The organism is Amycolatopsis benzoatilytica AK 16/65, assembly GCF_000383915.1.
Classification (GTDB): Bacteria; Actinomycetota; Actinomycetes; order Mycobacteriales; family Pseudonocardiaceae; genus Amycolatopsis; species Amycolatopsis benzoatilytica.
Map to the genome: position 1 here is coordinate 5,638,543 of NZ_KB912942.1, position 455,300 is coordinate 6,093,842.

423 protein-coding genes, 2 rRNA genes, 1 other RNA gene, 1 pseudogene and 1 riboswitch (2 of these 428 only partly in view) are annotated in these 455,300 nt (G+C 70.0%); of the genes and pseudogenes, 181 read left to right on the forward strand and 246 right to left on the reverse strand.

Going from position 1 to position 455,300, the window contains the following annotated elements; all coding sequences use genetic code 11:
* From AMYBE_RS0125985 to AMYBE_RS0126005, 5 genes are all read right to left on the reverse strand, one after another.
* Positions 1-1,592: ribosomal RNA gene (locus AMYBE_RS0125985) — 23S ribosomal RNA — on the reverse strand; it reaches 1,531 nt to the left of the window's first position.
* Positions 1,593-1,893: 301 nt separating this feature from the next.
* A 16S ribosomal RNA gene (locus AMYBE_RS0125990) occupies positions 1,894-3,412 on the reverse strand.
* Together the 16S and 23S rRNA genes form the textbook arrangement of a ribosomal RNA operon.
* Positions 3,413-3,920: 508 nt before the next feature.
* The gene (locus AMYBE_RS0125995) at positions 3,921-5,480 is read right to left on the reverse strand and encodes an amidase (protein ID WP_020662321.1); all 1,560 of its coding nucleotides are present in this window, start codon (positions 5,478-5,480) and stop codon (positions 3,921-3,923) included.
* Positions 5,481-5,526: 46 nt separating this feature from the next.
* Positions 5,527-6,870, reverse strand: a complete 1,344-nt coding sequence (gene glnA / locus AMYBE_RS0126000) for a type I glutamate--ammonia ligase (RefSeq protein WP_020662322.1) — start codon at positions 6,868-6,870, stop codon at positions 5,527-5,529.
* 64 nt (positions 6,871-6,934) lie between these two features.
* Positions 6,935-8,215, reverse strand: coding sequence for an MFS transporter (locus AMYBE_RS0126005; protein ID WP_020662323.1), 1,281 nt, complete (start codon positions 8,213-8,215; stop codon positions 6,935-6,937).
* 92 nt (positions 8,216-8,307) lie between these two features.
* Between AMYBE_RS0126005 and AMYBE_RS0126010 the strand changes: the two genes are divergently transcribed.
* Together AMYBE_RS0126010 and AMYBE_RS0126015 are read left to right on the forward strand one after the other, a co-directional pair.
* On the forward strand, positions 8,308-8,943 hold the full coding sequence (locus AMYBE_RS0126010) for an LppX_LprAFG lipoprotein (RefSeq protein WP_020662324.1): 636 nt from the start codon (positions 8,308-8,310) through the stop codon (positions 8,941-8,943).
* A gap of 122 nt (positions 8,944-9,065) precedes the next feature.
* Complete coding sequence (locus AMYBE_RS0126015) at positions 9,066-10,262, forward strand: IS30 family transposase (RefSeq protein WP_425386914.1); 1,197 nt, start codon at positions 9,066-9,068, stop codon at positions 10,260-10,262.
* Between the two features lie 68 nt (positions 10,263-10,330).
* Here the strand turns inward: AMYBE_RS0126015 and AMYBE_RS0126020 are convergent, their stop codons facing one another.
* The gene (locus tag AMYBE_RS0126020) at positions 10,331-11,953 is read right to left on the reverse strand and encodes an alpha/beta hydrolase (RefSeq protein WP_020662326.1); all 1,623 of its coding nucleotides are present in this window, start codon (positions 11,951-11,953) and stop codon (positions 10,331-10,333) included.
* A gap of 99 nt (positions 11,954-12,052) precedes the next feature.
* On the opposite strand from AMYBE_RS0126020, the gene secA2 reads away from it, so the two are divergent.
* The 3 genes from secA2 (at position 12,053) to AMYBE_RS0126035 (ending at position 16,856) form a co-directional block, all read left to right on the forward strand.
* On the forward strand, positions 12,053-14,392 hold the full coding sequence (secA2, locus tag AMYBE_RS0126025) for an accessory Sec system translocase SecA2 (RefSeq protein ID WP_020662327.1): 2,340 nt from the start codon (positions 12,053-12,055) through the stop codon (positions 14,390-14,392).
* A 103-nt stretch (positions 14,393-14,495) separates the two neighbouring features.
* Positions 14,496-16,217 carry an NAD+ synthase gene (locus tag AMYBE_RS0126030; protein WP_020662328.1) on the forward strand — a complete coding sequence of 574 codons (1,722 nt, stop codon included), beginning with the start codon at positions 14,496-14,498 and terminating at the stop codon, positions 16,215-16,217.
* Positions 16,218-16,322: 105 nt separating this feature from the next.
* Positions 16,323-16,856, forward strand: coding sequence for a methylated-DNA--[protein]-cysteine S-methyltransferase (locus tag AMYBE_RS0126035; protein WP_027928017.1), 534 nt, complete (start codon positions 16,323-16,325; stop codon positions 16,854-16,856).
* Positions 16,857-17,464: 608 nt separating this feature from the next.
* On the opposite strand, the gene AMYBE_RS0126040 is transcribed toward AMYBE_RS0126035, so the two are convergent.
* The 3 genes from AMYBE_RS0126040 to lysX all read right to left on the reverse strand — a co-directional run bounded on the left by AMYBE_RS0126040 (position 17,465) and on the right by lysX (position 22,101).
* Positions 17,465-18,046: a DinB family protein gene (locus AMYBE_RS0126040; RefSeq protein ID WP_020662330.1), complete on the reverse strand. Its 582-nt coding sequence runs from the start codon at positions 18,044-18,046 to the stop codon at positions 17,465-17,467.
* Positions 18,047-18,053: 7 nt separating this feature from the next.
* Positions 18,054-18,662, reverse strand: coding sequence for a hypothetical protein (locus AMYBE_RS42350; protein ID WP_027928018.1), 609 nt, complete (start codon positions 18,660-18,662; stop codon positions 18,054-18,056).
* Positions 18,663-18,777: 115 nt separating this feature from the next.
* Positions 18,778-22,101, reverse strand: a complete 3,324-nt coding sequence (gene lysX, locus AMYBE_RS0126050) for a bifunctional lysylphosphatidylglycerol synthetase/lysine--tRNA ligase LysX (protein WP_020662332.1) — start codon at positions 22,099-22,101, stop codon at positions 18,778-18,780.
* A 239-nt stretch (positions 22,102-22,340) separates the two neighbouring features.
* On the opposite strand from lysX, the gene panB reads away from it, so the two are divergent.
* On the forward strand, positions 22,341-23,216 hold the full coding sequence (gene panB, locus AMYBE_RS0126055; protein ID WP_020662333.1) for a 3-methyl-2-oxobutanoate hydroxymethyltransferase: 876 nt from the start codon (positions 22,341-22,343) through the stop codon (positions 23,214-23,216).
* A gap of 83 nt (positions 23,217-23,299) precedes the next feature.
* Here panB and AMYBE_RS0126060 read toward each other — a convergent pair whose 3' ends face one another.
* Positions 23,300-24,244 (reverse strand): cytochrome c oxidase assembly protein, encoded by a 945-nt coding sequence (locus AMYBE_RS0126060; RefSeq protein WP_020662334.1) that lies wholly within the window; start codon positions 24,242-24,244, stop codon positions 23,300-23,302.
* A gap of 16 nt (positions 24,245-24,260) precedes the next feature.
* The gene (locus AMYBE_RS0126065) at positions 24,261-25,211 is read right to left on the reverse strand and encodes an undecaprenyl-diphosphate phosphatase (RefSeq protein ID WP_020662335.1); all 951 of its coding nucleotides are present in this window, start codon (positions 25,209-25,211) and stop codon (positions 24,261-24,263) included.
* A 239-nt stretch (positions 25,212-25,450) separates the two neighbouring features.
* On the opposite strand from AMYBE_RS0126065, the gene AMYBE_RS0126070 reads away from it, so the two are divergent.
* Both AMYBE_RS0126070 and pip read left to right on the forward strand, forming a co-directional pair.
* Positions 25,451-26,425: a right-handed parallel beta-helix repeat-containing protein gene (locus AMYBE_RS0126070; RefSeq protein WP_027928020.1), complete on the forward strand. Its 975-nt coding sequence runs from the start codon at positions 25,451-25,453 to the stop codon at positions 26,423-26,425.
* 114 nt (positions 26,426-26,539) lie between these two features.
* On the forward strand, positions 26,540-27,487 hold the full coding sequence (pip, locus tag AMYBE_RS0126075) for a prolyl aminopeptidase (protein WP_020662337.1): 948 nt from the start codon (positions 26,540-26,542) through the stop codon (positions 27,485-27,487).
* 63 nt (positions 27,488-27,550) lie between these two features.
* On the opposite strand, the gene AMYBE_RS0126080 is transcribed toward pip, so the two are convergent.
* The 5 genes from AMYBE_RS0126080 to AMYBE_RS0126100 all read right to left on the reverse strand — a co-directional run bounded on the left by AMYBE_RS0126080 (position 27,551) and on the right by AMYBE_RS0126100 (position 33,152).
* Positions 27,551-28,354: an ABC transporter permease gene (locus tag AMYBE_RS0126080; RefSeq protein ID WP_425386958.1), complete on the reverse strand. Its 804-nt coding sequence runs from the start codon at positions 28,352-28,354 to the stop codon at positions 27,551-27,553.
* A 15-nt stretch (positions 28,355-28,369) separates the two neighbouring features.
* Positions 28,370-29,251 carry an ABC transporter permease gene (locus AMYBE_RS0126085; RefSeq protein ID WP_020662339.1) on the reverse strand — a complete coding sequence of 294 codons (882 nt, stop codon included), beginning with the start codon at positions 29,249-29,251 and terminating at the stop codon, positions 28,370-28,372.
* 141 nt (positions 29,252-29,392) lie between these two features.
* Complete coding sequence (locus AMYBE_RS0126090) at positions 29,393-30,601, reverse strand: ABC transporter substrate-binding protein (protein WP_020662340.1); 1,209 nt, start codon at positions 30,599-30,601, stop codon at positions 29,393-29,395.
* 26 nt (positions 30,602-30,627) lie between these two features.
* Positions 30,628-31,704 carry an ABC transporter ATP-binding protein gene (locus AMYBE_RS0126095; RefSeq protein WP_020662341.1) on the reverse strand — a complete coding sequence of 359 codons (1,077 nt, stop codon included), beginning with the start codon at positions 31,702-31,704 and terminating at the stop codon, positions 30,628-30,630.
* A 32-nt stretch (positions 31,705-31,736) separates the two neighbouring features.
* Positions 31,737-33,152 (reverse strand): gamma-aminobutyraldehyde dehydrogenase, encoded by a 1,416-nt coding sequence (locus tag AMYBE_RS0126100; RefSeq protein WP_020662342.1) that lies wholly within the window; start codon positions 33,150-33,152, stop codon positions 31,737-31,739.
* Positions 33,153-33,265: 113 nt separating this feature from the next.
* Between AMYBE_RS0126100 and AMYBE_RS0126105 the strand changes: the two genes are divergently transcribed.
* Both AMYBE_RS0126105 and AMYBE_RS0126110 read left to right on the forward strand, forming a co-directional pair.
* Positions 33,266-34,009 carry a FadR/GntR family transcriptional regulator gene (locus tag AMYBE_RS0126105; protein WP_020662343.1) on the forward strand — a complete coding sequence of 248 codons (744 nt, stop codon included), beginning with the start codon at positions 33,266-33,268 and terminating at the stop codon, positions 34,007-34,009.
* A 6-nt stretch (positions 34,010-34,015) separates the two neighbouring features.
* Complete coding sequence (locus AMYBE_RS0126110; RefSeq protein ID WP_020662344.1) at positions 34,016-34,783, forward strand: cache domain-containing protein; 768 nt, start codon at positions 34,016-34,018, stop codon at positions 34,781-34,783.
* Between the two features lie 144 nt (positions 34,784-34,927).
* Here AMYBE_RS0126110 and AMYBE_RS0126115 read toward each other — a convergent pair whose 3' ends face one another.
* The gene (locus AMYBE_RS0126115) at positions 34,928-36,349 is read right to left on the reverse strand and encodes a PucR family transcriptional regulator (protein ID WP_020662345.1); all 1,422 of its coding nucleotides are present in this window, start codon (positions 36,347-36,349) and stop codon (positions 34,928-34,930) included.
* A gap of 154 nt (positions 36,350-36,503) precedes the next feature.
* On the opposite strand from AMYBE_RS0126115, the gene gabT reads away from it, so the two are divergent.
* Positions 36,504-37,859, forward strand: a complete 1,356-nt coding sequence (gene gabT, locus AMYBE_RS0126120; RefSeq protein WP_020662346.1) for a 4-aminobutyrate--2-oxoglutarate transaminase — start codon at positions 36,504-36,506, stop codon at positions 37,857-37,859.
* Positions 37,856-39,283: an aldehyde dehydrogenase family protein gene (locus AMYBE_RS0126125; RefSeq protein WP_020662347.1), complete on the forward strand. Its 1,428-nt coding sequence runs from the start codon at positions 37,856-37,858 to the stop codon at positions 39,281-39,283. The genes gabT and AMYBE_RS0126125 overlap by 4 nt, the downstream gene beginning before the upstream one ends.
* On the opposite strand, the gene AMYBE_RS0126130 is transcribed toward AMYBE_RS0126125, so the two are convergent.
* Together AMYBE_RS0126130 and AMYBE_RS0126135 are read right to left on the reverse strand one after the other, a co-directional pair.
* Positions 39,264-40,028, reverse strand: a complete 765-nt coding sequence (locus tag AMYBE_RS0126130; RefSeq protein WP_020662348.1) for a helical backbone metal receptor — start codon at positions 40,026-40,028, stop codon at positions 39,264-39,266. The two genes, AMYBE_RS0126125 and AMYBE_RS0126130, sit on opposite strands and share 20 nt — an antisense overlap.
* Positions 40,025-41,443, reverse strand: a complete 1,419-nt coding sequence (locus AMYBE_RS0126135) for an RNB domain-containing ribonuclease (RefSeq protein ID WP_425386915.1) — start codon at positions 41,441-41,443, stop codon at positions 40,025-40,027. Before AMYBE_RS0126135 ends, AMYBE_RS0126130 begins: the two co-directional genes overlap by 4 nt.
* A gap of 113 nt (positions 41,444-41,556) precedes the next feature.
* Between AMYBE_RS0126135 and AMYBE_RS0126140 the strand changes: the two genes are divergently transcribed.
* Positions 41,557-42,519 carry an ATP-binding protein gene (locus AMYBE_RS0126140; protein WP_020662350.1) on the forward strand — a complete coding sequence of 321 codons (963 nt, stop codon included), beginning with the start codon at positions 41,557-41,559 and terminating at the stop codon, positions 42,517-42,519.
* Between the two features lie 247 nt (positions 42,520-42,766).
* Here AMYBE_RS0126140 and AMYBE_RS0126145 read toward each other — a convergent pair whose 3' ends face one another.
* The 10 genes from AMYBE_RS0126145 to rnpB form a co-directional block, all read right to left on the reverse strand.
* Complete coding sequence (locus AMYBE_RS0126145) at positions 42,767-42,964, reverse strand: hypothetical protein (protein WP_020662351.1); 198 nt, start codon at positions 42,962-42,964, stop codon at positions 42,767-42,769.
* Between the two features lie 24 nt (positions 42,965-42,988).
* A complete protein-coding gene (locus tag AMYBE_RS46810; RefSeq protein WP_020662352.1) occupies positions 42,989-45,475 on the reverse strand; it encodes a hypothetical protein in 2,487 nt (828 codons plus the stop codon).
* Positions 45,476-45,585: 110 nt separating this feature from the next.
* Positions 45,586-46,581 (reverse strand): C40 family peptidase, encoded by a 996-nt coding sequence (locus AMYBE_RS0126155; RefSeq protein ID WP_020662353.1) that lies wholly within the window; start codon positions 46,579-46,581, stop codon positions 45,586-45,588.
* Positions 46,582-46,583: 2 nt separating this feature from the next.
* Positions 46,584-47,180 carry a hypothetical protein gene (locus tag AMYBE_RS0126160; protein ID WP_020662354.1) on the reverse strand — a complete coding sequence of 199 codons (597 nt, stop codon included), beginning with the start codon at positions 47,178-47,180 and terminating at the stop codon, positions 46,584-46,586.
* A 3-nt stretch (positions 47,181-47,183) separates the two neighbouring features.
* The gene (locus AMYBE_RS0126165) at positions 47,184-49,259 is read right to left on the reverse strand and encodes a hypothetical protein (RefSeq protein WP_020662355.1); all 2,076 of its coding nucleotides are present in this window, start codon (positions 49,257-49,259) and stop codon (positions 47,184-47,186) included.
* A gap of 46 nt (positions 49,260-49,305) precedes the next feature.
* A complete protein-coding gene (locus AMYBE_RS0126170; protein WP_020662356.1) occupies positions 49,306-52,263 on the reverse strand; it encodes an ATP-binding protein in 2,958 nt (985 codons plus the stop codon).
* Between the two features lie 3 nt (positions 52,264-52,266).
* A complete protein-coding gene (locus AMYBE_RS0126175) occupies positions 52,267-52,755 on the reverse strand; it encodes a hypothetical protein (RefSeq protein WP_020662357.1) in 489 nt (162 codons plus the stop codon).
* A 12-nt stretch (positions 52,756-52,767) separates the two neighbouring features.
* On the reverse strand, positions 52,768-53,031 hold the full coding sequence (locus AMYBE_RS0126180; RefSeq protein ID WP_020662358.1) for a hypothetical protein: 264 nt from the start codon (positions 53,029-53,031) through the stop codon (positions 52,768-52,770).
* A 467-nt stretch (positions 53,032-53,498) separates the two neighbouring features.
* Positions 53,499-54,356: an SCO6745 family protein gene (locus tag AMYBE_RS0126185; RefSeq protein WP_020662359.1), complete on the reverse strand. Its 858-nt coding sequence runs from the start codon at positions 54,354-54,356 to the stop codon at positions 53,499-53,501.
* A gap of 22 nt (positions 54,357-54,378) precedes the next feature.
* An RNA gene (gene rnpB, locus AMYBE_RS43640) (RNase P RNA component class A) lies at positions 54,379-54,768 on the reverse strand.
* A gap of 179 nt (positions 54,769-54,947) precedes the next feature.
* Here rnpB and AMYBE_RS0126190 point away from each other — a divergent pair.
* Positions 54,948-56,189, forward strand: coding sequence for an SLC13 family permease (locus AMYBE_RS0126190; RefSeq protein WP_034289224.1), 1,242 nt, complete (start codon positions 54,948-54,950; stop codon positions 56,187-56,189).
* Positions 56,190-56,195: 6 nt separating this feature from the next.
* Here AMYBE_RS0126190 and AMYBE_RS0126195 read toward each other — a convergent pair whose 3' ends face one another.
* From AMYBE_RS0126195 to AMYBE_RS0126210, 4 genes are all read right to left on the reverse strand, one after another.
* On the reverse strand, positions 56,196-57,935 hold the full coding sequence (locus AMYBE_RS0126195; RefSeq protein WP_020662361.1) for a hypothetical protein: 1,740 nt from the start codon (positions 57,933-57,935) through the stop codon (positions 56,196-56,198).
* Positions 57,936-58,119: 184 nt separating this feature from the next.
* Positions 58,120-59,304 (reverse strand): bifunctional RNase H/acid phosphatase, encoded by a 1,185-nt coding sequence (locus tag AMYBE_RS0126200; RefSeq protein ID WP_051124769.1) that lies wholly within the window; start codon positions 59,302-59,304, stop codon positions 58,120-58,122.
* A complete protein-coding gene (locus AMYBE_RS0126205; protein ID WP_020662363.1) occupies positions 59,253-59,990 on the reverse strand; it encodes a zinc ribbon domain-containing protein in 738 nt (245 codons plus the stop codon). The genes AMYBE_RS0126200 and AMYBE_RS0126205 overlap by 52 nt, the downstream gene beginning before the upstream one ends.
* 13 nt (positions 59,991-60,003) lie before the next feature.
* On the reverse strand, positions 60,004-60,831 hold the full coding sequence (locus AMYBE_RS0126210) for a Nif3-like dinuclear metal center hexameric protein (protein WP_020662364.1): 828 nt from the start codon (positions 60,829-60,831) through the stop codon (positions 60,004-60,006).
* Between the two features lie 40 nt (positions 60,832-60,871).
* Between AMYBE_RS0126210 and AMYBE_RS0126215 the strand changes: the two genes are divergently transcribed.
* The 3 genes from AMYBE_RS0126215 to AMYBE_RS0126225 all read left to right on the forward strand — a co-directional run bounded on the left by AMYBE_RS0126215 (position 60,872) and on the right by AMYBE_RS0126225 (position 63,036).
* Positions 60,872-61,333 (forward strand): low molecular weight protein-tyrosine-phosphatase, encoded by a 462-nt coding sequence (locus tag AMYBE_RS0126215; protein ID WP_020662365.1) that lies wholly within the window; start codon positions 60,872-60,874, stop codon positions 61,331-61,333.
* 48 nt (positions 61,334-61,381) lie between these two features.
* Complete coding sequence (locus tag AMYBE_RS0126220; protein ID WP_020662366.1) at positions 61,382-62,221, forward strand: SURF1 family cytochrome oxidase biogenesis protein; 840 nt, start codon at positions 61,382-61,384, stop codon at positions 62,219-62,221.
* Between the two features lie 206 nt (positions 62,222-62,427).
* Positions 62,428-63,036: an FMN-binding negative transcriptional regulator gene (locus AMYBE_RS0126225; protein ID WP_020662367.1), complete on the forward strand. Its 609-nt coding sequence runs from the start codon at positions 62,428-62,430 to the stop codon at positions 63,034-63,036.
* A gap of 20 nt (positions 63,037-63,056) precedes the next feature.
* Here the strand turns inward: AMYBE_RS0126225 and AMYBE_RS0126230 are convergent, their stop codons facing one another.
* Positions 63,057-63,956: a cobalamin biosynthesis protein CobD/CbiB gene (locus AMYBE_RS0126230; protein ID WP_020662368.1), complete on the reverse strand. Its 900-nt coding sequence runs from the start codon at positions 63,954-63,956 to the stop codon at positions 63,057-63,059.
* Positions 63,957-63,981: 25 nt separating this feature from the next.
* Positions 63,982-64,689, reverse strand: a complete 708-nt coding sequence (locus tag AMYBE_RS0126235) for a FadR/GntR family transcriptional regulator (protein WP_027928025.1) — start codon at positions 64,687-64,689, stop codon at positions 63,982-63,984.
* 102 nt (positions 64,690-64,791) lie between these two features.
* On the opposite strand from AMYBE_RS0126235, the gene AMYBE_RS0126240 reads away from it, so the two are divergent.
* Both AMYBE_RS0126240 and AMYBE_RS0126245 read left to right on the forward strand, forming a co-directional pair.
* On the forward strand, positions 64,792-65,286 hold the full coding sequence (locus tag AMYBE_RS0126240) for a gluconokinase (RefSeq protein ID WP_020662370.1): 495 nt from the start codon (positions 64,792-64,794) through the stop codon (positions 65,284-65,286).
* Positions 65,283-66,665, forward strand: a complete 1,383-nt coding sequence (locus AMYBE_RS0126245; RefSeq protein WP_020662371.1) for a GntT/GntP/DsdX family permease — start codon at positions 65,283-65,285, stop codon at positions 66,663-66,665. Before AMYBE_RS0126240 ends, AMYBE_RS0126245 begins: the two co-directional genes overlap by 4 nt.
* A gap of 260 nt (positions 66,666-66,925) precedes the next feature.
* Here the strand turns inward: AMYBE_RS0126245 and AMYBE_RS0126250 are convergent, their stop codons facing one another.
* Positions 66,926-68,332, reverse strand: a complete 1,407-nt coding sequence (locus AMYBE_RS0126250) for an FAD-binding oxidoreductase (protein WP_020662372.1) — start codon at positions 68,330-68,332, stop codon at positions 66,926-66,928.
* 122 nt (positions 68,333-68,454) lie between these two features.
* On the opposite strand from AMYBE_RS0126250, the gene AMYBE_RS42365 reads away from it, so the two are divergent.
* The 3 genes from AMYBE_RS42365 to AMYBE_RS0126265 all read left to right on the forward strand — a co-directional run bounded on the left by AMYBE_RS42365 (position 68,455) and on the right by AMYBE_RS0126265 (position 73,221).
* Positions 68,455-71,979 (forward strand): BTAD domain-containing putative transcriptional regulator, encoded by a 3,525-nt coding sequence (locus tag AMYBE_RS42365; protein WP_020662373.1) that lies wholly within the window; start codon positions 68,455-68,457, stop codon positions 71,977-71,979.
* A gap of 382 nt (positions 71,980-72,361) precedes the next feature.
* A complete protein-coding gene (locus AMYBE_RS42370; RefSeq protein WP_051125000.1) occupies positions 72,362-72,715 on the forward strand; it encodes an ArsR/SmtB family transcription factor in 354 nt (117 codons plus the stop codon).
* Complete coding sequence (locus AMYBE_RS0126265; RefSeq protein ID WP_020662375.1) at positions 72,712-73,221, forward strand: SRPBCC domain-containing protein; 510 nt, start codon at positions 72,712-72,714, stop codon at positions 73,219-73,221. The genes AMYBE_RS42370 and AMYBE_RS0126265 overlap by 4 nt, the downstream gene beginning before the upstream one ends.
* Before the next feature lie 143 nt (positions 73,222-73,364).
* Here AMYBE_RS0126265 and AMYBE_RS0126270 read toward each other — a convergent pair whose 3' ends face one another.
* From AMYBE_RS0126270 to AMYBE_RS0126325, 12 genes are all read right to left on the reverse strand, one after another.
* Positions 73,365-74,345 carry an N-acetylglucosamine kinase gene (locus AMYBE_RS0126270; RefSeq protein WP_020662376.1) on the reverse strand — a complete coding sequence of 327 codons (981 nt, stop codon included), beginning with the start codon at positions 74,343-74,345 and terminating at the stop codon, positions 73,365-73,367.
* On the reverse strand, positions 74,342-75,607 hold the full coding sequence (locus AMYBE_RS0126275) for a 6-phospho-beta-glucosidase (RefSeq protein WP_020662377.1): 1,266 nt from the start codon (positions 75,605-75,607) through the stop codon (positions 74,342-74,344). Before AMYBE_RS0126275 ends, AMYBE_RS0126270 begins: the two co-directional genes overlap by 4 nt.
* Complete coding sequence (locus AMYBE_RS0126280; RefSeq protein ID WP_020662378.1) at positions 75,604-76,494, reverse strand: carbohydrate ABC transporter permease; 891 nt, start codon at positions 76,492-76,494, stop codon at positions 75,604-75,606. Before AMYBE_RS0126280 ends, AMYBE_RS0126275 begins: the two co-directional genes overlap by 4 nt.
* Positions 76,495-76,638: 144 nt before the next feature.
* On the reverse strand, positions 76,639-77,628 hold the full coding sequence (locus tag AMYBE_RS0126285; RefSeq protein ID WP_027928027.1) for a carbohydrate ABC transporter permease: 990 nt from the start codon (positions 77,626-77,628) through the stop codon (positions 76,639-76,641).
* The gene (locus AMYBE_RS0126290; RefSeq protein WP_020662380.1) at positions 77,625-79,001 is read right to left on the reverse strand and encodes an extracellular solute-binding protein; all 1,377 of its coding nucleotides are present in this window, start codon (positions 78,999-79,001) and stop codon (positions 77,625-77,627) included. Before AMYBE_RS0126290 ends, AMYBE_RS0126285 begins: the two co-directional genes overlap by 4 nt.
* A 27-nt stretch (positions 79,002-79,028) precedes the next feature.
* Positions 79,029-80,225: an ROK family protein gene (locus tag AMYBE_RS0126295; protein ID WP_034289238.1), complete on the reverse strand. Its 1,197-nt coding sequence runs from the start codon at positions 80,223-80,225 to the stop codon at positions 79,029-79,031.
* A gap of 462 nt (positions 80,226-80,687) precedes the next feature.
* Positions 80,688-81,695: an NAD(+) diphosphatase gene (nudC, locus tag AMYBE_RS0126300; RefSeq protein WP_020662382.1), complete on the reverse strand. Its 1,008-nt coding sequence runs from the start codon at positions 81,693-81,695 to the stop codon at positions 80,688-80,690.
* A complete protein-coding gene (locus AMYBE_RS0126305) occupies positions 81,692-83,086 on the reverse strand; it encodes a M16 family metallopeptidase (RefSeq protein WP_020662383.1) in 1,395 nt (464 codons plus the stop codon). The genes nudC and AMYBE_RS0126305 overlap by 4 nt, the downstream gene beginning before the upstream one ends.
* Entirely contained in the window at positions 83,083-84,375 is a 1,293-nt protein-coding gene (locus AMYBE_RS0126310) for a M16 family metallopeptidase (RefSeq protein WP_020662384.1), read from the reverse strand. Before AMYBE_RS0126310 ends, AMYBE_RS0126305 begins: the two co-directional genes overlap by 4 nt.
* A 9-nt stretch (positions 84,376-84,384) precedes the next feature.
* The gene (locus tag AMYBE_RS0126315) at positions 84,385-85,914 is read right to left on the reverse strand and encodes a DUF2207 domain-containing protein (RefSeq protein WP_020662385.1); all 1,530 of its coding nucleotides are present in this window, start codon (positions 85,912-85,914) and stop codon (positions 84,385-84,387) included.
* Positions 85,911-87,071 carry a DUF2207 domain-containing protein gene (locus tag AMYBE_RS0126320; protein ID WP_020662386.1) on the reverse strand — a complete coding sequence of 387 codons (1,161 nt, stop codon included), beginning with the start codon at positions 87,069-87,071 and terminating at the stop codon, positions 85,911-85,913. Before AMYBE_RS0126320 ends, AMYBE_RS0126315 begins: the two co-directional genes overlap by 4 nt.
* Positions 87,072-87,075: 4 nt before the next feature.
* Positions 87,076-88,098: an RDD family protein gene (locus tag AMYBE_RS0126325; RefSeq protein WP_020662387.1), complete on the reverse strand. Its 1,023-nt coding sequence runs from the start codon at positions 88,096-88,098 to the stop codon at positions 87,076-87,078.
* A gap of 64 nt (positions 88,099-88,162) precedes the next feature.
* Between AMYBE_RS0126325 and AMYBE_RS0126330 the strand changes: the two genes are divergently transcribed.
* Positions 88,163-89,167 (forward strand): stage II sporulation protein M, encoded by a 1,005-nt coding sequence (locus AMYBE_RS0126330; protein WP_020662388.1) that lies wholly within the window; start codon positions 88,163-88,165, stop codon positions 89,165-89,167.
* A 9-nt stretch (positions 89,168-89,176) separates the two neighbouring features.
* Here the strand turns inward: AMYBE_RS0126330 and AMYBE_RS0126335 are convergent, their stop codons facing one another.
* Complete coding sequence (locus AMYBE_RS0126335) at positions 89,177-89,602, reverse strand: MarR family winged helix-turn-helix transcriptional regulator (RefSeq protein ID WP_020662389.1); 426 nt, start codon at positions 89,600-89,602, stop codon at positions 89,177-89,179.
* Entirely contained in the window at positions 89,599-90,024 is a 426-nt protein-coding gene (locus AMYBE_RS0126340) for an SRPBCC family protein (protein WP_020662390.1), read from the reverse strand. The genes AMYBE_RS0126335 and AMYBE_RS0126340 overlap by 4 nt, the downstream gene beginning before the upstream one ends.
* An 82-nt stretch (positions 90,025-90,106) precedes the next feature.
* Between AMYBE_RS0126340 and AMYBE_RS0126345 the strand changes: the two genes are divergently transcribed.
* Positions 90,107-90,994 (forward strand): DNA-3-methyladenine glycosylase family protein, encoded by an 888-nt coding sequence (locus AMYBE_RS0126345; protein ID WP_020662391.1) that lies wholly within the window; start codon positions 90,107-90,109, stop codon positions 90,992-90,994.
* A gap of 3 nt (positions 90,995-90,997) precedes the next feature.
* Here AMYBE_RS0126345 and AMYBE_RS0126350 read toward each other — a convergent pair whose 3' ends face one another.
* From AMYBE_RS0126350 to AMYBE_RS0126370, 5 genes are read right to left on the reverse strand one after another with little or no spacing between them, the layout of a single operon-like run.
* Positions 90,998-92,284, reverse strand: a complete 1,287-nt coding sequence (locus AMYBE_RS0126350) for a DUF58 domain-containing protein (protein WP_020662392.1) — start codon at positions 92,282-92,284, stop codon at positions 90,998-91,000.
* Positions 92,285-93,235 carry an AAA family ATPase gene (locus tag AMYBE_RS0126355; protein WP_154676621.1) on the reverse strand — a complete coding sequence of 317 codons (951 nt, stop codon included), beginning with the start codon at positions 93,233-93,235 and terminating at the stop codon, positions 92,285-92,287.
* A gap of 11 nt (positions 93,236-93,246) precedes the next feature.
* Positions 93,247-94,386: a DUF4350 domain-containing protein gene (locus tag AMYBE_RS0126360; RefSeq protein WP_020662394.1), complete on the reverse strand. Its 1,140-nt coding sequence runs from the start codon at positions 94,384-94,386 to the stop codon at positions 93,247-93,249.
* A 40-nt stretch (positions 94,387-94,426) separates the two neighbouring features.
* Complete coding sequence (locus AMYBE_RS0126365) at positions 94,427-95,059, reverse strand: DUF4129 domain-containing protein (protein ID WP_020662395.1); 633 nt, start codon at positions 95,057-95,059, stop codon at positions 94,427-94,429.
* Positions 95,056-96,282 (reverse strand): DUF7847 domain-containing protein, encoded by a 1,227-nt coding sequence (locus AMYBE_RS0126370; protein WP_020662396.1) that lies wholly within the window; start codon positions 96,280-96,282, stop codon positions 95,056-95,058. Before AMYBE_RS0126370 ends, AMYBE_RS0126365 begins: the two co-directional genes overlap by 4 nt.
* Before the next feature lie 198 nt (positions 96,283-96,480).
* Between AMYBE_RS0126370 and AMYBE_RS0126375 the strand changes: the two genes are divergently transcribed.
* On the forward strand, positions 96,481-97,653 hold the full coding sequence (locus tag AMYBE_RS0126375) for a neutral zinc metallopeptidase (protein WP_211226855.1): 1,173 nt from the start codon (positions 96,481-96,483) through the stop codon (positions 97,651-97,653).
* A gap of 57 nt (positions 97,654-97,710) precedes the next feature.
* Here the strand turns inward: AMYBE_RS0126375 and AMYBE_RS0126380 are convergent, their stop codons facing one another.
* Together AMYBE_RS0126380 and AMYBE_RS0126385 are read right to left on the reverse strand one after the other, a co-directional pair.
* Complete coding sequence (locus AMYBE_RS0126380; protein ID WP_020662398.1) at positions 97,711-98,130, reverse strand: hypothetical protein; 420 nt, start codon at positions 98,128-98,130, stop codon at positions 97,711-97,713.
* Between the two features lie 292 nt (positions 98,131-98,422).
* Positions 98,423-99,517, reverse strand: coding sequence for a potassium channel family protein (locus tag AMYBE_RS0126385; protein ID WP_020662399.1), 1,095 nt, complete (start codon positions 99,515-99,517; stop codon positions 98,423-98,425).
* Between the two features lie 107 nt (positions 99,518-99,624).
* Between AMYBE_RS0126385 and AMYBE_RS0126390 the strand changes: the two genes are divergently transcribed.
* Positions 99,625-100,008: a DoxX family protein gene (locus AMYBE_RS0126390; RefSeq protein ID WP_020662400.1), complete on the forward strand. Its 384-nt coding sequence runs from the start codon at positions 99,625-99,627 to the stop codon at positions 100,006-100,008.
* Between the two features lie 3 nt (positions 100,009-100,011).
* Here the strand turns inward: AMYBE_RS0126390 and AMYBE_RS0126395 are convergent, their stop codons facing one another.
* On the reverse strand, positions 100,012-103,500 hold the full coding sequence (locus AMYBE_RS0126395) for an ATP-dependent helicase (RefSeq protein ID WP_020662401.1): 3,489 nt from the start codon (positions 103,498-103,500) through the stop codon (positions 100,012-100,014).
* Positions 103,497-106,670: an ATP-dependent helicase gene (locus tag AMYBE_RS0126400; protein WP_020662402.1), complete on the reverse strand. Its 3,174-nt coding sequence runs from the start codon at positions 106,668-106,670 to the stop codon at positions 103,497-103,499. The genes AMYBE_RS0126395 and AMYBE_RS0126400 overlap by 4 nt, the downstream gene beginning before the upstream one ends.
* Before the next feature lie 123 nt (positions 106,671-106,793).
* On the opposite strand from AMYBE_RS0126400, the gene AMYBE_RS0126405 reads away from it, so the two are divergent.
* Positions 106,794-107,117, forward strand: a complete 324-nt coding sequence (locus AMYBE_RS0126405) for an MGMT family protein (RefSeq protein ID WP_020662403.1) — start codon at positions 106,794-106,796, stop codon at positions 107,115-107,117.
* A 14-nt stretch (positions 107,118-107,131) separates the two neighbouring features.
* Positions 107,132-107,938 (forward strand): siderophore-interacting protein, encoded by an 807-nt coding sequence (locus AMYBE_RS0126410; protein ID WP_020662404.1) that lies wholly within the window; start codon positions 107,132-107,134, stop codon positions 107,936-107,938.
* A 24-nt stretch (positions 107,939-107,962) separates the two neighbouring features.
* Here AMYBE_RS0126410 and AMYBE_RS0126415 read toward each other — a convergent pair whose 3' ends face one another.
* Both AMYBE_RS0126415 and AMYBE_RS0126420 read right to left on the reverse strand, forming a co-directional pair.
* Complete coding sequence (locus AMYBE_RS0126415; RefSeq protein ID WP_020662405.1) at positions 107,963-108,625, reverse strand: response regulator transcription factor; 663 nt, start codon at positions 108,623-108,625, stop codon at positions 107,963-107,965.
* Positions 108,622-109,743, reverse strand: a complete 1,122-nt coding sequence (locus AMYBE_RS0126420; protein ID WP_034287272.1) for a sensor histidine kinase — start codon at positions 109,741-109,743, stop codon at positions 108,622-108,624. Before AMYBE_RS0126420 ends, AMYBE_RS0126415 begins: the two co-directional genes overlap by 4 nt.
* A gap of 85 nt (positions 109,744-109,828) precedes the next feature.
* Between AMYBE_RS0126420 and AMYBE_RS42375 the strand changes: the two genes are divergently transcribed.
* Positions 109,829-111,346, forward strand: coding sequence for a DUF1349 domain-containing protein (locus AMYBE_RS42375; RefSeq protein ID WP_020662407.1), 1,518 nt, complete (start codon positions 109,829-109,831; stop codon positions 111,344-111,346).
* On the opposite strand, the gene AMYBE_RS0126430 is transcribed toward AMYBE_RS42375, so the two are convergent.
* Both AMYBE_RS0126430 and AMYBE_RS0126435 read right to left on the reverse strand, forming a co-directional pair.
* Positions 111,243-112,052 (reverse strand): uroporphyrinogen-III synthase, encoded by an 810-nt coding sequence (locus AMYBE_RS0126430; protein WP_020662408.1) that lies wholly within the window; start codon positions 112,050-112,052, stop codon positions 111,243-111,245. The two genes, AMYBE_RS42375 and AMYBE_RS0126430, sit on opposite strands and share 104 nt — an antisense overlap.
* Complete coding sequence (locus AMYBE_RS0126435; protein WP_020662409.1) at positions 112,045-113,022, reverse strand: helix-turn-helix transcriptional regulator; 978 nt, start codon at positions 113,020-113,022, stop codon at positions 112,045-112,047. The genes AMYBE_RS0126430 and AMYBE_RS0126435 overlap by 8 nt, the downstream gene beginning before the upstream one ends.
* Positions 113,023-113,084: 62 nt before the next feature.
* On the opposite strand from AMYBE_RS0126435, the gene AMYBE_RS0126440 reads away from it, so the two are divergent.
* From AMYBE_RS0126440 to AMYBE_RS46370, 4 genes are all read left to right on the forward strand, one after another.
* Entirely contained in the window at positions 113,085-113,480 is a 396-nt protein-coding gene (locus AMYBE_RS0126440; RefSeq protein WP_020662410.1) for a DUF3224 domain-containing protein, read from the forward strand.
* A gap of 11 nt (positions 113,481-113,491) precedes the next feature.
* Positions 113,492-114,613 (forward strand): winged helix DNA-binding domain-containing protein, encoded by a 1,122-nt coding sequence (locus tag AMYBE_RS0126445; RefSeq protein ID WP_020662411.1) that lies wholly within the window; start codon positions 113,492-113,494, stop codon positions 114,611-114,613.
* Between the two features lie 186 nt (positions 114,614-114,799).
* Positions 114,800-115,540: a prenyltransferase/squalene oxidase repeat-containing protein gene (locus AMYBE_RS42380; RefSeq protein ID WP_020662412.1), complete on the forward strand. Its 741-nt coding sequence runs from the start codon at positions 114,800-114,802 to the stop codon at positions 115,538-115,540.
* Positions 115,541-115,588: 48 nt separating this feature from the next.
* Complete coding sequence (locus AMYBE_RS46370; protein ID WP_020662413.1) at positions 115,589-115,756, forward strand: hypothetical protein; 168 nt, start codon at positions 115,589-115,591, stop codon at positions 115,754-115,756.
* Positions 115,757-115,931: 175 nt separating this feature from the next.
* Here the strand turns inward: AMYBE_RS46370 and AMYBE_RS0126455 are convergent, their stop codons facing one another.
* The 10 genes from AMYBE_RS0126455 to AMYBE_RS0126500 all read right to left on the reverse strand — a co-directional run bounded on the left by AMYBE_RS0126455 (position 115,932) and on the right by AMYBE_RS0126500 (position 129,318).
* Complete coding sequence (locus AMYBE_RS0126455; protein ID WP_020662414.1) at positions 115,932-117,059, reverse strand: uroporphyrinogen-III synthase; 1,128 nt, start codon at positions 117,057-117,059, stop codon at positions 115,932-115,934.
* Positions 117,056-117,388 (reverse strand): nitrite reductase small subunit NirD, encoded by a 333-nt coding sequence (gene nirD, locus AMYBE_RS0126460; protein WP_020662415.1) that lies wholly within the window; start codon positions 117,386-117,388, stop codon positions 117,056-117,058. The genes AMYBE_RS0126455 and nirD overlap by 4 nt, the downstream gene beginning before the upstream one ends.
* The gene (nirB, locus tag AMYBE_RS0126465) at positions 117,385-119,889 is read right to left on the reverse strand and encodes a nitrite reductase large subunit NirB (protein WP_027928030.1); all 2,505 of its coding nucleotides are present in this window, start codon (positions 119,887-119,889) and stop codon (positions 117,385-117,387) included. Before nirB ends, nirD begins: the two co-directional genes overlap by 4 nt.
* 1 nt (position 119,890) lies before the next feature.
* Positions 119,891-121,228 carry a nitrate/nitrite transporter gene (locus AMYBE_RS0126470; protein WP_020662417.1) on the reverse strand — a complete coding sequence of 446 codons (1,338 nt, stop codon included), beginning with the start codon at positions 121,226-121,228 and terminating at the stop codon, positions 119,891-119,893.
* Between the two features lie 23 nt (positions 121,229-121,251).
* Positions 121,252-122,676, reverse strand: a complete 1,425-nt coding sequence (locus AMYBE_RS0126475; protein WP_027928031.1) for an FAD-dependent oxidoreductase — start codon at positions 122,674-122,676, stop codon at positions 121,252-121,254.
* Entirely contained in the window at positions 122,673-124,709 is a 2,037-nt protein-coding gene (locus tag AMYBE_RS0126480) for a molybdopterin oxidoreductase family protein (RefSeq protein ID WP_020662419.1), read from the reverse strand. The genes AMYBE_RS0126475 and AMYBE_RS0126480 overlap by 4 nt, the downstream gene beginning before the upstream one ends.
* A 115-nt stretch (positions 124,710-124,824) precedes the next feature.
* A complete protein-coding gene (locus AMYBE_RS0126485) occupies positions 124,825-125,622 on the reverse strand; it encodes a TIGR02569 family protein (protein ID WP_020662420.1) in 798 nt (265 codons plus the stop codon).
* Positions 125,623-125,804: 182 nt separating this feature from the next.
* Entirely contained in the window at positions 125,805-126,986 is a 1,182-nt protein-coding gene (gene moeZ, locus AMYBE_RS0126490) for an adenylyltransferase/sulfurtransferase MoeZ (protein ID WP_027928032.1), read from the reverse strand.
* A gap of 98 nt (positions 126,987-127,084) precedes the next feature.
* Positions 127,085-128,251 (reverse strand): DUF3152 domain-containing protein, encoded by a 1,167-nt coding sequence (locus AMYBE_RS0126495; RefSeq protein ID WP_020662422.1) that lies wholly within the window; start codon positions 128,249-128,251, stop codon positions 127,085-127,087.
* A gap of 80 nt (positions 128,252-128,331) precedes the next feature.
* The gene (locus AMYBE_RS0126500; RefSeq protein WP_020662423.1) at positions 128,332-129,318 is read right to left on the reverse strand and encodes an alpha/beta fold hydrolase; all 987 of its coding nucleotides are present in this window, start codon (positions 129,316-129,318) and stop codon (positions 128,332-128,334) included.
* A 107-nt stretch (positions 129,319-129,425) separates the two neighbouring features.
* Between AMYBE_RS0126500 and AMYBE_RS0126505 the strand changes: the two genes are divergently transcribed.
* Positions 129,426-130,049, forward strand: a complete 624-nt coding sequence (locus AMYBE_RS0126505) for a TetR/AcrR family transcriptional regulator (protein WP_027928033.1) — start codon at positions 129,426-129,428, stop codon at positions 130,047-130,049.
* A gap of 60 nt (positions 130,050-130,109) precedes the next feature.
* Here the strand turns inward: AMYBE_RS0126505 and AMYBE_RS0126510 are convergent, their stop codons facing one another.
* Both AMYBE_RS0126510 and AMYBE_RS0126515 read right to left on the reverse strand, forming a co-directional pair.
* A complete protein-coding gene (locus tag AMYBE_RS0126510) occupies positions 130,110-131,015 on the reverse strand; it encodes an alpha/beta fold hydrolase (protein WP_020662425.1) in 906 nt (301 codons plus the stop codon).
* A 34-nt stretch (positions 131,016-131,049) separates the two neighbouring features.
* Positions 131,050-131,958 carry an AurF N-oxygenase family protein gene (locus AMYBE_RS0126515; protein ID WP_020662426.1) on the reverse strand — a complete coding sequence of 303 codons (909 nt, stop codon included), beginning with the start codon at positions 131,956-131,958 and terminating at the stop codon, positions 131,050-131,052.
* A 98-nt stretch (positions 131,959-132,056) separates the two neighbouring features.
* Between AMYBE_RS0126515 and AMYBE_RS0126520 the strand changes: the two genes are divergently transcribed.
* Positions 132,057-132,839, forward strand: coding sequence for a TetR/AcrR family transcriptional regulator (locus tag AMYBE_RS0126520; protein ID WP_020662427.1), 783 nt, complete (start codon positions 132,057-132,059; stop codon positions 132,837-132,839).
* A 14-nt stretch (positions 132,840-132,853) separates the two neighbouring features.
* Positions 132,854-133,174, forward strand: coding sequence for a DUF4873 domain-containing protein (locus AMYBE_RS0126525; protein WP_020662428.1), 321 nt, complete (start codon positions 132,854-132,856; stop codon positions 133,172-133,174).
* A gap of 87 nt (positions 133,175-133,261) precedes the next feature.
* On the opposite strand, the gene AMYBE_RS0126530 is transcribed toward AMYBE_RS0126525, so the two are convergent.
* Together AMYBE_RS0126530 and AMYBE_RS0126535 are read right to left on the reverse strand one after the other, a co-directional pair.
* Positions 133,262-133,492, reverse strand: a complete 231-nt coding sequence (locus AMYBE_RS0126530) for a DUF3107 domain-containing protein (protein ID WP_020662429.1) — start codon at positions 133,490-133,492, stop codon at positions 133,262-133,264.
* A 104-nt stretch (positions 133,493-133,596) separates the two neighbouring features.
* Positions 133,597-134,283 carry a ferritin-like fold-containing protein gene (locus AMYBE_RS0126535; protein WP_245573253.1) on the reverse strand — a complete coding sequence of 229 codons (687 nt, stop codon included), beginning with the start codon at positions 134,281-134,283 and terminating at the stop codon, positions 133,597-133,599.
* Between the two features lie 315 nt (positions 134,284-134,598).
* Here AMYBE_RS0126535 and AMYBE_RS0126540 point away from each other — a divergent pair, with 315 nt between their 5' ends.
* Both AMYBE_RS0126540 and AMYBE_RS0126545 read left to right on the forward strand, forming a co-directional pair.
* Complete coding sequence (locus tag AMYBE_RS0126540) at positions 134,599-136,377, forward strand: DEAD/DEAH box helicase (RefSeq protein WP_020662431.1); 1,779 nt, start codon at positions 134,599-134,601, stop codon at positions 136,375-136,377.
* Positions 136,378-136,401: 24 nt separating this feature from the next.
* Positions 136,402-138,012 (forward strand): Rv3212 family protein, encoded by a 1,611-nt coding sequence (locus AMYBE_RS0126545; protein ID WP_020662432.1) that lies wholly within the window; start codon positions 136,402-136,404, stop codon positions 138,010-138,012.
* Positions 138,013-138,030: 18 nt separating this feature from the next.
* Here the strand turns inward: AMYBE_RS0126545 and AMYBE_RS45090 are convergent, their stop codons facing one another.
* From AMYBE_RS45090 to AMYBE_RS45095, 6 genes are all read right to left on the reverse strand, one after another.
* The gene (locus tag AMYBE_RS45090; RefSeq protein ID WP_211226856.1) at positions 138,031-138,255 is read right to left on the reverse strand and encodes a hypothetical protein; all 225 of its coding nucleotides are present in this window, start codon (positions 138,253-138,255) and stop codon (positions 138,031-138,033) included.
* Between the two features lie 303 nt (positions 138,256-138,558).
* Positions 138,559-139,419: a RecB family exonuclease gene (locus tag AMYBE_RS0126555; protein ID WP_020662434.1), complete on the reverse strand. Its 861-nt coding sequence runs from the start codon at positions 139,417-139,419 to the stop codon at positions 138,559-138,561.
* A gap of 64 nt (positions 139,420-139,483) precedes the next feature.
* Entirely contained in the window at positions 139,484-140,116 is a 633-nt protein-coding gene (locus AMYBE_RS0126560; protein ID WP_020662435.1) for a MarC family protein, read from the reverse strand.
* A 1-nt stretch (position 140,117) separates the two neighbouring features.
* Positions 140,118-140,981: a PHP domain-containing protein gene (locus AMYBE_RS0126565; protein ID WP_020662436.1), complete on the reverse strand. Its 864-nt coding sequence runs from the start codon at positions 140,979-140,981 to the stop codon at positions 140,118-140,120.
* Between the two features lie 65 nt (positions 140,982-141,046).
* Positions 141,047-141,607 carry a PH domain-containing protein gene (locus tag AMYBE_RS0126570; protein ID WP_020662437.1) on the reverse strand — a complete coding sequence of 187 codons (561 nt, stop codon included), beginning with the start codon at positions 141,605-141,607 and terminating at the stop codon, positions 141,047-141,049.
* A gap of 22 nt (positions 141,608-141,629) precedes the next feature.
* Positions 141,630-141,791, reverse strand: coding sequence for a hypothetical protein (locus AMYBE_RS45095; protein WP_020662438.1), 162 nt, complete (start codon positions 141,789-141,791; stop codon positions 141,630-141,632).
* 180 nt (positions 141,792-141,971) lie between these two features.
* Between AMYBE_RS45095 and AMYBE_RS0126580 the strand changes: the two genes are divergently transcribed.
* Positions 141,972-142,373: an NUDIX domain-containing protein gene (locus tag AMYBE_RS0126580; protein WP_020662439.1), complete on the forward strand. Its 402-nt coding sequence runs from the start codon at positions 141,972-141,974 to the stop codon at positions 142,371-142,373.
* Positions 142,374-143,066: 693 nt separating this feature from the next.
* On the opposite strand, the gene AMYBE_RS0126585 is transcribed toward AMYBE_RS0126580, so the two are convergent.
* Entirely contained in the window at positions 143,067-144,260 is a 1,194-nt protein-coding gene (locus AMYBE_RS0126585; protein WP_027928038.1) for a DUF2332 domain-containing protein, read from the reverse strand.
* 11 nt (positions 144,261-144,271) lie between these two features.
* Complete coding sequence (locus AMYBE_RS0126590) at positions 144,272-144,775, reverse strand: MaoC family dehydratase (RefSeq protein ID WP_020662441.1); 504 nt, start codon at positions 144,773-144,775, stop codon at positions 144,272-144,274.
* Between the two features lie 331 nt (positions 144,776-145,106).
* On the opposite strand from AMYBE_RS0126590, the gene corA reads away from it, so the two are divergent.
* The 3 genes from corA (at position 145,107) to AMYBE_RS0126610 (ending at position 147,887) form a co-directional block, all read left to right on the forward strand.
* Entirely contained in the window at positions 145,107-146,195 is a 1,089-nt protein-coding gene (gene corA, locus AMYBE_RS0126595) for a magnesium/cobalt transporter CorA (protein ID WP_020662442.1), read from the forward strand.
* A 193-nt stretch (positions 146,196-146,388) separates the two neighbouring features.
* The gene (locus tag AMYBE_RS0126605; RefSeq protein ID WP_020662444.1) at positions 146,389-147,042 is read left to right on the forward strand and encodes a metallophosphoesterase family protein; all 654 of its coding nucleotides are present in this window, start codon (positions 146,389-146,391) and stop codon (positions 147,040-147,042) included.
* Positions 147,039-147,887 carry a ParB N-terminal domain-containing protein gene (locus AMYBE_RS0126610; protein ID WP_020662445.1) on the forward strand — a complete coding sequence of 283 codons (849 nt, stop codon included), beginning with the start codon at positions 147,039-147,041 and terminating at the stop codon, positions 147,885-147,887. The genes AMYBE_RS0126605 and AMYBE_RS0126610 overlap by 4 nt, the downstream gene beginning before the upstream one ends.
* A 311-nt stretch (positions 147,888-148,198) precedes the next feature.
* Here the strand turns inward: AMYBE_RS0126610 and AMYBE_RS0126620 are convergent, their stop codons facing one another.
* Both AMYBE_RS0126620 and AMYBE_RS0126625 read right to left on the reverse strand, forming a co-directional pair.
* Positions 148,199-148,393, reverse strand: a complete 195-nt coding sequence (locus AMYBE_RS0126620; RefSeq protein ID WP_020662446.1) for a PspC domain-containing protein — start codon at positions 148,391-148,393, stop codon at positions 148,199-148,201.
* Between the two features lie 118 nt (positions 148,394-148,511).
* Entirely contained in the window at positions 148,512-149,348 is an 837-nt protein-coding gene (locus AMYBE_RS0126625; protein ID WP_020662447.1) for a bifunctional 5,10-methylenetetrahydrofolate dehydrogenase/5,10-methenyltetrahydrofolate cyclohydrolase, read from the reverse strand.
* Positions 149,349-149,373: 25 nt separating this feature from the next.
* A riboswitch (ZMP/ZTP riboswitch) is annotated at positions 149,374-149,456 on the reverse strand.
* 92 nt (positions 149,457-149,548) lie between these two features.
* Between AMYBE_RS0126625 and AMYBE_RS0126630 the strand changes: the two genes are divergently transcribed.
* A complete protein-coding gene (locus AMYBE_RS0126630) occupies positions 149,549-150,433 on the forward strand; it encodes a hypothetical protein (RefSeq protein ID WP_245573254.1) in 885 nt (294 codons plus the stop codon).
* A gap of 51 nt (positions 150,434-150,484) precedes the next feature.
* Here the strand turns inward: AMYBE_RS0126630 and AMYBE_RS0126635 are convergent, their stop codons facing one another.
* The 6 genes from AMYBE_RS0126635 to AMYBE_RS0126660 all read right to left on the reverse strand — a co-directional run bounded on the left by AMYBE_RS0126635 (position 150,485) and on the right by AMYBE_RS0126660 (position 157,052).
* Positions 150,485-151,660: an ABC transporter ATP-binding protein gene (locus AMYBE_RS0126635; protein ID WP_020662449.1), complete on the reverse strand. Its 1,176-nt coding sequence runs from the start codon at positions 151,658-151,660 to the stop codon at positions 150,485-150,487.
* Between the two features lie 3 nt (positions 151,661-151,663).
* Positions 151,664-152,506: a carbohydrate ABC transporter permease gene (locus tag AMYBE_RS0126640; protein WP_020662450.1), complete on the reverse strand. Its 843-nt coding sequence runs from the start codon at positions 152,504-152,506 to the stop codon at positions 151,664-151,666.
* Complete coding sequence (locus AMYBE_RS0126645; protein ID WP_020662451.1) at positions 152,506-153,453, reverse strand: carbohydrate ABC transporter permease; 948 nt, start codon at positions 153,451-153,453, stop codon at positions 152,506-152,508. Before AMYBE_RS0126645 ends, AMYBE_RS0126640 begins: the two co-directional genes overlap by 1 nt.
* Complete coding sequence (locus tag AMYBE_RS0126650) at positions 153,450-154,769, reverse strand: ABC transporter substrate-binding protein (protein WP_027928039.1); 1,320 nt, start codon at positions 154,767-154,769, stop codon at positions 153,450-153,452. Before AMYBE_RS0126650 ends, AMYBE_RS0126645 begins: the two co-directional genes overlap by 4 nt.
* A 486-nt stretch (positions 154,770-155,255) precedes the next feature.
* Positions 155,256-155,786, reverse strand: coding sequence for a YflT domain-containing protein (locus AMYBE_RS0126655; RefSeq protein WP_020662453.1), 531 nt, complete (start codon positions 155,784-155,786; stop codon positions 155,256-155,258).
* 75 nt (positions 155,787-155,861) lie between these two features.
* Positions 155,862-157,052 carry an acyl-CoA dehydrogenase family protein gene (locus AMYBE_RS0126660; protein ID WP_020662454.1) on the reverse strand — a complete coding sequence of 397 codons (1,191 nt, stop codon included), beginning with the start codon at positions 157,050-157,052 and terminating at the stop codon, positions 155,862-155,864.
* Positions 157,053-157,207: 155 nt separating this feature from the next.
* Between AMYBE_RS0126660 and AMYBE_RS0126665 the strand changes: the two genes are divergently transcribed.
* Positions 157,208-157,552 carry a DUF4190 domain-containing protein gene (locus AMYBE_RS0126665; RefSeq protein ID WP_020662455.1) on the forward strand — a complete coding sequence of 115 codons (345 nt, stop codon included), beginning with the start codon at positions 157,208-157,210 and terminating at the stop codon, positions 157,550-157,552.
* Between the two features lie 58 nt (positions 157,553-157,610).
* Positions 157,611-158,342 carry a DUF4190 domain-containing protein gene (locus tag AMYBE_RS0126670; protein ID WP_020662456.1) on the forward strand — a complete coding sequence of 244 codons (732 nt, stop codon included), beginning with the start codon at positions 157,611-157,613 and terminating at the stop codon, positions 158,340-158,342.
* Here AMYBE_RS0126670 and AMYBE_RS0126675 read toward each other — a convergent pair.
* A complete protein-coding gene (locus AMYBE_RS0126675) occupies positions 158,327-159,187 on the reverse strand; it encodes an SPFH domain-containing protein (protein WP_020662457.1) in 861 nt (286 codons plus the stop codon). The two genes, AMYBE_RS0126670 and AMYBE_RS0126675, sit on opposite strands and share 16 nt — an antisense overlap.
* 94 nt (positions 159,188-159,281) lie before the next feature.
* Here AMYBE_RS0126675 and AMYBE_RS0126680 point away from each other — a divergent pair, with 94 nt between their 5' ends.
* The 4 genes from AMYBE_RS0126680 to AMYBE_RS0126695 are packed head-to-tail and all read left to right on the forward strand — an operon-like array spanning position 159,282 to position 163,213.
* A complete protein-coding gene (locus AMYBE_RS0126680) occupies positions 159,282-160,190 on the forward strand; it encodes an aminoglycoside phosphotransferase family protein (RefSeq protein WP_020662458.1) in 909 nt (302 codons plus the stop codon).
* A 57-nt stretch (positions 160,191-160,247) separates the two neighbouring features.
* Complete coding sequence (locus AMYBE_RS0126685) at positions 160,248-161,552, forward strand: magnesium transporter MgtE N-terminal domain-containing protein (RefSeq protein WP_020662459.1); 1,305 nt, start codon at positions 160,248-160,250, stop codon at positions 161,550-161,552.
* The gene (locus AMYBE_RS0126690; RefSeq protein ID WP_020662460.1) at positions 161,545-162,042 is read left to right on the forward strand and encodes a DUF1003 domain-containing protein; all 498 of its coding nucleotides are present in this window, start codon (positions 161,545-161,547) and stop codon (positions 162,040-162,042) included. Before AMYBE_RS0126685 ends, AMYBE_RS0126690 begins: the two co-directional genes overlap by 8 nt.
* Positions 162,043-162,067: 25 nt before the next feature.
* Positions 162,068-163,213, forward strand: a complete 1,146-nt coding sequence (locus tag AMYBE_RS0126695; RefSeq protein WP_020662461.1) for an Mrp/NBP35 family ATP-binding protein — start codon at positions 162,068-162,070, stop codon at positions 163,211-163,213.
* An 89-nt stretch (positions 163,214-163,302) separates the two neighbouring features.
* Here AMYBE_RS0126695 and AMYBE_RS0126700 read toward each other — a convergent pair whose 3' ends face one another.
* The 5 genes from AMYBE_RS0126700 to sigE form a co-directional block, all read right to left on the reverse strand.
* Positions 163,303-163,797 (reverse strand): hypothetical protein, encoded by a 495-nt coding sequence (locus AMYBE_RS0126700; RefSeq protein WP_020662462.1) that lies wholly within the window; start codon positions 163,795-163,797, stop codon positions 163,303-163,305.
* 94 nt (positions 163,798-163,891) lie between these two features.
* Positions 163,892-164,314 carry a Sec-independent protein translocase protein TatB gene (gene tatB, locus AMYBE_RS0126705; protein ID WP_020662463.1) on the reverse strand — a complete coding sequence of 141 codons (423 nt, stop codon included), beginning with the start codon at positions 164,312-164,314 and terminating at the stop codon, positions 163,892-163,894.
* A 98-nt stretch (positions 164,315-164,412) separates the two neighbouring features.
* On the reverse strand, positions 164,413-165,969 hold the full coding sequence (locus tag AMYBE_RS0126710) for a trypsin-like peptidase domain-containing protein (RefSeq protein WP_020662464.1): 1,557 nt from the start codon (positions 165,967-165,969) through the stop codon (positions 164,413-164,415).
* A gap of 165 nt (positions 165,970-166,134) precedes the next feature.
* A complete protein-coding gene (locus AMYBE_RS0126715) occupies positions 166,135-166,791 on the reverse strand; it encodes an anti-sigma factor family protein (protein WP_020662465.1) in 657 nt (218 codons plus the stop codon).
* On the reverse strand, positions 166,788-167,381 hold the full coding sequence (sigE, locus tag AMYBE_RS0126720) for an RNA polymerase sigma factor SigE (protein WP_245573424.1): 594 nt from the start codon (positions 167,379-167,381) through the stop codon (positions 166,788-166,790). The genes AMYBE_RS0126715 and sigE overlap by 4 nt, the downstream gene beginning before the upstream one ends.
* A 252-nt stretch (positions 167,382-167,633) precedes the next feature.
* Between sigE and AMYBE_RS0126725 the strand changes: the two genes are divergently transcribed.
* Positions 167,634-168,290 (forward strand): O-methyltransferase, encoded by a 657-nt coding sequence (locus AMYBE_RS0126725; protein ID WP_020662467.1) that lies wholly within the window; start codon positions 167,634-167,636, stop codon positions 168,288-168,290.
* A gap of 12 nt (positions 168,291-168,302) precedes the next feature.
* Here the strand turns inward: AMYBE_RS0126725 and AMYBE_RS0126730 are convergent, their stop codons facing one another.
* Positions 168,303-169,496: an MFS transporter gene (locus tag AMYBE_RS0126730; RefSeq protein WP_020662468.1), complete on the reverse strand. Its 1,194-nt coding sequence runs from the start codon at positions 169,494-169,496 to the stop codon at positions 168,303-168,305.
* 63 nt (positions 169,497-169,559) lie between these two features.
* Here AMYBE_RS0126730 and AMYBE_RS0126735 point away from each other — a divergent pair, with 63 nt between their 5' ends.
* The 5 genes from AMYBE_RS0126735 to AMYBE_RS0126755 all read left to right on the forward strand — a co-directional run bounded on the left by AMYBE_RS0126735 (position 169,560) and on the right by AMYBE_RS0126755 (position 174,051).
* Positions 169,560-170,456, forward strand: a complete 897-nt coding sequence (locus AMYBE_RS0126735; protein ID WP_020662469.1) for a LysR family transcriptional regulator — start codon at positions 169,560-169,562, stop codon at positions 170,454-170,456.
* Between the two features lie 75 nt (positions 170,457-170,531).
* Positions 170,532-171,311: a type I methionyl aminopeptidase gene (gene map, locus AMYBE_RS0126740; protein ID WP_020662470.1), complete on the forward strand. Its 780-nt coding sequence runs from the start codon at positions 170,532-170,534 to the stop codon at positions 171,309-171,311.
* A gap of 175 nt (positions 171,312-171,486) precedes the next feature.
* Complete coding sequence (locus AMYBE_RS42385) at positions 171,487-171,654, forward strand: DUF3117 domain-containing protein (protein WP_084470447.1); 168 nt, start codon at positions 171,487-171,489, stop codon at positions 171,652-171,654.
* 89 nt (positions 171,655-171,743) lie between these two features.
* Positions 171,744-173,168, forward strand: coding sequence for a leucyl aminopeptidase family protein (locus tag AMYBE_RS0126750; protein ID WP_020662472.1), 1,425 nt, complete (start codon positions 171,744-171,746; stop codon positions 173,166-173,168).
* Between the two features lie 88 nt (positions 173,169-173,256).
* The gene (locus AMYBE_RS0126755; RefSeq protein WP_020662473.1) at positions 173,257-174,051 is read left to right on the forward strand and encodes an enoyl-CoA hydratase-related protein; all 795 of its coding nucleotides are present in this window, start codon (positions 173,257-173,259) and stop codon (positions 174,049-174,051) included.
* A gap of 30 nt (positions 174,052-174,081) precedes the next feature.
* On the opposite strand, the gene AMYBE_RS0126760 is transcribed toward AMYBE_RS0126755, so the two are convergent.
* From AMYBE_RS0126760 to AMYBE_RS0126775, 4 genes are all read right to left on the reverse strand, one after another.
* On the reverse strand, positions 174,082-174,645 hold the full coding sequence (locus AMYBE_RS0126760; protein WP_020662474.1) for a DNA-3-methyladenine glycosylase I: 564 nt from the start codon (positions 174,643-174,645) through the stop codon (positions 174,082-174,084).
* Positions 174,642-175,097 (reverse strand): SRPBCC family protein, encoded by a 456-nt coding sequence (locus tag AMYBE_RS0126765; RefSeq protein ID WP_020662475.1) that lies wholly within the window; start codon positions 175,095-175,097, stop codon positions 174,642-174,644. Before AMYBE_RS0126765 ends, AMYBE_RS0126760 begins: the two co-directional genes overlap by 4 nt.
* Positions 175,090-175,419: a DivIVA domain-containing protein gene (locus AMYBE_RS0126770; RefSeq protein WP_020662476.1), complete on the reverse strand. Its 330-nt coding sequence runs from the start codon at positions 175,417-175,419 to the stop codon at positions 175,090-175,092. The genes AMYBE_RS0126765 and AMYBE_RS0126770 overlap by 8 nt, the downstream gene beginning before the upstream one ends.
* 198 nt (positions 175,420-175,617) lie before the next feature.
* Positions 175,618-176,523, reverse strand: a complete 906-nt coding sequence (locus AMYBE_RS0126775) for a glucosyl-3-phosphoglycerate synthase (protein ID WP_020662477.1) — start codon at positions 176,521-176,523, stop codon at positions 175,618-175,620.
* Positions 176,524-176,576: 53 nt separating this feature from the next.
* Here AMYBE_RS0126775 and AMYBE_RS0126780 point away from each other — a divergent pair, with 53 nt between their 5' ends.
* Positions 176,577-177,251: a lysophospholipid acyltransferase family protein gene (locus tag AMYBE_RS0126780; protein WP_020662478.1), complete on the forward strand. Its 675-nt coding sequence runs from the start codon at positions 176,577-176,579 to the stop codon at positions 177,249-177,251.
* Positions 177,252-177,291: 40 nt separating this feature from the next.
* On the opposite strand, the gene AMYBE_RS0126785 is transcribed toward AMYBE_RS0126780, so the two are convergent.
* Together AMYBE_RS0126785 and AMYBE_RS0126790 are read right to left on the reverse strand one after the other, a co-directional pair.
* Complete coding sequence (locus tag AMYBE_RS0126785; protein WP_020662479.1) at positions 177,292-177,828, reverse strand: LOG family protein; 537 nt, start codon at positions 177,826-177,828, stop codon at positions 177,292-177,294.
* Positions 177,828-178,613, reverse strand: a complete 786-nt coding sequence (locus AMYBE_RS0126790; RefSeq protein ID WP_027928043.1) for an LOG family protein — start codon at positions 178,611-178,613, stop codon at positions 177,828-177,830. The genes AMYBE_RS0126785 and AMYBE_RS0126790 overlap by 1 nt, the downstream gene beginning before the upstream one ends.
* Before the next feature lie 352 nt (positions 178,614-178,965).
* Between AMYBE_RS0126790 and AMYBE_RS0126795 the strand changes: the two genes are divergently transcribed.
* Both AMYBE_RS0126795 and AMYBE_RS0126800 read left to right on the forward strand, forming a co-directional pair.
* Complete coding sequence (locus tag AMYBE_RS0126795) at positions 178,966-181,059, forward strand: M4 family metallopeptidase (protein ID WP_020662481.1); 2,094 nt, start codon at positions 178,966-178,968, stop codon at positions 181,057-181,059.
* A 184-nt stretch (positions 181,060-181,243) separates the two neighbouring features.
* Positions 181,244-182,296 carry a chitinase gene (locus tag AMYBE_RS0126800; protein WP_020662482.1) on the forward strand — a complete coding sequence of 351 codons (1,053 nt, stop codon included), beginning with the start codon at positions 181,244-181,246 and terminating at the stop codon, positions 182,294-182,296.
* 193 nt (positions 182,297-182,489) lie between these two features.
* On the opposite strand, the gene dapE is transcribed toward AMYBE_RS0126800, so the two are convergent.
* Complete coding sequence (dapE, locus tag AMYBE_RS0126805; protein ID WP_020662483.1) at positions 182,490-183,563, reverse strand: succinyl-diaminopimelate desuccinylase; 1,074 nt, start codon at positions 183,561-183,563, stop codon at positions 182,490-182,492.
* A gap of 42 nt (positions 183,564-183,605) precedes the next feature.
* On the opposite strand from dapE, the gene AMYBE_RS0126810 reads away from it, so the two are divergent.
* The 3 genes from AMYBE_RS0126810 to AMYBE_RS0126820 all read left to right on the forward strand — a co-directional run bounded on the left by AMYBE_RS0126810 (position 183,606) and on the right by AMYBE_RS0126820 (position 186,113).
* Positions 183,606-184,046 carry a hypothetical protein gene (locus AMYBE_RS0126810; protein ID WP_020662484.1) on the forward strand — a complete coding sequence of 147 codons (441 nt, stop codon included), beginning with the start codon at positions 183,606-183,608 and terminating at the stop codon, positions 184,044-184,046.
* A gap of 29 nt (positions 184,047-184,075) precedes the next feature.
* Positions 184,076-185,059: a 2,3,4,5-tetrahydropyridine-2,6-dicarboxylate N-succinyltransferase gene (dapD, locus tag AMYBE_RS0126815; protein ID WP_027928044.1), complete on the forward strand. Its 984-nt coding sequence runs from the start codon at positions 184,076-184,078 to the stop codon at positions 185,057-185,059.
* Between the two features lie 100 nt (positions 185,060-185,159).
* A complete protein-coding gene (locus tag AMYBE_RS0126820) occupies positions 185,160-186,113 on the forward strand; it encodes a CHAD domain-containing protein (protein ID WP_020662486.1) in 954 nt (317 codons plus the stop codon).
* A 37-nt stretch (positions 186,114-186,150) separates the two neighbouring features.
* Here the strand turns inward: AMYBE_RS0126820 and AMYBE_RS0126825 are convergent, their stop codons facing one another.
* Complete coding sequence (locus AMYBE_RS0126825) at positions 186,151-187,557, reverse strand: FAD-dependent monooxygenase (protein WP_020662487.1); 1,407 nt, start codon at positions 187,555-187,557, stop codon at positions 186,151-186,153.
* Positions 187,558-187,640: 83 nt separating this feature from the next.
* Between AMYBE_RS0126825 and AMYBE_RS0126830 the strand changes: the two genes are divergently transcribed.
* Positions 187,641-188,261 carry a TetR/AcrR family transcriptional regulator gene (locus AMYBE_RS0126830; protein WP_020662488.1) on the forward strand — a complete coding sequence of 207 codons (621 nt, stop codon included), beginning with the start codon at positions 187,641-187,643 and terminating at the stop codon, positions 188,259-188,261.
* Between the two features lie 181 nt (positions 188,262-188,442).
* Here AMYBE_RS0126830 and dapC read toward each other — a convergent pair whose 3' ends face one another.
* The 3 genes from dapC to AMYBE_RS45495 form a co-directional block, all read right to left on the reverse strand.
* A complete protein-coding gene (dapC, locus tag AMYBE_RS0126835; RefSeq protein ID WP_020662489.1) occupies positions 188,443-189,531 on the reverse strand; it encodes a succinyldiaminopimelate transaminase in 1,089 nt (362 codons plus the stop codon).
* Positions 189,528-189,848, reverse strand: a complete 321-nt coding sequence (fdxA, locus tag AMYBE_RS0126840) for a ferredoxin (RefSeq protein ID WP_020662490.1) — start codon at positions 189,846-189,848, stop codon at positions 189,528-189,530. The genes dapC and fdxA overlap by 4 nt, the downstream gene beginning before the upstream one ends.
* A 110-nt stretch (positions 189,849-189,958) precedes the next feature.
* On the reverse strand, positions 189,959-190,132 hold the full coding sequence (locus AMYBE_RS45495; RefSeq protein ID WP_020662491.1) for a hypothetical protein: 174 nt from the start codon (positions 190,130-190,132) through the stop codon (positions 189,959-189,961).
* Positions 190,133-190,179: 47 nt separating this feature from the next.
* Here AMYBE_RS45495 and AMYBE_RS0126850 point away from each other — a divergent pair, with 47 nt between their 5' ends.
* The 6 genes from AMYBE_RS0126850 to AMYBE_RS0126875 are packed head-to-tail and all read left to right on the forward strand — an operon-like array spanning position 190,180 to position 194,299.
* Positions 190,180-190,929 (forward strand): GNAT family N-acetyltransferase, encoded by a 750-nt coding sequence (locus AMYBE_RS0126850; protein ID WP_020662492.1) that lies wholly within the window; start codon positions 190,180-190,182, stop codon positions 190,927-190,929.
* Positions 190,926-191,918, forward strand: a complete 993-nt coding sequence (cofD, locus tag AMYBE_RS0126855) for a 2-phospho-L-lactate transferase (protein ID WP_020662493.1) — start codon at positions 190,926-190,928, stop codon at positions 191,916-191,918. The genes AMYBE_RS0126850 and cofD overlap by 4 nt, the downstream gene beginning before the upstream one ends.
* A complete protein-coding gene (locus AMYBE_RS0126860) occupies positions 191,854-193,260 on the forward strand; it encodes a coenzyme F420-0:L-glutamate ligase (protein WP_211226857.1) in 1,407 nt (468 codons plus the stop codon). The genes cofD and AMYBE_RS0126860 overlap by 65 nt, the downstream gene beginning before the upstream one ends.
* Positions 193,257-193,784 (forward strand): NUDIX hydrolase, encoded by a 528-nt coding sequence (locus tag AMYBE_RS0126865; protein ID WP_020662495.1) that lies wholly within the window; start codon positions 193,257-193,259, stop codon positions 193,782-193,784. Before AMYBE_RS0126860 ends, AMYBE_RS0126865 begins: the two co-directional genes overlap by 4 nt.
* A 9-nt stretch (positions 193,785-193,793) precedes the next feature.
* Positions 193,794-193,940, forward strand: a complete 147-nt coding sequence (locus tag AMYBE_RS45100; RefSeq protein ID WP_020662496.1) for an LPXTG cell wall anchor domain-containing protein — start codon at positions 193,794-193,796, stop codon at positions 193,938-193,940.
* Entirely contained in the window at positions 193,937-194,299 is a 363-nt protein-coding gene (locus tag AMYBE_RS0126875) for a GntR family transcriptional regulator (protein ID WP_020662497.1), read from the forward strand. The genes AMYBE_RS45100 and AMYBE_RS0126875 overlap by 4 nt, the downstream gene beginning before the upstream one ends.
* A 49-nt stretch (positions 194,300-194,348) precedes the next feature.
* On the opposite strand, the gene AMYBE_RS0126880 is transcribed toward AMYBE_RS0126875, so the two are convergent.
* On the reverse strand, positions 194,349-195,095 hold the full coding sequence (locus AMYBE_RS0126880) for an SGNH/GDSL hydrolase family protein (RefSeq protein WP_020662498.1): 747 nt from the start codon (positions 195,093-195,095) through the stop codon (positions 194,349-194,351).
* A gap of 112 nt (positions 195,096-195,207) precedes the next feature.
* Between AMYBE_RS0126880 and AMYBE_RS0126885 the strand changes: the two genes are divergently transcribed.
* From AMYBE_RS0126885 to AMYBE_RS0126895, 3 genes are read left to right on the forward strand one after another with little or no spacing between them, the layout of a single operon-like run.
* Entirely contained in the window at positions 195,208-195,882 is a 675-nt protein-coding gene (locus tag AMYBE_RS0126885; RefSeq protein ID WP_020662499.1) for a response regulator transcription factor, read from the forward strand.
* The gene (locus tag AMYBE_RS0126890; RefSeq protein WP_020662500.1) at positions 195,879-197,294 is read left to right on the forward strand and encodes a sensor histidine kinase; all 1,416 of its coding nucleotides are present in this window, start codon (positions 195,879-195,881) and stop codon (positions 197,292-197,294) included. Before AMYBE_RS0126885 ends, AMYBE_RS0126890 begins: the two co-directional genes overlap by 4 nt.
* On the forward strand, positions 197,291-197,764 hold the full coding sequence (locus AMYBE_RS0126895) for a hypothetical protein (RefSeq protein WP_020662501.1): 474 nt from the start codon (positions 197,291-197,293) through the stop codon (positions 197,762-197,764). Before AMYBE_RS0126890 ends, AMYBE_RS0126895 begins: the two co-directional genes overlap by 4 nt.
* Before the next feature lie 4 nt (positions 197,765-197,768).
* On the opposite strand, the gene AMYBE_RS0126900 is transcribed toward AMYBE_RS0126895, so the two are convergent.
* Positions 197,769-198,974, reverse strand: coding sequence for an acyltransferase family protein (locus AMYBE_RS0126900; protein ID WP_027928046.1), 1,206 nt, complete (start codon positions 198,972-198,974; stop codon positions 197,769-197,771).
* Between the two features lie 126 nt (positions 198,975-199,100).
* Between AMYBE_RS0126900 and AMYBE_RS45105 the strand changes: the two genes are divergently transcribed.
* Positions 199,101-199,304 (forward strand): hypothetical protein, encoded by a 204-nt coding sequence (locus tag AMYBE_RS45105; RefSeq protein WP_154676307.1) that lies wholly within the window; start codon positions 199,101-199,103, stop codon positions 199,302-199,304.
* Positions 199,305-199,331: 27 nt separating this feature from the next.
* The gene (locus AMYBE_RS0126910) at positions 199,332-199,679 is read left to right on the forward strand and encodes a hypothetical protein (protein ID WP_020662504.1); all 348 of its coding nucleotides are present in this window, start codon (positions 199,332-199,334) and stop codon (positions 199,677-199,679) included.
* Positions 199,680-199,683: 4 nt separating this feature from the next.
* Here the strand turns inward: AMYBE_RS0126910 and AMYBE_RS42390 are convergent, their stop codons facing one another.
* On the reverse strand, positions 199,684-201,240 hold the full coding sequence (locus AMYBE_RS42390; protein WP_020662505.1) for an FAD-dependent monooxygenase: 1,557 nt from the start codon (positions 201,238-201,240) through the stop codon (positions 199,684-199,686).
* 125 nt (positions 201,241-201,365) lie between these two features.
* Positions 201,366-201,812: a MarR family winged helix-turn-helix transcriptional regulator gene (locus AMYBE_RS0126920; RefSeq protein ID WP_020662506.1), complete on the reverse strand. Its 447-nt coding sequence runs from the start codon at positions 201,810-201,812 to the stop codon at positions 201,366-201,368.
* 140 nt (positions 201,813-201,952) lie between these two features.
* Between AMYBE_RS0126920 and AMYBE_RS0126925 the strand changes: the two genes are divergently transcribed.
* From AMYBE_RS0126925 to AMYBE_RS0126940, 4 genes are all read left to right on the forward strand, one after another.
* Positions 201,953-203,518, forward strand: coding sequence for an MFS transporter (locus AMYBE_RS0126925; protein ID WP_211226858.1), 1,566 nt, complete (start codon positions 201,953-201,955; stop codon positions 203,516-203,518).
* 98 nt (positions 203,519-203,616) lie between these two features.
* Positions 203,617-204,570: an NADPH:quinone reductase gene (locus AMYBE_RS0126930; protein WP_020662508.1), complete on the forward strand. Its 954-nt coding sequence runs from the start codon at positions 203,617-203,619 to the stop codon at positions 204,568-204,570.
* Complete coding sequence (locus tag AMYBE_RS0126935) at positions 204,567-205,409, forward strand: oxidoreductase (RefSeq protein WP_020662509.1); 843 nt, start codon at positions 204,567-204,569, stop codon at positions 205,407-205,409. Before AMYBE_RS0126930 ends, AMYBE_RS0126935 begins: the two co-directional genes overlap by 4 nt.
* A gap of 147 nt (positions 205,410-205,556) precedes the next feature.
* A complete protein-coding gene (locus AMYBE_RS0126940; RefSeq protein WP_020662510.1) occupies positions 205,557-206,381 on the forward strand; it encodes an LLM class F420-dependent oxidoreductase in 825 nt (274 codons plus the stop codon).
* 175 nt (positions 206,382-206,556) lie between these two features.
* Here the strand turns inward: AMYBE_RS0126940 and AMYBE_RS0126945 are convergent, their stop codons facing one another.
* From AMYBE_RS0126945 to AMYBE_RS0126975, 7 genes are read right to left on the reverse strand one after another with little or no spacing between them, the layout of a single operon-like run.
* Entirely contained in the window at positions 206,557-206,967 is a 411-nt protein-coding gene (locus tag AMYBE_RS0126945; RefSeq protein WP_027928048.1) for a MaoC/PaaZ C-terminal domain-containing protein, read from the reverse strand.
* Positions 206,960-207,376 (reverse strand): FAS1-like dehydratase domain-containing protein, encoded by a 417-nt coding sequence (locus tag AMYBE_RS0126950; RefSeq protein ID WP_020662512.1) that lies wholly within the window; start codon positions 207,374-207,376, stop codon positions 206,960-206,962. The genes AMYBE_RS0126945 and AMYBE_RS0126950 overlap by 8 nt, the downstream gene beginning before the upstream one ends.
* A 1-nt stretch (position 207,377) precedes the next feature.
* Positions 207,378-208,064, reverse strand: coding sequence for an HAD family hydrolase (locus AMYBE_RS42395; protein WP_020662513.1), 687 nt, complete (start codon positions 208,062-208,064; stop codon positions 207,378-207,380).
* A gap of 35 nt (positions 208,065-208,099) precedes the next feature.
* Complete coding sequence (locus tag AMYBE_RS0126960; protein ID WP_020662514.1) at positions 208,100-209,050, reverse strand: AfsA-related hotdog domain-containing protein; 951 nt, start codon at positions 209,048-209,050, stop codon at positions 208,100-208,102.
* A gap of 18 nt (positions 209,051-209,068) precedes the next feature.
* Positions 209,069-210,217 (reverse strand): beta-ketoacyl synthase N-terminal-like domain-containing protein, encoded by a 1,149-nt coding sequence (locus AMYBE_RS43460; protein ID WP_020662515.1) that lies wholly within the window; start codon positions 210,215-210,217, stop codon positions 209,069-209,071.
* Positions 210,214-211,443 carry a beta-ketoacyl-[acyl-carrier-protein] synthase family protein gene (locus tag AMYBE_RS0126970; RefSeq protein WP_020662516.1) on the reverse strand — a complete coding sequence of 410 codons (1,230 nt, stop codon included), beginning with the start codon at positions 211,441-211,443 and terminating at the stop codon, positions 210,214-210,216. Before AMYBE_RS0126970 ends, AMYBE_RS43460 begins: the two co-directional genes overlap by 4 nt.
* Positions 211,436-211,708: an acyl carrier protein gene (locus AMYBE_RS0126975; protein ID WP_020662517.1), complete on the reverse strand. Its 273-nt coding sequence runs from the start codon at positions 211,706-211,708 to the stop codon at positions 211,436-211,438. Before AMYBE_RS0126975 ends, AMYBE_RS0126970 begins: the two co-directional genes overlap by 8 nt.
* Before the next feature lie 189 nt (positions 211,709-211,897).
* On the opposite strand from AMYBE_RS0126975, the gene AMYBE_RS0126980 reads away from it, so the two are divergent.
* Both AMYBE_RS0126980 and AMYBE_RS0126985 read left to right on the forward strand, forming a co-directional pair.
* The gene (locus AMYBE_RS0126980) at positions 211,898-212,938 is read left to right on the forward strand and encodes a 3-oxoacyl-[acyl-carrier-protein] synthase III C-terminal domain-containing protein (protein ID WP_027928050.1); all 1,041 of its coding nucleotides are present in this window, start codon (positions 211,898-211,900) and stop codon (positions 212,936-212,938) included.
* Between the two features lie 54 nt (positions 212,939-212,992).
* The gene (locus tag AMYBE_RS0126985) at positions 212,993-213,697 is read left to right on the forward strand and encodes an SDR family oxidoreductase (protein ID WP_020662519.1); all 705 of its coding nucleotides are present in this window, start codon (positions 212,993-212,995) and stop codon (positions 213,695-213,697) included.
* On the opposite strand, the gene AMYBE_RS0126990 is transcribed toward AMYBE_RS0126985, so the two are convergent.
* From AMYBE_RS0126990 to manB, 4 genes are all read right to left on the reverse strand, one after another.
* Positions 213,643-214,374, reverse strand: coding sequence for a response regulator (locus AMYBE_RS0126990; protein WP_020662520.1), 732 nt, complete (start codon positions 214,372-214,374; stop codon positions 213,643-213,645). The genes AMYBE_RS0126985 and AMYBE_RS0126990 overlap by 55 nt on opposite strands.
* Positions 214,374-215,558, reverse strand: coding sequence for a sensor histidine kinase (locus AMYBE_RS0126995; protein ID WP_020662521.1), 1,185 nt, complete (start codon positions 215,556-215,558; stop codon positions 214,374-214,376). The genes AMYBE_RS0126990 and AMYBE_RS0126995 overlap by 1 nt, the downstream gene beginning before the upstream one ends.
* 451 nt (positions 215,559-216,009) lie before the next feature.
* Positions 216,010-216,903, reverse strand: coding sequence for a DNA-3-methyladenine glycosylase family protein (locus AMYBE_RS0127000; RefSeq protein ID WP_020662522.1), 894 nt, complete (start codon positions 216,901-216,903; stop codon positions 216,010-216,012).
* Entirely contained in the window at positions 216,903-217,982 is a 1,080-nt protein-coding gene (gene manB, locus AMYBE_RS0127005) for a mannose-1-phosphate guanylyltransferase (RefSeq protein WP_020662523.1), read from the reverse strand. Before manB ends, AMYBE_RS0127000 begins: the two co-directional genes overlap by 1 nt.
* Before the next feature lie 140 nt (positions 217,983-218,122).
* Between manB and AMYBE_RS0127010 the strand changes: the two genes are divergently transcribed.
* Positions 218,123-218,620 (forward strand): hypothetical protein, encoded by a 498-nt coding sequence (locus tag AMYBE_RS0127010; RefSeq protein ID WP_020662524.1) that lies wholly within the window; start codon positions 218,123-218,125, stop codon positions 218,618-218,620.
* 366 nt (positions 218,621-218,986) lie between these two features.
* Here the strand turns inward: AMYBE_RS0127010 and AMYBE_RS0127015 are convergent, their stop codons facing one another.
* Entirely contained in the window at positions 218,987-219,850 is an 864-nt protein-coding gene (locus tag AMYBE_RS0127015; RefSeq protein ID WP_020662525.1) for a glycosyltransferase family 2 protein, read from the reverse strand.
* 306 nt (positions 219,851-220,156) lie between these two features.
* Here AMYBE_RS0127015 and AMYBE_RS0127020 point away from each other — a divergent pair, with 306 nt between their 5' ends.
* Positions 220,157-221,134, forward strand: coding sequence for an amidohydrolase family protein (locus AMYBE_RS0127020; protein ID WP_020662526.1), 978 nt, complete (start codon positions 220,157-220,159; stop codon positions 221,132-221,134).
* Between the two features lie 61 nt (positions 221,135-221,195).
* Here the strand turns inward: AMYBE_RS0127020 and AMYBE_RS0127025 are convergent, their stop codons facing one another.
* Positions 221,196-222,326 (reverse strand): glycosyltransferase family 4 protein, encoded by a 1,131-nt coding sequence (locus AMYBE_RS0127025; RefSeq protein ID WP_020662527.1) that lies wholly within the window; start codon positions 222,324-222,326, stop codon positions 221,196-221,198.
* Positions 222,327-222,427: 101 nt separating this feature from the next.
* Complete coding sequence (locus AMYBE_RS0127030) at positions 222,428-223,531, reverse strand: glycosyltransferase family 4 protein (RefSeq protein WP_020662528.1); 1,104 nt, start codon at positions 223,529-223,531, stop codon at positions 222,428-222,430.
* An 18-nt stretch (positions 223,532-223,549) separates the two neighbouring features.
* Between AMYBE_RS0127030 and AMYBE_RS0127035 the strand changes: the two genes are divergently transcribed.
* The 3 genes from AMYBE_RS0127035 to AMYBE_RS0127045 are packed head-to-tail and all read left to right on the forward strand — an operon-like array spanning position 223,550 to position 228,102.
* The gene (locus tag AMYBE_RS0127035; RefSeq protein ID WP_027928051.1) at positions 223,550-224,479 is read left to right on the forward strand and encodes a glycosyltransferase family 2 protein; all 930 of its coding nucleotides are present in this window, start codon (positions 223,550-223,552) and stop codon (positions 224,477-224,479) included.
* A 31-nt stretch (positions 224,480-224,510) separates the two neighbouring features.
* On the forward strand, positions 224,511-227,024 hold the full coding sequence (locus AMYBE_RS0127040; protein WP_027928052.1) for a glycosyltransferase: 2,514 nt from the start codon (positions 224,511-224,513) through the stop codon (positions 227,022-227,024).
* Positions 227,017-228,102 (forward strand): glycosyltransferase family 4 protein, encoded by a 1,086-nt coding sequence (locus tag AMYBE_RS0127045; RefSeq protein ID WP_020662531.1) that lies wholly within the window; start codon positions 227,017-227,019, stop codon positions 228,100-228,102. Before AMYBE_RS0127040 ends, AMYBE_RS0127045 begins: the two co-directional genes overlap by 8 nt.
* A gap of 144 nt (positions 228,103-228,246) precedes the next feature.
* On the opposite strand, the gene rfbD is transcribed toward AMYBE_RS0127045, so the two are convergent.
* Entirely contained in the window at positions 228,247-229,131 is an 885-nt protein-coding gene (rfbD, locus tag AMYBE_RS0127050) for a dTDP-4-dehydrorhamnose reductase (RefSeq protein WP_020662532.1), read from the reverse strand.
* A 36-nt stretch (positions 229,132-229,167) separates the two neighbouring features.
* Positions 229,168-230,154: a dTDP-glucose 4,6-dehydratase gene (rfbB, locus tag AMYBE_RS0127055; protein WP_020662533.1), complete on the reverse strand. Its 987-nt coding sequence runs from the start codon at positions 230,152-230,154 to the stop codon at positions 229,168-229,170.
* A 118-nt stretch (positions 230,155-230,272) separates the two neighbouring features.
* Here rfbB and AMYBE_RS0127060 point away from each other — a divergent pair, with 118 nt between their 5' ends.
* From AMYBE_RS0127060 to AMYBE_RS0127070, 3 genes are all read left to right on the forward strand, one after another.
* Positions 230,273-231,808: an LCP family protein gene (locus tag AMYBE_RS0127060; protein WP_020662534.1), complete on the forward strand. Its 1,536-nt coding sequence runs from the start codon at positions 230,273-230,275 to the stop codon at positions 231,806-231,808.
* Positions 231,809-231,872: 64 nt separating this feature from the next.
* On the forward strand, positions 231,873-233,330 hold the full coding sequence (locus tag AMYBE_RS42405) for an LCP family protein (protein WP_020662535.1): 1,458 nt from the start codon (positions 231,873-231,875) through the stop codon (positions 233,328-233,330).
* A 21-nt stretch (positions 233,331-233,351) separates the two neighbouring features.
* Positions 233,352-234,053: a TIGR03089 family protein gene (locus AMYBE_RS0127070; RefSeq protein ID WP_020662536.1), complete on the forward strand. Its 702-nt coding sequence runs from the start codon at positions 233,352-233,354 to the stop codon at positions 234,051-234,053.
* Positions 234,054-234,096: 43 nt separating this feature from the next.
* Here the strand turns inward: AMYBE_RS0127070 and AMYBE_RS0127075 are convergent, their stop codons facing one another.
* Positions 234,097-234,525: a DoxX family protein gene (locus tag AMYBE_RS0127075; protein WP_020662537.1), complete on the reverse strand. Its 429-nt coding sequence runs from the start codon at positions 234,523-234,525 to the stop codon at positions 234,097-234,099.
* Positions 234,526-234,792: 267 nt separating this feature from the next.
* Here AMYBE_RS0127075 and AMYBE_RS0127080 point away from each other — a divergent pair, with 267 nt between their 5' ends.
* On the forward strand, positions 234,793-236,709 hold the full coding sequence (locus AMYBE_RS0127080; RefSeq protein WP_020662538.1) for an elongation factor G: 1,917 nt from the start codon (positions 234,793-234,795) through the stop codon (positions 236,707-236,709).
* Here AMYBE_RS0127080 and AMYBE_RS0127085 read toward each other — a convergent pair.
* The 7 genes from AMYBE_RS0127085 to AMYBE_RS0127110 all read right to left on the reverse strand — a co-directional run bounded on the left by AMYBE_RS0127085 (position 236,645) and on the right by AMYBE_RS0127110 (position 243,101).
* Positions 236,645-237,067, reverse strand: coding sequence for a hypothetical protein (locus tag AMYBE_RS0127085; RefSeq protein ID WP_020662539.1), 423 nt, complete (start codon positions 237,065-237,067; stop codon positions 236,645-236,647). The genes AMYBE_RS0127080 and AMYBE_RS0127085 overlap by 65 nt on opposite strands.
* A gap of 94 nt (positions 237,068-237,161) precedes the next feature.
* On the reverse strand, positions 237,162-238,097 hold the full coding sequence (locus AMYBE_RS0127090) for an esterase/lipase family protein (protein WP_020662540.1): 936 nt from the start codon (positions 238,095-238,097) through the stop codon (positions 237,162-237,164).
* Positions 238,098-238,260: 163 nt separating this feature from the next.
* Positions 238,261-239,001: an ESX secretion-associated protein EspG gene (locus AMYBE_RS0127095; protein WP_020662541.1), complete on the reverse strand. Its 741-nt coding sequence runs from the start codon at positions 238,999-239,001 to the stop codon at positions 238,261-238,263.
* Positions 239,002-239,008: 7 nt separating this feature from the next.
* Positions 239,009-240,430: a hypothetical protein gene (locus AMYBE_RS0127100; protein ID WP_020662542.1), complete on the reverse strand. Its 1,422-nt coding sequence runs from the start codon at positions 240,428-240,430 to the stop codon at positions 239,009-239,011.
* A 2-nt stretch (positions 240,431-240,432) separates the two neighbouring features.
* Positions 240,433-241,077 (reverse strand): DUF3558 domain-containing protein, encoded by a 645-nt coding sequence (locus tag AMYBE_RS44230; RefSeq protein ID WP_342663907.1) that lies wholly within the window; start codon positions 241,075-241,077, stop codon positions 240,433-240,435.
* Positions 241,074-241,547 (reverse strand): hypothetical protein, encoded by a 474-nt coding sequence (locus AMYBE_RS0127105; RefSeq protein WP_154676308.1) that lies wholly within the window; start codon positions 241,545-241,547, stop codon positions 241,074-241,076. Before AMYBE_RS0127105 ends, AMYBE_RS44230 begins: the two co-directional genes overlap by 4 nt.
* A gap of 396 nt (positions 241,548-241,943) precedes the next feature.
* On the reverse strand, positions 241,944-243,101 hold the full coding sequence (locus tag AMYBE_RS0127110; protein WP_020662544.1) for an acyl-CoA dehydrogenase family protein: 1,158 nt from the start codon (positions 243,099-243,101) through the stop codon (positions 241,944-241,946).
* Positions 243,102-243,220: 119 nt separating this feature from the next.
* Here AMYBE_RS0127110 and AMYBE_RS0127115 point away from each other — a divergent pair, with 119 nt between their 5' ends.
* Positions 243,221-244,891, forward strand: coding sequence for a class I adenylate-forming enzyme family protein (locus tag AMYBE_RS0127115; protein ID WP_020662545.1), 1,671 nt, complete (start codon positions 243,221-243,223; stop codon positions 244,889-244,891).
* A gap of 113 nt (positions 244,892-245,004) precedes the next feature.
* Here AMYBE_RS0127115 and purE read toward each other — a convergent pair whose 3' ends face one another.
* From purE to AMYBE_RS0127135, 4 genes are all read right to left on the reverse strand, one after another.
* Positions 245,005-245,502 (reverse strand): 5-(carboxyamino)imidazole ribonucleotide mutase, encoded by a 498-nt coding sequence (gene purE / locus AMYBE_RS0127120; protein WP_020662546.1) that lies wholly within the window; start codon positions 245,500-245,502, stop codon positions 245,005-245,007.
* 11 nt (positions 245,503-245,513) lie between these two features.
* Entirely contained in the window at positions 245,514-246,698 is a 1,185-nt protein-coding gene (locus AMYBE_RS0127125) for a 5-(carboxyamino)imidazole ribonucleotide synthase (protein ID WP_020662547.1), read from the reverse strand.
* Between the two features lie 96 nt (positions 246,699-246,794).
* The gene (locus AMYBE_RS42410; protein ID WP_051124771.1) at positions 246,795-248,177 is read right to left on the reverse strand and encodes a glycosyltransferase 87 family protein; all 1,383 of its coding nucleotides are present in this window, start codon (positions 248,175-248,177) and stop codon (positions 246,795-246,797) included.
* Positions 248,178-248,235: 58 nt separating this feature from the next.
* A complete protein-coding gene (locus AMYBE_RS0127135; protein ID WP_027928054.1) occupies positions 248,236-249,087 on the reverse strand; it encodes a hypothetical protein in 852 nt (283 codons plus the stop codon).
* A gap of 252 nt (positions 249,088-249,339) precedes the next feature.
* Here AMYBE_RS0127135 and AMYBE_RS0127140 point away from each other — a divergent pair, with 252 nt between their 5' ends.
* Genes AMYBE_RS0127140 through AMYBE_RS0127150 form a run of 3 tightly spaced genes read left to right on the forward strand, consistent with a single transcriptional unit; the run spans position 249,340 to position 252,681 of the window.
* Positions 249,340-251,598 (forward strand): sigma-70 family RNA polymerase sigma factor, encoded by a 2,259-nt coding sequence (locus AMYBE_RS0127140; RefSeq protein ID WP_020662550.1) that lies wholly within the window; start codon positions 249,340-249,342, stop codon positions 251,596-251,598.
* Between the two features lie 10 nt (positions 251,599-251,608).
* Entirely contained in the window at positions 251,609-252,112 is a 504-nt protein-coding gene (locus tag AMYBE_RS0127145; protein ID WP_027928055.1) for a GtrA family protein, read from the forward strand.
* A gap of 38 nt (positions 252,113-252,150) precedes the next feature.
* The gene (locus AMYBE_RS0127150; protein WP_020662552.1) at positions 252,151-252,681 is read left to right on the forward strand and encodes a GtrA family protein; all 531 of its coding nucleotides are present in this window, start codon (positions 252,151-252,153) and stop codon (positions 252,679-252,681) included.
* Between the two features lie 232 nt (positions 252,682-252,913).
* Here the strand turns inward: AMYBE_RS0127150 and AMYBE_RS0127155 are convergent, their stop codons facing one another.
* Together AMYBE_RS0127155 and AMYBE_RS0127160 are read right to left on the reverse strand one after the other, a co-directional pair.
* On the reverse strand, positions 252,914-254,197 hold the full coding sequence (locus AMYBE_RS0127155) for an ATP-binding protein (RefSeq protein WP_020662553.1): 1,284 nt from the start codon (positions 254,195-254,197) through the stop codon (positions 252,914-252,916).
* Between the two features lie 12 nt (positions 254,198-254,209).
* Positions 254,210-254,914, reverse strand: a complete 705-nt coding sequence (locus AMYBE_RS0127160; RefSeq protein ID WP_020662554.1) for a response regulator transcription factor — start codon at positions 254,912-254,914, stop codon at positions 254,210-254,212.
* Between the two features lie 42 nt (positions 254,915-254,956).
* Between AMYBE_RS0127160 and hisN the strand changes: the two genes are divergently transcribed.
* Positions 254,957-255,745 carry a histidinol-phosphatase gene (gene hisN / locus AMYBE_RS0127165; protein ID WP_027928056.1) on the forward strand — a complete coding sequence of 263 codons (789 nt, stop codon included), beginning with the start codon at positions 254,957-254,959 and terminating at the stop codon, positions 255,743-255,745.
* Here the strand turns inward: hisN and AMYBE_RS0127170 are convergent.
* The 6 genes from AMYBE_RS0127170 to AMYBE_RS0127195 form a co-directional block, all read right to left on the reverse strand.
* Complete coding sequence (locus AMYBE_RS0127170) at positions 255,742-256,005, reverse strand: hypothetical protein (protein WP_020662556.1); 264 nt, start codon at positions 256,003-256,005, stop codon at positions 255,742-255,744. The two genes, hisN and AMYBE_RS0127170, sit on opposite strands and share 4 nt — an antisense overlap.
* Complete coding sequence (locus AMYBE_RS0127175; protein ID WP_245573255.1) at positions 256,002-256,823, reverse strand: TNT domain-containing protein; 822 nt, start codon at positions 256,821-256,823, stop codon at positions 256,002-256,004. The genes AMYBE_RS0127170 and AMYBE_RS0127175 overlap by 4 nt, the downstream gene beginning before the upstream one ends.
* 82 nt (positions 256,824-256,905) lie before the next feature.
* A complete protein-coding gene (locus AMYBE_RS0127180) occupies positions 256,906-257,472 on the reverse strand; it encodes a GNAT family N-acetyltransferase (RefSeq protein ID WP_020662557.1) in 567 nt (188 codons plus the stop codon).
* Entirely contained in the window at positions 257,462-258,400 is a 939-nt protein-coding gene (locus AMYBE_RS0127185; RefSeq protein ID WP_020662558.1) for a hydroxymethylglutaryl-CoA lyase, read from the reverse strand. The genes AMYBE_RS0127180 and AMYBE_RS0127185 overlap by 11 nt, the downstream gene beginning before the upstream one ends.
* Before the next feature lies 1 nt (position 258,401).
* Complete coding sequence (locus AMYBE_RS0127190; RefSeq protein WP_020662559.1) at positions 258,402-258,977, reverse strand: PH domain-containing protein; 576 nt, start codon at positions 258,975-258,977, stop codon at positions 258,402-258,404.
* A gap of 89 nt (positions 258,978-259,066) precedes the next feature.
* Positions 259,067-259,873 (reverse strand): biotin--[acetyl-CoA-carboxylase] ligase, encoded by an 807-nt coding sequence (locus tag AMYBE_RS0127195; RefSeq protein WP_020662560.1) that lies wholly within the window; start codon positions 259,871-259,873, stop codon positions 259,067-259,069.
* Positions 259,874-259,953: 80 nt separating this feature from the next.
* On the opposite strand from AMYBE_RS0127195, the gene AMYBE_RS0127200 reads away from it, so the two are divergent.
* Together AMYBE_RS0127200 and AMYBE_RS0127205 are read left to right on the forward strand one after the other, a co-directional pair.
* On the forward strand, positions 259,954-261,069 hold the full coding sequence (locus AMYBE_RS0127200) for a C40 family peptidase (RefSeq protein WP_020662561.1): 1,116 nt from the start codon (positions 259,954-259,956) through the stop codon (positions 261,067-261,069).
* A gap of 187 nt (positions 261,070-261,256) precedes the next feature.
* Positions 261,257-261,790, forward strand: coding sequence for a hypothetical protein (locus AMYBE_RS0127205; protein ID WP_020662562.1), 534 nt, complete (start codon positions 261,257-261,259; stop codon positions 261,788-261,790).
* On the opposite strand, the gene AMYBE_RS0127210 is transcribed toward AMYBE_RS0127205, so the two are convergent.
* On the reverse strand, positions 261,777-264,710 hold the full coding sequence (locus AMYBE_RS0127210; RefSeq protein ID WP_020662563.1) for an ATP-binding protein: 2,934 nt from the start codon (positions 264,708-264,710) through the stop codon (positions 261,777-261,779). The genes AMYBE_RS0127205 and AMYBE_RS0127210 overlap by 14 nt on opposite strands.
* Before the next feature lie 70 nt (positions 264,711-264,780).
* Here AMYBE_RS0127210 and AMYBE_RS0127215 point away from each other — a divergent pair, with 70 nt between their 5' ends.
* On the forward strand, positions 264,781-265,641 hold the full coding sequence (locus tag AMYBE_RS0127215; protein ID WP_020662564.1) for an alpha/beta fold hydrolase: 861 nt from the start codon (positions 264,781-264,783) through the stop codon (positions 265,639-265,641).
* 79 nt (positions 265,642-265,720) lie between these two features.
* Positions 265,721-266,560 carry an NBR1-Ig-like domain-containing protein gene (locus tag AMYBE_RS42415; protein WP_051124773.1) on the forward strand — a complete coding sequence of 280 codons (840 nt, stop codon included), beginning with the start codon at positions 265,721-265,723 and terminating at the stop codon, positions 266,558-266,560.
* A gap of 135 nt (positions 266,561-266,695) precedes the next feature.
* Here AMYBE_RS42415 and AMYBE_RS0127225 read toward each other — a convergent pair whose 3' ends face one another.
* Positions 266,696-267,679 (reverse strand): helix-turn-helix domain-containing protein, encoded by a 984-nt coding sequence (locus AMYBE_RS0127225; RefSeq protein WP_020662565.1) that lies wholly within the window; start codon positions 267,677-267,679, stop codon positions 266,696-266,698.
* A gap of 70 nt (positions 267,680-267,749) precedes the next feature.
* Between AMYBE_RS0127225 and AMYBE_RS0127230 the strand changes: the two genes are divergently transcribed.
* Both AMYBE_RS0127230 and AMYBE_RS0127235 read left to right on the forward strand, forming a co-directional pair.
* Complete coding sequence (locus tag AMYBE_RS0127230) at positions 267,750-268,451, forward strand: NAD(P)H-dependent oxidoreductase (RefSeq protein ID WP_027928060.1); 702 nt, start codon at positions 267,750-267,752, stop codon at positions 268,449-268,451.
* Positions 268,452-268,482: 31 nt separating this feature from the next.
* Positions 268,483-269,370 carry an SRPBCC domain-containing protein gene (locus AMYBE_RS0127235; RefSeq protein WP_020662567.1) on the forward strand — a complete coding sequence of 296 codons (888 nt, stop codon included), beginning with the start codon at positions 268,483-268,485 and terminating at the stop codon, positions 269,368-269,370.
* 168 nt (positions 269,371-269,538) lie between these two features.
* Here AMYBE_RS0127235 and AMYBE_RS0127240 read toward each other — a convergent pair whose 3' ends face one another.
* Positions 269,539-270,357, reverse strand: a complete 819-nt coding sequence (locus AMYBE_RS0127240) for a GNAT family N-acetyltransferase (protein WP_245573256.1) — start codon at positions 270,355-270,357, stop codon at positions 269,539-269,541.
* Between the two features lie 369 nt (positions 270,358-270,726).
* Here AMYBE_RS0127240 and AMYBE_RS0127245 point away from each other — a divergent pair, with 369 nt between their 5' ends.
* Both AMYBE_RS0127245 and AMYBE_RS0127250 read left to right on the forward strand, forming a co-directional pair.
* Complete coding sequence (locus AMYBE_RS0127245) at positions 270,727-272,364, forward strand: acyl-CoA carboxylase subunit beta (protein ID WP_020662569.1); 1,638 nt, start codon at positions 270,727-270,729, stop codon at positions 272,362-272,364.
* A 7-nt stretch (positions 272,365-272,371) separates the two neighbouring features.
* Positions 272,372-272,584, forward strand: coding sequence for an acyl-CoA carboxylase epsilon subunit (locus AMYBE_RS0127250; RefSeq protein ID WP_020662570.1), 213 nt, complete (start codon positions 272,372-272,374; stop codon positions 272,582-272,584).
* Between the two features lie 58 nt (positions 272,585-272,642).
* Here the strand turns inward: AMYBE_RS0127250 and AMYBE_RS0127255 are convergent, their stop codons facing one another.
* Positions 272,643-273,257: a TetR/AcrR family transcriptional regulator gene (locus AMYBE_RS0127255; RefSeq protein ID WP_020662571.1), complete on the reverse strand. Its 615-nt coding sequence runs from the start codon at positions 273,255-273,257 to the stop codon at positions 272,643-272,645.
* Between the two features lie 79 nt (positions 273,258-273,336).
* Between AMYBE_RS0127255 and AMYBE_RS0127260 the strand changes: the two genes are divergently transcribed.
* The 3 genes from AMYBE_RS0127260 to AMYBE_RS0127270 all read left to right on the forward strand — a co-directional run bounded on the left by AMYBE_RS0127260 (position 273,337) and on the right by AMYBE_RS0127270 (position 277,318).
* Positions 273,337-274,641 carry an MFS transporter gene (locus AMYBE_RS0127260; protein WP_020662572.1) on the forward strand — a complete coding sequence of 435 codons (1,305 nt, stop codon included), beginning with the start codon at positions 273,337-273,339 and terminating at the stop codon, positions 274,639-274,641.
* A 615-nt stretch (positions 274,642-275,256) separates the two neighbouring features.
* Positions 275,257-275,868: a Maf family protein gene (locus AMYBE_RS0127265; protein ID WP_020662573.1), complete on the forward strand. Its 612-nt coding sequence runs from the start codon at positions 275,257-275,259 to the stop codon at positions 275,866-275,868.
* Between the two features lie 103 nt (positions 275,869-275,971).
* The gene (locus AMYBE_RS0127270; RefSeq protein ID WP_020662574.1) at positions 275,972-277,318 is read left to right on the forward strand and encodes a dicarboxylate/amino acid:cation symporter; all 1,347 of its coding nucleotides are present in this window, start codon (positions 275,972-275,974) and stop codon (positions 277,316-277,318) included.
* A gap of 67 nt (positions 277,319-277,385) precedes the next feature.
* Here AMYBE_RS0127270 and AMYBE_RS0127275 read toward each other — a convergent pair whose 3' ends face one another.
* The gene (locus AMYBE_RS0127275; RefSeq protein ID WP_020662575.1) at positions 277,386-278,111 is read right to left on the reverse strand and encodes a hypothetical protein; all 726 of its coding nucleotides are present in this window, start codon (positions 278,109-278,111) and stop codon (positions 277,386-277,388) included.
* A gap of 49 nt (positions 278,112-278,160) precedes the next feature.
* On the opposite strand from AMYBE_RS0127275, the gene AMYBE_RS0127280 reads away from it, so the two are divergent.
* From AMYBE_RS0127280 to AMYBE_RS0127305, 6 genes are all read left to right on the forward strand, one after another.
* The gene (locus tag AMYBE_RS0127280) at positions 278,161-278,451 is read left to right on the forward strand and encodes an SAV_915 family protein (protein ID WP_020662576.1); all 291 of its coding nucleotides are present in this window, start codon (positions 278,161-278,163) and stop codon (positions 278,449-278,451) included.
* Between the two features lie 95 nt (positions 278,452-278,546).
* Complete coding sequence (locus AMYBE_RS0127285; protein ID WP_020662577.1) at positions 278,547-280,340, forward strand: acetyl/propionyl/methylcrotonyl-CoA carboxylase subunit alpha; 1,794 nt, start codon at positions 278,547-278,549, stop codon at positions 280,338-280,340.
* Between the two features lie 54 nt (positions 280,341-280,394).
* Positions 280,395-280,973: a DUF1707 SHOCT-like domain-containing protein gene (locus AMYBE_RS0127290; protein WP_027928061.1), complete on the forward strand. Its 579-nt coding sequence runs from the start codon at positions 280,395-280,397 to the stop codon at positions 280,971-280,973.
* Positions 280,974-280,982: 9 nt separating this feature from the next.
* Complete coding sequence (locus tag AMYBE_RS0127295; protein WP_020662579.1) at positions 280,983-281,366, forward strand: DUF1707 SHOCT-like domain-containing protein; 384 nt, start codon at positions 280,983-280,985, stop codon at positions 281,364-281,366.
* A gap of 32 nt (positions 281,367-281,398) precedes the next feature.
* Positions 281,399-282,736 carry a sensor histidine kinase gene (locus AMYBE_RS42420; protein WP_020662580.1) on the forward strand — a complete coding sequence of 446 codons (1,338 nt, stop codon included), beginning with the start codon at positions 281,399-281,401 and terminating at the stop codon, positions 282,734-282,736.
* A gap of 130 nt (positions 282,737-282,866) precedes the next feature.
* Complete coding sequence (locus AMYBE_RS0127305) at positions 282,867-283,400, forward strand: GNAT family N-acetyltransferase (RefSeq protein WP_027928062.1); 534 nt, start codon at positions 282,867-282,869, stop codon at positions 283,398-283,400.
* 152 nt (positions 283,401-283,552) lie between these two features.
* On the opposite strand, the gene AMYBE_RS0127310 is transcribed toward AMYBE_RS0127305, so the two are convergent.
* Entirely contained in the window at positions 283,553-285,322 is a 1,770-nt protein-coding gene (locus AMYBE_RS0127310) for a glycerol-3-phosphate dehydrogenase/oxidase (RefSeq protein WP_020662582.1), read from the reverse strand.
* A gap of 200 nt (positions 285,323-285,522) precedes the next feature.
* Between AMYBE_RS0127310 and AMYBE_RS0127315 the strand changes: the two genes are divergently transcribed.
* On the forward strand, positions 285,523-286,269 hold the full coding sequence (locus tag AMYBE_RS0127315; RefSeq protein ID WP_020662583.1) for an MIP/aquaporin family protein: 747 nt from the start codon (positions 285,523-285,525) through the stop codon (positions 286,267-286,269).
* Between the two features lie 22 nt (positions 286,270-286,291).
* On the forward strand, positions 286,292-287,800 hold the full coding sequence (gene glpK / locus AMYBE_RS0127320; protein ID WP_020662584.1) for a glycerol kinase GlpK: 1,509 nt from the start codon (positions 286,292-286,294) through the stop codon (positions 287,798-287,800).
* Positions 287,801-287,926: 126 nt separating this feature from the next.
* Here glpK and AMYBE_RS0127325 read toward each other — a convergent pair whose 3' ends face one another.
* The 5 genes from AMYBE_RS0127325 to AMYBE_RS0127345 form a co-directional block, all read right to left on the reverse strand.
* On the reverse strand, positions 287,927-288,724 hold the full coding sequence (locus AMYBE_RS0127325; protein WP_027928064.1) for a VOC family protein: 798 nt from the start codon (positions 288,722-288,724) through the stop codon (positions 287,927-287,929).
* A gap of 92 nt (positions 288,725-288,816) precedes the next feature.
* On the reverse strand, positions 288,817-289,401 hold the full coding sequence (locus AMYBE_RS0127330) for a class F sortase (RefSeq protein WP_020662586.1): 585 nt from the start codon (positions 289,399-289,401) through the stop codon (positions 288,817-288,819).
* 57 nt (positions 289,402-289,458) lie between these two features.
* A complete protein-coding gene (locus AMYBE_RS0127335; RefSeq protein ID WP_020662587.1) occupies positions 289,459-290,091 on the reverse strand; it encodes a hypothetical protein in 633 nt (210 codons plus the stop codon).
* Between the two features lie 198 nt (positions 290,092-290,289).
* Positions 290,290-290,751, reverse strand: coding sequence for a hypothetical protein (locus AMYBE_RS0127340; protein ID WP_020662588.1), 462 nt, complete (start codon positions 290,749-290,751; stop codon positions 290,290-290,292).
* Between the two features lie 77 nt (positions 290,752-290,828).
* The gene (locus AMYBE_RS0127345) at positions 290,829-292,232 is read right to left on the reverse strand and encodes an NAD(P)H-quinone dehydrogenase (RefSeq protein WP_027928065.1); all 1,404 of its coding nucleotides are present in this window, start codon (positions 292,230-292,232) and stop codon (positions 290,829-290,831) included.
* 131 nt (positions 292,233-292,363) lie between these two features.
* Between AMYBE_RS0127345 and AMYBE_RS0127350 the strand changes: the two genes are divergently transcribed.
* Positions 292,364-292,816, forward strand: a complete 453-nt coding sequence (locus AMYBE_RS0127350) for a gamma-glutamylcyclotransferase family protein (RefSeq protein ID WP_211226863.1) — start codon at positions 292,364-292,366, stop codon at positions 292,814-292,816.
* A 779-nt stretch (positions 292,817-293,595) separates the two neighbouring features.
* Here the strand turns inward: AMYBE_RS0127350 and AMYBE_RS0127355 are convergent.
* From AMYBE_RS0127355 to AMYBE_RS0127375, 5 genes are all read right to left on the reverse strand, one after another.
* Entirely contained in the window at positions 293,596-294,879 is a 1,284-nt protein-coding gene (locus AMYBE_RS0127355; RefSeq protein WP_020662591.1) for a M20 family metallopeptidase, read from the reverse strand.
* Between the two features lie 192 nt (positions 294,880-295,071).
* Positions 295,072-295,383 carry a hypothetical protein gene (locus AMYBE_RS0127360; protein WP_020662592.1) on the reverse strand — a complete coding sequence of 104 codons (312 nt, stop codon included), beginning with the start codon at positions 295,381-295,383 and terminating at the stop codon, positions 295,072-295,074.
* 438 nt (positions 295,384-295,821) lie between these two features.
* Positions 295,822-296,811: a methylmalonyl Co-A mutase-associated GTPase MeaB gene (gene meaB / locus AMYBE_RS0127365; protein WP_020662593.1), complete on the reverse strand. Its 990-nt coding sequence runs from the start codon at positions 296,809-296,811 to the stop codon at positions 295,822-295,824.
* A gap of 2 nt (positions 296,812-296,813) precedes the next feature.
* Positions 296,814-298,982, reverse strand: coding sequence for a methylmalonyl-CoA mutase (gene scpA / locus AMYBE_RS0127370; RefSeq protein WP_020662594.1), 2,169 nt, complete (start codon positions 298,980-298,982; stop codon positions 296,814-296,816).
* Positions 298,979-300,844 (reverse strand): methylmalonyl-CoA mutase family protein, encoded by a 1,866-nt coding sequence (locus AMYBE_RS0127375; protein WP_020662595.1) that lies wholly within the window; start codon positions 300,842-300,844, stop codon positions 298,979-298,981. Before AMYBE_RS0127375 ends, scpA begins: the two co-directional genes overlap by 4 nt.
* A 134-nt stretch (positions 300,845-300,978) precedes the next feature.
* Here AMYBE_RS0127375 and AMYBE_RS0127380 point away from each other — a divergent pair, with 134 nt between their 5' ends.
* Positions 300,979-302,823: a serine/threonine-protein kinase gene (locus tag AMYBE_RS0127380; protein ID WP_020662596.1), complete on the forward strand. Its 1,845-nt coding sequence runs from the start codon at positions 300,979-300,981 to the stop codon at positions 302,821-302,823.
* Here AMYBE_RS0127380 and AMYBE_RS0127385 read toward each other — a convergent pair.
* Positions 302,798-303,451 carry a MerR family transcriptional regulator gene (locus AMYBE_RS0127385; RefSeq protein WP_020662597.1) on the reverse strand — a complete coding sequence of 218 codons (654 nt, stop codon included), beginning with the start codon at positions 303,449-303,451 and terminating at the stop codon, positions 302,798-302,800. The two genes, AMYBE_RS0127380 and AMYBE_RS0127385, sit on opposite strands and share 26 nt — an antisense overlap.
* A gap of 296 nt (positions 303,452-303,747) precedes the next feature.
* Between AMYBE_RS0127385 and AMYBE_RS0127390 the strand changes: the two genes are divergently transcribed.
* Genes AMYBE_RS0127390 through AMYBE_RS0127400 form a run of 3 tightly spaced genes read left to right on the forward strand, consistent with a single transcriptional unit; the run spans position 303,748 to position 305,842 of the window.
* Entirely contained in the window at positions 303,748-304,635 is an 888-nt protein-coding gene (locus AMYBE_RS0127390) for a hypothetical protein (RefSeq protein WP_020662598.1), read from the forward strand.
* Positions 304,632-305,060: an ABA4-like family protein gene (locus tag AMYBE_RS0127395; RefSeq protein WP_020662599.1), complete on the forward strand. Its 429-nt coding sequence runs from the start codon at positions 304,632-304,634 to the stop codon at positions 305,058-305,060. The genes AMYBE_RS0127390 and AMYBE_RS0127395 overlap by 4 nt, the downstream gene beginning before the upstream one ends.
* A complete protein-coding gene (locus AMYBE_RS0127400) occupies positions 305,057-305,842 on the forward strand; it encodes a purine-nucleoside phosphorylase (RefSeq protein WP_020662600.1) in 786 nt (261 codons plus the stop codon). Before AMYBE_RS0127395 ends, AMYBE_RS0127400 begins: the two co-directional genes overlap by 4 nt.
* Positions 305,843-305,914: 72 nt before the next feature.
* Here AMYBE_RS0127400 and AMYBE_RS0127405 read toward each other — a convergent pair whose 3' ends face one another.
* On the reverse strand, positions 305,915-307,063 hold the full coding sequence (locus AMYBE_RS0127405) for a glycosyltransferase (RefSeq protein WP_020662601.1): 1,149 nt from the start codon (positions 307,061-307,063) through the stop codon (positions 305,915-305,917).
* Between the two features lie 57 nt (positions 307,064-307,120).
* On the opposite strand from AMYBE_RS0127405, the gene AMYBE_RS0127410 reads away from it, so the two are divergent.
* Both AMYBE_RS0127410 and AMYBE_RS0127415 read left to right on the forward strand, forming a co-directional pair.
* A complete protein-coding gene (locus AMYBE_RS0127410) occupies positions 307,121-308,749 on the forward strand; it encodes a phospho-sugar mutase (RefSeq protein WP_020662602.1) in 1,629 nt (542 codons plus the stop codon).
* A gap of 19 nt (positions 308,750-308,768) precedes the next feature.
* The gene (locus AMYBE_RS0127415; protein WP_020662603.1) at positions 308,769-309,218 is read left to right on the forward strand and encodes a flavodoxin family protein; all 450 of its coding nucleotides are present in this window, start codon (positions 308,769-308,771) and stop codon (positions 309,216-309,218) included.
* A gap of 413 nt (positions 309,219-309,631) precedes the next feature.
* On the opposite strand, the gene hisS is transcribed toward AMYBE_RS0127415, so the two are convergent.
* Entirely contained in the window at positions 309,632-310,927 is a 1,296-nt protein-coding gene (hisS, locus tag AMYBE_RS0127420; protein ID WP_027928069.1) for a histidine--tRNA ligase, read from the reverse strand.
* A gap of 36 nt (positions 310,928-310,963) precedes the next feature.
* Complete coding sequence (locus AMYBE_RS0127425) at positions 310,964-311,347, reverse strand: hypothetical protein (RefSeq protein ID WP_020662605.1); 384 nt, start codon at positions 311,345-311,347, stop codon at positions 310,964-310,966.
* A gap of 119 nt (positions 311,348-311,466) precedes the next feature.
* Between AMYBE_RS0127425 and AMYBE_RS0127430 the strand changes: the two genes are divergently transcribed.
* On the forward strand, positions 311,467-311,835 hold the full coding sequence (locus tag AMYBE_RS0127430) for a hypothetical protein (RefSeq protein ID WP_020662606.1): 369 nt from the start codon (positions 311,467-311,469) through the stop codon (positions 311,833-311,835).
* 181 nt (positions 311,836-312,016) lie between these two features.
* On the opposite strand, the gene AMYBE_RS0127435 is transcribed toward AMYBE_RS0127430, so the two are convergent.
* A complete protein-coding gene (locus tag AMYBE_RS0127435) occupies positions 312,017-312,997 on the reverse strand; it encodes an aldo/keto reductase (protein WP_020662607.1) in 981 nt (326 codons plus the stop codon).
* On the reverse strand, positions 312,994-313,395 hold the full coding sequence (locus AMYBE_RS0127440) for a MerR family transcriptional regulator (RefSeq protein WP_020662608.1): 402 nt from the start codon (positions 313,393-313,395) through the stop codon (positions 312,994-312,996). The genes AMYBE_RS0127435 and AMYBE_RS0127440 overlap by 4 nt, the downstream gene beginning before the upstream one ends.
* 95 nt (positions 313,396-313,490) lie before the next feature.
* Between AMYBE_RS0127440 and AMYBE_RS0127445 the strand changes: the two genes are divergently transcribed.
* Positions 313,491-314,099 (forward strand): TetR/AcrR family transcriptional regulator, encoded by a 609-nt coding sequence (locus AMYBE_RS0127445; RefSeq protein WP_027928070.1) that lies wholly within the window; start codon positions 313,491-313,493, stop codon positions 314,097-314,099.
* A gap of 74 nt (positions 314,100-314,173) precedes the next feature.
* On the opposite strand, the gene upp is transcribed toward AMYBE_RS0127445, so the two are convergent.
* Both upp and AMYBE_RS0127455 read right to left on the reverse strand, forming a co-directional pair.
* Complete coding sequence (gene upp / locus AMYBE_RS0127450; RefSeq protein WP_020662610.1) at positions 314,174-314,797, reverse strand: uracil phosphoribosyltransferase; 624 nt, start codon at positions 314,795-314,797, stop codon at positions 314,174-314,176.
* 140 nt (positions 314,798-314,937) lie between these two features.
* Positions 314,938-315,384 (reverse strand): protein-tyrosine phosphatase family protein, encoded by a 447-nt coding sequence (locus tag AMYBE_RS0127455; protein WP_020662611.1) that lies wholly within the window; start codon positions 315,382-315,384, stop codon positions 314,938-314,940.
* Positions 315,385-315,489: 105 nt separating this feature from the next.
* On the opposite strand from AMYBE_RS0127455, the gene AMYBE_RS0127460 reads away from it, so the two are divergent.
* From AMYBE_RS0127460 to AMYBE_RS0127490, 7 genes are all read left to right on the forward strand, one after another.
* Entirely contained in the window at positions 315,490-316,122 is a 633-nt protein-coding gene (locus AMYBE_RS0127460; RefSeq protein WP_020662612.1) for a DUF1707 SHOCT-like domain-containing protein, read from the forward strand.
* Between the two features lie 135 nt (positions 316,123-316,257).
* A complete protein-coding gene (deoC, locus tag AMYBE_RS0127465) occupies positions 316,258-317,232 on the forward strand; it encodes a deoxyribose-phosphate aldolase (RefSeq protein ID WP_020662613.1) in 975 nt (324 codons plus the stop codon).
* A 1-nt stretch (position 317,233) separates the two neighbouring features.
* Positions 317,234-318,667: an aldehyde dehydrogenase family protein gene (locus AMYBE_RS0127470; RefSeq protein ID WP_020662614.1), complete on the forward strand. Its 1,434-nt coding sequence runs from the start codon at positions 317,234-317,236 to the stop codon at positions 318,665-318,667.
* Positions 318,660-319,547, forward strand: coding sequence for an aldehyde dehydrogenase family protein (locus AMYBE_RS0127475; RefSeq protein WP_020662615.1), 888 nt, complete (start codon positions 318,660-318,662; stop codon positions 319,545-319,547). The genes AMYBE_RS0127470 and AMYBE_RS0127475 overlap by 8 nt, the downstream gene beginning before the upstream one ends.
* A 328-nt stretch (positions 319,548-319,875) precedes the next feature.
* Entirely contained in the window at positions 319,876-320,304 is a 429-nt protein-coding gene (locus AMYBE_RS42425; RefSeq protein ID WP_020662616.1) for a hypothetical protein, read from the forward strand.
* 178 nt (positions 320,305-320,482) lie between these two features.
* Positions 320,483-321,211 carry a hypothetical protein gene (locus AMYBE_RS42430; protein WP_020662617.1) on the forward strand — a complete coding sequence of 243 codons (729 nt, stop codon included), beginning with the start codon at positions 320,483-320,485 and terminating at the stop codon, positions 321,209-321,211.
* 10 nt (positions 321,212-321,221) lie between these two features.
* Positions 321,222-321,974, forward strand: coding sequence for an ESX secretion-associated protein EspG (locus tag AMYBE_RS0127490; protein ID WP_020662618.1), 753 nt, complete (start codon positions 321,222-321,224; stop codon positions 321,972-321,974).
* Between the two features lie 90 nt (positions 321,975-322,064).
* Here the strand turns inward: AMYBE_RS0127490 and AMYBE_RS0127495 are convergent, their stop codons facing one another.
* Positions 322,065-322,607, reverse strand: a complete 543-nt coding sequence (locus tag AMYBE_RS0127495; RefSeq protein WP_020662619.1) for a DUF4232 domain-containing protein — start codon at positions 322,605-322,607, stop codon at positions 322,065-322,067.
* A 183-nt stretch (positions 322,608-322,790) separates the two neighbouring features.
* Complete coding sequence (locus AMYBE_RS0127500; protein ID WP_020662620.1) at positions 322,791-323,423, reverse strand: TetR/AcrR family transcriptional regulator; 633 nt, start codon at positions 323,421-323,423, stop codon at positions 322,791-322,793.
* 225 nt (positions 323,424-323,648) lie between these two features.
* Here AMYBE_RS0127500 and AMYBE_RS0127505 point away from each other — a divergent pair, with 225 nt between their 5' ends.
* From AMYBE_RS0127505 to AMYBE_RS0127515, 3 genes are read left to right on the forward strand one after another with little or no spacing between them, the layout of a single operon-like run.
* Positions 323,649-324,875 carry a cytochrome P450 gene (locus tag AMYBE_RS0127505; protein WP_020662621.1) on the forward strand — a complete coding sequence of 409 codons (1,227 nt, stop codon included), beginning with the start codon at positions 323,649-323,651 and terminating at the stop codon, positions 324,873-324,875.
* A 32-nt stretch (positions 324,876-324,907) separates the two neighbouring features.
* A complete protein-coding gene (locus AMYBE_RS0127510; protein WP_020662622.1) occupies positions 324,908-326,113 on the forward strand; it encodes a cytochrome P450 in 1,206 nt (401 codons plus the stop codon).
* Between the two features lie 43 nt (positions 326,114-326,156).
* Positions 326,157-326,351: a ferredoxin gene (locus AMYBE_RS0127515; RefSeq protein WP_020662623.1), complete on the forward strand. Its 195-nt coding sequence runs from the start codon at positions 326,157-326,159 to the stop codon at positions 326,349-326,351.
* 3 nt (positions 326,352-326,354) lie between these two features.
* Here the strand turns inward: AMYBE_RS0127515 and AMYBE_RS0127520 are convergent, their stop codons facing one another.
* Positions 326,355-327,110 (reverse strand): class I SAM-dependent methyltransferase, encoded by a 756-nt coding sequence (locus tag AMYBE_RS0127520; protein WP_020662624.1) that lies wholly within the window; start codon positions 327,108-327,110, stop codon positions 326,355-326,357.
* A 104-nt stretch (positions 327,111-327,214) separates the two neighbouring features.
* On the opposite strand from AMYBE_RS0127520, the gene AMYBE_RS0127525 reads away from it, so the two are divergent.
* On the forward strand, positions 327,215-327,805 hold the full coding sequence (locus AMYBE_RS0127525) for a TetR family transcriptional regulator (protein ID WP_020662625.1): 591 nt from the start codon (positions 327,215-327,217) through the stop codon (positions 327,803-327,805).
* Positions 327,806-327,833: 28 nt separating this feature from the next.
* Here AMYBE_RS0127525 and AMYBE_RS0127530 read toward each other — a convergent pair whose 3' ends face one another.
* The 5 genes from AMYBE_RS0127530 to AMYBE_RS0127550 form a co-directional block, all read right to left on the reverse strand.
* Positions 327,834-328,403 (reverse strand): DUF3995 domain-containing protein, encoded by a 570-nt coding sequence (locus AMYBE_RS0127530; RefSeq protein WP_020662626.1) that lies wholly within the window; start codon positions 328,401-328,403, stop codon positions 327,834-327,836.
* A gap of 74 nt (positions 328,404-328,477) precedes the next feature.
* A complete protein-coding gene (locus AMYBE_RS0127535) occupies positions 328,478-329,314 on the reverse strand; it encodes a carbohydrate ABC transporter permease (RefSeq protein ID WP_020662627.1) in 837 nt (278 codons plus the stop codon).
* Positions 329,311-330,243, reverse strand: coding sequence for a carbohydrate ABC transporter permease (locus AMYBE_RS0127540; RefSeq protein WP_020662628.1), 933 nt, complete (start codon positions 330,241-330,243; stop codon positions 329,311-329,313). The genes AMYBE_RS0127535 and AMYBE_RS0127540 overlap by 4 nt, the downstream gene beginning before the upstream one ends.
* On the reverse strand, positions 330,240-331,538 hold the full coding sequence (locus AMYBE_RS0127545; RefSeq protein ID WP_051125005.1) for an ABC transporter substrate-binding protein: 1,299 nt from the start codon (positions 331,536-331,538) through the stop codon (positions 330,240-330,242). Before AMYBE_RS0127545 ends, AMYBE_RS0127540 begins: the two co-directional genes overlap by 4 nt.
* A gap of 34 nt (positions 331,539-331,572) precedes the next feature.
* A complete protein-coding gene (locus AMYBE_RS0127550) occupies positions 331,573-332,580 on the reverse strand; it encodes a zinc-dependent alcohol dehydrogenase family protein (protein WP_020662630.1) in 1,008 nt (335 codons plus the stop codon).
* A gap of 183 nt (positions 332,581-332,763) precedes the next feature.
* Here AMYBE_RS0127550 and AMYBE_RS0127555 point away from each other — a divergent pair, with 183 nt between their 5' ends.
* Positions 332,764-333,699, forward strand: a complete 936-nt coding sequence (locus AMYBE_RS0127555) for a sugar-binding transcriptional regulator (RefSeq protein WP_154676630.1) — start codon at positions 332,764-332,766, stop codon at positions 333,697-333,699.
* Between the two features lie 437 nt (positions 333,700-334,136).
* Entirely contained in the window at positions 334,137-334,727 is a 591-nt protein-coding gene (locus AMYBE_RS43465) for a DNA-binding transcriptional response regulator (RefSeq protein WP_020662632.1), read from the forward strand.
* Positions 334,728-334,731: 4 nt separating this feature from the next.
* Here the strand turns inward: AMYBE_RS43465 and AMYBE_RS0127570 are convergent, their stop codons facing one another.
* Entirely contained in the window at positions 334,732-337,236 is a 2,505-nt protein-coding gene (locus AMYBE_RS0127570) for a DEAD/DEAH box helicase (protein WP_027928073.1), read from the reverse strand.
* Between the two features lie 152 nt (positions 337,237-337,388).
* Here AMYBE_RS0127570 and AMYBE_RS0127575 point away from each other — a divergent pair, with 152 nt between their 5' ends.
* Positions 337,389-338,648 carry a hypothetical protein gene (locus AMYBE_RS0127575; protein ID WP_020662634.1) on the forward strand — a complete coding sequence of 420 codons (1,260 nt, stop codon included), beginning with the start codon at positions 337,389-337,391 and terminating at the stop codon, positions 338,646-338,648.
* Between the two features lie 149 nt (positions 338,649-338,797).
* Here AMYBE_RS0127575 and AMYBE_RS0127580 read toward each other — a convergent pair whose 3' ends face one another.
* From AMYBE_RS0127580 to AMYBE_RS0127590, 3 genes are all read right to left on the reverse strand, one after another.
* A complete protein-coding gene (locus tag AMYBE_RS0127580; protein ID WP_027928074.1) occupies positions 338,798-340,390 on the reverse strand; it encodes a M4 family metallopeptidase in 1,593 nt (530 codons plus the stop codon).
* 231 nt (positions 340,391-340,621) lie between these two features.
* Positions 340,622-341,836: an MFS transporter gene (locus AMYBE_RS0127585; RefSeq protein WP_020662636.1), complete on the reverse strand. Its 1,215-nt coding sequence runs from the start codon at positions 341,834-341,836 to the stop codon at positions 340,622-340,624.
* A gap of 496 nt (positions 341,837-342,332) precedes the next feature.
* Positions 342,333-343,424, reverse strand: coding sequence for an adenosine deaminase (locus tag AMYBE_RS0127590; RefSeq protein WP_020662637.1), 1,092 nt, complete (start codon positions 343,422-343,424; stop codon positions 342,333-342,335).
* A 212-nt stretch (positions 343,425-343,636) separates the two neighbouring features.
* On the opposite strand from AMYBE_RS0127590, the gene AMYBE_RS0127595 reads away from it, so the two are divergent.
* On the forward strand, positions 343,637-344,728 hold the full coding sequence (locus AMYBE_RS0127595; RefSeq protein ID WP_020662638.1) for a coiled-coil domain-containing protein: 1,092 nt from the start codon (positions 343,637-343,639) through the stop codon (positions 344,726-344,728).
* A 119-nt stretch (positions 344,729-344,847) separates the two neighbouring features.
* On the opposite strand, the gene AMYBE_RS0127600 is transcribed toward AMYBE_RS0127595, so the two are convergent.
* From AMYBE_RS0127600 to AMYBE_RS0127625, 6 genes are all read right to left on the reverse strand, one after another.
* On the reverse strand, positions 344,848-346,122 hold the full coding sequence (locus AMYBE_RS0127600; protein WP_020662639.1) for a thymidine phosphorylase: 1,275 nt from the start codon (positions 346,120-346,122) through the stop codon (positions 344,848-344,850).
* On the reverse strand, positions 346,119-346,508 hold the full coding sequence (locus AMYBE_RS0127605; RefSeq protein ID WP_020662640.1) for a cytidine deaminase: 390 nt from the start codon (positions 346,506-346,508) through the stop codon (positions 346,119-346,121). The genes AMYBE_RS0127600 and AMYBE_RS0127605 overlap by 4 nt, the downstream gene beginning before the upstream one ends.
* On the reverse strand, positions 346,508-347,746 hold the full coding sequence (locus AMYBE_RS0127610) for an ABC transporter permease (protein WP_154676632.1): 1,239 nt from the start codon (positions 347,744-347,746) through the stop codon (positions 346,508-346,510). Before AMYBE_RS0127610 ends, AMYBE_RS0127605 begins: the two co-directional genes overlap by 1 nt.
* A gap of 35 nt (positions 347,747-347,781) precedes the next feature.
* Positions 347,782-348,879 carry an ABC transporter permease gene (locus AMYBE_RS0127615; protein WP_020662642.1) on the reverse strand — a complete coding sequence of 366 codons (1,098 nt, stop codon included), beginning with the start codon at positions 348,877-348,879 and terminating at the stop codon, positions 347,782-347,784.
* Entirely contained in the window at positions 348,876-350,447 is a 1,572-nt protein-coding gene (locus AMYBE_RS0127620; RefSeq protein WP_020662643.1) for an ABC transporter ATP-binding protein, read from the reverse strand. The genes AMYBE_RS0127615 and AMYBE_RS0127620 overlap by 4 nt, the downstream gene beginning before the upstream one ends.
* 79 nt (positions 350,448-350,526) lie before the next feature.
* Positions 350,527-351,669: a BMP family lipoprotein gene (locus AMYBE_RS0127625; RefSeq protein ID WP_020662644.1), complete on the reverse strand. Its 1,143-nt coding sequence runs from the start codon at positions 351,667-351,669 to the stop codon at positions 350,527-350,529.
* A 570-nt stretch (positions 351,670-352,239) separates the two neighbouring features.
* On the opposite strand from AMYBE_RS0127625, the gene sdhC reads away from it, so the two are divergent.
* The 5 genes from sdhC to AMYBE_RS43700 all read left to right on the forward strand — a co-directional run bounded on the left by sdhC (position 352,240) and on the right by AMYBE_RS43700 (position 356,776).
* The gene (sdhC, locus tag AMYBE_RS0127635; RefSeq protein WP_084470158.1) at positions 352,240-352,683 is read left to right on the forward strand and encodes a succinate dehydrogenase, cytochrome b556 subunit; all 444 of its coding nucleotides are present in this window, start codon (positions 352,240-352,242) and stop codon (positions 352,681-352,683) included.
* Between the two features lie 4 nt (positions 352,684-352,687).
* Positions 352,688-353,104 carry a succinate dehydrogenase hydrophobic membrane anchor subunit gene (locus AMYBE_RS0127640; protein WP_020662647.1) on the forward strand — a complete coding sequence of 139 codons (417 nt, stop codon included), beginning with the start codon at positions 352,688-352,690 and terminating at the stop codon, positions 353,102-353,104.
* 25 nt (positions 353,105-353,129) lie between these two features.
* Entirely contained in the window at positions 353,130-354,884 is a 1,755-nt protein-coding gene (sdhA, locus tag AMYBE_RS0127645) for a succinate dehydrogenase flavoprotein subunit (protein WP_020662648.1), read from the forward strand.
* Positions 354,884-355,654, forward strand: coding sequence for a succinate dehydrogenase iron-sulfur subunit (locus tag AMYBE_RS0127650; RefSeq protein ID WP_020662649.1), 771 nt, complete (start codon positions 354,884-354,886; stop codon positions 355,652-355,654). The genes sdhA and AMYBE_RS0127650 overlap by 1 nt, the downstream gene beginning before the upstream one ends.
* A gap of 156 nt (positions 355,655-355,810) precedes the next feature.
* Positions 355,811-356,776, forward strand: coding sequence for a hypothetical protein (locus AMYBE_RS43700; RefSeq protein WP_211226864.1), 966 nt, complete (start codon positions 355,811-355,813; stop codon positions 356,774-356,776).
* Between the two features lie 72 nt (positions 356,777-356,848).
* Here AMYBE_RS43700 and AMYBE_RS0127660 read toward each other — a convergent pair whose 3' ends face one another.
* On the reverse strand, positions 356,849-358,237 hold the full coding sequence (locus AMYBE_RS0127660) for a S8 family peptidase (RefSeq protein ID WP_027928076.1): 1,389 nt from the start codon (positions 358,235-358,237) through the stop codon (positions 356,849-356,851).
* 68 nt (positions 358,238-358,305) lie between these two features.
* The gene (locus tag AMYBE_RS0127665) at positions 358,306-358,551 is read right to left on the reverse strand and encodes an SCO4848 family membrane protein (protein WP_027928077.1); all 246 of its coding nucleotides are present in this window, start codon (positions 358,549-358,551) and stop codon (positions 358,306-358,308) included.
* Between the two features lie 42 nt (positions 358,552-358,593).
* Between AMYBE_RS0127665 and AMYBE_RS0127670 the strand changes: the two genes are divergently transcribed.
* Positions 358,594-359,832, forward strand: coding sequence for a D-alanyl-D-alanine carboxypeptidase family protein (locus AMYBE_RS0127670; protein ID WP_034287302.1), 1,239 nt, complete (start codon positions 358,594-358,596; stop codon positions 359,830-359,832).
* A 51-nt stretch (positions 359,833-359,883) separates the two neighbouring features.
* On the opposite strand, the gene AMYBE_RS0127675 is transcribed toward AMYBE_RS0127670, so the two are convergent.
* From AMYBE_RS0127675 to AMYBE_RS0127695, 5 genes are all read right to left on the reverse strand, one after another.
* Entirely contained in the window at positions 359,884-360,804 is a 921-nt protein-coding gene (locus AMYBE_RS0127675; RefSeq protein ID WP_020662654.1) for a patatin-like phospholipase family protein, read from the reverse strand.
* Positions 360,805-360,968: 164 nt separating this feature from the next.
* Entirely contained in the window at positions 360,969-361,982 is a 1,014-nt protein-coding gene (yhjD, locus tag AMYBE_RS0127680) for an inner membrane protein YhjD (protein ID WP_020662655.1), read from the reverse strand.
* A gap of 107 nt (positions 361,983-362,089) precedes the next feature.
* Entirely contained in the window at positions 362,090-363,109 is a 1,020-nt protein-coding gene (trpS, locus tag AMYBE_RS0127685) for a tryptophan--tRNA ligase (protein ID WP_020662656.1), read from the reverse strand.
* 215 nt (positions 363,110-363,324) lie between these two features.
* The gene (locus AMYBE_RS44235; protein ID WP_020662657.1) at positions 363,325-363,846 is read right to left on the reverse strand and encodes a hypothetical protein; all 522 of its coding nucleotides are present in this window, start codon (positions 363,844-363,846) and stop codon (positions 363,325-363,327) included.
* 330 nt (positions 363,847-364,176) lie between these two features.
* Positions 364,177-364,992, reverse strand: coding sequence for an exodeoxyribonuclease III (locus AMYBE_RS0127695; protein ID WP_020662658.1), 816 nt, complete (start codon positions 364,990-364,992; stop codon positions 364,177-364,179).
* 82 nt (positions 364,993-365,074) lie between these two features.
* On the opposite strand from AMYBE_RS0127695, the gene AMYBE_RS0127700 reads away from it, so the two are divergent.
* Positions 365,075-365,827: an MBL fold metallo-hydrolase gene (locus tag AMYBE_RS0127700; protein WP_020662659.1), complete on the forward strand. Its 753-nt coding sequence runs from the start codon at positions 365,075-365,077 to the stop codon at positions 365,825-365,827.
* Positions 365,828-365,991: 164 nt separating this feature from the next.
* Here AMYBE_RS0127700 and AMYBE_RS0127710 read toward each other — a convergent pair whose 3' ends face one another.
* Positions 365,992-366,303, reverse strand: coding sequence for a hypothetical protein (locus tag AMYBE_RS0127710; RefSeq protein ID WP_020662661.1), 312 nt, complete (start codon positions 366,301-366,303; stop codon positions 365,992-365,994).
* A gap of 187 nt (positions 366,304-366,490) precedes the next feature.
* Positions 366,491-367,714, reverse strand: coding sequence for an NADP-dependent isocitrate dehydrogenase (locus AMYBE_RS0127715; protein WP_020662662.1), 1,224 nt, complete (start codon positions 367,712-367,714; stop codon positions 366,491-366,493).
* 351 nt (positions 367,715-368,065) lie between these two features.
* Between AMYBE_RS0127715 and AMYBE_RS0127720 the strand changes: the two genes are divergently transcribed.
* Together AMYBE_RS0127720 and AMYBE_RS0127725 are read left to right on the forward strand one after the other, a co-directional pair.
* Positions 368,066-368,431, forward strand: coding sequence for a DUF2203 domain-containing protein (locus tag AMYBE_RS0127720; protein WP_020662663.1), 366 nt, complete (start codon positions 368,066-368,068; stop codon positions 368,429-368,431).
* A 29-nt stretch (positions 368,432-368,460) separates the two neighbouring features.
* Positions 368,461-369,060, forward strand: coding sequence for a class I SAM-dependent methyltransferase (locus tag AMYBE_RS0127725; RefSeq protein WP_020662664.1), 600 nt, complete (start codon positions 368,461-368,463; stop codon positions 369,058-369,060).
* 180 nt (positions 369,061-369,240) lie between these two features.
* Here the strand turns inward: AMYBE_RS0127725 and AMYBE_RS0127730 are convergent, their stop codons facing one another.
* Positions 369,241-369,654, reverse strand: a complete 414-nt coding sequence (locus tag AMYBE_RS0127730; RefSeq protein WP_020662665.1) for a DUF2000 domain-containing protein — start codon at positions 369,652-369,654, stop codon at positions 369,241-369,243.
* Between the two features lie 50 nt (positions 369,655-369,704).
* On the opposite strand from AMYBE_RS0127730, the gene AMYBE_RS0127735 reads away from it, so the two are divergent.
* Together AMYBE_RS0127735 and AMYBE_RS0127740 are read left to right on the forward strand one after the other, a co-directional pair.
* The gene (locus tag AMYBE_RS0127735; protein WP_027928080.1) at positions 369,705-370,466 is read left to right on the forward strand and encodes an AraC family transcriptional regulator; all 762 of its coding nucleotides are present in this window, start codon (positions 369,705-369,707) and stop codon (positions 370,464-370,466) included.
* A 27-nt stretch (positions 370,467-370,493) separates the two neighbouring features.
* Complete coding sequence (locus tag AMYBE_RS0127740) at positions 370,494-371,075, forward strand: HhH-GPD-type base excision DNA repair protein (RefSeq protein ID WP_020662667.1); 582 nt, start codon at positions 370,494-370,496, stop codon at positions 371,073-371,075.
* Positions 371,076-371,105: 30 nt separating this feature from the next.
* On the opposite strand, the gene AMYBE_RS0127745 is transcribed toward AMYBE_RS0127740, so the two are convergent.
* Positions 371,106-371,753, reverse strand: a complete 648-nt coding sequence (locus AMYBE_RS0127745; protein WP_020662668.1) for a spermine/spermidine synthase domain-containing protein — start codon at positions 371,751-371,753, stop codon at positions 371,106-371,108.
* Positions 371,754-371,766: 13 nt separating this feature from the next.
* The gene (locus AMYBE_RS0127750; protein ID WP_020662669.1) at positions 371,767-372,957 is read right to left on the reverse strand and encodes an MFS transporter; all 1,191 of its coding nucleotides are present in this window, start codon (positions 372,955-372,957) and stop codon (positions 371,767-371,769) included.
* Between the two features lie 98 nt (positions 372,958-373,055).
* Here AMYBE_RS0127750 and AMYBE_RS0127755 point away from each other — a divergent pair, with 98 nt between their 5' ends.
* Both AMYBE_RS0127755 and AMYBE_RS0127760 read left to right on the forward strand, forming a co-directional pair.
* The gene (locus tag AMYBE_RS0127755; RefSeq protein WP_027928081.1) at positions 373,056-373,379 is read left to right on the forward strand and encodes an ArsR/SmtB family transcription factor; all 324 of its coding nucleotides are present in this window, start codon (positions 373,056-373,058) and stop codon (positions 373,377-373,379) included.
* Between the two features lie 192 nt (positions 373,380-373,571).
* Positions 373,572-374,753, forward strand: a complete 1,182-nt coding sequence (locus AMYBE_RS0127760) for an MFS transporter (protein ID WP_020662671.1) — start codon at positions 373,572-373,574, stop codon at positions 374,751-374,753.
* A gap of 27 nt (positions 374,754-374,780) precedes the next feature.
* Here the strand turns inward: AMYBE_RS0127760 and AMYBE_RS0127765 are convergent, their stop codons facing one another.
* Genes AMYBE_RS0127765 through AMYBE_RS0127775 form a run of 3 tightly spaced genes read right to left on the reverse strand, consistent with a single transcriptional unit; the run spans position 374,781 to position 376,538 of the window.
* Positions 374,781-375,092, reverse strand: coding sequence for a DUF3017 domain-containing protein (locus AMYBE_RS0127765; protein ID WP_020662672.1), 312 nt, complete (start codon positions 375,090-375,092; stop codon positions 374,781-374,783).
* Positions 375,092-375,946 carry a bifunctional methylenetetrahydrofolate dehydrogenase/methenyltetrahydrofolate cyclohydrolase gene (locus AMYBE_RS0127770; RefSeq protein WP_020662673.1) on the reverse strand — a complete coding sequence of 285 codons (855 nt, stop codon included), beginning with the start codon at positions 375,944-375,946 and terminating at the stop codon, positions 375,092-375,094. Before AMYBE_RS0127770 ends, AMYBE_RS0127765 begins: the two co-directional genes overlap by 1 nt.
* 22 nt (positions 375,947-375,968) lie before the next feature.
* Positions 375,969-376,538, reverse strand: coding sequence for a metallophosphoesterase family protein (locus AMYBE_RS0127775; RefSeq protein WP_020662674.1), 570 nt, complete (start codon positions 376,536-376,538; stop codon positions 375,969-375,971).
* 254 nt (positions 376,539-376,792) lie between these two features.
* On the opposite strand from AMYBE_RS0127775, the gene AMYBE_RS45875 reads away from it, so the two are divergent.
* Positions 376,793-380,587 carry a glycohydrolase toxin TNT-related protein gene (locus AMYBE_RS45875; protein ID WP_425386916.1) on the forward strand — a complete coding sequence of 1,265 codons (3,795 nt, stop codon included), beginning with the start codon at positions 376,793-376,795 and terminating at the stop codon, positions 380,585-380,587.
* A gap of 60 nt (positions 380,588-380,647) precedes the next feature.
* Here AMYBE_RS45875 and AMYBE_RS0127785 read toward each other — a convergent pair whose 3' ends face one another.
* From AMYBE_RS0127785 to AMYBE_RS0127805, 4 genes are all read right to left on the reverse strand, one after another.
* Positions 380,648-381,235 (reverse strand): pentapeptide repeat-containing protein, encoded by a 588-nt coding sequence (locus tag AMYBE_RS0127785; protein WP_020662676.1) that lies wholly within the window; start codon positions 381,233-381,235, stop codon positions 380,648-380,650.
* A gap of 89 nt (positions 381,236-381,324) precedes the next feature.
* A complete protein-coding gene (locus tag AMYBE_RS0127790; protein ID WP_020662677.1) occupies positions 381,325-384,657 on the reverse strand; it encodes an error-prone DNA polymerase in 3,333 nt (1,110 codons plus the stop codon).
* 220 nt (positions 384,658-384,877) lie between these two features.
* Positions 384,878-386,464: a DNA polymerase Y family protein gene (locus AMYBE_RS0127800; protein ID WP_020662679.1), complete on the reverse strand. Its 1,587-nt coding sequence runs from the start codon at positions 386,462-386,464 to the stop codon at positions 384,878-384,880.
* A gap of 211 nt (positions 386,465-386,675) precedes the next feature.
* Positions 386,676-387,269, reverse strand: coding sequence for a hypothetical protein (locus AMYBE_RS0127805; protein ID WP_020662680.1), 594 nt, complete (start codon positions 387,267-387,269; stop codon positions 386,676-386,678).
* Between the two features lie 1,290 nt (positions 387,270-388,559).
* On the opposite strand from AMYBE_RS0127805, the gene AMYBE_RS0127810 reads away from it, so the two are divergent.
* The gene (locus AMYBE_RS0127810) at positions 388,560-389,075 is read left to right on the forward strand and encodes a GNAT family N-acetyltransferase (RefSeq protein ID WP_020662681.1); all 516 of its coding nucleotides are present in this window, start codon (positions 388,560-388,562) and stop codon (positions 389,073-389,075) included.
* 46 nt (positions 389,076-389,121) lie between these two features.
* On the opposite strand, the gene purH is transcribed toward AMYBE_RS0127810, so the two are convergent.
* From purH to AMYBE_RS0127850, 8 genes are all read right to left on the reverse strand, one after another.
* Positions 389,122-390,684 (reverse strand): bifunctional phosphoribosylaminoimidazolecarboxamide formyltransferase/IMP cyclohydrolase, encoded by a 1,563-nt coding sequence (gene purH, locus AMYBE_RS0127815; protein WP_020662682.1) that lies wholly within the window; start codon positions 390,682-390,684, stop codon positions 389,122-389,124.
* Positions 390,681-391,298: a phosphoribosylglycinamide formyltransferase gene (gene purN / locus AMYBE_RS0127820; RefSeq protein ID WP_020662683.1), complete on the reverse strand. Its 618-nt coding sequence runs from the start codon at positions 391,296-391,298 to the stop codon at positions 390,681-390,683. The genes purH and purN overlap by 4 nt, the downstream gene beginning before the upstream one ends.
* A gap of 74 nt (positions 391,299-391,372) precedes the next feature.
* Entirely contained in the window at positions 391,373-392,965 is a 1,593-nt protein-coding gene (locus AMYBE_RS0127825) for a cell division protein PerM (protein ID WP_211226865.1), read from the reverse strand.
* Positions 392,966-393,211: 246 nt separating this feature from the next.
* Entirely contained in the window at positions 393,212-393,943 is a 732-nt protein-coding gene (locus AMYBE_RS0127830) for a DUF5336 domain-containing protein (protein ID WP_027928083.1), read from the reverse strand.
* Positions 393,944-394,156: 213 nt separating this feature from the next.
* Positions 394,157-395,047 carry a succinate--CoA ligase subunit alpha gene (gene sucD, locus AMYBE_RS0127835; protein WP_020662686.1) on the reverse strand — a complete coding sequence of 297 codons (891 nt, stop codon included), beginning with the start codon at positions 395,045-395,047 and terminating at the stop codon, positions 394,157-394,159.
* A gap of 2 nt (positions 395,048-395,049) precedes the next feature.
* The gene (sucC, locus tag AMYBE_RS0127840; protein WP_020662687.1) at positions 395,050-396,219 is read right to left on the reverse strand and encodes an ADP-forming succinate--CoA ligase subunit beta; all 1,170 of its coding nucleotides are present in this window, start codon (positions 396,217-396,219) and stop codon (positions 395,050-395,052) included.
* A gap of 118 nt (positions 396,220-396,337) precedes the next feature.
* Positions 396,338-396,658, reverse strand: coding sequence for a hypothetical protein (locus tag AMYBE_RS0127845; protein ID WP_020662688.1), 321 nt, complete (start codon positions 396,656-396,658; stop codon positions 396,338-396,340).
* Positions 396,655-398,271 carry a hypothetical protein gene (locus AMYBE_RS0127850; protein ID WP_020662689.1) on the reverse strand — a complete coding sequence of 539 codons (1,617 nt, stop codon included), beginning with the start codon at positions 398,269-398,271 and terminating at the stop codon, positions 396,655-396,657. The genes AMYBE_RS0127845 and AMYBE_RS0127850 overlap by 4 nt, the downstream gene beginning before the upstream one ends.
* 1,571 nt (positions 398,272-399,842) lie before the next feature.
* Here AMYBE_RS0127850 and AMYBE_RS0127860 point away from each other — a divergent pair.
* A complete protein-coding gene (locus AMYBE_RS0127860) occupies positions 399,843-400,526 on the forward strand; it encodes a M23 family metallopeptidase (RefSeq protein ID WP_027928084.1) in 684 nt (227 codons plus the stop codon).
* A 254-nt stretch (positions 400,527-400,780) separates the two neighbouring features.
* Here the strand turns inward: AMYBE_RS0127860 and AMYBE_RS42450 are convergent, their stop codons facing one another.
* Both AMYBE_RS42450 and pcrA read right to left on the reverse strand, forming a co-directional pair.
* A complete protein-coding gene (locus AMYBE_RS42450) occupies positions 400,781-401,104 on the reverse strand; it encodes a hypothetical protein (protein WP_154676312.1) in 324 nt (107 codons plus the stop codon).
* A 154-nt stretch (positions 401,105-401,258) separates the two neighbouring features.
* A complete protein-coding gene (pcrA, locus tag AMYBE_RS0127870; protein WP_020662693.1) occupies positions 401,259-403,673 on the reverse strand; it encodes a DNA helicase PcrA in 2,415 nt (804 codons plus the stop codon).
* 134 nt (positions 403,674-403,807) lie between these two features.
* On the opposite strand from pcrA, the gene AMYBE_RS0127875 reads away from it, so the two are divergent.
* From AMYBE_RS0127875 to AMYBE_RS0127905, 7 genes are all read left to right on the forward strand, one after another.
* On the forward strand, positions 403,808-404,239 hold the full coding sequence (locus tag AMYBE_RS0127875) for a DUF1707 SHOCT-like domain-containing protein (RefSeq protein ID WP_020662694.1): 432 nt from the start codon (positions 403,808-403,810) through the stop codon (positions 404,237-404,239).
* A 162-nt stretch (positions 404,240-404,401) separates the two neighbouring features.
* Positions 404,402-404,698 carry a chorismate mutase gene (locus AMYBE_RS0127880; protein WP_020662695.1) on the forward strand — a complete coding sequence of 99 codons (297 nt, stop codon included), beginning with the start codon at positions 404,402-404,404 and terminating at the stop codon, positions 404,696-404,698.
* Positions 404,699-404,755: 57 nt separating this feature from the next.
* A complete protein-coding gene (locus tag AMYBE_RS0127885; protein WP_020662696.1) occupies positions 404,756-405,061 on the forward strand; it encodes a hypothetical protein in 306 nt (101 codons plus the stop codon).
* Positions 405,062-405,408: 347 nt separating this feature from the next.
* Positions 405,409-407,118 carry a hypothetical protein gene (locus tag AMYBE_RS0127890; RefSeq protein WP_211226866.1) on the forward strand — a complete coding sequence of 570 codons (1,710 nt, stop codon included), beginning with the start codon at positions 405,409-405,411 and terminating at the stop codon, positions 407,116-407,118.
* Positions 407,119-407,374: 256 nt separating this feature from the next.
* Positions 407,375-408,268, forward strand: coding sequence for a hypothetical protein (locus tag AMYBE_RS0127895; RefSeq protein WP_027928085.1), 894 nt, complete (start codon positions 407,375-407,377; stop codon positions 408,266-408,268).
* Between the two features lie 211 nt (positions 408,269-408,479).
* A complete protein-coding gene (locus AMYBE_RS0127900) occupies positions 408,480-410,123 on the forward strand; it encodes a serine/threonine-protein kinase (protein ID WP_020662698.1) in 1,644 nt (547 codons plus the stop codon).
* 17 nt (positions 410,124-410,140) lie between these two features.
* Positions 410,141-411,295, forward strand: coding sequence for a serine/threonine-protein kinase (locus tag AMYBE_RS0127905; RefSeq protein ID WP_027928086.1), 1,155 nt, complete (start codon positions 410,141-410,143; stop codon positions 411,293-411,295).
* A gap of 6 nt (positions 411,296-411,301) precedes the next feature.
* Here AMYBE_RS0127905 and AMYBE_RS0127910 read toward each other — a convergent pair whose 3' ends face one another.
* Positions 411,302-412,204: a LysR family transcriptional regulator gene (locus AMYBE_RS0127910; RefSeq protein WP_020662699.1), complete on the reverse strand. Its 903-nt coding sequence runs from the start codon at positions 412,202-412,204 to the stop codon at positions 411,302-411,304.
* A gap of 105 nt (positions 412,205-412,309) precedes the next feature.
* Here AMYBE_RS0127910 and AMYBE_RS0127915 point away from each other — a divergent pair, with 105 nt between their 5' ends.
* Positions 412,310-413,221: a DMT family transporter gene (locus AMYBE_RS0127915; protein WP_020662700.1), complete on the forward strand. Its 912-nt coding sequence runs from the start codon at positions 412,310-412,312 to the stop codon at positions 413,219-413,221.
* Position 413,222: 1 nt separating this feature from the next.
* On the opposite strand, the gene AMYBE_RS0127920 is transcribed toward AMYBE_RS0127915, so the two are convergent.
* Positions 413,223-413,891, reverse strand: coding sequence for a response regulator (locus AMYBE_RS0127920; RefSeq protein WP_020662701.1), 669 nt, complete (start codon positions 413,889-413,891; stop codon positions 413,223-413,225).
* 41 nt (positions 413,892-413,932) lie between these two features.
* Positions 413,933-415,297, reverse strand: coding sequence for a PspC domain-containing protein (locus AMYBE_RS0127925; RefSeq protein WP_034287311.1), 1,365 nt, complete (start codon positions 415,295-415,297; stop codon positions 413,933-413,935).
* A gap of 152 nt (positions 415,298-415,449) precedes the next feature.
* Here AMYBE_RS0127925 and AMYBE_RS0127930 point away from each other — a divergent pair, with 152 nt between their 5' ends.
* The 5 genes from AMYBE_RS0127930 (at position 415,450) to AMYBE_RS0127940 (ending at position 420,110) form a co-directional block, all read left to right on the forward strand.
* Positions 415,450-416,892: a hypothetical protein gene (locus tag AMYBE_RS0127930; RefSeq protein WP_020662703.1), complete on the forward strand. Its 1,443-nt coding sequence runs from the start codon at positions 415,450-415,452 to the stop codon at positions 416,890-416,892.
* A 70-nt stretch (positions 416,893-416,962) separates the two neighbouring features.
* On the forward strand, positions 416,963-417,373 hold the full coding sequence (locus AMYBE_RS44245) for a hypothetical protein (protein ID WP_245573258.1): 411 nt from the start codon (positions 416,963-416,965) through the stop codon (positions 417,371-417,373).
* An 89-nt stretch (positions 417,374-417,462) separates the two neighbouring features.
* Positions 417,463-418,026 (forward strand): DUF3558 family protein, encoded by a 564-nt coding sequence (locus AMYBE_RS44250; protein ID WP_084470162.1) that lies wholly within the window; start codon positions 417,463-417,465, stop codon positions 418,024-418,026.
* 571 nt (positions 418,027-418,597) lie between these two features.
* Positions 418,598-419,884, forward strand: a complete 1,287-nt coding sequence (locus AMYBE_RS0127935) for a PspC domain-containing protein (protein WP_027928088.1) — start codon at positions 418,598-418,600, stop codon at positions 419,882-419,884.
* Positions 419,877-420,110: a hypothetical protein gene (locus tag AMYBE_RS0127940; protein WP_020662705.1), complete on the forward strand. Its 234-nt coding sequence runs from the start codon at positions 419,877-419,879 to the stop codon at positions 420,108-420,110. Before AMYBE_RS0127935 ends, AMYBE_RS0127940 begins: the two co-directional genes overlap by 8 nt.
* Before the next feature lie 44 nt (positions 420,111-420,154).
* On the opposite strand, the gene guaA is transcribed toward AMYBE_RS0127940, so the two are convergent.
* On the reverse strand, positions 420,155-421,711 hold the full coding sequence (guaA, locus tag AMYBE_RS0127945) for a glutamine-hydrolyzing GMP synthase (RefSeq protein ID WP_020662706.1): 1,557 nt from the start codon (positions 421,709-421,711) through the stop codon (positions 420,155-420,157).
* 117 nt (positions 421,712-421,828) lie between these two features.
* On the opposite strand from guaA, the gene AMYBE_RS0127950 reads away from it, so the two are divergent.
* Positions 421,829-422,377, forward strand: a complete 549-nt coding sequence (locus tag AMYBE_RS0127950; RefSeq protein WP_020662707.1) for a DinB family protein — start codon at positions 421,829-421,831, stop codon at positions 422,375-422,377.
* A gap of 364 nt (positions 422,378-422,741) precedes the next feature.
* Positions 422,742-424,187 (forward strand): aldehyde dehydrogenase family protein, encoded by a 1,446-nt coding sequence (locus AMYBE_RS0127955; RefSeq protein ID WP_020662708.1) that lies wholly within the window; start codon positions 422,742-422,744, stop codon positions 424,185-424,187.
* A gap of 43 nt (positions 424,188-424,230) precedes the next feature.
* On the opposite strand, the gene AMYBE_RS0127960 is transcribed toward AMYBE_RS0127955, so the two are convergent.
* From AMYBE_RS0127960 to AMYBE_RS0127975, 4 genes are all read right to left on the reverse strand, one after another.
* Complete coding sequence (locus AMYBE_RS0127960) at positions 424,231-425,697, reverse strand: FAD-binding oxidoreductase (RefSeq protein ID WP_020662709.1); 1,467 nt, start codon at positions 425,695-425,697, stop codon at positions 424,231-424,233.
* A gap of 175 nt (positions 425,698-425,872) precedes the next feature.
* On the reverse strand, positions 425,873-426,562 hold the full coding sequence (locus AMYBE_RS0127965) for a maleylpyruvate isomerase N-terminal domain-containing protein (protein ID WP_034287314.1): 690 nt from the start codon (positions 426,560-426,562) through the stop codon (positions 425,873-425,875).
* An 80-nt stretch (positions 426,563-426,642) separates the two neighbouring features.
* On the reverse strand, positions 426,643-428,346 hold the full coding sequence (locus tag AMYBE_RS0127970) for a GMC family oxidoreductase N-terminal domain-containing protein (protein ID WP_020662711.1): 1,704 nt from the start codon (positions 428,344-428,346) through the stop codon (positions 426,643-426,645).
* A gap of 142 nt (positions 428,347-428,488) precedes the next feature.
* Positions 428,489-429,628 (reverse strand): GuaB3 family IMP dehydrogenase-related protein, encoded by a 1,140-nt coding sequence (locus AMYBE_RS0127975; protein WP_027928090.1) that lies wholly within the window; start codon positions 429,626-429,628, stop codon positions 428,489-428,491.
* 164 nt (positions 429,629-429,792) lie between these two features.
* Between AMYBE_RS0127975 and AMYBE_RS42455 the strand changes: the two genes are divergently transcribed.
* On the forward strand, positions 429,793-431,037 hold the full coding sequence (locus tag AMYBE_RS42455) for an MFS transporter (RefSeq protein WP_020662713.1): 1,245 nt from the start codon (positions 429,793-429,795) through the stop codon (positions 431,035-431,037).
* 114 nt (positions 431,038-431,151) lie between these two features.
* On the opposite strand, the gene guaB is transcribed toward AMYBE_RS42455, so the two are convergent.
* The gene (guaB, locus tag AMYBE_RS0127985) at positions 431,152-432,663 is read right to left on the reverse strand and encodes an IMP dehydrogenase (protein ID WP_020662714.1); all 1,512 of its coding nucleotides are present in this window, start codon (positions 432,661-432,663) and stop codon (positions 431,152-431,154) included.
* Between the two features lie 150 nt (positions 432,664-432,813).
* Here guaB and AMYBE_RS0127990 point away from each other — a divergent pair, with 150 nt between their 5' ends.
* Positions 432,814-433,209, forward strand: a complete 396-nt coding sequence (locus AMYBE_RS0127990) for a DUF5319 domain-containing protein (RefSeq protein WP_020662715.1) — start codon at positions 432,814-432,816, stop codon at positions 433,207-433,209.
* Between the two features lie 193 nt (positions 433,210-433,402).
* On the opposite strand, the gene AMYBE_RS0127995 is transcribed toward AMYBE_RS0127990, so the two are convergent.
* From AMYBE_RS0127995 to AMYBE_RS0128020, 6 genes are all read right to left on the reverse strand, one after another.
* Entirely contained in the window at positions 433,403-433,711 is a 309-nt protein-coding gene (locus tag AMYBE_RS0127995; protein ID WP_020662716.1) for a hypothetical protein, read from the reverse strand.
* A 63-nt stretch (positions 433,712-433,774) separates the two neighbouring features.
* Positions 433,775-434,707 (reverse strand): anti-sigma-D factor RsdA, encoded by a 933-nt coding sequence (locus AMYBE_RS0128000; RefSeq protein WP_020662717.1) that lies wholly within the window; start codon positions 434,705-434,707, stop codon positions 433,775-433,777.
* Positions 434,708-435,280 (reverse strand): sigma-70 family RNA polymerase sigma factor, encoded by a 573-nt coding sequence (locus AMYBE_RS0128005; RefSeq protein WP_020662718.1) that lies wholly within the window; start codon positions 435,278-435,280, stop codon positions 434,708-434,710.
* Between the two features lie 366 nt (positions 435,281-435,646).
* Complete coding sequence (locus tag AMYBE_RS0128010; RefSeq protein ID WP_020662719.1) at positions 435,647-436,243, reverse strand: response regulator transcription factor; 597 nt, start codon at positions 436,241-436,243, stop codon at positions 435,647-435,649.
* 131 nt (positions 436,244-436,374) lie between these two features.
* Positions 436,375-437,265: a hypothetical protein gene (locus AMYBE_RS0128015; RefSeq protein WP_027928091.1), complete on the reverse strand. Its 891-nt coding sequence runs from the start codon at positions 437,263-437,265 to the stop codon at positions 436,375-436,377.
* A 9-nt stretch (positions 437,266-437,274) separates the two neighbouring features.
* Positions 437,275-438,180, reverse strand: a complete 906-nt coding sequence (locus tag AMYBE_RS0128020) for a MerR family transcriptional regulator (RefSeq protein WP_020662721.1) — start codon at positions 438,178-438,180, stop codon at positions 437,275-437,277.
* Between the two features lie 241 nt (positions 438,181-438,421).
* Here AMYBE_RS0128020 and AMYBE_RS0128025 point away from each other — a divergent pair, with 241 nt between their 5' ends.
* Positions 438,422-438,724, forward strand: a complete 303-nt coding sequence (locus AMYBE_RS0128025; RefSeq protein WP_034289321.1) for a WhiB family transcriptional regulator — start codon at positions 438,422-438,424, stop codon at positions 438,722-438,724.
* A 4-nt stretch (positions 438,725-438,728) separates the two neighbouring features.
* Here the strand turns inward: AMYBE_RS0128025 and AMYBE_RS0128030 are convergent, their stop codons facing one another.
* Positions 438,729-439,373, reverse strand: a complete 645-nt coding sequence (locus tag AMYBE_RS0128030; protein WP_020662723.1) for a TetR/AcrR family transcriptional regulator — start codon at positions 439,371-439,373, stop codon at positions 438,729-438,731.
* 93 nt (positions 439,374-439,466) lie between these two features.
* Here AMYBE_RS0128030 and AMYBE_RS0128035 point away from each other — a divergent pair, with 93 nt between their 5' ends.
* Genes AMYBE_RS0128035 through AMYBE_RS0128045 form a run of 3 tightly spaced genes read left to right on the forward strand, consistent with a single transcriptional unit; the run spans position 439,467 to position 440,931 of the window.
* Positions 439,467-440,207 carry an SDR family NAD(P)-dependent oxidoreductase gene (locus AMYBE_RS0128035; RefSeq protein WP_020662724.1) on the forward strand — a complete coding sequence of 247 codons (741 nt, stop codon included), beginning with the start codon at positions 439,467-439,469 and terminating at the stop codon, positions 440,205-440,207.
* Positions 440,208-440,257: 50 nt separating this feature from the next.
* Positions 440,258-440,446, forward strand: a complete 189-nt coding sequence (locus AMYBE_RS45110; RefSeq protein ID WP_154676313.1) for a hypothetical protein — start codon at positions 440,258-440,260, stop codon at positions 440,444-440,446.
* A 5-nt stretch (positions 440,447-440,451) separates the two neighbouring features.
* Entirely contained in the window at positions 440,452-440,931 is a 480-nt protein-coding gene (locus tag AMYBE_RS0128045) for a GNAT family N-acetyltransferase (RefSeq protein ID WP_245573259.1), read from the forward strand.
* Positions 440,932-440,981: 50 nt separating this feature from the next.
* On the opposite strand, the gene groL is transcribed toward AMYBE_RS0128045, so the two are convergent.
* Both groL and groES read right to left on the reverse strand, forming a co-directional pair.
* Positions 440,982-442,595 carry a chaperonin GroEL gene (gene groL / locus AMYBE_RS0128050; RefSeq protein WP_020662727.1) on the reverse strand — a complete coding sequence of 538 codons (1,614 nt, stop codon included), beginning with the start codon at positions 442,593-442,595 and terminating at the stop codon, positions 440,982-440,984.
* A 100-nt stretch (positions 442,596-442,695) separates the two neighbouring features.
* Positions 442,696-442,989, reverse strand: a complete 294-nt coding sequence (groES, locus tag AMYBE_RS0128055; protein WP_009072407.1) for a co-chaperone GroES — start codon at positions 442,987-442,989, stop codon at positions 442,696-442,698.
* Positions 442,990-443,426: 437 nt separating this feature from the next.
* Here groES and AMYBE_RS0128060 point away from each other — a divergent pair, with 437 nt between their 5' ends.
* Positions 443,427-445,352: an N-acetylmuramoyl-L-alanine amidase gene (locus AMYBE_RS0128060; protein ID WP_020662729.1), complete on the forward strand. Its 1,926-nt coding sequence runs from the start codon at positions 443,427-443,429 to the stop codon at positions 445,350-445,352.
* A gap of 214 nt (positions 445,353-445,566) precedes the next feature.
* Here the strand turns inward: AMYBE_RS0128060 and AMYBE_RS0128065 are convergent, their stop codons facing one another.
* Complete coding sequence (locus tag AMYBE_RS0128065; protein WP_027928093.1) at positions 445,567-445,986, reverse strand: ArsI/CadI family heavy metal resistance metalloenzyme; 420 nt, start codon at positions 445,984-445,986, stop codon at positions 445,567-445,569.
* A 78-nt stretch (positions 445,987-446,064) separates the two neighbouring features.
* On the opposite strand from AMYBE_RS0128065, the gene AMYBE_RS0128070 reads away from it, so the two are divergent.
* The 3 genes and pseudogenes from AMYBE_RS0128070 to AMYBE_RS45880 all read left to right on the forward strand — a co-directional run bounded on the left by AMYBE_RS0128070 (position 446,065) and on the right by AMYBE_RS45880 (position 447,866).
* Entirely contained in the window at positions 446,065-446,427 is a 363-nt protein-coding gene (locus tag AMYBE_RS0128070) for an ArsR/SmtB family transcription factor (protein WP_020662731.1), read from the forward strand.
* Positions 446,424-447,452 (forward strand): annotated as a pseudogene (gene arsB / locus AMYBE_RS0128075) (ACR3 family arsenite efflux transporter); the annotation flags it as partial. The gene AMYBE_RS0128070 and the pseudogene arsB, both read left to right, overlap by 4 nt.
* A 15-nt stretch (positions 447,453-447,467) precedes the next feature.
* Positions 447,468-447,866 (forward strand): arsenate reductase ArsC, encoded by a 399-nt coding sequence (locus AMYBE_RS45880; protein WP_211226990.1) that lies wholly within the window; start codon positions 447,468-447,470, stop codon positions 447,864-447,866.
* Positions 447,867-447,895: 29 nt separating this feature from the next.
* On the opposite strand, the gene AMYBE_RS0128080 is transcribed toward AMYBE_RS45880, so the two are convergent.
* The gene (locus tag AMYBE_RS0128080) at positions 447,896-449,281 is read right to left on the reverse strand and encodes an XrtP-associated glycosyltransferase (protein ID WP_020662733.1); all 1,386 of its coding nucleotides are present in this window, start codon (positions 449,279-449,281) and stop codon (positions 447,896-447,898) included.
* Positions 449,278-449,778, reverse strand: coding sequence for an exosortase P (xrtP, locus tag AMYBE_RS0128085; RefSeq protein ID WP_034289325.1), 501 nt, complete (start codon positions 449,776-449,778; stop codon positions 449,278-449,280). Before xrtP ends, AMYBE_RS0128080 begins: the two co-directional genes overlap by 4 nt.
* Positions 449,779-450,186: 408 nt before the next feature.
* On the opposite strand from xrtP, the gene AMYBE_RS0128090 reads away from it, so the two are divergent.
* The 3 genes from AMYBE_RS0128090 to wecB all read left to right on the forward strand — a co-directional run bounded on the left by AMYBE_RS0128090 (position 450,187) and on the right by wecB (position 452,367).
* Complete coding sequence (locus AMYBE_RS0128090; protein WP_281172110.1) at positions 450,187-450,939, forward strand: choice-of-anchor protein CoaP; 753 nt, start codon at positions 450,187-450,189, stop codon at positions 450,937-450,939.
* Positions 450,940-450,960: 21 nt separating this feature from the next.
* Positions 450,961-451,140 carry an LPXTG cell wall anchor domain-containing protein gene (locus AMYBE_RS0128095; RefSeq protein WP_020662735.1) on the forward strand — a complete coding sequence of 60 codons (180 nt, stop codon included), beginning with the start codon at positions 450,961-450,963 and terminating at the stop codon, positions 451,138-451,140.
* Positions 451,141-451,209: 69 nt separating this feature from the next.
* On the forward strand, positions 451,210-452,367 hold the full coding sequence (wecB, locus tag AMYBE_RS0128100; RefSeq protein ID WP_027928097.1) for a non-hydrolyzing UDP-N-acetylglucosamine 2-epimerase: 1,158 nt from the start codon (positions 451,210-451,212) through the stop codon (positions 452,365-452,367).
* A gap of 21 nt (positions 452,368-452,388) precedes the next feature.
* On the opposite strand, the gene tsaD is transcribed toward wecB, so the two are convergent.
* The 3 genes from tsaD to tsaB are packed head-to-tail and all read right to left on the reverse strand — an operon-like array spanning position 452,389 to position 454,579.
* Positions 452,389-453,435 carry a tRNA (adenosine(37)-N6)-threonylcarbamoyltransferase complex transferase subunit TsaD gene (gene tsaD / locus AMYBE_RS0128105; RefSeq protein ID WP_020662737.1) on the reverse strand — a complete coding sequence of 349 codons (1,047 nt, stop codon included), beginning with the start codon at positions 453,433-453,435 and terminating at the stop codon, positions 452,389-452,391.
* A complete protein-coding gene (gene rimI, locus AMYBE_RS0128110; RefSeq protein ID WP_020662738.1) occupies positions 453,435-453,917 on the reverse strand; it encodes a ribosomal protein S18-alanine N-acetyltransferase in 483 nt (160 codons plus the stop codon). The genes tsaD and rimI overlap by 1 nt, the downstream gene beginning before the upstream one ends.
* On the reverse strand, positions 453,914-454,579 hold the full coding sequence (gene tsaB, locus AMYBE_RS0128115) for a tRNA (adenosine(37)-N6)-threonylcarbamoyltransferase complex dimerization subunit type 1 TsaB (RefSeq protein ID WP_020662739.1): 666 nt from the start codon (positions 454,577-454,579) through the stop codon (positions 453,914-453,916). The genes rimI and tsaB overlap by 4 nt, the downstream gene beginning before the upstream one ends.
* 216 nt (positions 454,580-454,795) lie before the next feature.
* Here tsaB and AMYBE_RS0128120 point away from each other — a divergent pair, with 216 nt between their 5' ends.
* A protein-coding gene (locus AMYBE_RS0128120) for a hypothetical protein (protein ID WP_020662740.1) crosses the window boundary here: on the forward strand, positions 454,796-455,300 show its 5' portion. It continues 8 nt past the right edge of the window; the window shows 505 of its 513 coding nt (coding positions 1-505); its start codon is at positions 454,796-454,798; its stop codon lies beyond the right edge, outside the window.

The window sequence follows — 455,300 nt, forward strand, 5'->3', positions numbered from 1 at the left end:
TCCGTCCGAAGACTTCNNCNNCGGCTTCGGGTGGTTAGTGTCAACCGCCTCGCCATGGGCGCACATGCTCGGGTACGGGAATATCAACCCGTTGTCCATCGACTACGCCTGTCGGCCTCGCCTTAGGTCCCGACTTACCCTGGGCGGATTAGCCTGGCCCAGGAACCCTTGGTCATCCGGCGGCAGAGTTTCTCACTCTGCATTCGCTACTCATGCCTGCATTCTCACTCCCGCACCCTCCACGACTGGCTTCCGCCGCCGCTTCACCGGATGCAGGACGCTCCCCTACCCATCAACACGACTGGACGCCCGCCTCAAGGACGAACGCCGATCTAAAGTGTCAATGACACAGCTTCGGCGGTGTGCTTAAGCCCCGCTACATTGTCGGCGCAGGACCACTTGACCAGTGAGCTATTACGCACTCTTTCAAGGGTGGCTGCTTCTAAGCCAACCTCCTGGTTGTCTGGGCAATCCCACATCCTTTCCCACTGAGCACACACTTAGGGGCCTTAGCTGGTGTTCTGGGCTGTTTCCCTCTCGACGACGAAGCTTATCCCCCGCCGTCTCACTGCCGCACTCTCACACCACGGTATTCGGAGTTTGGTTGATTTCGGTAACCCGGTAAGGCCCCTAGACCATCCAGTAGCTCTACCCCCGCGGTGAAACATGCGACGCTGCACCTAAATGCATTTCGGGGAGAACCAGCTATCACGGAGTTTGATTGGCCTTTCACCCCTACCCACAGCTCATCCCCTCAGTTTTCAACCTAAGTGGGTTCGGGCCTCCACGACGTCTTACCGTCGCTTCACCCTGGCCATGGGTAGATCACTCCGCTTCGGGTCTAGACCACGCGACTACAACCGCCCTGTTCGGACTCGCTTTCGCTACGGCTACCCCACCCGGGTTAACCTCGCCACGCAGCACTAACTCGCAGGCTCATTCTTCAAAAGGCACGCCATCACCTCAACGGCTCTGACGGCTTGTAGGCACACGGTTTCAGGTACTCTTTCACTCCCCTCCCGGGGTACTTTTCATCTTTCCCTCACGGTACTCGTCCGCTATCGGTCTCCAGGAAGTATTTAGGCTTACCGGGTGGTCCCGGCAGATTCACAGCAAATTCCACGAGCTCGCTGCTACTCGGGAACACCAGACAAACAACGACAACGTGTTTTCGCGTACGGGACTCTCACCCACTCCGGTCCGCCATCCCAAGCGGTTCCACTAACACGCGACATCATTCCGAGGACTGTCAGATCCTCGACGCTGGGTCCCACGACCCCGACCACACAACCCCTGACAGGTATCACATGCAATCGGTTTAGCCTCTTCCGCTTTCGCTCGCCACTACTCACGGAATCACGGTTGTTTTCTCTTCCTGCGGGTACTGAGATGTTTCACTTCCCCGCGTTCCCTCCACACCGGCTATATATTCACCGGCGGGTAACACCACATCACTGGTGCTGGGTTTCCCCATTCGGAAATCCTCGGATCACAGCTCGGTTGACAGCTCCCCGAGGCATATCGCAGCCTCCCACGTCCTTCATCGGCTCCTGAAGCCAAGACATCCACCATGTGCCCTTAACAACTTGACCACAAAGATGCTCGCATCCACTCTACAGTTCTCAAACACCACACCAGAAACAACGTGTGTTGCCTCAGGACCCAACAGCGCGCCAGCGAACAAGAACCCGCCCGGATCCGCGGCCGCCGTTCCACGCGAAGCCGAAGCCCCGCAGTACTAGGTCGGCGGCATCACCACCGCGAGAACCCGTAACCAGTAGTTCCACAATTCCTTGAGCAACCCGGACGGAAACACATTCGGCTTCCGAGCCCGAGCCACCCCGCGCCCTGGTTCCGGGTATCCCGGGGACGCGGATGTGTTGTGCTCCTTAGAAAGGAGGTGATCCAGCCGCACCTTCCGGTACGGCTACCTTGTTACGACTTCGTCCCAATCGCCAGTCCCACCTTCGACCACTCCCTCCCTTGCGGGTTGGGCCATGGGCTTCGGGTGTTACCGACTTTCATGACGTGACGGGCGGTGTGTACAAGGCCCGGGAACGTATTCACCGCAGCGTTGCTGATCTGCGATTACTAGCGACTCCGACTTCACGCAGTCGAGTTGCAGACTGCGATCCGAACTGAGACCGGCTTTAAGGGATTCGCTCCACCTCGCGGTATCGCAGCCCTCTGTACCAGCCATTGTAGCATGTGTGAAGCCCTGGACATAAGGGGCATGATGACTTGACGTCATCCCCACCTTCCTCCGAGTTGACCCCGGCAGTCTCCCACGAGTCCCCGCCATGACGCGCTGGCAACGCAGGATAAGGGTTGCGCTCGTTGCGGGACTTAACCCAACATCTCACGACACGAGCTGACGACAGCCATGCACCACCTGTACACCAACCACAAGGGAAGCCCCATCTCTGGGGATGTCTGGCGCATGTCAAGCCCAGGTAAGGTTCTTCGCGTTGCATCGAATTAATCCACATGCTCCGCCGCTTGTGCGGGCCCCCGTCAATTCCTTTGAGTTTTAGCCTTGCGGCCGTACTCCCCAGGCGGGGCGCTTAATGCGTTAGCTACGGCACGGACAACGTGGATGTCGCCCACACCTAGCGCCCAACGTTTACAGCGTGGACTACCAGGGTATCTAATCCTGTTCGCTCCCCACGCTTTCGCTCCTCAGCGTCAGTATCGGCCCAGAGACCCGCCTTCGCCACCGGTGTTCCTCCTGATATCTGCGCATTTCACCGCTACACCAGGAATTCCAGTCTCCCCTGCCGAACTCAAGTCTGCCCGTATCGACCGCACGCTCCACGTTAAGCGTGGAGATTTCACGGCCGACGCGACAAACCGCCTACGAGCTCTTTACGCCCAATAATTCCGGACAACGCTCGCACCCTACGTATTACCGCGGCTGCTGGCACGTAGTTAGCCGGTGCTTCTTATCCAGGTACCGTCACTTGCGCTTCGTCCCTGGCGAAAGAGGTTTACAACCCGAAGGCCGTCATCCCTCACGCGGCGTCGCTGCATCAGGCTTGCGCCCATTGTGCAATATTCCCCACTGCTGCCTCCCGTAGGAGTCTGGGCCGTGTCTCAGTCCCAGTGTGGCCGGTCACCCTCTCAGGCCGGCTACCCGTCGTCGCCTTGGTAGGCCATTACCCCACCAACAAGCTGATAGGCCGCGGGTTCATCCTGCACCGCCGGAACTTTCCACCACCAAAGATGCCTCCAGTGGTCATATCCGGTATTAGACCCAGTTTCCCAGGCTTATCCCAGAGTGCAGGGCAGATTACCCACGTGTTACTCACCCGTTCGCCACTCATCCCCGGCCGAAACCGGTTCAGCGTTCGACTTGCATGTGTTAAGCACGCCGCCAGCGTTCGTCCTGAGCCAGGATCAAACTCTCCAACAATGCTGTAAAGTTCGATCGAGACTATTCTCAATCATCATTCTCAAAGGAAACCCCGACGAGGGGGTTTCATATAAAAGCTCTACTGGCTTAGTTCACTAGCACACTGTTGAGTTCTCAAGCAACACACCCCGAACAAGTCCCGGAAAAACCGGACCAAGCTCGATGCGTTATTTCAAGCTTTTTGGTCGAGCATGCCGCTACCTGCGAGGTTAGTCGTAGGGAGTCGGCGGCCGCTCGTGGGCCGACGCTGAACGTTACCTGGTCCGATTCGCGGTGTCAACCCGCTCGGCCCGGGCTCCTGGTCCGGGAGGCTTGCGGCCCCGCCGGCCCGGTGTTCCTGGCGACGAAGAGAAGATTACATGCCTCTCAACCACCCGAAAACAGGGGGGTCACTTAACGACATCACCGCAGGTCAGTGAGCCTGTGCATGGGCGCCCAGCGCGACGACGGCCGCCGGCGGGCGCACCACGCGCCAGCCGACGGCCGCTGAAAAACCTGAACCAGGTGCCTACCGGGCAGGCAGCGCCGGGAGGAACTTCGGCGGCACCCGGACCGGCGCTACTCGTGTGTAGTCCGCGGCGATCGCGAGCATCTTGCCGTCGGCCCACTGCCCGCCCATGAACGAAATCCCCACCGGCAGCGGCCCGACCGATCCGGCCGGAACGGTGACTGCCGGGTAGCCGGCGACCGCGGCTGGTGTCGAGGACGGGATCACGTCGTTGTCGCCCTTGGCGCAGTCGGTCTTCCACGCCGGCGGGTTCGTCGGCGACGCGATCGCGTCCAGGCGGTACTTCGCGAGGGTTTCGTCCAGCGACCGCCTCGCCAGGTCGGTCAGCTCCGCGCGGTTCTTCCGATAGGCCGGATCGTCCGGGCCGGGGGCGGCCAGCGCCTGCTCGAACAGTTCCTGACCGGCGAAGCAAGTCCGCTCGAGCGGGTCGGCACGGTTGTACGCGACGAGGTCCGCCAGCGTGCGCGGTCCTGTCGGGCGGGTCGCCAGGTAGGCGTCGATGTCCCGGTGGAACTCGGTGAGCAGCGCCGGGAACTCCAGCTCGGACAGCCGGTCCTGGTACGGCAGGTTCACCTCGACGACGGTCGCCCCTGCTTTCTCCAGCGACGCCTTCACGTTGCTGACCACAGCGTCCGTGTCCGGGCCGAGCACCGGCAACCGCCACAAGCCGATCCGCGCGCCGCGCAGTACGCCGGGGCGGAGCAGCTTCGCGTAGTCGGCCGGCTGCGTCGACGGGTAGCGCAGCGTCGCCGGGTCCGCCGGGTCCCGGCCCTGCAGCACCGACAACGTGATCGCAGTGTCCACGACGTTGCGCGCGATGGGTCCCGCGGTGTCCTGCTCCGCGGAAATCGGCACGACCCCGTGTCGGCTGACCAGCCCCAGGCTGGGCTTGTGCCCTACCGTGCCGGTCATCCCGGCCGGGCACACGATCGACCCGTCTGTCTCGCTGCCGATCGCGACCTGCGCCAGCGAAGCGGCGACGCCAGCCGCGGACCCGGCGGACGACCCGCACGGGTTGTGGTCAAGCACGTACGGGTTGTGGGTCTGGCCGCCGACGCCGGACCAGCCGGAAGTCGGTTTCGCGGCGCGGAAGTTCGCCCATTCGGACAGGTTCGCCTTCCCGAGGATCACCGCGCCCGCGTCGCGCAGCCGGGTGATCAGCGTGGCGTCCGCGGCCGGCCGGCTGCGCAGCGCGCGCGAACCGGCGGTGGTGTTCTGGTCCCGGGTGTCCACGTTGTCCTTGACCAGCACCGGAATCCCGTCAAGCGGACCACGGATGCGACCGGTCCGGTGCCGCAGGTCGCTGGCCGCGGCCTGGGCCAGCGCACTCGGGTTGAGCGCGAGAACGGCGTTGACTTTCGGGTCCAGCGCCCGGATACGCGCCAGGTAAGCGCTGGTCAGGGCGATGGCGGTGAGCTGGCCGGCCGCCATCCGGTGCTGCAGGGACGGGATGTCCGCCCGGTCCAGGTCGAAGTACGGGTCGGCGGACGCCGGCGGTGCCGTCACCAGCCCCGCGGCCGCGACGAGCGCGGCCAGGACGGCGGGCAGTCTTCTTCCCATGTACCGATGCCTCCCCCACGTCGGGACGCGGCCGGGGCCGCCCCGTTCAGAGCATCGGCAACAGCGTGCGGAGCTCGTAGGGCGTGACCGCGCTGCGGTAGTTGTCCCATTCGACCCGCTTGTTGCGCAAGAAGAAGTCGTAGACGTGCTCGCCCAGAGCTTCCGGCAGCAGCTCGGATTTCTCCATCTCGGCAAGCGCTTCGCCGAGGTTCTGCGGCAGCTGCGCGTAGCCCGCCGCGCGGCGTTCGGCATCGGACAGCTGCCAGATGTTGTCCTCGGCGGGCGGCGGCAGCTCGTAGCCCTTTTCGATGCCCTTCAGCCCGGCGGCCAGGATCACCGAATAGGCCAGGTACGGGTTGCACGCCGAATCGAGCGTCCGGATCTCCACCCGGCGCGAGGACGCCTTGCCCGGCGAGTACATCGGCACCCGCACGAGCGCGGACCGGTTCGCCCTGCCCCACGAGACCGTCGTCGGCGCTTCGCTGCCGCTGATCAGCCGCTTGTAAGAGTTGACCCACTGGTTGGTGACCGCGGAGATTTCCTTGGCGTAGTGCAGGACCCCGGCGACGAACGCCTTGCCGGTCTCAGAGAGTTCGTGCGGGTCCTCGGCGTCGTAGAACGCGTTGCGGTCGCCTTCGAACAGGCTGACGTGGGTGTGCATCCCGGAGCCGGGCTGGCCGGTGAACGGCTTCGGCATGAAGGTCGCGTGCACGCCCTGGGTGAGCGCGACCTCCTTGACCACGTAGCGGAAGGTCATCACGTTGTCGGCCATGGTGAGCGCGTCGGCGTAGCGCAGGTCGATCTCCTGCTGGCCCGGCGCGCCCTCGTGGTGGCTGAACTCGACCGAGATGCCCATCGCTTCGAGCGTTTCGATCGCGTGCCTGCGGAAATGCGTCGCGGTGGCGTGCGCGGCCTGGTCGAAGTAGCCGCCGTTGTCCGCCGGCTCCGGCTCGCGGCCGTCGTCGGGGAGGTTGGCGAGCAGGAAGAACTCGATCTCCGGGTGCACGTAGCAGGTGAACCCGGCCTCGCTGGCCTTCGACAGCTGACGGCGCAGCACGTGCCGCGGGTCGGCCCACGACGGCGAGCCGTCCGGCATCGCGATGTCGCAGAACATCCGCGCGGAGTACGGGCTGCCCTCCGGCGTCTCCCACGGCAGCACCTGGAAGGTGGACGGGTCGGGCTTGGCGACCATGTCCGACTCATAGACGCGCGCGAAGCCCTCGATGGCCGAGCCGTCGAACCCGATGCCCTCGCTGAACGCGCCCTCCAGCTCGGCGGGCGCGACCGCGACGGACTTCAGGAACCCCAGCACGTCGGTGAACCACAGGCGAACGAAACGGATGTCGCGCTCTTCCAAAGTGCGGAGCACGAATTCCTGCTGGCGATCCATGGCCGAACCCTAACCAGCACGTGTTAACGCCATGTTTCACGGGTCACCCATCCCCGGATCGGGCTCAGCCGACCTGCGCGAGCTGGGGTTTCCCGGATCGGGTGATGGACAGCGACGCGACCGAGGCGATCACCGCGAGTCCGGCCGCGACGTACCAGGCGACGGCGTAGTCGCCGAGCTGGTCGCGCACCGCGCCCGCGGCCGAGGCGGCGAACGCCGCGCCCAGCTGGTGGCAGGCGAAAACCCAGCCGAAAACGATCGGTCCGGCCTCCCCGAACGAGCGAATGCAGAGCGCGACCGTCGGCGGAACGGTCGCCACCCAGTCGAGGCCGTAGAAGAGAATGAACGCCCACATGCTCGGCTGGACCGAGTTCGTGAACAGCTGCGGGAGGAGGGCGAGCGAGACGCCCCGCAGCGCGTAGTAGATGCCGAGCAAGATCCGCGGGTCGACCCGGTCGGTGAGCCAGCCGGACGCGATGGTCCCGACAACGTCGAAGATGCCGACGAGGGCGAGCAGGCTCGCGGCCGTGGTCTGCGGCATCCCGTGGTCGTGCGCGGCCGGGACGAAGTGCGTGCTGACCAAGCCGTTCGTCGTCGCTCCGCAGATGGCGAAGCCGATCGCGAGGAGCCAGAAGGTTCGCGTACGTGCCGCCTGGAACAGCACGCTCAGGCCGCGGCGGACGGTGCCGGTCTTCGGCTCCGGGCGGGCTACTTCGGTGCCTTCGGGCGCTCCATACGCGACAGTGCCGACGTCGGCCGGGTGGTCGCGTACGGCCAACAGCACGACCGGCACGACCGCGAGAGCGGCGATCGAGACCACCATCGACGCCGTACGCCAGCCGTCGCTGACGGCGAGTGACGCGATGATCGGCAGGAAGATCAGCTGTCCAGTCGCGCCTGCGGCGGTCAGTACGCCGGTTACGACGCCGCGGTGGCGTACGAACCAGCGCGTCGCGACCATCGCCGCGAAGCTCATCGCCATCGAGCCCGTGCCGAGGCCGACGAGCACGCCCCAGCAGAGGATCAGCTGCCAGCTGGCGCTCATGAAGACCGTGCCGCCAGCACCGAGGGCGACAACGAAGAGCGCGGTCGCCGAAACGCGCCGGATGCCGAAGCGCTCCATCAGAGCGGCCGCGAAGGGCGCGAAGAGGCCGTACAGGACGAGGTTGACCGAAACAGCGGCACCAATCGTTGCGCGGGACCAGCCGAACTCTTGGTGCAACGGGTCGATCAGGACGCCCGGCGCGGCGCGGAAGCCGGCCGCGGCCAAGAGCGCTACGAACGCGGCTGCCGCGACGAACCAGGCACGGTGCAGCTTGCGGGCGGGGAGGGTCTCAACGGTCACAGGTGGTCAGTCTGCTGGTCCGCGCGCGGCATCGACAGTGGCCGGAAGGACACCATCCGAAAGAATCGGGCCAACCGAGTAGGCTCTCGGCCATGCTCAGCCGACGTGCCCTGCCGGTGCTGCTGCTCTTCGGGTTGGCCGCCGGTTGCTCTGCGGCACCTCCGCTGCCCGCGGCAGGTGAGCTGCTCGCCGCCGCGAAGACGAACTTCGCCGCGGTCCGGAGCTTGCGCTTCACCGTCGGTGTCAACGGGGTGTTGCCTGGACTGCCGATGACGAAACTCAGCGGTGACATGACGCTGCAGGGCAAGGGCGCGGTGTCCGGCCGCGCCGAGTTCGTCGATCGAGCGTTCACGTTCGCTGTCTCCGGCAGCACCGCGACCACGAAGGACGCGAAAGGGCACGAAACGACCGGCTCCACGGCCTTCACCGCGAGCCGCTACCTCGGGCCGGGCGGGAGCCTCGTCGAACTGCTCGGCGCACTCCGGCAGCCGCAGACCGAGATTCGCGAGGTCATCCAGCAGATCGACGGTTATCGCGTCGGCGGGACACTGCCGCGGGCAGTCGCCGCGAAGCTGATCCCGCAGATCCACTCGGATGTGAACGTGAAGGTCTGGGTCACGGTCGCCGAGCCACGCCGCTTCGCGCGGATGTGGCTGCAAGTGCCGCCGGCGTCGGAGCGCGACAGTCCGGTGATGTACGAGGTCTTGCTGACCGATCAGCAGCCGTAAATCCGTGAAGGGCCCCTTGCCGGAATCTACTTGGGTTCTAGTGGTGGTTGCAACGCCTGAGTTGTTGAGGGGTTGCCGTGGCGGGGGTCCGGGAGGTTGCAGCGTCGCGGGGTCGGGGGAGGTTGGCGGCGGAACGCCGCCGGTATTTTGATCTTGTGGCGGAAGGCGTGGGAACGGTCGAGGCGTGCCGGGCTGTCGGGGTCGACCGGCGGACCGGGCACCGGTGGCGGCACGGGCGGCCGAGCCGGGCGGGGCGGACGGCCGTGCGGTCGCCGGCCCCGCCCTCGCGTCCGGCCCCCGTCGCCGATGCCCGCCCCGAGGCGCAGTCGCGGTTCCTGACGCAGCAGGAACGGCTGGCGATCGCCGACCTGCGCCGGGCAGGGGCCGGGGTCCGCGCGATCGCCCGGGAACTGGGCCGCGATCCCGCCACGATCAGCCGCGAACTGGCCCGCAACGCCCGTCCCGGCAGCCGCGGCTACCGGCCCTACGCGGCCCAGGCCCGCGCCGACGCGCGCCGCAAACGGCCCAAGACCGGCAAGATCGCGGCCTGTCCCGAGCTGCGCGACCTCGTGCAGGGCATGCTGCGCAAGAAGTTCAGCCCGGAGCAGATCAGCCAGCGGCTGCGCCGCGACCACCCCGACCGCCCGGAGCTGCACGTGACCCCCGAAACCGTCTACCAGGCCCTCTACGTCCAAGGCCGCGGCGAACTGCGCCGCGAACTGCACCGCGCGCTGCGCACCGGCCGCGCCGTGCGCAAACCCCGCCGCACCGGCGAAGCCCGCCGGCCCCGCTTCGCCGAACCCATGGTCATGATCAGCGAACGCCCCGCCGAAGCCGCCGACCGCGCCGTCCCCGGCCACTGGGAAGGCGACCTGATCATCGGCAAGGACGGAGCCTCCGCCATCGCCACCCTGGTCGAACGCGCCACCCGCTACACGCTCCTGGTCCCCCTGCCCCACGGCCGCGGCGCCGACGCCGTCCGCGACGCCCTCGTCACCGCCATGCACACCCTGCCCGACCACCTGACACGGTCCCTGACCTGGGACCAAGGCTCGGAAATGGGCCGACACCGCGAATTCACCATCGCCACCGGCATCCCCGTCTACTTCTGCGACCCCCACAGCCCCTGGCAACGCGGCAGCAACGAAAACACCAACGGCCTGCTGCGCCAGTACTTCCCCAAAGGCACCGACCTCTCCCTCCACAGCCCCGAACACCTCGCCGCCGTCGCCGCAGAGCTCAACTGCCGCCCACGCAAAACGCTCGGCTGGGACACCCCAGCCGAACGCCTCGCTACACTCCTCACCGAAACCAGCTAATCCAGCCTGTGTTGCGACGACCCCTCGAATCCGCCCTAAGTCCCGGAAGGAGCCCTTCACGGACGGGCTCAGCTGGCCTTGCAGCGAGTGCCCGCCGGCGGCGTCGTGCCGTCGATCAGGTACGCCGTCCCGACCTTGTCGACACAGGAGTTCCCCTGCAGGAACACCGTGTGCTGCGTGCCTTCGAAGGTGAGCAGTGCGCCGTTCAGCGCCTTCGCGAGGTTGACACCGGCCTGGTACGGCGTCGCCGGGTCGTTAGTGGTCGAGATCGTCAGCGTCTTCGGCAGACCCGGCACGTTCGGTTCGTGCGGCTGCGACGTGTTCGGCACCGGCCAGAAGGCGCAGGCGTCCCTCGCGGAGCTGGCCTGGCGGCCGTCGTCCAGGAACGGCGCGACCTTCACGTACTTCTCCTGCGCGTCCAGGATCTGCTTCGGATCCGTGACGCGCGGGTCGTCGACACAGCGGATCGCGGTGAAGGCGTCCTGCGTCGTGCCGTACCTGCCGTCCGGGCCGCGCTCGTTGTAGATGTCGGCAAGCTTCTCGAGCGTGGTGCCGCGCTGGAGCTTCAACTCGTTCAGCCCGGTGTTCAGGTACTGCCAGAGACTCTCCTGGTACAGCGCCTGGATCGCGCCTGTCGTCGCGTCTTCATAGGAAAGCTTGCGCCCGTCGCCGACAGGGACCGGGAAGTCGATCAGCCGGCGCGTAAGGTCCTGAAACTGCTTCGTCGCAGCAGCCGGGTCCTGGCCTAGCGCGCAGTCCTGACGCGCCGCGCACCACTTCGCGAACTCGTTGAACGCAGTGCCGAAGCCCTGCCCCTGCGCGATGAGCGAATCCTCCGGGCTCTGCGTCGGGTCGACAGCGCCGTCTAGGACCAGCGCGCGCACGTTCTTCGGGAAGGTCTCCGCATACGTGGAGCCGATGCGCGTGCCATACGAGTAGCCGAGGTATGTGAGCTTCTGGTCGCCGAGGACGCTGCGCAGCACATCCATGTCCTTCACGACGTCGCGCGTACCGACGTGCGAGAGCATGTCGTCGCCGTATTTCGTCCGCTGCGCACACTTCGAGGCGAAGTCCTTTTGCTCCGCTTCCTGCTTCGCGACGCCAGCGGGCGAACCGTCCGTCTCGCTGTCGTCGGCACGTTCGGCGTCGCGCTCTGGCCCGGTCAGGCACTTGATCTGCGGTTCGCTCGCGCCGATCCCCCGCGGGTCGAAGCCGACCAGGTCGAACCGCTTGCCGAGGTCGGACTGGTTCACCCGGTCGAGCAGCCCCGCCGCGGCGACCATGCCCGAAGCGCCCGGTCCGCCCGGGTTCACCAGAAGCGAACCGATCCGGTCGCCCTGGTCGCTCGCGCGGTGCCGCAGCACGCCGATGGTGATGGCCTGCCCATCCGGTTTGTCATAGTTCAGCGGGACGGTCAACCGGCCGCACTCGATGCCCTGCGCTCGGAAGGCGGACTGGGCGTCGTCCGAGGTCGCGTAGGGTGCACAGGCGGACCAGGACATGCTCTGCCGATAGAACCGCTCGAGTCCGGCGGGCACCGGGCCGGACGGGGCGTGCGATTCGACCGTGGGCGAGGGCAGGGCCTGTTCCGTGTTCGACGAGCACGCCACGAGCGTGGTCGCGAGCAGGCCGGAAGCCGCTAGCGCGAAGATTCGGCGGGCGTACGGGCTGGCGCTGGGATGACGGGACACGGTTTGATCGTGCCATCCGGGCGCGGAACTCCGACGCACCGTCGGCGCGTTGGGCAGTGCGGACGCGTCCGGAGACACATCGAGGCGAGGAGACCAGGGGTGGCATTGATCAGCCGGGTGGGCAAGCGGCTCCGCCGGATCATCCAGCGGCCGGGCAGCGTCGAGCTGACCCGCTACGAAGCGCTGCTGCCCGCTGTCGAGAAGCTCGAACCGGAGCTGGAGAAGCTCGACGACGCCGAACTCACCGAGCGCGCGGGCAAGCTGCGAGACGCGATCGGCGGTGCCGCCTCGTTCACCGACGACCAGCTGGTCGAGGTCTGCGCGCTCGGCCGCGAGGCGGCCCGGCGCAAGCTCGGCGAACGTGCCTTCGACGTCCAGCTGCTCGGCACGATGGGCCTGCTCACCGGCCACGTCGTGCAGATGGAGACCGGTGAAGGCAAGACGCTGGCCGGCGCGTTGGCCGCGGCCGGGTACGCGCTGCGCGGCCGCCGCGTGCACGTGGTGACCGTCAACGACTACCTCGCCCGCCGCGACGCGGAGTGGATGAAGCCGGTGTACGACCTGCTCGGCGTCACCGTCGGCTGGGTCGAGCCAGCGCACTCGAAGGAGGAGCGCAAGGAGGTCTACGGCCAGGAGGTCACCTACGGCGCGGTCGCCGAGATCGGCTTCGACGTGCTGCGCGACCGGCTGGTGACCCAGGCCGCCGACCTGGTGCAGCGCGCTCCCGAGGTGGCCATCGTCGACGAGGCCGACTCGGTGCTGGTCGACGAGGCGCGGGTGCCGCTGGTGATGGCCGGCTCGATCGACCACAACGACGCCGACGAGGAGGTCGCCAAGATCGTCCGGCGGCTGCGGCTCGGCCTGCACTACGAGACCGACTCCGAGGGCCGCAACGCGTGGCTGACCAGCGCCGGCGCCTCGGTGGTGGAGAAGTCGCTCGGCGGCATCGACCTGTACGACGAGTCCGGCTCGGACCGGCTCGCCGCGGTGAACGTCGCCCTGCACGCGCACGCTCTGCTCACGCGCGACGTCGACTACCTGGTCCGCGACGGCAAGGTGCAGCTGATCAACGCCGCCCGCGGCCGGGTCGCCGAACTGCAGCGCTGGCCGGACGGCCTGCAGGCGGCGGTCGAGGCGAAGGAGCAGGTCGCCGCCACCGACCGAGGCGAGATCCTGGACTCGATCACCGTGCAGGCACTGCTCGCCCGCTACCCGGAGGTGGCGGGCATGACCGGTACCGCGGTGGCGGTCGCCGAGCAGCTGCGCGAGTTCTACCGGCTCGAGGTCGCGGTGATCCCGCCGAACACCCCGAACGTCCGCGAGGACCAGCCGGACCGGGTCTTCGCCTCGCCGTCGCAGAAGCTGCGCGCGATCGAGGAAGAGATCCGCACGGTGCACGAGACCGGGCGGCCGATCCTCGTCGGCACCCAGGACGTGGCCGAGTCCGAGGAACTGGCCGAAAAGCTGGCGAAGGCCGACCTGCCGTGCGTCGTGCTGAACGCGCGCAACGACGCCGAAGAGGCCGCGATCATCGCCGAGGCGGGCACGAAGGGCGCGGTCACCGTGTCCACCCAGATGGCCGGCCGCGGCACCGACATCCGGCTCGGCGGCAGCGACGGCGCGAGCCGCGAGGAGGTCGCCGAACTGGGCGGTCTGCACGTGATCGGCACCGCTCGGTACCCGTCCAGCCGGCTCGACGGGCAGCTGCGCGGCCGGTCCGGACGACAGGGCGACCCGGGCAGCGCGATCTTCTTCGCGAGCTTGAACGACGACCTGGTGCTGTCGAACGCACCGGACCTGCCAGACGGCATCGACGCCGACAGCGAGACCGGCGAGATCACCGACCCTGCCGCGCACCGCCAGCTCAACCACGCTCAGCGCGTCGCCGAGGGCGTCGATCTGGAGATCCACCGCAACACCTGGCGCTACACCCGGCTGATCGAACGGCAGCGCGCCGAGCTGCTGGAACACCGCGACAAGGTGCTGCACACCGCGCTCGCCGCCGAGGAGCTGGAGAAGGCGCAGGAGGAGAAGTTCGGCGAGCTGAAGGAGAAGCTGGACGACGACGAGCGGGTCGAGCAGATCTGCCGCGAGGTCCGGCTGTTCCACCTCGACCAGCTGTGGTCGGATCACCTGGCGTATCTGACCGACGTGCGCGAAAGCATCCACCTGCGCGCGCTGGCCCGCGAGACGCCGCTGGACGAGTTCCACCGCGCGGCGATCCCGGAATTCCACAAGATCATCGCCGAGTCCGCGGCCCGGGCGGCGAAGACGCTGGAAGAAGCCGAGATCACCGACGACGGCATCGACCTCGCCGACGCCGGGGTGCGGCGGGCCAACACCACCTGGACCTACCTGGTGCACGACAACCCGTTCGACTCCGACTTCGAGCAGACGGTCAAGAAGGTCCGCAGCATGATGCGGATGAAGAAGTCCTGATTTCTGTGCCCGGAGGGCCCCTCGCCGCGCGCGAGGGGCCCTCCGCCGTTCTCTGGCTCACCTCCGCTTAGTTTCTGTCGGCGTGGTGGGACAGAATGACGGCATGCCGCAACTGCGCATCGCACTCGCCCAGGTCAACACCACCGTCGGCGACATCGACGGGAACACCGCACTCACCGTCGAGTGGGCCCGCAAGGCCGCCGAGGCGGGAGCGCACGTCGTCGTGTTCCCGGAGATGTCCCAGACCGGCTACCCCGTCGAAGACCTCACTCTCCGCCGCACGTTCGCCGAGGCGTCCCGGCGGTCAGTGACCGAGCTGGCGCGCCGCCTCGACGAGGCTGGCTGCGGCGAGCTGCTCGCGTACGTCGGCTACCTGGATTACGACGAGGTCGGCCCGCGCGACGCGGCGGCCGCGCTGTACCGCGGCGAGGTCGTCGCCCGGCAGTTCAAGCACCACCTGCCGAACTACGGCGTGTTCGACGAGCACCGATACTTCAAGCCGGGCACCGAACTCGAGGTGCTGCGCCTGCACGGCGTCGACATCGGCATGGTGATCTGCGAGGACATCTGGCAGGACGGTGGCCCGATCTCGGCGCTGGGCAAGGCCGGGGTCGACCTGGTGGTCGCGCCGAACGCCTCGCCGTACGAACGCTCGAAGGACGAACAGCGGCTGCCGCTGATCGCGCGGCGGGCCGCCGAGGCGGGCGCGCCGCTGGTGTACACGAACCAGGTCGGCGGTCAGGACGACCTGGTCTTCGACGGCGACTCGCTGGTGGTCGGCGCGGACGGCGCGTTGCTGGCCCGGGCACCGCAGTTCGTGGAGCACCTGCTGGTGCTGGATCTGGACCTGCCGGCATCCGAGCCCGGGCCGTCGGGGTCGTTCGACGGTCTTGACGTGCACCGGCGAGTGCTGAGCGATGCGCCGCTGCCCGCTTACGAGCCGGTGGCCGCTCCTGCGATCGTCGAACCTCTGTCGGACGAGGCCGAAGTGTGGTCGGCGCTGGTCGTCGGGCTGCGCGACTACGTGCACAAGAACGGTTTCTCGACGGTCACATTCGGCTTCTCCGGCGGGATCGACTCCGCGGTGTGCGCGGCGCTGGCGGCGGACGCACTGGGCGGGGACAAGGTGTACGGCGTTTCGATGCCGTCGAAGTACTCGTCGTCGCACTCGAAGGACGACGCCGAGGATTTGGCCGAGCGAATCGGCGCGCACTACCGCGTGGAGCCGGTGGCGGACATGGTCGACGTGTATGTCAACCAGCTGAAGCTGACCGGACTCGCGGAGGAGAACATCCAGGCGCGGGTGCGCGGCATGCTGCTGATGGCACTGTCCAATCTGGACGGTCACCTGGTGCTGGCGACCGGGAACAAGACCGAACTGGCGGTCGGGTACTCGACGATTTACGGGGACGCGGTCGGGGCGTTCGCGCCGATCAAGGACCTGTTCAAGACACATGTGTGGCAGCTGGCCCGGTGGCGCAACGAGGAAGCCGCCAAGCGCGGCGAGACGCCGCCGATCCCGGAGAACTCGATCACGAAACCGCCGTCGGCGGAGCTGCGGCCCGGGCAGAAGGATTCGGACTCGCTGCCGGATTACGAACTGCTGGACGACGTCCTGGACGGGTACGTCGAAAACGACCGGGGCTACGCGGACTTGATCGAGGCCGGATTCGACCCGGCGACGATCGACCGCGTCGTGCAACTGGTGGACCGGGCCGAGTACAAGCGGCGGCAGTACCCGCCGGGCACGAAGATCACGTTCAAGGCTTTCGGACGGGATCGGCGGCTGCCGATGACGAACCGGTGGCGGGAACGGAAGTCCTGACCGGCGTTTCCCCGATGCGGACGCCATCTTGCCCGGTCCGCGCGGCGCGGGGTCGTGTCGTTTTCCCGCCAGTTTCTGTCGGCGCCGGACCGTACGCTGGGCCGCATGACGGTTGGGTTCACGGTGTTCGACACCCCGATCGGGGCGTGCGGCCTCGCCTGGCGCGACGGTGCGGTCATCGGCACCGCACTGCCGGGCAGCACGCCCGCACGCACGCGGGCGCACCTGGAGACTCGCTTCCCGGACGCGGTCGAATCACCGGTGCCGGAAGACCTGCGGCCGGTAGTGGAGGACGTGGTCGCGCTGCTGTCCGGCCAATCCCGCGATCTGCGTTCGGTTCCGCTGGACTACCGGGGAGTGCCGGAGTTCAACCGGCGCGCGTATGACGTCGCGCGTGCCATTCCGCCGGGAAAAGTGCTGACCTACGGGGACATCGCGCATCGGCTGGGCGCACCGGGTTCGGCGCAGGCGGTCGGGCAGGCGATGGGGAACAACCCGTTCCCCATCATCGTGCCGTGCCACCGGGTGCTGGGCGCGGGCAAGAACACCGGAGGGTTCTCGGCACCGGGCGGAGTCGAGACGAAACGGCGGATGCTGGTGATCGAGGGGGCGTTTCCGGACGAGCCGACGCTGTTCTGACCGGTCCGGGCCGGGGTTCTCGACGGAACCGGGTGGGTTCCCGCCGAAGTCTTCGCCGGATGGAGGCTGCGGGCGGCTCCTGGTCGGAGTCTTCGCCGGGCGGAGGACGCGGGCGGCTCCCGTCGGAGTCTTCGTACGAGCGAGCCGACTGGCGACCTGACCAGGTTTTCGAGCGAGCTGGCCAGAGTTCGGGGCGCGAGCTTGGCAGCTGACGACGCCAAACCCCCGTTCCGGTTCGACGACGAGCGCCCCGGGTTCCGGCCACACCCCCAGTGCAGCCGGACTCCGGGCAGCCCGCCGGAATCCGGGCGGAACGATGGTCAAGGCTTCCAGGATGCGCGGCGTTCGGGCACGTCCGCACGACACCGGTCAGCCCGGAACGTGATCTCGGCGGAGTCGGCGGCCCCGGGCTCAGCGCTCTTCCCAGCGTCAGGTCAACCCCGCAGCGCTCGCGCATCCCGGGCAGCTCATCCGCAGGCAGCTCGTCCCGGCCGGTCTTCCCCTGCCCGGCCTGCTCCCGGCGGCCCGTTCAGCCCGGCCCCTCCTGTCCCCGCAGGCCGTGCCTAGCTTCGCGACCCAGGCCGCTCAGCGACCGCCGGACCTGCCGGTCATTCCCCCGCTTGCCAAGGCTTCAGCCAATCCGTTGCCGGCCATCCCTCGACCGCGGCCAGCAGCGGCATCGCGGTTGCTCCGTCCAGCGATTCCCGGATGATGTCCGCGTGTCCGGCGTGCCGAGCCGTCTCCTCGATCAGGTGCAGCAGCACCCACCGCACCGACCAGGCGTCCACGTCCGGCGGGAACCACGGGACGTCCTTCGGCACCGGGACTTCCTGGTCCAGGTCGGCGATCCCGGCGATGACCTCTTCGGTCCGGGCGGCTACCCGGTCGTACCCGGCGAGCACCGAATCCATCGTCTCGTCCGGGCCCAGCCGGTAATTCTCCTGGTACCCCGCCATGCTCTCGGCGAACGGCTTCGGCTCGACGCGCAGCACCCGGTCTATCCACTCGCTCTCGGTGGACGACACATGTTTCACCAGGCCGCCGACGCTCAACTCGCTCGCGCTCGGCACCGCGCGGGCCTGCTCGTCGGTCAGTCCGTAGACCGCCGCCTTCATCGCCTGGCGTTGCTGGGCCAGGAAACCGAGCAGTCCGCTGCGCTCGTCGGGGGTCGGGGAGACTTTGCCAGCCATGGTGGCCTCACTTCCGGTGTCGGTTGCTTCGCAGCGTCCCATCCGCCACCGACAATTTCCGGCCGTTCGGCGGGACCGGCATCTGCACGACGTACGCGCCGCCGAGCACGATCTCCGCCGCCTGAACGACCAACTGCACTCTCGTGGACACTCCCTGCAGGTGCCCGGCCATCTCGGCGGCCACCACCAAGAGCCACGCGAGAAGGACGAACGACAGCCCGCCGACCGCCACGGCGCGCCAGCGCGGCGGCCACCACAGGACCAGGCTCACCGCGCCGAGCACGAAGATCAGGTTCAGCAGGATCGGCGTCACGACGGTCTCCGGCACGCCGGCGCACACCATCAGCACGATCCCGAACGCGCCCACCGAGACCGCGGTCAGCCGGCTCGTCCAGTGCACCGGCACCAAGCGCATCAGCGCCGGCCCGGCCAGGAAGAACGCCAACCCGCCCAGCCCGGTCGCGATCTGGAATTCCGGGCGTGCGCGCAAGAGGTCCCAGACCGGCTGCCGCACCGGCGAGACTCCGGTCGGCAGGAAAAACTCCAGCAGCCACGCGGAATACCCCGCCAAACCCAGTCCGATCAGGGCGATCGAAGCCACCCGAGCAGCGCGCACTTGCCCACCCTAAGCGAATCCCTGCGACGGAGTGCCAGACGGTGTCACACCCGTGACTTACCGGCCCGGGACCGGCACCATCCGCTACCGACTCCTCACACTGAGCCAGTGCCGGTCACACCTGGGGCCGGACGAACGGGAACAGCACGGTCTGCCGGATCGACGTCCCGCTCAGCATCATCAGCAGCCGGTCCACGCCCATGCCCAGGCCGCCGGTCGGCGGCATGCCGTGCTCCAGCGCCAGCAGGAAGTCCTCGTCCAGTTCCATCGCCTCGACGTCGCCGCTCGCGGCGCGCAAAGACTGGGCTTCCAGGCGGCGGCGCTGTTCGAGCGGGTCGGTCAGCTCGGTGTAGGCGGTGCCCACCTCGGAGCCGAACGCGATCAGGTCCCAGCGTTCGGCCAGCCTCGGGTCGCGGCGGTGCTGGCGGGTCAGCGGCGAGACCTCGGTCGGGTAGTCGGTGTAGAAGGTCGGCAGCACCGTCTTTCCTTCGACCAGGTGCTCGTGCGCTTTCAACACCAAGTCGCCCGCGCCGGCGTCCTCAGGCACCGGTACACCGGCGGCGAGGCACACCTTTCGCAGGGTCGCGACCGAAGTGCTCGAGTCGATCTCCTCGCCGAGCGCCTCCGACACCGCGGTGTGCACCGGGATCACTGGCCAGTCACCGGAGATGTCGTGCTCGACGATTCGGCCGTCGGCGCCGTGGCGACGCACGATCTGTGCGCCGTAGGCGGCTTCGGCGGCGTACTGGATCAGCTCGCGCATCAGCTGCCGCATGGAGTTGTAGTCCGCGTACGCCTGGTACGCCTCCAGCATCGTGAACTCCGGGTTGTGCGTCGCGTCGACACCCTCGTTGCGGAAGTTCCGGTTCAGCTCGAAGACCCGCTCGACCCCCGCCACGCACAGCCGCTTCAGGTACAGCTCCGGCGCGATCCGGAGGTACATCCGCATGTCGTAGGCGTTGATGTGGGTGATGAACGGCCGTGCGTTCGCACCGCCGTGGATGGTCTGCAGCATCGGGGTTTCGACTTCCAGGAAGTCGCCCTGGTGCAAGCGCTCCCGCAACGAGCGGACCACGGTGGACCGCAGCCGCAGCAGGTGCGCGGAGTCCGGGTTGACCGCCAGGTCCAGATAGCGCTGCCGCACCCGCGTCTCCGGGTCGGTCAGGCCCTTTCGCTTGTCCGGCAACGGATGCAGGCACTTCGCGGTGACTGTCCACTCGTCCACCAGCACGGACAGCTCGCCCCGCTTCGACGTGATCACCTCGCCGCTCACGCCGACGTGGTCGCCGAGGTCGACGCCGGTGCGCCAGCCGGTCAGGTCGAGCACCTCGGCGTCGAGCATCAGCTGCAGTTCGCCGGAGAAGTCCTTGATCCGCGCGAAACACAGCCCGCCGAGGGTGCGCAGCGCGAGCACTCGCCCGGCCACCCGCACCCGTTCGCCGGTCCGGGTGTCCGGGGCCAGCTCGCCGAACTTGCCGACCACGTCCCCGAGCAGGTCCTCGCGGGCGAAGCCGACCGGGTACGGGTCCACCCCCAGCTCGCGCAGCTTGTCCACTTTGGCCACTCGCACCCGCACCTGCTCCGGGCGGCGCTTGGCCGCCGGGACCACCTTCGCGGCCGCTTCGTCGATCTGGCGGACCTGATCGAAGAAGTCCTCGCTGACGTTCTCCAGTTTCAGCGTGCGGGCGCGGCCGGTGGGCACGAAGCCCTCCAGCGCGCCGGCGACGATGCCGACCCGCGGGAGTCGCCGGGCCGAGGTGTAGCAAAGGAACCGCGGTTCCCAGTCCGGGCCGTACTTCGCGTTCGACCGGTAAAGCGACTCCAGCTGGAAGAACCGCGACGCGACACCGAGCACCGACCGCCAGGCGCGCAGCACCGGGCCAGCCCCGATCCGCTCGCCTTCGGAGAACACGGCCCGGAACATCGCGAAGTTCAGCGAGATCCGCTGCGTGCCGATGTGCTGCGCGGCCGCGACGACCTCCGCCACCATGAACTCGTTGAGCCCGTTCTCGGCGTCCCGGTCGCGCCGCATCAGGTCCAGCGAAAGACCGCGCCGGCCCCACGGCACGAAGGACAGCAGACCGCGGAGCTGGCCGCGCGCGTCGTACGCCTCCACCATCACGCTGCGGCCGTCGCTCGGGTCGCCGAGCCGGCCGAGGGCCATCGAAAAGCCGCGCTCGGACTCGTCGCCGCGCCACTGCTGCGCGCGGGCGAGCAACTGCGCCATCTCGTCTTCGGGGATTTCGCTGTGCCGTCGCACCTGCGCGGTGTACCCGGCACGCTCGATCCGCTTCACCGCCTGCCGGACCGATTTGCGCTCGGGACCAGTGAGGGAGAACTCGCGAACGTCGAGGACCGCTTCGTCACCGATCTCCAGCGCGCGCATCCCGGCGGCCGCGTACGCCTTCGCGCCTTTCTCGCTGGCACCGAGAGCACCCGGGATCCAGCCGTACGTACGTGCCTCGTCGATCCATGCCTGCACCGCGTCCGGCCATGCGTCCGGGTCGCCGATCGGGTCCGCGCTCGCGACACTGGTGCCGCCCAGGACTCGGTACGTCACCGCGGCGCGACCGTTGGGAGCGAACATGACGCTCTTGTCGCGACGCGTCGCGAAGTAGCCGAGCGAGTCGTCCTCGCCGTACTCCGCAAGCAGGCGGCGCACCCGCAACTCTTCCTCGTCGGTCCGGATGCGGCGGCTGCGTACGCCGCGGAAGAGCGTGTACAGCGCGGCTGTAGCCACGAAGGTCGCACCGATGTCGAGCACCCAGTCGACCCAAGCCGGCCCCTCGCCGATGCCGATCCGGCGCAGCTGCAGGTTCTCGCCGGTGGCGTGGTTGACGGTCCAGGCGAACCGCTCCCAGGTGTCGCCGAGCGTGCCCGGGAACACCTCGGTGAGCCCCCAGCCGAGCAGGATCACGCCGACGAAGCCCAGGAACAGCACGGACAGCCCGTTCCACCAGGCGCCAGGGGCGAGCCGGGCGGGGAACGCGGGCCGCAGCGTCAGCAGGAACCAGATCAGCAGGATCGAGATCGCGTCGGCGACGGCGAGCGCGCCGACCTGGGTCGGGATGTGCCGCATCTGCCGGGTGCTCAAGGTGAGCAACTCGGGCGAGAACAGCAGCAAGTACTGCAGGACCAAGGTGGTCACCAGGCCGGCGACCTGGAACAGCACGAGCACGTACAGCGCGGCCTTCTTGCGCCGGCGCAACGCGGCGCCCAGCACGGTGAGCATCAGGATGATCACGAGGCTCGAACTGGTCGGCACGCTCACCGCGCCGAACACCATGTCGATGCCGTTCATCACGCGTCCGTGCCGCCCGCCGGCTAGCAGCAGCACCACCGAGAAAATCGCGGCGAGCTGCACGATCGTGGCGGCCAGACCACCGGCTCGGGCCTTCCAGCCGGGGATGCGCGGGCGGGCGCTCACTGCGGTTTTCATCGGTACCTTTCTGCGGGGCACCGGGTCGCTGCGAAGGCCCGGCGTTTCCACCACCGGACACAAAACGGTCCGATGCCTGTCAAGACGTCACAGGAGGCAAATCGGTTGTCCGCACCCGCCCGTGTGAAGCTGGTCGCACGGTCTTGGGGCGGTTCGGCCCGCGTGTCACGCTGAGACCGGTACTGATTCCACGACCCGGGGACCTCTTCGAGGCCCCGAGGGAAGGACGGTCGACGACGATGTCTGCCCAGCCTGCCGGTTCCTCCGGCGAAGTAGCCGCGCCGTACGGAACGGGTCCAGCCTCCCCGGCCGGAACGCCGCGGAAGGTTCGCATCCACCATCTGCGCGAGCTCAAGGAACGCGGCGAGCCGTGGCCGATGCTCACCGCGTACGACATGTACACCGCCGAGCTGTTCGACGAGGCAGGCATCCCGGTGCTGCTGGTCGGCGATTCCGCGGCCAACAACGTGTTCGGCTACGACACCTCGCTGCCGGTCACGGTGGACGAGCTGCTCCCCCTGGTCCGCTCGGTCACTCGGGCGGCGAAGCGCGCGCTGGTCGTGGCGGACCTGCCGTTCGGCTCCTACCAGCTGTCCCCAGAGCAGGCGCTGGCCACGTCCGTCCGGTTCATGAAGGAGGGCCGCGCGCACGCGGTGAAGCTGGAAGGCGGCCGTCGGTTCGCCGCGCACGTCGAAGCGCTCACCTCGGCCGGGATCCCGGTCATGGGCCACATCGGCTTCACCCCGCAGAGCGAGCACAACCTCGGCGGTTACCGGGTGCAGGGGCGCGGCGAAGCGGCGGAGGCGCTGCTCGCCGACGCGCGGGCCCTGCAGGAAGCCGGCGCCTTCGCGGTCGTGATGGAGATGGTGCCCGCCGAAGCGGCCAAGCGGGTCACGCACGAGCTGACGATCCCGACGGTCGGTATCGGCGCCGGTTCGGACTGCGACGCCCAGGTGCTGGTGTGGCAGGACATGGCCGGGCTGCGCCGGGGCAAGGCGCCTAGGTTCGTCAAGCGCTACGCCGACGTTGCCGGGGTGCTGCAGAACGCCGCCAAGGCGTTCGCCGAAGACGTCCGGCGCGGCGAATTCCCGGCGCCGGAGCACGAATTCCACTGAGCTGTCCGGGGAGCGCCGACGCCGGGCCACGGCGCTCCCTGCTTCAGCCGAGCGGCCTCGCGACCGCGCGGCGGGCCAGGCACTCACGGCCGGCGGCGGAACCGCTGGGCGAGTTCCGGGTCGTTCTCCCACCACAGCCCCTTCGCCGGCGCCTCGCCTGATTCCGCTTCCTCGTCCAATTTCCGGTCTAACCGTTTCGCCCGCTTCTCGTCGTCACGCGCCCATCGGATGAACAACGCGCCGACGAACGGCAGCCCGGCGACGTCGCCGCCGATCCACAGCACACCGGCGCCGATGATCTGGTCGGTCCGCTGGTCCGGGCCCCATTCGCGATGCACCGCAGCGTAGTGCGCGGGCGCGAGCAGCGGTCCGAGCCACAGCACTAGGCCGAGCGCGCCGTCGAAGACCACTTCGGTGAACGAGATCCACACCGACACCAGGTGCGAGCCCTCCCGCGGCGTCGGGTCGAGCTGCACACGGCTGTAGAAGTAGAGGAAGCCGGCCAGCACGAGCGCAGTGCGCACGAGGCCGCCGACCAGCGCCGAGTCGAGCGAAAGCTCGTACAGCGGCGTCAGGTAGATGATCAGGAACGGCGCGATCAGCATCACCGTCACCGACAGCGGGAAGGTGATGAAGCGAGCGAAGCCGCTTCGCCCGTACTTGCGCAGCCAATTGGCGAGCCCAGGCGACGCGGTGCGCATCAGCAGCGTCACCGGCGCGCCGAGCGCGAGCAGAAGCGGCGTCACCATCAGCAGCACGGTGTTCTGCGTCGCCCGGACCCAGAAGAGCGTCGTGTCGTACTTGCCGAGGAACGAGCAGGTGACGAACACGAGCGTCGCCAGCCCGCAGAGGAACGCCGAGGTGCGTGCGCCCGCCCAGTTCTCCTGGCGGCGGGCGGCGAGGACGTAGGCGACGCCGAGCGCGAGCGCGACAATGACGGCCGGGACGTCGAGCGTCCAGGCCGTCAGGTACGTCGCTCCGCTCAGCGGCGGCAGGTCAGGCACGATTTCGATGTGCTCAGTGTGCACCCGGCGGAATCGTCGGCTACGCCGCCCCTGACACCGAGAAGTAGATCAAGCTGCCGATTCCGGCGATACCGCAGTAGATGGCGAAGGGGGTCAAGGTGCGCGTCTCGAAGTATTTCGTCAGGAAACGGACAGAAATATAGGACGCGATGAAGGCCACGACGCTGCCGACCAGTGCCGGGCCGAGCGACGAGCTGTTCTCCGGCTTGAACAGCGAGGGCATCTTGAGCACACCGGCAGCGAGGATCACCGGGGTGGCCAGCAACCAGGCGAACCGGGCGGCGTCCTCGTGGTCGAGGCCGCGGCGCAGCCCGGCCACCATGGTGATGCCGGAACGGCTGATCCCGGGCAGCAGCGCCAGAATCTGCGCCGAGCCGATCAGCACGGCCTCCTTGACGCTCAGCTTCGAGAGCCGGACGTCGGTGGCCTCCTCGACGGTGACCGCGCGCATCACCATCGTCTCCTCGGCACTGAAGTCGATGGTGTCCTCGGACCGTCCACCGCGCGTTTCGACCGGTTTCCGGGCGAACTTCTCCGCCGCGTAGAGCACCCCGCCGTTGAGCGCGAGGAAGATCGCCGACGGCACCGGCTTGCCGAGGAAGTCCCGCAGCAGGCTCTCCAGGAGCAGCCCGGCGATCCCGACCGGGATGGTGGCGAGGATGAGCAGCCAGGCGAGCCGCTGGTCGGCGGTGCGCACCTCGCGCCCGCGGATCGACGTCCACAGGCCGCCGACGATCCGCACCCAGTCGCGCCGGAAAAACAGCACCAGCGCGAGCGCGGTGGCCACGTGCATCGCGACCAGCACGGCCAGGTAGGGCGAATCCTTCCCGATGCTCAGGTCGTTCGCCCAGCTCCCGCCGACGAGCGCGGGCAGCAGCACGCTGTGCCCGAGACTGGACACCGGAAACAATTCCGACACCCCTTGCAATGCGCCGACCACAATGGACTCGACGTAGCTGACCGCGGACATTCGCGGGCCTTTCTCGAACCGGTTTCGGGATTTCCGCGCAAAAGCTACCGATGCCCCGGTTAACTCCGGGCAAGCCATCCCGGAAAGCGCCCGGAGTACCGCTCGCGGACACCTGTCGTTCATTCACATACTTGAACAACAATCATGTACTTGACCAGTGTTCGCCTGATGTCTTAGCGTGAGCGCCACGCCGCATCGAAGTGATCGAAGTGATCGAAGCCTCGACGAGGAGGGTTGGAATGCGTGTACGCGATCGAGTTCTGGCAGCCGCTGCCGGAGCCGTGGCACTGCTCGCGCTCGCCACACCCGCGGCGTCCGCCGGGACTGTTCCGGTCAAGACTTCCGCCGAACTGAAGGCCGCGCTGGCCGCCGCCACGCCCGGCACCACGATCCAACTGGCCGCGAACACCACCTACACCGGCAACTTCAAGGCGACCGCCAACGGCACCAGCTCCAGCCGGATCACCCTGACCGGCCCGCGCAGCGCGGTAGTGCAGGCGTCCGGCGGCCGGACGATCGAGCTGACCGGCAGCTACTGGACGATCTCCGGCTTCACGGTCACCGGCGGCCAGAAGGGCCTGATGGCCCTCGGCGTGAACCACACGCTGGTCGACGGGCTCAAGGTCGCCGGCATCGGCAACGAGGGCATCCACTTCCAGCACGGCAGCAGCGACAACGTCGTGCAGAACTCGGAGATCTCCGACACCGGCAAGGAGAACGGCGGCTTCGGCGAAGGCATCTACTTCGGCTCGGCGAACAGCAACTGGCCGAACGGGCAGCCCGACCACAGCGACCGCAACAAGGCGATCGGCAACAAGATCGGCCCGAACGTGCGCGCGGAGTCCATCGACGTCAAGGAAGGCACCACCGGCGGCGAACTGCGCGACAACACCTTCGACGGCACCGGCCAGAGCGGCGAGAACTACGCCGACAGCTGGGTCGACGTGAAGGGCAACGACTACCTCGTCACCGGCAACAAGGGCAGCAAGGTCTTCGTGCACGACGCCACGTACGGCTCGTTCGAGGTCCACGTACAGGTCGACGGATGGGGCCAGAACAACACCTTCGCCAACAACACCGCGGACGTGCAGGCACCCTCGGCCTACGGGTTCTACGTGGTCAAAGCGGCCACCGGGAACAAGGTCTGCGCCAGCAACAAGGTGACCAACGCGGGGAAGGGTTTCGCGAACGTAGCCGCAACGCCCGGCTGCTGACGCGATCACAGACGGGGGCCCGCTCAGCCCGGCGGCGGGGGCGGGCCCCCACCTGCGTCCGGCGGCGCACCACCCCAGGTGCGCCGCCGGAGCGCGTTCGGGGAAAGTATCCGCATGGACGAGCTCTACCCGCCGACTCCGGTGCGGGCCGACGGGATGCTGGACGTCGGCGACGGACACCGGATCTACTGCCAGGAAGCCGGGAACCCGGACGGGAAACCGGTCGCGGTGCTGCACGGCGGTCCGGGCAGCGGGATCTCGCCGATGATGCGCAGGCACTTCGACCCGGAGGCATACCGGATCATCCTGTTCGACCAGCGCGGGTCCGGGCGCAGCACGCCAAAGGCGGGCGAGGACGACCTCTCGGCGAACACGTTGTGGCACTTGGTGTCCGACATGGAGCTGCTGCGCGAACGGCTGAACATCGCACGCTGGCAGCTGTTCGGCGGTTCGTGGGGCTCCACCCTCGCTCTGGCCTACGCGCAGACTTACCCGGCGCGCGTGTCGGAACTGGTACTGCGCGGCGTGTTCACAGTCCGGCAGCGCGAACTCGACTGGCTTTACCGCGGCGGCGCGGCGAATCTGTTCCCCGCTGAGTGGGAAGCGTTCGTTTCACCGCTGCCGGAGGCACAGCAGGCGGACCCGATTGCCGGGTACGCGGAACTGCTGCGCTCCCCCGACCGCGCGGTGCGCGAACGGGCGGCGATCGCTTGGAGCGTCTGGGAAGGCGCGACGGTGGCCTTGCTGCCGCAAGAGTCCTTTGTGCACCAGTACTCCAACCAGGAATTCGCAGTGACGTTCGCCCGCCTCGCCGTGCACTACTTCCGGCATGGGGCGTGGCTGGAGGAAGGGCAGCTGATCCGGGACGCGGGGAAGCTGGCCGGCATCCCCGGAGTGCTGGTGCAGGGACGCTACGACGCGGTGTGCCCGCCGATCACCGCCCATCAGCTGCACCGGGCGTGGCCGGGTTCGGAACTGAAACTGGTCGAGGGCGCCGGGCACGCGGTCAGCGATCCCGGCGTGATGGCCGCGCTTCGGGCCGCCGCCGACAGCTTCCGATGAGTCCGTGAAGGGCCCCTTCCGGGAATCGGATTCTCGGAAGGGGCCCATCACGGACTTGCGGTTTCAGATCCGGCCGCCGCTGGAGCTGTCGCCGCCGGAGAGCCGCTGCGCCAGGTAGACCGGCACCGTCGACACCACGATCAGCACCGCCGCGACCACGTTGACCACCGGGGCCTGGTTGGGCCGGAACAGGTTGTTGTAGATCCAGATCGGCAGCGTTTCCATGCCGGTGCCGAGGGTGAACGTGGTCACGATGATCTCGTCGAACGACAGCGCGAACGCGAGCAGCCCGCCGGCCAGCAGCGCCGAGCGCAGCATCGGGAAGGTCACCAGGCGGAAGGTCGTCATGCCGTCCGCGCCGAGGTCCATCGACGCCTCTTCGAGGTTGCCTCCCATCCGGCGCAGCCGGGCGACGACGTTGTTGAACACCACCACGATGCAGAACGTGGCGTGCGCGACGATCGCCGTCATCAGGCCGAGGTCTAGGCCGAAAATCGTGCGGAACGCGTTGTTCAGCGCGATGCCGGTGACGATGCCGGGCAGCGCGATCGGCAGGATCACCAGCAGCGACAACGAGTTCCGGCCGAAAAACCGGTACTTTTGCAGCGCGAAGGCGGCCATCGTGCCGAGAACCAGGGCGATCGCGGTGGCCGACAGTCCGGCGACGACGCTCGTCCACAGCGCGTGCAGCGCGCCTTCGTTCGTGACCGCCCGGCCCCACCACTCGAGCGTGAAGCTCTTGGGCGGCCAGCCGAACGTGGTGTCGGCGTTGACCGAGTTGAGCAGGACCACCAGCAGCGGGAAGTAGATCACCGCGAATCCGACGCCGAGCGCGGTCCACAGCAGCACCCGGGCGGGTTTCGACATCCGCACGGCGGTCTCCTAAAGGTTGTCCAGCGCGCCGGTGCGGCGCACCGCGGCCAAGTAGACGAGCATGATCACGACCGGCACGGTGGCCACGGTCGCGGCGAACGGCAGGTTGTTGGCCGCGCCGATGTTGTCGTACACGACGTTGCCGAGCATCTGCGACGTGCCGCCGACGATCTTCACCGCGATGTAGTCGCCGAGCGACAGCGAGAAGGTGAAGATCGAACCCGCCACGATGGCCGGGAAGGTCAGCGGCAGGATCACCGACCGGAACGTGCGGAAGGACTTCGCGCCCAGGTCGCCGGAAGCGTCCACCAGCGAGTCCGGCAGCCGCTCGAGACCCGCGTAGATCGGCAGGATCATGTACGGCAGCCAGAGGTAGGACAGCGTGATCACGGTGGCCGTGACGCCGTAGCCCGGGCCGGACAGGCCGACCGGGCCCAGCAGCCAGTTCAGCACTCCGTTGCCGGACAACAGGGTCCGCCACGCGTACGCCTTCACCAGGTAGCTCGCCCACAGCGGCGTCATCACCAGGATGACCAGCAGGCGCTGCGTCTTCGGCGAAGCCAGCTTGGCCATCGCGAACGCCATCGGGAAGGCGATCACCGCGTCGATCACGGTCACCAGCAACGCGATGCCGACCGTGCGGAAGGTGATCGTGCGGTAGACCGAATCACTGAAAAGAGTGACGAAGTTGTCGAACGACCAGTCGGTGACCACCTGTCCGGTGTAGACGTCGGTGGTCCAGAAGGCCGTGATGAACAGGGCGGCGAGCGCGCCGAGGTAGGCCAGTCCGAGCCAGAGCATCGGGGCCGACAGCAGGAGACCTAGGCGCAGCTTGGGTTTGCGGTGGAAGAAAGCCGAGAGGCGATGGCCCGGCGGGCTCACTGCGGTCATGGTTTAACACTTTCGGGTGAGGATGGGCGAAGCTGAGCAGCACCCCAATGTGGCATTGGTTGCGTCGCATGCACCGAATGCCACATTGGGTGCGTTGGATGCACCCAATGCCACATTGGGGCTCGCACAGCCCGCGGGAGATCAGCCCTTGATCTCAGTCCAGGCGCGGGTCCAGTCGCCGTAGTCCTTGCACTTGACGTCTGTGCGGCCGTCGAGGCACTGCGGGATCGGCGTGGTCCAGTACTGGATCTTGGCGGCGTACGCGGCGTCGTTGGCGTGGTAGGTGTCGCACAGCGACTTGTCCTTGAACTCCGCGCATGCCTTGGAGTTCGCCGGCGCCTCGCCGAAGTACTCGGCGACCTGGGCGTTCACCTTCGGGCTCACGATGTAGTCCATCCACTTGTACGCACACGTCTTGTGCTGCGACTTCGTGGCGACCATCCAGGTGTCCGACCAGCCGGTCGCGCCCTCGCTCGGCACCGTCGCGGCCACCGGCGCGCCCTCGCTCTTGGCGAGGTTCACGGTCACCTGCCAGGCGGTGCTGATCACGCCGTCGCCGTTCTTGAGCGACTGCGTTTCCTTGAGGTAGTCCGACCAGTACTCGGAAACCAGCGGACGCTGCTTCTTCAGCAGGTCCACCGCGGCGGCGAACTGCTTGTCGTCCAACGCGTACGGGTTCTTGATGCCCAGGTCCGGCCGGTGCGCCATCAGGTACAGCGCGGCGTCGGCGATGTAGATCGGCGAGTCGTAGGCGATGACCTTGCCCTTGTACGGCGACTTCTCGTCGAACATCGGCGACCACGACTTCGGCTCCGGCGTAACCTTGTCGGTCCGGTACGCGAGCACGTTCGCGCCCCAGCCGTGCGGAATGCCGTAGGAGACGTTGTTGACGCTGTTCCACGACTTGTTCTTGAGGAACGGGTAGATGTCGTTGTAGTTCGGCACGAGCGCGGTGTTCACCGGCTCGACGTCACCCGAAGCGACCAGCCGCAGCGACGCGTCGCCGGAGGCGGAAACCACGTCGTACTGGCCGGTCTTCATCAGCGTGACTGCCTCGTCCGAGGTACCGAACGGCTTGACGTTGACCTTGCAGCCGGTCTGCTGTTCGAACGGCGTGACCCAGTTGACCTTTGGGTCGTTCGAGCCGTTCTCCGCGTAACCCGGCCAGGCGAGCACGTTGAGCTGGCCTTCCGGCTGGCCGAGCTGCGTCAGCGCGGCCAGCTTGGGCGGCGTGAAGCCCTGCGCGCCCGGCGCCGACCCCGTCTTGGAGTCGGAGCCCGAGGTGCCGCAGGCAGCGAGCAGGAGGCCTACGCCGCACAGCCCTGCGAGCAGCGTCTTCCTGTTCTTCATAGCGAGAGAAACCTTCCCGTGAGGAACTAGCCGGCTTCGGGGACCCGGAAACTGTGTTCGCGGCGCCAGCGCAGGCGAACGCGACCGTCGGCGAACTCGGTCGGCTCGCTGGTGTTCTGGCGGACTACGGACAACTGACCCCCCGCATCGAGCGCGACAGCGTAGCGCACAGTCGATCCGGCATACACGACATCCGTCACCGAACCGGTCGCGGACGTTTCGCCGGGACCGGCCGGAGACGCGAGATCGCTGTCGATGCGGATCTTCTCCGGCCGGATGCTGTACACGCCCGGCTTTCCGATCACCGCTTCCGCGCTGCGCCCGCTCAGCAGGTTGGACGTGCCGACGAAACCGGCCACGAACGCCGTCGCCGGGCGTTCGTAAACCTCCACCGGAGTGCCGACCTGTTCGATGCGGCCCGCGTTGAACACCGCGATCCGGTCGCTCATGGTGAGCGCCTCGTCCTGGTCGTGGGTGACGAAGACGAAGGTGATGCCGACCTCGCGCTGGATCTGCTTGAGCTCGATCTGCATGGTCTGGCGGAGCTTGAGGTCGAGCGCACCAAGGGGTTCGTCCAGCAGCAACACTTTCGGGCGATTCACCAGAGCGCGCGCGAGTGCTACCCGCTGCCGCTGACCGCCGGACATCTGCGCAGGCTTGCGGTCGCCGTAGTCCTCCAGCCGCACCGTGCGCAGCGCTTCCTTCGCCCGGGACTGGCGTTCGGCTTTCGCGACCCGCTTGACCTTCAGCCCGTACTCCACGTTCTGCCGCACCGTCATGTGCGGGAACAGCGCGTAGTCCTGGAAAACCGTGTTCACATCGCGGTCGAACGGCGCCAGCTGGCTGACGTCCTGGCCTTCCAGTTCGATCGTGCCCGCGGTGGGCAGTTCGAACCCGGCGATCATCCTCAGCACGGTGGTCTTGCCGGAGCCGGACGGGCCGAGCATCGAGAAGAACTCGCCGGGCGGGATGTCGAGGTCGACCCCGTCCACGGCGCGTACCTTGTCGAAATGCTTCTCCAGTCCGGTGAGCCGGATCGCCGGCTGGCCGGACGGCGCGCGCTTGCCGGGGCGCCGTGTTTCGGCGGGGGCTTGATGGGGCATGACGGGCCTTCCCATGGATCTTGTCACGATGGCTACAGCGCGCTCATCACATGCTTGACGCGGGTGTAGTCCTCGAGGCCGTACAGAGAAAGGTCCTTGCCGTAGCCGGACCGCTTGAACCCGCCGTGCGGCATCTCGGCCACGAGCGGGATGTGCGTGTTGATCCACACGCAGCCGAAGTCGAGCTTCGCGGAGAACCGCATGGCGCGCTGGTGGTCCTTGGTCCACACCGACGACGCCAGGCCGTACGGGACGCCGTTGGCGAGCTTGAGCGCCTCGTCGTCCTCGGTGAACCGCTGCACGGTGATGACCGGGCCGAACACCTCGTTCTGGATGATCTCGTCGTCCTGGCGAGCGCCGGAAACCACGGTGGCCTCGTAGAAGTAGCCCTCGTCGCCGGCGCGTCGCCCTCCACAGTGGACGGTCGCGTGCCCGGGGAGCCGGTCGATGAAGCCGGAAACCTTCTCCAGCTGGGCGGCGTTGTTGAGCGGGCCGTAGGCGGCGTCTTCGCCGGTACCGGTCTTGTTGGCCTCGGCCTGACGGGTGAGCGCGGTGACGAAGGTGTCGTGCACGTCTTCGTGCACGAGGACCCGGGTGGCGGCGGTGCAGTCCTGGCCGGCGTTGAAGTACCCGGCGACCGCGATGGCTTCCGCGGCGGCTTCCAGGTCGGCGTCCGAGAAGACGATCACCGGGGCCTTGCCGCCGAGTTCCAGGTGCACCCGCTTGACGTCGTGCGCCGCCGAACCGGCGACCTCGATGCCGGCCCGCACCGAGCCGGTGATCGACACCATCGCGGGAATCTCGTGCTCTACCAGGGCGCGGCCGGTGTCGCGGTCGCCGCAGATCACGTTGAACACCCCGGCTGGCAGGTGCTCGCCGCAGATCTCGGCGAGCAGCAGCGTGGAGGCCGGGGTGGTGTCGGAGGGCTTGAGCACGATGGTGTTGCCGGCCGCGAGCGCGGGCGCGATCTTCCAGATCGCCATCATCAGCGGGTAGTTCCACGGCGTCACCTGGGCGCAGACGCCGACCGGTTCGCGCCGGATGAACGACGTGTGGCCCTCCAGGTACTCACCGGCCGCGCGGCCTTCGAGCACGCGGGCGGCACCGGCGAAGAAGCGCACTTGGTCGATGACCGCGGGCAGTTCCTCCTGCATGGTCAGCGCGAACGGCTTGCCGGTGTCCTGCGCTTCGACCCGGATGATCTCCTCGCCCCGCGCTTCGAGCGCGTCGGCGATCTTCAGCAGCGCCAGCTGCCGCTGCGCCGGGGTCGTCTCGCGCCAGCTTTCGAACGCCTCCGCGGCGACCTTGAGCGCGTTGTCGACGTCCTCGGCGCCAGCCACCGGCGCGGTGCAGTATGCACGTCCAGTAACCGGGTCGACGATCTCCGCGACCTTCCCGGACAGCGAATCGACATACTTGCCGCCGACGTAGTGCTTCAACTCCTGCACGCGTGCGCCTCCTGACTCTCCGTGGCAGGGTGAAACATATAACTCCATATTTCAAATGACAAGACCCTGGGGCAGGATTAGCCCCATCGCAGGCCGAGACGGGTGGACCAACGATGCGCAAGGAGATGTCGAACAGCGCACGACTGGCGATGTTCGCTCCGCTGGATCAGGTGGGGCGCGCGGAGGCGGTCGCGGCGCGGCTGTTCGACGCCATCACCCTGGGCCTGCTCGACGACGCCGAACAGCTGCCGAGCGAAGCCGAGCTCGCCGCGCAGTTCCGGGTTTCGACCGTCACTGTCCGCGAGGCGCTGGCCGTGCTGCGGCAGCAGGGCCTGGTGGAAACCCGCCGCGGCCGGGGCGGCGGGAGCTTCGTGCGCACGCCGGAGTGGCCGGCGCAGAGCTCCTGGGCCGAACGCCTGCGCCTGGTGTCGATGGCCGAGCTGCGCGACTTCGGCGACCACTACCTGGCCGTCGCCGGTTCCGCCGCGAAACTCGCCGCGGAACGCAGCACGCCCGAAGACCTCGAACGGCTGCGCCTCACCGCGGAAGACCTCCTCGGCGCGACCGGCCCGGACGCGACCCGCGCGGAACGGCACTTCCACCTCGAAGTCGCCGCCGCCGCCCAGTCCCCGCGGCTCACCAACCAGGAAGTTCAGCTGCAGGGCGAACACGGGGTGTTGCTCTGGGCGCCCCTCGGCGACGAGGAAGCCTGCCGCGGGTCCTACGCTGAGCACCAGGCGATCGTCACCGCGATCGCCGCCGCCGACGGCGATCGGGCGCGCGCGCTGACCGAGGACCACATTCTCAGTGCACTCGACCGTCTCGCCGATCTGCACTTAACGCTCGAAACGCCGTAAGCTCCGATGACCCCGCATCACGAGGTGAGCATCGTGACCGACACTTCCGCGCTGCCCGGCGACGACGTCGTAACCCAGGTCTCGGCACTCGTCGAGGAGATTTTCGCGCGCCTGAAGCCGGTCCTGGCCGCCGCCGAGGCACTGCTCGCCGAACCCGGCGGCTCGACCGCGGACGCGCTGCCCGGTATCCGGCCGCAGGTCATCGATGCCCTCGGCGGCCTGGTGGTCGGCGCCGGCTTCGTCAGCGCGCCGAACGCCTTGGCCGACCAGGAATTCGGCTTCGAATGGTGGACCTCCTGCGGAACCGAGGACGAGAAGCCGGAGCAGCTGTTCATCAGCCTGGACCCGGAGAGCCCGAATTTCCTCGACTACACGCGGCAATCGTGGTTCACCGTGCCGCGAGACAGCGGGCGGCGGCACATCAACGGTCCGTACGTGGACTATCTCTGCACCGACGAGTACACGCTTACCTTCACGGTGCCAGTCACCCGCGGTGAGGAATTCGTCGGAATCGTTGGTGCGGATGTGTATGTGCGCGAGTTCGAGCGCACAGTGAGTCGCCGGCTGCGCGCGCTGGGCCGGGCCGCCGCGCTGCTCAACGCGCAGGGCCGGGTGATCGTGTCGAACAGCGTGCGGCAGGCGACCGGGTCGCTGGTGCGCGAGATCGACGTGCCCGCGTGGTGGGCGGCCGGCGCCGAGCCGCGGACGACGCCGGGCGGGACGATCCTGCGCCGGTGCGGGGATTCGCCGATCACGTTGCTGGTCACCGCCTGAGCCTGCGCCTTGCTCCCGGCGGCGGCGAGCAAGTCCGTGAAGGGCCCCTTACCGGACTTGGATTCCCGCATGGGGCCCTTCACGGACGGTGCCGGTCGCTCGACCGGGATCGGCGCGCGTGCGAGGAGGTCTTGAACCGGCGGGTCAGGGCCGGAGCTGCAGGGCGAACCACAATTCGGCGCGGACGCCAGGCGCGTCCAGGTCGCGGCCCAACAGCTCAGTGGCCTTGGCAACCCGGTTGCGCAGGGTGTGCCGGTGCACGCCGAGTTTCGCCGCCGCCAGATCCCAGTGCCCGTGGTGTTCGAGCCAGCAGCGCACCGACGTTTCCAGATCGCCGCGGCCGGTCCGGTCGAACTCGCGGATCGGCGTGAGCAGCTGTTCGGAAAACGCTTGCGCGGCTTGTGGATCGACCAGGCCGAGCAGGCCGGCCCCGGCGTAGTCGGCGTAGCGCAGTAGCGGAACCCGTCGCGCCCGCGCCGCGGCTGCCGCTTCTTCTGCTTGCCGCAGCGCGGCCGGGAAATCCGCGGCACTCGAAAGCCCGCTGTGGAACTCTCCCGCTTCGGCGACCGTATTCGCCAGTTCGCCGTTCTCGGCCAGGATGATCAGGTTGTCCCCGCGATGCGCGACGAACACTTGGCCGGCAAGGGTTTCCAGCCGCTCGTACAGCAGGTTCCGGGCGGCCTTGGTGCCCTGCACGGCGAAGACGGTCCACGGTCGCGCCGGAAGATCCGGCAGGACCTCCCGCGCCAGCTCGGCCTGCCCGGCGGCGAGCAGCTCCAGCACGCCGGTGTGCAGCTGGGAAAGCGAAACCCGTTGTGCACGGTCTTGTTCCAGGGCAAGGGAAAGCAGCGACACAGCCGTGTTGACGATGTGCCGCCCAGTGCTGTCCAACGGTTCCTCGGTGCCGACCGCCAGCGCGCCGCGCGTGTGCAGAGTCTGCAGCACGACCTCGTCGTCACCGACCGACAACACTCGCGTGCCAGCCCGAAGACCGCTGACGTCCAACTCGATCTCGCGCGCCCGGGCGGGCGCGGCTTCGCGTACCCGGCCGGCCGAGTCGTACAGCACCACCCAGCCGTCGATGAGCCGCGCGAGCCGTCGCACCACTCCCCCAGCCCCGGCTCGGCCGACCGCAGTGCGGGTCAGTTCCTGCTGCGCCCGGCCGATCCGGACCGTCGCGGCGTACTCGTCCGCGGCGACCGCGCGGGACACCGCACGGGTGATGGCGATGAACGGCGTCTCCCTCGGCACTTCCAAGACCGGCAAGCCGACCTCGTCCGCGGCCGCCACGAGCGCGTCCGGCACTTGCGCGTGACTCAGCCCGATGCCGAACCCGAGCCCGGCGACCTCCGCGTCGACCAGCCGCCGGACGTACCCCGCATAGGTCGCGCTGTACAGCGTCAGACCGGTGGTGAGCAGCAGCTCGCCGCCTTCGAGAAAGCTTTGCGGGTCGGTCAGCTCGGTCGGGTGCACCCAGCCGATCGGGCGGTCCAGCCCGGCCTCGCCGGCCACCACGCGCAGACCGAGTGCGGGTTCGGCGGCCAGCGCGCGCAGGGTTAATGCCATAACGGCCAATTGTAGCTACAGAATTGGACAGAATGTCCAGCTGACGGCGGGCCGCGAAAGCCCCATCCTGAGGGGCGACCCCCCAGGTGTCGTGAGTGCTCGCGCCGGTCCTTTCCGGCCGCACCGCCCCACGACCGCGACGCAGGAGCGACCCGTGACTACCAGCATCGCCGCCGAGCCGCAGGCTCCGGCACCCCGGCAGCGCAGGCTGCAGACCGCAATCCCCGGGCCCGCTTCCCGTGCGCTGCAGGAGCGCCGCGCCAACGCGGTCGCCGCGGGCGTCGCGTCGACGCTGCCCGCCTACATCACCTCGGCCAGCGGCGGGCTGCTCACCGACGCCGACGGCAACGTGCTGATCGACTTCGGCTCGGGCATCGCGGTGACCAGCGTCGGGCACTCCGCGCCCGAGGTGGTCGACCGAGTGCGCGAGCAGGCGTCCTTGTTCACCCACACCTGTTTCATGGTGACCCCGTACGAGGGCTACGTGGAGGTGTGCGAGGCGCTGGGCGAACTGACGCCGGGCGACCACTCGAAGAAGTCGGTGCTGTTCAACTCCGGTGCCGAAGCGGTCGAGAACGCCGTGAAGATCGCGCGCACCGCCACCGGCCGCCAGGCCGTCGTGGTGTTCGACCACGCCTACCACGGCCGCACCAACCTCACCATGGGCATGACCGCGAAGTCGGTGCCCTACAAGCACGGCTTCGGCCCGTTCGCGCCTGAGGTGTACCGGGTGCCGGGCTCCTACCCGTACCGCGACGGGCTGGCCGGCCCGGAAGCCGCGCGCCAGGCGATCGACCGGATCGAGAAGCAGATCGGCGGCGACCAGGTAGCGGCCGTCGTGCTCGAACCCATCCAGGGCGAGGGCGGCTTCATCGAACCGGCTCCCGGTTTCCTGCCGGCGATCTCGGCGTGGTGCCAGGCGAACGGCGTCGTGTTCGTCGCCGACGAGGTGCAGACCGGCTTCTGCCGCACCGGCAACTGGTTCGCTTCAGAGCACGAAGAGGTCGTCCCGGACCTCGTCTGCACGGCCAAGGGCATCGCGGGCGGTCTGCCGCTGGCCGCGGTGACCGGGCGCGCGGAACTGCTCGACTCGGTCGGCCCGGGTGGCCTCGGCGGCACCTACGGCGGCAACCCGATCGCGTGCGCCGCGGCGCTGGGCGCGATCGAGACCATGCGGGGCGAGGACCTGGCCGGCTCCGCCAAGCGCGTCGCGGAGCAGGTGCTGCCGCGGCTGCGAGCGCTGGCCGAGGAGACCGGCGTGATCGGCGACGTCCGCGGCCGCGGCGCGATGCTGGCCGCCGAGTTCGTCAAGCCGGGCACCACTGAGCCGGACGCCGACCTGACCAAGCGGATCGCCGCGGCCTGTCACGCGCAGGGCGTCGTGATCCTCACCTGCGGCACTTACGGCAACGTCGTCCGGCTGCTGCCCCCGTTGTCCCTGTCCACCGAGTTGCTCGACGAGGGCTTGGCGGTCCTCGAGTACGCGATCCGCACGGAGGCTGTGAAGTGACTTTTCCGTTCTGGGTAGCTGGAAAGCCGGTCACCGCCGGCGATACCGCCGTCGTCCGGCATTCGTTCGACGGCTCCGACGCCGGTTCGCACTACCTGCCCGGACCGGGCGAGGTGGAGGCCGCGGTCCAGGCCGCGGCGGACGTCGCCGACGAGTACGCGACGCTACCCGCGCACGTCCGTGCGGGCGCACTCGACCACGTCTCGCGCCGTCTTGCCGAGCGGGCCGACGAAATCGCGCAGCTGATCACCGCGGAATCGGGCAAACCGCTGAAGTGGGCGCGCGGCGAGGTCGGCCGGGCGGTGTCGACGTTCCGCTGGGCGTCCGAAGAGGCCCGCCGGTTCTCCGGCGACCTGCAGCGGCTCGACACCGACCCGGGCGGCACCGGACGGCTCGCGCTCGTCCGCCGCGTGCCGCGCGGCCCGGTGCTGGGCATCACGCCGTTCAACTTCCCGCTGAACCTGGTGGCGCACAAGGTCGCTCCGGCGATCGCGGTCGGTGCGCCGATCGTGCTCAAGCCGGCCCCGGCCACGCCGCTGACCGCTCTGCTGCTCGGCGAGATCCTGGCCGAGACCGGCCTGCCGGCGGGCAGCTGGTCGATCCTGCCGCTGGGCAACGAGGCGACCGCCGAACTGGTCAAGGACCCGCGGCTGCCGGTCGTGTCGTTCACCGGTTCGGTGCCGGTCGGCTGGGCTATCCGCGACACGGTGCCGCGCAAGCATGTCGCGCTGGAGCTCGGCGGCAATGGCGCGGTGCTGGTCTGTCCGGACTGGACGGACCTGGACTTCGCCGCGCAGCGGATCGCGACCTTCGCGATGTACCAGGCCGGGCAGTCGTGCATCTCGGTGCAGCGCGTGTACGCGCACGCCGACGTTTACGACGAACTGCAGGCCAAGGTGCTGGCGCAGGTCGCCGCGCTGCGCACCGGAAACCCGCGCGAGGACGGCGTCGACGTCGGCCCGCTGGTGAACGAAGCCGCCGCGGCCCGGGTCGAATCCTGGGTCTCGGACGCGGTGGCCGCCGGCGCGAAGCTGCTCGCCGGCGGCGGCCGTTCGGGTGCGACGGTGGAGCCGACCGTGCTCGCCGACGCCCCGGAAGACGCTTCGGTGATGGCGGACGAGGTGTTCGGCCCGGTCGTCTCACTAGTCCGGGTGTCCTCTGTGGACGACGGGGTGGCGCGCATCAACGCGTCCCGATTCGGCCTGCAGACTGGCGTTTTCACCCGCGATCTGCCGACCGCGTTCGACGTGTCCGCCCGGCTCAAAGTCGGCGGCGTGCTGGTCGGCGACGTGCCGAGCTTCCGCGCCGACCAGATGCCCTACGGCGGGGTGAAGGACTCCGGCGTCGGCCGGGAAGGCCCGGCCGCGGCGATGGCGGACTTCACCGAGGAGCGGGTGACCGTCCTTACCGGACTGACTCTCTGAGCGCCGCGTATGCGTCCACTAAGGACGGTCCGTACCACGTGAGGTAGCGCCCGGAGATCAGCACCGGACGCATCTTCGGGAAGAAGCCGGGGCCGTCGTCCTGGGTGAACTCGTACGGCTCGTCGGGCAGTACGACCAGGTCGGCCCCGGTCTCCCGGATTTCTTCCAGGGAAGGCCGGGGATAGCGCTCCGCGTGTCCGGAGTAGACATTCGCCACGCCGACGCGGCGCAGCACGTCCCCGGCGAAGGTGTCGCGGCCCAGCACCACCCATGGCTTGCGCCACACCGGGATGACCGCCCGGTGCCGTACCGGCGCGGTCTCCCGCCAGAGGTCCTCGGCGGTCACCAGCCAGTCCGGCTCGTCGATTTCGTACACCTGGGCGAGAATGCGTCGCAACGAACCCAGCGCGGCCGGCACCGATTCCGCGGCGGCCATCACGAACACCGGAATCCCGTTGGCCCGCAGGGTTTCCACATCCTCCGGGCGGTTTTCCTCGGAGTTCGCCAGCACCAGGTCCGGTCCGAGCGCCAGCACCCGGTCCAGCTTCGGGTACTTCGACCCGCCGACCCGTGCCACGTCCAGCTCCGCCGGATGGGTGCAGTAATCCGTCGCCCCGACCAGCCTTCCCGGCGCACTGACCTCGACCGCCTCGGTCAGCGACGGCACCAGCGACACCACCCGCCGCGGCGGTCCGGCCAGCGGCACCGGCTCGCCGAGATCGTCCACCAGTTCCGCGTTCCTCATACTCGCTCGAACGACACCTTCCGCTGCTCGACGTCCACCTCGGTCAGCCGCACCGCGATCCGCGCGCCCTCCGGGAACCGCTCGCCGGAGCACTTCGCCATCACCGGCGGATGCTCGACCAGGATCTCCGCCCGGGTCTCCTCCGCGCGCAGCACCACCGCGGTGAACTCGTGCCCGACATGCTCGGCCAGCACCCACGCTTCGACCTGATCGATGCACGCGCGTTCCACCCGTGCCGCCAGACTGTCCGAAGCAGACATTTGGCCGGGCACCTCGGCCAGCGCTTCGCGCACCCATTCCGGAACCTCGCGTCCCGCGGTCACCGCGAGGCACACCTCGGTGCCGAACCGGTCGACCAGCCGGCGAATCGGCGCGGTGACATGCGCATACGCCCCGCCGATCCCGGCGTGCGTGGTCACCGCGGGCAATTCGCCGTCGAACGCCGTGTATCCCGCGCCGCGCAACAGCCGCGTCGTGTCGGCGTACAGCGCCATCGACTCCGGCCGTCCCGGGTCCAAAGCGGACAGAAACTCCGACACGGCGAGTTCGGCCGGCCACGCCAGCCCGACCGCCGCGGCCGAGCGCCGCAACCACTGGACCGCGTCGGATTCGGGCGGCGGCAACGTCCGCAGCACGCCGACCCCCGCGTCGATCATGATCCGCGCCGCCGCCATCCCGGTGAGCAACGAGATCTCGGCGTTCCACGCGTCGACGACGGTACGCGGCCGGCGCGCGAGCACCCAGCCGCCGTCCACCCCGCCGCTGATCTCCTGCTCCGGCAACTGCAGTTCGACCGCACCGCGCTGCACGGCCAGCCTCCGCCGCAACCGCCCGAGATCCGGCAGCGCTTCGACCGAGGGATGCGGCCGCCCGGTGACCAGCGCCGCCTGCACCCCTTCGTAGTCGAGCTGCTCGGTGGACCGGATCAACGCCCGCCGCACCCGGGTCGCCTCGATCTCGCCGTCCTCGCCGACGTCGATCGTCCACAGGACAGCGGGCCGTACCTCGCCTGGCAGCAGGCTCGCCGCGCCCTCGGACAACACCGGCGGATGCAGCGGCACGTTCCCGTCCGGCAGGTACAGCGTCTGCCCGCGCCGCCGTGCCTCGTGATCGAGCGCCCCGCCCGGCGGCACGAACGCGGCGAGGTCGGCGATCGCGTACTGCACCCGGAACCCGCCCGCCCTGCGTTCGATCACCATGGCCTGGTCCAGGTCTTTCGACCCGGGCGGATCGATCGTGACGAACGGCAGGCCGGTGGCGTCCTCGCGGCCGCCGGCCGAGGCGAGCGGATCGAGCACCGCCGCTTCGGCCTCCGCGAGCACCTCCGGCCCGAACGATTCCGGCAACGCGAACTCCGCCCGGAGACGACCGAAGTCCCCTCCCGACGCTGGCGTTCTCAGCACGAGTGGCGGCACGCTCCAACAGTATCCCGCCGGACCGCCCGAGATCGCCCGTTCGGGCGCGGGCCGGTCGGGTGTAGCGTGCCATGCAACTGATAACCGTCTTCATTTTCAGAAGGGGCAGGCACGTGAAGATCGCGTTCGTCGGCAAGGGCGGCAGCGGGAAGACGACTCTTTCGTCGCTGTTCGTGGCCCATCTGGCCGGTGCCGGCCACCCGGTGCTGGCCATCGACGCCGACATCAACCAGCACCTGGCGGTGGCGCTGGGCGCGAGCCCGCAGCAGGCGCTGACCTGGCCGACCCTGGGCGAGCACCTGCCCCTGATCAAGGACTACCTGCGCGGCGACAACCCGCGCATCGCCTCCGCCGACGCGATGATCAAAACCACCCCGCCCGGCCGCGGCTCGCGGCTGGTCCGCCCGTTCGAGGACAACCCGGTCTTCGACGCCTGCTTCCGCCAGCTGAACGGCGTCCGGCTGGGCATGACCGGCCAGTTCACCGAAGACGACCTGGGCGTCTCCTGCTACCACTCGAAGGTCGGCGCGGCGGAGCTGCTGCTGAACCACCTGGTCGACGGCCCGGACGAATACGTGGTGATGGACATGACGGCCGGCGCGGACGCGTTCGCCTCGGGCCTGTTCACCCGGTTCGACGTGACGTTCCTGGTATGCGAGCCGACACTGCGCAGCGTCGGCGTCTACCGGCAGTACGCCGACCATGCCCGGGATTTCGGCGTGCACCTGGTCGCGGTGGGCAACAAGGTGACCGACAGCGACGACGTGGAGTTCCTGACCGCGCAGCTGGGCCCGGCGCTGCTGGGCTGGATCACGACGTCCGGCCACGTCCGAGCCGCCGAGCGCGGGGCGGCGCGGCCGATCGGCGAGCTGGAGCCGCAGAACCTGTCCACGCTCGCCGCGATGAAGTCCCAGGTGGACGAGACGCCCCGGGATTGGGTGCGGTATCAGCGGCAGGGGGTGGAGTTCCACCTGCGCAACGCCCAGGCGTGGGGCAATGGCCGGGCGGGGATGGATCTGGCGGAGCAGGTGGACCCGGAGTTCGTGCTGGACCCGGCGGTGTCGGCGGGCCGCTGAGGCCGCGTCAGCGCGCCAGGGCCCGCCCCCTGGCGCGGTAGCACGGCAGGGCGCTGAGGACAGCTGGACAGGTCCGTCCGCGGGGTTCGGCCGGACGAGCCCGGCCGACCGGAACGGATCCGTCCGGGCTCGTCCGCACAGCTTCCCGTCGAGCGCGATTCCGGCAGACCGCTCTCGCCGTCCGCGGTGGGGAGCGCGGGCGCTGCTCGGCCGAGAAGCACCTCGCGCTCGGGTTTGCCCGGCGCGGTCAGTCGCCGTCCCATTTGCGGTCGGCCGCGTCGGCTTCTCGGGTGCGTTCGCGGGCGATCTCGAGCGCACGGCGGGCCGTGGCCTCGTCCGGGTACGGGCCGAGGAGGTCGACACCGCGGCTGCGCTCGAGGTGCTCGACTTCGCGAGTGCGAGTGTTGTAGTACCAGCCCTGGTCGGGGTTCGGATCGTCAGACATAGGTTCAGCCTGGCACTTCGCCGCTCAGTTGCGCCAGCGGAACGGGATCTCGGTGGGCGCGCCGGTGGGACCGAACTCGGCTGGCGCGTCGGAGTCCTCGTGGTCCGGGTGCTCGTCGAACCACCCGCGGGAATCCGGCACCGCGATGCCGCGCGGCGGAGTCGCGGCGTCGTCCTCGGGCGCGCGGTGGCTCGGCTCCGGCACCGGCGGCACGGCCGGTTCCTTCCCCGGGAAAACCGGCAGCTCGGTCCGATGCACCCGGCTCGCCGGCGGCGGCGCGGCCGGCCCGGTCTCCTGCCCGGGAAAGACCGGCAACGGCCGTCCGTCCGGCCCGGTCTCAGCCGGACGAACCCCGCCGCCGGGCTGCGGCAGGGGGAACTGCCCCGACGGCGTCGGCGGCTGCCCGTAGGCAGCGGGCGACGGGGCCGGCGGCGGACTGCCGAATCCCGCACCCTGCGGCGGATCGACCGGCGTAACCGGATGCTGCTCCCACGCGGGGGACGCCGGCTGCCCGTACTGCGGGACTCCCGCCGAACTCGGCGGCTGAACCGGCGCGGGAGGAGTCTGCTGCGGCCCGGCCATGGCCGGCGGCGGTCCGGCCGGAGGCTGCGGCGGGGCCAAAGGCGGTTGGTGAGGCACTGGCCCAGGCTGAGACTGCGGCGGCACCGCCGCGGATGGCGGCACTGGCTGATACGGCGGCACCGCGCCCGCGTGCGGCGGCTGTGGCATCGACTGCTGCGCGACGCCCCCAGCCGGAGTCCCCGGCGGCGCGCTGGGCATCGGCGGGCGCGGTTCGTATGCCGCCGTGCTCTCGATTGGCGGCCGAGGCTGCGTGACGCCCGGTGCATACGGACCCGGTTCAGGCCGACCCTGCTGGCCCACCCCACCCGCGGCATTCCCTTGCGGCGGAACAGCTTCCGCCGCAGGGCGGGCCGGTTGCCGCGGCTCGTGCACGTAGGGCTTCGGTTGCCACGCCTGCCGGGCACGGAGCTGCGCGTCGCTGGTCGCGTCGCGGCGTCCGGACGGGACCGGCGAATCCGGGACGGCCGGAGCACTCGCCGGATCGGCCACCGGACGCGCTGGAACACCCGGGACGACAGACTGGCCCGCCGCTGCGATCGGCGGCTCGGGCGTCGTCGGCTGCGCAGACACCTTCGCCGGTTCGGGCGTCCTCGGCGGCTCGACGGGAACTGGTTCCGTCGCCACCCGTTCAGCAACCGGCACAACCGGCTCCGCAGGCGCCACGGGTTCCGCTGCGGGTTCGGCGACCTCCACTGGTTCCGCGCTCGCCTCGCCGAGTTCCGCTATCTCCGAGTCGGGTGCCGGAACGGCGGGCACCGCGGCGTCGTCGCGAGAGGCAACCGGGACCGGCTCGGCGAGAGGCTCCTCGACCGCAGCCGGACCTGCCGCCGACACCTCGTCCACGCCAGATCGCGGGGCCTCGGCAGGAGGCTCGACCGCAACCGAGGGCTCGTCCGCAGCCTCCGCGACCTCCTCCTCGACGGGCGGCGATGTCCCGTCAGCCGGAGCTTCCTGGACCGAAAAACCCGTCTGTTCCGGTTCTGCGGCGAGCGATGTCTCCGCAGTCTCCGGTCCGCCCGCGCTCTCGCCGACAAGTGGTGAAACCGGTTCGGGCGCAACCGATTCCCGGGCTTCCTCCACCGGAGGCGGACTGGGCACCACCGGACCGGGCGGTGCCGAAGACTGCTCCCGACCGCCAGCCGCCTCGGCCGCGCCCGGCGGCGGCCCGGCCGGCGCGGGCGGCTGCACCGGCGGCTGCGGGACTAGGCCGGCCGGCGGAGCCTGGCTGACATTCCTTGACGGCACCGCCCCCGGGACACCCGGTCCAGCACCGGAGCCCGAGTCCGCCGCTCCCGGACCACCACCGGAAACCGACCCGGGCATCCCCTCCTCAGGCCCGTGCGGCACCGACCGCCACACCGGTGCCGGGCCGATGTTCATCGGAACCGGCGCGGCCAACGGCCCCGGTGCCGCCGGCTCCCCGGGCACCGCCCCCGGCGGGCCCGCCGGACTGCCTGGCATCCGCTTCTGGATCGGGTCCAGCGACGACACCAGAACCGTCGTGCGCTCCGGGTCCTGGACTTTCCGGCCGCTGCGCTCGCGGTACACCATCTCGCCTTCGGCGTCCATCTCGACGAGGTAGCCGGCTTCGGCCAGCTGCTCCTCGTCGAGATCGACCAAGCGCTCGTACCGGGACGGCACCACCCGGTAGACCGGCCAGGACAGCTGCCCGTGCTGTGCGTGGAACTGGGCCAGCAGCGCCGCCATCTGCTGCTGCCACGGCAGCGACATGCCCTCGGCCAGCGACCGCGGCAGGACGACGTACCCGGGGTCCACGCCCGGCCAGCCCTGGTTCAGCAGGTCCGCCAGCGGAGTGCTCGACGCGGGGTGCGCGGACTGGCGCGGCGGCTGCGGCGCGCCGAACAGCGCCGCCGGGTCCTGGGGCTCGTTCTGGCCCGCTTTGCCGCGCTTGCCGAATTTCCGTGCCACGTGTGCCATCCTCTGCCAGCGCGCGGCCACGTGCTCGTGGACAGGCCGCGACTTCGGGTGAATCCGGACCCGTTGGACCGGGTCAAGAGCCGGTGCCTCCCGTACCCATGCTAGACGCCGGGGCGCACCGCCTGCGGCACGACTTCGCGCTCGTCGAACGAGAACGGCCGGACGTGCACCGGAACGCCGGTCTGCTGGGCCTCGACGATCTTGCCGCCGCCCAGGTACATCGCGACGTGGTGGATGGTCGAGGGATCGGCCGGGTCGGTCGCGAGGAACACCAGGTCGCCGGGCTGCGCCTCGCGTACCGGGAGCATCGCGCCCGCCTTGTACTGGTCCCGCGACACGCGCGGCAGGATCACCCCCGCCGACTCGTAAGCGCGCAGCATCAGACCGGAGCAGTCGAACGAATCCGGGCCGGTCGCGCCCCACACGTAGGGCTTGCCCTGTTCGGCGAGCGCGAACTTGATCGCCTGCGCGGCTGCCTGGCTCGGCGGCAGCGCCGCGCCGACACCCTGCCCGCAGCCGACCACGTCGGCGATCTGTCCCAGGTTCTGCACCAGCGAAGCCGCCATGGCCTCCCACCGGTGGTACCGGTCCGGAAAACCGGAACGCTCGACCTGCTGCGCAGCGTCCCCGGGGCGCATGTTCTGCCAGTCCTGGACGGCCAGCAGCACGTCGTAGAACTTGTTGATCGCGTAGTTCGGGTCGGTGACCTGGGCCGCACTGCCCCAGTTCATCGACGGGCGCATCTGGAAGATGCCGAGCGAGTCGCGGTCGCCGTAGTGCACGTTGTGCAGCCGCGATTCGGTCATCCCGGCCTGGATCGCGACCTGCCAGGCACGCGGCGCCAGACTGCGCTGTTTGCCGATCGAAATGATCAGCGACACGGTGTTGCGCGATTCCTGGTCGAGCTGGGAAGCGTCCGAGCCGCCCTGCGCCGGCTGCCCGGGCTGGGTGGGGCCGATCGCCGCGTCGCAGGCCGCCGGGGCGATCCCGCCCGCCGCCGCCTGCTGGTCGGTGACGACCTTCGTCACGACGTTGCTGGTGAGCACAGCGGCGAAAACCGCGGCGACCAGCACCGCGACGAGAACCGCGATCTTCACGGTCAGCTCGCCTGGTCGTAGTCCGATACTCGCCATCCCGCGTCAGTCTTGACCACGGTGATGCTGAGTTTCGGACCGTCGGTGGGGACCACGACCTTGACCGAGCTGACATACGACTCGACGACCGTCGGGTCGCCGGTCACCTTGGTTGCCGGGATGTTCCCCGGGTCCACAGTGGACATCACGGGCAGGTACTCGTCGGTGGTGAGCCCGCGCATCCCGTTCAGCCAGTCAGCGTTCGAGATGCCCGCCGGATGGCGCACCCAGGCGTTCGCCCACTGCCTGGCGACGTTGACCGCCTCCGGGCTCGGCGCCGCTGAGGTAGGCGTGACCAGCGGCTGGGTCAGCCGGGTCGGCAGGGTCTCAGTGCTCGGCACCGGGGCCGCGACGCCGGTGTGCGGCGCGGCTGACGACGACGCCGCGGCGCCGGTCTGCGCGGCCGCCGGTTTGCCGAGCACCTTCGGCAGGCCGATGCCCAGCGCGGTGACTACCAACGCGAGGAACACCAGCGTGCCGACGAGATGCCGGGGCGAGCGGAGCGGGAAACCCCACAGGCGGCGGTAGACCGCGGTCCGGCCGCGGTTGGTGCGGATCGGCACGGGTCACCGCCCCATGACCTGGTCGGTGTCGCGCACTTCGATGCCGCGCGACGGGCGATACAGCACGAACACCGGTTTCCCGGCGACCACCTCGGGGTCCACCCGGCGCGGCTGCGCCCGGATGCCCGGCGGCGTGTAGCCCGGCTGGTCCGGGGCGGGCGCGGAGTACCCGCGGTCCGGCGCGCTCATCCGGGACGGCACGACCACCGGCTCCGGCTCGTCGCTCCACCGCCGGTCCGCGACCGGGGACGTGTCGACCTGCCTGCTCTCCCGGAGCGGACGGCCCGAACTGGACAGCACGTAGTCGCCGGGCGCGCCGGCCACCGGGTGGTACTGGCCGAACACCGGCGCCGCGCCGCCGCGGCCCGCGGGCAGCGCGCCCGCGGCCGACTGGGCCGGACCGATCGCGCCCGGCCACGGAGCGCCGGACCACGCCGCGGCGGGACGAGCGGCCCGGGAGCCGTTGTCGAGCCGTTGCGCGCTGGCGAACACCGCCGCCTCGGGCCGGTAGCGGCCGCCGCCGACGGTCGCGCCGATCGGGCCGCGCACCTCGCCGTCGACCACGTCGTCGGTGTCGCGGACGTTCTGCCAGAACTCGTCCTGCGGCGTCGGCCCGTTGTTCCCGCGAAACCGGGAGAAAATCCCGCCGCGCGGCGACGGCACCGCACCGCCGACCATGCTGACCGACATCTCGACCATCTGCCACAACCGCCGCACCGGACGCCCAACCAGGAACAGCAGCACGGTGATAAGCCCGGCCAGCACCATCTTGGTGAGCAGGTTGAGCGAATCGCCCGCGCCGAAGATCGCCTGCAGCAGCAGCGCGTGCACGCCGGCCAGGACGGACAGCACGACCAGGTTGAACGCGATCGCGCCGGCCACCTTGAGCACCCGGCGCAGGATGTCCGGGTGCAGCAGCGCGACCAGGCCGATCAGCGGCGCGGTGAGCGCGAACAGCCGGATCAGCACCTGGGCGAGCAGAACGGACGCCTTGGCCAGCAGCTGGAAAAGCGAGTAGACGAGGCTCTGGCCGAGAGCGAGGAACCCGGACCCGGTGCGACCACCGGCTTCGCCGGTGAAGTAGCCGGTGGTGGGGCCGAGTTTGGTCGAGATGTCTTTGAAGGCAGCCTTCTTGCCGTCGATGACGTCCTGCTTGGCGTCGTCCCCGTTGCGCAGCTGCGGCCAGGTGAACGCTTGCGCGTCGAGCAGCTTCTCCCCGTATTGCTTGGCCTGCGGCGAATTCGGGTCGCCGAATTCCCCGCGCAGCCAGTTCTGGTAGACGACCTCGTTGTGCAGCTCCGTCGGCAGGATGTGCCGGACGACCTTGTTCTCCGAGTTGTCGACGAACCCGGATTGGATATTGGTCGTGGTCTGCACGATCGCGTTGTCGATCGGATCCAGATAGCGCAGCATCGCCAGCGACGAGGCCGCCAGCCACACCGCGGCCAGCCCGTACAACGCGCGTTTGCTGACCCCGGCCAGGTCACCGCGCCAGATCTTGCTGAACAGCATGATCGACATCAGCAGCGCCACCAGGCCGAACAGCTGCGCGTAAACGTTGTTGTAGACCTTCTCCGCGCCGGACTTCACCGCGTTGTAGATCGGGTTCAGCAAGCCGCCCTCGAGCACCGTGTAGTGCAGCGAGTTGGTGGCCCCGACGATGTTCTTGCCGATGTTGAAGAGCTGGTTGCCCGCCCAGGTGTCGATCGTCGTGCTCGGCGACGCGATCGCCGACAGCGCGGTGCAGTTGGTCTGGTAGGTGTTCCAGACCAACCCGGCGTAGTTGTACTGCAGGTACGGGCTGCCCGCCTCGCCGTGGCCTTCGACCGGTGGGTCGAGCGCGCCGACCATGCCCGCCCCGGGACGCTCCGGATTGGGCGATTCCCCGCACGCCGCGGCGTTCGCCGCCGGGGCGAAAAGCACCGTTTGCACGCCGATCACCGCCACCACGGCGAGCATCGCCGCGCGGCGGCTGGGGCGGCCGCGGCCGGGTTTCGGCCCTTCCTTGATCCGCTTGCGCAGCGCGTGCCAGCCGGCGGCGAACGCGAGGACGAACGCCAGCGTGAAGACGGTGTTCACGCAGGCCTCCTCGAGGCCGTCGCCGGCCGGGTCGGATCAGCGGGTTTCATGCGGCATCCCTGCCGGTGCCGCCTTTGCCCGCGCGGGCGTGCCGGTCCTCGGCCGAACGTCCGTTGTGCACTGCACCCTCCACCTCGCCGGTTTCGGACGCGAGCGGGTCCGGCGAGCCCAGCAGCTGCTCGTCGGCGAGACCGACCTCGAGTTCCGCTTGGAGTTCGAAGTCGTGTTCCAGCTCGTCGTCCTCCGGTGGGGCGGGGACGTACGGCTTGGCCTCGTCCTCGCGGGGTGCCACGAGTTCGCTGCCGGGTTTCTTCGTGCGTGCGTCGGGCGAACCGGGGGTGGTGTCCATGACCGCGCGCAACGAGTCGAGATGCGGGCCGGAGAAGTCGACGCGGATCCGCTCCACGCCGCCGGCGCCGTCGCCGAAGATGAACTGCCGGGGCTCCATGTCGCGTTCCAGGCCGCGCTGCGCACCCGGGCGGCGGCCCAGCGCCGCGACGACCTGCTCGTAGCCGACGCCGACCGGCACCTTCAGCAGCCGCAGCGCGTCCGCCTGGGCGTCGTCGTCGTCCAGCCTGCCGACGAACACCGAGTCCAGCAGCGCCACGAAACCCTGGATCTTCAGGAAGTCCGCCGGGATCTGCGACGAAAGCAGCACCCGGACGTTCCACTTCCGCGAGTCACGAGCGAACCGGTTCATCAGCACTCGCCCGGTCGGCACCTCGGACAGGAAGAACGCCTCGTCGATCCAGACGCCCTTGCGCAGTTCCTTCGGCTTCTCGTACACCGACCGCTGGGTCAGCCAGGCCGCCAGGTTCAGCATTTCCACGCCGAGCGATTCGGCGTCGGTCCAGTACTCGCGCGGCACGCCGTCCTTGGGCAGGGTCAGACCCGCCATGGTCAGCACGGTCATCCGGTCGTCGCGGGTCTCGGCGTACGGGTCCGCGCCGTCCTCCGGGATCAGCAGCGCCATCCGCTCGCGCATCTCGTCCAGGAAGTCGGCGACCACGACCGCGTGCTCGTGGTGCTCGCTGGAGTCGCGCCGCAGCGCGTCGATGACCTGGCCCGGGTCCGCGTCGAACCGGCCGCCGACCGCGCGGACCGCGCGCAGCAGCACGATCCGGGTCTGCGCCATCCGGGACACCTCGTACGGCAGCACGCCGGTGAGCACGTCCAGCACCAGCCGCCGCCGGGTCGCTCCGGCGAGCGCCTTTTCGCGCCGCCAGGAGCGTTCCGGGTCCTCCTCGTCCATGAAGTGCTCGATCAGCGGATCGGCGACCACCCGGTACGGGTTGAGGATGCCGGGCTGGGCGTTGAGCAGGTTGATCGGCCGCGCGTAGGGGCGGATCTCCGGCAGGTCGCACAGCCGCGACAGCGGGCCGGACGGGTCGAGGATCGTCCAGTGCGCGCCGGCTCGCAGCGTCTTGTAGACGATTCCGCCGCCGAGGAACGACTTGCCGCCGCCGAGGCCGGCCACCATCGCGGTGAGGCCGGATCCGTCGCGGATCTCCTGTGCCATCCACGGATCCCAGGCGACCGGCCGCCGGGTCGCGGTGACCGTTTCGCCGAGCAGGATGCCGCGCCGGTCGCCGACCTCCGCGGTCGCGGTGGGCACCGCGGACGCCGTCCACACCACCGAGCCGCGGCGCATGTACGCGGCCGAGGCGAGCGGCTCGCCCGGGATGAACTCGCGCGCCATCGCGTACTGCGCTTCCGGGTGCTCGATGGCGATCTTCGGCTTGTACAGGTCGAGCAGCTGCTGGGCGAGCCGCAGCGCGTCGCGCTCGGTCGGCCCGGAGACCGCCAGCCGCCACCACGACCGCACCCGGGTGGCGAGCGCGGTGAAGCCCGACGTCATCTCGTCGTCGATCTCCAGCACCCGCCCGGCCTGCCGCGACAGCGACTGCGGCGGTTCCAGCTCGTGCTCGTCGGTGTAGTGCTTGACCTGCGAGCGGACCTTGTTCATCTGCCGCTGCAGCTCGCCGGACACCTCTTCCGGGCGGCGCACGTAGATCCGCGCGGACACCTCGACCGCGGCCGGCAGCCGGTCCGCGTGCTGGATCCACGGGTCGTCCACCTCGGGGATCTGCAGCCCGTGCATCTGGCCGACGGTGAGCACCGCGAGGTGCCGTGACACGCCGGCGTTGGACCCGGTGCGGCCGCGCACGGTGACCGTCGGCGCGTACGGGTCGGCGTGGAAGTCAGCCGCGTCGGTGAAACTGGCGAGGTCTTCCGGTTCCCAGGCGGCGCCGGGCACGGCGGGCATGTTGCGCGGCGCGGGCAGGCCCAGCGAGCAGGAGCGGTGCATCAGCCAGGACATCTCCTCGGCGTGCACCGGGCGGCCTTCCAGCCCGGCGCTGCCGATGACCTGGTCGAGGTGCTCGATCTCGGAGTCCAGCGCGGCGAGTTCGGCGTCGACCGCCTCGGGCAGGATCCGGCGCAGCACCGGCGCGGCACGCTCGACCGCGCGGTCCACCATCCGCCGGGTCTGCACCTGAACGCCCAGGTAGACCTCTTTTTCCGCCATCGAGCGGCCCATCAGCTGCTGCTGCTCGCCGATCAGGTAGTCGTCGAACGACGGCGCGCCGGGGACGTCGTTCGGCCGGCCGACCGCGTTGTGCACGTGCGCCTCGGCCCACATCCGGATCGGGTACGGCCGGTTCGTGACGCGCAGGTGCAGCCAGCGGCCCTGCAGCTCGGAGTACTGGCCGGCGATGGCCGCGATCAGGTCCCGGCGCTGCGAATCGGACCGGAACGACCAGCGCTGCGGTGCGAGCCGGTACCAGGCGTACACCTCGTACCCCGTCCGCAGCAGGTGCCCGTCGATGCTGCGCGCGGCGATCGACGGCGTGTACGCCGGTATCGCCTGCTCACCGGGCAGCCGGCGGCCCTTGCCGCCGGAGTTCTTGCCGCCGGACGGCGAACGGCCCTGCGACTGCGCGTTCCACGCGTCGGCAGGGGTGTCCCGATCCCGCTTCCCTCGGCTTCCGCCGCGACCGAACAACGACTACCTCCCGGCCCGAGCCGCGGGGCGGCTCCGGCGCGCTCGTGGTGCTCCCTGATTCCCGGCCCTGGTTCCCGCTCCGCGGCTGACGCCGTGGTGCTGGTATTGCCGCCTTCTTTTGTGCTTCGGCAGCGGGCGCTGCGCCCGCACCCGGACCCGGCTGGCGCTCGCCGCGCCGCCCTCGCCCGAAGTCTGTTCACGCGGCGCGCGCAGCTCCTGGCCCATCATCGCGATCACCGCGCCCAGCGGGCGCTCGTGGCTGATCTTGGCGGTGATCAGCCGGGTGATCACGATCGTGGCCACGAACGCCCACGCCGTGGAAAAGAACCCGAAACTCCAGCCGACCCACCGCTCCACGGTGAGCACGAGCAGGAAGATGGGAATGCCGACGAGCCACGCGACGTAGCGGGCACGCCAGGGAAAAGTCGCCTTCGGCGGGCCGAGCCAGACGGCATCGACCCGGTATACCTCGTCATCGGTCCTGATCCGCACGCCTGCTCCGCCTCAGCCGGTGAACAGGCCGGCGATCCACTGGCCCACGTTGACGCCCGCGCCGCTCACCGCCAGCCCGATGATCGCGAGCGCGATGACGACGCCGGCGAGCCGCCGCATGACCCCTGCGTTGTCTCCCTTGCCGCCGCCGAGCCACAGCAGCAGAAGCGCTACCGCGAGCAGCACGAGCGGGATGACGTTGTCGAGCAGCCAAGTGCGGACATTGGCGGTGCCGAGCCCGGCAGCCAGCGTCTCGAGGGTGGTCATGCTGGTCATCGCGATACTCCCGGTGCACGGTTGGCGCCGCGCTGGTCTGGCTTCGGCGAAGCTGTGAACACCATCATGGCGTTACTTGGCGTAATGGTCAAAGCGCGCTGGGTACATGTCGACTTGTGGTCAAGGTTGGGTGCTGCGGTCCGGTGCACAGGATTGCTCGCCCTCCATCATCGTGGCAAGGGTGCTCCGGATTAACCCCAGCCACCCGGATTTCGCAGCGCACCGGCGAAGTGGCCCCGCAGGAGGTGCGGTGGTCACTCTCGGTGCGCTCCAGCCCGGCGTGTCGGGCGGGGACCAGTGTGACATGCCCCGATCGGCCCCTCGCCGCGAGTCCGGTGCGTGAGCGCGGCGCTTGGAAAACGATCTGGAATCGATCACTCTCCGATGCGATTCCGGTCACTACCGCGCCCGAAGTGCGCACTTGTTCACTACAAAGCGTGATCTCGGGCAGCCCGGCCGCCGCGAGGTCAGCCGCGCGGCTTGAGGCTCGGGATCGCGCCCGCCTTGATCGCGGTACGGCCGAGCGGACGGCACAGCTCCGCCAACCGGGCGGTCTTCTCCGCGCCGAGGTGCTGCCACGGCCCCCGCGACGCCGCGTTGGTCGCCGCTTCGACCCGCTCCCGCAAGTCCTGCCCGCGCTCGGTGAGCGTGCCGTCCGCGGCGAGGATCCCGTCGTCGGTCAACGCGGCGACCTCGGCGTCCCACTGCTCGTCGCTCCACCCCCGGGTGCGCCTCACCGCGGCCGCGGCGGTCCCGTCGCCGGTCGCGGTGTGCGTGACCAGCGCGGCGAGCCCGGAAAGCCCGTGCACGGTCAACGCGGCGACGTGCGCGTCCCCGCGGTACTCCCGCAGCAACGTGAGCGCGTGCCACAACACGAGGTGCGGCTGTTCGGGCCAAGCCAAGTGTGCATGCCCGGCGTAAAGCGGACGCCCTTCCGGCGTAGCTCCCTCGGTCGCTTCTCGCGCCAGCTCCGCGGCTTCGGCGACCGCTGCGGACGCGAGCGTTTCTTCCCCGAGCAACCGCCGGTAAGCGTCGTCGACCGCCGCGAACCGAGCCGCCAGGATCGCTTCCGGCGTCGCGAGCTCCCAGGCACGCGGAACGGACCGGGCGACTGTCTCCGGGTTGAAGTTGTGGAACGTCGCCGTGACCACCGCCGGCCCGACCGGCCCCATCGCCGCCGACCGGCTGGCGAAGTACGCCATCGACCCGCCCTCGAGACCGACGGCGGAGAGCCGTTCCTGTGCCTCCGGCGCGAAGTAGATCAGAGCGTGCAGGACATCGAAATTCTTCTTGAACGCGACAGCTTCCGCGGCGGCTTCACCCATGCGGCTGATAGTAGTGATGCGGCGGACGAGCTGGCATGTAAGCCGGATCCTGTTCCTGCCGGGCCTCACGGCCGGACAGGCGACGGTCATCCATCTGGACCTGCCGTTGCCGACAGGCTCTAGCAGCCTACCCGCAGACATCGGACGGGCCGCCCTCAATCGCCTGCGCAGGAGCCGAAACTCCCTCTTGGCCTTGCTCCGGGTGGGGTTTACCTAGCCATCCCGGTCGCCCGGGATGCTGGTGGGCTCTTACCCCACCGTTTCACCCTTGCCTCCCGCCTCGCGGCGGTGGCGGTCTGTTCTCTGTGGCACTGTCCCGCGGGTCGCCCCGGGTTGCCGTTAACAACCACCCTGCCCTGCGGAGTCCGGACTTTCCTCGACCGTTTCCGGCCGCGACCGTCCTGCCAGCTCGTCCGCCGAAGCAGCCTACCCGGTGGCCGGGGCGGGGCGGCGAGGGCGGGTTGGGTTCGGCCCGGCCGGCCGGCCCGGTGTCCCGATCCGGAGCACGCCCCGGGGTAGCGATCCGGCTTCGGGGTGCCGCACCGCACAAGCCGTCCCAAGCTCGACCGCGACCCGGCTACCGTCCTCACCGTGCCCAGCCCCCTAGCCGCAGCAGCCTCCCTGCTCCTGCTGGCGATCACCCTTCTCTTCGCGATCACTCGTCCGCGGAACCTCCCCGAAGCAGCTGTCGCCCTCCCCGCCGCCGCTGTCGCGATCGGACTGGGTCTCACCACCCCCCAGGAAGCCGCCCAGAGGACCGTTCAGATCCTCCCCACGCTCGGCTTCCTCGCCGCGATTCTCCTGGTCAGCCACCTGGCCGCGGCGGAAGGCGTCTTCACCTGGCTGGGCGGGAAACTCGCCGAAACCTGCCGGGGCAGGCCCCGCCCTCTCCTGCTGCTCACCTTCGCCGCCGCCGCGCTGGTCACCGCAGTTCTCAGTCTCGACGCGACGGTCGTCCTGCTGACCCCGGTGGTGCTGGCCACCGCCGCGCATCTGAAGCTCACCGCGCGCCCGCACGTCTACGCCTGCGCACACCTGGCCAACTCGGCCTCCACCCTGTTCCCCGTCTCCAATCTCACCAACCTGCTCGCTTTTTCCGCCTCCGGCCTCACCTTCGCCGGCTTCACCGCGCTCATGGCAGTGCCCTGGCTGGTCACCATCGCCATCGAGCTGGCCGTCTTCGCCTGGTTCTTCCGCGGAGACCTCAGGCAACCGCCCAGCACCGAAAAACCCGAGCACCGCGAGCCCCCGGTGTTCACCCTCGGGGTCTTGGCCGTGATGCTCGCCGGCTTCGCGACCGGCCAGCTGGTCCACGTGGAACCGGTCTGGATCGCCGCGCTGGCCGCGCTGGTCCTGGCCGCGAAGGCGTTGGCAGAACGCAAAATCCGCCCCTGGCAAGTGATCACCGAGGCGTCGCCGCTGCTGGTCCTGTTCGTCGTCGCGCTGGCGGTAATCGTGGAAGCCGTCGACAAACACGTCCTGGGCGGCCTGCTGCAGAACCTCCTGCCGACCACCGCCGGCCTGCCCGAGCTTCTGACCGCCGCGGCGGTCGCCGCGATCCTGGCGAACCTGGTCAACAATCTGCCGGCGACCCTGATCCTGCTGTCCGTGCTGGGCCCGCACCCGAATCAAGGCGTCCTGCTCGCCGTCCTGCTCGGCGTGAACATCGGCCCGAACGCGACCTACCTCGGCTCGCTGGCGACGCTGCTCTGGCGGCGCGTCGTGCTGCGCCACGGCGAGCACCCGAGCGCACGCGAATTCCACGTCCTCGGAGCGCTCACCACGCCGGTTTCGCTGGCCGCCGCGACCTGCGCGCTGTGGCTGGTGCGGTGAGCGGACTCAGCCGCGCGGAGCGATCGTGCTGCCCCGAGCCAGGGTCGGCCCGCAATCGGCCAGGCCGTTCCCGAACCGCTGCGCCTCCACGTCCATCATGGTGACCTGCGCGTAGTGCTGCACCGCCGCGAGCTTCGCCGGATCGGTGACCGCGTCCTTGCGGACGAAGTCGCCCTGGCGCTTTCCTTCGCCGGGATACACCAGGATCGGGTAGTAGTCCCGGTCGATCCGCGGGTCGATGCTGATCTGGTTGCCGTCCGCCCACGGGCCCCACGAGTGGATGAAGGTCGGCTTCACGACGTCGAACACGTAGTCCCGCAGGCCCTTGATGTTCTCGTCGTGGGTGAGGTCCGCGATCGGCGCGTTCACCAGGCCGGCCATGTCGACCAGTTCGAGCCGGCTGGTCATCGACGAGCCGCCGAGGTCGGGCAGCAGCAGCGACGCTTTCTGAAGGCCGAGCATGTCCGCGTAGGTGTTGAAGCCGCGGCCGAACCGGTCCGCGATCAGGCAGGCCGGCACCGTCGGGCGCTTGATGAACTCGTCGGAGTGCTGGACGAAACCGATCGCCGACGGGACTGTCGCGGCCACCAGCACCACCGACGCGATCGCGCGCCACCGCGGCTGCACCGTCCGCAGCAGCTCGGCGAACGCCATGACGCCGGACAACGTGCCGAGCACCCACACCGGCGTCGCGAAACGGTACTGCGCCATCCAGTCCGGCACCATCACGCCGTAGGCGATCACCCCGAGCGCGAACGGCACGACCAGCGCGAGCAGCGGACGCCGCCAGGAACCCTTGCGCAGCGCCCAGATCACCACCGCGCCGAGCACCACCGTCAGCGCGACCCCGGCGTACACCGCCAGCTCGTGCGGCCGGACGATCGAGCTGAGCGTGGGCAGACCTTGCCGCTTCGCCACCGACGGGTTCGCCAGCAGCCGGTGGAATTCCAGGTAGCGCCACACCACGTAGGCGCCGAACAGCACTCCGAACGAAGCGATCGACACCAGCGCGGACCGGAAGCTGGGCCAGAATCCCTCGCGCTTCACGCCGAACAGCAGGACGATCGGGTACGCGCTGGCGTAGATCAGGCCCTCCGGCCGGGTCAGCGCGGCGGCCGCGACGAGCGCGCCGGCCCCGATCGCGACCTTGAACGACAGCGGGTTTTCCTTGCGCAGCGCGGTGAACAGCAGCGCGGCGAGCGCGGTGACGAGGAACGCGAAGAGCGAGTTCTCCAGCCCGGAGACGACCCAGATCACGAACGACGGGATCGCCGCCAGGCCGAGACCGGTGGCGAGGGTGACCGCCCACGCGTGCCTGTGGAACACCTGCCGGGCCACCAGGTGGCAGAGCACCAGGATGCCCGCGGTGAAGAACAAGCCGAGCAGCTTGGGGAACAGCACGTAGTCCGGGACGCCGAACAGCAGTCCGTGGTCGAACAGCCCGGCGAGCTTGCCGAGCGCCAGCAGGACCATCCAGGTCGGGTCGGAGAACCCTTCGACCGGCGGGGCGCCGGGGGCCAGCACCGGGCCGAGTCCTTCGGCGACGCTGCGCGCGTAGGAGAACGTGATGGCCGCGTCGTCCACGATCCAGTGCGCGTAGCGGGTGGCGTGCCAGGCGACCGCCGCGACGCCGGCCAGCACCGCCAGCGTCGACGCCAGCCAGCTCAGCCGGAACCGCGCCGGCCGCTCGGCCGTCTCCTCGGGCAGGTCGGGCTCGGATACTGCGGTGAGTGCGCTAGCGGTCATGTCCTCGTCACTGTTTCCGTTCGCGGATTCTGGCCGAAGAAACGCACGAGCCTGCGCCCCCCTTGAAGTCCCGGCCGGGACCTGCGCCGCGGCGCCGCGGTCGACACCGCACTCTAGCCAATACCTCATCCGGGCCAGTGGAGGCGTCATCCCCGAGCGTGATCCACGCCACATTTCATCCGGGTCAGGACAGGTGCGAGATGTCGTTGACGAGCCGGACCGAGGCGTTGCCGTCCGGGTAGAACTCGACGATCGACAGCGAGGCCAGGTCCAGGTGCAGCCGGAACAGCAGCGACGGCCCGGCGTCCAGGCCGATCCGCAGCAGGGTCTTGATCGGCGTCACATGGCTGACCAGGACGACGGTCTGCCCGTCGTACTGTTCGACCAGGTCGCGGCGCGCCTGGCCGACCCGCTCGTAGACCGCGTCGAAGCTCTCGCCGCCGGGCGGCGGGCAGGACGAGTCGCCCAGCCAGTCGCGGTGCAGCTCCGGGTCGCGGCGCGCGGCTTCGGCGAAGGTGAGGCCCTCCCATTCGCCGAAGTCGGTTTCGATCAGGCCGGGGTGCGTTTCCACCCGGCCGCCGAGCGCGTCGGCGACCGCCTGGGCGGTCTGCTTGGCGCGCATCAGCGGCGACGCGACGATCGGCGCGGCTTCGCCGTTTTCGCTGAGCAGACCGGGCATGGCGGCGAGCCGCTTGGCCGCGGCGCCGGCCTGTGCCAGTCCCTGCTCGGTAAGCGGGACGTCGCCGCGACCGGAGTACCGGCGGTCGATCGACATCGCGGTCTGACCGTGGCGCAGCAGCAGGAACCTGGTCGGCGTGCCGACCGCGCCGGTCCAGCCCGTCGGGGAAACCCGGTCCGGCTGGACGGCTTTCGCCTTCGGCCGTTCGGGGGCGGCCAGGCTGGCCGCCTTGCCGGTCCCGTCGTCCATCGCGATGTTCGCCAGCCGGTCGGCGTGCGAGTTCTCCGCGCGCGGAATCCAGGTGTAGCCGACGCGGGCGAACTGCCCGGCGATCTCGCGCGCCCGCGCGGCGAGCGGCTGCAGCGCGGCGTGCTTGATCTTCCACCGGCCGGACATCTGCTCCACCACGAGCTTCGAGTCCATCCGGACCTCCACCGCGGACGCGCCGAGCTCGGCGGCCGCTTCGAGGCCGGCTACCAGGCCGGAGTACTCGGCGACGTTGTTCGTGACGACGCCGAGGTATTCGTGGCGTTCGGCGAGCACCTCGCCGGTCGCCGCGTCCTTCACCACCGCGCCGTAGCCAGCCGGACCGGGATTGCCCCGCGATCCGCCGTCGGCCTCCACTACGACCCGGTCGGTCACAAGCCCGACTCCAGGGTGCGGACGAGGATCGCGCCGCAGTTCTCGCATTGGACCACGACGTCCTCGGCGGCCGCCTTGATCTCGGAGACGGTGGCGCGGTCGAGTTCGAGCTGGCACGCGCCGCACCGGCGGGCGCGCAGCAGCGCGGCGCCGATGCCCTTGTGCTCGTGCACCCGGGTGTAGAGCTTGAGCAGCGGCTCCGGGAACCGCGGCAGCAGCTTCGCGCGGTCCTCCTTGCGCCGGGCCTCGGTGGTGTCCAGGTCCTTGAACGCCTCGTCGCGACGGGCTATCGCTTCTTCGACCGCGTGTGCCGCCTGGTCGACCTCGGCACCGGTGCGCTGCGCGTCCAGGCCGAGTGCCTCGCGCTGTTCCATCAGTTCGATCAGGTCGTCCTCGAGCGCGCCTTTGCGGCGGCCGAGCGTCTGCAGCTCGTGCTCGACGTCGGTCATCTGCTTGGCGCTGACCGACCCGGATTCGAGCAGCTTGCGGTCGCGGTCCTCGCGCGCCCGCACCGATTCGACCTCTTTCTCCTGCCGGGCGATCTCCCGGTCGAGGTCGGACATGGCGGTCTCGACGGACACCCGCGCGTCGCGTTTGTCCCGGACGGTCTTCTCCCCGGCCTCGATCTCGGCGAGCTCGGGCAAGGTGCGGCGGCGGTGCGCGACGCGCGAAAGCTCGGCGTCCACCTTCGCGAGTTCGAGCAGCTGACGCTGGACGGCGGGGTCGGCCTTCACTGTGCTCCCTGATTCACTGTGCAGCTGGGCGGGTGGCGCGCACGGTCCACGGGTCGGTGCACCGCGTGGAGACGTGAGCTTCGACGGTACCCGCAAAGGCCGCGCCGACCTGCGCCGAGGCCAGTCCGCACCACGGCCACTCGCTGGCCCAGTGCGTGACGCCGACCAGCGCGGGGGCCTGCCCGGAGCCGGCGAGGTGCTCGCTGGCCGGGTGGTGGCGCAGATCCGCGGTCACGTACGCGTCGACGCCTGCGGCGGTCGCCTTCGCGAGATACGAGTCGCCGGCCCCTCCGGACACCGCGACCGTGCGGATCGGGCGGTCCGGGTCTCCGGCGCCGAGCACGCCGGGCACGGTGGCCGGCAGTGCGTCGGCGACTCGCTGCACGAACCGTGCGAACGGCTCGGCCGCGGGCAGCTGCCCGATGCGGCCGAGTCCGGTGCGGCTGCCCGGCTCGTGCGGGTCGAGCGGCCGCTCGACCTCGAGTCCGATGGCCGCGGCGAGCGCGTCGGACACACCGGGGTCGGCCGAGTCGGCGTTGGTGTGCGCGCAGTAGAGCGCGATGCCGCCGCGGATCATGCGGTGCACCAGCGAGCCCTTCGCGGTGTCCGCGGGAACGCCGTGCACGCCGCGCAGCAGCAGCGGGTGATGCGCGACGATCAGCTGCGCACCGAGCTCCTCGGCTTCGGCGATCGTCTCCTCGACCGGGTCGACGCAGAACAGGACGCGGTCGACGTTCTCGGCCGGGTCTCCGCAGACCAGTCCGACGGCATCCCAGCTCTCCGCGAAGCGGGGCGGATAGCTGCGTTCGAGTACGGCGATGATCTCGGCTAAAGCGGGCACTGTGGGATCCTCGCACGATCGCTCTGGGAGACTGCCTGCCATGCCTTCGCTGGTCTTCGTCTGCTCCGGGAACATCTGCCGCTCGCCGATGGCCGCGCTGGTGTTCCGCGCGAAGCTGGCCGACGCGGGCCTCGCCGGCGCGGTGCGCGTGTCCAGCGCGGGCACCGGTCCCTGGCACGCCGGCGAGCCGGCCGACCGCCGGGCGCGTGCCACGCTGGCGGCGCACGGCTACCCGACCGAACACGTCGCGGCGCAGGTCAGCGACGAAGACCTCGAAGCCGACCTCCTGCTCGCCGCCGACGAAGACCACCTGGACTACCTGCGATCGCGGGTCGAGGACTCGTCGCGGGTGCGGTTGCTGCGGTCCTTCGACCCGGCGGCCCCGGAACGAGCCGAGGTGCCGGACCCGTATTACGGCGGCGACCAGGGCTTCGAGGACGTGCTCGCGATGATCGAGCGAGCCGTGCCAGGGCTGCTGGACTGGGTCCGCGAACAGCAGTGACATCAGGTCCGGGTGTGCGCACCGAGCGCGACCGCCTACCGTAGGGGGGTGCGGTTGCGGTTCCTGCTCCGGCCCGGGTGGCTGGCGTTGACAGTGGTGGTGTTCACCTTCGCCATCTGCTGTTACACGCTGCTGGCCCCATGGCAGTTCCGGCGTGACAGCGAACAGGTCACCCAGAACAATGCGCTGACCACGTCGTTCACCGCGAAGCCGGCCCCGGTCGCGCAGCTGCTGCCGCCGGGCACCTCGCCGGGCAAGAACACCGAGTGGCACCTCGTGTCCATCACCGGCACGTACCTGCCTTCGGCGGAAGTTGTCGCGCGGCTGCGCACTGTGCAGGGCGAAGGCGCGTATGAAGTCCTCACGCCGCTTCGCGCCACCGACGGCACCGTGTACCTCATCGACCGCGGCTATGTCGGGCTCAGCAGCAACTCCGGCGTTCTCCCGTACGCGGCAGCGCCCGGCGGTCCGGTCACTGTCATCGCGCGGGTGCGAAGCGACGAGACCGACCCGAAGCACCGGGACGCGTTCTCCGACGCGTCGACGAACGGGAAGCTGCAGAGCTACACCGTCGACTCACGAGTCGTCGCGAAGGCGTCCGGGCTGGACATCCGGCCGGGGTATTTCCAGCTCGACGCGAATCAGCCCGGTGTGATCAGCCCGCTGCCGTTGCCCCAGCTCGAGTCCGGGCCGTACTTCTCGTACGCGCTGCAGTGGCTGGCGTTCGGCACGATGGCGCTGCTGGGCTGGCTGTACTTCACGATCCGCGAGCTGCGTCCCGGCGGTGCGCTGACCATCGAACGGCCCGAGCGGGCGACGCGCAACCGGCGCAAGTCGGTCGCCGAGATGCTCGCCGAAGACGAGGACGAGTTCTCCCCGACCTCGTAAGGTGCAGTAGTGACGCCTGAGCGGCCGGACCAGTTTGCCGGTCCGTGAAGGACCCCTTGAGGGAATCAAAGTCCCGGAAGGGGCCCCTCACGGACAGACCAGCGGATGTTCGGCGCGCACCACCCGAAGACACGCTTTGAGTGGCCTGATTCTTTCCTGGAAAATTGGACCTTCAACCGGGCCACTGGCGGGATGATACTGGCCGCATGCTGATCCACCCCTGGGATGCCGCGGACGAGGACGAATGGCGGTCCTGGCTCGCCGGGCACGATTTCGGCGAGCTGGTCGCCGGCGGCCGCGGCCGGGATCTGCCGGTGGTCGTGCCGACGCATTTCGTTTTCGACGGCGCCGCGACGATCTGGCTGCATCTGGCGCGGCCGAACCCGGTGTGGCCGCTCTTGGAAGAACATCCGCGCGCCCTGCTGACGGTGACCGGCGACTACAGCTACATCCGCTCGGAGTGGAACACCGCCGACGACCCCGCGCTGGGCGTGCCGACGTCGTACTACGCGAGCGTGCAGCTGGCCTGCGACGTCCGGCTGATCGACGACCCGGAGGAGAAAGCCGGGCTGCTGAACCGCCAGCTGGCCCACTTCGAACCGGACGGCAAGCGCACCCCGGTGTCCGCTGTGGACGCTCCGGACCGGCGGCTGCTGCCCGGGATCCGCGGAATCGAGCTGAGCGTCACCGAGGTGCGGGCGAAGTTCAAGTACGGCGGGAACAAGCGGCCGGAGGACCGGCGGCGGATCGGGGCGCTGCTGTCCGAACGAGACGGTCCGCTCGACGCGGAAGCCGCGGCACACCTCAAACCTTGACGCTCACGAAACCTTGACGCTCACGCGTTTCGGCGCCGCACCCCGCTGGCCACCGCCACCACGACCGACGTCGCGGCGGCCAGCCAGCCGACGACCCGGGACAGTTCGACCGCGCGCGTGACGTGACCGGCGTCCGGGTTGCGGCCGACGCCGAGCACCGGCAGTTCGACCACGCCGTGCGGGTACTCGGTGCGGCCGCCGACGCGGATCTCCAGCGCACCGGCGAACGCCGCCTCGACGCGGCCGGCATTGGGGCTCGGGTGCGCGATCGTGTCGCGCCGCCAGGCCCGCCACGCGCCGCCCGCCGAGCCTCCGACGACCGGTGCGCCCAGCACGGTCAGTGCGGCGGCGACGCGGGTCGGCAGGAGGTGGACGAGTTCGTCCAGCCGGTCGATGACCCAGTGTCCGGGCAGCAGGCGGCGCAGCAGGCCGACGGTGCGGGTCGCGAGCAGCCCCGGCACTCCGGCGACCGCGCCCCACAGCAGCGGCGCGACGACTACCTCGGACGTGTTCTCGGCCAGAGTTTCCACTGCTGCCCGGGAAAGCCCGATCATGCTCAATCCCTCGGTGACCCGGGGGTCCAAATCGGACAGTGTGCCGCGCGCCGGTTCGAGGTGGCCCTCTTCGAGATCGCGGGCCAGCTCGGTGCCCTGGGTGGCCAGCCCGGCCGCCCCGACGACCGCCCAGGTCGCGACCGCGGTGGTGGCCGCCTGCACCACCGGGCTGCGCCGGCCGGTGCGTTCCGCGACCACCCCGGCGAGGACGGTCGCGCCGGCGATGCCGAGGCCGGTCGAGCGCCGCGCGCCCGTCGCCGCGACGACCCTGCGGAAAGCCGTGACCGGTGGACGGTGCCGCGGATCGCCGAGGGCACCGTCGGCAGCCAGGCCGAGAATCAAGCCGATTGCGCGCGCCGCGCTCACTGGTAGCCCCCCGGACGTGGACGATTCAGTCGCCGAGATTACTGGACACCGCAGCGGCGATTTCTTCGCGTGCCTGCTCGACGATGTCGCGCATCGCGCGTTCGGCGCGGGCCGGGTCGGAGAGCGCGACCGCCTCGGCGACCTCGACGTGCAGCGCCACCGCCTCGGGCTGTGGCTCGTCCGGCATCAGGCCGTGCTCGGTGCGCCCGGCGAGCACTTCGGCGACCACCGAGGACAGCTGCGCGAACATCGGATTCCGCGACGCGGTCAGCAGCAGATCGTGGAAGGCGACGTCGTGGGCCAGGAATGTGTCCAGATCCCGGGCCCGCGCGGTGCGCTGCAGGTGCACGGCCAGCGCGCGGATGCGGCCGCGCTCCTCCGGCGTCGCCCGTAGTGCCGCGAACCGGGCGGCGCACGGCTCGACCGCGGAGCGCAGCTCGGTAAGCGTGCGCAGCGCGGCCGCCCGGTCCGCCCCGTCGAGCTGCCAGCGGATCAGCCTGGGGTCGTAGTGGTTCCACTCGGCCGGCTCGCGCACCGTGACGCCGACCCGGCGACGGCTGCTGGTCAGCCCCATCGTCTCCAGGACCCGGACGACTTCCCGGGCCACCGTGCGCGACGCCCCGAACCGCTCCTGCAGCTCTTCCGAACGCAGCACGGCGCCCGGCGCGAGCTCGCCGCTCGCGATCGCCGCCCCCAGTTCGTCGAGCACCTGCTCGTGTCGATCACTCCCCACCTGGCCAATCTAGCGCTCTGATTCGATTAAGTACTACTTCTTCTTGATTAAGTACTACTTTTGAGTTTGACTCTGCGGAGCACAAAGACGTGGGAGGTGCGGATGACGGTCATCGTGGTGATGGGCGTATCGGGCTCGGGCAAGACGACGGTCGGAACGGCGGTCGCGAAGGAACTCGGGACCAGGTACGCCGAAGCGGACACCTTCCACCCGCAAGCGAACATCGACAAAATGACCGCGGGTCAGCCGCTCACCGACGAAGACCGGGCGCCGTGGCTGGCCGCGATCGCGTCCTGGATCGGCGAGCACCACGAGAACGGCGCGGTGGTCAGTTCGTCCGCGCTGAAGCGGCGCTACCGCGACGTGCTGCGCGGCGGCGGGGACGTGTGGTTCCTGCACCTGCACGGTTCACGCGACCTGCTCGCCGAGCGGATGAAGACCCGCACCGGTCATTTCATGCCGGTTTCGCTGCTGGATTCCCAGCTCGCCGACCTCGAACCGCTGGAGCCCGACGAGCCCGGCGCCACCTTCGACATCAGCCATCCGCCCGCCGAACTCGTCCAGGCGGCACTCACTGCGTTCCGGGAGCGCGCATGACTACCCTCGCCACCACCGCCCTCGCAGCCGGCTGGACCGGCCACGACACTCGGCTGATCGTCGCCACGGTGCTCGCCATCGCCGTGATCGTGGTGCTGATCAGCAAGGTCAAACTGCATCCGCTGCTGGCGCTGACGCTCGGCTCCGGCGCGCTCGGCCTGGTCGCCGGGATGCCGGTGGACAAGCTGTTGAAGAGCTTCACGACCGGCGTCGGCAGCACCGTCGCGTCAGTCGGCGTATTGATCGCTTTCGGTGCCATGCTCGGCAAACTGCTCGCCGATTCGGGCGGCGCGGACCGGATCGTGGACACCGTGCTCGGCCGGGTCCGCGGTCCCGGCCTGCCCTGGGCGATGGCGCTGGTGGCCGCGCTGATCGGGTTGCCGATGTTCTTCGAGATCGGCCTCGTGATGCTGATCCCGGTGGTGCTGCTGGTCGCCAAACGCAGCGGGAAACCGGTGCTGTTGCTGGGAATCCCGGCACTGGCCGGCCTGTCGGTGCTGCACGGCCTGGTTCCGCCGCACCCCGGCCCGCTGGCCGCCGCGGGGTCGCTGAACGCGAACGTCGGCCTGACTCTGGCCCTTGGCCTGCTGGTCGGCATCCCGACGGTGATCATCGCCGGTCCGTTGTTCGGACGGCTGGCCGCCAAGATGGTGCCGGACGCGACTCCGCCCGAGCGGCTGGTGCCCGAATCGCAGAGCACCGATCCGCAGCACCGGCCCAGTTTCGCCGCGACGCTGTCCACCGTGCTCTTGCCGGTGGTGCTGATGCTGGCCAAGGCGCTGTCGGACATTCTGGCGGACAAGGGAAACACCGTCCGCCGGGTGCTGGACTTCATCGGCGACCCGCTGGTCGCGCTGCTGCTGGCGGTGCTGGTCGGAATGGTCGTGCTGGGCCGCCCGGCCCGGCTGAACCGCGAACGCCTGTCGTCGGTCATCAACGACTCGCTGGCTCCGATCGCGGGCATCATGCTGATCGTCGCCGCGGGCGGCGGATTCAAGCAGACCCTGGTGGACGCGGGGGTCGGCGACGTGATCACCAGCCTGTCCAAGGGCGCGAACCTGTCGCCGCTGCTGCTCGGCTGGCTGGTCGCGGTGGCGATCCGGCTCGCGACCGGCTCGGCCACCGTCGCGACCGTCTCGGCGGCCGGCATCGTGGCTCCGCTGGCCGCGACCCTCGATCCGACGCACAACGCCCTGCTGGTCCTCGCCGTCGGAGCCGGGTCGCTGTTCTTCTCGCACCTGAACGACGCCGGGTTCTGGCTGGTGAAGGAATACTTCGGGATGTCGGTCGGGCAGACGCTGAAGAGCTGGTCGGTGATGGAGACGGTGATCTCGGTGGTGGCGATCGCGCTGATCTTGCCGTTGGGCGCGTTGCTTTAGCCACTCGTGATCCCGATGTCTTGACACCGTAGGCGCGGCGATCCCAGGTCCGTGAAGGGCCCCTTGACGGAATCTAAGTCCGGCAAGGGCCCCTTCACGGCAGTTCCGCCCGGAAGCGAACAGAATCACGTGAATCTAGCTGGCGGCCGTGAGCGGGCTTCCCTTCCAGGAAGCCCGCTCACGGCCGTTATCGCTTTTCCCCGGCCGGTTGTCCCCTGCGCTGGCGATCGCTCAGTCCGGGCACCGGCCGCGGGATCAGGTCAGGGCCGGATGTTCTGATTGAGGTGGAAGACGTTGTCCGGGTCGTACCGGCGTTTCAGGCTGACCAGCCGGGCCAGCTTCTCCTCGCCGTACGCCGCGCGGACCCGGTCCTCGCCTTCGATGCCGAGGTTGTTCACGTACACGCCGCGGGAGTACGGCGCCATCGCTTCGGCGAACGACCGGAGGTGGGCACGCCTGGCGTCGTCTTCGGCGGGGTCGGTCCAGTTGCTCGCGGTGAGGAACTCGAACTTGGCGCCCCGATGCCCGACCGCCGTGTCCTGCTCGCCGACCCGGGCGACCGCGCCGCCGCGGGTCTGCAGTGAGCCGGTGATCGGCGGATGCCCCTGGCCCGCAGTGGTTCCGCGGGCTAGGAATGCCTCGATCGCCGCGTCGGGCAGGTCCCACAGGTAGTGCGACTTCCAATACCGGCGCAGTCCGTGCCGCCATCCGGCGTCATTGCCGCACTGCAGGTCGAGGTAGGAGACCGGGCCGGCCGTCTCGGCGAGCGGAGAAGCCGCGGCACGCAGCTGCCGGTCGAGGCGCAAACCGTCTTCGACTGCGCCGACGTGCACGAACGTCAACGTCACCACGGGTTTGCCGTGGTGTTCGGCGGGCACCGGAGTGTCCCGCTCCGCATCCCACACCGAGGCCACCCACGTTGTTTCGTCGCTGGCGTCCTCGGCGAACTGGCGCAATGCCCGCAGCACCCGCGCACCGTCCTCGAGTGCGTAGAAGGCGGTTCCGGTCGCGACCATCGGGCCGACCGGGTGCAACTCGAACTCGAACGCCGTCGTCACGCCGAAGTTGCTGCCCGCGCCCCGCAGCCCCCACAGCAGGTCGCGGTCGCCCGCTTCACTCGCGACCACGACGGTGCCGTCGGCGAGCACGACCTCCGCGGCACGCAGGTTGTCGCAGGCGAGCCCGTGTTTTCGGGCGGTCCAGCCGAATCCGCCGCCGAGGGTCAGGCCGGCGACGCCGGTGTGCGAGACGAATCCGCTGGTGACCGCCAGATTGTGGCGCTGGGTCTCCCGGTCCACCGAAGCCAGCAAACTGCCCGCTGGCACGAATGCCCGGCGAGTGCCCGGGTCGACACGGACCGTGCCCAGACCGGACAGGTCGATCGTCACCGCTTGGTCCGCGACCGAAAGTCCGGCGATGCTGTGCCCTCCCCCGCGCACCGCGATTTCCAGACCGCGTGCTCGGGCTGCGCGCAGCACGGCGGCCACGTCCGCGGTGCAGCGGCAGCGTGCGATGAGTGCGGGGCGCCGGTCGATGCATCCGTTCCAGACGCGGCGAGCACGGTCGTAGCCGGGATCGGCTGGGAGAACAAGGTCGCCGGAGAAGACCGAGCGAAGTTCCTCGGCCGCGTCCAGGGCCGCTTGCTCGATGTCTGCGAGAGCATCCATGGCGAGGCTCCTGTTCTGTCGCTGGCGTCACGAACAGTGTGCGCACCGGCACTAAACACCGGCTAGATGCCGGGCACCCCCGCGCTGAGGCACCATGGAGGCCACGGCGAGGAGGCCGGTCGATGGAGTTCCGGATCCTGGGGCCCGTCGCGGTGATCGGCGACGACGGCAGCGGAGTCCCGCTCGGGCCGCCCCGCCAGCGTGCCCTGCTGGCAACGCTTCTGATGCACCTCGGCGAGCCGCTTCCGGTCAGCCGGTTGATCGAGTTGTTGTGGGGCGACGCGAAGCCGACGTCGGCGGTCACCATCGTGCACGGTTCCATCAGCGGTTTGCGGCGCGCATTGGCGGCGGCCGATCCGGGAGCAGCGGACTTGCTGGCGACCGAACCGGGAGGATATGTCCTGCGAGCGCGCCCGGACCAGGTCGACGCGCTGCGGTTCGAGCAGTTGCTCAGCCGGGGCCGGAACGCGCTGCCAGCGGACCCGGAGAGCGCGTCGGCGGCACTGGCCGAGGCGTTGGCGCTGTGGCGGGGCCCGGCTTTGTCTGATGTGGACACTCCAGTCGCGACAGAGACCGCGGCCAGGTTGAACGAACTGCGGTGCGACGCTTTCGAAACGAAGGCGGAAGCCGATCTCGCGCTCGGCAGGCACGCCCACCTGGTGGACGAGCTGGAAGCCTGGACGGCCCAGCATCCGCTGCGCGAACGGTTGCGCGCGCACCTCATGGTCGCGCTCTACCGCAGCGGACGGCAGGCCGACGCATTGGCTGCCTACCAAGCCGCCCGTCGCGCTTTGCTTGACGAACTGGGTGTGGAGCCAGGACCGGTGCTGCGGGACTTGCACCGTGCGGTACTGCAGCAACACCCGTCCCTCGATCCGCCGGATGCGACCCGGCCTCGCGCCCGGCTGCCGCGGCCGCTCGGCGCGTTCGTCGGACGCGACCAGGAACGCGCCGAGGTCACCGCTCTGCTTGACGCGCACCGGCTGGTGACGCTCATCGGCGCGGCGGGCGTCGGGAAGACCCGGCTCGCGATCGAGGTCGGACGGGCCGCGGCGGCACGGTTTCCCGCTGGTGTCTGGTTTGTCGATCTGGCTCCGTTGACCGCGTCCGCGCTCGTGACACACACCGTCGCCGGCGCGCTCGGCCTGCGCGCCGAGCCCGGATCGACGCTGCTCGACACAGTGTCCGCCGCGCTGGGCCATCGCCGCGGATTGCTGATTCTCGACAACTGCGAACTGGTCATCGAAGGCTGCCGGACGCTGGTCGAGGCTCTCGCCGCGGCGGGTGCCGAGGCACGAGTCCTGGCCACCAGCCGCGAATCGCTCGGCATCGCCGGTGAGGTCGGCTGCCCGGTCCGGCCGCTTCCCGTGCCGGGCCAGGACGCGTCCTGGGAACGAGTAGCGGCGAGCGAGGCGGGGTGGCTGTTCGCCGCACGGGCGGCGACGACCCGGCCGGGGTTTCGGGTCACCGAGGGCAATGCCGAGGTCGTCGGCGACATCTGCCGGCGTCTCGACGGCCTGCCGCTTGCTCTGGAGCTGGCCGCGGCACAGGTGGCCACCTTGCCGCTGCGCCGGATCCGCGACCAGCTCGACCACCGGTCGCGCCTGCTGGACTCCCGGGAGGGCACGACCGGCGGCAGGCACCACGGCCTCGATACCGCCTTCGACGGCAGCTACCGCTCGCTCAGCGAGCCGGAACGGATCGTGTTCGCGCGGCTGTCGGTCTTCGCGGGCGGATTCACGCTGGACGCCGCCGAGGCCGTCGTCGCGGACGCCGAACTTCCCAGCTCGGAGGTGGCTCGCCTGCTGTCCGGGCTCGTCGCTCGCTCGTTGGTTCAGCTGGAAGAGGTCGCACCGGCTCGCGGCCGGTACCGCATCCTCGAACCGCTGCGCCGCTACGCCTATAGCCGTCTCGTCGAACGCGGCGAAGACATGGCGGCTGCCCGGCTGCACGCCCGCTATTTCCGCTACGTCGTGGAGGAAACCGAGCCGAACCTTTACCGAGCGGGTTCCGCGCGGTGGCTCGACCGGCTCCGCGCGGACAGCGGGAACTTGCGCGCCGCGCTGGAGTGGGCGTTCGGCGAGCACGGCGACCGCGAACTCGGCGCGAGACTCGCGTCGGGACTTTGGCACCGGTGGGACCTCGCCGGCACCCGGGTCGAAGGGCTGCACTGGCTCGACGCCGGACTGGCGGCCACCAGCCAGTCCCGAACCGCCCTCCGAATGCGCTTGCTCGCCGCGGCGACGCTGCTCCGGCTGGGCCTCGGCGAACTCGCCACCGCTCAGCGTCTGGCCGACGAACAGCTCGCGCTGGCCCGATCCGTCGGAGACCGCAGATGGGAAGGCGACGCGCTGACCCGCATCGGCATGGTCAGCTGGGCCCGCGGCGACCCGGCCGCGGCGCATCGGCCGCTGGAGCAAGCGGTGCGAGCGCTGCGGGCCTCCGGCGACCGCTGGCGCGAAGCGATCGCACTCGCGCACCGGGCGCGGGCGCTGCGCGATGACGATCAACTGGCTGCGGCACAAGCGACTGCGGAGTCCGCGCTGGAGGTGGCGCAGGAGGTCGGGGAGGACGCCATCCTTGGCGTTTGCCTGGATGTCGGCAGCACTATCGCCAACCTGCAAGGCCGCGTTGGCCGTGCGACCGAGCTGATCGCGTTGGCACTACAGCACTACCGGGCCGTCGGGTATCGCGAGGGGGAGGCGTCCGCGTTGCATGTCACCGGCCTGCTGGCGCTGGCGGATCAACCGGAACGGGCGCGCGATTCCTTTCGGACGGCGCTGGAACTGTGTATCGCATCAGGACACCGCGCCGGCATAGCCGCGAATCTGGAAGGTCTTGGCCGCGCGCTGCTCGCATCCGGTGCCCGCTCGCGCGCGGCGGCGTTTCTTGGTGCGGCTGCCGCACAGCGTGCGCGCATCAGTGTTCCGGCGTCGGCCACCGCCCGGCCCGCGTTGGACGCCGCGCTGGGACGGCTGCGGTCCGAGCTCGGCGCTGAGGAGTTCGAGCGAGCCAGCAGCCGGGGCGGGCAAGCGTCGCCGGATGAGCTGGTGGAATGGGCCGCCGAGACCGGCACTGGAGCGCCACTGGCCTCGGTGACGTTCGTCTATGCGGATGCCGAGACCGAGCGGCTGGCTCCGCTGCTGGACCGGGAGGCGTTGGCGTCGCTCTCCGGATGGCTCGACCGCACGCTGCGTTCCTGCTGCACGGACTACGGGGCCGAGCGGATCCGCCGGAAGGGGCGGGGCTACCTCGCGACGTTCCGCGATGCGGCGACGGGGTTGCGGTGTGCGTGCGAGATTCAGCAGAGAATGGCGGAACATCGGCGTGCGCACGGGTTCGCGCCGCGGATTCGGGTCGGGGTGGATTGCCGGAGCGGTCCCGGTAAGGACACGGCCATGGGTGCCGGGACTGGGGACCTCGTCGGCGCGGCCGAGTCCGACGACGAGGCCACCGCTGTCGCCGTCGGCGCGGCTCGGGCTGCGGGCTACGGCCGGGTCTCGGCGACCCGCTCCGCAGTCGAGGCGGCGAAGGGTGCGTTCCCTGCCTCGGCGTTCGGGCCGTTGGGCCCTGCCGCGGGGATACCGGAACTCGGCGAAGCTGCCGGGCCGGTCGAGGTCGCGATCGTCGAGTGGTCCGCGCGGTGACCCACCGGATCGTGCGGGCTGAGCGGGTGCTGCCGTCGATTCCGTCTCGGGAGTGAACTCGACTCGCAACCTCCTTCGCCGCGGTTAAGAGCGTGTCTCACTTGGCTGTTGGTTCAAGCGCGGCACGTCCGTGAAGGGCCCCTTGAGGGAATCTGAGTCCCTCCAGGGGCCCTTCACGGACATCCGTGCGCGATCTCGGCAACCCAGCCCACCGAGACTCGCTCTGAACGCTGCTTGGCAGTCCTTCACCCTCCGGTGCCCGTTCACGACAACTCACGCCGGCTAGGGCGCTCCTCGTCCGCTCCGGGCCGCCCCCTCCGCTCCGGAGTCCTCGAGCGGCCGACCGTTGACACGTGACCATATGGTCACCTATTCTGGATTCATGCCCGACGAGGACCTGGTTTTCCGGGCACTGGCGGATCCGACCCGCCGGTTCCTGCTCGATCTGCTCTACGCGCGTGACGGCCGCACGCTCACCGAGCTGGAGTCCGAAGTGGACATGAGCCGGTTCGGGGTGATGAAGCACCTGAAGCTGCTCGAGGAGGCCGATCTGGTCGTCTCGCGCAAGGAAGGCCGGGAGAAGCGGCACTTCCTGAACCCGATCCCGATCCGGCAGATCCACGACCGCTGGATCGACAAGTACACCGCGCCCCGCGCGTCGGCGCTGCTGGGCCTCAAGGCCGAGCTCGAAGCCGGAACATCCGCGCAGGCAAGAGAAACCGAGGAGTCACCATGACCGAGACCACGACCGTGCAGGTCAACCGGGTGTACATCAAAGCGACCCCGCAGGCGGTGTGGGACGCCATCACCCAGCCGGAGTGGACGCAGAAGTACGGCTACAGCGGCTTAGCCGACTTCGACCTCAAGCGCGGCGGGAAGCACCGCACCAAGCCGACGCAGGAGTTCATCGACGCGGGGTTCACCAGCGATCTCCTCGAAGGCGAAGTGCTCGAAGTCGAGCCGCCGCGCAAGCTGAAGATCACGTGGAAGCTGCTGATGGACCCGGGCCTCACCAGCGAGCCGTACACGACGATCACCTACGACATCGAGGAAACCCAGACCGCGGGAACCCGGCTGACCGTCACCCACGACGTCACCGGCGCGCCGAACCACGCTGCTCTGGTGTCCGGCGAACGCGAGGACATCAACGCCGGCCCGGGCGAGAACGCCGGAGGCGGCTGGGCATGGGTGTTGTCCGACCTGAAGTCCGTGCTGGAGACGGGCAAGAGCATCGCCGCCTGACCAACGCGGAGGCGGGGCGGCCGCGATCACCACCCGCCCCGCCCCAATGTGGCATTGGGTGCATCTGACGCACCCAATGCCACATTCGGAGCATCTGACGCACCCAATGCCACATTGGGGGCGGGCCGATCAGCCGCGGGGCCTCAGACTCGTTGCGTAGCCGCCTTGAGCGCTGCCTTCGCCGACTCCGACGCCCCGATCTTGTCCAATCCGAAGAGCGCCGCACCGACCACCGGGTTCACCTCCACCACGCGCACGTGTGCTCGCGGGGCCGCCTTCAAGCACCGGCGCTCGATGTCCGCGATCACGGCTTCGCTCACCCCGGTCAGCACTCCTCCGCCGAGAATGACCTCCGAAGACGAAGTCGTCAGATCCAGGCGGCGCATGATCGCCCCGGCCAGCAGGCTGACTTCTTCGGCGAATCGGGTCACCACCGCCTGCGCCACGTCGTCACCGGCCTCGGCCACCTTGAACAGCAGCGGGCACAGGCCGTGGATGGTTACCGAATCGATCTCCTCGAAGTGCAATCCCTGCACCACATCCAGCAGTGTCGCAGCGCCGTAGTACTCCGCGACCGCCGATTCCAGTGCGGTCGCCGGGCCCCGGCCGTCCTCCGCCCGGACCGCCCACCAGAGGGCTTCTTCTCCCAGCCGGTAGCCGCCGCCCCAGTCGCCGGAGACCTTGCCCAGCGCGGGGAAACGATACGAGCGGCCGTCGGGCGCGAAGCCAGCTCCGTTGATGCCCGCGCCGCACACCACTGCCACCCCGGTGCCGTCCGCGCTGCCCGCCCGGAGCAACGCCAGCACGTCGTTTCCGACGTCCAAAGTGGAGCTCCAGCCGCGGGCGGACAGCCCTTGACGGAGAGCCTCTTCCTCCCGGGGGAAGTCGAGGCCGGCCAGGTAGGCGGAGGTGTGCACCGCGAACGGCGGCTCGGGCGGCAGCCCGCCGGAACGGAGTGCCTCGTGCACGAGTTCTTCCAGCGCGGCAACGCATCCGTCGACTCCGACGCGCTGGGGCGAAGCGCCGGGGCCGCGGGACTGGCCGAGCACGGCCCCGTCCCGCGAAACCACCAGCACCTCGGTCTTGCTGTTGCCCCCGTCGATCGCGACGACAGCGTCGCTCATGCCTTCGCCCAGGGCAAGAAGTCCTGGTTGCGAGCAACGAGTTCGTCCGCCAGGCGGTCCGCCTTCCCGTACTGCCCGACCAGGGGGTGTGCCAGCAGCGCGTCCGCGACCCGGTCCCGGCCGCCCTTGATCGCAGCGTCCAGCGCCAGGTGCTCGTACGCGGTGACACCGGCGATCAGTCCGGCGAACCGCGGGTCGACCGGGGCCTGCGGGATCGCGGTCGCGCCGGCGGAGTCGACGTTGGCCGAAACCTCGATGACCGCGTCGTCCGGCAGGAAGTCGAACGTCCCGTTGTTCTGAACGTTGACCACGTGTTCCTCGGCCGGACCGCCGGCGGTCAGCGCGTGCACGAGTTGCACTGCCGCTTCCGAATAGTAGGCACCGCCGCGCTTTTCCAGCGACTCCGGCTTCGTCACCTGTTCCGGGTCGAGGTAGATCTTCAGCAGCTCTTCCTCGACGTCGCTGACCACCTCGGCCCGCGGCCGCTCGGTCTGCTGCTTCGCGACCTGCGCGTCATGCGAGTAGTAGTACTTGAGGTAGTACGACGGGACCGCCCGCATCCGGCGCATCCAGTCCACCGGCACGCTGACCTCTTCGCCGAGAAATTCCGCGTGCTGGTCAAGCAACTCCGGCAGCCGGTCGACGCCGTCGAGCAGTACGCCGCGCTCCCAGCTCAGGTGATTCAGTCCAGTGTGGACCAGTTTGACGTCGCCGGTGGACGCGCCCAGCAGCTTCGCGAACTTGCGCTGCAGGTTGATCGCGACGTTGCACAAGCCGACCGCTCGGTGACCTTCCCGCAGCAGCGCGCGAGTGACAATGCCGACCGGGTTGGTGAAGTTGACGATCCAGGTGTCGTCGCCGGCGACCTTGCGGACGCGCTCAGCGATGTCGAGCACGACCGGGACCGTGCGCAGCGCCTTCGCCAGGCCGCCCGCGCCGGTGGTTTCCTGCCCGACGCGTCCGCACAGGTGCGGGAACGTCTCGTCCGACGCCCGCGCCTTCTGCCCGCCGACGCGCAGCTGGATCAGGACCGCCGACGCACCCTCGACCCCCTCTTCCAGGTTCGCGGTGGTGCGCACGCGCGCCCGGTGCCCGGCGTGCTCCAGCAACCGCTGACTGAACCCGCCGACCGCTTCCACCCGGTAGGCATCCGGGTCGATCAGCACGATCTCGTCGACGTCGAGCGAAGCCCGCCGCCCGGCGATGCCGTCGATCAGCTCCGGCGTATAGGTGGACCCACCGCCGACCACTGCCAGTTTCATCCCTTGACTCCTGTGAACGTGATGCCCTTGACGAACGATTTCTGCGCGAACACGAACAGCACGATCACCGGCAGCATGATCAGCGCGGTGGCGGCCATCGTGAGATTCCATTCGACGTGGTGCATGCCTCGGAAGGACGCGATCGCCAGTGAAAGCGGCCAGTTGTCCTTGTTCTCGCCGGTGTACAGCAGCGGGCCGAAATAGTCGTTCCAGGTGAACAGGAAGCAGAACATCGCGGTGGCCGCGATACCCGGCTTGGCCATCGGGATCAGCACGCGCGTGAGCACCCGGAACTCGTTGCAGCCGTCGATCTTCGCCGCTTCCAGATAGTCCTTCGGAATGGTCAGGAAGAACTGCCGGAGCAGGAAGATCGAAAAGGCGTCGAAGAAGAAGTACGGCACGATGAGCGGCACCAGCGTGCCGGTGAAGCCGAGCCGGACCCACAGGTCATACAGCGGCACGACGGTGACCTGCGGCGGCAGCATCATCGCCACCACGGTCAGCATGAAGAACAGATTCTGCCCACGCCAGCGCAGCTTCGCCAGACCGTACGCCGCCGGGATCGCCGAGACCAGCGCCCCGGCCGTCGCCAGCAGCGAGTACAGCAGGCTGTTGCCGAAGTACTCCAGCAGCGGGGCCTTCTGGAACACCTCGACGAAATTCTCGAAATGCCATTCGGTGGGCCACAAGCTCGAAGTCATCGCCTGATCGCTCTTCATCACCGAGGTGAGGAAGACGAACAGCAACGGCAGCATGAAGATCACGCCGAGCGCGATGCCGACCGCGTGGGTGGCCACAAAGGACAGTTTCTTGTCCCAGCGCCGCTTGAACTTCTCCCGCGGGTGCACCGGCGGAGCCGGACGCGGAGGTGCCGAAAGCGTGGTCATGCCCCCACCCCATTCCCGCGGGACACCCGCACCCGATCGGGGCCATGAACAGGCTGCCGCGAGGTTATCTTCATGCCCCCACTCCATTCCCGCGGGACACCCGCACCCGATCGGGGCCATGAACAGGCTGTCGCGAGGTTATCTTCATGCCCCCTCCTCCTGATGCTGGTTCTTGCGCATCTGCCGCACCAGAATCCACGTGAACCCCGCGGAAACCAGGAACAGCAGCACGGCCATCGCCGCCGCGTAGCCCATGTTGAAGTACCGGAAACCCTGGACGTACAACCAGATCGGGTAGGTCAGCGTCGAGTTCTCCGGCGCCCCGATCAGTTTCGAGTTGCCGGCCACGTCCGCGGTGCCCGCCGAGGCGGACGCCGCGACGATCGCCTGAGTGAAGAACTGCAGCGCGTAGATCATCGAGTTGACCACGCCGAACAGCAGCACCGGCGAGATCGACGGCAGCGTGACGTGCCAGAACCGGCGCACCGGCCCCGCCCCGTCCAACTCGGCGGCCTCGTACTGCTCCTGCGGCACGTCCAGCAACGCGGCCAGGATGATGATCATCAGCTCGCCGGAGCCCCACAACGCGAGCAGCGTCAGCGCGGGCTTCGACATGTCCGGGCTGTTGAACCACAGCCCGCCGTCGATGCCCACCAGTCGCAGGAACCGGTTCACCGGGCCGAATTCCGGGTTGAACACGAAGACGAAGGCGAGCGTCGCAGCGGCCGGCGGGGCGAGCGCGGGCAGGTAGCAGAGTGTGCGGACGATGCCGACGCCCGACTTGAGCCGCGAGATCACCGACGCCACGCCGAGCGAGAACAGCACCCGGCACACGGTGAGGATGATCACCAGCCACAACGTGTTGTACGCGGCGGTCTTCACCAGTGGTTCGCTGGTGAACATCCGCACGTAGTTGTCCAGCCCGATCCACTGTGGAGGGTTGATCAGGTCGTAGCGGGTGAACGAGTAGTACAGCGTCGCGATCAGCGGATACGCGAAGAAGATGAGGAACCCGAGGGTGGCCGGCGCCATGAACCAGAACACCGTGCGCCGGCGCTTCGCCTGGGGAGACCCCCTCCGCGCCTTGCGAGGCGCGGAGGGGGTTCCGGTTTCCGGAACGGACAGCGTGGTCATCCGCCAGCGCCCTTCTGCGCCAGTGCGTCATTGATCTGCGCGTCGACCTGCTTGAGGCCCGCGGTCAGGTCCGGCACCGAACCGGCCTGCCATTTCTCGGCGAAGTCGTTGACGGCCTTGAGGAACGCGTCGCCGATCGGCGTGGTCGGATTGGCGACCAGCTTGCCGCTGTTGTAGATGTCGGTGAAGGTCTTGAACTGCGGCGGCATCTTCAGCTTCGGCGAGTTCAGCGAATCCTTGGTGCTGGGCACGTTGTTCAGGCCGTTGGCCATGTCGACCAGGGTGTCGGTGTCGAACGCGGCCTGCTTCAGCAGCTCCCACGCCGCGCCCGGATTCTTCGCGCCCTTCGGGATCGCGATGATCGTGCCGGTACCGAAGCCGCCGCCGTACTGGCTGGCCAGGCTGTCGAGCACCGGCGCGGGTGCGGTGCCGTAGTCCATCGACGGCGACTGGTCCTTGATGAACGCGGTGCGGAACTCGCCGTCGATGATCATCGCCAGCTTGCCGCTCTGGAAGCCGTTGTCCTTCGAGTACTCGTCACCGAGGCCGGCCTTGAATTTCTCGACCTTGTCGTGCCCGCCGTAGAAATCGATCAGCTTCTTCTGGAAGTCGAACATTTCCTTCCAGCCAGGGCTGGACGCGAGCGACGACTTGCCGTCCGGGCCGATGAACTTGGCGCCGAAGTTCGGCGCCCAGTACTGCGCCTGGTTGGCGTAGAACGGCATCGACGGCAGGAAACCCGCGGTCTTGATCGAACCGTCCGCGTTGAACTCGGTGAGTTTCTTGGCGTCCTCGAACAGCTCCGTGGTGTTCTTCGGCGGGCCGGAGATGCCCTTCGCCGCGAACAGCGCCTTGTTGTAGAAGAGCCCGTAGACGTCGGCGAGCATCGGCAGGGCGCAGCGCTTGCCCTGGTACGACGTGTAATCGCGGACTGCCTGCGGGATCTGGTTCATGTCGATCTTGTCGCGATCGATGTAGGGCTGCAGATCCTGGAAACTGCCAGTGGAGCACCAGGCACCGAGGTTGTCGGTGTAGAACGAGATCGCGACGTCCGGCGGGTTGCCGCCGCGGATCGACTGCGTCAGCTTGTCGTCGTCCTGGTTGCCCTCGTGCTTGATGGTGATGTTGGGGAACTTCGTCTTCAGCTTGTTCAACGCATTGGTGACCACGCCGTATTCGCGGTCCGTGAACTTGCTGTAGACGGTGATAGTGAGCTTGTCGTCCTTGTTCGGCGGCGCCGCGGCGTCGCCGCCGCCTGCGGGCGCGGCGGCACCGCACGCGGCAGTCGCCAGCAGCGTGCTCGCGGCCACGGCGCTGAGCAGCAAAGACCCGCGCTTGCGCACGATTCTTTGGAAGCGGGTGGGAGCGGACATGAACCCTCCTGTGTCCTTCGGGTGGGTCTACTCGGTCGGGGACGGGGCGGTCTCTCCGTCGGGCCTGCGCAGGCCGAGGAGCGTGGGGGTGACGACGCCGAAGACGTCTTCACGGGCAGTGGCCAGCGCGGACTGGAGCGCGCCCGCGCGCACCGCGTTGCCCTGTACCGACGCGACGCCGACGGGCGTGCGCGGCAGCACCAGTTCGTGCAGTTTCTCGGCGACGTTGGCGGCGAATTCGTCGCCGCCGGCCCGGCTGGTCTCGCCGCACAGCAGAATGAGCTGCGGGTCGGCGACCGCGACCAGGCTGGCCACCCCGCACGCGACCCGACGGCCGAGATCGTCCAGGAATCCTTGGTGGCCAATGCGGCGCGCCTGTGTGACGGCATCCCAGCCGTCATCCGCGGCGATGCCGTGCGCCTGTGCGAGCCGGACGACCGCGGTCGAGTCGACCAGGTTGCCGAACCGCGGGCCGGACGGCGGCCAGTCTTCCCCGGTGTCCACGGTGGCGGGATCGGGGACGCGCATCCAGTCGATCTCGCCCCCGCCGCCGGTCGCGCCGCGCAACAGCCGGCGGCCGATGACCACCGCGCCGCCGACGCCTTCGGACAGCCAGACGAGCACGAAGTCGTCGACGTCCTGCGCGTTGCCGACGGTCATTTCCTCCACCGCGACGAGGTTGACGTCGTTTTCGATCTTGACCGTCACGCCCAGCTCGTCGCTGAGCCGGGCCGGCACGTCGAAGCCGAGCCAGCCTGGGATGTGCGGAGCCGAGGACAGCAGTCCGGTGCGCGGGTCGAACGCGCCCTGCGCGCCGATGACCACGTTGGCCAGATCGTCCAGGTCCATCCCGGCGGCCTTGGTAACCCGGCGCAGTGCCTGGCCGAACGAGCCGACCACGTCCGAGCCCTCGGCGACCGGCAGCTGCACCCGGTACTCGGCGAGCACCGCGCCGGCGATGTCAGCGACCACGAAGTCCGCGACCCGCGGGGTGAGGTCGACCGCCGCGACATGCGCGAGCTCGCCGTTGACCGCCCACAGCTGTGCGCGCGGACCGCGCCCGCCGCCGGCCCGCTCGCCGGCTTTGCCGACGAGATTGTCCTGCTCCAGCCGGGTGAGCAGCTGCGCGGTGGCGGGTTTGGACAGTCCGATCGCGGCCTCGAGCTCGGCTCGGGTGAGCGGCCCGTCGCGCAGCAACGCGTCGATCGCGGCGCGGTCGTTCATCTCGCGCAACGTTCGCGGACTGCCGGTTCGCACCTGGCTGCTCCTTTATTAGGAAACTTTACAGACGGTTTCCGGGACTGTAGTGAGCGCGGCCACAGGACGTCAATGGCTGGAAGAAACAGCGGGATAACGGCTTGGTACCGCCGGGTGTCCGCGCTCGGCGCAGGGTGATCGGGCGGATGCGCAGGGTGGATGAGTGTGGACCACCGGTGCGCGGTGGTCCACGGCGATCCGCTCCGCCGCCAGCTGTCCGTGAAGGGCCCCTTCACGGAATCTAAGTCCCTCAAGGAGTCCCTCACGGACAGTCCACAAACCGGGTCGGCGCCGACCACCTCAGGCGGCCCCGGCACGCATCACCAGCACCTCGCCGCCGGGACACCCGCTCAAAAAAAAACGGGCCCGCATCGCGCTACGCGATGCGGGCCCGCCTCTCAAGCCGTCACTCGTCGGCCTCTCCAGCCGTCACTCCTCGGCGTCCGCCCACGCCTTCAGCATCACCCGGGCGATCGACGAGTTCCCCGGCAGCAGCAGATTGGACGTGCTGCCCGCGATCGGCGTCGGCGCCCCGGTCTCGGCGTTGCGGAACGCCGCACGGACGTCCTCGCGCGACACCCACAGCGCTTCTTCGATCTCGCCTTCGGCGGGGATCAGCGGCACCGAGCGGTCCGCCCGGGCGGTGAAGCCGAGCATGATCGAGCGCGGGAACGGCCACGGCTGGCTGCCCAGGTAGCGCACGTCGGAGACCTCGATCCCGGCCTCCTCGCGGATTTCGCGGACGACGCAGCCCTCCAGGGACTCCCCCGCTTCGACGAATCCGGCCAGCACCGAGTAGCGGTCCGGCGGCCACATCGGCTGCCGGGCGAGCAGCACGTGCGAGCCGTTGACGCCGTCGTAGTCATGCACCAGGCAGATCACCGCCGGGTCGGTACGCGGGTATTCCTCGTGGCCTTTGGCTTCACAGCGACTGGCCCAGCCGAACTGGGCCAGCTGGGTCGGCGAGCCGTCGCGGGTGCAGAACCGCGACTGGCGCCGCCAGTGCCGCAGCGCCTGGGCGGTGGTGAACAGGCCGGCCGAAGTGTCGTCCAGCTGGTCGCCGTAGCCGCGCAGTTCGACCCAGATCTCGCCGTCCACGCGCGGGACCTCTTCGACCAGTCCCCAGCTGCCGGCCATCCGCACGGTGTCCGCGTCGCCCTCGGCGCGGCCGGGCATCGACCAGTAGTCGACGTCCTCCCACTCGCCGAGGAACACCGCGTCCGCAGGCGGTTCGGTGCCGAAATCCATCGCCTTGCGGGTAGCCAGCGTCGAGCCGCCCTCGGCCACCGGCGTGCGGCCGGTGTCGTCGAGCAGCACCACGCGGGCCTCGGACCACTTCGCGGCCAGTCGTTCCGGGTTGGTGCGCAAGGATTCCTGACGGTCCACAGTGGACCGTGACAGGGTCGGCAGCTCCCCCAGTCCAAACGGGACGCTCATCGCTCCTGCTCGTTCGTCGTCACGCCCAGCGCGGCCAGCTTCGGCGCGAGCAGGTCCGCGTCGCCGACCACGACGCCGGTGAACCGCCCCGGGGCGAAGAACTCCGCGGCCGCCTCGGCCACCTGGTCCACGCTGACGGCCGCCAGGCGCTCCGGATGTCCTTGCAGCCACTCGATGCCGAGACCGGTCGTCGCCAGCGCCAGCAGCTGGCCGGCGAGCCCGCCCTGCGACGAGGTGCTGGTGACCAGCGATCCCATCGCGTACTGCCGCACCGATTCGACCTCTTCGGCGGACGGCGGAACGGTGCCGAGCCGGAACAGCTCGTAGCGGGTTTCCAGGTATGCCGCGGCGGTGACGTCGTTGGCGGTGTCCGCGTCGACGTTCACCACGGCGGTGCCGTTGGTGAACTCGAATCCCGAGTGCGCGCCGTAGGTGTAACCCTTGTCCTCCCGGATGTTCTCCACCAGCCGCGAGGAGAAGTACCCGCCGAACGCCAGGTTCGCGAGCTGCAGCGCCGGGTAGCGCGGGTCGGTGCGGGGCACCGTCTGCGCGGACAGCCGGATCTGCGACTGCACGGCACCCGCGCGCGGCACCAGCAGCACGTTGCCGCCGGTCAGCTCCGGAAGCTCGGGCAGCAACAGCGCCGACCGCTCGGACTTCCATCCGCCCAGCAAGCTCTCCAGCATGGCCGGAACGGTCTGCGGGTCGAGGTCGCCGACCAGCACGAGCACCGCTCCGCGCGGCAGCACCGACGCGGCGTGCAGCGCGCGCACCTGCTCCGCGGTCACTTCGGCGACGTCCTCGGCCTGCGGCACTTCCCGGGTGACCGGGTGGTCGCCGTACCGGTGCTTCTGCAGCGCTTCCCGCGCGATCGTGCGCGGCTGCGTACGCGAAACCGCGATGCGCTCGATCAGCCGCTCGCGTTCGCGCGCGACCTCCGCGTCCTGGTACGTCGCGCCGGTGAGCACGTCGCCGAGCACGTCCAGCAGCGTCGGCAAACCGTCGGCGAGGGCGGTGCCGCCGAGGTACAGCCGTTCCGGGTCGACGCCCGCGCTGAGGTCGCCGCCGATCAGCGCGACCTCGGCGTCGATCTCGACGCGGTCGCGGCGCGCGGTGCCCGTGAGCACTGTCTCGGCGAGTACCTCCGCGGTCGCGGCGTGCAGCCGGTCTTCGCCCGCGAACGGGATCCACAGCCGCAGCTCGACCATCGGGACGCTTGCCTTGCGCACCGCGAGCACGCGCAGCCCGTTGGAGAGCGTCGTGTCCACATGGGACAGTTCGGCGGCGGCGCGCTGCTTGCCCAGCGGCGGCAGCGGGCGCGGTCCGGCCGCGGTCCGGCCGATCTCCTCGGCGCTGCGGTGTGCGGCTTTGACCTGTTCTGCCGAGGTCACTGTTCCGTCCCTTCGGTGCTTGCGGGCTTCACGACGAGCACGGCGCGCGAGTCCGGGCGCAGCGCCTTCGCCGCCGCCGACACGGCTTCGCCGGAGATCGCGGACATCCGGTCCGCGAGCCGGTAGACCAGCGACGCGTCGCCGTAGAGCAGTTCGAACGAGCCGAGCGCGAGGGTGCGCGACACCAGCCGGTCGTGCTCCGCGTGCAGGCTCGCCGCCCAGCGCGCGGTGACCTTCTTCAGTTCCTGTTCGTCCGGCGGCGTGGACGCGAGCTTCTCCAGCTCCTCGTCCAGTGCGGCGAGCACGCGCTCGCGCGGCACGTCCGGCGGGTGGATCGCGGTGATGGTGAAGGTGTCCGGGTCGCGTGCCTCGAACGGGCCGAACAGCCCGGCGCCCGCGCCGATGTCGACCACCAGCGGCTCGACGTGCACCAGCCGCTGCTGCAGCCGCGAGCCGTCACCGTCGGTGAGCACGCCGGCCAGCACCAGGTACGCGAGGTAGCCGTCGAGGTCGTTGACCGGGTCCGGCATCCGGTAGCCGATGGCCAGCGCGGGCAGCGGCGCGTGCGCGTCGGTGTGCTCGCCGCGCAGTTCGGTGGTGGGCAACGGCTCGAAGAACGACGGGCGGACCGGCGCCGGCCGGTGCGGGACGTCGCCGAAGTGCTTCTGGATCAGCGCCTTCGCGTTCTCCACCTCGAAGTCGCCGGCGACGGTGAGCACCGCGTTGGCCGGCGAGTAGTAGGTGTCGAAGAACGCGGCGCAGTCTTCCAGCGTCGCGCCTTCGAGGTCTTCGAAGGCGCCGTAGCCGTCGTGCGCGTTGGCGAAGGTGGAGTACAGCACCGGCGGCAGCAGGATCCACGGGAACCCGCCGTAGGGCCGGTTGCGCACGTTCAGCCGGATCTCTTCCTTGACGACCTCGATCTGGTTCGCCAGGTTCTCCGCGGTGAGCTTCGGCGCGCGCATCCGGTCGGCCTCGAGGAACAGCGCGCGCTCCAGCGCGGCCGAGGGCAGGACCTCGTAGTAGTCCGTGTAGTCCGGGTGCGTGGACCCGTTGAAGGTGCCGCCGCTGGACTGCACGTGCCGGAAGTGCGCGAGCTTCTCCAGGCTCTCGCTGCCTTGGAACATCAAGTGCTCGAAGAGGTGCGCGAAACCCGTCAACCCCTCCGGCTCGGATCGGAAGCCCACGTCGTAGTGCACGCTGACCCCGACGACCGGCGCGGTCGGGTCCGGGGCGAGCACCACGCGCAGACCGTTGTCGATGGTGAAACGGACGAGCTCGGGATCGGCCATGCCCCCACCCTACGCAGGCACGGGCGTCTTCGGCTCCTCTGGTCGGAGGTGCTGACCACACTCGAACGCGACGGTCAGCGCGGCGACGAAACCGCTGGTCCGAGCCGCTGGCAAGGCGTCGGCTTCCGGGCTGCCGCACCAGTACGCCGTAAGCGAACAACCCTTCGCCAGCCAAGCATCCGCTTCGCCGAGCGCGTACGCGTACGGGAGCGCGCGCGAGAAGAGAAGCTCGTCGCGCGGCGGCTTCATCGTGAGCAGCTTCGAGTTGAGGCCAAGCAGCCGGTCGCGGAGATCGCGACCAGTCTTGCGGCGCATCGGCAGGAGCCGTCCTGCGGCAGTCACGGCGACGCCGCTGGCAAGCAGCATCAACCCGAGTTGCGCGTAACCGACCGTGAACGCAAGGAGCACAGTGAGGAACACTCCGTACGCGGACAGCCGTGGGCCGATCTGACGCTTCCGGAAGAACCAGCCTCGGCGGACGACGTCGTCAACTAGCTCGCGTACGCCTGCTTTGCCCACTTCGCTGAGCCGCGCGGACTCTTCGGGCACTGCCGCCGCGTACACCGCGTGCTCGAACGCGGTGAGGTACTGGTCTGGCGGGTTACGGCGAATGAGCACCCAGTCTCCCGGGCTGGCTTCGCTGACCCAGAGGTAGTTACGGACGCATAGGTCGAGCACTGTCGCGGCTAGGTCGAGCGAGGCAACGCGACCGGTCAACAGCAGACCTAGGTGGCCCGGCAGGACGCCGTCGGGCGACGAGAAGCGACCGTTGTCGTGAAGCTCCACGGGGACGGCGTGGCCAGGCTGTCGGTCGCGTCGGCGCAGCGTGAACACGGCGAGCGCGCCGATGATCGACAGTACGGCGAAGGCCAGCCACGTCCACCACACCGGCGCGCTCGCCGCGAAGGGGCTCGTGGGCGCGAGGCGTTCGGTCGGGCTGACCGTGCCGCCGGGCAGTTCCGCGGTCAGCTCCACCCGGGAGCCCGGGTTGAGTTTCGAGACCGAGACGCGGGTCAGGCCGGAATGGTCGATTTGCGCGGCACCGCACCGGGTCGTGGAACCAGGCGGACCGGCGAGGCAGGACAGCGCGTCCGGGATGGCGGGTGCGGCGAAGGTGGCGCGGACCAGTTCGATACGGGTGTCCCAGCCGCTGGCGATGTCCCAGGTGACGTGCTCGACGCCGAGGCTGGTGCCGACCGTACCGTCCACTGTGTACCGGATGACCGACGTGCCGCCGCGGAGGTAAAAGGTCACCTGGTCGTTGCCGGACTCGGCGTTGCCGGCGCCTTCGATGCTGATGTCGCGGATGCTTCGCACCCGCTCGTGGTTGTCATCCGCCTTGGTGCGCAACGAAATGGTGCGAGTCATCGAGGTGTCGCGCGGGACCGAGACCGCTTCGGTGACCGACAAGCTGCCGTCCTGCTGGACTTTCAACGCCACTTCGACGCTCTGCGGGAGACCGGGCAGCGACGGTTGGTCTTGCGCGGCGACCGGGCTGGCGGCGAGAAACGGAATGGCGAGCAAGGCGGCGACGTTCACTGCGCGGACACCACCGCGTGTCGACGTTCGGCTGCCGCTTGGATCGCGGCGACCGTTGCCGCCAGCGGGGATTCGACCCGGGCGGCCGGAGCGCCGAGCGCGCGGCCGCGGGCAGTGCGGGCGGAGGTCGCCGGAGCGGCAGCAAAAGTGGCCAGTCCGGCGATCAGGACCGCGACGCCGATCAACGCGTTTCCGACCGTCAAGGCAAGGGCGGCGGTGGTGAGGACGCCAGCCGCCGACAGGACCAGTCCGGCGCGGCGAACGTGCTTCGGCCGGTCGGACAGCCAGCCCTCGCCGCGGGCTTCGGCGTCGAGAAGCGCGAGCAGTTCGGCCCGATCCGGACGCGCCGCGGCGAGCGGGCCGGGCGGGAACGCGGCTTTGACGGCGTGCTCGAACGTGCTGAGCGAGTCGCCTTCGCCATGGGTTATCCGGTCGTCGGCGAGGTGCAGGTGCCCTCGCGCGACGAGATCGAGCACCGTGGCGACCAGGTCCAGCTCGCCGCGTGCGACGTAGGCGACACAGGCGGGCGGCACACCGGGCGCGGGTGGGCCGGTCCGGCGACGACGCAGCAGCACGGTGCCGAGAAGGAGGTATCCGAGCAACAGGAGTCCGCTGAGGACGGTCGGCAGACCAGCCGCGAAGGCGCCGAGCAGACCGGACCGGACGAACCGGGCATTCGCCGGCAACGGTCCGGTTTGGACCGCCAGATCGATCCGATCGCCTTGGCGCAGCCCGTTCTGCTCGGCGTGGACTCCCCCGCCGCGAAGTTCGGAAAACGTGCACTGGCGGGCGGAACCGGCTGGTCCGCTGTAGCAGTCCGCGGCGGACACGCCGGGCGCGGAAAAGGACGCGGCGACCCGGTCGACAGCGCGGTTCCAGCCGCCGGTGAGCTGGACGCGGACTTGCCCGCCGGACGCGACCGCACCGTCCACTGTGTACGTGAGGGTGGCCGGCCCGGTGACGGTGACGGTGGTTCCGTCGGCCGTCGCGGCACCGGCGAGGCGGAGATCGGTGATCGAGTAGAGGCGGTCCTCGTCGTCGGTGACCGGGGTTCGCTCGGACAGGCGGCGAACGGCGGGCGCGTCGGTGACGATGCGTTCGACGACGGTGAGCTGGCCGTCCTGGGCGGTGGTCACGGTGACGTCGTCGGCCAGCATTTCCTCAGCTCGGGAGGGTGAAGGGGTTGTCGGGTTCCGGCTTCGGTTCGGCGGGAAGGGGTTCGGCGGGGCGAGCGTAGCCGAGCGGGACCGGCTCAGTGGCGGGGACCGGCCGCGACGCCCCCGGCAACGCGAATCCCGGCGGTGCCACGTCCGGCGGTCCCGGTTGCCCAACACCCGGCTGCCCTTGACCCGGCTGATGAACCTGAGCTGGTTGCGCCTGGCCCGGCCGAACCTGTGCCGGGTATCCCGGCAGCGGATACCCCGGCGGCGCGATCCGAGCCTGGTCCCGGTTCCGCCGTTCGCCCAGCACCGCGGTGAGGAAAACCCACGGCGGCATCCCGTACGGCAACGGCACGCCGATCGCCGCGGATACCTGCTGCGCCAGCCCGAACCCCAGCGACGCGGCCGCCTCCGGGCGCAGGTCGTGGTAGCGGCCGAGGTACTGGCGGGCGGCCGTCGCGAGGTGTTCGGGCAGACCGCTCAGGTCGAACTGGGCGGCCCAGTGCTCCAGGCCAGGGGGCACCATCAGCACGGCCTGCTTCGACAGCGGGACGCGTTCGCGGATCACCAGCGTGCCCGCGAGGTAGTCGCCGACGCGGCGGCCGTTCGACGAGGACAACGACACCACCACCGCGACCGCGCCGAGGAAGCCGAGCGCCCAGAAGTCGACGAAGAACCCGGCCAGCGCGCGGGTGAGCGCGTGCCGGAAGCTGATCGGCCCGCCGTCGAGGCGCACCACGCGCAGCCCGAGCGCGAGTTTGCCGAGCGAGCGGCCGCGGCTGAGCGTCTCGAACAGCACCGGGTAGCCGATCACGACCAGCACGAACACGGTCAGCATCAGCGCGACGGTCAGCGCCCGGTCGAACTGGCCCGCGGTCACCAGCAGCGCGACGAGGGCCAGCAGCAGCACCGCGGCCTGGACGAGGACGTCGAGCAGCATCGCGACCGCGCGGCTGGCCAGCTTCGCCACCCGCAGGTCGAGGACGACGGCCTCGCCGGTGACGAGTTCGGACTCTTCCTGCACGAGGCCAGCGTAGAGCGCCGCGGCACCGGTCGGCGTGGCTATCCTGACGGCGAGGAGGTGGCCGGTGGACGTCGACGTGTTCGTCGCGGCGCACAGCGCGGAATGGAACCGGCTCAGCGAGCTCGCCGGACGGCGCCGGCTGTCCGGTCCGGAGGCGGACGAACTGGTCTCCCTGTACCAACGAGCCGCCACGCACCTCTCGATGATCCGCTCTACGTCGCCCGATCCGGCGGTGCAGGCCCGGCTCTCCGCGCTGGTGGCGCGCGGCCGCTCGGCGGTGTCCGGCGCGCACAGCCCGGCGTGGCGCGAGGTGGCGCTGTTTTTCACCCACCGATTCCCGGCCGCGGTGTACCTCAGCCGGCGCTGGTGGATCCCGGCGGCGCTGGTGTCGGTGGCCGTGATGGCGGTGCTCGGCGTCTGGATCGCGAACGATCCGCAGGTCCGGGCGTCGCTGGCGTCGCCGGACAACATCAAGATGATGACCGAATCGGGCGGCAAGTACGAGACGTACTACTCGTCCGGACCGGCCGCGTCGTTCGCCGCGCGGGTGTGGACGAACAACGCCTGGGTCGCCGCGACCTGCTTGTTCCTCGGCATCGCGCTCGGGTTGCCGGTGATCTCGGCGCTGTGGATGAACTCGCTGAACGCCGGGATCGCGATCGGCCTGATGTCCTCGGTGGGCCGTGGCGACGTCGTGCTGGGCCTGCTCCTGCCGCACGGGCTGCTGGAGCTGACAGCAGTGTTCATCGCGGCCGGGACCGGCCTGAAACTCGGCTGGACCGTGGTGGACCCGGGACGGCGCTCGCGCAGCTCCGCGCTGGCCGAACAGGGCCGGTCGGTGGTGGTGATGGCGCTCGGGCTGGCTTGCGTGCTGCTGGTGTCGGGCGTGATCGAGGCGTTCGTGACGCCGTCGGGCTGGCCGACCTGGGTGCGGATCGGCATCGGCGCGGTGGTTGAGCTGCTGTTCCTGACCTACGTTTTCACGCTGGGACGGCGAGCCGCGCTCGCCGGCGAGACCGGGGACGTGGACCGGCGGGCGGCCGGAGACACACTGCCGGAAGCCGGGTAGCGCGCCCGCTCAGTCCTTCAAGATGTCCCGCAGCGTCTGCGCCAGCGCGCTGGCATCCGTCCCGAACATGCTCTCGTCGACCTGCTCGACCGCCTGCACGGCTTGCGTGACCAGCCGCCGCCCTTCGGCTGTGAGCCGGACCAGCTTCGCACGGGTGTCCCCGGCGTCGACCGCGCGCGTGACGAGTTCCTTGCTCTCCAGCCGCGCGATGACCTGGGAAGTCATCTTGACGTCCGTGCCCGCTTGTGCGGCAAGCTCCTGCTGTCGAGGAGGCGAGCCCTGCTCCTCCAGCCACCAGCAGCACGCCAGCAGCACGAACTGGACGTGCGTCAGCCCCAACGGTTCGAGGGTTTCCCGTACCCGGCGCTGCCAGGCGAGAGTCACGTGCCAGAGCAGGAAACCCGGGCTGTCACCGGGGCCGCTGAACCTCGTCATCGCACGCTCCGCTCGGCGAAGGCGAGCAGGTCACGCATCGCGACCGGGAAGTCCTCGCTGATCTGCGGACCGAGTTCCGGCCCGGTGTCGTCAGCGCCCTCGCCGTCGATTTCGAGGCGGTGCGTCACGACGGTGCCGCCGTCCGGCCGCACCGCCAGCGTGTGCCGGAAGCGCAGGCGCAGGTCGCCGAAGCTGGTCTCGTCCTCGTAGACCTCGTTCTCCACCAGTTCGGTGATGCGCGAACGGAAGGTGTCTTGGCCTTGCGGCGTAACCGAAATTTCGGTCCCTTTCGCGAACGGCCCGTGCAGCTCGAACCGGTCGCTCCGCTCGCTCAGCCGTTGCCCGCTGTGCAGTGCGCGAAGCGCCGCCCACACCGCCAGCGGACTGGCCTCGGTCTCGGCGCGGTAGTCAGTGCTCCACATGGCGTACCCCTTTCAAATAGTCTGCGCGTAGACTATCTTCGCGGAGACTGATTGCCAAGCCTGATTTTCCCGAGGAGGACTCATGGGGACTGTCGCAACGCTCGACCTGCCCACCGCGGAGCCGTTCGACTTCGCCGCCTCGCTGCGGTTCATCGAGCGGTTTCCGGCGATGACCGGCGAGCAGGACAGCGGGAACGGCGTGCTGGTGAAGGCGATCCGCGAGGCGGGCACGGTGGTCGGCGTGCGGCTGCGGGCCGCCGGGCAACGGCCCGGACTCGTCGCGGAACTGTTCACCGACGAGCCGATCTCCGACGCCGCGCGGGAAGCGGTGCGCGACCGGCTCACGTTCTTCCTCGGGCTGGACGACGACCTCCGCGAGTTCTACTCCCTCGCCGCCGCGGATCCTCCGTTCGAGGCGGTGGTGCGGAAGCTGCACGGGTACCACCACGTCAAGTTCCCGTCGCCGCTGGAGATGCTGTGCTGGTCGATCCTGTGCCAGCGGGTGCCGCTGCCGGCCGCGCGCGACATGAAACGCGCGCTGGTCGAAGCGTGCGGCAATGAGGTCGCTGTCGACGGCGTAATGCACCAAGCTTTCCCGGACTTGGAGCAGTTGCTCGCGTTCGACGGCGCACGCTGGCTCGAATTGCTCGGCAACCAGCGCAAGGCGGACTACTTGCACCGCGCGCTGCCGCTATGGGCGCAACTTTCCGAGAATTTCCTGCGCCACGGCGACTACGACGAAATCCAGAACGCTTTGCTGCGGTTGCCCGGCATCGGGCCGTGGTCGGCGACCTTCCTGCTGATCCGCGGGCTGGGCCGGATGGAGCGGATGGCCCCCGACCGCGAGGCGTTGCGCGCCGCGGCCCGCGTCTACGGCAAGCCGATCAGCGAGTCCGAATTTCTCGAAATCGCCGACCGCTACGGACCGTGGCGCGGATACTGGGGCCATTACCTGCGCGTCGGCGCGTAATCCTCACAACCGGCCGGCGGCTTTCAGCGCCAGGTACCGGTCCGCCAGCGCCGGCGGCAGCTCCTCCGGAACCGCGTCGACCACGCCGACGCCGCGGCGGGTCAGCCGGGCCACTGCCGACGTGCGGTCCGCGAGTGCCCGTTCCGCCGCGGCCGCGTCGTAGACGGCTTCCGCGGAGCCCCGGGATGCGGCCATCTCCGCCACCCGAGGGTCGGCCACCGAAGCGACCAGCACCTCGTGCCGAGCCGTCAGCGACCCCAGCACCGGGAACAAGCCTTCCTCCAGCACCGCCGGTTCCAGCCCGGTGAGCAGGACCACCAGCGCCCGGCGCCGCGTTCGCCGCAGGACCTCCGCGACCATCCCGCGCGCGTCGGTCTCCACGAGGGACGGTTCGATCGGAGCCAGTGCGTTCACCAGGGACGGCAGCAACGTCGACGAGCTCGGCACGGAAGCCCGCAGCTGCTGGTCGTAAGCGATCAGCCCGACCCGGTCGCCGGCGCGGGAAGCCAAGGCCGCCAGCAACAACGCCGCGTCCATGGCCGCGTCCAGGCGCGGCGCGTCGCCGACTCGGCCGGCCGATACCCGGCCGGTGTCCAGCACCAGAACAACGTGGCGATCGCGTTCCGGCCGCCAGGTCCGCACCATGACGTCGGACGCCCGAGCGGACGCGCGCCAGTCGATGGACCGGACGTCGTCGCCGATTACGTACTCGCGCAGGGAGTCGAATTCCGTGCCCTGGCCCCGGATCAGCACCGCATTGCGGCCGTCCAGCTGCTGCAGCCGGGCCAGCCGCGAGGGCAAATGCTTGCGGCTGTGAAACGGCGGCAGCACGCGGACGGTCCACGGCACCTCGTGCGAACCCTGCCGTGCGGCCAAACCGAGCGGGCCGACCGCGCGTACGGTCACCCGGGCCGCGATCCGGTCGCCGCGACGAGTCGGGAGGAGCCGCGTCGTGAAGGCACGCCGTTCGCCGGCCGGGATCGCCGCCGCGTGCCGGTCTTCCGCACCGGCGCTCGGCGGCCAGGCGTCGCGCAACTGGCCGCGGACGATCCGGCGGCCCGGGTTCGTCACGATCAGCGCGACCTCGGCGGGCTCGCCCAGCCGGACCGAAGTGCTGCCGCTGCGCGAAAACCGCAGCGCGCGAACGCTTCCGGCCAGCGCGAGGTCGAACGCCACCAGCATGAGCAGCACGGCGGCCACCGCCGCGACACCGGTGCCGGTCGGGAACAGCAGCCCCACCGCCAGCGCCCCCAGCAGCGCCAGCAGCCCGAGCCGCCCGGTGACTGCCATTCAGCGCGGCACCGGCACGGAGGCCAGCACCCGGTCGAGGACGCCGTCCGCGGTCACGCCTTCGAGCTCGGCCTCCGGCCGCACACCGAGCCGATGCCGCAGCGCGGGCCGGGCGAGCGCCTTGACGTCGTCCGGGGTCGCGTAGTCCCGGCCGGACAACCACGCCCATGCCCGGGCGACGGCGAGCAAAGCCGTTGCGCCACGCGGCGAAACGCCGAGCTGCACAGCGGGCAGCTCTCGGGTCGCGCGGCACAGGTCGACGACGTAGCCGATCACCTCCGGGCCGACCGTCACCTTCGCGACCGACTCCCGCGCGGCCGCGAGGTCCGCCGCGCCGGCAACCGGGGAGAGACCGGCCGCGGCCAGGTTCCGCGGGTCGAAACCCTGCGCGTGCCGCCAGAGGATGCCGATCTCGTCCTCACGCGAGGGGGCCGGCATGGTCAGCTTCAGCAGGAACCGGTCCAGCTGCGCCTCCGGCAGCGGATACGTTCCCTCGTACTCCACCGGGTTCTGCGTCGCGATCACCACGAACGGGTCCGGCAGCGGGCGCGACCGGCCGTCGATCGACACCTGCCGCTCCTCCATCGCCTCCAGCAACGACGACTGCGTCTTCGGCGGCGTCCGGTTGATCTCGTCGGCCAGCAGCAGGTTCGTGAAGACCGGGCCCTCGCGGAAGGAGAACTCGCCGCTGTGCGCGTCGTACACAATGGACCCGGTGACGTCGCCCGGCATCAGATCCGGGGTGAACTGCACGCGCGTCGTCTTCAGGTCCAGCGACGCCGCGAGCGCGCGCACCAGCAACGTTTTCGCGACGCCCGGCACGCCTTCCAGCAGCACGTGCCCCCGGCAGAGCAGCGCGAGGATCAGCCCGGTGACCGCCGCGTCGTTGCCGACCACGGCCTTCGCGACCTCGGCTCGCAACGCGATCAGGGCCGCCCGCGCGTCCTGCATCTGTTCGGTACTCACGAACGCTCCACCTCTCGTTCCACCGCGTCCAGTTCGTCTGCCAACCGCACCAGCGCCGCTTCGTCGGGTGGCGGCCCCCCGTAGAGCACCGCGCCGACGGCGCTCGGCGCACGGCCGGTCCGCGCGCTCACCGTCTCCACTATCGCGGGCGGCCCGGCATCACGCGGCAAGCCCAGTCTCGTACGCAGCCTCGCGCGGGCTGCTTCCCGCAGCGTTTCCGCCGCGTGTCCGGTCGCGCCGCCACGCCGGTACAGCCGCGCCCGGCCTTCCGCCGTCTCCGCCGACCGCACCGCGATGGGCAGCGGCTCCCGCACGACCGGCCCGAGCCGGCGCGCCCGCCACAACGCCAGCAGCACCACGGCGATGCCCGCGGTGAACGCACCGTAGCGCCAGCCCGCCGGGATCAGCTCGAAGAACGACTTTTTCCCGCTGTGCGCCGCGAGGTCTTCGATCGAGGGCACGTACCAGACCAGCTTCTGATGATCGCCGAGCAACCGCATCCCGAAGGCGGCGTTGCCCTCGGTGGCGACCTTGTCGTTCGTCAACGCGTCCGCGGCGCCGAGAACGGTCACGGTGCCCGAGCGGTCCGCCAGCTGCACGAACGTGGACGCGCCACGGTCTGGATAGCAGGTCCGCGCTCGGACATCGGACGAGCGATAGTGGTTGCCGCCCAAGGTGACCGGCCCCGCCGCGGCGGCCGCGCCGACAGTGCAGTCCGGCTGCAGCACCCCGACGCTTCCCGCGCCGGCCAGGGAAATCTCCGGGGCCGCCTGGCCCAGCGCGGAGCTGCCCGGCGCGACCAGCACCAGGTGCGCGACCCGTCGGCGCAGCTCGGCGATTCCGTTGGCCGGCACCAAATCCGGCTGGGTGATCAGCAACGTGCCGCCGTCGGCGGCCGATCGTGCTTCGGCGAGCGAGTGCACCGCGGTGATGCCCACCCCCTCTTGTTCCAGCAGATGCGCGAGGGCATGGCTGCCGTGCGGCTCGTACGACCCGGGCTCGAGGTCTCCGCTGGTCTGCGGACCGCGGCTGAGCACGACAGCCAGCGCGACGATGACGATCAGCAGCAGGATCGCCAGCGGGACCCGGGCACCGCGCCAGACCTGGCGCAGATCCGGGGAAACGGACGTGCTCACGCGGCGGCCTCCCCCAGCGCCCGGCACCGAAAACGCCCGGTCATGCGTCCGCCAGCACCGGCCGCGCACGGCGGACCAGCTCGTCCAGTTCGGTCAGCGCGCGGTAGCCGGGCTCGGTGCCCGGACGTCCGCCGTAGTGCACGTCGTCGAACAGCCGCCCGCCCTCGGCCAGTTTCGCCGCCAGCTCGGGCAGGAACTTCCCGGCCTCCACGACGGTTTCGTCCGCGGTGCGGCCGGACCGGACGTCCAGCAGCGCCCGCTCTTCCATCCCGCGCACGAGCGCGCGGAACCGGTCGCGCATCGCGTCGGCGAACTCGCCCCGGCCGGCAGCTTCCTCGGCGGCTTTGCGGTACTCGTCGGCGGTCTGGCGCCGTCCGCCGAACACCTCGCCGGGCGAGTGCGCGGCCCGGCCGACCTTGCCCACGCGCATCCGCACCACCACAGCCAGCAGAATCACCAGCGCCAGCACCAGCAGCAGGCCCAGCGGTCCGCCGGGCACACCGGACAGCGCGTCGAGCAGATCCGCGATCCGCTGCCCGAGCCACTGCATGACCCGCTGGACCAGCCCGGGCTTCGCGGCCTGATACGCCGGGTCGGTCAGTTCCTGGATCGCTCGCAGCCGGGCGGGGTCCCGGTCGATGTCGACCGGGACGTCGGTGAGGAAAAAGGTCACCACTCCTGCCGCGGCGGCAGGCCCGCCGCCCGGGCCAGTTCGATGTCCATGCCCTCGCGGCGCATCCGCTGATCGATGTACAGCACGACGGTCACCAGCGAGGTGAACGGCGTGACGATGGTCGCCGCGATCACCGTGCCCACCGATTGCAGCACCAAGCCGCCGGTGCTGATCTTCGGCGCGGCCGCCTGCGGGTCGAACATGCCGCTGAACACGCCCGAACCGAGGCTGAACGGAAGGCCGATCACGGTGGTGATCACCCAGCCGATGACCGCGGCCAGCAGCAGCACGCCCAGCACCCGCCAGAACATCCCGGAGACCAGCTTCGCCGACCGCGAGAACGCCTGGCGAACGGTGCCGCGTTCGAGCACCAGCGCCGGACCGGCCAGCGACCAGAACACGTACGGAACCACCGCGGGCAACAAGCAGAACGCCGCGGCGACGATGGTGGCCAGCGTGTACAGCACGGTGACGGCCAGCAGCGGCAGCAGCCGCGGCGCGGCTTCCCGCAGCGCGGAACGGAAGTCGACCGGACGGCCGAGCACCGCCTTGCCCATGACGACGGTGAGGAAGCCGGTCAGGAACGTCTGCGCCAGCATGGTGATCACAAGCGTCGGCACCAGCGCGGCGAGCGTGGAGCCGAGCGCACCGTAGAGCGCGTCGAGCTGCTGTTGCGGAGTCGCGGCCGGGCCGAGCTGGGTCACCCGCTGGATGTCCGAGGTCAGCCACAGCGACACGCCGAGGTTCAGCGCCGCCGCGATCACCGCGACCACCGCGGACACGCCGAGGATCAGCACCGGGTACCGGCGGATGGCGGTGATCGCGCCGTCGAGGATGTCGCCGACGTTCAGCGGACGCAACGCAATGACGCCCGGTTTGCCCAGTCCGTGGGGACTCCAGCCGGGACCGGCCTGGCGCTGGCCTCCGCCGGGGTACGGCGGCAACGGCTGACCAGGCTGCCACTGGCCGTTCGCGGGCGGCTGCGGAGCGCTCGGGGAAGCAAAAGATCCTGGTCCGCCGGAGCCGCCGGGCAGAGCTTCGCCGGTCGGCGGCGTGGGGACGTCCCCGGCCGGGGGCTGGGCGCCGCCGGGCCGGGAGGCGTTGTCCGGTTCGCCCGGCTGCGCCGCGGGCGCACCGGATTCCGGCTGATCGGGGCCGGTGAAGCCCCCGCCCGGGTTCGGCTCGGCGGCGCCGGGCTCGGGCGAACCGGGAGTGTCTGTCATCGGAGCCCCTCGTCTGGACGGCCCTGCGGTTGCTGCCGCCACTCTTCCAGAGCCGTTCTTACCCGGCCAGACCTGGGGGGACGTCCGGCCCGGGCAGCACTGCGCGGAAGTCGTGCGGCGGCCCCGGGGTCCCCCGATATGCTGAACGGCAAGCCGGGGGCCGCCCGGCCCGCGCCGAGACCCACCGGGACTGCCCTGATGACGCAACCGCCCTACGGCCAGGTGCCGCCGCCCGGGGCTGTGCAGCCTCCGCCGGCGCCCGGCCCCGGACCGATGCCGCAGGGCCCGCCGTCGTACGCGGGCCAGCCCTACCCCGGCCAGTCCTACCCCGGTCAGCCCGGACCGCAGGGTCCCCCGCCGCCGGTGCCGCCGTGGGGCCACCAGCCGCCGTCCTACCCGGTGCCGCCGCGCAAGCCGACCGGCCTGATCATCGGGCTGTGCCTCGGCGCGGTCGCGGTGCTGGTGATCGGCATCGGCGCGATCGTGGCGCTGAACAGCGGTTCGAAGGTCGACAACGCGGGCTACACCCCCGCGCCGGCCTCCCCGACGTCGGCTTACCAGCTGCCGCCGACCGCGGGTTCGTCGTCCGCGTCGGAGTCGCCGACCTCGTCCTCGTCGGCGAGCCCGAGCACGTCGCCGAGCGCCGGACCGCAGAAGATCCTCAAGCTCGCCGACCACCCGATCCTGCAGGACCCGAACGCCGGCCTGCAGAACCTGGTCTGCAACCTGCCGCCGTGGGTGAGCACGCAGGACGGCGCGGAAGCGTTCTTCACCGCGGCGAGCAAATGCCTCGACGCGGCGTGGGGCCCGTTCCTGGAGTCCTACCACCTGCCGTTCACCTCGCCCGCGCTGCACTTCCCGACCGGCGCGAGCTTCGACACCGCGTGCGGCACCATCCAGGTCGGCATCGCCACCGCGGCGTATTACTGCGAGAACAACCTGTACGTCCCGTTCAACGGCCTGCAGACCGATCAGTACGGGAACAATCCCGGCGTGTACCTGGCGTTGTTCGCCCACGAATACGGGCACCACGTGCAGGAAGTCTCGGGCATCATGGACGCCGCGTGGCAGAAGATCTACGCGGTCGGCCAGAACAGCCCGGCCGGCCTGGAGATGTCGCGCCGGAAGGAACTGCAGGCGCAGTGCTTCTCCGGGATGTTCCTCGGCGCCCACGTCGACCGCGGCGGCACGATCACCCGCGACATGTACAACAAGGCGTGGAACGACCAGGAAACCCGCGGCGACAACACCTCGCGCAGCCACGACCACGGCACGAACGCGCATTACGCGGCCTGGTGGCGGGCCGGAGCGAAGGACAACCGGATCGCGAACTGCAACACCTTCGCGGCGTCCTCGGCGGACGTCAGCTGACACCGGGCTCGGCGGCGTCCGGGGTCCTCTCGCCGCCGAGCTTTGATCCGATCGGTTTCAGCTGAGCAACGCGAGCTTGCCGGAGCCGCGAATCACCAGGTAGGCGTACATCCCGCCGCAGAAGCAGGCGAACACCAGCAGCGCCAGCGCGATCGGCGCGCGCAGATCCTGTGCGCCCGCCGAGGTGTCCGGAGTGGTGACCGGGATGACGCCGGAATCGGGTGCGTCGTCCGGGACGAGTACCTGCAGGTGCTCGCCCTTGCCGTGCCCGCAGCTGTCGAGCGTGCCTTGGCGAGGTTTGCCGCCGAGCTGGAACGTGACCGACTCGGACGCCCCCGCCGCCGAACAGTCCGCGGTCTTCTCGACTTGCGCGTCCACCGGCGCGCCGAGAACTTTCGCGTGGATGCCCAGCAGGCCCGGTCCGGCGAGCCACGCCAAAACCACGATCAGCACCCCGACCGCGGCCGGGATGCCCACCTGGAGCCACCGCTGGAGGGGGCTCTTAGCCGGAGGGTCGGAAACCTGCACGCCGCCATGCTTCCAGATCCCCCGGGCAAAACCCAGTGAAGTGCCAGCGCCCGGGGGACCCGCACCGCCCGGTCATCGCCTGCCGCACCGCCCGCCAGGTGCGGCCGATACCGGGCCACTCCCGCCACGCACGTCCGTGAAGGGCCCCTTGAGGGAATCTGATTCCCTCAAGGGGCCCTTCACGGACACCCAGCAGCCAACCAACGCGCCACCGCAAACCCCGGGCACCGGCGCTCAGGAGTCACCGCCCAGGATCAGGCTCGATCTGCTCCACTTGAGTCACCTTCTTCACGTACAGCAGCCGATCCCCCGGCTCCAGCGCGTCCGCCTGCGGCGCGTCCACCCGGTACAGCACCCCGTCGCGGACCACCCCCAGCACCGTGTCCGGCAAATGCCGAGGCGATCCGCCCTCCTCGCTGGACTCGATCGCGCGTTCGGCGATCGCCAACCCGGACTCCGGCGTCAGCAAGTCCTCGACCATGTCCACCACCCGGGGGCTGGACGTGGCCATCCCGAGCAGCCGGCCCGCGGTCTCGCTGGACACCACGACCTGGTTGGCCCCGGACTGCTTGAGCAGGTGGACGTTCTCCGCTTCCCGGACCGACGCCACGATGTGCGCCTTCGGAGCCAGCTCACGCGCGGTCAGCGTGACCAAGACAGCCGTGTCGTCGCGGTTCGGCGCGACCACCACCGCGCGCGCGTGCTGGACGCCGGCGACGCGCAGGACGTCCGCGCGGGTCGCCGAGCCGTGCACGGTGACCAGGCCGAGCGCGGTCGCCGCGTCGAGTGCCTGCTGGTCGGTGTCGACGACCACGATCTGGCTGGCCTTCACCTCCTCGTCGCCGAGCAGCGCGTTGACGGCCGAGCGGCCCTTCGTGCCGAAACCGACGACGACGGTGTGGTCGCGCACCTTCGTCCTCCACTTCTGGATTTTGAACGCTTGCCGGGAGCGCTCGGTGAGCACTTCCAGGGTGGTCCCGACGAGGACGATGAGGAACAGCACCCGCAGCGGCGTGATCACGATGACGTTCACCAGCCGCGCGGACGCGGTGGCCGGGGTGATGTCGCCGTAGCCGGTGGTGGAAAGCGAGACGGTGGAGTAGTAAATCGCGTCGAGGAACGAGATGCCGTCGCCGTTCGCGTCGCGGTAGCCGTTTCGGTCGGCGTACACGATCAGCACCGTGGCCAGCAGCGCGAGCAGCGCACCGATGATCCGCTTGACGATGGACCGCATCGGGCTGACGGTGAATTCCGGCATCCGGATCACGCCGACGAGCTCGTGGTCGGGCCGGTCGTTCAGCCGGACGTTCAGGGGCAGCCGTTTCAGGGCCTTCATGCACCGGCTCCCCACGGCCGCTCGGCAACGATCACAGCGGCGAGGATAACGCAGCACCGGCCGCCGCACGACCGTCGTGACGATCATGGGTATGGCAGGCTAGGCGCATGTCCGAGCCTCGCGCGTCGCAACGCCCTGCCTATTTCCTCGCTGCTCTGCTGGCCGGAGCGGGTGCGCTGCACTTCGCGCGGCCGAAGCCGTTCGACGCGCTGGTGCCGGAAGAACTTCCCGGAGACCGTCGCGCGTGGACCTACGCCTCCGGGGTCGCCGAACTGGGCGTGGCGGCCGGGATCGCGCTGCCGCGCACCCGCAGGCTGGGCGGGCTGGCGGCGGCGCTGTTGTTCGTCGGGGTGTTCCCGGGGAACGTGAAGATGGCGCTGGACTACCAGCGCCGCGGCCGTCCGGCCCGGGAGCGAACGGTGGCCTGGCTGCGGTTGCCGATGCAGTGGCCGTTGGTGAACTGGGCGTTGACGGTGCGCGAGCGCGCCTGACCGCTATTCCTGCGGGATGTTTCGCACCAACGCGCGCAGGCCGTCCGCGTCGAGCAAGTCGGCGGGGCGCAGCGTGTGTCCACGCCGGACATAGTGGAAGGCCGCGCGCACCTTTTCCACCGGGACTTTTCGCAGTGCCGCCCAAGCCAGCCGGTAGGCGCCCAGCTGCACCGCCAAGGCAGGCAACCGTTCCTCGGCCGGCACCGAGCCGGTTTTCCAGTCCACGACGGTCCATCCGCCGTCCGGGTCCGCGTACACCGCGTCCATCCGTCCGCGCAACGTAATGCCCTCGACGTCCGCGGAGAACGGGACCTCCACCGCCACCGGGACTCGCTCCGCCCAATCACTGCGTTCGAAGGCTTCTTGCAGGGCTTCGAAATCGCTGTCCGGCGCTTCGTCCATGTCGGCCGCGCCGGGCAGGTCGTCGATCTCCAGCAGCCGGTCGCCGGAGAACCGCTGCTCCAGCCAGCTGTGGAACGCGGTGCCGCGGCGAGCGAAAATCTTGGGCGACAACGGAAGCGGGCGGCGCAGGCGTTGCGCGAGCGCGTCCGCGTCGGCGGCCAGTTCGACGAGCTGGCTCACCGTCAGGTGCGCGGGCAGCGCGACTCGGTCCACAGTGGACCGTGCGCGGGCACGTTCGGCCAGCAGCACGTCGGTGTCGGCCGCCCAGCCGTCCGGATCCTCGGGGTCGACTACGTCTTCGTCTTCCTCGTAGGGGTAATCCTCGTCATCGGGCAGGTAGCCGTCGTCGTCTTCCGGCGCGGGTTCGGGCGGGAGCGGGATTTCTTCGTCGTCCGCCGCCGGCAGTGGTTCGGCTTCCGCTTCGGACTCTCCCGGAACGCTGCCGGAAGGCTGTCCTGCCGGGAGTCTTCCGGAGGGAGCTGCGGCAGGCCCGCCGGAGGCCTCTTCGGGAGGCTCTTCAGCGGGCTGCGGGGCGGCGGCCAGCGCGGCCATCTCCGCCAGCACGAGATCCACCCCGGCTGCAACGCCGGACCGCCGGTCGCCCAGCGGATCCACCGGCCACTTCGCCGTCCGCGAGTCCGCGACCAGCGGGTTTTCCTCGCCCTCGGCGGGCTCGGCCGCCCAGGGCTCGACCACGCCCAGCGGCGGGTCCGCCTCGGCCATCACCTCGGCGATCTCCGACAGGAAGACCGACGGCCCCTTCGCCCGCGTGCTGCTCTCGTTCCACCAGTGCCCGGACACCAGCAGCGTCCGCTCCGACCGGGTCAGCGCGACGTAACACAGCCGCCGTTCCTCGTCGGCCTCGCGAGCGACGAACCCTTCCTCGTGCAATTCCAGCGCTTCTTGCACTTCCTTGCGGTCATAGCCTTCCGCAACGTGCAATTTCGGCAAGTCCGCCGAGTCGCCGCGCAAATGCGCGGGCAACGCGGTGGACGTCCGCAGCCACGACGACGAGCGCCGCTTGCCCGGGAACACCTCGGCGACCAGGTGCGGAACGGCCACCACTTCCCATTCCAGCCCCTTCGCCGAGTGCACGGTGAGCACCTGCACGCGGTCCGGCACCACCTGGACCTCGCCAGGAGTGAGCCCGTCTTCGGCGTGCACCGCCGTGTTCAGGTAGTCCACAAAGGACAATAAGGTCGCGGTAGGCGCCGTTTCCGCGTAGTCGGTGACGACTTCGGCGAAGGCGTCCAGGTGCGCCCGGCCCGCCGATCCCGGACGGGCCAGCGACTCGACATCGAGCAGCATCGTGCGTTCGACGTCGGCGACCAGTTCCGGCAACGACTGGTCCAATCGGCGGCGCAACGCGGTCAGCTCCCCGGCGAGGCGCCGGATCCGGCGGTACCCGTCCGGCGAGTAGCGCTCCGGCGCTCCGGGTTCGTCGACCGCGTCGATCAGCCCGGCTTGTTCGGCGCGTTCGGCGACCAGTACCGGTTCCTCGCCCTCTTCCGCCCGCGGTTCGGGCGACGTGAGTTCGTTGGCCCGCCTCCACAATGCCGCCACGTCGGCGGCGGCGATCCGCCACCGGGCACCGGTGAGCAGCCGGGCGGCCGCGCTGCCGGCGAGAGGATCGGCGAGCACTCGAAGCGTCGACACCAGGTCGGCCACCTCGGGTTCGTCCAGCAGCCCGCCGAGTCCGACGACTTCCACCGGCAGGCCCCGCGCGCGCAGCTCGGCGGCGATCGGGGCCATGTCCGCGCGACGCCGCACCAGCACGGCCGCGGTCGGCGGCTTGCCGGACTCTTCCTTCTCCGCGTGCCATCGCCGTGCCATCGCGTCGGCGACCCACTCGCGTTCCGCCCGCACGTCCGGCAGCAGAGCGACCGCGATGTCCGCCGGTCCGGCTCCGTCGCGAGCGCGCAGCCGTTCGACGCCGAGCCCGCGCTGGCGCAAGGGTTCGGAAATCGCGTTGGCCAGTTCCAGAATTTCCGGCGGGTTGCGGAAGCTGGTGAGCAAGCCGAACTCGTGCGCGGTCTCCAGCCGTTCCAGGCCCCGGCGCGGGAAGTCCGTGGTGAAGCGCGGCAGGTTCGCCGCACTCGCGCCGCGCCAGCCGTAGATCGCCTGCGCCGGGTCGCCGACCGCGGTCACCGGCATCGACGGGTGCTCTCCTCCGCCGAACAACGACCGCAGCAACACGCGTTGCGCGTGCCCGGTGTCCTGGTACTCGTCGAGCAGCACGGCGCCGTAGCGCTCCCGCTCCCCGGCGACGACCGCCGGATAGCTCTCGGCGAGCTGTGCGGCCAGTGACATCTGGTCCGCGAAGTCGAGCGCGCCCTCGGCCCGTTTGCGCCGGTGGTAGTCCTCGACGAGCGGCAGCAGCGCGAGCCGGAACCGTTGCGCCGCGAGCACTTCCTGCAACTTCACCGGCAGCGACACTCGCTGCCCCTTGACTCGCGGCGCGTTTTCGATGATTTCGCAGAGCCATTCGGTGTAGTGCGCGAGCTTTTCGGTGGAGATCAGATGTTCGCCGAGCTCGCCGGCCAACGCGAGCAATTGCGCGGTGACCGTCGGCGGCACCCGGTCGGTGTCCAGATCGTTGTCCCAAGTGGACACCACGCGGTGCGCGAGTTGCCACGACGACGTTTCCGACAGCAACCGGACCCCGGGCTGCACCGGCAACCGCAGGCCGTGTTCGGAAAGCAGCCGACCGGCGTACGCGTGATAGGTCAACACAGTCGGTTCGCCGGCGACGACGGTAGCCCGCAACGCGCCGGACGGATCGATGCGTTCCAGCAGCCCGGAGCCGGCCAGCCGACGCAGCCTCGCCCGTACCCGCTCGCCCAGCTGCCGCGCGGCTTTCCGGGTGAAGGTCAGCCCAAGGACGCGCTCTGGGCTGACGATTCCGTTGGCCACCAGCCAGACCACCCGCGCGGCCATGGTTTCCGTCTTGCCCGCGCCCGCGCCCGCGACGACCAGCGACGGTTCCACCGGCGAGGCGATCACCGTCGCTTGTTCCGGTGTCGGCCGGTGCAATCCCAGCGCTTCGGCGATCTCCGCGGGCCCGACCGGGTCGGCCACCACCCGGCTCACGGTCCGGTCACCTGACGGCCTTCCGGACGCAGCGGACAGCAGCCTCGCGCCGGGCACCGGTCGCAGTCGGCGTTCTCGTGCGCCTGATAGTCCGGGCCGACCGCGGCCGCCGCGGCCGACCGGACCAGTTCAAGCCACTCCCGGCCGCTCTCCTCGTCCATCGGCGGCTGATCCCGTTGGGTGGCACCGGTTTTGTTGTTTCCCTTCGCGACGTAGACCAACCGCGCGCCGCCGGGCGCGTTCTTGCCTTCGACCGCGCCGAGCAGCACCGCGAGCTGGTAGGCGGCAAGCTGCGGGTGCTTCTCCGCGTCCGCGCTGGACACCGGGACCTTCCCGGTCTTGATGTCCACGATCACCGGACGGCCGTCCTTGTCCGTCTCCACCCGGTCAACGCGTCCGCGCAGCAGCACGCGGACTTCCTCTTCGCCCATCGGCAGCTCGACTTCGATGTCCTGCTCTACGCCGGCTTCAATGAGCTCGCGCCGCGACATTTCCAGCCAGGTCACGAAATTGCGCAGCATCTGCTCCACCCGCGACCGTTCCCGGCGCGAAAACCACGGCGCGCCGGCGTCCACCCGCACCCACGCCTCTTCGAGCGCCGCCTGGATCTGCTCTTCCGTGCTGCCCCCGGCCACCGCCTGCGCGAGGCCGTGCACGAGGGTCCCGGTGACCGCGGCGAGCTGTGCCGGATCACTGCCCCCGTGCCGTTCGATCAGCCAGCGCAACGGGCACTTGACCAGAATTTCCACAGTGGACGGAGAAATCCGCATCAGGTCGCCCGGGCCGTGCACCGGCTCCGTCGTGGACTCCTTCAGCAGCCCATACCAGGTGTCCGGATGTGCGCCCGGGACCCCAGCGTCGGCCAGCCGGGCCAGCTGCTTCGCTGCCCGCTGCCGCCGTTCCGGGTCCGCCTTGTCGTCGCACACGACTTCGCGCAGCTCGCCGACCAGCTCGGCCAGCACCAGCGAACGACCGGCCGGTTTCATCCGGGAATCGAGCATCCCGTCGTCCGCGCCGTTCTCCTCCAGGTCGTCCAGGAACCGGGACGGCTGTTCGTCCTCGCCCGCCACCGCGGTGACCAGCAGCGTCCGCCGGGCCCGGCTGGCCGCCAGATAGAAAAGCCGCCGTTCCTCGGCCAGGATCGGCGCGATCGCGGACACCTTGTCGTGTTCGTCCACTCCGGACAGCAGGTCGACCAGCCGCTCCACGCCCAGCAGGGAACCGCGCAACCGCAGGTCCGGCCACGCGCCCTCCTGCACGCCGGCGACCGCCACCACTGTCCACTCGCGACCCGCCGCCGCGTGCGCGGTCAGCAGCGAGACCCCTTCGCTGGGGATCGCCGCCGGAGCGAGCGTGTCCCCGGCGATGTTCTGCGACGACAGATAGTCCGCGAACGCGGCCACACTCGCCCTCGGCAGCCGGTCGGCGTATCGCCCCGCCGCGTCGAACAACGCCACCACCGCGTCGAGATCACGGTCGGCCTGTGCGCCCAGCGAACCGCCTCGGTCCACCATCCGCAGCAGCCGGTCCTGGAGGCCGCTTTGCTCCCACAGCTCCCACAGCACCTGTTCGACGCTCTCGCCCCGGCGCACCGCCTGATGCGTGACACTCAGCAGGTTTCCGACGCGTCGAACCGGCAACGCCTCATTGTCCGCGAGACCGGCGAGAATGTCGCCGCCGCGCAGTGCCTCCACCAGCAATTCGTCGCTGGCCCGCTGCCCGCCTCCAGCCAGCTCCAGCCGGCGCAGACCGCGCCGCAGTCGCCGCAATGCCAGTGGGTCCGCGCCGCCGAGCGACGACGACAGCAGCATCTCCGCGAGGTCGGCGTCCAGCAGCTCCGGCTCCGCCGCGATGCGCAGGATCGCCAGCAGCGGCCGGACCGCGGAATGCTTGGCCAGCGGCAGTTCTTCGGTCGCCGAGCCGATCGGTACCCCGGCAGCCCGCAAGGCGCGTTGCAGCACCAGGAAAGTCCGCGCTGGAGACCGCACCAGCACCGCCATGTCCGACCAGGCCACGCCGTCGGTCAAGTGCGCCCGGCGCAACTGGTCCGCGATCCAGCTGGCCTCGGCAGCCGGCGTCGGCATCAGCCGTACGCGAACCTTGCCGCCGCGTTTTCCCTTCGGCGTCACTAGTTTCCGGTGCGCCGACGCGCCTGGCAAGGTCGCGCCGAGCTTCGTCACCGCGGCCCGGACCGTCGGCGCGAGCCGGTGCGACGTGGTGAGCAGGACGGTCCGGTCGCCGTCTTGATCGGAGTCGGCGAACAGCGCCGGATCCGCTCCGCGGAACGAAAACACCGACTGATCCGGATCGCCCGCCACCACGAACTCCGCCGCGGTGTGCCCGATCATCCGGATCAGCTGGACCTGCAACGGATCCAGATGATGCGCGTCGTCGACGAACAGGTGCCGCACCCGAGCCCGCTCGCGGTCGCGCAGCTCTCCGTCGTCTTCGAGCGCGAGCAGCGCCGACGTGACCAGCTCCGCGGCGTCGAGAGCCGGCGCGGCGGGCAGTCCGAGTGCGTTGCCGCCCGCCCCCTGCAGCTGGGTGACCTCTTCGTACTGCGACCAGAACTCCCCGGCGGCGATCCACTCTTCACGGTCGTGCCGACGCCCCAGCTCGGCCAGATCCTCCGGCCCGAGCCCGCGCTCGGCCGCGCGCATCAGCAGGTCACGAAGCTCCTCGGCGAAGCCGGGCACGGTGAGCGCCGGACGCAGCTGCTCGGGCCACGCCGTCGCGCCCTCCTCCAGATCACCCTGCAGCAACTCCCGCACGACCACGTCCTGCTCCGCCCCGGCCAACAGCCGCGGCGGCGGCAGTTCCTCGGCGCGCGCTTCCAGGCGAAGCAGCGAAAACGCGTACGAGTGCACTGTGCGCACGAGCGGTTCACTCACTGTGCGCGGCAGGGGGGATCCCTGATCCGGGTCCGAAGTGAGCCGCCGGGTCAGGTCCGCGCGCAGTGCGTCCGCTGCCTTCCGCGACGCGGTGAGCACCAGGATGCTCTCCGGATCCGCCCCGTCCGCGATGCGGCGCGCCGCGGCGGAGGCGAGCAGCGCGGTCTTCCCGGTGCCCGGCCCGCCGAGCACGCGACGGAACCCGGCCGGGCCGGCCAGCAGCCGGCGGGCGCCTTCGTCCCAGGTGAACGCGGGCGCGCTCGGCACCGGCGGGCGCACCAGCCGCGCCTGCCCCGCTCCCGCTCTCCGCACGTGCACATCAGCGATGGAACCACGTCCGCTCGTCCGGGTGGCGCACCGCCTCACCGCTGATTGTCGGTGGTCCCTCGTACCCTGCGGGTCATGGACGACGAACTGCACGAGCGGATACGCGCAGTCATCACCGATGTGCCCGCCGGCACGGTCGCCACGTACGGCGACATCGCCGCGCTCTCCGGCGCGCCCTCGCCCCGGATGGTGGGTCGCGCGCTCGCCGAAGACGGGCACGATCTGCCGTGGCACCGGATCCTGCGCGCGAACGGGACGCCCGCGCCGCACCTCGCGCACGACCAGCTGGAGCGGCTCCGCGCGGAGGGCGTGCTGGCCGACGGGCAGCGCATCGACCTGCGGAAATACCGCTGGCGGCCGGAAGGTGACGACGAAGATGGCACGTCCGGACTTTTTTAGGTTAGCCTGCCCTAATGCTGGAGTATCACCACGGGCACGTCACCGCCGTCCGCCGCATCACCCCGAACCTGGCCCGGATCACCTTCGCGTGCCCCGGGCTGGCCAGCGCGGGGCCGGTCGCGCCGGACGCGTACCTCAAGATCTTCTTCCCGCGGCCCGGCCAATCCGTGCCGCAGCTGCCTCCGGCGGAGACCGGCGACGGCGTGATGAGCTGGTATCGCACGTACCTCGCGATGCCGGACGACATCCGCCCGCCGATGCGGACCTACACCGTGCGCGCGGCTCGTCCGGAAACCGGCGAGGTGGACGTCGAGTTCGTGCTGCATGAGGAGAGCGGCGGCCCGGCGTCCACCTGGGCCGCTCGGGCGTCGATCGGCGCACGCGTGGCGTTCCTCGGCCCGCACGGACTGTACGAGGTGCCGGACGAGACGAACTGGCAGCTGCTGGCAGGCGACGAGACGGCACTGCCCGCGATCGGCGCGATCCTGGAAGCGCTGCCGAGCGGGGAGCGCGCCGTGGTGTACGTCGAAATCCCGGAGCACAGTGAGCGGCAGAAGTTCGAGACGGCTGGCGCGGTCGAGCTGCACTGGGTGGTGCGAGGGGCGCGGCCGCACGGCGAAGCGCTGGTGGACGCGGTGCGGGCAGCGGTCTTGCCCGGGGGTACGCCGTATGCCTGGGTATCCGGGGAAGCGAACGCGGTGAAACTCGTCCGGCGGCATTTGGTGCGGGACCGCGGGTTTGCCAAGACATCGATCTGCTTCACCGGGTACTGGCGGCAAGGGATGAGCGAGGAGGCAGCCGGGCGGGCGGCCGCGTCCTAGACCGGGCCTTCCGCGAGGTAAGGCTCACGCGTCGGCGATCCGGTAGCCGACTCCCGGCGTCGTCATGATCACCGCCGGGCCGCCGAGCTTGCGGCGCAGCCGGCCGACCGTCACCGCGACCGTGTTGGTAAACGGGTCGGCGTGCTCGTCCCAGACCTGGTCGAGCAGCGCTTCGGCGCTGAGAAACCCCGGGCTGGCGCGCAGCAGCGCTTCCAGTACCGCGAATTCCTTGACCGACAACGCGATCGGCTGGTGGTCGCGGCGGACCGTCCGGCGGATCGGGTCCAGCTCGATTCCCACGGCGCGCAGCGTGCGCGGTCGGGCATCGGGGCGGCGGCGGGCCAGCGCCCGGATGCGCAGCACCAGCTCCGGGAAGTGGAACGGCTTGGCGACATAGTCGTCCGCGCCGAGGGCGAGCCCGCCGACGCGATCGCCCGGTGCGCCGGCGGCGGTCAGCATCAGCACCATCGGCCGCACTCGACGATCGGTGATCAGCTGGCACACGACGTCGCCGTGCACGCCCGGCAGATCGCGATCGAGCACGACCACGTCCGGCGTCACGACGTCGAGCCGGGCGAGCGCGTCGGTGCCGTCGTGGGCCAGATCGACGGCCATGCCCTGGTCACGCAACCCCTCCGCGACGATCTCGGCCAGCGAGTGATCGTCCTCGACCAGCAGGACCCTCACGCCGCCACCACCTCCGCGCGAGGCAGCGCGACCGTCACGCGCAGACCACCGCCTGGCCGGGCGAACAGGCCGAGCCGGCCGCCGTGTGCCTCCGCGACCGCGGCCACGATGGACAGACCAAGCCCAGTCGAGCCGGTGCGCTCGGCGCCGAGCCGAGCGAACGGCCGCGACAACCGGTCGACGTCGCGCTGGTCGAGCACCGGCCCGCCCGTCTCGACGGCCAGCAGGAGGTCCGCCCCGGAAATCGAGCCGTCGATGTCGATCCAGCCGCCGGCTTCGTTGTGCCGCACCGCGTTGTCCACGACGTTGCCGATCAGCCGGGCGAGCAGCGGCGGGCTGCCCTCGACCGGCAGCACCGGCAACGTCACCCGCACCGACAAGCCCTTGCGCTCGGCCTCCGCGGCTGTTTCCCGCACGGCGGCGGACACGAGGTCGCCGATATCGACCACGGCAGCGTCGGCGAATCCGCCGTGCTGTGCGCGGGCCAGCACGAGGAACCCGTCCAGCAGGTGGTCAACCCGGTCGAGCTGGCCACGCAGCCGTCCGGTCAGGGCGACAGTCGCCCTCGGCGCATCGGGTTTGGCGGCGGCGACGTCCACCAGCGCCCGCATCGTCGTCAACGGCGTGCGCAGTTCGTGGGATGCGTCGGCGACGAACCGGCGTTGCGCGGCGAAGGATGCTTCGAGCCGGGCGAGCAGTTCGTCGATCGTGTCGGCCAGGTCTTTGACCTCGTCGGCCGGGCCGTCGACAGCGAGCCGCTGGTCGAGGCTGTCGGCGGAAATGCGGCGCGTGGCGCTGGCGAGCCGGCGCAACGGCCGGAGCACCCGCCGCGCCAGTGCCCGTCCGACGAGCACGGACAGCACTGCCAGCACGGCAAGCGCCGCGAGCGCGCCGATCAGCAACTGCCGGGTCTGCTGCTGGCGGACGGCGCTCAGCTGCTCCTGCAGATGCCGAGCGAACTGAACCGGATCCGCGTCCGCCGGCCCGGCCGGAACCATGTCGCTGGCCCCGCCGTCGGCGAGCAGCACAGTCAGCCCGAGCAAGGCGGCACCGGACAGCAAGAACACGACGGCGTACAAAACGGTGAACCGGACTTCCACGCTGCGCGGCCTGAACACCGGACCAGCATGCCTCGCCGGACCTAACAACGGGGTGACAACGCGGGTTCGACCAGTGTTACCCCGCACCGCCTAGAACCGGCACATGCCGATCACCGACTCGCTTCGCACCGCCTGGCGCGCGTTCCGCCGCCCCGGCCGGCTGTTCACGCTCGCCGCCGCGGTACTGGTCGTCCTCGCCTACGGCCTGCTCTTCGCCTTCGGCAACCATCAGTCGTGCGCCGGCCCGTGCCAGCCCCTGCCCCAGTCGGCGGACGGCGCTCCGGTCAACGACCAGTTCTGGTTCCTGCACCGCGACCTCGGCCGCGACGGGGAGATCACTGCCCGGCTGACGGCGATGACTGGGACGATCACCTACCCGCCGCCGAATCACGACCAGATCGTGCCGGGGCTGGTGCCATGGGCGAAAGCCGGGCTCATCGTCAAGGACGGCGTGCGGCCGGGCAGCCAGTACGCCGCGCTGATGCGGACCGGCAGCCACGGCGTGCACTTCCAGTCCGGTTACACGAACGACGTCGCCGCCGCCGGCACCGGTCCGTGGCTGCGCCTCACTCGAGCGGGCAACACCATCACCGGTGCCGAGTCGGCCGACGGCCAACGCTGGACGCCGGTGGCGACGGTCGTGCTGGACGGCTTGCCGGACACCGTGCAGGTCGGTCTCTTCGCGACTTCTCCGGGCGACTTGAGCCTTCGCGAAACCGGCCTGGGCGGCGCTACCGAACAGGTCCGCTTCACCCAGGCAGCGGGCACCTTCGACACAGTGACCGTCCGGGGCGGCGCGGCCGGACTGTGGCGCAGCGAGCCAGTCGGCGAGATGAACCAGACGGACTGGGAGAAGTACCACCAGCCGTCCGGCGCGGTCGAGCGAGCCGGTGTCGTCACCGTCAGCGGCACGGGGGACATCGGCCCCCGCACGGCCGGTCCGGACAGCCCGCAGAAAGCGCTGCCCGGATTGACCATCGCGGTACTTCTCGTCCTGGTTGCCGCGGCCCGCTTCGGCGCCCGCTCCGAACGGCCGGAACTCGCCGCGCGCGGGACGGTGGTCGCCGCGGCGGGGTTCGGCACCGGGCTCCTGTCCGTCGGCATCCTCCTCCCGATCAGCCGGGCGATCCTGCGGGGCAACGGGATCCCGGTGGCACCGATTCCGCTGTGGACGATGACCGGACTGGTCGCGGGCATCGCCGCGGCACTGGCCCTGTGCGCCGTGTTCGCGTTCGGCCTCGGCGCCTGGCTGCGCCGCGGCTGGCTCGCGTCGGCGGTCGCGACGCTGCTGGTCGCCGTGCCCTACGTCGTGACGACGTTTCCGCTGCTGCCCGACCCGATCGCCGATTGGCTGCTGCGGCTCACCCCGGCCGCGGGGTTCTCGGCGGCTCAGACCGCCGTCGAGTACCCGCAGGTCACCGCCCATTACGCGGCCTCCGCCGGCTACTTCCCGCTGCCCGGCTGGGCAGGCCTGCTCGTGCTCGGCGGGTTCGCCGCGCTGGCGAGCGTCGCCGCCGCTAGCCGCCGTAACGGCTCACGATCAGCTTCACCAACGCCCCCAGCCGCTGCCGTTCCGGCTGAATCGTCCGCACCCCCGCCGCCTCCAGCGGTGCCGCGGTGACCGGTCCGACGCACGCGCAGACGACCGCGCCCTCGCGCAGCGCCGCGCGAAGCTCCTCACCGTGCCCGGAATCGTCAGCCAGGTTCAGGAAATTCGTCGCGGCCGGAGCGCTGGTGAACACCAGCGCCGCCAGCTCTCCGGCCACCACCTCGCGAATCAACGAGAACACCGGCTCCCGCTCGGGCGGCGAATGCCACCGGTACGGCTGCACGGCGAGCACCAACGCCCCCGCTGCGGCGAGCGGCTCGGTGAACTCGGGCAGGGTCGCGCCGTGCAGCTGCACGGCCACGCGCGCGTCGGCGACCCCGGCAGCGGCAAGCGCGCCGAACAGTTCTTCGTTGCTCTCCCCCGGTGCCGAATACTCCTCCCGCAGCCCGAGCCCGCGCACCGCTCCGACAGCCTTCGGACCGCGCGCGAAGATCCGCGACGGGCCCAGCGCGGTCAGCAACGAGTCGCGCAGCCCCCAGCTCTCCGCCGCGTCCAGCCAGCCGCGGAACCCGGCTCCGGTCGTCACCGCGGTGAACTCGACCGGTGCGGCGAGCACGTCCTCGGTGGCGCGGCGCAGATCCGGGTCGTCGGCGAGCGGGACGATGGTGATCGTCGGTGCGTGGCGCACCTGCGCGCCGTGCCGTTCCAGCGCGCCGATCAAGTCGTCGGCGCGGCGCTCGGCCGTCACACCGATCCGCACCCCGTCCAGCTCAGCCATAAACCCTGCCCATCTCCTCGATCGCAGCGGCCAGCTCGGCCCGCAATTCGGCCGGTTCGAGCACTTCCAGGTGCGCCCCGAACCGCAGCAGCTCGCCGATCGCCGGCTCGCCGCGTTCGACCGGCAACGCCAGCGTCAGCCAGCCTTCGGCGTCCGGCTCCGCCCCGGCGGCCGCCGCCTCGCGCAGCGCCCGGGCCCCGACGCTGCCAGCGTAGAACGGCAGGAGAGCCTGTGCCCGGGGGGAAAGCCGGACGGTTGCGGTGCGCGGGTACATCCGGCGCTCGAACTGCTCGGACCACTCCTGCCAGTACCCGGCGAGATCGAACTCCGCCGGCCGCTCGAACTCCTCGCCGAGGTCGGTCAGCGCGTGGATCCGCGAGATCCGGTAGGTGCGATCGGTCCCCTCGCACCGCGCGGCCAGGTACCAGTTGCCTGCCTTGAGGATCAGCCCCAGCGGCTCCAGGACCCGCTCGACCTCGTCGTGTCCCCACCGTTCGTACCGGACGCGGATCCGGCGTGCCGACCACACCGCGTCGGCGACCGCGGACAGCGTCGGCAGGCTTTCGATACCGCGATGCCAGCCGGGAACGTCCAGGTAGAACCGCTCGGCGACGCGGCCGGCCCGGCTGCGCAACTCCTTCGGCAGGGCGGCGTACAGCTTCAGCTGCGCGGCCGCGAGCACCGTGCCGAGGCCCAGTTCAGCGGCCGCCACCGGGAGCCCGGCCAGCGCCAGCGACTGGGCTTCTTCCTCGTTCAGCCCGGTCAGCCGCGTCCGGTAGCCGTCGACCAGCTGATAGCCGCCGCTGCGACCCCGGTCGGCGTAGACCGGCACGCCGGACGCGGACAGCGCCTCGATGTCCCGGTACACCGTCCGGACGGAAACCTCCAACTCAGCCGCCAGTTCCTCGGCCGTCATCCGGCCGCGGTTCTGCAGCAGAAGGAGCACGGTGAGCAGACGGCCGGCACGCATCCGGCAAGTATGCCCGGAATACCTGACACAAGATGGCAGGTATCACTGATTGAGTAGCGGCCATGAACACGTTCAGCACGAAAAAATGGGACGAGCACGTGGCGAGCGGAAAGGAAGGCGGCCCGCGCGTCGCGTACGTGCACGCCGAGATGGAGTACTCCGGTGCGATCGAGGGTGCAGCTAGTGCCGACTACCTGCTGTACTACCCGGGCGAAGGGTACGACGGCGGCACGCACACGTCGCCGGGCTACGACCGGTTCGACGCCACCGTGGACGGCCGCCGCGGCACCTTCGTGGTGCGGCACGAATGGGCGTTCGACGCGCAGGGGATCGGCTCGAAGTTCGAGGTCGTAGCGGGCTCCGGTACCGGCGAGCTGGCCGGGCTCAGCGGCACCGGCACCACGCACGGCGTGCTGGGCGAGCCGGCGGTGTCCTACACCTTCGACTACACGCTCTGAAAGGGGCTCGGATGCTGGACGTGCCGCGCAAACAGGCATTGGCGTACCGGATCGCCGAGCAGGGGCTGCTCCGCACGGTCGCCGATCCGTACGAGCTGCCGCTGCTGGACCTCGGCCTGCAGGACAGCATGCGCGACACGGCCTTGCTCTCGCTGGCCGCCCGGATGCCCGGCCCGGTGCGACCGGAGTCGCTGGCCGACGATCGACGGCTCGCCCTCGTGTGGTCGCACCGGGGCGCGCCGCACTTCCACCGGCGCACCGACCTGCCCGACCTGATCACCGCGCTGGTCCCGGTCAGCGACGCCGACGCGCTGGCCCGGATGTTGTGGCAGCAGAAGGACCTCCGGGCCGCCGCGGTGCCGGCGACGGAAATCCTGTTCACCACCGCGCGGGCGATCCGCAAGGTGGTCGACAAGCCGATGACCAAAGGTGCGGTGAGCACCGAAATCACGAAGCTGATCCCGCCGTCGTACAGCCGCTGGTGCCGAGGCTGCAACGCGACCCACGTCCACGAACAGCTCATGCGGCTGGCCGCGCTGCACGGCGGCACGCGGCTCGAGGCCGGCCAGACCCCGGCGACGCTCGCGCCGCTGGAGGAACGCGGCCGGATATCCACCCGGCCGGTTCCGGCCTCGGTTTCCCGGGTGCTCGCGCAGTACCTGCGGTTCAACGGGCCGGCGACACCCGGGGACGCCGCCGGTTTCGTCGGCACCGCGAGGACCTGTCTCCGCGACACCTGGCCGGAATCCGCGGTCACCGAGGTCACGGTGGACGGCCGGAGCGCGTTCGTGCCCACCGACCGGCTGCCCGCATTGGAGAATCCGCCCGACCCGGCCGGAGTGCGGCTGCTGCCGCCGCTCGACCCCTACACTCAAAGCCGGGACAAGGCGGTGCTGGTGCCGGACAAGGGACGGGCGAAGGAAGTCTGGAAGATTCTCGGCAGCCCGGGTGCGCTGCTGGTCGACGGCGAGATCCTGGGCGTCTGGCGGACCAAGGCGGCGGGCAAGCGGCTCGCGTTCACCATCTCCGAGTTCGACCCGCTGCGCCGGGCCGATCGGGAAGCCGCCGAGGACGAGGCCGCCCGGGCCGCCGCCGCCCGCGGCTATTCCGGCATATCCGTCAGCTGGGCTTGACCAGATCCAGGTCCGGACTAGCGCAGGTCTCACGTGGCGCTGTCGTGATGCCTGAGCGGCCGCCCAGTTGCCGGTTCGTCCGTGAAGGGCCATTGAGGGAATCCAAGTCCCTCAAGGGGCCCTTCCCGGCCAGGCCAGCGGATCGTTCGGCGCGCACCACTTGAGACAAGCGCCAGAGTCTCGAGCATGCTGACCTGGCTCCTCGATTCGGACCCCGCGCTCCGCTGGCAGGTGGAAAAAGACCTGGCCGGAGCGCCACCCGAAGTGTGGACCGCCACCCGCCACCGCATCGCGGCCGAGGGGTTCGGCGCCCGGCTGCTCGCCCGGCAGGACCCGGACGGCCAATGGGCAGGCGGCGCTTACGTTCCGGCGAACTTCCAGGGCGAGTCGAGCGTGGCCGGCGGGCAGCCCTGGACGGCCACCACGCCCTCGCTCACCACGCTGCGCGAGTGGGGGCTGGACCCGGCGGTGCTGCGCGAGCGGCACACCGCCGAGCTGCTCGCCGAGAATTGCCGTTGGGAGTACGACAATCTGCCGTACTGGGGCGGCGAGGTCGACGTCTGCATCAACGCCTGGACGATCGCCAACGGCAGCTGGCTCGGCGTCGATGTTTCCGGTCTGGCGCAATGGTTCCTCGAGCATCGCCAGGAAGACGGAGGCTGGAACTGCGCCTGGGTCGAAGGATCGAAGCGCTCGTCGGTTCACTCCACCCTGAACGCGCTGAAGGGCCTGCTCGCCTACGAGGTCGCGACCGGCGGCACCGGCGAAACTCGCGCCGCCCGCCGCGCGGGCGAGGAGTACTTGCTGCAGCGGCGGCTGATGTACCGGCTTTCGACCGGCGGGCAGATCGCGCCTTGGGTGGATCACTTCGCGTACCCGATCCGCTGGCACTACAGCGTGATCAGCGCCGTCGAATACTTCCGCTAAGCCTCGCTCGTCGACGAAACTCCGCCGGACCCGCGGCTGACCGAAGCGGTGGAACGGATTCGCGCCGCCCGGCAACCGGACGGAAAGTGGCTGCAGGGCGGCCGGCTGCCCGGCGACGTGTGGTTCGAAGTCGACGTTCCGGCCGGCGAACCGTCGAAGTGGCTGACCCTCTACGGAACCCGGATCCTGTCCTGGTGGGACGCCGCGCGGTCCTAACCGGACCGAGCGCTCCTCATCCGACCACAGCCACGGCCGAACAGCTTCGCCGCAACGGTTGCAGCCTTCGGATGTCCGTGAAGGGCCCATTGAGGGACTTGGATTCCCTGAAGGGGCCCTTCACGGACGAGCCGCACACGCTGGCAACCGCACCAAGTGAGAGCCCGCTCACTCGCTAGCCGATCATCGCGGGGGCGTCGCCGGGATTCACGGCCAGCCGGTAGCCGCGCTTGACCACCGTCTGCACCATCCCGCTGCCGCCGAGCGCGGTCCGCAACCGGCCGATCGCCGTCTCCACCGCGTGTGCTTCGCCGCCGCCGGGCAGTTCCGCCGACAACTCCCGTCGCGAGACGACGCGACCGGGCTGCCGAGCGAGAGCGCGCAGGAGGGCCATCGGCGCGGGCGCGACCTCCCGCCAATCACCGTCCACCAGCGCGCCCGTTCCCCGGACCTGCAACGCATGACCGGCGGCGTACAGCGTCGGCGACTGCTCAGTCAGCGCATCGGCGACCGACCGGGCCAATGCACCGATCCGCGACCGTCGCGGTTGGACGGTCGGGATGCCCAGCGCGGCAAGCGGCGCCGCGGCGACCGGCCCCACGCACGCCGCCACCGCTCGTCCGCTCAACGCCTCTACGAGCGCGGCCAGCCGGCCAGTCCGCCGCGCGACGGCAACCGTCGACGCCGCCGCCGGTGCGCTGGTGAACGGAAGCGCGTCGACAGTCCCTTCCAGCACCGCGTCGAGGAGCCGATCGAGCGGACCCGGATCCGTCGGCGCCACCCAGCGATACACCGGGATTTCGATCACTTCCGCGCCCGCTTGCCGAAGCTGCGCGGTGAAGTAGGGCAACGGCTCGCCGTGGAGCTGCACCGCGATCCGCCGCCCGGCCACCCCGGACTCGACCAGGTACTGCGCCAGCTCGGCGCTGCTCTCCGACGCGGGCGAATAGCTCTCCGCCAGCCCCGCCGCCCGCACCGCACCCGCCGCCTTCGGCCCGCGAGCCAGCAACTCCGCGCCAGACAGCTGTTCGAGCACCTTCTCCCCGATGCCCCAGCCTTCCGCGGCTTCGATCCAGCCGCGGAAGCCGATCCCGGTCGTCGCCACCACGAGATCGATCGGCGATTCCAGCAACCGGGTCGTCGCTTCGCGCAGTTCGGTGTCGTCGGCCAGCGGGACGATCCGGATCGCCGGCCCGTACCGGACCGCCGCCCCTTGACGCACGAACAGCGCGCCCAGCTCTTCGGCCCGGCGCGCTGCCGTGATTCCCACCGTGAACCCGGCCAGCGGCCGGACGTCGGTCACGGCGAGCCCACCTCGACCACGCCGTCTCGCACCCGGACCGGATAGACCGGCACCGAACGCTCTTCCGCGTCCAGACACTGGCCGGTCAGCAGCGAGAACCGTTCCTTGTAGACCGGCGAAGCGACCACCGGCTCGCCCGCCGCGTCCCCGACGATTCCTCGCGAAAGGACCGCCGCACCGCTGCACGGGTCCCAATTGGACAGTGCGTACCAGCTGTCCGCTACCCGGAACACCGCTACTTGCTGGCCGTCGACCAGCGCCGCGACCCCGGAGAATTCCGGAACTCGCACCGCCGGGCACACCGCCGTCCACATCGCCGTCGTGGTCATCGCCGCACCTCCGGAACTCCCAGCAACACCGGGATCTTCTGCTCCCGTTCCGCCCGGAACGAGATCGACGGATCCGGCGTGCCCGGCGCGTTCACGAACGAACTGAACCGCTGCAGTTTCTCCGGATCTTCCAGCACCCCGCGCCATTCGTCGGCGTAGTCGTCGACGTGTTTCGCCATCGCCGCGTCCAGGTCCTCGCCGATGCCGAGGCTGTCGTCCACGATGACCGCGCGCAGGTGGTCGAGCCCGCCGTCCAGCTCCTCGATCCACGGTGCGGTGCGCTGCAGCCGATCCGCGGTGCGGACGTAGAACATCAGGAACCGGTCGATCGTGCGGATCAGCGTCTCAGTGTCCACATCGGACACCAACAGCTCGGCGTGCCGCGGCGTCGCGCCGCCGTTGCCGCCCACATAGAGGTTCCACCCGTGCTCGGTGGCGATCACGCCGAAGTCCTTGCCGCGCGCCTCCGCGCACTCCCGCGCACACCCGGAGACCCCAGCCTTGAGCTTGTGCGGCGAGCGCAGTCCGCGGTACCGCAGCTCCAGCTCGATCGCCAAGCCGACGCTGTCCTGCACCCCGTACCGGCACCACGTCGAACCGACGCACGACTTCACCGTCCGCAGCGACTTCCCGTACGCGTGGCCGGATTCGAAGCCCGCGTCCACCAGCCGGCGCCAGATCTCCGGCAGCTGGTCGACAGTGGCCCCGAACAGGTCGATCCGCTGCCCGCCGGTGATCTTCGTGTACAGCCCGAAGTCCTGCGCCACCTGCGCGATCACCATCAGCTTCTCGGGCGTGATTTCGCCGCCGGGGATCCGCGGCACCACCGAGTAGCTGCCGTTGCGCTGCATGTTCGCCAGGAACCGGTCGTTGGTGTCCTGCAAGGTGGCCTGCTCGCCGCCGAGAATGTGCCCGTTGCCCAGCGTAGCCAGGATCGAGGCCACCGCCGGTTTGCAGACCGCACATCCCGTTCCCGTGCCGTATCGGCGCACCAGTTCGCTGAACGTCGTGATTCGCGTCGCTTGAATGATCTCGAACAGCTCCGCGCGGGACTGCGGGAAGTGTTCGCACAACGCCTTCGACTGCTCGACCCCGCACGAGTTGAGCAGCTTCGCCAGCATCGGCACGCACGAACCGCAGGAAGTCCCGGCCCGGGTGCACGCCTTCAGCTTCGCGACCGAGTCGCAACCGTCCGCTTTGATCGCGTGCGTCAACGCACCCTTGGAGACCCCGTTGCACGAGCAGACCTGCGCCTCGTCCGGCAGCGCGTCCACCCCGACCGCGGCTCCCCCGCCGGCCGGAGCGAGCAATGCTCCCGGCTCGGCGGGCAGCTGCCGGCCGACCAGCGCCCGCAACGTGTTGTACTCCGTCGCGTCGCCGACGAGCACACCGCCGAGCAATGTCCGTCCGTCGTCGGTCACCACGAGCTTCTTGTACGTTCCCGCCACGGCATCGTTCACCGCGACTTCCAGCGCACCTTCGGTCGCCGCGTGCGCGTCGCCGAAACTGGCGACGTCCACGCCCATCAGTTTCAGCTTCGTCGCGGTGTCCGGCTCGGGGAAGCTCGCGGCACCGCCGGTCAGCTGGGCGGCCACCACCTCGGCCATCGCATACCCCGGCGCGACGATGCCGTACACCCGGCCTTCCACCGCGGCGCACTCGCCGATCGCGTACACCGCCGGGTCGCTCGTCCGGCAGGTCGCGTCGACCAGCACACCGCCGCGTTCGCCAAGGTCCAAACCGGACTCCTGGGCGAGATCGTCGCGCGGCCGGACCCCGGCGGAGAACACCACGAGGTCGACGTCCAGCTCGGTGCCGTTGCCCAGCCGGGCCAGCAACCGCGTGCCGTCGGCTTCGATCGCCTCGGTGGACGTTCCGGTGTGGACAGTCACGTCGAGCTCGGCGATCAGCCGCCGCAGCAATCCGCCGCCGCCGTCGTCGACCTGCAACGGCATCAGCCGCGGTGCCATCTCCACCACGTGCGGCGACAGACCCATGTCCCGCAGCGCCTTCGCCGCCTCCAGCCCGAGCAGGCCGCCGCCGATCACCATCGCCGCCCGACGGCCGCGCCCCTGCTTCTCGGCAGCGGCGCGAATGGCGTCCAGATCGTCGATCGTGCGGTAGACGAAAACGCCAGGCAGGTCTCGCCCCGGCACCGGCGGCACGAACGGACGCGAGCCCGTCGCCAGCACCAACGCGTCGTAGGGCTGCACGTGACCGCTGGCGGTGGTGACCGTTTGGCTGTCCCGGTCGATCGAAACAGCCGCTTCGCCCAGCCGCAGCTCGACCGCGTCATCCCCGGCATAGTCCGCGCCCGGCAGGGCCAACGCGGCCGGATCCCAGCTGTCCACATAGGAGGTCAGCGCGACCCGGTCGTACGCCGGCCGGTTTTCCTCGGACAGCACCACTACCCGCCACTCGCCGGCCGGGTCCGCCGCGCGGAGAGCTTCCACGAACCGGTGCGCGACCATGCCGTGCCCGGCGACCACTACTGTAGGCATCTCAGACCTCCGCTCCTGCCAACGCCACCTGGGCCCGCACCGCCGGCTTCCGCAGGTAGCCGAACCACGTCACGCCCACGCAGACCGCGTAGAACACCAAGAACCCGACGAACGCCGGAACCCCGCTGTGCGCCGAGGCGAACGACTGCCGGAACGCCAGGTTGATGAACAACCCGCCCAACGCGCCGATCGCCCCGGCCAGCCCGATCAACGCACCGGACAGCCGCCGCGCGTTCCGCAGTTCGGTCGCCTCGTCCGCGCCGGCTTCGATCGCCGCCCGCGCCTTCGCCTGGAAAATCGCCGGGATCATCTTGTAAGTCGAGCCGTTCCCGATGCCGGTCAGCACGAACAGCGCGATGAACGCCCCGGTGAACCACGCCAGCGAATCCGCCGACGAAGCCAGCAGCAGCACCACCGTCGCCGCCGCCATCGCACCGAAGGTCGCGAACGTGATCCGCGCGCCGCCGATCCGGTCCGACAGCCAGCCGCCGACCGGCCGCGACAACGAACCCAGCAGCGGACCGAGGAAAGTCACCGCCGCGGCCTGCAGCGGCGTCCGGCCGAACTGGTTCTGCAGCACCAGTCCGAACGCGAAGCTGTAGCCGATGAAGGACCCGAAAGTGCCGACGTACAACAGCGACATGACCCAGGTGTGTCCAAATCGGACCACCTCGCGCATCGCCTTGGTGTCGCCGCGGACGGTCGAAAGGTTGTCCATGAACAACGCCGCGCTCAACGCGGCGAGCACGATCAGGGGAAGGTAGATGTAGAGAACCAGACGCGGAGCGGCCGCACCGGCGGTGCCGATCACGAGCAGCCCGACGAGCTGGATGACCGCGACGCCCAGGTTCCCGCCGCCGGCGTTCAATCCGAGGGCCCAGCCCTTGTGCCGCTCAGGATAGAACGCGTTGATGTTGGTCATGGACGACGCGAAGTTGCCGCCGCCGACGCCGCCGAGGGCCGCCATCAGGATGAACGTGCCCAGCGATGTCCCGGGGTGCAGCACCACCGCGGTGAGCACCGTCGGCACCAGCAGAATCGCCGCGCTGAAGATCGTCCAGTTGCGCCCGCCGAAGCGCGCGACCGCGAACGTGTACGGAATCCGCATGACCGCGCCGACCGCCGTCGGCGTGGACACCAGCAAGAACTTGTCCGCCGCGGAGAACCCGTACTTCGGGCCCATGAACAGGACGACGACCGACCACAGAGTCCAGATCGAGAAACCGATGTGCTCTGACAGCACCGAGAACCACAGGTTGCGGCGAGCGACGCGCTTGCCGGTCTGTTCCCAGAAGTGCTCGTCCTCCGGATCCCAGTGCTCGATCCAGCGTCGGGTCATGACGTCCTCCTCGGTACCGGGATTCATTGCGCGGCCAGCCAATCGGCGACCGCGCCCACCGTGTCGCGGCAGCTGCCGCATCCCGTAGTGGCGCGGGTAGTCCGGGCAAGAGCGGCAGCGTCGGTGGCGCCACCTCGCCATGCTTCGATCAGTCGTCCCTTGGTCACCGCGTTGCAGCGGCAGATCACCGTGGACGAAGGCAGGTCGGCCGGGCTCGCCGCGGTCGGCGCGCCGGCTGGCAGCGCACGGCCGAGCAGCAGCGCCAGCCGATCCTCCGGCGCCGGTGTCCCACGGTCGTGCAGTTGCGTCACCGTCGCGGCAGCGTCCGGCAGCCCGAGCAAGATCGCACCCGTCACCCGTTCCCCGCGGACGACGAGCTTCCCGTACCGGCCGCCGGACGGATCGTCGAAGGTGACCACTTCGACGTCGTCGTCCGCACTGGTCACGTGGGTTTCGCCGAGCGCGGCGAGATCGATGTCGCGCGCTTTGAGCCGAGTCACCGTGCGCGTACCGCGATAGCGCGCGGCGGTGTCGGTGCCGGTCAGCAGGTCCGCGAGCACCGTCGCCTGTTCCCAGGCGGGCTGCACCAGCCCGGCCGGTGCGCCCGGATGCCGCGCACAGTCGCCCAGCGCGTGAATCCGGCCGTCGCTGGTCCGCAGCAGGTCGTCGACCAGTACGCCACGGTCGACCTCCAGGCCGGCCGCTTCCGCGAGCGCGGTCTCCGGCCGCACCCCAGCCGCGACCACGACCAGGTCCGCGGGCACGAAACTGCCGTCGTCGAGTTTCAGTCCGTCGCCGGGCAGATGCCGCGCCGCCGAAACCTCGAACCGGAACGACACGCCCAGCTCCGCCAGCCGGCGCGCCAGCACCCGGCCGGCCCCGGAATCCAGTTGCCGTTCCAGCACGTGCGACCGCGGATGCACCACGGTCACGTTCGCGCCCCGCCCGGCCAGCCCGCGTGCCGCCTCCAGCCCGAGCAACCCGCCGCCGAGCACGGCCACCGGCGCTCCGGGCTGCGCGGCCGCCAGAATCCGCGCACAGTCGTCCAAGGTGCGGAACGCCACCACTTCCGGCCCCAGCTCAAGCCCTTCCACCGGCGGCAACCACGGCGCGGCCCCAGTCGCCAGCACCAAGGTGTCGTACGGAAACTCTTCGCCGTCGGTCACCACCACGCGCCGCGCCGGGTCCAGCCGGGTCACCTGGGTGCCCAGCCGCAGATCGACCAACGTCCGCGACGCCCACTCCGCGTCGTGCAGCCGCACCGTCTCCGCGCTCATCCCGCCAGCGACCACAGTGGACAACAGCACCCGGTTGTACGCGGGATGTTCTTCCTCGCCCAGCACCGTCAACCGGACCCGGTCCGCACCCGGGTCGCGCCGCCGGATCTCCTCCGCGAGCCGGGCACCCGCCATGCCGTACCCGACGATGACCACCTGTCGCGCGCTCATCGGTCCGCCCTCTCCAACGACACCGCGGACACCTTGAACTCCGGCATCCGGCTCACCGGATCGAGCGCCGGGTTGGTCACCAGATTCGCGCGCCCCGCACCGGGAAAGTGGAACGGCAGGAACACCAGATCGACCCGCATCGACGGCACGCACCGCACCAGGGCGACCGTTTCTCCGCGCCGGGATCGGACCACCGCGCGATCGCCCTCGGCGAGTCCGGCGCGCGCCGCCGTGTCCGGGTGCACTTCCACGAACATCTCCGGCACCACCGCCGTCAGCTCCGCGATCCGCCGGGTCTGTGCGCCGGACTGATAGTGCGGCAGGACCCGCCCAGTGGTGGCTTGCAGCGGAAAGTCGTCTGACGGCCGCTCCGCAGGTCCGCTGTGCTCGACCTCCGCGAACCGCGCCCGCCCGTCTGGATGCGCGAACCGGTCGAGAAACATCCGTGGCGTACCGGAGTGCTTGACTGCCGGAACCGGCCAGTGCAGAGCCTCGCCGCCGCGCAACCGCGCGTAGCTGACGCCGGAGTAGTCCGCGGTGCCGCCCTCCGACGCGGTGCGCAGCTCGTCGAACACTTCCTCGGCGACAACCGGGAATCGCTCCGCCGGCTGGCCGACCCGGATCGCCAGCTCCTGCAGCAACGCCAAGTCGCTGCGTACCCCGGCCGGCGGTTCGACCGCTTTCCGCCGCAACAGAACCCGGCCTTCCAGGTTGGTCAGCGTCCCGTCCTCCTCGGCCCATTGCGTCACCGGGAACACCACGTCCGCCCGTGCCGCGGTCTCCGAGAGGAAGAAGTCCGCCACCACCAGAAGATCAAGGCCGCGCAACCGGTCCTGCACGCGGGCCGACCGCGGTGCCGACACCACGACATTGCTCCCGAACACCAGCAGCGCCTTCACCGAGTCGCCGGCTGCTTCGAGCAGCTCCACCGCCGACCGCCCCGGCCCGGGCAGGCTTTCCGCCGGCACGCCCCACACCGAGGCGACGTGCGCCCGCGCGGCCGGGTCGTCGATCCGGCGATATCCCGGCAGCTGGTCCGCCTTTTGCCCGTGCTCGCGGCCGCCCTGCCCGTTGCCCTGTCCGGTCAAGCACCCGAACCCCGACCCGAGCCGTCCAGGGAGCCCCAGCGCGAGGGCGAGATTGATCCACCCGCCGACCGTCGCGGTACCGGATGCGTGCTGTTCCGTCCCGCGCCCAGTAAGCACGTACGCGTTGCCCGCCCGCGCCAGCAACTCGGCCGCGCGCCGCTGATCAGCCGCCGCGACCCCGGTCACCCGCTCGGCTCGTTCCGGCCACCAGGTCGCCGCGATCCGCCACATGGCGTCGAAGCCGGCGGTTCGGGTGTCCACATAGGACTTGTCGAGGTGCCCTTCGGCCACCACCGCGTGCAGAATCCCCAGCGCCAATGCGAGATCGGTCCCCGGGGCCGGCGCGAGGTGCAGTGCGGCCCGCTCCGCGGTCGGCGTCCGGCGCGGGTCGACCACGATCAGCTCCGCACCCGCCAGGTGCTGCATGAACGGCGGCATCGTCTCCGCCGGGTTCGCCCCGGCCAGCAGCACCGTGTCCGCACCGCCGAGGTCGGTGACCGGAAACGGCAGCCCGCGATCCGCCCCGAACGCCCGCAGCCCGGCCGCCGCCGCGGACGACATGCAGAACCGGCCGTTGTAGTCGATCTGCGCGGTGCCCAGCGCGACCCGGGCGAACTTACCGAGCAGGTAAGCCTTTTCGTTGGTGAGCCCGCCCCCGCCGAACACCGCGACCGAGTCCGCGCCGTGTTCCTGGCGCAGCGAAATCAGCCGTTCCGCCACGAAATCCAGCGCTTCGTCCCAGGAAACCGGCTGTAATTCCCCGTCGCGGCGGAGCAATGGCGTGGTCAGCCGGTCGGCCGACTCCAGCAAGGTCCCGGCGGTCCAGCCCTTCTGGCACAGTCCGCCCGCGTTGACCGGAAATTCGCGCGGCGTGACACGCGTGCCGGCCAGGCGCATCCCGCACTGCAATGCGCAGTACGGGCAGTGTGTGTCGACGTGCGGCACAGGCGCTCCTCGGGTCGGCGATGACCCGACGGTAAGGACGCAGTGTTACCGCAATATGCCCGAATGTTTCCGGCAGTTGACATTGCCCGCCGTCCAGGACGGCGTCCGCGGTGAATCAGAGGATGGCGCTGACCTCGCGCGCCGCCACTCGCAACCCGTCCAAGCCCGCGTTCGTGGCGTGCGGGTCGAGTGCGTGCGAAGCCAGCCGGAACAGCACCGCACGCAGCAGCAATTGCGGCCACTCGGGCAGATGCGCCCACCGTTCCAGCAACGCCGCGGTCGCCCCGCCCCACACGAGCGAGTCCACCGCGGCGATGGCCGCACCCCACTCGCCAGGCCGGTAATACGGGACGAAATCGACCACTCCCGGCGCCGCGTCGCCGTCGAAGAGCAGCCCGGCGAGCAACTCGCCGTGCGCCACCTGAAGCGGCAGCTTCACCGGCCGCCGCGACGGAGCCAGAATCTCGAACCAGCGCCCGCCCTTGTCCTCGGGCAACGCCCGATCCAGATCTTCCCAGGCGATCCGGTCCGCGATGGCGTCCCGGTCGTCGCGCCCGGAAAGGAAATCGGGCCGGGGCAGGTCCGCGGTGGCCCGATGCAACCGCACCGCGGCCAGCACGGCTTCGTCACACCGATGCTCGGCGGTCCCGGAAACCTGCCGCCACGCCGACCACCCGCCGACGATCCACCGCCCGTCCCGCGACCGCACCGGCTTCGCGATCCGCAACCCCGGGTCGTCCGCGAAATCCAGCGCCCGCGCGGTCCACAACGCCTGCGACCGGTCGCCAACCGGCTTGAACACCACGTCGCCGCTGAGCCAGGACTCGGAGTCCGGTGCCAGCGTCACGACGCCGGCATCGCTGCCGAAGGCCGCGCAGACACGGTCGGACGGACGTTCGAGGGTTGAGCGCACAAAGGAAGAGGCTACCCCGCCGAGCCCGCAATCCCGGCCAGACTCGCTGGTCACACCCGGTTTCGACAGCGCACCAAACCCGGCCGCCACGAAGCCGTGAAGGGCCCCTTGAGGGACTTAGATTCCCTCAAGGGGCCCTTCACGGACTGCCGATATGTCAGTGAGCCGGTCGGAATGCCGTCTCAGTAGGTCGGCAAGCTGGGATCGATCTGCCGAGCCCAGGCCAGCACCCCGCCGCCCAGATGGGTCGCGTCCTTGAATCCCGCCGCGTGCAGCGCCGCCAGCGCTTCCGCCGACCGAGCACCCGACTTGCAGTGCAGCACGATCGGACGGTCCTGCGGCAGCTCGGCCAACGCCTCCCCGGACAGGATCCGGTCCTTCGGGATCAACGTCGCGCCCTTGATGCTGACGATCTCGTACTCGTGCGGCTCGCGGACGTCGATCAGCGCGAACTCCTCGCCGCCGTCGAACTTCGCCTTGAGCTCCGCCGGCGTGATCGTGTGCCCGGACGCGGCCGAAGCCGCCTCGTCCGACACAACGCCGCAGAATGCGTCGTAGTCGATCAGTTCGGTGATCTTCGGCGTTTCCGGATCCTTGCGGATCTTCACCTCGCGGTACTTCATCTCCAGCGCGTCGTACGAGATCAACCGCCCGAGCAGCGGCTCTCCGATGCCGGTGATGAGCTTGATCGCCTCGGTCACCATGATCGAGCCGATCGACGCGCACAGCACGCCCAGCACGCCGCCTTCGGCGCACGACGGAACCATGCCCGGCGGCGGCGGCTCCGGGTAGAGGTCGCGGTAGTTGAGGCCCTTGCCGTTCGGCGCGTCCTCCCAGAACACGCTGACCTGGCCTTCGAACCGGAAGATCGAACCCCACACGTACGGCTTGCCGAGCAGCACCGCGGCGTCGTTCACCAGGTAGCGGGTGGCGAAGTTGTCCGTGCCGTCGACGATCAGGTCGTACTGGGCGAAGATCTCCAGCGCGTTCGCCGACTCCAGCCGCTCGGTGTGCAGGTGCACCTTGACCAGCGGGTTGATCTCCGCGATCGATTCCTGCGCCGACGCGGCCTTGAGCTTGCCGACGTCGGACTGGCCGTGGATGACCTGGCGCTGCAGGTTCGATTCGTCGACGACGTCGAAGTCGATGATGCCGAGCGTGCCCACGCCGGCCGCGGCCAGGTACAGCAACGCCGGGCTTCCGAGCCCGCCGGCACCGATGACCAGGACCTTCGCGTTCTTCAGCCGCTTCTGCCCGACCACCCCGACGTCCGGGATGATCAGGTGACGGCTGTACCGGGCCACCTCTTCCTTGGTGAGCTCGGCTGCCGGCTCGACGAGCGGCGGCAGTGCCGTGTCTGACATCGGGTCCTCCATACTCGCGCGGGTCGCATTGTCGATCCCAGTGCCTTCAACGCTCGTTCGCAAGGGAGACTTCCCCGCTCCCAGATGATGGGACGTCGTTACTGGGCGGGCGGCGTCGGGTTCGGCCACGCGTTGGGCTTGCACACGCGGTGATCCGCGGCGACCTTGCCCTTGTCGCCGCCGGGGATGTTGTTGAGCATCGCGACGTAGTCGTCGGCGACGCCGAACGACTGCTGCATCATCACCGGCGCGGGCTGGTCGTTTCCGGGGCAGCCCACGTGATTGTTGCCGAGCGCGTGCCCGACTTCGTGGTTGATGGCGTACTGCCGGTACCCGGTCATGTCCGGGCCGTAGACCTTCGCGCCGCGCACCCAGCGGGACAGGTTGATGAGCACCCGGCCCATGCTGCGCCGGTAGCAGGAGGCTTCGAATTTGATCTGGAACCCGCACGCGTCCGGCCGGTGCGTGGTGTCCGGAGTGGTGAGACTCACCCGGAAACTCGGGTTCGGGTAGCTCGCGTCGACCCGCTGCAACCGGATCTCGCCGTTCCACGTCCAGCTGCGCGGGTCGGACAGGATGCCCTGCACCGCGGCGCCGAAGCTGTCGTCGCCGGCGTAGCTGGACGGGTCGATGCCGTCCTCGACCTCGACCGTGTAGGTGTAGAGCTTCCCGGCCTTGCCGACGACCGGGCTGGACCCGGGGACGACGTGCCAGGTGCCCTTGCCGGTCTGGCTGAAGTCGCCGCCGGTCGGCAGTTCCGCGGTCGGCACGTTGAGGTTCACCGGCTGTGCCGGGTTCTCCGGGATGCCGCCGCCCCCGTCGATCGCGCCCGCGGCGGAGTCGCCGGACGCGGTCTCGCCCGCGGTCGCGGTGCCCGGTTCGGCCGGGCTGGTGGCGGTGTTCACCGCGACCAGGATGGTGATCACGGCCAGGATCGGCAGCGCGTACACACGCCAGCCGTAGGTCTTCACGAACCGGGCGAACGGTGACCGCGGCTTCTTCTTCGCCGGGCGGCGCTCGGCGCCGTCCTTGGGCTGCCAGGCCGCGCTGAGCGGTTCCGCTCGGGTGCGCCGGGAGCCTGGCCGGTACCGGTCCTCGCCGACCCGCTGGGCGGGCTGCTTCTCCGGACGGTACTGGCCGACCCGCGGAGAATCGGGGTCTGAGCTGGCGGTTCGCGACGACGAAGAAGAACCCGAACGCCGCGCCGACCCCGCGGTCGACGACCGCCGGTCCCTCGCTCCCGCGTCCTGCTTCAGCCGATCCACCGACCCAGGGTGCCACACCACGGCCAGGTTCCCAGCAGCGACTGGCGGGCGCCTCGACGATCCGCCATCCCCCGTTCGGACTACCAGGAGCCGTTGTCCGCGCTCTCCCACAGACCGAGCACCGCACGTGCCACCACCTGCGGACGCTCCATCTGGGCCACGTGCCCGGTGCGCGGGAGCACGAGCATCCGGGCCCGCGGAACGGCCTGCGCGGTACGGGGCGCCCGCCGGACCGAGATCACCCGGTCGTGGAGGCCCCAGACCACCAGCGTGGGTGCCTCGACCTGCTTGGCGACCGACCACAGCGACGCGGAACCGAGCGCGGTCCAGCGCCGGAAGATGCCGAACGTGCTGCGCTCCATCGCGGCCAGCGCCCACGGGAACCCGGCCCGCGCGGCGTGCTCCTCGACCAGCTCGTCGAGCCGGGCGTCCGGGAATCGCGACGGATCGTGAAAACACAGCTTGATGACCTGCGCGGCGCGTTCGCGCGCGGTCAGTCCGGCCATCCGCCGCCGCACCCGTGCACCGACCACCGGGAGGTACGCCAGCGCCATCAGCGGATCCGACAGCCGGCGCGGGTCCGGGCGGCGATCCGGCATCGCCGGGGAAATCAGCGTGAGAGTTCTCACCAGCTCCGGCCGCTGCGCCGCGACGAGCAGAGAGATCGCGCCGCCCATCGAGTTGCCGAGCAAGTGCACCGGCTCGCCGAGCCGTTCGAGATGCCGCGCGACGACCGCCGAGTGGTGGTCCAGCCCGAAACCGAACCCCGACTCCGGCTCGGAGAAACCGAATCCGGGCAGGTCAACGGCGTGGCCGGCGGCGGTCGGCGCGAGCAGCGCGGCCAGGTCGGTCCAGTTCGTGGCCGATCCGCCGAGCCCGTGCACGTATACCGCGGGAGTGCCGTCCGGGCCGGGCGTGTGCCGGACGTGCAGGCCGTTCTCGACCGTCCCGGGCCACGGCGGCACCGCCCCGTCGAGCGTCGGCAGCGGCGTAGTCGACAATGGCACCTGGGTCACGGGCGGGCGGACCGCCGCCGCGACCGGGGTGCGGGAGGTCGTGGTCGTCACCAGTCCAGGATGCCTGACCCTTGGCATTTCGGGCGTACCCACGAGTAATGTCAGGGCCACTTCACGCGGTGGTGAACCCGCCCGGCGAAGCGGCGGACGGAGGAAGAATGACGGAGATGGCGCGACTGCAACGAGGCGTCCGGTTGCCGAGGACCGAACGCCGGGCCCAGCTGCTCACCGCTGCCCAGCGCGTCTTCGCGGACCACGGCTACCACGCCGCGGCGATGGACGAGATCGCCGAAGAGGCCGGCGTCAGCAAGCCGGTGCTCTACCAGCACTTCCCTGGCAAGCTGGACCTCTACATCGCGCTGCTGGAAAGCCACGTCGACGATCTGGTCGGCCGGGTGCAGGGCGCGCTGAACTCCACGTCGGACAACCGCCAGCGGGTGCCCGCGACGGTCGGCGCGTTCTTCGACTTCGTGAACAACGACGCGGGCGCGTTCCGGATGGTCTTCGAATCCGACCTGCGCGGCGAGCCCGCGGTGCAGGAAGCGGTGGACCGCGCGACCTCGGCGAGCGTCGAAGCGATCACCGAGACGATCACCTCGGACGCCGGCCTGGACGAGGAGAAGGCCCGCCTGCTGGCCGTCGGCCTGGTCGGGATGAGCCAGGTCAGCGCCCGGTACTGGCTGCAGCACAACCAGTCGATGAGCCGCGAGGACGCGGTGGCGCTGACCGCGAACCTCGCCTGGCGCGGCATCGGCGGCGGGTTCCCGCTCAAGGACAACTGACGCCCTGCGCGCGAGGAGTGGCCAGGCCGGCTTCTCACCGGCCCAGCCACTCACGAGCGGTCAGCGCGGCGCCCGCAGCAACGCGCCGATCCGCACCGCGACCTCGCTCGCCCGTTCCTGCGGCAGCATGTGCCCGGCACCGGGGAACCGCACGAACTCCGCGTCCGGCAGCTCGTCCGCGATCACTTTCGCGTGCGGCAACGGGCAAAGTCGGTCTTTCTCGCCGGCCAGCACCACGGCTGGCGTACCGCGCAGCGTCGCCAGCGCGACCCGTCGGTCATGCGTCGAAATCGCATCCTGGAACGCGCCGAGGCTCGCCGGATGCGCGCACAGCAGCTGGTCCGCGACGGTGCGCACGTCCGCTCGCCGCGGGTGATCCCCGAAAACGAGGAACCGCGCCCCGGACCGCACCAGCGGCGGGCTCAGCGGCAGTCGCTCGCCCTTGCGGTGCGCCAGCGCTTTCGCCAGCCTGCGCTCGAACCGCGCGGACATTTGCCCGGCCATTCCCGGCAGCCCCAACGTGATCCGGTCCATCTGGCCGGACGACGTCGCCACGAACGCCACTCCGGCGACCCGCTCGCGGACCAGGTCCGGATGCCGTTCGGCCAGTGCCATCACGGTCATCCCGCCCATCGAATGCCCGGCGACGACCAGCGGCCCGGTCGGCACGCGGGCCGCGATCAGCTCGGCCAGATCGTCGGCCAGCTGCGGAATCGTCGCTTTGCCTTCGCTCGCGGGCGCGGAGCCGCCGTGGCCGCGCAGGTCGTAGCGCAGCGTCCGGACGCCGGGGCCGAGGTGCTCGACCACGCCGTCCCACGTGCGGTGGTCCTGCGTCCAGCCGTGCACCAGGACCAGTGTCACGGCGGCGTCGGCCGGGCCGGCGGTTTCGACGTGCAGCGCGCAGCCGTCGCTGGTCACGAACCGGTGTTCGCGAGCGGGATTGCGGAGCCGTTCTACGGTGGTCATTTCGCCTCCGCGAAAAGAAGTGCGCCGACGGAGGTCACTTGCCCTCCGGCAGCAGGAAAGACTTGCGCCAGAACACTTTCCCCGGCAGCCCGACCAGACCGGATTCCTGCAGGAACGGCATGATCTTCTCGCCGGCCCAAGCGATCGTCGCGCGCCAGTGCGGGTTGTTCAGCGCCGTCTCGACGCCTTCCCGCGGCCGGATTCCCACTGCCTTGTACACGTTGGGATTGATGAACGCCCTGGTCACGAAATACGAAATCAACGCGATGTTGAACTGCTGGTAGGCGATCTCCGCACGGCCCAGTTCGGCCATGGAGCGAGTGACTTCCTCGCGGGCGAAGGTGACGTGCCGCGCCTCCTCCAGCACGTGAATCCGGTTCACCATCCGGACCAGCGGCTGGATCTGGTCGTCGTTCATCTGCTCGCGCTGCAGCCGGTCCAGCACCTCCTCGGCGACCAGGATCGCGCCGTAGCGCGCCGGGCCGTAGGAAATCGCCGGCATCAGCTTGGCGAGCTGCCGCAGCACCGGCACCGGACCGTAAGTGGGGCACCCGATCCGCGCGGACATCCGGGCGAACATGGTGGAGTGCCGGCATTCGTCGGCGATCTCGGTGAGCGCGAACTGCGCGTGCGCGGTGGTCGGGTCCTGGTCGTAGATCTCCTTGAGCAGCATCTGCATCAGGAGGATTTCGAACCACAGCCCGGTGGTCGCGATGCTGGCCATCTCGTGCTTGCCCAGCTCGATCCGCTGCTCCGGGGTGAGCCGGTCCCACAGCGGGGTGCCGTAGAGCGACGAACGCTCCGGCAGGATGTACCGCTTGCCCTCGGCCAGCGGCGCGTCCCAGTCGATGTCGACGTCCGGGTCGTAGAACTTGTTCGCCGCCGACTTCAGCAGTCGTTGCGCCGTCGCTTCCCGGTCGGTCACCTTCAGCGTCCGCGTCATTTCAGCCCCTTCCAGCGCCTGACTCGCCGTTGAATCCAGAAGCCGCGTCCCTGCACCCACGAAACATGTAACCCGTGGTAACAGTTACCTCTGGTAGCATGACCGGCGTGATCGAACGTGTCAAGCGCTCCAGCAAGCAGTCCGGCAAGCAGGCGGAAGACACCGACGGCCCCACCGGCGACGCTCGCCGGGACCGCTGGCGCAAGCACCGCATCGCGCGCCGCGCGGAGTTCGTCGAAGCCGCGCTGCGCGCGCTCGACACGCACGGCCCGGACCTCGGAATGGAAGACGTCGCCGCGGAAGCCGGAGTCACGAAACCCGTGCTGTACCGGCATTTCGAGGACAAGGCCGACCTGTACACGGCGCTCGGCCAGCGCGGCACGGAAATCCTCTTCGAACGGCTGATCCCGGCGATCAACGCGGAACTCGCACCGGTGCCGCGGATCCGGATGGCGCTCGACTCGTTCTTCGGCGTCATCGAGGAACACCCGAACCTGTACCGCTTGCTGGCACACGGCGGACTGCCCGGCAAAGCAGCCAATTCGGACGTAGTCGCCGAGGACAAGGAAGTCATCGCCACCGCGCTGACCGCCCTGCTCGGCGATTACATGCGGATGTTCAACATGGATTCCGGCGCGGCCGAGCCGTGGGCGCACGGCATCGTCGGCATGGTCCAGAGCACCGGGGAATGGTGGCTGGACCGGCAGTCGATGGGCCGCGATTCGGTCGTCGAGTACCTCACCCAGATCATCTGGGCGGCGATCGACGGCCTGACCCGCCAGCAGGGCGTGGTGATCGACCCGAACCTGCCGCTCGAGGAGAACAAGGTCGTCCAGCTCGGACGGACCGAAGAAGGCGCCGCCGGCACCGAAGCCGGCTGACGAGAGGACCCCGGATGAGCGACGAAGACGGCTACACCGGCCCGGCGACGCTGGTCGTCGACGGCACTGACCTGGCCGCCGAGGTCGACCTGCGCGGCTACTTCCAGCCGATCGACGGCTACTACCACTGGTACGGCCGCGTCGCCGCGAACCCGGCGCTGGCCGACGCGGTCGGCGGGCGCAAGAAGCCGTGCGAAGTACGGATCGGCGAGCGCTCCGCGTCCGGCGAGCTGTCCGACCCGGACCCGTGGGGGCGCTACCGGCTCACCGGCACGTCCACGCCGCCGTTCGCGGTGCCCACCACGCTCGCCGAGGTCGAGTCCGCCACCGCCTGAGACCGGTCCCCGAAAGCCGTGAAGGGCCCCTTCCGGGAATCTGATTCCGGGAAGGGGCCCTTCACGGACCGGTGAAACTCGGCTGGTTCAGTCGCCGACGCCGAACCCGACCTTGCGGACGTCGGACGGGGCGATCTCGACGTACGCGATGCGATCGGCCGGGACCAGGTACTTGCGGCCCTTCTCGTCGTCGAGGCGGAAGAGCCCGTCACCGGCCGTCAGCGCCGCGGCGACCAGCTTCTCCACCTCTTCGGGAGTCTGGCCACTGGACACCACCAGCTCGCGCGGCGTGTCCTTGATGCCGATCTTGACCTCCACGTGGGACCTCCGCTGGAAACTCGTTGTGACTACGCCCGGCAAGGCTAACCGAAGCGGGCCGCCGCGGTGGCGCGCGACCAGCAGGTGACTCGCGGCCACTCGCCTCAGCCCAGCCCCAGCGCCTGCATGCGCTTGGTGTGCCCTTGCTGCAACCGACGGAACAGCGCGCCGATTCCCGCCAGGTCGCCGGAGCCGGCGACGATGAGTTCGGCCAGGCCATCGCGCTCGGCGACCACGTACTGGGCCTGGGTGAGCGCTTCGCCGAGCAGCCGCCGTCCCCACAGCGCGAGCTTGTCGCGAGCCTTCGGATCCGCCTTGATCCCGGCCGCGACTTCGCGCTCGGCGAACGCCGAATGCCCGGTGTCGGCGAGCACAGTGAGCACCAGGTCCTTGGTCTCCGGGTCGAGCCAGCTGGCGATCTCGCGGTAGAGGTCTGCCGCCAGCCCGTCCCCGACGTACGCCTTGACGAGCGACTCCAGCCACGAATTGGGCCGGGTGGAGGCGTGCCACGCGTCCACTTGCGACACGAACGGGGCCATCGCGTCCTCGACCGCGACGCCGTTCGCCGCGAGGTGCTTCGTCAGCAGATCGAGATGCCCGATCTCGGCGGCGGCCATCGAAGCGAGCGCCGCGCGCCCGGCGAGCGTGGGCGCGCTGCGAGCGTCCTCGGCCATCCGGTCGAACGCGGACAGCTCCAGGTAGGCGATCACGCCGAGCAGGTCTACGACGCCCTCGCTGATCGCGGGCGGCGCGGCGGTCGGAGCGGAGGCGGGTTCAGCGGGGTCGGTCACGGCGACGAGACTATCGCCGAACCGCAGGCCCGCGCCGTGAAGAGACCGATCCCACGCCACGCCGTCGCTCCCGGTACTCCCCGAAAAACACCTGACCAGCTATACTGCGGATGGACAATCAGAGCTTCCGCACGCCCAGCCGCGTTTTTCGGCTGCGCGGCGGGAACCAGGCGGACGGCCGGAGCCACCAGGGCGACCGGGGTTCGCCGCAAGTGTGCGTGCACGCCTCCCAGCGGCATTCCCGGGCGGGCGACAGCGCCAACAGCCTCCACTGCCGAGGCTACGGCGCGGGTCTGGCCCCCGGTCGAGTGTCGAGTGACAACCGGCCTGTGCGCGCTGGTCACGAGAGAGGCGATCACCCTGACCGCAGAACAGTCCACAACCGAACAGACCGAAACCGCGCCGGCCGCCGCTGTCGCTCTCGAGCACAGCGAGAGCGGCCCGGCCGGGCTGGACACCTCGCACCCGCTGCAGGCGGGCGCGCCGGTCGCCGAAGAATCGCCGACCTTCGCGTCGTTCGGCGTCAAGCCGGAAATCGTGAAGGCGCTCGGCGAAGCCGGCATCGAGCGCACGTTCGCCATCCAGGCGCTCACCCTGCCGCTGGCCATGGCCGGCGACGACCTGATCGGCCAGGCGCGCACCGGCATGGGCAAGACGCTGGGCTTCGGCGTCCCGCTGCTGCACCGGGTGGAGGTGCCCGGCGACGGCACCCCGCAGGTGCTGGTCGTGGTGCCGACCCGGGAGCTGTGCATCCAGGTCGCCAACGACCTCAAGGGCGCCGGCAAGCACCTGGGCATCCGCACCCTGGCGATCTACGGCGGACGGCCGTATGAGCCGCAGATCGAGGCGCTGCGCAAGGGCGTCGACGTCGTGATCGGCACCCCGGGCCGGCTGCTCGACCTGGCCGAGCAGCAGCACCTGGTGCTCGGCAAGGTCCGCGGCCTGGTGCTGGACGAGGCCGACGAGATGCTCGACCTCGGCTTCCTGCCGGACATCGAGCGGATCCTGCGGATGGTCCCGGACGAGCGGCAGACCATGCTGTTCTCCGCGACCATGCCCGGCCCGATCATCACGCTGGCGCGCACGTTCCTGAACCAGCCCACGCACATCCGGGCCGAGGAGAACGACGCCGGCGCGGTCCACGAGCGCACCGCCCAGTTCGTCTACCGGGCGCACTCGATGGACAAGACCGAGCTGATCGCGCGGGCGCTGCAGGCCGAGGGCCGCGGTCTCACGATGATCTTCAGCCGGACCAAGCGCACCGCGCAGAAGGTCGCCGACGACCTGGTGGAACGCGGTTTCGCGGCCGCCGCGGTGCACGGAGACCTTGGCCAGGGCGCGCGCGAGCAGGCGCTGCGCGCGTTCCGCTCGGGCAAGGTCGACGTGCTGGTGGCCACCGACGTGGCGGCGCGCGGCATCGACATCGACGACGTCACGCACGTCATCAACTACCAGTGCCCGGAGGACGAGAAGACCTACGTCCACCGGATCGGCCGCACCGGCCGGGCGGGTCGCACCGGCGTCGCGATCACGCTTGTCGACTGGGACGACGAACCGCGCTGGAAGCTGATCTCCGACACGCTGGGCCTGGACCTGCCGGAGCCGGTGGAGACGTACTCGTCGTCGCCGCACCTGTTCAGCGATCTGGGCATTCCGGAGGGCACGAAGGGCCGGCTGCCGCTGGCCAAGCGCACCCGGGCCGGCCTGTCCGCCGAGAAGGAAGAGGATCTGGGCGGCAAGCGACGGGGACGCCGCGACGCCGCCGCCGCTCCGGCGGAGGACGCGCCGCGCAAGCGCAATCGCGCCCCGCGCAAGCGCACCCGGGGCGGTGCCCGTTCGGCCGCCGCGATCGAGTCCGCCGACGCAGCCGCTGCTGCTTCGGAGGCACCGGCCTCGTCGGAGCAGTCGGAAGACCGCCCCCGGACCCGCCGCCGCACCCGCTCCGGCGGCGACGCGGCAGGCCCGGCCACGTCGACCGGCAACGCCACCCCGGCGACGACGTCCGACTCGGCGGGCGAGACCGCGGAGCGGCCGGCCCGCCGCCGCCGTCGCCGTCGTCCGGCCGCGTCTGATACACCTGCGTCGACAGACTGATCGACACACCGGGGAGTCAGTTACGTGAACGACCACGGGAACGGCGCCGATGAAACGCCCTCCGAACCCGGATCGAACGTAGCGGGCACTCCCGCGAAGCGCGACGATCGCCCCGCCTCGGATGTTCCGGACGGGGCGATCGATGCGGCAGCGGGCTCTGCTGGCGCTGAGTCTGCCGCCGGCGCTTCGGCTGAGCTTCCCGCCGCGGCGGGCGAGGGCTCGTCCAGCGCAGCCGGCGAACCGGCTCCGGACACCGATCCGGTCCCCGCGGTCACCTCCGAGGAACAAACCGGGCCGATCCCCCGCGTCCCCGCCGCTGTCTCGCCCGAACTCGCCGCCGGGACCAGTACCGCCCAGCCGCACGGCGCCGACGATCTCCTTCTCCGGAGGTCCGCCGGTGCCCACGTCGCATCCGGCAAGGCCCGGCGCTCACCGTGGAACCGCCGCCGGGATTGGCTGATCGTCGTCGCGATCGCGGCAGTCGTCGCGGCCGGCATCACGGTCGTCGCCGCCAGCAGCGACAATCTGCACACCAGCCGCGCCGTCGCCGCCGCGCCGCAAGCGCTTCCCGCGCCGCCGCCCGAGGTGCCCGGTGCGATGAAACAGCTGTGGCAGGCGCCGAGTTCCGCGACGCCGGTTCCGATTGGCCAGTCCGACACCGTCACCACCGCGGACGGCGGCGAGGTCGCCGGCCGCGACCCGATCACCGGGCAGATCCGCTGGCACTACACCCGGGACAACCTTCAACTGTGCACTGTGGACACCGCATGGGGCCGGGTGAACGCGGTGTACCACAAGAGCATGGGCTGCAGCGAGGTCACTCAGCTCGACCCGGCGACCGGCCGGATCACCGCGCAGCGCAACGGCGACGCCGAACTCGGCACCCGGCTGGTCAGCGACGGCAGCCACGTCACGACCACCGGCAAGCACCTGCTCGACACGTGGCGGGACGACCTCGTCAAGAGCATGGAGTACGGCAAGGTCCCGTTCCTGGTCAACGCGAACAAGCAGCCGCGCACCAACTGCACGTACGGAACGGTCGCGGCCGCCAACGACAAGGTCGGCGTGATCGAACGCTGCCCCGGCGACCGCGGCGACCGTCTCACGGTCTACAAAGCGACCGCCGAGCACGAAGACGAACCGCAAGTCGTGTACACCGCGCTGCTGGCGGGTTCGCGGGCACGCGTGATCGCCATGTCCGGCGATCTGGTCGGCGTGCTCCTGCCGGAGCAGCAGCTGTACGTCGTCTACGGCGCGGACGGCACCCAGAAGGCCGCGTACCCGATGGACCTGCCGGCCGACGATCTGAAGAGCGACCCGGTCGGCGGCACCGAGGCGACGACCCGTACCGCGGCGGCGATCTACTGGTACAGCGGCTCGAAAACCGTTGCGCTGTCCCGAGACGACCTGTCCCCGCGCTGGACGCTGGATCGCACGCTCGGCCCCGGCATCACGTTCGCCGGCCAGCTGGTCGTGCCGATCCGCGGCGGGCTGGCGGTGCTGAACGAAACGAACGGCTCGACTCTGCGCACCGTCGGCATCGACCGCGGCTCCTATTCCGGCCCGGTCCAGCTCACCGCGCTCGGCCCAGTCCTGCTGGAACAACGCGGCCCGGTGGTCGCCGCGCTGCGCTGATTTCGCCGGGGCAGGCGCTTACGCCCACCACAAAATCGTGAGCGCCGCTCCCGCGACCACCAGTACTCCGGCACCGGCGACGCCGGCGGCCCGCCCGGCTCTTCGGTCCGCGACCCGCTGCAGCAGCAGCGCGATCGCCGCCGCGACCGGATGTCCGACCAGCTTCGCGACGCCCGGCCCGATCGCCCCGTTCACAAAACACAACACGCCGACGACGAGCACTCCGACGGCAAGTACCGCCATTCCCGCCGCGACCGACCCGGTGAACCCGCGCCACCACCGCCCCGGCCGGGCCGGCCTCGACCGCGCCGCGCCCTGACCGGATGCGTCCGGTTGAGCGGCCTCTGCCGCGGTGCCACGTTCGCTCTCGGCCCGGTGCGCGCCGTCCGTCCGGCCGCCGTCGACACTCGTCAGCCGGGGCCGCCCAGCACCGTTCGCCGCCCGGCCCGGCTCCTGGGCCGCACCGCGCCCGGCCCCCACAGCATCGTCGCCAGCAGCTTGCTCAATCTCCGGTGACGCCACGATCCTCGGATCCCATCCTCAACGTTACGGCGCCAGCAATTCCCACGGCTGCAGCGCAGGTGCGGTCCGCTGCCCCTCAGCGCAGCTCGGGCGGAAATCGCACCATGCGCACCGGCGGTCCGGCCGGGCGGGAAACAACTCGTCCGGATCGCCGCCGGCGCCCAGGGTATCCGCTGCCAGCCGCAGATCCCCGGCGGTCTCCTCGGCGCGTTCCAGGTGCCGCTTCAACGTTTCCGGCGTGTGCTCGGCCGCCGCGATCGTTCCGGACGGCAGGTGGTGCAGCTCGACCTTCGCGCACGGCATCCGCAGCGTGCGCGCCGAAGCGACGGCGTACATCGCGAGTGCCTGCGACGCGCGCGCCTCGTGCTCGTCCGGAGCGCGCCGGCCGGTCTTGTAGTCCACGATCACGAGTTCGCCGCCGCGCTGGTCGATCCGGTCGGCGCGGCCTTCGATGATCATCGTCGGACGGCCGCCGGTGGTGCTGACCGGCGCGGAGACCCAGCGTTCGAGGCCGACCGGATCGCCGCTGACGTCGTTGTCCTCGACGTATTCCGCGACCCAGCCCTTGGCGCGCGCTCGGTAGCGGGCGGCCTGCTCGTCGTCGGCGAACCCGGCGTCCTTCCAGTGTTCGGCGACGAGCGCCATCGCCCGCTGCGGCGTGCGCTTGGCGACCGGCAGGTCGAACAGCGCGCGCAACGCGTTGTGCACCACCGCACCCAGGGTGCTGTGCGCCCACGGCCCGGTGCGCTGCGGCGTCGGCCGGTCGAGGTAGCTCAGCCGGTATCGGCGCGGGCAGTCGTCGAACGTGCTCAGCCGCGCCGGCGACACCTTGGTGAGCCGCTGTGGTTGTTCGGCGCCGAAGTCGAACCCCAGCTGTTCCTTCACGCCACCCCTTCCGTCGCCGTCCACGCTACGCACCCCCACCGACACTTTCCGGTGTGGGCCGTTCCTAGCGGGTACCGGCGATGAACCCCTGCACCGAGTTCGCGACGAGTTCGACCGCGATCGCGGCCAGCAGCAGACCGGCGATCTTCGCGAGCAGGGTGATCCCGCTTTCCTTGATCAGCCGGATGATCACGCCGGAGAACCGCATGCAGGTGTAGAGCACGAAGTGCACGGTCACGATCGCCAGCGCGAGCGCGAGATACGCGCCGAGGTGCCCGTTCGCCTGCCGGACGAACACGATGGTCGCGGCGATCGCGCCGGGACCGGCGAGCAGCGGCGTGCCGAGCGGGACAAGGGCGACGTTGACGTCTTCGGCGGCTTCGGTTTCGCCGCCGCCGACCTTGCCGGTGAGCAGTTGCAGCGCGATCAGCAGCAGGAGCAGGCCGCCCGCCCCCTGCAGCGCGGGGATGCCGATGCCGAGGTAGGCCAGGATCGCCTGCCCGGCCACCGCGAACAGCGAGATGACCAGCAGCGACACCAGCACCGCCTGCCGGGCCGCCTTCACCCGGGTGGCCATCGGCTTGCGGCCGACCAGGCTCAGGAACACCGGGACGGTGCCGGGCGGGTCCATGATCACCACGAGGGTGATCGTCGCGCTGATGAAGAGTTTCGCGTCGAAGAAGTCCGAGACCGCCATCTCAGCCCTTCACCACTTGGAACCCGGTCGCGCGGCCCACCAATTCCTCCAGCTGGTCCGGCTCGGTCGTGTCCTGGCCGAGTCCGATGGTCTTGTTCGTGCCGTGGTAGTCGCTGGACCCGGTGCGGATCAGGCCCAGCTCGTCGGCCAGCTCGCGGGTGCGCGCCCGGGTGGCCGGATCGTGGTTCGGGTGGTCGACCTCGACGCCGGTCAGCCCGCGCCGGGCCAGGTCGCGCAGGGTGTCCTCGCTGATCGTCGCGCCGCGGCTGAACGCGAACGGATGCGCGATGACGGTGACTCCGCCGGCCGCGGCGACCATGTCGATCGCCTCTTCGACCGGGGTGTCGCGGCGTGCGACGTAGTAGCCGCGGCGCGGGTGCAGATAGTCGGCGAACGCCTCGTCGACCGAGCTGACCAGCCCGGCGCGGACGAGCGCCTGCGCGAGGTGCGGCCGCCCGGCGGGCGAGTCCGCGGGCAGCAGGCCCATGATTTCGTCGGCGTCGACCGGGAGCCCGTCGGCGGCCATCCGTTCGGCCATCCGGCGGACCCGGGTGCGCCGTTCGATCCGCAGCCGGGTCTGCTCCGCGACGATCGCCGGCGCGGCCGGGTCGAAGAGGTAGGCGAGCAGATGCACGCTGATCTGGTAGCCGGTGTCCGGGTCGATCGACACCGTCGACAGCTCGGCGCCGGGCACCAGGGTGAGCCCGGCGGGCAGTGCTTCAGCGGCAGGCACCCAGCCCGCGGTGGTGTCGTGGTCGGTGATCGCGACCACGTCCAGACCGGCCCGCGCGGCGGCCCCGACGAGCTCAGCAGGGCTGTCGGTACCGTCGGAGGCCGTGGAGTGGGCGTGCAGGTCGATGCGCATCGGACCCATTCTCGACGATGCGCCGCATCACTACGGCACCGGGACCAGTGCCGACGCCCGGCCGGTCAGCCGACTGGCTTCTTGCCCCGGGCCGCGCGCTGCGCCTTGATCATCGAGAACCGCTCGGCCTGCTTCTGCTTGTCGCCGAACACGAGCTCGGAGATCGTGTCGTAGAACTCCTCCGGCCGCGGCAGGTAGTCGATCCGGTTCAGCGCCTGGATCTGCCCCGCCGACTCGACGACCATCGTGCCGTAGCCGAGCATCCGGCCCCAGGCCGAACGCTGGTAGGTGAGGTCGGTGACCTTGCTGATGGGCATCATCAGCACTTTGGTGGTGAAGACCCCGGTGGTCATCACGAACCGTTTGTCCGTGACGACCAGCCGTTCGACCCACCACTCGATGATCACGTAAGCGAACCGGAGCACGACCAGCAGCGCCACGTACCAGAGGATGTTCTGCACGACCCACAGCGAGGGCGGGAGCAGGTACGAGACCAGCACGCACACGACCAGCAGCGCCGCTGCCTCGAAGGTGTCCCAGAGCAGCACCGCCCAGTGCCGGCGGATCCGGATGACCCGCCGCTCGGTGTCGAGGAGGTACTCGTCGGGATCGCGTGGCGCGAACATAGGTCGAGGATAGCCTCTGCCGTCAGCTGAAGACGTTGCTGACGAAGGTGATCACCGATTCGGCCGAGCTGCGGAGGAATTGGATGATATTGCTGACGAGACCCGCCGCGTGTCCCGGCTGGGCGATCACGAAGAACAGCACCAACGCGATCACCACGAGTCCTGCAAGCTTCTTCGCGTTCACAGCGATCAATCCCGTCTCTTGCCTGTACGCCCGGAAACTGACTTTCTACGTTGTACCGCACCAGCCACCCACGCGGGGGGAAAGTCCCGCGCATGGGTCAGCTATGCGCTCGAAGCGTACCGTATGACTACTCTCCGTGTACAGGAGCCTGAAGGACCCAGCGTCGGCTACCTTCGGGCCATGGACGCTCTCCAGCGCTGCGTGGGCGGCATCGTGTTCGACGACCAGGGCAGACTGCTGCTCGTCCAGCGCGGCCACGAGCCAGGAAAAGGGTTGTGGTCCCTGCCCGGCGGACGGGTGGAACCGGGCGAAACGGACTTTCAGGCGGTCGTCCGGGAGCTGCGCGAGGAGACCGGGCTCGACGTGAGACCGCACACACTCGCCGGCTCGGTCCTCCGCGGCCGTTACGACATTCACGACTACTCCTGCACCCTGACCGGCGGAACGCTCACCCCGGGCGACGACGCGGCCGACGCGCGGTGGGCGGACGCCGCGGGATTGGCCGCTTTGGACCAAGCCGGTCTCCTTACGGACCAACTGCTGGTGACATTGCGTGACTGGAATGCGCTGCCCTCCGCGTGAACGAAAAACTGCCCGGCGCGCATTGTCGGCGCGGCCCCGGTGACGAGGAACTGATTTCGGAGTAACCGGAAAGTATCGTGATCGGACCGGGATCCGGGATGAGCACGGAATATGCACGGAGCCGAATTAGATATCGCGCGAGAGGCGGCGGCCGGGGCCCGTGGGTGCCGCCGCCGGATGTGACGGATGGGGTGAATGCGACACAGGTGACGGAGGGTGCGGGCTCCGGCCGGACGGCACCGCGGCAGACCGCGCCGGCCCGCCCTGCTCTCCGCAGGTCGTCCGTGAAGGACGCCTTGAGGGACTTAGATTCCCCCATGGGGCCCCTCACGGACTTGGCCCAGCCGCGCAGGCCGCGCCGGCACCGCCCTGCTCTCCGCAGGTCGTCCGTGAAGGACGCCTTGAGGGACTTAGATTCCCGCAAGGGGCCCCTCACGGACTTGGCCCAGCCGCGCAGACCGCGCCGGCACCGCCCTGCTCTCCACAGGTCGTCCGTGAAGGACGCCTTGAGGGACTTAGATTCCCGGAAGGGCCCCTCACGGACTTGGCCCAGCCGCGCAGGCCGCGCCGGGACCGCCCTGCTCTCCACAGGCTGTCCGTGAAGGACGCCTTGAGGGACTTAGATTCCGGCAAGGGGCCACTCACGGACTTGGCCCGCTACGGCACCGCCGGGTCAGGTGCGCGGCCCGCGACTCACGCCAGCAGCCAGGTCATCCGTTGCCCGTGCGGTGCCGTCCGCGCCAATGCGCGGGCCTGCGGCTGCCCGTCGGCCCACGTCGTCAGGCCCAGCACCGCCATCGCCTGCTCCGCCGAACCCGAACCCGAACCAGAACCCGCGCCCGCGCCCGAGCCAGAACCCGCACCCGAGCCATCTCCGACCTCAGCCGAAGGCCCAGCCACCGCCAGGTCTTCCCGGCCAGGCAGCACCGTCTCCAGCCCGGCCCGGTAGAACTCCTGGCTCACCCACCACACCGGCCGTTGCCCGGCCATTCGCGCGAGTTCCGCGACGAAGTCCGCCCGCCGGTCGCCCAGGTAAGCCAGCGCGTGGCTGGTCAACACGACCAGCGGCAACTCTTCCGGCAATCGGGCTGCCGCCGCGGCGAGGTCGTCCACCGCGTCCCCGGCGACCAGTTCCGGCGCGTGCTTCCGCTGTTCCGCCGCCGCGGTCCGCAGCAGGCGGATGCGGTCGACCTGGTCTGCCCAGACGCACGCCTCCAGCCACGCCAGCTCGTCCTCGTCCGCGAGATCCACCGGTGCCCGGTCCAGACCAACGCGCGCGGCCACCGCGATCTTCTTCGGCATCTTCGGCAGCTTCGCTCCCGGCGCGACGTCGAGCGCGCAGTGCAAGCCCACCGCTGCCTTCGCCGGGCCTGCTGCGATCTGCTCGCCGCCGTCGCACTGGTAGCGGTAGCCGAAGCGGTCGAGGCCGAGCAGCAGGCCCGCGCTGCAACCGACTTCCAGCAGCGCGATCTTGCCGCCCGCTTCCTTCGCCGCGATCGCGACAGCTGGGTACAGCAGCGCGGCGCGGCGCACCTCGTTCGTCTGCGTGTACCGCGTCGCGATCAGTTCCCGCGCCCGGTCCGCGCGCTCCAGCAGGAACGAGCGGAACAACGGCCAAGTCTCGCCGTCGACGCCGTCGAAACCGCCGACCGACGGGTAGTACCGCGACAACGGGTGGATCGGGTCCGCCTGCACCAACCGGTGCGCGGCGGCGAACAGCAGCGTGCCGCGTGCCTCGCCGCCGCGGGCATCGGTCAGGAGGGCGGCGATGTCGTCATCCTCGGCGGCGTGGGTGGCGAGGTGGTCGTACAGCGGCGAGACGCCGCGCGCTTCCACTTCCGCGAACGCGCGCAGCCGCCGCTTGATTTCCTCCAGGGCAATGGGCACCCGTGCTCCGATCACTCGTGCGGCGTCGGGCGGCCGGGCTGCTCTCCGCCGCGGGTGTCGCCGTAGGAACGCTTCGGCACCATCACCTTGCGCCGGAAGATGCACACGATCGTGCCGTCCTGTTTGTACCCCCGCGTCTCCACGTACACCACGCCGCGGTCGTCCTTGGACTTCGACGGGGTCTTGTCGAGCACCTCGGTTTCGCCGTAGATCGTGTCGCCGTGGAAGGTCGGCTTCACGTGCTTGAGCGATTCCACTTCGAGATTCGCGATGGCCTTTCCGGACACGTCCGGCACCGACATGCCGAGCAGCAGCGAATAAATGTAGTTGCCGACGACGACGTTCTTGCCGAAGTCCGTCGTCTCCTCCGCGTAGTGCGCGTCCAGGTGCAACGGGTGGTGGTTCATCGTGATCAGGCAGAACAGGTGGTCGTCGTACTCGGTGACCGTCTTGCCCGGCCAGTGCTTGTAGACCGCACCGACCTCGAACTCCTCGTAATACCGGCCGAATTGCACCTCTGCGCCTCCTGTCCGGGTAACACCTGTCGAGCCAGGTGCGACACGCAACCGTGGTGAGGAGTACCCTCAACCATCGGTGATCGCGCGTCAACGCGACCCCCGCCACTTCGCACGCCTGGGCGTGCCCCGGCCGCAAGGAGGTGAGGAACCGCCCATGAGCAGTGGTGATAGTCCGCTCCCAGTCAGTACCCGCGTTCCCGCCTCGCCGGCCGGCCTTCTTCGCTCCTGGTAGGCCCGCGTCCGGGAACCGCACGGTGCCGCCGGACGGACACCGCAGTCCGCCTGGCTGTCGTCATTCGCGTTCCACGACGTCTGCCCAGGAGTACTCATGCCTGCCATTCCCTCGCTCGGCGGTCTTCGCGGCCGCGGCAACAACCGGGCCAAGGCCGCCCTCGAACGACCGATCCCGGTGCCGCTGTCGGCCTACGTCGTCGATTGCGCGGTGTACGTCGACGGCAAACGGCTGTCCGGCCGCTGGACGCACGCCGAGGCGATCCGCGAGGTCCGCAAGCGGCACGCCGGGTTCGTCTGGATCGGCCTGCACGAGCCGGACGCCGACCAGATCCAGGGCATCGCGGAGACGTTCGGCCTGCACGAGCTCGCCGTCGAGGACGCGCTGGAAGCGCACCAGCGGCCGAAGCTGGAGCGCTACGACGACACGTTGTTCCTGGTGCTCAAGACAGTCCGCTACGTCGAGCACCAGTCGCCGACCACGGCCAACGAGATCGTCGAGACCGGCGAGCTGATGGTGTTCCTCGGCCGCGATTTCGTCGTCACCGTCCGGCACGGCAACCACTCCGGACTGGCCCGGCTGCGCCGCGACCTGGACGAGGACCCGGAACGGCTGTCGCTGGGCGCGGCCGCGGTCGTGCACGCGATCGCCGACCACGTGGTCGACCACTACCTCGAGGTCACCAGCCGGATCGAGGCGGACATCGACGAGATCGAGGCGCAGGTGTTCGCGCCGCGCTCGTCGGTGAGCGCCGAGCAGATCTACCTGATGAAGCGGGAAGTGCTGGAGCTGCGGCGCGCGGTGGTCCCGCTGGCCACGCCGGTGTCCCGGCTCGCCGAGGGCTACACGCGGCTGGTGCCGGACGAGGTCCGCTCGTACTTCCGCGACGTCGCCGACCACCTCGCCACCGTGTCCGAACGCGTGGCGGCGTTCGACGAACTGCTCAGCACCCTGGTCGACGCGACGGTCGCGAAGATCTCGCTGCAGCAGAACACCGACATGCGCAAGATCACCGCCTGGGCGGCGATCATCACGGTGCCGACCATGGTCGCCGGCATCTACGGGATGAACTTCGACTACATGCCCGAGCTGCACTGGCAGTTCGGCTATCCGGTCGTGGTCACCGTGATTCTCGCGGTCTGCCTGCTGCTGTATCGAATATTCCGGAAGAACGACTGGTTGTAGCCGCCCCGCGGTCCCCGTTTCTTCCCCCGGTAGCAGGAGGTTTCCTCGCCATGTCCCGTTTGCTGACCAACCTCAAGTTCTGGGCGCTCGCCCTGTGCCTCGCGTGGATCGTCGGCATCGTCGCGATGATCACGCTCAACCCCGGGTTCGCGCACGGCATGAAGTGACGCCGGATGCGCCGTAACCTGGGCGCATGCCAAAAGCGCTGGTAGTGGCCGACGAGCCGGACGAGCGGCTGTGGACCCCGGCGGTCCGCTCGCTGCGGGTCGATCTCGTGGTCGCCGCCGGCGACCTGCCGTTCGAGTACCTGGAATTCCTCGCCTGCATGCTCGACGTGCCGTGTGTGTTCGTGCCCGGCAACCACGATCCGGACCTGAGCGGCTACACCCGCTACGGCGGACTGTCCATGAAGGACGGTTTCCCGGTCGAATGGCCGGGACCGAAAGGCGGGATCAACGCCGACGGCCGGGTCGTCGACGTCGCCGGTCTGCGGATCGCCGGGCTCGGCGGGTCGATCCGTTATCGCGACGGCCCGAATCAGTGGACCCAGCGGCAGCAGTCGCGCCGGGCCCGGTCGCTCGCCCGGCGGGCGGCGTGGCGGAAATGGCGGGACCGCAAGGGAATCGACATCCTGCTGACCCATTCGCCGCCGCGGAAACTCGGCGACCGGGAAGACCCGCCGCATCAAGGTTTCACCTGTCTGCACCGCACGATCGAAACGCTGCGGCCGCGATGGCTGCTGCACGGACACATCCACCCGCACGGCGAACCAGTGCCCGACCGCGTGGCCGGCCGCACCCGGATCCGCAACGTGGTGGGCTATCAGGTGATGGAGTTCCCGCGATGACCCGACCGACCGGTTTCCCGCGCGCCGACGCCGAAAACGACTTCCTGCGCGCCCGGCGGCGGCAGGTGCTTTCCCGCCTTTCCACCTGGCTGCGCCGGGAACCCGACGACGTCAACATCATGCTGCCCTTCCACGAGGTCGTGCGGGCGCTCGGCTACGTCAGCGAAACCCGGATCGGCCGCCGGGTGATCGCGCTGGACTCGATCGTCGGCACCGTCGACCGCAGCCGCGACTTCGACCGCCGTTTCCGCCCGACCTCGGCGCGCGTGCGGCAACGCTGGGAGCGGCTGGCGCTGGCCGCCCGCCGCGGCGAGGAGATCCCGCCGATCGACGTGTACCGGGTCGGCGAGCTGCACTTCATCATCGACGGCCACCACCGGGTGTCCGTCGCGTTGGCGCAGGGGCTGTCCACGATAGAAGCCTCGGTGACGGTGGTGCGGACCAAACTGGATCCGGGCGGCATCCGCTACCGCGGAGACCTGATCGTCAAGGACTACCGGCGGCTGTTCCTGGAACGCGTCCCGCTCGCCGGGCACGCGCGCGCGTCGGTGCTGATGACCGACCCGTGGAACTACGCCCAGCTCGGCGAGCACGTGGAGGCGTGGGGATTCCGCCTGATGCAGGACGAAGGCCGGTTCACCGACCGCGCGACGGTCGCGCAGCGCTGGTTCGACGAGGAGTTCACCCCGGTGGTCGGGATGCTGCGCCAGGCGGACCTGCTCGGCGACCGGACCGAGGCGGAGGCGTACCTGTGGGTCGCCTGCGAGCGGTACCGGCTGATCCGGACGCACCGGTGGGACGAGGAGCTCTTCGAGACCCTGCGAGACAGGTCAGCAGACTCCTGACGTGTCCGGCTGATCCTGTCCGCGACCGCTGCGTGGGCCGGTGCGGGAGATCTTCGCCGGCGACCCCGAACGGGGACACCGGCAGTGATGCGCTGGGAGCGAAAGTCGGACAGGGAGTTCCTGGAGGCATTCCCCGGATGGCGGGGTTCAGCGCGCGGACCGACGCGCTGATCCAGCACCAAGTGGATCTGCTCCGCGCGGGGCCGGAGCCGCGCTGGGCGTGACCCGGCCTTCGGCTTGGGAACGGTTCTCGGCCGAGCGGGAATGAAGACGGCCCCCTTCCGCCCGGAAGGAGGCCGCTTCGGCGCAGGTCAGTCGCTGGGGATGATCAGCCAGAGCGCGAGGTAGGCGACAATCTGCGGCCCCGGCAGCAGGCAGGAAAGGACGGCCAGCACGCGGACCTTCCCCGGCGTGGTCCCGAACCGACGGGCCAGGCCGGCGCAGACGCCGCCGAACACCCGGCCCGAACGCGGACGGCTCAGGCGGCTGGCGATCTGTGTGGTCATCGTGGGCTCCTCGGGTCGTTGGTCTAGTGACTCCAGAACACCAGGTCAGCGTCGCGAAGACATCGGTCGGCGGGACGATTCGGCCCCCTAGGGGAGCTGGGGTGCGACCCTGACCCGGTCACCGGGTTTCCGCGGCCTGCACCGTCTGCGCGAGCAGAACCGCGATCGTCATCGGCCCGACTCCGCCCGGCACCGGCGTGATCAGGCTGGCCCGCCGGCTCGCGGCGGCGAACTCGACGTCGCCGATGTTGCCCGGATTCGACCCGGCGTCGATCACCACCGCCCCTGGTTTGATCCACTCGCCGCGGATCAGTTCCGGCCGCCCGACCGCACCGACCACGATGTCCGCCTCGCGGACCAGGCCGGGAAGGTCGACCGTCTTCGAATGACAGCAGGTGACCGTCGCGTCGCGGGCCAGCAGCAGCATTCCGACCGGCTTGCCGAGGATCGGGCTTCGCCCGACGACCACCGCCCGCCGCCCGGCGACCGGCACCTCGCAGGCGTCCAGCAACCGGAGGATGCCGCCCGGCGTACACGACTGGAAACCCGGCTCGCCGAAGGCCATCGCGGCGAAGCTCCGCATCGTCACGCCGTCGACATCCTTCTCCGGGGAGATCGCCTCGAACGCGGCGCGCTCGTCGAGGTGGCCGGGCACCGGGTGCTGGAGCAGGATGCCGTCCACCGCCGGATCGGCCGACAGCTCGGCGATCCGGGCGACCAGCTCGGCGGTCGTCGTGTCCGCGGGCAGTTCGACGGAGCGGGACTCGATGCCCACCCGCGCGCACCGGTTCCGCTTCATCCGGACATAGGTCCTCGACGCGGGGTCGTCGCCCACCAGAACCGTGGCCAGCACCGGTGTCCGGCCGGTCCGGCCGACGTAGTCCCGTACTCGCCGCGCGGTCTCCGCGTACAGTTCCGCGGCGATCTTGACGCCGTCGATGATTTCCGCGACCATCCTGAAACTCCTCATCCATCGCGATGAGGGGCACCCAGGCGGGCGATGCCGTCCCGATTCGCACTCCCCGGTGGTCAAGTCCACCCGACGCCAGTCGTGCGCTTCCACCGTACCGCCCCGACCAGCGACGATGACGCACCGAAGTGTGGGATTCCCAACCGCCGCCGGTTTTCTCCGCTCCCCCGGCGATACTGCACCCCGTGCGCACTCCCTTCAGACCCTTGACCGCGGCAGCCGCCGTACTGGCGTGCCTGGCCGGATGCTCCGCCGCGCCCGCCCCGGCCCAGCCGGACTCCGTTCCCTCGCCGCTGACCGCGGTGACGGCCCTGGGCGAGTTCGCCACGCTCGACTACTGCAGTCTGCTGGACGCGCGCCTCAACCCCGCCACCCCCGACTCGTCCTTCACCACCTGCCAGGCCGACTTCGTCCAGAACGGCCTCCCCCGCACCGTCACGATCGGCCCGCTCGCCGCGACCGTCGACCCCAACGTGCGTCCCTACGCCTACCGCGGCCCGGTCCCGGACGGGGTTTCGGTCCAGCAGTCCAGCTTCGTCCCGCCGCGGACCTGCGCTCGCGCCATCACCTTCGCCGACGGAGTCCGCCTGGCCATCTCGGTCACCGACACGGACAACCGCGGCACCGACGACGACCGCTGCGCCACCGCGGACCAGGCGGTCGGCGGAGCGCTGGCGACCGTGACCGGCAACCGCGTCAAACACACTCGGCTGCCGGACCAGTCCTGGGGCCGGGTCGATTCTTGCGCGATCCTCAACACCTCCGGCCTCCCCGGCGACGCGAACGCCGGCCTCGCCGGGCATTCCTGCATCAAGGACAAGGTCAGCCTGGAGTTCGCGGTGGTCAGCCAGGCCCCGGCCGGCCCGTCCGAAACCCTCGGCCACCGCACCGCGCGGGTGGCCGCCGACGGCGCGTTCTGCCGGGTCCGCACGGTCCAGCCCTCGCCGGCCGCGCCGAACCGGGCAGAGGAAGCGACCGTCAGCGTCGTCGACACCAGCGGTGCGGGCGGCGACGCCGCGTGCTCCGCCGCCCGCACCGCGGCGGCGGCGATTTTCGCGAAAATCCCTTAGACAGCAGTGAAGGCCGCCCTGCGAGCAGAGCGGCCTCCACCGAACAGTGACTCACTCGGCGTAAGTCAGGTTCCGTCCATCCGCTGGATCGAACAGCTTCACCTTGTCCGCGTCGAACCACACCCGCAGGTCCTGGTTCTCCGCTGCCGCGGACTCCGCGGACAGCCGCGCCACGATCAGCGACTCCGCGCCCGGCACGTCAGCCGAACCGCTGTCCTCGGCCAGTTCCGCCAGTTCGGACGAGACCGCGACTTCGCCGTCCACCGAGAAATGCGCGAACTTCTCCGAGCCCATCGACTCCAGCACGTCGACGTGCGCGGTGAAGGTCGAGCCCGCCCGGCCCGGCTCCACCAGCGACGCGTCCTCGAAGCTTTCCGGCCGGACGCCCATGATGACCTCGCGCGGCGCGTTCGCCGCCTCGGCCATCCGGCGGATCCGGTCCGGCAGCGGGGTGTCGCCGAGCGAGCTGCGCAGCTGCCCCTCTTCGAGCGTGGCCGGCACGAAGTTCATCGACGGCGAGCCGATGAAACCGGCCACGAACAGGTTCGCCGGGTTGTCGTACAGGAACTGCGGCGAGCCGATCTGCTGCACGTACCCGGCCCGCAGCACCACGACGCGGTCGCCGAGCGTCATCGCCTCGGTCTGGTCGTGCGTGACGTACAGCGTGGTGGTGCCGAGCTGCTTCTGGATCTTCGACACCGACGTGCGCATCTGGCCGCGCAGCTTCGCGTCCAGATTGGACAGCGGCTCGTCCATCAGGAACGCCTTGGGGTTGCGGACGATCGCCCGGCCCATCGCCACCCGCTGCCGCTGCCCGCCGGACAGGTTCGCCGGCTTGCGGTCCAGGTGCTGGGTCAGGTCGAGGATCTTCGCCGCTTCCTCCACCTTGGCCTTGACCGTCGCGTCCGGCACCTTCGCCAGCCGCAGCGGGAACGCCATGTTCTCCCGCACGCTCATGTGCGGGTACAGCGCGTAGGACTGGAACACCATCGCGATGTCGCGGTCCTTCGGTGCCTTCTCGTTGACCCGCTTGCCGTCGATCCGCAGCTCGCCGGAGGAGATGTCCTCCAGCCCGGCGACCATGTTCAGCGTGGTCGACTTCCCGCAGCCGGACGGGCCGACCAGGATGATGAACTCGCCGTCCGCGATCGTGATGTCCACTTCGGACACCGCGAGAGCGCCGTCGGGATAACGCTTGGAAACTTTGTCGAGAACGATCTCAGCCATGGGTCAGCCCTTCACCGCACCGGACGTCAGCCCCGCCACGATGCGACGCTGGAAGAACAACACGAACAGGATGATCGGCACGGTGATGACGACCGCAGCCGCGCACACCTGGCCGGTCGGGTCCTCGAACTGCGAGGACCCGGTGAAGAACGACAGCGCGGCCGGCACCGTGCGCGACGCCTCGGTGGACGTCAGCGAGATGGCGAACAGGAAGTCGTTCCAGCAGAAGATGAACGCCAGGATCGCGGTGGTGAACACGCCCGGCGCGGCCAGCGGCGCGATCACCTTCCGGAACGCCTGGGCCGGCGTCGCGCCGTCCATTTTCGCCGCTTTTTCCAGCTCCCACGGAATTTCCCGGAAGAACGCGGAGAGCGTGTAGATCGACAGCGGCAGCGCGAACGTGATGTAGGGCAGGATCAGCCCCGGCCAGGTGTCGAACAGGCCGAGCTGCCGTTCGATGTTGAACAGCGGCGTGACCAGCGAAACCTGCGGGAACATCGCGATCAGCAGGGAAAGCCCGACCAGCAGCTTCTTGCCCGGGAAATCCAGCCGGGCGATCGCGTACGCGGCCATCGTGCCCAGCGCCACCGCGATCACCGTGGAGATGAGCGCGATGCCGATCGAGTTCACCAGCGCGCGGACGAACTCGGTGGTCTGGAAGATGTCCGCGTAGTTCTGCAGGGTCCACTGGGTCGGGATGAAATTGCCGTCGGTGAGCGTCGCCTTCGTCTTGAACGACAGCGAAAGCACCCACAGCACCGGGACGATCGCGAACACCACGACCAGGATGTCCACCAGTCCCCAGCTGACTTTGCGGCCAGTGGTGACCGCACCTCCGATAGCCATCAGCGCTTCCCCCCGTCGTCCGAGCCAGGCGCGGCGGTGCCGAACACCTTGATGAAGATGAACGCGATGATCGCCACCGTGAGGAAGATCAGCACCGCCATGGTGGAACCGATCCCCAGGTTCAGGCCCTTGACCAGGTTGTCGTAGGTCTGCATGGACACCGATCCGGTGTCCTGCGCGCCGTTGGTCAGCACGTAGATGTTGTCGAAAATGCGGAACGCGTCGAGCGTGCGGAACAACAGCGCGACGAGGATCGCCGGCTTCATCACCGGCAGCATCACCTTGGTGAACCGCTGCCACGCGGACGCGCCGTCCATCGCGGCGGCCTTCAACAGGTCGTCCGGCACCAGCGCCAGCCCGGCCATCAGCAGCAACGCCATGAACGGCGTCGTCTTCCAAACCTCGGCCAGCACGATGATGAACAGCGACGGCCACTGGTCGGTCAGCGGCGCGGCACCGGCGCCCAGCAGGTTAGCGAGATAGCCGGTTTTCGGCGTCCAGGCGAAGAACCAGGAGAACGCCGCCACCACCGTGACGATGCCGTACGGGATCAGCGCGACCGTGCGCACCAGTCCGCGGCCGACCAGCGTGCGGTGCATGACCAACGCCAGCGCCATGCCGAGCACGAACTCGATCGCCACCGACACCACGGTCAGGAACATCGTGGTGCCGAATGCCGTCCACCAGTAGGAATTGGTGAGCACCGCAGCGTAGTTCGAGAATCCGATGAACTCGTGCCGCGCCGGGAACCGCAGGTCGTAGCGCTGCAGGGAAAGCCAGATCGAATAGACGATCGGGTAGCCGGTGACCGCGATCATCACCAGGAACGCGGGTGCGCACAGCCAGAGGCCGAGCCGCCGTTCCGCTTTCTTGCCCTCGGACAGCGCGGGTTTCCCCTTGCTCCGCACGGCTCCCTGGGTAATTTCGGCGGATTCCTGGACGGTCACGGGATCACTCCCTTCGACTGGAGCGCGTCATCGAGCTGCTGGCGCAGCTTCTGCGCGGTCGACTGCGGATCGATCGCCGAGGGCGGCGACAGGATTTTCGACATGACGGTCGACGCGTTCTGGTACACCGGCGTGAGCGGCCGCACCGCGGCGTTCTTCAGCGCGGCCAGAATGGCGTCGCGCATCGGGTACTCCACCGCCATGCTCGGGTTGTCGGCCGAAGCCGGCTTCGACGCGTCCAGCGGCGTGTCGTCGTGATACACCGACTCGATCGTCGGCGGCACACCGTCGTTGATCGCGGAGAACTTCTGGTTCTCCTTGCTGCGCAAGCACAATGCTGCCTCGAAGGCTTGCGGCTTGTGCTTCGAGTAGGCGCTGACCGCCAGATCGAACCCGCCGATCGTGCTGCGCGACGGCATGCCCGGCTTCGCCTCCGGGTACGTCGCCCACTTGAAGTGCGAGAGGTCCTGCGGCTTCTCCTTGGCGTAAGAGGCGTAGACGAACGGCCAGTTCAGCTCGAACGCGGCGTCCCCGCGCTGGAACGTCTGCCGTACGTCGTCCTCTTTCTGGTTGGTCAGCGAAGGATCGGTGATCCCCGACGACGTGACCTTCTTGAGCAGTTCGAGCGCCTGCACCGCGCCCGCGTCCATCACCACGGATTTCCCGTCGTCGGACAGGATGTGCCCGCCGAGCGACTCGACGAGCGTGTTGTAGATGACCACCAGGCCCTCGTACTGCGCCCCAGTGAACACAACGGAGTGCGGCTTGCCTTCGCTCTTGAGCCGCTGCGCCGTCTGCATCATCTCGTCCCACGTTTTCGGCGGGGTCGGAGTGATGCGGTCGTCGTACCAGAGCAGCTGCACGTTGGTGTTCTTCGGTGCGGCGAACAGTTTTCCTTGGTAGGTAGCGGTGTCCAGCGGCCCCTGCAACACCCCCTCGGACGCGGCCGCCTTGTTCTGCCCGGTCCATTCGTCCACCCAGCCGGCTTCGGCGAACTCCGAAACCCAGGTGACGTCGAGACCGAGCACGTCCATCGACGAATCGCCGGCCGCGAGCCGGCGGGCCATCTGGATCCGCTGGTCGTCCGAACCGCGCTGCAGCTTGTTGTAGACGATCCGGTAGCGGCCCTCGGCCGCCTTGTTGCAGTTGTCCACCACGGTCTGGAAATGGTCTTCCGGGGAGTAGTAGACATTGATCGTCGTCCCGGAGTCCGTTCCGCAGCCCGCCACCAGCCCGCTGCCGGCCAAGCCAGCGGCGAGCAGCGCCGCCACGCGGGTGGGTCCTCGCTTCTTTCCGCTGGGCCGTTTCTTCCCCATGCAAGCCTCCTCGCCCCATGTGCATACGGCGTCATTCGACGCCGCCCCCAGACAGCACGCCGAGAAGAGGCGGACCCGCGCCAGCACCCCGGCGTGCCAGTCCGCCGGCCGACCGCGCGCGAGCACGACCGACCGACCGGTGTCGGACAACCTATGCCCGGCGATCATCCCCCGCAAGCAGGGTCCGTAACGATTCAGCCCAGTGCGTGCCATTCCCACCGGAAAGGCGGAGGCCAGGGCGGGGGAATCCCCGGCCGCACGGGCCGGGTGCGCACGATGCGAGCCCCTCGGCACTGCCCACCGGGAAATGTGAATCAGATTCACGGCCGGCGCAAGTCCGTGAAGGGCCCCATGAGGGACTCGCGCTGTCTGTGAAGGGCCCCTTGACGGACTTAGATTCCCGGAAGGGGCCCCTCACGGACCGGACGCCGCGGCGGCAAGAGCCAAGGAACCGATGCCCGGGGACCGAGGAGCCAGCGGAAGCCGTCAGGCGGTGGCCGGCGGCGGTCGCAAAGCCAGCTTCGCCAGCAGCTCCCGCCCGGCCTCCGCCGACCGCGGCTGGCACAGCACGTCGTATCTCCCCGCCACCAGCTGACTGGCCGAGGAAAAGTCCCGCCTCCCCCGCGCGGCCCGGTACCCGATCGCCGAAAACGCCAGCCCGGACAACACTCCCAGCACCAGCCCGGTCAGCAGCTGCAGCGTGAAAAACCCGCCCTGGTTCGCGAACAGGCCGAGCAGCAGCCCCGCGAACAGCCCGAACCAGGCCCCGGACACCGCCCCGGCGGCCAGCACCCGGCCCCAGGACAGCCGCCCGGTGACCCGTTCCACCAGCATCAGGTCCACTCCGACGATCGTCACGTCGGACACCGCGAACTCGCTCTCGGCGAGGAAATCCACCGCCTGCTGCGCCTGGCTGTAGGTCGAGTACGACCCGATCGGCCAGCCGCTCGGCGGCGTCGGAACCCGCGGCAGCCCGGCCGGGCCCTGGCCGCCGCCAAACGCACTGCTCACCGTCATCACCTGCGCACTCGTCCGGTCCGAGCGCCCATCTTGTCAAGAACCGGCGAACCGCGCGAACTCCGCCGGAACGGATCAGGCTTTGTAATCCCGCAGCAGGCCGCGGCTGATGATGGTTTTCTGGATTTCGCTGGTGCCCTCGCCGATCAGCAGGAACGGGGCTTCGCGCATCAGCCGCTCGATCTCGTATTCCTTCGAATAGCCGTAGCCGCCGTGGATGCGGAACGCTTCCTGGGTGACCTCGGCGCAATACTCGCTCGCGATCAGCTTCGCCATGCCGGCCTCGACGTCGTTGCGCGCGCCGGAGTCCTTCAGCCGCGCGGCGTTGACCATCATCAGGTGCGCGGCCTCGACCTTGGTGGCCATCTCCGCCAGCTTGAACGCGATCGCCTGGTGCTGCGCGATCGGCTTGCCGAACGTGGTGCGCTGCTGGGCATAGGCGATCGCCAGCTCGAACGACCGGATCGCGATCCCGCACGCGCGCGCGGCCACGTTCACGCGGCCGACCTCGACGCCGTCCATCATGTACGAGAACCCCTTGCCCGGGGCGTTCCCGAGCACCATGTCCGCGCCGATCTTGAAGCCGTCGAACACCGCTTCGGTGGTGTCCACGCCCTTGTAGCCCATTTTGTCGATCTTGCCGGGAATGGTGAGCCCGGGCAGCACCTCGCCGAACCCGGACGGCTTCTCCACCAGGAACGTCGTCAGGTTCTGATGCGCCTTCTCCGCGCCTTCGTCGGTCTTCACCAATAGCGCGATCAGATTCGACGAACCGCCGTTGGTGAGCCACATCTTGGCGCCGTCGATCACGTACTCGTCGCCTTCGCGCCGGGCGCGGGTCTTGATCGCCGCCACGTCCGAGCCCAGGTCCGGCTCCGACATCGAGAACGACCCGCGGACCTCACCAGTCGCCATCCGGGGCAGGAAGTGCTGCTTCTGCTCCGGCGTGCCGTGCCGGGTGATCATGTGCGCCACGATGAAGTGCGTGTTGATCACGCCGGAGACGCTCATCCAGCCGCGCGCGATCTCCTCGACCACGAGCGCGTAGGTGAGCAGCGACTCGCCGAGGCCGCCGTACTCCTCCGGGATGGTGAGCCCGAACAGGCCCATCTCCTTCATGCCCGCGACGATCTCCGCCGGGTACTCGTCGGCGTGCTCCAGGGCCTGCGCGTGCGGGATGATCTCCTTGTCCACGAAGGACCGCACCGTGGACAGGATCTCCTGCTGCACGTCGGTCAGACCGGCGGTCCTGGCGAGACGGGCCATCGGTGGGCTCCCTTCGGCGGTGGCGCCGGGGCTGCCGGCACTGGGTTACCGCGGAGTATGACTGGTCCGGGCCCGTGCTGCTATGAGGGTGCTCACGCCCGGCCGGGGTTTCCCCCGTTAGGCTGCGGATTCACCGTGACGCGAGAAGGACCCCGATGAGCGAGGCCAGCGACGACCGGGACGAGCCGCCCGCCCGGGACGGCTACGAGCACCCGTCGTACGAGCACCAGCCGTATCCGCCGCAAGGCCCGCCGCCCGGTGCCGGGCTCGCGATCGGGTCGCTGGTGTGCTCGATCGCCGGGTTCGTGCTGTGCGCGCCGATGGCGATCGCCGGGATCGTCATGGGCCACATCGCTTTCCACCGGGCACGCCACGGCCGCGGCACCGGCGGCGCGCTGGGCCTGGCCGGTTTCGTGATCGGGTACGCCGCGCTGATCGTCTGGGGCATCACGATCCCGCTGATCGTGCACGCGCTGATCCGGTCCGGGGTTTTCGGCTGACCCGGGCGCGCAACCCGGTAGCGTCCTCTTCCGTGCCCGGAATCCCGAAGGAATCCCGATGACAACTCCGCCCGACCGCGACCCGACGTCCGCGTACGAGCCGCCGTCGACCGCGGACCCGGCCCGGTACGAGCCGCCGGCCACCGCCGATCCCACGTCGTACCCCGCCCCGGCGGACGCCACCGCGGCTCCGGTTTCGGACCCGGCCGCCCCGCCGCCGGGCTGGATCGCGCCGGACGCGGCGCCGGCGAGCGATCCGGCCGGGTTCGTCGCACCGGACGCGGGTCCGGTCGCGCAGCTCCCGGGCCTGCCGGATCCGGGTCCGGTCGCGCAGCTCCCGGGCGTGCCGGACGCGGGTCCGGTCGCGCAGCTCCCGGGCCTGCCGGATCCGGGTCCGGTCGCGCAGCTCCCGGGCGTGCCAGGGCCAGTCGCCATGCCGTACGCTCCGCCGCCGGGCTACCCAGTGCCGCCGGGCTACCCAGTGCCGCCGCCGTACGGCGCGCACGTGCCGTACGGCGCGGGCTATGTCCACCGGCCGCAGATGTCCGACGAGAACGGGCTGGCGGTCGGCGCGCTGGTCTGCTCGGTGATCGGCGTCTTCACCTGCCTGCTCTCCGTGCCGGGCATCGTGATGGGCCACATCGCGCTGTCCAAGGCGAACCGCGGCGAGAGCGGCGGCCGCGGGCTGGCGCTGGCCGCGCTCGCGGTCGGCTACGCGGTGATCGCGCTGTGGGTCGCGTTCTTCACCACGCTGATCGTTCTCGGCGCCAACGGCTACCTGGACACCTGATCCGGCCGGTCGCCCTCCACGCGCGGCGCGGCCTGACCGTTCTCCCCAGACGACCGGGGCTCCGGCGGCGCGGCGGCGGCCGGCTTCGCCGGGGCGTCCGTCCGCGCGTCCAGGAAGCGCAGCAGTTCCACCGGGAACGGCAGCACCAGCGTCGAGTTCTTCTCCGCCGAAACCTGCACCACCGTCTCCAGCAAGCGCAGTTGCAGCGCGGCCGGGGTGTCCGCCATCGCGGCGGCTGCCTCGGCCAGCTTCGCCGACGCCTGCAGCTCGCCGTCCGCGGAGATCACCCGGGCGCGGCGTTCCCGTTCGGCCTCGGCCTGGCGCGACATCGAGCGCTTCATCGACTCCGGCAGCGCGACGTCCTTGATCTCCACCCGGTCGATGTGGATGCCCCAGTCCAGCGCCGGGCTGTCGATCATCAGCTCCAGGCCCTGGTTGAGCCGCTCGCGGTTGGACAGCAGATCGTCCAGGTCGCTCTTGCCGATGATGGAGCGCAGCGAAGTCTGCGCCACCTGGCCGATCGCCGACCGGTAGTCCTGCACGTGCACCGCGGCCCGGATCGGGTCGATCACCTTGAAGTACACGACCGCGTCCACCCGCACCGTCACATTGTCCCGGGTGATGCCGTCCTGCCCGGGCACTGGCAGCGTGACGACCTGCATGTTCACCTTCTGCAGGCGGTCCGCGACCGGCAGCAGCACGGCCAGCCCGGGCTCGCGCACCTGGGACTGCACCCGGCCGAACCGGAACACCAGGCCGCGTTCGTACTGTTTGACCACGCGCAGCGCGGAAGCGAGCCACAGCCCGCCCGCGACGACCACCGCGCTGACAATCTCGACGATCATGGCAGCTCCCGGGTCTCGCCGGTCCCCTGTCTTCTCACTGTACGCGCGACGACAACCCCGGAAACGGCTTGTTTGCCCGGCCAGAATGGGTGTTGTGACCGATTTCGTCGTCCCGCCGTCCTTCGCCGAACGCGCCCCGCTCGTGCTGGGTCCAGAAGCCGTGCCGTGGCTCGCCTCGCTGCCCGCGCTCGCCGAGAGGTACGCACGCGAGTGGGAACTGGAGTTCGAGGACGTCGCACGGCACGGGTACGTCGGCGTGGTTCAGCCCGCCCGGCGCGCCGACGGCAGCCGGGCAGTGCTGAAACTCGGCTGGGTGGAAGACGAATCGCGCGATGAATCGCTCGCACTGTCCACATGGGCCGGTCGCGGTTCGGTGCTGTTGCTGGAGTCCGCGCCCGAAGACGGTGCACTGCTGCTGGAACGGCTCGACGACAGCCGCACCCTCGACGACGAACCGCTGCTTCCCGCGGTCGAGATCATGAGCGGTCTGGCCCGGCGGCTCGCGGTGCCCGCGCCGGCCGCTCTCGTCCGCACGCTCCGCGGCATGGCCGAAGACCTGCGGGAGGAACTGCCCAAAATGTGGCAGGACACCCGCGAGCCATTCCCCCGCCGGGAGCTGGACGCGGCGCTGGCGGTCTTGCGCGAGCTCGGACCGACGGCAGGCGACGCGCTGGTGAACGAAGATCTGCACTACCAGAACGTGCTGTCCGGGACCCGCGAACGGTGGCTGGTGATCGACCCGAAGCCGCTCGCCGGCGACCTAGAATTCGGGGTCTTTTCCTTGCTGTGGAACCGGTTCAGCGAATCCACGCTGGATTCGAAGGTCGCCGCGACCGGCCTGGACGCCGATCGGGTCAAGGCGTGGACGCTGGTGCGGTCGGTGCAGAACCGGCTCTGGCACGCGCAGGATGTGCTGGAGTTCGGCGGCCTGGGCGAGGACGCCGGCGAGGGCCCGTCCGCGGACGCGCTGCCGGTGCTCTCCCGATGGGCACAAAGCCGCTGAGAGTTCGCCAAGCAGCGGCACGAGCGCTCCCGGACGCCAGCCGATAGTCTCGGCGCCATGGCGGGCACTAACCGGGTTTTCGCGGCTCAGCTGGCGGGTTTGCCAGTATTCGGGCCGGACGGCGAATCGATCGGCAAGGTCCGCGACGTCGTCGCCGGTCTGAGGCTGGACCAGCAGCCGCCGCGGATCCTGGGCATGGTCGTGGAACTGGCGACCCGGCGGCGGGTGTTCGTGCCCATGCTGCGGGTGACCTCGATCGAGCCGAACGCCGTGACGCTCGCCACCGGCTCGGTCAACATGCGGCATTTCCACCAGCGGCCCAACGAGGTCCTGGTATGCGGCCAGCTGCTCGACGCGCACGCCTCCCTCACCAGCAGCTCGGAAACCCGGCTGACCGTGGTCGACGCCGCCATGGAACCCACCCGCACCCGCGACTGGGTGCTGGCCAAGCTGGCGGTCCGCGAACGGTCCACCCGGCTCGCACTGGGCCGGCGGCGCGCGGCGATGCAGGTGCTGCCGTGGAACGAGGTGGCCGGGCTCGGGCTCACCGACCTGACCGGGCAGCCGCAGGGGGCCGGCCAGCTGCTGATGCTGTTCGACACGATGCGCGCCGTCGACGTCGCCGCCACCGTGCGCGACCTGCCGATCAAGCGACGGCACGAGGTCGCCGACGCGATGGACGACGAACGGCTCGCCGACGTCATCGAGGAACTGCCCGAGGACGACCAGAAGGAACTCCTCTCCTACCTCCCCGAGGAACGCGCGGCCGACATCCTCGAGGCGATGAGCCCGGATGACGCCGCCGACCTGCTCGCCGAACTCGCCCCGGCCGAGCAGAGCCGGCTGCTGGAACTGATGGAGCCGGAAGAATCCGCGCCGGTCCGGCGGCTGCTGGCGTACTCGGCCGACACCGCGGGCGGTCTGATGACGCCGGAGCCGGTAGTGCTCACGCCGGACGCGACGATCGCCGAAGCGCTGGCACACATCCGCAACGCGGACCTGCCCGCCGCGCTCGCCAGCATGGTGTTCGTGTGCCGCCCGCCGACGGAAACGCCGACCGGCCGGTTCGTCGGCGTCGTGCACTTCCAGCGGCTGTTGCGCGAACCGCCCGCCGAACTGGTCGCCAGCGCGGTGGACACCGACCTCACCGCGCTGCGCCCGGAAGCGCCGCTGGCCGAGGTCACGCGATACTTCGCGGCGTACAACCTGACGTGCGGCCCCGTGGTCGACGCCGAAGACCACCTGCTCGGCGCCGTCACCGTCGACGACGTCCTCGACCACCTGCTGCCCGACGACTGGCGCGAAACCGGACTCCACGACGTCGCCGACAGTGCTGATCTCCAGGAGACCGACCGTGCCTGAACTCGGCTCCGGCCGCAAGCTCGACCAGCCGCGCAGCCAGGCCCGGCTGCGGTTGAACATCGACCCGGATACCTTCGGCCGCTTCACCGAGCGGATCGCGCGGTTCCTCGGCACCGGCAAGTACCTGTTCTGGCAGACGCTGATCGTGATCGTCTGGATCACATTGAACATGGTCGGGCTGTCGCTGCAGTGGGACCCGTACCCGTTCATCCTGCTCAACCTGGCGTTCTCGACGCAGGCGGCGTACGCCGCGCCGCTGATCCTGCTGGCGCAGAACCGGCAGGACGACCGGGACCGGGTGTCGCTGGAGGAAGACCGCACCCGGGCCGCGCAGACCAAGGCGGACACCGAGTACCTGGCCCGCGAACTCGCCTCGCTGCGGCTGGCGGTCGGCGAGGTCGCGACCCGCGACTACCTGCGCAGCGAACTCGACCGGCTGCGCGAAGACCTGGCGGTGAACGCCAAGCCGCGCAAGGCGAAGCAGAGCTGAACCAGGCAGTACGTACGATGGGTTCGTGACTGGTACACAGCAGCTCCCCAGCGTCGACGACGTCCGCACCGCGCTGAAGGACGTGTACGACCCGGAAATCAAGAAACCGATCACCGACCTCGGCATGGTCAAGGACGTGACGGTCGGTGACGACGGGGTCGTCGTCGTCGGGATTTACCTGACGGTCGCGGGCTGCCCGCTCAAGGCGACGCTGACCGCGGACACCACGAAGGCCGTCTCGAAGCTGCCCGGCGTCGCGGACGTGCGGGTCGAGCTGGACGTGATGAGCGACGAGCAGCGCTCGGAACTGCGCAAGTCGCTGCGCGGCGACGCCGAGGAGCCGGTCATCCCGTTCGCGCAGCCGGGTTCGATGACCCGGGTGTATTGCGTGGCGTCCGGCAAGGGCGGCGTGGGCAAGTCGTCGGTGACTGTGAACCTGGCGGTGGCGATGGCCGAGCGCGGTCTGTCGGTCGGCGTGGTGGACGCGGACATCTACGGCCACTCGATCCCGCGGATGCTGGGTGCGCGGGAGAAGCCGACCAAGGTCGACACGATGATCATGCCGCCGCAGGCGCACGGCGTGAAGGTGATCTCGATCGGCATGTTCACCCCGGGCAACGCGCCGGTGGTGTGGCGCGGCCCGATGCTGCACCGCGCGCTGCAGCAGTTCCTCGCCGACGTGTTCTGGGGCGACCTGGACATCCTGCTGCTGGACCTGCCGCCGGGCACCGGCGACATCGCGATCTCGGTGGCGCAGCTGATCCCGAACGCGGAAATCCTGGTCGTGACGACGCCGCAGCAGGCCGCTGCCGAGGTGGCCGAGCGCGCGGGCGCGATCGCGATGCAGACCCGGCAGCGGGTGGCCGGCGTCATCGAGAACATGTCGTGGCTGGAAACCCCGTCCGGGGAGCGGATCGAGGTGTTCGGCGCGGGCGGCGGCCAGACGGTGGCGGACTCGCTGTCGAAGTCGGTCGGCTCGAAGGTGCCGCTGCTCGGCCAGGTCCCGCTCGACCCGCGGCTGCGCGAACAGGGCGACGAGGGCACGCCGATCGTGCTGGCCGAGCCGGACGCGCCGGCGTCGCTGGTGCTGAAGGACGCGGCGAAGCAGCTGTCGGTCCGGGCGCGCGGGCTGGCCGGGATGATGCTGAACGTGAGCCCCGCCGGCAGGTAGCACCCCAATGTGGCATTGGGTGCGTCCCACGCAACCAATGCCACATTGGGTGCGTGGGACGCAACCAATGTGGCATTGGGGCGTTGGGGTCAGGCGGCGTGCACCGTGACCAGGAGCGCGCCGGACTGGCGCAGCGTGACCTTGGTGTCGCCGGGTTTGGTCACCGTCAAGGTGATGTCCTGGGCCTTCTTCGGGGTCAGTGCGACCGACTCGCCCGGCTGGTCCTGGACGTCGACGTTGTCCGCCTGGTCGGACGTCACGGTGATCTTCACCTTGTTGCCGACCTTGACGTCCACCACGCCGGTCTCCGGCGTGACCTTCCCGCCCTGGTAGCCGACGGTGACCAGCACGTCCACGCCTGCCTCGCCGGTGTCCGCGCCGCGCTTCACGTTCGACTGGCCGGCGTTCCCGGCGGCGCTGGACGGGGCGGCCGACGGCGCGGCCGAGGACGACATCGCCGGCGCGGGCACCGAAGTGTAGGTGGCGGGCGGCTGGGTGCTCGGCTCGTCGTCGGCACTGCACCCGGCGACGGCGAGGGCGGCCGCAGCGATCGTTCCGGCCAGCGCAGCCGCACGGCGTGACATGTCAGGAACCTCCAGGGTCGGTAGAGCTGATGCCCTGAATCTACCCAGCATGGTCAGCGCCTCTCGCGTCGGCTCGGGCGTGTCCGCGCGACGCTCAGGTGGCGTCCGGGTCGACCGGCGGGCGCTCGCCCGGCTTGAGCGGTTCGGGCTGCGGGATCGGGGTTTGCGGCTGGATCGTCGGCGTGGCCCCGTTGGTCGCGGCCGCGCCGTTCAGCTCGTTTTTGAAGCTGTTCAGGCCGAGCGGATCGGAGTCGCCGTCGAACAGGTGCTGGGCGACGACCCGTTTCGGGTCGAGGTTGCGCAGCCCGCGCAGGTCCTCGAGAGGTTTGCGGAGCTGGTCGAACTCGGGACCCATCTCCTCGCGCAGCTGCTCGCGCGCTCCGGTCGCGAAGTCGCGGGCTTTGCGGACGCTGCGAGCCAGCCAGGAGGCCGCTTCCGGCAGCCGCTCCGGTCCGAGGATGAAAAGCCCCGCGATGATGAGCACGAGGATCTCGCCCCAGCCGACACTGTCGAACACCCGTGAAACCTCCGCTCGGTGCTGCCCCGGCCAAGCCTACCCGGGCGGTTTCGCGCCCCGGCAGGCCCAAACGTCGGACGGAACCTTAAGGGAACGTGTCAGTCCGACCCGAGCGTGACGTCCACCACGAGCACCGCTCCGTCGCGGGCCAGCTGCACCGGCACCACCTGGCCCGGGTCGTGGCCGCGGACCGCGACGGTCAGTTCGGCGGAATTGCGCACGACGTGGTCGCCGACCTTCGTGATCACGTCGCCCTCCTTGATCCCGGCGTTCGCCGCCGGGCCGTTCGGGGAGACGTTGCGCACCTGCGCGCCCATCGTGGTGGACCCGGCGACGGTGGAGGCGGCGTTGATCCCGATGTCGGCGTGCGCGACCTTGCCGTCCTTGATCAGGGCTTTCGCGATCTTGATCGCGTAGTCGCTGGGAATGGCGAAGCCGATGCCGATGCTGCCGCCGTCCTGGCCGGACGAGCGGATCGCCGAGTTGATGCCGACCAGCGCGCCGGTCGAGTCGACGAGCGCGCCGCCGGAGTTGCCGTGGTTGATCGCGGCGTCGGTCTGGATGGCCGAGTAGGTGACCGGCGAAGCGCCGTTGTCGCCGCCCGCGGTGACCGGCCGGTCCAGCGCGCTGACGATGCCCGCGGTGATCGAGTTCTGCAGCGCCAGCGGCGACCCGACGGCGATCACGGAGTCGCCCACCTGCAGGTCGGACGACTTGCCGATCTGCATGACGACCGGGTTGGTGACGTTGACCTTGACGACCGCCAGGTCGGTCTTCTGGTCCGCGCCGACGACCTTCGCCTCGGTGCGCGTCCCGTCGTTGAAGATCGCGGTGATCTTGGCGTTCTGGTCGCTGACCGCGGTCGAGACGACGTGCTCGTTGGTGAGGATGTAGCCCTGCGGGTCGATGACGACGCCGGAGCCCTGCTCGCCGCTGTCCGCGCCGGGCTTGACGACTTCGAGGGAAACCACGGCCGGGGAGACACGCTTGGCGATGTCGGCCAGCGAGCCGGGCGGGCGTTCCTTCGCCGCTTCGGCCTCGGAGATGGTGGCGCTGCCGGTGAGCGACGAACCGGTGTCCGCGACCCACCAGCCGACCAGCCCGCCGGCCGCCCCGATCAGGAGGGCCACCACGCCGAGCAGCGCCAATGCCTTGGGCTGGACCCGGCGTCCGAAGAGGACTTCGGGAAGACTCAGCCGCGCGCCGGGGGGAAGGTCCGGGCTCGCGGCCTTCTCGTCTTCCTGCGCGACGGCCGGATCGGAAAGGACCGCGCCGGCGCCCGGGTCGCGCCAGGGGTCGGACTTGTCGGACCAGAGCGGGTCCTCCGGAGCCTCCGGGTCGAGGGTGGCTTCCGCGGGCCGCTGGAGCAGGACGTTCTCCGCGCCCGGGGGCCGGCTGAACGCCTCGGCCAGCGATTCCGGCGGCGGCGGGGCCAGGTTGAGCGGCTGGCCGTTGCCGGCCGGGGGCGGGGTGTAGAGCTTGTCGAACGCGCCGTCGACGCCGCGCGGCCGGCCGAAGACGGCTGCCTGCTGCGGGTCCACCGAGGGCCGGTCCAGGGGCCTTGGCGTCAGCCGGTCCGCACCCGTGTTCTGTGCGGTGCCGCCGGCGGCGGACGTGCCCGGCTGGACAGGGGGTGTGTTCGGCTGGTCGGTCATCGTTCCCCGGAGACGCGGTTGGTACGGAAGGCCGACGATACCCAAGCCTTCAGGCGAGTGTGGCTGGCGCGCGGTGAAATGAGTGTGGGGCTTGAGGCAGCCCGTTGTCCGCGCGAGCGTGCTGAGGCCATCCGAGGAAAACGGTCAGCAACCCCTGAGCCGCCCTCACCGGGCAGCGACCGCCGCCTTCGCGGGCAATACCTCGCCCGGTGCCGGAACCGCCGAAGAAACCGTCACCGGGGACTCCGGAGCCAGCGTCCGGGCCGGCGGGAAGCTGGCGTTCAGCACTCCCGGGTCGCTAGCCCCTTCACCGCTGTCCGCCGACGTCCCGACCAGCGCCAGGGCGCTCAGCACGAGGCCGGATACGACGACCCCAGCTCCCTGCGCTGCTCGCTTGCGGCTGAGTCCGAACCGTCCGCCGCCGAGCACGTTCGCCGACTGCCCGAGCGGCGCGGTTGTTCCCAACGGCGCGGCACCTCCGAGCACGCCGCCGTCGCGGAGCCCGGCCACCCGGTCCGGGCGCTGGATCGCCACCAGCTGGCCGTCCGCGGTGACCGCGAGGTTGTCCGGTGTGCCGGGCAGCTCGATGTGCTCCGGAATCGACCGGAGGCTGGCCAAGAACCCAGCGGACATCGAAGGCGCGCCGGCGTCCTTCACCGCCGCCACCGCCTGTCGCTGCGCCGACACCTCTGCCGCACAGCCGGGGCAGCGTGCAAGGTGCGCGGTGGCCCGGTCGTGCGCGACCGGCGTCAGTTCTCCGTCGACCAAGGCGACGACTGCGTCCGGGAGGAGGTGGGATTCGGCGAGGCGCCAGCCGCTCATACGGACACCTTCGCAGATTCGTCGCGCATCGCGCGACGGCGCTCCAGGGAAGCGCGCAGCGCCGAGCGGCCGCGGTGGATCCGGCTGCGCACGGTGCCCAGCTTGACCCCCAGTGTCGCGCCGATCTCCTCGTACGACAGGCCCTCCACGTCGCACAGCACCACCGCGGCGCGGAACTCCGGGGGCAGTTCGTCGAGCGCTTCCTGCAGGTCCGGGTCCAGGTGCGTGTCGCTGTAGTACTGCTCCGGGCTCGGGTCGTCGCCGACGATCCGGTCGGTGTCCTCCGGCAGCCCCTCCATGCGCACGCGCGAGCGGCGGCGGGCCATGTCGAGGAAGAGGTTCGTGGTGATCCGGTGCAGCCAGCCCTCGAACGTCCCCGGCTTGTACGACGCCAGCGACCGGAAGACTCGGATGAAGGTCTCCTGGGTCAGGTCTTCGGCGTCGTGCGCGTTGCCGGTGAGGCGGTAGGCGAGCCGGTAGACCCGGTCGGCGTGTTCGCGCACGACCTCGTCCCACGAGGGCGGCGTCCACGCCGCCTCGGTCGCGTCCACGGTCACCGCGGCGGGCTCCGGCAATTCGGCCTTCTGCATCAGGGGAGCAGGCACCTCCATCTGGGTCACTCCTCTACTCCTCTACCAACGCGGATCGGGGACACGGTGTTCCCGTGCGGTTGAGACTGAGTTTGCCGAGCTTCCTTATGGAACTCATGAGACCGATCTGAGAGCAGCCTGAGAACTTTTCAGCCAGCTCCGCACCGCCCGGATGCTGGACGTTTGCTGGCATTCGGGCAATTACCAGGGAGCCTTCGCTGATTTATCGACAACCAGCGCTAACCTTCGCGCGTGAGTTCGGGGACACAGGCGGCGGCCGAGACCGGAGCGGTCGGCGCCGAGCACGTTGACGGGTACTCGCCCGACGACGACGTGCTGGCCGCGGCACGGATGCGCGGGGCCGATCTCGGCTGCGCCCCGCTGGCCCCCGGGGCAGGGGCGACGCTGCGCTTCCTGGCCGCCACTGTCAACGCGCGAGCGGTCGTGGAGGTCGGCACCGGGTCCGGTGTGAGCGGGCTGTACCTGCTCCGCGGGATGGCCGCCGACGGCGTGCTGACCTCGATCGACGTCGAGCCCGAGTACCAGCGCGCGGCGCGCAAGACGTTCCTGGAAGCGGGCTACCCGCCGGGCCGGATGCGGCTGATCGCCGGGCGCGCGCTGGACGTGCTCTCCCGGCTCACCCCGGGCGGCTACGACCTGGTGTTCGTCGACGCCGCGCGGATCGAATACCCGGGCTACTACGAGCAGGGCGTCGCGCTGCTGCGCCGCGGCGGGGTCATCGTGTTCCACCAGGTCCTGGCGGGCGGGCGGGTCACCGACCCGTCCCGGCGCGACCCGGAGACGATGGCGCTGCGCGAGGTCGCGCGCGCGGTACGAGAGGACTCCCGGCTCGTCCCGGCGATGCTGCCGGTCGGCGGCGGGCTGCTGGTCGCGACCGCCTGTTCGTGACCGGCTCGCCGGCTACACCAGCGCTGGCTCGGCGCGCCGCACTCGCGTGCCCACCTGCACCGCCGTAACCGCCAGGCCCAGCCACACCACCACTGCCGCGATCAGCCAGTCCCAGCCCGCGTGGCTGTAGACGACGCTGCCGATCCCGCCGCCGATACTGCTGCCGAGGTAGTACATCAGCGTGTACAGGCCGCCGACCTGGCCGCGCGCGGACTCCGGTGCCTCTGCCGCCGCCCAGCTGTTCGCGATCGAGTGCGCGGCGAAGAACGCCGTGGTCAGCACCAGAAAACCGACGACGATCAGCGGGAGCGAATCCGGGATCGTCAGCAGCCCGCCGGCCGCGGTCAGCACCAGCACGCCGGTCAGCGCCTGGCGGCGGCCGAAGCGAGCGGAGAGCCGGTTGGCGGTCGCCGACGAGACCGAGCCGAGCGCGTAGGAGAGAAACACCATGGACGCGATCGCCGGCGAGAGGTTCAGCGGCGAGCCAGTCAGCCGGAAACCGGCCGCGTTGTACAGCGCGACGAACGAGCCCATCGCCAGCAGCGCGACCGCGTACTGCACCAGCAGCACCGGCCGCTGCACGGCCAGCAGCAGCCCGGACCCGACGGCCCGCAGGCCCTGCCGGTCCCCCGCCGCCCGAGCCGCCCGAGCCGACGGCGGCAGCATCACGACTGTCACCACGGCACAGGCCAGGGAAAGTCCAGCCACCACGTACAACGCGCCGCGCCAGCCGAACGGACCGGCGGTGAACCCGGTCGCCAGCCGTCCGGTCATGCCGCCGATGGTGTTGCCCGCGATCATCGCGCCGACCGCGGCGGCGACTCCGGCCTTGCCGAGCCGCTCCACGAGATATGCCGTGGCCACGCCCGGGAATCCGGCGATCGCGACGCCCTGCAGCGCGCGCAGCACGAGCAGCACCGAATAGTCCGGCATCAGCGGCAGGAGCAGGCCCAGCACCGACGAGAGCACGACCGACGCGATGATCACCGGCCGTCGGCCGACCACTTCGGACAGTGCGGCGATGGGCAACACGGAGATGGCGAGCGCGCCGGTCGCCACGCTCACCGCGAGGGCCGCGCCGCCGGGGTCGAGACGGTACTGCGCGGCGAGCTGCGGCAGCACTGCTTGCGGGGCGTAGAGCAGGGCGAACGAGGTGAAGCCCGCGGCGGCTACCGCGATCTTGACCCGGCGGTCGGACGTGAGCACGAACTCGAAAGTAAGCCGAGCTAATCAATGCGTCTAATACGTTGATCAGCCATCATTCATACCGTGCTGAATGAAAACCTGACCGCGCAGCTCGTCCCGCACCTCCAACTGCTGGTCACACTGCGAAGCACCGGGAACGTCACCCGCACGGCCGAGATCCTCGGAGTGCCGCAACCCACAGTCAGCCGTCGCATCGCCGCGCTCGGACAAGCGCTCGGCGCGCCGCTGACCGTGCCGGACGGCCGCGGCGTCCGGCTCACCCGAGCCGCCGAGCTGCTGGCCGCCGCCGCCGAACGGGCACTGCCGGCAGTCGATGCCGGCGCCCGCCTCGCGCGCGAGGAGATCGAGCCGGAGAGCGGCCGCGTCGTGCTCGGCTTCCTGCATCTCCTCGGCCGCTCGCTGGTGCCGCGACTGCTGCGGGCCTACCGCGAGCAAGCACCGTCCGCACGATTCACGCTCGTGCAGGGTTCGCTGCAGGACATGGTCGACCGGCTGGTCTCCGGCGAGCTGGACCTCGCCCTGCTCGCCCCGGTGATCGCGGACGACCGGCTGGAGACCGCGGTGCTCGACGAGCAGCCGATCCATCTGTCCGTCCCGGCCGGGCACCGGCTGGCCGGACGGCGCGGCGTGCGGGTGGCGGAACTGGCCGACGAGCCGTTCGTGCTGCTCGAGCCCGGCTACGGCCTGCGCCGGATCACCGACGACCTCTGCGCTGCCGCCGGCTTCGCGCCAAAAGTCGCTTTCGAGGGCCAGGAATCGGACACCGTGCGCGGACTGGTCGGCGCCGGCTTGGGCGTCGCGCTCCTGCCTCGCTTCGAGCCCGGCGCTCCGGCTGGCGTCGCGGAAGTGCCGTTGCAGCCGCCGGTCAGCCGGACGATCGGGCTCGCCTGGCGCGCTGGCGAACCATTGCCGCCCGCCGTGCGCGCGTTCCGCGACCAGGTCCTCGGCGACGCCCGCTGAGACCTGGTATTTCTATCCCGGCACCGTGCTACCGTTCCGGTATAGAAATACCGCAACCCAGGACGCGAGGTAGTCGTGATCGAGCTGAAGACGCCTGCGGAGATCGACCGCATGCACGTGACCGGGCGGTTCGTCGCCGAAGTGCTGACCGAGGTCGGCCGGCTCGCCGACGTGGGCGTCAACCTGATGGACCTGGAACACCACGTGCGCGGCATGATCAAGCGGCGCGGGGCCGAATCCTGCTACTGGGACTACTCGCCCTCGTTCGGCAAGGGCCCGTTCCGCAACGTCATCTGCCTGTCGGTGAACGACGCGGTCCTGCACGGGCTGCCGCACGACTACGTCCTGCGCGACGGCGACGTGCTCACCGCGGACATCGCGGTGACCATCGACGGCTGGGCGGCGGACTCGGCGCGCACGGTCATCGTCGGCACCCCGGCCGAGGAGGACCAGCGGATCGTCCGGGCCACTGAAGAAGCGCTGGAAGCGGCGATACAGGCGGCCCGCCCAGGCAACCGGCTCGGCGACATCTCCGCCGCGATCGAAGCGGTCGCCACCGGCTACGGCTACCCGGTCAACACCGAGTTCGGCGGGCACGGCATCGGCCGCACCATGCACGGCGAACCGCACGTCTCGAACCGCGGCAAGGCGGGCCGGGGCATGAAGCTGCGACCGGGACTGACCCTCGCGCTGGAGCCGTGGCTGGCCCGTACCACTGACCGCATCGTGTACGACCCGGACGGCTGGACCATCCGCTCCGCCGACGGTTCGCGCACCGCGCACACGGAACACACGGTCGCGATCACCGACGGCGAACCGCGCGTGCTGACCCGCCGGGACGAAGAACTCTCCTGAACCGGCTGGTCAGCTTCCCCGGAGCCGCGCCGGGCGGCATACCAGCACCGATGCGGCGTCAAATGATCGGTCCGCGTTCGCGCCCGGGCGCTGATGAGGGACAATGGAGGTCGAGACCCGGCTGGCATGGGAGTGCGCGACCCGGGCGCGCCGGTTGAGACGGAGGGAGCACGCTATGGCGGCCATGAAGCCCCGGACCGGAGATGGTCCCCTCGAAGTGACCAAGGAGGGGCGGGGCCTCGTCATGCGGGTGCCACTGGAGGGTGGCGGCCGGCTGGTCGTCGAGCTCTCCGCGGAGGAAGCGAAGGACCTCGGCGAGGCGCTGCAGGAGGTCACTGGCTGACCCCAGCTCCCCCATTCTGTCCACTGTGCACCCCGGTCTCCGCATGGAGGCCGGGGTTGCGGTCCATCTGCGCCCGAAGGTTGCTTGCTGTGCGTAACTCGCTACCACCCGTTCCCACGAAGCTGCCCGGAATCGAGGTCGTCGCCGCGACCCGCCGCGGGCTCGCGCTGGCCGTGCTGGTCACCCCGGACGAGGCCGAAACGTACGACGCGAGCGGCAAGACCGCCGAGGTGCGGGACCTGCTTGGCGACGGCCCGCGCTGGGCCGCCGGGATCGGCGACGGCGAGGCGAAGGACTACCGGCGCACCGGCGCGGCGCTGGCACGGACGTTCCGCGCGGCGGCCGAGGATCGTCCGATCCGGACTGTCCAGGTTGTACTGCCCGAAGACGCGACTGCTGAGCAGGCAGCGGAGTTGGCGACCGGGCTCTCCCTCGGCGGCTACCGGTTCGTGGTGACCACTTCGGAGCCGAAACCGCCGATGCCGACAGTGCGGCTGGTTGTCGCGGACGAGCGCGCCGTGCCCGCGTACACGGAAGCGGTGGACCGCGCCCGCGTGCTCGCCGCGGCCGCCGCCTTCACCCGCGACTTGGCGAACTCGCCGTCGAACGTGAAGAACCCGGCGTGGCTGGCGAACACCACCGCGAAGGTGCTCGGCGGCGCGGTCGAGGTGACCGTGCGCGATGAGAAGTGGCTGGCGGACAACAGCTTCGGCGGCGTCCTCGCTGTCGGCGGCGGTTCCGCTTCGCCGCCCCGCCTGATCGAAATGTCCTACCGTCCCCGCGGAGCGGCGAAGCACCTGCTGTTCGTGGGCAAGGGCATCACGTTCGACACCGGCGGCATCTCGATCAAGCCGGCCGACGGCATGCACCTGATGCGCACCGACATGGCGGGCGGCGCGGCCGTGATCGCCGCGGTGCGCGCGATCGCGGAACTGAAGCTGCCGGTGCGGGTCACCGCGCTCGTGCCCACCGCGGAGAACCACGTCTCCGGCAGCGCGTACCGGCCGGGCGACATCGTCCGGCACTACGGCGGCCGGACCACCGAGGTCGGCAACACCGACGCCGAAGGCCGGATGGTGCTGGCCGACGCGCTGGTGTACGGCATCGACCGGTTCAAGCCGGACCTGGTCGTCGACGCGGCGACGCTGACCGGGGCGATGAAGGTCTCGCTGGGCCTGCGCACCGGCGGCGTCTTCGCGACCGACGACGAACTGGCCTCCCGGGTGGTCGAGGCAGGCGCCCGCGTCGGCGAGGCGTGGTGGCGGATGCCGCTGGTCGAGGACTACGCGCACGGCATCGACGGCGAACTCGGCGACGTCCGGCAGACTCCCGGCGGTCCGGGCGGGATCATGGCGGCGCTGTTCCTGCGCGAGTTCACCGCCGGGTTGCCGTGGGCGCACTTGGACATCGCGGGTCCGGCCCGGGCGGACAAGACCTACGACGACGTGGTGCCGGGAGCGTCCGGCTTCGCGGCGCGGACATTGGTGGAGTTCGCGGCCTCGTACGAGAGCTGAACGCCACCTCGCCGCGCTCTCCCCGCTGTCTCGCGCTAATGCGAGACTCAGTGCCGAGAACCTGAGCACCCGCTTCCTAGGAGCACTCGTGACCGAATCCAACGTCCTGCTGACCGCCGACGCCGACGGCGTGCGCACGCTCACCCTGAACCGGCCGGAGGCGTACAACTCGCTGACGGTCGAGCTCAAGGAGCGCCTGATCGCCGAACTTCGGGCGGCGGCCGAGGACCCGGACGTGCGCGCGGTCGTGCTCACCGGCACCGGCAAGGCGTTCTGCGCGGGGCAGGACCTCAAGGAGCACGTCGGCCTGCTGCAGGCGAACGACCCGGCGCCGCTGCACACCGTCAGCGATCACTACAACCCGATCGTCAAGCTGATCACCGGGATGGCCAAGCCGGTGATCGCCGCGGTCAACGGCACCGCGGCGGGCGCGGGCGCGGCCTTCGCCTATGCCAGCGACCTGCGGATCGCGGCGGAGTCCTCCTCCTACCTGATGGCGTTCGCCAACGTCGGGCTCGGCCCGGACTCGGGTGCGTCCTGGACGCTGCAGCGACTGATCGGCTACGGCCGTGCGGCCGAGCTCATGCTGATGGCGCGCACGGTCGACTCGGCGGAGGCACTGCGCATCGGCCTGGTCGGCGAGGTCGTGCCGGACGAGGAGCTGGCAGCTCGGGCGCAGAAGGTCGCCGCGAAGCTCGCGGCGGGGCCGACGGTGGCGTACGCGAAGATCAAGAACGTACTGTCGGTCGCGGCGGAGTCCTCGCTGGACGAGGCACTCGCCGCCGAGGACGCCGCACAGACCGCGCTCGGCGGGACCGCGGACCACACTGAGGCGGTCGAAGCGTTCGTCACCAAGCGCAAGCCGAACTTCCAGGGGAAATAAGCACCGTCGCCGCGTGAGCGGGTACTGCGCTCACGCGGCGCGGAAGCAGCCTTCCACGTGGTCGTCGACCATGCCGGTGGCTTGCATGAGCGCGTAGCAAGTCGTCGGGCCGAGGAACGCGAAGCCACGCTTCTTCAGTTCCTTCGCCATCGCTTTCGACTCGTCGGTCACTGCGGGTACGTCCGCCATTGTGCGCGGGCGCCGGTGCTTCGCCGGTGCGAAGGTCCACAGCAACTCGTCCAGCGCCACGTCGAGCGACTCCATCGCGCGCGCGTTCTTCACCGCGGCTTCGATCTTCATGCGGTTGCGCACGATGCCCGCGTCCTGCATCAGCCGTTCGACGTCCTTCTCGCCGAACCGCGCCACCTTCGCAGGCACGAAGCCGCGGAACGCCTTACGAAAGTTCTCGCGCTTGCGCAGGATGGTGATCCAGGACAGCCCGGACTGGAAGGACTCGAGGCACAGCCGTTCGTACAGTTCGGCTTCGCCGTGCAGCGGCACCCCCCACTCTTCGTCGTGGTATGCCGCGTAGTCCGGTGCCGAGTTGCCCCAACTGCACCGGGCGACACCGTCCTCGCCCAGCAATTCCGTCATTGCTCCCCCATCGAGTAATTCTCCGCGAAATTCGCGAACTGCCGCAGCGAATGCCGGACGCCGAGCGCGAAAGCCGGACGGACCAGCGGCCAGCCAACGCGGCCGAGCAGGCCGAACGGCAGCTTCAGATGCTCCGCCCAGACCAGCGTGCAGTGCCCGCCGTCTTTGGCCAGCACCTGGAACAGGCCGGTGCCCTGCACGAAACTGCCCAGATGGCGCACCGCGCAGCGCAGCGGCGGTTCCCAGGCGGTGATCTCCATCTTGTCCGTGAAGCCGATCCCGCCGAACCCGGTGAACGCCGACAGCTTCGAGCCGACGCTGCGCCCGTTGCCCTCGATCACCCGCACCGACGTGCCGAGCATCCATTCGCCCTGGCGGGCCCAGTCGGTCAAAGCCAGCCAGGTCGTGCCGGCCGGCGCCGCGACGTCGACCGACAGCACCAGGTCACTCACCCGTCGGCCTCCGGTGCGCGGCCTCGCGGGGCTGCTGCGCGGCTTCGAGCCGGGCAACCCGTTCGCGCAGTTCGTCCAGTTCCACCCCGGTCCGGCGCAGCACCCAGTCCACTTCGGACATCTTGTAGCCACGGAAGACCAGCTGGAAACGCACCCGCCGGACGTCCTCGCCGGTGATGTCCTCGGCGGGCAGCCGGGTGGGCGAACTGCCCGGCGGCAGCGGGGCCAGCTCCTCGCCGCGGCCGAACACCACAGCGGCCAGGAGGAACACCACGGCGGCCACCAGCAGCATGACTACGAGGTAGATCAGCGCGGTCGTCACGCGACGATCGTGACACACCGCCAGAAGGAACGTCGCGCTAGCACGACAAGTCGGACCGACCGCAGCACCCAGGCGACGGTCGCCGGAAGCGTCGGCCTGGCGGCACTCGCCTTCGCCGGGCCCGCAAGCCTTCCCTCTCCGGTTTCGAGCAAGCCGTCCTCGGGCAGAACGGGCGGCACGGAGCTCGCGAAATTTCGCTCACGAGGTCCGAGCGGCCAGCACCTCCCGCATCGGCGGCCGATCCTGCACCGCGACCTCCGACACGTCCGGCACCCACTCCCCGGATACCTGCACGAACTGCGTGAACCGGGCCGTCTCCGCGCCCGGCATCCCGCACCTCGCCAGCGCCGTCCCGAGGATCTGCCGCGACATCACCCCGAGTTGCAGCAGCGACCGGTTCCGGTGCTTGCGGACCCCGAGGTTGACCTGCGCGAGCCCGTCCAGCCCGTACCGCTGTTCGGCGTCCAGCAACAGCCCGATCTCGACGCCGTACCCGCCCGCGAACGGCACCGACTCCAGGAACTCGCGCGTCGCGGCGTACTCGCCGCCGAGCGGCTGCACCAGCTCCGCCAGCGCCGGGCGCAGCGCGGACAGCACCGGGCGCGCCAGCAGCTCGGTCACCCGGCCACCGCCGGTGCTCTCCAGCCGCAGCGGTCGCCGGTAGAAGCCTTTGACCAGGTGCACGCCGTCCTCGGTGAGCAGCGGGCCGAGCAGCGACGGCACGAACGCCGGGTCCGGGTCGACCAGGTCGGAGTCGAGAAAGACGATCACGTCGCCGGTCGTCGCGGCGAGCGAACGCCACAGCACCTCGCCCTTGCCCGGCCGCGGGGCCAGCTCCGGCACCGCGTCCTCGCGGCGCACGACGCGCGCGCCAGCGGCCTCGGCCGCCTCGACCGTCCCGTCGGCGGAACCCGAATCTACGACCACCAGCTCGTCCACCACGCCGCCGAGCAGCGGGCGCACCGAGGCGACGACGGCGCCGACGGTCTCCTCCTCGTCCAGCGCCGGCAGCACCACCGACACCGTCCGGCCACGCTTGGCGGCCACGATGTCCGGGACGCTCCACCCGGGCTCCTGCCAGGTGCGACGGTGAAACCAGCTCATGGACTGATCGTGCCATGCTAGAAGCGGTGCCCGATCCTCCGGAGGGAGAACCCTTGCTGTCGCTGCTCGTCCGTTTCGTGCTCGGACCACTGGTCCGCGCCCTGTACCGGCCTCAGGTCGAGGGCGTCGCGAACATCCCGGAGGACGGACCGGTCCTGCTCGCCGCCAACCACCGGGCGGCGCTCGACACCGGTGTGATCACCTTCACCACTCCGCGCCAGGTCCGGTTTCTCGGCAAGGCCGAGTATTTCACCGGCAAAGGCATCAAGGGCCGGTTCATCGCGAAATCGCTCGACGCGCTGGGCTACATCCCGGTCGAACGCGGCAACGCCCAGGCCGGACTGGCCGCGCTGGAAGCCGGCCGCAAGGTGCTCACCGACGGCGGCGTCTTCGCGATCTACCCGGAGGGCACCCGGTCGCTGGACGGGCGGCTGCACCGCGGGCACACCGGCGTCGCCGCGCTGGCGCTGTCCACCGGGGCCAAGGTGGTGCCGGTGGCGTTGTTCGGCACCGAGGGGATCCAGCCGAACGGGGCGAAAATCCCGCGGCCGGCCAAGATCCGCGTCCGGTTCGGCGAACCGCTGGACTTCTCGCGGTATGAGGGACAGGACTCGTCGCCGGCGATCCGCCGTTCGGTGACCGACGAAATCATGTACGCGATTCTGGAACTGTCCGGCCAGGAATACGTGGACACCTATCACAAGCGGCCGGGCGAGAAAGCTTCGTAGGTGGTTGCCCGGCGAGCGCCGGGCAACCACCGGGCGGAAATCAGCCCGCGCTCATCCGGTCCAGCAGCGCCTCCGCGTCGGAATCCACGCTCAGCAAGGACCGCGTTTCCGGCCGCAAGAACCCTTCGCCCAGCATCTGGTCGGCGAACGCCACCAGCGGCGAGTAGTACCCGGCCACGTCCAGCAGCCCGATCGGCTTCCGGTGAATGCCGAGCTGCGCCCAGGTCCACACCTCGAACAGTTCTTCGAGCGTGCCGATCCCGCCCGGCAGCGCGACGAACGCGTCCGAAAGCTCGGCCATCTTCGCCTTGCGCTGGTGCATGTCTGCCACCACGTGCAGCTTGGTCAGCCCGCCGTGCGCGATTTCCACGCTGGACAGCACTTCCGGGATCACGCCGATCACTTCGCCGCCGGCGGCGAGCGCGGCATCCGCCACCACGCCCATCGTGCCGACGCTCGCGCCGCCGTAGACCAGGCCGATTCCCCGCTGCGCCAGCAGCTTTCCGACGCCGGCCGCCGCCTCGGCGTACTCCGGCGAGAAGCCGCGCGCCGACCCGCAGAACACACAGATCCGCATCAGTGGGTGTCCTCCCAAGCCTGGTAGGAATCCTGTACCACGCGCACCGCGTCGTCGATGTCGTCGGTCAGGTGCAGCAGTTCCAGATCTTTTTCGCCGACCTTCCCGCCGCCCAGCACCGATTTCGCGATCCAGTCGTACAGCCCGCCCCAATATTCGGTGCCGAACAGCACCACCGGGAACTTGGTGACCTTCTTGGTCTGGACCAGGGTGAGCGCTTCGAAAAGTTCGTCCAGCGTGCCGAAACCGCCGGGCAGGCAGATGAAAGCTTGCGAGTACTTGATGAACATGGTCTTGCGCGCAAAGAAATACCGGAAGTTCACGCCGAGGTCGACCCACGGGTTCAGGCCCTGCTCGAACGGCAGCTCGATGCCGAGCCCGACGGAGAACCCGCCCGCCTCGTTCGCGCCGCGGTTCACCGCTTCCATCGCGCCCGGCCCGCCGCCGGTCATCACCGCGAAACCGGCGTCGGCGAGCGCGCCGCCGAGCTTGCGGCCCAGTTCGTACTCCGGGTTGTCGCGCTTGGTGCGCGCCGAACCGAACACGGTCACCGCACGCGGAACCTCGGCCAGCGCGCCGAATCCCTCGACGAACTCGGCCTGGATGCGCAGCACGCGCCACGGGTCGGTGTGCACCCAGTCGCTCGGCCCGCGAGAGTCCAGCAGCCGCTGATCGGTGGTGCTGCCCTGGTCGCGCCGATCGCGCCGGAGCACCACCGGGCCCTTGTGCCGCTCCACCGGGCGCTCGGGGTACTGGCCGTCGGGAAACTCAGACTGTTCGCTCACCAGCCAAGCCTACGCACCGGGACACCCCGCCGGGCGGCCGCGTCGGCACCAGAGCGTGACGACTCGATTACCCAGGTTTGAACGCGGGGAACCACCGGCGGCCGCTCCTACCAACGGCCGGTTGTCCGTCAACTACCTACGAAAGTTGTCCGGCCCGTCCAGAATCAACGTTTTCGCTGCTCTGCGCGCTGATGTCGGGAATCTTCCCGATCGCGCCCCGAGTCCCGCTGGTCCGTTCAGCGCATTGACCGCCCTGGTGAGCCTCCCTTTACTCACTGTGTCCGCGGCCTGATCAACCCCGGCTCAACGCGCGTTGTGCTTCTCCCCGTCGTGTACCCCGAAAGGACTGTCGATGACGTCCAGAAGAGGGCTCGCGACCGGCGTCGCTTCCGTTGCCGGTCTCGCCCTGTCCCTGCTCGCGCTGCCGGTGACCCCGGCCGCCGCGACCCCCGCACCGCCCTCCGCCGACCCGCAGGCGGCCGCGATCGCGGCCGCCGACCGGGCGGCCAACGCCGGCGTCTTCGGGCTCAGCAAGAGCTCGGCGGAAAGCCTGCACCGAGTCGGCACCACCAAGGGTGACGCCGGGTTGTACTACAACGCCTACGAGCGCAGCTATGCCGGACTGCGGGTAGTCGGCGGCGACGCGGTGATCGTCGCCGACGGGACCGGCAAGGTCCGCGGCACCGATTCCGCCGGTGGCGCGGCCATCACGGTCGGCACCACACCGGCCGTCGACGCGACGAAGGCCGCGTCGGTCGCTCGCGCTCAGCTGCCGACGGTCAGCACAGTCGGCAAACCCGACCTGGTCGTTCTCGGCGGGGCGCAGCCGAAGCTCGCCTACGAGGTCGTCGTCAAGGGCCGCACCGCGACGGCACCGAGCAATCTGCACGTCTTCGTAGACGCCGCCACCGGCAAAGTGCTCAACACCCGCGACGATGTCCGCGCGGAGGCTCCGGCTAACGGCACTGGCGCCGCGGCCGCTCCGCGTGCGGCGGGCAACGGCAACAGCTACTACGCCGGCCAGGTCAGCATCGACACCTCTGGTTCGGGCAGCTCGTATTCGATGCGCGACTCGACACGCCCGGGCATCAGCTGCGGCCGCGAGGGCGGCTCGGTGTTCACCAAGTCCTCCAACTCCTGGGGCAACGGGTCCGGCACGGACCTCGAGACCGGCTGCGTCGACGTGCTCTACACCGTGCAGACCGAGTGGAACATGCTCAAGGACTGGCTGGGCCGCAGCGGAATCGACGGCAACGGCAACGGTTTCCCGGCGTCGGTCGGCCTGAACGACGTCAACGCCTACTGGGACGGCTCGTCCACCCACTTCGGCCACTCGCAGGACAACCAGCGCCAGGCTACGTCGATGGACGTCGCGGGCCACGAGTTCGGCCACGGCATCTTCCAGAACACCCCGGGCGGCGCGGGCTCCGGCAACGAGAACGGCGGCCTCAACGAATCCACCGGCGACGTCTTCGGCGCGCTGACCGAGGCGTACGCGAACAACCCGGTCGACACCCCGGACTACACCGTCGGCGAGGGCGTGAACCTGGTCGGCCAGGGCCCGATTCGCTACATGTACGACCCGAGCCGCGAGGGCGACCCGAACTGCTACTCGTCGTCCATCCCGAGCACCGAGGTGCACGCGGCGGCCGGCCCGCAGAACCACTGGTTCTACCTGCTCGCCGAGGGCTCGAACCCGGGCGGCGGCAAGCCGGCCAGCCCGACCTGCAACAACAGCAGCGTAACCGGCATCGGCATCCAGAAGGCCGGCAAGATCTTCTACAACGGCCTGCTGCACAAGACCTCGTCCTGGAACCACAAGGCGGCCCGCAAGGCCACCTTGCAGGCGGCGGTCGACCTGTTCCCGGGCAGCTGCACCGAGTTCAACGCCACCAAGGCGGCCTGGGACGCGATCTCGGTCGGCGCGGTCTCCGGCGAAGCGACCTGCTCCGGGCAGCCTCCGGCCGGCAACGACTTCTCGGTGGCCGTCTCCCCGGCGAACGCCAAGATCAAGCCGGGTGAATCGGCCAGCGCGACGCTGACCACCAAGGTCACCAGCGGCAACGCCCAGTCGGTCAAGCTGACCGCGACCGGCCTGCCCACCGGCGCGACCGCGACGTTCAACCCGGCCACCGTGCAGTCGGGCGGCACCGCGACGCTGACCATCGCCACCACGTCCGCCACCCCGAACGGCGACAGCAAGATCACCGTCACGGCGACGGGTCCGGCCGCGACGCACACCGCGGACTTCACCCTGACGGTCGGCGACGGCACCCCGCCGGCCGGCTGCACCGGCATCGAGACGTGGGACGCGAACGCGCTGTACTACCCCGGTGACGTGGTTTCGCACAACGGTCACCAGTGGACCTCGACCTGGTACTCGATCGGCTCGGAGCCGGGCGCGCCCGGTTCCTGGTCGGTATGGACGGACAACGGGGCCTGCTGAGCAGGCTGGTGAATTGGCCAGGCCAGTCGGGCGCGGCACCTCGCGCCCGGCTGGCCAGTGCCTGGACGAGCATGAGGTCCAGACCAAATCCGCCAATTTGTCTAGACCATACGATCGGCGGTAGGAATCCCGCCGCGCGCCGCTTACCGTTGCGCCAACACCGTTATCGGGGACGGGAGCCGTGATGTTCGGACGGAACTGGTTCGGGGCCGCGGTCGCGGTTGTGCTCGCCCTGCCGCTCGCCGGGATCTCTCCCGCCTCGGCGGCCGTCGCACCGCGAGACGACACATGCGCGGTCAAGCCCCGCCCGGCCGGGCCGGTGCTGCAGGGCTACTGGGAGAACTGGGACGGCGCTTCGAACGGCGTGCACCCGGGCATGGGCTGGGTGCCCATCAACGATTCCCGCATCGCCGCGCACGGCTACAACGTCATCAACGCCGCGTTCCCGGTCATCCTCTCCGACGGCACCGTCCAGTGGGAAGACGGCATGGACAGCACGGTCAAGGTGTCCACGCCCGCCGAGATGTGCGCGGCCAAGGCCGCGGGGGCGACCATCCTGATGTCGATCGGCGGTGCGGCCGCGGGCATCGACCTGTCGTCCAGTTCGGTCGCCGACAAGTTCGTCAGCACGATCGTGCCGATCCTCAAGAAGTACAACTTCGACGGCATCGACATCGACATCGAAACCGGGCTCTCCGGCAGCGGCGACATCACCTCGCTGTCCGCCTCGCAGGCCAATCTGGAACGCATCATCGACGGCGTGCTTTCGCAGATGCCGGCCGGTTTCGGGCTCACCATGGCCCCGGAAACCGCTTATGTCACCGGCGGGTCGGTCACCAACGGCTCGATCTGGGGCGCATACCTGCCGATCATCAAGAAATACGTCGACAACGGCCGGCTCTGGTGGCTGAACATGCAGTACTACAACGGTTCCATGTACGGCTGCTCCGGCGACAGCTACCAGGCCGGCACCGTCCAGGGCTTCACCGTGCAGACGAAGTGCCTCGACCAGGGCCTCACCGTGCAGGGCACCACGATCCGGGTTCCGCTCGACAAGCAGGTGCCGGGACTGCCCGCGCAGCCCGGCGCCGGCGGCGGCTACCTGAGCCCGGACCTGGTCTCGCAGGCCTACCAGAGCGTGCCCGGCCTCAAGGGTCTGATGACCTGGTCGCTGAACTGGGACGGCTCGAAGAACTGGACCTTCGGAGACACCGTCAAGTCGCTGCAAGGCCGCTGACCGCTGCGGGCCGGGGTGCCGCGCTCGTCGCCGCCCCGGCCTCAGCCCACCCGCACCGCCTGCCCCGCGCCCGCCCACGCCTGCCCGCGCCTGCCCGCGCCCGCTCGCGCCCGCTCGAGACGGCAGCCCAAGTCCGGGAAGGGCCCCTTCCGGGAATCCAAGTCCCTCAAGGGGCCCTTCCCGGACTTGATACTCAGCTCAGGAATCGACGCAGTACTGAAGCCACCTCGCGGATTTCGGCGGTCCGCACGTTCTCCTGCTGGGTGTGCGCGAGCGTCGGATCGCCCGGTCCGAAGTTGACCGCGGGCATCCCCAGCGCCGCGAACCGCGCCACGTCCGTCCAGCCCAGCTTCGCCGCCGCCCGGCCGCCCGCCGCGGCGACCAGTTCGGCCGCCGCCGGCGCGGAAAGGCCCGGCAGCGCCCCGGGCGACAGGTCCACAAGGGACACCTCGAATCCGGCGAACACCTCGCGCACGTGCGCTTCCGCTTGCTCCGGGGCGCGGTCGGGCGCGAACCGGTGGTTGACGGTCAGCACCGCCGCGTCCGGCACCACGTTCCCGGCCACCCCGCCGGAAATGCCGGTGGCCTGCAAGCCTTCCCGATACGTCAGGCCGTCGATCTCGACCGACCGCGCCGAGTAGTTCGCCAGCCGCCGCAGCGGTTCGGCCAGCGCGTGGATGGCGTTCTCGCCCATCCACGCGCGCGCGGTGTGCGCCCGCGTCCCGCTCGTGGACACCTCGACGCGCAGCGTGCCCTGGCAACCGGCCTCGATCACACCGTTCGACGGCTCCCCGACGATCGCCAGGTCGCCGGCCAGCCACTGCGGCAGCTCGCGTTCGATCCGGCCGAGCCCGTTGCGGACCGCTTCCACCTCTTCGTTGTCGTAGAACACGAAAGTCAGGTCGTGCTTCGGTTCCGGCAGCGTCGCGGCCAGGTGCAGGAAGACCGCGTCGCCGCCCTTCATGTCGACCGTGCCGAGACCGTGCAGCACCTCGTCGTCCCCGGAGCCGCTGCGCCGCGACGGCAGGTTCCGGTTCTCCGGGACGGTGTCGAGGTGCCCGGCCAGCACCACGCGCGACCCGCGGCCGAGGTTCGTCCGCGCGAGCACCGCGTCGCCGTTGCGGACGACCTCCAGGTGCGGGGCCTGCTCGGCCAGCGCCGCCTGCACCGCGTCGGCGAGCTTCGCCTCCTCTCCGGAGACGCTGAACACATCGACGAGGGCGGCAGTGAGGTCGGCGGGATCCGCGCGCAGGTCAAGCGAGGTCATACCGGCACCGTACCCAGCTCAGCCGGGGGCTACCGTGAAGGCGTGCGCACGCGAAGCTCCCTGGTCGCTCTCGGCGTCCTCGCCCTTGTCCTCACCGGTTGCTCCACCGAAGCCGGGCCCAAAGCCCGACCCGGCGCCGGCGACCCCGGGCCGGACGCGCTGCCGACCAAGCTCGAAGCGCTGTCCGCGGACTCCTGCTTCACCGCCCCGCAGTCCCAGCGGCCGAGCGGTTGTGAGAAATACGTCACCGAGGTCGGCAACGCCTCCGGTTCGGTGCACAAGCTGGCGAAATCCGGCAAGACGATCAACCAGCCGCTGGACGACGACGCGACCGCGATCGACCGGGCGGTGGGCGCGTTCCGCGGGGCCGGCTGCACCACCGTCGCCCAGGTCGGCGGCGGGTGCACGAAGGCGCTGTCGGACATCTCGCTCGCGCTGACCGAGGTCAAGCAAAAGGTGAACCAGCTGGCCACCACGGGGTGAACCGGCCCGCTTCGGCTACCGTGACCGACGTGAGCGAGCAGACCCCTGACCCCGAAACGACCGGCGCCGTCGGCGTCGGGCTGGCGACCGTCACGTCCGACGGGACGGTGCTGGACACCTGGTACCCGCATCCCAAGCTGGTCGAGGCGACCGGCACCGGCGGCACCGAGCGACTGACCGCCGAGCAGACCGCCGAGGTGCTGGGCGAGTCCGCGGCCGCGCTGCTCGGCCCGGACACCGACCGCGGTGTCGAGGTCGTCGCGGTGCGCGTGACGATCGGCAAGCTGGCCACCGCGCCCGCCGACGCGCACGACGTCTACCTGCGCCTGCACCTGCTCTCGCACCGGCTGGTCCAGCCGCACGGGCAGAGCCTGGACGGCATCTTCGGCCTGCTGGCCAACGTCGTGTGGACCAGCCACGGCCCGTGCCCGGTCGAGGGCTTCGAGCAGACCCGGCTCCGGCTGCGCTCGCGCGGCGCGGTCGTCGTCTACGGCGTGGACAAGTTCCCGCGCATGGTCGACTACGTGCTGCCCACCGGCGTCCGGATCGCCGACGCGGACCGGGTGCGGCTCGGCGCGCACCTCGCGTCCGGCACCACGGTCATGCACGAGGGCTTCGTCAACTTCAACGCAGGCACGCTCGGCGCGTCGATGGTCGAGGGCCGGATCTCGGCCGGCGTCCTGGTCGGCGACGGCAGCGACATCGGCGGCGGCGCGTCCATCATGGGCACGCTGTCCGGCGGCGGCACCGAGGTGATCTCGGTCGGCGAGCGCTGCCTGATCGGCGCGAACGGCGGCGCGGGCATCTCGCTCGGCGACGACACGGTGATCGAAGCCGGGCTGTACATCACCGCGGGCACCAAGGTCGAGGTCGACGGCAAGACGGTCAAGGCCCGCGAAATTTCCGGGATTTCCGGCGCGGTCTTCCGTCGCAACTCGGCAACCGGCGCGGTCGAGGTCGTGCCGCGCGGCGGCGTCGGCATCACGCTGAACGAGGCACTGCACGCCAACTGAACCACCTGGTCCAGCGGAAGGGTGCGCTCCCGGTTTGACCGGAGCGCACCCTTCCGCTCGTTCAGGCCACAGCGCCCGGAGTTCACCTACCATTAACCGGATGACCTCCGAAGCGACCAGCCGCCGCACTCCGGAACCGACGACACCGGTCGCGCTCGGTCTCGCCGCAGAGCCGGTGAAAGCGGGACCCGGCGCCCCGGCGGCCGCGCACGTGCGCGCCAAGCTCGACCACGAGTTGCGCGAGTTGCTGGCCCGCGAGCCGGGCACCCGGGCTGGTGCCGACCCGGAGGACCTGCACCAGATGCGGGTCGCGCAGCGGCGGATGCGCAGCGTGCTCAAGACTTCCGGCGGGCTGGTCGGACCCGCCGCCGAACCGGTCCGCGCCGACCTCGGCTGGCTCGGCCAGGCGCTCGGCGAGGTCCGCGACTACGACGTGCTGATCGGCCACCTGCGCGAGGTGGTCGCCGAGTTCGACGTCCGCGACCAGCCCGCCGGCCGCCGGCTCGTCTCCCGCTTCGTGGCCGAGCGCAGCACCGCCCGGCGGCGGCTGAACCGGGCGCTGTCCAGCCCCCGGTACGCCATGCTGCTGCAGAGCATCGCCCAGCTGGCCCGCCCCGCCGACCACGAGGTCGAAGCGCCCCCCGCAGATCGGCGTGGCCCCGCCGACCTGCGCAAGCCGTACCGGAAGCTGGCCCGCGCGGTCGCCGCGCTGCCGCCCAACCCGCCGGACGACGCCCTGCACGCGCTGCGCATCCACGGCAAGAAGCTCCGCTACACCGCCGAGCTGGCCCGGTCCGGTGCCTCGAAGAAGCGGGCCGCGAAGCTGCAGGAGCTGATCAAGGCGACTCGGAAGTTCCAGACCGTGCTCGGCGACCACCAGGACGCGGTGTTCGCGGCCGAGAAGGTCCGGCATGTGCTGCCGGAGGCCGACGCCGAGATGGGTTTCGTGGCCGGCCGGATCGTCGAGCACGAACTGGCCAAGCGCGCACGGGCGCGGGCGATCTGGCTCGACGTATGGCATCGGATCGAGAAAGCGGAACACGCGGTCGGCTGAGCTGATCTGCCCCGTCCGCAGCGCTCGCCTAGCTGGGTCAGGACACCGACCACACATAACCGTCCGGCCGTACCAGCACCCGCTTCCCCGCCACGCCCTCGTACGCCGCGTAGGCGTGCCCGCCTTCATCGATCAGCCCGTCGCCATCGGCCCCGGCCGGAAGAATCCGGTACGACGGCTGCCCGGTCCCCAGCTCCCCCTCGCCGAACACCAGCTCCGTCGCATGCGGACCGCGGAACAGCTCGAACAGCCGCACGGTCTTGCCGTTTTCGTCGACCAGCGGAGCATCCGGCGCCCGGTCCCCCGGCCGCAGCCCGCCGGCACCGGCGGGCGACAGCGGGCCGCCGCGATAGGTCAGATCGAGCTGCTGGGTCTCCGGACCGCGCTCGTGTGCGTCGTCCGCCCCGTCTTTGTACTTCTCCAGCAACGCGCTGCTCACGCCTAGCACGCGCGCCGCCACCGCGCGCCGCTCCGGTTCATAGCTGTCCAGCAGCTCCGGCGATCCGTCGGCGAGCTTCCAGCCGAGGTTGTACGCGTCCTGCACGCCGGTATTCAGCCCCTGCCCGCCGGTCGGCGGGTGGACGTGCGCGGAATCGCCGGCCAGGAACACGCGGCCCTGCCGAAACGCCGCGGCCAGCCGGATATTCGGCCGCCACACCGTGGACCAGGCCAGGTCGAGCAACCGGACGCTGCCGCCGGACACCCGGTCCAGGTGCGCCTGCAGTGCGGCCAGCGAGGTCTCCGCGTCTGCTTCGCCGATCGGCGAGCTGAACTGGAAGTACGGCGTGCCCGCGAGCGGGGTGAACCCGACGCCGGACATCGGCTCGTCCGCCGCGGCGAACCAGTACGCCGCGTCGTGGTCGAGCCCCTCCGCGGACACGTCGCCCAGCAGCAGCCGGATCGACTCGTCCGTGGTCCCCTCGAACGGAATCCCCAGTGCCTTGCGCACGAAACTCTTGCCGCCGTCCGCGCCGACCAGGTAATCGGCGCGCACCGTCTCGCCGGTCGACAGCTCCGCCGTGACGCCCTCGTCGTCTTGCGCGAGCCCGGTCAACTCAGTGCCCAGCTCCACTCGCACGCCCAGCTCGGCGAGCCGGTCCCGGAGGATCGCCTCGGTCTGCGACTGGCCGAGGAACCAAGCCCCCGGATACGGCACCGCGGGCGTCGGCTCGACCGGCGCGGCCATCCGCCGCACGGTGTCGAACCGCCCGTCCAGATACACCCGAATCGGATACGGCGGCGCACCCGCGGCGAACACCGCGTCCAGCACGCCCAAGTCCTCGAAAACCTCCAGCGTGCGCGGCTGCAGCCCGTCGCCGCGAGAACCGGCGAAGTACTGCTGCGCCTTCTCCAGCACCCGCACGCCGACGCCCCGGCGCGCCAGCTCGATCCCCAGCGTCAGCCCGGTCGGCCCGGCACCGGCCACCAGCACCTTGGTCCCCATCGCCCCTCCTAAATGAATATATATTCAGTGAATCTTGATTCATCATGGCCGCTGATAGCGTTCCGCGTCAAGGGAGGTGCCGGATGACGGCGACGAGCCGCAAGGAGAAGGCCGCCGAGACCGAAGCGGCGCTGAAGGACGCGGCCAAGCGCGTGTTCGCGGCCAAGGGGTACCTGAACACGAAGATCACCGACATCACCAAGGAGGCGGGCCGGGCCGCGGGGTCGTTCTACAACCACTTCGCGAGCAAGGAAGAACTGCTGATCGCGCTGCTGGCGGATCTGGCCGCAGCGAGCGATCGAGACGCGGCAGGCACCGACCACCTGTCCGATTTCAGCGATCCGGCAGCGGTCCGCTGGCACGTGCGGCACTACTGGAACTTCTACCGGGACAATGCGCCGACGATGCAGGCGCTGCGCCAAGCCGCCGAGGTGAACGACGATTTCGCGGCGGCCTACGCGACGTTCGGCGCCACCCAGGCCGCGGATGTGGCCGGCCACCTCGACCACATCACCGCGGCCGGGCTGCGACTGCCGGCGAATACGCAGCTCACGCTCGCGATGATGTACCGGCTGATCGACAGCTTCGCGCAGATGTGGCTGACGAATACGCCGCCAGCCGGCTGGACTCCGCCGACCGACGACGAGGCCGTCGAGGCGCTGACCCGGTTCGTCTACCGCGGCTTCACCGGCCGCGACTACTAACCGACAGGCCCGGCACCCACGATGCACGGGCTGCCGAAAGAACCCCAATGTGGCATTGGGTGCATCTGACGCACCGAATGCCACATTGGGTGCGTCGCATGCACCCAATGTGGCATTGGGGTGCATTGGGCTGGACGGGCGGCGGCGCCCGGGGGGTGCGGCGGGGTCTCAGCGACCTCGCTCAGCGTTGGGCTAGTCGCTCCGCGGCGGCCGCGATGCGCTCGTCGGTCGCGGTGAGCCCGATCCGCACGTGCTCCTTGCCGCGCGGTCCGTAGAACGTGCCCGGTGCGACGAGGATGCCGCGCTCGGCCAGCCACTCGACGGTGGCTTGCGCGGATTCCCCGCGAGTGGCCCACAAGTACAGTCCGGCGTCCGAGTAGGTGATCTCGAAACCGTTCTCCTGCAACGCTTTCCGCAGCACGGCGCGGCGGCCGCGGTAGCGCTCGCGTTGCGCCGCGAGGGCGTCGTCGTCGGTCAGCGCGGCGACCATCGCCTGCTGCACCGGCCGCGGCACGATCATGCCGGCGTGCTTGCGCACCTCCAGCAGCTGCGCGACCAGCTTCGGGTCGCCGGTCACGAAACCGGCCCGGTAGCTGGCGAGGTTCGCCGATTTGGACAGCGAATGCAGCGCGAGCAGGCCGTCCAGCCGGCCGTCGTGCACGGACGGATGCAGGAGCGAGACCGGCTCCTCCTCCCAGCCGAGCGAGAGATAGCACTCGTCGGACACCACGACAGTGCCCCGGTCGCGTGCCCATTCGACGACCTTGCGCAGGTGGTCGACGCCCAGCACTCGGCCGGTCGGGTTGGACGGCGAGTTCAGCCAGATCATCGCCGGACGGCGCGGGCCGAGCTGGGTCAGCCCGTCCGCGCGCACCACCTCGGCACCCGCCAGCAGCGCGCCGACCTCGTACGTCGGGTACGCCAGCTCCGGGATCACCACCAGGTCGCCCGGTCCGAAGCCGAGCAGCCGCGGCAGCCAGGCCACCGCCTCTTTCGAGCCGATGGTCGGCAGGATCGCGTCCGGTTCGACCCCGGTGATCCCGTATCGCCGCCGCAGCGCCGCGACCGCTGCTTCGCGCAGCTCGGGCGTGCCGTGGGTGGCTGGGTAGCCGGGGATCTCCGACACCGACGCGAGCGCGGCGCGGATCGAGTCCGGCACCGGGTCGACCGGGGTGCCGACGGACAGGTCGACAATTCCCCCGGGATGCGCCTGTGCGCGGGCCTTGACCTCGGCGAGCGAATCCCAGGGGAAGTCCGGCAGCTTGATCATTCGCCCTGCGGGGGCAGAGCCTTGATGAAGGCCGGGTCGTTCTTGGTCACGCCGACCTTGGACGCGCCGCCGGGCGAGCCGAGCTCGTTGAAGAAGTCGACGTTCGCCTTGGTGTAGTCGGACCAGTTGTCCGGGACGTCGTCCTCGTAGTAGATGGCCTCGACCGGGCAGACCGGCTCGCAGGCGCCGCAGTCCACACACTCGTCCGGGTGGATGTACAACATCCGCTCGCCCTCGTAGATGCAGTCCACGGGGCACTCGTCGATACACGCCTTGTCGAGCACGTCGACGCAGGGCTCGGCGATCACGTAGGTCACTGCGTACTCCTGGCTTTCTCCTGCTGGGCCGGTCGGTGCGGACATTACGCGCTTCCCGCGCCCTCGGTGGTGGTTAGGCGACCCTTATCCAGGTGCTGGGAGGACGCCGTTCAGCGGTCCCGGCGGCGTGGCTTCGGCGCGTTGCGGGAGTCCCCGGTGATGGTGAATCCGGGAGCGGCGGGCTTTCCGTCCTCGCGTTTCTCCTCGAGCGTGCGCTTGAAGCCGTCGGCGATCTCGTCGACCAGGTCGTCGTTGTGCCGGTCGTCCTTGCGCGCGTAGCTCATGGGGTTCTCCTGCGGAACGGGACAGCTCTCTCCGTCACAATCTAACCGTGAACGCCGCCGAAAAGCTCGAAATCGTGTGCGCGAAAGCGTGGCCGGCACTGGTCGAAGAACCGCTCGGGGAATGGGTGCTGCGCTGGGCGGACGGCTTCACCGGGCGTGCGAACAGCGCACTCGCGATCGGCGACCCGGGCCGCCCGGTCTCCGACGCGCTGCGAGCGGTGTGTGACTTCGCCCACGCCCGGCGCATTCCGCCCGCCGTTCAAGTGGTCGAGAACAGCCGTCTGGAACGGGCGGTGGCCGCCGCGGGCTGGCGCGAGCGGGTCGAGCACTCCGCCGGGCACCAGGTCGTGGTGCTGACCGGCCCGCTGCCGTCCGGGCCGGCCGGCGGCGCCGAGGTGCTGGACCAGCCGACGCCCGAGTGGTGGGAGCTGGCCGAGGGCACCGCCGAGCCCGGTCCCGCCCAGCGGCACGTCGTGACCACCGGAAAGGTCGGGTACGGCGTGGTGCTGGCGGACGGCACCACTGCGGGCGCGGTGCGCGGCGCGCTAGTGGACGGCTGGTTGCACGTCGGACGGCTCGCCGTCTCGCCCGCGTTCCGCCGGCGCGGGCTGGCCACCACGGCGCTCAACGCACTCGCCGATTGGGGCCGCGGGCACGGGGCCGAGCGGTGGGTGCTGCAGGTGGCGGCGGGCAACGCCGGAGCGCTGGCGTTGTATTCCGGGTTGGGCTGTTCGGAGCACCACAGGTACCGGTACTGGGGCCCGGCGCCGCGGACGTGCGAGGATCGCGAACCGTGAAGATCGTCGTACTGGTGGGCGGGGTGGGCGGCGCCCGGTTCCTGCTCGGGGTCAAGACCGCACTCGGACTGCCCGCGATCGGCGCCGGCGAGTCGCCGCACGAGATCACGGCGCTGGTCAACACCGGCGACGACGTGTGGATGCACGGCCTGCGCATCTGCCCGGACCTGGACACCTGCATGTACACCCTCGGCGGTGGCATCGACACCGAACGCGGCTGGGGCCACGCGGGCGAGACCTGGACCGTCAAGGAGGAGCTCGCCGCCTACGGCGCCGAGCCGACCTGGTTCGGGCTGGGCGACAAGGACATCGCCACGCACCTGATCCGGTCGCGGATGCTGCGCGCGGGCTATCCGCTGTCCCAGGTCACCGAGGCGCTGTGCGACCGCTGGCAGCCCGGCGTGCGGCTGCTGCCGATGTCGGACGACCGGGTCGAGACGCACGTCGTGATCGACGACCCGGAGCAGCCGGGCCAGCAGAAGGCCGTGCACTTCCAGGAGTGGTGGGTGCGCTACCGGGCGGGCGTGCCCGCGCATTCGATCGTCGCGGTCGGCAACGACGAGGCCAAGCCGGGCCCCGGCGTGCGGGAAGCGCTGGCCGAAGCGGACGTCGTGCTGTTCGCGCCGTCGAATCCGGTCGTCTCGGTCGGCACCACGCTGGGCGTGCCCGGGGTGCGCGAGGCGCTGCGGAAGTCGCGGGCCAAGGTCGTCGGGATCTCGCCGATCATCGGCGGGAAAGCATTGCGAGGCATGGCGGACGCGTGTCTCACCGCGATCGACGTGGAGACCTCGGCCGAGGCGGTCGGCCGGCACTACGGCGCGCGGTCCGAGGGCGGCGTGCTCGACGGCTGGCTGGTCGCGCCGGAAGACCACGAGGTGACCGTGCCGGGCGTCGAAGTGCGCGCGGTGCCGCTGCTCATGTCCGATGTGGACGCGACCGCGGACATGGTCCGCGCGGCGCTCGACGTTGCGGGAGTTTCCGTTGACTGATTCACCGGCTGACCACGCTTCGTCGAAGATCGAGATCCTGCCGGTCCCCGGTCTGCCGGAGTTTCGTCCCGGCGACGATCTGACTGGCGCGATCGTGTCCGCCGCGCCCTGGCTGCGGTCGGGCGACGTCGTCGTGGTGACGAGCAAGGCCTTCTCAAAGATCGAAGGTCGGCTCGTCCGCGTGCCGAGCGAGCCCGAGGCCCGCGACGCGGCCCGTCGCGAACTGATCGAGCAGGAATCGGTGCGCGTGGTCGCGCGGATCGCCCGGACGGTGATCACCGAGAACAACCTCGGCATCGTGCAGGCGGCGGCCGGGATCGACGCGTCGAACGTGCGCGGCGACGAGGTGGCGTTGCTGCCCGCGGATCCGGACGCGTCCGCGTTGGCGCTGCGCAACGGATTGCGGGAACGGCTGGGCGTCGAGGTGGCGGTGCTCGTCACCGACACGATGGGCCGCGCCTGGCGGGTCGGCCAGACCGACGCCGCGATCGGCGCGTCCGGCCTGCGGGTGCTGCACGGCTACGCCGGTCAGATCGATTCGCAGGGCAATGAGCTGGCAGTGACCGAGATCGCGGTCGCCGACGAGATCGCCGCCGCGGCGGACCTGGTCAAGGGCAAGCTCGGCGGACTGCCGGTCGCGGTCGTGCGCGGCCTCGACATCCGCGACGACGGCAGCACCGCGCGCGACCTCATCCGCCCGGTCGACGAAGACCTCTTCCGGCTGGGCACCAACGAATCCATCGCGCAAGGCCGCCGCGAAGCGGTGCCGCACCGGCGTTCGGTCCGGCAGTTCGGCGACGAACCGGTCGACCCGGAGGCCATGCGCCGCGCGGTGGCGTCCGCGCTGACCGCGCCCGCGCCGCACCACACGCACCCGGTGCGGTTTCTCTGGCTGCGCGACGAGGGTTTGCGCCGCAAGCTTCTCGACGCGATGCGCGACTCCTGGGAAGCCGACCTGACCGGCGACGGCTTCCCTCCGGAGCAGATCGCGAAACGCTTGTCCCGTGGCGACATTCTCTACCGCGCTCCGGAAATCGTGATTCCGTTCCTGCTGTCGGAAGGGATGCACACCTACCGCGACGAGCGCCGGAACCGGCACGAGAACACCATGTTCACCGTCGCCGCCGGGGCCGCCGTGCAGGGCCTGCTGGTCGCCCTCGCCGCCGAAGAACTCGGCTCCTGCTGGATCGGCTCGACCATCTTCGCCGCCGACCTGGTCCGGTCCACTTTGGACCTGGAGGACGACTGGCGTCCGCTCGGCGCGATCGCCGTCGGGCACCCGGCCGCACCAGCGCCCGCCCGTGGCCCGCTCACCACCGGCGATTGGCTGATCGAACGATGACCCTGCACGAATCCGCGATCGCCGCGCTCGCCCAGTGGACGCCCTCGACGGCCCCGCAAGAGTCGCTCCGGCAAGCGTTCCTCGGCTTCCTGGCTACGCGTCCGGACACCTGCCAGCGCTCCTGCGAGGCGGGCCACCTCACCGCGTCCGCGGTGGTGCTCGACTCGACCGGCACCCAGGTCCTGCTGACCCTGCACCCGCGCGTCGGCCGCTGGCTGCAGCTGGGCGGGCACTGCGAACCCGCCGACGCGTCCCTCGCCGAGGCCGCGCTGCGCGAAGCGACCGAAGAGTCCGGCATGACCGGCCTGGTCATCGGCGACTCGCCGGTCCACCTGGACGTCCACCCGATCACCTGCTCGCTGGGCGTGCCGACCCGGCACTTCGATGTCCGCTACGCCGTGCACGCCCCGCCCGGTGCGGAACCGGTGCGCAGCGACGAATCCGACGACCTGCGCTGGTGGCCGGCCGACGCGCTGCCTGCCGGTTCGGAGGATCTGGCCGATCTCATCGCCGCCGCCCGTTAACCTGGGCCGATGTATTTGGCGCGACCGCACCTGCACCCGGGGGACACCGGCGGTTACGTCAGCGGATGGGTGGTGCTGATCGGCTTCGCGGTCGCGTTCGCATCGCTGGCGCTGGCCGTGGCGGTCAGCGTCCGACGGAAACGGCGGAAACGATGACCATCAGCTACGACCCGGATTCGCCAGTCCCGCCGTACGAGCAGGTGCGCACGTCGCTGGCGGGCCAGATCAACGACGGCACGCTGGCGGTGGGCACGAAACTGCCGACCGTGCGCGGGCTCGCCGCGGAACTGGGCATCGCGCCGAACACCGTGGCGCGCGCGTACCGGGAACTGGAAGAGACCGGCCTGCTGGAAACCCGCGGCAGGGCAGGCACGTTCGTCGGAGCGACCGGCGACGAAGCACTGGCCCGCGCCCAGGAAGCAGCCGCGACGTACGCCGCGGTGATCCGGGCGCTGGGGCTGTCGGCGGACCAGGGCGAGGCGATAGCCGCCGCCGCGCTGCGGGGGAAGCCTTAACGGAGGACCCGCCGGGTGCGAGGGCACCCGGCGGCTGGCCGCGAGACTGTCAGCAGCCTTTGAAGCGTTTGTCTCCCGACCACCCGGTGTTGGCCCACGTGCTCGCGGCGGCCGGGGTGAACCCGGGAAGCAGGCCGGTGAGGTTCGGCAACAGCCAGCTGGTGAAGCGGGCAGCGCCCTGCGGGCAGGTATGGATGCCGTCGGCGCTGCGGTCGGCCTTGCCGTCCCTGGTCTGCTGGTAGGTCGGTCCCCACACCGCGGTGGCGTCGAGGAACACCGCTTTGCCACCGGAACCGTCCGCGACCGTCTTGGCGACCGCGGCGGTGCGCTGCAAATCGGCCACGTGCGGCTGGTAGAACTCGTCCGCCTTGATCGGCGGCATCGAAACGAACGCCAGCTTCGCCCCGGTACCGGACACCGTGTCGAGAAGCTTCGTATAGGCGGCCTGCTGTTCGGCTTGGGTGCCCCAGTCGTAGGAAGCGATCTGGTAGACCACCACGGTCGGTTTGGCGGTGGCGAGCTGGCCAGGCAGCTGCTCCCAGTTCTTGTCGGAGAACGGCCCCACCACGTTCCCGCCGCCGGCGGCGGCGAGCGACTCGAAACCGACGCCGCTGGCCTGGAACGCGGCGGTCAACGGCAGCGCCTCGCCCGCCGCGACGGAATCTCCGAGCAACACCACTTTGGACTGCCCGGAGGCGTTCGGGGCCGGAGCCTCGGAGGCGGAGGTACCGGAACAGGCCGCGACGGGCAGCAGCAGACCGGCAAGACAGAGCACGATTTTTCGGGTTTTGATCACGGTGGCGACTCTGCCTCCGCAATGTCGCGGCGATTGCGCCGCTCTGTCGCGATCGTGTCGCAGAGCCTTCGCCGGACTCGCCGCCGGAGATCAGCGTGTCCATGATGGACACGTGGCGTCGATATTGCTCATCGAGGACGACCCGCTGGTGCGGCGCGGTCTTCAGCTCGCGCTGACCAGGCACGGACATGACGTGCGGGCGGCCGAGTCCGGCGAGGACGGGCTGGCCGAGTTCCGGGCGGCCGCACCCGACCTGGTCGTGCTCGACCTGATGCTGCCCGGCATCGACGGCTTCGAGGTCTGCCGCCGGGTCCGGGCGGCCGGTCAGGTCCCGGTCATCATGCTCACCGCCCGCGGAGACGATTTCGACGTCGTCACCGGCCTGGCCGCGGGCGCGGACGACTACCTCGTCAAACCGGCGCAGCCGATGGTGCTCGACGCGCGGATCCGCGCGGTGCTGCGGCGCAGCACCGGACCGGCCGACGAGGTGCGGGTGCACGGTGACCTGCGCATCGACACCGCCGCGCTGACGGTGACGGTCGACGGAACCCCGGTGCAGCTCACCCCGACCGAATTGCGCCTGCTGCTCACCTTGTCGCGCTCGCCCGGCCGGGTCAGCACCCGCACCCAGTTGCTGGAGGAAGTCTGGGAACACGACTACCTCGGCGACTCGCGGCTGGTCGACAACTGCGTACAGCGGCTGCGGGCGAAGATCGAGACAGATCCGGCCGCACCGGTCTACGTCCAGACAGTGCGCGGGTTCGGATACCGCTTCGGGCCGCTGTGACCGCCTGGCGGCCGTGGCCGCGCGGGCTGCGGTCCCGGCTGCTGCTCGCTTTCGCGCTGACCACGGTGCTGGGCGCCGCGGCGGCGAGTGCGGCAAGCGCCGCGTCGGCGAGCGCGTCGTTGGTCGACGCCGCGCAACAGCGGCTCACCCGAACTGTCACCGCCCAGATCGGCGCACTCGCCCCGCAGCTGACCTATCCGCCGGACCAGGCCGCGCTCGACCGGCTCCGGTCGGCGGTCGGGCCGGGCACCCTGGTGACCTACGGAACCCTCCGGTCCGACGACGGGAGCGTCACCCGGCTGGCCACCGAAGCGCTGCGCACCGAGGTCCGCCTCCGCCACCAGCTCTTCACGCAGCGGCTGACCGTCGACGCGGCACCGTGGCTGGTCATCGGCACGCCCGTCATGATCACCGCGACCGACGGCACCCGCACCCCGTCGGGAATCGAGGTCTATTCGGCCCACGACCTGACGAGCGTGCAGCAGCAGACCGATGCGCTGACCCGAGCCGCCGCGCTCGCCGCCGCCGCGACGATCCCGCTGTCGATCCTGCTGGCCCTGATCGTCGCGGGCGGTGTGCTGCGTCCGGTCCGCAAACTCCGCGACACCGCGCGCCGGCTGGCCCGCGGAGACCTCTCGGCGCGCAGCGCGCCGAAAGGCGCCGACGAACTGGCCGAGCTCACCGTGACCGTCAACGAAATGGCCGAGTCCGTGCAGACGTCGATGACCGCGATGGAGCAGATGCGCAACGACGCCAAGCGGTTCGCCGCGGACGTCTCCCACGAGCTGCGCACTCCGCTCAGCACCCTCACCGCGGTGGTCGAAGTGCTCGCGACCACCGCGGACGGAATGGAACCCGACGCCAGGGAGTCCGCGCGACTGGCCATCACCGAAACCCACCGGCTGGTGCACCTCGTGGAAGACCTGATGGAGATCTCGCGATTCGACGCCGGCACCGCCCAGCTGCGGCTGGAGGAGGTCGAGGTCGCCGAGGCGGTACGCCACTGCCTGCGTGCCCGCTCTTGGCTGGACGAGGTCGAGCTGGCAGCGCCCGCGGAAATCCGGCTGCGCGCCGACCGCCGCCGGCTCGACGTCATCGTCGCCAACCTGGTCGGCAACGCGCTGCGGCACGGCGCCAAACCGGTACGCGTGCAGGTCTCCGCGTCCCCGTCCACGGTGCGCATCGAAGTAACCGACCACGGCCCCGGGCTGTCCGAGGACGTGCTCCCGCATGTCTTCGACCGGTTCTACAAGGCCGACACCGCACGCACCCGCACCCCGGGCAGCGGGCTCGGCTTGGCGATAACGCGGGAGAACGCTCGCGCGCACGGCGGCGAACTCCGCGCGGGCAACACCCCCGGCGGAGGAGCGCGCTTCGTACTGGAGCTGCCCCGGAACCAGGAGGACGAGTGAAGCTCATTCGGTCACTGGCCGTTTGCCTGCTGCTCGCGGGCTGCGGCGTGCGCCCCGACGGGCCCACGCCGGGCGGGGACGCCCCGACTGGGGTCTCCCCCGGCGTCACGCTGTACTTCGTCGACAATCAAGAGCGGTTGCAGCCGGACGAGCGGAAAACCGGCCGGCTGGGCTCGATCGCCGAAGCGCTCGCGCTGCTGCTGACCGGCTTTCCGCGCGACGCTCCGGACCGGCACACCGAGATCGCGCGATCCCCGGTCACCCAGGTCACCGTGACGACCGAGCCGGAACTCGTACAGCTCGTTCTTCCGCTCGACCGCAAAGAAGTCACTCAGCTGGGGATCGACCAGATCACCTGCACCGCGCTCGGCGTCCACCTCCAAGGTGGCGGGCCGCGGACGGCCAAGGTGCTCCTCAGGTTCACCCACGGGGGTTCACCGGAACCGCGGACTTGCCCCTTGATCAAGTAGCGGCTCACAACCCGCCGAGGTCGACCGTGACCGGTGCCGGGGCGGGCAGCACCAGCCAGAGCACCCCGAGCCCCGCCAGCGCCGCCGCGAACACCAACCCGCCGCGGCGGCCCCTGGCCCACCTTGCCCGAAACCGCACCGGGTCCTCGACCAGGTGCTTCGACGCGATCGCCAACGCGATCGACACCGCGACGACCAGCGCGGTCCACGACCACCCGGCCAGCCCGGTCACCGACGGGGAGAGCAGCACGCGGACCGGCCAGTGCCACAGGTACAGGCTGTAGGAAACCTCGCCCAGCCATCGCAACGGCCGCCACGACAAGACACCGGCGACGACGGAATTCCGCCGCTGCGCGCACAACCCGATCAGCACCGCCGCGCACAGCGAATGCGCGAACAGCCCGCCGGGGAACAGCCACGGCGTGTTCGCCCCGTCCGCCAGCGACCACACCGCGGCAAGCACGACGGCCAGCACCACCGCCAAGACGTCCGCCACCAGGCCAGGAAACCGTTGCAGCACCCGCCCGACCGGCCGGGTCGCGACCGCGGCGCCCAGCAGCAGCGAAAACGCCCGGGTGTCCGTGCCGGTGTACACCCGGCTCGGGTCAGCCGGATCGAGCAGCACTGCCATCAGCACCAAGGACACGACCGACCCGCCGAGCGCGACGGCCGCGACCCGGTGCTCCGCGCGCTTCGCGAACCGCACCGCGAGGATCACCGCCACCGGCCACAGCAGGTAGAACTGCTCTTCGACCGCGATGCTCCAGAGATGCTCGAAGACCCGGCCGGTCCCGAACCGGTCCCAGTAGCCCGCCGATTCGGCGAGCAAATGCCAATTGACCAGATTGAGCTGCACCCACGGGCCGTCCGACAGCGTCGTCCGGACCAGGTCCGGGACTCCGGCGGCCCAGACCACCAGCGCGACCACCGCGAGCATCGTCGCCAGGGCGGGGAACAAGCGGCGGATCCGCCGTCCCCAGAAGGCGGTCAGCGAGATCGTGCCCGGCTGCCTTGCCTCGCGGAGCAGAAGATCGGTGATGAGGTAGCCGGACAGCGCGAAAAACAGGTCCACGCCGAGGAAACCGCCGGGCAGGTGTCCAGTGTGGAACAGCAGCACTCCCACGATCGCGATCCCGCGCAAGCCGTCCAGCGCGGGCACGTGCGGTCTGCGCGCGGCGACCGCGACATCGTTAGGCTGAGTACGTGTCATGCCGCCGATGCTGCCGACGCGATGTCCGGCCGGATCCCGCATTGTGTCGCGATCTTGTCGCGAGGCGGAGGTGGCCGGCATTGCCAGCGCCAGCGACGAGACGGCGCCCCTGTTAGCCTCATCAGCGTGGTTATTGTGCTGTTGCCTTGCGCATTGCTCGTGGTGCTCGCCATCGCCTTGGTGCTGAAGTTCACCGTGGGGAAGCGCAAGCAGCCGCCGCCGGGGCCAGTCCCGGGCCAGTATCCGCCCGGCCACTATCCGGGGCAGGTTCCGCAGTACGGTCCGCCGGGCGCGCCGCACGGCCAGCAGCGGCCGTATCCGCAAGGCTGAAGCCGCGCCCAGGGAAGGGACTACCTCGTGAACGCGCTGCAACCGTGGCACATTCTGCTTCTGCTGCTGATCGTCGGGATCGTGATTGCGGTCGTGAAGATCGCCGGGAAGAAGAAGCAGCCCGGCCCTCCGCCGGGATACTTCCCGCCGCAGCAGGGGTATCCGGGCTACCCGCAGAATCCGCAGTACCCGGGCGGTGCCCCTTACCCCGGCGCCCCTTACCCCGGCGTCCCGCAGCAGGGCATGCAATACCCGCCGCCACAATACCCGCCCCAGCCCGGCGGAAATTACTATCCGGGCGCCCCGCAGCCGCCTCAGCCCGGTTCCCCGTACCCGCCCCAGCAGATACCGCCGGGCCAGTACCCGCAGCCGTGACCGCTCACCGCACCTGATCTCCCAGCGCGGCGACCACCCCCGAAACCTCCCCCGCCCGGGTCAGCGGAACCACCGCGTGCAAGTGCCCGTCCGGCCGCACGACCGCCGCGACCGGCCCGCGGCCCAGCGCTGCCGACAGCGGCCCCTCGGCGTAACGCGGTTCGACCACCGCGATCTCCTCCGGCAGCCGGGAACGCACGTCTCCGGTGAGCGCCGGCCAGTCCGGGCGGACGCGGTGGCCCGGCCACAACAGCACGGTCGGGCGGTCCGCCGAGACCGGCGTCCACGTGCGCCCCGCGACGCGCACTTCGGGGGCTAGCGGCCCCGCGACCGGCAGCACCGGCAGCCGCTCTCCCGGACGAATCTGGTTGCGGCGCACGGTGTCGCGCAGGACGTTGCCCGCCGGATACCGCACGCCGGTCTGAGCGACCAGCGGAGCGAGGGTTCGCTGCAGGAATCCGGTGGTGTTCGCGGCCCGCAGGACGTTGTCCCGCACTGCGATCTGCCGGCGGCTGCGCAGCAGGCCCCACTGCGTCTGCAGAGCGGTGATACGCGCGACCGCGTGCGCGGCGTCGCGCCGCTCGCGGTCATATTCATCCACAATGGACTCTGGGAGCTCGCCGCGAAGGACCGCGGCCAGCCGCCAGCCCAGGCTCACCGCGTCCTGCAGACCGGTGTTCATGCCCTGTGCGCCCGCCGGGCTCATAATGTGCGCGGCGTCGCCCGCGAGCAGGACCCGGCCCGACCGGAACGCGGACGCGGTGCGGGCGTGCACCCGGAACGTCGTGCTGAACCGCAGCTCTCCCAGCACGTTTCGGCCCGGGCCGCGTTCGTCGACAATGCGCTGGAAGAACTGCCGCGACGGCGGGGTGTCGTCGCTCGCGTGCGGCACGCTCACCGCGACCCGGCACACGCCGCCGCCGAGCGGGCCGAAGGCGAGGCTGCCTTCGGGGGTGTAGCAGTAGCTCACGACGTTTTGCGGCGCGTCACCAGCGATCTCGGCGTCGGTGACAGAGAAGGACACGTCGAACTCCGCGCCCTCGAAGGAACTCCCGACGAGCTTGCGCACCGAGCTGTGCGCGCCGTCCGCCCCGACCAGCCACTCCGGCACCACCTCCTCGGTAGTGCCGTCGGGTCCGGCGAGCACGGCCATCGGACGCGGGCCGTCGCGCAGCTCGGTCAGGCGCACCCCGCGTTCGATCTTGCCGCCCAGTTCGGCCAGCCGGTCCTCGATGATCCGCTCGGTCTCGCGCTGCGCGATCGCGACCGCGAACGGGTAAGGCGTGTCGGGCAGACGGTTCATCCACGCGGTGCCGAGCGGGCGGCCCCGGGAAAAGTAGGTCACGCCGTCGATCGGATGGCCCGCGTCGGCCAGTCGCTCGGTCAGTCCGCTGTGGTGCATGAGCTCCAGCAGCCGCGGCCACACGATCGTGGCGCGCGAGTGGGCGGAGTGGTCGCGGGCGGCGTCGACCAGTCGCACCGGCACTCCCTGGCGCAGCAGTTCGCACGCCAGCAGCATGCCTACCGGACCCGCACCGACGATCAGCACCGGCTCGTCCATCGCGCACCCCTCTCCCCCGCGGTCGGCGGGGCCTGTCCGTCACTCCGGTCGATGCCGAAACTAGGCGCGGACAGGGCGGGTGGTGCGGTTCTTGTGCCCTACGAGCGCTGCGATGTCACCAAAGTTCAGTGCTCGCCGAGCGTGCGGACCGCTCGCTGAAGCAGTTCGCGCAACGCCTTCTCCTCGTCGGGCTCGAACGCGGCGGACAGCCGCGCCTCCACCGCGAGTGCGGCCGCGTCGGCCTTGCGGAAAACCGCGTGACCGGAACGGGTGAGCCGTGCCACCAGGACCTGCGCGTGCACGTCGGACGGCGTGCGCTCGATGAGCTTCTTCGACTCCAGCGTGCCCAGCATCGAAGCCATGCTCTGCGGCGTCACGCAGCAGACGCGTGCGAGCTGCGCACCGGAAAGCGGTGACATGGACAGCGCGTGCAGCGCGGCGTACTGCGGCACGGACAGACCGAAAGGCTTGAGCACGCGGTTCTTCTCCGCCATGAGCGCTTGCTCGGCGCGCTTGAGATACGTGCCGAGCCGTGTTTCCAGGCTCTCGGCGATCCGTTCTTCGACACCCATGCGACCTCCTCGGCGAACCCTCCCAACACTATCAGGGCTCGAATGCCCGGCAGCTATCTTCCGTGCACGGCCCGACTTGACGGCGACCGGTGCGTGCTGCTTCGATTACTGCTGTCGATCAGAGTTCGTATACTCATCAAGTGCCTGTAGCCTTGGAAGGGGTCTCCATGGAGGTCACCGCCGCGCCGCGGCGCACCCGGCCCGGCCTCACGCTCTTCGCGGTCTGCGCCGCGATCGTGCTGGTCCCGGTCACCGCCACCGGTGCGTCCGTCGCACTGCCCGACATCAGCGGCAGTCTCTCGACCAGCCTCGCATCCGCCCAGTGGGTGGTGAACGCGTTCTTTCTCGCCTTCGCCGCGTTCATGGCGATCACCGGGTCGCTCGCCGACCTGACCGGACGGCGCCGGATGTTCGGCGGCGGCATCGCGCTCTTCTGCGCGGCGATGCTGGTCGCGACATTCGCCCCGTCGATCGGCCTGCTGGTCGGCGCGCGGGTGCTCGCGGGCGTCGGCGCCGCGTGCGTCACCACCGGTGGCAGTGCCCTCCTCGCGCACGCTTTCGAAGGTCCGGCCCGCACGCGCGCGTTCGGCCTGTTCGGGACGGCGATCGGGCTCGGGCTCGCGTTCGGGCCGTTGCTCGCCGGCCTGTTGGTCACGTCGCTGGGCTGGCGCGCGTTCTTCGGCGCGGCCGCGGTCGTGGTGCTGCCTCTCCTCGCGCTGGTGCCGCTGCTCACCGAGTCGAAGGACGCCCACCCGGCCGGCGCGGACTGGCCGGGTGCGTTCACGTTCACCGCGGGCCTGTCGCTGTTCGTGCTCGCGCTGATCGAGGGCCCGGAGCTGGGCTGGGGCAGCCCGCTCGTGCTCGCCGCGTTCGCCGCGTTCGCGGTGCTGCTGACGGTGTTCGTGGTGATCGAACGCCGCAAGGACCACCCGATGATCGACGTTTCGCTCTTCACCCAGCCGCGGTTCCTCGCGATCTGCGCGATGCCGGTATTGCTGGCCTTCGGGTTCGTCGCGCTGCTCATCGCCCTGCCGCCGTACTTCATGGCGGTCGACGGGCTGAGCGCGAGCGGTGCCGGGCTGCTGCTCGTCCTGCTGACCGGGCCAACGCTCGTCGTGCCGATCGCGATCTCCTCGATCGCGCACCGCGTGCAGCAGCGCGTCCTGCTGGTCGTGACGATGCTGCTCGTCGCCGGGGGTGCCGCGTGGCTGACGGTGATCCACCCTGGAGCCTCGATCGGCGAGATCGCCGGACCGCTGCTGTGCATCGGCGCCGGCTTCGGCGTTTCGCTGGCGATCCTCGACGGCGCGGCGGTGTCGTCGGTCGAGCCGGCGCGAGCGGGGATGGCCGCGGGCGTGTTCAACACGATGCGTCTCGGCGGCGAGTCCGTCGCGATCGCCGTGCTCGGTTCGCTGCTCACCGCCGTCACGCAGGCCAAGCTCGGGGACACGCTCAGCGAGGAGAAGGCCGGACCGGTCACCGCGAAGCTGCTGCAAGGCGACATGACCGGCGCGGTCGACGCGGCTGGTCCGGGTGCCCGCGACGCGGCGACCGCAGCCTACACCGGTGCGCTGCACATCGGACTGTGGACAATCGCGGCGGTGTCGTTGCTCGGCGCGATCACGGTCGGTCTGCTCGCCCGCGAGCCGCGTACGACGGACCGCGAGCCCGACGAGGCCGCTGAGTTGACCGGCCAGACTGCGTGAGCACGGCGACGATGCGGGCCGCGGTGTTCTCCCGTCGCCGCGGAAGGACGACAGCCCGCGTCACGGAACGCCCGGTACCGGTTCCCAGCCCCGGTGAGGTGCGGATCCGCGTACAGGCGTCCGGAGTGAACCCGATCGACGCGAAATCGCGCGGCCGCTCGGATGACAGCGACTACGTGCCGAACCACGACGGTGCCGGGATCGTCGACTTCGTTGGCGAGGGTGTCGATCCGGCGCGAGCCGGGCAGCGCGTGTGGCTGTGGGCGGCGAGCTGGCAGCGCACAAGCGGCACCGCGCAGGAGTACGTCACGCTGCCGGCTGCGCTCGCGATTCCATTGCCGGACAACGTTTCCTTCGAAACCGGCGCGAGTGTCGGCATCCCAGCGCTGACCGCACATCGATGCCTCACCATCGGCGAAGGCGGTCCCGCGCAGCTCGCGCCCGACACGTTGACCGGTCGCACGGTGCTGGTCGCGGGCGGTGCCGGCGCGGTCGGCAACGCCGCGATCCAGCTGGCGCGCTGGGCCGGAGCTTCGGTCGTCACGACGGTCAGCACGCCAGAGAAAGCCGTACTGGCCAAGGCCGCCGGTGCGACGCGCGTGGTGAACTACCGCACCGAGGACGTCGCCGAGGCCGTGCGCGCGTTCGCGCCAGCGGGGGTAGACGTCGTCGTGGAGGTCGCGGTGGCACAGAACAGCGCGATCGACGCGGCAGTGCTAGCGCCTGGCGGGACCGTGGCGTATTACGCGTGCGACGAGGGCGACACTCTCACCCTTGACGTACGCGCGATGATGATGCCGAACCTCCGCTGGCAAGGCGTGTTCCTCTACGCCATTCCAGCGAACGCGGCAAAGAACGGCGTCGCGGCGGTTTCGAGAGCACTGGCCGACGGCGGTCTACGAGGGGGCGAAGAAGCCGGATTGCCGTGGCACCGGTTCCCGCTGGAAAACACCACAGCCGCACTGGACGCCGTACTCGACCCGACGGTAACCGGAAAATCCTTGATCGTTTTTCCTGATCACCGAAAGAGAAAAGGAGTGCACCACCCATGAGCCCACGCGTCTGGTTGATCACCGGGGCGTCGTCCGGTTTCGGCAGAGCCCTCGCCGAGGCCGCCCTCGCCGCCGGCGACACCGTGGCCGCCGCCGTCCGCAAACCGGACTCGGTGGCCGACCTCGTCGCGGCGTACCCCGAGAGGGCCTGGCCGGTACAGCTCGACGTCACCGACGACGCGCGCGTCCCCGCCGCGGTCGCCGAGGTCCTCGACCGCCACGGCCGGATCGACGTGCTGGTCAACAACGCCGGCTTCGGCCTCGTCGGCGCCGCGGAGGAGACGACCGCCGCTGAACTGCGCGACCTCATGCACCTGCACCTGTTCGGCCCGGCCGAACTCACCCGCGCCGTGCTGCCCGGCATGCGCGAGCGCGGCACCGGCGCGATCGTGCAGCTCAGCAGCCAAGGCGGCCGGCTGTCGTTCGGCGGCATCTCCGCATACTCCGCCACGAAGTTCGCACTGGAGGGCTGGTCGGAGGCACTGGCGGCGGAGGTCAAGCCGTTCGGCATCGACGTGCTGATCGTCGAGCCCGGCGCGTTCCGCACCGGCTTCAACAAGCCGGGCGTGCTGAAGTTCAGCGAGATCGGCGAGGTGTACCGCGAAGCGCTCGAACCGGTCCGCTCCGGCCTCACCGGCGCGGACGGCGGGCAACCGGGCGACCCGGTACGGGCGGCCGAGGCGATCCTGACCGCACTCGCCGCCGAGGAGACGCCGCTGCGACTGCCGCTGGGCAGCGACGCGGTGGAGAACATCTCGGCCGCACTGGAGTCGGCCCGGACGGAACTGCTGAAGTGGGAGCAAGTTTCCCGCGGCGCGGATTTCCCCGCCGGGGAATAGCGTTAGATAAAAATTGGCCGCGGCACCGGTGTCGCGGCCAATTTTTTATCGGCACCGTTCTCTGCACCGAAAGTGACATACCGGCACCCTCGCCACCCCGATTAGCCTGAAAACAGCAACAACCGATAAAAGAATTGGGGAGAAACAATGGCGAAACCGGTCCGCATCGGCGTACAGCTCGTGCAGGGCGGCGAAGGTGTCACCTACCGGGCGTTGCGCGACAAGGTGTTCGAAATCGAGGAAGCGGGCACCGACGTCCTCTTCTGCTACGACCACTTCAATGTCCCGGTGGGCACGATCGACCCGGTCAAGGGCATCGCGGCCGAAGGCGAGCAGCCCGATGTCGAGAACTTCGAGGCGTGGACGGTGCTTTCGGCCTGGGCCGAGCAGACCGAGCGTCTGGAGCTGGGCGTGCTGGTGTCCGGCATGGGATACCGCAACCCGGACCTGCTGGCCGACATGGCCCGCACGGTCGACCACGTCTCCGGCGGCCGCCTGATCCTCGGCGTGGGCGCCGGCTGGTACGAGAAGGACTACACCACCTACGGGTTCGAGTTCGGCACGGTGGGTTCGCGGATGAAGGCATTCGCCGAGGGCCTGCAGCGCATCGAACACCGGCTGGCGGTGCTCAACCCGGCACCGCAGCGAAAGATCCCGATCCTCATCGGTGGCGGCGGTGAGAAGAAGACGCTGCCGCTGGTGGCGCGGCACGCCGACATCTGGCACTTCTTCGACAACCTCGACACGCTGGCGCACAAGGACAAGATCCTGCGCGAGAACGCCGACGCGATCGGCCGCGACCACGCCGAGATCGAACGATCACAGGAGTGGGCGGGTCTGGAGCTGGCCGACGCTTACGCCGACGCCGGCGTCACGCTGTTCACGCTCGTGCTGTGGTCACCGCACGACCTCACTGAGCTGCGCAAGGCGCTGGCGTGGCGGGACGAGCGCAACAAGCGGCTTGCGGACTAACGTTTCGCGGACAGTCCGGACGGCGGTGAAGGCACTGGACCTGGCACCACCCTAGCTCGTCGAGCCGGACGATCCCCGGCAGGAATCACAATGGACCGCGAAGCGTCGCGACACCTCGCGGTCCATTGTGGTCCGGAAAACCCGAAATCGAGCGAACGCCGGAAACTTGCCTTGATCACCGCGCGAAGTGGACCTGAACCTTCGCCGCAGCAAGGACTTTCTCGCCGTCGCAGGTCGCCTCCAGCTCGACGGTCACTGTCCCGTCCTCAGCGCGCCCGGTCACCACTCCACCGACAGTCACCGTCACCGCGCCGCCGTCGGGCACCACCACCGGGCGGCGGAACCGAGCACGGCAGCCGGTGACGAATGCCGCGCCGCCCGCCCAGTCGGTCACCGCACGCACCGCGAGCCCGAACGTCAGCATCCCGTGCGCGATCACGCCCGGCAATCCGGCTTCCCGAGCCTCGCGGTCGCTCCAGTGGATCGGGTTCAGGTCCCCCGACGCACCCGCGTAGCGCACGAGATCGGCCCGCGTCAGCGGAAACGAGCGCTCCGGAAGACGCTCGCCCACAACGGCTTCAGCCATCGCCGTGCACCGCCCGCGCCACCATCGTCGAGGTGGCCGTACCAACCGGCTCGCCTGTCTCGGTCGCGATGTCGGCCCGCACGGTCACCACGTCGTTGCCGCCGGATTGCGCCACGTCGAGAACCGTCACCACGACGGTAAGCCGGTCGCCCACGCGAATCGGCCGCACCGCGGTGAACTCCTGGGAGCGGTGCACGACCCGGCCGTAGTCGAGCCCGAAAGCCGGGTCGAAATGCACCTGCCGCTCGGCGCGCATGGCCAGCACGATCGGGAACGTCGGCGGCGCGAAGGCCGGGTCGCCGAGCGGCTCGCCCAGCGCCGCCGCGAACTCGCGGATCTTCTCGGCACCGACCTCGTACGGTTCGGTCGGCGGGTACGCGCGGCCCGCGTAGGTCCGGTCCAGCGCCATGTCAGCCCGGAATCCCGGCCAGCCGTGACCAGCCTTCCGTGGCCGCGATGGCGCCGAGGTCCGGGTTCTCCCCCACTACGACCGGATTACCGACCAGCTGCAGCAGCCCGAGGTCCGAGGTGTGGTCGCCGTAGGCGTGGCAGTCGGCCGCGTCGACGCCCGTGCCCGCGATCAGTTCGCGCGCCAGGTTCGCCTTCGCGTCGCCGATCATCGTGCGGGTGACCTCGCCGGTGTAGACCCCGTCGAGCACCGCCAGCTGCGTGCACATCGCGAGGTCGGCACCACAGTGCTCGCGCACCGGATCCAGGCACGCGGAGAACGATCCCGACACCAGCACGGTGGTCATGCCCGCATCGGCGTGCCCGCGCAACGCGGCAAGAACGTCGGTATGGAAGAGTCCGCCTCGCGTGAGGCGGGCGGCGAACCATTGCCTGCCGATGCCAGCGACCTCGTCGGCCTTATACCCGGCGAAACGCCGGTAGAAAAGCCGGTTGCCCTCCGACCGGGGCATACCGGGCTTGAGCAGCGCCCGGGCCGCGTCGTGCAACTTCCGCTGCTCCTGCTCGGAATGGCCGACGGCGGCGAGGAAATAGTCGTAGAAGTCGAACATGCTTTTGATGGAGATCAGCGTCTCGTCGACGTCGAAGAACGCGATCGGACGGAACCGGGCGGGTGCGGTGCCGGGCACGGGTGCCTCCTGATGATCAGCGGATCCGGGCAGGTTCAGCCCAGGACAAGGTCGAGGTCGGCGACTTCGGCACCGCTCTGGCGCGCGGTCATCCGGTACGAACGCGCTGCCGCGCCGGGCTCAGCGCTCAACTCGACCGCGGCGTCCAGCTCGGCGAATTTGCGGAAGCGGCCGTCGAGCCGCACGACGCGGCGCGGCCACGGGCCGTCGGCGGCGAGCAGCAGCGCGCACTGCCGGGCGGCCTCGCTCAGCACCATCGCGGGCACGTGGTCGTATGGATGGTCGTACATGCTGCGGTTGGCGAAGGTGCGCGGGCTGAGCGCCGCGGTGAGCCCGCGCGCCTCTTTCGCCACCGCGTCCAGGACGACGTTGGCCTGGTCGGCGCGGCCGACCTCGAAGGCGTTCGCGGGCGCTCCGACCGCCTCGGCGGGCAGCGTGAACGCGGTCGGTACACCACTGCCGCGCTGCATGCGCCGCAACTGGTGGTACTGCTCAGTCGGGGTGCAGCCGACGTCCATGGTGAGACGACCCAGCGGGTGTCCGTCGAGCACGAGGTCCATGGCGAACGCCAGGAACCGCACGCTGCCCCCGCGTTCGCGCCGATCGGTGACCGTGCCGTCGACACGCAGCTCGCCCGGACGTTCGCCGCAGGTCAGTGCTGCCGGGTCGGACAGGTCGAGCGACCACGCGCTGACCATGAAGGTCGTATCGCGCGGCACCCCCTGCCCGACGTGCGCGACATACGTGACCGCTTGCCGACCGGCCTCCAGCACGTTCAACGGGTCGTACCAGCGGCTGTGGTCGGGGTGGTCGCGAAAGTAGGAGTGCGACTGCGGAAGCTGCGCCGCGCAGGCGAAATCAGTGCCAGCGCGGGGTTCGCAGCCGGTGAGGAAGACCTCCGACAGCGACCAGCGGTGGACGAGCCCGCGCGGCACAGTCTGTTCGTAGGACAGAACTGGCGGCGCGGAGTCGAGCGTCGTTTCCATGATTCCTCCGGTTTCGGCTCAGGGGTGGTGGGGATAGTCCGGGTGAGTCACGACCAGGCATCCGACCGAACCGTCGAAGCCCGCGGAGGTCAGTACGGCCGCCCCGCCGCAGCCACCGGTCCGCCATGGGTATTGCCAGCCGGACAGCAGCACGGCGAGGTTCAGCGCCACACCAGCGCCGTGCGTTTCGCCGAGGACGTGGTCGGTGCGTTGCCTCGGCCCAGCACCGAAGACCGCGCGCAGTCCGCGTTCCTCTACCGCCGCCCAGCCGCGCCGGCCGCGCGCACCGGGCATCACGGCCGTGATGTCGCCGGGGGCGAGCCCGGCTTCGGCGAGCGCGTCGCGCACTGCCGCCGCGAGCCGCTCGGAGACACCGCCAAGGCCGGCAGCCGGGTCGGAAAACCCCGCTGTGACGGCGGAAATCCGGCCCAGCACCCGGCCACCGGCGCGGGTGACGCCAGGAGCGTCGAGTGCGAACACGGCGCCGCCCTCGGCGAGTGCGGTGCCCGTGGCCAACGCATTGCCTTCGTGCCACGCCCACGCCACAGCCGGCGTCAGCTCCTCGACCGCGCCGGTGAAGAGCCGTTGCGCACGGCCCGCGACGAGCATCGTGCGGGCGTAGCGCAGCGCGTTCAGCCCGGCGAGCGCGCCGCCGGACACCGTCGCGTTGAGCCCGGTGAGCCCCTGCCGGATCGCAGACTTCCCGGCGGCCGAGTTCATCAGCGTGCCGGGGAAGTGCGACGGATTGACCAGGTACGGGCTGGCCTGCTCGAAGGTGTCGCGCAGGAAGTCCAGCACCCCGCTCGCGCTGCCCAGCGCGGTGCCCAGCACTATTCCGGTTTCCGCCGAGGGCAGTCCGTCGCCGGCGTCCTCCAGCGCGTCGGCGACGGCGGCCAGCGCGAGCTGATCCGTGGCGGTCATCCGGCTCAGGCCCTTCTTCCCGAGCAGCGCCGCCGGATCGAACCCGGCGACCTCGCGCACCGGCAGAGGAGGCAGGCCAGGTTCGGCAGCGACGTCCGGCGCTGGCTCCGGTTCGGCCGCGAACCGTTCCGCGAGCGCGGCCAGCCCGCGCCCGGCGGCGCTCAGCACTCCGCAGCCGACGATATCGACGCTGTCTATTGTGGACATGTGAGAGGCGCCGGCGGACGGCGCGGTGGCGGTGGTCATCGGTCGGTCACCTTTCCGAACACAGTGATGGCGTTGTTGCCGCCGAAGGCGAACCCGTGGTTCTGCGCGATCCGCACGTCCGCCGGGCGGGCCACGCCGGGCACCGCGTCGAGACCCTCGCCCAGTTCCGGGTCGAGGGTCCGCAACGTCGCGCTCGGCGGCAGGAACCCCTCGTGAATCGCGGCGCAGGAGAGCAGCGCGCCGAATCCGGACGCCGCGCCCATCGTGTGGCCGAGCATCGACTTGAGCGAGCTGATCGGCGGCAACCGGTCGCCGAAGACTTCGCGTACGGCGGCGACCTCCGTGCTGTCGTTGGCGCGGGTGCCGGTGCCGTGGGCGCAGATGTAGTCCACCTCCTCGGGTTTCACACCCGCGTCGCGGTGCGCCGCCTGAATGGCCCGGGCAATCGAATCCCGGTCGGGGTTGGTCAGGTGGACCGCGTCGCACGTCACGCCGTACCCGAGCACCTCGGCATAGATCCGCGCGCCGCGGGCCATCGCGGTCTCCAGCGGTTCCAGCAGCAACGCCACCCCGCCCTCGGCGGTGACGATCCCGTCGCGATCGGCGTCGAACGGCCGGGGCACGTCCGCCGCGAGCGCGCCCAACCGGTGGAACCCAGCGTGGGTAGCACGGTTCGACGCGTCGGCACCGCCGCAGAGAGCGGCATCCGCGGCTCCGCTGCGCAGCAGGTCGAACGCGTAGCCGAGCGCGTAGTTCGCCGCCGCGCACGCCGTCGCGACGGTCAGCGTTTCTCCGCCGAGGCGCAGCTCCGCCGCGACCGCGGACGCGATCCGGCCTGCGTCCGCCTGCCCGGCCGCCGCCCCCGCGACGGCCGCCGGACCGTGCGCGGTCACGTTCTCGGCCAGGCGCTCCAGGACCTGCGATTCGCCGTTAGTGGTACCGAAAACGCTGACCGTCCGACCCGAGCGCAGCGCCGCCGGCTCGGCACCGGAGTCGCGCACGGCCTGGTGCGCCGCCGCCGCGGCGAACTGCCCCGACCGGCCCCAGCGAGCCGGGTCGAGGCGGCGCAGATGCTCGTTCGGGTCGAAGTCGGCGACCTCGCCCGCGAGTACGTGCTCGAACCCAGCCGAGTCGAACTGCCCGATCGGCCCGACGCCGCTGGCCCCCGAACGCACGGCGGCGACGAGCGCCTCGGCGCCGATGCCGAGACTGCTCACCGCCCCGAGGCCGGTCACCACGACCCGCCGCGCGGCCCGTTCACGCACTGGCCGTCGCCTTCCCGGCGTGCCGGGCCACGAGCGCCCACGCGGTCGGCAGATCGTCCAGCTCGACCATCTCGTCCTGCGGAATCTTCACCCCGAGCGTCCGCTCGAAACGCGCGAACATCTCGATCACCAGCAGCGAGTCGGCCTCGTGGTCCTCGAGGAAGCTGTCGGCCTCGGACAGCGCGCCCGGCTCGACTTCGAGGACCTCGGCGACGATCCGGCGGACGTCCTCACGCAGATCTTCGGAAATCACGACGTCACTCATTATTTTCCTTTCTCCGGGAATCGCGGTGAATCCGCACTCGACCATCACATCGCGTTCCCGGCACTGCGGCAAGCACTCCCAAAGTGACACGGCGGCACGTCTTTCCGACCACCTCCGATCCCCCCGCGCGAGCATCGGAACGGGCATGCTGGGAACCGTCCCGGCGAACCAGCGAGAAGGTGCGAGAAGATGCGGACAACCGTCCCGGTGGGAATCTGCGCGGCCGGCACTTGGCTTCCCGACAGCGTTTCGACCGCCTCGGACGCCGTGGCGGCCGGGCGGCTGCCTGCGCGGCAGGCCCGTGCCCTCGGCCATTCCGCAGTGCCGTCGGCAGGTTCCGAAGCCCCGCCGGACATGGCGGTGCACGCGGCGCGCGCGGCCATGAAGGAAGCGAGCGTTTCGCCTGCGGACATTTACGTTCTCGCGCATGCCTGGATGTATTACCAAGGGCACGACCTGTGGTCGCCGCCGCATTACATCGCCCGGGAAATCGACGCGACGAGCGCGTTTCCAGTCGGCATCCGCCAGGTGTGCAACGGCGGTGCCGCGGCACTGGAGCTGACCGCGGCGAAGCTCGTCGCGGAAGCCGGCGCCGCGCCGCGGATCGGACTCGTCACGACCGCCGACCGGTTCGCCGAACCGGGATTCGACCGCTGGGCAAGCGACTACGGCGTGGCCTACGGAGACGGTGCGACCGCGGTGGTCCTGCGCGCTCCCGCCGAGCCCGGCGACCTGTTGCTGCGCGCGATCGTCACGGTCGCCGCGCCCGAACTGGAAGAGATGCATCGCGGCGAGGATCCGTTCGGCACCGCCGCCCGCGCGCACCGAGACCGCATCGACATGCGGGCGACCAAACGCGCGTTCCTCCGCGACCACGGCACAGAGCCGTTCACCCGAGCCAACGAATCCCGCATCCGCGAGGTCACCCGCCGCGCGCTCGCCGACGCCGGACTCGACGCCCGGGGCCGGACCTTGCGCTACGCGCTCCTGCCGCGATTCGGCCGCAAGACTCTCGACGAGTCGTGGCTGCCCGTCCTCGCCGAGGAGACCGGAGCCGAACCCCTCGACCTGGGAAAGGAAACCGGTCACCTCGGTGCCGGGGACGCCGCGGCCGGACTCGCCGGCCTGCGCCGCGCCGACCTGCTTTCCCCCGGCGACTCGGCGCTCGTTTTCAGCGCCGGCGCCGGCTTCACCTGGTCCTGCCTCGTCGTGCAGAACCCTTCGCGCTGAACGGAAACCCGGAGTCAGCCGCACCGGCGACTCCCCGAAACGATGAGGAAACCCATGTCCCGCTCCGTTTTCGTCACCGGTGCCACCCGCGGCATCGGACTCGCCGTGGCCCGCGCCCTCGCCGCCGACGGCGACCGCGTAGCGGCCGGCTACCGCACCGGCGAGCCGCCCGAGGGTTTTTTCGGCGTGCCGTGCGAGGTGACCGACCAGCGTTCGGTCGACGCGGCGTTCGAGACCGTCGCCGCCGAACAAGGCCCGGTCGAGGTGCTCGTCGCCAACGCTGGCATCACCCGGGACACCCTGCTGCTGCGCATGGACGACAAGACCTTCGACGAGGTTCTCGACACGAACCTGCGCGGGGTCTTCCGCACCGTCCGCGCCGCGGCGGCCGGCATGCTCGCCGCCCGCCGCGGCCGGATCGTGCTGCTGTCCTCGGCGCTCGGATTCCTCGGGTCGCCGGGACAGACCAACTACGCGGCCACGAAGACCGCGCTGCTCGGGTTCGCCCGCTCGCTCGCGTGGGAGCTGGGACCGCGGCAGATCACCGTGAACGTCGTGGCCCCCGGCATCATCGACACCGACATGACCAAGGAACTCACCGACCGGCGGATGCGTGACACGATGAAGATGACGCCGCTCGGCCGACCGGGCACCGCGGCCGAGGTGGCGGCCGCGGTGCGGTTCCTCGCCAGCGAGGAGGCAGGTTACGTCACCGGCGCCGTGCTCCCGGTGGGCGGCGGCATCGGCATGGGCCTGTGACCGCCCGCCCTCGTCACGGCCGGCATCAGCCGCCGGGGCGAGGGCACCGGCGGCGAGATCAGCCCGAACTCCACCGCCTTGTTCGCCGCCTCGACCCGTGACCGCGCGTGCAGCTTGTCGAAAATACTGCGCATGTGGCGCTTCACGGTGCCCTCGACGATATTGAGCCGGCGTGCGATCTGGTAATTGCTCAGTCCGTGCGACGCCAGTTCGACGACCTCGGCCTCGCGCTGCGACAACGGCCCGGTGCCCACCGGATCCGGCGCGAGCAGCTTGCTCGCCGAGAGCGACACGGTGACCGGCCCCTCGGTGCACGCACTCCGCACCGCAGCCGAAAGTGCCTGGTGTGTCACGGTTTTGTGCAAGAACGCACTGATCCCCAACGGCAACAGCGACTGCACGAGCGCGGACCCGTCGTGCATGGTAAGGATCAGCACCCGCACGCCGGGAACCGCTCGCTGCAGCGCCCGCACCGTCGCGGGCGGGTCCTCGTTGCCGGGCATTTCGATGTCGAGCAGCACCACGTCCGGCCGGTGGTCGGCGGTCTGGCGCACGGCCTCGCCGGCGCTGCCCGCGACAGCGACGACGTCGAGGTCGTCCTCCGCGGTGAGCAGTTCGGCCAGCGCGGTGCGGAGCAGCGTGTGGTCGTCGGCCAGCAGGATGCGGATCGGCTGCATCAGGACGCCTCCTTCGTGCCGACCGGGCGGCCTGCTGGCGCCGGCGCTCGCGGGACCACCGCGACCGAGCGGCCGCCCGCTTGCGGCAACGGCACCCACAGCCGGATCCGGGTCCCCTTGCCGAGTCTCGTGGACAGCGAGAGCTCGCCGCCGAGCTGTTCGGTCCGCTCGCGCATGATCGACAGCCCGCTGCCGCCTGACCCGCGCGAGGCAGGCGACTCGGCGGCCCAGCGGCGCTCGTCGAACACGAACCCGCGCCCGTCGTCGAACGCCTCCAGGTCCACGCGCCCCGGGCTGATCCGCACGCGCACCGACACCGAATCCGGAGCGGCGTGCCCGAACGCGTTGCGCAGGAACTCCCGCACGATCAGGAACAGTTCATCGCGGTGGTAGTCCGGCAGCCACGCCTCGTCGCCGTGCACCGCGATCCGGACCGGCACGTCGCGGAAGTTGAGGTCGGCGGCGCACCCGGCGAGCGCCTCGGCGAGGCTCGTCAGCGGCGCTTCCGCGCGCAGCCCGGAGACCACCCTTCGGGTGAACGCGGTGGCCTCGTCCAGCGACTCCTGCACCTGGTCGAGATGGCGCAGCACGGCCGGATCGTCGACGACCGCCTTGGCACGGAACAATTCCAGATGCCGGAACCCGAGCACCAGGCTGTTGCCGAGCCGGTCGTGCAGATCGCGCGCGAGCTGCACCCGGCCGTCGGAATTGACCTGCTCGATCTGCTGCAGCAGGAACGCGTCGTAGCTCATCGCCGCGGTCTGGGCGTGCAGCGAGCCGAGCCTGCCGATCACCCGTGCCGCGCGTGTCACGACCAGGACCGCCTCGCCAGGCGGCAGTTCGGCGGCGAACCCGGCGACCGCGTCGAGAGCGTGCCGCTGCAGGATCTCGATGGCGGCCAGGGAATCAGTGAGCCGCGCCTTGCAGCACGCCCACAGCCCGCCGACGACGGACGCGGAAAGCAGGTCCTCCTCGAGATTCCGGTCGGTCACCGCGTCGAGAGGGCGGTCGAGCACCCGCGCGATGCCCTCGAGAATGAGTGTCGCGTGAGTACGCGACTCGGCCCACAGTTCCGGCGTGGTGCCGAGCGGATTGCGCACCCGCACCAAAGTGCGCCGGTAGCGCTCCACCACTTCCGGTGTCACCGCGACCAGCCGGTCGCCGGCACAGCCGAGATCTGACATGCGAAGTCCCCCATCGTATGTCTGCAGAACAGGCAACGCCGCCGGGACGTGGTCAGCCGGCAGCGGCCTGCGGTGGACCGGCGACTCCCCCGAGACCGGACGGCGTGCGCCCGGAGGCGGCAACAGTTCCGCCGCGCCGGTTTGAAAAGGCTACGTTGCCCGTGCCGGAAATTGTATCGAAATTCGCGGCGCGGGTCGTAGCATTTGAGTCCGCTTCATCCGGTTTGGCCGTCCGTGACCTGTACCACATACCTCTTTGGAAACATGGTCCGCGCTCGTCGTTCAATCGCGGCCGGTTTGCACCCGCTGAGCGGGATTTTGGAAGACAGCGACCGGACGTCGGGCGCGGCTGGTGCGATTGCCCGGCCCGGCAGCCGATATCCGCCGATCGCGCCAGGCCAATTCCGCCGTCCGCGTCGGACCGGCTCGCCGGCCGCCTCGCACCCCCGCCTCACATCGCGCGGTAGTCCCGCAATTCGATCCGCGGCCCGAATCGGGGCCGGCGAGCCCCGGCCACCCCGAGGTACCGGACGGCGCGCTGGCGCTGCGGCGCGTACGGCGCCAGCACCCCGGCCATTTCCTCGTCGTCGATCTTCTTTCCCAGCAACGCATATCCGACCATCGCCGGAATGTTGTAGTCGCCGAAACTGACCGCGTCCGGATCTCCCCACGCACGCTGGGCGACCTCCGCCGCCGTCCACACGCCGATGCCGCGCACTTGCCGCAGCCACGCCCGCCCTTCGGCGCCGCGCAGCCGCACCGCTTCCTCCAGGCGCGGCGCGACCCGGGCCGCTTCGAGCAACGCGGTCCGGCGCTTCAGATCCACTCCGATGCGATGCCAGTTCCAGTCCACAATGGACCGGATCGCGACCGGATCCGGCGGCACCCGAAGGAAATCCGGCCCAGGCCCGGGCGCGGGCGTGCCGAACCACCGGCACAGCTCCGCCCAGGAACGGATCGCTTCCTTGCCGGACACCTTCTGTTCGAGGATCGCCAGCACGAGCGCGTCCCAGACCCGCCCGGTCGACCCGATCCGCATCCCCGGCGCGAGCCGGCGCGCATGGGCGATCAGCTCGTGATGCGCGACGAACCCGGTGTCGTCATCGTCCGCGCCGAGCAGCGCGGGGACGCCGTCGAGCAGGAAATCCGCGCCGTCGCCCCAAGCCTCGGCCTCGACCACGCCGTCCGGCCGGTGCAGCAGGGCGAGCGTCCCGTTGCCGCCCGGGGTGTTGGCAGCCAGCCACCACACCCCGCGATCGCGCCGGAAGTTCAGCGATCCGCGCCCGCGGCTCAGCGGACCCAGCACGTCGGCCAGGTCCACCGGAAACCCCGGACGCCACTCCATCACGCGTCGCTCGAAAACCGGATGCCGCCGTCCGGCACCTCGACGGCGGGCCACACCCGGACACCGTCGAGCAGTTCGCAACCGGCCCCCACCGACGCTCCGTCGCCGAGCACGACGCCGCGCAGCACCGCGCCCGGGCCGACCTTCGCCCCGCGACCCAGCACCGAACGCTCCACAACGGCATCCTTGCCGATCACCGCGTCGTCGAACACCACCGATCCGGACACCGTCGCCCGCTGCTCGACCACCGCGCCCGCGCCGATCGTCGTCCCGTCGGTGAGCGTGGCCCCGGTGAAGATCGATGCCCCGTCCAGCACGAGGGATTCGCCGGTCGGACCGGCCAGCGCGGACGTCGGCGCGACTCCGCGGACCAGGTCCGCACTGCCCTGCACGAACGCTTCCGGGGTGCCGACGTCGAGCCAGTACGAGGAGTCGACAAATCCGTGCAGGTGCGCACCGTCGTCGAGGAGGCCGGGAAAGGTCTCGCGCTCGACCGACACTCGCCGTCCGGCCGGGATGGTCTCGATGACCGACCGCCGGAAGACGTAGCAGCCGGCGTTGATCTGGTCGGTCGGCGGATCCGGCGTCTTCTCCAGGAAAGCGGTCACCCGGCCGCCGGAGTCGGTCGGCACCGAGCCGAACCGGCTGGGGTCGGGAACGCGCTGCAGGTGCAGGGTGACGTCGGCGCCGGAATCGAGGTGGGCGCGCAGCTGAGCGCGCAGGTCGGCACCGGAGAGAATGTCGCCGTTGAAGACGATCGCGTGCTCGGCGCGCAGCCGGTCGTAGACGTTGCGAATGGCCCCGCCGGTGTCGAGCGGCTCGTCCTCGACGACGTACTCGATCTCCAGCCCGTGCGCGGACCCGTCGCCGAAGTACTCCTCGAACACCTCGGCCCGATACGACGTGCCGAGCACCACATGCCGGATGCCGGCCGCCCTGATGCGGGAGAACAGGTGGCTCAGGTACGGCGTGCCCGCGGTGGGCAGCATCGGCTTCGGAGCCGACAGCGTGAGCGGGCGCAGCCGTGTCCCCTGGCCGCCGACCAGTACGACGGCGTCGACCTCGACCTCGGACGTCACAGAATTCTCCTTTGTATCACGCACCACTCGGCGACAAGCCGCGGGAAACGTGGGCAGCGCGGCCCTTGAGGGCCTACCCTAGACAGGAAACAGGCGGGCCTTTCCCCAGAGGCCCCGGGTCAGTCGGGAGGCCGAGGGGAATGGACCCCCGCGATCGCGCGGACGCGCTGCTCGCACGCGCACGATCCCGCGGAGCCTTCGTGGTGACGCCGGACAACATGACGTCTCCGATGGACGCCTCCAGCACCCAGCAGATATCCAGAGCGGTGGTCTCCGGGCTGGATCCGGACACCACGACGCAGCTGCCCGCGTCGCTGATCGAGGAGAACGATCATCCGCTGGCCGCGGGCACGCGCACCCAGCCGTCGCCGCACCCGCTGGCCCAGCCGACGCCGACCAGGCCGCTCGAGGCCCCCGGCCCGCAGGGCAGCAACGCGCAGACCGCGCCGCAGCCGACGATCCCGCAGCCAGCGGCGCCGGCTTCGCAGACGACCACGCCGCTGGCCCCGCGCCCGCAGGCGAAGCCGGTGTCGAGCCCGCTGCGCGACCCGGCCGAGGAGGAGATGACCGGCCTGGTGCCGACGGTCAAGCAGACCACCGGCAAGTCGAACCTGTCCCGCCGCCTCGACGGGCTGTGATTCCGCATGATCCCGCCGGGCGGTGATCTCGACGCGGTGATCCGGCGGTCTTGATCTGATCGCGGTGGCTCCGCTGCCGCGATCCGGTCACCGCGATGTGGACGCCCGGCGCGCTTTACCGCGCGTCGGGCGAATTCTTTACTACCGCAAAGAGTTGGCCGCGACTGGCCAGTTATGGCCGGACGGGCAGGTCAGCTGGCCTTGAGGGTTTCCGGCCCGCCAGCGATCCCTCGGCACCAGCACCGCAGCCGGCCGTGCCGAGCGGCTGTTGCCCGGCCGCCTTGCGACTCGCCCACGCCAGCCGCCGCGTCGCTCCCGGCCGGACCGGTTTGATCGTCCGGGCAACCGAACGCCCGGCCCCGCCGGTCACCCCTTGCGCGTCTCCAGCTTCACCCGCAACGCCAGCCCGAGCTTCACCGCCGCCAGCACCGGCTTCCACACCAGTCCCTGATGCCGATCAGCGAGATAGCGGTAGGCACTCGCGTGATGCGCCCGCAGCATCTTCGCCGACGCGCGCGCGGTCGAGTGGCCGCCGATGTGCATCACGCTCGAAGACGGGGCGTATACATTGAGCCAGCCCGCCTTCCCGAGCCGCTCGCCGAGGTCGACGTCCTCGAAATACATGAAGTAGCGGGTGTCGAAACCGCCGACCGCGTCGAAAGCTTCGCGGCGGAACAGCTGGCACGAGCCGGACAGCCAGCCGGACGTGCGCTCGGCCGGCGCGGCGTTTTCCTGGCGGTACTCGCGGGTCCACGGGTTGCTCGGCCAGATCTTGCCGAACACCGCGTGCCCGATCCCGCGTCCGAACGACGGCAGCAGCCGGGCGGACGGGTAGACGGTGCCGTCGAGGTCGTGGATCAACGGCCCGAACGCGGCCCCGCGCGGCCAGCGGCCGGCGACCTCGATCAGCGCGTCGAGCGAACCGGGTTCCCATTCGAGGTCCGGGTTGACCACGACGACCCAGCCGTAACTGTCGTCGAGCGCCGCGACGCCCCGGTTGGCGGCGGTGCCGTAGCCGACGTTCTCGCCGATGCTGACGAGCGTCACGTTCTCCCGCTCCGCGGCCTTCTCTGGCGCACCGTCGGTCGAAGCGTTGTCGGCGACGACGACCTGCACCTCGCGGTCGGTCGCCTTGCCGAGCGTGTCGAGGAACTTCTCGAGCGTTTCCCCCGGGAAGTAGGTCACGGTCACGACACCGACGCGGTCACCATACGTGCGCTGCTCAGTCACGGCCGCTATTGTCCACCGCTCACCGACGGCTATCGCAACCCGCCGACCTGGTCACTCACCGTGGCCGCCCCGGGCTCGAACTCGTCGTCGACGAGCGGAGCCGGGTCGAGAAGATCCAGCGCAGGCAGATCAGGCAGGCCCCCGAGACCAAACAGGCAGACCGAACGGCTACCGATCAGTCGAGGCCGCCAGCCCCGCACCTGGGCCCGGAACCGCAGACACAATCGGTCTTCGGGGGTGCCCTCCCGCAGCTCGCCAAGGCCACCCCGAACCGACCACAACCGCCACCAGCCCCAAGGACGCTCAGTGAAGACAATCGCCATCGAAGAACACTGGACCACCCCAGCCATCGACCACCTGCTCCGCACCGCGACCGACGATCCGAGCATCGCTCTCAACGACCGGGCCGATCTCCCGGACCGGCTGCTCGACATCGGCGACCAGCGAATCTCCTGGATGGACTCGGCCGGAATCGACCGCCAGATTCTCTCCGTCGCCCCGCCCGGGACGCACGGCTTTCCCGCGGCGCAAGCGATCGCGCTGAGCCGCGAGGCGAACGATCTCGTCAGCGCGGCCGTCGAGAAACACCCGTCCCGGTTCCGGGCCATGACGCTGCTGCCGATGTCCGACCCGGACGCCGCGGTCGCCGAACTGGAACGCACCGCGGACGACCCGGCGCATGTCGGGATCATGTCGTACGGCCGCAGCGGCGACCGGCCGCTCGACGACCCGGCGTACGACGACCTGCTGGGCACGGCCGCCGCGCTCGGGCGTCCGGTCTTCGTGCACCCGCAGATCCCGACCGGGGCCGTCCGGAAGGCCTCCTACAGCGGGTTCTCCCCGGACATCGACCTCGCGCTCGCCACCTACGGCCTCGGCTGGCACTACGAAGCCGGCCTGGCGGTGATCCGGCTGATCCTGCGCGGCACCTTCGACCGGCACCCCGCGCTGCAGGTCGTCCTCGGACACTGGGGCGAGGTCGTCCTCTTCGCGCTCGACCGCATCGACAGCCTCGGCCACGCCGCGGCCCACCTGCAACGCCGCGTGTCCGAATACTTCCGCACCAACATCCACCTGGCGACCAGCGGCATGCTCGTCCCGCGACTGCTGCGCACCGCCCTCGAATACACCACCGCGGACCGGATCCTGCTGTCCGGCGACTATCCCTTCCACCAGCTCGACGCCGCCGCGATCACCGAATTCCTGCGGGAACTCCCGGACCCGGCGGACCGGGAGAAAATCGCGCACGGCAACGCGGCGGCTCTCTACCGGATAGCCGGATGACTAGCGCTCTCCTGCCGCGCCGCCGCGCAAGACACGGCGCTTCCCGTCTGCCCCGGAGCGGCTAGCGATTGCGCAAATACCGCGCCCATGCCTTCGCGTAAGCCTCTCGGTGCTGCTCCGCCGTCGTAGTCCAGGAGAATTCCTTGGCCCGTTCCTGCGCCGCCGAAGCCAGCGCTGCCCGGCGCGCGGAATCGGCCAGCAGTTCCGTCAACGCCGCGGCCACGTCACCGGCCCCGACCCCGCAGTAGGCGACCGCGTCGCCGCCGACCTCCGGCAGCGACAGCCGTCGCGTCGTCAGGACGGCCGCGCCGCACGCCATCGCCTCCAGCACCGGCAGCCCGAAGCCTTCGCCGAGGCTCGGGTAGGCCACCAGTTCGGCCCCGCCGAGGAACCCGGCGAGCGTGCCGAACGGCAGGTACCCGGCCCGGATCACCCGGAGCCGGTGCGGCACCGCGTCCAGCGCGCGTTCCACCTGGGTGTCCCAGCCCGGTTGCCCGGCCAGCACCAACGCCGGCGCATCGCGCTGTCCGGCGACCGCGCGGGCGAAGCCGCGGATCAGTGCGGGCACGTTCTTGCGCGGCTCCAAAGCGCCGAGGAACGCGATGTACGGCGTCGAGCCGAGCCCGGCCGCCTTCCGGGCCGCGGCGATCTCCTCCGGGGACGGCGGGTGGAATCGTTCGCTGTCGACGCCGTGGTGGATGATCTCCAACTCCGCGCGCCGGACCGGGCTGACGCGGGCCAGCTCGACCGCCGTCGCGTGGCTCGGCACGACACAGAGAGTTGCCCTGCGCAACGCGGTCGTGGTCCAAGCCCGGAAGAACCGGGCCTTGACCGAGGAGTGCAGGACCGCGTCGGTGAAGAACGTCGCGTCGTGCAGCGTGACCACCGAAGCGGTGCCGCTGGCGAGCGGCATCGTGTAGTGCGGCGAGTGCACGACGTCGGCGGCGAGCCGGCGCACGAGCCTCGGCAAAGTGGCTTGTTCCCAGGTCAGCCTGGCTGTCCGGGTCGAGGTCGAGGGAGAGGCGGCGACCACCCGGGACCCGGGTGCGAGCCGGTCGTAAAGCGGCAGGTCGCGCGGCTGGCAGACGACCGTCAGCCGGGCCCCGTCCTGGTCCAGCGCGGCGACGAGAGAATCCACGTACCTGCCGACCCCGCCCCGATCCGCGGGCACCGCGGTCGCGTCGATCAGCACACGGGGATCACCGGTCACGAGTGCAGCGTACGGCGATCACGCACCGCACAGGTCAGGAACCGGCAAACTGCGGTCGATCGCCTGCGCTCACCCACCTGGGTTCACCCGACCGTGTTAGCCGAGCTGGGCCGCCGGTGCGCCGCCCACACCGCTTCCGCCGCCGCCCGCCAGGTGAACGTCCGGGCTCGTTCGCGGCCGAGTTTCGTCAGCTCGGCCGCGCGCTCCGGCGAGTTCAGCACCTCGCGCAGGGCCCGGGCCATCGCCGGCGCGTCCCCGCGCGGCACCGCCGCCCCAGCCCCGTTGGCCACTTCCACCAGCGCCGGAACGTCGGTGTGCACGACCGGGATGCCGAGCGCCATCGCCTCCAGCAGCGGCAGCCCGAAGCCCTCGGCGAGGCTCGGCACGGCCAGCGCGCTCGCCCCGCGCATCGCCGTCGACAGCTGCGCGTCGGTCACCTTTCCCAGCACCCGCACCGATTTCAGGCCGCGGTCGGCGGCCATCCGCACCGGGTCGATCGCCCCCCAGCCGGGCTGGCCGGCGATGACCAGGCCGACCTCGCCGACGTCCGCCGTGCTGTCGAGCTGCGCCATCGCGTCGACCAGCACGTCCATCCCCTTGCGCGGTTCGATCGTGCCGACCGCCAGCACGTAACGCGGCGGCAGGTCCAGCTCCGCGGACCCCTCCGGCACGGTCACGCCGTGCGGCACCACCCGCACCGGCACCGTCACGTCCAGCAGCACCGCGAGCTCGTCCGCGACCGCTCGGGTCGGCACGATCAGGCCGGACGAGCGCCGCGCCGCCCGGGCGATCATCGACCGGTGCCAGCTGACGCCGCGCGCGGTGAGCGTCTCCGGATGCGTCCACGGAACGGTGTCGTGGACCGTCACGGTGAGTGTTCGGCCGGCTGGGGCGCGAGGCGGCGCGAACGGGGTCGGCGCGTGCACCGCGTCCCCGCCTGGCCACCAGCGCATGCCCAGCTGCCAGAGCCCGATCAGTGCTCGCGGCGGCAGCGGCAGCACCCGCGGGCCTTCGACGCCCTCGATCTCCGCCGCCGACACGTCCGCGTGCCGCGCGACGACACTGGACACGCTCCAGCCGGGCGGAGCGGTCCGGGCGAGCGCGGGCAGCAGTTCGGCGGTATACCGGCCGGTGCCACCCGGAACGGGGGCGAGCAGCTGCTCGGCGATCACGACCAGTTCGGGCACGCCGCTATTGTCTCCCAGGTGACCAGCGCGGACTCCGGCACCACCGTCGTCGTGGTGACGTGGCGGGGGGCAGACCACCTGACCGGCTGTCTCGACGCGCTCGCCGCCCAGACACGTCCACATAGGACACTCGTGGTGGACAACGCATCGGCCGACGGCAGCGCGGCGATCCTGGCTGCTCACCCCAGCCGTCCCGAGGTGCTCCGGCTGCACCGCAACACCGGGTACGCGGGCGCGATGGCTCGCGCACTGGACCGTGTCGGCACCCCGTGGGTCGCCTGGCTCAACGACGACGCCGCTCCCGAACCGGACTGGCTCGCCACCCTCGAAGACACCCTCGAGAGCCAGCCGCTCGCCGCCGCGGTCACGTCCCGGCTCGAGCTGCCGGACGGCCGCACGCAGTCCACCGGCGTCCGGCTCACCGCCGACGGCCACGGCGCGGACCTCACCGAGCCCAGCGACGAGGTCTTCGGCTTCTGCGGCGGTGCCGCACTGCTGCGCGCCGACGCGGTCCGCGAAGTCGGCGGAGTTCCGGCGAGCTTCTTCTGTTACTACGAGGACACCGACACCGCGTGGCGGCTGCGGCTGGCCGGCTGGCACGTCGTGGCTGAGCCGAAGGCTCGCGTCCGGCACCTGCACGGAGCCAGCACGAAACCTGGATCACCACTGTTCCACCGCTGGAACGAGCGCAACCGGCTGCTCATGCTGCTGCGCTGCGCCCCGGCCCGGGTCGCGGTTCGCGAGCTGGCCCGGTTCGCCGCGCTCACCGCCGTCCTGCCGCTGCGCCGCGACCGGCCGGACGCGGCGAACTTCGATCCGGCGCTGCGGCTGCGCGTGCTCGGGGAGATCGTCCTGCGACTGCCCCGCACCCTGCGCGAACGCGCACGCGCGACGAGGATCTCGGCACTCGGCCGAGGCGCGATCTGGGACGCCTGGGCTGGCCTTTAAGCTGGGCGGAAATTCGACGGAGGAGCTCGTCTTGGCAGTGGGGGACCCGCAACCGCTCGTCTCGGTCATCGTGGTGAATTACCGCGGCGCCGACGACACCATCACCTGCCTGCGGGCACTCGCTGCCGACCTGGACTATGCGAATGTCGAGCTGATCTGCGTCGACAACGCCTCCGGCGGCGACGACGCGGCCCGCATCCGCGCCGCGGCGCCCGCCGTGCGGCTGATCGAATCGCCGGTCAACTCCGGTTTCGCCGGCGGCTGCAACCTGGGCGCCCAGCACGCGAAGGGCACCGTCCTCGGCTTCCTGAACAACGACGCGCGCCCCGCGCCGGCCTGGGTCTCCGCCGCCGTCGCCGAGCTGCGCGCGCAGCCGACCGTCGCCGCGGTGGCGAGCAAGGTGCTCGACTGGGACGGCACCGGCACCGACTTCGTGGACGCCGGTCTGACCTGGTTCGGCATGGGCTACAAGCGGCACGCCGGCAGCCCGATCGCGGACGTCCCGGCGGCCGAGCACGAGGTCGCCAAGGACGTGCTCTTCGGCACCGGCTCGGCGATGTTCGTCCGCGCGTCGGTGTTCGCCGAGCTGGGCGGCTTCGACGAGCGCTTCTTCATGTTCTACGAGGACGTCGACCTCGGCTGGCGGATCAACCTGCGCGGCTGGCGCGTCCGCTACGTGCCGGAATCGCTGACCTACCACCGCCACCACGGCACCATGGCCGCCGTCGACGCACCGGACACCGGCCGCGAGACGTTCCTGCTGGAGCGCAACGCGCTGGCCGCCCTGTACAAGAATCTGTCCGACGAATCGCTGGCCCGCGCCCTGCCCGCGGCGCTCGCGCTGGCCGTCCGCCGGGCCACCGCGCGCGGCGGTCTCGACCCGGAACAGCTGAACCTGGAAAAGGGCGTCGGCCCGGTCGACACGGCCGAGGTCGCCATCCCGCGCACCACGCTCGCCGGAGTGCTGGCGGTGGACCGGTTCGTGGAGATGATGCCGTCGCTGGCGCAGTCGCGCGCGATCGAGCAGGCCGCCCGGGTGCGGACCGACGCGGACCTGCTTCCGTTGCTGCGCAAGGCACTCGAACCGGCTTATCCGTTGCCGGACTACCTGCGCGCGCACGAGATCCTGGTCGAGGCGTTCGGCATCGACCAGGTCTTCGGGCAGCGCCGCAAGGTGCTGGTGCTGACCGGCGACTCGATCACCGACCGGATGGCGGGCCCGGCGATCCGGGCGTGGAACATCGCCTTGACGCTGTCGGCCGAGCACGACGTGCACCTGATCACGACGAACCCGCTGCTTTCGCCGCCGCCCGCGCCGTTCCAGATCAGTTCGGGCAAGAACCGCGACCTGGACGGCCCGGTCGACTGGGCCGACGTGGTGATCCTGCAGGGGCACGTGCTGGAGCTCGCGCCGACGCTGAAGGCCAAGCACGAGCACAAGATCGTCGTCGCCGACGTCTACGACCCGATGCACCTGGAGCTGCTGGAACAGGGCAAGGACGCCCCGGACGACCGGCGCGCGCTGGACCTGGCCGGCGTCACCCGGGTGCTGGACGCCCAGCTGGAACGGGCCGACTTCTTCCTCTGCGCTTCCGAACGGCAGCGGCACTTCTGGCTCGGCCACCTCGCCGCGATGGGCCGCCTGTCGCCGCGGCTCTACGACGCCGACCCGACCACTCAGTCGCTGCTGGCGGTCGTCCCGTTCGGCCTGTCCCCGCAGGCCCCGGCGCGCACCGGCCCCGGCCTGCGCGCGTCGCTGGGCCTCGGCGAGTCGGATCGGGTCGTGCTGTGGGCAGGCGGCGTGTACAGCTGGTTCGACCCGCTGACGCTGATCCGCGCGATGGATCTGCTGCGCCGCCGGCACGACGACGCCCGTCTCGTGTTCCTCGGCATGAAGCACCCGAACCCCGAGGTCGCCGAGATGGACATCGGCGCGCGGACCATCCGGTTGTCGGATTCGCTGGGCCTGACGGACAAGAACGTCTTCTTCAACGAGCAGTGGGTCCCGTACTCGGACCGGCAGAACTGGCTGCTCGACGCCGATTGCGGCGTGACCACGCATTACGAGCACGTGGAAACGACCTTCGCCTTCCGCACCCGGGTGCTGGACTACCTGTGGGCGGGCTTGCCGATCGTGACCACCGACGGCGATGCCTTCGCCGACCTGGTCCGGGCCGAGCAGCTCGGCGTCGTAGTGCCCGCCGAGGACGCGCAAGCGCTCGCGGACGCGTTGGAAAAGTCCATGTACGACCGGGAATTCGCGGACGCCTGCGTCGAACGGATCCGGATCGTCGCACAGCGGTACGCGTGGCCGGAAGCGTTGAAGCCGCTGGTCGAGTTCTGCCGCAACCCGCGCCCCGCCGCCGACCGCCTGCCCGGCAACGCGGACCTGACCCTCGAAGACCCGGTACGCGGAACCGCTCTGGTCCGCCGGGACCTGGCCCTGGTCCGCGAATACCTGGCCGCCGGCGGCCCCGGCGAACTGGCCCGCCGCGCGGCCGGCCGGGTCACGAAGGTAGCGCGCGAACGGCTCCGCCGTGGCTGACCGTCCGCTCCGGGTCCTGCTGGACGGAACCCCGCTGCTCGGCTCCCGGACCGGAATCGGGCGTTACACCGCTGCCCTGAGCGAAGAACTGGCCTCGATGGACGAGGTCGACCTGCGCGCGGTCGCGTTCACCCTGCGGGGCTGGCGGAAGCTGCGCCACGTCCTGCCACACGGCGTGCAGGCGCGCGGAATGCCGGTCTCCGCAAGGCTTTTGCGCGCGACGTGGCTGCGCTCGCAACTGCCGCCGGTCGAACTGTTCGCCGGCACGACCGACGTCGTGCACGGCACGAACTTCGTCCTTCCCGGACGCCTGCGCGCCGCCGGAGTGCTGACGATTCACGACTTGGCGTTCATCGACGCACCGCAGGAACTGGCCCCGTCCGACCGGACTCTCCCGGAATTGGTCCGCAAGGGCGCGCACCGCGCGAACGTGATCTGCACGCCGACCGAAGCAGTGGCGGATGCCGTCGCGGAGAAGCTGGATGTGGACCGATCGCGGATCGTCGCCACACCGCTGGGCGTGAACCCGGCTTGGTTCACCGCGCGCCCGCCCGACGACGGGGTGCGAGCGAAGCTGCGCCTGCCGGAGAAGTACTTGTTGTTCGCCGGCGCCGCCGGACCGCGCAAGGGCCTGGACTGGCTGGCCGCGGCGCACGCCGCGGCACCGGACCTGCCGCCGCTGGTATTCGCCGGGCCGGGACCGTTTCCCCGGCTGCCGCGATCCGGGCAGACCGGGTACCTGTCCGATGTGGATCTCCGGACGGTCGTCGCGGGGGCCGCGGCGCTGGTGCTGCCGTCCCGGGACGAGGGCTTCGGCCTGCCGGTGCTGGAAGCGATGGCGTCCGATGTTCCCGTGGTGTGCACGGACATTCCGGCGCTGCGCGAGGTCGCCGGAGACTGCGCGACGCTCGTTCCGTATGACGATGTGGACGGACTGGCCGAAGCGCTGCGGCAGGCAGTGACGGATCCACACGGCCTGGCCACGTCCACCGCCCGGAGAACACACGCGGCCGGCTTCACCTGGCACAACACCGCTTTGCGCACGCTGGACGCATACCGCCAAGCCGCGGAGTCCTGACTCCGCAGCGGCTTTCGCCCGGCGTGTCCGTAAAGGGCCCCTTCAGGGAATCCAAGTCCCGCAAGGAGCCCCTCACGGAAACCAAGTCCCGCAAGGAGCCCCTCACGGAAACCAAGTCCCGCAAGGAGCCCCTCACGGACGGCTTCAGGCGTGCAGGTACGCCTGCAAAGCCTCGCGCCAATCCCGGAGCGGAGTCAGGCCCGCGTCTCGCCACGAGGCGTTGGACAGCAAGGAATACGCCGGGCGGGCCGCCGGCCTCGGGAACTCCGCGGTCGTGCAGGGCTTCACTCGATCCGGGTCCGCCCCGATCTCCTCGAAGATCGCCCGGGCGAACCCGTACCAGGTGGTCTCGCCGCCGCCGGTGCAGTGCAACACCCGCCCGGCCGGTCCTTCGCCGGCGGCAACCGCCGAAGCCAGCTCCCACAGTCCGTTGGCCAGGTCCAGCGACCAGGTCGGCGCTCCTCGCTGATCATCCACGACGGACACCGACTCCCGCTCGCCCTCCAACCGCCGCATCGTCTCCACGAAGTTCGACCCGGTCTTCCCGTACACCCAGCTGGTCCGGACCACCCAGGCGGATGCCCCCGACCCGAGCACCGCGTCCTCGCCGGCGGCCTTCGTCCGCCCGTAGGCGTTCCGCGGTCCCAACGCGTCCCCGACCTCGTACGGCCGGTCCGCGTCCCCCGGGAACACATAGTCCGTGGACACGTGAATCAACGGCACCCGCCGCGAGCTGCACGCCGCGGCCAGGACCCGGGGCCCGTCCACATTGACCGCGAACGCGCGCGCTTCGTCGGTCTCCGCCGCGTCGACCGCCGTATAGGCCGCAGCGTTGATCACCACCGGCATCGCATCGGCCGCGGCCGCGCGCTCGGCCAGCTCGCCGACCGCGCGGACCACCGCGCCGGTCGAGGTCAGGTCCAGCTCCTTCGACGAAGGAGCCACCACCTCCGCCCGCTCCGGCGCGGACTGGACCAGGTCCCGGCCCAACTGACCGGAACCGCCGGGGACGAAAACTGCCAGCCGCACCGGCCTACCTCCTGCTGCACAAGCGAAACAAACGAATCAGGACAGGGCGGCGCGCTCTTTCAGCGGCTCCCACCACGCGCGGTTGTCGGCGTACCAGCGGACCGTCTCCGCGAGTCCGTCCTCGAACGACACCCGCGGAGCGTAGCCGAGTTCTCCGCTGATCTTCGCGATGTCCACCGAGTACCGCCGGTCGTGCGCCTTGCGGTCGGCTACCGGCTCGACCATTTCCCAGCCCAGACCGGCCGCCGCGACCAGGCGCCCGGTCAGCTCGCGGTTGGTCAGCTCGGTCCCGCCGCCGATGTTGTAGACCTCGCCGGGACGGCCGCCGTCGGCGACCAGCTGGATGCCGTGGCAGTGGTCGTCCACGTGCAGCCAGTCGCGGACGTTCAGGCCGTCGCCGTAGAGCGGGACCTTCTTGCCGTCCAGCAGGTTGGTCACGAACAGCGGGATGACCTTCTCCGGGAACTGGTACGGGCCGTAGTTGTTCGAGCACCGGGTGACGCACACCGGCAGGCCGTGCGTGCGGAAGTACGACCGGGCGATCAGATCCGACGACGCCTTCGACGCCGAGTACGGCGAATTCGGCTCCAGCACATGGTCTTCCGACCACGAACCCTCGTCGATCGACCCGTACACCTCGTCGGTCGAGACGTGCACGAACTTGCCGACGCCCGCCTCCAGCGCGGCCTGCAGCAGCGTCTGGGTGCCGAGCACGTTGGTGAGCACGAAATCCGCCGAGCCGAGAATCGAGCGGTCCACATGGGACTCCGCGGCGAAGTGGACGACCAGGTCGACGCCGCTCATCAGCTCGGTCACCCGCGCGGAATCGCAGATGTCGCCGCGCACGAAGCGCAGCCGGGGACTCGCCGCGACCGGGGCGAGGTTCGCCTCGTTGCCCGCGTAGGTGAGCTTGTCGAGCACCACGACCTCGGCGTCGCCCAGCGTCGGGTACGCACCCGATAGGACCTGCCGCACGTAGTGCGATCCGATGAACCCGGCGCCGCCGGTGACCAGGACCCGCATCCTCATCCACCCCTTCTCGCCCGACCGGGCGCTCTCGCCACCAGCCTACGGGTGGCTCGCTCGATACTCGGTAGAGTGGCTGTGGCGTAGTCGCGCCGGGGCATCCTGGGGAGGGACAGTGGCCGAGTGGCCGGGGACACCGCTGCCGGTGCACCGCGGTCGCGGTGCACTCAAAGTCGCGCGGCGCGGCGGCAAAGTCCTGCTGGCGGCGCTGTCGGTGATCGTGCTCGCGCTGACCTGGTACGGCTGGCAGTTCATCGGCGACCCGCGCAGCGGCTTCTCCACCACCGAGGTGTTCGGCGAACAGCAGCCGCACGCCAAGCCGCTCGACGGCGCGATCGACATTCTCCTGGTCGGCCAGGACAGCCGCACCGACGCGCAGGGCAACCCGCTGCCCCGCGAGGTGCTCGACATGTTGCACGCCGGCGTCTCGGACGGGGAAAAACAGACCGACACGATGATCCTCGTGCATATCCCGCAGAACGGGGAGCACGCGATCGCGATTTCGTTCCCCCGCGACTCCTGGGTCGAGATCACCGGCGGCTTCGGCAAGCACAAGCTGAACAGCGCGTACGTATACGCCTACAACGACACCGCCAAGACGCTGCAGGCCAAGGGCGACACCGACCTCAAGGACGTCGACGAGAAGGCCAAGCTGGCCGGCCGCAAGAACCTGGTGGCGACACTGGAGAAGTTCATCGGCAAACCGGGCATGATCGACCGCTACGCCGAGGTCAACCTGGCCAGTTTTTACGAGGTCACCAAGGCCATCGGCGGCGTGCAGGTGTGCCTCAACCGCGCGGTGCAGGAGAAGAAGTCGGGCGTGGACCTGCCCGCCGGGAAACAGACGATCGAGGGCGTCCAGGCGCTGGCCTTCGTCCGGCAGCGCTACGGCCTGCCGAACGGCGACCTGGACCGGATCGGCCGTCAGCAGGCGTTCCTGTCCGGGCTGGCGAACAAGGTGCTCTCCGCCGACGTGCTCGCCAACCCGGTGCGCATCGCGCAGCTCATCGCAGCGGTGAAGAAGTCCGTGGTGCTGTCCTCCGGCTGGGACCTCCCCGAGTTCGTCGAGCAAATGCGCGGACTGACCGGCGGCAACGTCGAGTTCCACACCATCCCGACCGAGGGCAACGCGGTGATCGGCGGCGCCGACGTGCTGCGCGTCGACCCGGCGAAGGTCCGTGCCGAGGTCAACCGGCTGACCTCGGACGGCGGCGAGCCGCCCGCCTCCAGCGGCGCGCAGCTGCCGGGCGCGGACAAGGTGACCGTCGAACTGTTCGACGGATCCGGGTCCAGCGCCGCCGATCAGGTAGAAACCTTGTTGCAGGGCAAGGGTTTCCAGCCAGGCGCTCGCACCAGACTGTCCACCCGCGCGACGACCGTGCTGCGCTACCACCCGGCCGACGAGGCGGCCGCCGACCTGGTCCGCCAGGCGCTCGGCAGCACCGCGCAGGCCGAGCCGGACGCGGACGTCGCGGCCGGGCACGTACGGGTACTCCTGGGCAAGGACGCCGGCGAACTGGGCGGGGCGACGTCGACGCCGCCCGCCAGTACCTCGGCGGCACCGCCGACCCCGCCGACGTCTTCGCCGGCACCGTCGAACTCATCCGCCGCGCCGCCGATCACGGCGGGCGATGTCCCCTGCGTCAACTAAAGTCAAGCACCCGGCGCGGCGGTCCGAGACAGCCCGTACGCTGGCGAGCGGGGAGGTATCCGGGGTGGACGAGAACCAGGAAAAACCGGACCGGACGGCGGAAAGAGCCGACAATCCGGTGATTTCGGGCAACCCCGATGCGGCGGGCGCCGCAGATCAAGCGGGCGAGAGCCCTGCGGAGCCGGAAGCCCCCGACGCGCACGCTCAGGCCGGCAAAGACGAAGCCGTCGACCCGCAGCCCGCCGACGCGGACGCTCCAGGAGACGAAGACAAGGGCCTCACCTCGTCCGCCGACCCGGACTGGAAGCCGTCGCCGGTCCCCCGGGTCGTGCTTCCCCAGCCGTCGCAGCCCGCACCGCCGGAACCGGCCGCCGCGCCGGTCAGCCGCACCGGCCGGGTCACCCGGGTGACCCGCCGCATCGCGATCGGCGTCGTCTCCTTGCTGGCACTGGGCGCGACAGGCTACGCGTACGTCACCAAGGACCGGCTGCAGAGCAGCGTCCCGACCACCGACGTTCTCACCCCGCGCGCCGGCGAACCGCCCGCACCGCCCGCCGACGACGGCGGCACCGACATCCTGTTGGTCGGCAGCGACGCGCGCACCGACGCCCAGGGCAACCCGCTGCCGCTGAGCCTGTTGAAGTCGCTGCGCACCGAAAGCACGTCCGGCATCAACACCGACACCATCATCCTGGTGCGGATCCCGAAGAACGGCGGCAAAGCGTCCGCCGTGTCGATCCCGCGCGACACCTGGGTCGACGTGCCCGGCCGAGGCAAGGCGAAGATCAACTCGGCGTACGGCGTCGCCAAGGCACACGCGGCAGCGGACGAACGCGCGCAGGGCGAGCACGACCAGGCCAAGATCGCCCGCGATTCGGACAGTGCGGGCCGGCGCGCGTTGGTCCAGACCGTGCAGGACCTCACCCAGGTGCGCATCGACCACTACGCCGAGGTCAACCTGCTCGGCTTCTACCTGCTCACCGAGGCCGTCGGCGGCGTGCAGGTGTGCCTGAACCACGCGACCGCCGACGAGGACTCCGGCGCGAACTTCCGCCGCGGCGTGCAGACCGTCTCCGGCGGCGCGGCACTGTCGTTCGTGCGCCAGCGCAAGAACCTGCCCAACGGCGACCTGGACCGGATCAAACGGCAGCAGGCGTTCCTGTCTTCGGCGCTGCACAAGGTGCTGTCCGCGGGCACGCTGGCCAGCCCGTCCACCATGAGCAGCCTGATCGACGCGGTGCACCGCTCGATCGTGCTCGACGACAATCTTGACCTGCTCGACTTCGCCCAGCAGGTCAAGGGCCTCGCCTCCGGCGACCTGACCTTCGCCACCATCCCGGTGATCACCGCGAACGGCCGCAGCGAGGACGGGCAGAGCATCGTGCAGGTGGACCCCTCGGCGGTGCAGAAGTTCGTGGCCGGCCTGGCCGGGCATCCGTCGAACGGAGGCGGCGGCGCCGCGCCGGGGGCCGCGCCGCGGCAGCTGGACTCCGGTGTCCCGGGCGTGCCCTGCGTCGACTGACGCCACAGCTAGCCTGGTCCCATGAGTCTCACCGAGCAGCTGCTCCGCCCGCTCCTGGCCGCGCCGGCGAAACCACTGGTCACGCACTACGACGACCGGATCGGCAGCCGGGTCGAGCTGTCCGTGGCGACGATGCAGAACTGGGCCGCCAAGACGGCGAACTGGCTGGTCGACGAGTTCGACGTGGAGCCGGGCGACGCGGTCGCGGTACGGCTGCCCGCGCACTGGCAGACCGCGGGAGTACTGCTCGGCGCCTGGTGGTGCGGGGCCCGCGTGGTGGCCGAACCGGCCGGCGCGCGAGTCGTTTTCACCAGCCCGGACGAGGAGATCGCCGCGCCGGCCGTCGCCGTGGTGTCGCTCGACCCGATGGGCCGCGGACTGAGCACGCCCCCGTCCGGCGGGGCGCTCGACTACCTGGCCGAAGCACGGATGTCCGGCGACCAGTTCTTCCCGATGCAGCCGGTGCCCGGCGATACCTTGGCGCTCGGCGACTCCACCGTGGACGAGGTGTGGGCGGAAGCGACCGCCCGCGCGGAAAAACTCGGCCTCACCGCAGCCGACCGGGTTCTCTCCACTTTGGACTGGACGGTGCCGGACGGAGTGCTCGCGGGCCTGCTGGTGCCGCTCTCCGCGGCCGCGCATCTGGTCCAGGTCACGAACGCCGATCCGGCGAAACTGGCTGCCCGCCGCGAAGCCGAGCGGACCACCGCCGACCTGTCGTGAGCGGCCAAGCCGTTTCTGACCGGCCTCGCCACTCACCAGGCGATCAGGCGTCCTGCAGTTCCCGCGAGCCCTCGCGGCGACGCTTGAACAGGACGTTGTCCAGTGCGAGCCGCCCGCTGTTGAAGCCGAGTGCGAGCGCGGTCAGGCCGAGCACCAGCACCAGCTCGTAGCCGCCTTTGCCGGTCAGGCCGTTCGAAAGGTGCACCGAGAACAGCGCCCCGGCCATGTCGATCAGGTAGCCGATCGCGACCACCGGCAGCAGGAAACCGGCGACGAACGCGATCGAGCCGAGCAGTTCGAGCACGATCACGAGGAACGCGGACACCGCAGGCAGCGGAATGCCGATCTGGCTGAACATGTCGCCAGTGGCGCCGACGCCGCTGTCCCACTTCTGCAGGCCGTGCGCGAAGAACACCACCGCGACCCCGATCCGGCCGAGCAGCAGCGCGACATCCTTGACTCGAATGTTCATGGAAGACATCCCCCGGTAAGTGAATATTCAACTGACTCGGCCCACGGTAGGGCACCGAACACCGGCCCGGGGAGGTCGGCCAGTGATCGACAGGAAACCGACAGGCACCGGAAACTCGGTGGACCCGGCGTCCGGCCCGGCGGTACCTTCCAGGCATCCGCGGCCGCGTGCGCCGCCGTTCGCCGACCATGCGAGGAGCCCCGATGCGCCGACAGTCCGATCGATCCCAGTTCGGCCTGTCCCCCGCATCCGAGGATCTCCGCACGCATGAAAGCACTGACCATTGGCGTACTGGCGCATGTAGACGCCGGTAAAACCAGTCTCACCGAGCGGCTGCTGTTCGAAACCGGCGTGCTCGACCACGTCGGCAGCGTCGACGACGGCGACACCCAGACCGATTCGCTGGAACTCGAACGCCGGCGCGGCATCACCATCAAATCCGCCGTCGTGGCGGTCAGCACGCCCGGGCACCGGCTCACCCTGGTGGACACCCCCGGGCATGCCGACTTCATCGCGGAAGTCGAACGCGCCGTCGCGGTACTCGACGGCGCGGTGCTCGTCGTGTCCGCGGTGGAGGGCGTGCAAGCACAGACCCGCGTGCTGATGCGCACGCTCGTCCGGCTCGGCATCCCGTCGCTGGTGTTCGTGAACAAGATCGACCGGGCTGGCGCGCGTTCCGCCGAGCTGCTGGAGTCGTTGCGCACCAAGCTTTCTCCGCGCTGCGTCCCGATGAGCACCGGGTCCGCCGTCGGGACCGCAGATGCCACGGTGTTCTCGCTGCCGTTCGCCGAGCACCTGGCCGACGCACTGGCGGACGATGAGCGATTCCTGGAGTCCTACGTAGCCGGGGAAGTGTCCGAAGCGGACTATCGCGCCGCGTTGACCCGGCAGGTCGCGGCCGCCCAGACCTACCCGGTCTACTTCGGATCCGCGGTGACCGGAGCAGGCGTCGCGGAACTCGTCGCCGGGATCTACGACCTGCTGCCCGCCCGCGAACGGACTGCCGAGGGTCCGCTCGACGCTGCCGTCTTCAAAATCGAGCGCGGTCGCGGCGGCGAGAAAATCGCGTACGCGCGCGTGTTTTCCGGCTCGCTCGCCGCCCGTCGCCCGGTGCCGGTACGCCGCCGGACCGACGACGGCATCCGGGAATCGACCGGCCGCCCGTCGGCGGTGCGGGTGTTCGAACACGGCTCGGCCCCGGTGCCTGGCGAAGCGCGAGCCGGGGAGGTCGCGAAGGTGTGGGGATTGCCCGCGGTCCGGATCGGCGACCGGCTCGGGCCGGGCGGCGACCTGCGGCAGGACCGGTTGTTCGCCCCGCCGAGCCTGGAAACCTTGGTGCGCCCGGCCGATCCGGCCCAGAACGGCGAGCTCTACGCCGCGCTGAGCCGACTGTCCGAACAGGACCCGCTGATCAGCATTCGCAGACGGGACAACGCGATCACTGTCCATCTCTACGGCGAGGTGCAGAAAGAGGTCATTCAGACCACGCTGGCCGAAGAATTCGGCGTCGTCGCCGAGTTCGAGGGGTCGCGTCCGCTGCTCATCGAACGGCTCCACCGGACGGGACATCGAGTTCGCCATCACGCCCCCGATGAGCGGGTGTTCTTTTGGGCCACCGTCGGCCTGCGCGTCGAACCGGCCCCGCCCGGCACCGGCGTCGACTACCGGCTGGCGGTAGAACTGGGTTCACTGCCGTTGGCATTCCACAACGCCATTGAAGAAACCGTTCGCGAAATTCTCCGGGAAGGGCCGCATGGGCGAGAAATTCCGGACTGCGTCGTCACGCTCACCGACACCGGCTACTTCTCCCCGGTCACCACGGCCGGCGATTTCCGCGGCATGACCGAACTCGTGCTGCGCGAAGCACTGGAAGAAGCCGGCACCCAGGTCTACGAGCCAATCCACACGTTCGAACTGGAGGCCCCCGCCGCCGCGATGGGTGCCGTCCTGCGCAAGCTGGCCGAATTTCGGGCAATCCCCGAAGAACCGGCGATCACCGCTGAGCGGTGCACTGTGGATGGTCGGATCCCGGCGACCGCCGTGCCTGGACTGGAACAAGCCGTGCCCGCGCTGACCCAGGGCGAAGGAACCGTGGTCACCGCCTTCGCCGAGTACCGGCTCAAGCCGAATGCCGGCGGACCGCGTCGAGCCGCGTCCACCCGCCGTGGGCGGCCAGCAGACTGAGGACTCGCTCCGCGAGGGCCCCGAACCGCTGCAGGTCCTCGTGGAGCGCTCGCGCCCGGTCGGCGTCGAGCGGCGCGTGGTCGTCCCACCAGAGGCTGATCACCGCGCTGGCGGACACCGTCAACGGCTGGACCAATCCGGCGAATTCCGGCGACGGCTCGGCCGATTCCCGGCAATCGCGTTCGATTTCGTCGCACGCGTCAAGGAACTCGCGCAATTGCTCGACCGCGCCGGCCGGGGTGCCGTCCCACGCCGCGGTGGGCCACGCGCGGTCGCTCAGCTCGAGCCAGAGCCGCCAGCCGGCGACCAGCTCAGCGTCGTCGGATGGCGTCCAAGTGTCGGGGAGCAGCCAGAACATGTCGTGACTGTGACATCGGCGGCGCAGTGTGCACAAGCGAACTGCCCCGGGGAGCGCGCAAGAGTACGCGTTTGTACCCCCGGGGCAGGGTCGCTCAGCTGATCACCGGTGGCACGAAAACGCACTGTGGCGCCACCGCGTGCTCCGGGTCGAGGGCGTTGAGCACCTCGCGCTCCGCGACCGGGTCGTAGGTGATGCCGAGGTGGTCGGTGTAGTCGAGCCCGCAGACGTCCTGGAGGACCAGGTTCTTGACGTTCGGCGCGGGTTTGAGGAATGCGTTGGTGTAGGGCGTGACGACGTCGTCATACCGGGTTTGGATGACCGTGTAGTCGACGCCCGGGACGGTGTCGCCGCCCGCGTTGAGGTCGGCGAGGAAGGCCGAACCGGTCGACTGCTCGTTACAGGCCGGGCAGGCCGCGCCGACGACGTCGCGAGCGGGCGGGATGGCCTGGATGGCGGTGAGCAGACCGAAGAGACTGGTGCCGTAGTTGGACGGCGACAGCCCGATCAGCTTGCCGATCTTGTCGGCGCCGCCGAGGTACTTGATCCAGTAGCGCGGGTTCATTCCGCCTTGGGAGTGCCCGACGACGTCGAGTTTCGCGGCCCCGGTTGCCTTGAGGATCTGGTCGCCGAAGGTCGCCAGCTGCCCCGCGGTTCCGGCCACCGGGCCGACCGTCTGCAGGAACGCGCCGGGCGAGCCGCCGAAGTTGCCCGCGAATACGCAGTATCCGGCGTTCGCGAGCTTCTGGGACAGGTTCGCCCAGTTCTCGTAGGCGTTGGCGGTGGTTCCGTTGGAGAGCAGCACCGGGTTCGGATGGGCGGCGGAGGGCTTGCAGTTCCAGTCGTTGGCCCCGGGCGGGGCGATCGTCGGCTGCGCGACCGCGTACAGCGCCGCCGCGATGATGTTCGGCTGCACCGGACCGGTCGGCTCTTTGCCGGTCGTGGCCGATGCCGCTGTGGTTCCGCACAATGCGGTCACCGCCGCCGCGGTCAGAAGAACTATGCCCCGTCCGAACGCGCGTACGCCCATCCGCTCCACCTCTCTGTGAACCCGATGCCGTAGTTAACGCAGAACATGCGAAAGGGAAACGCGGTTACTTTCCGTCCCGGTGGCCGGTGCGGAAAATCCCGCGACCGGGGGTTGACTTTTTTCGCTCGCGAAAGGGCCAGGCGTCGCCTGCCCGTTTTCCCGTCTACCGGAGGCCCGCGAGCGCCCGCCCGACGGCATCGATCAACGCCGGCCGGTTGCCCGGTGCCACGCTGATCTCCGGCGCCCCGTTCTGGGTGTCCTGGTAGCTCAGCACTCGCCCGCGCTCGGGCAGGTCGACCACCGACAGCGCCGGGCTGTACCGGCGGGCGCCCCGATCGTCGCGGACCGCGGCGTGCATCAGATGCACCGCCTCGCGCGGCGCTCGCATCAGGTACCGGATCTCTTCGGCGTGGCCGCTGTCCTCGTCCAGCAGATCCGCGGCACCGCCGCCGTCGTAGTACTCGCGCGGAACCCGCATCGGCCGGATCGCCGCGGGCGGGTAGTCCGGCATCGCCAGGACGAGGCTGGCGACCAGGTTGTTCGGCGACACCGGGTCGAGCTGGACGTACTGGTCGTCGGCGATCAGCCGGATCGCCTCGCGCCCGGACGCGGCGACGAGGATGGCGCCGTTGTCGTCCTGGTGGGCGGCGAAGTCCGTCCAGCTGTAGACCTCTTGCCGGGCGCTCGCGAGCAACCGCAACGTGCCCCGCACCGCGGCGGCGACCGGTTCTCCGAGCTGTGCAAGGAGATCCTCGGTTCGCTTCGCCAGCTCGGCGGCGCCTTCGCCGGTCAGGTACATCGGGGTGTCCTCGACCACCACCGGCGTTCTGCCCAGCCCTTCGGCTCGCCACAACGCCAAGAACACCGGCCGCGGCAGTCGCAGCGGCCCGTTGATGATTGTCATGGGTGGCTCAGCCGCCGATCGTCGGGGGAGTCGGCGGAAGCCCGGTGCGCGGGTCGACGGCCCGCTCGCCGTTCTCGTCTACGAGCGAGAACGCGGAATCGTCGTCCAGCAGGTACTTGCACTGGTGCTCCTTGTCCTCCTCGCCCTTGCCGCCTTTGCCGCCACCGGCCATGCCGCCCATGCCCGGCGCGCCCTTCGCCCCGGCCGCGCCGGCCTTCGCCCCGGCCGCGCCACCGCGCGCCGCGCCTTCCTCAGCGGCTCCAGCTCCAGCGCCTACGCCCGCACCTGCCCCGAGGCGGCCAGCCGCTCCGCCTCCGCCGGTCGGCCCGAACCCGCCGGCGGAGCCGAACCCGCCGGTGGGTCCGAATCCGCCCGAGAACCCAGGCGACCAGCTGTTGCCACCGTTGTTGCCGCTGCTGTTGCTGCTGCCCCCGATCGGTGTCGGCGTCCAGCCAGACCCGCCAACCCGCTCCTGCGACGGCGGCGTCCACCCAGAAGTCTGCGTGTCGTCCGGCGGCCGAAATTCCGGTGGAGTCAACGGCGGATACGTCGGCGGGTGGGTCGGCGGATGCACCGGCGGTGGCACCGGCGGCCCTGGCGGCTCGACAATCCCGATCGGCGGCCGAACCGGCGGCGGCTGCGGCTGATTCGGCGGCTGCGGCGGGTTAGGCGGCTGGGGCGGGTTCCACGAGTCGTCCGTCCCGCCACCCCGCCGCTTCTTCGCATCGACCGGCTCCGGCGGCCGCTGGATCCGGTTCGGGTCGCCGCCCTGGTCGATCTTGAGGTTCTTCCCGTCGAATTCGCTGACCTGGCCGTAACTGTTGTTCAGGCTCTGGCCGTTGGTTTTCGCTTGATCCGCGTACTGCTGATAGCGCTCGACGTTGTGCTGCGCGGCAGCGTTGTACTCGTTGATCTTCTTTTCCGTGTCGGTGTCCCACGGAGTAGCTTGATCCCAAAGATTCTTGTGCGGCGGCGTCGACGGCATGTCCTGCAGCGCGGCCTTCATGTCGTTGTAGCCGTAAGTGGTGTCGACCAGCTTCTGCCCGTTGACGACGTATGCCTGAGCGGAGGTGTCGGACGCGTCGGAAAGGGGTCTCAGCCTGGCTTTGGCGGCATCGGCGCCAGCGCCGGTCCAGACCGATTCCAGCATGGTGGTGATCTGCTGGGCGTCGTCGCTGTTCTGGTTGTGCTCGCGGATCAACTGCTCGACGGTCTGGCTGCCGCTGTCCCAGGACGAGGTGCCGGGCCCCTGCTGAACCTGCTGCACGATGACCGGAGCCGGGACCGCCTGGTCGCCAAGATTTCCTTGGTAAAAGTCGGAGAACCAGCCCCCGACGTCTTTGATCCGGTCGTTGACCCAGTTGTCGGCGTCCTCGATCCGGTCGCCGACCCATTTGACGCCGTCTCCGACGAAATCGAACCAGCCCATGATCAGGAACCTGCCTTTTGCTTCAGGTTTCCGATGACCATGTCCGCAGCTTTTCCGGCCGCCTCGCAGGGATCCGTATTCGAACTGACCTTGGCCGGACTCAGGTTGACAGAAATCGCAACCACCTGCCGGTCACTAATCCCGACACTGATCTGACAAAAGGACTTCGAGCCACCGTTGCCGTAAGTAGAGTGAGCAACCGCCGGAAGCCCCATGATCAACGGAAGCGGACGCCAGACCGTAGCCTGCGGCTTCGTGTTCGAGTAAACCGCACTCAACCCATCGGAGACTTTTGTTGCATACAACACGCTGACGCCTGCGCCGACGTCACTGTTGATCCAGTGACACTGGGGACCTAACGCCGCCTGGTCGTCATGATCCCCCGGCAGCTCTTTCGAGAGAAGCTTTTCCACCTGCGCCGAGGTAAGAGCGCCATCGCAAGGATGCCCCGACACCACCGAATCCGGTAACGGATCCTGCACCTTAGGCGCTCCCGCGTACGGAAGAGTCTTAGCCGGTGGAGCTGAAGATGTCGCCGCCTCAACTGCCGCGGAAGCATGCCCCGCAGCTGAGCCACCTGAGCACCCCGCGACCATCACCGAGACGGCCACAACTCCAGCGGCGAACCAAACGCGCGTCGATTTCATCCGACAATCCCCGACCCTGGACCGGTTTTTCCAGCCCTGGCCATATCCGAGGCAGCCTGGCCGTCCGACTCTTGAACAATTCCCATGGCCGTCTCGAGACGGCCTATAAGTTCCACCATGTAATCGTGCATACGTTCGTTGGAATCCTTGCCAGCAGCAAACGTCCCGACCGCCTGCTGATTGAATCCGATGCTGCCCGGATCCTGCGCCGGCGGAGTAAGCATTGTCAGCGACTCAGCGTTCGTCTTCATCCTGATCGTATTGTCGCGGAGCCGCCTAGCCCGTTCCAGCAACGAGCGCGCCTCGTCCGGACTCAGCGTGAACCCTGCCCCCGCCTTTGTCGCAGCAGCGACGTCGGCGGCGTCCGATAAAGTCTTCTGAGCGGCCGCCGCGACACCGACAACGTTGAACTGCAGTCCAGTCAGCCAGCCGGCCGCCTCCGAAGTCTTGCCCAACACGCCCTCGGCCATGCCCACCCTCCCGTGCGCCGCCATACCGCCACCAGCCGCGGAAACAAGCCTGGTGCCCCACCCGGGTTTACTCTAGCCAACCGAACAGCACAGAACGAGCGAAACGCCCCAACTCGCCCATCAGATTGAACAGCCACCTTCACCTGTCGCGCAGAGACGCCGCTCAGGCGCGCCCGCCCCTCGGACCGGCAGGTTGGCCCGTGGTCGGACTGCCAGGATGACTGGTGCGTTCACACAGCGCGACGGCGCATGCCCGCATTGAGCAGTCTCATGCCACGGGAGCATCGAGCCCGCCTGCACCGGGTCGACTCCCCACTGCATGACGGTCGCCAGCAAGCCGAGCGCATACAAAAGCCCCGTCGCCCGAAACCAGGCGACGGGGCTCCTGTCAAAACCTCAGCCCTTCAGCAGGGCCCGGGCCATCACCATCTTCTGAATCTGGTTCGTGCCCTCATAGATCTGCGTGATCTTCGCGTCCCGCATCATCCGCTCGACCGGGAAGTCCCTCGTGTACCCCGCCCCGCCGAACAGCTGGACGGCGTCGGTCGTCACCGACATCGCGACATCCGACGCGTATGCCTTGGCCGCCGAAGCGATGAATCCGGCCCGCTTGTCGCCCCGTTCCGAGGCCGCCGCCGAGGTGTACACCAGGTGACGTGCGGCTTCGATCTTCATTCCCATGTCGGCCAGCATGAACTGCACGCCTTGGAAATCGGCGATCGCCTTGCCGAACTGCTTGCGTTCCTTGACGTACGCGATCGCCGCGTCCAGGGCGCCTTGGGCGATTCCCAATGCCTGTGCGCCGATGGTCGGACGGGTGTGGTCCAGGGTGCGCAGCGCCGTCTTCAAGCCGGTGCCCGGTTCGCCGATGATCCGGTCGGCCGGAATGGTGCAGTTCTCGAAGTAGATCTCCCGGGTCGGCGAGCCCTTGATGCCGAGCTTCTTTTCCTTCGGTCCCACCGAAAAGCCCGGGTCGTCCTTGTGCACGACGAACGCCGAAATGCCGTTGGCCTTCTTCTCCGCGTCCGGATCGGTCACCGCCATCACCGTGTACCAGGACGATTCGCCCGCGTTGGTGATCCAGCACTTGGTTCCGTTGAGCACCCAGTGGTCGCCGTCGAGGCGGGCGCGGGTGCGCATCGACGCGGTGTCCGAGCCGGCTTCTCGCTCCGACAGCGCGTATGACGCCGATGCCTCGCCCGCCGCGATCGACGGCAGGACCAGCTTCTTCAGGTCCTCCGAACCGGACAGGATGATCGGCTGCGTGCCCAGCTTGTTGACCGCCGGGATCAGCGACGCCGACGCGTCGACTCGCGCGACCTCTTCGATCACGATGCAGGCGCCGATCGCGTCCGCGCCCTGGCCGTCGTACTTCTCGGCGATGTGGACGGCGTTGAAGCCGGCCTTCACCAGAGCCTGATTCGCCTCGACCGGGTAGCGCTCCTGCTCGTCGACCTCCGCCGCGTACGGCGCGATCTCCTTCTCGGCGAGAGCCCGGACCGCGGCCCGCAGTTCCTCGTGCTCCTCGGCCAGCTGATACAGGCCCTCGGCCACGTTCAGTCACCTCTTCTGCAGCAAAACGGGAGAAAGTCCCCCGATGTTAACCCGCGTTCACTGCGATCGCGCCCGCTCGCTCCTTGTGTCTTCGGCCTCAGCGTTCGTAAGGTCGGGTGATGGCCGTCACTGCGTCGTCACCGCCGCCCGGATTGCCCGCTTCCCTCGACTACCCGGAGGTGCCCGTCGGGTCCCTGTTAGCCGGGTCGGCGGCTCGCTACGGCGACCGCACCGCGTTCGCGATGGGCGACGAGCAGCTCACTTTCGCCCAAACGTGGCTCGCTGCCTGCCAGTTCGCGCACGCGTTGCGCGCACGCGGCATCGGTCGCGGGGACGTGGTCGCGATCCATCTGCCGAACTGTCTCGCGTATCCGATCGCCTACTACGGCATCCTGCTGGCCGGCGCGACGTTCAGCCCGACGAACCCGCTGCTCCCGCCCGACGATCTCGCCTTCCAGCTCACCGACTGCGAGGCTGCCGCGGTGGTCACTTTCGGGCCGGTCGCGGGCACTCTCGCGGCGGTCGCCGACCGCATCCCGGCGCAGCTCACGATCGTCGTGGCACCCGCCGGCGAGCTGGTCGAGGGGAGCGTGGAGTTCCGCGAGTTCTTCGCCGGACAGCCCGCCACCCGGCCGGAGGTCGCCGTGGACGTGGACGATCTCGCCCACCTCGCCTACACCGGCGGCACCACGGGACGCTCCAAGGGCGTCGAGCTCACCCACCGCAACGTCGTCACGAACACGCTCCAGCACACCTGCTGGTCGACCGGTTCCGTGCCCGCGCTCGACGCGAACGGCGACCTGACGATCGACCAGATCGGCAGCCCGGACGAATGGCCGACACGGCTCGGCACCAGCGTCGGGATCAACCTGACGCCGTGGTTCCACGCGATGGGCGTGATCGCCGGGCTCAACGGCCCGCTGCTGGCCGGCGGGACGACCGTGCTGCACGCCCGGTTCGACCCGGTCGCATACGTCGCGGACGCCGAACGGCTGCAGGTCACCACCATCGGCGGCGCGCCCGCACTGTTCGCGGCACTGCTGGCGACGCCCTCGTTCCACACCGCCGACCTGTCCTCGGTGCGCGGCATCGGCTCCGGCGCGGCTCCGATGAGCCACGAGATGATTCGCGCGCTGCACCAACGGTTTCCGGACGTCGTGATCGCTGAGGGCTACGGGCTCACCGAGGTGACGATGGGCGCGGTGATCTCGCCCAGCTACCGGTCCGGCCTGCGCAAGGTCGGTTCCGTCGGCGGGCCGATCTTCGACACCGAGGTGAAAGTGGTCGCCGACGGCAGCGAGGAACCGTTGCCGGCCGGACAGGAAGGCGAGGTATGCCTGCGCGGGCCGCAGCTGATGCGCGGGTACCGCAACCGTCCGGAGGAGACCGCCGCCGCGCTGGTCGACGGGTGGCTGCACACCGGCGACATCGGCGTTCTCGACGACGACGGCTACCTGTCCATTGTGGATCGCAAAAAGGACATGTTGCTGTACAAGGGTTACAACGTCTTCCCGCGCGAGCTGGAGGAACTGCTGAGCGCGACGCCCGGCGTCCTGTCCGCGGCGGTGGTCGGCCGGCCGAACCCCGAGGTCGGCGAGCTGCCGGTGGCGTTCGTCGTCCAGCGCCCGGACGCGACGCTGGATGCCGACCAGCTGATGGCGGCGGTGAACGAGAAGGTGCTGCCGTACAAACGCTTGCGGGAGCTGCACTTCGTGGCGGAGATCCCGGTTTCCGCGGCGGGCAAGGTCTTGAAGCGCGAGTTGCGAAAGCAGCTGCCCGACCCAGCCTGACCGTCCGTGAAGGGCCCCTTGCGAGACGTGACTTCCGTGAAGGGCCCCTTGAGGGACTTAGATTCCCTGGAGGGGCCCTTCACGGACGTTCAAGGCAGGTGTCGGCGAGCGAGTTACTTACCGGCCTTCTCGCGCAGCTTCGCGTCCTTCTCGAGCACCAGCCGCTCCAGGTCCTCCTGGAACTGCGCCACCTTCGCCTGCAGCTGCAGATCACCGGCGGCAAGAATCCGGACCGCGAGCAAACCCGCGTTCCGCGCCCCGCCGACGGACACTGTCGCGACCGGGATGCCGGCCGGCATCTGCACGATCGACAGCAGCGAGTCCATCCCGTCCAGGTACTTCAGCGGGACCGGCACGCCGATCACCGGCAGCACCGTCGCCGACGCGACCATGCCGGGCAGGTGCGCCGCGCCGCCCGCGCCGGCGATGATCGCCCGGATGCCGCGGTCGGCCGCGGACTTCGCGTAGTCCAGCATCCGCTGCGGAGTGCGGTGCGCCGAATAGACGCCGACCTCGTACTCGACGCCGAACTCGTCCAGCGCGGCTCCGGCGGCCTCCATCACCGGCCAGTCGGAGTCGCTGCCCATGATCAAGCCGACCTGCGGTGCCATTGTGCTCCTCTTCAGTGGATCTCGTAGCCGTCGAGCCAGACGGCGTGGGACAGCCAGTGCGCGGACAGCAGCGCGCGGTTGCGCAGATCGTCCATGCGTTCGCCGAAGAAGTTGACGTGCCCGAGCTTGCGGCCGGGCCGGTCCTGCTTTCCGTACAGGTGGAGCTTCGCCTCGGGGAACCGCGCGAACAGGTGGTGCACGCGCTCGTCCGGGCTCATCTGCGGCGATACGTCCGCGCCGAGCACGTTCGCCATCACGCACGCCGGCGCGATCAGGTCGGTGCGGCCCAGCGGGTAGTCGAGGACGCCGCGCAGGTGCTGTTCGAACTGCGACGTGCGGGACCCGTCCATCGTCCAGTGCCCGGAGTTGTGCGGGCGCATCGCCAGCTCGTTGACCAGCAGCCCGGTCTCGGTCTCGAACAGCTCGACCGCGAGCAGCCCGGTGACGTCCAGCGTGGCCGCGATCCGCAGCGCCAGCTCCTGCGCCTCGTGCACCCGCGCCTCGGACAGCCCCGGGGCCGGCGCGAGGACCTCGGTGTTGATGCCCGCCGTCTGCACGGTCTCGACCACCGGGTACGCCGCGCCCTGGCCGAACGGCGAGCGGGCGACCAGCGCCGCCAGCTCGCGCTTCATCGCCACCTTCTCCTCGACCAGCAGCTCGGTGCCGGCTTCGAGCAGTTCGGGGATCGTCTCGCGCGCCTGCTGTGCGGTGTCCAGCATCCAGACGCCGCGACCGTCGTACCCGCCGCGCGACGCCTTCAGCACCACCGGCCAGCCATGCTCGTCGCCGAACGCCACCGCGTCCTCCACAGTGGACACTTCGGCGAACGCCGGGCCGGGCACGCCGAGCCCGGCCATCATCTCGCGCATCACGAGCTTGTTCTGCGCGAATCCGAGCGCAGTCGGCGCGGGCCGGACGACGAAGCCTTCGGTGACAAGGGTCAGCAGGTGCTCGCCGGGCACGTGCTCGTGGTCGAAGGTGACCACGTCGACCTGCTTGGCGAACTCCCGCAGCGCTTCGAGATCGGTGTGGTGGCCGATCACGACGTCGCTGGCGATCAGCGCCGCCGCGTCGCCTTCGTTGGCCGCCAGCACTTTCAGCGACTGGCCGAGGGAGATCGCCGCCTGCTGTGTCATGCGGGCGAGCTGCCCGCCGCCCACCATGCCGACGACGGGGAGACCGGTACGTTTGTCCATAGCGGTCCCCAGGTTACTGGGCGGCCCCCGGCGGACCTGCGGCAACCTGCCCGTTCGGCTCGGCGATCCGCTGACTCGCGGCGGAGCGGCGGATCGCTATCGAGCCGGACCGGCGGCGTCGGCCACCGCGAGATCGTCCGGCTCCGGGTCCCCCGTCGCCGCGGCCCGGTTGCGCGCCCGCCGCTGCAGCCCCCAGCGCAGGAACAGCGCCGCACCCAGCACCACCGGCATCAGGATGTACGCGTCGCCGAGGATGTTCTGCCACACCTTCCAGTGCAGCTCCACGTTCCGGCCGTTCGGCAGGATCAGCAGCACGCAACTGATGAACACGAACGCCACCAGGAACGTGCCCAGCCACCGCTTCCACGCGGTCGCCGGAGTGGTCTTCGGCAGCCGGGACACCAGCAGGACGACCAGCGGCACCACCCACACCCAGTGATGCGTCCAGGAGATCGGCGACATCAGCAGCGTCCAGAACGCGGTGACCAGCAGGGCGGCCAGCGCCTGGCCGCGGCGGTGGAAACGGAACATCAGCCAGAGCGCCGGGATGGCCAGCAACAGGCCGATGACCATCGCCACGCTCGACGCCCACGGCGCGAGGTCGGTGGCCCGGTTCATCAACGCGCTCAGCGACTGGTTGCCCGCCCAGTGCACCGGGCCGATCCGGCCGGTGTCCGGCAGCGTCTGGGTCCAGTACTTCCAGGCGTCGTGCGGGTTGATCGCGAACATCAGCGCCTGCAGGCCGAAGAACGTCGCGAGGCCGCGCAGCGCGTCCTTCCAGCGCCCGGTGACCAGCAGATGTCCGAGGAACACCAGCGGCGTCAGCTTGATCGCGGCCGCCACGCCGACCAGAATGCCGCCCCAGCGGCTGCCGCGGGCGCCGAGAACCAGCATGTCGACCAGGATCATCGCCATCAGGATGATGTTGATCTGGCCCAGGAAGGTCGTCCGCCATACCGGCTCGAACCCGAGGAAGACCAGGAAGAACACCAGCGTGGAGCGGGCCGGCGAGGCCCACCAGCGCGGACCGTCCGCGGCGGGCTTGGGCAACGCGCCGATCGCGACCCGCACCGACAGGGCGAGCGCGAGCATCGACACCGCGGTGAGCATTCCCCAGGACAGCTGCACCGGCAGGACCGCGAGCGGCGCGAAGAACAGCGCCGCCGTCGGCGGGTACGTGAACGGCAACAGCGCCCAGCCGGGTTCAGTGGGCAGCGTGTTCGCGTCGTACAGGTTGTCGCCGTGCAGCAGCTGCAGCGCGCCGGCGCGGTAGACCGCGCTGTCCACGCCGAGGTTCCACTCGTGCTTCCAGCCCCAGATGCTGACCGCGATCGCCAGCAGCGGCATCACGGAGAGGATCAAGATCGACCGCGGGCGCACCGACAGCCGGGCCAAAGATCGGCGCAAGGCCAGCCGCGGCTGTGCCGCGGGACTCGCCGGAGCTTCGCTGTCGGCAGCGGAGGGTACGGTCCTGGTCACCGCACCAGGAAATCATGAACCCGGCTCTGCGGGTCGGCAAGGGGGGCTGCGGGGCTGATCAGCCGCGCGCCAATTCGGTCAGAAGTTCACAGGCCCGGTCGTGCGTGCCGGGCAATCGCACGGCCGAGACGAGCGGGCGGGCGACGTCGCGCAGCTGCGGGTCCACCGAGAGCCGCTCGTTGAGCGCCCTGCGCAGCGCGACTCCGCGAGTGGCCAGCCGTTCGTTGCGTTCGGCCAGCACCGCGACCGCGGACGGGCCGATGGTGGCGTAGCACTCACCGGTGTCGAAGACCGCACGGATGGCGTCCGCGGCCAGGATCATCGCGGTCAGCCTCGGCCAGCCGGACACCGCGCTCAGGTCGAGCGAGACGGTCAGCAGCACGTGCGCGTCGCCGGCCTCGCCGCGGTAGACCTCGCCGAGCCGGGTCCGCAGGTACGCGGCGGACGGCAGGCCGGTCAGCGGATCGGTCACTTCGGTGTGCACCAGCTGGTCGGTCGCCACGTCTGCCCAGGCGACCGCGGTCACGCGCAGCAGCCGGGCCGGCGTGGCGTCCACGTCCGGCGCGACGAAGCCGTCGACCGCGTCCGGATCGGCCAGCACCGCGTGCAAAGCCGCCAGGTCGGACAATGTTTCCTCCAGTCCGGCCCCGGCCGCGGCCCGGGCTCTGCCAAGACCGGCCAGCGCGGTCTCCGCCCCTGCCGCGCCATGTCGCACGACAGCCGCGCACACCGCGTCGACCTCAGGAAGTGCCCAGTCGCTCGGGAAGCGCCAGCCGGCCGCTAAGCTGGCCGTGCGCCAGCGGGCCCGCAATGCCCGCAGATGGCGGTCCCGCTCGAACCTCGCCCGCACCTCGTCCCCCGACGAAGCGCCAGCGGAGCCGGACTGCGCCCCGGTAGCCGGTACGTCCACCGAACCCCCAGCTCCTTCCGGTCCGTGTCGATCTTGTCCCCATGTACGGATGGGACGCGGCGACCCCCAGCGCGTGACGCGTTTTCCGCGACCTTTTTCGGCCCGATCGCAGAACGCCGGGTGAACTTGCTGCTCCTGCCGTGGCATGACGAGGACCGCGGCGTGACGGGGGTCGCCGCATCCGTCACACTTGGTGTTCGTTGTATGGAGTAATCGCATGGCGTCCGCCGCGCGCGCAGCCTAAGGAGCCCCGTGTCCACCGTTCCCGCCGACCTCTCCGGTAAGAGCGATGCCGAGCTGATCTCTGAGGTGCGCGCGGGAAAGATCGCGTCCTACGGTCCGCTCTACGAACGACACAGCGGCGCCGCGCACAACCTCGCCCGCCAGCTCGCGCGGTCCAGCTCCGAAGCCGACGACCTGGTGTCCGAGGCGTTCTCGAAGGTGCTGGACACGCTGCGCGGCGGGAAGGGCCCAGACAGTGCCTTCCGCGCGTACTTGCTCACCGCGCTGCGGCACACCGCCTACGACAAAACCCGCCGGGACCGGCGGATCGACCTGAACGAAGACATGAGCGACGTCGGCGGGGCCGCCGGCGAAGCGCTCACCGTGCCGTTCTCCGACACCGCGGTCGCCGGCCTGGAGCGGACGATGGCCGCGAAGGCGTTCGCCCGGCTTCCGGAGCGCTGGCAGGCCGTCCTGTGGCACACCGAGATCGAGCAGCAGAGCCCGGCCGAGGTCGCGCCGCTGCTCGGACTGACCGCGAACGGCGTGTCCGCGCTCGCCTACCGCGCCCGGGAGGGTCTGCGGCAGGCGTATCTGCAGGTCCACCTGCAGGAGAACTCCGCGGACCGGTGCCGCGCGACGGCCGAGCGGCTCGGCGCGTGGACGCGCGACGGCCTGTCCAAGCGCGAACGCGCACAGGTGGAGAGCCATCTGGACGAATGCGACAACTGCCGGACCCTGGCGGCCGAACTGGCCGACGTCAATGGCGGTCTGCGCGCGATCATCGCCCCGATCGTCCTGGGCGGTGCCGCTCTGGGCTACCTGGCCACGATCGGCGCGGGCAAAGCGAGCGCCGCCGCGGCCGCTGCCTCGGCCGCCAGTGCCGGTGCGGCCGCCGCGGGGGGCGCCAAGGCCGGTGCGGCGGCAGCCGCGTCCGCGCCGCGGCAGTTCGCCGGCGTCGCGATGTCCGGTGCCGCGATGGTGGCCGCGGTCGCCGTCGCGCTGGCCGCCGGCGGCGGCCAGCAGAGCATCCCGACCGCACAGGAGGCACCCGCGGCGGCACCCGCTCCCGCGCCGAAGCCCAACAACCCCCCGGCCCCGCCGGCCGCGCCCCCGGCCCCGCCCGCTCAGCCCGCGCCGCCCGCAGTGGCTCCTCCTGCCGCGCCGCCCGCGTCCCCACCCGCCCCAGGCCAGACGCCGCCGGCGCCAGCGCAGCCGCAGCTGTCCGCGACGTTGCCGCCCGGCGGCCTCGAGCTGCAGCCCGGCGGCGCACCGGTGACGCTGCCGATCACGGTGCGCAACACCGGCGGCACGGTGTCCGACCCGGTCCAAGCCACGCTGAACCTCCCGTCCGGTGTCGAAGCGGTCCCGGCCGGCGGTGGCGGCGGCGCGGTCGGCACGTTCTCGGCCGAGGCCGCGACGCAGTCCGGGCCGATTCAGGTGTCGTGCCCCGGCGGCACCGGCACCGTCACCTGCAAGTCCGGTTCTGGCCTGCAGCCAGGCCAGTCCGCGGTGCTGATGTTCCGGCTGAAGGCGAACGAAGACGCGAAGACCGGCACGGTGACCGGTTCGGTCAGTGCGGGCGCAGCGGTGAACGTCACCGTCAGCGTCCAGGTGAAGGTGAAGGAGAAGGCCCCGAAGGACGCGCTGGCGCTGTCCGCCGAAGCGCACGGAGTGCCGTGGAAGCTGCGTCCGCTGGTCGAAATCCACGTGCAGAACACCGGCGAGAGCTCGAAGCCGGTCACCATCACCGTCGACCACGCCACCATGGGGCACTGGAGCTTCAAGCAGTTCCAGTGCAGCGGTCCCGGCTCGAACTTGACCTGTACCAGCGTCCAGCCGCTTGCTCCGGGCGAGCGGGCGACGCTGTGGGTGATCGTGGACCGGCACCTGGGCGAAGGCCCGCTCACGGTGACCGTCGACGCGACGCTCGGCTCGTTCTCCGCCGCGCCGGTGCCGGTGGACCTGGGCTGCTGGTTGACCTGCCACGACCCGACAGTCGTCTCCGATCCGCCTGGGGCGCCGACCCTGTCGACCACCTCGGTCCCGTCGTCGGCACCGTCGAAGAGCCGTCCGCCGCGGCACACGCCGGCCAAGCCGAACCAGAGCAGCGTCCCTCCGTCGTCCTCGGCGGACGAGACGCCGGACCCGACCCCGGACAGCCCGGCTCTCACCACCAGCGCGCCGCCGGCCCCGCCGAGCCCGAAGAAGCCCGGAAAGTCCGATAACCAGGACCAACGCCTGCCGGCGCTGGAACCCCGAGGCGCCTTCGGCTGGTTCTCGGAGTAGCGTCCGAGAAGTGCGAGAGCTCCTGGCGAGACACCGTGAGCTGATCCGGTTCGCCATAGTGGGCGGTGCCAGCTTCGTGATCACGATGGCGGTCACGTACGGGCTGAAGTTCACCGTGCTCCGGACTAACCCGGTCACCGCGCTGATCGTCGGCGTGCTGGTCGCCACGATCTTTTCCTACGTCGCCAACCGCGAATGGGCTTTCCGCACTCGCGGCGGACGGGAGCGCGCGCACGAGGCCGCGCTGTTCTTCGTGATCAGCGGCATCGCGCTGGGGCTGAACGCGCTGCCGCAGTGGCTTTCCCGTTACGCACTGCACTTGCAGGTGCCACAGGTGAGCCTGCTCGGGCAGGAAGTCGCGGACTTCGTGAGCGGAATGATCATCGGCACCCTGCTCGGAACCCTGTTTCGCTGGTGGGCGTTCAAGAAGTGGGTCTTCCCCGCCGAAGGCGCCCGGATCCCGGCTCGGGAAACGCGGGAAAACCCGGATATTCCGGACCGGAAAGCCGCCTGACGCCCGGCACCGGCCCCGAACTCCTTAGACTGCGTTACGTGACCGTCGTCGAAACCGTGCTCGCCCGCACGCCGGAGCCGTTGCGCTCAGTGCTCGTGAAGCACCGGGAACTGCTCAAGTTCGCGATCGTGGGCGGCACGACCTTCCTGGTCGACAACGGCGTCTGGTACCTGCTGAAGCTGAGCGTGCTGGAGTCCAAACCGACCACCGCGAAAGCGATCGCGATCATCGTCGCGACGATCGTCTCGTACGTGCTCAACCGCGAATGGTCGTTCCGCACCCGAGGCGGCCGGGAACGCGCGCACGAGGCGACCCTGTTCTTCCTGATCAGCGGTATCGCGGTGGTGGTGAACCTGATCCCGCTGCTGATGTCGCGGTACATGCTGCACCTGGAGGTGCCGTACGTGTCGCGCCTCGTGCAGGAGATCGCGGACTTCGCCAGCGGGTCGATCATCGGCATGCTGCTGGCGATGGTGTTCCGGTTCTGGGGCTTCAAGAAGTGGGTGTTCCCGGACGAGATCGGGCAACGACGCAAGGACGGGGACGGAGTCACCCAGCTGCGCCCGTGACCCGGCTCGCCGCGCCAAGTCCGTGACCTAGCTCGCCGCGCCAAGTCCGTGAAGGGGCCCTTCACGGAACCCACGTCCCTCAAGGGGCCCCTGCCGGAATCCACGTCCCTCAACGGGCCCCTGCCGGAACCCACGTCCCTCAACGGGCCCCTGCCGGAACCCACGTCCCTCAAGGGGCCCTTCACGGACACGTGACCGTGCAGGCACCGCCGCCGTGGGGCAGGCCGCGTCCTTATCGCGGCACTGGCTCCGAAGGCCACTGCAGCTCCCCCAGGTCGTCCGGCCGCGGCACTTTCAAGAACAAGCTGAAGACCGCCGGGCGCTTGTTCGACAGTTCCAGTCGTCCGCCGTCGGCCTCGACGAGTGCCCGCGCGAGCGCCAATCCCACCCCGGTCGATCCCCCGCCGGAGAACCCGCGCTCGAAAATGTGCGGCGCGATCTCGTCCGGAACGCCGGAACCGGTGTCCGCGACCTCGATCACCACGGTCCCGTCCGCGTCCCCGCGCCGCGCCGACAGCGTGACCGTCCCGGCACCGTGCCGCAGCGCGTTGTCCAGCAGCACCCCGATCACCTCGCGCAGCCGCGCCGGCGTCACGCGCACCATCAGCCCGTCCGCGATCTTCAGCCGCAGGTTCCGGCCCTCGACCCGCAGCAGCTGCCGCCATTCCTCGGCGACAGCGGGCAGCATCGCCGGCAGATCCACCGGCTCGGCGTCCGCTTCGCGCGCGGCCCGCGCCGCGGCCAGCAGTTCCTCCAGCGCCTGCGCCAGCCGGTCGGCCTGTTCCTGAGCGGCCTTCGACTCCTCGGCGACGTCGGCGTCTTCATGGCCGGTCAGCGGCTCCAACCGCAGCTGCAGGGCGGTCAACCGGCTGCGCAGCTGGTGCGAGACGTCTCCGACCAGCTGCCGTTCCCGCTGCACCAGCTGCGCCAGCGCCGAACCGGACGTGTCCAGCGCCTCGGCGAGCATGTCCAGCTCGGCTACCCGGAATCGGCTCGGATCCGGTCGGAAGTCGCCGCCGCCCAGGCGGGACGCGCGGTCGGCGACATGGCGCAACGGCCTCGCCAACCGGCGGGCGGTCACCGTCGCCACGACCGCGCCGGTGCCCACCGACAGGACCACCAGGAGCACGACGAGCAGTGTCACCTGAGTCTGTTTGGTCCGGACCGGACCGCTCGGGGTAGCCAGCATGACGGTGCCGCTGCGCGCGGTCGGGACCGATTCGACCACCGGGTCCGGGCCGGGGTCCGCGCCGAGACGCCGTTCGTTCAGGCCGTCCGCCCGCACGATCAGCAGCCCGCCCTCGGGCAGCACGATCCGGAACTGCTCCAGATCGACCGTCTGGCCGTTCGCGACCTGGGTGTCCACCGTCGCGGCGATGTTGCGGGCACGCTCGGCGAGACTTTCCCGGTTGAGGTTTTCCACCAGCCGCCAGGCGGTGACGCCCAGCGGGATGCCCAGCACGGCCGCCGTGACCAGCACAGCCAGCAGGATCGCCAGCAGGATCCGGCGGCGCATACTCATCGGCGGCTACTCGACGTTGAACCGGAACCCGACGCCGCGCACGGTCGCGATGCGCCGTTCCGCGTCGGAATGGCCGGGCTTCGCCTGCGGCCGGCCGGTGGTCTCGTCGGCGGCGACCGCGAGCTTGCGGCGCAGCCAGGACATGTGCATGTCGAGCGTCTTCGAGGTCTTCGACTCCAGGTCGTTCCACACCTCGGCGAGAATCTCGTCCCGGCTGACCACCTGGCCGGCCCGGCTCATCAGCACGCGCAGCAGCTCGAACTCCTTGTTCGCCAGCTGCACCTCCTGCGACTCCACGGTCACCAGCCGCGCGCCGAGGTCCATCCGGACGCCGCCGGCCTCCAGCACCTCGGGCACCCGGCGGCGCAGCAGCGCGCGAATCCGGGCGAGCAGTTCGGCGAGCCGGAACGGCTTGGCGACGTAGTCGTCGGCGCCAGCGTCCAGGCCGACGACGAAATCGACCTCGTCGGTGCGCGCGGTGAGCATCAGCACCGGCAGCTCGGTTCCGCTGGCACGCAGCCGTCTGCACACCTCCAGCCCGTCCATCCCGGGCAGGCCGAGATCCAGCACGAGCAGGTCGACCCGGTGCGCGGCGGTCGCGTCGAGGACGGCCGGGCCGTCGGTGACGACCTCGATCTCGTACCCCTCGCGCTGCAGCGCGCGAGACAGCGGCTCGGCGATGGCCGGATCGTCTTCGGCAAGTAGGACCATGCTCACCTGGCCAACCTTACGGTGAACGGGCGTGAAACCATCGTGACCGTGCCTGCCTACTCGGATGACCTTTCCCTCGCCACCCGGCTGGCGGACGCCGCCGACGCGCTGACCACCGTCCGCTTTCGGGCGCTCGACCTCGCCGTCTCCGCCAAACCGGACCGCACGCCGGTGACCGACGCCGACACCGCGGTCGAGGACGCGATCCGCGAAATCCTCTCCGCCGAGCGGCCGGCCGACGCCGTCGCCGGCGAAGAACGCGGCGGCACCGCCGGCGGCGAAGGCCGGGCGTGGGTGATCGACCCGATCGACGGAACAAAGAACTTCCTGCGCGGCGTCCCGGTGTGGGCCACGCTGATCGCGCTGGTCGAGGACGGCACGCCGGTGGTCGGCATGATCAGCGCGCCGCTGCTCGGCCGCCGGTGGTGGGCCGCCCGAGGCGAGGGCGCGCACCTGCGCGATTCAGCGGGCCAGCGGCAGCTGTCGGTGTCGAAGGTGGCCGCGCTGTCCGACGCCTATCTGTCCACGACGGACTTGAACAGCTGGACCGAGTACCACTCGCGGGAGAAGTACCTCGCGCTTACCGAGGCGTGCTGGGAGTCCCGCGCGTTCGGCGACTTCTGGAGCCACTGTCTGGTCGCCGAGGGCGCGATGGACGTCGCCGCCGAGCCCGTCGTGAACCCGTGGGACGTCGCCGCCGCGCAGGTGATCGTGACCGAGGCGGGCGGCCGGTTCACCGATCTCTCCGGAGCCGGGACCTACGAAGGCGGTTCGGCGCTGTCGACGAACGGCCTGCTGCACGACGCGGCGCTGGACCTCCTCCGCCGCTAGCGGTTGCCGGGCAGCACTCCGACCGCGCCGCGGGCCACCTGCGACCAGGTCAGCCTGCCGAAGAGGTAGTGGCAGGCGACCTGTTCGGAGGTGAACGCGGCCCAGTCGTACCGGTTGCCCTGCTCGCGCCAGAACACTTCCCAGCCGCCGTCCGCGACCGGCAGCAGGCACCAGGTGTTGTCGGCTTCGCAGCCGATCGACACGACCTCCTCGGGCACGCCGATCACGTCCAGCCATTTCCGAATCGACTGCGTGTTCATCGCGCCTCCCGCGTGATGTCCGCCAGGAAGCCCAGCGTGACCAGTTCGTCCGAAGAAAGCAGTGCGCGGAACCGGATTCCTCCGCCGGGCCCGTCGAACCACCCGGCCGACGTCGACTGCCACACCGGCATCGGCTTCAGCACCCGGTACCGCCGGTAGCCCGACCGCAGCGCGGCAGGCGGCAGCGCGCGTTCCGCGAACGGCGTGCCGTCCGGCGCGAAGATCCGGCCGTGTTCGGTGCCGAACCGGTCCAGCAGCGTGCCTTCCGGCAGCACCACCGGATTCGGTTCCTCGACGCCGCCTTCCGGGAATTCCCCGGCGGAGGGCCACACGTATTCGGCGCCGACGACGAACCGGCGTTCCCAGTCGGTTCCTTCCGGTGTCGCATAGCCGTCGGCGACCGCCCGCGGTGGTTCCGGGTCTACCGGCGGGGAGGGCGAACGCCGGAAACCTTGTTTGACGTAGCCGAGCACCGCGGTGTCGTCCAGCAGCGCCGATTCCGGATGGTCGAACGGCGGGCGGCGCACGCCTTCCGCGACCGCGCCGGCGGGCGGCGGCAGCTGCCGTTCCGGCCGGTTCGCGGCGACCGGAAGGTGGCCGAGCGGGAACATGTGCACCGCGAACAGCGCCAGCACGCTTTCCCGGTCCGCGCGGGGAGTGCCGAGCGCGGGTCGGCCTTGTCCGGGCAGGACGCCGGTGCCCGCGGGCGGGGTGGGCACCTCGTCGAACCCGCGATCCAGCAGCCCGCCGTACTGCGCGGGCACGCGGACCGGACCGGTGACCGCGTCGGAGCCGGCTGGCTTGGGCAGGTCGGACACAGGCACCCTCTTCTCGGTCGCGCCGCCGTCCGATCGGACGACCGTTCGCGCCGGAAGGTTCCGGCCGAACGGGGATTCCACCTTATCGGGCGAGCGGGATGCGCCGCCGCACCAACGCGCGGGCCGTGCCGCGCTCCTCGACCAGATCGAATCCCGCGTCCAGGAACATCCGGACGGTGCCGTGGTAAAGATCAGCCGCCGCACGGTTTCCGCCGGAGACGGGATAGCCCTCAACGGATTCCGCACCCAGCTCGGCGGCATAGTCCACCGCTGCCGCCAGCAACGCGGTCGCCAGCCCTTGCCGGCGGGCGCGCCGATCGAGGTAGAAGCAGGTGACCGACCAGACCGCACCCGGTTCGTCGGACGCCATCACGCGCGACCGGGCCGTGCGTGCGTTGTCCGCGCGCGGCGACACAGCCACCCAGCCCAGCGGCTCGCCGTCGACGATCGCCAGCAGCCCCAACGGTTTCCCAGCGCGAGCTTCGGCGCGGACGTGTTCTTTCCGCCCGTCGCGGCCGGCCGCCTTGTAGTCCGGCCCGCTAAGCCGGAAGAACGAGCACCAGCAGCCGCCCTGCACCCCGCCGGGGCCGAAGAGCTGCTCGAACAGCGGCCAGGTGTCCGCGCCGAGCGGTACGAACTCAGCCGGCAAGCGCGTTCACGACCCGCGACGGCGACGGGCGGCCCAGCTGCCCGGCCATCCAGACGCTGGTCTCCACCAGCTTGCCCAGATCGACGCCGTGCTCCACGCCCAGCCCTTCGAGCAGCCAGACCAGGTCTTCGGTGGCCAGGTTGCCGGTCGCCGACTCGGCGTACGGACAGCCGCCGAGCCCGCCCGCCGACGAGTCCACAGTGGACACGCCAGCGCGCAGCGCGGCCTCGGTGTTGGCCAGCGCCTGGCCGTAGGTGTCGTGGAAGTGCACGGCGAGCATTGAAGTGTCACCGGCGTCGCCGAACGCCTGGATCAGCCGGGTGACCTGGTTCGTGGTCGCCACGCCGATGGTGTCGCCGAGCGACAGCTGCGAGCAGCCGAAGTCGAGCAGCCGCTTGCCCGCGCGCACGACCTGCTCGGCCGGGACCACGCCTTCCCACGGGTCGCCGAAGCACATCGACAGGTAGCCGCGCACCTCCAGGCCCTCCTTGCGGGCTCGGGTGACGACCGGTTCGAACATGGCGAACTGGTCGTCGAAGGTCGAGTTCAGGTTGCGCTGGGCGAAGGTCTCGGTGGCGCTGGCGAAGATCGCGATGTGGTCGACGCCCGCGTCGAGCGCGCGGTCGAGGCCCCGGTCGTTCGGGACGAGCACCGGGTAGCGGACGCCTTCGCGACGGTTCAGCCCGGCGAGCAGCTGTTCGGCGTCGGCCAGCTGGGGCACCCACTTCGGGTGCACGAAGCTGGTCGCTTCGAGAGTGGTCAGCCCGGCGCCGGCGAGCCGGTCCAGGAACTCGAGCTTGACCTCGACCGGCACGACGGATTTCTCGTTCTGCAGCCCGTCGCGCGGACCGACCTCCCAGATCTCGACGCGCGGCGGCAATCCGGCCGCGGGCACCCGTTCCGGCAGGCCGACCTCTCGAGCACCCACGTCAGCGTCTCCTTCCGCGCGGTTCCCGGCCGCGCGGGGGCAGAGGTTCGGTGTCCTGCGGGCCGGGCGCGCCGTGGTAGTCGTCGTAGGGATTGTCGTTCACTTCGCGGTAAATGACCGTGTGCACGTGCTCAACGTGGGGAATGTCATCGAAGCGCAGCGGCTCGTCCGAGGCCGATTCGATGATCAGCGTGCCGCAGCCGAAGATCCGGTCGAGCAGGCCGTGCTCGAACTGGACGCTGTTGATCCGGGACAGCGGGATGTCGATGCCGGTGCGCTTGAGCACGCCTTCGCGGGCGATCAGCCGGTCGGTGGTCACGATGAAGTGCGTGGTGCGCCAGCGCACCAGCGGCGCCAGGAACAGCCACACCACGAGCACCAGCGCCACCACCGCGATGGCGATCATCGCGATGTTGTTCATCGGCGAGCTGAGGTCCTTGCTGAGCAGCAGCAGCCACACCGCCGCGCCGACGGTGATCAGGAATGCCAGGAACGGGAAGATCAGCATCTTGAAATGCGGGTGGCTGTGCACCACCACGCGTTCGTTCTGGCTGAGCAAATCGTCCGGATAGGCCACGGCGGGCGCTCCCCTGGGTGTGTGCCGGTGTGGTGTGTCCACCGTACCGGCGCAGGCCCTGCTCAGGGCGCGGGCGCGCCCGATCCGGTTCAGGCGGGTCGCACGTGCACGACGTCGCCGGCGTAGACGGTCAGCCGCCGTCCGTCCGGGACGTCGACCTGCAGCTGGCCGGTCCGGTCGAGATCGGCCGCGCGGCCGGTCAGGGTGCTGCCGTCGGGCAGCTGGACCTGCACGTCCTGGCCGAGCGTCGCGCACTTGGCCCGGTAGTCGCTCAGCAGCCCGGCCTCGGTCAGATCGCCGCCCGCCGCGCGCCAGCGGCGCTCCAGGTCGTCGAACCTGGTCAGCAAGCCGAGCGCGACGTCGGTGCGGTCGGTGGTCGCCGCGCCTTGCTCGGCAAGCGAGGTGGCGGGCAGGCCGCCGGGGCCGGCCGGGATGTCGTCGCCGAGCGGCGCCACGTTCAGCCCGATGCCGAGCACCACCGCCGATTCGCCGTTGCCGACCGCCTCGGCGAGGATGCCCGCGCACTTCGCCCGCCGCGGGCCCGCGAGCACGTCGTTAGGCCATTTGAGGGCCGCGTCGACCCCCAGGTCGGTGGCGAGTTCGTAGACCGCGAGCCCGGCGACCACGGACAGTGAGCCCAGCGCGGCGAACGCCACGCCGGCCGGCCGCAGCGCGATGCTCAGGTACAGCCCGCCCTTGGGCGAAACCCAGGACCGGGCGCGCCGGCCGACCCCCGCGGTCTGCTGTTCGGCCAGCAGAACGGTCCGGTCCGCGGCTCCCGCGAGGAGGGCTTCGCGCAGGTCGGCGTTGGTGGAACCGGTGGTCTCCACGACCTCGATGCGGGCGTAGCGCTCGCCGAGTCCGTAGCGCAGCCGTGCCGCGTCGAGTTCAGCCATATGCCCACAATATGAGAGTCCCCCTAACGTGCAAGCCGTTCGCTCGTTACCCAGAGGTGCGCTCTTCTAGATTGGACGCCGTGACGCCGGAGACCGCCGCCGCCGAGGTGGACGCCGCCCCGAAGCCCTCCTGGGCTCGTGGCGCGCTGCATCGTGGGCTGGTGGCGTTGCCGCTGGTGGCCGGGCTCGCCACCGCCGGCTGGCTCGTCGTCGGCCGCGACCAGCCCGCCACCCCGACCGTCCCGGCCCAAGCCGCGCTCACCGCACCCGCCGCCCCGACGGGCCCGTCCGGCCCTTCGGTGTTGCAGGCGAGCGCCCCGGTCCGCGCGCAGGAACCGGCTCAGGGCGCGGCCGGCGGCGGCGGATCGCCGCTGCAGAAGTGGGCGGACTCGCTTGCCGGGCCGCTGGACATTCCCGCTCCGCAGCTGGTCGGCTACGCGAACGGCGAGCTGACGCTGCGCAAGGAACGCCCCGGCTGCCACTTGTCCTGGGTCACGCTCGCCGGTGTCGGCGAGGCGGGCAACGACCACGGCCGCCGTGACGGCACGCCCTTGGGGTTGTCCACGGCGCAGTTCCAGAAGTACGGCTCGGACATCCCGGGCATCGCGAAGCCGGCGTTGACCGATCCGTCGTCGGCCTCGGTCGCCGCCGGCCGCGCGCTGTGCGCGAGCGGAGTCGACCTGACCGCCGGCAATGGCTGGTGGAAAGCCGTGGCCGGGTACCAGAACGGCAGCGGCATGGAGCTGTTCCGGCAGCGAGTGCTCGGCTACGCCCAGCTGTACGCGACGATTTCCCTCGCCCCGGCGAAGTCCGGCGCACCGTCGGTGCGCGCCACCCGGTTCGCGCTCGGGCAGCTCGGCCTGCCGTACGTGTGGGGCGGCAACGGCCCGGACGCCGGCGCGGCCGGGTTCGACTGCTCCGGCCTGACGAAGGCGTCGTACGACAGCGCCGGGGTTTCGCTGCCCCGGACGGCGGACAGCCAGTTCCGCGCCCTGCCGCACGTGCCCGGCGGACAGGAACCGCAGCTGGGCGACCTGGTGTTCTACGGAAGCCCGGCGACCCGGATCCACCACGTGGGGCTGTACCTGGGCAACGGGCTGATGGTGAACGCGCCGACCGAGGGACAGGCGGTCCAGATCCACACGTTCCACACGCCGGGGGACGACTACGCCGGGGCCGGGCACCCGGCTGATTGACCGATTCAACGTCCGTGAAGGGCCCCTTGCGGGACTTGGATTCCCGCAAGGGGCCCTTCTCGGACTTGCGGAGAAGCCGCCCGCACCCCGCCGCCGGGACAGCCGTGGGCAAGATTCCGATTTCCCCACGCAAGGGCGCGCTGTCGCTTATGCTCCGGGACATTCTTCCTGACGGGAAAGGTGCCCCATGTCCGCTCGCACGCTCCCCTTCCTGGCCGTGGGCGCTGCCCTCCTGATCACCAGCTGCTCCGGCAGCAAGGGCGGCACCGCCGCACCGGCGTCCGTCCCGCCCGCCGCGCCGGCTTCGTCCTCGGCGGCGTCCACGACACCGTCGACCTCCGCCGCGCCGGCCCCCTCGCCGGCGTCCGACGAGTCCACCGGATCCGACGCGGTGAGCCGGTACGAGGCGTTCATGCACGCGGCCGGCCGGGAAGACATCAAGACGGTCTGCGAGATCGCCGGTCCGGCCGCCAAGAAGGCCCAGGACGAGGGGCTCGGCCCGTGCGAGAAAACGATGCCGATGGCGTTTCAGCTGATCTCGCCCGCGCAGAAAAAGGCGCTGCAGAGCGCGACGGTCGACCGGTCCAAGATCAAGGAGACCGCCACGAAGGTCACCATCCCGGCGAGCGCGGTGAAGGCTTCGGTCAAGTTCACCGACAGCGACCTCGGCGACGCGGTGCTGGAGAACCGCGGCGGCAAGTGGTACATCATCGCCGACTGACCCGTTGCCGGGCGCGAGACTCCGCCAGCCAGTGCGCGGCACCGGCACGACGGGCGACGTCCTCGGCCTTGCGAAAGTGCGCCGCGGACGGCAGGCCCAGTTTCTCCGCCAGCTCGCCCAGGTAGTACGCGACCGGTCCCAGCGTCACCATCCCGGAACCGGCCCCGGCCAGCTCGTTTTCCGCCGGGGCCAGCCGCTCGTAGCACTCGCGCGCGTCGCCGGTCGCCGCGGTGAGGCAGGCGCGCAATTCCAGCAGCAAGTCCGGCCGATCGGCGGGCAGCCGCCAATCGTCCACAGGGGACTCCAGATTGTGCTGCCGATACAGGCAATGCCGGGCGAGCGAGAGCAAACCACGGTCCACTCCGGACATTCCGCTGCCCGGCAAGCGCGCCGCGGCCGCCCGGTAGGCGGCTTCCGCTGCCTCGACCGATCCGGTGACCGCGATCCGCAGCGCGCGGTACCAGTCGGTGAAGACGCTGACCAGCGGCAGGTCGTACTGCTCCCCCAGCCGGTCCGCCGCCGCCGAGTGCCGGTCCGCGGCGGCGAAGTCGGCGAGCGCCGAATGTGCTTGCACCAGAACCAGATGACCGAGAACTTCGAAGCTCACCAACCGATGCCGCGCGGCCACTTCGACGATTTCCTCGCCGATCCGCGCGCGTTCCGGGGCCAGCCCGGCGCGCGTGAAAGTCTGCGTCCAACGCGCGTTCAAGGCCAGCGCCAGCAACGCCGGATCACCGGTCGAACGGGCCAATTCCTCCGCTTCGAGAGCGGCGTCGAGGGCACGCTGCCCTCCTTCGTTGCGCAGCTCCAGCGCGATGGTCGCCAGCAGCCGCGCACGTACCGGCGGGTCCGCGACGAGCACCCGTGCGGCCGCGTCGGCGATCCGGCGGGCCAGCACCGGGTCGTCGTTCTCGGTCCAGATTCCGGGCACGTCGAACGCGGTCAGAACCCTGATGGTCAAAGCGGGATCGTCACCAGCCAGGTCCAGTGCCTCAGCTCGGTAGCGGCGGGCGGCGGCCAGCGAACCGGTGAACGCCGAGGCGCGGGCGAGCCCCATCAGCAGTTCGACGGTACGCGGCCCTTGTGCCAGCGCGGCCCGCCAAAGCCGAAGTGCCTCGTGCGGAGCGAATTCCCGTTCCGCGCGTTCGGCGGCGGCCTGTGCGTAGCCGGTACCACGGTCGTCCCCGGCCCGCAGGAAGTGGTGTGCCAGCAGGGAAACCTCGCCCGGGCGGCGGCGCGCCAGCGATTCGCCGACCTCTCGGTGCAGTTGCGCGCGGCGCACCAGGGGGAGATCGTCGTACACCGCGTCGCGGACGAGCGCGTGCGCGAACCGGAACGAACGCGGCCCGGTCTCCAGCAGAAATCCGGACCGCACCGCGATTTCCAGCTCTTCGAGGACGTCGCCGAGCAACCCGAGGTCGACGTCTGCCCCGATCACCGCGGCCTTGTCGAGCACGACGCGGACGTGACCGGGCAGAGCGGCCAGCCGGTTCCGGACGACGTCGCGCACTCCGTCCGGCAGGTCGCCCTCGGCGTCCAGGACGCGGGCCAGTTCCTTGACGAAGAACGGATTACCGCCGGAGCGCCGGTGGATCACCGCCGCCGAGTCGGTACCGACCAGCTCGGCCACCGCGTCGACGGACAGCCCGCCCAGGTACAGCCGAATCGGATCGGCCCGGGCCAGCCGGCCCAGCGCCCCGGTGAGGTCCGCGGACACTTCGGTCGTCCGGTAGGTCGCCACCAGCAGCACCGATTCCGGGGTCGCCGAAGCCAGCAGCGCCAGAGTCTCCTCGCCCGCCCACTGCAGGTCGTCGAGCACGACCAGCAGCGGACCGTGGCGGGAAAGCCGCTGGCTGACCTGCTGCTGCCACTGAAAACGGGCCACCGCCGGGTCGGCTCCGGAGTCGACCGCCTTCGCTCGCGGCGGGACAGGTTCGCCCAGCGCGGCCAGGATGCGCGTCCAGGGCCAGGCCGGCGGCACCCCGGCACCATCCGGATTCGCGCCCCACGCCGTCGTCCAGCCCAGCCGCGCGGCGAACTCCTCGACCAGCGCGGTCTTGCCCGCCCCTGCCTCGCCGGACACCAGCACGAGCCGGAATCGCTTGTGGTCCGCGACTTCCGCCGCGGCCTCGGCCAGTCGAGCCAGCTCCGGCTCCCGCCCGGCCAGCCGCGCGGCGCGGACGGGCACGAGCTGCGGCGCCTGCGCGAGAACGTCCTGCTCCAGTTTCCGCAACGCCGGTCCCGGATCGATCCCCAGCTCTGTCGCCAGCACCGCCCGCGCGCGCCGCAACGCCGCGAGCGCGTCGCCTTGGCGACCAGCGCGATACAACGCCAGCGCCAGCAGCCGCCACGCTTCCTCCCGCAGCGGGTGAGCGTCCACATGGGACTCCAGATCCGGCACGGCCTCGGCGGCGCGGCCGGCGTCCAGCAGCCCGGCCGCCCGGCGTTCCAGCGCGAGCAGCCGCAATTCGGTGAGCCGCGCCCGCTCGGCCCTGGCCCAGGGCTCGTCGGCGAACTCCCCGTAGGGCTCGCCGCGCCACCAGCCGAGCGCCTCGTCCAACTGCTCGACCGAAGGAGTCCCGCGCACCACCGCCTCGAACCGCCACGCGTCGACTTCGCCCGGCTCGGCTCGCAGCGCGTATCCCGGGCCTTCGGTGACCAGCAGCTTCGCCGGGGTCCGCGGTGGCCGGTCCGGTTCCAGCGAACGGCGGAGGGCCCCGACAAAGGTCTGCACCGCCCCGGCCGCCCCAGTCCGCGGTTCGGGCCAGAGCGCGTCGATCAGCGCGTCGGTCGACACGACCTGCCCGCGTGCGACGAGCAGGCGGGCGAGCACCGCTCGGTGGCGCGGCCCGGGCAGTGCCACCGGACCGTGCGCGTCATGAGCCGTCAGCGGGCCCAGCACCGAGAACGAGATGGTCATCGGTTCGTACTGTAATCAGCGCGGGCCGTCGCTGATCGGTTGCTGATCGCTCCCGCGCACGCTCACCCGCATGAACTTCGATTACCAGCGCGTCCCGGTCGCGGACCGCGTTTCGCTCAACGTGGCCGTCGCCGGCTCCGGCTCGCCGATCGTCCTCCTGCACGGCTTCCCGCAGACCCACCTGATGTGGCGCCACGTCGCCGCCGATCTGGCCGCCGATCACACAGTGCTCGTCCCTGACCTGCGGGGGTACGGCGACAGCGACAAGCCGGAAGACACCGGCGAGACCTACTCCAAGCGCACCATGGCCGCCGACATCGTCGCGCTCGCCAAGGCGTTCGGACACGAACAGTTCGCCCTCGCCGGGCACGACCGCGGCGCGCTCGTCGCTTTCCGCGCCGGTCTCGACCACCCCGACCACGTCACCCACCTGGCGATCTTCGATGTGCTGCCGACCCTTGACATGTGGGACGTGCTGCACGGGGCCAGCGCCGCCGTCGCCTTCCACCTCTACCTCATGGCGCAGCCGCCCGGACTGCCCGAGCAGCTGATCAGCGCAGCGCCCGACGCGTTCTTCGGCTACTTCCTCGACCAGTGGGGCGCGGATGCCGAGGCCATCCCGGCCAGCGTCCGAGCGCGGTACCTCGAAGCGTGCCGGAACGCGATCCCGTCGATCGTCGCGGACTACCGCGCCTCGGCGGGCATCGATGTCGAGCACGACCAGGCCGACCGGGACGCGGGAAACCGGCTGGCGATGCCGGTCACCGTCCTGCAGCAGGACTGGGGTGTCGCACTGGGCTACGACGCGGTCGCGCTGTGGCGCGCCTGGGCGCCGGCCTGTGTCCACGAGACCGTCGCCACTGGCCATTTCATGGCTGAGCAGGCGCCCGCTGTGGTGACTAAAACACTGCGCGAGTTGCTGCTCCGCTGAGCCCTGGGGTGGGCCCGCCGCCCCTGGTCGGCGAATGTCAGACTTGTCCGACCAGCGGGTCTGACAGTCAGGGAGGACGATGAGCGACGGGCGCACCCCCGCCGCGGTCCTCTCCGCGGAGCTGGCCGAACTGCGCCTGCGGGCCGGCAACCCGTCGTTTCGGAAGATGGCGGAGCGATCCGGCCGGATCTCGCACACGACTCTGCACGAGGCAGTCGGCGGCACCCGGTTCCCGTCCTGGGACACCACCCGCGAGTTCGTCCGCGCCTGCGAAGGCGACGAAGAGCAGTGGCGGCGCCGGTGGGAAGAGCTGAAGGGCGTGCCGCCGGCCGCCCCGCCGCAGCCGATCGAGAGCATCGAGCCGCTGGCCGACGTGCCGGTAGAGCACGCTGATCGGGAAGGGTCAGCGGTCGGGGTCGCGCCCGAGCCCGCGGCACCGCGCCGCCCGCGCCGCAAGCACGCGCTGGCGGTGATCGCCTTCGTTGTCGTCCTGCTCGCCGGCACCGCGGCCGTCATCCTGCCGAAGCTGCGCAGCGGCAGCGTGGTCGACGTCGGGGCGCGCATCCCCGGCGACAACTCCAAGTTCATCGCCGACGTGACCTACCCCGACGGCTCGCAGATCCGCGTCGGCGAGACCGTGCAGAAAGTGTGGGAGCTGCAGAACACCGGTTCGGTCCCGTGGCACGAGCGGTACCTGCTGCGGATGGACCGGCCCGCCGCGCCTGGTGCCTGCCGGACCCCGGACCGGGTGCTGATCGGCGACACCCCGCCGGGCGACCATGTGATGGTGAGCGTCTCGGTGACCGCGCCCGCGAAGCCAGGCCGGTGCTGGGTCGGCTGGAAGATGGTCGACGCGAGCGGCGCCGAGTTCTTCCAGACCCGCCGTCCGGTGTACCTGCTGGTGACGGTCGTCTCTTAACGGCTGTCAGATTCTGTAAGACCTGGTCGAAGGGGTACCGAACACCCCGGCCAGCTCGTCAGGATGGCAGCCGCTGGGGGTCGGTCCGTGGCGGCTCGTCCCCGATCACCGCCACGGACCGCCGTTTTCGCCCGCTCAGGCGGTGCGCCGGAACGTCGTCCGGTACGCGCTCGGCGACACCCCCAGCGCCGCCTGCAGGTGCTGGCGCAGCGAGGCCGCCGTCCCGAACCCGCACGCCGCGGCGATCCGGTCGACCGGCAGCTCCGTCTCCTCCAGCAACTGCCGCGCCCGCTCCACCCGCTGCTGGGTCAGCCACTGCAGCGCCGACAGGCCGACCTCGTCGCGGAACCGGCGGGTGAACGTGCGGGTGCTCATCGACTCCCGGACCGCCAGATCGCGCAGGGTGATCGGCTGGTCGAGGTTTTCCAGCGCCCAGGCCCGCGCCGTGCCGGTGGACGACGAGCGCGGCTCGGGCACCGGACGGCGGATGAACTGTGCCTGCCCGCCCTCGCGGTGCGGCGACACGACCGTGCCGCGGGCCACCTCGTTGGCCACCGCGGCGCCGAAGTCGCGGCGGATCAGGTGCAGGCAGAGGTCGATGCCGGAGGCGACGCCGGCCGAGGTGAAGACGTTGCCGTCCTCGGTGTAGAGCACGTCCGGGTCCAGCCGCACTCGCGGATACTCCAGCTGGAACTCGCACGCCGAGCGCCAGTGCGTGGTCGCGCGCCGCCCGTCGAGCAGGCCCATCGCGGCGAGCACGAACGCCCCGGTGCAGATCGAGGCGATCCGCACGTCCGGCCGGACCAGGTTCATCGCGTGTTCGAGCGACGGGATCAGCTGGCGGCCGGCGGGCTCGTACTCCAGCGACGAAGCGGGCACGATCACCGTGTCGGCTTCGGCGATCGCCTCCGGGCCTTGCGCGATCGGGATGGAGAAGTCCGCGTCGGTACGCACCTCGCCCGGTTCCGGCGTGCAGGTGACGACCTCGTACAGCCGCTCGCCCTCGGCCGAACGGGCCTGCCCGAACAGCCGGTGGACGATGCCGAGTTCCATCACCAGCATGCCGTGCCGGACCAGGACCGCGACCTTGTGCCGTTCGGGATGCTGGAAAACCGCCATGGCCCGATTCTTGCACAAGGTGGCCATCGGGCCACTTTTTCGCGCCCTGCGGCGGCGGCACCCTGGCCCCATGAACGTCCTGTGGATCTACGCCCATCCCGACCCCGAATCGCTCAACGGAGCCCTTCGCGACGACGGCGTCGCGACCCTGCGTGAGCTAGGCCATGACGTGCGCGAATCCGACCTCTACGCGATGCGCTGGAACCCAGTGGTCGACGTAATCGGAGCCGTGCCCGAGGACGTCCGTGCCGAGCACCGGAAGCTCGATTGGGCGGACACCGTCATCGTGCAGTTCCCGCTGTGGTGGGCGGATACGCCAGCCATCCTGAAGGGCTGGTTCGACCGCGTCTTCGTGCAGGGCTACGGCTACGACTACCGCGACGAAACCGGTCACCCGCTGCGATACGGCAACGGCGTGCTGGCCGGAAAGCGCGCGATGGTCATCGTCACCGCCGGCGCGCAGGCGGACAGCCTCGGCCCGCGCGGGGCACACGGCTCGCTCGACGACCTGATGTTCGGCGTCCAGCACGGCACCCTCTTCTACACCGGCATGACAGTGCTGCCTCCGCTCACCGTGACCGGCACGAACCGGATGACGCCAGAGCGGTTCGACTGCGTGCGAGAGGAGCTGCGCAAGCGTTTGCACTCGCTGGAAACCGCCGATCCGCTGCCGTACCGCACCCAGGACGGCGGCGACTACGACCGGCGGCTGGTCCTGCGTCCGGACGTCGCGGCGGGGCAGGCCGGGTACGGCATCCACCTCATCGCTTGACCCGTATATACCTCAGTGGTTATATACGCGCATGGCGACCTTGCGGACGACCTCCACCGGACGACCGAGCGTGACCCTCGAACGCACCCTGGCGCACCCGCCGGAGAAGGTGTGGCGCGCGATCACCGCCGCCGAGGAGCTGGCGCACTGGTTCCCGGCCGCGGTCACCTTGCCGGCGGCCCCGGCGGCGGGCGGGAAGATCACCTTCACCTTCCCCGAAACCGGCGACACCAGCGAGGGCGAAATCGTCTGCTACCGGCCGCCGGAGGTCTTCGAATTCACCTGGAACTCGGACCTGATCCAGATTGTGGTGTCCGCCGAAGGCTCGGGCAGCAAGCTCTCCTTCACGCACACCTTCAACCGCGGCGAACCGGATATCGCCCTGCTCGGCGCGGGGCGCCACGTGACTGGCTGGGTCGCGTGCCTGGACGCGCTCGCCGCCGCGCTCGACGGCCGGGACCCGCAGCGGCCGACCGACTGGCATGACCGGATGGTGCGCTGGATCGGGGAGTTCGGCCTTGAGGACGGCGAACTCCTGGACGGCCGGGTGATCCGATTCCGCCGCGACCTGGTCTGGCCGCCGGCCGAGGACGTGTGGCAGCGCCTGCCGCAGCCGCCGGACGGGGCGGCGGTGACCGAATCGCGGCCCCCGGAAGTTCTCGCCCACCAGTGGTGCCACGACGGGAAACCGGCAGGCGAGGTCCGCTGGGAGATCACCGCGGATCCACTGGACGGGGTCCGCGTGGAGCTGACCCAGACCGTCCCGGACGAGCTGGCCGGGCAGCTGCCGGAGCTGATGGCGCTGCGGCACGAGCAGCTGAACGCGCTGTTCGCCGGCACGTTCGGCGTCCAGCCGGCACCGTGGCCGGCGGACCGGGTGGCCGCGACGCGGCAGCACTACGCCGAATTGTTCTCCTGAGCGATTCAGGCCGTGAGGGGCTCCGTGAGGGAATCAGATTCCCTCACGGACCACAAACCCCGCTCCCGCCGCCCGGCATGAGCCGCTCCGGCCGGGGCAGGGCCTCAACCTCGGCAGACGCGGCGAAACCGCACCCACAACGCCGCCTCAAGTTCCTGGCAGGGGGAATCAGCCCAGCGCGGTGTTGTACGGCGAAAACCGCATCTCCGCCGGTCCGGGGAGCGGTTTTCCGTCCAGGACGAGCCGGGGCGCGGTGCTGCGCTTCGCCAAGCCGCGTGCCTCGCACCACGCCGCCAGAGCCGGGAACCGGTGGTCCACCGCCAGCCGCAGCACGCCACCGGCGTCTCGGGCGAGGCCGCGGAGCAACGCGCGAGCCTCGTCCTCGTCCGCCGCCGCGACCGGGCCGATCACCGTTGTCTCGCCGTACCTGGTGCCGAGCGCGTAGCCCTGGTCCGTTACGTGGGCGTACTCGGCCTCGAACAGCATCCGGTTCAAGAGGTCTTTCCGCGCGAAACCCTGCGTCGCGCCGTCCATCTCGTACACCCGTGCGACATCCGCCGGCCCCAGCGGCCGCGACGCGGCCCCTCCGTCGTCGACGAACTCGCCGCGGTAGTTGTCGCAACCGCCGTCCGCCGCGAAGCCCAACGACTCATACAACGGCCGCGCGGTTTGCGTGGAATACAACGAGACCACCGCGTCGCCTGCCGCTTCGACCGCGCTCCGCACGACCCGCCGGCCCAGCCCTTGGCGGGCGAACCGCTCCGCGACGACCACCATCGACACCGACGCGACCGGCCCCGACCGGGTGAGAATGGCCGCCGCGGCGAGGCCGCCGTCAGGCGCGTCGATGCCAAATCCGCTGCCGATATCCAGCAGCATCGCCCACTTCCGCTCTTCGCGGGGCCACCCGCGATCGGATCCGAGGTCGAGACACGCGGACAGGTCGGCGGGCCCGAGCGAGCGGACCGGAGCGTCAGCAAGCAGCACGGACCCCACCCTAGGACGGACTGGCGTCCTCGTGACCGGCTCGACGCCGGAAATTCAACTGCCGCCAGGTCCGCACGGTCCTTGGAGCGTGTCTCGCGCGGGGAAGGCATCTCTTAGGCGGTCCCGGGGTATTCGCAGCCGACTCAATCGTCCACGCCACCGCGGTCCACGACGGAGCCGGACTCCTGCCCGGCAACGCCTGCATCGTCCGCCGCTCGTACCCCGACAGTAGAGCCCGGTGGGTCTCTGCACCGGTCGCGAATTAGGACGGCAGCACCGGCAGGTCGACGGACGTGTCCTCGTCTGCCGCGCGAACAGGGAGTCCTACGCCACACGCGCGGCGACGGCACAGTAGCTAAGCTCCGCCACATGAGCAGTGCGACGCAGCCGCTCGGGACGCCGCCCGAGGGAGAACCGGACATCCACACGACGGCCGGCAAGCTCGCGGATCTCTACCGCCGCTACGACGAAGCCGTGCACGCCGGGTCGGCGCGCGCGATCGAGAAGCAGCACGCCAAGGGCAAGAAGACCGCCCGGGAGCGCATCGACCTGCTGCTCGACGAGGGTTCCTTCGTCGAACTCGACGAGCTGGCGCGGCACCGCTCCACGAACTTCGGGCTGGAGAAGAACCGGCCGTACGGCGACGGCGTGGTGACCGGCTACGGCACCGTCGACGGCCGTCCGGTGTGCGTGTTCAGCCAGGACGTCACGGTGTTCGGCGGCGCGCTCGGCGAGGTCTACGGCGAGAAGATCTGCAAGGTCATGGACCTGGCGATCAAGACCGGCCGGCCGATCGTCGGCATCAACGAGGGCGGCGGCGCGCGGATCCAGGAAGGCGTCGTCTCGCTCGGCCTCTACGGCGAGATCTTCCGCCGCAACACTCTCGCCTCCGGCGTCATCCCGCAGATCTCGCTGATCATGGGCGCTAACGCGGGCGGGCACGTCTACTCCCCCGCGCTCACCGACTTCACGGTGATGGTGGACGAGACGTCGCAGATGTTCATCACCGGACCGGACGTCGTGAAGACAGTGACCGGCGAGGACGTCACCTTCGAGGAACTCGGCGGCGGGCGCACGCACAACACCAAGTCGGGCGTCGCGCACTACCTCGGCTCCGACGACGAGGACGCCATCGCCTACGTCAAGGAACTGCTCTCCTACCTGCCGCAGAACAACCTGTCCGAGCCGCCGGAGTTCGACGCGACGCAGCCGCCCGCCGGCTTCTTCGACAACGTCACCGACACCGACCGCGAGCTGGACACGATCATCCCGGACTCGCCGAACACGCCGTACGACATGCACGAGGTCGTCACCCGGGTGCTCGACGACGGCGAGTTCCTCGAGGTCCAGGAGCTGTTCGCGCCGAACATCCTGATCGGCTTCGGCCGGGTCGACGGGCAGAGCGTGGGCGTGGTCGCCAACCAGCCGACCCAGTTCGCCGGCTGCCTCGACATCGACGCCTCGGAGAAGGCCGCCCGGTTCGTGCGGACCTGCGACGCGTTCAACATCCCGGTGCTGACCTTCGTGGACGTCCCGGGCTTCCTGCCCGGCACCGACCAGGAATGGAACGGCATCATCCGCCGCGGCGCGAAGCTGATCTACGCCTACGCGGAGGCGACGGTCCCGCTGATCACGGTGATCACGCGCAAGGCATACGGGGGCGCGTACGACGTGATGGGCTCCAAGCACCTCGGCGCGGACATCAACCTCGCCTGGCCCACCGCGCAGGTCGCGGTGATGGGCGCGCAGGGCGCGGCGAACATCGTGCACCGCAAGACGCTGGCCAACGCGGCCGCCGAGGGCAAGGACGTCGACGCGCTGCGCGCGGACCTGATCCAGGAGTACGAAGACACCCTGCTCAACCCGTACGCGGCGGCCGAACGCGGCTACGTCGACTCGGTGATCGTGCCCGCGCACACCCGCGGCCACATCGCGAAGGCGCTGAGCCTGCTGCGCACGAAGCGCGAGTCGCTGCCGCCCAAGAAGCACGGCAACATCCCCCTGTGAGGCGGCGATGACCGACACTCCCCTGCTCCGCGTAGTCCGCGGCAACCCGGACGACGCCGAACTCGCCGCGCTCACCGTGCTGGTGGCGGCCGCCGCGTCCGCACCCGGTCCGGCACCGGAAACGCGCCGGACGTCGTGGTGGAACGACCGGGCGCGCGGGGTCGGCGCTTCGGCGTCCCCCGGCGACGGCGCCTGGCGCGCTTCGACGCTGCCCCGCTGACTTCCGGCCGCGTCGGCGATCGATCTGCGCCGACGCGGTTTCGCGCCGTCCCCGCACTTCACCCAGGCTGGACCGACCCCAGCAGGAACCGCTCGACCAGGCTATCGGTGAACTCCGGCGGCACTGGTGCGCCGGTGACCAGCACTCGGTAGTAGATCGGCCCGACGAGCTGCTCGACCGCGTCGTCCAGTTCGACCTCCGGCGACAGCTCGCCGCGGGCGAGCGCGCGCTGCAGCGGCAGCCGGTCGCGCGCCTGCTGGCCGCGCACGTGTTCCTCGCGCAGCCGGCGCGCGAGATCCGGATCGTGCTGTGCTTGGCCGAGCAGCGCGCGGAACACCGCACCGGCGTCGGCGGTGGTCAGGAACTCGGCGACCGCGGCCAGGTGGGCCGAGAGGTCTTTCCGCAGGTCGCCATGATCGGCCGGGGTGAGTTCCTCGGCCAGGTCGTCGCCGAGCGCTTCCAGCAGAACGTCCACTTTGGACGGCCACCAGCGGTAGACGGTTTGCTTGCCGACCCCGGCCCGCGCCGCGATCCGCTCCATGGTGAGCCCGGCGAAGCCGACCTCCACGAGCAGGTCGTCGACGGCATGCAGCACCGCTTGGCGCGCGTTTTCGCTGCGGCCGTAACGGTTGCCGTGATGCCGGCCGGCGGCCGGGCCAGTGACCTCGCCCACGTCCGGAAGTCTAGTCAATACGCGGCGTCTCGTCTAGCGTTGCCTCGTCAGACTTCATCAATGGGGGGGGTTCTCGGCCATGTGTTCCGCCTGCGGGGTACCGACGCACGCACCCGAATCCGGGGAAACCGGCACCGCGCCGCGCAAGTTCGCGGCGCTGTACAACAAGGACTGCCGTCCGTACCTGATCGGCACCGCGCTGGCGATGATGGCGGACAACATCGAGCACGTCATCACCTATTGGGTGCTGTGGCAGAAGTTCCAGTCGCCCGCGCTCACCGGGTTCGAGGTGATCAGCCACTGGGTGCCGTTCCTGCTGTTCTCGGTGTACTTCGGCGGGCTGGCCGACCGGTACGACTGCCGCCGGATCATCCAGGCCGCACAGGCGCTGTTCATGGCGGTCTCGGCAGCTTGGGGCGTCCTGATCGTCACCGACACGCTGCAGGTGTGGAGCGCCTGCGTGCTGCTGGTGCTGCACGGCTGCGCGGGGGCGATCTGGGGGCCGGGCGAGCAGCTGATGCTGCACGACTTCGTCGGCCCGGCCGAACTGCCGAGCGCGGTCCGGCTCAACGCCACCTTCCGCAGCCTGGGCATTCTGTTCGGCCCGGTCGTCGGCTCGGCTCTGCTGCTCGGACTCGGGCCAGTAGCGGGCATCTTCGTGAACGTCGCGTTCTACCTGCCGCTCACCGTGTTCCTGTTCCGCACCAAGTTCACCGGGCACACCCGCGACGGCGGGATCGTCAAGCGGCCGCGCGTCGGCTTGCGGGATTCGGTGCGGGTGCTGAAGGAAATGAGCGGAAACCCGACCATGGTCGGGATGATCATCCTGGCCGGGCTGGGCGCGTTCTTCGTCGGCGCTTCGATGCAGAGCTCGATGCCGATCTTCGCCCACGACCTCGGCGCCGGCGGCGCCGGAACCGCGTACGGCGTGCTGCTGTTCGCCAACGGCGCGGGCGGCGTGATCGGCGGAATCCTGCTCGAGGCGACCGGACGGATCAAACCGAGCGTCCCCGCGGCCGTGCTCAGCACGGCGATCTACGGGGTGTCGAGCCTGTTCTTCGCGATGACCGCGAGCTATCCGATCGCGGTGGTGCTGCTCGTGATCGGCGGCGTGGCGAACCTGGCGTCCATGTCGATCGGCCAGACCGTGGTGCAGTTGCTCGCGAAACCGGCGGAACGCGGTCGCGTGATCGGGGTGTACAGCGTGTCCGCCAACGGTCTTCGCGCCGGCAGCGGGTTCACCGTGGGCCTGCTCGGTTCGGCGGTCGGGGTGCACTGGTCACTCGGTCTCAGCGCGGCGGCGCTGACCGTCGGAACCGGGATCGCCGGGTGGTACTCGCTCGGCAGCCGCCGCGCGCGGACACAGCTGCACGAGGTCAGCTGAGCCGAGCACGGACACGGCCGACCGCGTCCGCGTCCCGGCTAGCGAGGCAGTGCCCGCTGGCGCAGCGGCCCGGTTGTCCGTTCGACGGCGGCGGCGACGCGGAGGAGGAGGTCGTCGCGGTGGTGCGGTGCGATGGAGCGAAGTTCGCCGGTGCCACAGAGCGCGGCCGGTGCGTGACGGCCTCCGAAGCCCAGTGCGGGAACCGGGCCGGGCGGAGGCCGTCACGCCTTACCGCGGGAGAGGAACGACGAGAAAACTCTGTTCGATTCGGCGGCGCTGATTCGACCGGACCTTGCCCCCGGCAGGAGAAGCGCTCGTCACCGTCGCGTGGGGGCGTCCTTGGCCACCGGCTGGGCTTCACGAGCCCTCCCGGCCCGCAGCCGTTCCCGCCAGGACAGCCGTCCTCGCGACGTCCAAGCAGTCGAGGGAGGCGAAGAGTCCGTCACGCGCACGGTCATGGGCTTTCAGTTCCCTTCCCGGCGTGCGCCGTCCGGCCGACCGGAATCACGACCACCGCGTCGGCACATATGTTGCGAGCCACAACAAAAGTAACCCGGCCCGTCGCGGCCGAGGGTCACGATTCGGCAACTCGGCGGTGCCGGGTAGCGTTCAGCCGTGCGTCTCGTTCTCGCCTCCCAGTCCCCTGCCCGCCTCGCCGTGCTGCGCAGCGCCGGTCTCGATCCGGCGGTCTTGGTGTCCGGCGTCGACGAGGACGCGGTCGCCGCGACGCTCACCGATCCGGAGCCGGCCGAGCTGGTCATGGCGCTCGCCGCGGCCAAGGCCAACGCCGTCGTGGAGATGGTTTCCGAGCCGGACGCGGTCATCATCGCGTGCGATTCGATGCTGTCGATCGGCGGCGAGATGGTCGGCAAACCGGCCACCGCCGAGATCGCCAAGCAACGCTGGGCGCGGATGGCCGGCGGCTCCGGCGACCTGCTCACCGGGCACGCTGTGGTCCGGCTCGACGGCGGCCGTCGCACCAAGGAGGCCGCGGGCACCCGGTCCACCACGGTGCACTTCGCGAACCCGAGCCAGGCAGAGATCGACGCCTACGTCGCCACCGGTGAACCCCTCCAGGTCGCGGGCGCTTTCACCCTCGACGCACTGGGCGGCTGGTTCGTCGAAGGCGTCGAGGGCGACCCGTCGAGCGTGATCGGGATCAGCCTGCCGCTCGTGCGCGAGCTGCTGGCCGAGGTGGGCGTCAGCGTCGTCGAGATGTGGAAATAGTTCACATCTTGGGACAACTGTCACTCGGACGAGTGATTCGAGAAAGTACAAAGCGGCCCAACCCGGGCCACTGCGGAAACTCTCGAAACCTCTGGGGTGGCAGATGTCCTTCGTCAGGACGTACACCAAGCCGCGCGTCTTCGCCGCGGCGGTCCTCGGCTCGCTCGTCGTCGGCGCGGGCCTCGGCGTCCTCGCCCGGACGACCGGAGCCGGCTGGCTGACCGACGTACTCGACCAGATCGGCACCGTCTTCACGACGCTGCTGCAGATCGCCGTCATCCCGCTGGTCTTCACCGCGATCGTGGTGGGCATCAACAGCCTCCGCGGTCTGGGCGGCGGCCGCACCGCCGCGCGGCTGGGCAGCAAGACCGTGCTGTGGTTCGCGATCACCTCGCTGATCGCGTCGCTGATCGGCATCGCGGTCGGCAAGCTGTTCAACCCGGGCACCGGCGGACTCGGCGAGAGCGTCGCCGCCACCGCGAAGAACGCCGACAAGGCCGCGAAAAGCGTCAGCCACTGGGGATCGTGGGACGCGTTCGTCAAGGGCTTGCTGCCGGACAACTTCTTCTCCGCGTTCGTCGAGGGCAGCACGCTGCAGGTGCTCTTCCTCGCCGTGCTCATCGGCGCCGCCGCGTACAGCCTCGGCGACAAAGCCAAGCCGTTCGTGGACTTCACGACCAGCGTCTTCGAGATCGTCCAGCGCTATCTCGGCTGGATCGTCCGCCTCGCCCCGATCGGCATCATCGGCCTGATCGGCGCCGCGGTGTCCAACTACGGCGACGCACTGTTCCGTCCGCTGCTGTCCACGACGCTCGCGGTGTACGCCGGCTGCCTGCTGGTGCTGTTCGTGGTCTATCCGATCCTGTTGCACTTCGTCGCGAAGGTGAACCCGCTGACCTTCTTCGCCAAGGCCGGCACCGCCATCCAGTTCGCCTTCGCCTCCCAGTCGAGCTCAGCGACCCTGCCGCTCACCCGCCAGTCCGCGGTGAACCTCGGCGTCGCCCCCGGGTACGCGGCGTTCGCCACCCCGCTCGCCAGCGCGACCAAAATGGACGGCTGCGCGGCGGTCTTCCCCGCGATCGGCGCGATCTTCATCGCCAACCTCGCCGGAGTGCCGCTGAGCTTCGGCCAGTACGTCGGCATCGTGGTCGTCGCCGTGGTCGGCGCGCTGGCCACCGCGGGCACCACCGGCTGGCTGACCGCGCTGACCCTGACCACCGCGTTCATCGGCCTGGACGCGAAGCAGGTCGCGCTCGGCATCGCGCTGATCTACTCGGTCAACCCGATCATGGACATGATGCGCACCGCCACGAACGTCGCGGGCCAGATCGTGGTCCCGGCCATCGTCGCCCGCGGCGAGGGCCTGCTGGACGACGAGACCCTGCACGCCAGCACCGCCCGCCCGAACCACCGCGACGAGGGCGTCGCGGCTCGTCCGGCGACCGCCTGACCTCAAGCCCGCAAGCTCGGCGGCGAGGTGCTCCTCGCCGCCGAGTTCGCATCACCTCTCCGTAGACTCAGTCCCCGCTGGTACAAGGCCGCAACTGGGCCTTCCGCAACTCCACGTCCGGCCATCCGCGGAAGTTCGACGGCGCGGTCACCGTCGCGGTGCACCCCATCACCGAGCCGTCCAGCTCGTACACCTCGGCCAGCACCGGCGCCGCCTGACACGTCGGTGTGCCCGGGGTCGCCCGCGGACACTCGTGCCGCACCACGATCACGTCCGGCCGCCCGTCCTGGCTCACGTCGTTCAGCGACAACGTCCCGGCATCCGCGAAATACGGCCGCCCGAAGTCCCGCCACGCTCCGCCCGATTCGGTGAGCAGCTCGCCGTACGCGCCGCCGCTGGTGTCGCCCCGGATCAGGCACGCCGAAGTCGAGCCCTGGACGCAGCGCAGCGACGTACCGGACAGCTTCGCGCCCATCCCGGTGATCGCCAGTTCGAACTCGGTGCCCGGCTGGGGCCCGATCTGGACCCGGCCCCAGCCGCCGGCCTCGTCGGCGAGCAGCACCACCGGGACACCCCCGACAGTCATCGCGGCCAGCTGCCGGCACGGGTTGTTCCCGCAGGTCGTCGTGGTGCCCGCGCCGGGAGCGGACGGTTCGCGCGGCGACGCGCCGACCGAGTCGTCCGGCTTCGGGCGCAGTTCCACGACTGCCACGAACGCCGCCGTTGTCACCACCATCGCGAGCACGGCGGTCAGCAGCGCGGCGCGCGGGACGCGCTTCGGCCTGGTGGGCATACCGAGACTGTAAGCGACCTCGCGCACCGTGTCCGTCTATGTTGTCCCTGTGACGAACCCCAACCTTCCTCCTGCTCTCTATCTGCCGACCGGGCCGGCCGGGCCGACCACCGACGGCCAGACCGGCGCGAACGTCGAACTGCGCCGCACGCCGGACGGCCGGACCGCGCTGGTCGCGTTCACCGCGCTGGACCGGCTGGTCTCTTGCTGCGGCGAGCACCAGCCGTGGATCCTGGTCAACACCGAGAATCTGCCGCTGGTCCACCAGGTCCAGCCCTACGACGTGATCGTGCTGGACTCCGAGCTGCCCGCCGAGCTGCGCCATCCCGCGGCGCACTGACCCGACCGGGTGGTCCAACTCTCAATCCTGGCACTAGCGGGATCCGTAGACTCCCGGTTGACCAGCAGTGCGGCAATGGCCACGGGAGGTATGTGGTGAGCGAGCAGGACACCGCGAGCACGGGCGGTCCGGTGACCAAGATCCTGGTCGCGAACCGGGGCGAGATCGCGGTTCGGGTGATCCGGGCGGCGAAGGACGCGGGTTTGCAGAGCGTGGCCGTGTACGCCGAGCCGGATCGCGACGCGCCGCACGTGCGCCTCGCCGACGAGGCGTTCGCCCTCGGCGGGCACACCGCCGCCGAGAGCTACCTCGCGATCGACAAGATCCTCGACGCCGCCAAGCGCTCCGGCGCCGACTCGATCCACCCCGGCTACGGCTTCCTCTCCGAGAACGCCGAGTTCGCCCAGTCCGTCCTCGACGCGGGCCTGACCTGGATCGGGCCGAGCCCGCAGTCCATCCGCGACCTCGGCGACAAGGTGACCGCGCGGCACATCGCGATGCGCGCCGGCGCGCCGCTGGTGCCCGGCACCAAGGAGCCGGTGAAGGACGCGAGCGAGATCATCGCGTTCGCCGACGAGCACGGCCTGCCGGTCGCGATCAAGGCGGCGTTCGGCGGCGGCGGCCGCGGCCTGAAGGTCGCCCGCACCCGCGAGGAAATCCCCGAGCTGTTCGAATCCGCGACGCGCGAGGCAGTGGCCGCGTTCGGCCGCGGCGAGTGCTTCGTGGAGCGCTACCTGGACAAGCCGCGCCACGTCGAGGCTCAGGTGCTGGCCGACCAGCACGGCAACGCGATCGTCGTCGGCACTCGCGACTGCTCGCTGCAGCGCCGCCACCAGAAGCTCGTCGAAGAGGCCCCGGCCCCGTTCCTGAGCGACGACCAGCGCGCCCGGATCCACGAGTCCGCCAAGGCCATCTGCAAAGAAGCCGGCTATTACGGCGCGGGCACCGTCGAGTACCTGGTCGCGGTCGACGGCACCATCTCCTTCTTGGAGGTGAACACCCGGCTGCAGGTCGAGCACCCGGTGTCCGAGGAGACCACCGGCATCGACCTGGTCCGCGAGATGTTCCGGATCGCCCGCGGCGAGAAGCTCCGGATCACCGAGGACCCGGTGCCGCGCGGCCACTCGATCGAGTTCCGGATCAACGGCGAGGACGCCGGCCGCGGCTTCCTGCCCGCGCCGGGCACGGTCACCAAGTTCGTCGCGCCGTCCGGGCCGGGCGTGCGCGTCGACTCGGGCGTCGAGTCCGGCAGCGTGATCGGCGGCCAGTTCGACTCGATGCTCGCCAAGCTCATCGTCACCGGTTCGGACCGGCAGAACGCGCTCGAGCGCAGCCGTCGCGCGCTGGCCGAGTTCGAAGTCGAGGGCATGGCGACAGTGCTGCCGTTCGACCGGGTCATCGTGGACGACCCGGCGTTCATCGGCGACGAGAACGGATTCAGCGTGCACACCCGCTGGATCGAGACTGAGTTCGACAACCGGATCGAGCCGTTCACCGCCCCGGACGTCGAGGCCGAAGAAGAGACGCCGCGGCAGAACGTGGTGGTCGAGGTCGGCGGGCGCCGGCTCGAAGTCTCGCTGCCCGGCGGGCTCGCGCTCGGCGGTGGCGCCGCGGCGGCCGCGACGAAGGCCAAGCCGCGCAAGCGCGCCGGCGGCGCGAAGGCCGCGGTGAGCGGCGACGCGGTCACCGCGCCGATGCAGGGCACCATCGTGAAGATCGCGGTCGAGGAAGGCCAGCACGTCGAAGCGGGCGAGCTGATCATGGTGCTCGAGGCGATGAAGATGGAAAACCCGGTCACCGCGCACAAAGCAGGCACCGTCACCGGGCTTTCGGTCGAGGTCGGGGCCGCGGTCACGCAGGGAACGCAACTGTTGGAACTCAAGGACTGAAGTTGTGCCGAATGTCGTGGGTGCCGCCGGTCCCGGCGGCATACCATCGACACTGTGACTGAGGTTCCGTCTCCGCAGCTGCGGATCAGCGACCAGGAGCGAGAGTCCGCGCTGAGTGCGCTCGGTGAGCACATGACGGCGGGACGGATCGACATCGACGAGTTCGGCGAGCGCTCCGCCAAAATCACCGCGGCGAAGACCCGTGGCGAAGTCAGCGAGCTGTTCGCCGATCTGCCCGGGCCGCACCCGGTGTTCGGCCCTGGCGAACCAGCCGCGGCCCCGTCCGTCGCGCCGGTGCCGCCAGCGGCGCCGATGCCGCCGGTGCCGCAGCCGGCGGCGGACGGCTCGGTGGCGCAGCCGCAGCAGTGGTCGCCGGCGCAACGCACTCTGTCTGCGCTCATCCCGGTGGCGTTCATCGTCGCGATCGTCCTGATCGCCACCGGAACGGCGGGCTGGCCAGTGATCTTCGCGCCGATCGGGCTCACCATGGTCGGCCGCGCGTTGTGGGGCCGCGATTTCGAACGGCAGCATGATCAGCGCCACCGCGACCGGCACGAGCTGCACCGCGAGCGCCGCGACGCGATGCGGGAACTGCGCGACGAGCACCGGCGCAACCGCCGGCTTGGCCGCTGAGGTGCAGGCATGGCTGATCTCCGGTTGAGCGACGCCGAGCGCCAGGACGCGCTCGACGTCCTCTCCGAGCACGTCCGCACCGGGCGGCTGGACATCGACGAGTACGGCAGCCGGTCGGCGAAGGTCACCTCCGCCAAGCTGGTCAGCGAACTGGTCCCGCTCTTCGAAGACCTGCCGTCCCCGCGGCCGAGCGCGCTGCTCGCGACGGCGCGGCCCGCGACGCCGGTGCAGCAGCAAGAAACCGGCGGCCTGGGCGCGTTCGTGATGCGCTACTCGGTGCCGCTCTCCATCGCGCTGGCGATCGCCATTCTCGTGGTGACCCGCGGCCGGGTGCTGTTCATCTTCGCGCTGCCGCTGCTAGTGATCTTGTTCAGCAGCTGGCGGCGACGCTGAGCACGCGGGAACGACTGGCCCAGCTCAGCCCGATGGCGGGGCTGCGGCCGGGCGCGATCCCTCCGCAAGCCGAACGGTGCGTGGGCCCGGTCGTCGCCGGCATCGGAATCCTGACCCTCGCGGTGTGCACGATCGTCGCCGCCGATCAGCCGCACGGGCGCTGGCCGGTCACCTTGATCCTCGCCGGGGCGGCCGGGCTGTGGCTGTTCGCACTGATCCCGGCCGTCCGATACCGCACGCGGAAACCATGGCTGGCCGCTGGCTTCTTCGCCGTGCTGCTGGCCTGCGCGACCGCACTAGTCGCGCAGGCGGATCCGTTCACTGTCTTCGCTTCGATCGGCTACCCGATCGCCTTCGTCCTGTTCGCGCCCCGCTGGAGCGTCTTCGCCGCCGCCGCGACCGCGGTAGTTCCGTTGCTGGGCAAGGGCGCTTGGCAGCCGGACACCTCGACGCCGCCGTGGATCACCGTCATCTCGATCGCCGGGCCGATCCTCTACGTGGCCTGGTTCGTCGGCGCGGAGAACGAGCAACGCCGGCGCACCAACGAAAAGCTGGCGGAAGCGAACGAGCGGCTGGAAACGGCGCTCACCGAAAACGCGGTGCTGCAGGCGCAACTTCTCTCCCAAGCCCGCCACGCCGGCGTGCTCGACGAGCGGCGGCGGATGGCGCGCGAGTTCCACGACACCGTCGCGCAAGGGCTGACCGGTATCGTCACGCAACTGCAGGCCGCCGATCGCGCCACCGAAGACGCGGAACGGCAACGACGGCTCGGCCAAGTGCACACGCTGGCCAGAGAAAGCCTCACGGAGGCCCGCCGAGCCGTACTGGCGCTGCGGCCGGAACCGCTGGTGGAATCGCACCTGCCAGAAGCATTGTCCGGCCTGGCGAGCCGCGTGTCCGGCACGTCCGGGGTGAAGGTGACCGCCGAAACCGAAGGCGACGCCCGGCCGTTGCCGCCGGAGCTGGAAGTGACGCTGTACCGGGTCGCGCAAGAAGCCTTGGCCAACGCGGAAAAACATGCGCACGCCGACCGGATCGGCCTCACCTTGACCTACGCCGGCGACCTGGTCCTGCTCGACATCCGCGACGACGGAACCGGATTCGTCCTGGAGGACTGCGGCGGCGACCGGGAGAGCGGCACTGGAGCCGCGGCCCACCGCGGCGGAACACGATCCGGCCCGGCCCACAGCAGCGGCGACCGCGACGACGGAACCGGATTCGGCCTGCAGGCGATGCGTCAGCGGGTACGCCAAGCCGCCGGCACGCTGACCATCGAATCCGCACCAGGCGAGGGAACCGCCGTGCACGCGGAGTTCCCGGCGATTCCCTCGCCGGGCACCGCCCCGCCCTTGCCCGCCCCGTCCGGCTAGTCCGTGAAGGGCCCCTTGAGGGAACCAGATTCCCTCAAGGGGCCCTTCACGGACCGAGGGCCAGATTTTTCACCCTGCGTCACGCAGCGGTGACCCGGAGAGTTCCGCCCGCACCAGTTACGCTCAGAGAGTGGAACCCGTGGAGATCGACGCGGGCGCGTACTACCTGCGCCAGCTGCGCGCGGACCGGCACTTGGACGACCGGGCGGCGCTGATGGAGGCGTTCGCGGACCCGCAGCACCGGCGCTACGTGCTGAACTACCAGCTGCGCACCCTGGACGAAGCCACCGAGTACGTGACGCTGCGCGCCGCCCAGTGGGCCTGCGACGAACGCTGTTCCTGGGCGGTCGCGGAACCGTCGGACGGACGGTTGCTCGGCGAGGTCGGGCTGCGCGACCTGGACCTGACGTTCCGCACCGCCGAGGCGTCGGTGTGGACGCATCCGAACGAACGCGGAAAGGGCATCGCGGCGGTCGCGCTGACCGCGGCGCTGCGGTTCGGCTTCGGCGGACTGGGGTTGCAGGAGATCGCCTACCGGCACGACGAGAGCAACACCGCGTCGGAGGCGGTGGCCCGGCGGGCCGGGTTCACCCGGGTCGGCGTGGACGCCCGGCCGTCGCCGACCGGGGAGCCGCTGGTGCGCTGGGTACGCAAGCCCTCGTGAACGACTGAGCCGCCACCGCCGGCGTCGAGCCCGCTGTCCGCCCAGTCCGTGAAGGGAACATTGAGGGATTCAGAGTCCCTCAATGTTCCCTTCACGGCATGACGACAGTGCGCAGCAACCGGCCGCGCCCGGACAGCCGAAAGCGGTCGGCCTCAGCTGACCGGCTCGATGATCCCGGCCCGAGCCTCCGGTGCGGCGGCCCGCAGCGCGTCCGCCGACTCGTCGGTCGGCTGCAGCTGCGAATCCCGCTCCGCCTCGACCCGCGCCCGGTAGACCTCGACCTCGCGCTTCGCCGTGTCCGCCGACCAGCCGAGCACCTCGCCGACCAGCTGGGCGACCTGCTCCGCGCAGTCCACGCCGCGGTGCGCGTACTCGATCGAAATCCGCGTGCGGCGAGCGAGGACGTCCTCCAAGTGCAGCGCACCCTCGTGGCTGGCCGCGTACACGACCTCCACGCCGAGGTAATCCGGTGCCGATTCGATCGGCTTGAGCAGCTCCGGCCGGTCCGCGGCCAGCGCCAGCACCTCGTGCACCATCGAGCCGTAGCGGTCGAGCAGGTGCCGCACCCGGTACGGGTGCAGGCCGTGTTCGGCGGCCAGGTGATCCGCCTGGTTGACCAGCGCGTGGTAGCCGTCCGCGCCGAGCAGCGGGACCTTGTCGGTGATCGAGGACGGCGGGCGGCCCGGCAGGTCGACCACCGCGGCGTCGACGGCGTCGGCCGCCATCACCCGGTACGTCGTGTACTTGCCGCCGGCGATCGCGACCAGGCCAGGTGCGACCCGCGCGACCGCGTGCTCCCGCGACAACTTCGACGTCTCTTCGCTCTCGCCGGCCAGCAGCGGGCGCAGCCCCGCGTACACGCCCTCGATGTCGTCGTGCGTGAGCGGCGTCGCGAGCACCGAGTTCACGTGCTCGAGCAGGTAGTCGATGTCGTGCTTGGTGGCCGCGGGGTGGGCGAGGTCGAGGTTCCAGTCGGTGTCGGTGGTGCCGACGATCCAGTGGTTGCGCCACGGGATCACGAACAGCACCGACTTCTCGGTGCGCAGGATCATCCCCGACTCGGACACGATCCGGTCGCGCGGGACCACGATGTGCACGCCCTTGCTGGCGCGCACCCGGAACCGGCCGCGGCCGCCGGACAGCCGCTGCAGTTCGTCGGTCCACACGCCGGTGCAGTTGACCACCGCGCCGGCGTGGATCTCGGTCTCGCGGCCGTCTTCGACGTCGCGCACGCGCACGCCGGAGATCCGGTCCGCTTCGCGCAGGAACCCGACGACCTGGGTGGAGGTCCGGACCACCGCGCCGTAGTGCGCCGCGGTGCGCGCGACGGTCATCGTGTGCCGGGCGTCGTCGGCTTGCGCGTCGTAGTACCGGATGCCGCCGATGAGCGCGGACCGCTTGAGCGCCGGGACCATTCGGAGGGCACCCGCGCGGGTGAGATGCTTCTGCCCCGGCACCGACCGGGCGCCGCCCATCGTGTCGTACATCAGCAGACCGGCCGCGGTGTACGGGCGTTCCCAGAGCCGGCGGGTGAGCGGGTACAGGAAGCTCACCGGCTTCACCAGGTGCGGCGCGATCTTCGTGAGCATCAGCTCGCGCTCGTGCAGCGCTTCGCGCACCAAGCCGAACTCCAGCTGCTCGAGGTACCGCAGGCCGCCGTGGAAGAGCTTGCTGGACCGGCTCGACGTGCCGGACGCCAGGTCGCGCGCCTCGACCAGCGCCACGCGCAGGCCGCGGGTCGCCGCGTCGAGCGCCACGCCCGCGCCGACGACACCGCCGCCGATGACGACCAGGTCGAAGGTTTCGGCGCCGAAGCGCCGCCAGGATTCCTCCCGGCCTTCCGGTCCCAGCCGGGCCGGGTCGCCGCTGTTGCGCGGGTTCGTCACCACTCGTTCCTCCTCGTGCTCCACCGTCCCCAGCATCGCACGGCTGCGTGATCGTTCGCTGACCCCGAGGTGACACGTGTGGCGTAACCCATGACGATCATGGTCACATTGCGACAGACGGCTCCTGGATCGATCGCCTACGCACCGGTAACGTGCCGCGGACTGGGGTCGGCGACGAGGCCGTAGCCGCACGTGATCGGCCCTGCACAAGATGTCCAATGTGGAGGTGCGAGACCGTGAGTCCGGGAGCCATCATCGTCTGGGAACTGCTGGGCACAGCAGTACTCCTGTTGCTGGGCAATGGCGTTGTCGCCAACCACGTGCTGCGGAAGAACAACGGGCACAACGCGGGAACCCTGTTCATCACCTTCGGCTGGGCGTTCGCGGTGTTCGCGGGCGCGAGCATCGCCGCGCCGACCGGCGCGCACCTGAACCCCGCGGTGACGCTCGGCTTGGCAATTTCGGGCAAAGTCGAATGGTCGCTCGTCCCCTATTATCTGATCGGCGAGATGCTCGGCGCGATCCTCGGCGCCGTGCTGTGCTGGCTGACCTACAAGCTGCAGTTCGACGACCACCCGGAGCCGGAGGAGACCCTCGGGATCTTCTCCACCGCCCCGCAGATCCGGAACAAGGCGTGGAACCTGGTCACCGAGATCATCGGCACCTTCGTGCTGGTCGGCTGGATCCTGTTCAGCCCGGTCTACAAGACCGCCGCGGACGGGCCGAGCTTCGGCAACTCGGCGCTCGGCTACGCCGGGGTGTCGTTCGTGGTCCTGGTGATCGGCATTTCGCTCGGCGGGCCGACCGGCTACGCCATCAACCCGGCTCGCGACCTCGGCCCGCGGCTGGCGTACGCGTTCCTGCTGCCGATCAAGGGCAAGCGCGACCCGGACTGGGGCTACTCCTGGGTGCCGGTGCTCGGCCCGCTGCTCGGCGCCGCGCTGGCCGCAGTCGTGTGGCTGGCCGTCCACAACCTGACCTGATCCCGTTTCCCGGAGGATATTCATGACCACCTATGTCGCCGCGATCGACCAGGGCACCACGTCGACGCGTTGCATGATCTTCAACCACTCCGGCCGCGTGGTGGCGGCCGACCAGCGCGAGCACGAGCAGATCTTCCCGCAGGCGGGCTGGGTCGAGCACAACGCCGAGGAGATCTGGGAGAACACCCGCGCGGTGGCCGCCGGCGCGCTCGCCAAGGCGGACCTGCGCCCGTCCGACATCGCCGCGGTGGGCATCACCAACCAGCGCGAGACCGCGGTGGTGTGGGACAAGACCACCGGCAAGCCGGTGTACAACGCGATCGTCTGGCAGGACACCCGCACCGACAAGATCGCCACCGACCTCGGCGCGCTCGGCGGCGGCCAGGAGCGGTACCGCTCGAAGACCGGGCTGCCGCTCGCGACGTACTTTTCCGGCCCGAAGATCAAGTGGATCCTCGACAACGTCGACGGCGCCCGGCCTCGCGCCGAAGCCGGCGACCTGCTGTTCGGCAACATGGACACCTGGGTGCTGTGGAACATGACCGGCGGCGTGGACGGCGGCGTGCACGTCACCGACCCGACGAACGCGTCGCGCACGCTGCTGATGGACCTCGACACCCTGCAGTGGGACGCGGACATCGCCGCGGAAATGACGATCCCGCTGTCGATGCTGCCGGAAATCCGGTCGTCGTCCGAGGTGTACGGCAAGGTGCGCGAGCGCGGCGCGCTCGGCGGCGTGCCGATCGCCGGCATCCTGGGCGACCAGCAGGCGGCGACGTTCGGCCAGGCGTGCCTGTCGCCGGGCGAGGCCAAGAACACCTACGGCACCGGCAACTTCGTGCTGCTGAACACCGGCACCGAGAAGGTGCTCTCGGAGAACGGCCTGCTGACGACGGTCTGCTACAAGATCGGCTCGAACGACACGGTGTACGCGCTGGAAGGTTCGGTCGCGGTCACCGGTTCGCTGGTGCAGTGGCTGCGCGACAACCTGGGCCTGATCTCGTCGGCCGCCGAGGTCGAGGAATTCGCCCGGACGGTCGAAGACAACGGCGGCGCGTACTTCGTCCCGGCGTTCTCGGGATTGTTCGCCCCGTACTGGCGCTCGGACGCCCGCGGCGCGATCGTCGGCCTGACCCGGTTCGTCAACAAGGGCCACCTCGCCCGCGCGGTGCTGGAGGCGACCGCGTTCCAGTCGCGCGAGGTGATCGACGCGATGAACGCCGACTCGGGCGTGCCGCTGAAGAGCCTGAAGGTCGACGGCGGCATGGTCGTGAACGAACTGCTGATGCAGTTCCAGGCGGACATTCTCGGCGTGCCGGTGATCCGCCCGGTGGTGAACGAAACGACCGCGCTGGGCGCGGCGTACGCGGCCGGGCTGGCGGTCGGCTTCTGGTCGTCGGAGGACGACATCCGGAAGAACTGGGCCCAGGACAAGCAGTGGGACCCGGCGATGGACGAGTCGCGGCGGGAGAAGGAATACCGGAACTGGAAGAAGGCCGTGACGAAGACCTTCGACTGGGTGGAGGACTGATCCACCGACCGGCAGGCTGACCGGCCCGCCAGACTGACCTGCCGTGAAGGGCCCCTTGAGGGAATTAGATTCCCTCAAGGGGCCCTTCACGGCCCTTCCCGGCTCAGCGCGGCTCCGGGACGTGCCTCAGCCCCACCCCTCCTGGGTGCCGGTCTGCGCGTTCGGCGCGATCAGCGAAAACTCTGCCCCTTGGTCGTCCCGGGCCGCGACCATCCGCCCGTACGGAGTGTCCGTCGGAGGACTCAGCACTGTCCCGCCCAATCCCGGGATCCTCGCCGCCAGCCCGTCCGCGTCGTCGGTCCAGAAGTACGTCACCCATCCCGGCGAAGCCGAACCGTCCGCCGGCAGCGAGCCCAGCCCGCCGACCGGGCGGCCGTCCACGTCCAACGTCGCGTACGTGAAGCCCTCCGCGGACAAATCCCCGAACGCATACCCGAACACCGATCCGTAGAACGCTTTCGCCGCCTCGAAATCCGCCGTCATGCATTCGTTCCAGGCCGGCGCGCCGGGCGTCAGCGTGGCCTGCGTGCCGATGTGCCGCCCGGCCTGCCACAGGCCGAAGGCCGCGCCGGTCGGATCCGCGGCGATCGCCATCCGGCCCTCGGACATCACGTCCATCGGCGGCGCGATCACCTGGCCGCCTGCCTCGCTGATCGCGGCGACCGTCTTGTCGAGGTCGGACACCGCCAGATAGGTCGTCCACCGTGCCGGCGTCCCGGCCTGGTCGGGCGGGATCTGCCCGATCCCCGCCACCGACTGGCCGGATACCTGTGCCATCCCGTAGAAGCCGGTTTCCGGTCCGCCGGTCGAGACCGTCCAGCCCAGCAGCGAGCCGTAGAATTCCGCCGCTTTCGCTGGATCGGGCACCATCACATCGCCCCAGCACGGGGTTCCGTCGGGCCATGGATTCGTTCTGATGATCATGCCTGCCTCCCGGAGTTGTGCCAGCAGCAACAGTGTCGCACCGGGAACCGGCTGAAACGGCCGCTCGCTCGGGGGCCGTTGTTCAACGGCCGTCAACCTGCCAGCCGGGCATAGACGATGATGTTGTCCACGTAGCTGTGCTCGGACCGGTCGAAGGCCCCGCCGCAGGTGATCAAGCGCAGCTCCGCGTCCGAAGTGTCTCCGTACACGGCGTCGGTCGGAAAGGTGTCTTTGGGCACCTGGTCGACTTTGGTCACCACGAACTGCGCGGTAGTGCCGTCGCGGCGCGCGATGCGCACCTCGTCGCCGGGCCGCATTTCCTTCAACCGGTAGAAAATTCCCTTGTGCTTGTTGCCGTCCACGTGGCCGAGCACGACCGCCGGGCCGATTTCGCCGGGCGTCGGGCCGTTCTGGTACCAGCCCGCCTGCATCGGCGTGCTCACCGGCGGCACCTGCACCGAGTTGTCCGGGTTGAGACCGAGCGGGACCAGGCTGGAATGCGCGTCGATCTTCGGGATGTCCAGCGAGACCGGGTCCGATTTGGGCAGCGCCGCCGCCGCGGAGACGCTCGCGCCGACGGACGGCGGCGCGGCGGCCGGCCCGGTCGCGCCGGCCGAGCAACCGGCCAGCAGCGCGGCGAGCGCGAGCGCCGCCGCGGCGAAGGTTTTCCTGATCATCCTGATCCCCGTTCCGCCCGGTCCTGACTGCCCTCGAAGCCAGGACCAGCAGACTAGTCAGCCGCGCTGACAACGACGCGCGAGCACGAACCCGGTGCTGCCGAGGGCGAGCGCGCCCATCGCGCCGGCCGCGATCGGCAGGCCGACGCTGGACTGGCTGTCCACGACCGGGCCGTCGGTGCCGCCGGTCTGCGGCGCGCCGACCGGGACCTTGGTGACCTGCTTCGGCGCCGGGGCCGGCTTGGCTGCGGGCTTCGGGGCCAGCACGGTGAACTTCGCGGCTAGGTCGGCGCTGCCGCAGGAGAACGTCACTGGGTAGACACCAGCCTTCACGCCGGACTTGACGATCGCGGTGCCTTGCGAGACCGGCGCCTTCGACGGGTCGTTCTGCGGGCCGACTGGGTGCAGCTTGCCGAACTGCAGCGCCGCTGAGCTCAGGTGGCTGATTCCGGACGCTTCGCAGCCGATGCGCACCGTCACCTTGTCCCCGGCGTGCCCGGACGACGGCAGCACCCGGATGAACGCCTTCGGCACGCCCGGGTTGCCCGTCGGCGCGGCGGTCGGCGTCTCCGACGTCGGTGCCGTGGCGGGCGCGCTGGTCGGCGGTGCGGTCGTCTCAGCCGCGAACGCCGGCCCGGCCGACAGCATTCCGGCGGCGACCAGGGTCGAGAAAATAGCGATGCGCTTCATGCTGCTCCCCTTGGTGAAAAATGCGATTCCCGCCGCGAGAATGCAGCGGAGAATACGCGCCTGGCAGGCAGTTCCCCCCTGCGTTCCAGGCGTTTTCGTTCCGACACCACCAAGACGCCGGTGCCCGGCCCAGGGTTGCCCCGGGAACGAAAAAACCGCCGGGAACAATTTCCCGGCGGTTTTCTCAGCCAATGCGGATCAGTCGGCGAGACTGCCGTCCCCCGCTTTGGCCGCACCCGCGGGCACCTTGGAGACCTGCGGAGCGGAGACGGAGAACGTTGCGGTGTAAGCCTTTCCGCCGCAGTTGACGGTGAGCGGGTAGCTGCCCGGCGCGGTGCCCGGCACCAGGTTCGCGTCCGCGCTCACGGTGGCTTTGACGCCGATGAACGGGCCGAAGTCGTAGTGGGAGAACTGCAGCACCGGCGAGCTGAACGTCGTCGCGCCCGCCGTGGCCCCGGGGCAGTCGGCGAGCGCGAGGTTCGGGCCGACGCCGCGCTGGTAGACGTTCAACTGGTCGTGCAGCACCGCGGTGTCCTGGTTCAGCTGGACGGTGACCGGGTCCGCCTGTCCGGTCTGGACCGCCGCCCCGGCGATCCCGGCCGCCCCGACCGCCGCCGCCCCGATGGCCGCCACCACCGCGAAAATCGCGCTCTTGCGCACCCGCATTCCTTCCCCGTGCCCACCTGTTCATCCCGCAAGACGCGGCAGTGGGCACGGGGTTGCCCCGCTCGCGGAAATCAGTCCAGATCGTCGTGGCGCATGAGCTGGCGGCCGGCTTCGGTGATCGACCCGGACAGCGACGGGTACACCGAGAAGGTCAGCGCGAGGTGGTCCACGGTCAGCTGGTTCTGCACCGCCAGCGCGATCGGCAGGATCAGTTCGCTCGCCGACGGGGCGACCACCACGCCGCCGACGACCACGCCGGTGGCCGGGCGGCAGAACAGCTTCACGAAACCGCGGCGCAGCCCTTCCATCTTCGCTCGCGCGTTGGTGGCCAGCGGCAGCATGATCGTGCGCGCCGGGACCTCGCCGGAGTCGATCGCCTGCTGGCTGATCCCGACCGTGGCGATCTCCGGGTGGGTGAACACGTTCGCGGCGACCGTCTTGAGCTTGATCGGCGCGACGCCCTCGCCCAGCGCGTGCCACATCGCGATGCGGCCCTGCATGCTGGCCACCGACGCGAGCATCAGCACGCCGGTACAGTCTCCCGCCGCGTAAACGCCGGGGACGCTGGTGCGCGAGACCCGGTCCACCGCGATGAACCCGCCCGGGCCGGGCTCGATGCCGACCCGGTCGAGGCCGATGTCGGCGGTGTTCGGGATCGACCCGACGGTCATCAGCGCGTGGCTGGCCTCGATCACGCGACCGTCGGCCAGGTGCACTTCGACGCCCTTCTCGGTGCGCACGACGCGCTCCGCCCGGGCGTGCTTGGCGACCGTGGTGCCGCGCTGGGAGAAGACCTCCTCCAGTACCGCGGCGGCGTCGGCGTCCTCGTGCGGGAGCACCCGGTCCCGGCTGGAGACGACAGTGACCTTCACGCCCATCTCGGTGTAGGCGGAGGCGAACTCGGCGCCGGTGACGCCGGAGCCGATCACCGCGAGGTGCTCGGGCAGCTCGGTCAGGTCGTAGAGCTGCCGCCAGTCGAGGATGCGCTCGCCGTCCGGCACCGCGCCGGGGAGCACCCGCGGGGTCGCGCCAGTCGCGATCAGCACGACGTCCGCGGACAGCGATTCGGTGGTGCCGTCGCCGTGCTGGACGTCCACGGTGTGGGTGGCCAGGCCCGGTTCGTTGTCTGCGAACCGGGCCTCGCCGGTGATCACGCGAACGCCTTCGCGCTGAACCCGGGCGCGGATGTCGGCGGACTGCGCGAGGGCCAGCCCCTTCACCCGTCCGTGTACGGTCGGCAGATCGACGATGGTCTCCGCGAGGTCGGTGTTGATGCCGAGCTCGCCGAGATCGTGCATCTTCGCCAGCGCGCCGGACGACGCGATGAACGTCTTCGACGGCACGCAGTCGTAGAGGACACAGGCGCCGCCGAGGCCGTCCCGCTCGACGATCGTCACGTCGGCGCCGTGCGGCGCCGCGACCAAGGCGGCTTCGTAGCCCGCCGGGCCGCCACCCATGATCACGATCCTGGTCACCGGGGTCCTCCTAGATGTACGTGCTTGGCGGTGGTCCTGACCCTACGCGGAGGACATTTCCACGGGGCGAAGTGGCCGTGTCCGGCATGTGCATCCGCTCGTGCGCGCGGAAGGTCGCTAGGCTGTGCACCGTGCCGTTGTATGCCGCTTACGGATCCAACATGGAGCCCGCCCAGATGCTGGAGCGCGCCCCGCACTCGCCCATGGCGGGTACCGGCTGGCTAGAAGGCTGGCGCCTGACCTTCGGCGGCGAGGACATCGGCTGGGAAGGCGCGCTGGCCACCATCGTGGAAGACCCGTCGTCGCGGGTGTTCGTGGTGCTCTACGACGTGACCGGCCTGGACGAGGAACGCCTCGACCGCTGGGAAGGCGGCGAGCTGGGGATGCACACGAAGATCCGGCTGCGGGTGCAGACGATGGACGGGTCGGTGCTGGCCTGGCTGTACGTCCTGGACGCGTATGAGGGCGGGCTGCCTTCGGCGCGGTATCTCGGGGTGCTGGCGGACGCCGCGGAGGCGGCCGGGGCGCCGGTGGATTACGTGGACGATCTTCGTACGCGGCCTTGCACTGGGATCAGCGGGTGAGTTTCCCGACCGGGCTGCGCCGCTCGGGTGGTGCCGAGGGCTGGCCGCATCAGCGCTGGGAAGCCTGATCGCGACTTCGGTCTTACGGCTCTCTGCCGGGGCCGTGACGCACGATGGCCGCGTTGGCCTCGGGCTGCGGCCACCCGAAGCGCCTCAGCCGGCAACTAACCGCATGCGGCGACGGACTGTCGCGACCCGCGCGTCGAACAGCTGAACCGGGCGGTCTTGTCGTCGCGGCTGCTCCGCGGATCCGGCCAGTGCTTGGGCGTTGACCCGAGCTGCCCCTGACCGCAGCGAACCGTCGTTTCCGGAGCTGTCCACAATCCGCCCGGCCATCCACAGTGGGTCGGGTGAGTCGTCCCCAACGGCGGGACCCTGTGGATAACTCCACGTATTCGGGTGCTCCGCCGGACCCACCGGCCACCACGCAATACCACACGACGGAGGCTCACCCACACGGGCATCCGGCATCGCAGCGCTCACAAATAATCGCGTTCCGTGACCGAATTCGGCGGCCGGCACCCGCACTGAGAACACGCCGAAAACGGCCCTGATCCACGAAGAACCGTTGTCAGGTAACGGAAATCTTCCTAGCGGAGGTGACCGCGGGCAGCCGGGCAAGATCAGCTCCAACGTCCGAAATCTCGCACCGCAAGCAGGCTGTGACGGCACCTGACACGACCATCGCAACGCCAAGTAACCCGCCGCTGACACCCCCGCGAGAGGGACACCTCTCCCCCTCCTGAGTTATCCACATTGGCTCGCGGCCTGTGGATAACTCAGGCCAGGGTGGCCAGCGCGGTGTGCACCAAAGTGCGAATGCCGACGAGCAGCGCACGCTCGTCGAGAACGAATGTCGGGCGGTGAATGTCGGCCTGCGGAGCGGGCGGGCCGGACCACACGCCGAGGCGCGCGAAGCCGCCCTGGACGTGTTCGAGGTACCAGCCGAAGTCCTCGCCTCCGGAGGACTGTTCCGTTCCGGCCAAGCCCTGCTCACCGACCGCGGCTTCGACGCCGGCCCGCATCAACGCGGTCGATTCCGCGTCGGAGACCACCGGGGGCACGCCGCGGCGGTAGTCGAGTTCGAAGCCGACTCCGGTCGGGGCCAGCAGCGACTCCACCGCCGACGCGACGAGCGGCTCCAGCGCTTTCCACACCTCGTGGTCCGCGGTCCGCAGCGTGCCGCGCAGCACACCGTCCTGCGGGACCGCGTTCGCGGCCTGGCCGGCGTGCACCGCGCCCCACACGAGGACGGTGCCGGAGCGCGGGTCGACGCGACGGGACAGGACCGAAGGCAACGACGTGATGACCGTGCCGAGCGCGTAGACCAGGTCCGCCGTCAGGTGCGGTCGCGAGGTGTGGCCGCCGGGCGAGGTCAGGCGGAGTTCGATGAGGTCGGCGGCGGACGTGAGCGCGCCCACGCGAGTGCCGACTTTGCCGACTTCCAGGCGCGGGTCGCAGTGCAGTCCGTAGATGCGCTCGACGCCGTCCAGCGCACCGGCGGCGATCATGTCCAGCGCGCCGCCGGGCATGACCTCCTCCGCGGGCTGGAAGATCAGCCGTACGCGGCCGGGCAGTTCGGGCGCGCCGGCGAGGGCGCGACCGGCGCCGAGAAGGATCGCGGTGTGCGCGTCGTGGCCGCACATGTGCGCGGCACCCTCGGTAGTCGACGCGTAGGGCAGCCCGGTCTGCTCTGTCAGCGGCAGCGCGTCGATGTCCGCACGCAGCGCGACGCAGCGCTCGCCCTTGCCGATGTCGCACACGACGCCGGTGCCGCCGGCCAGCACCGACGGCTTCAGTCCGACCGCGCGCAACAGCGAGACGATCAGCTCGGTCGTCGCGAACTCCTGCCGCGACAGTTCCGGGTGGGCGTGGATGTGCCGCCGCCACGCGAGCACGTCGGTCGCGTTCGCGCGCAGCCAGTCGTCCAGCCAGAACGGGCCGCGGCCCGCGCCAAAGTCCTCCACCGGAGCCATGCTGACGCCGGCTTCGGACAGCAGCGCGCCGGGCGCCGCGATCGGGTGGTCACCTGGAACGTTCGGCCGTGAGTCCAGCACCGTCACGCCGCACCTCCTCCCGCAACACGAGCGCCGGGGGTCACGCAACGTGCCGATCGATCTGTCATACGCATTTGCAGATGATCGTGCACCATGCAGGTGGCAAGCGGCGGCCCGGCAGCCGACGGCCTAGACGGCCGGTATCGGATCTGCGGCGAACGGCGGCCCGGAGTTCGGCCAGGGCGAACGGCGGAAAGCTCAGCCCTGCGCCTTGCGCTTCTTGATCCGGGCCCGGCGGCCGAAGAACACGATCGCCAGCAGCACCGCCGCGATCCCGCCGGCGATGAGGTTCTTCTTGGTCTTTTCCGAGTTGGCCTTGTCGGTCTGCGACGGGTCCAGCACCGGCCCCGGCGGGGCCTGATGGACGCCGTTCACCTGCGTGATCGCCGTCTCACCGACGAGCACGACCGCCGCGGGCGCCGACGGCGCTGCCTCCGCCGACGCGGGCAGCACCCCGGTGAGCAGCACGCCGAGCACTCCGGCCAGCAGCAGTCCCCGCACCTTCGCCATGACATCCCTTCTACGCCGTTGTGGAGCATTGTGCCCGTCGAAACCGGACCGCGTCAGCCCCCACGGGGTGGAGCCCGCCCGCTCGCCCCGCACCGACGACCGCCGAGCGCAACCAGCCCGGGGAACGACGAAAGACCCCTTGCGCTCGGCGGATTCCCACCACAACCCGAGGAAGTTTCGGAATGGAGCGGCGAGGGCGGGCCGGCGAAACGGTTCGGATGCGGCCAGCGGAGTCCGCCGGAGGCTTGCCGGCGAAGACCGGGACCAAGCGCCACCAGCAATGTTGGCACATCGCCAAAGCTGGACATGCCGTCGAGTTCGAGAAGCGCGAGCGGAACGGAGACCGCTTTCGGCGGCCGCGTCCGCGAATCGGAGATGTTGACGGCTCGCCAAAAACCCGGCGAGTCACCAGCCCGGCGACGAACGAACCACCCGCCGTCAAGCGGACCCCGAAAACGCCTCCAAAATCCGCTGCGCGGCCAACGTGGCGGTCAGCTCGCCGTCGCGCACCGCTCGCTCCACTTCCCCCACCTGCGCCCGCACCGCAGGATGCGCGGTCAGCCGGTCCAGCAGCTGCTCCCGGACCATCGCCCAGGTCCAGTCGACCTGTTGCCGCTTCCGCCGTTCGGCAAGATCACCCGATTCGGTGAGCACCTCATGATGCTTCCCGATCGCCGCCCAGATCTCGGCGAGCCCGCGGCCTTCCAGCCCGCTGCACGTCAGCACCGGCGGGGTCCACAGCGCGTCCTTGCCGTAGATCATCCGCAGCGCGCCCTGCAGTTCCCGCGCCGCACGCTTGGCGTCGCGTTCGAACGGGCCGTCCGCCTTGTTCACCGCGATCACGTCGGCGAGTTCCAGCACGCCCTTCTTGATCCCCTGCAACTGATCGCCGGTCCGTGCCAGGGTCAGGAAAAGGAAGCAGTCCACCATGTTCGCCACGGTCACCTCGGACTGCCCGACCCCGACCGTCTCCACCAGCACCACGTCGAATCCGGCCGCCTCCATCAAGACGATCGTCTCGCGGGTCGCCCGTGCGACGCCGCCCAGCGTGCCGGAGGTCGGGGACGGGCGGATGAACGCGTTCGGGTCCACCGCGAGCCGGGCCATCCGGGTCTTGTCGCCGAGGATCGAGCCGCCGGTGCGGGTCGACGACGGGTCCACCGCCAGCACCGCGACGCGGTGGCCGGCGCCGGTCAGGTCAGTGCCCAGCTGGTCGATGAAAGTCGACTTGCCGACACCGGGTACGCCGGTGATGCCGACCCGGCGCGCGCCGCCGGAGTGCGGCAGCAGCTCGACCAGCAGTTCCTGCGCCTGGCGCCGGTGGTCGTCCCGGTGGGATTCGACCAGGGTGATGGCCTTGGACAAGGTCCCCCGATCGCCGGCGAGGACGCCTTTCGCGTATTCGCCGACGTCGACGCGCCGCGCCAAGGTCAGGACTCCTGTGCGGCCAGCTGCTCGAGCAGGCCGATCGCGGCGTCCGCGAGCACGGTGCCCGGGCCGAAGATCGCGGCCGCGCCCGCCTCGCGCAGTTCCGGGTAGTCCTGCGGCGGGATCACGCCGCCGACGACGACCATGATGTCCTCGCGGCCCAGCGCGGCGAGTTCCTCGCGCAGCGCCGGGACCAGCGACAGGTGCCCGGCGGCCAGCGACGAAACGCCGACGACGTGCACGTCCGCCTCCGACGCCTGGCGGGCGACCTCGGCGGGGGTGGAGAACAGCGGGCCGACGTCGACGTCGAAGCCGAGGTCGGCGAAGCCGGTGGCGATCACCTTCTGGCCGCGGTCATGACCGTCCTGCCCCATCTTGGCGACCAGGATGCGCGGACGCCGGCCTTCCTCTTCCGCGAATTTCTCGACCAGTTCGCGGGCCTTCTCGACGTTGTCCGACTTCCCCACCTCTTCCCGGTACACGCCGGAGATCGTGCGGATCTGGCCGGAGTGGCGGCCCCAGTTCTTCTCCAGGGCGTCGGAGATCTCGCCGACAGTCGCCTTCGCGCGGGCAGCGTCGATGGCCAGCGCGAGGAGGTTGCCGTTGTTCTGCGCGCCTTCGGAGAGGCGGCGCAACGCGTCTTCGGTGGCTTGCGGGTCACGCTCTTCGCGCAGCCGGCGCAGCTTCTCCAGCTGCTGCGCGCGGACCCCGGCGTTGTCGACCTTCAGTACGTCGATCTTCTCGTCGTCGGCGACCTGGTATTTGTTCACACCGATGACCGGCTGTCGTCCCGAGTCGATACGCGCCTGCGTCCGTGCGGCCGCCTCTTCGATGCGCAGCTTCGGGATGCCCTCGTCGATCGCGCGCGCCATGCCTCCCGCGGCTTCGACTTCGGTGATGTGGCCCCACGCCTTGCGCGCCAGGTCGTAGGTGAGCTTCTCGACGAACGCGCTGCCGCCCCACGGGTCGATGACCCTGGTGGTGCCGGATTCCTGCTGCAACAACAGCTGTGTGTTGCGCGCGATCCGTGCGGAGAAGTCGGTGGGCAGTGCGAGCGCCTCGTCGAGAGCGTTGGTGTGCAACGACTGTGTGTGCCCCTGGGTCGCAGCCATCGCTTCGACGCACGTACGCGTGACATTGTTGAAGACGTCCTGCGCGGTGAGCGACCAACCGGACGTCTGAGAGTGCGTACGCAGCGACAGCGATTTCTGCGACTTCGGGTCGAATTGCTTGACCAATTTCGCCCACAGCAGCCGCGCGGCGCGCAGTTTCGCGACCTCCATGAAGAAATTCATCCCGATCGCCCAGAAGAACGACAGCCGCGGCGCGAACTTGTCCACGTCCAGACCGGCTTCTACGCCCGCGCGGAGGTACTCGACGCCGTCCGCGAGCGTGTAGGCCAGCTCCAGGTCGGCGGTCGCCCCGGCCTCCTGCATGTGATAGCCGGAGATCGAGATGGAGTTGTACTTCGGCATGTGCTGCGAGGTGTAGGCGAAGATGTCGGAGATGATCCGCATCGACGGCTGCGGCGGGTAGATGTAGGTGTTGCGGACCATGAACTCCTTGAGGATGTCGTTCTGAATGGTCCCCGCGAGCTGCTCCGGCTTCACCCCCTGTTCCTCGGCCGCGACCACGTACAGCGCGAGCACCGGCAGCACCGCGCCGTTCATCGTCATCGACACCGACATCTTGTCCAGCGGGATGCCGTCGAACAGCTGGCGCATGTCGTAGATCGAGTCGATCGCCACGCCCGCCATGCCGACGTCGCCGGACACCCGCGGGTGGTCGGAGTCGTAGCCGCGGTGGGTGGCCAGGTCGAACGCGACCGAAAGGCCCTTCTGCCCGGCCGCGAGATTGCGCCGGTAGAAGGCGTTCGACTCCTCGGCGGTGGAGAACCCGGCGTACTGCCGGATCGTCCACGGCTGGTTGACGTACATCGTCGGGTACGGCCCGCGCAGGAACGGGGCGACGCCCGGGTAGGTGCGCAGGAAGTCGACGTCGGACAGGTCGGCCGCGGTGTAGACCGGCTTCACGCCGATGCCCTCGGGGGTTTCCCAGGCCAGCGCGTCCGGACCTTTTCCAGTGGCGTCCTGCACGGCCCGCGCCCACGCGGCGCGGTCGCCCGGTTCCGGCGTGCCGAGGGGAATGCCGGCGAAATTGGGGATCGTCATGCGGACACTCCCAGCTTGCGGTGGAGGCTGGTCAGAATTTCGAGCGCGTCGCAGCCGGCGTACAGGTTGCCGTCGATTCCGTCGTAATTTCCCTTGCCCGCGAGCAGCACGCTGACCGCGTCCAGGGACGCCGCGACGGTCGCGGCCTGTTCTTCGTAATCGGCGTCGGTTCCGCACACGCAGGCGACTTTCGCGCCGCTTTCGCGAAATGCGCCGGGCAAGTCGTCGGTCGCGCCGGGGTTGACTGCCTCGATGCCGCCGGCCTGCAGCAAGTTCGTCGCGAAGGTGGCGCGGCCGGTGTGCGCGGCGACCGGGCCGAGCGTGGCCAGGAAGACCTTCGGGCGCTCGCCGTGTTCGGCGAGGTACGCGTCGGAGGCGTCACGCAGCTTCTCGTATTCCTCGGCATAGCGGTGCCGGGGCAGCCCGCCGTCCACAGTGGACGGAAGCGGTTCGCGCGAGACCGGTTTCTCTGTCAGGTTCGGGAATTCGCTGACGCCGGTGAGCGGGTCGCGCCGCGTGGCGAGCCGGCCGGCGCGCTTCGCCCAGGTCTGCGCCAGCCGTCCGGCCAGTGCGCCGGAGGCCAGCTCGGCCTCGATGCCGCCCGCGCCCTCGATCGCGGTGAACTCGCGCCACGCGGCCTCGGCGAGCTCGTCAGTGAGCTTCTCGACGTACCAGGAGCCGCCCGCCGGGTCGATGACGTTGCCCAGCTTGGACTCTTCGATCAGGATCGCGTTGGTGTTGCGGGCGATCCGCGCGGAGAACGCGTCCGGCAAGCCGATCGCCGCGTCGAACGGGAGCACCGTGACCGCGTCCGCGCCGCCGACACCGGCCGCGAACGAGGCGACGGTGGTGCGCAGCATGTTCACCCACGGGTCGCGCTGGGTCAGCATCGACGGCGACGTGACCGCGTGCTGGTGCATCCCGCGCGCCTCGGCGGCTGCGCCGGAGACCTCCAGCACCCGGTCCCACAGTCGTCGCGCGGCGCGGAACTTGGCGATGGTGAGGAACTGGTCGACCGTCGCGGCGAGCCGAAATTCGATCTGCGCGGCGGCGGCAGCGAGGTCCAGCCCGGCTTCGGTGAGCGCGCGCAGGTAGGCGACGCCGGCCGCCACGGTCGCGCCGAGTTCCTGCGCGTCCGAGCCGCCTGCCTCGTGGAACGGCAGCCCGTCGGCGACGATCGTGCGCACTTTCGGGTACTTCGAGGCAACCCTCGCCGCCAATGCGGCGGCCGGGCCGAGCGGGAGCGAGTCGCCGGTGCGCGCCGAGGTGCCGATCGGATCCGCGCCGAGCGTGCCGATCGCCTCGCTGGCCGGGATCTCCCGCTCGGCGAAAAGATCGAAAAGAGCCTGAGCTGCGGGTTCGTACTCGGCACCGGCGTCGAGGACCACCGGCGCGAGGCCGACGTACACCTCGTTCAGCGCATCCGCGAGCGCATCGACCGGGAGCGCGCCCTCGCCGAGCCGCAGCCACACCGACGAGGCGCCGCCTTCGAGGTCGGCGAGGATCGCCGCGTTGGCCGCACGCGGATCTTCGCGCTGGTGCCGGACCCGGATGTCCCAGCCCGTCTCGACGACGCCGTCCGGACGAGTGCCGCGGACGAACGGCGGCAGCCCGGGGAAGCCGAGGTCGCCAACGGAGTCGTCCGCGGTGTACAGCGGCTGGATCTCGATGCCGTCGTAAGTGCGCGAAACGAGCTTGCTCTCCGGCGCGCCCGCGAAATCCTCCGGGAGCCGGCCGCTTTTGCGCAGAACTCCGGCCACCAGCTCCTGCCACTGGGCGCGCTCCGCGACGGGAAACTCCGCGGCGAGCGCGAGCCCGGGCTCGGAGTGCGGCGCGGACTCCGGACCAGCCAGGTTCGTCATAACTTGTGATGGTAGAGCCCGGCCGCTACCCGCACCTGTGACGCTGCTCGCCCCGGGCCCTTCCCCCTATCCGGTGAATCCGGGCAGAAGGTGCTGAGTCGAAGAGTGTCGGCCCCTTGCGCCACAATCAGGGGGTGCCCTCGGAGAACAGCGACCTGGACCAGCCCGGCAACGCCGACAGCACCGGCTCGGCAGCGCCCGAGCCGTCAGCGGGCGGCGACCAGCCGAGGGTCGTCGCGGGCCGGTACCGGTTGCGCTCCGTGCTCGGGTCGGGGTCGATGGGCACCGTCTGGTCCGCTTACGACGAGTTCCTGCACCGCCCGGTAGCCGTCAAAGAGATGAAGGTGCCGCCGGGCATTCCGGCGGCGCAGGCCGACGAGCTGCGCGAACGCACGCTGCGCGAGGCGCGCGCGATCGCTGTCTTGTCGCATCCGAACGTGATCACCCTGCACGATGTCGCGCGCGAGGGCGACGCGCCGTTCGTGGTGATGGAATTGCTGCCGTCGCGGAGCCTGGCGCACCTGCTGCGCGACCACGGTCCGCTCACCGTCGAGCAGGCTGCGGCGGTCGGGATCGCGGTGGCCGCCGCGCTGGAGGCGGCGCACGAGGCGGGCATCACGCACCGTGACGTGAAGCCGGGCAACGTACTGGTGGCCGGCGACGGCCGGATCAAGCTCACCGACTTCGGCATCGCGCGGAACGTCTCCGAGGCGACCATGACGCGGACCGGGATCATGCTCGGGTCGCCCGCGTACATCTCGCCGGAGGTCGCGTCCGGCGGCGCGGTCACGCCGGACGCGGACCTGTGGGGCCTCGGGGCGACGCTGTTCGCCGCGGTCGAGGGCGCGCCGCCCTATGACGCGGACGGCGATCCGCTGGAGACAGTCGGCAAGGTCGTCAACGGGAAGGTGCCGCGGCCCAAGCCCGGGCCGCTCGCGGACGTCATCACCGCGTTGATGAAGAAGGAGCCGGCCAAGCGGATCTCGCTGCGCGAGGTGCGCCACCGGCTGTACCCGATGCAGAACAAGGCGGCGCTGGACCTGTTCGGCCCGGAGCTGTTCCGGACGCCGGACGGAAAGAAGACGACGGCGCACCTGGACGCGACGGACACCCAGGTGATCAAGACCGTCGCACCCAAACCGGAGGGTGCCGACCAGCCTGCCGCGCTCGCCGCCGATCCTGGCCCGCTGCCATTCCTGCGCGGTGCCGGGACCGGCGCGGCGCCGGCGATGCCCGCGCCCATGCCCGCGCCGATGCCGGTTCCGCCGCCGCCCGTGGCGAGTGCCGCGTCGCGACGCGGCACTCGGGCCACCGTCGGGTTGTCGGTGACCGCGGTGCTGTTGTTCGCGATCGCGGTGGGCGGCGGGTTCGCGCTGGCCCGGGTGGCCAGCGGGCAGGACCTGTTCCCGCCGAAGAGCCAGCACCTCCGGCAGGCCAGTGCCCCGGGCACCCCGGGCGCGGCGAGCACGCCGCTGAAATTCGTCCCGCAGCAAGGCAATGCCAGCTCGAACGCGAACGTCACCCGGGACAGCCAGTACACGCTTTCGGTGCCGGCGGACTGGCCGCGGTTCATCGCGGCCCGGAAGTCGTCGTTCGGGGCGTCCACGGTGGTGCAGTACGTGTCGCCGGACGGACGGCAGTCGCTGCGGCTGGAACTGATCCCCAAGTTCTTCCAGAGCTTTTCCGAGAAGGACGCGGTGGAGGCGCTGAAACAGTCGTCTTCGCAGGACTCGCTCTACAACGTCCGGGCTCCGGACCGGACGAGCTACGGCACCGAGCTCGCCTTCCGGACGGCCGAGCGGGGGCAGGACCGGTCGTCGAATCCGGCCGCGGGAATCGTCCGGACCACCTACGGACTGCTGAAGCAGGCCGGGGACTCGCTGTGGCTGCTGTCGCTGACGACGCCCGGCGAACAGGAGGAAGCCGGCGCGAAGACGTTCGCGCAGATCGAACCTACGCTGGCGGTCGCCGGGAGCTGACCGGCATCCGGTAGGTCGGGTACCGGCGGCGGGATTCCGCGGCCTGCGCGAGCCGGCGCAGCCCTTCGAACATCCGGTCGCCGAGCACCGTTCCCACCACCGCCGCTTCGACGATCCGGTCAAGGGACTGCTGGACGTCCACCGTGTCCAGGTCGACGGCGGCCACTTGGTCGGCGATGTCGGCGTAGTCGTCGATACGGGCCAGCAGTGCGTCGTGGCCCAGCGCTCGAATGGTGCAGAGGGTGCCGATCAGCGCCGGCGCGACCACGTGCTCCGGGCCGAATTTCCAGCCGTGCTTGGCGGCCAGCGCGGAGAGCAGCTCGATGGCCCACTGGCGGTCTTCCTCGGCCACGTCCGCAGCCGAGCCGGTCAACGCGCGCTGTGCGACGCCCAGCACGTTGTGCGTCGCGGTGCCTTCGTCCACCGCCCGGACCACTTCGCGGACCGTCGCCACGGACAGGCCGCCGACCTCGATCAGCGCACGCACCAGCTTGAGCCGCTGCACGTGGGTCTCGTCGTAGCGGGCCTGGTTCGGGCTGGTCCGCTCGCCGGGCGGGAGCAGGCCTTCCCGGAGGTAGTACTTGATCGTGGCCACCGGGATCCCGGACTCGGCGCTCAGCTCTGCCATCCGCACCTCTGAACCCTAACTTCCGGGGAAAACCCTGAGGACTCCTCAGCATGGATAGTCTAGCTTTCCATAATAGACAGCTTCACTATCCATCCTGGGAGGACCGCATGACCCGCAACGCACCCCGCTCCCCCAATGTGGCATTGGGTGCATCCCACGCACCCAATGCCACATTCGGTGCATCACATGCACCCAATGCCACATTGGGGGCATCCGCTGTCGACCCGCAGGTCACGGCGTCGAGCACTGCCCATTCGCGGACCTGGCACCGGCCCTCGCTGTGGTTCGCGGCGGTGATGACAGCGGCCGTCGTCGCCTCGGCGCTGGCGATGCTGATCGACCGGCGGACCCTGCTGGGCGCACCGGTCTGGGCGAAACTGTTCAAGTTCGCGGTGTCCGGCGGGCTCTACTTCTTCACCTGGAGCTGGCTCGTCTCGCTGCTGCCCCGGTTCCGGCGGACGGCGAACGTCTTCACGAACATCGCCGTCGCGACGTTCGCCGGCGAGTACGTTCTGATGGCTTTCCAGGCCGCGCGCGGCCGGCCCAGCCACTTCGCCAACACGAGCCCGTTCGACAACCTGCTGTTCCAGGCGATGGGCGGCCTGGTCGCCGGGCTCTGGCTCGCGACGCTGGCGGTCACGATCCTGCTGATGTTCGTCCGGCTCGAAGACCGCGGTCTGCACTGGGCGGTGCGCACCGGTGCGGTGATCGCGCTGGCCGGCGCCGGGCTCGGCGGGCTGATGCTCGGGCCGACGCCGCAGGAGACCGCGACGATCGCGGCCACCGGGCATTCCGACCTGATCGGCGCGCACACGGTCGGCCTGGCGGACGGCGGACCGGGACTGCCGCTGCTCGGCTGGAGCACCGTCGGCGGGGACCTGCGGATTCCGCACTTCGTCGGCATGCATGCGCTGCAAGCGTTGCCACTGCTGGCCTTGGCGCTCGTTCTGCTCGCCAAGCGGCTCCCCCGACTGCGGGACAACGCGGTGCGAGCACGGCTGGTCTGGACCGGTTCCTTCGGGTACGCGGGGATGGTCGGGCTGATCCTGTGGCAGGCCGAACGCGGCGAATCGATCGTCCGCCCGAGCGGGACGACACTGGCCGCCGCCGGAATGCTCGCCGGCGCGATCGCGGCCGCCGGAGCACTGTCGCTGCTGGTTCCGACCCGGCAGGCCGTTCGGTGACCGAGCTGACGGTGTTCGCCTGGACGTTCCCGGTCGCGGTGCCGTTCTGGGTGTTGCTGATCCTGCTGCCCGGCTGGAGCCGGACGCGCCGGATCATGGCCTCGCCCTGGGTCCCGCTGGCGCCGTTGCTCTGGTACTTCGTGCTGGCGATCCCGCATTTCGCCGAGCTGTGGGCGGCGATGCGGCGGCCGGATCTCGGGGTGCTCCAAGGGTTCCTGGCCACGCCGTACGGTGCCGCGCTGATCTGGGCGCAGCTGATCGCGTTCGACCTGTTCCTCGGCCGGTGGATGTTCTTCGAGGCGCGCACGCACCGGATCCCGTGGTGGATCGTCAGCCCGCTGCTGCTGCTGACGATATTCCTGTCGCCGTTCGGCTTGGTCGCGTTCCTCGGCGTGCGCAGCGCCCGGATACGCTCGGCGGCATGAGCAACCTGGAGGAGGCGGCCGCGGCCGTCATCGCCGAGCGCACCGGCGTCGAGAAGCACGACATCGCCGTGGTGCTGGGTTCGGGCTGGCGCCCGGCCGCGGACGTGATCGGAACAGCCGACGCGGAGATCCCGTTCGGCGACCTGCCCGGCTTCACCCCGCCCGGCGCCGTCGGCCACGGCGGCACCGTGCGTTCCCTGCGGATCGGCGACAAGCGCGCACTGATCCTGCTCGGCCGCACGCACTACTACGAGGGCAAGGGCATCGACCCGGTCGTGCAGAACGTGCGCACCGCGGCGGCCGCGGGCGCCCGCACGGTTCTGCTGACCAACGCCGCCGGCGGCCTGCGCGAGGGGATGCGCGTCGGCCAGCCGGTGCTGATCTCCGACCACCTGAACCTCACCGCGCAGTCGCCGATCGTCGGCGCGAACTTCGTCGACCTCACCGACCTGTACGCGGCGCGCCTGCGCGACCTGGCTCGCGAGATCGACGATTCGCTGGAGGACGGCGTGTACGCCGGCCTGCCCGGCCCGCACTTCGAGACCCCCGCCGAGATCCGGATGCTGCGCACCATGGGCGCGGACCTGGTCGGCATGTCGACCGTGCTGGAAGCGATCGCCGCCCGCGCCGCCGGCCTGGAGGTTTTCGGCCTGTCCCTGGTCACCAACCTGGCCGCGGGCATGACCGGCGAACCGCTGAACCACGAAGAGGTGCTGGAAGCCGGCAGGCAGTCCGCGGAACGGATGGGCTCGCTCCTGCAGAAACTCGTCACCCGCGCCTGACGCCGCACCGGCGAACGTCCGTGAAGGGAACATTGAGGGACTCTGAGTCCCTCAATGTTCCCTTCACGGGTTTCAACCCACGTACGCTCCCAACCCGGCCGCCACTTCCTCCGGCGAAGGCATCCCGGCCACTTCCGCCGCCAACCTCCGCACCGCGTCCGCTACCGCGCTGTCGGCCAGCAACCGCCGAGCCGACTCCCGAACCGCCTCCGCGGTCATCGCCTCCCCCACCAGCTGAGCCCCCACGCCGGCCGCGACCACCGCGTCCGCGTTGGTGTACTGATCCGCCCCCTGCGGCAGCACCAACTGCGGCGCCCCGGCTCCGAACGCCCCCAGCGTCGTCCCGCTCCCTCCGTGGTGCACCACCAAATCGACGTGCGGCAGCAACTCCGCCTGCGGCACCCAAGACTCCAGCCGCACGTTGCCCGGCACCTCCCCCAGCGCCGCGACGTCCACCGCCGGCCCGGTGGCCACCAGCACATCCGCGTCCAGCGCGGCCAGCCCCCGCACCGCCTCCGCCAGCAGGTGCGCCTGTGCATGCCCGGTGCTGCCGAGCGTCAGGTAGATCAACGGCCTGCCGCGGTCCGCCACCCCGGCGGGCAACTCGCCCCCGTCACTCCAGCCGACCGGCCGCAACGGCACCCGCCGCGCCCCGGCGACGAACTCCGGTGCCTGCACCGACTCCGGGCAGATGTCCACGAACGGATGATCCCAGAACACCGCACTGTTCCCGGTCAGCCCGGCCTCCTCCGCGAGGACGGTGAACTGCTCCCGGATCGGCACCATCAGATCGCCCGCAGAAACCCTGCCAAATCCGTGTGCCATTGATGGAATACCCGCGACATGCGCGGCAAACGCCCCGCCAGGATTGCCCATTTCGTACACCAGGAGATCCGGTTTCCGGTCCGCGATCACCGGTGCCAGATCCGTCATGAACCGGGCGGGCATCACCCGCCCAAACGCCCGCCCGATCCCCCGGGCCAGCTCCTCCCGCGGCACCTCGTGCCGCTCCCGGGTATCCCCGGCGAACGCCTCCCCGAACGCTTCCGGCAGCGTCATCCCCGCGGCGACCGGCTCGAGACCGGCTTTTTCCACCGCAGGATGGAACTCGGGGGCCGTCGCATAGACCACGTCGTGCCCGGCAGCGCGGGCCGCCCGGGCCAGCGGCAGCAGCGGGTACAGGTGGCCGTACGAGGCGAGCGAAGTGAAAACAATGCGCATAACTCCAACATATCGCCAAGGACCGACCGGTTTTCCGCTTCCGCGTAGGCTGGGCCGGTGTCCGACAGCCTCGATTCCCGCCTCCGCGACTCCGCCTACCGCTGGATCGCCGACGATCCGGACCCGGCCTCCCGCGAGGAGCTGACCGAAGTCCTCGCCCGCGCGATCGGCAAGGTCCCCGGCGCCGCCGCCGAGGTCGCCGACCGGATGGCCGGTCCGCTCGAATTCGGCACCGCCGGACTGCGCGGGCCGGTGCGCGCCGGGCCGAACGGCATGAACGTCGCGGTGGTCACGCGGACCACCGCGGGGGTCGCCGCCTGGCTGACCGCGCACGGGCACGCCGGGGGTGTGGTCGTGGTCGGCCGCGACGCGCGGCACGGGTCGGAAGCGTTCGCCACCGCGGCGGCCGAAGTGCTGACCGCGGCCGGGTTCGCGGTGAAGGTGCTGCCCCAGCCCCTGCCGACTCCGGTGCTGGCGTTCTCGGTGCTGCACTACGACGCGGTCGCCGGGATCCAGATCACCGCGTCGCACAACCCGCCCGCGGACAACGGGTACAAGCTTTACGACGCCACCGGCGGGCAGATCGTCCCGCCTTCGGACGGCGAGATCGAGCAGGCGATCCAGGCCGCCCCGCCCGCGCGCAGCGTTCCGCGCGCGCCCGGCGCCGAGGTCGTCGACCCGCGCGAGGCGTACCTGACCAAGGTCGCCGAGCTGCCGCACGGCTCGACACGGGAGCTGCGGATCGCCGCGACCGCGCTGCACGGCGTCGGCGCGGAGACCGTGCGGGCCGCGCTGGCTCAGGCGGGCTTCGCCGATGTGCACCTGGTCGCCGCGCAGTCCGAACCGGACGCCGATTTCCCCACGGTTTCGTTCCCGAACCCGGAGGAGCCCGGCGCCACCGATCTGCTGCTCACGCTGGCGTCCGAAGTGGACGCCGACCTCGCGGTGGCACTCGACCCGGACGCGGACCGGTGCGCGCTCGGCGTCCGCGGACCGGACGGCTGGCGGATGCTGCGCGGCGACGAGACCGGCGTGCTGCTCGGCGCGCACATACTGTCCACAACGGACAGCACGGACCCGCTGGTGGCCACCACCATCGTGTCCTCCTCGCTGCTCGGCGAGCTGGCGAAGGAAAAGGGCGCGCGTTACGCGGAAACGCTCACCGGGTTCAAGTGGCTGGTCCGGGCGGGCGACGGGCTGGTGTTCGCGTACGAGGAGGCGCTCGGGCTTTGCGTGAACCCGAGCTTCGTGCGGGACAAGGACGGCATCGCGGCGGCGGTCGCCGCCGCGGATCTGGCCGCCACGCTGAAGGCCGAAGGCCGGACGCCGCTGGACGTGCTGGACGACATCGCGATCCGGCACGGCGTGCACCTGACCGATCAAGTGTCGTTGCGGGTCACCGATCTCTCCGTCCGCGGCAGGCTGATGGCGGCGCTGCGATCGGCTCCGCCGGGCACCCTCGGCGGCGTGCCGGTAACGCTCGAAGACCTGCTGCCGGACGCGGACGTGCTGCGGCTCAGCGGCGACGGCGTCCGGGTGGTCGTGCGGCCGTCCGGCACCGAACCGAAGCTCAAGGCATACCTGCAGGTGGTCACGCCGGTGACCGGCGAGCTCGCCGACGCGCGGCGCACCGCGACCGAATTGCTCGACGTGGTCCGGGCGGAGATCGCCGACCTGCTGCGCTGAACCGAAGCCGAGGAGAATCATGCCGACGTTGTTGATCGTGCACCACACTCCGTCCCCTTCGATGCAGGCGATGTTCGAAGCCGTACTGGCCGGCGCGAACCATCCGGACATCGAAGGGGTCGACGTGGTGCGCCGGCCCGCGCTCGGCGCGACCGCGGCCGACGTGCTCGCCGCGGACGGCTATCTCCTCGGCACGCCGGCGAATCTGGGCAGCATGAGCGGCGCGTTGAAACATTTCTTCGACACCGTGTACTACCCGTGTTTGGATGCCACGAAAGGCCATCCATTCGGGGCGTATATCCACGGAAACAACGACACGTCCGGAACGGTGCGGCAACTCGACGCGATCACCACCGGACTCGGCTGGGCCAAAGCGGCGGAACCGGTGCTGGTGACCGGCGAACCGGACAAGGCCGCGCTGACAGCGTTGACAGAACTGGGCGGGACGCTTGCCGCGACTCTCATGTGAGCGCCCGCCGCTCGGCTGAGCGGCGGCGAAAAGTGTCGCCCGGACCCGGTGAATAGCGCTGCGGCCAATGGAGAAAAAGTAAGAGGCCTGTCACCGGAAGCCCTGGGGGTCGACCTCCGGCAACAGGCCAGATCGAGGGTTCGCTGCGAAGGCGATCAACCTCGACTTCCCAAGGGTACTACAAAGAACCGATCATGACGAGCCCGCGTCGGCAACGAAGCGTGTTCGGGTTGCGACCGAGGGCTCCGAAACACTCGGCAAGTCCATTATGGACGGTCAATTCGGACCGGCGGCCGCGGCTGATTCCCGCCTCGCCAGCCGCCGCCGAGGACGAAACCGCAGCGCAACACCGGTCCGGCGCTCAACGGCGGAGGCGGGCGCCGACCGGATGACCGGCACCCGCCTTCGAAAAATCACTCAGCCGAGATCAGCGCCCGCACCGCCGCGGATGCCTCGGCCAGTGGGACCTGCTGTTGCTCGCGGGTGGTCAGGCTCCGCACGGTCACGGCGCCGGCCGCCCAGTCCTCCTCGCCGACGATGACGACCGCCACCGCGCCCGCTTTGTCCGCGCGAGTCAGCTCCTTGCCGAGCTTGCGCGGCTCCAGCGGGGTCGACGTGCGCAGCCCCGCCTTGCGCAGCGCGGTCGCGACCTCGCGGGCCGGGTCGGCCAGGCCCTCGGTGACCGGGATGACCATGACGTCGACCTCGCTGCGCGGCACCGGGGTGAGGCCGTGCGTGTCGAGGAAGTCCATCAGGGTCACGTCGCCCATGCCGAATCCGATGCCCGGGATCCGCTCCTTGGTGAACATCGACGCCAGGTCGCTGTAGCGGCCTCCGCCGAACAGCGCGCGGCGGTTCTGCGGCGAGGTGTCGAAGACCTCGAACACGGTCGACGTGTAGTACGCCAGGCCGCGCACGATCAGCGGTTCGTAGCGAACCAGGCTCGCCGCGCTGCTGGACAGCACCTTGACCAGGTTCGACTCCGCTTTGACCGACTCGGGCAGCTCGTCGAGCAGGGCCGGACCGGCCGCGAGGACCTCGGCGAGCTTCTCGAACTGCTTGTCCGGCAGCCCGATCTCCGCGGCGCTCGCGGCGTGGTCCTCGGCCGAGGTCTTCTCCCACCGGTCCACGAGCGCGAACACCGCGGACAGGTGCTCCGGCGCGATGCCGACGACATCGGTCAGCGCGGACGAGAGCAGATTCCGGTCGTTGACGCGCACCGCGAACAGATCCGGGGTCGCGCCGAGCGCGGCCATCAGATCGTGGATCAGCTCGAACATCTCGATCTCGCAGTTCGCGCTTTCCGAACCGAAGATGTCGGCGTTGATCTGCCAGTGCTCGCGGACCCGGCCGCGCTGCGGACGCTCGTAGCGGTGGCAGTTCGGGTGGCTGTACCAGCGCACCGGGAATGAAAGCGACTTCGCGTGGCCGGCGATCATCCGGGCCACCGACGGAGTCATCTCCGGGCGCAGCGCGAGCCGTTCGCCGCCGCGCGTGGTGAGCGTGTACAGCTGCTGGTCGGCGATCTCCTGGCCGGACTTCCGCTCGTAGACCTCGGCCTGTTCCAGGATCGGCCCGTCGTAGCGGAGGTAGCCGTAGCGCTCCAGCACCTCGTAGAGATGGCCGAACACCTGCGTACGGACGGACATTTCGGCGGGGAGGAAGTCTCGGGTCCCCTTGACAGGCGCAGTCGACAGGTATTCAGGCACGTCATCCAGCTTAACGACCCGTCGCCAGCCGATTTGTCAGGGGAACGCGATGCCGTACGCGGTGAGCAGCATGGCCCCGCCGAGCAGCACCGCGCCGCCGGTGGTGACGCCCATTCCGAGGCGGGTCCGCAGCATCGCGAGGAAGAACCCGCCGGACTGCGCGAGCACGCCGAAAAGCAGCAGGAAGCAGACCGCCCAGCGCGCGGCGTCGCTCAGGCCGCTGTGCTCGACCAGCTGCAACGCGGCGAGCGTCAGTACCAGCAGGACGCCAGCGTGCGCGTGGCCGGCGCGGAAGAGTCCGCGCTGCTTCGCGGTGAGTTCTCCGCGGCGCAGGACTCCGCCGAGCGCGTAGCCGCCGTACATGACGGTAGGGAGCGAGACGAGCGCGATGACGGTGAACAACTGGACCGGTCCGTGCATGAGGGCCTCCTTCTTCCTTCGCCCGGCAACCATAACAGCGTTTTAAAACAGTGTCACGGAACTTCTGCCGAAGCGGGAATCGGAAATTCGCGCCTCGCCCGGCCGCCGGAGCGGGCATCATGGCGAAGGTGAGCCAGTCCGAAGACGCAGCAGCCCCCTCGCCGGACGACGTCGTGTCGACCTACGGCGACCAGCTGCGCGAGAAAGCCGCGACCTGCCGGTTGATGGCGGACAAGCAGCGTGAGCACGCGGCGACCTTCCGGGACCTCGCCGAACGCGGCCTGCCCGGCTCGGCCGACATGGCGGAGAAGACCGAACGCGCGATGCGGCATATGGAACAGCTCGGCTACGTACTCGCCCAGCAAGCGCTGGCGTACGACGAGATGCTGGCCGCCGGCGGCCCGGACAACTCACGCGCGTACGTCGAGTACGAGGCGATGACGCGGCGACTGAACGAGTTGATCCCCCAGGACACCCTCACCGACTGAGCGGTCGCGTCAGGACAGCGGCGCGGCGACTGCCCGGGAGCCAGCGCGCCCGGGAAACCACGTTGGCGCGGAAAGCGCGGCATGAAGGCCGCTCCGGCTCCGAGCTGGCCGGCCGCGGCGACAGTCTCGCCACGGCCGGCCGGAAGCTCTCCGAACGCTCCGGTCGCCGGTACCCGCTAGCTCACTTCCCGACGACGCGCTGCAGTGCCTCGGGATAACGCGCCCCCGCGACCGCGTCCGCCGGCGCGGCCCGCTCGATCGCCGCGATGTCCTCTTCGGACAGTGCTAGGCCGGCGGCGGCGACGTTCTCCTCCAGATACGTCCGGCGCTTCGTGCCCGGGATCGGCACCACGTCCGGCCCCTTCGACTGCACCCAGGCCAGTGCCAGCTGACCCGCCGTGACGCCCTTCGCCTCGGCGAGCGCCTGGAGCGCGTCCACGATCGCCAGGTTGCGGGCGAGGTTGTCCTCGGCGAACCGCGGCAGATTCCGGCGCATGTCGCCGTCCGGCAGGTCCTGCGCCGACTTGACGGCACCGGTCAGGAAGCCCCGGCCCAGCGGCGAGAACGGCACGATTCCGATGCCCAGTTCCTGGCAAGTGCCGAGAATTTCGTCCTCGATTCCGCGCGTCCACAGCGACCATTCGCTCTGCAGCGCGGTGACCGGGTGCACCGCGTGCGCCCGGCGGATCGTCTCCGCACCCGCCTCGGAGATCCCGGCATAGCGGATCTTGCCCGCCTCGGCCAGTTCGGCCAGCGCGCCCCAGGTCTCCTCGATCGGCACGTTCGGGTCGACGCGGTGCTGGTAGTAGAGGTCGATGTGGTCGACTCCGAGCCGCTGCAGCGATTCGTCGCAGCACTGCTTGACGTACGCGGCGTCGCCGCGCGCGGTCATGCCGGATTCGGTGTGCACGATGCCGAATTTCGTCGCGAGGACCGCCTGGTCCCGGCGGTCGGCGAGGGCGCGGCCGACGAGCTTTTCGTTTTCCCCCGCGCCGTACACATTGGCCGTGTCGATCAGGGTCACCCCCAGCTCGAGCGCCCGGTGCACGGTGGCGATCGATTCGCCGTCGTTGTCGCGGACGCCGTAGGCCTGGCTCATCCCCATGCAGCCGAGGCCCTGCGCCCCGACTTCCAGCGCGCCGAGCTTTCTCGTACCGATCACGCGGAGATCTCCTCCATTTCGGGCGTCACGCCGAAGGCAGTGCGCTCGATCTTCTCGTAGTTGTCGATCTTGTAGTCCAGGATTTGCAGGCACCCCTGCAGTTCGGCGATCCGGTCGGCGACCGATTGGCGCTGCTCCACGAGGATCGCCTTGCGCCGTCCGGCACTGGCCACGCCGTGGCGGCGCAGCGAGGCGTACTCGCGCATGCTCTTGATCGGCATGCCGGTCAACCGCAACTTCGTGAGGAAGCCAAGCCAGGTCAGGTCGTCGTCGGAGTACGCGCGCCGGCCGGCCGCGTCGCGAGCCGGCGGCTCCAGGAGCTTGATCCGTTCGTAGTACCGGAGGGTGTCGATGGACAGGCCGCTACGTCGCGCGGCTTCCGCTATCGAGTAGCTCATGCGCTCGACAGTACGACCTGGAGTGCACTCCAGGTCAAATCCATTCGCGGCGGCCGCGGTCGCGTTTTATAACGCCGTTGCGTTACGCTCTGTCGATGCCCCGCCCCCGAACTCACGACGAAGCGCTCCGCGAGAAATTGCTCGACCGGGCCGGCGAGCTGATCTCGGCGGACGGCCCGAAGGCGCTCTCCCTGCGGAAACTCGCCGCGGATTCCGGCACTTCGACGACAGCGGTGTACTCGCTGTTCGGCAGCAAACCGGATCTGGTGAACGCGCTGTACGCGGAGGGCTTCCGCCGATTCGGAGCCCGGCTGGACGCGGTCGAGCTGACCGGCGACGCGGTGACCGACCTGATCCGGCTCGGCGTCGCGTACCGCGAGAGCGCCCTCGCCGAACCGCACCTGTACGCGATCATGTTCAGCCGATCGGTGCCGGGTTTCGAGCCCAACACCGAGGCGGGCGAGGTCGCCGAGGCGACGCTCAAGCCGCTGACCACGGTAGTGCGGCACGCGGTGTCTTCCGGACAGTTCCAGGACGTCGCCCCCGAACTGATCACCGTCAGCCTGTGGGGATTCGTGCACGGCATGGTGTCGCTGGAACTGTCCGGACGGCTGCCTGCCGGACTCAGCGTGGCCGACGGCTACGAGAAAGCCCTGCGGGCCAACGCATCCGGCTGGCTCGCTGGAGCGGAAACCGGCCGCTGATCAGGTCGGTGCTCGCCCGGCTTGATCCGGCGGGTTTCCTTCCCGGCCGGCGATCACGCCCGGGGAGGCGCCGCTCAGCGGGCCCCGTACTGCCGGTCGCCCGCGTCGCCGAGGCCCGGGACGATGAAGCCGGAGTCGTTGAGCCGCTCGTCGATGCTCGCGGTGACGACGCGCACCGGCAGCCCGGTCCCCTCCAGGTGGGCGATCCCCTCCGGAGCGGCGAGCGCGCAGATAGCCGTGACGTCGGTCGCCCCGCGGTCGGTGAGCAGCCGGATCGTGTACTCCATCGACCCGCCGGTGGCGAGCATCGGATCGAGCACCAGCACCGGGCGGTCGGCGAGCGATTCCGGCAGCGATTCGAGGTACGGGGTCGGTTTGAGCGTTTCCTCGTCGCGCGCGAGCCCGACGAAGCCCATCTGCGCGTCCGGGATCAGCTTGTGCGCCTGGTCCGCCATGCCGAGCCCGGCCCGCAGTACCGGAACCAGCAGCGGAGGACTGGCCAGCCGGTACGCGTCGGTGCGCGCCACCGGGGTGTGGATGCGCTCGGTGCGGACCGGCACGTCGCGGGTGGCTTCGTAGACGAGCATGACAGTCAGCTCGTGCAGCGCGGCCCGGAACGCCGCACTGTCGGTCCGAGCGTCCCGCATGGTCGACAGACGGGCCTTGGCCAGCGGGTGATCGACGACGTGCACATCCATGCCGCACAACTTAGCTGGCCGCCCCCGAAGGCGCCGCCATTCCCCGCTCGCCCCCGGGCCTTCAGTCCGTGAAGGGCCCCTTGCCGGACTTGGATTCCCTCAAGGGGCCCTTCACGGACTGCTCGGCAAGGCACTGCCGCTCACCCCGGCTGACCGGCGAACCACCGCACCCACCGCCGCTGCCAGGGAGTCTCCACCGCCCGCCGGTCATGTGTCTCCCGAACCCACTCGACCGCCTCCTCCGCCCGCATTCCGCCCAACGTCGCCAAACAAGCCAGCACTGTCCCCGTCCGCCCCACCCCGCCGTAGCAGGCCACTTCGACCGCCGCCCCGGCGGCCGCTCGCTCGTGCAGTCCCAGGATCTGCCGCCGAGCCTCCCGCCGATCGACCGGCAGCAGAAAGTCCGGCCACCACACCCACTCCTGCTCCCACCACAGGTCCGGACCATAGGTGCGGCGCATCCGCCGCGATCCCAGATACAGCCCGAACTCCGGATCCGGCCCGTCCGGCGCCGGCCTGCCCAGCCCGCGCGGCCGCACCCGCACCCCGTCCGGAAGCACGAGAGTCCCCTTCAGTACCGATGCCATCCCGCCATGATGCCGCTGTCGTTCGTTCGACGGACCCAGACGAAGCCCGACAGGACTAGGCTGCGCAGGGTGAGCGAAGACTCAGCCATGCCAGGCCCTGACCAGATGCGCATCTCGGACGCGGACCGGGAACAGGTCGCGCAGGTGCTGCACCAGGCGATGTCCGAAGGCCGCATCACGATCAACGAACTCGAGGAGCGGCTCACCGTCGTCTACGCGGCGAAAACGTTCGCCGACCTGAAACCGGTCACCGCCGACCTGCCGAACGGCACCGCGATAGCGCCGACCAGTTCCGCTCCGCTCCAGTCCGCCGCTCCGCGCGCGCTCGGAATGCCGGACAACCGGCTCGGCGGACATCCGGGCTCGACCACGTCCATCGGCGTGATGTCCGGCGCGGTGCGCAAGGGCAGCTGGGTGCTGCCGCGGCAGCACACCAGCTTCGCGTTCTGGGGCGGTGTCGAGATCGATCTGCGCAACGCCCGGTTCGCCGAGAAGTCCTGCACGATCACCGCGGTCGCGATCATGGGCGGCGTCGAGATCACCGTCCCGGACGACATCAACGTGGACGTCACCGGCATCGGCTTCATGGGGGCCTTCGAGCTGGAGGACAAGTCCGGTGCGCCGCCCGCGCCGGCGACCGCGCCGACGGTGAAGATCAACGGCCTCGGCTTCTGGGGCGGCGTGGTGGTGTACCGCAGGCCGGCCAAGGACCCGAACGCGCCGCAGATCGACTCCTGACCGGACAGCACACCGCACCGACGAAATCCGCCGCCCGGCACCCGCGCCTGTGGACAACCGCAGGCCCGTGACCAGCTGTCCACAGATTCCGGTGATCGCTCCGGCACCACCGGTGGCACACCTACACTCAGCGGTATGACAGCTACCACCAGCCCACCAGCTGCGCCGGACACCCCGTCGCCGCTGGCGGACGTCACTCGCGACGAGGCGAGCCTGCGGCGGTTCCTGCACGGGCTGCCCGGTGTCGACCAAGTCGGCGTCGAGCAGCGCGCGGCGGGGCTCGCCACCCGGAGCATCAAGAAGGAAGCCAAGCGGTGGGCGATCGACACCGCGGTGTCGATGGTCGACCTCACCACCCTCGAGGGCGCCGACACGCGTGGCAAGGTCCGCGGGCTCGCCGCCAAGGCGATGCGGCCAGACCCGGAGCGGCAGGACTGCCCGCGCGTCGCGGCCGTGTGCGTGTACCCGGACTTGGTGGAGACGGCCGTCGAAGCGCTCGCGGGCAGCGGGGTCCGGGTGGCCAGCGTCGCCACCGGCTTCCCGGCCGGCCGCACGAGCCGCGAGGTGAAGCTGGCCGACACCCGGCTCGCCGTCGAAGCCGGCGCGGACGAGATCGACATGGTGATCGACCGCGGCGCCTTCCTGGAAGGCCGCTATCTGCAGGTGTTCGACGAGATCCGCGAGATCAAAGCCGCCTGCGGCACCGCGCACCTCAAGGTGATCCAGGAAACCGGTGAACTCGCCACGTACGACAACGTGCGCCGCGCGTCCTGGCTCGCACTGCTGGCCGGCGGAGACTTCATCAAGACGTCCACCGGCAAGGTGTCGCCGGCCGCGACGCTGCCGGTCACGCACGTGATGCTGCAGGCCGTGCACGACTGGCACGAGCGCACCGGCGAACTGCGCGGCGTCAAGCCCGCGGGCGGGATCCGGACCACGAAGGACGCGATCAAGTACCTCGTCGCTGTGCACGAAGTCGCCGGCGAGCAGTGGCTCACCCCGGACCTGTTCCGGTTCGGCGCGTCGAGCCTGCTCAACGACCTGCTGCTGCAGCGGCGCACCCAAGTGGACGGCCACTACAGCGGCCCCGACTACGTGACGGTGGACTGACATGGGCATCTTCGAGTACGCCCCCGCGCCGGAGTCGCGCGCGCTCGCCAATCTGAAGGAGCACTACAAGCCGTTCATCAACGGCGAATTCGTCGACGGCTCGGGCGAGCCGCTGAAGACGATCAACCCGGCCACCGAGGAGATCCTCGCCGAGGTCGGCACCGCGTCGGTGTCCGATGTGGACACCGCAGTGAAGGCCGCGCGCACGGCCTACACCTCGGTCTGGTCGAAAATGCCGGGCGCCGAGCGGGCGAAGTACCTCTTCCGTATCGCGCGGCTGATCCAGGAACGCTCGCGCGAGCTCGCGGTGCTGGAGACGCTGGACAACGGCAAGCCGATCAAGGAGTCGCGCGATTCCGACGTGCCCACCGCGGCCGCGCACTTCTTCTACCACGCGGGCTGGGCGGACAAGCTCGGCTACGCCGGCTACGGCCCGGACCCGAAGCCGCTCGGCGTCGCCGGCCAGGTCATCCCGTGGAACTTCCCGCTGCTGATGCTGGCGTGGAAGATCGCGCCCGCGCTCGCCACCGGCAACACCGTGGTGCTGAAGCCGGCCGAGACCACGCCGCTGAGCGCGCTGGTGTTCGCCGAGATCTGCCAGCAGGCCGAGCTGCCGCCGGGCGTGGTGAACATCCTGCCCGGCGCCGGCGACATCGGAGCGTCCATTGTGGAGCACCCGGACGTGGACAAGATCGCGTTCACCGGGTCCACCGAGGTCGGCAAGCTGATCCAGCGCACGGTCGCGGGCACCCGCAAGAAGCTGACCCTGGAGCTCGGCGGCAAGGCGGCGAACATCGTGTTCGACGACGCCCCGCTGGACCAGGCGGTGGAGGGGATCGTCAACGGGATCTTCTTCAACCAGGGCCATGTCTGCTGCGCGGGGTCGCGGCTGCTGGTGCAGGAATCGGTGGCCGAGGAGGTGCTGGAGAAACTCCGGTACCGGGTGTCGACGCTGCGGGTGGGCGATCCGCTGGACAAGAACACCGACCTCGGTGCGATCAACTCGGCCGAGCAGCTGGCGAAGATCCGCGGCCTGGTCGAATCCGGCGACGCGGAAGGCGCGCAGCGCTGGACCAGTCCGTGCCCGGTGCCCGACCGTGGGTTCTTCTTCGCCCCCACGGTGTTCTCCGAGGTGCACCAGTCGATGCGGATCGCCCGTGAGGAGATCTTCGGCCCGGTGCTGTCCGTCCTGACCTTCCGCACGCCCGACGAAGCGGTGGCGAAGGCGAACAACACGCCGTACGGCCTGTCCGCCGGCATCTGGTCCGAGAAGGGCTCGCGCATCCTGTGGATGGCGAACCAGCTGCGGGCCGGCGTCGTCTGGGCCAACACGTTCAACCGCTTCGACCCCGCCGCGCCGTTCGGCGGCTACCAGGAATCCGGCTTCGGCCGCGAAGGCGGACGCGCCGGCTTGGAGGCTTACCTCAGTGTCTAATTCTCCGCAGTCCGATCGCTCGAGGCTTTCGGTCGCCAAGACATACAAGCTGTACCTCGGCGGCAAGTTCCCCCGCTCGGAATCCGGCCGGGTCTACCCGGTCACCGATGCCAACGGAGCCTTCCTGGCCAACGCCGCGCACGCCTCCCGCAAGGACCTGCGCGACGCGGTGTCCGCCGCCCGCAAGGCTTTCCCGGCCTGGTCGTCGGCGACCGCGTACAACCGGGGCCAGGTGCTCTACCGCGTCGCCGAGGTGATGGAGGGCCGCCGCGCCCAGTTCGCCGCCGAGGTCGCCGCCTGCGAAGGCGTCGCCGCGAAGAAGGCCGAGTCCATTGTGGACGCCTCGATCGACCGGTGGGTCTGGTACGCGGGCTGGACCGACAAGATCGCGTCGGTACTGGGCGCCGCCAACCCGGTGGCCGGTCCGTATTTCTCTTTCACGGTACCGGAACCCACCGGCGTCGTCGGCGTGCTGGCGCCCCAGTCGTCTTCGCTGCTGGGATTGGTCACCGTGCTCGCGCCGGTGCTGGCCTCCGGCTCGACAGCGGTGCTGGTGTCCAGCGCCGCACGCCCGTTGCCCGCCATCACGCTCTCCGAAGTGCTCGCGACCTCGGACGTCCCGGCCGGTGCCGCCAACATCCTGACCGGACACGCCGCCGAACTGGGCTCTTGGCTGGCTTCGCATGGCGACGTGAACGCCCTGGACCCGACCGGAGCCGCCCCGGCGGACCGGGTCGCGTTGGCCCAGGAAGCCGCGGGCACGGTGAAGCGCGTCCTGTCCGTTCCGGACGCCGAACCGGACTGGACCGCCGAGCCGGACCTTTCCCGGCTGCGCCGTTATCTGGAGGCCAAGACCGTCTGGCACCCGCTGGGCGTCTGACCGCCAGCTGATCCTTTCGGTCTGCCGCTCCGGCCGACTCCGGAGCGGCAGACCGGCGGTCAACCGAACCCCGGCCCCGGCAGATTGGTTGAGCTGGCCCGGACGGGAAGGCCGGTTCCGGCGAGCGGCTGAGCGGTGCCAGCCCTGTGCCCAGGCACGCCGAGCATCGCCTGAGAAAGTTCCCGAAATTCCCCAGGCGTTCCACGCTGGCTCCGAGCAATCTCGGCTGCCGTTCCTCACTGTGCATGATCGGCTACCGTGAACAGCACTATCGGACTGCCGAAAGGCTTGTGCACACACCGACAGCTACCTCACGGGAGGCGAAGACATGAATCAGCCTGCGCCCCACGAAGCTGCGGAGTGGCTGCCGGGCCCCGGCTTCACCATCACTGACGACGACGGTGCCGCCGGCCCGGGCTTCACAATGAGCCACGACGACGCGCGGAACATGCTCAACCTGGCGAAACAGGCCCGCGACCAGTTCGACAAGATGCGTGTCAACGCCCGCGCGCTCACCCAGACCACGTCGCCCGCCGACGAACCAGCGAGCACCAGCTATACCGCGCATCTGGTCGGAGACGGCCAAACCAACGGCGCGTTCGGCGGCGGTCTGGCGAACGTGCAGCGCATGTACGACTACGCCAGCGAGCTTGTCGCGAAGCTGGAGAAAGCACTCGGCCTCACCCAGAACACCGACGAAGCCGCCGCCAAGGACATCGAGGCAGCCGGCCGGCGCTCCGCTGGACGTCCCCGATGACCCGCCGCCCGGTTCCGGCCTTCGCCGCACGCCTCGCGGACAGGCCAGCCTGCACCGGTTCCCCGGCTCTGCTCCGCGTCCTTCCGGGCCGTGTCGAGCGCTGTCGCGGCAGGTCCGTCGCCTTCTCGGGACTCACGGATCTGACCGGCACCGCGCTCCGTCAACTCGCGGGTTCGTCATGAGTTTCCTGGAAAATCTCGATGACGCCGGCCACTGGGTCGGCGGCCGTATTGACGACGTCACCGGCTTCTCCGGCAAGGCGGACCGCGTCTCCTCGCTGTTCCAGCCGTCCACCGCCGACGAGGCTATTCCCGCGCACGACCTCGTCCGGAAGGTCCGCACCGGTCCCGGTTCGCAGAGCTGGCACGACAGTGCGAACGCGGCGAAGGCGCTAGCCGATCTCCACCACGACGCCGGCGACGTGATCTTTCGCGTGAGCGCCGGACTCGAATCCGCCTGGACCGGGAGTGGCGCGGACGCAGCGCAGGCCCGAATCCGGGCACTGGCGGAGACCGCCGCGGCCTCCGGTGCCGTCTACGCCGCCAACAGCGACAACTTGACTGACGTCGCACACGGTTTCGACGCGCTGAAAGCGTCCTTGCAGCAACTGCCGGACCAGCCGCCGCACCTCGCCTTTTGCGACCAGGCCGCGCCGTGGGACATCGACACGGAACAGGAAATTTCCCAGTACAACGCGACGGCCCAGCAGAACGTCGACCACTACCAGGCCTACGTCCAGCACGCCGGTTCCAACCGCCAGCAACTGCAAGCCGACTATGGCGAGCTCGACAACCTCGGCCCGGACCCCGCCCGGAAGTCCGGTCCGGGCGAACGACCGCTCGCCCAGCCTGCCGGGCATCCGCCAACGCCCGGCCCCGGCGGGCCGTCGCCGGCTGTCGACGGCTGAGGGCGCGACGATGTCGATCATCGAAAGACCGGTCCGGATGCCGCGACTGGCGTTCCTCGCCGTGTGGAGCCACGAAAAGCTCGGCGAGCCGCCGGTCGTGGTCGAGCACGCGCCGATGTACATGACTGACGATTTCTCGGAAAAGCTGCGAGTTCAGTCGTTCGGGCTGCTGGCCCAGGTCGGGCTGGCGTCGTCCGGAACCCCGTCGCCGCGACTGCGGGGCACGCTCGAATTGCTTGCCGGTGCCCGGCGCGAGGTCTATGCCTGGAGCCACTTCGGCAACCGCCGCGGCGACAACGGCGCGGTGCTGGTCGCGGCGGCCGGCCGGGAAGCCGTCCGGCTCGTCACCGACACCAGGTCTGTGCAGATCGAACCGGTTTCGCCGCGCGACATCAGCGCCAGCCTGGTCGAGCTCCTTCCCGACTGCCAGCCGGCGCCGATCCGGCCGCTGCGAGTGCCAAAGGACTACTACGACAGCGCGTCGGCCGACCCGCTCGCCGAGTCGTCGGCCAGCGCGGACCAGTTGCGACACCTGATGCGCGCCGAACGCGACGCGGTGCACCAAATGCATGTCGCGGTCCGCGATCACGCCGGCGAACGCACGCACAGCACCGCCCTGTCCGCGATCGACCTCGCCGACCGCGGCCGGATACTGAGTTTCGTCAATCAGGACGACGCCGGCGAACTGCACATCAACGTCTACTCCGGCACCCGCGCCCGGCTGGTCGAAGCGCTCGCCCTCACCCTCTCCGACCTCGCTTGACCTGCGGCTCGCTGGTCATGTCCGTGAAGGGCCCCTGGAGGGAATCCATGTCCATGAAGGGGCCCCTCACGGCCAGACCAGCTCGCGCCCTCAGGCAGCAGGCGCCTCGCCCTGGGTCAACGCCCCGACATCGATCGTGTGGCTGCCTTCGTTCGCGTCAACCGCACCGAAAACCCAATCCACCGTCACGTTCGGATTGATGTAGTCCCCGTGCGGGTTGGAATCCGCCGGAGCGGTGAAAGTGATCCCGTTCGGGGTCTGCTGTTCGTCCTCGCCGCCGATCGCCGTCCAATGCAGCGGCACGTAAGCCGAAGACCCGTCCACCAACGCAACCCCCGGCGCGTTCGCCGGCGCTTCGTTGTTCACCAGCACGTTATGCGCCCCGACGAGATCCACCGCGGCCTGCCCCGGCAGGTAGCACCGCTCCCCCGGCTTGGCGGTGAACTGGATGGCCGCGTCGCGGTTGCCCGCACCCGCCCCGCCGTAGACCAGCTTGGTGGTGAATTGGCTGGCCGTGCACGGCAACACCGAGGAAGCGCTCGCGGTGCCGGCGAAAACCGCCGCACCGCCGGCCATCAGCCCTGCGACCGCGACAGCCGCGGCGATGGTCCGCGTGGTCTTGCGAATACCCATGGTCGTCCCCTTGTCCCGAACCTGCCGGACGGATCCCCCCGCCGGCGAGCGCCCCGAGCGGTGATCTTTTACCCTCGTTGGCTCTCATCCGGTAAGACGTCCCCGGCGGCGCGGGGATGTCCGGATGTGGGATCAGCCGCATCGGAGCAACCTGACGCGGCCCCGACCGTCTGAGGAAACGGGTCAGATGAGGTCTTCCCTGCCCAGCGGCCGCCCCGGCAGCGGAGTGCCCGGCCGTGCGCGCAAGCCGTCGATCATGATCGCGACGCTGCGTTCGACCGCGAGCTCCGGCATCTTCAGCCGCTGCGCGGGCAATTGCCGCACGAGGCGGGCGAACAGCACCGCGACATCTCCGGCCCCGACGTCCGGGCGCAGCACCCCCTCGGCTTGCGCCTTCGTCACCAGCGATTCGACCTCGACGAGGACCGCGTCGCGCAATTCGGCCACCTCGGGGTCGTCCTTGAGAATTTCGTGCGAACGCTGCGAAAGCATCGAAAGCTGCATCGAAAGCTGCAGTTCCGCGCCGTGGTAGAGCAGCTGGACCAGGCCTTCCCACGCGGTCGGCGCTTCCACCGCGAGCCGCTTGGCCTCGGTCAGCACGCTGGCGAAGTTGTCCACCGCCACCGCGCGGATGAGCGCTTCCCGATCCGGGAACCGCCGGTAGAGCGTGCCGACGCCGACGCCCGCCGCTCGCGAGATCTCCTCCATCGGGACCTCGGGGCCGTGGCTGGCGAAGATCACCCGGGCCGCGGCGATGATCTGGTCGCGGTTGCGCTGCGCATCCGCGCGCAGCGGCGCTTCCGGGTCTGCACTCACGTCCGGCCTCCCAACCCTCAGTTGGCGCGGATTGTCCCATGCCCGGCCAGCTGCGCAAACGAGACAGCGAGCGGGACCGGACAGTGATTGTCACCCCGATGCTAGTGGACGAAGATCTTCCACTTGAGTACGGTGGGCAATGAACCGGAATGTAATCCTCCACATTCATTCCGTAACGGGGCACTACGACCGAAACCGGGCGCCACCACCTACCAGGGGGTTCCGATGACCGAACTCGCCCAGTCCAGCCGCACCCAGCCGCAGCAGGCGGCGTTTCCCATGCAGCGCACCTGCCCGTACGCGCCGCCGCCGGGGTACGACCGTTACGTCGAAGGCCGCGCCACCTACGTCGAGCTCGCGCACACCGGGCAGCACGTGTGGGTGCTGTCGCGCTACGACGACATCCGCGCGATGCTCACCGACCCGCGGTTCAGTTCCGACCGGTTCAACCCCGGCTTCCCGCAGCTGTTCCGCGACGGCAGGCAGCGCAAGCCGACGCTGCGCCCCTCGCTGATCGGGATGGACGCGCCCGAGCACGGCCCGGCGCGGCGCAGCGTCGTCGGCGAGTTCACTGTCAAGCGGATGAAGGCGCTGCAGCCCCGCATCCAGGAGATCGTGGACCAGCAGCTCGACGCGATGCTGGCCGGCGACAAGCCCGCCGACCTGGTGTCCGCGCTGTCGCTGCCGGTGCCGTCGCTGGTGATCTGCGAGCTGCTCGGCGTGCCGTACTCCGACCACGACTTCTTCCAGAAGCACAGCTCGCGGATCCTCAACCGCGAAGCGACCGCCGACGAGCGCCAGCAGTCGGTCGGCGAGATGCAGCAGTACCTGTCCCGGTTGGTTTCCGCGAAGGAGGCCGAGCCGGCCGACGACCTGCTCAGCCGCCAGATCGCGAAGAAGCGCGAAGAGGGCAGCTACCTGCACGAAGACCTGGTCTCGCTGGCGTTCCTGCTCCTGATCGCAGGGCACGAAACCACCGCGAACATGATTTCGCTCGGCACGGTGGCGTTGCTGGAGAACCCGGATTCGCTGGCCGCGATCAAGGCCGATCCGGGCAAGACCCTCGACGCGATCGAGGAACTGCTCCGCTATTTCACCATCGCCGAGCCAGCCACCAGCCGTGTCGCGCTCGAAGACGTGGAGATCGCCGGCGTCACCGTCCGCGCCGGCGAAGGGGTGATCGGGCTCAGCTACGCCGCGAATTTCGACACCGACGTGTTCGCCGAGCCGGAACGCTTCGACATCACCCGCGGCGACCGCCACCACATCGCGTTCGGCTTCGGCGCGCACCAGTGCCTCGGCCAGAACCTGGCCCGGATGGAGCTGCAGATCGTGTTCGACACGCTGTTCCGCCGCGTCCCGACCCTGCAGCTGGCCGCGCCGGTCGAGCAGCTGCCGTTCAAGCACGACTCCGGCGTTTTCGGCCTGTACTGCCTGCCCGTCACCTGGTGAACCCAGCACTGCTGGCGCAAGGAGGGAAAGCGATGACGACTGCGGAAGAACTCCGGATGCCCGTCGCCCGGACCTGCCCGTTCGCGCAACCCGAGCAATACGTCCGGATGCGCGAGGAAAGCGCGCTCACCCGCGTGCGGATCCCCAACGGCAAGCACGCCTGGGTGGTTTCCCGGCACGAGGAAGCCCGGCAGGTCCTCGGCGACCGCCGGTTCTCCTCGGACCGGTTCGACCCCGGGTTCCCGTTCCTCGTCGAGGGCGGGCCGGCGATTTTCGTCAAGAAGAACCAGAAATCGATGATCGGGATGGACGCGCCCGAGCACGGCCCGGCCCGCCGGGAAGTCCTCGGCGAGTTCACCGTCAAGCGGGTCGAGGCGCTGCGGCCGCGGATCCAGGAGATCGTCGACCGGCTGATCGACGATCTGCTCGCCGGCCCGAACCCGGCGGACCTGGTGGAGAAACTCTCGCTGCCGGTGCCGTCGCTGGTGATCTGCGAGCTGCTCGGCGTCCCGTATGAGGATCACGACTACTTCCAGCAGCGCACGATGGCGCTGATCCGGCGCAGCACCGGTCTGGAAGAGCGGAAGAAGGCGTCGGAAGAGCTCCGCGACTACCTGAGCGGCCTGGTCGCGGCGAAGGAAGCGGACCCGGCCGACGACCTGCTCGGCCGCCAGATCGTGAAGCGGCGCGCCGAAGGCACCTACGACCACGACGCGATGATCGGACTGTCGTTCCTGCTGCTGGTCGCCGGGCACGAAACCACCGCGAACATGATTTCGCTCGGCACGATGGCGTTGCTGGAGAATCCCGGACAGCGCGCGACCATCGAGGCGGACCCGGGCAAAACCCTCGCCGCGGTCGAAGAACTGTTGCGTTACTTCACGATTGTCGAAGGCGCGACCGCGCGGGTCGCGACTGAGGACGTGGAGATCGGCGGCGTCACCGTCCGCGCCGGCGAAGGCGTGCTGGTGCTGGGGTACGCCGCGAACTGGGACCCGGAAGTGTTCGAGAGCCCGGAAAAGCTCGACCTGGAGCGCGGCGCGCGGCACCACGTCGCGTTCGGATTCGGGCCGCACCAGTGCCTCGGCCAGAACCTGGCCCGGATGGAGCTGCAGATCGTGTTCGACACGCTGTTCCGCCGCATCCCGACACTGCGCGGCGTGCTGCCGGTCGCCGAAGTTCCGGTCAAGGAAGACGCGACGATCTTCGGCCTGTACCAGTTGCCGGTGACCTGGTAAAGATCGACGCAGGCTCCCACCACGAGCAAGGAAGAGGCCATTCATGAAGATCATCGCGGACACCGGCAAGTGCGTCGGCGCCGGGCAGTGCGTGCTCACCGAACCCGCGCTGTTCGACCAGAGCGAGGACGACGGCACGGTCATCGTCCTCAACGACACGCCGGACGGCGAGCTGGTCGAGAAGGCGCGCGAGGCCGTGAACATCTGCCCGAGCCAGGCGCTTTCGCTGTCGGAGTAGCCGTCATCCGCGCACGGCGGTCACCGCGGCGGTCGAGTAATTCGCCGTCAGGTGGCCGCCGAGCGCGTCGATCACGGCGCCGACCTCGGCCAGTACCTGGTCGCGCTGCCCGGGGTTCGCCAGGGTGAGGCTGCCCTGGGTGGCGAGCAGGTCCAGCCACTCGTCGCGGCGGTATCGCTGGGCCCATTCGTAGCGCCATTGCTCGATCGCGCCGAACGCACCGGACGCGCGCAGGCCGTCCGCGGCCTTGTCCAGCAGCGGCTGATAGCCGGCCAGGCTGGGGTTCTTCAGGTAGCCGCCGCTGAACGGCGAGTCCGGCATCGCCCGGCCCAGCGCGTCCGACAGCGCCCGGGAAATTTCGACCGGCGGCTGGAAGATGTGCCAGAACGCGGCGAACCGGCCGCCTGGCCGCAGCACCCGCGCCGCCTTTTCGGCACCGGCGACCGGATCGACCCAGTGCCACGCCTGCCCGGACACGAGCGCGTCGAAAGTCCGGCCGGCGGCGTCCCAGTCCTCGAATTTCGCGACCTCGACCGCGAACCCGGCGCGGGCGAACTCCGCCATTCGCGCGTCCGGCTCCACGCCGAGCACGGTTGCGCCGGCTGCCTGGAATTGCCTGCCCTCGATGCCGGTTCCGCAGCCGACGTCGAGAAAGGCGTTGCCCGGACTGGCCGCGACGATCGCGGCCACCATCTCTTCCGGGTAGCGCGGACGGGCCCGGTCGTAACGCGCCGGGTCCACGCCGAACGACTCGGCCATCGTCCGGTGCTGGTGCGGCTCGGGATGTGGGGTCACGGCAGGTAGAGTGGGCATGCGCCCACCATAGTGGGCAAGTGCCCACTATGGCCAGGAGGAAGTGCCCAGTGCCGACCGGCATCCATCTCCGCGACGTGCGCGCCCAGCTGTTCGACGCCGCCGAACGCGTCCTGCTCCGGGAGGGGCCGGGCGGCCTGACCAGCCGCGCGGTCACCGCCGAGGCAGACTGCGCGAAGGGTGTCCTGCACCGGCATTTCGCGGATTTCGACACGTTTCTCGCCGAACTCGTCCTCGACCGGATCCAGCGGCTCGAAACCCGCGCGGAGGGCCTCGTCGCCGGGACCGGGGACATCGTCGCCACCGTGGCCGACCTGCTGACCGAGGTGTTCGAGTCGGTCGCGGTGTCGATCGTCGCCTTGATCACCTTCCGCGACGAACTTCGCGCCCGGCTCCGTGCGGCTCGACCCGGGCCGGGCATCCCGCTGGCGACCGACGCCGCGCGGCTGCTCGCGGATTACCTCGCGGCGGAACAGAATCTGGGCCGGATCGCCGCGGAAGCGGACATCCCGGCACTCGCCCCTACGCTGGTCGGATCGGGACACCTGTTGTTCGCCGACCGGACCGGGGAACCGCCCACCGAAGAGGCCGTCCGGCGAATGGTGGCCACCGTGCTGTCCGGGGTGCTGGTGAGCGGCTGAGCCGACTCGGCCGCTCACGAATTGCAGCTCAGGCGATCCCGAATGCGGTCGCGGCCACCGAGAGCACCAGCGCGCCCAGCGCGCCGGCCAGGCCGAAAAGCCGGAGCGGCCGGTCGGCACTGCCCCGGACGTGCAGCGCGACCGTCGCGGCGAAGGCCAGGCCGCCGAGAATGAACCACGGGCCCCAGAGGTACAGGTACCAGCCGACCAGCGGGTTCATCTCCGACGGAACCGTGAGCAGCCCGGCCCGCACCGCCACGCCCTGCACGACGAACAGCCCGCCGTGCCACAGGAGCAGGATCGCCGCTCCGCCGCCGCAGAACACCAGCGTTCGGCCGGCCCAGCGGCTTCGCGGCTTGAGCAGGCCGAGGCCGATCACCGCGCCGAAGAGCTTCAGAAGACCGGTCACCACCAGGACCGCGATGAACCACGGCACACCGTCGCGGGCGAGCTGGACCAGCGTCGGCGAGACCGTCGAGTCCGCGCCGAACGTGGTGCCGGTCGCCCAGACGAAGCTCGGGATGGCGAAAAGGATTCCCCAGGCCGCGGCGAGGCGGCCGGGCCAGCGGACGGCGGGGAGCGAACCGGTGAGCGTCATGGCTCAAGGTTCGTCCAGGCCCCGGCGGCGCGGATCGTTCTCGCGGGGGAGGTGCCTCCCCCGCGAGAACCAAATCACTTCACCGCGCCCATGGACAGCCCGCGCACCAGGTGGTTTTGCGCGATCCAGCCGACGATCATCACCGGCAGCGAAGCCAGCAGGGCCGCGGCGGACAACTGCGCCCAGTACAGCCCCTCGCTGGTGATGAACCCGACCAGGAACACCGGCACCGTGCCGGCCCTGGCCGCGGTCAGGTTGACCGCGTAGAAGAACTCCGTCCAGGAGAAGATCACGCAGATCAACGCGGTCGCCGCCACGCCGGGCGCGACCACCGGCATGATGATCTTGCGCAGCAACGTCGGCAGGTTGGCGCCGTCGATCCGCGCCGCCTCGATCATTTCGCCCGGCACTTCCAGGAAGAACGACCGCATCATCCAGATCGCCAGCGGCAGGTTCATCGCGGTGTACAGGATGATCAGCGCCCACACGGTGTCCAGCAGGTTGGTGTTCTGCGAGATCACGTACAGCGGGATGATCGCCGCGACGATCGGCAGCATCTTGGTCGACAGGAAGAAACCCAGCGCGTTCTTCGTGCCTTTCACCGGGGCCAGCGACAACGCGTACGCAGCCGGAATCGCGAGCAGCAGCACGAGCAACGTCGAAACTACCGTGACGAACGCCGAATTTCCCAGGTACGGCAGGAAACCGGAGCTGAACACGTTCGAAATCTGGTCCAAGGTCGGCGAGAAGAACAGCTTCGGCGGATTGGTGTAGGCGTCGGCTTCCTGCTTGAACGCGGTGAGGATCATCCACAGCAGCGGGAAGACGAACAGGATCGCGATCGCCCAGGTCGCGACGGTCAGCGTCCCGGCGCCCAGGCGGCGGCGCGAGGCGGCGGTTGCGGTGCTCACTTGGTTCCTCCGTCCACTGAGAACGCGCGGAACATCAGCCGCAGCGCGAAGGTCGCGACGATCATCGTCAGGATGACCACCACCACTCCCATCGCCGAGGACTGGCCGATGTCGAACCCTTCGAAGGCGCGCTGGTAGATGTAGAACGGCAGGTTCGTGCTAGCCGTGCCCGGACCGCCCTGCGTCATCAGGAAAATCGCGTCGAAACTGTTCACGATGTAAATCGCGCCGAGCAGCGTCGCCAGCTGAAGGAACCGCGAAAGGTGCGGCAGCGTGATCGACACGAAGGTGCGCCAGCGACCTGCGCCGTCCACCGACGCGGCCTCCAGCACGTCCTTCGGCTGGCTCTGCAGCCCGGCCAGGATCAGCAGGGTCATGAACGGCGTCCACTGCCAGATGATCTGCGCCATCACCGCGGCCAGCGGAAATTCGGACAGCCAGTCGGTGTCGGTGCCGAACACGAAATGCAGCAGCCCGAACGTCGGGTCGAACATCGTGGTCTTCCACAGCAACGCGCCGGCCGCCGGGAGGATCAGGAACGGTGTGATCAGCAGCGTCCGAACCACACCGCGGCCGAGAAATTTCCGGTCGAGCAGAGTGGCCAGGCCGAGTCCGAGCAACAGCGAGAGAAACACGCAGACCACGGTGATCACTACCGTGTTCACCAGCGCGGTGAGGAACGTTGTGTCGGTGAAGACGTCCACATAGTTGCGGAAGCCGACGAAATGCCGTGAACCCGGGCGCACCAGGTTCCAGGACTGGAACGAGTAGTACACGGTCAGCAGGAACGGCACCTGCGTCACCGCGATCACGAAGATCAACGCGGGCAGCAGCGGCAGCCGCCGTTTCCCGGCCGCGCTCGCTTTGTTCTTCGCGGCTGGGCGTACCGTCGCCGGCGCGGCTTCGGCGGGGACAGAGAGGGTGCTCATCGCTGCACCTCCTGATAGGACTTGCCGACGGATTCCGCGTACTTCTGCGATTGCGCTAGCGCGTCGGCGACCGAGGTCTGGCCGGCGATCGCGGCGGACAGCTGCTGACTCACCCGGGTGCCCAGGTCCTGGAACTCCGGGATCCCGACGAACTGGATGCCCGGGTAGGGCACCGGCTGGGCCATCGCCATCTTCTGGTTCGCGGCCGCGATGCCGTCCAGGGTCGGCTGTGCGTAGGCTTTCGCGGCTTCCTTGTACTGCGGAATTTCGTAGGTGGACTTGCGCGTGCCGGGCGGAACCCGGTTCCAGCCGTAGGTTTCGCCGACCTTCTGCGCGTACGCCTTGTCGGTCATCCACGCCAGGAACTTCCAGGCGTCGTCCTTGTTCTTGCCCACCTTGGGGATTCCGAGCGCCCAGGTGTAGAGCCAGCCGCTCGCCTGGGTCTTGTCCACCGGCGCCGCGACGTAGCCGTTCTTTCCGACCACGTGACTGCTCGTCGGGTCTTCCGTGGTTCCGGTCATCGACGTGGCGTCGTACCACATCGCGGCGTTCCCCTGCGCGTACTGCGTGCCGCATTCGGTGAACCCGGCTGACGAAGCACCGACCTCGCCGTGTTCGCGCAGCAGGTTCACGTAGAAGTTCGCGGCCTGGGTGAACTCCGGGCTGGTGAGCTTGGCGTTCCAGTGCTGGTCGAACCACTGCGCGCCGAAGGTGTTCGCCACCGTCGTGAACGGAGCGAGGTTCTCGCCCCAGCCCGGCTTGCCGCGCAGGCAGATGCCGGTGATCCCGGCCTGCTTGTTGTCGAGCTTCGCGGCGTAATCGGCGATCTGCTGCCAGGTCGGATGCGCCGGCATGGTCAGCCCGGCCTTCTGGAAGAGGTCTTTGCGATAGACCACGAAGGATGATTCGCCGTAGAACGGCACCGCGTACATCTGGTTCTCATACGACAGCGACTGCCGGATGCTGGGGATGAAGTCGTTCTCGTCGTACCCCGGCGTCGCCTTGATGTGCGGTTCCAGGTTCTCCAGCCAGCCGTTCGCCGCCCACTGCGGCGCCTCGTAGTTGCTGATCATCACCACGTCGAACTCGCCGCCCTGGGTGGCGGTGGACGCGGTGATCTTGGCCCTGGCCTCGTTCTCCGGCAGCGAAACGAACTTCAGCCGGATCCCGGGATTGGCCTTTTCGAATTCGCCCTGCAGCGAAATGGCGTCCTTCATCTGCGCGTTGGACACGATCGCGACGACCAGGGTCCGCCCGCCGGCGCCGAGTTCCCCGGCACCGGCGCATCCCGTCATCAACAGCGCTGTCGCGGCGAGAAGGCAGAGGAGTTTACGCACGGCCGCCACCTCCGGGCAGGACCTGGATCTTCAGGCCGGACCCGCTGCGCATCTTGGCCAGCGCTTCGGGGTACTGCTCCAGCGGAAGCGTGTCGGTGATCAGCGCGTCGGTGTCGATATAGCCGTTCGCGACGAGGTCGAGCGCGTTCGCGTAGCTGTTCAGCACCGCCATCGAGCCGACGATGGTGATTTCGTCGTTGTAGATCCGGAATGGGGAAAGTGCGACGTGTGCTTCGGCCGGCGCGACGCCGAACACGAGCAACCGGCCGCCGCGGCGCAATGCGTCGAAAGCGGCTTCGATCGCCGGTGCCGCACCGGTGCAGTCCACGGCGGCGTCGAAGCGTTCGCCATCCAGTTCGGACACGTCGGAGGCGACCGCGGCCGCGCCCAGGTCGGTAGCCCGCGGCAGCCGAGCCGTGTTGCGGTCGACCATCGTGACCTGTGCGCCGGCGCGCAGCAGGAGCTGCTGCATGATCAGGCCCATCGTGCCCGCGCCGACTACCAGGAACCGTTCGCCTGCCTCGACGCCGATCCGGCGTACGCCGTGCACCGCGCAGGAGACGGGTTCGACCAGCGCGCCCTGCTCCCAGGTCATCGAGTCCGGCATCTTGTGGCAGGTGTCGGCCGGCACCGCGACGTACTCGGCGAAGGCGCCGTTGACGGTGTCGCCGGTGGCGTTCCAGTTCGCGCAGAGATTGCCGTGCCCGGACCGGCACGGGCCGCAGTAGCCGCAGTAGATCGACGGGTCGACCGCGACGCGGTCGCCCACCTTCCATTCGGCGGGGACGTCCGCGCCGAGTTCGACGATTTCGCCGGCGAACTCGTGGCCGGGGACGATGGGGTACGGGGTCGGCGGGAAGTGCCCGTCGGCGATGTGCAGATCGGTGCCGCAGATCCCGCAGGCACCCACCTTCACGACGACCTGGCGCTCCCCGGGCTTCGGATCGGGAACCTCGCCGACCCGGATCTGCCCGGGCCGGTCCACGATCGCGGCGCGCATGCGTCATCCCTCCAAATTGCTCATCTGAGCGTTTTTAACCTATGCAGCAGGCATCATGCGTAGGCATTACAGGCTTCAACCTGGGGATCCGTCAACCTACAAAGCTCATTTTTGCGCTATCCTGCTCATGTGAGCAGGAAAAAGGGGGCACCGCCGCTGACCGAGACGCTGCTGCTGGCCACCATGGCCAGGCGGTTCTACGTGCAGGGCCGGTCCAAACTGGAGATCGCCGACGAGTTCGGAATCAGCCGGTTCAAGGTGGCGCGGATGCTGGACACCGCGCGAGACAGCGGACTGGTCCGGATCGAGTTCGACCTGCCGGCGCCGATCGACGTCGAACTGTCCGACGAGGTCCGCCGCGCCTACCGGCTGGACCGCGCACTAGTGCTCGAACGAGCGGCCGAGAAGGAGCCGCGCGAGATCGTCCGCAAACAGGTCGGCGCGCTGGCCGCCCGGCTGCTGGAGGAGATCGCGACGATCGACGACGTCATCGGGCTGGCTTGGGCGCGCTCGGTGAACGCGATGACCGAAGCGATCCGCACGCTGCCGCGCTGCCCGATCGTGCAGCTCTGCGGCGTGCAGGCCGGAATGGACATGCGCGGCCGTTCGGTGGAGACGGTCAGCCGGGTCACCTCGGTGTCCGGCGGAGATTCCTACCCGATCTTCGGCCCGCTGGTGCTGCCGGACCGGCGCACCACTGAAATTCTCCGGCATCAGCCGGGAATCGCCGAGACGTTCGCGCAATTCGGGAAGCTCACCAAGGCCGTCGTCAGCATCGGCTCCTGGGCGGCTGGCGAATCCACTGTGTACGACGCGCTGGACGAGTCCGAACGCGCCGCGATCGCGGCCCGGGGAGCGTCCGCCGAAGTCGCCGCCCGGCTGTTCGACGCGGACGGCAACTCGCTCGGAACCGGTCTGGCCCACCACGTGCTGGCGATCAGCCACGAGGAGCTGATGGCGGTCCCCGAGGTGATCGCGATCGGTTACAGCCGGCCGAAGGCGGAGGCCGTCGACGCCGTGCTGCGGTCAGGTCTGGTGTCGACGCTGGTCACCGACGCCGCGGCGGCCGTCCCGCTGCTGGAACTCGCCCAGGCGAGGCCGTTGCCGGAACGCTCATAGCCGGACCGCGCTTCGACCACCGCGTCCCCGTGCTCCGCCGCCCATTGCCCGAATGCTTCGATCGGTCGGAGAAAGGTCGATCCGAGCGCGCTGAGCCTGCTGGCCGTGCCTGCCACCGCGCTCGAAGCCCTGCTCGACCTGGCCGGGAAGGTGCTGATCGACTGCACGAACGTCCCCGGCGCGACCGGCGAACCGGTGGCCGCGCGCATCGCCGGCTGGGTGCCCGGCGCCTCGGTGGTGAAGGCGTTCAACCTCGCTCACGTGGACGTGTGGCGGATGACGCCGCCGGCCTGGCGATCGGCCTGTGGTTCGCCGGTCTCGACGCGCGTTCCATGCTCATGGGCGTCTGATTCCGGCTATTCTGGGCACCGAGGGGGCGATGACCATGGGCGGTGCCGGGGCAGTCGTCGGCGGGCCGGAGAAGCGGTCGTAACAGCATGGATACCAACACTGTCGTCCTGATCCTGGGCGTGCTGATCGTGCTTGGTGTGCTGATGCTGTTGTGGCGCGGGCAAAAGGGCAGTCAGCCGAGCACGCTGAAGGTGTCCCTGTCCGACCTCTTCAAGATGGATCTTTCGCTTTCGCCGCAGAACAGGGCGCAAGCCGAGCAAGACCTTCGGAAAGCCGAGCAGGAGAAAGCGCCCGGCGCACCCCCGGGAACGCTGCCCGAGCTGCGGCCGACGCGCGCACTGACCCGGGTCCTCTGGATCGACGACCATCCGGAGCGGAACGTCCACGAAACCGTTGCCCTGGAAAACCTCGGCAAGCTCGTCACGGTCGCCACGTCCGACGAAGCCGCCCGGATCTTTCTGCGACGGCTGGATTTCGCCGCGATCGTGACCAATCTCGGCCGCGGCGGCGATCCGCACGCCGGCACCCGGTTCATCAGCGAGCTGCGCGATGCCGTCCCGGCAGTGGTCTACACGAAAGACGCGCACACCGAGGAAGCCGACGCGGCACGGAAAGCGGGCGCGACCGCGATCTGCGTTCTCCCGCACGAGTTGATCGCCGCGCTGGAGCGGATCTGACCGGTCAGAACTGGTTGACGTCCACGATCCGCACCACCGCTGACCCGGCCTCGTCCGACGCGCGCAGGTCCACCTCGGCGCTGATGCCCCAGTCGTGGTGGCCCGACGGGTCGTCGAAGATCTGCCGCACGCGCCACATGTCCGGCTCCTGCTCGATCAGCAGCAGGGCCGGGCCGCGCGCGTCCGGACCGATGCTCAGCGCGTCGTGCTCGTCGAAGTAGTCCTCGATCGCGTCTTCCCACGCGTCGGCGTCCCAGCCGGACGCGGCGTCCAGCTCGCCCAATGCGCCGAAGTTCCGCCGCGCGGCCAGCTCCACGCGCCGAAACAGCTCGTTGCGCACCAGCACCCGGAACGCCCGCTCGTTGCGGGTGACCGCGGGCGGCTCGGGCGGCGGCCGGTGCGATACCGGGCCTTCCTCGTCCGGGTGCCGCAGCGCTTCCCACTCGTCCAGCAGGCTCGAGTCGACCTGGCGAACCAGCTCGCCGAGCCATTCGATCAGGTCCTGCAGCGGTTCGGTCTTCGCCTCGTCCGGCACGGTGTGCCGCAACGCGTCGTAGGTGTCGGCGAGGTAGCGCAGCACCAGCCCCTCGGAGCGGGCGAGCTGGTAGAAGCCCACGTATTCCACGAAGTTCATCGCGCGCTCGTACATGTCGCGCACCACCGACTTCGGCGACAGCTCGTAGTCCGCGACCCACGGATGCCCGGCCCGATAGGACTGGTAGGCCGCGTTCAGCAGCTCCTCCAGCGGTTTCGGGTAGGTGACCGCTTCGAGCAGCTCCATCCGCTCGTCGTACTCGATGCCCTCGGCCTTCATCGCCTGCACGGCCTCGCCGCGAGCCTTGAACTGCTGCTGGGAAAGCACCGGCCGCGGATTGTCCACAGTGGATTCCATAATGGACACCACGTCGAGCGCGTAGGACGGCGATTCGGCGTCGAGCAATTCCACCGCGGCCAGCGCGAACGGCGAAAGCGGCTGGTTCAGGGCGAAATCGAACTGCAAGTCGACGGTCAGCCGGACGATCCGGCCCTCTTCGTCCGGTTCCGGCAGCCGCTCCACCACGCCCGCGGCGAGCAGCGACCGGTAGATCTCGATCGCCCGCAGGATCAGCTTGCGCTGCGTCGGCCGGTCCGAATGGTTGTCCTCCAGCAGGTGGCGCATCGCGTCGAACGCGTTGCCCGGCCGGGAAATCACGTTCAGCAGCATCGAGTGGCTGACCTGGAAACTGGACGTGAGCGGCTCCGGCTCGGCCGCGATCAGCCGCTCGAAGGTGGCTTCGGTCCAGTTGACGAAGCCCTCCGGGGCCTTCTTCCGGACGATCTTCTTTTTCTTCTTCGGGTCGTCGCCCGCCTTCTCCAGCGCCTTGGCGTTCTCCACCACGTGGTCCGGCGCCTGCACGACGACGTAGCCGTCGGTGTCGTACCCGGCCCGCCCGGCCCGGCCGGCGATCTGATGGAACTCGCGCGCCTTCAGGTGCCGCTGGCGCACGCCGTCGTACTTGGTCAGCGCCGAGAACACCACCGTGCGGATCGGCACGTTGATGCCCACGCCGAGGGTGTCCGTCCCGCAGATCACCTTCAGCAGGCCGGATTGCGCGAGCATTTCGACCAGCCGGCGATATTTCGGCAACATTCCCGCGTGGTGCACGCCGATGCCGTGCCGGACCAGCCGCGACAGCGTCTTGCCGAACCCGGCGGAGAACCGGAAGTCGCCGATCAGATCGGCGATCGCCTCCTTCTCCGCCTTGGTGGTGACGTTGATGCTCATCAGCGTCTGCGCCCGCTCGATCGCCGCGGCCTGCGAGAAGTGCACCACGTAGACCGGCGCCTGCCCGCCGTTGAGCAGTTCGGACATGGTCTCGTGCAGCGGCGTCAGCGCGTACCGGAAGGTGAGCGGCACCGGCCGCTGTGCCGAGGTGACCACCGCGGTCGGCCGCCCGGTGCGCCGGGTCAGGTCCTTCTCGAAGAACGAGACGTCGCCGAGCGTGGCCGACATGAGCACGAACTGTGCGTTCGGCAGTTCGATCAGCGGGACCTGCCAGGCCCAGCCGCGGTCCGGTTCCGAGTAGAAGTGGAACTCGTCCGCCACGACCTGGCCGACCGGGGCGCCGGCGCCGTCGCGCAACGCGATGTTCGCCAAGATTTCCGCCGTGCAGCAGATGATCGGCGCGTCCGCGTTGACGCTGGAGTCACCGGTCATCATGCCGACCTGGTCGGCCCCGAAGATGCCGATCAGCTGGAAGAACTTTTCCGACACGAGCGCTTTGATCGGCGCGGTGTAAAAACTGCGTTTGCCGTGCGCGAGCGCGGTGAAGTGCGCGCCGACCGCGACCAGGCTCTTGCCGGAGCCGGTCGGCGTCGACAGGATGACGTTGGCCCCGGAGACGACCTCGATCACCGCCTCCTCCTGCGCCGGGTACAGCTCGATGCCCCGCTCCGCCGTCCACTCGGTGAAGGCTTCGAACAGGGCGTCTGCGTCGGGATCCGCTGGCAGGAGGTCGGTGAGAGTCATCGCGACACCCATCGTGCCATCCTCCCCCCGGCCTCAGGTGCAGGGGAGATCGCGGGTGCTTGCCCCAACCCGTAGGCTTCTCCTACCGCGCGCCGCCGGAGGGGCCACAGGCAGGCGGGCGCGCACGGGCGGTACTCGCGGAGGATTCGGCAATGGCACAGGACATCATCCCGATCGAGCTCGGGCTGCCGCAGGGCGACGTAGTCACCCTCTGGGCCCCCCGGTGGCGGGAAGACGGCGAGGAGTGGGAAGCGTTCCTCGGCGACGAGGACGACCTGTACGCCTTCCCGGACGCCGCCCACCTGGCCGCCTTCGTGCGCACCTCCGAGCAGCACGACCTGCTCGACCACCCGGCGTGGGACGCGGTGCCCGCGCTGAACGTCCCGGAGCTGATCCCGGACGACGACCACTCCTACGACCTGGTCGGCGTGCCCGAACTGGTCGCCGAGGAGCCGGACTCGTGGACGATCGGCGAGCTGGCCGAGATCGTCGGCATCGTCCGTTCGCTCGCCGACGTGTGCGAGCTGGACGAGGTGCACGAGGTGCTCGACGCGTACGAGGGCTTCTCGCTGCTGGAGCAGGGCCGGCTGCCGTTCACCGGCCGTGAGGGCGAAGCGCTCTGGAACGACCTGTCCAAGGCCGTCTCGGAGAAGTGGGACACCATCCTGGACGCGATCGACAATCTGGTCACGGTGCCGGAGGTCGACGCGGCCGTGCTGGAGCAGACCGCCGAGGAGCTGGCCGCGTTCCACGAGGAGTCCGCCGAGGCCGAGGCCGGCGAGCAGGACGGCGGTCCGGAAGACCTCGAAGCCGTCGACGCCGAGGACGCGGAGGACGACGCCGAGGACGAGCCGGTGGGCTTCTGGGGCGAGGTCGGCATCGACCCGATCAAGATCGTCACCTCCGGCGCGGAGTACTACACGCTGCGCTGCTACCTCGACGACAAGCCGGTGTTCCTCGGCAACGACGGCGAGATCGACGTGTTCAGCTCGCCGAAGGCGCTGCTGAAGGCGATCAAGGACGGCGACGAGCTGGCCGACACCGACCTGGCCGAGGTGTCCACCTGGGAAGAGGTCCTGGAGAAGGCGAACGCGGGCGAGCTGGAGATCGAGGTCGACGCGGACAACACCTACGTGTTCCCCGGCCTGGACGACGACATCGCCGAAGGCCCGGAGTCGATCGACCCGACCCAGCTGGAGCTGGCCGTCGAGCTGATCACCGACGCCGCCGACTGGTCCGGCGACGACACCGTGGAGGCCGCGCTGGCGGCCAACGAGAGCCTCGGCTGGCTGGTGTCCTTCGTGCTGCGGCCGGACCCGAGCCGGCTCGAGCCGAGCGCGCCGTTCGACGCGGAGCAGAGCGCGTGGCGCAAGCTGGTGGAGGACTTCGAGAACCGCCTGACGGTGGTCTGAACCTTCTAGGGCACGTCGAAGACGCGCTCCGCCGGCCCGCCGCGAAGTACCCCAGGTCCGTGAAGGGCCCCTTGAGGGAATCTGATTCCCTCAAGGGGCCCTTCACGGACTTTCTCGGACTTTCTCGGACTTTCTCGGACTTTCTCGGATCAGCGCGGAGCGCCTACCCGCGGTCCGGTCGAAGCGACCGAGCCGCATGTCGGGTCACCCGGCTGCGCCGGAACGCTCACCGCGTCCCAGGCCGCCTTCACCGTGTTGAACTCGGTGCAGCTGTTGGGGAACAGGCTCTTCGCCGCGGTCAGCGTCCAGGTGCGGTAGCTCAGGTACGAGCTGTTGCTGTTCTTCAACAGCATCGCGTTGTAGAAGATCTGCACCGCCGACTTCACGCCGAGCCCGGTGACCGTCGAGTTGTTGCAGGTCGGGCTGACCGGCTGGCCGTTGGTCGGGTTGGTGCCCTCGGCGACCAGGTAGAACCAGTGGTTGCCCGGACCCGCCGCGGCGTGCACCTCGGTGTTCGGGATCGTGTCGTCGTAGCAGTTCTTGTGGCCCAGCTGGGACGGGTCGTACATGTTGCGGATCGGCCCGCTCCCGACCAGGTTCACCTGGTTGCCCACCAGGAAGTCCGGTGCCGCGTACGGCGCGGACTCGCCCGCGAACCATTCCGTCGACGCACCGAAGACGTCCGCGACGAACTCCTGAGTGCCGGCGCCGGACAGGCTGCCCGGGGTGTGGTCGTCGATGCCGTGCCCGTGCTCGTGCGCGATCACGTCGATCGCGCCGATCCACTGGCCCGCCGTGTTGTCGCCGACCTGGACCTGGGAACCGTCGTAGTAGGCGTTCTGGTCATTGAGCCCGACCCGGATCGGCCAACCGCCGCCGTTGCCGTCGAAGCTGTTGCGTCCCAACCACTGCGACAGCATCTTGTTCTCTTGCTGAACGCCGTACAGCGCGTCCACGCAGCCGGTTTCGCGGTTGGTCTCGTCGCCGTTGCCCCAGCTGTCGCTGGACTTGGTGAAGGTGGTGTTCGTGTCGGCGTCCTGGCAGCTGACGTTCGTCAGGTTCGGGTCGGTCATCGAGTAGGTGCCGTCACCGTTGTTGGTGGTGTCGATGTGCAGCGGCTCCGGGCCATTCCACACGCCCTGCGCGTCCCCGTAGGCGACCCGCTCGCGGGTGTGCAGCACCTTGCCGGTCAGCGCGTCGACGACGACGTCCAGTTTGCTCGGTCCCTCGGCATTACGGCCGGTCACCTGGGTTTGCCAAGCCAGCGCCGGCGTACCCGCCGCGTAAGCGACGAGCCGCGCCGGGCTCACCTTGTCCACAGTGGAGACCTGGCCGCGGGCGATCTTTTCCGCCTGGCTCGCGGTGAGCTTCGGCGCGGTGCTGGCCAGATGGATTTCGGACTTCTGCGCGACCGAAGTGGAGACCACCTTGCCCGCGGAGTTGGTGGCCACGACGAAATCGCCGCCGACCACCGGCAAGCCCTTGTAGGTGCGGTCGTAGGGCACGTACTTCAGCCCGTTGACCGACGAAATTACTTGGTGTTGCTGGAAAACGTCCTCCGGGCTGGCGTGCAGCGCGGCCGGCCGCGAGGCGACCAGCGCCTGCGCGGCGTTGGCGGCCATCGCCTCGGCGGTCTGCGGGTTCTGCGGATCGAGCGGTTGTGCCTGTGCGGCCGCTGCGGTGGTGACGGCCGCGGCCAGCACCCCCGCGGAAAGCAGCACGAGCGGTCGGCGCAATCTCATCGGTGGCGTTCTCCTCCGGGCAGGCTGAACCAGGCCCGGGACACGGGCCGATTCGGCGGTGGAATGGGTTCGAACCCCACCTAGAGTCAGGTTTTTGCCAACCTTGAACAACCGACGAAGGTCGCTAAGTCGTCAACTTCGCACGCCGAGACGGGAGGAATGCGACGAGGTGATCAATGCCGCAGATAGCGGGTCAATTCGGCGGTATCGGATGCCGCGAGCGGACCGGCGCTACGCCTTGTCCGTCTCCGCCCGCACCGGCACCAAACCGATTGCCAGCACCGGGAAAATCGCCGCCACGCAATAGGCGAGCGCGTACCGGCTGTCGCCGATCACCAAGCCCAGCAACGGAGGCGTCAGTGACGCGGCGACGTTCTGCGCGGTGTTCTGCGTCCCCATCGCGCGACCGGACCATGCCACTCCGGCCATCTCCGCCGACGCGGTGAAGCCGAGACCGTTGTCCGCCACCGTGATCACCGCGGCCAGCACCAGCGCGGCCAGCACCAGCCACAGCCACGTCACGTCGCCTAGCGCGACCAGCAGCATCACGACCGCGCTGGCGACCGCGAGCTGCCGCATCGGCCGCAACCGGCTGCCGACCCGGTCCGACCAGTAGCCTGACGCCAGCCTCCCGAGCGCACCGAGCACCTGTGCGACCGCGACGAACACCCCCGCCTGCGCGGCGGTCCACTGATGCTGCGACACCAGATACACCGGCGCGAACGCCGATACCGCGAACTGCGGCACCACGAGCAGCGCGCTCGCCGCGTGAACGCGCCACAGCCCAGCCTTCCGGTACGGTGACGGCGGCCGCTGCCCCTTCGCCGCCCGCGGCGGCCGCGGCGGATCGACGACGAACACCGCCACCAGCAACGACACGACGATCGCGAGCCCGGCCGGCAGCACCACCGCCGCCTGAAAACCCCAGTGCGCCGCGAGCGGCGGCAACCCGAGCGCCGCCACCCCGACTCCCAGCGGCTGCGCGGTCTGCCGGATGCCCATCGCGACACCGCGCTCGGATTTCGCGAACCAGCCCATGACGACCCGGCCGCTCGCCGCGTTCACCGAAGCCGTGCACGCACCAGCGACAAGGAACACCCCAAAGAGAAGTCCGACCGGGTGATGCCACAGCGCGGCATACACGAGGAGTAACCCTGAAATGCCGAGGCCCAGCGCCATGATGAGCCGCTCTCCGTAACGGTCCGCAGCCGCGCCCCAGGCGATAAGGGTCAACAGGAGACCGATGCTCGGGGCCGCGACCACGGTGCCCGCTTCCGCGAGCGTGAGGTGATCGGCGGCGCGCATCGCGGGGACGAGGAAAGGGAGTCCATAGAGGAAAGAGCAGCTGGCGGTCTGCGCGGCGAGGCCAAGGGCAAGGATCAGCCACCGCCGCGAGCTGTTTTTCCGCACCTGCTCCCCGGTCTCTAGCTGCGCCACCTTGGTCACCGTCTCATATTGTGGGAGTTACGTCTTATATGGTGAACGATAGTTGGCGACGCTAACGACCGCAACCGCCTTTGGAATCGGCCCGGCGGAATCGGCCGCCGACCAAGAGCAGGCCTCGCCTGGTGCTGTCGTGACGACTGGGCGGCCAGCGACCAGTGTGCCGGTCTGTCCGTGAAGGGCCCCTTGAGGGAATCCAAGTCCCTTAAGGAGCCCCCTACGGACAGCCCACCCGTTCGGCGTGCACGCGACCGGAGACAAGCTAAGTCGGCCCGCTCAGCGACACTGGGCTCCGGTCACCGGAACCGATATCTGGCGACCAGCGCAACCCCTGCCCGGAATCGGCAGCCGACCCCGCTTCCCGGGCCGGTCCCCGTCCCCGGGCACCCGCCTCACCAGCAAGATCAGCGGCCCTCCCGCCGCGGCCGGACAGCCAGCGGCCGCGAGCCCCTCCCCGGAGCCCGGGAGAACCACCCGCCAAGCCCGGACCGCGGCGGATTCAGGCCAGCTCCGCGTACCCCGGTTTGACCACGTTCTCGATGAGGTCGATCCGCTCGTCGAAATCGAGGAACGCGGATTTCATCGCGTTGACGGTGAACCGCTGGAAGTCGTCCATGCCGAAGCCGAACGCCTCGGCCAGCGCGGCGAATTCACTGGTCATCGTGCATCCGCTCATCAGCCGGTTGTCGGTGTTGACGGTGACCCGGAAGCGCAGCCGGGCGAGCAGGCCGATCGGGTGCTGCGCCAGTGACGGCACGGTTCCGGTCTGCACGTTGGACGTCGGGCAGATCTCGAGAGGGATCCGGCGGTCCCGGACGTAGGCCGCCAACCGTCCAAGGTGGACGTTTCCGTCGGCGTCGGTGCGGATGTCCTCGGCGATCCGGACGCCGTGGCCGAGCCGTTCCGCGCCGCAGTACTGGATTGCTTCGGCGATCGACGGGAGTCCGAACGCTTCGCCGGCATGAATAGTGAAATGTGCATTGTTCCGGCGCAAATAGTCGAATGCGTCCAGATTGCGGGTGGGCGGAAAACCGTCCTCCGGACCGGCGATGTCGAACCCGGCCACGCCCTGGTCTCGGTAGCGCACCGCCAGCTCGGCGATCTCCAGCGCCCGCGCGTGCTGGCGCATCGCGCACAGCAGCGTCCGCACCCGGATCCGGCCGCCCGCGGCGGTCACTCTCCGAGTCCCTTCGGCGAAGCCCTCCTGCACCGCAAGGATCACCTCATCGAGGGATAGCCCGCGCTCCACGAACAACTCCGGCGCGTACCGCAGCTCCGCGTAGACGACCCCGTCCGCGGACAGGTCTTCCACCGCTTCGGCGGCGACCCTGACCAGCGCATCCTCGGTCTGCATGACACCACACGTATGGGCGAACGTCTGGAGATACGAGACCAGCGAACCGGAGTCCGCGGCGGCGCGGAACCAGCGGCCGAGCTCCGCCGGATCGGCCGAGGGAAGGTCCCGGTAGCCGAGATCGTCGGCGAGTTCGGCGACCGTACGCGGGCGCAAGCCGCCGTCGAGGTGATCGTGGAGCAGGACCTTGGGCACGCTGCGCAGGATCTCCGCGCTCAGCGGGGTTACGTCCGACATGCCCCCAACGGTAGCCTCGCTGTCATTCCCCTACCTGGCCGTAACCGAGCGCCCCGGAACAACCCTCCGCTCAGCACGGTGCGCAAGGAATCGGCCATCCGGGTGGCGCAGGCGTTATCCGCGTTCCCCGGGGGCCATACGCACAGCAATTTTCTTCATCGATAAGCTCCGGTCAGTCCCTTCCATTTCCCCGCCGACGAAGGACACCGCAAGTGACCACTGATAACCACATTGCCGCTCCGTCCTTCGACCGGATGCGCAACATGCTGGTGCGCGCGGCCGAAGTGCGTGAGAGCGAGCAGCAGCAGATCTTCGACGCGCTGGACGACATCTACGCGCGGCTCGCCCCGGTGGACTCCCTGGGCGCGGTGCGCAAGCGGCTGTCCGAGCTGCCGGACCGCACCGAGGTGGGTGTGCTGGCGGAGCGCCTCGACGAGGCGATGACCCGGCTGGAGTCGCAGGACACCGCGATCGCCGCGCTCACGCACGCGGTGGAGAGCATCGTCGACAAGCTGGCGAAGCCGTTCGCACAGCTCGACGGACGACTGGACGGCGTCGCGGCCCGGTTCGAGGGCGTCGCGGGCCGGATGGACGGGCTCGAGGACAAGCTGCAGAACATCCACCGCCGGCTCGACGAGCTGGGCGGTCACCTGGACAAGCAGGACGCGAAGCTGGAGTCGCTGCCGCAGGCCACCCAGGGCCCGGTGCGCGAACGGATCGAGCTGGCCGAAGCCTCGCTGCGCGAGCGGATCGAGACCACTGACCACGAACTGCGCTCCCGTGTCGACGAGCTGGACCGCGCGACCAAGGAGCGGATCGCCTCCGCGACGGACGCGCTGAAGAACGCGGTCTCCGACAGCGGCGAGCTGCACGACCCGTCCACCCAGCTGGACTCGGTCGGCACGAAGCTGGAGACGATCACCCAGCGCCTGGACGACCTGTCCGGCCGCATCGACAAGGTCGAAGACGACGTCACCGGCCGCCTCGGCGACCTGGACGGCTCGCTGCGCAGCGGACTGTCGAAGGTCGAGGGCACGCTTTCCCAGCAGCCGGACACCGACTCGGTGGAGTCGCTGGTGCGGCGGAGCAACGACGAGTCGGTCCGCCGGATCGGCGGTCAGCTGGACGAGGCCATGGCCACCTTCGCCGAGCTGATGCTCGGCGGCGGCCCGGCGGTGCAGCAGATCGCTCCCCCGCCGCCGGCGCCCCGCCAGCCGCGTCGCACCTCGCGCAACGGCCGCGCGCCGAAGGCCGCGGACGGCAAGGCGAAGACCGGCGGCGAGTCGGAAGAAGCGACCGAGTGACCTCTTGAGACGACGAAGCCCCCGCCCTGAGTTGGGACGGGGGCTTCGTCGTGTCGGAGAACTTTCCGTGAAGGGAACATTCAGGGACTCTGAGTCCCTCAATGTTCCCTTCACGGCGTTCAGGGGCGGACGGCGTCCAGCACGATCCCCCGCGGAGCAGGTGCCTCCGTGCCTATCGCGAACCCGCCTTCCAGCGCTGCCAACGCGGCCGGCACCGCCTCTGGGGTGTCCGTGTGCAGTTCCAGCAACGGCTCGCCGGCCACCACCGCATCACCAGGCTTGGCATGGCACAGAATCCCCGCCGCGGCCTGCACCGGGTCTTCCTTGCGTGCCCGGCCCGCCCCGAGCCGCCATGCCGCGATGCCCACGGCGTAGGCGTCCAGCGACGTCAGCACGCCCGAAGCAGGCGCGGGCACCATGTGCACATGGGCTGGCCGCGGCAACGGCGCGGAGGGGTCCCCGCCCTGTGCGGCGATCATCCGCGACCACACCTCGTAGGCCTCGCCCGAAGCCAGCAGCGCCGCCGGATCCGTCGAAATGCCTGCCAGCGCAAGCATTTCCCGAGCCAGTGCCACCGTCAGCTCGACGACATCCGCCGGACCGCCGCCGCGCAGGACCTCGACTGCCTCGGCGACCTCCACCGCGTTGCCGACCGCGCGGCCGAGCGGCGTGCCCATGTCGGTGATCAGCGCGGTACAGGCGACGCCGTGCGCCGTGCCGATGTCCACCAGCGTGCGCGCCAGCAGCCGCGCGTCGGCGACCGTCTTCATGAACGCACCGGAGCCGGCCTTCACGTCCAGCACCAAGCCCGAAGCGCCTTCGGCGATCTTCTTGCTCATGATCGAGCTGGCGATCAGCGGCACCGACTCGACCGTCGAGGTGACATCTCGCAGCGCGTAGAGCTTCTTGTCCGCCGGGGCCAGTCCCTCGGTCGCCGCGCAGACCACCGCGCCGACCGAGTTCAGCTGGGCGGCGATCTCGTCCAGCGAGAGCGCCGCGCGCCAGCCGGGGATCGACTCCAGTTTGTCCAGCGTCCCGCCGGTGTGGCCGAGGCCCCGGCCGGACAGCTGTGGCACCGCGGCACCGCACGCGGCGACCAGCGGAGCCAGCGGCAAGGTGATCTTGTCGCCGACGCCGCCGGTGGAGTGCTTGTCGACGGTCGGGCGCGCGACGTCCAGCGACAGCCGCGAGCCCGAGTCGATCATCGCGCCGGTCCAGCGCGCGATCTCGCCGTCGTCCATGCCGCGCAGGAAAATCGCCATGGCCAGGGCGGCCATCTGCTCTTCCGCGACCACGCCGCGGGTGTACGCGTCGACGACCCAGTCGATCTGCTCGTCGCTGAGCCGCCCGCCGTCCCGCTTGGTCCGGATGACGTCCACCGCCGCGAAACTCACGGCAGGTCCTCCGGCCCGAACGCGTCCGGCAGCACCTCGGACATCGGCAGCACCCCGCGCGGAGTGTCGACCAGGCACGAGGAACCGCCGAGCTCGAACAGGATCTGGCGGCACCGGCCGCACGGCATGAGCAGTTCGCCCGCGCCGCTGCGGCAGGCCACCGCGACCAGCCGGCCACCGCCCGACAGTCGCAGCTGGCCAGCCATCGTGCACTCGGCACACAGGCCGAGGCCGTACGACGCGTTCTCCACATTGCAGCCGGTCACCTGACGGCCGTCGTCCACAATGGCCGCTACCCCGACGTGCAGGCCCGAGTAAGGCGCGTAAGCGTGCGCGGCAGCCGAGACCGCCGACGCCCGCAGCGCTTCCCAGTCCACTTCGGACATCAGTCGCCCTCTCCTCGACGATACTGCGCGCCGTCCGCGCGCGGCGGCCGAAGCCGTTGCGACGCGACCGCCAGCACGATCAGCGTCACGAAGTGTGCGGTGTAGGGGATCAAGTCGCTCGGCAGCGTGTCGTTGGCCCAGTAGATCGCGTACAGGATCCCGGCACCGACGACGCCGAGACCGGCCGCGATCCACTGCTTCCGGAACAGCTGCACGATCACGATGATCGCCAGCAGGATGACCGCGCCGTACAGCAGCGCCAGCACCGCGTCGCCGCCGCCGGCCAGCTGCAGGCCGTCCGAGTAACCGAACAGCGCGGCGCCACCGAGCAGCCCGCCCGGCCGCCAGTTGCCGAAGATCATCGCAGCCAGGCCGATGTACCCGCGGCCGTTGGTCTGGTTCTCCAAATAGTCCGCGCCGCCCTTGAGCAGCACCAGCGACGCGCCGCCCATGCCGGCGAACCCGCCGGAGATCAGCACGCCGACGTACTTGTAGCGGTACACGTTCACGCCGAGCGATTCCGCCGCCACCGGGTTCTCGCCGCAGGACCGCAGCCGCAGGCCGAACCGGGTGCGCCAGAGGATCCAGAAGCTGGCCGGCACCAGCAGGATCGCGATCATGGTCAGCGGCGCGACGCCGGTGACCAGGCCGCGCAGGATGCCCGCGACGTCGGAGATGCCGACCCGCTGCTGGTTCTCCAACGAGCCCAGCCAGTCCGACAGCCCGGCCGCCGAATAGGTGTCGAACTTCGGCACCGGCGGCGACTGGCGCGGGTTGCCCGAGATCGGATCGAAGATCAACTTCGCCAGGTACTTCGTGACGCCGAGACCGAGCAGGTTGATCGCGACACCGGAAACGATGTGGTTGACGTTGAACGTCACCGTCGCCACCGCGTGCAGCAGCCCGCCCAGCGCGCCGAACGCGATCGCGGCCAGCAGGCCGACCCACGCACCGCCGTAGTACGCGCCCCAGGCCGCGCCCCAGGTCCCGAGGATCATCATGCCCTCGAGCCCGATGTTCACGACGCCGGCGCGTTCGGCCCACAGCCCGCCGAGCGCGCACAACAGGATCGGCAGCGCCAGCCGCAGCGCGGTGGACGCGGTATTGCTCGACGTCAGCGCCGAGGCGCCGGTGGCGTAGGACGCGGTCGACATGACCGCGATCGCGACGACCGCCCAGATCACCCCGCGCAGCCAGCCTGGGATCCGCTGCCGCTTGCGCCGCACCGGCATCGGCATGCCGCCGTCGCCGGGCTTGGCCAGTTCCGTGGTGGTCACACCGCACCGCCTTCCGCGACCGAGGAACCCTTGCGGCCGTTGCCGGCGAGCGCCCGGCCCACCCTGCGCTGTTCCGCGGCGAGGTCGGCCCGGCGCACGATCTCGTACGCCACGACGACCGAGAGCACGATGATGCCCTGCATGATCGTCGCGATCTCCTTGGACACGTTGATCTGCTCCAGCGACACCGCGGAGGTGTCCAGGAACGCCCACAGCAGCGCGCCGAACGCGATGCCGCCAGGGTGGTTGCGGCCCAGCAGCGCGACCGCGATGCCGGTGAAGCCGTACATCTGGGTCGAGGTGATGCCGTAGCTGTAGTCGCGGCCGAGCAGCTCCGGCATCGCGACCAGGCCGGCCACCGCGCCGGAAAGCAGCATCGCGATGAGCGTCATCTTCTTGGCGCTCACGCCGCCGGCCGCCGCGGCGGTGGCCGATTCGCCGCTGGCCTTCAGCTCGAAGCCGAACCGCGTGCGGTTCAGCATGAACCAGTACGCCGCGCCGATCACGATCGCGATGAACACGAAGCCGAACAGCGTGCCGGAGCCGATCGGGATGCCCGGGATCCGGCCGGACGGCGCGATCACCCTGGTTCCCACGTTGTTGCCGGTCTGCACGCCGAACTGGTTGGCGTTGACGAGGAACGCGATGATGCCGGCGACGATCGAGTTCAGCATGATGGTCGAGATGACCTCGCTGACCCCGCGGGTCACCTTCAGCACCGCCGGGATCGTCGCGTACAGCGCGCCGGAAACGATGGCCACCAGCAGGATCACGACGGTGTGCAGGACCGGCGGCAACTGCAGCGCGCCGCCGATGATCGCGGCGATCACCGCGGCGAACCGGTACTGGCCTTCGACGCCGATGTTGAACAGGTTCATCTGGAAGCCGATGGCCACCGCGAGCCCGGACAGGTAGTACACCGTCGCCAGGTTCACGGTGTCGACCGCGGTGGAACCCTTGAACAGCTGGCCGATCATCGTCCCGTACGCCTGCAGCGGGTCGGCGCCGGAGATGACGAGCGCGATCGCCGAAAGGACAACTGCGAACGCGATCGCGAGCAGAGGCGGCAGCAGCCGCGTGCGCCACGAACTCATGAGTCTTCACCTGCTTGATCGTCAGCGCCGGTCATGGCGGAACCGAGTTCCTGCGGGGTGACGGTGGCCGGGTTCGCCTCGCTCACGAGCCGCCCGCGCAGCATCACGCGAATGGTGTCGGACAGCCCGATCAGCTCGTCGAGGTCCGCGGAGATCAACAGCACCGCGAGGCCGTCGGCACGCGCCTGGCGGATCTGCTCCCAGATCAGCGCTTGCGCCCCGACGTCGACCCCGCGGGTCGGGTGCGAAGCGATCAGCAGCGCCGGGCTGCCGGACAGCTCCCGGCCGACGATCAGCTTCTGCTGGTTGCCGCCGGACAGCGCGGCGGCCGGCACGTCGATGCCGGGCGTGCGCACGTCGTACTCGCGCACGATCCGTTCGGTGTCCTCGCGCGCGCCGGCGATGTCGAGCAATTGCCCGCGCGACACCGGTTTCCGGGTCTGGTAGCCGAGGATCCGGTTGACCCACAACGGCTGGGTGAGCAGCAGGCTGTGCCGGGTGCGGTCCTCGGCGATGTAGCCGATGCCCGCCTCGCGCCGGGCCAGCGTGCCCAGCTTGACCAGGTCGTGCTTCTGCCCGTCCGGCGGCGTCAGCTCGATGTGCCCGCCGCTGGCCTTGCGCATCCCCATGATGGTCTCGACCAGTTCGGTCTGGCCGTTGCCCTCGACGCCGGCGATGCCGAGCACCTCGCCCGCGTGCACGGTGAAGGAAATGTCGTCCAGCACGTTGCGCTCGGACCCGTCGGCGGCCAGCCGCAGGTCGCGCACCTCCAGCACGGCACGATCGGTGACCGTCGACTCCCGGGTCTCCGGGCTCGGCAGTTCGGAGCCGACCATCATCTCGGCCAGTTCGCGGCTGGTGATCTTCTTCGGGTCCGCGGTGCCGACAGTGGTGCCGCGCCGGATCACGGTGACCGTGTCGGCGATCGCGCGCACCTCGTCGAGCTTGTGCGAGATGAAAAGGAAGGTGTACCCGTCGGCCTGCATCTCGCGGACCGTGGCGAACAGCGCGTCCACCTCCTGCGGCACCAGCACCGCGGTCGGCTCGTCGAGAATGATGATCTTCGCGCCGCGGTAGAGCACCTTGACGATCTCGACCCGCTGGCGGTCGGCGACGCCGAGCTCCTCCAGCAGCGTGTCCGGCTTCGCGTGCAGCCCGGTCCGCTTGGCCAGCTCCGCGAGCCGCGCCCGCGCCGCGCGGCCGATGCCGTGCAGCGCCTCCGCGCCGAGGAACACGTTCTCCGCGACGGTGAGGTTGTCGGCGAGCATGAAGTGCTGGTGCACCATGCCGATCCCGGCGCGGATGGCGTCCTGCGGGTTGCGCAGTTTCACCTCGGCCCCGTTGATCGCGATCGCGCCCTCGTCGGGCTGCTGCATCCCGTACAGGATCTTCATCAGGGTCGATTTGCCCGCGCCGTTTTCACCGCACAATGCGTGCACCTCGCCCGCGGCGACGGTGAGGTTGACGTCGGAGTTCGCGACCACGCCAGGGAACCGCTTGGTGATCCCGGTCAGCTGGACGGCCGGTACGCCCCGGTCGGGGACGGCTTCGGCCTCGGTCTCGCTCATGGGAGGGAACATCCCGTTCTGTCGAAACGCGTGAGGGGCCCGGAAGGAAGATCCTTCCGAGCCCCGCCGCGTCAATCCGTTACTTGGCCGGCTTGTCCGAAACCGTGATGGCACCGGAGATGATCTGGGCCTTGTACCCGTCGAGCACGTCCTTGATGTCGTCCACCTTGCCGCCGGAGGTGGCGTAGCCGACGCCGTCGGCCTTCAGGTCGAACCGCTTCGGCAGCGTGCTGGTGTCGCCCTTCGCCACGGCCTGCAAGTACTCGAACACCGCGACGTCGACCCGCTTGATCATCGAGGTGATGATGATGTCCTTGTCGGCGGCGACGGTCTTCTGGTTGTACTGGTCGGAGTCGACCCCGATGGCCAGCGCGTTGTTCGCCTTGGCCGCGTCGAACACGCCCTTGCCGGAAGCGCCGGCGGCGTGGTAAATGACGTCCGCGCCGCGGGCGATCTCCGCCGCGGCCTTCGCGTTGCCCTTGGCCGGGTCCTGGAAACCGGAGTAGTCGCCGGCCGGCGTCAGGTACTCGTCCTCGATCTTGATCTTGTTCGAAACGGCCTTCGCGCCCTGCAGGAAGCCGGCCTCGAACTTCTGGATCAGCGGGGTGTTCACGCCGCCGACGAAGCCGATGTGGCATTTCTTGCTCTTGTATGCGGCAGCGACGCCGGCCAGGAACGAGCCCTGCTCCTCGGCGAAGACCAGCGGCGTCACGTTCGGCAGCGTGATCGAGTCGTCGTCGACGATCGCGAACTTGGTGTTCGGGTACTTGGCGGCAACGGCCTTGACCGACTGCGCGTACGCGAACCCGACCGCGACGATCGGGTTCATCCCCTGCTGCGCCATCTGCTCGAGGCGCTGCTGCTTCGCCGCTTCGCTCTCGCTCGCGCTAGCGGTGCTCTCGTTGACGACCGGCACGCCCAGCTCGGACTTCGCCCGGTCGGTGCCCGCGGCGGCCGCGTCGTTGAAGGAGGCGTCCCCGCGCCCGCCGACGTCGAAGGCCAGGCCGACCTTGAGCTTGCTGCCGTCGACCTTGCCCGCGGCGGCGCTGCTGCTCGTCGCTAGAGCCGGTGCGGCAGGCGGCTTCGGGGCCGTGATGCAGTTGGACCCCGAATTGCCATCCGACCCGGACGCGTTGTTGCTGCTCCCACCGGTGTCCTTCGCGCACCCGGCCAGTGCAAGCACCCCAGCCATGGTCGCGGCGGCCAGCGCGGTTCCACGCATGCGACGCAACGTGTGTCTCCCTCCCCGCTGATCCAGCGGACGATCCGAGAACGGCCCGGGCACGATCGCCGGGCTCGACCGCCAGACCGTACCCAACCGCTGGGTAACCGCCATAGGAACGGCACGCTACGTAACACAAACGTTTACTCGAAAGGCCTATCCGCGACCACCTGGGCGCCGTCGGTGATCGTTTGTCCCAAGTCCGTGCAGGGGCCACTGACGGACTCGGATTCCGGCGAGGGGCCCTTCACGGACCGTGGCGAGCGGCCTCCTGGCGCGGAGGCAGTCGTGCCGATGGCTCTCTTGGCCGGTGCCGAACCTGCGCGAACGTGCGCCAGACCACACGGCCGGGTGGTCTGGCGGGGGTGCCGGTGTCTGGTCCATCACAGAGAGGAACCCGGAGGTGAGCGGGGCGTATGGGGCGGGTCTAGCATCCATGCATCCACGCTCGATGGCCCCTGATCTCGGCACCGTCGCCGGCGTTGTCCCCTGTGGAACGACCCCGGCCAAGGGTGCGGACCTCACCGGTCACCCGGGCACGACAGTCATGACGTTGGAGGCCGTTCACCGATGTCCACCACGGCGAGCACTGCCACTGAGGCAGGCGCTAGCGATCGGGCGGGTGCCTCACGCCGGCAGGGAACCTTCTACCGGGGCGACCCGGGCATGTGGTCCTGGGTGCTGCACCGCATCACCGGCGTGCTGACCTTTTTCTTCCTGTTCGTGCACGTGCTCGACACCGCCCTCGTGCGGGTGTCGCCTGACACGTACAACCAGGTCATCGAGACCTACAAGACGCCGATCGTGAACCTGCTCGAGGTCGGCCTTGTCGGTGCGGTGCTCTACCACGCCCTGAACGGGCTCCGCGTCCTGCTCGTCGACTTCTGGGCCAAGGGCCCGAAGTACCAGAAGCCGATGCTCTGGATCATCGGCGTCGTGTGGGTGGTCGTGATGGTTCCGGGTGCGTTCTTCATGCTGAAGCGCACCGTCGAGACGCTTTTCGGGGGTGCCTGATCCCATGGCCGACGCTCTGATTCTCGACAAGCCGCGCTCGCCGCGGCGCCCGTCCGCCCGGCGCAGCAACTTCGAGCTCTACAGCTGGCTGTTCATGCGCATTTCCGGCCTCGCGCTGATCATCCTGGTGCTCGGCCACCTGTTCATCATGAACATCCTCGACGGCGGCGTGCACCGGATCAACTGGGGCTTCGTCGCGGGCCGCTGGGCCTCGCCGTTCTGGCAGTTCTGGGACCTGGCGATGCTCTGGCTCGCCGAGATCCACGGCGGCAACGGCCTGCGCACGATCATCGACGACTACGCCCGCAAGGACTCCACCCGGTTCTGGCTGAAGATCCTGCTGTACGTCTCGATGGCGCTGATCCTGGCCGTCGGCACGATGGTGATCTTCACCTTCGACCCGAACATGTCCGCCAACTGACGTCCCACCACCAGCGGAGAACCTGATGCAGTTCCACAAGTACGACGTGGTGATCGTCGGCGCGGGCGGGGCCGGCATGCGCGCGGCCATCGAGTCCGGCCAGCGCGCCCGCACCGCGGTCCTCACCAAGCTGTACCCGACCCGGTCCCACACCGGCGCGGCGCAGGGCGGCATGTGCGCCGCGCTGGCGAACGTCGAAGAAGACAACTGGGAATGGCACACCTTCGACACCGTCAAGGGCGGTGACTACCTGGTCGACCAGGACGCCGCGGAGATCATGGCCAAGGAGGCCATCGACGCCGTCCTCGACCTGGAGAAAATGGGCCTGCCGTTCAACCGGACGCCCGAGGGCAAGATCGACCAGCGCCGGTTCGGCGGGCACACCCGCGACCACGGCAAGGCCGCGGTGCGCCGCGCCTGCTACGCCGCCGACCGCACCGGGCACATGATCCTGCAGACGCTGTACCAAAACTGCGTCAAGCACGGCACCGAGTTCTTCAACGAGTTCTACGTGCTCGACCTGGTCCTTTCCGAGGGCGAGGACGGCAACCCGATCGCCACCGGCGTGGTCGCCTACGAGCTGGCCACCGGCGAGCTGCACGTCTTCCAGGCGAAGTCGATCGTGTTCGCCACCGGCGGCGCGGGCAAGATCTTCAAGACCACCTCGAACGCGCACACCCTGACCGGCGACGGTCTCGGCATCATCTTCCGCAAGGGCCTGCCGCTGGAGGACATGGAGTTCTTCCAGTTCCACCCGACCGGCCTGGCCGGCCTCGGCATCCTCATCTCCGAGGCGGTCCGCGGCGAGGGCGGCATTCTGCGCAACGCCGACGGCGAGCGGTTCATGGAGCGCTACGCGCCCACCATCAAGGACCTCGCGCCGCGCGACATCGTCGCCCGGTCGATGGTCCAGGAGGTGCTGCAGGGCCGCGGCTGCGGGCCGAACAAGGACTACGTGGTCCTGGACGTGACCCACCTTCCGGTCGAGGTCCTGGAGACCAAGCTGCCGGACATCACCGAGTTCTCCCGCACCTACCTGGGCGTCGACCCGGTCAAGGAGCCGGTGCCGGTGTTCCCGACGTGTCACTACGTCATGGGCGGCATCCCGACGAACATCCACGGCGAAGCGCTGCGCGACAACGAGCACGTCATCCCCGGCCTGTACGCCGCGGGCGAGGTCGCTTGCGTGTCCGTGCACGGCTCGAACCGGCTGGGCACCAACTCGCTGCTGGACATCAACGTGTTCGGCCGCCGCGCGGGCATCGCCGCCGCGGAGTACGCGCTGGCGCACGAGCACGTCGAACTGCCGGAGAACCCGACCGTCCTGGTCGAGGAGCAGCTGGCCGGTCTGCTGTCGGAGCACGGCGACGAACGCGTCGCCGACATCCGCAAGGAAATGCAGCAGACGATGGACTCGCACGCGTCGGTGTACCGCACCGAGGACACCCTCAAGCAGGCGCTGACCGACATCCAGGCGCTGAAGGAGCGGTACCAGCGGATCACCGTGGCGGACAAGGGCAAGCGGTACAACACCGACCTGCTCGAAGCCGTCGAGCTGGGCTTCCTGCTGGAACTGGCGGAGGTCCTGGTCGTCGGCGCGATCGCGCGCAAGGAATCCCGCGGCGGCCACGCCCGCGAGGACTACCCGAACCGCGACGACACGAACTTCATGCGGCACACCATGGCCTACAAGCAGGGCGACGGGCTGTCGTCCGACATCCGGCTCGACTACAAGCCGGTCACCTTCACCCGCTACGAACCGATGGAGCGGAAGTACTGATGACGACGGCCACCCCCGAGGCGCCCTCCGCCAAGGCGTCCGACGAGCACACGCCGATCCAGGTCACGCTGAAGATCCTCCGGTTCAACCCGGAGGTCGACTCCGAGCCGCACTGGGAGACCTACGACGTCCCGGCGCAGCCGACCGACCGCGTGCTGAACCTGCTGTTCTACGTCAAGGACTACCTCGACGGCACGTTCTCCTTCCGCCGCTCGTGCGCGCACGGCGTCTGCGGTTCGGACGCGATGCAGATCAACGGCATCAACCGGCTCGCCTGCAAGGTCCTGCTGAAGGACCTGATGCAGAAGGGCAAGAAGACCGAGATCACCATCGCCCCGATCAAGGGCCTGACGACGTTGAAGGACCTCTACGTCGACATGGACCCGTTCTTCGAGGCGTACCGGTCGATCAAGCCGTACCTGATCACCTACGGCAACGAGCCGACCCGCGAGCGGATCCAGTCCCAGGCCGACCGCAACCGGTTCGACGACACCACCAAGTGCATCCTGTGCGCCTGCTGCACGTCGTCCTGCCCGGTCTACTGGAACGACGGCTCGTACTTCGGCCCGGCGGCGATCGTGAACGCGCACCGGTTCATCTTCGACTCCCGCGACGAGGGGGCCGAGGAGCGGCTGGACATCCTGAACGACGGTGAAGGCGTGTGGCGCTGCCGCACGACGTTCAACTGCACCGACGCCTGCCCGCGCGGCATCCAGGTGACCAAGGCGATCCAGGAAGTGAAGCGCGCCCTGCTTTTCAAGCGCGTCTGACGCTTCAGCTCGGTCCGTGAAGGGCCCCTTGAGGGACTTAGATTCCCGCAAGGGGCCCTTCACGGCTTTTGGCCGAGGTATCCACAAGCCGGGCAGTTGTCCACAGATTCGTGCTGGTCAGCCCAGAAGCGGGGCAGCGCCTGCAGTATTCGGCGTATGAAGAGAACCGGCCGCTGGGCCAGCGAGCCCGGCGTACTCGCCCAGCACAGCAATCATCAGGTGATCCGAGCGATGACGCTCGAGTCGCTGGGCATGGCCAGCAAGGTCATCTATAGAAGATGCCTGCCCGGCGGGCCCTGGCGGCGGCTGCTGCCCGGAGTCATTCTTCTGCACAACAACGATCCGACGCCTGACCAACTCGCGCATGCCGCGCTTCTCTACGCGGGGCCTTCTTCTCAGGTCACCGGTGAAGAAGCATGCCGCAGGTATGGGCTGCGATTGCCCCCGTCCGGAGAACCCAGAATCCACGTGCTGATCCCTCATCAGCGCAAAAGGGTCAGTTGTGGGTTCGTTCTCATCGAACGCACCAAGAGGCTGGCAGCACCTTGGCTGCGGGCTGGCGTCCCACTGGCGCCGATAGCCAGGGCAGCGACGGACTTCGTTCGGCGGACGCAAGCGGTCAACCTCGTTGAGCAGGTCTTGATCGAAGCCGTCCAGCGAGGCCGGTGTCCACCGGGAGTGCTGCTCGAGGAGTTAAATCACGGCACACAGCGAGGTACGGCGATCGCTCGTCGGCTGCTGGTCGAATGGTCAGACATCCGGTCAGTGGCCGAAGCCGAAGCACGCCGCTTGGCGAAGTTGCTGCCCACCCCGCCGACCCACCAAAACCAGGCGCTGCACGACCATGCGGGCTGCTATGCGGGCCGACCTGACTTCTGGTGGGACGACGTCGGACTGGCCTGGGAAATCGATTCGGTGGACTTCCACTTCCACTCGGCCGACTACGCACGAACATTGCGGCGCAACACGCGCTATGCCGCGCTGGGGATTGCCGTAGTGCAAACACTTCCGTCTCGTCTGCGCACCGAACCGAAGGAAGTCTTGAACGAGCTCAACGCTGCCTACCGCGCCGCGCTGTCCCGCCCGCGCCCGCCAGTCCGCCTGCAAACTTCTCACGGTTGAGCTGGTCCGTGAAGGGCCCCTTGAGGGACTTAGATTCCCGCAAGGGGCCCTTCACGGACGTTCAGTGCTACGTCAGCGAACCGCGTCCAGGGCGTTCACCAGGCCGCGCCCGTAGTACGAGTTGTTCTGCTCCGGTCCCTGGCAAGCCGACACGTCACAGGCGACCGGGTCCGCCTCAGCGGTCAACAATGCCGACAAGGCCCGCGGCGGAGCGTGGCGGTGCGTAGAAGCCAACAATGCCGCGACGCCGGCCGCGTGCGGCGAAGCCATCGACGTCCCGCACTTGGTGCCATAGCCACCGTTGAAGATCGTCGACAGCGGGCAGCCCGCTCCCTGCCCGGCCGGCGGCTTCTGGCCCGAGTCGCCGCCCGGCGCGGTGACCGTCACAGAGCCGTAGTTGGAGTAGTAAGACTTCGTCCCGGCGTAGCCGACTGCCGACACCGTGACGACGCCGTCGATCGACTTCGGCAGAATGCCGCACGACGCGTCGACCTTGTGCGGGCGGTTCGGGTCGACGGTCTGCGTACGGACGTCGAAGCCCGAGTTGCCCGCCGCAGCGATGTTCAGGGTGCCGTGCTCCGTCGAGTACGTGACAGCGCGCCGTACGGCCTCGTACGCGGCGGCGTCGCCTGCTTCGTTGCGGCAGTAGAACATGCCTGGGTCGATGTAGTAGCTGTTGTTCGTCACCGGGAAGCGGTGCTTCCCTGCCCACATGAAGCCGCAGACAGCCGCCTCCGGGAAGATGTAGCCGTCGTCGTTCACGACTTTCACCGAGGCCAGCCGGACGCCGGGCGCGATGCCGGTGAAGCCGCGCGAAGCGTCCCTACCGGCGATGGTGCCGGCAACGTGCGTGCCGTGGTCGGAAGTGGTCGGCAGCCACGAAGCGGCGGCAGTGTCCGGCGCGCCGGTGTTGCAGCCGGCCGAAGCACCAGCGTCCACGGCGTGCGCGAGCGCCGGATGCTTCGCGTCGATGCCGGAGTCCAGCACGCCGACGGTCACCGACTGCGAGCCCTGGTTGACCTTGTTCGCCTCCGGCGCGTGGATCGCACGCATGTCCCACTGCTGCGCCGACAAGTCGTCACCGGCGGCGACGCTCTCGGTCTGCTCCAGCATCCCGACCGCCGAGCGCAGCCCGGCTCGGGCGGCGGCCTTCGCGGCGACGTCCTTGCCGCCCGAGTAGGCGCGCAGCACGCCGATCCGGTCGGCGAAGTCCGCGTTGCGCGAGCTGGCGATCGCGACGCCGATCTCCGGGTAATACGCCACCTTCGTGCCGCACTTGGCGGCCAGCTCGGTGTCGACCGTGCGCTGCGACGCGCCCGGTTGGTACAGCACGACGTAGGTGTACGAAGCGCTCGTGGTGTCGCAGGTCGGCGCGGGCGCGGCGGAAGCCGGTACCGCCAGCGCGCCCGCGGCGACTCCGGCAACAGCCACCGGAACCAGCAATCGGCGTAAACGGGACATATACCCTCCATGGTCGGTCGCCAGAACCTAAGTCAGTCCGGCCGAGTCCGCTACCGACCATGGGAGGGTCAAGCGTCTGCGCGTTCCTTCGCGGTCGCCCGGATGCCGCGCCAGCCGAGCACGCCGATGGCGGTGCCGAAGACGAACGACGCGACGGTCAAGATCGCGTGCACGATGAAGTATCCGGTCGGCGAACCGTCGGCCGCCCAGGACTGGTTGCTGGCCCAGAGGTTCTTCGCGAAGGTGATCCAGATGATCCAGGACCAGATGCCGAAAGCGAACAAGGCCATCGCTGTACCTCGTGAAATGCGCATGTTCCGAGTATGCCGCTGGGCCTTCGGCGCTAGATTGCATGGGTGCACCCCGCTTTCGTCCGGTCGCTGCGAGCAATCGCCGCGCCACTCGCCGCAGCCCTCGTAGCCGTCTCCGTGCCCGTCGCGCTGGCCGTCCCAGCGCAAGCGCAGCAGTGCACTGAGCACGCCGCCCCGCCCGCGCCGGTGGACACTTCGGAGAAGCCGAAGCCGGGCCAGACCGTCCCGCCGCCGCTGCCGGTGCCCGCACAGCCGGTGGGCGGCGAGCGGCTGGGCAGCTGCGGCACGGTCCTCCCGCCGGGCGCGCCGGCGCTGCCCGAGGGCGATACCTCGGCGTCCTGGGTGGTGCAGGACCTCGACAGCGGCGCGATCGTCGCGGCGAAGGACCCGCACGCACGGGAGCGGCCGGCGTCGCTGATCAAGACGCTGCTGGCGCTCGTAGTGGTCACCGAGCTGAAGCCGGACCAGGTCGTCGTCCCGACCAAGGAAGACGCCGAGCAGGAGTGCACCTGCGTCGGCATCGCCGCGGGCGGCCACTACACGGTCGACCAGCTGCTGCACGGCCTGCTGATGCACTCGGGCAATGACGTCGCGCACGCCTTCGCGACGGTGCTGGGCGGCGTCGACGCGGCGACCGCGAAGATGAACGCTCTCGCCGCTCGCATCGGTGCCACCGACACCCGCGCCGCGACCCCGTCCGGCCTGGACGGACCGGGTATGTCGACGTCGGCCTACGACCTGAGCGTCATCTTCCACTACGCGATGAAGCAGCCCGAGTTCGCACAGGCGGTGGCGACGAAGGCGTACACGATCCCGGCGGTCGACGGGAAGCCGGCGATCCCGGTGTTCAACGACAACAAGCTGCTCGGCGTGTATCCCGGCTTCCTCGGCGGGAAAACCGGCTTCACCAACGACGCCCGGCACACCTATGTCGGCGGCGCCGCGCGCGACGGGAAGCGGCTGGCCATCGTGATGATGCGCGCCGAACAGCGTCCGACCCGGGTCGTGGACCAGGCCGCGAAACTGCTCGACTACGGCTTCGCGCTGGAGAAGTCCGGTGCGCAGCCGGTCGGCCAGATCGCCTACCACTCGCTCACCACCGAATCCGCTCCGACCGCGGACAGGGAGGTCGCCCCGGCGGGCTCGAATTCGGCAGCCGGCGCGGCGACGCAACAGCCGGACGCGTTCGGCACCACCGGCTGGGTGCTGACCCTGATCGTGCTGGTGATCATCATCGCCGGATTCGTCATCGGCTACCGGCGCAAGCGGAGCGCTCGCTCGTAGCTCGGCCCGGAAGAGGGCGGCTCGCTGGCGCGTGAGCCGCCCTTCTTCGGGTCACTCGAACTTCAGCCGGGACGCCTCCCGCTTGCCCTGCTCGAACCCGGCCCTGGCGCTCGGAATCCGGGTCGCCGGGTCCATCTGATCGATGCCCATCGCGGCTCGCGAGTCCGCGTCCGGGATCAGCACCTCGACTCGACTGCCCTGCTCGCGCAACGCCGCGACCTGGCTTTTCAGGTCCGTGCCGGGCATCTTGCGCAGGCCCTCGAACTGGCCGGGCGGCAGCGGAGCGTCGCCCCACCCGCCGAACGGCGAAAGCACCACGACGGTGGCATATCCGGCGGCCAGATCGGCGTTTTCACTGGAGCGCACGCCGCCGTTGACGTAGTTCTTGCCGTTGGCCCGATGCGTCGGCCCGAGGCCGGGCATGGCGGTGCTCGCGGTGACCGCGTCCGCCAGTTCGACACCGCAGTCCCGGGTCAGCGGAGCCGCGTCGCCAGTGTGCGCGTCGACCGCCATGATGATCATCGGCCGGTCCGGCCAGTCCTGGCTGGGCAGCCGGGCAGCGACCAGGGCACGCCGTTTTTCCGTTTCCTCGGGCCCGAAAGTGGCGTCCCGTTCCAGTCCGAACGCGCCGAGCGCGCGGCGCAGCCCTTCGGCGGTGGTGGCCGCCGCGCCGATCGCCCGGAGCTGGTCGAACACCGGCTCCATCGGCCGCTGCCGCGGGGGCTGGCCCGGTCGTCCCGGCCGAGCCGGTGCGGCCACCACCGCCGCGAACAGTTCAGCGGGCGGGATTCCGCTGCGCACGTGCGCGGCCGCGGTCGCCCCGGAAGAGGTGCCGATGACCAGATCCGCGGTTTCGGTCAGATCGACGCCGGCCTCGGCCAGCCCGGCGACCACCCCGATCGCCCAAGCGTTCCCGGCGGCACCGCCGCCGCCGATGACCAGGGCAAGGTTTGTCGAAGAAGAGTGCGACATGAAGTAGTCCTCTCAAGCATCCGGACACGGGTGCTCGAGGACTGGCGGCGAAGCGCTAGCGGCTCCGGCGTACCGAGGCGAGCACCCGACTCTGCAGGGAAATCGGACTCACCTCCTCCGGCCGTGCGGCTGTTGAACTCAGCGGCAAGAGTACCGGAGCCAGCTCACCCCTTCCGCCTGCCCAGCCAAGCCAGCACCGCGCCGGCGCTGAACGCCCCCGCCACCGCACCGAAACCGGGCCCTTGCTGCACCGTCACCCGCGGCGCCAGCAGCACCGGGGCGGGCGGCTGGACGACCCGGCGCTGGTTCTCCGCCGAGGTGGCCGTCCACGCGGTCACCAGCAAAAGGAAGCGCGACACCAGGTTCGCGAACACCAGCAATCCGATCACTGGCCCGAACAGCGCCGCCGACGGGGACTTCGTGACGCTCGCCAGGTAGTAGGTGGCGACCTGTTGCAGGACGACGAACCCGACCGCCGCGACGAGGGCGCCGCGGACCGCGCTGCGCATGGCGACGTGCTCCCGGGGCAGCCGGGCGATCACCCAGAGGAACACCAGGGCGTTGGCGAGCAGGCTGAGCACGATCGTCGCCAGCCTGAGCAGGAACTCCGCCCAGGACTGGCCTTCGAGCCCGACCAGCCGCAGCAGCAGCGCTCCCAGCCCGCTGCCCGCGGCGGTCAGGCCGAACGAGATCACCAGCGCCAGCCCGAGCCCGATCAGCGACAGCAGGTCCCGGATCGTCCGGCCGACGAACGGTTCGGACTTCTTCTCCTGGCCCCACTGCGCGGTGAGCGCGTCGCGGAGGTTCGCCATCCAGCCGACGCCGGAGTACAACGCCAGCAGCAGACCGAAAACCCCGATGCTGCTGCCGGATTTCAGCGCCGCGCCGGTGATCTGCTGGACCAGGCCCCGCAGCCCTTCCGGCACCGAGTTGTCGATGCCGTGCGTCAGCTGGTCGATCACGGTCTGGTTGTGCCCGAACACCATGCCCATGATCGCGAACGCGACCATGAAGATCGGGAACACCGACAGCACGCTGAAATACGTGATCGCCGCCGCGTAGTGGTTGCCGTAGTTCTCGCCGAACGATTCGTTGGCTCGGATCAGGTGATCCAGCCACGGGTACTTCCGCCGCAGCCGGGGCAGCAGCTTTTCCTTGTCACCGGTCTCTTTCGCCACTGGAAAACGCTAACTACGGCAACCGCCTCCCGCAACGCGAGCGTGGCCTAACGGTTACTGATCGTGCGAGCCCGAGATCATCTTCCGCGCGGGATCGGCGGTGCCGCTCAGCTCGCCGGCAGGAACCCGATCCGGTCGTAGACCGACGCGAGCGTCTTCGCGGCGACCTCGCGCGCCCGATGCGCCCCCTCGGCGAGGACCCGGTCCAGCTCGGCGACATCGTCCAGGTACGACTGGACGCGGTCCTGCAGCGGCGTGACCCAGTCGACGAGCACCTCGGCGAGGTCCTTCTTCAGGTCGCCGTAGCCCTTGCCGTCGTAGGCGGCCTCGAGGTCGGCGATCGTGCGGTCGGTCAGCGCGGAGTAGATCGTGAGCAGGTTGGAGACGCCGGCCTTCTCCTCGCGGTCGAACCGGACCTCGCGGCCGGTGTCGGTGACCGCGGAGCGGATCTTCTTGGCCGAACGCTTCGGGTCCTCGAGCAGCTCGATCAGCCCGTTCGCGGCGGCCGCGGACTTGCTCATCTTCGCGTTCGGGTCCTGCAGGTCGTAGATCTTGGCGGTGTCCTTGACGATGAACGGCTCCGGCATGACGAACGTCTTGCCGAACCGGCTGTTGAACCGCTGCGCCAGGTTGCGGGTCAGCTCGAGGTGCTGGCGCTGGTCTTCGCCGACCGGCACCGCGTTGGTCTGGTAGAGCAGGATGTCCGCGGCCATCAGCACCGGGTAGGTGAAGAGCCCGACGCTGGCGTGGTCGCTGCCCTGCTTGGCCGACTTGTCCTTGAACTGCGTCATCCGGCTGGCCTCGCCGAAGCCGGTCTGGCACTCCAGCACCCAGCTCAGCTGCGCGTGCTCGGGCACGTGGCTCTGCACGAACAGCGCGCTGAGGGCCGGGTCGACCCCGATCGCGAGCAGCTGCGCGGCCGAGCGGCGGGTGCGCTCGAGCAGCACCTTCGGGTCCTGCTCGACGGTGATGGCGTGCAGGTCGACGACACAGTAGAAGGTTTCGTGGGTGTCCTGCATCCGCACCCATTGCCGCAGCGCGCCGAGATAGTTGCCGAGGTGGAAGGAGTCGGCAGTCGGCTGGATTCCGGACAGCACCCGCAGGCGCCCGTTCTGTTCGTCGGACACGCCAGGATTCTTTCAGGCTGGCCAGCGCGGGTCGCCGCGGGCCCAGTGGTGCCGGGTTTCCGGCTGACTGTGGTCGATCGGCGCGACCTCCGAGCGCAAGATCGATTTCGCCGTGCGCTGGTGCCGGGTCGCGCGGTGCCGCCGTTTCGCCTGGAAGCGGCCGGGCTCGGATCGGCGCCTCCGGGCATTCGCCGGACGCGCGGATTGCCCGAGAGTCAGGACTGCTGAACCGGCTCCAGCGGCCGGGTCGCCTCGTCCGCCGAGATCCCGGCCGCTGCCTCCGCGACCTTCGCGCGGGCCTTCCGGCGCTGCCGGACCACGCCCAGTGCCATGCCCACGATCCCGAACCCGACCGCGACGAGCCCGACCGGCCCGAGCATCCCGAACCCGGCCGCCGTCTCGGCTCGGGCGACGCCCTGGTCGGCGAACGCCGTGGCGGTCGTCCCGGCGAGAACGGCCAAGACCGTCGCCAGCACCGTCAGCACGCGCGCACTGGCCACCGCCAGCAGGCTCCCGGCCGCGCGCCGGACGCCGGGAGCCGAGACCCGGCTGCGAAGCGACCCCCGGACCGAACTGTGCGAAACCGGGCCGTCGACCGGGTGGCGAACCGGCGCGAGCGCCGCCGCCGGCGAACCGGTCAGCCCCGGCAGGGCGACGGGCGCGGCCACGATCGGGTGACGAGCTGGACGGCCAGCGGCCAGCGTGGACCGTGTCACGAACCGGCCTGGGTTGCGCACCGGAGTGCCTCCCGCGAAGTGACTGTTCCTGGTGAGCGTCTCACCCGTAAGGATGAGTTCTCGACGTGTTACTCGTGAAAAAACTACCGAGCGTGTCAAGTCCTGTCGGATCTGATCAACTCGGGCGCCGAGACTAGCGCCCACTCGGGGAGTAATCGTGGCCGCCCCCGCGGTGCTCGCGTCGTCCGTGGTCAGCGCCGTGCGCCGCCGGGCCGGGGACCGGAGGACCACGCACCGTGCCCTGCGCCCCCGGCGAAAACCGGTGCCTCAGCCCGGAACCGACTCGAACTACTCTTCGCGGGTTGTTCGCCAACCAGCCACCAGGAACGGTCAGCGCGGGAACGGCACGTCGTAGGTCGCGGTGACCGGCGCGTGGTCGGACCACCGCTGGTCGTACGACTCGGCCCGCTCGACCACCACCGAGGTCGCCTTCTCGGCGAGGCCGGGGGTGGCCAGCTGGCAGTCGATCCGCCAGCCCGAGTCGTTGTCGAACGCCTTGCCGCGGTAGGACCACCAGGTGTAGGGGCCCGGCCCTTCGGCGTCGAGCCGGCGCTGGACGTCGGCGTAGCCCGCCTCGTACACCCGGCCCAGCCATGCGCGCTCCTCCGGCAGGAAACCGGAGCTCTTCTGGTTGCCGCGCCAGTTCTTCAGGTCGACCGTGTCGTAGGCGATGTTCCAGTCGCCCACGACGACGACCTCCCGGCCATCCGCGGCGGCCTTCGCGCGCAGCTCGACCAGATAAGGCAGGAACGCCGCCATGAAGCGCTCCTTTTCGTCCTGCCGTTCGGTGCCGACCTCTCCGCTCGGCAGGTACAGGCTCGCCACCACCACGCCGGGCAGGTGCATCTCCAGATAACGCCCGCTGTCTTCGAACTCCGGCTCGCCGAACCCGACCCGCACCTCGTCCGGCTCGACCCGGCTGTACAGCGAAACCCCGTTGCGCCCCTTGACCGCCGACGACGCGTGCGCGGCGAACCAGCCCTCCGGCTCGACCACCGACGCGGGCAGCTGCGCGGACTCGGCCCGCACTTCCTGACAAGCGACGACATCGGCCTCGGTAGCGGCGAGCCACTCGACGAAGCCCTTATTGACGGCAGCCCGCAGGCCGTTGACATTGACAGTGGAGACGATCAGCACCCACGGCACGCTACCCGCCGGGTCCGACAATTTTCCGCGCGAGGCGCGCAACGGGAGGCTTCGCCGCCTCGCCCGAGCGACAATGTCCGCCATGGCGAGCCTGACCGTACTGGGCAGCTCCGGCGCGTGGCCCGAACCCGGCCGCGCCTGCGCCGGGTTCCTGCTGTCCCACCAGAATTTCCACGTAGTGCTCGACCTCGGCTACGGAGCCGCGGCCAACCTGTTCCGGCATCTCCCGCCGAACCGGCTCAACGCGGTCCTCGTGACCCACGAGCACCCGGACCACATGGCCGACGTCAGCGCGCTGGGCCGCGCCTGGCACTACACCGTGCAGGCGAACGCCAGCGGCGAACCGCCCCGGCTGCCGCTTTACTGCACTCCGGGCACCGTCCAGCGGCTGGCCGCGATGGAACCGCACCCGCACCCGGCCGATCTGTTCGACGTGCACGACCTCGCCGCCGGCACCCCGCCCGAGCTCGGCCCCTTCCGGCTCGCCCTGGTCCCGCTCCCCCACTACAAGCCGAACTTCGGCATCCGCCTGACCGCACCCGGCCTCACTGTCGCCTACACCGGCGACACCGGTCCTTCTCCCGCTATCGCCGACCTCGCCCGCGACGCCGACCTCCTCGTCTCCGACGCCACCCACCGCGTCGCGCCCTCGCCGCCCCGCTACCTCATGACCGCAGAGGAAGCCGGTCACTGGGCCGCCCAGGCCAACGCGCGCCGTCTCCTGCTTGCCCATTTCTGGCCCGGCACCGACCGCGCCGCCGCCGTCGCCGATGCGCAGGCCCATTTCCCTGGCGAGGTCCTGGCCGCCGAAGAAGGCCGCACCATCCTGCTCTGATCCGCGAAACGATCCCGAAGCCACCCGCGCGGCCACCTGCGCCGTGCTGACGACCGCGTCCTCCGCGCCGGCTACTCGCATTTACCAGTCGGCGCGCAGGCTGTGTCCGGCACCGGTACGGGCGGCCAGCGAAGCCGTGATTTCGGCGCTCAGCAATACCGCGGTCAGCACTTGGCGCCGGAAACCGGCTGCACGAAGTTGTTCGCCACCCACTTGCCCTCGGCGATCTTCCGGAACCCGTTCTGCACCACGGTCTGCGCATCGAATTCCGCGCCGCGCAAATATTTGCCGACGATTTTCCCGTTCCCCGCGGCGGTCTCCCGTGCGTTCAGCACGTCGGCGGTCACCGCAACCTTGCACCCGGTCGGCGATCCTTGCGCGTCGGCCTGCCCTTTCTGGCTCAGCGCGAAGACGATTACGACCGCCGCGATCGCCCCCACGATCATCAGCATCTTCTTGGGTATGCCCAGGATCACGGCCGCTCCTCAGTCGCGAAAACCCCCTCGGCCAGGGTAGGCAACCCTGACCGGACCGGAACAGGTTTTCGCGCCGTTACCACCCGGAGGCGCCAACCCGGTCATCCGCGAAATACGAAGCGTGATAGCGAAGGGCACCTCGGAAGACTCCTCCGAGGTGCCCTTCAGGTGAACAGCAGAAGAAAGATCAGCCCTGCGCGATCTTCTTCGCCAGGTTCTCGTCCAGCGTCGCGAGGAATTCCTCGGTCGTCTGCCACTCCTGGTCCTTGCCGACCAGCAGCGCGAGGTCCTTGGTCATCTTGCCGCCTTCGACGGTGTCGACGACGACCTTCTCCAGGGTGTTCGCGAAGCCGATCAGCTCCTGGTTGCCGTCGAGCTTGCCGCGGTGCTCGAGGCCCCGGGTCCACGCGTAGATCGACGCGATCGGGTTCGTCGAGGTCGGCTTGCCCTGCTGGTGCTGGCGGTAGTGCCGGGTGACCGTGCCGTGCGCCGCCTCGGCCTCGACGGTCTTGCCGTCCGGGGTGCGCAGCACCGAGGTCATCAGGCCGAGCGAGCCGAAGCCCTGCGCGACCGTGTCGGACTGGACGTCACCGTCGTAGTTCTTGCACGCCCAGACGTAGCCGCCCTCCCACTTGAGCGACGCGGCGACCATGTCGTCGATCAGCCGGTGCTCGTAGGTGATGCCCTTGGCGTCGAAGTCGGCCTTGAACTCGGCCTCGAAGATGTCCTGGAACACGTCCTTGAACATGCCGTCGTAGGCCTTGAGGATGGTGTTCTTGGTCGAGAGGTAGACCGGGTACTCGCGGTCGAGGCCGTACTGCAGCGACGCGCGCGCGAAGTCCTCGATCGACTTGCGGAAGTTGTACATCCCCATCGCGACGCCGCCGCCCTCGGGGAAGTTCGCGACCTGGAACTCCATCGGCTCGGAGCCGTCTTCCGGGGTGTAGGTCATCGTCAGCGTGCCCGGGCCGGGGACCTTGAAGTTGGTGGCCTTGTACTGGTCGCCGTGGGCGTGCCGGCCGATGATGATCGGCTTGGTCCAGCCCGGCACCAGGCGCGGCACGTTCCGCATGACGATCGGCTCGCGGAAGATCACGCCGCCGAGGATGTTGCGGATGGTGCCGTTCGGCGACAGCCACATCTTCTTGAGGCCGAACTCCTCCACGCGCGCCTCGTCCGGCGTGATGGTGGCGCACTTGACGCCTACGCCGTGCCGCTTGATGGCGTTGGCGGCGTCGACGGTGATCTGGTCGTCGGTGCGGTCCCGCTCCTCGATGCCCAGGTCGTAGTAGTCCAGGTTCACGTCCAGGTACGGGTGGATCAGCTTGTCCTTGATGAACTGCCAGATAATGCGGGTCATCTCGTCGCCGTCGAGTTCGACAACGGTGCCCTGGACCTTGATCTTGGCCATGAGCAGCGGTGCTCCTTCCGCGGATCTTCGCGTTGCGTCTTTGCTCTCTTCGTAGCGGTACAAGCGTACTGCTTAACAGAGCTGGATGGTTCCAGAAGTGGTCGGAATCAAGTCTCCACCACCCTTGACTCCAGCCGTCGGCCGGGCCGTTCGCGGAACCGGACGAGTCCGGCGGCCCTCCCGGCGTCGCCCCGGCGGGCAGCCGGACCGCTGCCGCCCTGCTCGACTGGATGGTTCGGGCGCACTGCCGGAAACGGGATTCTCCTGGTCAGCATCGGTCTCGCGGAGCGGTTTGGCGTGCCGGCGAAGGCAGCCGCGAACCGGCCGCGGGCCCGGTGAGAACATTTGCAGATGGGACTGTTCACTCTCGCCGAGGCCCGTGCCGAACTAGCCCGGCTCCGTCCCGTCCTCGGCGAACTGATCCGGCTGCGCGCCGACGCCGCCGAACTCGCCGCGTCGCTGCGCCCGGGCGGGCCGGACACCGAGCTCGGCGGGCTGCCGGAGTGGAAGGCCGCGCAGGCCCGGCTGGACGACCTGATGGCCGCGGTGCAGGCGACCGGGGCGGAGCTGAAGGGGTTCGCCCCGCTGCTGGTGGACTTCCCGGCTTCGCTCGAGGGCGAGGACGTGCTGCTGTGCTGGCTTGAGGGCGACGCCGGGCTGTCCTGGTACCACCGGGTCGACCTCGGCTTCGCCGGCCGCCGGCCGATTCCGGGATAATCGCTGGTCCGCCCTACTACGGTGAGCTGGTGAGCACGCCTTTCGACGCCGACGCGGCGGAATACGACGAAGACACCTTCCACCCCTACGTGGCCGAACAGCTGATCAGTGGTCTGGACCGCGCGCCGAAGCTGCTGGTGGACGTGGCCGCCGGCACCGGCGCGGCGGCGTTCGCGGCGCTGCGGCTGGACCCGGCGGCGGTGCTCGCGATCGACCTGTCCCCCGCGATGATCGAGATCGCCCGGGACAAGGCCGCCGTCCAGGACCCGGACGGACGCATCACGTGGCAGGTGGGCTCGGCGCTGCCGCTGCCTGTCGCCGACCGCGAAGCCGACGCGGTGGTGTGCGCGTCCGCACTGCACTTCCTCGGTCAGCGCGCACTGACCGACTGGCACCGAGTCCTGCGCCCGGGCGGGAAGCTGGCGTTCAGCATGGTGTCGGCGGAGCGGTTCAAGCCGAGCGGCAAGTTCGCCGAGCTGGTGCCGCGCGACCTGCGCGTCCCGAGCACTCTGGAGGAGGCGGCGGCGCTGGCCACCGACGCCGGTTTCCGCTCGGCGACAGCACAGCACGTTCAGCTCGACCAGGGCGACCGAGTCCGGCAGGTGTTCGCAGTGTTCGCCGAGGCTTAAAGCTTGTCTCACGTGGTGCTGTCGTGATGCCTGGGCGGGCAGTGTGCGTCTGTCCGTGAAGGGCCCCTTCAGGGACTTGGATTCCCTCAAGGGGCCCTTCACGGATAGGCCAGCGGACGGTCGGTGCTCGTGCTGTCCGCCGCGCCCGGCCAGCTGGGGCATGGTGAAGCCGGCGCTTTCTCAGCCGTGCAGCCGAGCCCCCTTGAGCACCTTGTCCACCGCGTTCTTCGGCCCGTGCACCGCCATCCCCGCGAGCGCCAGTTTCTCCGTCGGCACCGCCCGCACCGCGGCGCGGTTGTCGACGTCGTTGCCGGTCTGGAACAGCTCGTCGGTGAAGATCGAGAAACGCAGCCCGCGGGCGAGGGCCCGGCCGCGCGCGGTGCCGAGCACCTCGGCGGCGGCCTCGAACACCAGTACCGGCTGGCGGAACATCGGAAGGTACTCCGTGTCGTCTGCGTCGAGGTAGGGCTCGCCGAGCAGTTCCGGTGTCTCCCGGGCCAGCCCGCTCACCAGGAACGCCGTGACGTTCAGCCGTTGCCAGGTCGCCAAGTCGTCCCGCAGCAGCACGGCGATCTTAGTGTCGAATCGGATCATGCCGCCCAGCTTCGGCCGGGCCAGGCGCGCGAGTCTTGTACGTTGTGAACATGGCCGTGTCCGCCTGGCACCCGCCGGTGCCCGGAATCGCCGAGGCGTTCTACGCGCGGTTCACCGACCATGCCTACCCCGCGCACACGCACGAAACCTGGACGTTGCTGATCGTCGATGACGGCGCGATCGCCTACGACCTGGACCGGCACCACCACGGCGCGCTCGGCGCCTCGGTCACGCTGCTGCCGCCGAACGTCGCGCACGACGGGCGCTCCGCCACTAGTCACGGTTTCCGCAAACGCGTGCTGTACCTGGACGCCGACGTCATCGGCGAAGACCTCATCGGTGCCGCCGTCGACCAGCCGAGCCTGCGGGACCCGGTGTTGCGCACGAGAATCCACCAGCTGCACGAGTCGCTCGGCGACCCGCTGGAGGCGGAAAGCAGGCTCGCGCTGGTCGCCCATCGGCTGCGCACCCACCTGGGCCACCCAGCCAGGACGCCGCCCGAGCGCGGCCTGGCCGACAGTCTGCGCGACCTGCTGGACGAACGGCTGCCCGGGACGCTGACCCTCGCCGAGGCGTCCGGTCTGCTCAACGCGCACCCGGTCCACCTGGTCCGAGCCTTCGGCCGCCGCTTCGGCTTGCCCCCGCACCGCTATGTCACCGGCCGCCGCGTCGACCGCGCCCGGCGGCTGCTGCTCGACGGCATCCCGCCGTCCGCCGTCGCGGTGACCGCCGGGTTCGCCGACCAGGCCCATCTCACCCGGCACTTCCGCCGTTACCTCGGCACCACCCCGGCCCGCTTCGCACGCGGTTGACCGGCCGGTTTGTGCGAAGATGACGCCATGCTGCGCGAACTGCACCTGACCGGCGACGAGGCCGCCGACAAGCTGCTCAACGACGACCCGTTCGCCCTGCTCACCGGGATGCTCCTGGACCAGCAGTACCCGATGGAGCACGCGTTCGCCGGCCCGCGGAAGATCGCCGACCGGATGGACGGGTTCGACCTGGGCAAGATCGCCGCGACCGACGTCGAGGAGTTCGTGGAGATGTGCGTGGTGCCGCCGGCGATCCACCGCTACGGCGGTTCGATGGCGCGCCGGGTGCACGCTCTCGCGCTGCACATCATCGAGAACTACGACGGCAAGACCGAGGGCATCTGGCTCGACGGGCGACCGAAGCCGGACGGCGAAGAGGTCTTGAAGCGACTCAAGGCGCTGCCCGGTTTCGGCGAACAGAAGGCGAAGATTTTCCTGGCGCTGCTGGGCAAGCAGCGCGGAATCACCCCGAAGGGCTGGCGCGAAGCAGCCGGCTCGTACGGCGACCGCGGCTCCCGACGGTCCATTGCGGACGTGACGGACGCGAAGACGCTCGGCGAGGTGCGCGCGTTCAAAAAGGCAGCGAAGGCAGCCGCAAAAGCTGGCTGAGCCTGGTGCGTGTTGGTGCCGGTTCTGACCTCACGAGTTGCGCGCGAACCAAATCACGTCCGGCTCGCCCCGCGGCACCGGCACCGCCACCACGTCCACGTCTTCGAATCGCTCCCGCAGCCGGGCGGTGAACTCCGGGGCCGCCCCCGCGCTCCACACCGCGAGCACTCCGCCCGGCCGCAGCAGCTGCCCCAACCTTTCCAGCCCGGAATCCGTGTACAGCGAGGTGTTTCCCTCCGTCACTGTCCACTCTGGACCGTTGTCGATGTCCAGGCACAGTGCGTCGAAGGTTTCGCCGGTGGTCCGCAGCCACTCGATCAGATCTCCTTCGACCACCCGCACGCGCGGGTCGTCCAGCGCGCCGTCGTGGACTTCGCGCAGCGGGCCGCCGCGGTTCCAGCGGATCACCGCTGGTTCCCGTTCCACCACCACCGCCTCGCCGACCGAGCCGTGATCGAGCGCGGCCCGCAGCGAAAACCCGACGCCCAGCCCGCCGATCAGGATCCGCGCACCCGGCGCGAGCCGGTCGGCCGCTCCGGTGACGAGCAGCCGCTCCGACTCGCCGTTGCGGGTGTCCATAAGAAACACCCCGTTCTCGATCACCTCGAACACGGTGCCGTCTCGTCGCAGCACCAGTTCTCCACCGCGTCCGGGCACGGTCTCCAGTACCTCCGCCACGCCCGGCAGCTTCTCAGACCGCGACCTCCTCGCGGACCGCAGCCCGCCTCCGCGCGCCCCAGAAGAACACGACCACCAGCAGCGCCGCGGCAGCGAGGACCGCGGCGACCTCCGGCAGCACGGTCGGCCCGGCCGAGGTCAGCACCGCTCCGCCGACCACGCCGGACAGCCCGACGCCCAGGTAGATCGCCGAAGCGTTGAGCGACAGCGCGAGACCCGCGTGCCCGGGCGAAAGCTCGATCAGCCGGTGCTGCAGCGGCGGGCTGAACGCCCAGTTCGCCAAGCCCCACACGAACAGCGTGATCCCGGCCCCGGCGACGGTCGTCGCGGTGAACGGCAGCAGCACCATCACCGCGGTGAACGCGACGAGCACGATGAGCAGCGGCTTGCGCGCGCCCCACCGGTCGGCCGCGCGGCCGCCGGCGAAGTTGCCGATCGCGCCGCCGATGCCGTAGCAGAACAGCAGCACGGTGATCGTCCCGCCGGAAACCCCCGCGGTCGCGGAGAGCACCGGCGACACCAGCGTGTACACCATGAACGCGGCCAGGCAGGCGAGCGTGGTGGTGAGCAGCAGCGCGACGACCCGCTTGTCGCGCGCGACCGCGAACCGTTCGGCGAGCCGGACCGCGGGCGGCGGCGCGACCTTCGGCAGCGCGATCTGGACGCCCACCGCGCCGAGCAGCGACAGGACGCTAACGAACAGGAACGCACCCTCGTAGCCGAACTGCTGGGAGATCACGCTTCCCAGCGGAACGCCGAAGATCAACGCCACGGTCAGCCCGCCGAACACCAGCGAGACCGCGCGGCCGCGTCGCTCCGGCGTCGTCAGTTCGGCCGCGACCGCGGTGGCGGCGGGCGTGTATACGGCAGCCCCGATCGCCGTGACAACCCGCGCGATCAGCAGGGTGCCGTAGCCGGGCGCGACCGCGGCGAAGAGATTGCCCGCACCGGCCGCCATGAGCGCGGCGACCAGCAGGGTGCGTCGTTCCCATCGGCCGGTCGCCGCCGCGAACAGCGGTGAACCCAGCGCGTAGGCGATCGCGAAGGAAGTGACGAGCTGCGCCGCGGCGGTCGCGGAGATGTGCAGCTCGGAGGTGAGCGCCGGCAGCAGCCCGGCCACGATGTAGCCGCTGGTGCCCACGCCGAAGGCCCCGAACGCGAGCACCGAGTTCCGGGCCGCCGCCGAGGACGAGACGCTGGACATGAAGCCCCCAAAGCAGTTAGTACGACTGTCGTCGTAGTTCGATGACGACCGTACACGGCCGCGCCGACAATTTCGACAGGCGTCGTACTATGGACGACATGCCTGCCTCCGCGCCGCTGCCGCCGCTCGCCTACCCGGACCGGGACGAGATCACCGTCGAAGGGGTCCTGCGCGCACTCGCCGACCCGGTCCGGCTGGCCATGGTCCGGCAGCTGGCGCGCGCGGAGACGGAGATCTCCTGCAGCGGTTTCGAGGTGCCGGTGACCAAATCCACACTCACCCACCACCTGGCCACCCTGCGTCAGGCTGGCGTGATCGCCGGCCGGCAGGAAGGCACCACCCGGTACAACTCGTTGCGCCGCAAGGATCTCGACACGCTGTTTCCCGGTCTGCTGGACGGCGTGCTGGCCGCCCCGCGCTGAGCGGTCGCGGCACGTGGCGGGACTCACCCGAATACCGGGATGACAAGGCCGCCCTCCATCGGTTGAACTGGAGCGAGACAGCACGACGGCGTCGGGGCCGCCCAGGCTGTCTAGTTTTTTGCCCACGTTCTAAAGCGCTTCAGAAGACCTGCCTCCGAGCGTGGGAAATCGATTTCTCCGGGAAGGAGAGCTGTGCCCATCGCGTTGCTCGCGCTCGCCGTCGGCGCTTTCGGCATCGGGACCACCGAGTTCGTCATGATGGGTGTGCTGCCCCAGACCGCCGCGGACTTCCACATCAGCATCTCGTCCGCCGGCAACTTCATCTCCGCCTACGCGCTGGGCGTGGTCATCGGCGCTCCGCTGATCACCGCCTTGGCGGTCAAGCTGCCGCGCAAGACCATGCTGCTGGCGATGATGGGCTTGTTCACCATCGGCAACGTGCTGTTCGCGCTGTCGCCGAACCAGGAGTTCGGCATCTTGTTCCGGTTCCTCGCCGGACTGCCGCACGGCGCGTTCTTCGGGGCGGGCGCGGTCGTCGCGTCGAGCCTCGCGCAGCAGGGACAGCGTGCGAAGGCGGTGTCGATGATGTTCATGGGCCTGACGCTGGCGAACGTCATCGGCGTTCCGCTCGGCACCCTGCTCGGCCAGCAGGTCGGCTGGCGCGCCACGTTCGGCGCGGTCGCGCTCATCGGGTTGGTGGCGATGGCCGCGATCGCGAAGCTGGTGCCGCACCAGGGCCGCCCGGCCGACCCGTCACTGCGCGGCGAACTGGGCGCGTTCCGCCGCCCGCAGGTGTGGCTGGCGCTGGCGATCGTGATGTTCGGCCTCGGCGGCGTGTTCGCCTGCATGTCCTACATCGCGCCGATGCTGACCGACGTCGCCGGCTACTCGCCCGCGAACGTCACGGTGCTGCTTTCGCTGGCCGGCGTCGGCATGACGATCGGGAACTACGTCGGCGGACGGCTCGCCGACAAGGCGCTGATGCCGAGCCTGTACGTCGCGCTGCTGGCGCTGGCGACCGTGCTCGCGGTGTTCACGGTGACCGCGCAGGGCAAGGTCGGCGCGGCGATCACGATCTTCTTCGTCGGCGTCGCGGGCTTCATGATCGGCCCGATGATGCAGGCGCGGATCATGGAGAAGGCAGGCGGCACGCCGTCGCTGGTGTCGGCCGCGGTGCAGTCCGCCTTCAATATCGCCAACTCGATCGGCGCCTACCTCGGCGGACTGGTCATCGCCGGCGGGCTCGGCCTGCTCGCCCCGAACTGGGTCGGTTCGCTGCTGGCCGTGCTCGGCGTTTCCATCGCCGCGGTGTCCGGACTGCTGGACCGCCGCGAGGGCCGGGTCCAGGACAAGGAACTCGCGCTGGCTTCCTGACGACCTGTCGACACCTCGTCCTGGGTGCTAGGACGAGGTGTCGAACGGTCCGCCCACGATAGTGAGCGAGATGTAGAGAATCGCCGCGCAGAGCGCGCCGTAGGTCAGCACATCGACTGTCCGGCTGGCGCGGATCGCGAGCAGCCCGGCCCGCTCCTCCGGCAGCACCAGGCGCAGCAGCCCGGCGACGAACAGCGCGCCGGCGACCAGCACCGCCCCCTCGCGCCAGTGGTACTGCAGCGCCCGGACCACCGCGCCGGCCAGCAGCACCAGCACCGCCGCGAACGGCAGGTGGACGAGCCAGGGACGGCCTCCGCGCCGTTCGCCGGACATCGCCATCAGCGCGCGGCCGCGCGTTCCGCGGCCTCGACCACGTTGCTGACCAGCATCGCCCGCGTCATCGGGCCGACCCCGCCGGGATTCGGCGACAGCCAGCCGGCCACCTCCGCGACCGCCGGGTCGACGTCGCCGGCGAGCTTGCCGTCGACGTGCGAGACGCCGACGTCCAGCACCGCCGCGCCCGGCTTGACCATGTCCGGCTTGATGATCCCGGCGACACCCGCCGCGGCGATCACGATGTCCGCGCGCCGCACCTCGGCGGCCAGATCTCGGGTGCCGGTGTGGCAGAGCGTCACGGTCGCGTTCTCGCTGCGCCGGGTGAGCAGCAGGCCGAGCGTGCGGCCGACGGTGATGCCGCGGCCGACCACGGTGACCTGCGCGCCGTTCAGCTCGACTCCGTGCCGCTTGAGCAGCTCGATGATCCCGTACGGGGTGCACGGCAGCGCGCCCGCTTCGCCAAGGACGAGCCGGCCGAGGCTGATCGGCGCGAGGCCGTCGGCGTCCTTTTCCGGGTCGATCCGCTCCAGGATGCGGTTCGTGTCGAGATGCTTCGGCAGCGGCAACTGGACGATGTAGCCGTGGCAGGCCGGGTCCGCGTTGAGTTCGTCGATGACGGCTTCGAGCTTCTCCTGCGAGATGTCCGCGGGCAGGTCGCGGCGGATCGAGTTGACGCCGATCTTCGCGCTGTCCGCGTGCTTCATCTTCACGTAGGAGTGCGAGCCGGGGTCGTCGCCGACCAGCACGGTGCCCAGGCCCGGGGTGATCCCCTTCGCCGCGAGCGCGGCCACCCGCGGGCGCAGCTCCTCGAAGATCGCGTTCTTGGTGGCTTTGCCGTCGAGAATCTTCGCCGTCACCCGGCCATTCTCGCAGACCTCGTCAGGCCCGCTGTGCCCGCACGAGGTCCTCGATCGCCGCCAGCGGAACCGGTGCCAGGTCCCACACGTCGGCACCGACGTTGATCTGCCGTCCGTTGACCTTCCACTCGTCGTGGACGTGCCCGTGCAGCAACCAGGTGTCGCCCGGATCCGGGAGCCGATACCGCGTGTACCGGTCCTCGCCGGTGTGGTCGCCGGTGAACGGGAAGTGCGACAGCAGCACCTGCTGACCGGCGATCTTGCGCCGGGCGAACGCCTGCACCGTCTCGAAGTGCTCCAACCAGGCCCGCTGGTGCCGGTACGCGCCCCGATTGCCCGGCCAGGGCGCGTCGTGATTGCCGGTGACCAGGTGAATGGTGCCGTTGAGCTGCGCCAGCCAAGGCGCCGATCGCGCGAGCCGGCCGATCCCGACGTCGCCGAGATGCCACACCTCGTCCCCGGGCGACACGGTCCGGTTCCACCGGGCGACGATCTCCTCGTCGTGCTCGGCGGGCGCGCCGAAACCGCGCAGCCCGGCCACCATCTCGTGGTCGAAGTGCGTGTCCGACGTGAAGTACACCGCGCTGCCCATCGCCCCTCCCCGGTTCAACCTATCCACCCGTGTGCCTGCCTCGTGCTCGCGACACCACCCGATCGGCCCGCGCGTCATGCCGGGCATCGGGTCCTTCCGGGCTTAAACTCGACGGACCGCACCGCGACCCACCCAGGCGTGTGACCCGTGCCATACCGCGTCCGCCGAGGTCAGCGGGCATGTCAACCTGTCTGAGGGTGGCAAAAGACCCATGCGGGGTGCGTTCGCGCGCGCGAACAGTCAAAATGTTCTCTGTGGCACAACCGACGACGCAGCTGAATGCGACGGAGCAGGACACTCTGGTCAAGCAGATCGGACTGGCCCTGCTGCGCGCCGCCCCGCGCGACTGGCGCAAGGTCTCCGCGGAGTACCGAGCCGTCGGCCGGTACCACGAGCTGACCGGCGAGATCGGGCTCGAGGACGGGTCCACCCAGGAATGGGTGGCCACGCACGACATCGCGACCCTGTTCGGGAGACTCCGCGCCGGGATGTACCGCGACGGCCGCGGCACCTGGTTCAACGCGCGCTACCAGCTCGACCACCCGTCCAGCTACAACCTCGAGTACAACCGTGACGAGCCGCCGTGGCGCCTCGCGCCGCCGCCGCAGGCGTACTCGGACGAGCTGCGCATGTTCCCGCGCACCGAAGAGAACGTGCCGGAGTGGCTGATCCGCCGGATGTCCGGCCTCGGCCCGGAACAGCCCGGCCCGCACTTCCGGATCGCCCGGATCTTCGACACCATCGGGCCGGCCGGCCGGCCGGTCATCAACCGGCCCGACCTGGACATGGACGAGCAGGACCGGCTGCTGGACTACTTGGACCACGCCCCGGTCGTGGTCCAGGACCGCGGCTACGACATCGACCGGCTGGCCCAGACGCCCGAGGCGACGGTGCCGGTCGCGTTCCACAGCGACGGCCAATGGATCTGGCCCGCCGCGGTGAACTTCTACCTCCGCACCTACGGCGTTTCGCCGGAAACGGACCTGATCGAGCACATCCGGGCGAACGCCTTCCAGCTCCCGCCGGTCGACGACCAGGCGCTGCAGGGCGCGGCGGCGTACCTCACCCGGGGCAGCCAGCAGCGGCCCGGTCCGGGCGGACCCGCTGGGCCTGGAGCCGGTGGTCCGGGCGGGCCTGGAGCCGCCGGCCCTGGCGCGGGCGGACCAGCCGCGAGCGGACCGGGTGCAAGCGGACCGGGCGCGGGCGGACCGGGTGGTCCGAACGCCGGCCGCCCCGGCGGTCCCGGCCCGGACGGTGCCGGACCTGACTTCGACGGTCCTGGCGAACCTGATTTCGGCAGTGAACCCGAAGGCTCGCGCGGCATGGACGAGCCCGGCCGCCCCGGTCCGGGCCGCGGTGCGCAGGGCACGCCGGCAGGCGCTCCCGGGGGCCCGAGCGGCCCCGCGGGTCCCGGCGGTCCGCAGGGTCCCGGTGCCGGACCGCAGGGCACCCGAGTGGCCGCCCCGGTGCCCGGCCCTCAGGACAGCTCTGGCGGTTCGCGCGGACTGGGTGTCGCCGCTGCCGCCGCGGGAGCGGTGGGCGCGGCTGGCGCGGTAGGCGCTGCGGAGTACCTCGGCTCGCGTGGCGAACCGGACGCGCCGTCCGGCACCACGAACGGGTCCGCCGCTTACGCCGAGCCCGGTCACCCGCACGAGGCTGGCTACGACGAGCACCCCGACGCCGGTTACGACAACGGCTACGCGCAGCCCGGCTACCCGGCAGAGCACGAGGACTACGAGGAAGCCGCGCCGCACGGTTACGACGAAGCGCCGCATCAGGCCGACGCTTACGCCGGGCAGCACGACTACGACGAACCCGTGCAGCACCAGGCGAACGGCTACGCCGAACCCGTGCCGCACCAGGCGAACGACTACGCCGAGGAGCACGGCTACGAGGAACCGTCCCACCAGGCTGACGGGTACCCGGAACAGCACGGCTACGACGAAACCGCGTCGCACCAGGAAGCTGGTTACGACCAGCCGCACCCGTTCGAAGAAGCGCCGCACCAGTACGACGAGCAGCACAGCTACGACGAGCCGGTGCCGCACGAGGCGTCCGAACCGCACGGCAGCAACCTCCCGAACGGGATCGGAGCCTTCGAGGAACCCGCCGCCCCGGCCGCCGAGGACGGTCTGGTCGGCGCGGGCGGCCTCATCGGAGCCGACGGACTGATCGGGGCGGACAGCCCCGCCGACGAGCCGGCACCCCCGCGTCGGCGCTCCCCCGAGCCGGACGCTGACCGCCGCGGCGAAGCCGACGGCCGTGACCAGGAAGGCGGCCGTCGCCGGGCACGGCCGGACAACGAGCGCGTCGCGCAGCCGGACGACATCCCGCTGAACGCCGACCGGTATGGCGAGCCGGAAGACCACCTGCATGGCGGCGACGCCCAGGCCGCCGAGTCCGAGGAGGGTCGGCGCAGCTCCGAGGCGCCGGTCGAAGCCCCGGCGAACCTGGCCGAGGCGAAGCAGGCAGCAGAACCAGCCGAGCACGGCAGTCACGCGGGTGCGGCGGCCGCGGGCCTTGCCGCGGCCGGTGGCCTGGCTGCCGCCGGCCTCGCCGCCGCGCGCGGACGGGGTCACGGGGCCGAGAGCCAGCACGGCCAGCCGGAGCATCCTGCGGAAGCGGCTTTCGAGCAGGGCTTCGACGGCGGCCAGTACGAGCAGTACGACGGCGACGAGGACCACACCGAAGAGCACCACGACCTGGTCCCCAGCCACAGCGGCACCGGACCGGTCGACGACGGCGAGGACCACACGGCCCCGTACCAGCCGATCGACGCAGGCCATGAGGAGCCGGTGCTCTTCACGCACGGCAACGAACCGGCGCGCGACGAGGAGCAGCCGTTCGCGCACGCCGAGGGTTACGACGACGAGCGCCGCGACGAGCCCGCGTACGACGCTGGCCCGCCCACCGCGACCATCCGCCCGGGCGACGAGATCCCTGGCGCGCTGCCGGTGCCGCAAATGCCGGTCCCGCCGCCCTCCGGCGGTCGCCGGGCCGCGCGCGAACAGGCCGAGCCGACTCCGGTCCGGCGCCGTGAGGCGCCTGCCGAGCCGGAGCTGGCCGATCTGCAGGCGAAGCTCGACGAGCTGGACGTGCCCGAGGCCGCGTACCGGCTCGGCGGCCCCACCGAACGCGGATGGAGCGTCGAGCAGGTCGGCGAGGGCTGGCGGGTCGGCTGGTACGACGGCGAGCTGATCAACCCGGCCGTTTTCGGCGACGCCGAGGACGCGGCCGCGTTCATGCTCGGCAAGGTGCTGCTGCACCCGGACGGCTACGTCGTGTCCGAGTCCGCGCCTCCGGTGCCGGAACCGGTTCCCGCCGCGCCGAAGGCACCGGTCCTGGCGACCCTGTCGCCGGAAATCGCGACCGGCTCGTTCCCGGTGCGGCCCAGGGACAACGTGCCGCCCCAGGAGCAGACCGCGTTCACCCCCGCCGACCAGCTGCTGGCCGACGACGAACCGCCGGTCCGGCAGCCTCCGCCGCCGGTGGCGCCGCCGACCCAGGTCGCCCCGCCGGTCGCACCGCCGACCCAGGTCACTCCTCCGGTGGCACCGCCCACGCAGGTGGCTCCGCCGGTGGCACCGCCGACCCAGGTCGCCTCTCCGGTCGCGCCGCCGACCCAGGTCGCGCCGCCGGTCGCGCCGCCGCGCCGGGAAGCTCCGGCCCGCCGCGAGGAGCGCGCGAACGGCGGCCAGTGGCCGATCGGGCCGCTGTCCGGCGAGCCGCCGCTGACCCTGTTCCGCGGCAAGGAGCTGCGCGAGCTGCCCCCCGGCAGCGAACTGGACCGGTTCGGCGGCCCGAACGGCAACCTGACCTACGCGGCCGGCACGCCGTTCGAGGAGCGGTCGCTGGTGCCGGAGTGGGTGAACCGGCCCTACCACGTGTACCGGGTGCAGCGGCCGCTGGAAACCCTTGCCGGCGTGGCGATTCCGTGGTTCAACCAGCCGGGTGGCGGATCGGCGTACCTGCTGCCGGCGAGCATCGAGGAACTGCTCGCCGAGGGCGATCTGATCGAACTGGATCCGGGCGAACCGCCGATCGACTGAGCGGACTGAAGAGAAGGGGCGGGGCCTTCGGGCCTCGCCCCTTCTGCTGTCCCGGACCGGTTACTTCACGACGAGCCCGTTGGCCGCCGCGAACGCCACCGCCAGCTCCACGTCCACGTACGCTCCGCGCAAATCAGCCTGCACCAGCCCGTTCGCGTCCACCGCCGCGCCGCGCAGGTCGGCACCGGGGAACTTCGCGCCGATCATCCGGGCACCGGACAGGTCCGTGTTCCGCAAGTCGGAATCCGTCAGGTCAGCCTCGTTCAGGTTCACTTCCCGCATCCGCAAGCCGGACAGGTCCAGTTTCCGCATCCGTCCGCGGGCGAACGACGCCAGCGACAGGTCGCATTCGGTCAGCGCGATGCCGGTGAACCGGCAGTCCACAAAGGACGATCCGAGCAGGGAGCAGGACGACCAGCGGCTGTCCGCGAGCACCGTCCGGTCGAAGGTGCACGAGCGGAATGCCGACGCGTCGTGCCGTGCGCCGGTCAGGTCGACCTTGGTGAAGTCGCAGTGGTCGAAAGTGCAGCCGCGGGTGCGCAGGTCGCGCAGGTCCGCCTCGGTGAAATCGCAGTCCGCGAACTGGCGTTTTTCCCACCACTGGCCGGAAAGTCGCGCTTCGGTGTAGTCCTCGCCGGTCTCGGTCACCTCGACAGGATGTCATCCGCCCCGTCGGCGGCGTTTGAACGGGGTGGTCGCGAACCGCCGGAGCGGCTGTGTCCACGATACGGCGGCGATCATCGGAAGTCGCGGGACCGGGTAGGGATGCGCAGCGTCAGCTGCTCCATTTTCTCCGCGCGCACGCTCGCGACGCCGTCTGCTTTCTCCACCACGCCGCGCACCAGAAGCGCCGCACTGCCGCGGGCGATGCGGTGGAATCGTTGCCACAGCCCGAGCGTGCAGATCACGTTCACCATGCCGGTTTCGTCTTCGAGATTCAAGAACGTGACTCCGCCGGCGGTCGCCGGGCGCTGGCGGTGCGTGACCGCTCCGCCGACCAGCACGCGCGCGCCGTCGGGCAGATGCAGCAGTTTGTCGGCGGTGACCACGCCCCGCGCGTCGAGCCGGTCGCGGATGAACTCGGTCGGGTAGCTGCCGGGCGAGATCCCGGTGGCCCACACGTCGGCGGCGGCGAGGTCGAGCCCGTCCATTCCGGGCAGCATCGGCGCGTCCACGCCGACACCGGTGCCGGGCAGTTTGTCCGGCCGGTCCTGCGCGACCGCGCCCGCCGACCACAAAGCCTGCCGCCGGTCCGTGCCGAACTCGCTGAACGCGCCCGCGGTGGCCAGCGCTTCCAGCTGCGGCGTGGTGAGCCGGACGCGGCGGCCGAGGTCGGACATGCTCTCGTAACGCCCGTTCGCCGTCCGTTCGGCCACGATCTCCTTGGCCAGTGTCTCGCCGATCGCCCGGACGGTGCCGAGCCCGCCGCGCACCGCGTGGTACTTCTCGTTGCCCGGCAACGCTTCCAGCGTGGCGTGCGGCAGGCTGCGGTTGATGGCCGGGCCGAGCGTGCTCACCCCGTGCCGGCGCGCGTCCGCCACCAGCGACTGCGGCGAGTAGAACCCCATCGGCTGCGCGCGAAGCAGGCCGGCACAGAACGCGTCCGGGTGGTAGTACTTGAAATACGCGCTCGCGAACACCAGGTGCGCGAAGCTCAGCGCGTGGCTTTCCGGAAACCCGAAGTTGGCGAATGCCTTGAGTTTCTGGAAGATCTTCTCCGCCAGCTCCGCGTCCAGCCCGTTGGCCATCGCACCGTCGAGGAACCGGCGGTGCAGCCGCTCCATTTTCCGCTGCGACCGTTTGGACCCCATCGCGTGCCGCAGCTGATCGGCTTCGGCCGGGGTGAAATCGGCGACATCCAAGGCGATCTGCATCATCTGTTCCTGGAAAAGCGGCACCCCCAGTGTCTTGTCCAGCGCCTTTTTCAGCAGCGGATGGTCGTGCTCCCACTGCTCGCGTCCCTGCCTGCGCCGGATGTAGGGGTGCACCGACCCGCCCTGGATCGGGCCGGGACGGATCAGCGCCACTTCCACTGCCAGGTCGTAGAAGGTTGTCGGCCGCAACCTCGGCAGCGTGGCGAGTTGCGCCCGGCTCTCCACCTGGAACACGCCGATCGCGTCGGCGCGGCACAGCATTTCGTAGATGTTCGCGTCGGTGAGGTCCAGTTCGGCGAGGTCGACGTCCTCGCCCTTGAATTCGAGGACCAGGTCGTGCATGTAGTGCAGCGCGGAAAGCATCCCGAGCCCGAGCAGGTCGAATTTCACCAGCCCGACCGCGGCGCAGTCCTCCTTCTCCCATTGCACGACACTGCGGTTCTCCATCCGTGCCCATTCGACCGGGCACACCTGGCTCACCGGTTCCCGGCACATCACCATGCCGCCGGAGTGGATGCCGAGGTGGCGCGGGAAGTCTTCGAGCGCGAAGGCGAGCTGCACGACGTCGCGCGGGATGTCGTGGTCGTGGTCTTTTTCCGTGCGCTGCAATGCGCCCCAGCGGTCGATCTGTTTGCTCCACGCGTCCTGCTGGCCCGGCGAATAGCCGAGCGCGCGGGCGGCGTCGCGGATCGCGGAGCGAGCGCGGTAAGTGATGACGTTCGCGACCTGCGCGGCGTTGTACCGGCCGTGTTTGCCGTAGACGTACTGGATCACTTCCTCCCGCCGGTCGGACTCGATGTCGATGTCGATGTCCGGGTACCCGTCGCGATCAGGGGCGAGAAACCGTTCGAAGAGCAGTTTCGCTTCCACCGAATCGACTTTGGTGATCTCCAGCGCGTAGCAGACCGCCGAGTTGGCGGCGGATCCTCGTCCCTGGCAAAAGATGTTCGCCTCGCGGCAGAACCGCGCGATGTCCCAGACGATCAGGAAGTACCCTGGGAATTCGAGCTTTTCGATGACCTCCAGCTCGTGCTGGATCTGCTTGCGCGCCTTTTCTTCGTGCTTCTTGCCCGAGTAACGCTTGTCGAATCCGGCCCAGACGAGTTCTCTCAGGTAGGTAGTCTCGGTTCGGCCCGCCGGCACGTCGAACGGCGGCAGCTCCGGCGCGAGCAGGTCCAGCTGGAACGCGCATTCCATGCCCAGCAAAGCCGATCGCTGTACCGCGCCCGGGTATCGGGCGAAGGTATCCGCCATTTCGTTGCCAGAGCGCAAAAACGCGGTTCCGTCGCTGGGCAGCCAGCCTTCGAGGTCGTCGATGCTGCGCCGGGCGCGGATGGCCGCGAGCGCGTCCGCGAGCCGGCCGCGTTCCGGCCGGGCGTAGTGCGCGGCGGTGGTCGCGATGGTGGGCAGATTGAGTTCACCGGCCATCTTGGCGAGCAGGTCGTTGTGTGTGCTGTCCAGCGGCTGGCCGTGGTCGATCAGCTCGACGTACACCTGGGTTCGCCCGAACAGCTCCACCAGCCGGCGCAGTTCGGCGATCGCCGCGTCCGGTCCTTCGCGGACCAGGGCCGAGCGTACCGCTCCCTTCCGGCACCCGGTGAGCACCGCGCATTTCCCCGCGACTTCCTCGGCAACCGCGCGCAGATCGTAGATCGGCCGCCCTTTCTCCGCGCGGTCCTCGTTTTGCCGGTCGTGCCCGTGCAGCTGCCCTGCGGTGATCGCGCGGCACAGCGCGCGGTAGCCCTCGTCGCCGCGGGCAAGCAGCAGCAGATGTTCGCCTTCGGGGTCGGCGACGCCGTTCTGCGGCGCGGACAGCCCGAAACTCAGCTCGGTGCCGAATACCGTTGCCACGCCCAGCTCTTTGGCCGCTTCCGCGAATCGGACGACGCCGTACATCCCGTCGTGGTCGGTGAGCGCGATGGCGTCGAGCCGCAGCCGCGCGGCTTCCTCCACCAGTTCCTCGGGATGGCTCGCCCCGTCGAGGAAGCTGAAGTTGGAATGACAGTGCAGCTCGGCGTACGCCACTCGCGGTTCGGACTCGAAGTCGGCGCGCGGCGGCGGAATGTCCGCCGGACGCCGGTACCCCTCGCGCTTGCGTCCCCACGCCGGACTGTCGCCGTGGTCCCCGGCCGGCATCCCGCCGGACAGCGCTCGTGCGAGGTCCTTCCACGGGACCGGCGGGTTGTTCCAGTTCATCTCAGCACATCCAGCCCTGCAGCTCGTCACCCGGCAAAGTTTCCGCCGCTCGCGCCGGATTCCACGTCCGGACGCCACTCTTCCCGAGACCGGCGAATCGCTCAGTCCGGCCAGTTTTCCGTCGAGCGGCGAGGTTTCGGGATCAGCCAGGAGACGGCAACCGGCTCGGCTGGCACCGCGATCTCGACCGGTGCCCGGGGGGCGGGAAATTCGGGGTCCATCAGTCGTAGCTTCCTTCCACTGTCCACACTGGATTTTCGGTTCCGGAGCATCGGACCAGAACCGCTTCCGGCGCCTCGTTTTCGCCGGCGTCGAGCAGCAGCTGCAGCCGCGCCTGCTGTGGTCCGGCCGAGCGCCGCCCGGAGGTGACCGGCCACGGCCCGGCCCATCCGGTGATCGGCCGAGCCGGCCCGCCCGCGACGCGAAGCCCGTGCGGCGGCGCGGTGAGCTTCTTGCGCGCGGTGAGCCCGACCGGCCGCCCCTGTTCGTCGACGACCTGAACCGGCAACGGCTTTTCCAGCACCGTCGCCGGCGATGGCGACGGCAGCCGCGCCGGCCAAGTCGCGTCCGGCGGCGCCCCGGTCTCCCGCGGATCACCCCAGGGGACAAGCCGGACGCGGCTGGCCGGATCGCGTCCGCCGTCGAGCATCGGAGTGACCACGCCGTCCGGACCGAGCAGGCTCTGCACCCGGACGAACGCGCGCCCGGCCCGTTCAGCGGCCAGTTCCTCGTCCTCGCCCGGCCCGGCGCCGGGATCGCCGCCGTGCCACAGCCCGAGCTGCAAAGACCGTCCCTCGACGGTTTCCTCGGGTTCGAGCCGCAACCGCGCCACCCCGGCAGTCGGCCGCTCTCCTGGTGCGGCCTTCAGCCAGCCCTCGAACTGCCACCGCACCCGGTCGGCGACCCCTTGCGGGGTCAGGGGTTCCGCGCATCGCCAGACCCGGCCGAGCTGCTCGCCGTTTTCCGTGGTGGCGTAGATGCCGAGCCGAGTGCAGGCCAGCCCGCGGTCAGCCAGCACCGCGTGGAACCGCGCGCCGAGCTTCTTGGCTTGGAACGCGGCCACGTCCACCCGCGCCAGCACCGGATCGAACGACTCCGAAAGCGTCAGCTCCGGCGGCGGCTTGCGCCGCAACGGCGGCCGATCGGACAACCCGCGGGCCAGCCGGTGCGCCAGCACACCGGTGCCCCCGAACCGAGCCCCCACGTCCCGCTCGCCGAGCGCGGCGAACGCCCCCAGCGTGCGCAACCCGAGCCGGACCAGCAGGTCGACCAAGTCCGCCCGCTCGGCACCCGGTTGATCCAGGTCGGAAACCGGCAGCGGAGAGAGGAATTCGGCGGCTCGCCCGGGCTCGACCAGTTCGCCGCGGCGTGCCGCGAGCGTCGCCGCGAACAGCCCTTCCGACACCCCGACCTGACACTCGACGCCAGCCGCCGCGGCCACCTGGTCCACGAGCTGCTCCGCGAGCCGCGGTTCGCCGCCGAAATACCCGGCCGCTCCCGCGACGGGCACCGCGAGCAGCCCCGGCCGTACTACTTCCAGGCCGACGACCAGTTCTTCGACCGCAAGCGCGACGTTTTCGAACAGCCGGGCGTCCCGCGCCTCGTCGACCCCGAACACCGCCAGGTCCGGGCAGTGGGACTCGGCCTCGCGCCGCCGCATCCCGCGCCGCACGTTCCGCGTCCGGGCCACCGCCGTGCAGGCGACGACCCGGTTGGCGTGAAACACCGCCGCCGGCCGGGTGAGCGCGCTCCCCGCCGCCGCGACGGCCGCGACCGCGGGCCAGTCCGGGCACCACACGACCAACATCCGCGCCGGGTTTCGGCGCGGATCTCGGGACCGCTGGGAGACAGTCATGCTCGCCGCCCGATGACGAAGCCACCGGGTTGTTCCCGGCGGAGGGCGAAGGCCGACTCGCCTGCTCCGGCAAGCCAACGCCCGGCGAAAACGACTCGCCCACCGGCAACCCGATCACCTGCTCCGGCAAACCAGCGCTCGGCGAAAACCACACTCCGGCCTGTCATCCGACAGCCTCCTCCCGTACCGCGACGCGCTTTCCGCCTCGGGAGACCCGTCCGTCCGGTCCGGGGAGAAGCATCGGTGCCGACCGGGGCCGGGCCGCCGCGCCTCGGCCCCGGACCCGCACCTCGACCGGCCGGGACTGCAGATGTCCGGCACCGCGGTCGAGCACCCCGGTCCAGGTGCCCGGGATGCAGTGGAACTCGACGTCCGTGGCAGGCCACTGCCCCAGCGAAAGCAGCACCGCCCCTCGATGCCGTGCCCGCGCCGCGAGCCGGCGCGCGACGTCCGGCCGCACTGAACGCGACTCGGTGACAACCAGATCGACCCCGTCGATCAACGCCCCCATCACCGCCGCGTACTCGGCTCCCGGCCGCGGAACCAACGCGAGCCGCGAAACAACGACCCCGTGCTCCGCCGCCGCGACGATCCCCAGCGACGGCACCCCGACCACCGCGGCCCACGCCCCAGCGACGGTCGCCTCCGCGAGCAACGCGAACAGCAACGAGGTGGAGTGATGCACCGCCACGACGCTCCCGCGCCGCAACCCGGCGCCGGGAAGGAGATCGGCCAGCGCGGGAACGACCGGAAGCATCCGCCCGGCCGCGCCGCTCCAGTCCGCCCGGGAAACCCGTTCGGCCGCAACGGTGCTGGCGGTGCTGACCCCGGGCAGGGACGTCAGCGTGGCGAGCGTCGTTTCCTCGGACGGCGGATCAGCCGGGCGAAGACGAGTCGGGGGGCGGAGCCGAAGCGGGGGCTCGGGCGGTTCCGCTCCGTCGGTGCGGTCTGCCGGACGTGCCGAAGCAGGAGGTTCGAAAGGAACCACCGCGCCGGACTCGCCCGGCTGGCTGGGCGGAGCGGAGGGCAACTGCCGCAATCGGGGCGGCGGTTCGGCGGATTCCGCCGAACACCCCAGCTCCGCGGAAAAACCAGGTCGATCCGAGAGACTTCGCGGGATGGGCGACGTCGCCGAACCACGCGGGCCCGGCGAACCAGCAACCCGCTCGAACTGCCGCCGCGCACGAAGCCCGGGCGACTTCCCCGCCGCTTCGCTGGAAACGGTCGGCACCCACCGTTCGAACAACGCTTCCGCAGAGTGTCGAGTAAGAACAGATCCGTTGCCCGCCAACGGAAGTGCCGGCTTCGGCGCGGACACCGAAGCCGCGGATACGGGCTCCTTCGCCAAGGATTCCAGCCCGGACCACGGAACGAGGATTTCCCACGAGTGTGCCGGCCGCGCCGCCGGCACACTCGTGGACGCAGCAGCCACGGCGTCCCCGCCAGCCGCGGCTGTCCGTGACTTTCGACCAGCTTCCTTGACCGAGGCCGCCGGAAACCTCGGCATACCAGCACCATCCGCCGTGCAGGCACCATCCGCCGTGCAGGCACCATCCGCCGTGCAGGCACCGGCCGCCGCGCTCGGCTCACCGGCCGCGCGCGAAGCCACCCCAGCCACGCTCACGTCCAGCGACCCGAGCGGCCCCGCAACTTCAAGGCCACCGCCCACGACAACCGCCCCCGCGGTCGCCAAGACGGCGGCTTCTCCCGCGCCTCCCTCGGCCCGGGAAACCCCGGCAACCCCCGCAGTCGCTCCAGCAGTCACCGGTCCTCCTTCCTCCGTACGGCCGGCGCACCCGTCCAGGGCAGGAAGTCCGCAGACCCTGCCCAGGACGGATGCCGGCACGCCGCGGGGAAGGCGGCTCCGCATCGCCCACGCGGCTCTCCCCCGCGCAGGTCACCTGACAATCGCACCCAGTGAACACTCCACTGCGTCGAACATCTGTTCGACGCAGTCCAGCAAACACCCCGGCCCGCCCCCTGTCAAGCGCACGTCAGCACATTCCCCGGGCAACCGGGGAATGTGCTCTCTACACTGGGAAGCCTGATGAAAACAGGACACATCGCCCTGCGGGGTTTCACCGAAGCCGATCTGCCCGCGGTCGACCGGTTCGCCACCGACCCGGACGCAGCCGGTCAGTTCGGCTGGGCCGGGTTCGCCGGGGCACAGGCCGGGCGAAGGCGGTTCGCCGAGGACGGGTTCCTCAGCCCGGCGTCCAGCGCGGTCGCGGTGGCGGTCGACGACACCGTCGCGGGAATGGCGAGCTGGGAAGCCGCGGACCGAGGCGGGCCAGCCGGCGGGTGCTTCGCCGTCCGCGTCGCGCTGCTGCCGGATCACCGTAGCCACAGCGTCCGCGAGAAGGCGCACGCGCTCCTCGCCGACTACCTCTTCCGGCACACCCGCGCGCACCGGCTCGAAACCTTCGTCGACAGCGAAGATCTGGCCGCTCAGCAGGCGCTCGAGAAGGCCGGCTTCCACCGCGAAGGGCTGCTGTGCCAAGCCTTCTGGCGCGACGGCGGCTACCGCGACCAGGTCGTCTACGCGCTTCTGCGCGAGGGGTAAAACAAACCGGCCAGGACCCGAAGGTCCCGGCCGGTCCGCGAGAAAATCAGTGCGCGAAGTGCCGCGTGCCGGTCAGGTACAGCGTCATCCCGGCTGCCTCGGCGGCCGCGATCACCTCGGCGTCCCGGATCGACCCGCCGGGCTGCACGACGGCCCGCACACCGGCCTCGATCAGCACCTCGAGCCCGTCCGGGAACGGGAAGAACGCGTCCGACGCGCCGACCGAGCCCTTCGCCCGGTCACCCGCCCGCGAGACCGCCAGCCGCGACGAGTCCACCCGGTTGACCTGGCCCATGCCGACCCCGACGGTCGCCTGCTCGTGCGCCAGCAGGATCGCGTTCGACTTCACCGCGCGCAGCGCCCGCCACGCGAACTCCAGGTCCGCCAGGGTCTGCTCATCGGCCGGCGCACCGGTGGCCAGCGTCCAGTTCGCCGGGTTGTCGCCGTCCGCGTCGATCGCGTCCGGGGTCTGCACGAGCACGCCGCCGGAGATCGGCCGGAGCTCGACCGGGGCCGCGTTCTCGATCGCCGGCAGCTTCAGCAGCCGCACGTTCTTCTTGCGCTGCAAGATCTCCAGCGCTTCCGGCTCGAACTCAGGCGCCAGCACGACCTCGGTGAACACCTCGGCGATCTGCTCCGCCGCTTCGACGCTCACCGGCCGGTTCGTGGCGATCACGCCGCCGTACGCGGACACCGGGTCGCAAGCATGCGCCTTACGGTGCGCTTCGGCGACGTCCACGCCGACAGCGATCCCGCACGGGTTGGCGTGCTTGATGATCGCGACAGCCGGCTCCGAGAAGTCGAAGGCGGCCCGACGCGCCGCATCGGTGTCGACGTAGTTGTTGTACGACATCGCCTTGCCGTGAAGCTGCTCCGCATGCGCGAGGCCCGGCTGCGCGCTGCGGTACAGCGCCGCCTTCTGGTGCGGGTTCTCGCCGTAGCGCAGAACGTCCGCACGGTCCCACGTCGCTCCGAGGAAGTCCGGGAAGCCACTGTCGTCGGCGGGCGCGTACGCGTTGGCGAACCACGACGCGACAGCGGTGTCGTACGCGGCAGTGTGTGCGTACGCCTGCGCGGCGAGCCGCTTACGGTCCGAGAGCTCGAAGCCGCCCGCGGAAACCTGCTCCAGCACCCACGCGTAGCGCGTCGGGTCCACCACGACCGCGACGCTGCCGTGGTTCTTCGCTGCCGCGCGCACCATCGCCGGCCCGCCGATGTCGATGTTCTCGACGCAGTCCTCGAAGCTCGCGCCGGACGCGACAGTCGCCTGGAACGGGTACAGGTTCACCACGAGCAGGTCGAACGCCGCGATCTCGAGCTGCTTGAGCTGCGCGACGTGCTCGTCGTTGTTCTGGTCGGCGAGCAGCCCGGCGTGCACGCGCGGGTGCAGCGTCTTGACCCGGCCGTCGAGCGACTCGGGGAACCCGGTGACCTGCTCGACCGGGGTGACCGGGACCCCGGCGTTCGCGATGACCTTCGCGGTGCCGCCGGTCGACACGATCTCCACGCCGGCCGCGTGCAGGCCGGTCGCGAGCTCGAGCAGGCCGGCCTTGTCCGAGACGCCGATCAGCGCGCGCCGGACCGGGCGCCGCCCCTGTGCTGTGCTCACGAAAACCTCACCTTTCGTCCGTCCACGGTGCACCCACCACGGCCGAGTCGCTCGATCGTTTCAACCAGCAGCCTGCGTTCCACGGCTTTGATCCGCTCGTGCAGGACGTCTTCGGTGTCGTCGTTCTCCACCGGCACCGCCTCCTGGGCGATGACCGGTCCGGTGTCCACGCCGGCGTCGACGAAATGCACCGTCGACCCGGTGACCCGCACGCCCGCGGCCAGCGCGTCGGCGACCGCGTGCATCCCGGGGAACGACGGCAGCAGCGCGGGATGAGTGTTGATCACCCGGCCCGCGAACCGGGCCAGGAACTCCGGCCCGAGGATCTTCATGAAGCCCGCCGACACGACCAGGTCCGGCTGATACGCCGCGACCGCGTCGGCGAGCGCGACGTCCCACGCGGCGCGGTCTGGATGGTCGGCGACGCGCACGGTGAACGACGGCACGTGGACCCGTTCCGCCCGCGCGAGCGCCTCGATGCCGGCGCGGTCGGCGCCCACGGCGACGACGTCGGCCGGGAATCCCGGCTTCGCCACCGCGTCGAGCACGGCCTGCAGCAGCGTGCCGGAACCGGACGCGAGCACGACGATCTTCACCGGGGCGGACAGGTCCAAGCGGCTGGCCAGAACGGGCTCCTTGCACGGCGGTACGCCTCGGGCGCACGGCGCTTCACCAGGTCACCCCAACCTTAACGGTCGTCTCCCGCGGGCTTGGCGTCGCCGGAGTCCTCGGTGGACTCGGTCACAGCCGATGGCTTCCCCGGCTCGTCGTCCGATGGCTTCCCGGGCTCGTCGTCCGACGGCTCGGCGGCCGTTTCCCCGGCGTCGACAGCTTCCGCTTCCGGCAGGTCTTCCAGCAGCTCGAGGCCAAGTTCGGCGTCCGCCTCGGCATCGAATTCGTCGTACTCGGGTTCTTCGGGTCCGGGCTCTTCTTCGGGCTCGGCCGGGTCCTCGTCCTCGTCCTCGTCGGCGTCCGGCTCGGCCGGGTCCTCGTCGGCGTCGGAGTCGGGCTCGGAGTCGTCCTCCGTGTCCTCGGCCGCTTCCGCCGCCGCCTCGTCCGGCTCTGTCTCGTCGTCTGTCTCGGCGAGATCCTCGTCCTCGTCGACCAGCAGCCCGGCCGGCACCGGCGGCTCGTGCGCCCCGGCGAAGAACGCCACGAACCCGGCCGGGATCACCACCCAGCAGAACGCAACGATCGACGCCACTCCGACCGGCACGCTGACCGGGTCGAACGGGCCGTCGCCGAGCCGTCCGCCGGCGAGGGTGCCGAGCAGCACGCAGCCGAACCCGACTACCGCGCCCGCCACGACGACCACCCGCAGCCGGGCCGCCGGATCGTCGTCCACCGCGCGGACCGACCAGCCGACCAGCACGCCGACCGCCAGCGGCAGCACCATCAGCGCCGGCCACCAGGTCGCGGCGTGCTCCGGGATCCCGCCGAGCAGCGGGACCGCCGGAACCTCCCCGCCGCGGTAGCCGACCAGGTGCACGGCGAGGCCGCCGATGCTGAACCCGGGCCCGCTCACGAACGACATCGCGGCCACCACCGCGTTCGGCAGGTACAGCACGGACAGCAGGAGCAGGCCGAAGCTGCTGCCGAACGTCGGCGCGAACAGGCTGGACACCGTGCGCGCCGACAGCGCGGTGGCGATGGTCAGCGTCAGCGCGCCAGCTGCCAGGAGCGCGAACAGCCCCAGCAAGCCCGCCCGCGCGCCGCGCATTGCCAGCGGGTCGAGCCGGTCCGCGATCGTGGCCGGCAGCCCGAACCGCCGCAGCACGCCGCAGCCGGCCGCCAGCGCCGAGATCGCAGCGGGCACCAGCACGGCCAGCGCCACGTTCGCACGCACCGGCTGGCCGAGCGAGAACAGCGAGATCGCGAGCCCGAACAGCAGATGCGCGCCGGACATCGCGGCGATCAACGGGATCGCGTGCCGCGGGCGTTCGCAGCCGAGCCGTTGGACGGCACGGGATGCCGCGCGCGCGATCAGCACCACGACGCCGACCGTCGGCAGCAGCGGCAGCATGCCCAGCGGATGCCCGCCGATGCCGAGCTCGACCTGGTAGGCGGCCAGCCAGCCGGGCCCGGCTGACAGCAGCACTCCGCCCGCGGAGAACACCGCGTGCTCGGCGGTCAGTACGACCAGCGCGAGCAGCGTCGCGACGACCGCGTAGCCGGTGACGATCGGACCGAAGGCCGCGGCGAGCACCACCCGGAGCCGGGATCCCTGCCGGACCGCCGGATCGGCGGACGCCGGGCGTCCGGGACTGGTGAGCACCTGCATGCACTCGACCATGGCATCCGCACTCGGCCGTCCGGGTGAGGCACGCCGCCCGTCGGACGTGGCGAATCCAACGCCCACCCGGTCGGGGCACGAGGGAAAGAAAAACACCCGCTGTGACACGGAGAGTCACAGCGGGTGGGCGGCCCCGCGGCTGGCTGGTCCGTGAAGGGCCCCTTGAGGGACGTAGATTCCCTCAAGGGGCCCTTCACGGACTTCTCACCACCCGTGAACCGGAAAACCTCGGTTTCAGCCTTGCTGTCCGAAACCACCGGGCGGGGTGCCCGGCTTGTTCTGGTCAGCGGGTGGCTGGAAGAACTGGCCCTGCTGCGGCGCGTACGTGGTGGCCTGCGCGCCCGGCGGCGTCGCGGGCGGCTGACCGGCGGGCGGCTGCTGCGGCGCGCCGGCCGGCGGCTGCGGCTGGCCCGGGGCCGCCGGCTGGTACTGCGTCGGCTGGTACTGGCCCGGCTGGCCGAACGGCTGCTGATACGCCGGGACGGACGGCTGCGGCGTCGGCGGCTTGAGCACGCCGTACTCGAACAGCAGCACCGCGACCGACGCCAGCATCTGCAGGATGCCGAGGATCAGCACCACGATGACGATGCCCGGGACGGTCTGCGCGGAGATGACCACGTCGAGCGCGGTCAGCCCGCCGATCACGCTGAACAGCGCCGCGAACGGCAGCGTCTTCGGCCCGTTGGGCAGCGCGTTGAGCGCCGACAGCAGACCGCCGACCAGCAGGAACAGGATGGTCTGCCCGGCGCCGCCCGCCTCGGAGGCGAAGCCGAGGAAGTACTGCACGACGCCCAGCGCGGTCACCCCGAGCGAGAGCAGCAGCGGAAGGTTCGGCGGCGCTCCGGCGCCCATCGCGGGCGGGCCCTGCTGGGGCTGGGGCTGCTGCGGGAACCCGCCCGACGGGGGCGGTCCCTGGGACGGCTGGCCCTGCTGGGGGTAGCCGGGCCCGCCACTGGGGAAGGTCATCGGAAGCTCTCCTGTCTCATCGACCGGCGGTTCGAGTCCTGCGGCGCCCCGGGCAGCTGCGTCTCCCCGCGCACGAGTGAGTGCACGCTAGCGCATCCGCCAAGGGCCGTACGCGACGTTGGACGTGCGGAACGCCGGATCGGTTGCGGGCAAAACGGACGGAGGCCGGGCACCGTGTCGGTACCCGGCCTCCGCCAGTGGAGTCGCTGCTGGTCAGCCGAGGCTGTTGTACAGCTCCCGGGCGAGAACCGCGGTCTCGCTCGGGGTCTTGCCGACCTTGACGCCGGCGGCCTCGAGGGCCTCCTTCTTCGCCGCGGCGGTGCCCGACGAACCGGAGACGATCGCGCCCGCGTGGCCCATCGTCTTGCCCTCCGGGGCGGTGAAGCCCGCGACGTAGCCGACGACCGGCTTGGTCACGTTCTCCTTGATGTAGGCCGCTGCGCGCTCCTCGGCGTCGCCGCCGATCTCGCCGATCATCACGATGACCTTGGTGTCGGCGTCCTTCTCGAACGCCTCGAGGGCGTCGATGTGGGTGGTGCCGATGATCGGGTCGCCGCCGATGCCGACCGCGGTCGAGAAGCCGATGTCCCGCAGCTCGTACATCATCTGGTAGGTCAGCGTGCCGGACTTCGACACGAGGCCGATCGGGCCGCCCTTGGCGATGTCGGCCGGGATGATGCCGGCGTTCGACTTGCCGGGGCTGATCACGCCGGGGCAGTTCGGGCCGATGATGCGGGTCTTGTTGCCGTTGGCGACCGCGTGCGCCCAGAAGTAGGCCGAGTCGTGCACCGGGATGCCCTCGGTGATCACCACGGCGAGCGGGATCTCGGCGTCGATCGCCTCGATGACCGCGTCCTTGGCGAACTTCGGCGGCACGAAGATGACCGACACGTCGGCGCCGGTCTCCTTGATGGCTTCCTCGACCGTGCCGAACACGGTGAGTTCCTTGCCCTCGATGGTGACCGTCTGGCCGGCCTTGCGGGCGTTGACGCCGCCCACGATGTCGGTGCCGGACTTCAGCATCTTGGTCGCGTGCTTCATGCCCTCGGAGCCGGTGAGCCCCTGCACGATGACCTTGCTGTTCTCGTTCAGGAAGATCGACATGTTCAGTTCACCGCCGCGGCGAGCTCGGCGGCCTTGTCGGCCGCGTTGTCCATTGTGTCCACCACGGTGACCAGCGGGTGGTTCGCGTCGGCCAGGATCTGGCGACCCTCGACGACGTTGTTGCCGTCCAGGCGGACGACCAGCGGCTTGCTGGCCTCGTCGCCCAGGATCTTGAGCGCCTCGACGATGCCGTTCGCCACCGCGTCGCAGGCGGTGATGCCGCCGAAGACGTTCACGAAGACGCTCTTCACGTCGGTGTCGTTGAGGATGACGTCCAGACCGGCCGCCATGACCTCGGCCGACGCGCCGCCGCCGATGTCGAGGAAGTTGGCCGGCTTCACGCCGCCGTGCTTCTCGCCCGCGTAGGCCACCACGTCCAAAGTGGACATGACGAGGCCCGCGCCGTTGCCGATGATGCCGACCTCGCCGTCGAGCTTGACGTAGTTGAGGTTCTTGGCCTTGGCCTTCGCCTCGAGCGGGTTCTCGGCCTGCTTGTCGACGAGCTCCCCGTGCGCCGGGTGGCGGAAGGAGGCGTTCTCGTCGAGGGTGACCTTGCCGTCGAGGGCGATGATCTTGTCCTGCGGGTCGCGGACCAGCGGGTTGACCTCGACCAGGGTGGCGTCCTCGGAGACGAAGGTCTCCCACAGCTTCACCACGACGTCGGCGGCTTCGTCGATGATCTCGGCCGGGAAGTTGCCGGCCTTCAGGATCTCGAGCGCGGTCGCCTTGTCGACGCCCTTGATCGCGTCGACCGGGATCTTGGCGAGCGCTTCCGGGCGCTCGACCGCGAGCTGCTCGATCTCCATGCCGCCCTCGGACGACGCCATCGCGAGGAAGGTGCGGTTGGCGCGGTCGAGCAGGAAGGAGAAGTAGTACTCGGACGCGATGTCCGAGGCTTCCGCCACCAGCACGCGGTGCGTGATGTGGCCCTTGATGTCGAGGCCGAGGATGGCTTCCGCCTTCTCCTTCGCCTCGTCGGGCGTCTGGGCCAGCTTGACGCCGCCCGCCTTGCCCCGGCCGCCGACCTTCACCTGCGCCTTGACGACGACCTGGGTGCCGATCTGCTCCGCGGCGGCCTTGGCTTCTTCCGGGGTGCTTGCCACGGCGCCCGGCAGAACCGGTACTCCGTGGGCGGCGAAGAGATCCCTCGCCTGGTACTCGTAGAGGTCCACTACTCCAGTCTCCTGACGACACGCCACTGTGGTGGTCCGTTTTCCGGACCGCGCTGTCGGACCAGTCGAGGTTAGCGACCTGCGCAGACGCAGGGGACGCCGCACCTGGTGAAGTCGGTCACCGTGCGCGGTCAGAGGGTGTGCCGAGAGTGTGAGACCGCCCACCGAGAAGCGTTTCGGCGGCTTTTTCGGCGTCTTCCGCGGCTAGCTCGACGACCTCGACGCCCGGGAGCGCTTCGGCGAGCGCGGCGGGAACGGGTCCGCCGAGGAGACCCAGAATGTCGGGATCCTCCTGTTCCGCCGTGCGCACGACCTTGTCCACGGTGTCCAAGTGTCCGACGTGGACGACCTCGAGACCGGCGTCGCGCAGCAAACGCGCCAGCGGGATCGCCGCGGTTTCTCCGGAAAGCTCGACAAGAACGACGCGCAGCGGACTCATTTTTTCGCCCCGACCGCCGCGGCACCGGCCGCGACCCCGGCTGCCACGGCAGCGGCGAGCCCCAGCCAGAACCCCGCGCCCGGTTGCGCACCGTCGATGGCCGAGCCCACCAGCGGAAGTTCGGCCACGTGCAGCGCGAGCAGCACGACGACGCCGGCCAGCCCGGCCGCCGCGACGCCAGGCCGCGCCCGCACGCTCAACCCGAGAGTCCCGAGCACGACGAGCAGCGTGGCGAGCAACCCCCAGGACGGAGTGTCGAAATCGGACCACAGGCCGGGTGCCGGGTAATCCGGGGCGGTGAACACCGGCGTGCTGAACGCCGCGATCGCCAGCACGGCCGCGATTCCGGCCGGAATCACGATCGGCGAACGAGGTCCGCCCGAGCCGGCGTCGTCGCGTTCCACGACACCGGCGACGACCGCGGCGAGCGCGGTCAGCCCGGCGAGGCCGAGCGCTATCGCGGTGAACACCGCCCCCGAGCCGAGGTGGAAGCTCGGAGTGCCAGGCATCCCGAGCTCGCCGAGCCCAGACGCTTCGGACGCGGTGATCGCGGTGCTGAGCACCGACGTCCCGGCGAGCACCACGCCAGCCCACACCACCGCGAGCACCCCGCGCGCGGTTGCCGCGGCCCGCTGGACGAGAAGGAACGGGGCCGGCAGGAAAACCAGGATCGCGGCGACAATCAGCAACCAGCGAGCCGGGCTGCCGGTGCTGTCGCCTACCTGCGGCGCGATCGCACCGATCGCCGCCGCGACCGCGGTGAGCAAGGTGAGCAAGGCGGTGAGGGCTCGCCAGATCGTGAGCCCCGGCACGCGCGCCTCGCCCGCGAGATCGGTGCGCTCGTCCGGTGTCTGCTGCGGTGTCGCAAGCGGAATGAGGGCGAGCACGAGCGCCATCGGCACGACGGCGAGGTACGCGCCGGTCGAAACGTGCAGCCCGGGCACAGCGAGTCCCGCGACCCACGCCGGCAACGCGACCGCGAGCACCGCTGCCGCGATCCCGCCGAGCGTCCCGCGCGCGACACCGTCCGAGCCCGCGGAAATGCCGAGCACCGCGGTGATCGGCAACGCGGCGGCGAGCAGAAGGTATCCGGCGAGCGCGACCCCCGGCCCCTCGAAAGCCGACCGGGCAAGGAGAAACGGATCGTCGGAGAGGACCGGGGTCATCAGCAACCCGACCGCGGCGACGACTGCCAGCAGCGGAATGACCAACCGCAACCGCCGCTTGTCCGCACCGCCCGCGATCTCGTTGCGTTCCCTGACCGTCCGGGCGGCGACGATCCCCGCGACCAGGGTGAGCAGGTGCCCGCCGATCAGCAGCCAAAACCCGGGGCCGACCGCGCTGCGGTCGAGGAGCCGATCGGGGAAGTACAGCTCGGGGCGGATGGTTTTGGAGCCGTTGGCGAGGAACTGGAGATCGACAACCAGCCGCCCCGGGGCGAGCGCGGCGAGGCCGGCGAGGAGCCCGGCGGCCAGCCCATGCCGCCCGCTGAACGCGGCGGCAAGGGCGATCCCCGCCGGGACCACGGCCAGGACCAGCAGGAGCGGCCAGGAGAGATAACCCGGGGCCGCCGCTGGGGAGACGTGGGCGACGGCCCCGCCGGAGAGGGCCACGGCACCGACGGCGGCGAGGGCAGTGGCGACGCGGAGCTGAGGGGCAGGGGTTCGGTCGGCTAGGTCGAGGGGAGCGTCCGATGGCGAGATCCCGCTCGGCTCGGCAGCCGCTCCGGCTCCGCGCCCAGCCCCCGCAGCAGCGGCCTCGGTTCCGTGCTCAGACCCCGCAGCAGCGCGGCCTGGTTCTCCGCCTGCTTTGGCCCCTTCGCCAGTGACGGCTTCGGTTCCGCGCGCAGCCGCCTCACCGGCGTCCTCATCGCGGGCAGCGGCCGACGATGGGGCGTCGCGTCCGGACGTGCCAGCCGGATCGGCCCGGCCCGGCTTCGCTCGCCCGGCTTCCCGCCGGGCTTGTGCGCGGGCGGCGGCCTTGCGCTCGGCGAGGCTGGGCCGCCGGGGTGTGGCGGGACGGCCCGGGGCGGAGTCGCCGTCGGGTGGCTCTTGAGTCGGCGGAGTCATCGCTGGCGACGCTAGCAAGTACCCGCCCCGGCAGGGGGACTACCGGGGCGCCGCGACCAGGTCCGGACGCATTTCGCCGGGAAGTGCGCTATCGGGTGAACCTCCGGCGGTCCCATGCGTCTGGAGGGGTGCGGAGAAAAAATCCGCCGAACCGCGTAAGAGGGGCGCGGGCCGGCGGTCTCGAAGGCAAGAGGGGACGCGGCGTCGGGGGACGTCACGACCTTCGGGGAAACCCCGGGTCCGGGAAACCGGGCACGGGGAAATGCGCCGGAGTCGCGTAAGGGGGAGGCGTTCGGGGCGTCTCCCCTCCGCGGGACGAAGGACCGGGGATCCGCCGTGGGGATGGCGGAGCGAGGACGAGCGCCTGTTCGGGGCAGGCGTTCGACCAGGTCGCGACGGGGGGTCGCGGCGGTTTCAGCAGGACTCGGGCCGCCTGCCGGAGCGGGTCACGCAGAGCTGCCCAGGAGTGGTTGCCTGGCCGGGAACCGTGGGGGAACCGGCCCCGGCCAGGCAACACGCCCGCTGCAGCGGGCGCACCAGGCCCGGAGAGCAGCAGCCGCTGTCAAGGCGCTCCGGCGGGCCGCTGACACCCGCGCCGGAGAGGCCCGCGGCGGCCGGTTGACGCGCGAACGCCCGTCAACGCATCCGGTCCACTGGTTATTTCGCCGCCAAACCCGTCGAAACCGGCTTCAGCGGCCCGCCACCAGCCGAAGGTATGTAATCAAGGTCACAACTTCTGGAGTAGTCCTCGATTAACTTTGGGTAGTTTCCACAGCTAGAAGCTCGGCGGAGACCACTCGATCGGCCGAAAGCCAGTACGCGTCTTGCCCATTGACGTTCCCTTTCGTTACTGTCCCCCGGTCCCCATTACAGTCCGGTCACGAAGCATCACGACGCTGAGCGAATCACCCCCGAGGTTCGTTCACGGGATCCCCCGCCCGAGTCCGCTTCCGCCCGACTCCCCGACGATGGAAGGCCCTGTCTTGGCTTCACACCGCTCCCCCGGCGGCCAAGCCCCTTCCCCGGCGCTGAAAGACGCACTGGACGGTGCAGTCATCCGCGTGCGGGGCCAGCACCGCATCGCGCCGCCGTCGTCCGCTTTGCGCGGGCGCGTCGTGGTTGCCGCCGTCGCGGCCGGCGCGTTCGCCGCGGCCGCAGCCGGGCAGACGCTCAAGGGTGCCGCCGGCACCTCGGACGCCGCAGTCACTCCGCTCGCCAACACACAGAACGCGAGCGCCTCGTTCACCCTCGGCAGCTCGGGCTCCGGGGGAGCTCCCGAACTGCTGCCGACCGGCCACGCCGTCGATGCCTCCGCCGAAGCGGCGAAGATGGCCGACAGCGCGAAGGTCACCCAGGCACGCGTCCAGGCGGAAGCCGATGCCGCGCGCAAGGCCGCCGAAGAGGCGTCCCGCCCGAAGACCTGCCTGCCCGCGCACGGCACGTTCACTTCCGGTTTCGGTGCCCGCTGGGGTACCAGCCACCTCGGCATCGACATCGCCAACGCGATCGGCACCCCGATCTACGCCGCCTCCGACGGCACCATCATCGAAGCCGGCCCGGCCAGCGGCTTCGGCCTGTGGGTCCGCCTCCAGCTCGACGACGGCACCATCCAGGTCTACGGCCACATGAACAGCTTCTCGGTCCACGCGGGCCAGCGGGTGAAGTGCGGCGAGCAGATCGCCGAGATCGGCAATCGCGGCCAGACCACCGGCCCGCACCTGCACTTCGAGGTCTGGCAGAACGGCACCAAGAAGATCGACCCGCGCCCGTGGCTGGCCGCCCGCGGCGTGGACGTCTGATTCGGTCCTCGTTCCTCCGGCTCCTTTCGCTGGGTTTTTGCACCTGGGCTCCACTGTTCGGCCTTCACCGCGCCTGAACGACTAACGCTGACGCGCCGCGCCTGAGCAGCTAACGCTGGGCCGCCAGCATCGTGCGGCGTGCGCACTGTGGCCAACTCCAGCCCAGCTCGCGACCGATAGCCCACCAGGGCTGCCGCTCGCAACAAAGCCGATTCCGCGCGCAACAAAAGCGCCCTGCTCCCGAAGCAGCCTTCTCACGGATCCACGCCCGGCAGCTGCCGAATGAAGTAAGCCACCGCCACCTGCCACACCGTGCACAGGCCAGCCGGGCGACGCCTCGGCAGCCATCGCGCGACCCCGTCCCGGGTACGTGAGGCCTCGCCGCACACCACGCATCTGCCGTCCGGTCCCAGCGCGTGCTGCCGCAGCAACGCCCGCCACGCCGCGGCCAGCCGGGCCACTTCCGCCGGCACCGCACCGGCCGATCGAGTTGCCGCCCCCGCCGCAACCGTTCCCATCACCCGCCGTAGGTACTCCTGTACCCCGGCAGCGAACACGCCAAACAGCACCGCGTCCATCCCTGCGCCCTCCCTCAGCATATCGCACGCGATCGAACTTGTGTTCGATCGACGCATCCGAGTATGCCCAGAGGTACCGACAAGATCGGCACCCGCGCAGGTCAGTTCACTCAGTCCGGTGAACGGCGTCCACCGGCGTCCGATGACGCCGGGGTCAGAGCTTCACCATCGGCACGCTGCCGATCAGCATCAAACGCACCTTCCCGGAAGCCCCGAAGTCGATCGTCGCGGTGGCTCGCGGCCCGACTCCATCGCAGGAAACCACCGTGCCCAGACCGTATTTGTCGTGGCTGACCCGGTCGCCGACGTCCAGCTTCAGCGCCACCGTGTCCTTCCACCCCTTCCCGAACGGCGATCCGGAGGACACCGACGGCGAAGACGACCGCCGCCCCCAGGTGGTCGCCGCGCGCGGGCCGGACGAGGCCCCTGACGACGAGCCGAAGTTCCCGAAGCCCGGCGAGGACGGTTCGAGCCGCCGCCAGTCGACCAAGTCCGACGGCAGTTCGTCCAGGAACCGCGAGGCCGGGTTCATCTGCGGCTGCCCCCATGCCGATCGGGTAAGCGCCCGCGACACGTACAGCCGCTGCCGCGCCCGCGTGATCGCCACGTACGCCAGCCGCCGTTCCTCGGCCAGTTCCGCCGGGTCGCCCAGCGCGCGCTGGTGCGGGAAAACGCCGTCTTCCCAACCGGTGCAGAACACCACCGGGTACTCCAGGCCCTTCGCGGTGTGCACGGTCATCAGCGTGACCACGCCCGCACCGCCTTCCCCCTCCTCGCCGCCGTCCGGCGACGGGATGGAGTCGGCGTCCGCGACCAGGGAAACGCGCTCCAGGAAGGCGGGCAGCGAACCGGGCGCGGGCACACCGTCGTCGAGGACCAGTTCCGCGTTCTCGTCGTTGGTGACCTCGGCGGTGAATTCCGCGAATTCGCGTGCCACGGTCACCAATTCGGTGAGGTTCTCGACCCGCGACGCGTCCTGCGGGTCGTCGGATTCCTCCAGCTCCGCGCGATAACCGGTGCGCTCCAGGACCGCTTCCAGCAGGTCGTGCACCTCGGTGCCGGCCGCCGCCATCTCGCGCAGCTCGTCCAGCATCGTCACGAACCCGGTGATCGCCTTGGCCGAGCGCGGGTTCAGCAATGCCACCTTGTCCTCGACCGCGTCGCGCAACGCGGCCCAGAACGAGATCCGCTCGCGCTCCGCGTGTGTGGCCACGACGGCCTCGGCCCGGTCGCCGATCCCGCGCTTGGGCACGTTCAGCACCCGGCGCAGGCTGACCGTGTCGTCCGGGTTCGCGAGCACCCGCAGGTACGCGATCATGTCCCGCACTTCGCGCCGCTCGTAGAACCGCACGCCGCCGACCACCTTGTACGGCAGGCCGAGCCGGATGAAGATTTCCTCGAACACCCGCGACTGGTTGTTGGTGCGGTAGAACACCGCCACGTCGGAGTAGTCCGCCGCGCCCTTCTCCGCCAGCGAGTCGATCTCCCCCGCGACGAACGCGGCCTCGTCGTGGTCGTTGTCCGACACGTAGCCGACGATCTTCTCGCCGTCGCCCGAATCGGTCCACAGCCGCTTCGCGCGCCGGTTGGGATTGCGCGCGATCACCGCGTTCGCGGCGGACAGGATCGTTTGCGTGGAGCGGTAGTTCTGCTCCAGCAGGATGGTGTGCGCGTTCGGGAAGTCGCGCTCGAATTCCTCGATGTTGCGGATGGTCGCGCCACGGAAAGCGTAGATGGACTGGTCCGCGTCGCCGACCACGCACAGTTCCGCGGGCTGGATCCCGCTGTCGGTCGCCTCGGTGCCGGCCAGCACCCGGACCAGCGTGTACTGCGCGTGGTTGGTGTCCTGGTACTCGTCGACCAGGACGTGCCGGAAGCGGCGGCGGTAGTACTCCGCGACGTCCGGGAAAGCCTGCAACAGCGCGACCGTCTGCATGATCAGGTCGTCGAAGTCGAACGCGTTCGCGCTCGCCAGCCGCCGCTGGTACTCGGTGTAGACCTCGGCGACGCGCCGCTCCAGGTCGTTCGCCGCGTCCGAGGTCGCGGTCTCCGGGTCGACCAGTTCGTTCTTCAGGTTCGAGATGTGCACCGCGAGCGTGCGCGCGGCGTACTTCTTCGGGTCGATGTCGAGATCGCGCGCGACGAGCGTGATGAGCCGCTTCGTGTCGTCCGAGTCGTAGATGGAGAAACTCGACGACATTTCGAGCGTCTTGGCCTCGCGGCGCAGGATCCGCACGCACATCGAGTGGAACGTCGACACCCACATCGCGTTCGCGCGCCTGCCGACGAGAGACGCGACGCGTTCGCGCATCTCCGCGGCGGCCTTGTTGGTGAACGTGATCGCCATGATCTCGCCGGGGTGCACCCCGCGTTCCCCGAGCAGGTACGCGATCCGTCGAGTGAGCACGCGCGTCTTGCCCGATCCGGCTCCCGCGACGACCAGCAGCGGACCTCCGGCGTGCGTCACCGCCTCGCGCTGGGCGGGATTGAGGTCCTCGAGCAGGTCTGCGGTTCCCGGCCGGGGCTGGCGAGCGGGAGGGTCTGCGGGGAGATCGAAGAGGGTGTCCATCGTCTGTCCACGCTACCCCGGGGGTACGACAGACCCGGAACAGCCACGGGGTCGGACTGCGCTCGCGGACGTACGCCGGAGTGTCGCCTCGCACCCGACGCGCGAGCCCGTCCCGGCGCGGACCATCGAACGGTATGGACGACAAAATCCCCGCCCGGTTGAGGGCTTCCGACAGCGACCGAGAGCGCGTCGCCGAAACTGTTCAGGCCGCCGGTTCCGAAGGACGGCTCACCCTCGAAGAGGTGGAAGACCGGCTGAGCGCGGTCTACGCCGCTCGCTACACCGACGAGCTTCGCGAGCTCACCGTCGACCTCCCCCGCCCGGCGCCCTCCCGCCCTCGCGGCGGCTGGCCGCTGACCCGATCCGCGCTGCGCGAGCATCCGGCGCTGCGCGTCCACCTCGGCATCGTCGTGCTGCTGGCGACCTTGCTGATCGTGCGCTGGGCGATCGGCGGCGCGATGTTCTTCTGGCCGGCGATGCCGATGTTCTGGCTGTTCGTCAGCCTTCTGGTGCACGCGCGGGTGCGCACGTTCGGGCGGCGTCCAGGCGCGCCTGTGCCATACTGAAACCGTGCGGCACCACAGCGAGCGATTTTTTTACGGGACCCGGACTCCGGCTCCCGTGATCGCGTAGTGCCTCACCCGCCATCACCCGCAGCCCCGGAGTCCACTGGACCCGGGGCTTTCGCCGTCCCAGGGCCAGCGAGTCCGGACTTCAGAGAGGTCCCGATGAACGCGCAGACGCAGAACGCCGACGGGCAGCCCGCCGAGCACACCAAGGCGGGCGAGGACATTTCCGCGCTCCGCGAAGAGATCGACTTCCTGGACACCGAGATCCTCCGGCTCGTGAAGCGCCGGGTCGAGGTGTCCAAGACGATCGGCGCGGCCCGGATGGCCGCCGGCGGCACGAAAATCGTCTACAACCGCGAGATGGACGTGCTGGCGCGCTACCGCGAGCTGGGCCCGGAGGGCCGTCAGCTGGCGATGCTGCTGCTGAACCTGGGGCGGGGCCGGCTGGGCCGGTGACCCGGTCTCCGGGACATCCCCGATCCGCGCCGCGGCAGAACCGGGCAGACTGGACACATGATTGACCTCATCGCCACCATCATCGCGATCGCGAGCGTGCTGGCCGGCCTGGGCTACCTCGGCTATCTGGCGCTGCTCAACAACGCGGCGGGCAAGCGGGCCGGCGGCGCGCCGGTGGCGCAGTACGTGCGCAGCCGCTGGCCGATCGCGGGCGGGGCGACCGCGGTGTCGCTGCTCGCCTGGCTGTTCACCTCGGGCAACACCGCCATGGACATCCTCGCCATCATCCTCGCAGCCGGTAGCGGCGCGACTTCGGTGAAAGCGCTGCAGTCCACGCAGGCGAAGTACCGCAGCGGCGGCTGACCGGAGCGCGAGCTGGGCAAACGCCGGGCGGCACACTGCGCAGAGTGACGTGCCGCCCGTTCGGGCGCACCCGGCCGAGTGAAACCGGTGCAAGTTGCAGGTTGGGTGAAGACTTTCGCCCGCCGGTTTCTTACTGTGAAGGCCGTGAGGACCCTGGCGTCTGCGTCGGGCTATGCCCGGAGGACGCGCGGGAGCTGCGGCACCGCGCGTCTGTCTCCGCGTGCGCGTGCAGATGCTCGGGAGTCCGCAAGTGTGGACGCACCGGTCGTCCGCCGCCGGTCTGCTCCGTTCGGGTTGATGGTCGCCGCGGCGCCGTCACGCCCCTCCCGGCGAGGGGTCGGATCGGCATGACGGGAAACACAGTGGGCGGTCCGCGACACGCAGACCGGCCCGGCGCGATGGCGGACGCCGAGGTCACCATCCCCGGCCGGCATCGCATCCACGCCGACGGCACCTGGACCCCGGTCGTGCCGCCGCGCGCCGCGGGCCACCACCGGCACCGCACCGAAGGCGGTGCCGCGGCAGGCACGCCGGTGGAGCGCGGCAGCGAGACCAGCGAGACCCCGGTGCAGCGCGGCCCGCACACGCCCCGGCAGCCGGTGATCGCCAGTCCCCCGTTGCGGGCGAACGGCGCTCCCCGCCGGGTCGGACAGCCGGTCTACCCCGACTCGAGCGGCACGCTCCCGGTCGCCGCGCCCCCGTACGGCCCGGATCACGGCGGCCCTGTCCGCGGCGACGAGCCCGCGACGTCCAGCTCATACGCGAGCGGCACGTTGCCGGTCGGCGCACCCGGTACTTCGGACCAGGAGACCGTTGCCCCGCGCGCGAACGGCATGCTGCCTCAGCCGTCGGGCCGCAGGTCCAGCCCCGGCGAATCCGCCAGCCCCCGGGTGAGCGGCACGCTGCCGGTCGGCGGTCCCGGCCAGCGCGCGGAGAACCGGAACCGCGCGGCCTTCGCCCCGCCACAAGACCAGATCCCCGACGAGCACCGCGCCTTCGCCCCGCCCGGAAGCGCCCTGCCGCAGCCAACCCGGCGCAGCCGGCAGGAGCGTGTCGCGACGACCGCCGCCGCGCTGGCCGCGGCACCGGAGACGGAGAAGCCGCAAGGCGGGCGCGAGCGCGTCGAGCTGAACCCGGCCGCGGGCGACCCGCTCCGGCGGCAACGCGTCACTCTCCGCACCGCGCCGGTCGCCGCACCGGAGCCGGAGTCGCAGGACGACGAGGTGCGCGTGTACTCCGCGCCGTTGCTGGACGGTCTCGGCACGTTCGATCTCGGTTCGGTCCCCGCGTCCGTCACGCCGCCCAAGACCTGGCGCAAGGCCGCTTGGTTCGCCACCGGCGCGTCCGGCGCGGTGGTCGTGGGGCTGCTGTTCGCGGGGACGTTCCTGGTCGGCGGACCGGCCACCACCACGACAGACGCGATCGGCGGCTGGCCGGGCCGCCAGAACGGCGGCGGCCCGGACCTCAGCGCGCTGCTGCCGAACGGGCAGCACGGCGGCGCGGGCGGCAACGTCCCGCGCAACGGCACCAGCACCCGTACGGACGGCACCCCGTCGGACAACGGCACGCAACCGCAGCAGGGCAACGAATCGAGCAGCGCGGCGAGCAACAGCTCCACCGGCCAGACCACGCCCGCCGGTCCGGACAGCACCAGCGCGTCCGCGCCGGCCACCACGAGTTCCCCCACGTCCAGCGAACCGCCGGAGAAGCCGCCAGTCACCCCAGCCCAGCGGGAGACCGTGCAGCCGACCTACTTCACCACCAGCAACGCGAACACGATGGGGAACAACTCGGAGAAGTTCTTCAACAACGTGACCACCGACCCGGCCACGGCATCGTCGGTCACCTCCGGCGACCTCAAGGAAGAAGGCCCGCAGGGTTTGCGCAAGCGCTACTCAGGCGTGGCGTACTACGAGGTCAAGAAGGTCACCATCGACCCGGAGCACAACACCACGGTGAACACCGTCGAGGTCACGAACCGGGACGGCAGCAAGACCACCGAGCAGCGCACGCTCACCTTCGACGACAACGGCAAGATCACCGACGACGGCCGCTGACCAGCCCAATGTGTGCAAATGCGGATGCACGTGCGGTGCGGTGAGCGGTCGTGCGCTCGTCCGGGTGGGTGACTTAAGCTGCCGTTCGTCGTACGTCGGGAGCATTCCAGCGACGGACTCTGGCGGCCGCCGGCCGCCACAGGGTTACCTGGCGACGACAAGGTCCGGCCCCGACCACGAATCGGCGGTCCGGACCGCCTGGAGGGTTCCGCCGCGGCGCGGGGCCCCGCCCCCGAACCCCGGAGCGAGGATTTTCGTGCTTGAACGGCAGCGGAACCGGCGAGAACCCGACGCCCTGCGCGTCGAGGACGTCATCCCGCCGGAACTGCTCGAGGACGTAGGCGCGGCCGACCGTGAATACCTGGAGCGGGTGTTCCGCGAGCCGCAGAAGTACCTGCCTCCGCGCACCCGGCGTCCGGTCGTCGCGATCGCCGAGCCGCTGGACGAGCCGGAGAGCAAGCTCGCCCGCCGCGCGAAGCTGGTCGGGCTGGTCGGAGCCGGCGCGCTGGTCGCCGGTGCGGTCGTCACCGCTTCGCTGCTCAGCGGCGGCCCGCGGCCGACCGTGCCGGCCGCCGAGGAGACGATGATTCCCGCCGGGTTCTCCGCGGGCGCCGCCGCGCTGGGCGGCCAGGCAGTGCCGGAACAGCGGCAGGGCCACGCTTCTGGCGGCACGACCGCCGGGCATCGCGAAAGCAGCCAGTCCCGGCGTCCGAGCACGGCAGCTTCCGCGTCGGCCGAAGACGGCGCGACGACGCCGGAGACCACGTCCGGCACTTCGTCCACCGCTCCTAGCGTCTCGTCGCCCTCCGGGCACGAGAAGGCCGCGGCATCCTCCGCGGCCGCGCCGGACCCGGTGAAGCTCGCCGCGGTCCGCAAGTTCTACTCGTCGATCGACCACCACCCGGAGAACGCGCTCTCGCTGCTCGCGCCGAACGTGGCGAGCGGCGAAACGGGCAATCTCGTCCGGGCGTGGAGCGGTGCCGACTCGATCGTCGTCCAGGACCTGCACCTGCAGGACGACGGTTCGGTGTTCGCGGTCGCGCTCGTTCGCCAGGCCGACGGGACCGTCCTTCGGGTCACCCAATTGTTCGACGTCGTCGAGCAGGATGTGATCTCCCAGGCCCGGGTGCTGTCCGCGGTCTACTCCTGACCTGCGAATATCCGGTTGCGGCCGGAAGGCCGGAGTGTGCCGGGTGCGTGTGCGCAGAGTGAGCGCCTAGCCTTGTCACGGGCCGGTCTCGGTAAAACCTGCACACGGCCCACTGCAGGTGCCTACGCTCCGGTGCCGCGGCGGGTTCAACCTCACCCCTTTGGGGTAGAGAAGTCCCGCCCGGAAAGTCGGAGCCCCAAAGGGAGGTCGCGTGAGCGACGAGGGTCGTCTGGTCGCTGGCCGCTACCGCATCGCCGGGAAAATCGGCTCCGGTGCGATGGGCGCCGTCTGGCGGGCCCACGACGAGGTGCTGGGCCGTACGGTCGCCATCAAGCAGCTGCTCCTGCAGCCCGGGCTCGAACACCACGAGGCGGAGGACGCCCGCCAGCGCACCATGCGCGAGGGCCGGATCGCCGCCCGGCTGCACCACCCGAACGCGATCACCGTGTTCGACGTCGTCACCGACGACAACGGCCAGCCCTGCCTGATCATGGAATACCTGGACTCCACCAGCCTGGCCCAGGTGCTGCAGGAACAGGGCACGCTGCCGCCGCTCGAAGTCGCGCGGATCGGCGCGCAGATCGCCGCCGCCCTGCGCGAGGCGCACGCGGTCGGCATCGTGCACCGCGACATCAAGCCGGGCAACATCCTGCTCGCCGGCAACGGCACGGTGAAGATCACCGACTTCGGCATCTCCCGGGCCAAGGACGACGTCACCGTCACCAAGACCGGGATGATCGCCGGCACCCCTGCCTACCTGGCTCCCGAGGTCGCGATCGGCGGCGACCCGGGGCCCGAGTCGGACGTCTTCTCGCTCGGCTCGACGCTGTACGCCGCCTGCGAAGGCCAGCCGCCGTTCGGCCTCTCCGAGAACACGCTGAGCTTGCTGCACGCGGTCGCCGCCGGGCAGATCAACCCGCCGCGCCAGTCCGGTCCGATGGCGAGCGTGCTGGCGGTGCTGCTGCACCCGGACACCCAGCATCGGCCGACCGCCGAGGAATGCGAGGAGCTGCTCTCCGCGGTCGCCCGCGGCGAGACCCCGCTCGGCGGCCCGGCCGACGAGACGATGATGGCCCCGTCCTCGGGGACCCTGGGCGCGGCAGCACTCGGCGCGGCGGGAGGTGCGGCCGCCGCCGGAATGCTGGACGAGCAGGCGACCAGCCACTCCGGTTCGCTGCTCGGCGAGCCGGGGGCGACCCAGCAGTACGACCCGAACGCCCAGCAGTACTACGGCGAGGACCCGTACCCGGCCGGCTCTGGTTACCCGGAAGACGACTACGACGACTACGGCTACGAGCACGACGACCGCTACCAGCAGGAGCCGCCGCTGTACGGCGACCCGAGCCGCAACGGCCTCGCCGCCACGCGCGCGGTGCCGATGCCGGGCGGCTACGAAGACGACCCGTACGACGACGAGCCGCCCCCGCCGCATTCCCGCGCCCAGACCGCGCCCGAGGACGACGACGAGAAGCCCGGCGCGTGGAAGAAGCCGGCGATCATCGGCGGCATCGTGGTGGCCGGCCTGGTCGCGCTCGGCGTGTGGCTGCTGACCCCGGGCAACCCGCCTGACGCGTCGCAACAGGGACCGGCGCCGTCCTCGTCGGCGGCCGTGCCGACGTCCGTCACAGACTCGTCCACTGTCGCAACCACGAGCGCGCCGAACACGTCTTCCGTGGAAAGCCCAACTCGTGAAACCGCGTCGACCCGTCATACTTCTTCTCGACGGGCGACCAGTTCAGCAGACGCGCCGACACAGGAGTCCTCGCAGACGCAGGCAACCACCCCGACGTCGTCCAGCAAGCCGAAGCCGCCGGCGTCGTCGTCGGTGGCCCCGTCGACCAGCGCGTCTCCGTAAACGGACCAGGGACAGCTTTGAGTTCAGAAGGCAGCATCGTAGGAGGGCGGTACCGGCTCGACCAGCCGATCGGCCGCGGCCGCGCGGGCATCGTGTGGCAGGCGTTCGACACCCGGCTGTTCCGCACCGTCGCCGTCAAGCGCATGTACCTGCCCGTCGGCCTGCCGCCGGAGCGGGCCGAACAAGCCCGCGCGATGGCGATGGAAGAGGGCAAGGCGGCCGCCAAGATCGATCACGCGTGTGCGATCACGGTGTACGACGTGCTGCCCGACGGACCCGATGTCTGGCTGGTGATGGAGTACATCCCGTCGCGCGGGATGTCGGTGTTCCTGGCCGAGCACGGCCGGCTCACCCCGGAGCAGGCCGCGTTCCTGGGCATCCAGCTCGGCGACGCGATGGCGTCGATCCACTCGGCCGGCATCGTGCACCGCACGCTCGAGCCGAACACCGTGCTGCTCGCCGACGACGGCAGCGTCAAACTGACCGACATCGGCATCACTGGCGGTGGCCCGCACGCGGCCTTCCAGGCGCCTGAGGTGGCGCGCGGTGGCCCGCCGTCGCCGGAAGCGGACGTGTTCTCGCTGGGTGCCACGCTCTACACCGCGGTCGAGGGCGTGCCGCCGTTCGGCGAGGACGGCAGATCCCCGCAACGACCGGCCGAGAACGCCGGTCCGCTCGCCGGTGCCCTGCAGAAGATGCTGCGGGCCGACCCGGCCACCCGGCCGACGATGGACGACACCGTCTACGCGATGAAGGCGATCACCGAAGGGCGCGAGCAGACCGCGTTCATTCCGCCGACCGCGCCGGCGATGCCGACCGTGCCCGCGTCCCGGCCGATCCCGACCAACCAGCCGAACCTGCCGGCCGCCGCGCAGCAAGCGATGGCCGCGCAGCAGACGGTCGTCCAGCAACCGGTCGTGCCGCCGCCTGGTCCGCAGCAGCCGGTCCCGTTGATGCAGCTTCCGGTCCAGCAGGTGCCCCAGGCGCCCGCGCCGCCGCAACCGATGCAGCAGCCGACCGCGCGGTTCACGCCGACGCCGGCGCAGCAGGCCATGTCCGCGCAGGCAGTCCGGGAAAAGGCGGCCGCGCGGAAGCGGTTGATCCTGACCATCGCGGCGGTGTTGTGCGCGGTGCTGATCGGGATCGGCATTTCCCAGCTGTTGTTCGTTTGACGCTGGTCAGGCGACGTTCGCGATCGCTTCCTGCATGGCTTCGAGGAACGTCCGCACGGCCGGGCTGCCCGCCACCCGAGCGGACACCGCGGCGTGGATGTGCCTGCTCGGCTGCGGATTGCGGACCCGGCGCACCACCACGCCCGGATGCGGGGTGCCCAGCCCGAGCTCCGGCACCAGGCCGACGCCGAGCCCGGCGGCGATGAACCCCTGCGCCGACGGATAGTCCTCGGACTCGACCACCACGTTCGGGTGGAAACCGGCCGAGGCACAGGCCCCTTCCAGGATCGCGCGGCAGGCGCCCGGGATCGGGTCGACTCCGACCCACGGCTCGTCGGCGAGGTCGGTCAGGTCGAGGACGCGTTTGCGGGACAGCCGATGCGCGCGCGGCAGCACCGCCCGGTAGGGATCGTTCAGCAACGGCACCAGCTCGATCCCGGGACCCAGGTCGGCCGGCCGCGGGTAGACGATGATCGCCAGGTCGGCGCGGCCTTCCTCGACCTCGGTGAGCGGATCGCCCGGGTCGATGAGCTTGAGGTCGAGCCAGACTCCCGGGTGTTCCCGGCGCAGTGCGGCCACCGCGTACGGCACCATCGTCGCCCCGGCGGTGGCGAAGTAGCGGATGGCGAGCTTGCCGGTGCGGCCTTCCTTCAGCTCGGTGAGCGCGGCTTCGGCGCGCGCCAGCTCCGCGCTGAGCGTCTCGGCGTGCTCGGACAGCAGGGTGCCGGCCGGAGTCGGCTGGACTCCGCGGCCGACGCGTTCCAGCAGCGGCGTGCCCGCCTCGCGTTCGAGAACCGCCAGCTGCTGGCTGATCGCGGACGGCGTGTACCCGAGATTCCTCGCCGCGGCGGTGATCGAACCGCTCGTGATCACCGCGCGCAGCACCTGCATCCGCCGCACGTCGAGCATCGCTTGATCCTACAGCTTTGCTTAACTGTCCCTGCAGTTAATTTCGCTTGTTCTTACTCCTTGCCGCGGCGAAGCTTGCTGGGGAACGAGAAGGAGGAACCGCAGGTGGGCGAGACGAAGACGCTGCTGAGGATCGCGGCTCTCGCGTTGATGTGGGGTTCGAGTTTTTTCTGGATCAAGCTGGCACTGGACGCGTTTTCCCCGGTGCAGCTCGTGCTCGCGCGGCTGGTGCTCGGCACCGCGGTGCTGCTGGCGCTGTGCCTGCTCGGCCGGCGCCGCCTGCCTTCGGATCGGCGCACTTGGCGGCACCTGCTGGTCGCCGCGTTCTTCCACAACGCTCTGCCGTTCACCCTGTTCGCGATCGGCGAGACCACCGTCGACTCCGGGATCACCGGCGTGCTGAACTCCACCACCCCGCTGTGGGTGCTGGTCGCCGCGCCGTTCCTGGGGGCGTCGAACAAGATGAGCCCAGCGCGGATCGCCGGGCTGGTGATCGGGCTCGGCGGCATCCTGCTGATCTTCGCGCCGTGGCAAGCGAGCGGTCTGCTCAGCTGGGGCGCGCTGGCCTGCCTCGCCGCCGCGGCCAGCTACGGGTTCGCGTTCGTCTACGAAGGCCGCTACCTGTCCGGCACCGGCACCTCGCCGTACTCGCTGGCTGCCGGGCAGATGCTGCTGGCCACCGGTTTCCTGGTGCTGGCCATGCCGTTCGGCGGGATGACGCCGGTGCACCTGAGCCCGCTGGCACTGGTCTCGGTGCTGGTACTCGGCGTGGGCTCGACCGGGATCGCGTTCGCGCTCAACTACCAGCTGCTGGCCAGCGAGGGCGCGGTGGCCGCGTCGGTGGTCGGCTATCTGCTGCCGGTCGTTTCGGTGCTGCTCGGCGCGGTGTTCCTGCACGAGCAGCTGAACTTCCGGGTGATCGCGGGCATGGTGGTCGTGCTGGCCGGGGTCGCGCTGACCCGGATCCAGCGCAAACCCCTCGCCGTACCGGAAGCGCCGGTGGCGGAGCCGGTCTGACTCAGACCAGGCGGCGGTCGGAGGCCCAGCGGGAGAGCTCGTAGCGGTTCGACAGCTGGGTCTTGCGCAGGACGCTGGACACGTGCGTCTCGACCGTCTTCACCGAGATGAACAGCTCCGAGGCGATTTCCTTGTACGCGTAGCCCCGGGCGAGCAGGCGCAGCACGTCGCGCTCGCGCGGGGTGAGCAGGTCCAGCTCGGGGTCGTTGATCGGCGCGGAGCCGGGGCGGTCGGCGAACGCGTCGAGGACGAAACCGGCCAGCCGCGGCGAGAACACCGCGTCGCCGTCGGCCACCCGGACCACGGCGCGAACGAGTTCCTTCGACGAGATCGTCTTAGTGACGTAGCCGCGCGCGCCGGCGCGGATGACCGCGATGACGTCCTCGGCCGCGTCGGACACCGACAGCGCGAGGAACACGATGTCCGGCAGTTCCGGGCGGACCCGGCGGAGCACTTCGGCCCCGCCGCCGTCCGGCATGTGCACGTCGAGCAGCACCACCTGCGGGCGGGTCCGCGCGATCCCGGCGACCGCCTCGGCGACCGAACCGGCTTCGCCGACGACCTGCACCTCGTCGGTGATCGAGTCGAGTTCCGTGCGCACCCCTGCACGGAACAACGCGTGGTCGTCCACGAGAAAGACCTTGACCGGCTCCCGCTGGCTCTCCGTCACGACTGCCACTCCCTCGCTCGCGTCCCCCGAGCATAGCGAGGTCACGCCACCCCTTTGCTCGCTTTCACCGGCATGGCGAGCTGGACTTCGGTGCCTTCGCCCGGCGCGGTGCGCAGCTTGCAGGTGCCGCCGTGGCGTTCCATCCGGCCGCGGATCGAGTCGGCGAGACCGTGCCGGTCGGCGGGCACCACGTCCGGGTCGAAGCCCTTGCCGCGGTCGCGCACGAACACGGTGACTTCGGTGGGTTCGACCTCGGCGAACACGCTGACCTCGCCGACCCCGGCGTGTTTGGCCGCGTTGACGATCGCCTCGCGGGCGGCTTGCACCAGCGCGGTGAGCGCCGGGTTCAGTTCCGCGTCGCCGACCACGACCTGGCCGACCGAGATCGCGAACTGGTCCTCGACCTCGCCGCACGCGGCCGCGAGCGCCTCGGACAGCTGCTGGCGAGCGCCCTCTTCCTCTTCTTTGGTACGTGTCTCGCTCGGCTTGCCGTAGCCGCCAGGCCCGTACAACCAGCCGCGCAGCTCGCGCTCCTGGCCACGGGCGAGCCGGGCGACCTCCGCGGGCTGGTCGGCCTGGCGCTGGATCAGCGCGAGCGTCTGCAGCACGGAGTCGTGCAAGTGGGCGGCGATCTCGGCGCGTTCGTCGGTGCGGATGCGGGCCTGGCGCTCGTCGCTGAGGTCGCGGACCAGCCGCAGCCAGAACGGGATAGTCAGGACCGCGACACCGACCAGCGTCGCGAGGACCGCGATCAGCGAAAACTTGACCTGGTCGAAACTGCCGGTGGCGAACACGACGACGCCGATGCCGGTGGCCACCAGCGCGACGCCGGCGAGAATCCGGATGGCCGCCGCGACCCGGCCGCCCTCCCCGACGAGCGCTCCGGCGACCCCGTCCCTGGCCCCGGCACGCCACCGCCGCCGCTGCGACTCGTCCGCTTCCCGCCAGACGACCGCCGCACCAAGCGCAGCGACCGCCAGCGGCACCGCGACCCAGCCGCGGATGGTGCCGGTGAGCGTGCTGCTGGCGATCGCGAGGCCGATGCCCAGCACGATCAGCCCGTACGCGCGCTGCCGGTCGTTCGGCTTGGGCGCGGTGGCCGCTTCTTCGGAACTCTGCGGGACGAACACCCAGAGCAGGCCGTATGCGAGCAGCCCGGCCCCGTTGAGCGCGGCCAGCAAGGCGAACACCACGCGCACCCAGACGACCGGTACGCCGAGGTGCTCGGCGAGCCCGCTCGCGACACCGGCCACCGTCCGCCCGGACCGGCTCCGGTACATCTTGGGCCGCTTTTCCGGTTCGGCGACGTCGGTCACCTGAGCGGACACGAGCGTCGACGGCGTCGAAGGGTCCGTCGAAACGCGCGAGGCGGCGCCAAGGTCGAGAAAGTCCTGCACGGGTCCCATCGTCACACGCCCCAGCGGCCCCGACATCGGGGAAGCCCCTGATCCACTCCCCTGGAAACTTCAGCGAAGGACCGCGGCGGCACGGCGGGAGTCGGTACCATGCAGGGGGCGGCCGACTACAGTGCGTACACGCGATGCCGGGGAGGGCGAGCATGACCGACCAACACCGGGCTCAGCATGTCGAGTCTGCGGGCGACTACTACGCCCGGACGTACCAGGAGAACCTGGCGTTCATGGCCGGCGTCTCGAAGTGGGCCCAGCAGTCGACCCAAGACGAAGCTTCGACCTACTCGGTCCAGCAAGGCCAGCAGCTGCTCCAGGGCCAGCAGACCCGTAGCGACGCGCCGGCACCGGACGCGAACTACGCGTCGTTCAGCCATGAGGACCTGCACAAGATGGTCAACCACGGGCTGGATTTCGACGGCATCAACGAACGCAGTCGCGTGACTAATACGTACGGCAACTGGCTGGCGGACGCGTCCAACCAGTTCCGCGACGCCGCGACGACGGCGGGTGCCGAGTGGCAGGGCGCGGCAGCCGAGCAAGCTCACTCGTTCTTCCAGAGCACGGCAGAGCACACCGAGCAGACCGGCAACGCGATGCAACTGGTGTCGAACCGGTACTCGCAGCAGTCCGCCGCAGCTGACTACGCGCACCGGAACATGCCGGAGCCGACCGGGTTCAACCAGCAGGCCGAGATAGACAAGGCAACCCAGGCGTACCAGGACGGCAACCCCATCCAGGGGGCGACCGCCATGGCGAACGTCGCGGTCAAGCAGCAGGCGGCGGACGCCGCGCACCAGCAAGCGGTGCAGGTCATGCACAACCTGGACCAGACGTACCACGAGACTTCTACGACGCAGCCGGTTTACGCTCCGCCGCCACAGATGAACAGCGACAGCACGACGGCTAGCAGCGCGGCACCGGTCACCACGTCGGGCGGCATGTCCAGCGGCCCGTACACCGGTCCGGGCGGGCACGCGTTCAGCGGTTCCGGGTCGTCGGTGCCGAACGGGCCGGGCGGTTCCTCCGGCTTCGTCCCGCCCGCGGGCGGGAGCGGCGGGACGCCGTACAACCCGGCACCGGGGGTCAGCACTGGCACCGGACCGCTCGGGAACCCGGGCCTAACCGGCGGCACCGGCGGCCTTCGTCCGACGCCCGGCATCGGAGGACGGCTTTCGCCGGAAGGCATGACGTTCGGCGGCAACGTCGGGACGCCTGGGTCCAGCTCGGAATCCACGTCGACCCGGGGCCGAGCGGGGACCGGCGCCGGCGGGACACGCGGCGGTGGCGCAGGCGGCCGGGTCACTGGTGCCGGGGAGTCGGAGGGGAAGCCGGGAGAGGGCAAGGGCAGCGGAAAGGGTGCTGCTGAGCGGCTTGAGCGCGGCGCTACCGCAGCGGCTAATGCCGGCGGCAAGGGCGGGAAAGCCGGTGCTGCGGGTGCTGGTGCTGCGGGTGGCGGGAAGAAGAAGGAAGACGACAAGGAACACAAGAACAAGATCCCAACCCAGGTCGACCCAGACGAGGTGTTCGAGGTCCGCCCGGAGCGGGGGCCGAACGGGGAGAAGATCACTCCGCCAGTGCTGGGAGGTTGACCCAGCTGACGACCTCAACGACATCTCTGCGCTCGATCAGCGGCGCTAGTGCGACTGGCAGGAGCAACGCATGACAGACTCAGCATTCGTCCCTGACGACCCAGCGCCCTCCGGCCCGCCAAACTCACCAGGAGACGCGGCAAACGTTTTCCTCTCTGGTCTGTTCGCCGGCCCAGTCGACTCCAAAGCAGCCGAGAAGATGCGCACCGCAGGATCCCAGATGAAGACGCTCGCACAGGAGGGAGCCTTTGCGATCAATGAAGCTGGATTTCAGGCATATATGAAAGCTTGCGACTTCTTTCTGCACGGCTTCGACTCAATGAGTCTGGATTTGCAATTGCTGTCACAAGAAGCTCAGATGGGCAGCTCCGACTACGCGGGTCGAGTAGCCACCTTCAACACACAAGTAGCCAACGGCGACAATCAGTCGATGCTACCTAATCTCAACAAAATGAAGATCGCCGTTGAGACCGCACGATGAGCTTTGACCATAGCCCGTAAAAACTACAAAGAAAACGAATCCGAAAACAGTCAGACGTTCGCTGATCTCGAAAAGAAGATCCAAGAAAAGTGACGACCATCAAGAAATCTTTCGGAATTCTGACCTTGCTCAGCGCAGTCGCGGCACTGGGCGGATGCTCAAAGTCCGTTGACGGGGCAACGGAATCGTCTACACCGACATCTCCTTCCGCGCCCAGCTCGTCCGCGAGTTCAGCAGAAGGTTCGCTCACCGGATTGAACCAATGCGATTTGCTCGATCAAGCACTTGCCGGACAAGGATTCCCTCCAGCCAAACCAACAGTCGCTGATTCTAAGCGCACCTGCGGAAGCCAGAAGCTTCCACCGAGCGGCAGCTCGGCACCGTCTGTAGTCGTCGCACTCTCCCTGCAAAGCGGTCAGCGTTACACCGATAACGTCAATCACCCAGAGACCGCTCGCACCGGTCACATTAAAAAACGCGCATCCATCGAACAGCCCGCACCTTTGGGGATATCCGGCGGTTGCCAGATCAACATGGCGGTCGGAGAAAACTCACGAGTTCTCGTGGTGGTCACATCAGGATCAGATACCGACGGAGCTTGCAAGATGGCCGCGAATGTAGCAGCCGCCGTAGAACCCAAGTTGCCCGCATAAGGCGTCCAGCGAGGAGCACCCCTGAGACCTCACCCGGATCAGCCCGGACTAGGCATTCAAGACCCAACTAGGACCGGGACCAGATACGGAAAATCATCCGCCAATACCAGGCTCGTCGAGGTTGGAGCGGCTGGCGCTCCCCTTTCAGCGTCTTCGCCGAAGAAACCTCGCCCGCGCGGTGGTCACCGGAGGCAGTCGAACGATTCCAGCGTTCTGGGCACGTCAACCTGCCGGTGAAACCCCGTCGCCATGTCGCGAACCCGTTCGTCGGGCTTATCCGAGCCCTTCTGCTGGACGGCTCTCACCTGCCAACGCTTCCCCTCCGTCCCGAACCGTATGCGCCAGCCGTCTTAAGGAATCGCCAGCGCTCAAGCCGCCCTCCTAGCCCAACGATTGCAGGGCCGACCTGGCCATCAGCCCAATCGCATCCCGGTCGTTGGTGCAAGCGGCGCTCATTCCGTATCGCGCGAACCGCCTCACACTTCGCCCTCAGCTCAGGGAACAACCTCCGGGATGAACTCAGGGACCTTCCCCGATGTGCCCCCTCCCGCTGTCCACCATGCTGTATCCCATGAGTGGTGCGAACGAGGCGCGGTCTCCGCGGACGAATCCGCTGAACGGGTTCGAGGAGACCGTCAAGGACTTCTGGGCCAGCAGGCCGCGGCGGCCGCACTCGCGTCGGAAGGTTGCCGGCGTTGCGGCGGCTCTTGGGGATCGCTATGGGATCGATCCGGTGGTCATTCGGGTCGCGTTGGTGGCCGCGACCGTTTTCGGCGGGTTCGGGCTCATGTTTTACCTGCTCGGGTGGCTGTTCTTCCCCGAGGAGCACGATGAGACCTCCGGTTTCGAGGCGTTGCTCGGGCGCGGGCATTCGAGTATGTCCAAAGTCTTCACGATCGCGCTGTCGATCGCGGTGATCCCGGTCGGCGGCTGGACCTTCGGCGGCGTCGGCTGGTTCGACGGCGGTGGCCTCATCGGGTTCGCGCTGATCTCGACCTGCCTCTATCTCCTGCACCGCACCCGCGGGCAGGACAACCGTCCGGCGCCGGTTGCCGCGTTCGCGGCCGCCGCTCCGGCCGCTTCCGGAACCGGAGCTTTCACGATGAACAGCGATGCGCCGACGTCGGCGGCGGCACCGGGATGGGATCCGCTGGCCGCGGACCCGGCCGGATGGGACCTGCCAGAGCCCGCGACTCCTGCTGACAACTACGACTACAACGAGCCGTCGGCTCCGCGGCCGCCTCGGCGGCGGTCCAAGGTCGGGGCGGCCACCTTCGGCACCGCGATCATCGTGGCCGGGGTCGGGATCGCGCTCGGCTTCAACGGGATCGACTGGTTCAGCCTGCAGCACATCATCGGGCTGACGCTGGGCGTGCTCGGCATCGGGCTCGTCGCCGGTGCGTTCGCACGCGGCGGGAAGGGGCTGATCGCGCTCGCGATTCCGCTGTCGATTGCCGGGCTGGTGCTCACCAACAGCACGTTCGACAACTTCAACGTCCGCGGCGGTGTCGGCGACCTGTCCGCTTCTCCCCGGTCGGTGGCCGAGCTGCAACCGGTGTACCGGCACGCCGCCGGGAACATCCGGCTCGACCTGACGCAGCTGCCCGCGACCGGTCCGATCAGCACCACGGTCTCGAACGGCGCGGGCGACACCAAGGTCGTCGTCCCGGCGAACGCCGACGTCACCTTCACTTGCGACACCAGCGCGGGCTCGATCGACTGCCTGAATCGCTCGTCGGACGGCGTCGGACAGCCCACCATCAGCGGCACCGACAACGGCGCCGACGGTCCCGGCGGGCAGCAGATCACCCTGCACGTCAAGAACGGCGTGGGCAACGTGGAGGTGCTCCGTGGCTGACAACCCTTACGGCTACCAGGAAACCGAGGCTCCGGTGGAGCGCAAGCGGGGCGTCGACCTGATCACGCTCTTCGTCGGGATCGCGACGCTGCTCGTCTCCGGCTACGTGCTCTCCGACGGTTCCAGCTGGCTGCCGTCCTTCGACTTCCGGTGGATCTTCGCCGGTGCCGCGGTCTTCTGCGGGGTGCTGATGGTCGGAGCGTCCTTCCGGAAACGTCGCCCGTAATGCGAAGAACGGGGCCCGGACTCAGCGTCCGGGCCCCGTTTTCGTCATTCCCACTCGATGGTGCCCGGCGGCTTGCTCGTCACGTCCAGCACCACGCGGTTGACATCGGCCACTTCGTTCGTGATCCGGGTCGAGATCCGCTCCAGCGTCTCGTACGGCAGCCGGGTCCAGTCCGCGGTCATCGCGTCTTCCGACGACACCGGGCGCAGCACGATCGGGTGGCCGTAGGTCCGCCCGTCGCCCTGGACGCCGACGCTGCGAACGTCCGCCAGCAGCACCACCGGGCACTGCCAGATCTGCTGGTCCAGCCCGGCCGCGGTGAGCTCCTCGCGGGCGATCGCGTCCGCCGCGCGCAGGATTTCCAGGCGCTCCGCGTTCACCTCGCCGATGATCCGGATGCCCAGCCCCGGGCCGGGAAACGGCTGGCGCTGCACGATCGTCTCCGGCAGGCCCAGCTCCAAGCCGACCCGGCGGACCTCGTCCTTGAACAGCAGCCGCAGCGGTTCGACCAGTTCGAACTGCAGGTCGTCGGGCAGGCCGCCGACGTTGTGGTGGCTCTTGATGTTCGCGGTGCCCTCGCCGCCGCCGGACTCCACGACATCCGGGTACAGCGTGCCCTGGACCAGGAACTTGTAGTCGCCCTGCGCCTTCAGGTCGCGTTCGGCCTGCTCGAACACGCGGATGAACTCGCGGCCGATGATCTTGCGCTTCTGCTCCGGGTCGGTGACGCCGGCCAGCGCGGTCAGGAACCGCTCGCGCGCGTCGACGGTGACCAGGTTGACGCCGGTCGCGGCCACGAAATCGCGCTCCACCTGGGTGCGCTCGCCCGCCCGCAGCAGGCCGTGGTCGACGAACACACAGGTCAGCCGGTCGCCGATGGCGCGCTGGACCAGCGCCGCGGCCACCGCCGAGTCGACACCGCCGGACAGGCCGCAGATCGCCCGGCCCTCGCCGACCTGCTCGGCGATCCTGGCCACCTGCTCGTCCACAATGGACGAAGTGGTCCACTGCGGGGTGACGCCGGCGATCTCGTACAGGAACCGGCGCAGCACCTCCTGGCCGTGCGGCGAGTGCGCCACCTCCGGGTGGTACTGCACGCCCGCGAAGCGCCGCTCGACGTCCTCGAACCCGGCTACCTCGGCACCGTCCGAGCTGGCCGTGACGACCGAGCCTTCGGGGGCCTTGGTGACGCTGTCGTTGTGGCTCATCCACGCCGTCTGGTGACCGGGCAGCCCGGTGTGCAGGACGCCGCCCTCGCCGAGGATCCGCACGTCGGTGCGGCCGAACTCGCGCACCCCGGTCGGCTCGACGACACCGCCGAGCGCGCGGGCGAGCAACTGGTGGCCGTAGCAGATGCCGAGGATCGGCACGCCGGCCTCGACCAGCTTCGGGTCCATCGCGGGCGCGCCCTCGGCGTAGACGCTCGACGGGCCGCCGGACAGGATGATCGCGGACGGGTTCTTGGCGAGCAGCTCCTCGACGGTCGCGCTGGACGGCACGACCTCGGAGAAGACCTGCGCCTCGCGCACGCGACGGGCGATCAGCTGCGCGTACTGCGCCCCGAAGTCCATGACGAGTACCGGACCGGTGGGAGTGGCCACCCAAGACCTCCAGGTATCAGCGCTTTTGCCACCATCGTCCCAGGTGGGCCCCGTCACGTCGGCAATGCCCCCGCAATGAGGACGCGAGCTGTCCGCGAACCGGCTTACCGTTCCGGCATGACCATCACCTGGAGCAGTGAACTGGCCGATCAGCTCGACTGGCACTGGCAGCACCACGTCCGGGAGCGGCTGACCGGGCTCGCCGACGACGAGTACCTCTGGCAGCCAGTCGACGGCTGCTGGACGATCCGTCCCCGGGCGGAGAAGCCGGACGGCCCGGGAACCGGCGACTTCACCGTCGACTTCTCGTTCCCCGAGCCGACGCCGCCGCCGGTGACCACGATCGCGTGGCGGCTCGCGCACGTCATCGTCGGCGTGCTCGGCATGCGGGCCGCGTCGCATTTCGGCGGGCCGCCGATGACCTATCAGGACTTCGCGTACGCCGGCACGGCCGATGAAGCGCTGAAGCAGCTCGACGACGCGTACGCGAACTGGATCGCCGGCGTACGCAGCCTCGACGCGGAAGCGTTGGAGCGCTCATGCGGTCCGGCCGAGGGGCCGTACGCGGAATACTCGATGGCTGCGCTGGTCCTGCACATCAATCGCGAGATGATTCACCACTGCGCGGAGGTTCTGCTGCTGCGAGACCTCTACCGAAACCGGTGAGCAGCATGCCCAGCGCCATCCCGAGCAGGGCGGGCATTCCGTGGTTGTCGTGCAGCACAGTGTCGAGAACGGCCAGCGGCGCGAGCAGGATGGCGGCGACGTACAACCCCTGAGGCGGTTCGGCGGCGCGCGAGCGCGGTCGGGACAAGCACCACGCCGGTCAGGATCGGGCGACGAGTGGGGCCGATCCGGGCGAAGCAGGCCCGGATCGGATTGGCGGACCAGCGAACGGCGGCCGAGTTGGTCATGGCTCGACCGTCGAACCCTGGGTCGCCGAGCGCTCCGGACAAATGTCATCTCGCTGCCGGGACAAACGCACTGGGCCGGGGTGCCGAACCTGCCGCTCCCCCATACCTTGGTGCGCATGGACACGATCACCCCACAGCCCCGGCCCGCGTGGATCGCCGGTCAGGCTGAACAGGGCTCGGACACCTTGGTGGTGCACCATCCGTTCGACGGCAGCGAAGTGGCGACCGTCGCGGTGCCCAGCGCCGAGCAGGTAGAACGGGCGGTGGCCGCGGCGGGCGCGGTCGCGAAGGAGTTCCGGCGCACCCCTGCGCACCAGCGGGCGGGAGCGCTCGAGCAGGTGTCGCGAGGGCTGGCGATGCGAGCCGACGAGTTCGCCGAGGTGATCACGGCCGAGAACGGCAAGCCGTTGAAGTGGGCCGAGGCCGAGGTCAAGCGCGCGGTGTCGGTGTTCCGGATCGCCGCCGAGGAGGCGCGCCGATTCACCGGCGACGTGCAGCGGCTCGACGCCGACCCGTCCGGCGACGCCCGGCTCGCGCTGACGCGCCGCGTTCCCCGCGGTCCGGTGCTCGGCATCGCGCCGTTCAACTTCCCGCTGAACCTGGTCGCGCACAAGGTCGCGCCGGCGCTCGCGGTGGGCGCGCCGATCATCGTCAAACCCGCGCCGCGCACGCCGTTGTCGTCGCTGATGCTCGGCGAATTGCTGGCCGAGACCGACCTGCCGGGCGGCGCGTTTTCGGTACTGCCGTTGGGGAACGAGGCGACTCAGGCGCTCGTCGCCGACCCGCGGCTGCCGGTGGTGTCGTTCACCGGCTCGGGCCCGGTCGGCTGGTCGATCGCGGACGCGGCGGCGCGCAAGCACGTCGTCCTCGAACTGGGCGGCAACGCGGCGGCGGTCGTGCTGCGGGACTGGCCGGACGTGGAAGGCGCGGCGCAGCGGATCGCGACGTTCGGCAACTACCAGGCCGGCCAGTCGTGCATCGCGGTACAGCGGGTGATCGTGGACGCGGCGATCGCCGAGGAGTTCGTGCCTGCGCTGACCGAGGCCGTCGAAGCGCAGCAGACCGGCGATCCTTACGACCGCAACACCGATGTCGGCCCGGTCGTCGACGAAGCCGCGGCGAAGCGGATCGTCGCGTGGGTCGAGGAAGCGGTCGCCGGCGGTGCCCGGGTGCTGACCGGCGGGACCCGTTCCGGCGCGTCGGTCGCACCGACGCTGCTCACCGATGTTCCAGCGGATGCCAAGGCCTGGGCGGAGGAAATCTTCGGGCCGGTGCTTGCGGTGTCCATTGTGGATGGTGTGGACGAGGCGTTCGCCGCGGTGAACGCGTCCGCGTACGGGTTGCAGGCCGGGGTGTTCACCAGCGACGTCCAGCTGGCATTCCACGCTTCGGCGGAGCTGGAAGTCGGCGGCGTGATCATCGGCGACGTGCCGTCCTACCGCGCGGATCAGATGCCCTACGGCGGGGTGAAGGGTTCCGGCGTCGGCCGCGAAGGCGTGCTGTCGGCGATGAACGACCTGACCGAGGAGAGAGTGACCGTCTTCACCGGCGTGGATCTGTAGCGGCTCGGGCGGGGCAAGGACTGGCCTTGCCCCGCCCGAGGTTTCACGCGCTCTGCGCGAACTTGAAGAAGCCGTTCGGGTCGTACTTCTTCGCCACCTGGTCCAGCCGGGCCGCGTTGTCGCCGTAGTAGGCGGTCTTCCAGTCCGGCAGCTCCGGGTCGATGTAGTTCACGTAGCCGCCGTGCGCGCCGGCGTCGGACAGCCCGGCGACCACAGTGGACACCGACTTGCGCACACTGTCCTGATTGGACGCGGTCGCCGGTGCGTAGACCTGGATGCTGGCCAGCGCTTTCCGATGCCAGAACGCGGTGTCCGCGGGCGCGACGGCACCGACCGCGCCGCCGAGTCCGTCGATCAGCAGATCCATTCCGACGTGCCCGGACGCGAGATCGGCGACTGTGCCGCCGTCGACCGGGTCAGTGATGATCCGCGACGAGGCCACGAAGGTCTGCCGGTCCGAGCTGCCGGAGAAGTAGTTCATCGCCGCGCCGTAGCTGAGCGTCTTCATGGTCCGTTTGGTCGGCGAGACGGACAGCCCGCCGAGCGCCGCCGTCAGCTGGCTCGAGCTGCCGACGAACGCGCCGCCGATCCGGCTTGCCCCGCTGGCGCCGCCGGACACGACGCAGTTCGACCACAGCTCGGGCGGTGTCGTCGGCAGCCAGCGCTGCCACGCGTCGACCACGTCCCCCGCCGAGCCGGCCGCGAACCGCAGCGAGAAGACCGTGATGGTCGGCGCTTCCACCGTGCTGAAGGTGAACGACGTGACCACACCGAAGTTTCCGCCGCCGCCGCCACGCAGCGCCCAGAAGAGATCCGCGTCCGCGTCCGCGCTGACCGTGCGCAGTTTGCCGTCCGGCGTCACGATTTGCGCGGACTGCAAACGGTCGCAGGTCAGCCCGTATTTGCGGGCCAGCACGCCGATGCCGCCGCCGAGTGCGAGCCCGGCGATGCCGACCGTCGGACACGAACCCGCGGGCAGGCAGCGACCGGCCTTCGCCAGCGCGGAATACACGTCGCCGAGCCGCGCGCCCGCGCCGATCACGACCTGCTCGCCCTGCACGTCCACGCCGGACATGCCGCCGACGTCGATGACCAGCCCGCCGTCCGGGGCCGAGTACCCGGCGTAACTGTGCCCGCCGCTGCGCGCGGCCAGCGGCACCCGGCCGCCCGCCGCGGCGACGCATGCCTGCACGTCTTCCGGCTTCGCGCAGTTGGCCACCGCAGCCGGTTTCCGCCCGTCGAAAAGCGGGTTGAAGGCTCGCTTCGCGGTGGCGAATCCATTGTCGTCCGGCAGCACCAGACCGCCGGAAACCTTGCCGCGCAACGCGTTCCAGTCCGGCGGACCGGCCGGCGGGGTGCTCGCGCTGGGGCTCGGCGGCACCGACGACGTCGTCGGACGCGTGTCCGGCACCGGCGGAGCCTGGGTCGAACCGCAGGCCGCGGCCGCCGCGCCGACGGCCGCCAGCCCGGCCGCGCGCAGGAAAGTCCTTCTCCCGACAGTCATGGTCATTCAGACGCACCGGCCCGGGCTGGGGTTGCGAGACGGCGTGCCGTCCTCCTCGAGCGGGTGCCCGGGTACGAAGGTCATCACAGCGTTCACCCTGTCCAGTCCGCGCCCCGGTGGCAAGCTCAGCGCGCACAAAGCTGTCGTTGATTATTTCCCGGGCCCGCTCGGCGGCGCCGGGTCAGATCAGCGAACGGAAGTCCGGCACCGGCCCGGTCAGCGACTCCGCGTCGCCGCGCCCGGTCAGCCACGCCAGCACCGCGCCCGGCGAGCCGGCGACCAGTTCGCCGCCGTCGCCCAGCGTCCAGGTGTGCGTCCCGTCGCTGACCCGCAACGACGGCACCTCGTGCGGCGACACCCGGATCAGCGCCGACACCACCGCGTCCAAGTGCTCGCCGAGCAACCCGGTCGCGCTGGCGAAATCGTGGCCGGCATCGAGGTCGACCAGATGGATCGTCGCTTCCGCGAGCCGCAAAGTCAGCAGATCGGCACCGGTCAGCAGCTGACCCAGCCGGTGCTTGATCTGCGCCGACCACGCGGCTTCCGCCGCCCGCGCAGCCTGTTCCTCGAATCGGCGGCCGGACGCGATCACGTCGGCCACGATCTCCTCGGCCTCCCGGCGCGCGCCCGCTTCGATGTCGTCGTCGCGGGCCGTGCCGGGGCCGTACATCGACTGCTCGACCCCGGTCTCCGCCCAGGTCAGCAGGTTGCCGAGGCCGTCGGCGTTGCGCGCGAAGTGGGTGAGCAGGTGCGCCCGCGTCCAACCGGGCAACGCGCTCGGCTCGCGGAACGCCGCCGCCGGCAACGCACCCGCGACCCGGGCCCACACCTCGTGCAATTCCCGGATCCGACCCAGCCGCGTACTCGTCACCTCGCGATCATAGGACCGGAAGTCAACGGCCGGCAGTCAACGACCAGCTTTCCCCGCCGGAGCTATCCCCGCCGAAGCTTTCACCGGCGCAGTGCCGCCGGGGCGCTCTCCGGAACCGCCGGATTCTTCGGCGCGACCGGCTCCATCCGGGCGTACCCGGTGCTCTGCTCCGGCCGCTGGTCTTCCTCGCCCTTGTTGGGCCAGAAGGAGAACGCCCGCTCCGCCTGCGCGGCGATGGTGAGCGACGGGTTCACGCCGAGGTTCGCGGTGATCGCCGAACCGTCCACAACGGACAGTCCGGGATAGCCGTATACCCGGTGGTACGGGTCGATCACGCCGGACTCGGCGCTGTCGCCGATCGGCACGCCGCCGATGAAGTGCGCGGTCAGCGGAATGTCGAAGACCTCGCCCCAGGTCCCGCCCGGCATCCCGCCGATCCGTTCGGCGGTCCGGACGTTCGCCTCGTGCCCTGCCGGAATGAAGCTCGGGTTCGGCTCGCCGTGGCCCTGCTTGGACGTGTACTTCCGCCGCCCGAAAAGCCCGCGCTTGGTGTAGGTGGTGATGGAATTGTCCAGGCTCTGCATCACCAAGAGGATCACCGTGCGCTCGCTCCACCGGTAGGCGTTCAGCAGTTTCGCCGATTGCACCGGGTGCTTGACCAGGAACGTGACCGCCTGCCGCCACCGCGGCACCGGCGAAGATCCGTCGGTGGCAACGGTTTGCAGCAGGCTCATCGCGTTGCTGCCCTTGCCGTAGCGCACCGGCTCGATGTGCGTGTTCTCGTCCGGATGAATCGACGAGGTGATCGCGACGCCGCGACTGAAATCGCGGTCCGGGTCCACCGTCGTGCGCGCCGCCCCGATGATGGCCTCGGAGTTCGTCCGCGTCAGCTCGCCGAGCCGGCGCGACAGCTTCGGCAGCACCGCGGTGTCCTTCATGCGGTGCAACAGGTTCTGCGTGCCCCAGGTGCCCGCGGCGAAGATGACCTGCGTCGCGGTGACCGTCGTGCGGAAGCGCTGCGAGCGGGTTCCGGTCTTCTGCAGCGTGATCGCGTACCCGTCGCCGCGCGGGCTGACCGACGTCACGGTGGTGAGCGGGATGACCTGCGCGCCGCCCTTTTCGGCCAGGTACAGGTAATTTTTCACCAGCGTGTTCTTCGCGCCGACCCGGCAGCCAGTCATGCACGCACCGCATTCGGTGCAGCCGACACGATCCGGCCCGGCCCCGCCGAAGTACGGGTCCCGCACCGTCTCGCCGGGCTTGCCGAAGTACACCCCGACCGGCGTCGCGTGGAACGTATCCGCCACGCCCATGTCCTTCGCGACGTCGCGCATCACCACGTCCGACGGAGTGATCGTCGGGTTCGTCACCACCCCGAGCATCCGGCTGGCTTGGTCGTAGTGCGGCGCGAGCTCGCTCTCCCAGTCGGTGATGTGCGCCCACTGCCGGTCCTGGTAGAACGGCTTGAGCGGCCGGTACAGCGTGTTCGCGTACACCAGCGAACCGCCGCCGACGCCCGCGCCGGCCAGCACCATCACGTCGTTGAGCATGTGGATGCGCTGGATGCCGTAGCAGCCGAGCTGCGGAGCCCAGAGGTAGCGCTTGAGGTCCCAGGACGTCTTGGCGAACTCGTCGTCGGCGAATCGCCTGCCGGCCTCGACCACCGCGACGCGGTAGCCCTTCTCGGTCAGCCGCAACGCCGCGACGCTGCCGCCGAATCCGGAGCCGACCACGAGAACGTCGTAGTCCGGCTCTTGCCGCGTGGTGGTGTTACTGGCAGTCACAGGTAGCAGCGTAACCCGCGCGTCCCCGACAGGCCAGCCCTAAGTTACCCGCCGGTTTACCCCGACCGGTCAAAAGCCGTGAAGGGCTCCTTCCGGGAATCAGATTCCCGGAAGGAGCCCTTCACGGACAGCCGGAGCAGACTCAGCCGCGCACGGACAGTCCGACGCGCTGGAACTCCTTCAGGTCCGAGTACCCGGTCTTCGCCATCGCGCGGCGCAGCGCGCCGAACAGGTTGACGACCCCCTCCGCGTCCGAGGACGGGCCGAACAGCAGCGTCTTGAGGTCCGCCGCGAAGTCCGAGTCCGGGCCGGCCACCACGCGCGAGCGCGGGAGCGACGGGTGCGCCGCCGCGGAGGTCCAGTACAGGCCCTGGCCGGGGGCTTCGGCCGCGGTCGCCAGCGGAGCACCGAGCATCACCGCGTCCGCGCCGCAGGCGATGGCCTTCGCGATGTCGCCGGAGGTGGTGATGCCGCCGTCGGCGAGGACGTGCACGTAGCGGCCACCGGTCTCGTCCAGGTAGTCGCGGCGGGCCGCGGCCGCGTCGACGATCGCCGTCGCCATCGGGACGCCGATGCCGAGCACTCGGTCGGTGCTGGTGACGCCTTCGGTGTAACCGTGCCCGACGATCACGCCGGCCGCGCCGGTGCGCATCAGGTGCATCGCGGTGCGGTAGTCGCTGACGCCGCCGGCGATCACCGGGACGTCGAGCCGCCCGATGAACTCCTTGAGGTTGAGCGGTTCCGCGTCGCGCTGCACGTGCTCGGCGGAGATGATCGTGCCCTGCACGACCAGGATCTCGACGCCGGCCGCGAGCAGGTCCGGGGTCAGCTCGGCGGCGTGCTGCGGGCTGACCCGCGCGGCCACCGTCACGCCCGACTCGCGGACCGTCTTGATCGCCTCGGTCAGCAGGTCGAGCCGGATCGGCGCGGCGTGCAGCTCCTGCAGCTCGCGCACGACCGCGGTCGGGTCTTCGCTGTCCTCGGCCGCGCGGACGAGGCGGAAGATCGCCTCCTCGACGTTCGCGTGCCGCGCCCACAGGCCCTCGGCGTTGAGCACGCCGAGACCGCCCAGCTCGCCGATCGACACCGCGGTGCCCGGCGACACGATCGCGTCGGTCGGGTGGGTGACCAGCGGCAGGTCGAACTGGTAGGCATCGATCTTCCACGCGGTGGACACCACCGACGACGAGCGCGTCCGCCGCGACGGCACGATCTCCACGTCATCGAGGCCGTACGCCCGCCGCGCGGTGCGGCCCATGCCGATCTCGACCAGATCCCGCACGTGATGTCCCTTCTCGCGGCTGACGGCAACGGCGTCCATTGTCGCGAGTCGGCACAGGTGACCTGCGACGGGGGCCGGTAGCGGTGGCGACAACCACCGGTTGTGCGCACGGTTGTTTGCCACCGGCGACGCCGGGTGGTTGGCTGCGGTGCTGGACGAGGGGGATGAAATTGGTTCTGGGCAAGGACTTTGGCCGATTGTGGCTGGCTTTCGCGGTGAGCACCGCGGGCAGCTACCTCGCCCTCGACGCCTTCTCGATCATCGCCGTGCGAGTGCTGCACACCACAGCCGCGCAGGTGTCCCTGCTGGCCGGCGCGGGGCTCGCGGCCGGCGCACTGATCGCGCTTCCGCTCGGTCCGTGGGTCGAATTCCGGCGGAAACGGCCCGTGCTGGTCGCGATGGACCTGGTCCGGTTCGTCGCGCTGGCGACCCTGCTGCCCGCCTACCTGCTCGACGCTCTGACGTTCCCGCAACTGGTGGTCGTATCGGTGCTCGTCTCGGCGGCGAACATCACGTTCACCGCCGCCAGCGGCGCGTATCTGAAGTCGCTCGCCTCCGGTCCAGACCTGCTGGCGGCCAACGGCCGGTTCGAGACGACGCAGTGGACCGCCACCGCGATCGGGCCGCCGGCCGGCGGCGCGGCGATCGGCCTGTTCGGCCCGCTCACCACTGTGGTCCTGGACGCGGTCAGCTATCTGCTGTCCGCGCTTTCCCTCTCGACGATCCGCACCGCCGAACGCATCCCGGCCGTCCGCTCGGCCGGGTTCCGGGCCGCGGACCTGGCGGAGGGCTGGCGATACCTCTTCCAGCACGCCCGGTTGCGCATGCTGTTCCTCAACGGCTGCCTGGTCAACGGCCTGATCATGGCGACCACCCCGCTGCTGGCCGTGCTGCTTCTCGGCGAACTCGGCTTCCCGACCTGGGAGTACGGGCTCGCGTTCGGTGTGCCCTGCCTCGGCGGCCTGCTCGGTTCCCAACTCGCCCGGCGGCTGGTGCCCCGGTACGGCCGGGTCCGGCTGCTGCCGGTCCTGGCGACCGCGCGGGCCTGCTGGTCAGTACTGCTGGCGTTCGTACCGGCCGGGTTCGCCGGGCTCACGTGGGTGATGGCGGTGGAGTTCGGGCTGATCGTCTGCGCGGCGATGTACAGCACCGTCCTGGCGACTTATCGCCTGGAGGAGACCGACGACCGGTATGTCAGCCGCGTGTTGTCGGCGTGGCGGATCAGCAGCACCGCGACCACCGCGGGGCTGACCTTGCTGTGGGGTTTGGTCGCGGCGTGGCTGGGCACGCGCGGCGGGCTCGGCCTGGCGGGCGCCTTGATGCTGGCGACCCCGCTGCTGCTGCTTGGCTGGAACCGGGCTCGGAACGAGACCCCCTCCGCCGAGCCGGTGCGCAGCACGGATTCCTGATCGCGACCTGAAGCTGGTCAACCCTCCGGAAAACCGCGTTCGCCCGCCCCGTCCCCCGTCGCTGGACGACCAGGGCGGGCGGACGGAGCGGGCGAACCGGGCAGAACGAGTTGATCAGCGGGTCGTGTAGTTCGGCGCTTCGACCGTCATGGTGACGTCGTGCGGGTGGCTTTCCTTGAGCCCGGCCGCGGTGATCCGGACCAGCTGCCGCTCCTGCAGCTGCGCGACCGTCTCCGCGCCCGCGTAGCCCATGCCCGCGCGCAGCCCGCCGACGAGCTGGTGGACCACGTTCGACAGCGGGCCGCGGAACGGGATGCGGCCTTCGATGCCTTCCGGCACCAGCTTGTCCTCGTTGAGCACGTCGTCCTGGGCGTAGCGGTCCTTGGAGTACGACTTCGCCTGGCCGCGCGACTGCATGGCGCCCAGCGAGCCCATGCCGCGGTAGACCTTGAACTGCTTGCCGTTGACCAGAATCAGGTCGCCCGGAGATTCGGCGGTGCCGGCCAGCAGGCTGCCCAGCATGACGGTGGACGCGCCGGCCGCGATGGCCTTCGCGATGTCGCCGGAGTACTGGATGCCGCCGTCGCCGATCACCGGCACGCCAGCCGGGCGGCACGCCAGGTCGGCCTCGTAGATCGCGGAGATCTGCGGCACGCCGACGCCGGCGACGATACGGGTGGTGCAGATGGAGCCCGGGCCGACGCCGACCTTCACACCGTCCACGCCCGCGTCCACCAGCGCCTGCGCGCCCGCGCGGGTCGCCACGTTGCCGCCGACGATGTCGACCGTCTCGCCCAGTTCTTTCTTCAGCAGCCGCACGGTCTCGACGACCGCGCGCGAGTGGCCGTGCGCGGTGTCGACCATCAACACGTCCACGCCGGCCTCGGCCAGCGCCATCGCGCGCTTGTGCCCGTCCGGGCCGACGCCGACCGCGGCGCCGACGATCAGCCTGCCGTCCGGGTCCTTCGACGCGAGCGGGTACTGCTCGGTCTTCACGAAGTCCTTGACGGTGATCAGGCCGCGCAGCTTGCCCGCGCCGTCCACGATCGGCAGCTTCTCGATCTTGTGCCGGCGCAGCAAACCGAGCGCCGCCTCCGCGGTGACCCCGACCTGTGCGGTGATCAGCGGCGTCTTGGTCATGACCTCGCGGACCAGGCGGGTGTGATCCACCTCGAACCGCATGTCGCGGTTGGTGATGATGCCCACCAGCGCGCCGGACGCGTCGGTGACCGGCACGCCGGAGATCCGGAACCGCGCGCACAGCGCGTCGACCTCGGCGAGCGTGTCGTCCGGAGAACAGGTGACCGGGTCGGTGACCATGCCCGCCTCGGACCGCTTGACTACCTCGACCGCCGCCGCCTGCTCCTCGATCGGCAGGTTGCGCTGCAGCACGCCCACGCCGCCCTGGCGGGCCATCGCGATCGCCATCCGCGCCTCGGTCACGGTGTCCATCGCCGCGGACACCAGCGGCACGTTCAGCGTGATGTTGCGGGTGAGCCGGGTGCTGGTGTCGACCTGGCTGGGCACCACGTCCGATTCCGCGGGAAGCAGCAGCACGTCGTCGAAGGTCAAGCCGAGCATCGCGAACTTGCTGGGCACGGAGGGGGTGATGCTTTCGCTGGTCATGAGGGGCGAAGGGCCTTCCTGGCGGGAGTGGGCTCGGGAGTGGGCTGGAGTCGCGGGCAGCGGTGCCTGACGCGGCCGAGGGTGGTCGGGCCTTCCCCTCATGATATCCGGGCCGGGGCACTGGTCCGGGTGGGTGGCCCGACGGGTAGCGTGCAGGCCGTGCCGCACGATGTGTTGCCCCCCGATCCGTTCGCGGACGACCCGGACGATCCGGCCCGGGCCATCCCCGACCCCGACGACCACCTGGAAGAGCCGATCAGCGCGGACGAGCGCACCGAGCTGCTGGCCGACCTGTCCGACCTCGCGGTGTACCAGGCCCTGCTGGAGCCTCGCGGGGTCCGCGGCATCGTGGTCGACTGCGGCGAATGCGACGAACCCCACTATCACGACTGGACGCTGCTGCGGGCGAGCCTGGAGCAGCTGCTGTCGGACGGCCGGATGCGCCCGCACGAGCCCGCTTTCGACCCGAACCCGGCCGACTACGTGAGCTGGGACTACTGCCGCGGCTTCGCGGACGGGGTCACCGCGAACGAGAGCGCGTACTGACTTTTGTGGCGAAGAAGGTCCTGGTGAGCTTGGCCACCAGGACCTTCTTTCGTTCGCCGGACCGCTAGTCGTCGCGTGATCCTGTTCGCTTCGCTTTACGGCGGAACTGCCGTGAAGGGGCCCTTGCCGGACTCAGGTTCCCTCAAGGGGTCCTTCACGGACCTGGGTCGCCGCGCCAGGTCCGGCCCCGCGCTCAGCGGTCCAGCCGCCGGACTTCCTCAAGCTTGGCTTCGGCGAACCGTTTCATCACCGGCTCGGTCAACGCCGGCCACGGCGGACGCCGCGCCACCGCGAACGTCGCGAGCGCGGCTGCCACGAAACCCGTGCACACCCCGATCATCGCGATTCGGTGCTGGTCGACCGCCGGCGTCCAGGTCACCCCGTCCGCGGTCACCGTGTACAGCCCGACCGGCCGCCCCTGCCCGCCTCGCCGGCCGGCCCGGGTGACGGTGACGAGCACTGTCCCGTCCCCGGTCTCGTAGGGCTCTCCGAAAGCCAGCATCGAGCGCTCCCCTCGACGACGAAAAAGGTCCCGGCACTGGACGTGCCGGGACCTTCGGGCGAACTACGAGCCGCTGCTGGTCCCGTTCGGTACACCGGCGCCTTGCGACGTCTCGTTGCGCGGGCTGCCACCCGGGTCGTTCGCCGTCGCGCTGGTGCTCGGCGCAGACGAACTCGGCGTGGACGTGACCGGCGGAGGCGGCGTCATCGACGGGTCCGGCACCTTCGTCCCGGTCGCCGGCAGCGAACTCGGCTGGCCGGGCTGCGGCTGGTGCGCGGCGCTGCTGGCCGGGTTGTCCACCGGCGGAATGGACGGCGGGACCGAGGGCTTGTTCCCGGTCGGCGACGTGGTCGGCACACCGAGCTGCTGAGCCAGCTGACGGTGCTGCTGCAGGAGCTGATCACGGTTGTCCGACTCGGCGACCTGGGTGAGCGCGGCCTGCGCGTCGGCGAGTGCCCGGCGGGCATCGGCGAGGCGGTTGTCGGCCAGCGCCAGGTTCGCTTTCTCCAGGTCGAGCTTGGCTGCGGCGGCGGCCTCGACGGAGCGGGCGTGGTCGGCGTACAGGACCTTCGTCAGGCCCCACAGCGTGTCTCCCGGCTGAGCGTCGCGCGCGGCGAGGCCGGTGCCGGTGAAAGCGATGGCGGCGGCAGCGCACGCGGCCGCCACCGGCACGAAAACGCGGCGGCGCCGGCCGCGGCTCGAGTATTTGCGCGCCGACGCGGCGCTCTTGACGGTGCGGACCGCGGTGTCGGCGTCCACGAGCTCGCCCAGCGGTTCGCTGTCGATGTCGCGGCGCCACGCGAGCAGCAGCGCGTTCAGTTCCTGGTCCCCGAGCCCGTCAGCAACCGTCGGATCGGTTCCGCCGAGCGCGTCGAGCAGGGCGTCGTCGGCTTGGATAGCCGTGAGGTCCCCGTCGGCCTCCGCTTCGTAACCGGTCAGGTCGTCCCCGTGCGCGGAGGACGACAAGTCTCGGTCCCGGTCTTTGCGGTCGGTCACTCAGATCACCTCCTCGGCGGCGAGCACCTTACGCAAACGGGCCAGCGCGCGGTGCTGAGCCACCCGGACCGCACCCGGCGTGGACCCGACGGCTTCCGCCGTCTCCTCCGCCGACAGTCCGACTACGACTCGCAGCACGACAATTTCCCGTTGCTTGTCCGGCAGCACCTGCAGCAACTGCGCCATCCGCTCGTTCAGCTCGCCCTGCAGAGCGCGCTGCTCCGGGCCGACGCTGTTCTCGATCTCGTCCGGGATCTCGGCGACCGGATCGGCCCGGTTGCGTCCCGCGGCGCGGTGCGCGTCGGCGACCTTGTGCTGTGCGATCCCATAGACGAACGCCAGGAAGGGGCGGCCCTGGTCACGGTACGAGGGCAATGCCGTGAGCACCGCGAGACACACCTCCTGCGCAACGTCGTCTGCCGAAGCGAACGAACGCTCCTGCCTGCCTACCCGGGCGCGGCAGTACCGCACCACCAGAGGACGAATGGCGGCCAGCAACCGCTCGACTGCCTGAGGGTCTCCCTCGACAGCGGCGGCGACCGGCTCGTCCAGTCCATCCCCCACAGTGGCCATCGCAGACAACAGTCCCAGCGTTACGTGTAGGCGTGCAAAGAATCCGGCGCGTGGTCATACCCGCCCGCCGGTCACCGCTACCGTACCGTCGGAGTCCTGCCAGACAACCGCCAGAGGTGGTGACCGGCGCGCCGGTCCCGGAAGCGCCGCCCGAGTGAATCGGGCCGACCGGGGTTTGCGCAGGTTGGCGGTAGTTCGGGCAGTGCCGTCGCTCGGTGGGGACCTGGGCGGCGCGTGCGCGTCGGGAACAAGACAACAGGTTTCGGCAACAGGACAACAGGTACGGGCCAGGGCGGCTGCCCTGGCCCGTTCGTCACCGCGGGAGTCGGATCGGAAGTCCCCGTTTGCCGGATGTCTCTCAGCCGGTCAGGACACCAGGCCGCGCCGGAAGCCGTGCGCGACGGCCTGTGCGCGGTCGCGGACGCCGAGCTTGCGGAACAGCCGCCGCGCGTGCGTCTTCACGGTGTCCTCGGAGAGGTACAGCTCGCGGCCGATCTGGCCGTTGCTCTTGCCCTGGCTCATGCCGCGCAGGACCTGCAGCTCGCGCTCGGTGAGCTGCACGCCCGGGTCGGACGGCTGCCGCGGCGCCGGCACCGAGGTGCTGGCCAGCGTGTGCGCCAGCGCGGCGACCAGCTCGGGGCGCGAAGCGTCCCAGCGCAGGTAGCCGCGGGCTCCGCCGGCGATCGCCGCGGCGATGCTGCCCGCGTCGTCCGGGGCGCCGAACACGATCACGTTCGCCTGGGGGTTCGCGGAGACGAGCCGGCGAGTGGCCTCGACGCCCGTCGGGACCGCGCGTTGCGTCCCGACCAGCACGACGTCGACCGGCTGACGGGTGTACCGGGCCAGCAGCTCGTCACCGTGCGCTACGCAGTCGATGCGACTGACCCCAGGCACCGCGGACATCACACGGGTGAGCCCTTCGCGGACACTGCGTCGGTCGTCGCAGATCAAGACCGTCGTCACGGGGTTTCCTTCCTGCAGCCGGGTGACATTCCACTTCCCCTATCGGACGCTTTAGCCCGAACCTTGACACGATCCGGTGGCTTTTTTTGAAGTTTCTTAGCCCAGTTGCCGGAACGCCTGTTCCCGCAGGCCTACTGGGGTCCGACGGGCACCCACGGGGATTCGAGTGCGATGCGCGTCACCCCAGGATCCGCGTGCCGTAACACTGCGTGCAACACCTCCCGGCTCCTGAATCGATACTCCTCGGCCCGGCCGGGGTCCAGGTCGGCGGCGACCTGGGCGGCCACCCAGCCGAGCGAGTCCAGCCCCTGCTTCTCGGCGGCCTCGAACGCGGCGATGACGAGTTCGCGCGCACCGGGCCGGCCGGCGGCGTGCAGCGCGACGCCGAGGACGATGCCGGACTTCACGACGTGCCGGGCCGCCCCCCTGGAAACAGCCGTGTCGTATGCGAGCTGAGCTGGGGCGATAGCCGCTTCGGGCTGCCCGTCGGCAAGTTCGGTCTCGGCGGCGACCCAGCCGCCGCGGACGGTCGCGCGCCAACGCCGGTCCGCCTGCGCGGCGCGGACCGCCAGCCGGCGGGCGGCGGAAGTGCGACCGAGCGCGAGGTTGTCGGCAGCCAGTCCGAGAAGCGCGTCGGCTCGGGCTCCAGCCAGGTCCAGCCCGTAGTCGCTCGGTTCGGCGGACCGGGGAGACAGTTGGGTGTTTCCTGTCGTTTGTGCCCGAGTGTCCGTTGCGGTCAGCCCGACGGCGAGCAGCGCCTGACCGTCCAGCTTCCGCGCCGCCGTGTGCCCGCCCAGCTGCCGCCGATGCGACGCGAGCGTGCTTCCGGCGAGCGAAGCCGTCACCGGATCCGCTGCTCGCCGCAGCGGCTCGAGCAATGCCGCCGCGGCCGCATACCGGCCGCGAGCGCCCAGCACGATGGCCGCCAGGAGGCGCCGCCTTGGCGATCCGTCGCGAGGTATCGAGTCCGGCAGACTGGTGCCTGAACCGAACGCGACAGCGGCCAGTGCTTCTTCGTCCACCGGATCTTTCTATCGCGGAGCACCGACAAGAACATGCTCGACGCGGTTTGCCGCGGCGCCGAGATCCGGCAGCAACTCGACCTTGGGCGGCAACATCCCGGGATCCCAGCCGGGGCCGCACGCGAACAACCGGCTCCGCTGCCTTCCCCGAGAGATGCGCGTGAACAGCCGAGAGTCCGCGTCCGACCGATGCGCCCAGAGCACGACTGCCGCTGGCGCGCTTCGCCGTACGGCGACCGCGAGCACTTCTGACGGCAAGGCGATTCCGAAAAGCTGCGCGCCGATCCGTCGCCCGGCGAGCGCGGCCGCGAGCGCGTACACCGGCATGTTGTCCCGTTCTTCCGGCACGCAGGCAAGAAGGACTGGCCGTTGGTTACGAGGCTCGTCGAGAACCGGCGTCGCTCGCACTAGTGCCGCGTACACGCACTCAGCCAGCAGATACTCGACTTCGGCGCCCGCGTGCACGCCGCGCCACCGCGCGCCTAACGCCGTCAGTACTGGGTCGATCACGCCAGACCACGCAGACAGGACGCCTAGCTCGCCAATCGCGTCAGCGAGCATCCGCTGAACCGCGCCAACGTCCATGGCCAGCGCTGCGGTGCTCAGCCGGCGCGCGAGCCGAGAAGGGACTTCGCCGTCGTCTACGGGCGCCTTCGATCCGTTGGCTTCCACGGGCTGCGCGGGCGCTGGCACCGCGTCCGCTCGCGGCATCTGTTCCAACGCATACCGCGCGGCCTCCGCCGTGGACGCGCCGCGAAGCAGCGCGCGTTGCATGAGCTCAAGGCGTCCGATGTCGGAACTGCCGTAGCGGCGATGCCGCCCGTCCGTGTGCCGGCTGGGACCGAGACCGTAGCGACGGTCCCAGGTTCGAAGGGTGGACGGCGCGACACCGAGCCGACGGGCGACCGAGGCCACCGGCAGGGTGGGTTCTCCATCGCCTGATCCCACCCGGTCAATATCCAGCCCGCGAGCGGTCCCGGCAACCCGAGCCAAAAGCCCAGCTCACACATCCGGGGGATGCCTAACGGCTGAATCGCCGCGGATCTATTGAACAACTATTGGCGCGCTTCTAACGTTACCGCCGTTGCACCGAATGGAGTATCGGCACCACAGCAGAGCAGCTAATGGCATCGACCGGATGACGGAGGCGGTCAGGATGGCAGACACGCGCAGGCTCCCCGGCCCCAATGCAGATATGTGGGACTGGCAGCTGGAGGGGTCGTGCCGGGGGATGGACAGCGGTTCCTTCTTCCACCCGGACGGAGAGCGGGGGCCGGCGAGGGCGCGGCGCGAGGCCAGGGCCAAGGCGATCTGCCTGTCCTGCCCGGTGCTGGACCTGTGCCGCAAGCACGCGCTCGCCGTGCACGAGCCCTACGGCATCTGGGGCGGACTGTCCGAATCGGAACGAGACCACATCATCAAGCAGGACAAACGTGCGTTGACGATGGCGCACGTCTGAGTCTTCAGCATGGCGCGGAAGGGGCGGTGTCCACCTCGGACACCGCCCCTCCGCTGTCTTTCGGCCACCACTCGAGCGCGAGGTCGACCACGGTCATCAGGGTGTCGAGGGTGACTCCGTCGCGCGCCTGCATGGACAGGCCGTAGAACACGGTCGTGTAGAGCGCGGCGAGCGCTTCGGTGTCGACGGTGGCGGCGAGATCGCCTTCGTCCACTCCGCGGCGAAGGCGCTCCCGGATCTGCTCTCGCACGCTATCCCGCGAAGCAGCGAGGTACTTCCAGACCGACGCGTTGGCTGGCGTGCAGTTGGTCGCCGCCAGCACGACCATGCAGCCTTTGGGGTGCCCAGGCTCGACGTATGCGCGGGCATTGTCGCGAAGCAGCGCCTCGATCGCTTCACGAGCCGTCGGCTGCTCTCGCAGCGCGCGTCCGGTGTAGTGCCCGTACGCAGACTGGTAGTGCTCAACCGCTTCGCGGAACAGCGACTCTTTGTCACCGAAGGCCGCATAGAGGCTCGGCGGACGGATGCCCATCGCTTCGGTGAGCTCCGCCAGCGAAGCGCCTTCGTAGCCACGCTCCCAGAACACGAACATGGCCTTGGTGAGCGCCGCCTCGCGGTCGAACGCGCGAGGACGGCCACGCGGTGACATGGACCACCTTCTTTAGCGAACGATACAGAATCCTTGACCCGGCCCATCCTACGTCGCTATTTATTTAGCTATCACTACAGAAAGGGGTGGAGCATGGGGACCCTGGACGGCAAGGTCGCGCTGATCACCGGCGGAAGCCGCGGCATCGGCGCGGCGATCGCACTCCGGCTGGCCGAGGACGGCGCGGACGTCGCGATCACCTACGAACGCGCCGCCGACCGGGCCGCGGAAGTGGTAGCCAAGATCGAGAAACTGGGCCGCCGCGGCCTGGCTCTGCGGGCGGACGCCGCCGACGCGGACGCGGTGACCGGCGCGGTCGACCAGACCGCGGCCGAGCTCGGCGGGCTGGACGTGCTGGTGAACAACGCCGGCATCTTCCCGGCAGGCCCGATCGACCAGCTGACGAACGAGACGATCGACCGCACCCTGGCGATCCACGTCCGCGCACCACTGGTCGCCATCCGCGCCGCGCTGGCGCACCTGGGCCGAGGAGGACGGATCGTGTCGATCGGCAGCGACTTGGCCGAACGCGCGCCGTTCGGCGGACTGAGCCTGTACTCGGCGAGCAAGGCCGCGTTGGTCGGGATGACCCGGGCACTGGCCCGCGACCTGAGCGAACGCGGCATCACGGCGACCGTCGTGCACCCGGGTTCGACGAGCACGGACATGAACCGGCCGGACGGTCCGCACGCGGGCCAGCAGCTGGCGAACATCGCACTGGGGCACTTCTGCGAACCGGAAGACATCGCGGCGACGGTGGCGCACCTCGCGGGTCCGGGCGGGCGGTACATCACTGGGACCGCGATCACGGTGGATGGCGGGTTCACGGCCTGAGGCCGGAGAAAGCCGCGGTCCGCGGCCGCGTCTTCCCTATGCTCCAGGACATGATCTTCCGGGTGCGCTTCCGCGCGGACGACGCGGCAGCCGGCTGGCCCCGCATCCAGCCGCGCGTCACACGACCTGAGGCAACCGGCAGCCGCGCCGCCCGCAGATCGCCGCCCAGCGAACCGGCGGTCTGGCGGGTCGCGTGCTTCAGCCATCCGGTCGACACCATGCCCCGGAAACAGCGGTGACTTCAGTGATCGAGACTCCGCGGCTCGATCTCCTGCCGCTGCGGGTGGCACACGCCGACGAAATGGCGATCGTGCTGGCCGATCCGGCCCTGCACACCTACATCGGCGGTGCCCCGGATCCGGTCGAAACCCTCCGCCAGCGCTACCAGCGCATGACGGCCGGCTCTCCCGACCCGGCCGTGTCCTGGTTGAACTGGGTCATCCGGCTGCGCGCCGATTCCTGCTTGACGGGCACGGTCCAAGCGACAGTCGCCGAGCGAACAGCCGAAATAGCCTGGGTGGTGGGCACGCCGTGGCAAGGACGCGGCATCGCGACCGAAGCCGCGCGAGGGCTGGTCGGCTGGCTGGCTCGGCAACCGGTCGACGAGGTCGTCGCCCACATCCACCCGGACCATCACGCCTCCGCCCGGGTCGCGGCCGCGGCCGGGCTCGTGCGGACTGCCGACTGGCACGACGGCGAGATCCGCTGGCGGCTCAAGCCATGAAAAACGGGGCGGCACCCCAAGGGATGCCGCCCCGTTTCACGAAAACCGCGTCAGTGCGCGTGGCCGTGGCCGGCCTCGGGCTCCTCGTCGGCCGGCTTCTCGACCACGGAGCTCTCCGTGGTCAGCACGAGCCGGGCGATGGACGCCGCGTTCGAGACGGCCGAGCGGGTGACCTTGACCGGGTCGACGATGCCGGCCGCGATCAGGTCGGTCAGTTCGCCGGTGGCCGCGTTGAAGCCCTGGCCCCAGCCCTGCTCCTGGACCTTGTGCACGATGACCGCGCCCTCGTGGCCCGCGTTCGACGCGATCCAGAAGAGCGGAGCGGTGAGCGCGTCGCGGACGATGCGCACGCCGGTGGCCTCGTCGCCGGAGAACTCGGACTCGAGCCCTGCCAACTCTTTGACCGCGTGCACCAGCGCCGAGCCGCCGCCGGGCAGGATGCCCTCTTCGACGGCCGCCTTGGTGGAAGCCACGGCGTCCTCGATGCGGTGCTTGCGCTCGTTCAGCTCGGTCTCGGTGGCCGCGCCGACCTTGATCACGGCCACGCCGCCGCCGAGCTTCGCGAGCCGCTCCTGCAGCTTTTCGCGGTCCCAGTCGGAGTCGGTGGTCTCGATCTCCTTGCGGATCTGCGCGGTCCGCCCGGCGATGGCTTCCTTGGTGCCGCCGCCGTCGACGATCGTCGTGTCGTCCTTGGTGACGACGACGCGGCGGGCCTTGCCCAGCGAGCCGAGGTCGACCTCGGACAGCTTGCGGCCGATCTCCGCGGAGATCACCTCGCCGCCGGTGACGACCGCGAGGTCGTCCAGGAACGCCTTGCGGCGGTCGCCGAAGAACGGGGCCTTGACGGCCACCGCGGTGATCGTCTTGCGCAGCGAGTTCACCACGAGGGTGGACAGCGCCTCGCCGTCGACGTCCTCGGCGATGATGAGCAGCGGCTTCTTCGCCTCGACGACCTTCTCCAGCACCGGAAGCAGGTCGGCCAGCGCCGAGATCTTCTCGCGGTGCAGCAGGATGTAGGCGTCCTCGAGGATCGCCTTCTGGTCCTCCGGGTTCGTCGCGAAGTGCGCCGACAGGAAGCCCTTGTCGAACTGGACGCCCTCGGTGATCACGAGCTCGGTCGCCAGCGTGGACGACTCCTCGATGGTGATCACGCCGTCTTCGCCGACCCGCTCGACGGCCTCGCCGAGCAGCGCGCCGATGGCCGAGTCACGCGAGGTGACGGTGCCGACCTGCGCGATCTCGTCGCGGCCCTTGACCGGGGTGGCCTTGGACTTCAGGACCTCGACGACCTTCTCCGCGGCCGCCTCGATGCCCTTGCCGAGCGAGGTCGGGTTGGCACCGGCGGCCACGTTGCGCAGGCCGTGCTTCACCAGCGACTGGGCGAGCACGGTGGCGGTGGTGGTGCCGTCGCCCGCGACGTCGTTGGTCTTGGTGGCGACGCTCTTCGCGAGCTGCGCGCCGAGGTTCTCGAACGGGTCGTCGAGCTCGATCTCGCGAGCGACCGTGACACCGTCGAGGGTGATCGTCGGACCGCCGAACTTCTTGTCGAGAACGACGTGGCGACCGCGCGGGCCGAGGGTGACCTTGACCGCGTCGGCGAGCTTGTTCACCCCGCGCTCGAGCGCGCGACGAGCGTCCTCGTCGAAACTGATCTGCTTGGGCATAACGCTTTCCGCTTACCTTTCGGTTGGTCGTGCGACGCAAAACGCCCCGTACCCCGGCATCGTGCGGGGCCCGGGGCGTCCTTGCGCTGCGAGTGACGCGTCAGTTGATGACGGCCAGCACGTCGCGGGCGGAGAGGATCAGGTAGTCCTCGCCGTTGTACTTGACCTCGGTGCCGCCGTACTTGGAGTAGATGACGACGTCGCCGACAGCCACGTCCAGCGGAACGCGGTTGCCCTTGTCGTCGATGCGGCCCGGGCCAACGGCCAGAACCTTGCCCTCCTGGGGCTTCTCCTTGGCGGTGTCGGGGATGACGAGGCCGGAAGCGGTCGTCTCCTCGGCCTCGCTCGTCTGGACAACGATCTTGTCCTCGAGCGGCTTGATGTTCACGCTCACCGGGTTGACCTCCACGGTCGTCGAAAGCGTCGGCATGATGACTTGTTACGGCTCATACCACCCCCGCCGTCGCGGGTGCCGGGGCGTGTCCGGGCCGTTCGATTAGCACTCTAGCCATGGGAGTGCCAGCTTCGCAAGGAGGGTCGGTTTGACGTGGCGAAACGTGTCGCGGAAGCGGCTGACCGGCGGCTTTGTTCCGGGCCGGTTCCGCGATCCGGCCCGGCGGCGTGACCGGGCTCGCCGTCCGTCCGCCCTGACGAACAGGATGCCCGGGCTCCGCGGTCTGATCGTCCCGCACCGGCTGGCCAGGCGCGGCCGGGACGAGAGCGAACGCGCCGTTCGACCGCTCGGCGCAGACCCCCGTCGGCGCGCTCGCCCAGGCCCCGGTCAGCCGTTAAATTCACCCCCGATGGCCATCGAACCTGGGGGTTTCCATCATGTCTCGTTCAGTTCACCGGATCGCCGCCGCCGGCGCCGGGCTGGCACTGCTGGCCGGGCTGACCGTGCTGACCGCGCCGGCACAGGCAGCCGCCGCGCCGGGCAGTCAGCGTCAGCGCGATTTCGCGGCCGCGGCCGGCGAGTTCGGCGTACCGCTCGACGTGCTGCTCGGCGTCTCCTATTTGGAGTCCCGCTGGGACGACCACGCGGGCACGCCCAGCACCGCCGCCGGCTACGGCCCGATGCATCTCACCGACCTGCGCACTGCCGGGGCGACCGGCGAGTTCGGCCCCAGCGACGACCCTCGTGGCGACGACGCGCGTCCGGGCTTCCGGCCGATGGCACCGCCGCCGACCACTGCTTCGCCGAGCCTGCAGACCGCAGACGCGGCAGCCGCTTTGCTGCGCACTGACGCGACGACAGTGCGTACGGACCCAAAGCAGAACATCCGCGGCGGCGCGGCGCTGCTCGCGCAGTACCAACGACAGCTAGGGGTACGCAGCGAAGCCGCTAAGGACTGGTACGGCGCGGTGGCGCGCTACAGCGGTTCCGAAGACGTGGCGGCGGCGCGATCGTTCGCCGACGAGGTCTACGGCACCATCAGCAGCGGCGTGATGCGTACGACCGATGACGGCCAGAACGTCGCGCTCGCGGCCGCGAAGGACGTGAAGCCGGACCGTACCCAGGCGGACCGACTGGGGCTGCGAGCGGACGCTCCGCCGGCAGCCGAGTGTCCGGAGTCGGTGGCGTGCGAATCGGTGCCCGCGCCATATCAGCAGCTGCCCGTCGGCAGCTACGGCAACCACGACGTCGCGGACCGGCCGACGAGCCAGAAGATCGACTACATCGTCATCCACGACACCGAGACGACCTGGGACCAGGCGCTCAAGCTCGTGCAGGATCCGACGTACCTCGCCTGGCACTACACGGTCCGGTCGCAGGACGGCCTGATCGCGCAGCACGTGCCGACCAAGGACGTCGGCTGGCACGCCGGGAACTGGTACGTGAACTCGAAGTCGATCGGCATCGAACACGAAGGCTTTGCCGCGCAAGGAACCTGGTTCACCGAGGCGATGTACCGCTCGTCCGCGAAACTGGTGCGCTACCTCGCCGGCCGCTACCGCATCCCACTGGACCGCGCGCACATCATCGGCCACGACAACGTGCCCGGCACCACTCCGGCGACCATCGCCGGCATGCACTGGGACCCGGGCCCGTACTGGGACTGGCAGCACTACTTCGAGCTGCTCGGCGCTCCGCCGCACCGCACCGGCAGCACCAGCTCGCCGCTCGTCACGATCGCCCCGGACTACCAGCGCAACCCGCAGACGTTCACCGGCTGCGACCAGATCGGCTCCGGAAACCCTTGCCCGGCCATGAATTCCGAAGCTGTGGTGCTGCACACCGCGCCGAGTGATTCCGCGCCCCTGGTCTCCGACCCCGGACTGCACGGCACCGGTCCGTCCACAATGGATGTGTCCGATGTGGGCAGCCGGGCGGCCACCGGCCAGCAGTACGCGGTCGCCGACCGCAGCGGCGAATGGACAGCGATCTGGTACCTGGGGCAGAAAGCCTGGTTCCACAACCCGGGCACCGCACCCGCCGCCGTGCCCGCGTCCGGGATGATCGCCACGCCCAAGCCGGGCAAGGCGACCATCCCGGTCTACGGCCGCGCATACCCGGAAGCGTCCGCGTATCCGGCGAACATCCCGCCGCAGGCACTCGCGCCGATGCCGTACACGTTCGCCGCGGGCCAGCGGTACGCGGTAAACGGCTTCCAGCCGTCGGAGTACCTGTGGGCCACCACGTTCGACCCGGCGCAGCACGTGGTGGTGCGAGGGAAGACGACGTACGTGCAGGTCCAGTTCGGCCACCGGATCGAGTACGTCAACCTCGACGACGTGCAGCTGCTGCCGGCTTACTGAGGTTTCCTCAGCAAGGCCGAGAGCGGCGGGTTAGGCATCGCGATGCCCGCCAGGACGCCAGCGGGGACGAGGCAACCCCGCTCCCGCAGAAGTGCGTGAAGGGAACCCTGAGGGACTCTGAGTACCTCGATGTTCCCTTCACGTACTTCAGCATCGCGTACCAAGCCATCGGGTCAGGTAGCACCCTGCACCAGCTACCGAGAAGCCTTACTGATCACTGGTGCCGCGGGGGGGTGCAGCACTCCGTGGCCTCCGGACCGAACGTCTGCGAGTCCGCCTTTACCGTGTAGACCTCCCACGGCTCCTGCCCGGGGCCGTGCACCCACACCTTGTCCTGTACGGCGTAGCAGCAGGTGGTGTTGTCTTCCGGCAGGGTGTCCAGCCCTTCGCCGGTCAGGCGCTTGCTCGCCGCGCTGACCTCGTCGGTCGATTCCACCTCGACGCCCAGGTGGTCCATCACGGTCGCCTGGCCCGGCTCGCCTTCCAGCAGCACGAGCTTCAGCGCCGGTTCAGCCACCGCGAAGTTGGCGTAACCAGGTCGCCGCTTGGCCGGTTCGACGCCGAACAGCTTCGAGTAGAAGTCGACCGAGCCTTCGAGATCGCCGACCCGCAGGGCCAGCTGCACACGAGACATCCGCACTCCTTGATTAGAAGATTGTCTAAACAGTGCCCTCAGATTGCCGCTTGAATAGACGTCTGTCAAGATAGACGCATGCCGAAACAGCTGCCGATCGTCGCGATGGACGCCTGCTGTTCACCGCTTGCCCGCGAGCCGCTGAGCGAGGAGCAAGCCGTCGACCTGGCCAAGCTGTTCAAGGCGATAGCCGACCCGGTACGGCTGCGACTGCTGTCCCTGATCGCCTCGCACGAGGGAGGCGAGGCCTGCGTCTGCGACCTCACCGACGCGTTCGAGCTGACCGGCCCGACCATCTCGCACCACCTCAAGGTGCTGCGCGAGTCCGGCCTGACCACCGGCGAACGGCGCGGCACCTGGATCTACTACCGCGTCCACCCCGAGGTGCTGGCCCGGCTTTCCGCCGTGCTCGTCCCGGGCGACGTCCCGGCGCCGGCATGACCAGGCCCGCCCGGCTGTCCACGCTGGATCGCCTGCTGCCGGTCTGGATCGGTGCCGCGATGGCCGCCGGACTCCTTGCCGGACGGTGGATTCCCGGGCTGAACACCGCGGTGTCCGCCGTACAGGTGGACGGCATCTCCCTGCCGATCGCACTCGGCCTGCTGGTGATGATGTACCCGGTGCTGGCGAAGGTCCGCTACGACCGGCTGTCCTCGGTCACCCGCGACCGGCGGCTGCTGTGGCCGTCACTGGTGCTGAACTGGCTGGTCGGGCCGGCGCTGATGTTCACACTCGCCTGGCTGCTGGTGCCCGACCTGCCCGAGTACCGCACCGGCCTGATCATCGTCGGGCTGGCCCGGTGCATCGCGATGGTGATCATCTGGAACGACCTCGCCTGCGGAGATCGCGAAGCCGCCGCGGTGCTGGTCGCGCTGAACTCGGTGTTCCAAGTGGTCGCGTTCGGATTGCTGGGCTGGTTCTATCTCTCGGTGCTGCCGGGCTGGCTCGGCCTGCCACAGACCGATCTGACGGTGTCCGGCTGGCAGATCGCGAAAAGCGTGCTGATCTTCCTCGGCATCCCGCTCGTCGCCGGGTATCTCACCCGCCGCCTCGGCGAGCGGGCGAAAGGCCGGGAGTGGTACGAGAACCGGTTCCTGCCGCGGATCGGCCCGGCCGCACTGTACGGGCTGCTGTTCACCATCGTCGTGCTGTTCGCGCTGCAGGGCGACCAGATCACCGCGCGACCGCTGGACGTCGCCCGGATCGCGGTGCCCCTGCTGGCCTACTTCGGGCTGATGTGGGCCGGGTCGTACACGCTCGGCAAGGCGATCGGCCTGTCCTACGAACGCACCACCACACTGGCGTTCACCGCCGCGGGCAACAACTTCGAGCTGGCCATCGCGGTCGCGATCGCGACCTTCGGGGCGAAGAGCGGACAGGCGCTGGCCGGCGTGGTCGGGCCGCTGATCGAGGTGCCGGTGCTGGTGGGCTTGGTCTATGTCTCGCTGGCGCTTCGGCGCCGGTTTCGGAGTGGAGGTCGTGTGCGCACGCCGGAAGTCCTGTTCGTCTGTGTCCACAACGCGGGCCGTTCGCAGATGGCCGCCGCGCTGCTGCACCAGCACGCGGACGGACGCGTCGCCGTCCGCTCCGCCGGATCAGCGCCCGGGAACGAGGTGAACCCGGCGGTGGTCGAGGTGATGGCCGAGATCGGCATCGACGTCTCCCGGGAGTTTCCGAAGAAACTCACCACCGACGCGGTGTCGGCGGCGGACGTCGTCATCACCATGGGCTGCGGCGACGCCTGCCCGGTTTTCCCGGGAAAGCGTTACCTCGACTGGAAACTCGACGACCCGGCCGGACTCTCCGCCGCGCAGATCCGCCCGATCCGCGACGAGATCGATCGGCGCGTCCGGGCGCTGCTGGCAGAACTGGACGGATAGCCCGGGGCTCCCGCGCGAGCCCCGGGCCGTCACGCGTCCAGGGCGACCTTCACGCCCGCGCTCGTCTCGGTGTTCCGCCGAGTCTTCGCCCACCCGTTACGCCCACGCACCAACCGGAACAGCGCGCGCCAGGACGTGATGTAGAAGGTGTAGATGTACAGCGCGTACAGCAGCCCCATGCCGATCCCGCGGAAGATGTTCTTGCTGCGCAGGCATTTCATCTGATAGATCGGCCCCCACACCACGAACGGCAGCAGTCCGAACGAGCCGTAGATCGCGAAGAGGATCCAAGCGCCGCCGGTGAACCACGTCCACACCTGGCCCGGATCGCCGGCCGTGTTGACCAGGAGCAGGATGAACGGAACCGGGTAGAGCAGCGAGCCGAGCAGCTGCATCCACGGCTGCGCAAGGTAGTACATCATCTCCGCGGCGCCCAAAGTGGACACGTGCGGCGAGTCCCAGATCCGGCGCAGGTACCGCATGCACTGCATGGTGCCCTGCCCCCACCGGGTGCGCTGCACGAGGAACCTGCGCAGGCTGTACAGCCCTTCCTGATCCACGTGGGAGTCCGGGGTGAAGCCGGTGCGCCAGCCCGCGGTGAGCAGGTGCACGCCGAGTTCGAAGTCCTCCAGCAGGGAGCCTCGCCACGGGGCCATCTCCCCGCCGCCGATCGAGTCCAACGCGGACAGCCGGGTGAACTGCCCATTGCCGCCCATCGAGATCGTGCCGGTGAAGCCGCGCGAGGTTTGGATGGCGGCGATCGCGGTGCGGAACTCCAGGTCCTGCAGCTGGGCGAGTTTCAGGCCGAACGCCCGGGAAAACCAGGTGCGGCCCGGCGCGCGGCCGTGCACGTTGCTCATCCGCACGTCGAGCTGGACGGCCCCGATGGTCTCGTCGCCGAACAAATGGTCCGCGGCGCACACTTCGAGGCAGTTGGGCGCGGGACGGCCGTCCGCGTCGACCACGACGACGACCACCCGGTCCCGGTCGGCGTTGGGGCCGAGCCAGTCGTCCAGTTCCCGGTAGGCGGCGTTGAGCGCGTCTCCCTTGCCAGTACGGGCTTCCGGGCGCTCGCGGGCGACCAGGTGCAGGTTCGCGTCGTAGCCGCCGTTGCGCCGCCAGACCGATCGGACCACGCGCGCGGTCCGGTCGTCGGAATCGTCGTCGACGACCCACACGTGCGCGCGGCGGAACGTGCCGCGCAGGTAACGCACGGTCTCGCGGATCACCACCTCCTCGTCCCGGCACGGAACGAAGAAGTGCCAGGAGAAGTCGGCCGGATCGCCGACCGGGGCGGGTTTGCGGCGCAGGTAGGGCACCACGATCAGCACGACGTACACCAGGAACGCGACGCTCATGGTGAGCGCGAACGCCTGCGTGACCGACAGCAGGATCTTCAGGCCGGAGTCGCTCACGCCGCGGCCTGCTTCTCGGCCTTCGTCTTGCGCGTGGACAGCCACACGAACAGCACCAGGGAGATCGCGCCGCCGATGACACTGACCATCGAGCCGAGCAGGGTGTGCCCCCAGTAATAGCCCTCGTCCGTGCCTAAGGCGTTGACGAGGCCGACGATCGTCAGGATCCGTAACTGATTAACCAGAATCACCGCGATCACGGAAATTCCCAGCGCAAAAAGGAGCCGCCGGGCATTCCGCGGCCGGAACCAGAGCAGCACCGCGGTTACTAATAGCAACGGCAGCAGCAGGAATACCGAGGAGCATTCTGGCGTCATTCGCAACCCGAATGGAGTATCGCCAGTCAACCCGAAGTAGACCGTTTCCCGGTTTCCGGCGACATATACACCCGATGAGGTGATGACGCGAAGGATGGCACCGGCCAGGTGCACTTCGAGTTCGCGGTACGCGCGCTCCACGAGCACCAGCAGCACTCCGGCGACGAGCACGCAGAGCACTCCGAACAGCGCGATACGCTGCGGGAACTTGCGTGAACCAGTCACCGGAACATGGACAGCAGCCACGACGACCCTCTCAGCCGAAAACCCAGCGGAAACGAAGCGGACCCCACGGCGAGCTTAAGCCACGAAGTTTCCTCCCTGCACCGGACTGCCCCCATTCCGGAGACACCGGAGCAGCCTTCGGCACGATCCGCCGCAATCTTGCTAGGCCGTTCGAGTGAACGTTTACCCGACCTGGGACAAAGCGAATTTCTATCACTCGATCCGGTGGTCGAGGGAAAAATCTGTGCCATTTCTGAAACTCCCGGCGATAACCGATCCGCGTGCCGACTCAAGGTTTCAGCGGGTTTCGTCCGTGCCGCGGCTCGCCCAGAGAAAATCGGAGGACCAGTGAAGAGACACCTCGTGCGACGGGGCGGAGCGATCGCCGCGGTCGTGGCGAGCATCGCCTTGGCCGGTGCCGTTCCGGCCAGCGCCGCTCCCGGCGACGGGTCGGCCTACGGCGTCGACGTCAAAGTGACGCTGCTCGGGCAGCCCGCGGTGACGCTCGGCCCGCTCGCGGCGGCGAACACCAACGGCCCGACGCACAACACCGCGGTCTCCGCGAACGTGCCCGGCGTGCTGTCCACCGGCGTGATCAACACGTCCGCCGTGCGCGACGACAACTCCGGCTCCGTGACGTCGAAGGCGTCGACCGCCGACGTCGGTTTGCCGTTGCTCAAGGCCGCGCTCGGCAACGTCGGCGCGAAGGCCGTCGAAGCGGTGTGCACCGCGACACAGGAAGGCGTGAAGGGCAGCAGCACACTGGTCGGTGCGAACCTCGGCAGCCTGGGCAAGGTCGACGCCACCCCGGCGGCGAACACCCAGCTCGCCGTGAACGTCGGCCCGCTGCACATCGCGACGCTGATCCTCAACGAGCAGATCAAGAACAAGGACGGCAGCCTCACGGTCAACGCGCTGCACCTGAAACTGCTCGGCGGCGAGGCGCTCGGCGCTCTCGGCTCGGGCGACGTGGTCCTGTCGTCGGCGACCTGCGGCCCGGCCGCTCCCCCGATGCCGCTCGCTTCGGGCACCGGCATGTGGGTCGGCTTCGGCGTGCTCGCCGCGATCGCGGTGCCGGTCGGCCTGCGATTCAGCCGCCGGCGTTCGGCTGCCTGACCCTCGTGAGGTGATGGATCGATGTACAAGTTGCCTGGTGCCGGGGTCGGCGTCGCCGGTGGCGGAGTGGGCACCCTCGCCGCCACCGGCGCCGACGTCGGCTGGTGGCTCGCGCTCGGCGTCCTGCTGGTGATCCTCGGGGTCGCCGCACTGGTCGCCGTGCGCCGCCGGAACCGGCGGTTCGCCCGCCTGGACGGCTGAAGTCCCGGGCTGCCGGCGGTCACGCCGCCGGCAGCCCGGTTTTCCGGGACACTCGAGAGGGTGAAGATGGTGGACGTGATGCTGCTGGCCGGAACCCGGCCGGAAGCGGTCAAACTCGCGCCGCTCGCGCTGGCGCTCGACGCGCACCCCGGGTTGCGTCCGCTCGTCGTGCACAGCGGACAGCACCAGGGCATGGTCGAGCAGGCGCTGGCGCCCTTCGGGGTGACTGTCGACGCGTGGCTGGACATCCCGCCGCGGGTCACCGGCACCCAGGCGGAACTGGTGTCCGGCCTGCTGCCCGCGCTGGACGCGGCGCTGCGCCGGTCCGAACCGGCCGCGGTCGTCGTGCAGGGCGACACCACGACCGGACTGGCCGGCGCGCTCGCCGCGTTCTGGCTCGGCATCCCGGTGGTGCACCTGGAAGCCGGGCTCCGTACGCACGATCTGACTTCGCCGTTCCCCGAGGAGGGAACGCGGCAGATGATCTCGCGGATCGCGGCGCTGCACCTGGTTCCGACCACCGCGGCGGCGGTCGCGTTGCGTGCCGAAGGCGTTCCGGAGGAACGAATCACGCTCACTGGCAACACGGTCGTCGACGCGGTGCTGGCGGTGGCCGCGCGAGACCTGCCCGCGCGAGACCCGGCGCTCGCGTTGCTGGAGATGGAGATCGCCGAGGCGGGCGAACAGCTGGTACTGGTGACGTCGCACCGGCGGGAGTCCTGGGGACTGCCGTTGACGCGCACGCTCACCGCGGTGCGGCAGATCGTCGACGAGCATCCGAACGTGCAGGTCTTGTTTCCGGTGCACCCGAATCCGGCAGTGCGGGCGCAGGTCGAAGAGGAGCTGGGCGGGGTCGAGCGGGTGACCGTGACCGAACCGCTGGAGTATCCGGATCTGGTGCGCGCGTTGCGGTTGGCGTCGCTGGTGCTGACCGATTCCGGTGGGATTCAAGAGGAAGCGCCGACCTTCGGCACCCCGGTGCTGGTCCTGCGGGACACCACGGAGCGGCCGGAAGCGGTCGACGCCGGCTGCGCCTGGTTGGTCGGCACGGAACCGGAGCTGATCACCACGCTTGCCGCGCGCATTCTCGGCGGGCAGCTGCGAGCAGCCGCGTCCGCGAACCCGTATGGGGACGGGTCCGCGGCAACGAAATCCGTGCTGGCGATCGAGACTCTGCTGGGCCACTCTCGCGCCGCGGCGAGCCTGGTGAGCGAAGAAGCCGGTTAGAACCGGCTCTGCCGCATGAGGTCAGAGCGACACGATCTCCACCGGCAACCCCGGGTTCGCGGAGAAGTCCAGCGGCGCGGTCGCCCGGCCCGCCGCGACGACGTGCGCACCCAGCGCCGCGATCATCGCTCCGTTGTCCGTGCAAAGCTTCGGCCGGGGCACCCGGAGCTCGATCCCGGCTGCCGCGCACCGTTCGGCAGCCAGCTCGGACAGCCGCGAATTCGCTGCCACCCCTCCGGAAATCACCAGCGTGCCGATGCCCTGTTCGTGGGCGGCCTTGACGGCTTTCGCGGTGAGCACGTCGGCGACCGCTTCCTGAAACGATGCGGCGACATCGTTCACCGGGATCTGGTCACCGGCCCGCTCGGCGTTCTCCACCCAGCGCGCCACCGCGGTTTTCAAGCCGGAGAAGGAGAAGTCGAACTTCGCATCCCGCGGACCGGTCATCCCGCGAGGGAACGCGATCGCCTTCGGGTTGCCCTGCTTGGCCGCCTTGTCGATCGGCGGACCGCCCGGATAGGGCAGGTCGAGCACCCTCGCGACCTTGTCGTACGCCTCCCCCGCCGCGTCGTCCACAGTGGAGCCAAGCTCGGTGATCTTGGACGCGATGTCGTCCACCCGCAGCAGCTGGGTGTGCCCGCCGGACACCAGCAGCGCCAGCACCGGCGACGGCAACGGCCCGTGCTGCAGGGTGTCGACCGCGATGTGGCCGGCCAGGTGATTCACGCCGTACAGCGGGACGTCCAACGCCGTCGCGTATGCCTTCGCCGCCGAAACGCCGACCAGCAACGCACCGGCGAGCCCCGGGCCGGCGGTCACCGCGATCGCGTCCACATCGGACAGTTTGAGGCCGGCGGTCGCGAAGGCCCGCTCCGCGGTCGGCACCATCGCTTCGAGGTGCGCCCGGCTGGCGACCTCGGGCACGACCCCGCCGAACCGGGCGTGCTGGTCCACACTGGACGCGACCTCGTCGGCCAGCAGCTCCACCGAACCGTCGTCGTGGAGCCGGACGAGGCCGACGCCGGTCTCGTCGCAGGAGCTTTCGATGCCCATGATGACGCGCGCCATCAGCCGGCCACCTCGTCTCGTGCCGGGGCCTGCGCGGGGCGGGCCATGGTGAACGCGTCGGCACCGGAGGGCTGGTAGTAGCGCTTCCGGATACCCAGCTTTTCGAAACCGTGTGCCTCGTACAGCTTCACGGCAGGGTCGTTGTCCGTGCGCACCTCAAGGAACACCGGCGCGCGCATTTCGTCGGCGCGGGTCAGCAGCGCACGCAGCAACGCCTTGCCGATGCCCTGCCCTTGCGCCTCCGGTACCACGCCGATCGTGTGCACTTCCGCCTCGTAATCCCCGCGGCGGCCCACTACCGCGAGGCCCGCGTAGCCGAGGAGCGTCTCGCCGTCGTCGGTGCGAGCGGCCAGGTAGTAGTAGCCCTGGTCCAGCTCGGACTGGAAGGCGCGCGCACTCCACGGATCGTCGCCGGGAAAGAGGATCTTCTCGATCTCCGCGCACCTCGCGACATCAGCGCGGCGCAACTGGTCGAGTTTCACGGCGCGGTCACCCTCTTGCGCGCGGTCGGCTCAACAGCGTCCGGGCGACGCAGGTACAGCGGCGTCAGCGCTTCGGGCTCCGCGCGCTCGAGAAGCGCCGTACGCGCCACGCGCACCAACCCGGCCGGTGACGGGAACCGCGGCTCAATAGGCACCACGCCTACCGCGGCGGCGTACTGCAACGCACCGTCGCCCGCCGCGACGCGAATGTCCGTCTCGACCTCCGCCGGACGCTGTACCTGCGGACCGTCGACCCGCACGCCCGAAGCGTCATACGCAGCCCAGTAGACCTCGCGCCGCCGCGCGTCCGTGAAGACGAGGAACGGCTTGTCTGTACGCACGACATCGGCGGCGATCGCGTCCAAGCTGCACACCGGGTACGCCGGGATGCCGAGCGCGTGCGCATACGCAGCAGCCGTCGCCATGCCCGCGCGCAACCCGGTGAACGGGCCAGGCCCGACGCCGCAGACGATCGCGTCGAGCTCGCGCAGCGTGACGCCAGCCTCTTCCGCCGCAGCCATCGCGTGGGGCGCGATGAGCTCGCCGTGCGCTCGCGGGTCCACCGTGACGCGCTCTGCCCGGGTGACGAGCTCCGCCTCGTCGACGGCAACGATGCCCGCGGTCACCGCCGGGGTCGCCGTGTCGATCGCCAATACCAGCACGATTTCCCAGGGTAGCCCTGGACCCGACGGGACGCGGGGGCGGGAGGGCACCGCCGACCGGATACGGAAAGTGACCGGACCGGCGGCGATCACTGCGGTAAGTGAGCACTTCCCCTGCCCGGCTAGGGGATTTTGTCCGCACTGGGAACCGTCGGCGACTAAGCTGAGTCCGAACGTCGGCAGAGATAGACGCTGCCGCCGGGTACTAGGGGGAGCGTGATCGTGGGCAACGGCCAGTCGTCCAGCAGCGAATCGTCCAGCTCGAGCAATCCGGCGGACGGGCGCGCCGGGTACGTCGACCCGGAAGAGCAGGCCCTTCGCGACCGCCAGGACGAGCAGTTCGGCGAAGCGATGAACATGAACGGCGTGCACGTCTACCAGCGCCGCGCGGCCGAGGACGCCAAGGTCAACGCTGCCGCCGCGGGCGGCGGGTTCCACATGGACATCGACGCGATGAAGAAGCTCCAGCCCCAGTGGCAGAGCATCGCGGACAAGCTGAGCGACATGATCGCCGCCGGCGGCCAGCTGCGAGTCGTGCCCCCGCCTGCCGAAGACCCGGCCAGCTCGATGCAGAAAAAGGCGGCGGACATGCACGCCGACGCGTACTTGAAGAGCCTGCGGCAGCAATACGAATACGCGAAGGGCTACGCGAGCAAGCTGCAAGAAGCGATCGACAAGACCGCGGCGCAGGATCAGGCCAACACCGACAGCCTCCGCAAGC

What these genes read in the sequence shown, in the direction of transcription:
- AMYBE_RS0127160 (WP_020662554.1), bottom strand. Translation starts at nt 254,914, where the DNA reads ATGGTCCTACTTGCCGAAGACGATCCGGCCATCGCCGAGCCGCTGTCT.
- AMYBE_RS0127270 (WP_020662574.1), top strand. Translation starts at nt 275,972, where the DNA reads ATGTCCTTCGTCAGGACGTACACCAAGCCGCGCGTCTTCGCCGCGGCG.
- AMYBE_RS0126225 (WP_020662367.1), top strand. Translation starts at nt 62,428, where the DNA reads ATGCTGATCCACCCCTGGGATGCCGCGGACGAGGACGAATGGCGGTCC.
- dapE (WP_020662483.1), bottom strand. Translation starts at nt 183,563, where the DNA reads ATGACCTCGCTTGACCTGCGCGCGGATCCCGCCGACCTCACTGCCGCC.
- AMYBE_RS0127740 (WP_020662667.1), top strand. Translation starts at nt 370,494, where the DNA reads ATGCTGCGCGAACTGCACCTGACCGGCGACGAGGCCGCCGACAAGCTG.
- AMYBE_RS0126280 (WP_020662378.1), bottom strand. Translation starts at nt 76,494, where the DNA reads ATGACCACGCTTTCGGCACCTCCGCGTCCGGCTCCGCCGGTGCACCCG.
- sdhC (WP_084470158.1), top strand. Translation starts at nt 352,240, where the DNA reads ATGTCCACCACGGCGAGCACTGCCACTGAGGCAGGCGCTAGCGATCGG.
- AMYBE_RS0127540 (WP_020662628.1), bottom strand. Translation starts at nt 330,243, where the DNA reads ATGAGCACCCTCTCTGTCCCCGCCGAAGCCGCGCCGGCGACGGTACGC.
- AMYBE_RS0127930 (WP_020662703.1), top strand. Translation starts at nt 415,450, where the DNA reads ATGACCGACCAACACCGGGCTCAGCATGTCGAGTCTGCGGGCGACTAC.
- AMYBE_RS0127070 (WP_020662536.1), top strand. Translation starts at nt 233,352, where the DNA reads ATGAGTCTCACCGAGCAGCTGCTCCGCCCGCTCCTGGCCGCGCCGGCG.
- AMYBE_RS0127995 (WP_020662716.1), bottom strand. Translation starts at nt 433,711, where the DNA reads ATGCTGGCTTTCGGAGAGCCCTACGAGACCGGGGACGGGACAGTGCTC.
- AMYBE_RS0126830 (WP_020662488.1), top strand. Translation starts at nt 187,641, where the DNA reads ATGACGGCGACGAGCCGCAAGGAGAAGGCCGCCGAGACCGAAGCGGCG.
- AMYBE_RS0126090 (WP_020662340.1), bottom strand. Translation starts at nt 30,601, where the DNA reads ATGAAGAACAGGAAGACGCTGCTCGCAGGGCTGTGCGGCGTAGGCCTC.
- AMYBE_RS0126130 (WP_020662348.1), bottom strand. Translation starts at nt 40,028, where the DNA reads ATGAGGAACGCGGAACTGGTGGACGATCTCGGCGAGCCGGTGCCGCTG.
- AMYBE_RS43460 (WP_020662515.1), bottom strand. Translation starts at nt 210,217, where the DNA reads ATGACCACCGCCACCGCGCCGTCCGCCGGCGCCTCTCACATGTCCACA.
- AMYBE_RS0127875 (WP_020662694.1), top strand. Translation starts at nt 403,808, where the DNA reads ATGGACGACAAAATCCCCGCCCGGTTGAGGGCTTCCGACAGCGACCGA.
- AMYBE_RS0127215 (WP_020662564.1), top strand. Translation starts at nt 264,781, where the DNA reads ATGAACTTCGATTACCAGCGCGTCCCGGTCGCGGACCGCGTTTCGCTC.
- AMYBE_RS0126935 (WP_020662509.1), top strand. Translation starts at nt 204,567, where the DNA reads ATGAGCCCACGCGTCTGGTTGATCACCGGGGCGTCGTCCGGTTTCGGC.
- AMYBE_RS0126195 (WP_020662361.1), bottom strand. Translation starts at nt 57,935, where the DNA reads ATGACCGCTAGCGCACTCACCGCAGTATCCGAGCCCGACCTGCCCGAG.
- nirB (WP_027928030.1), bottom strand. Translation starts at nt 119,889, where the DNA reads ATGCCTACAGTAGTGGTCGCCGGGCACGGCATGGTCGCGCACCGGTTC.
- AMYBE_RS0127460 (WP_020662612.1), top strand. Translation starts at nt 315,490, where the DNA reads ATGCGCATCTCGGACGCGGACCGGGAACAGGTCGCGCAGGTGCTGCAC.
- AMYBE_RS45110 (WP_154676313.1), top strand. Translation starts at nt 440,258, where the DNA reads ATGATCTTCCGGGTGCGCTTCCGCGCGGACGACGCGGCAGCCGGCTGG.
- AMYBE_RS0127720 (WP_020662663.1), top strand. Translation starts at nt 368,066, where the DNA reads ATGGGACTGTTCACTCTCGCCGAGGCCCGTGCCGAACTAGCCCGGCTC.
- panB (WP_020662333.1), top strand. Translation starts at nt 22,341, where the DNA reads ATGTCTGCCCAGCCTGCCGGTTCCTCCGGCGAAGTAGCCGCGCCGTAC.
- AMYBE_RS0128030 (WP_020662723.1), bottom strand. Translation starts at nt 439,373, where the DNA reads ATGTCACCGCGTGGCCGTCCTCGCGCGTTCGACCGCGAGGCGGCGCTC.
- AMYBE_RS0126510 (WP_020662425.1), bottom strand. Translation starts at nt 131,015, where the DNA reads ATGACCACCGTAGAACGGCTCCGCAATCCCGCTCGCGAACACCGGTTC.
- AMYBE_RS0126345 (WP_020662391.1), top strand. Translation starts at nt 90,107, where the DNA reads ATGGGGACTGTCGCAACGCTCGACCTGCCCACCGCGGAGCCGTTCGAC.
- AMYBE_RS0126115 (WP_020662345.1), bottom strand. Translation starts at nt 36,349, where the DNA reads ATGGCATTAACCCTGCGCGCGCTGGCCGCCGAACCCGCACTCGGTCTG.
- groL (WP_020662727.1), bottom strand. Translation starts at nt 442,595, where the DNA reads ATGCCCAAGCAGATCAGTTTCGACGAGGACGCTCGTCGCGCGCTCGAG.
- AMYBE_RS0127075 (WP_020662537.1), bottom strand. Translation starts at nt 234,525, where the DNA reads ATGAACATTCGAGTCAAGGATGTCGCGCTGCTGCTCGGCCGGATCGGG.
- AMYBE_RS0126660 (WP_020662454.1), bottom strand. Translation starts at nt 157,052, where the DNA reads ATGGCCCGTCTCGCCAGGACCGCCGGTCTGACCGACGTGCAGCAGGAG.
- glnA (WP_020662322.1), bottom strand. Translation starts at nt 6,870, where the DNA reads ATGGATCGCCAGCAGGAATTCGTGCTCCGCACTTTGGAAGAGCGCGAC.
- AMYBE_RS0127095 (WP_020662541.1), bottom strand. Translation starts at nt 239,001, where the DNA reads ATGACAATCATCAACGGGCCGCTGCGACTGCCGCGGCCGGTGTTCTTG.
- AMYBE_RS0127415 (WP_020662603.1), top strand. Translation starts at nt 308,769, where the DNA reads ATGCCGACGTTGTTGATCGTGCACCACACTCCGTCCCCTTCGATGCAG.
- AMYBE_RS0126435 (WP_020662409.1), bottom strand. Translation starts at nt 113,022, where the DNA reads ATGCGTGCCGGCCGTCTGCTCACCGTGCTCCTTCTGCTGCAGAACCGC.
- AMYBE_RS0127550 (WP_020662630.1), bottom strand. Translation starts at nt 332,580, where the DNA reads ATGCGCGCCGCGATCGTGGACCGGCCCGGGCAGATCCGGGTCGGCGAG.
- AMYBE_RS0126800 (WP_020662482.1), top strand. Translation starts at nt 181,244, where the DNA reads ATGTTCGGACGGAACTGGTTCGGGGCCGCGGTCGCGGTTGTGCTCGCC.
- AMYBE_RS0126070 (WP_027928020.1), top strand. Translation starts at nt 25,451, where the DNA reads ATGCGTGTACGCGATCGAGTTCTGGCAGCCGCTGCCGGAGCCGTGGCA.
- AMYBE_RS0126335 (WP_020662389.1), bottom strand. Translation starts at nt 89,602, where the DNA reads ATGACGAGGTTCAGCGGCCCCGGTGACAGCCCGGGTTTCCTGCTCTGG.
- AMYBE_RS0126865 (WP_020662495.1), top strand. Translation starts at nt 193,257, where the DNA reads ATGACCCTGCACGAATCCGCGATCGCCGCGCTCGCCCAGTGGACGCCC.
- AMYBE_RS0127115 (WP_020662545.1), top strand. Translation starts at nt 243,221, where the DNA reads ATGGCCGTCACTGCGTCGTCACCGCCGCCCGGATTGCCCGCTTCCCTC.
- AMYBE_RS0126445 (WP_020662411.1), top strand. Translation starts at nt 113,492, where the DNA reads ATGCTGGACGTGCCGCGCAAACAGGCATTGGCGTACCGGATCGCCGAG.
- AMYBE_RS0126240 (WP_020662370.1), top strand. Translation starts at nt 64,792, where the DNA reads ATGACGGTCATCGTGGTGATGGGCGTATCGGGCTCGGGCAAGACGACG.
- AMYBE_RS42420 (WP_020662580.1), top strand. Translation starts at nt 281,399, where the DNA reads ATGGCGGGGCTGCGGCCGGGCGCGATCCCTCCGCAAGCCGAACGGTGC.
- AMYBE_RS0128035 (WP_020662724.1), top strand. Translation starts at nt 439,467, where the DNA reads ATGGGGACCCTGGACGGCAAGGTCGCGCTGATCACCGGCGGAAGCCGC.
- AMYBE_RS0126145 (WP_020662351.1), bottom strand. Translation starts at nt 42,964, where the DNA reads ATGTCTGACGATCCGAACCCCGACCAGGGCTGGTACTACAACACTCGC.
- AMYBE_RS0127105 (WP_154676308.1), bottom strand. Translation starts at nt 241,547, where the DNA reads ATGGCCGAGGGCGTGTTGGGCAAGACTTCGGAGGCGGCCGGCTGGCTG.
- AMYBE_RS0127295 (WP_020662579.1), top strand. Translation starts at nt 280,983, where the DNA reads ATGGCTGATCTCCGGTTGAGCGACGCCGAGCGCCAGGACGCGCTCGAC.
- AMYBE_RS0126035 (WP_027928017.1), top strand. Translation starts at nt 16,323, where the DNA reads ATGACGGTTGGGTTCACGGTGTTCGACACCCCGATCGGGGCGTGCGGC.
- AMYBE_RS0126185 (WP_020662359.1), bottom strand. Translation starts at nt 54,356, where the DNA reads ATGGGTGAAGCCGCCGCGGAAGCTGTCGCGTTCAAGAAGAATTTCGAT.
- AMYBE_RS0127735 (WP_027928080.1), top strand. Translation starts at nt 369,705, where the DNA reads ATGGCCGTGTCCGCCTGGCACCCGCCGGTGCCCGGAATCGCCGAGGCG.
- scpA (WP_020662594.1), bottom strand. Translation starts at nt 298,982, where the DNA reads ATGACGATCCCCAATTTCGCCGGCATTCCCCTCGGCACGCCGGAACCG.
- AMYBE_RS0127235 (WP_020662567.1), top strand. Translation starts at nt 268,483, where the DNA reads ATGGCGACCTTGCGGACGACCTCCACCGGACGACCGAGCGTGACCCTC.
- AMYBE_RS0126470 (WP_020662417.1), bottom strand. Translation starts at nt 121,228, where the DNA reads ATGACCCGACGCTGGATCGAGCACTGGGATCCGGAGGACGAGCACTTC.
- AMYBE_RS0127800 (WP_020662679.1), bottom strand. Translation starts at nt 386,464, where the DNA reads ATGTTGGTCGTGTGGTGCCCGGACTGGCCCGCGGTCGCGGCCGTCGCG.
- AMYBE_RS0126105 (WP_020662343.1), top strand. Translation starts at nt 33,266, where the DNA reads ATGCGCAAGGAGATGTCGAACAGCGCACGACTGGCGATGTTCGCTCCG.
- AMYBE_RS42370 (WP_051125000.1), top strand. Translation starts at nt 72,362, where the DNA reads ATGCCCGACGAGGACCTGGTTTTCCGGGCACTGGCGGATCCGACCCGC.
- AMYBE_RS0126945 (WP_027928048.1), bottom strand. Translation starts at nt 206,967, where the DNA reads ATGGCTGAAGCCGTTGTGGGCGAGCGTCTTCCGGAGCGCTCGTTTCCG.
- AMYBE_RS0127430 (WP_020662606.1), top strand. Translation starts at nt 311,467, where the DNA reads ATGGCGAAGGTGAGCCAGTCCGAAGACGCAGCAGCCCCCTCGCCGGAC.
- AMYBE_RS42455 (WP_020662713.1), top strand. Translation starts at nt 429,793, where the DNA reads ATGAAATTGGTTCTGGGCAAGGACTTTGGCCGATTGTGGCTGGCTTTC.
- AMYBE_RS0127775 (WP_020662674.1), bottom strand. Translation starts at nt 376,538, where the DNA reads ATGGGCAGCGCGGTGTACTTCACGTCGGACACGCACTTCGACCACGAG.
- AMYBE_RS0127755 (WP_027928081.1), top strand. Translation starts at nt 373,056, where the DNA reads ATGCCTGCCTCCGCGCCGCTGCCGCCGCTCGCCTACCCGGACCGGGAC.
- AMYBE_RS42425 (WP_020662616.1), top strand. Translation starts at nt 319,876, where the DNA reads ATGAATCAGCCTGCGCCCCACGAAGCTGCGGAGTGGCTGCCGGGCCCC.
- AMYBE_RS0126670 (WP_020662456.1), top strand. Translation starts at nt 157,611, where the DNA reads ATGACAACTCCGCCCGACCGCGACCCGACGTCCGCGTACGAGCCGCCG.
- AMYBE_RS0128060 (WP_020662729.1), top strand. Translation starts at nt 443,427, where the DNA reads ATGTCTCGTTCAGTTCACCGGATCGCCGCCGCCGGCGCCGGGCTGGCA.
- AMYBE_RS0127530 (WP_020662626.1), bottom strand. Translation starts at nt 328,403, where the DNA reads ATGACGCTCACCGGTTCGCTCCCCGCCGTCCGCTGGCCCGGCCGCCTC.
- AMYBE_RS0126715 (WP_020662465.1), bottom strand. Translation starts at nt 166,791, where the DNA reads ATGAGCGGCTGGCGCCTCGCCGAATCCCACCTCCTCCCGGACGCAGTC.
- AMYBE_RS0126940 (WP_020662510.1), top strand. Translation starts at nt 205,557, where the DNA reads ATGGCGAAACCGGTCCGCATCGGCGTACAGCTCGTGCAGGGCGGCGAA.
- AMYBE_RS0126920 (WP_020662506.1), bottom strand. Translation starts at nt 201,812, where the DNA reads ATGGGTGTCGAAGAACGGATCGCCGAGAGCCTGGAAACACGGCTCGGC.
- AMYBE_RS0127575 (WP_020662634.1), top strand. Translation starts at nt 337,389, where the DNA reads ATGGCACAGGACATCATCCCGATCGAGCTCGGGCTGCCGCAGGGCGAC.
- AMYBE_RS0127620 (WP_020662643.1), bottom strand. Translation starts at nt 350,447, where the DNA reads ATGAGCGAGACCGAGGCCGAAGCCGTCCCCGACCGGGGCGTACCGGCC.
- AMYBE_RS0126900 (WP_027928046.1), bottom strand. Translation starts at nt 198,974, where the DNA reads ATGACACGTACTCAGCCTAACGATGTCGCGGTCGCCGCGCGCAGACCG.
- AMYBE_RS0126975 (WP_020662517.1), bottom strand. Translation starts at nt 211,708, where the DNA reads ATGAGTGACGTCGTGATTTCCGAAGATCTGCGTGAGGACGTCCGCCGG.
- AMYBE_RS0127275 (WP_020662575.1), bottom strand. Translation starts at nt 278,111, where the DNA reads ATGCCCACCAGGCCGAAGCGCGTCCCGCGCGCCGCGCTGCTGACCGCC.
- deoC (WP_020662613.1), top strand. Translation starts at nt 316,258, where the DNA reads ATGACAGCTACCACCAGCCCACCAGCTGCGCCGGACACCCCGTCGCCG.
- AMYBE_RS0126610 (WP_020662445.1), top strand. Translation starts at nt 147,039, where the DNA reads ATGACCCGACCGACCGGTTTCCCGCGCGCCGACGCCGAAAACGACTTC.
- AMYBE_RS0128025 (WP_034289321.1), top strand. Translation starts at nt 438,422, where the DNA reads ATGGCAGACACGCGCAGGCTCCCCGGCCCCAATGCAGATATGTGGGAC.
- AMYBE_RS0127610 (WP_154676632.1), bottom strand. Translation starts at nt 347,746, where the DNA reads ATGCCGATGCCGGTGCGGCGCAAGCGGCAGCGGATCCCAGGCTGGCTG.
- AMYBE_RS42430 (WP_020662617.1), top strand. Translation starts at nt 320,483, where the DNA reads ATGAGTTTCCTGGAAAATCTCGATGACGCCGGCCACTGGGTCGGCGGC.
- AMYBE_RS0127155 (WP_020662553.1), bottom strand. Translation starts at nt 254,197, where the DNA reads ATGCGCCGCCGGATCCTGCTGGCGATCCTGCTGGCTGTGCTGGTCACG.
- AMYBE_RS0125995 (WP_020662321.1), bottom strand. Translation starts at nt 5,480, where the DNA reads ATGGGAAGAAGACTGCCCGCCGTCCTGGCCGCGCTCGTCGCGGCCGCG.
- pcrA (WP_020662693.1), bottom strand. Translation starts at nt 403,673, where the DNA reads ATGGACACCCTCTTCGATCTCCCCGCAGACCCTCCCGCTCGCCAGCCC.
- sdhA (WP_020662648.1), top strand. Translation starts at nt 353,130, where the DNA reads ATGCAGTTCCACAAGTACGACGTGGTGATCGTCGGCGCGGGCGGGGCC.
- AMYBE_RS0127750 (WP_020662669.1), bottom strand. Translation starts at nt 372,957, where the DNA reads ATGTCCAGCGTCTCGTCCTCGGCGGCGGCCCGGAACTCGGTGCTCGCG.
- AMYBE_RS0126080 (WP_425386958.1), bottom strand. Translation starts at nt 28,354, where the DNA reads ATGTCGAAACCCGCCCGGGTGCTGCTGTGGACCGCGCTCGGCGTCGGA.
- AMYBE_RS0126760 (WP_020662474.1), bottom strand. Translation starts at nt 174,645, where the DNA reads ATGACGGAATTGCTGGGCGAGGACGGTGTCGCCCGGTGCAGTTGGGGC.
- AMYBE_RS0127170 (WP_020662556.1), bottom strand. Translation starts at nt 256,005, where the DNA reads ATGAACACGCAGTCGATTCGGAAATGGCTGGACGTGATCGGCGTGCCC.
- AMYBE_RS0128005 (WP_020662718.1), bottom strand. Translation starts at nt 435,280, where the DNA reads ATGGCCACTGTGGGGGATGGACTGGACGAGCCGGTCGCCGCCGCTGTC.
- AMYBE_RS0126620 (WP_020662446.1), bottom strand. Translation starts at nt 148,393, where the DNA reads ATGACCACACAGATCGCCAGCCGCCTGAGCCGTCCGCGTTCGGGCCGG.
- AMYBE_RS0126675 (WP_020662457.1), bottom strand. Translation starts at nt 159,187, where the DNA reads ATGATCGTCGAGATTGTCAGCGCGGTGGTCGTCGCGGGCGGGCTGTGG.
- AMYBE_RS0126310 (WP_020662384.1), bottom strand. Translation starts at nt 84,375, where the DNA reads ATGGCCGATCCCGAGCTCGTCCGTTTCACCATCGACAACGGTCTGCGC.
- AMYBE_RS0126350 (WP_020662392.1), bottom strand. Translation starts at nt 92,284, where the DNA reads ATGGCAGTCACCGGGCGGCTCGGGCTGCTGGCGCTGCTGGGGGCGCTG.
- AMYBE_RS45100 (WP_020662496.1), top strand. Translation starts at nt 193,794, where the DNA reads ATGTATTTGGCGCGACCGCACCTGCACCCGGGGGACACCGGCGGTTAC.
- AMYBE_RS0127000 (WP_020662522.1), bottom strand. Translation starts at nt 216,903, where the DNA reads ATGGAGTGGCGTCCGGGGTTTCCGGTGGACCTGGCCGACGTGCTGGGT.
- AMYBE_RS0127625 (WP_020662644.1), bottom strand. Translation starts at nt 351,669, where the DNA reads ATGCGTGGAACCGCGCTGGCCGCCGCGACCATGGCTGGGGTGCTTGCA.
- sucD (WP_020662686.1), bottom strand. Translation starts at nt 395,047, where the DNA reads ATGTCGATCTTCCTGAACGAGAACAGCAAGGTCATCGTGCAGGGGCTC.
- AMYBE_RS0127100 (WP_020662542.1), bottom strand. Translation starts at nt 240,430, where the DNA reads ATGGGCTGGTTCGATTTCGTCGGAGACGGCGTCAAATGGGTCGGCGAC.
- AMYBE_RS0127335 (WP_020662587.1), bottom strand. Translation starts at nt 290,091, where the DNA reads ATGAAGCGCATCGCTATTTTCTCGACCCTGGTCGCCGCCGGAATGCTG.
- AMYBE_RS0127405 (WP_020662601.1), bottom strand. Translation starts at nt 307,063, where the DNA reads ATGCGCATTGTTTTCACTTCGCTCGCCTCGTACGGCCACCTGTACCCG.
- AMYBE_RS0127515 (WP_020662623.1), top strand. Translation starts at nt 326,157, where the DNA reads ATGAAGATCATCGCGGACACCGGCAAGTGCGTCGGCGCCGGGCAGTGC.
- AMYBE_RS0126030 (WP_020662328.1), top strand. Translation starts at nt 14,496, where the DNA reads ATGCCGCAACTGCGCATCGCACTCGCCCAGGTCAACACCACCGTCGGC.
- AMYBE_RS0126820 (WP_020662486.1), top strand. Translation starts at nt 185,160, where the DNA reads ATGACCTCCGAAGCGACCAGCCGCCGCACTCCGGAACCGACGACACCG.
- dapC (WP_020662489.1), bottom strand. Translation starts at nt 189,531, where the DNA reads ATGATCAAGCTGCCGGACTTCCCCTGGGATTCGCTCGCCGAGGTCAAG.
- purE (WP_020662546.1), bottom strand. Translation starts at nt 245,502, where the DNA reads ATGGCACCGCAGGTCGGCTTGATCATGGGCAGCGACTCCGACTGGCCG.
- tsaD (WP_020662737.1), bottom strand. Translation starts at nt 453,435, where the DNA reads ATGGCGCGCGTCATCATGGGCATCGAAAGCTCCTGCGACGAGACCGGC.
- upp (WP_020662610.1), bottom strand. Translation starts at nt 314,797, where the DNA reads ATGGATGTGCACGTCGTCGATCACCCGCTGGCCAAGGCCCGTCTGTCG.
- AMYBE_RS0127570 (WP_027928073.1), bottom strand. Translation starts at nt 337,236, where the DNA reads ATGACTCTCACCGACCTCCTGCCAGCGGATCCCGACGCAGACGCCCTG.
- AMYBE_RS0127455 (WP_020662611.1), bottom strand. Translation starts at nt 315,384, where the DNA reads ATGGCATCGGTACTGAAGGGGACTCTCGTGCTTCCGGACGGGGTGCGG.
- AMYBE_RS0127605 (WP_020662640.1), bottom strand. Translation starts at nt 346,508, where the DNA reads ATGTCCGAAGTGGACTGGGAAGCGCTGCGGGCGTCGGCGGTCTCGGCT.
- AMYBE_RS0126200 (WP_051124769.1), bottom strand. Translation starts at nt 59,304, where the DNA reads ATGCGAGAACTGCGGCGCGATCCTCGTCCGCACCCTGGAGTCGGGCTT.
- glpK (WP_020662584.1), top strand. Translation starts at nt 286,292, where the DNA reads ATGACCACCTATGTCGCCGCGATCGACCAGGGCACCACGTCGACGCGT.
- AMYBE_RS0127510 (WP_020662622.1), top strand. Translation starts at nt 324,908, where the DNA reads ATGACGACTGCGGAAGAACTCCGGATGCCCGTCGCCCGGACCTGCCCG.
- AMYBE_RS0126710 (WP_020662464.1), bottom strand. Translation starts at nt 165,969, where the DNA reads ATGACCGACCAGCCGAACACACCCCCTGTCCAGCCGGGCACGTCCGCC.
- AMYBE_RS0126250 (WP_020662372.1), bottom strand. Translation starts at nt 68,332, where the DNA reads ATGGATGCTCTCGCAGACATCGAGCAAGCGGCCCTGGACGCGGCCGAG.
- AMYBE_RS0127830 (WP_027928083.1), bottom strand. Translation starts at nt 393,943, where the DNA reads ATGACCTTCCCCAGTGGCGGGCCCGGCTACCCCCAGCAGGGCCAGCCG.
- AMYBE_RS0127845 (WP_020662688.1), bottom strand. Translation starts at nt 396,658, where the DNA reads ATGAGTCCGCTGCGCGTCGTTCTTGTCGAGCTTTCCGGAGAAACCGCG.
- AMYBE_RS0126875 (WP_020662497.1), top strand. Translation starts at nt 193,937, where the DNA reads ATGACCATCAGCTACGACCCGGATTCGCCAGTCCCGCCGTACGAGCAG.
- AMYBE_RS0126410 (WP_020662404.1), top strand. Translation starts at nt 107,132, where the DNA reads ATGCTGGAGTATCACCACGGGCACGTCACCGCCGTCCGCCGCATCACC.
- AMYBE_RS0127390 (WP_020662598.1), top strand. Translation starts at nt 303,748, where the DNA reads ATGACAGCGGCCGTCGTCGCCTCGGCGCTGGCGATGCTGATCGACCGG.
- AMYBE_RS0127425 (WP_020662605.1), bottom strand. Translation starts at nt 311,347, where the DNA reads ATGCACGGACCGGTCCAGTTGTTCACCGTCATCGCGCTCGTCTCGCTC.
- AMYBE_RS42375 (WP_020662407.1), top strand. Translation starts at nt 109,829, where the DNA reads ATGCCGATCACCGACTCGCTTCGCACCGCCTGGCGCGCGTTCCGCCGC.
- AMYBE_RS0126095 (WP_020662341.1), bottom strand. Translation starts at nt 31,704, where the DNA reads ATGCCCCATCAAGCCCCCGCCGAAACACGGCGCCCCGGCAAGCGCGCG.
- AMYBE_RS0127080 (WP_020662538.1), top strand. Translation starts at nt 234,793, where the DNA reads ATGAAAGCACTGACCATTGGCGTACTGGCGCATGTAGACGCCGGTAAA.
- AMYBE_RS0126995 (WP_020662521.1), bottom strand. Translation starts at nt 215,558, where the DNA reads ATGTCAGATCTCGGCTGTGCCGGCGACCGGCTGGTCGCGGTGACACCG.
- AMYBE_RS0126040 (WP_020662330.1), bottom strand. Translation starts at nt 18,046, where the DNA reads ATGGCTGGCAAAGTCTCCCCGACCCCCGACGAGCGCAGCGGACTGCTC.
- AMYBE_RS0126685 (WP_020662459.1), top strand. Translation starts at nt 160,248, where the DNA reads ATGGCGGGCACTAACCGGGTTTTCGCGGCTCAGCTGGCGGGTTTGCCA.
- AMYBE_RS0127010 (WP_020662524.1), top strand. Translation starts at nt 218,123, where the DNA reads ATGGACCCCCGCGATCGCGCGGACGCGCTGCTCGCACGCGCACGATCC.
- AMYBE_RS0126085 (WP_020662339.1), bottom strand. Translation starts at nt 29,251, where the DNA reads ATGACCGCAGTGAGCCCGCCGGGCCATCGCCTCTCGGCTTTCTTCCAC.
- AMYBE_RS0127375 (WP_020662595.1), bottom strand. Translation starts at nt 300,844, where the DNA reads ATGACGAACCTGGCTGGTCCGGAGTCCGCGCCGCACTCCGAGCCCGGG.
- AMYBE_RS43465 (WP_020662632.1), top strand. Translation starts at nt 334,137, where the DNA reads ATGGATACCAACACTGTCGTCCTGATCCTGGGCGTGCTGATCGTGCTT.
- AMYBE_RS0126980 (WP_027928050.1), top strand. Translation starts at nt 211,898, where the DNA reads ATGCGGACAACCGTCCCGGTGGGAATCTGCGCGGCCGGCACTTGGCTT.
- AMYBE_RS0127555 (WP_154676630.1), top strand. Translation starts at nt 332,764, where the DNA reads ATGGCCAGGCGGTTCTACGTGCAGGGCCGGTCCAAACTGGAGATCGCC.
- AMYBE_RS0127675 (WP_020662654.1), bottom strand. Translation starts at nt 360,804, where the DNA reads ATGTCGCACTCTTCTTCGACAAACCTTGCCCTGGTCATCGGCGGCGGC.
- nirD (WP_020662415.1), bottom strand. Translation starts at nt 117,388, where the DNA reads ATGACCACGACGGCGATGTGGACGGCGGTGTGCCCGGCGGTGCGAGTT.
- AMYBE_RS0126700 (WP_020662462.1), bottom strand. Translation starts at nt 163,797, where the DNA reads ATGTCACGCCGTGCGGCTGCGCTGGCCGGAACGATCGCTGCGGCCGCC.
- AMYBE_RS0127950 (WP_020662707.1), top strand. Translation starts at nt 421,829, where the DNA reads ATGACCATCACCTGGAGCAGTGAACTGGCCGATCAGCTCGACTGGCAC.
- AMYBE_RS0126290 (WP_020662380.1), bottom strand. Translation starts at nt 79,001, where the DNA reads ATGTCCGCTCCCACCCGCTTCCAAAGAATCGTGCGCAAGCGCGGGTCT.
- AMYBE_RS0126065 (WP_020662335.1), bottom strand. Translation starts at nt 25,211, where the DNA reads ATGTCCGCGGTCAGCTACGTCGAGTCCATTGTGGTCGGCGCATTGCAA.
- corA (WP_020662442.1), top strand. Translation starts at nt 145,107, where the DNA reads ATGCCTGCCATTCCCTCGCTCGGCGGTCTTCGCGGCCGCGGCAACAAC.
- AMYBE_RS0127400 (WP_020662600.1), top strand. Translation starts at nt 305,057, where the DNA reads ATGAGCAACCTGGAGGAGGCGGCCGCGGCCGTCATCGCCGAGCGCACC.
- AMYBE_RS0126665 (WP_020662455.1), top strand. Translation starts at nt 157,208, where the DNA reads ATGAGCGAGGCCAGCGACGACCGGGACGAGCCGCCCGCCCGGGACGGC.
- AMYBE_RS0127960 (WP_020662709.1), bottom strand. Translation starts at nt 425,697, where the DNA reads ATGACCATGACTGTCGGGAGAAGGACTTTCCTGCGCGCGGCCGGGCTG.
- AMYBE_RS0127715 (WP_020662662.1), bottom strand. Translation starts at nt 367,714, where the DNA reads ATGGCCAAGATCAAGGTCCAGGGCACCGTTGTCGAACTCGACGGCGAC.
- AMYBE_RS42415 (WP_051124773.1), top strand. Translation starts at nt 265,721, where the DNA reads ATGAGCGACGGGCGCACCCCCGCCGCGGTCCTCTCCGCGGAGCTGGCC.
- AMYBE_RS0127925 (WP_034287311.1), bottom strand. Translation starts at nt 415,297, where the DNA reads ATGGGACCCGTGCAGGACTTTCTCGACCTTGGCGCCGCCTCGCGCGTT.
- AMYBE_RS0127885 (WP_020662696.1), top strand. Translation starts at nt 404,756, where the DNA reads ATGATTGACCTCATCGCCACCATCATCGCGATCGCGAGCGTGCTGGCC.
- AMYBE_RS0126625 (WP_020662447.1), bottom strand. Translation starts at nt 149,348, where the DNA reads ATGGTCGCGGAAATCATCGACGGCGTCAAGATCGCCGCGGAACTGTAC.
- AMYBE_RS0127730 (WP_020662665.1), bottom strand. Translation starts at nt 369,654, where the DNA reads ATGATCCGATTCGACACTAAGATCGCCGTGCTGCTGCGGGACGACTTG.
- AMYBE_RS0127890 (WP_211226866.1), top strand. Translation starts at nt 405,409, where the DNA reads ATGACGGGAAACACAGTGGGCGGTCCGCGACACGCAGACCGGCCCGGC.
- AMYBE_RS0126775 (WP_020662477.1), bottom strand. Translation starts at nt 176,523, where the DNA reads ATGAGCTGGTTTCACCGTCGCACCTGGCAGGAGCCCGGGTGGAGCGTC.
- AMYBE_RS0126785 (WP_020662479.1), bottom strand. Translation starts at nt 177,828, where the DNA reads ATGCGGATCTGTGTGTTCTGCGGGTCGGCGCGCGGCTTCTCGCCGGAG.
- AMYBE_RS0127310 (WP_020662582.1), bottom strand. Translation starts at nt 285,322, where the DNA reads ATGCTGGGGACGGTGGAGCACGAGGAGGAACGAGTGGTGACGAACCCG.
- AMYBE_RS0127250 (WP_020662570.1), top strand. Translation starts at nt 272,372, where the DNA reads ATGACCGACACTCCCCTGCTCCGCGTAGTCCGCGGCAACCCGGACGAC.
- AMYBE_RS0127325 (WP_027928064.1), bottom strand. Translation starts at nt 288,724, where the DNA reads ATGATCATCAGAACGAATCCATGGCCCGACGGAACCCCGTGCTGGGGC.
- AMYBE_RS0128065 (WP_027928093.1), bottom strand. Translation starts at nt 445,986, where the DNA reads ATGTCTCGTGTGCAGCTGGCCCTGCGGGTCGGCGATCTCGAAGGCTCG.
- sigE (WP_245573424.1), bottom strand. Translation starts at nt 167,381, where the DNA reads ATGCAGAAGGCCGAATTGCCGGAGCCCGCCGCGGTGACCGTGGACGCG.
- AMYBE_RS0126320 (WP_020662386.1), bottom strand. Translation starts at nt 87,071, where the DNA reads ATGCTGGCCGACGACGTCACCGTGACCACCGCCCAGGACGGCCAGCTC.
- AMYBE_RS0126580 (WP_020662439.1), top strand. Translation starts at nt 141,972, where the DNA reads ATGGACGCTCTCCAGCGCTGCGTGGGCGGCATCGTGTTCGACGACCAG.
- AMYBE_RS0126990 (WP_020662520.1), bottom strand. Translation starts at nt 214,374, where the DNA reads ATGCAGCCGATCCGCATCCTGCTGGCCGACGACCACACGCTGCTCCGC.
- AMYBE_RS0126605 (WP_020662444.1), top strand. Translation starts at nt 146,389, where the DNA reads ATGCCAAAAGCGCTGGTAGTGGCCGACGAGCCGGACGAGCGGCTGTGG.
- AMYBE_RS42380 (WP_020662412.1), top strand. Translation starts at nt 114,800, where the DNA reads ATGCTGACCTGGCTCCTCGATTCGGACCCCGCGCTCCGCTGGCAGGTG.
- AMYBE_RS0127955 (WP_020662708.1), top strand. Translation starts at nt 422,742, where the DNA reads ATGGACACGATCACCCCACAGCCCCGGCCCGCGTGGATCGCCGGTCAG.
- AMYBE_RS0126180 (WP_020662358.1), bottom strand. Translation starts at nt 53,031, where the DNA reads ATGACCAGCATGACCACCCTCGAGACGCTGGCTGCCGGGCTCGGCACC.
- AMYBE_RS0127660 (WP_027928076.1), bottom strand. Translation starts at nt 358,237, where the DNA reads ATGTCCCGTTTACGCCGATTGCTGGTTCCGGTGGCTGTTGCCGGAGTC.
- AMYBE_RS0127085 (WP_020662539.1), bottom strand. Translation starts at nt 237,067, where the DNA reads ATGTTCTGGCTGCTCCCCGACACTTGGACGCCATCCGACGACGCTGAG.
- AMYBE_RS0127495 (WP_020662619.1), bottom strand. Translation starts at nt 322,607, where the DNA reads ATGGGTATTCGCAAGACCACGCGGACCATCGCCGCGGCTGTCGCGGTC.
- AMYBE_RS0126275 (WP_020662377.1), bottom strand. Translation starts at nt 75,607, where the DNA reads ATGAAACTGGCAGTGGTCGGCGGTGGGTCCACCTATACGCCGGAGCTG.
- AMYBE_RS0127090 (WP_020662540.1), bottom strand. Translation starts at nt 238,097, where the DNA reads ATGGGCGTACGCGCGTTCGGACGGGGCATAGTTCTTCTGACCGCGGCG.
- AMYBE_RS42385 (WP_084470447.1), top strand. Translation starts at nt 171,487, where the DNA reads ATGGCGGCCATGAAGCCCCGGACCGGAGATGGTCCCCTCGAAGTGACC.
- AMYBE_RS0127910 (WP_020662699.1), bottom strand. Translation starts at nt 412,204, where the DNA reads ATGCTCGACGTGCGGCGGATGCAGGTGCTGCGCGCGGTGATCACGAGC.
- guaB (WP_020662714.1), bottom strand. Translation starts at nt 432,663, where the DNA reads ATGACCAGCGAAAGCATCACCCCCTCCGTGCCCAGCAAGTTCGCGATG.
- AMYBE_RS0128095 (WP_020662735.1), top strand. Translation starts at nt 450,961, where the DNA reads ATGTACAAGTTGCCTGGTGCCGGGGTCGGCGTCGCCGGTGGCGGAGTG.
- AMYBE_RS0127210 (WP_020662563.1), bottom strand. Translation starts at nt 264,710, where the DNA reads ATGACCATCTCGTTCTCGGTGCTGGGCCCGCTGACGGCTCATGACGCG.
- AMYBE_RS0127330 (WP_020662586.1), bottom strand. Translation starts at nt 289,401, where the DNA reads ATGATCAGGAAAACCTTCGCCGCGGCGGCGCTCGCGCTCGCCGCGCTG.
- moeZ (WP_027928032.1), bottom strand. Translation starts at nt 126,986, where the DNA reads ATGTCAGACACGGCACTGCCGCCGCTCGTCGAGCCGGCAGCCGAGCTC.
- AMYBE_RS0126985 (WP_020662519.1), top strand. Translation starts at nt 212,993, where the DNA reads ATGTCCCGCTCCGTTTTCGTCACCGGTGCCACCCGCGGCATCGGACTC.
- AMYBE_RS0127810 (WP_020662681.1), top strand. Translation starts at nt 388,560, where the DNA reads ATGAAAACAGGACACATCGCCCTGCGGGGTTTCACCGAAGCCGATCTG.
- AMYBE_RS0126440 (WP_020662410.1), top strand. Translation starts at nt 113,085, where the DNA reads ATGAACACGTTCAGCACGAAAAAATGGGACGAGCACGTGGCGAGCGGA.
- AMYBE_RS0127125 (WP_020662547.1), bottom strand. Translation starts at nt 246,698, where the DNA reads ATGGACAAACGTACCGGTCTCCCCGTCGTCGGCATGGTGGGCGGCGGG.
- AMYBE_RS0127445 (WP_027928070.1), top strand. Translation starts at nt 313,491, where the DNA reads ATGCCCCGCCCCCGAACTCACGACGAAGCGCTCCGCGAGAAATTGCTC.
- AMYBE_RS44245 (WP_245573258.1), top strand. Translation starts at nt 416,963, where the DNA reads ATGACAGACTCAGCATTCGTCCCTGACGACCCAGCGCCCTCCGGCCCG.
- AMYBE_RS0126525 (WP_020662428.1), top strand. Translation starts at nt 132,854, where the DNA reads ATGAGCGACGAAGACGGCTACACCGGCCCGGCGACGCTGGTCGTCGAC.
- AMYBE_RS0126475 (WP_027928031.1), bottom strand. Translation starts at nt 122,676, where the DNA reads ATGAGCGCGCGACAGGTGGTCATCGTCGGGTACGGCATGGCGGGTGCC.
- AMYBE_RS0126370 (WP_020662396.1), bottom strand. Translation starts at nt 96,282, where the DNA reads ATGACAGACACTCCCGGTTCGCCCGAGCCCGGCGCCGCCGAGCCGAAC.
- AMYBE_RS0127640 (WP_020662647.1), top strand. Translation starts at nt 352,688, where the DNA reads ATGGCCGACGCTCTGATTCTCGACAAGCCGCGCTCGCCGCGGCGCCCG.
- AMYBE_RS44230 (WP_342663907.1), bottom strand. Translation starts at nt 241,077, where the DNA reads ATGAAATCGACGCGCGTTTGGTTCGCCGCTGGAGTTGTGGCCGTCTCG.
- AMYBE_RS45495 (WP_020662491.1), bottom strand. Translation starts at nt 190,132, where the DNA reads ATGAGCTACGCGCGCAAGGACGACCGGCACAACGACGACCTGGTCGAC.
- AMYBE_RS0127230 (WP_027928060.1), top strand. Translation starts at nt 267,750, where the DNA reads ATGAACGTCCTGTGGATCTACGCCCATCCCGACCCCGAATCGCTCAAC.
- lysX (WP_020662332.1), bottom strand. Translation starts at nt 22,101, where the DNA reads ATGAAAACCGCAGTGAGCGCCCGCCCGCGCATCCCCGGCTGGAAGGCC.
- AMYBE_RS0127505 (WP_020662621.1), top strand. Translation starts at nt 323,649, where the DNA reads ATGACCGAACTCGCCCAGTCCAGCCGCACCCAGCCGCAGCAGGCGGCG.
- AMYBE_RS0126390 (WP_020662400.1), top strand. Translation starts at nt 99,625, where the DNA reads ATGTCCGAGCCTCGCGCGTCGCAACGCCCTGCCTATTTCCTCGCTGCT.
- AMYBE_RS0127225 (WP_020662565.1), bottom strand. Translation starts at nt 267,679, where the DNA reads ATGGCGGTTTTCCAGCATCCCGAACGGCACAAGGTCGCGGTCCTGGTC.
- AMYBE_RS0127590 (WP_020662637.1), bottom strand. Translation starts at nt 343,424, where the DNA reads ATGTCGGACGTAACCCCGCTGAGCGCGGAGATCCTGCGCAGCGTGCCC.
- AMYBE_RS0127545 (WP_051125005.1), bottom strand. Translation starts at nt 331,538, where the DNA reads ATGACGGGATGCGCCGGTGCCGGGGAACTCGGCGCCGGCGGGCGGACC.
- AMYBE_RS0127490 (WP_020662618.1), top strand. Translation starts at nt 321,222, where the DNA reads ATGTCGATCATCGAAAGACCGGTCCGGATGCCGCGACTGGCGTTCCTC.
- AMYBE_RS45090 (WP_211226856.1), bottom strand. Translation starts at nt 138,255, where the DNA reads ATGGCGGTACTTGCCGTCGGAGTGCTCGTCGTCGGCGTGTTGTGTTTT.
- AMYBE_RS0126515 (WP_020662426.1), bottom strand. Translation starts at nt 131,958, where the DNA reads ATGACGCGGACGCTGAAGGTGACCGACCGGGAAGCGACGGCGCAACGA.
- AMYBE_RS0128070 (WP_020662731.1), top strand. Translation starts at nt 446,065, where the DNA reads ATGCCGAAACAGCTGCCGATCGTCGCGATGGACGCCTGCTGTTCACCG.
- AMYBE_RS0126340 (WP_020662390.1), bottom strand. Translation starts at nt 90,024, where the DNA reads ATGTGGAGCACTGACTACCGCGCCGAGACCGAGGCCAGTCCGCTGGCG.
- AMYBE_RS0126010 (WP_020662324.1), top strand. Translation starts at nt 8,308, where the DNA reads ATGCTCAGCCGACGTGCCCTGCCGGTGCTGCTGCTCTTCGGGTTGGCC.
- AMYBE_RS0127470 (WP_020662614.1), top strand. Translation starts at nt 317,234, where the DNA reads ATGGGCATCTTCGAGTACGCCCCCGCGCCGGAGTCGCGCGCGCTCGCC.
- AMYBE_RS0127805 (WP_020662680.1), bottom strand. Translation starts at nt 387,269, where the DNA reads ATGCTTCCGGTCGTTCCCGCGCTGGCCGATCTCCTTCCCGGCGCCGGG.
- AMYBE_RS42390 (WP_020662505.1), bottom strand. Translation starts at nt 201,240, where the DNA reads ATGGACGAGCCGGTGCTGATCGTCGGTGCGGGTCCGGTAGGCATGCTG.
- AMYBE_RS0126635 (WP_020662449.1), bottom strand. Translation starts at nt 151,660, where the DNA reads ATGGCTGAGATCGTTCTCGACAAAGTTTCCAAGCGTTATCCCGACGGC.
- AMYBE_RS0127935 (WP_027928088.1), top strand. Translation starts at nt 418,598, where the DNA reads ATGAGTGGTGCGAACGAGGCGCGGTCTCCGCGGACGAATCCGCTGAAC.
- AMYBE_RS0126950 (WP_020662512.1), bottom strand. Translation starts at nt 207,376, where the DNA reads ATGGCGCTGGACCGGACCTACGCGGGCCGCGCGTACCCGCCGACCGAA.
- AMYBE_RS0127440 (WP_020662608.1), bottom strand. Translation starts at nt 313,395, where the DNA reads ATGAGCTACTCGATAGCGGAAGCCGCGCGACGTAGCGGCCTGTCCATC.
- AMYBE_RS0127520 (WP_020662624.1), bottom strand. Translation starts at nt 327,110, where the DNA reads ATGGCCGAGTCGTTCGGCGTGGACCCGGCGCGTTACGACCGGGCCCGT.
- AMYBE_RS0126565 (WP_020662436.1), bottom strand. Translation starts at nt 140,981, where the DNA reads ATGCGCATCGACCTGCACGCCCACTCCACGGCCTCCGACGGTACCGAC.
- AMYBE_RS0126560 (WP_020662435.1), bottom strand. Translation starts at nt 140,116, where the DNA reads ATGGCGGTCTCGGACTTCTTCGACGCGAAACTCTTCATCAGCGCGACG.
- AMYBE_RS0127615 (WP_020662642.1), bottom strand. Translation starts at nt 348,879, where the DNA reads ATGAGTTCGTGGCGCACGCGGCTGCTGCCGCCTCTGCTCGCGATCGCG.
- AMYBE_RS42450 (WP_154676312.1), bottom strand. Translation starts at nt 401,104, where the DNA reads ATGGACGCGGTGCTGTTTGGCGTGTTCGCTGCCGGGGTACAGGAGTAC.
- AMYBE_RS0126285 (WP_027928027.1), bottom strand. Translation starts at nt 77,628, where the DNA reads ATGACCACGCTGTCCGTTCCGGAAACCGGAACCCCCTCCGCGCCTCGC.
- AMYBE_RS0127650 (WP_020662649.1), top strand. Translation starts at nt 354,884, where the DNA reads ATGACGACGGCCACCCCCGAGGCGCCCTCCGCCAAGGCGTCCGACGAG.
- AMYBE_RS0126960 (WP_020662514.1), bottom strand. Translation starts at nt 209,050, where the DNA reads ATGGAAACGACGCTCGACTCCGCGCCGCCAGTTCTGTCCTACGAACAG.
- AMYBE_RS0126375 (WP_211226855.1), top strand. Translation starts at nt 96,481, where the DNA reads ATGACGCAACCGCCCTACGGCCAGGTGCCGCCGCCCGGGGCTGTGCAG.
- AMYBE_RS0127700 (WP_020662659.1), top strand. Translation starts at nt 365,075, where the DNA reads ATGGCGAGCCTGACCGTACTGGGCAGCTCCGGCGCGTGGCCCGAACCC.
- AMYBE_RS0126215 (WP_020662365.1), top strand. Translation starts at nt 60,872, where the DNA reads ATGCCTTCGCTGGTCTTCGTCTGCTCCGGGAACATCTGCCGCTCGCCG.
- AMYBE_RS0127385 (WP_020662597.1), bottom strand. Translation starts at nt 303,451, where the DNA reads ATGGCAGAGCTGAGCGCCGAGTCCGGGATCCCGGTGGCCACGATCAAG.
- AMYBE_RS0126385 (WP_020662399.1), bottom strand. Translation starts at nt 99,517, where the DNA reads ATGAAGGCCCTGAAACGGCTGCCCCTGAACGTCCGGCTGAACGACCGG.
- rfbB (WP_020662533.1), bottom strand. Translation starts at nt 230,154, where the DNA reads ATGCGGGTCCTGGTCACCGGCGGCGCCGGGTTCATCGGATCGCACTAC.
- AMYBE_RS0126505 (WP_027928033.1), top strand. Translation starts at nt 129,426, where the DNA reads ATGACGGAGATGGCGCGACTGCAACGAGGCGTCCGGTTGCCGAGGACC.
- AMYBE_RS43700 (WP_211226864.1), top strand. Translation starts at nt 355,811, where the DNA reads ATGAAGAGAACCGGCCGCTGGGCCAGCGAGCCCGGCGTACTCGCCCAG.
- AMYBE_RS0127790 (WP_020662677.1), bottom strand. Translation starts at nt 384,657, where the DNA reads ATGAACTGGAACAACCCGCCGGTCCCGTGGAAGGACCTCGCACGAGCG.
- AMYBE_RS0126430 (WP_020662408.1), bottom strand. Translation starts at nt 112,052, where the DNA reads ATGGCTGAGCTGGACGGGGTGCGGATCGGTGTGACGGCCGAGCGCCGC.
- AMYBE_RS0126655 (WP_020662453.1), bottom strand. Translation starts at nt 155,786, where the DNA reads ATGACGGTGAGCAGTGCGTTTGGCGGCGGCCAGGGCCCGGCCGGGCTG.
- AMYBE_RS0126860 (WP_211226857.1), top strand. Translation starts at nt 191,854, where the DNA reads ATGTGGACGCGACCGCGGACATGGTCCGCGCGGCGCTCGACGTTGCGG.
- AMYBE_RS0127580 (WP_027928074.1), bottom strand. Translation starts at nt 340,390, where the DNA reads ATGAGATTGCGCCGACCGCTCGTGCTGCTTTCCGCGGGGGTGCTGGCC.
- nudC (WP_020662382.1), bottom strand. Translation starts at nt 81,695, where the DNA reads ATGAGCGTCCCGTTTGGACTGGGGGAGCTGCCGACCCTGTCACGGTCC.
- AMYBE_RS0127205 (WP_020662562.1), top strand. Translation starts at nt 261,257, where the DNA reads ATGTCCGCTCGCACGCTCCCCTTCCTGGCCGTGGGCGCTGCCCTCCTG.
- AMYBE_RS0127195 (WP_020662560.1), bottom strand. Translation starts at nt 259,873, where the DNA reads ATGGCTGAACTCGACGCGGCACGGCTGCGCTACGGACTCGGCGAGCGC.
- AMYBE_RS0127765 (WP_020662672.1), bottom strand. Translation starts at nt 375,092, where the DNA reads ATGGCGATGTCCGGCGAACGGCGCGGAGGCCGTCCCTGGCTCGTCCAC.
- AMYBE_RS0126570 (WP_020662437.1), bottom strand. Translation starts at nt 141,607, where the DNA reads ATGTTCGCGCCACGCGATCCCGACGAGTACCTCCTCGACACCGAGCGG.
- AMYBE_RS0127245 (WP_020662569.1), top strand. Translation starts at nt 270,727, where the DNA reads ATGAGCAGTGCGACGCAGCCGCTCGGGACGCCGCCCGAGGGAGAACCG.
- AMYBE_RS0126355 (WP_154676621.1), bottom strand. Translation starts at nt 93,235, where the DNA reads ATGCAGGACGCGCGGGCGGCCCTGATCGCGTTGCGAGCCGAGGTCGCG.
- AMYBE_RS0126650 (WP_027928039.1), bottom strand. Translation starts at nt 154,769, where the DNA reads ATGGGGAAGAAACGGCCCAGCGGAAAGAAGCGAGGACCCACCCGCGTG.
- AMYBE_RS0126825 (WP_020662487.1), bottom strand. Translation starts at nt 187,557, where the DNA reads ATGGGGACCAAGGTGCTGGTGGCCGGTGCCGGGCCGACCGGGCTGACG.
- AMYBE_RS0126270 (WP_020662376.1), bottom strand. Translation starts at nt 74,345, where the DNA reads ATGAGCGACGCTGTCGTCGCGATCGACGGGGGCAACAGCAAGACCGAG.
- AMYBE_RS0126265 (WP_020662375.1), top strand. Translation starts at nt 72,712, where the DNA reads ATGACCGAGACCACGACCGTGCAGGTCAACCGGGTGTACATCAAAGCG.
- AMYBE_RS42365 (WP_020662373.1), top strand. Translation starts at nt 68,455, where the DNA reads ATGGAGTTCCGGATCCTGGGGCCCGTCGCGGTGATCGGCGACGACGGC.
- AMYBE_RS0127360 (WP_020662592.1), bottom strand. Translation starts at nt 295,383, where the DNA reads ATGGCGAAGGTGCGGGGACTGCTGCTGGCCGGAGTGCTCGGCGTGCTG.
- AMYBE_RS0127665 (WP_027928077.1), bottom strand. Translation starts at nt 358,551, where the DNA reads ATGCGCATTTCACGAGGTACAGCGATGGCCTTGTTCGCTTTCGGCATC.
- AMYBE_RS0126405 (WP_020662403.1), top strand. Translation starts at nt 106,794, where the DNA reads ATGGACGACGAACTGCACGAGCGGATACGCGCAGTCATCACCGATGTG.
- AMYBE_RS0126110 (WP_020662344.1), top strand. Translation starts at nt 34,016, where the DNA reads ATGACCCCGCATCACGAGGTGAGCATCGTGACCGACACTTCCGCGCTG.
- AMYBE_RS0126245 (WP_020662371.1), top strand. Translation starts at nt 65,283, where the DNA reads ATGACTACCCTCGCCACCACCGCCCTCGCAGCCGGCTGGACCGGCCAC.
- AMYBE_RS0127260 (WP_020662572.1), top strand. Translation starts at nt 273,337, where the DNA reads ATGTGTTCCGCCTGCGGGGTACCGACGCACGCACCCGAATCCGGGGAA.
- AMYBE_RS0126295 (WP_034289238.1), bottom strand. Translation starts at nt 80,225, where the DNA reads ATGAACGACCGCGCCGCGATCGACGCGTTGCTGCGCGACGGGCCGCTC.
- AMYBE_RS0126520 (WP_020662427.1), top strand. Translation starts at nt 132,057, where the DNA reads ATGACCGGCGTGATCGAACGTGTCAAGCGCTCCAGCAAGCAGTCCGGC.
- AMYBE_RS0127825 (WP_211226865.1), bottom strand. Translation starts at nt 392,965, where the DNA reads ATGCAGGTGCTCACCAGTCCCGGACGCCCGGCGTCCGCCGATCCGGCG.
- AMYBE_RS0126640 (WP_020662450.1), bottom strand. Translation starts at nt 152,506, where the DNA reads ATGGCTATCGGAGGTGCGGTCACCACTGGCCGCAAAGTCAGCTGGGGA.
- AMYBE_RS0127880 (WP_020662695.1), top strand. Translation starts at nt 404,402, where the DNA reads ATGAACGCGCAGACGCAGAACGCCGACGGGCAGCCCGCCGAGCACACC.
- pip (WP_020662337.1), top strand. Translation starts at nt 26,540, where the DNA reads ATGGACGAGCTCTACCCGCCGACTCCGGTGCGGGCCGACGGGATGCTG.
- AMYBE_RS0126795 (WP_020662481.1), top strand. Translation starts at nt 178,966, where the DNA reads ATGACGTCCAGAAGAGGGCTCGCGACCGGCGTCGCTTCCGTTGCCGGT.